General features: G+C 63.7%; 415 protein-coding genes, 1 tRNA gene, 1 other RNA gene, 2 pseudogenes and 1 riboswitch (2 of these 420 running past the window's edge). Of the genes and pseudogenes, 197 read left to right on the top strand and 222 right to left on the bottom strand.

Annotated elements, in window-relative coordinates:
- From GWQ44_RS08765 to GWQ44_RS08715, 11 genes are all read left to right on the top strand, one after another.
- Positions 1 to 2722, top strand: partial view of an LPS-assembly protein LptD gene (locus tag GWQ44_RS08765; RefSeq protein ID WP_016967930.1) — the 3' portion only. 101 nt of this gene lie to the left of the window's left edge; the window shows 2722 of its 2823 coding nt (coding positions 102-2823); its start codon lies off the left edge, out of view; it ends in the stop codon at positions 2720 to 2722.
- A complete protein-coding gene (gene surA / locus GWQ44_RS08760; protein ID WP_042942111.1) occupies positions 2703 to 4019 on the top strand; it encodes a peptidylprolyl isomerase SurA in 1317 nt (438 codons plus the stop codon). The genes GWQ44_RS08765 and surA overlap by 20 nt, the downstream gene beginning before the upstream one ends.
- The gene (gene pdxA / locus GWQ44_RS08755; RefSeq protein WP_016967933.1) at positions 4016 to 5005 is read left to right on the top strand and encodes a 4-hydroxythreonine-4-phosphate dehydrogenase PdxA; all 990 of its coding nucleotides are present in this window, start codon (positions 4016 to 4018) and stop codon (positions 5003 to 5005) included. Before surA ends, pdxA begins: the two co-directional genes overlap by 4 nt.
- The gene (rsmA, locus tag GWQ44_RS08750) at positions 5002 to 5814 is read left to right on the top strand and encodes a 16S rRNA (adenine(1518)-N(6)/adenine(1519)-N(6))-dimethyltransferase RsmA (protein ID WP_016967935.1); all 813 of its coding nucleotides are present in this window, start codon (positions 5002 to 5004) and stop codon (positions 5812 to 5814) included. The genes pdxA and rsmA overlap by 4 nt, the downstream gene beginning before the upstream one ends.
- 126 nt (positions 5815 to 5940) lie before the next feature.
- Positions 5941 to 6321: a Co2+/Mg2+ efflux protein ApaG gene (gene apaG, locus GWQ44_RS08745; RefSeq protein WP_016967937.1), complete on the top strand. Its 381-nt coding sequence runs from the start codon at positions 5941 to 5943 to the stop codon at positions 6319 to 6321.
- A complete protein-coding gene (locus GWQ44_RS08740) occupies positions 6321 to 7190 on the top strand; it encodes a symmetrical bis(5'-nucleosyl)-tetraphosphatase (protein WP_275927048.1) in 870 nt (289 codons plus the stop codon). Before apaG ends, GWQ44_RS08740 begins: the two co-directional genes overlap by 1 nt.
- A 33-nt stretch (positions 7191 to 7223) precedes the next feature.
- Positions 7224 to 7553, top strand: coding sequence for a thiosulfate sulfurtransferase GlpE (gene glpE / locus GWQ44_RS08735; protein ID WP_016967941.1), 330 nt, complete (start codon positions 7224 to 7226; stop codon positions 7551 to 7553).
- A gap of 299 nt (positions 7554 to 7852) precedes the next feature.
- Complete coding sequence (locus GWQ44_RS08730; protein WP_016967942.1) at positions 7853 to 9775, top strand: PrkA family serine protein kinase; 1923 nt, start codon at positions 7853 to 7855, stop codon at positions 9773 to 9775.
- Between the two features lie 122 nt (positions 9776 to 9897).
- Positions 9898 to 11169 carry a YeaH/YhbH family protein gene (locus tag GWQ44_RS08725; RefSeq protein WP_016967943.1) on the top strand — a complete coding sequence of 424 codons (1272 nt, stop codon included), beginning with the start codon at positions 9898 to 9900 and terminating at the stop codon, positions 11167 to 11169.
- Complete coding sequence (locus tag GWQ44_RS08720) at positions 11166 to 12728, top strand: SpoVR family protein (protein ID WP_016967945.1); 1563 nt, start codon at positions 11166 to 11168, stop codon at positions 12726 to 12728. The genes GWQ44_RS08725 and GWQ44_RS08720 overlap by 4 nt, the downstream gene beginning before the upstream one ends.
- 65 nt (positions 12729 to 12793) lie before the next feature.
- Positions 12794 to 14023, top strand: coding sequence for a multifunctional CCA addition/repair protein (locus GWQ44_RS08715; protein ID WP_275927047.1), 1230 nt, complete (start codon positions 12794 to 12796; stop codon positions 14021 to 14023).
- Between the two features lie 55 nt (positions 14024 to 14078).
- Here the strand turns inward: GWQ44_RS08715 and folK are convergent, their stop codons facing one another.
- On the bottom strand, positions 14079 to 14594 hold the full coding sequence (gene folK / locus GWQ44_RS08710; RefSeq protein WP_016967948.1) for a 2-amino-4-hydroxy-6-hydroxymethyldihydropteridine diphosphokinase: 516 nt from the start codon (positions 14592 to 14594) through the stop codon (positions 14079 to 14081).
- Entirely contained in the window at positions 14585 to 14938 is a 354-nt protein-coding gene (folB, locus tag GWQ44_RS08705; RefSeq protein WP_016967949.1) for a dihydroneopterin aldolase, read from the bottom strand. Before folB ends, folK begins: the two co-directional genes overlap by 10 nt.
- Positions 14939 to 15012: 74 nt before the next feature.
- Between folB and plsY the strand changes: the two genes are divergently transcribed.
- Positions 15013 to 15582, top strand: a complete 570-nt coding sequence (plsY, locus tag GWQ44_RS08700) for a glycerol-3-phosphate 1-O-acyltransferase PlsY (protein WP_016967951.1) — start codon at positions 15013 to 15015, stop codon at positions 15580 to 15582.
- Between the two features lie 45 nt (positions 15583 to 15627).
- On the opposite strand, the gene tsaD is transcribed toward plsY, so the two are convergent.
- Positions 15628 to 16653, bottom strand: coding sequence for a tRNA (adenosine(37)-N6)-threonylcarbamoyltransferase complex transferase subunit TsaD (tsaD, locus tag GWQ44_RS08695; RefSeq protein ID WP_016967952.1), 1026 nt, complete (start codon positions 16651 to 16653; stop codon positions 15628 to 15630).
- A gap of 200 nt (positions 16654 to 16853) precedes the next feature.
- On the opposite strand from tsaD, the gene rpsU reads away from it, so the two are divergent.
- The 5 genes from rpsU to GWQ44_RS08670 all read left to right on the top strand — a co-directional run bounded on the left by rpsU (position 16854) and on the right by GWQ44_RS08670 (position 25386).
- Positions 16854 to 17069, top strand: coding sequence for a 30S ribosomal protein S21 (rpsU, locus tag GWQ44_RS08690; RefSeq protein ID WP_002551877.1), 216 nt, complete (start codon positions 16854 to 16856; stop codon positions 17067 to 17069).
- Positions 17070 to 17550: 481 nt separating this feature from the next.
- A complete protein-coding gene (gene dnaG / locus GWQ44_RS08685; RefSeq protein ID WP_275927046.1) occupies positions 17551 to 19524 on the top strand; it encodes a DNA primase in 1974 nt (657 codons plus the stop codon).
- Positions 19525 to 19591: 67 nt separating this feature from the next.
- Positions 19592 to 21439 carry an RNA polymerase sigma factor RpoD gene (gene rpoD, locus GWQ44_RS08680; protein WP_016967955.1) on the top strand — a complete coding sequence of 616 codons (1848 nt, stop codon included), beginning with the start codon at positions 19592 to 19594 and terminating at the stop codon, positions 21437 to 21439.
- A gap of 111 nt (positions 21440 to 21550) precedes the next feature.
- A complete protein-coding gene (locus GWQ44_RS08675) occupies positions 21551 to 25294 on the top strand; it encodes an EAL domain-containing protein (RefSeq protein WP_275927045.1) in 3744 nt (1247 codons plus the stop codon).
- A 15-nt stretch (positions 25295 to 25309) separates the two neighbouring features.
- A tRNA-Ile gene (locus GWQ44_RS08670) sits at positions 25310 to 25386 on the top strand.
- Between the two features lie 175 nt (positions 25387 to 25561).
- Here GWQ44_RS08670 and GWQ44_RS08665 read toward each other — a convergent pair.
- Complete coding sequence (locus GWQ44_RS08665; RefSeq protein ID WP_275927044.1) at positions 25562 to 27937, bottom strand: glucose/quinate/shikimate family membrane-bound PQQ-dependent dehydrogenase; 2376 nt, start codon at positions 27935 to 27937, stop codon at positions 25562 to 25564.
- Positions 27938 to 28141: 204 nt separating this feature from the next.
- Here GWQ44_RS08665 and GWQ44_RS08660 point away from each other — a divergent pair, with 204 nt between their 5' ends.
- The 10 genes from GWQ44_RS08660 (at position 28142) to GWQ44_RS08615 (ending at position 39147) form a co-directional block, all read left to right on the top strand.
- Positions 28142 to 28603, top strand: a complete 462-nt coding sequence (locus tag GWQ44_RS08660) for an Lrp/AsnC family transcriptional regulator (protein ID WP_011063845.1) — start codon at positions 28142 to 28144, stop codon at positions 28601 to 28603.
- A 175-nt stretch (positions 28604 to 28778) separates the two neighbouring features.
- The gene (locus GWQ44_RS08655) at positions 28779 to 30461 is read left to right on the top strand and encodes an NAD(P)/FAD-dependent oxidoreductase (protein ID WP_016967961.1); all 1683 of its coding nucleotides are present in this window, start codon (positions 28779 to 28781) and stop codon (positions 30459 to 30461) included.
- 99 nt (positions 30462 to 30560) lie between these two features.
- The gene (locus GWQ44_RS08650) at positions 30561 to 31355 is read left to right on the top strand and encodes a carbon-nitrogen hydrolase family protein (protein WP_016967963.1); all 795 of its coding nucleotides are present in this window, start codon (positions 30561 to 30563) and stop codon (positions 31353 to 31355) included.
- Between the two features lie 48 nt (positions 31356 to 31403).
- Positions 31404 to 33866 carry a pyrroloquinoline quinone biosynthesis protein PqqF gene (gene pqqF / locus GWQ44_RS08645; RefSeq protein WP_275927043.1) on the top strand — a complete coding sequence of 821 codons (2463 nt, stop codon included), beginning with the start codon at positions 31404 to 31406 and terminating at the stop codon, positions 33864 to 33866.
- A gap of 156 nt (positions 33867 to 34022) precedes the next feature.
- Positions 34023 to 34097 carry a pyrroloquinoline quinone precursor peptide PqqA gene (gene pqqA, locus GWQ44_RS08640; protein ID WP_003194766.1) on the top strand — a complete coding sequence of 25 codons (75 nt, stop codon included), beginning with the start codon at positions 34023 to 34025 and terminating at the stop codon, positions 34095 to 34097.
- Positions 34098 to 34200: 103 nt separating this feature from the next.
- Positions 34201 to 35112 carry a pyrroloquinoline quinone biosynthesis protein PqqB gene (gene pqqB, locus GWQ44_RS08635; protein ID WP_016962699.1) on the top strand — a complete coding sequence of 304 codons (912 nt, stop codon included), beginning with the start codon at positions 34201 to 34203 and terminating at the stop codon, positions 35110 to 35112.
- Positions 35113 to 35186: 74 nt separating this feature from the next.
- Positions 35187 to 35939, top strand: coding sequence for a pyrroloquinoline-quinone synthase PqqC (gene pqqC, locus GWQ44_RS08630; protein ID WP_047306370.1), 753 nt, complete (start codon positions 35187 to 35189; stop codon positions 35937 to 35939).
- The gene (gene pqqD / locus GWQ44_RS08625) at positions 35936 to 36211 is read left to right on the top strand and encodes a pyrroloquinoline quinone biosynthesis peptide chaperone PqqD (RefSeq protein WP_016964625.1); all 276 of its coding nucleotides are present in this window, start codon (positions 35936 to 35938) and stop codon (positions 36209 to 36211) included. The genes pqqC and pqqD overlap by 4 nt, the downstream gene beginning before the upstream one ends.
- A complete protein-coding gene (pqqE, locus tag GWQ44_RS08620) occupies positions 36183 to 37349 on the top strand; it encodes a pyrroloquinoline quinone biosynthesis protein PqqE (protein ID WP_275927042.1) in 1167 nt (388 codons plus the stop codon). The genes pqqD and pqqE overlap by 29 nt, the downstream gene beginning before the upstream one ends.
- On the top strand, positions 37315 to 39147 hold the full coding sequence (locus tag GWQ44_RS08615; protein WP_275927041.1) for a S9 family peptidase: 1833 nt from the start codon (positions 37315 to 37317) through the stop codon (positions 39145 to 39147). The genes pqqE and GWQ44_RS08615 overlap by 35 nt, the downstream gene beginning before the upstream one ends.
- A 41-nt stretch (positions 39148 to 39188) precedes the next feature.
- On the opposite strand, the gene GWQ44_RS08610 is transcribed toward GWQ44_RS08615, so the two are convergent.
- The 3 genes from GWQ44_RS08610 to GWQ44_RS08600 form a co-directional block, all read right to left on the bottom strand.
- Positions 39189 to 39347, bottom strand: coding sequence for a YqaE/Pmp3 family membrane protein (locus tag GWQ44_RS08610; RefSeq protein WP_011063854.1), 159 nt, complete (start codon positions 39345 to 39347; stop codon positions 39189 to 39191).
- A gap of 304 nt (positions 39348 to 39651) precedes the next feature.
- Positions 39652 to 40935, bottom strand: coding sequence for an aminotransferase class III-fold pyridoxal phosphate-dependent enzyme (locus tag GWQ44_RS08605; protein WP_103741683.1), 1284 nt, complete (start codon positions 40933 to 40935; stop codon positions 39652 to 39654).
- The gene (locus GWQ44_RS08600) at positions 40932 to 41630 is read right to left on the bottom strand and encodes an MOSC domain-containing protein (RefSeq protein WP_047306374.1); all 699 of its coding nucleotides are present in this window, start codon (positions 41628 to 41630) and stop codon (positions 40932 to 40934) included. The genes GWQ44_RS08605 and GWQ44_RS08600 overlap by 4 nt, the downstream gene beginning before the upstream one ends.
- 102 nt (positions 41631 to 41732) lie before the next feature.
- On the opposite strand from GWQ44_RS08600, the gene GWQ44_RS08595 reads away from it, so the two are divergent.
- Complete coding sequence (locus GWQ44_RS08595) at positions 41733 to 42662, top strand: LysR family transcriptional regulator (protein WP_016964621.1); 930 nt, start codon at positions 41733 to 41735, stop codon at positions 42660 to 42662.
- 237 nt (positions 42663 to 42899) lie between these two features.
- On the opposite strand, the gene GWQ44_RS08590 is transcribed toward GWQ44_RS08595, so the two are convergent.
- The 10 genes from GWQ44_RS08590 to bioB all read right to left on the bottom strand — a co-directional run bounded on the left by GWQ44_RS08590 (position 42900) and on the right by bioB (position 55347).
- Positions 42900 to 44678 (bottom strand): acyl-CoA dehydrogenase C-terminal domain-containing protein, encoded by a 1779-nt coding sequence (locus GWQ44_RS08590; RefSeq protein WP_275927040.1) that lies wholly within the window; start codon positions 44676 to 44678, stop codon positions 42900 to 42902.
- Positions 44679 to 44863: 185 nt separating this feature from the next.
- Positions 44864 to 46660, bottom strand: coding sequence for an acyl-CoA dehydrogenase C-terminal domain-containing protein (locus GWQ44_RS08585; protein WP_199009628.1), 1797 nt, complete (start codon positions 46658 to 46660; stop codon positions 44864 to 44866).
- A gap of 91 nt (positions 46661 to 46751) precedes the next feature.
- Positions 46752 to 48044 (bottom strand): GGDEF domain-containing protein, encoded by a 1293-nt coding sequence (locus GWQ44_RS08580; RefSeq protein WP_016964618.1) that lies wholly within the window; start codon positions 48042 to 48044, stop codon positions 46752 to 46754.
- A gap of 220 nt (positions 48045 to 48264) precedes the next feature.
- A complete protein-coding gene (locus GWQ44_RS08575; protein WP_199009629.1) occupies positions 48265 to 50070 on the bottom strand; it encodes a phenylacyl-CoA dehydrogenase in 1806 nt (601 codons plus the stop codon).
- Between the two features lie 300 nt (positions 50071 to 50370).
- Entirely contained in the window at positions 50371 to 50667 is a 297-nt protein-coding gene (locus tag GWQ44_RS08570) for a hypothetical protein (protein ID WP_016964616.1), read from the bottom strand.
- 107 nt (positions 50668 to 50774) lie between these two features.
- Positions 50775 to 51455, bottom strand: a complete 681-nt coding sequence (bioD, locus tag GWQ44_RS08565) for a dethiobiotin synthase (RefSeq protein ID WP_016964615.1) — start codon at positions 51453 to 51455, stop codon at positions 50775 to 50777.
- On the bottom strand, positions 51452 to 52264 hold the full coding sequence (gene bioC / locus GWQ44_RS08560) for a malonyl-ACP O-methyltransferase BioC (protein WP_275927039.1): 813 nt from the start codon (positions 52262 to 52264) through the stop codon (positions 51452 to 51454). The genes bioD and bioC overlap by 4 nt, the downstream gene beginning before the upstream one ends.
- On the bottom strand, positions 52257 to 52988 hold the full coding sequence (locus GWQ44_RS08555; RefSeq protein ID WP_275927038.1) for an alpha/beta fold hydrolase: 732 nt from the start codon (positions 52986 to 52988) through the stop codon (positions 52257 to 52259). Before GWQ44_RS08555 ends, bioC begins: the two co-directional genes overlap by 8 nt.
- Positions 52981 to 54159 (bottom strand): 8-amino-7-oxononanoate synthase, encoded by a 1179-nt coding sequence (bioF, locus tag GWQ44_RS08550; RefSeq protein ID WP_275927037.1) that lies wholly within the window; start codon positions 54157 to 54159, stop codon positions 52981 to 52983. The genes GWQ44_RS08555 and bioF overlap by 8 nt, the downstream gene beginning before the upstream one ends.
- A 132-nt stretch (positions 54160 to 54291) precedes the next feature.
- Positions 54292 to 55347, bottom strand: coding sequence for a biotin synthase BioB (gene bioB / locus GWQ44_RS08545; RefSeq protein ID WP_016964745.1), 1056 nt, complete (start codon positions 55345 to 55347; stop codon positions 54292 to 54294).
- A gap of 91 nt (positions 55348 to 55438) precedes the next feature.
- On the opposite strand from bioB, the gene GWQ44_RS08540 reads away from it, so the two are divergent.
- The 5 genes from GWQ44_RS08540 (at position 55439) to rarD (ending at position 61261) form a co-directional block, all read left to right on the top strand.
- Complete coding sequence (locus tag GWQ44_RS08540) at positions 55439 to 56191, top strand: ComF family protein (RefSeq protein ID WP_275927036.1); 753 nt, start codon at positions 55439 to 55441, stop codon at positions 56189 to 56191.
- A 64-nt stretch (positions 56192 to 56255) separates the two neighbouring features.
- The gene (locus GWQ44_RS08535) at positions 56256 to 57020 is read left to right on the top strand and encodes a TOBE domain-containing protein (RefSeq protein WP_275927035.1); all 765 of its coding nucleotides are present in this window, start codon (positions 56256 to 56258) and stop codon (positions 57018 to 57020) included.
- An 83-nt stretch (positions 57021 to 57103) separates the two neighbouring features.
- Complete coding sequence (locus GWQ44_RS08530; protein ID WP_275927034.1) at positions 57104 to 59008, top strand: PhoX family phosphatase; 1905 nt, start codon at positions 57104 to 57106, stop codon at positions 59006 to 59008.
- Positions 59009 to 59165: 157 nt separating this feature from the next.
- A complete protein-coding gene (locus tag GWQ44_RS08525; RefSeq protein WP_103741693.1) occupies positions 59166 to 60140 on the top strand; it encodes a serine/threonine protein kinase in 975 nt (324 codons plus the stop codon).
- A 233-nt stretch (positions 60141 to 60373) separates the two neighbouring features.
- The gene (rarD, locus tag GWQ44_RS08520; protein WP_016964742.1) at positions 60374 to 61261 is read left to right on the top strand and encodes an EamA family transporter RarD; all 888 of its coding nucleotides are present in this window, start codon (positions 60374 to 60376) and stop codon (positions 61259 to 61261) included.
- 225 nt (positions 61262 to 61486) lie between these two features.
- Here the strand turns inward: rarD and GWQ44_RS08515 are convergent, their stop codons facing one another.
- Complete coding sequence (locus GWQ44_RS08515) at positions 61487 to 62005, bottom strand: glycine cleavage system protein R (RefSeq protein ID WP_016964741.1); 519 nt, start codon at positions 62003 to 62005, stop codon at positions 61487 to 61489.
- A gap of 554 nt (positions 62006 to 62559) precedes the next feature.
- On the opposite strand from GWQ44_RS08515, the gene GWQ44_RS08510 reads away from it, so the two are divergent.
- Positions 62560 to 64737 carry a malate synthase G gene (locus GWQ44_RS08510; protein ID WP_275927033.1) on the top strand — a complete coding sequence of 726 codons (2178 nt, stop codon included), beginning with the start codon at positions 62560 to 62562 and terminating at the stop codon, positions 64735 to 64737.
- A gap of 76 nt (positions 64738 to 64813) precedes the next feature.
- On the opposite strand, the gene GWQ44_RS08505 is transcribed toward GWQ44_RS08510, so the two are convergent.
- Entirely contained in the window at positions 64814 to 65260 is a 447-nt protein-coding gene (locus GWQ44_RS08505; protein WP_016964739.1) for a response regulator, read from the bottom strand.
- 259 nt (positions 65261 to 65519) lie between these two features.
- Here GWQ44_RS08505 and GWQ44_RS08500 point away from each other — a divergent pair, with 259 nt between their 5' ends.
- The 7 genes from GWQ44_RS08500 (at position 65520) to GWQ44_RS08470 (ending at position 73923) form a co-directional block, all read left to right on the top strand.
- A complete protein-coding gene (locus GWQ44_RS08500; protein ID WP_103741695.1) occupies positions 65520 to 67454 on the top strand; it encodes a putative nucleotidyltransferase substrate binding domain-containing protein in 1935 nt (644 codons plus the stop codon).
- Positions 67451 to 68158, top strand: a complete 708-nt coding sequence (locus tag GWQ44_RS08495; protein ID WP_016964737.1) for a 3'-5' exonuclease — start codon at positions 67451 to 67453, stop codon at positions 68156 to 68158. Before GWQ44_RS08500 ends, GWQ44_RS08495 begins: the two co-directional genes overlap by 4 nt.
- Before the next feature lie 292 nt (positions 68159 to 68450).
- On the top strand, positions 68451 to 68969 hold the full coding sequence (locus GWQ44_RS08490) for an RNA polymerase sigma factor (protein WP_016964736.1): 519 nt from the start codon (positions 68451 to 68453) through the stop codon (positions 68967 to 68969).
- On the top strand, positions 68966 to 69943 hold the full coding sequence (locus GWQ44_RS08485; RefSeq protein WP_016964735.1) for a FecR family protein: 978 nt from the start codon (positions 68966 to 68968) through the stop codon (positions 69941 to 69943). Before GWQ44_RS08490 ends, GWQ44_RS08485 begins: the two co-directional genes overlap by 4 nt.
- A 180-nt stretch (positions 69944 to 70123) precedes the next feature.
- Positions 70124 to 72553, top strand: a complete 2430-nt coding sequence (locus GWQ44_RS08480; RefSeq protein ID WP_275927032.1) for a TonB-dependent siderophore receptor — start codon at positions 70124 to 70126, stop codon at positions 72551 to 72553.
- 63 nt (positions 72554 to 72616) lie between these two features.
- Positions 72617 to 73738, top strand: coding sequence for a PepSY domain-containing protein (locus GWQ44_RS08475; protein WP_275927031.1), 1122 nt, complete (start codon positions 72617 to 72619; stop codon positions 73736 to 73738).
- Positions 73735 to 73923 (top strand): hypothetical protein, encoded by a 189-nt coding sequence (locus GWQ44_RS08470; protein WP_085057486.1) that lies wholly within the window; start codon positions 73735 to 73737, stop codon positions 73921 to 73923. Before GWQ44_RS08475 ends, GWQ44_RS08470 begins: the two co-directional genes overlap by 4 nt.
- Here GWQ44_RS08470 and GWQ44_RS08465 read toward each other — a convergent pair.
- Positions 73870 to 74322 carry a hypothetical protein gene (locus GWQ44_RS08465; RefSeq protein ID WP_047306395.1) on the bottom strand — a complete coding sequence of 151 codons (453 nt, stop codon included), beginning with the start codon at positions 74320 to 74322 and terminating at the stop codon, positions 73870 to 73872. The genes GWQ44_RS08470 and GWQ44_RS08465 overlap by 54 nt on opposite strands.
- A gap of 100 nt (positions 74323 to 74422) precedes the next feature.
- On the opposite strand from GWQ44_RS08465, the gene GWQ44_RS08460 reads away from it, so the two are divergent.
- Entirely contained in the window at positions 74423 to 75052 is a 630-nt protein-coding gene (locus tag GWQ44_RS08460; protein WP_047306396.1) for a glutathione S-transferase N-terminal domain-containing protein, read from the top strand.
- Between the two features lie 159 nt (positions 75053 to 75211).
- Here GWQ44_RS08460 and creD read toward each other — a convergent pair whose 3' ends face one another.
- The 4 genes from creD to GWQ44_RS08440 all read right to left on the bottom strand — a co-directional run bounded on the left by creD (position 75212) and on the right by GWQ44_RS08440 (position 79338).
- Positions 75212 to 76588: a cell envelope integrity protein CreD gene (gene creD / locus GWQ44_RS08455; RefSeq protein ID WP_275927030.1), complete on the bottom strand. Its 1377-nt coding sequence runs from the start codon at positions 76586 to 76588 to the stop codon at positions 75212 to 75214.
- Positions 76589 to 76679: 91 nt separating this feature from the next.
- The gene (creC, locus tag GWQ44_RS08450) at positions 76680 to 78098 is read right to left on the bottom strand and encodes a two-component system sensor histidine kinase CreC (protein WP_275927029.1); all 1419 of its coding nucleotides are present in this window, start codon (positions 78096 to 78098) and stop codon (positions 76680 to 76682) included.
- On the bottom strand, positions 78098 to 78778 hold the full coding sequence (gene creB, locus GWQ44_RS08445) for a two-component system response regulator CreB (protein ID WP_275927028.1): 681 nt from the start codon (positions 78776 to 78778) through the stop codon (positions 78098 to 78100). The genes creC and creB overlap by 1 nt, the downstream gene beginning before the upstream one ends.
- 59 nt (positions 78779 to 78837) lie before the next feature.
- A complete protein-coding gene (locus GWQ44_RS08440; protein WP_016963060.1) occupies positions 78838 to 79338 on the bottom strand; it encodes an ATP-dependent zinc protease in 501 nt (166 codons plus the stop codon).
- Positions 79339 to 79584: 246 nt separating this feature from the next.
- Between GWQ44_RS08440 and GWQ44_RS08435 the strand changes: the two genes are divergently transcribed.
- Complete coding sequence (locus GWQ44_RS08435) at positions 79585 to 80472, top strand: acyltransferase (protein WP_275927027.1); 888 nt, start codon at positions 79585 to 79587, stop codon at positions 80470 to 80472.
- On the opposite strand, the gene GWQ44_RS08430 is transcribed toward GWQ44_RS08435, so the two are convergent.
- The 4 genes from GWQ44_RS08430 to GWQ44_RS08415 all read right to left on the bottom strand — a co-directional run bounded on the left by GWQ44_RS08430 (position 80473) and on the right by GWQ44_RS08415 (position 83517).
- Positions 80473 to 81627, bottom strand: coding sequence for a glutathionylspermidine synthase family protein (locus GWQ44_RS08430; protein ID WP_275927026.1), 1155 nt, complete (start codon positions 81625 to 81627; stop codon positions 80473 to 80475).
- Positions 81624 to 82376 carry a DUF1190 domain-containing protein gene (locus GWQ44_RS08425; RefSeq protein ID WP_275927025.1) on the bottom strand — a complete coding sequence of 251 codons (753 nt, stop codon included), beginning with the start codon at positions 82374 to 82376 and terminating at the stop codon, positions 81624 to 81626. Before GWQ44_RS08425 ends, GWQ44_RS08430 begins: the two co-directional genes overlap by 4 nt.
- A gap of 10 nt (positions 82377 to 82386) precedes the next feature.
- Positions 82387 to 82815 (bottom strand): DUF350 domain-containing protein, encoded by a 429-nt coding sequence (locus tag GWQ44_RS08420; protein ID WP_016963056.1) that lies wholly within the window; start codon positions 82813 to 82815, stop codon positions 82387 to 82389.
- 138 nt (positions 82816 to 82953) lie between these two features.
- The gene (locus tag GWQ44_RS08415; protein ID WP_016963055.1) at positions 82954 to 83517 is read right to left on the bottom strand and encodes a DUF2780 domain-containing protein; all 564 of its coding nucleotides are present in this window, start codon (positions 83515 to 83517) and stop codon (positions 82954 to 82956) included.
- A 183-nt stretch (positions 83518 to 83700) separates the two neighbouring features.
- Between GWQ44_RS08415 and GWQ44_RS08410 the strand changes: the two genes are divergently transcribed.
- The 3 genes from GWQ44_RS08410 to GWQ44_RS08400 all read left to right on the top strand — a co-directional run bounded on the left by GWQ44_RS08410 (position 83701) and on the right by GWQ44_RS08400 (position 85710).
- On the top strand, positions 83701 to 84345 hold the full coding sequence (locus tag GWQ44_RS08410) for a sigma-70 family RNA polymerase sigma factor (protein ID WP_016963054.1): 645 nt from the start codon (positions 83701 to 83703) through the stop codon (positions 84343 to 84345).
- A complete protein-coding gene (locus GWQ44_RS08405; protein ID WP_275927024.1) occupies positions 84342 to 85016 on the top strand; it encodes an anti-sigma factor in 675 nt (224 codons plus the stop codon). The genes GWQ44_RS08410 and GWQ44_RS08405 overlap by 4 nt, the downstream gene beginning before the upstream one ends.
- Positions 85017 to 85131: 115 nt before the next feature.
- Positions 85132 to 85710 (top strand): hypothetical protein, encoded by a 579-nt coding sequence (locus GWQ44_RS08400; protein ID WP_275927023.1) that lies wholly within the window; start codon positions 85132 to 85134, stop codon positions 85708 to 85710.
- 62 nt (positions 85711 to 85772) lie between these two features.
- Here GWQ44_RS08400 and GWQ44_RS08395 read toward each other — a convergent pair whose 3' ends face one another.
- Both GWQ44_RS08395 and GWQ44_RS08390 read right to left on the bottom strand, forming a co-directional pair.
- The gene (locus tag GWQ44_RS08395; protein ID WP_275927022.1) at positions 85773 to 86087 is read right to left on the bottom strand and encodes a type II toxin-antitoxin system YafQ family toxin; all 315 of its coding nucleotides are present in this window, start codon (positions 86085 to 86087) and stop codon (positions 85773 to 85775) included.
- Positions 86053 to 86343: a type II toxin-antitoxin system RelB/DinJ family antitoxin gene (locus GWQ44_RS08390; protein ID WP_092309097.1), complete on the bottom strand. Its 291-nt coding sequence runs from the start codon at positions 86341 to 86343 to the stop codon at positions 86053 to 86055. Before GWQ44_RS08390 ends, GWQ44_RS08395 begins: the two co-directional genes overlap by 35 nt.
- Positions 86344 to 86788: 445 nt before the next feature.
- Between GWQ44_RS08390 and GWQ44_RS08385 the strand changes: the two genes are divergently transcribed.
- Positions 86789 to 87061, top strand: a complete 273-nt coding sequence (locus tag GWQ44_RS08385) for a hypothetical protein (RefSeq protein WP_016963050.1) — start codon at positions 86789 to 86791, stop codon at positions 87059 to 87061.
- A 187-nt stretch (positions 87062 to 87248) separates the two neighbouring features.
- Here the strand turns inward: GWQ44_RS08385 and fdhA are convergent, their stop codons facing one another.
- The 8 genes from fdhA to GWQ44_RS08345 all read right to left on the bottom strand — a co-directional run bounded on the left by fdhA (position 87249) and on the right by GWQ44_RS08345 (position 97352).
- On the bottom strand, positions 87249 to 88448 hold the full coding sequence (gene fdhA / locus GWQ44_RS08380; protein ID WP_047306414.1) for a formaldehyde dehydrogenase, glutathione-independent: 1200 nt from the start codon (positions 88446 to 88448) through the stop codon (positions 87249 to 87251).
- Between the two features lie 183 nt (positions 88449 to 88631).
- Positions 88632 to 89489, bottom strand: a complete 858-nt coding sequence (purU, locus tag GWQ44_RS08375; RefSeq protein WP_047289633.1) for a formyltetrahydrofolate deformylase — start codon at positions 89487 to 89489, stop codon at positions 88632 to 88634.
- A gap of 118 nt (positions 89490 to 89607) precedes the next feature.
- Positions 89608 to 90240, bottom strand: a complete 633-nt coding sequence (soxG, locus tag GWQ44_RS08370) for a sarcosine oxidase subunit gamma family protein (protein WP_275927021.1) — start codon at positions 90238 to 90240, stop codon at positions 89608 to 89610.
- A 157-nt stretch (positions 90241 to 90397) separates the two neighbouring features.
- A complete protein-coding gene (locus GWQ44_RS08365) occupies positions 90398 to 93415 on the bottom strand; it encodes a sarcosine oxidase subunit alpha (protein ID WP_103741769.1) in 3018 nt (1005 codons plus the stop codon).
- On the bottom strand, positions 93412 to 93714 hold the full coding sequence (locus GWQ44_RS08360; protein ID WP_011063902.1) for a sarcosine oxidase subunit delta: 303 nt from the start codon (positions 93712 to 93714) through the stop codon (positions 93412 to 93414). The genes GWQ44_RS08365 and GWQ44_RS08360 overlap by 4 nt, the downstream gene beginning before the upstream one ends.
- Before the next feature lie 14 nt (positions 93715 to 93728).
- Complete coding sequence (locus GWQ44_RS08355; RefSeq protein WP_016964291.1) at positions 93729 to 94979, bottom strand: sarcosine oxidase subunit beta family protein; 1251 nt, start codon at positions 94977 to 94979, stop codon at positions 93729 to 93731.
- A gap of 23 nt (positions 94980 to 95002) precedes the next feature.
- The gene (locus GWQ44_RS08350) at positions 95003 to 96256 is read right to left on the bottom strand and encodes a serine hydroxymethyltransferase (protein WP_047306418.1); all 1254 of its coding nucleotides are present in this window, start codon (positions 96254 to 96256) and stop codon (positions 95003 to 95005) included.
- A 355-nt stretch (positions 96257 to 96611) separates the two neighbouring features.
- A complete protein-coding gene (locus GWQ44_RS08345; RefSeq protein WP_275927020.1) occupies positions 96612 to 97352 on the bottom strand; it encodes a TraX family protein in 741 nt (246 codons plus the stop codon).
- Between the two features lie 100 nt (positions 97353 to 97452).
- Here GWQ44_RS08345 and GWQ44_RS08340 point away from each other — a divergent pair, with 100 nt between their 5' ends.
- The 3 genes from GWQ44_RS08340 to GWQ44_RS08330 all read left to right on the top strand — a co-directional run bounded on the left by GWQ44_RS08340 (position 97453) and on the right by GWQ44_RS08330 (position 101039).
- Complete coding sequence (locus GWQ44_RS08340; protein WP_016964288.1) at positions 97453 to 98493, top strand: low specificity L-threonine aldolase; 1041 nt, start codon at positions 97453 to 97455, stop codon at positions 98491 to 98493.
- Between the two features lie 276 nt (positions 98494 to 98769).
- Positions 98770 to 100215, top strand: coding sequence for a cytosine permease (locus GWQ44_RS08335; RefSeq protein ID WP_047306420.1), 1446 nt, complete (start codon positions 98770 to 98772; stop codon positions 100213 to 100215).
- Positions 100212 to 101039: a nitrilase-related carbon-nitrogen hydrolase gene (locus tag GWQ44_RS08330; RefSeq protein WP_016964286.1), complete on the top strand. Its 828-nt coding sequence runs from the start codon at positions 100212 to 100214 to the stop codon at positions 101037 to 101039. The genes GWQ44_RS08335 and GWQ44_RS08330 overlap by 4 nt, the downstream gene beginning before the upstream one ends.
- A 78-nt stretch (positions 101040 to 101117) precedes the next feature.
- Here GWQ44_RS08330 and gbcB read toward each other — a convergent pair whose 3' ends face one another.
- On the bottom strand, positions 101118 to 102218 hold the full coding sequence (gene gbcB / locus GWQ44_RS08325; protein ID WP_016964285.1) for a glycine-betaine demethylase subunit GbcB: 1101 nt from the start codon (positions 102216 to 102218) through the stop codon (positions 101118 to 101120).
- Between the two features lie 290 nt (positions 102219 to 102508).
- On the opposite strand from gbcB, the gene gbcA reads away from it, so the two are divergent.
- The gene (gene gbcA / locus GWQ44_RS08320; protein ID WP_016964284.1) at positions 102509 to 103804 is read left to right on the top strand and encodes a glycine-betaine demethylase subunit GbcA; all 1296 of its coding nucleotides are present in this window, start codon (positions 102509 to 102511) and stop codon (positions 103802 to 103804) included.
- Positions 103805 to 103861: 57 nt separating this feature from the next.
- On the opposite strand, the gene GWQ44_RS08315 is transcribed toward gbcA, so the two are convergent.
- The 9 genes from GWQ44_RS08315 to GWQ44_RS08275 form a co-directional block, all read right to left on the bottom strand.
- Positions 103862 to 105118: a metallophosphoesterase gene (locus GWQ44_RS08315; protein WP_275927019.1), complete on the bottom strand. Its 1257-nt coding sequence runs from the start codon at positions 105116 to 105118 to the stop codon at positions 103862 to 103864.
- A 47-nt stretch (positions 105119 to 105165) separates the two neighbouring features.
- On the bottom strand, positions 105166 to 107034 hold the full coding sequence (locus tag GWQ44_RS08310; protein ID WP_275927018.1) for a hypothetical protein: 1869 nt from the start codon (positions 107032 to 107034) through the stop codon (positions 105166 to 105168).
- 129 nt (positions 107035 to 107163) lie between these two features.
- On the bottom strand, positions 107164 to 110616 hold the full coding sequence (locus GWQ44_RS08305) for a GMC oxidoreductase (protein ID WP_275927017.1): 3453 nt from the start codon (positions 110614 to 110616) through the stop codon (positions 107164 to 107166).
- A gap of 1189 nt (positions 110617 to 111805) precedes the next feature.
- Positions 111806 to 112576, bottom strand: a complete 771-nt coding sequence (locus GWQ44_RS08300; protein WP_103740387.1) for an electron transfer flavoprotein subunit beta — start codon at positions 112574 to 112576, stop codon at positions 111806 to 111808.
- A 9-nt stretch (positions 112577 to 112585) separates the two neighbouring features.
- A complete protein-coding gene (locus GWQ44_RS08295; protein ID WP_275927016.1) occupies positions 112586 to 113806 on the bottom strand; it encodes an electron transfer flavoprotein subunit alpha/FixB family protein in 1221 nt (406 codons plus the stop codon).
- Positions 113806 to 115755 (bottom strand): dimethylglycine demethylation protein DgcB, encoded by a 1950-nt coding sequence (dgcB, locus tag GWQ44_RS08290; protein WP_275927015.1) that lies wholly within the window; start codon positions 115753 to 115755, stop codon positions 113806 to 113808. The genes GWQ44_RS08295 and dgcB overlap by 1 nt, the downstream gene beginning before the upstream one ends.
- 203 nt (positions 115756 to 115958) lie before the next feature.
- Positions 115959 to 118019 (bottom strand): dimethylglycine demethylation protein DgcA, encoded by a 2061-nt coding sequence (gene dgcA, locus GWQ44_RS08285; protein ID WP_016962811.1) that lies wholly within the window; start codon positions 118017 to 118019, stop codon positions 115959 to 115961.
- A gap of 15 nt (positions 118020 to 118034) precedes the next feature.
- Entirely contained in the window at positions 118035 to 118565 is a 531-nt protein-coding gene (locus GWQ44_RS08280; protein ID WP_016962810.1) for a 4-vinyl reductase, read from the bottom strand.
- Positions 118566 to 118776: 211 nt separating this feature from the next.
- Positions 118777 to 119754 carry a dipeptidase gene (locus GWQ44_RS08275; protein WP_102861999.1) on the bottom strand — a complete coding sequence of 326 codons (978 nt, stop codon included), beginning with the start codon at positions 119752 to 119754 and terminating at the stop codon, positions 118777 to 118779.
- A gap of 235 nt (positions 119755 to 119989) precedes the next feature.
- On the opposite strand from GWQ44_RS08275, the gene GWQ44_RS08270 reads away from it, so the two are divergent.
- Positions 119990 to 120391, top strand: a complete 402-nt coding sequence (locus tag GWQ44_RS08270; protein ID WP_016967158.1) for a lysozyme inhibitor LprI family protein — start codon at positions 119990 to 119992, stop codon at positions 120389 to 120391.
- A 110-nt stretch (positions 120392 to 120501) separates the two neighbouring features.
- Here GWQ44_RS08270 and GWQ44_RS08265 read toward each other — a convergent pair whose 3' ends face one another.
- From GWQ44_RS08265 to GWQ44_RS08255, 3 genes are read right to left on the bottom strand one after another with little or no spacing between them, the layout of a single operon-like run.
- The gene (locus GWQ44_RS08265; protein ID WP_275927014.1) at positions 120502 to 120840 is read right to left on the bottom strand and encodes a hydroxyisourate hydrolase; all 339 of its coding nucleotides are present in this window, start codon (positions 120838 to 120840) and stop codon (positions 120502 to 120504) included.
- A gap of 8 nt (positions 120841 to 120848) precedes the next feature.
- Positions 120849 to 121358 carry a nucleoside deaminase gene (locus tag GWQ44_RS08260; protein WP_016967160.1) on the bottom strand — a complete coding sequence of 170 codons (510 nt, stop codon included), beginning with the start codon at positions 121356 to 121358 and terminating at the stop codon, positions 120849 to 120851.
- Positions 121359 to 121415: 57 nt separating this feature from the next.
- Positions 121416 to 122753: a nucleobase:cation symporter-2 family protein gene (locus GWQ44_RS08255; protein ID WP_275927013.1), complete on the bottom strand. Its 1338-nt coding sequence runs from the start codon at positions 122751 to 122753 to the stop codon at positions 121416 to 121418.
- Between the two features lie 178 nt (positions 122754 to 122931).
- Here GWQ44_RS08255 and GWQ44_RS08250 point away from each other — a divergent pair, with 178 nt between their 5' ends.
- From GWQ44_RS08250 to GWQ44_RS08235, 4 genes are all read left to right on the top strand, one after another.
- The gene (locus tag GWQ44_RS08250; RefSeq protein WP_179599410.1) at positions 122932 to 123846 is read left to right on the top strand and encodes a LysR family transcriptional regulator; all 915 of its coding nucleotides are present in this window, start codon (positions 122932 to 122934) and stop codon (positions 123844 to 123846) included.
- A gap of 99 nt (positions 123847 to 123945) precedes the next feature.
- Positions 123946 to 124200, top strand: coding sequence for a type II toxin-antitoxin system RelE/ParE family toxin (locus tag GWQ44_RS08245; RefSeq protein WP_275927012.1), 255 nt, complete (start codon positions 123946 to 123948; stop codon positions 124198 to 124200).
- Complete coding sequence (locus tag GWQ44_RS08240) at positions 124184 to 124507, top strand: helix-turn-helix transcriptional regulator (protein ID WP_016967163.1); 324 nt, start codon at positions 124184 to 124186, stop codon at positions 124505 to 124507. The genes GWQ44_RS08245 and GWQ44_RS08240 overlap by 17 nt, the downstream gene beginning before the upstream one ends.
- A gap of 34 nt (positions 124508 to 124541) precedes the next feature.
- Positions 124542 to 124958, top strand: coding sequence for a DUF3010 family protein (locus tag GWQ44_RS08235; RefSeq protein ID WP_199010139.1), 417 nt, complete (start codon positions 124542 to 124544; stop codon positions 124956 to 124958).
- A gap of 77 nt (positions 124959 to 125035) precedes the next feature.
- On the opposite strand, the gene GWQ44_RS08230 is transcribed toward GWQ44_RS08235, so the two are convergent.
- Positions 125036 to 125971: a GlxA family transcriptional regulator gene (locus GWQ44_RS08230; RefSeq protein ID WP_275927011.1), complete on the bottom strand. Its 936-nt coding sequence runs from the start codon at positions 125969 to 125971 to the stop codon at positions 125036 to 125038.
- A gap of 194 nt (positions 125972 to 126165) precedes the next feature.
- On the opposite strand from GWQ44_RS08230, the gene GWQ44_RS08225 reads away from it, so the two are divergent.
- The 5 genes from GWQ44_RS08225 to GWQ44_RS08205 all read left to right on the top strand — a co-directional run bounded on the left by GWQ44_RS08225 (position 126166) and on the right by GWQ44_RS08205 (position 130937).
- Positions 126166 to 127110 carry a choline ABC transporter substrate-binding protein gene (locus tag GWQ44_RS08225; protein ID WP_016967166.1) on the top strand — a complete coding sequence of 315 codons (945 nt, stop codon included), beginning with the start codon at positions 126166 to 126168 and terminating at the stop codon, positions 127108 to 127110.
- A gap of 88 nt (positions 127111 to 127198) precedes the next feature.
- Positions 127199 to 128086 (top strand): 3-keto-5-aminohexanoate cleavage protein, encoded by an 888-nt coding sequence (locus GWQ44_RS08220; protein ID WP_047306439.1) that lies wholly within the window; start codon positions 127199 to 127201, stop codon positions 128084 to 128086.
- Positions 128087 to 128198: 112 nt separating this feature from the next.
- The gene (locus tag GWQ44_RS08215; RefSeq protein WP_275927010.1) at positions 128199 to 129164 is read left to right on the top strand and encodes an L-carnitine dehydrogenase; all 966 of its coding nucleotides are present in this window, start codon (positions 128199 to 128201) and stop codon (positions 129162 to 129164) included.
- A gap of 110 nt (positions 129165 to 129274) precedes the next feature.
- A complete protein-coding gene (locus GWQ44_RS08210; RefSeq protein ID WP_275927009.1) occupies positions 129275 to 129751 on the top strand; it encodes a thioesterase family protein in 477 nt (158 codons plus the stop codon).
- Positions 129752 to 129776: 25 nt separating this feature from the next.
- On the top strand, positions 129777 to 130937 hold the full coding sequence (locus GWQ44_RS08205; RefSeq protein WP_275927008.1) for a gamma-butyrobetaine dioxygenase: 1161 nt from the start codon (positions 129777 to 129779) through the stop codon (positions 130935 to 130937).
- 315 nt (positions 130938 to 131252) lie between these two features.
- Here GWQ44_RS08205 and GWQ44_RS08200 read toward each other — a convergent pair whose 3' ends face one another.
- From GWQ44_RS08200 to GWQ44_RS08190, 3 genes are read right to left on the bottom strand one after another with little or no spacing between them, the layout of a single operon-like run.
- Positions 131253 to 131681, bottom strand: coding sequence for a DUF4952 domain-containing protein (locus GWQ44_RS08200; RefSeq protein WP_275927007.1), 429 nt, complete (start codon positions 131679 to 131681; stop codon positions 131253 to 131255).
- A 3-nt stretch (positions 131682 to 131684) separates the two neighbouring features.
- Positions 131685 to 132455 (bottom strand): hypothetical protein, encoded by a 771-nt coding sequence (locus tag GWQ44_RS08195; RefSeq protein WP_275927006.1) that lies wholly within the window; start codon positions 132453 to 132455, stop codon positions 131685 to 131687.
- A gap of 10 nt (positions 132456 to 132465) precedes the next feature.
- On the bottom strand, positions 132466 to 133005 hold the full coding sequence (locus GWQ44_RS08190) for a PAAR domain-containing protein (RefSeq protein ID WP_275927068.1): 540 nt from the start codon (positions 133003 to 133005) through the stop codon (positions 132466 to 132468).
- Between the two features lie 238 nt (positions 133006 to 133243).
- Here GWQ44_RS08190 and GWQ44_RS08185 point away from each other — a divergent pair, with 238 nt between their 5' ends.
- Positions 133244 to 133507 carry a hypothetical protein gene (locus GWQ44_RS08185; protein ID WP_016962894.1) on the top strand — a complete coding sequence of 88 codons (264 nt, stop codon included), beginning with the start codon at positions 133244 to 133246 and terminating at the stop codon, positions 133505 to 133507.
- Between the two features lie 66 nt (positions 133508 to 133573).
- Positions 133574 to 134020 (top strand): aminoglycoside 6'-N-acetyltransferase, encoded by a 447-nt coding sequence (gene aac(6'), locus GWQ44_RS08180; RefSeq protein ID WP_016962893.1) that lies wholly within the window; start codon positions 133574 to 133576, stop codon positions 134018 to 134020.
- Here aac(6') and GWQ44_RS08175 read toward each other — a convergent pair whose 3' ends face one another.
- Together GWQ44_RS08175 and GWQ44_RS08170 are read right to left on the bottom strand one after the other, a co-directional pair.
- Positions 134021 to 135124 carry a GlxA family transcriptional regulator gene (locus GWQ44_RS08175; protein WP_016962892.1) on the bottom strand — a complete coding sequence of 368 codons (1104 nt, stop codon included), beginning with the start codon at positions 135122 to 135124 and terminating at the stop codon, positions 134021 to 134023. It abuts the gene before it with no gap.
- 446 nt (positions 135125 to 135570) lie between these two features.
- Positions 135571 to 136947 carry an L-serine ammonia-lyase gene (locus GWQ44_RS08170; protein ID WP_047306446.1) on the bottom strand — a complete coding sequence of 459 codons (1377 nt, stop codon included), beginning with the start codon at positions 136945 to 136947 and terminating at the stop codon, positions 135571 to 135573.
- Positions 136948 to 137374: 427 nt separating this feature from the next.
- Between GWQ44_RS08170 and GWQ44_RS08165 the strand changes: the two genes are divergently transcribed.
- The 3 genes from GWQ44_RS08165 (at position 137375) to choV (ending at position 140408) form a co-directional block, all read left to right on the top strand.
- A complete protein-coding gene (locus GWQ44_RS08165; protein WP_179599398.1) occupies positions 137375 to 138322 on the top strand; it encodes a choline ABC transporter substrate-binding protein in 948 nt (315 codons plus the stop codon).
- 65 nt (positions 138323 to 138387) lie between these two features.
- Positions 138388 to 139233, top strand: coding sequence for a choline ABC transporter permease subunit (gene choW, locus GWQ44_RS08160; protein WP_016966356.1), 846 nt, complete (start codon positions 138388 to 138390; stop codon positions 139231 to 139233).
- Positions 139230 to 140408 (top strand): choline ABC transporter ATP-binding protein, encoded by a 1179-nt coding sequence (gene choV, locus GWQ44_RS08155; RefSeq protein WP_275927005.1) that lies wholly within the window; start codon positions 139230 to 139232, stop codon positions 140406 to 140408. Before choW ends, choV begins: the two co-directional genes overlap by 4 nt.
- 186 nt (positions 140409 to 140594) lie before the next feature.
- Here choV and GWQ44_RS08150 read toward each other — a convergent pair whose 3' ends face one another.
- Positions 140595 to 142547 carry a BCCT family transporter gene (locus GWQ44_RS08150; protein WP_256596448.1) on the bottom strand — a complete coding sequence of 651 codons (1953 nt, stop codon included), beginning with the start codon at positions 142545 to 142547 and terminating at the stop codon, positions 140595 to 140597.
- A gap of 486 nt (positions 142548 to 143033) precedes the next feature.
- Here GWQ44_RS08150 and betI point away from each other — a divergent pair, with 486 nt between their 5' ends.
- The 9 genes from betI (at position 143034) to yccS (ending at position 156572) form a co-directional block, all read left to right on the top strand.
- Positions 143034 to 143627, top strand: coding sequence for a transcriptional regulator BetI (gene betI, locus GWQ44_RS08145; protein WP_275927004.1), 594 nt, complete (start codon positions 143034 to 143036; stop codon positions 143625 to 143627).
- Positions 143628 to 143735: 108 nt separating this feature from the next.
- Complete coding sequence (gene betB, locus GWQ44_RS08140) at positions 143736 to 145208, top strand: betaine-aldehyde dehydrogenase (RefSeq protein WP_275927003.1); 1473 nt, start codon at positions 143736 to 143738, stop codon at positions 145206 to 145208.
- Positions 145209 to 145350: 142 nt separating this feature from the next.
- A complete protein-coding gene (gene betA / locus GWQ44_RS08135) occupies positions 145351 to 147054 on the top strand; it encodes a choline dehydrogenase (RefSeq protein ID WP_275927002.1) in 1704 nt (567 codons plus the stop codon).
- A gap of 216 nt (positions 147055 to 147270) precedes the next feature.
- Entirely contained in the window at positions 147271 to 148713 is a 1443-nt protein-coding gene (locus tag GWQ44_RS08130; protein WP_275927001.1) for a TldD/PmbA family protein, read from the top strand.
- Positions 148713 to 150050: a TldD/PmbA family protein gene (locus tag GWQ44_RS08125; protein ID WP_275927000.1), complete on the top strand. Its 1338-nt coding sequence runs from the start codon at positions 148713 to 148715 to the stop codon at positions 150048 to 150050. The genes GWQ44_RS08130 and GWQ44_RS08125 overlap by 1 nt, the downstream gene beginning before the upstream one ends.
- A 74-nt stretch (positions 150051 to 150124) precedes the next feature.
- A complete protein-coding gene (mdtD, locus tag GWQ44_RS08120; RefSeq protein WP_016966364.1) occupies positions 150125 to 151555 on the top strand; it encodes a multidrug transporter subunit MdtD in 1431 nt (476 codons plus the stop codon).
- Positions 151556 to 151700: 145 nt separating this feature from the next.
- Entirely contained in the window at positions 151701 to 153038 is a 1338-nt protein-coding gene (gene dbpA, locus GWQ44_RS08115; RefSeq protein WP_233172385.1) for an ATP-dependent RNA helicase DbpA, read from the top strand.
- 39 nt (positions 153039 to 153077) lie between these two features.
- Positions 153078 to 154256, top strand: a complete 1179-nt coding sequence (locus tag GWQ44_RS08110) for an NAD(P)/FAD-dependent oxidoreductase (RefSeq protein WP_275926999.1) — start codon at positions 153078 to 153080, stop codon at positions 154254 to 154256.
- Between the two features lie 123 nt (positions 154257 to 154379).
- Positions 154380 to 156572, top strand: a complete 2193-nt coding sequence (gene yccS / locus GWQ44_RS08105; RefSeq protein WP_103740368.1) for a YccS family putative transporter — start codon at positions 154380 to 154382, stop codon at positions 156570 to 156572.
- Between the two features lie 96 nt (positions 156573 to 156668).
- On the opposite strand, the gene GWQ44_RS08100 is transcribed toward yccS, so the two are convergent.
- The gene (locus GWQ44_RS08100) at positions 156669 to 157406 is read right to left on the bottom strand and encodes a transporter substrate-binding domain-containing protein (protein ID WP_047306453.1); all 738 of its coding nucleotides are present in this window, start codon (positions 157404 to 157406) and stop codon (positions 156669 to 156671) included.
- A 277-nt stretch (positions 157407 to 157683) separates the two neighbouring features.
- Between GWQ44_RS08100 and GWQ44_RS08095 the strand changes: the two genes are divergently transcribed.
- Positions 157684 to 158136: a GNAT family N-acetyltransferase gene (locus GWQ44_RS08095; RefSeq protein WP_016966369.1), complete on the top strand. Its 453-nt coding sequence runs from the start codon at positions 157684 to 157686 to the stop codon at positions 158134 to 158136.
- A gap of 3 nt (positions 158137 to 158139) precedes the next feature.
- On the opposite strand, the gene GWQ44_RS08090 is transcribed toward GWQ44_RS08095, so the two are convergent.
- Genes GWQ44_RS08090 through GWQ44_RS08080 form a run of 3 tightly spaced genes read right to left on the bottom strand, consistent with a single transcriptional unit; the run spans position 158140 to position 161139 of the window.
- Positions 158140 to 158436 carry a winged helix-turn-helix domain-containing protein gene (locus tag GWQ44_RS08090; protein ID WP_011063952.1) on the bottom strand — a complete coding sequence of 99 codons (297 nt, stop codon included), beginning with the start codon at positions 158434 to 158436 and terminating at the stop codon, positions 158140 to 158142.
- Between the two features lie 23 nt (positions 158437 to 158459).
- Entirely contained in the window at positions 158460 to 158972 is a 513-nt protein-coding gene (locus GWQ44_RS08085; RefSeq protein WP_016966370.1) for a M48 family metallopeptidase, read from the bottom strand.
- Positions 158973 to 159015: 43 nt separating this feature from the next.
- Positions 159016 to 161139 carry an EAL domain-containing protein gene (locus GWQ44_RS08080; protein WP_016966371.1) on the bottom strand — a complete coding sequence of 708 codons (2124 nt, stop codon included), beginning with the start codon at positions 161137 to 161139 and terminating at the stop codon, positions 159016 to 159018.
- A gap of 315 nt (positions 161140 to 161454) precedes the next feature.
- Between GWQ44_RS08080 and GWQ44_RS08075 the strand changes: the two genes are divergently transcribed.
- Positions 161455 to 162126 (top strand): polysaccharide lyase family 7 protein, encoded by a 672-nt coding sequence (locus GWQ44_RS08075; protein ID WP_016966372.1) that lies wholly within the window; start codon positions 161455 to 161457, stop codon positions 162124 to 162126.
- 135 nt (positions 162127 to 162261) lie between these two features.
- Here the strand turns inward: GWQ44_RS08075 and fba are convergent, their stop codons facing one another.
- The 6 genes from fba to tkt form a co-directional block, all read right to left on the bottom strand.
- On the bottom strand, positions 162262 to 163326 hold the full coding sequence (gene fba / locus GWQ44_RS08070; protein WP_003229012.1) for a class II fructose-bisphosphate aldolase: 1065 nt from the start codon (positions 163324 to 163326) through the stop codon (positions 162262 to 162264).
- A 211-nt stretch (positions 163327 to 163537) separates the two neighbouring features.
- A complete protein-coding gene (locus GWQ44_RS08065; protein WP_179599389.1) occupies positions 163538 to 163867 on the bottom strand; it encodes an MliC family protein in 330 nt (109 codons plus the stop codon).
- 60 nt (positions 163868 to 163927) lie between these two features.
- The gene (locus GWQ44_RS08060) at positions 163928 to 164149 is read right to left on the bottom strand and encodes a hypothetical protein (RefSeq protein ID WP_016966374.1); all 222 of its coding nucleotides are present in this window, start codon (positions 164147 to 164149) and stop codon (positions 163928 to 163930) included.
- Between the two features lie 32 nt (positions 164150 to 164181).
- Positions 164182 to 165345, bottom strand: coding sequence for a phosphoglycerate kinase (locus GWQ44_RS08055; RefSeq protein ID WP_016966375.1), 1164 nt, complete (start codon positions 165343 to 165345; stop codon positions 164182 to 164184).
- Positions 165346 to 165362: 17 nt separating this feature from the next.
- Positions 165363 to 166442: an erythrose-4-phosphate dehydrogenase gene (epd, locus tag GWQ44_RS08050; protein ID WP_047306456.1), complete on the bottom strand. Its 1080-nt coding sequence runs from the start codon at positions 166440 to 166442 to the stop codon at positions 165363 to 165365.
- A 153-nt stretch (positions 166443 to 166595) separates the two neighbouring features.
- Positions 166596 to 168593, bottom strand: a complete 1998-nt coding sequence (gene tkt, locus GWQ44_RS08045) for a transketolase (RefSeq protein WP_275926998.1) — start codon at positions 168591 to 168593, stop codon at positions 166596 to 166598.
- Between the two features lie 258 nt (positions 168594 to 168851).
- On the opposite strand from tkt, the gene GWQ44_RS08040 reads away from it, so the two are divergent.
- From GWQ44_RS08040 to GWQ44_RS08025, 4 genes are all read left to right on the top strand, one after another.
- Positions 168852 to 169847 carry a metalloregulator ArsR/SmtB family transcription factor gene (locus GWQ44_RS08040; protein ID WP_016966378.1) on the top strand — a complete coding sequence of 332 codons (996 nt, stop codon included), beginning with the start codon at positions 168852 to 168854 and terminating at the stop codon, positions 169845 to 169847.
- Between the two features lie 19 nt (positions 169848 to 169866).
- Complete coding sequence (gene metK, locus GWQ44_RS08035) at positions 169867 to 171057, top strand: methionine adenosyltransferase (protein ID WP_016966379.1); 1191 nt, start codon at positions 169867 to 169869, stop codon at positions 171055 to 171057.
- Positions 171058 to 171268: 211 nt separating this feature from the next.
- Positions 171269 to 172942, top strand: coding sequence for an NAD-dependent DNA ligase LigB (ligB, locus tag GWQ44_RS08030; protein ID WP_275926997.1), 1674 nt, complete (start codon positions 171269 to 171271; stop codon positions 172940 to 172942).
- Between the two features lie 123 nt (positions 172943 to 173065).
- Positions 173066 to 173461: a DUF1090 domain-containing protein gene (locus GWQ44_RS08025; protein WP_275926996.1), complete on the top strand. Its 396-nt coding sequence runs from the start codon at positions 173066 to 173068 to the stop codon at positions 173459 to 173461.
- Between the two features lie 28 nt (positions 173462 to 173489).
- On the opposite strand, the gene GWQ44_RS08020 is transcribed toward GWQ44_RS08025, so the two are convergent.
- Positions 173490 to 173939 carry a cytochrome c gene (locus tag GWQ44_RS08020; RefSeq protein ID WP_016966382.1) on the bottom strand — a complete coding sequence of 150 codons (450 nt, stop codon included), beginning with the start codon at positions 173937 to 173939 and terminating at the stop codon, positions 173490 to 173492.
- A gap of 132 nt (positions 173940 to 174071) precedes the next feature.
- On the opposite strand from GWQ44_RS08020, the gene GWQ44_RS08015 reads away from it, so the two are divergent.
- Positions 174072 to 175247 (top strand): murein transglycosylase A, encoded by a 1176-nt coding sequence (locus tag GWQ44_RS08015; protein ID WP_179599377.1) that lies wholly within the window; start codon positions 174072 to 174074, stop codon positions 175245 to 175247.
- Positions 175248 to 175327: 80 nt separating this feature from the next.
- On the opposite strand, the gene GWQ44_RS08010 is transcribed toward GWQ44_RS08015, so the two are convergent.
- On the bottom strand, positions 175328 to 175711 hold the full coding sequence (locus GWQ44_RS08010; RefSeq protein WP_016966384.1) for an MAPEG family protein: 384 nt from the start codon (positions 175709 to 175711) through the stop codon (positions 175328 to 175330).
- A gap of 35 nt (positions 175712 to 175746) precedes the next feature.
- Entirely contained in the window at positions 175747 to 176580 is an 834-nt protein-coding gene (locus GWQ44_RS08005; RefSeq protein ID WP_275926995.1) for an EamA family transporter, read from the bottom strand.
- A gap of 362 nt (positions 176581 to 176942) precedes the next feature.
- Here GWQ44_RS08005 and GWQ44_RS08000 point away from each other — a divergent pair, with 362 nt between their 5' ends.
- Complete coding sequence (locus GWQ44_RS08000) at positions 176943 to 178202, top strand: sodium:proton antiporter (protein ID WP_016966387.1); 1260 nt, start codon at positions 176943 to 176945, stop codon at positions 178200 to 178202.
- On the opposite strand, the gene GWQ44_RS07995 is transcribed toward GWQ44_RS08000, so the two are convergent.
- Complete coding sequence (locus GWQ44_RS07995; RefSeq protein ID WP_199011083.1) at positions 178203 to 179090, bottom strand: formate/nitrite transporter family protein; 888 nt, start codon at positions 179088 to 179090, stop codon at positions 178203 to 178205. It lies immediately after the preceding gene.
- A gap of 74 nt (positions 179091 to 179164) precedes the next feature.
- Positions 179165 to 179569: a hotdog domain-containing protein gene (locus GWQ44_RS07990; RefSeq protein WP_011063971.1), complete on the bottom strand. Its 405-nt coding sequence runs from the start codon at positions 179567 to 179569 to the stop codon at positions 179165 to 179167.
- Positions 179570 to 179756: 187 nt separating this feature from the next.
- A riboswitch (S-adenosyl-L-homocysteine riboswitch) is annotated at positions 179757 to 179863 on the top strand.
- A 21-nt stretch (positions 179864 to 179884) separates the two neighbouring features.
- Between GWQ44_RS07990 and ahcY the strand changes: the two genes are divergently transcribed.
- The 5 genes from ahcY to GWQ44_RS07965 all read left to right on the top strand — a co-directional run bounded on the left by ahcY (position 179885) and on the right by GWQ44_RS07965 (position 186459).
- Positions 179885 to 181294, top strand: a complete 1410-nt coding sequence (gene ahcY / locus GWQ44_RS07985) for an adenosylhomocysteinase (protein ID WP_047306464.1) — start codon at positions 179885 to 179887, stop codon at positions 181292 to 181294.
- A 187-nt stretch (positions 181295 to 181481) separates the two neighbouring features.
- The gene (gene metF, locus GWQ44_RS07980; RefSeq protein WP_199011084.1) at positions 181482 to 182327 is read left to right on the top strand and encodes a methylenetetrahydrofolate reductase [NAD(P)H]; all 846 of its coding nucleotides are present in this window, start codon (positions 181482 to 181484) and stop codon (positions 182325 to 182327) included.
- An 88-nt stretch (positions 182328 to 182415) separates the two neighbouring features.
- Entirely contained in the window at positions 182416 to 183498 is a 1083-nt protein-coding gene (locus GWQ44_RS07975) for a hypothetical protein (RefSeq protein ID WP_016966391.1), read from the top strand.
- A gap of 56 nt (positions 183499 to 183554) precedes the next feature.
- Entirely contained in the window at positions 183555 to 184352 is a 798-nt protein-coding gene (locus GWQ44_RS07970) for a transporter substrate-binding domain-containing protein (RefSeq protein ID WP_179599369.1), read from the top strand.
- 241 nt (positions 184353 to 184593) lie between these two features.
- Entirely contained in the window at positions 184594 to 186459 is a 1866-nt protein-coding gene (locus tag GWQ44_RS07965) for a DEAD/DEAH box helicase (protein WP_016966393.1), read from the top strand.
- 303 nt (positions 186460 to 186762) lie between these two features.
- Here GWQ44_RS07965 and GWQ44_RS07960 read toward each other — a convergent pair whose 3' ends face one another.
- On the bottom strand, positions 186763 to 187359 hold the full coding sequence (locus GWQ44_RS07960) for a YceI family protein (protein ID WP_011063976.1): 597 nt from the start codon (positions 187357 to 187359) through the stop codon (positions 186763 to 186765).
- A 32-nt stretch (positions 187360 to 187391) separates the two neighbouring features.
- Positions 187392 to 187943 carry a cytochrome b gene (locus GWQ44_RS07955; RefSeq protein ID WP_016968753.1) on the bottom strand — a complete coding sequence of 184 codons (552 nt, stop codon included), beginning with the start codon at positions 187941 to 187943 and terminating at the stop codon, positions 187392 to 187394.
- Between the two features lie 319 nt (positions 187944 to 188262).
- Here GWQ44_RS07955 and GWQ44_RS07950 point away from each other — a divergent pair, with 319 nt between their 5' ends.
- Positions 188263 to 189669 (top strand): adenosylmethionine--8-amino-7-oxononanoate transaminase, encoded by a 1407-nt coding sequence (locus GWQ44_RS07950; protein WP_047306469.1) that lies wholly within the window; start codon positions 188263 to 188265, stop codon positions 189667 to 189669.
- 172 nt (positions 189670 to 189841) lie between these two features.
- The gene (locus tag GWQ44_RS07945) at positions 189842 to 190561 is read left to right on the top strand and encodes a 16S rRNA (uracil(1498)-N(3))-methyltransferase (protein ID WP_016968751.1); all 720 of its coding nucleotides are present in this window, start codon (positions 189842 to 189844) and stop codon (positions 190559 to 190561) included.
- A gap of 128 nt (positions 190562 to 190689) precedes the next feature.
- On the opposite strand, the gene GWQ44_RS07940 is transcribed toward GWQ44_RS07945, so the two are convergent.
- From GWQ44_RS07940 to GWQ44_RS07930, 3 genes are read right to left on the bottom strand one after another with little or no spacing between them, the layout of a single operon-like run.
- Positions 190690 to 191592: a transporter substrate-binding domain-containing protein gene (locus tag GWQ44_RS07940; RefSeq protein WP_275926994.1), complete on the bottom strand. Its 903-nt coding sequence runs from the start codon at positions 191590 to 191592 to the stop codon at positions 190690 to 190692.
- A gap of 29 nt (positions 191593 to 191621) precedes the next feature.
- A complete protein-coding gene (locus GWQ44_RS07935; protein WP_047306471.1) occupies positions 191622 to 191972 on the bottom strand; it encodes a RidA family protein in 351 nt (116 codons plus the stop codon).
- A 21-nt stretch (positions 191973 to 191993) separates the two neighbouring features.
- Positions 191994 to 193235, bottom strand: a complete 1242-nt coding sequence (locus tag GWQ44_RS07930) for a D-amino acid dehydrogenase (protein WP_275926993.1) — start codon at positions 193233 to 193235, stop codon at positions 191994 to 191996.
- 122 nt (positions 193236 to 193357) lie between these two features.
- Between GWQ44_RS07930 and GWQ44_RS07925 the strand changes: the two genes are divergently transcribed.
- A complete protein-coding gene (locus tag GWQ44_RS07925; RefSeq protein ID WP_042942429.1) occupies positions 193358 to 194269 on the top strand; it encodes a LysR family transcriptional regulator in 912 nt (303 codons plus the stop codon).
- On the opposite strand, the gene GWQ44_RS07920 is transcribed toward GWQ44_RS07925, so the two are convergent.
- Positions 194257 to 194874 carry a hemolysin III family protein gene (locus GWQ44_RS07920; RefSeq protein ID WP_103740353.1) on the bottom strand — a complete coding sequence of 206 codons (618 nt, stop codon included), beginning with the start codon at positions 194872 to 194874 and terminating at the stop codon, positions 194257 to 194259. The genes GWQ44_RS07925 and GWQ44_RS07920 overlap by 13 nt on opposite strands.
- 154 nt (positions 194875 to 195028) lie before the next feature.
- On the opposite strand from GWQ44_RS07920, the gene GWQ44_RS07915 reads away from it, so the two are divergent.
- On the top strand, positions 195029 to 195946 hold the full coding sequence (locus GWQ44_RS07915) for a LysR substrate-binding domain-containing protein (RefSeq protein ID WP_016968746.1): 918 nt from the start codon (positions 195029 to 195031) through the stop codon (positions 195944 to 195946).
- A 10-nt stretch (positions 195947 to 195956) separates the two neighbouring features.
- Here GWQ44_RS07915 and madM read toward each other — a convergent pair whose 3' ends face one another.
- The 9 genes from madM to mdcA all read right to left on the bottom strand — a co-directional run bounded on the left by madM (position 195957) and on the right by mdcA (position 203239).
- Positions 195957 to 196724, bottom strand: coding sequence for a malonate transporter subunit MadM (gene madM, locus GWQ44_RS07910; RefSeq protein WP_016968745.1), 768 nt, complete (start codon positions 196722 to 196724; stop codon positions 195957 to 195959).
- 5 nt (positions 196725 to 196729) lie between these two features.
- A complete protein-coding gene (madL, locus tag GWQ44_RS07905; RefSeq protein WP_047306475.1) occupies positions 196730 to 197122 on the bottom strand; it encodes a malonate transporter subunit MadL in 393 nt (130 codons plus the stop codon).
- A 67-nt stretch (positions 197123 to 197189) separates the two neighbouring features.
- Positions 197190 to 198125, bottom strand: a complete 936-nt coding sequence (gene mdcH / locus GWQ44_RS07900) for a malonate decarboxylase subunit epsilon (RefSeq protein ID WP_275926992.1) — start codon at positions 198123 to 198125, stop codon at positions 197190 to 197192.
- Positions 198122 to 198748, bottom strand: coding sequence for a malonate decarboxylase holo-ACP synthase (locus tag GWQ44_RS07895; RefSeq protein ID WP_199011094.1), 627 nt, complete (start codon positions 198746 to 198748; stop codon positions 198122 to 198124). Before GWQ44_RS07895 ends, mdcH begins: the two co-directional genes overlap by 4 nt.
- Positions 198745 to 199548, bottom strand: a complete 804-nt coding sequence (mdcE, locus tag GWQ44_RS07890) for a biotin-independent malonate decarboxylase subunit gamma (RefSeq protein ID WP_275926991.1) — start codon at positions 199546 to 199548, stop codon at positions 198745 to 198747. The genes GWQ44_RS07895 and mdcE overlap by 4 nt, the downstream gene beginning before the upstream one ends.
- The gene (locus GWQ44_RS07885; RefSeq protein WP_103740349.1) at positions 199545 to 200396 is read right to left on the bottom strand and encodes a biotin-independent malonate decarboxylase subunit beta; all 852 of its coding nucleotides are present in this window, start codon (positions 200394 to 200396) and stop codon (positions 199545 to 199547) included. The genes mdcE and GWQ44_RS07885 overlap by 4 nt, the downstream gene beginning before the upstream one ends.
- Positions 200389 to 200688 (bottom strand): malonate decarboxylase subunit delta, encoded by a 300-nt coding sequence (locus GWQ44_RS07880; protein WP_275926990.1) that lies wholly within the window; start codon positions 200686 to 200688, stop codon positions 200389 to 200391. Before GWQ44_RS07880 ends, GWQ44_RS07885 begins: the two co-directional genes overlap by 8 nt.
- Positions 200688 to 201563: a triphosphoribosyl-dephospho-CoA synthase gene (locus GWQ44_RS07875; protein ID WP_275926989.1), complete on the bottom strand. Its 876-nt coding sequence runs from the start codon at positions 201561 to 201563 to the stop codon at positions 200688 to 200690. The genes GWQ44_RS07880 and GWQ44_RS07875 overlap by 1 nt, the downstream gene beginning before the upstream one ends.
- A complete protein-coding gene (gene mdcA, locus GWQ44_RS07870; RefSeq protein WP_275926988.1) occupies positions 201563 to 203239 on the bottom strand; it encodes a malonate decarboxylase subunit alpha in 1677 nt (558 codons plus the stop codon). The genes GWQ44_RS07875 and mdcA overlap by 1 nt, the downstream gene beginning before the upstream one ends.
- A gap of 258 nt (positions 203240 to 203497) precedes the next feature.
- Between mdcA and GWQ44_RS07865 the strand changes: the two genes are divergently transcribed.
- Positions 203498 to 203758: a hypothetical protein gene (locus GWQ44_RS07865; protein WP_016968736.1), complete on the top strand. Its 261-nt coding sequence runs from the start codon at positions 203498 to 203500 to the stop codon at positions 203756 to 203758.
- 39 nt (positions 203759 to 203797) lie between these two features.
- On the opposite strand, the gene GWQ44_RS07860 is transcribed toward GWQ44_RS07865, so the two are convergent.
- The 8 genes and pseudogenes from GWQ44_RS07860 to GWQ44_RS07820 form a co-directional block, all read right to left on the bottom strand.
- Positions 203798 to 204043 carry a hypothetical protein gene (locus tag GWQ44_RS07860; RefSeq protein ID WP_275926987.1) on the bottom strand — a complete coding sequence of 82 codons (246 nt, stop codon included), beginning with the start codon at positions 204041 to 204043 and terminating at the stop codon, positions 203798 to 203800.
- Between the two features lie 98 nt (positions 204044 to 204141).
- Positions 204142 to 205049 (bottom strand): annotated as a pseudogene (locus GWQ44_RS07855) (hypothetical protein).
- A 151-nt stretch (positions 205050 to 205200) separates the two neighbouring features.
- Complete coding sequence (locus tag GWQ44_RS07845) at positions 205201 to 205836, bottom strand: hypothetical protein (RefSeq protein ID WP_275926984.1); 636 nt, start codon at positions 205834 to 205836, stop codon at positions 205201 to 205203.
- A gap of 13 nt (positions 205837 to 205849) precedes the next feature.
- The gene (locus GWQ44_RS07840) at positions 205850 to 206758 is read right to left on the bottom strand and encodes a hypothetical protein (protein WP_275927067.1); all 909 of its coding nucleotides are present in this window, start codon (positions 206756 to 206758) and stop codon (positions 205850 to 205852) included.
- 154 nt (positions 206759 to 206912) lie between these two features.
- On the bottom strand, positions 206913 to 210731 hold the full coding sequence (locus GWQ44_RS07835; protein ID WP_275926983.1) for a toxin VasX: 3819 nt from the start codon (positions 210729 to 210731) through the stop codon (positions 206913 to 206915).
- A 230-nt stretch (positions 210732 to 210961) separates the two neighbouring features.
- Positions 210962 to 211510: pseudogene (locus GWQ44_RS07830) on the bottom strand (DUF4123 domain-containing protein); the annotation flags it as partial.
- Positions 211507 to 213597: a type VI secretion system tip protein TssI/VgrG gene (gene tssI, locus GWQ44_RS07825; protein ID WP_275926981.1), complete on the bottom strand. Its 2091-nt coding sequence runs from the start codon at positions 213595 to 213597 to the stop codon at positions 211507 to 211509. The gene tssI and the pseudogene GWQ44_RS07830, both read right to left, overlap by 4 nt.
- Before the next feature lie 96 nt (positions 213598 to 213693).
- Positions 213694 to 214212 carry an Hcp family type VI secretion system effector gene (locus GWQ44_RS07820; RefSeq protein WP_047305413.1) on the bottom strand — a complete coding sequence of 173 codons (519 nt, stop codon included), beginning with the start codon at positions 214210 to 214212 and terminating at the stop codon, positions 213694 to 213696.
- 392 nt (positions 214213 to 214604) lie between these two features.
- Here GWQ44_RS07820 and GWQ44_RS07815 point away from each other — a divergent pair, with 392 nt between their 5' ends.
- On the top strand, positions 214605 to 215165 hold the full coding sequence (locus tag GWQ44_RS07815) for an NADAR family protein (RefSeq protein ID WP_047306484.1): 561 nt from the start codon (positions 214605 to 214607) through the stop codon (positions 215163 to 215165).
- Between the two features lie 12 nt (positions 215166 to 215177).
- Here the strand turns inward: GWQ44_RS07815 and GWQ44_RS07810 are convergent, their stop codons facing one another.
- The 6 genes from GWQ44_RS07810 to pilG form a co-directional block, all read right to left on the bottom strand.
- Entirely contained in the window at positions 215178 to 215636 is a 459-nt protein-coding gene (locus tag GWQ44_RS07810) for a chemotaxis protein CheW (protein ID WP_016968542.1), read from the bottom strand.
- Positions 215629 to 221538, bottom strand: coding sequence for an Hpt domain-containing protein (locus tag GWQ44_RS07805; RefSeq protein WP_275926980.1), 5910 nt, complete (start codon positions 221536 to 221538; stop codon positions 215629 to 215631). The genes GWQ44_RS07810 and GWQ44_RS07805 overlap by 8 nt, the downstream gene beginning before the upstream one ends.
- Before the next feature lie 24 nt (positions 221539 to 221562).
- Positions 221563 to 223626 carry a methyl-accepting chemotaxis protein gene (locus GWQ44_RS07800; RefSeq protein ID WP_253163859.1) on the bottom strand — a complete coding sequence of 688 codons (2064 nt, stop codon included), beginning with the start codon at positions 223624 to 223626 and terminating at the stop codon, positions 221563 to 221565.
- A 140-nt stretch (positions 223627 to 223766) separates the two neighbouring features.
- Positions 223767 to 224306: a chemotaxis protein CheW gene (locus GWQ44_RS07795; RefSeq protein WP_016964936.1), complete on the bottom strand. Its 540-nt coding sequence runs from the start codon at positions 224304 to 224306 to the stop codon at positions 223767 to 223769.
- A gap of 10 nt (positions 224307 to 224316) precedes the next feature.
- A complete protein-coding gene (pilH, locus tag GWQ44_RS07790; protein WP_042941009.1) occupies positions 224317 to 224682 on the bottom strand; it encodes a twitching motility response regulator PilH in 366 nt (121 codons plus the stop codon).
- Between the two features lie 57 nt (positions 224683 to 224739).
- The gene (pilG, locus tag GWQ44_RS07785; RefSeq protein ID WP_016964938.1) at positions 224740 to 225144 is read right to left on the bottom strand and encodes a twitching motility response regulator PilG; all 405 of its coding nucleotides are present in this window, start codon (positions 225142 to 225144) and stop codon (positions 224740 to 224742) included.
- 235 nt (positions 225145 to 225379) lie between these two features.
- On the opposite strand from pilG, the gene gshB reads away from it, so the two are divergent.
- The 7 genes from gshB to GWQ44_RS07750 all read left to right on the top strand — a co-directional run bounded on the left by gshB (position 225380) and on the right by GWQ44_RS07750 (position 231462).
- On the top strand, positions 225380 to 226351 hold the full coding sequence (gshB, locus tag GWQ44_RS07780) for a glutathione synthase (protein WP_016964939.1): 972 nt from the start codon (positions 225380 to 225382) through the stop codon (positions 226349 to 226351).
- Positions 226352 to 226480: 129 nt separating this feature from the next.
- The gene (locus GWQ44_RS07775) at positions 226481 to 227380 is read left to right on the top strand and encodes an energy transducer TonB (protein WP_047306488.1); all 900 of its coding nucleotides are present in this window, start codon (positions 226481 to 226483) and stop codon (positions 227378 to 227380) included.
- Positions 227381 to 227534: 154 nt separating this feature from the next.
- Positions 227535 to 228104: a YqgE/AlgH family protein gene (locus GWQ44_RS07770; protein ID WP_275926979.1), complete on the top strand. Its 570-nt coding sequence runs from the start codon at positions 227535 to 227537 to the stop codon at positions 228102 to 228104.
- On the top strand, positions 228104 to 228541 hold the full coding sequence (gene ruvX / locus GWQ44_RS07765; protein WP_016964942.1) for a Holliday junction resolvase RuvX: 438 nt from the start codon (positions 228104 to 228106) through the stop codon (positions 228539 to 228541). The genes GWQ44_RS07770 and ruvX overlap by 1 nt, the downstream gene beginning before the upstream one ends.
- 116 nt (positions 228542 to 228657) lie before the next feature.
- A complete protein-coding gene (gene pyrR, locus GWQ44_RS07760) occupies positions 228658 to 229164 on the top strand; it encodes a bifunctional pyr operon transcriptional regulator/uracil phosphoribosyltransferase PyrR (RefSeq protein ID WP_016964943.1) in 507 nt (168 codons plus the stop codon).
- Between the two features lie 25 nt (positions 229165 to 229189).
- Positions 229190 to 230194 carry an aspartate carbamoyltransferase catalytic subunit gene (locus tag GWQ44_RS07755; RefSeq protein WP_275926978.1) on the top strand — a complete coding sequence of 335 codons (1005 nt, stop codon included), beginning with the start codon at positions 229190 to 229192 and terminating at the stop codon, positions 230192 to 230194.
- Positions 230191 to 231462, top strand: a complete 1272-nt coding sequence (locus GWQ44_RS07750; protein WP_275926977.1) for a dihydroorotase — start codon at positions 230191 to 230193, stop codon at positions 231460 to 231462. Before GWQ44_RS07755 ends, GWQ44_RS07750 begins: the two co-directional genes overlap by 4 nt.
- A gap of 127 nt (positions 231463 to 231589) precedes the next feature.
- Here GWQ44_RS07750 and GWQ44_RS07745 read toward each other — a convergent pair whose 3' ends face one another.
- Positions 231590 to 232009 (bottom strand): TM2 domain-containing protein, encoded by a 420-nt coding sequence (locus tag GWQ44_RS07745; protein ID WP_016964945.1) that lies wholly within the window; start codon positions 232007 to 232009, stop codon positions 231590 to 231592.
- Positions 232010 to 232260: 251 nt separating this feature from the next.
- Here GWQ44_RS07745 and GWQ44_RS07740 point away from each other — a divergent pair, with 251 nt between their 5' ends.
- Positions 232261 to 232884 (top strand): C40 family peptidase, encoded by a 624-nt coding sequence (locus tag GWQ44_RS07740; protein WP_016964946.1) that lies wholly within the window; start codon positions 232261 to 232263, stop codon positions 232882 to 232884.
- A gap of 86 nt (positions 232885 to 232970) precedes the next feature.
- Here the strand turns inward: GWQ44_RS07740 and GWQ44_RS07735 are convergent, their stop codons facing one another.
- Positions 232971 to 234005 (bottom strand): type IV pilus twitching motility protein PilT, encoded by a 1035-nt coding sequence (locus tag GWQ44_RS07735; protein ID WP_199010904.1) that lies wholly within the window; start codon positions 234003 to 234005, stop codon positions 232971 to 232973.
- A gap of 193 nt (positions 234006 to 234198) precedes the next feature.
- Between GWQ44_RS07735 and GWQ44_RS07730 the strand changes: the two genes are divergently transcribed.
- The 11 genes from GWQ44_RS07730 (at position 234199) to GWQ44_RS07680 (ending at position 241808) form a co-directional block, all read left to right on the top strand.
- Positions 234199 to 234897 (top strand): YggS family pyridoxal phosphate-dependent enzyme, encoded by a 699-nt coding sequence (locus tag GWQ44_RS07730; RefSeq protein ID WP_016967631.1) that lies wholly within the window; start codon positions 234199 to 234201, stop codon positions 234895 to 234897.
- Positions 234898 to 234931: 34 nt separating this feature from the next.
- Complete coding sequence (gene proC / locus GWQ44_RS07725; RefSeq protein ID WP_016967630.1) at positions 234932 to 235750, top strand: pyrroline-5-carboxylate reductase; 819 nt, start codon at positions 234932 to 234934, stop codon at positions 235748 to 235750.
- A gap of 24 nt (positions 235751 to 235774) precedes the next feature.
- The gene (locus tag GWQ44_RS07720) at positions 235775 to 236362 is read left to right on the top strand and encodes a YggT family protein (protein WP_016967629.1); all 588 of its coding nucleotides are present in this window, start codon (positions 235775 to 235777) and stop codon (positions 236360 to 236362) included.
- Positions 236362 to 236655 carry a DUF167 domain-containing protein gene (locus GWQ44_RS07715; RefSeq protein ID WP_253128488.1) on the top strand — a complete coding sequence of 98 codons (294 nt, stop codon included), beginning with the start codon at positions 236362 to 236364 and terminating at the stop codon, positions 236653 to 236655. Before GWQ44_RS07720 ends, GWQ44_RS07715 begins: the two co-directional genes overlap by 1 nt.
- A 163-nt stretch (positions 236656 to 236818) precedes the next feature.
- Positions 236819 to 237958 (top strand): homoserine O-acetyltransferase, encoded by a 1140-nt coding sequence (locus tag GWQ44_RS07710; RefSeq protein ID WP_275926976.1) that lies wholly within the window; start codon positions 236819 to 236821, stop codon positions 237956 to 237958.
- 7 nt (positions 237959 to 237965) lie between these two features.
- Positions 237966 to 238586 (top strand): methionine biosynthesis protein MetW, encoded by a 621-nt coding sequence (metW, locus tag GWQ44_RS07705; protein ID WP_016967626.1) that lies wholly within the window; start codon positions 237966 to 237968, stop codon positions 238584 to 238586.
- Positions 238587 to 238612: 26 nt separating this feature from the next.
- Positions 238613 to 239047, top strand: a complete 435-nt coding sequence (locus GWQ44_RS07700) for a DUF4426 domain-containing protein (protein WP_275926975.1) — start codon at positions 238613 to 238615, stop codon at positions 239045 to 239047.
- Positions 239044 to 239640, top strand: coding sequence for an RdgB/HAM1 family non-canonical purine NTP pyrophosphatase (rdgB, locus tag GWQ44_RS07695; protein ID WP_275927066.1), 597 nt, complete (start codon positions 239044 to 239046; stop codon positions 239638 to 239640). Before GWQ44_RS07700 ends, rdgB begins: the two co-directional genes overlap by 4 nt.
- Complete coding sequence (gene hemW, locus GWQ44_RS07690; RefSeq protein ID WP_103741290.1) at positions 239637 to 240839, top strand: radical SAM family heme chaperone HemW; 1203 nt, start codon at positions 239637 to 239639, stop codon at positions 240837 to 240839. Before rdgB ends, hemW begins: the two co-directional genes overlap by 4 nt.
- 9 nt (positions 240840 to 240848) lie before the next feature.
- Positions 240849 to 241172, top strand: coding sequence for a DUF3392 domain-containing protein (locus GWQ44_RS07685; RefSeq protein ID WP_016967622.1), 324 nt, complete (start codon positions 240849 to 240851; stop codon positions 241170 to 241172).
- 87 nt (positions 241173 to 241259) lie between these two features.
- Positions 241260 to 241808, top strand: coding sequence for an RNA 2'-phosphotransferase (locus GWQ44_RS07680; protein WP_275926974.1), 549 nt, complete (start codon positions 241260 to 241262; stop codon positions 241806 to 241808).
- An 85-nt stretch (positions 241809 to 241893) separates the two neighbouring features.
- Here GWQ44_RS07680 and trmB read toward each other — a convergent pair whose 3' ends face one another.
- The 4 genes from trmB to GWQ44_RS07660 form a co-directional block, all read right to left on the bottom strand.
- Positions 241894 to 242619, bottom strand: coding sequence for a tRNA (guanosine(46)-N7)-methyltransferase TrmB (trmB, locus tag GWQ44_RS07675; RefSeq protein ID WP_016967620.1), 726 nt, complete (start codon positions 242617 to 242619; stop codon positions 241894 to 241896).
- 9 nt (positions 242620 to 242628) lie between these two features.
- Positions 242629 to 243423, bottom strand: coding sequence for a thiazole synthase (locus GWQ44_RS07670; protein ID WP_011064024.1), 795 nt, complete (start codon positions 243421 to 243423; stop codon positions 242629 to 242631).
- Positions 243424 to 243587: 164 nt separating this feature from the next.
- Complete coding sequence (gene thiS / locus GWQ44_RS07665) at positions 243588 to 243788, bottom strand: sulfur carrier protein ThiS (protein WP_047306540.1); 201 nt, start codon at positions 243786 to 243788, stop codon at positions 243588 to 243590.
- Between the two features lie 71 nt (positions 243789 to 243859).
- The gene (locus GWQ44_RS07660) at positions 243860 to 244240 is read right to left on the bottom strand and encodes a DUF423 domain-containing protein (RefSeq protein ID WP_179599337.1); all 381 of its coding nucleotides are present in this window, start codon (positions 244238 to 244240) and stop codon (positions 243860 to 243862) included.
- Between the two features lie 74 nt (positions 244241 to 244314).
- On the opposite strand from GWQ44_RS07660, the gene mtgA reads away from it, so the two are divergent.
- On the top strand, positions 244315 to 245037 hold the full coding sequence (mtgA, locus tag GWQ44_RS07655) for a monofunctional biosynthetic peptidoglycan transglycosylase (protein WP_275926973.1): 723 nt from the start codon (positions 244315 to 244317) through the stop codon (positions 245035 to 245037).
- A 145-nt stretch (positions 245038 to 245182) separates the two neighbouring features.
- Here the strand turns inward: mtgA and rpoH are convergent, their stop codons facing one another.
- From rpoH to ftsY, 4 genes are all read right to left on the bottom strand, one after another.
- Positions 245183 to 246037 carry an RNA polymerase sigma factor RpoH gene (gene rpoH, locus GWQ44_RS07650; protein WP_016967616.1) on the bottom strand — a complete coding sequence of 285 codons (855 nt, stop codon included), beginning with the start codon at positions 246035 to 246037 and terminating at the stop codon, positions 245183 to 245185.
- Positions 246038 to 246150: 113 nt separating this feature from the next.
- Entirely contained in the window at positions 246151 to 247173 is a 1023-nt protein-coding gene (gene ftsX / locus GWQ44_RS07645; RefSeq protein WP_016967615.1) for a permease-like cell division protein FtsX, read from the bottom strand.
- On the bottom strand, positions 247170 to 247841 hold the full coding sequence (gene ftsE, locus GWQ44_RS07640) for a cell division ATP-binding protein FtsE (RefSeq protein WP_016967614.1): 672 nt from the start codon (positions 247839 to 247841) through the stop codon (positions 247170 to 247172). Before ftsE ends, ftsX begins: the two co-directional genes overlap by 4 nt.
- Complete coding sequence (gene ftsY, locus GWQ44_RS07635) at positions 247838 to 249349, bottom strand: signal recognition particle-docking protein FtsY (protein WP_275926972.1); 1512 nt, start codon at positions 249347 to 249349, stop codon at positions 247838 to 247840. Before ftsY ends, ftsE begins: the two co-directional genes overlap by 4 nt.
- A gap of 355 nt (positions 249350 to 249704) precedes the next feature.
- On the opposite strand from ftsY, the gene GWQ44_RS07630 reads away from it, so the two are divergent.
- From GWQ44_RS07630 to GWQ44_RS07610, 5 genes are all read left to right on the top strand, one after another.
- Positions 249705 to 251060 carry a pitrilysin family protein gene (locus GWQ44_RS07630; protein WP_103741292.1) on the top strand — a complete coding sequence of 452 codons (1356 nt, stop codon included), beginning with the start codon at positions 249705 to 249707 and terminating at the stop codon, positions 251058 to 251060.
- Positions 251053 to 252543: a pitrilysin family protein gene (locus GWQ44_RS07625; protein WP_275926971.1), complete on the top strand. Its 1491-nt coding sequence runs from the start codon at positions 251053 to 251055 to the stop codon at positions 252541 to 252543. Before GWQ44_RS07630 ends, GWQ44_RS07625 begins: the two co-directional genes overlap by 8 nt.
- Positions 252543 to 253163 (top strand): 16S rRNA (guanine(966)-N(2))-methyltransferase RsmD, encoded by a 621-nt coding sequence (gene rsmD, locus GWQ44_RS07620; protein WP_060841554.1) that lies wholly within the window; start codon positions 252543 to 252545, stop codon positions 253161 to 253163. The genes GWQ44_RS07625 and rsmD overlap by 1 nt, the downstream gene beginning before the upstream one ends.
- 74 nt (positions 253164 to 253237) lie before the next feature.
- Positions 253238 to 254239 (top strand): hydrolase, encoded by a 1002-nt coding sequence (locus tag GWQ44_RS07615; RefSeq protein WP_042940699.1) that lies wholly within the window; start codon positions 253238 to 253240, stop codon positions 254237 to 254239.
- A complete protein-coding gene (locus GWQ44_RS07610; protein ID WP_016963558.1) occupies positions 254232 to 255062 on the top strand; it encodes an AraC family transcriptional regulator in 831 nt (276 codons plus the stop codon). The genes GWQ44_RS07615 and GWQ44_RS07610 overlap by 8 nt, the downstream gene beginning before the upstream one ends.
- Before the next feature lie 101 nt (positions 255063 to 255163).
- On the opposite strand, the gene GWQ44_RS07605 is transcribed toward GWQ44_RS07610, so the two are convergent.
- Positions 255164 to 256018, bottom strand: a complete 855-nt coding sequence (locus GWQ44_RS07605) for a sulfurtransferase (RefSeq protein WP_275926970.1) — start codon at positions 256016 to 256018, stop codon at positions 255164 to 255166.
- Between the two features lie 33 nt (positions 256019 to 256051).
- A complete protein-coding gene (locus GWQ44_RS07600; protein WP_103741294.1) occupies positions 256052 to 256723 on the bottom strand; it encodes a TetR/AcrR family transcriptional regulator in 672 nt (223 codons plus the stop codon).
- Positions 256724 to 256822: 99 nt separating this feature from the next.
- On the opposite strand from GWQ44_RS07600, the gene GWQ44_RS07595 reads away from it, so the two are divergent.
- The 5 genes from GWQ44_RS07595 (at position 256823) to GWQ44_RS07575 (ending at position 261622) form a co-directional block, all read left to right on the top strand.
- The gene (locus GWQ44_RS07595) at positions 256823 to 258298 is read left to right on the top strand and encodes a coniferyl aldehyde dehydrogenase (protein ID WP_275927065.1); all 1476 of its coding nucleotides are present in this window, start codon (positions 256823 to 256825) and stop codon (positions 258296 to 258298) included.
- 27 nt (positions 258299 to 258325) lie between these two features.
- Positions 258326 to 258871, top strand: a complete 546-nt coding sequence (locus tag GWQ44_RS07590; protein WP_275926969.1) for a twin-arginine translocation pathway signal protein — start codon at positions 258326 to 258328, stop codon at positions 258869 to 258871.
- 174 nt (positions 258872 to 259045) lie between these two features.
- The gene (locus GWQ44_RS07585) at positions 259046 to 260641 is read left to right on the top strand and encodes a GMC family oxidoreductase (RefSeq protein ID WP_016963553.1); all 1596 of its coding nucleotides are present in this window, start codon (positions 259046 to 259048) and stop codon (positions 260639 to 260641) included.
- Positions 260642 to 260756: 115 nt separating this feature from the next.
- Positions 260757 to 261236, top strand: a complete 480-nt coding sequence (gene coaD, locus GWQ44_RS07580) for a pantetheine-phosphate adenylyltransferase (RefSeq protein ID WP_003176711.1) — start codon at positions 260757 to 260759, stop codon at positions 261234 to 261236.
- A 134-nt stretch (positions 261237 to 261370) separates the two neighbouring features.
- Positions 261371 to 261622 carry a YfhL family 4Fe-4S dicluster ferredoxin gene (locus tag GWQ44_RS07575; protein WP_016963552.1) on the top strand — a complete coding sequence of 84 codons (252 nt, stop codon included), beginning with the start codon at positions 261371 to 261373 and terminating at the stop codon, positions 261620 to 261622.
- Between the two features lie 83 nt (positions 261623 to 261705).
- Here the strand turns inward: GWQ44_RS07575 and mutM are convergent, their stop codons facing one another.
- Entirely contained in the window at positions 261706 to 262518 is an 813-nt protein-coding gene (mutM, locus tag GWQ44_RS07570) for a bifunctional DNA-formamidopyrimidine glycosylase/DNA-(apurinic or apyrimidinic site) lyase (RefSeq protein ID WP_016963551.1), read from the bottom strand.
- 33 nt (positions 262519 to 262551) lie between these two features.
- Positions 262552 to 263364: an HDOD domain-containing protein gene (locus GWQ44_RS07565; RefSeq protein WP_177435120.1), complete on the bottom strand. Its 813-nt coding sequence runs from the start codon at positions 263362 to 263364 to the stop codon at positions 262552 to 262554.
- A gap of 214 nt (positions 263365 to 263578) precedes the next feature.
- Here GWQ44_RS07565 and GWQ44_RS07560 point away from each other — a divergent pair, with 214 nt between their 5' ends.
- Positions 263579 to 264775: a class I SAM-dependent rRNA methyltransferase gene (locus GWQ44_RS07560; RefSeq protein ID WP_016963549.1), complete on the top strand. Its 1197-nt coding sequence runs from the start codon at positions 263579 to 263581 to the stop codon at positions 264773 to 264775.
- A 114-nt stretch (positions 264776 to 264889) separates the two neighbouring features.
- Positions 264890 to 266080: an MFS transporter gene (locus tag GWQ44_RS07555; RefSeq protein WP_047306510.1), complete on the top strand. Its 1191-nt coding sequence runs from the start codon at positions 264890 to 264892 to the stop codon at positions 266078 to 266080.
- Here GWQ44_RS07555 and GWQ44_RS07550 read toward each other — a convergent pair.
- Positions 266062 to 266628, bottom strand: coding sequence for a hypothetical protein (locus tag GWQ44_RS07550; RefSeq protein ID WP_047306511.1), 567 nt, complete (start codon positions 266626 to 266628; stop codon positions 266062 to 266064). The genes GWQ44_RS07555 and GWQ44_RS07550 overlap by 19 nt on opposite strands.
- A gap of 312 nt (positions 266629 to 266940) precedes the next feature.
- Between GWQ44_RS07550 and ilvD the strand changes: the two genes are divergently transcribed.
- On the top strand, positions 266941 to 268782 hold the full coding sequence (ilvD, locus tag GWQ44_RS07545) for a dihydroxy-acid dehydratase (RefSeq protein WP_047289772.1): 1842 nt from the start codon (positions 266941 to 266943) through the stop codon (positions 268780 to 268782).
- Positions 268783 to 269020: 238 nt separating this feature from the next.
- Here ilvD and GWQ44_RS07540 read toward each other — a convergent pair whose 3' ends face one another.
- From GWQ44_RS07540 to GWQ44_RS07525, 4 genes are all read right to left on the bottom strand, one after another.
- On the bottom strand, positions 269021 to 270244 hold the full coding sequence (locus GWQ44_RS07540; RefSeq protein ID WP_253128508.1) for an SGNH/GDSL hydrolase family protein: 1224 nt from the start codon (positions 270242 to 270244) through the stop codon (positions 269021 to 269023).
- Between the two features lies 1 nt (position 270245).
- Complete coding sequence (locus GWQ44_RS07535; RefSeq protein WP_275926968.1) at positions 270246 to 271388, bottom strand: SGNH family hydrolase; 1143 nt, start codon at positions 271386 to 271388, stop codon at positions 270246 to 270248.
- Entirely contained in the window at positions 271375 to 272775 is a 1401-nt protein-coding gene (locus tag GWQ44_RS07530) for an MBOAT family O-acyltransferase (RefSeq protein WP_047306541.1), read from the bottom strand. Before GWQ44_RS07530 ends, GWQ44_RS07535 begins: the two co-directional genes overlap by 14 nt.
- Positions 272776 to 272991: 216 nt before the next feature.
- Entirely contained in the window at positions 272992 to 274047 is a 1056-nt protein-coding gene (locus tag GWQ44_RS07525; protein WP_047306514.1) for a hypothetical protein, read from the bottom strand.
- A 242-nt stretch (positions 274048 to 274289) separates the two neighbouring features.
- On the opposite strand from GWQ44_RS07525, the gene GWQ44_RS07520 reads away from it, so the two are divergent.
- Positions 274290 to 275681, top strand: coding sequence for an L-cystine transporter (locus tag GWQ44_RS07520; protein WP_047306515.1), 1392 nt, complete (start codon positions 274290 to 274292; stop codon positions 275679 to 275681).
- A gap of 92 nt (positions 275682 to 275773) precedes the next feature.
- On the opposite strand, the gene GWQ44_RS07515 is transcribed toward GWQ44_RS07520, so the two are convergent.
- Positions 275774 to 276286 (bottom strand): dihydrofolate reductase, encoded by a 513-nt coding sequence (locus GWQ44_RS07515; protein WP_275926967.1) that lies wholly within the window; start codon positions 276284 to 276286, stop codon positions 275774 to 275776.
- A 96-nt stretch (positions 276287 to 276382) separates the two neighbouring features.
- On the opposite strand from GWQ44_RS07515, the gene GWQ44_RS07510 reads away from it, so the two are divergent.
- Both GWQ44_RS07510 and GWQ44_RS07505 read left to right on the top strand, forming a co-directional pair.
- On the top strand, positions 276383 to 277762 hold the full coding sequence (locus GWQ44_RS07510) for a DUF2868 domain-containing protein (RefSeq protein WP_275926966.1): 1380 nt from the start codon (positions 276383 to 276385) through the stop codon (positions 277760 to 277762).
- Positions 277755 to 279140, top strand: a complete 1386-nt coding sequence (locus GWQ44_RS07505; protein WP_275926965.1) for a GTPase/DUF3482 domain-containing protein — start codon at positions 277755 to 277757, stop codon at positions 279138 to 279140. Before GWQ44_RS07510 ends, GWQ44_RS07505 begins: the two co-directional genes overlap by 8 nt.
- 67 nt (positions 279141 to 279207) lie before the next feature.
- Here GWQ44_RS07505 and GWQ44_RS07500 read toward each other — a convergent pair whose 3' ends face one another.
- The 7 genes from GWQ44_RS07500 to GWQ44_RS07470 form a co-directional block, all read right to left on the bottom strand.
- The gene (locus tag GWQ44_RS07500; RefSeq protein WP_275926964.1) at positions 279208 to 279762 is read right to left on the bottom strand and encodes a phosphonate degradation HD-domain oxygenase; all 555 of its coding nucleotides are present in this window, start codon (positions 279760 to 279762) and stop codon (positions 279208 to 279210) included.
- On the bottom strand, positions 279762 to 280895 hold the full coding sequence (locus tag GWQ44_RS07495; RefSeq protein WP_275926963.1) for a TIGR03364 family FAD-dependent oxidoreductase: 1134 nt from the start codon (positions 280893 to 280895) through the stop codon (positions 279762 to 279764). The genes GWQ44_RS07500 and GWQ44_RS07495 overlap by 1 nt, the downstream gene beginning before the upstream one ends.
- A 144-nt stretch (positions 280896 to 281039) precedes the next feature.
- Entirely contained in the window at positions 281040 to 282065 is a 1026-nt protein-coding gene (locus tag GWQ44_RS07490; RefSeq protein WP_016964359.1) for a putative 2-aminoethylphosphonate ABC transporter substrate-binding protein, read from the bottom strand.
- Between the two features lie 48 nt (positions 282066 to 282113).
- Entirely contained in the window at positions 282114 to 283838 is a 1725-nt protein-coding gene (locus GWQ44_RS07485; RefSeq protein ID WP_179599301.1) for a putative 2-aminoethylphosphonate ABC transporter permease subunit, read from the bottom strand.
- Between the two features lies 1 nt (position 283839).
- Positions 283840 to 284916 (bottom strand): putative 2-aminoethylphosphonate ABC transporter ATP-binding protein, encoded by a 1077-nt coding sequence (locus GWQ44_RS07480; protein ID WP_016967292.1) that lies wholly within the window; start codon positions 284914 to 284916, stop codon positions 283840 to 283842.
- A gap of 233 nt (positions 284917 to 285149) precedes the next feature.
- Positions 285150 to 286013, bottom strand: coding sequence for a LysR family transcriptional regulator (locus GWQ44_RS07475; RefSeq protein ID WP_047306542.1), 864 nt, complete (start codon positions 286011 to 286013; stop codon positions 285150 to 285152).
- Between the two features lie 129 nt (positions 286014 to 286142).
- On the bottom strand, positions 286143 to 288506 hold the full coding sequence (locus GWQ44_RS07470) for a heavy metal translocating P-type ATPase (RefSeq protein ID WP_275926962.1): 2364 nt from the start codon (positions 288504 to 288506) through the stop codon (positions 286143 to 286145).
- An 88-nt stretch (positions 288507 to 288594) separates the two neighbouring features.
- Between GWQ44_RS07470 and cadR the strand changes: the two genes are divergently transcribed.
- A complete protein-coding gene (gene cadR, locus GWQ44_RS07465; RefSeq protein ID WP_016967545.1) occupies positions 288595 to 289044 on the top strand; it encodes a Cd(II)/Pb(II)-responsive transcriptional regulator in 450 nt (149 codons plus the stop codon).
- Positions 289045 to 289059: 15 nt separating this feature from the next.
- On the opposite strand, the gene GWQ44_RS07460 is transcribed toward cadR, so the two are convergent.
- The 4 genes from GWQ44_RS07460 to GWQ44_RS07445 all read right to left on the bottom strand — a co-directional run bounded on the left by GWQ44_RS07460 (position 289060) and on the right by GWQ44_RS07445 (position 292529).
- Entirely contained in the window at positions 289060 to 289647 is a 588-nt protein-coding gene (locus GWQ44_RS07460) for an undecaprenyl-diphosphatase (RefSeq protein ID WP_016967544.1), read from the bottom strand.
- Between the two features lie 190 nt (positions 289648 to 289837).
- On the bottom strand, positions 289838 to 290809 hold the full coding sequence (locus tag GWQ44_RS07455; protein WP_275926961.1) for a thymidylate synthase: 972 nt from the start codon (positions 290807 to 290809) through the stop codon (positions 289838 to 289840).
- A 46-nt stretch (positions 290810 to 290855) separates the two neighbouring features.
- The gene (lgt, locus tag GWQ44_RS07450) at positions 290856 to 291665 is read right to left on the bottom strand and encodes a prolipoprotein diacylglyceryl transferase (protein ID WP_016967543.1); all 810 of its coding nucleotides are present in this window, start codon (positions 291663 to 291665) and stop codon (positions 290856 to 290858) included.
- 81 nt (positions 291666 to 291746) lie between these two features.
- Positions 291747 to 292529 carry a sulfite exporter TauE/SafE family protein gene (locus tag GWQ44_RS07445; RefSeq protein WP_047306525.1) on the bottom strand — a complete coding sequence of 261 codons (783 nt, stop codon included), beginning with the start codon at positions 292527 to 292529 and terminating at the stop codon, positions 291747 to 291749.
- Between the two features lie 123 nt (positions 292530 to 292652).
- Between GWQ44_RS07445 and GWQ44_RS07440 the strand changes: the two genes are divergently transcribed.
- Positions 292653 to 293399, top strand: a complete 747-nt coding sequence (locus GWQ44_RS07440) for an NRDE family protein (RefSeq protein WP_016967541.1) — start codon at positions 292653 to 292655, stop codon at positions 293397 to 293399.
- 63 nt (positions 293400 to 293462) lie between these two features.
- Here GWQ44_RS07440 and ptsP read toward each other — a convergent pair whose 3' ends face one another.
- Together ptsP and GWQ44_RS07430 are read right to left on the bottom strand one after the other, a co-directional pair.
- Complete coding sequence (ptsP, locus tag GWQ44_RS07435; RefSeq protein WP_047306526.1) at positions 293463 to 295742, bottom strand: phosphoenolpyruvate--protein phosphotransferase; 2280 nt, start codon at positions 295740 to 295742, stop codon at positions 293463 to 293465.
- Between the two features lie 22 nt (positions 295743 to 295764).
- Positions 295765 to 296244: an RNA pyrophosphohydrolase gene (locus GWQ44_RS07430; protein WP_011064073.1), complete on the bottom strand. Its 480-nt coding sequence runs from the start codon at positions 296242 to 296244 to the stop codon at positions 295765 to 295767.
- A gap of 144 nt (positions 296245 to 296388) precedes the next feature.
- On the opposite strand from GWQ44_RS07430, the gene GWQ44_RS07425 reads away from it, so the two are divergent.
- A complete protein-coding gene (locus GWQ44_RS07425) occupies positions 296389 to 297045 on the top strand; it encodes an HAD family hydrolase (protein ID WP_016967275.1) in 657 nt (218 codons plus the stop codon).
- Positions 297046 to 297095: 50 nt separating this feature from the next.
- Here GWQ44_RS07425 and GWQ44_RS07420 read toward each other — a convergent pair whose 3' ends face one another.
- From GWQ44_RS07420 to ilvA, 4 genes are read right to left on the bottom strand one after another with little or no spacing between them, the layout of a single operon-like run.
- Positions 297096 to 297563 carry a DUF2269 domain-containing protein gene (locus tag GWQ44_RS07420; RefSeq protein WP_016967274.1) on the bottom strand — a complete coding sequence of 156 codons (468 nt, stop codon included), beginning with the start codon at positions 297561 to 297563 and terminating at the stop codon, positions 297096 to 297098.
- Positions 297560 to 298816, bottom strand: coding sequence for a DoxX-like family protein (locus tag GWQ44_RS07415; protein WP_275926960.1), 1257 nt, complete (start codon positions 298814 to 298816; stop codon positions 297560 to 297562). Before GWQ44_RS07415 ends, GWQ44_RS07420 begins: the two co-directional genes overlap by 4 nt.
- A gap of 26 nt (positions 298817 to 298842) precedes the next feature.
- On the bottom strand, positions 298843 to 299271 hold the full coding sequence (locus tag GWQ44_RS07410) for a DUF2269 family protein (RefSeq protein ID WP_047306529.1): 429 nt from the start codon (positions 299269 to 299271) through the stop codon (positions 298843 to 298845).
- A 40-nt stretch (positions 299272 to 299311) separates the two neighbouring features.
- Entirely contained in the window at positions 299312 to 300826 is a 1515-nt protein-coding gene (gene ilvA / locus GWQ44_RS07405; protein ID WP_103742122.1) for a threonine ammonia-lyase, biosynthetic, read from the bottom strand.
- A gap of 227 nt (positions 300827 to 301053) precedes the next feature.
- Here ilvA and rpiA point away from each other — a divergent pair, with 227 nt between their 5' ends.
- Complete coding sequence (rpiA, locus tag GWQ44_RS07400; protein WP_016963479.1) at positions 301054 to 301725, top strand: ribose-5-phosphate isomerase RpiA; 672 nt, start codon at positions 301054 to 301056, stop codon at positions 301723 to 301725.
- Positions 301726 to 301780: 55 nt separating this feature from the next.
- Here the strand turns inward: rpiA and GWQ44_RS07395 are convergent, their stop codons facing one another.
- The 4 genes from GWQ44_RS07395 to GWQ44_RS07380 form a co-directional block, all read right to left on the bottom strand.
- Positions 301781 to 302686: an SdiA-regulated domain-containing protein gene (locus tag GWQ44_RS07395; RefSeq protein ID WP_275926959.1), complete on the bottom strand. Its 906-nt coding sequence runs from the start codon at positions 302684 to 302686 to the stop codon at positions 301781 to 301783.
- Between the two features lie 103 nt (positions 302687 to 302789).
- The gene (locus tag GWQ44_RS07390) at positions 302790 to 303716 is read right to left on the bottom strand and encodes an SdiA-regulated domain-containing protein (RefSeq protein WP_042940672.1); all 927 of its coding nucleotides are present in this window, start codon (positions 303714 to 303716) and stop codon (positions 302790 to 302792) included.
- 164 nt (positions 303717 to 303880) lie between these two features.
- Complete coding sequence (locus GWQ44_RS07385; RefSeq protein ID WP_275926958.1) at positions 303881 to 304546, bottom strand: fumarylacetoacetate hydrolase family protein; 666 nt, start codon at positions 304544 to 304546, stop codon at positions 303881 to 303883.
- Positions 304547 to 304589: 43 nt separating this feature from the next.
- Positions 304590 to 305984, bottom strand: a complete 1395-nt coding sequence (locus GWQ44_RS07380; protein WP_042940671.1) for an FAD-binding oxidoreductase — start codon at positions 305982 to 305984, stop codon at positions 304590 to 304592.
- A gap of 204 nt (positions 305985 to 306188) precedes the next feature.
- Here GWQ44_RS07380 and serA point away from each other — a divergent pair, with 204 nt between their 5' ends.
- Positions 306189 to 307418, top strand: coding sequence for a phosphoglycerate dehydrogenase (serA, locus tag GWQ44_RS07375; protein WP_016963474.1), 1230 nt, complete (start codon positions 306189 to 306191; stop codon positions 307416 to 307418).
- A gap of 138 nt (positions 307419 to 307556) precedes the next feature.
- Here serA and GWQ44_RS07370 read toward each other — a convergent pair whose 3' ends face one another.
- Positions 307557 to 307994: a DUF4399 domain-containing protein gene (locus GWQ44_RS07370; protein ID WP_016963473.1), complete on the bottom strand. Its 438-nt coding sequence runs from the start codon at positions 307992 to 307994 to the stop codon at positions 307557 to 307559.
- A 132-nt stretch (positions 307995 to 308126) separates the two neighbouring features.
- On the opposite strand from GWQ44_RS07370, the gene GWQ44_RS07365 reads away from it, so the two are divergent.
- Positions 308127 to 308912, top strand: a complete 786-nt coding sequence (locus GWQ44_RS07365) for a transporter substrate-binding domain-containing protein (protein ID WP_016963470.1) — start codon at positions 308127 to 308129, stop codon at positions 308910 to 308912.
- Between the two features lie 151 nt (positions 308913 to 309063).
- On the opposite strand, the gene GWQ44_RS07360 is transcribed toward GWQ44_RS07365, so the two are convergent.
- Both GWQ44_RS07360 and GWQ44_RS07355 read right to left on the bottom strand, forming a co-directional pair.
- Positions 309064 to 309552: a DUF523 domain-containing protein gene (locus tag GWQ44_RS07360; RefSeq protein ID WP_047306534.1), complete on the bottom strand. Its 489-nt coding sequence runs from the start codon at positions 309550 to 309552 to the stop codon at positions 309064 to 309066.
- A 2-nt stretch (positions 309553 to 309554) separates the two neighbouring features.
- Entirely contained in the window at positions 309555 to 310187 is a 633-nt protein-coding gene (locus GWQ44_RS07355) for a 2OG-Fe(II) oxygenase (protein ID WP_016963466.1), read from the bottom strand.
- A gap of 161 nt (positions 310188 to 310348) precedes the next feature.
- Here GWQ44_RS07355 and GWQ44_RS07350 point away from each other — a divergent pair, with 161 nt between their 5' ends.
- Entirely contained in the window at positions 310349 to 311101 is a 753-nt protein-coding gene (locus tag GWQ44_RS07350; protein ID WP_016963463.1) for a DUF2059 domain-containing protein, read from the top strand.
- 147 nt (positions 311102 to 311248) lie between these two features.
- Here the strand turns inward: GWQ44_RS07350 and GWQ44_RS07345 are convergent, their stop codons facing one another.
- On the bottom strand, positions 311249 to 312187 hold the full coding sequence (locus tag GWQ44_RS07345) for an alpha/beta hydrolase (RefSeq protein WP_179599186.1): 939 nt from the start codon (positions 312185 to 312187) through the stop codon (positions 311249 to 311251).
- Between the two features lie 110 nt (positions 312188 to 312297).
- On the opposite strand from GWQ44_RS07345, the gene GWQ44_RS07340 reads away from it, so the two are divergent.
- Positions 312298 to 312876 carry a DUF6436 domain-containing protein gene (locus tag GWQ44_RS07340; RefSeq protein ID WP_016963459.1) on the top strand — a complete coding sequence of 193 codons (579 nt, stop codon included), beginning with the start codon at positions 312298 to 312300 and terminating at the stop codon, positions 312874 to 312876.
- Positions 312877 to 312981: 105 nt separating this feature from the next.
- Positions 312982 to 315390: a penicillin acylase family protein gene (locus GWQ44_RS07335; RefSeq protein WP_275926957.1), complete on the top strand. Its 2409-nt coding sequence runs from the start codon at positions 312982 to 312984 to the stop codon at positions 315388 to 315390.
- A gap of 187 nt (positions 315391 to 315577) precedes the next feature.
- On the opposite strand, the gene GWQ44_RS07330 is transcribed toward GWQ44_RS07335, so the two are convergent.
- The 8 genes from GWQ44_RS07330 to GWQ44_RS07295 form a co-directional block, all read right to left on the bottom strand.
- Positions 315578 to 316468, bottom strand: a complete 891-nt coding sequence (locus GWQ44_RS07330; RefSeq protein WP_047306539.1) for an ABC transporter permease subunit — start codon at positions 316466 to 316468, stop codon at positions 315578 to 315580.
- Positions 316465 to 317346: an ABC transporter permease subunit gene (locus tag GWQ44_RS07325; protein WP_173655965.1), complete on the bottom strand. Its 882-nt coding sequence runs from the start codon at positions 317344 to 317346 to the stop codon at positions 316465 to 316467. Before GWQ44_RS07325 ends, GWQ44_RS07330 begins: the two co-directional genes overlap by 4 nt.
- A gap of 35 nt (positions 317347 to 317381) precedes the next feature.
- The gene (potA, locus tag GWQ44_RS07320; RefSeq protein WP_092308589.1) at positions 317382 to 318524 is read right to left on the bottom strand and encodes a polyamine ABC transporter ATP-binding protein; all 1143 of its coding nucleotides are present in this window, start codon (positions 318522 to 318524) and stop codon (positions 317382 to 317384) included.
- A gap of 71 nt (positions 318525 to 318595) precedes the next feature.
- Positions 318596 to 319690, bottom strand: coding sequence for a polyamine ABC transporter substrate-binding protein (locus GWQ44_RS07315; protein WP_275926956.1), 1095 nt, complete (start codon positions 319688 to 319690; stop codon positions 318596 to 318598).
- 189 nt (positions 319691 to 319879) lie between these two features.
- Positions 319880 to 320977 (bottom strand): polyamine ABC transporter substrate-binding protein, encoded by a 1098-nt coding sequence (locus GWQ44_RS07310; RefSeq protein ID WP_042940668.1) that lies wholly within the window; start codon positions 320975 to 320977, stop codon positions 319880 to 319882.
- Between the two features lie 183 nt (positions 320978 to 321160).
- Positions 321161 to 322528, bottom strand: a complete 1368-nt coding sequence (locus GWQ44_RS07305) for an aspartate aminotransferase family protein (RefSeq protein ID WP_275926955.1) — start codon at positions 322526 to 322528, stop codon at positions 321161 to 321163.
- A 53-nt stretch (positions 322529 to 322581) separates the two neighbouring features.
- Positions 322582 to 323940, bottom strand: a complete 1359-nt coding sequence (locus GWQ44_RS07300; protein WP_011064101.1) for a glutamine synthetase family protein — start codon at positions 323938 to 323940, stop codon at positions 322582 to 322584.
- Between the two features lie 38 nt (positions 323941 to 323978).
- A complete protein-coding gene (locus GWQ44_RS07295) occupies positions 323979 to 324761 on the bottom strand; it encodes a gamma-glutamyl-gamma-aminobutyrate hydrolase family protein (protein WP_275926954.1) in 783 nt (260 codons plus the stop codon).
- A 278-nt stretch (positions 324762 to 325039) separates the two neighbouring features.
- On the opposite strand from GWQ44_RS07295, the gene GWQ44_RS07290 reads away from it, so the two are divergent.
- Both GWQ44_RS07290 and GWQ44_RS07285 read left to right on the top strand, forming a co-directional pair.
- The gene (locus GWQ44_RS07290; RefSeq protein WP_047306546.1) at positions 325040 to 326416 is read left to right on the top strand and encodes a glutamine synthetase family protein; all 1377 of its coding nucleotides are present in this window, start codon (positions 325040 to 325042) and stop codon (positions 326414 to 326416) included.
- A gap of 147 nt (positions 326417 to 326563) precedes the next feature.
- Positions 326564 to 327202, top strand: coding sequence for a TetR/AcrR family transcriptional regulator (locus GWQ44_RS07285; RefSeq protein ID WP_016967634.1), 639 nt, complete (start codon positions 326564 to 326566; stop codon positions 327200 to 327202).
- 6 nt (positions 327203 to 327208) lie between these two features.
- Here GWQ44_RS07285 and coaA read toward each other — a convergent pair whose 3' ends face one another.
- From coaA to argE, 11 genes are all read right to left on the bottom strand, one after another.
- Complete coding sequence (gene coaA / locus GWQ44_RS07280; protein ID WP_016967635.1) at positions 327209 to 328126, bottom strand: type I pantothenate kinase; 918 nt, start codon at positions 328124 to 328126, stop codon at positions 327209 to 327211.
- A gap of 117 nt (positions 328127 to 328243) precedes the next feature.
- Complete coding sequence (locus tag GWQ44_RS07275; protein WP_011064106.1) at positions 328244 to 328459, bottom strand: TOBE domain-containing protein; 216 nt, start codon at positions 328457 to 328459, stop codon at positions 328244 to 328246.
- Between the two features lie 109 nt (positions 328460 to 328568).
- Positions 328569 to 329375 (bottom strand): aliphatic sulfonates ABC transporter ATP-binding protein, encoded by an 807-nt coding sequence (gene ssuB, locus GWQ44_RS07270; RefSeq protein WP_275926953.1) that lies wholly within the window; start codon positions 329373 to 329375, stop codon positions 328569 to 328571.
- Entirely contained in the window at positions 329372 to 330160 is a 789-nt protein-coding gene (ssuC, locus tag GWQ44_RS07265) for an aliphatic sulfonate ABC transporter permease SsuC (RefSeq protein WP_016967637.1), read from the bottom strand. Before ssuC ends, ssuB begins: the two co-directional genes overlap by 4 nt.
- Before the next feature lie 9 nt (positions 330161 to 330169).
- Positions 330170 to 331318, bottom strand: a complete 1149-nt coding sequence (gene ssuD, locus GWQ44_RS07260) for an FMNH2-dependent alkanesulfonate monooxygenase (protein WP_103740766.1) — start codon at positions 331316 to 331318, stop codon at positions 330170 to 330172.
- A gap of 24 nt (positions 331319 to 331342) precedes the next feature.
- Entirely contained in the window at positions 331343 to 332308 is a 966-nt protein-coding gene (locus GWQ44_RS07255; RefSeq protein WP_016967639.1) for an aliphatic sulfonate ABC transporter substrate-binding protein, read from the bottom strand.
- A gap of 91 nt (positions 332309 to 332399) precedes the next feature.
- Positions 332400 to 332993, bottom strand: coding sequence for an NADPH-dependent FMN reductase (gene ssuE, locus GWQ44_RS07250; protein WP_016967640.1), 594 nt, complete (start codon positions 332991 to 332993; stop codon positions 332400 to 332402).
- Positions 332994 to 333304: 311 nt separating this feature from the next.
- Positions 333305 to 333943 (bottom strand): peroxiredoxin, encoded by a 639-nt coding sequence (locus GWQ44_RS07245; protein ID WP_016967641.1) that lies wholly within the window; start codon positions 333941 to 333943, stop codon positions 333305 to 333307.
- Positions 333944 to 334217: 274 nt separating this feature from the next.
- Positions 334218 to 335615 carry an OprD family porin gene (locus GWQ44_RS07240; RefSeq protein ID WP_092308556.1) on the bottom strand — a complete coding sequence of 466 codons (1398 nt, stop codon included), beginning with the start codon at positions 335613 to 335615 and terminating at the stop codon, positions 334218 to 334220.
- Positions 335616 to 336113: 498 nt separating this feature from the next.
- Complete coding sequence (gene argA / locus GWQ44_RS07235) at positions 336114 to 337412, bottom strand: amino-acid N-acetyltransferase (protein WP_275926952.1); 1299 nt, start codon at positions 337410 to 337412, stop codon at positions 336114 to 336116.
- Positions 337413 to 337553: 141 nt separating this feature from the next.
- Positions 337554 to 338708 carry an acetylornithine deacetylase gene (argE, locus tag GWQ44_RS07230; protein ID WP_047306551.1) on the bottom strand — a complete coding sequence of 385 codons (1155 nt, stop codon included), beginning with the start codon at positions 338706 to 338708 and terminating at the stop codon, positions 337554 to 337556.
- A gap of 159 nt (positions 338709 to 338867) precedes the next feature.
- Here argE and GWQ44_RS07225 point away from each other — a divergent pair, with 159 nt between their 5' ends.
- Positions 338868 to 340235, top strand: a complete 1368-nt coding sequence (locus GWQ44_RS07225) for a CYTH domain-containing protein (protein ID WP_016967644.1) — start codon at positions 338868 to 338870, stop codon at positions 340233 to 340235.
- A gap of 10 nt (positions 340236 to 340245) precedes the next feature.
- Here GWQ44_RS07225 and GWQ44_RS07220 read toward each other — a convergent pair whose 3' ends face one another.
- Positions 340246 to 340716 carry an Lrp/AsnC family transcriptional regulator gene (locus tag GWQ44_RS07220; protein WP_016967645.1) on the bottom strand — a complete coding sequence of 157 codons (471 nt, stop codon included), beginning with the start codon at positions 340714 to 340716 and terminating at the stop codon, positions 340246 to 340248.
- A 124-nt stretch (positions 340717 to 340840) separates the two neighbouring features.
- Between GWQ44_RS07220 and GWQ44_RS07215 the strand changes: the two genes are divergently transcribed.
- From GWQ44_RS07215 to GWQ44_RS07190, 6 genes are all read left to right on the top strand, one after another.
- On the top strand, positions 340841 to 341170 hold the full coding sequence (locus GWQ44_RS07215; protein ID WP_275926951.1) for a hypothetical protein: 330 nt from the start codon (positions 340841 to 340843) through the stop codon (positions 341168 to 341170).
- A 111-nt stretch (positions 341171 to 341281) separates the two neighbouring features.
- Positions 341282 to 343060, top strand: a complete 1779-nt coding sequence (locus tag GWQ44_RS07210; RefSeq protein WP_275926950.1) for a type II/IV secretion system protein — start codon at positions 341282 to 341284, stop codon at positions 343058 to 343060.
- 77 nt (positions 343061 to 343137) lie between these two features.
- The gene (locus GWQ44_RS07205) at positions 343138 to 344745 is read left to right on the top strand and encodes a methyl-accepting chemotaxis protein (RefSeq protein WP_016962900.1); all 1608 of its coding nucleotides are present in this window, start codon (positions 343138 to 343140) and stop codon (positions 344743 to 344745) included.
- 124 nt (positions 344746 to 344869) lie between these two features.
- Entirely contained in the window at positions 344870 to 345790 is a 921-nt protein-coding gene (locus tag GWQ44_RS07200) for an SPFH domain-containing protein (RefSeq protein ID WP_047306628.1), read from the top strand.
- A 10-nt stretch (positions 345791 to 345800) separates the two neighbouring features.
- Complete coding sequence (locus GWQ44_RS07195; RefSeq protein ID WP_016966056.1) at positions 345801 to 346250, top strand: NfeD family protein; 450 nt, start codon at positions 345801 to 345803, stop codon at positions 346248 to 346250.
- Between the two features lie 71 nt (positions 346251 to 346321).
- Positions 346322 to 346639, top strand: coding sequence for a DUF2388 domain-containing protein (locus tag GWQ44_RS07190; RefSeq protein ID WP_016966055.1), 318 nt, complete (start codon positions 346322 to 346324; stop codon positions 346637 to 346639).
- Between the two features lie 71 nt (positions 346640 to 346710).
- Here the strand turns inward: GWQ44_RS07190 and GWQ44_RS07185 are convergent, their stop codons facing one another.
- Entirely contained in the window at positions 346711 to 347385 is a 675-nt protein-coding gene (locus GWQ44_RS07185) for a TetR/AcrR family transcriptional regulator (protein WP_016966054.1), read from the bottom strand.
- 142 nt (positions 347386 to 347527) lie between these two features.
- On the opposite strand from GWQ44_RS07185, the gene GWQ44_RS07180 reads away from it, so the two are divergent.
- Positions 347528 to 348412, top strand: coding sequence for a 2,4-diacetylphloroglucinol hydrolase (locus GWQ44_RS07180; protein WP_103740757.1), 885 nt, complete (start codon positions 347528 to 347530; stop codon positions 348410 to 348412).
- A gap of 51 nt (positions 348413 to 348463) precedes the next feature.
- On the opposite strand, the gene GWQ44_RS07175 is transcribed toward GWQ44_RS07180, so the two are convergent.
- Positions 348464 to 349066 carry a TetR/AcrR family transcriptional regulator gene (locus tag GWQ44_RS07175; protein WP_016966053.1) on the bottom strand — a complete coding sequence of 201 codons (603 nt, stop codon included), beginning with the start codon at positions 349064 to 349066 and terminating at the stop codon, positions 348464 to 348466.
- Between the two features lie 462 nt (positions 349067 to 349528).
- Here GWQ44_RS07175 and GWQ44_RS07170 point away from each other — a divergent pair, with 462 nt between their 5' ends.
- The 6 genes from GWQ44_RS07170 to GWQ44_RS07145 all read left to right on the top strand — a co-directional run bounded on the left by GWQ44_RS07170 (position 349529) and on the right by GWQ44_RS07145 (position 355883).
- On the top strand, positions 349529 to 350617 hold the full coding sequence (locus GWQ44_RS07170) for a hydroxymethylglutaryl-CoA synthase (RefSeq protein WP_016966052.1): 1089 nt from the start codon (positions 349529 to 349531) through the stop codon (positions 350615 to 350617).
- A gap of 29 nt (positions 350618 to 350646) precedes the next feature.
- Positions 350647 to 351843: a thiolase family protein gene (locus tag GWQ44_RS07165; RefSeq protein ID WP_016966051.1), complete on the top strand. Its 1197-nt coding sequence runs from the start codon at positions 350647 to 350649 to the stop codon at positions 351841 to 351843.
- Positions 351844 to 351855: 12 nt separating this feature from the next.
- Complete coding sequence (locus GWQ44_RS07160; RefSeq protein ID WP_016966050.1) at positions 351856 to 352296, top strand: OB-fold domain-containing protein; 441 nt, start codon at positions 351856 to 351858, stop codon at positions 352294 to 352296.
- A 209-nt stretch (positions 352297 to 352505) separates the two neighbouring features.
- Positions 352506 to 353555, top strand: a complete 1050-nt coding sequence (locus GWQ44_RS07155) for a type III polyketide synthase (protein ID WP_016966049.1) — start codon at positions 352506 to 352508, stop codon at positions 353553 to 353555.
- A gap of 111 nt (positions 353556 to 353666) precedes the next feature.
- The gene (locus GWQ44_RS07150; protein WP_275926949.1) at positions 353667 to 354944 is read left to right on the top strand and encodes an MFS transporter; all 1278 of its coding nucleotides are present in this window, start codon (positions 353667 to 353669) and stop codon (positions 354942 to 354944) included.
- 6 nt (positions 354945 to 354950) lie between these two features.
- Positions 354951 to 355883, top strand: a complete 933-nt coding sequence (locus GWQ44_RS07145; protein WP_275926948.1) for a fumarylacetoacetate hydrolase — start codon at positions 354951 to 354953, stop codon at positions 355881 to 355883.
- 7 nt (positions 355884 to 355890) lie between these two features.
- On the opposite strand, the gene gcvP is transcribed toward GWQ44_RS07145, so the two are convergent.
- Entirely contained in the window at positions 355891 to 358764 is a 2874-nt protein-coding gene (gene gcvP / locus GWQ44_RS07140; RefSeq protein ID WP_275926947.1) for an aminomethyl-transferring glycine dehydrogenase, read from the bottom strand.
- Between the two features lie 189 nt (positions 358765 to 358953).
- Between gcvP and GWQ44_RS07135 the strand changes: the two genes are divergently transcribed.
- Entirely contained in the window at positions 358954 to 360093 is a 1140-nt protein-coding gene (locus GWQ44_RS07135; RefSeq protein WP_016962910.1) for a DegT/DnrJ/EryC1/StrS aminotransferase family protein, read from the top strand.
- Positions 360094 to 360154: 61 nt separating this feature from the next.
- Here GWQ44_RS07135 and gcvH read toward each other — a convergent pair whose 3' ends face one another.
- From gcvH to GWQ44_RS07090, 9 genes are all read right to left on the bottom strand, one after another.
- Entirely contained in the window at positions 360155 to 360538 is a 384-nt protein-coding gene (gene gcvH, locus GWQ44_RS07130) for a glycine cleavage system protein GcvH (protein ID WP_011064135.1), read from the bottom strand.
- A 52-nt stretch (positions 360539 to 360590) separates the two neighbouring features.
- Entirely contained in the window at positions 360591 to 361673 is a 1083-nt protein-coding gene (gcvT, locus tag GWQ44_RS07125; RefSeq protein WP_275926946.1) for a glycine cleavage system aminomethyltransferase GcvT, read from the bottom strand.
- A gap of 154 nt (positions 361674 to 361827) precedes the next feature.
- Complete coding sequence (locus tag GWQ44_RS07120) at positions 361828 to 363444, bottom strand: iron ABC transporter permease (protein ID WP_179599165.1); 1617 nt, start codon at positions 363442 to 363444, stop codon at positions 361828 to 361830.
- 241 nt (positions 363445 to 363685) lie between these two features.
- Complete coding sequence (locus GWQ44_RS07115) at positions 363686 to 364687, bottom strand: extracellular solute-binding protein (protein ID WP_016962908.1); 1002 nt, start codon at positions 364685 to 364687, stop codon at positions 363686 to 363688.
- Between the two features lie 137 nt (positions 364688 to 364824).
- On the bottom strand, positions 364825 to 366042 hold the full coding sequence (locus tag GWQ44_RS07110) for a 2-octaprenyl-3-methyl-6-methoxy-1,4-benzoquinol hydroxylase (protein WP_016962907.1): 1218 nt from the start codon (positions 366040 to 366042) through the stop codon (positions 364825 to 364827).
- 9 nt (positions 366043 to 366051) lie between these two features.
- Positions 366052 to 366537: a DUF4442 domain-containing protein gene (locus GWQ44_RS07105; protein WP_103740749.1), complete on the bottom strand. Its 486-nt coding sequence runs from the start codon at positions 366535 to 366537 to the stop codon at positions 366052 to 366054.
- Positions 366530 to 367717, bottom strand: a complete 1188-nt coding sequence (gene ubiH / locus GWQ44_RS07100; RefSeq protein WP_047306565.1) for a 2-octaprenyl-6-methoxyphenyl hydroxylase — start codon at positions 367715 to 367717, stop codon at positions 366530 to 366532. The genes GWQ44_RS07105 and ubiH overlap by 8 nt, the downstream gene beginning before the upstream one ends.
- The gene (pepP, locus tag GWQ44_RS07095; RefSeq protein WP_275926945.1) at positions 367714 to 369048 is read right to left on the bottom strand and encodes a Xaa-Pro aminopeptidase; all 1335 of its coding nucleotides are present in this window, start codon (positions 369046 to 369048) and stop codon (positions 367714 to 367716) included. Before pepP ends, ubiH begins: the two co-directional genes overlap by 4 nt.
- 23 nt (positions 369049 to 369071) lie before the next feature.
- Positions 369072 to 369629, bottom strand: coding sequence for a YecA family protein (locus tag GWQ44_RS07090; protein ID WP_016962903.1), 558 nt, complete (start codon positions 369627 to 369629; stop codon positions 369072 to 369074).
- Positions 369630 to 369864: 235 nt separating this feature from the next.
- On the opposite strand from GWQ44_RS07090, the gene GWQ44_RS07085 reads away from it, so the two are divergent.
- The 4 genes from GWQ44_RS07085 (at position 369865) to GWQ44_RS07070 (ending at position 371291) form a co-directional block, all read left to right on the top strand.
- On the top strand, positions 369865 to 370074 hold the full coding sequence (locus GWQ44_RS07085) for a TIGR02449 family protein (protein ID WP_011064144.1): 210 nt from the start codon (positions 369865 to 369867) through the stop codon (positions 370072 to 370074).
- On the top strand, positions 370071 to 370394 hold the full coding sequence (locus tag GWQ44_RS07080; RefSeq protein WP_016962902.1) for a cell division protein ZapA: 324 nt from the start codon (positions 370071 to 370073) through the stop codon (positions 370392 to 370394). Before GWQ44_RS07085 ends, GWQ44_RS07080 begins: the two co-directional genes overlap by 4 nt.
- A gap of 23 nt (positions 370395 to 370417) precedes the next feature.
- Positions 370418 to 370596, top strand: a non-coding RNA gene (ssrS, locus tag GWQ44_RS07075) — 6S RNA.
- An 89-nt stretch (positions 370597 to 370685) separates the two neighbouring features.
- On the top strand, positions 370686 to 371291 hold the full coding sequence (locus tag GWQ44_RS07070; RefSeq protein ID WP_047306568.1) for a 5-formyltetrahydrofolate cyclo-ligase: 606 nt from the start codon (positions 370686 to 370688) through the stop codon (positions 371289 to 371291).
- A 33-nt stretch (positions 371292 to 371324) separates the two neighbouring features.
- Here the strand turns inward: GWQ44_RS07070 and GWQ44_RS07065 are convergent, their stop codons facing one another.
- On the bottom strand, positions 371325 to 371471 hold the full coding sequence (locus GWQ44_RS07065; RefSeq protein ID WP_085984450.1) for a hypothetical protein: 147 nt from the start codon (positions 371469 to 371471) through the stop codon (positions 371325 to 371327).
- Positions 371472 to 371668: 197 nt separating this feature from the next.
- Between GWQ44_RS07065 and GWQ44_RS07060 the strand changes: the two genes are divergently transcribed.
- From GWQ44_RS07060 to GWQ44_RS07045, 4 genes are all read left to right on the top strand, one after another.
- Positions 371669 to 372118, top strand: a complete 450-nt coding sequence (locus GWQ44_RS07060; RefSeq protein ID WP_103740747.1) for an EVE domain-containing protein — start codon at positions 371669 to 371671, stop codon at positions 372116 to 372118.
- 181 nt (positions 372119 to 372299) lie between these two features.
- A complete protein-coding gene (locus GWQ44_RS07055) occupies positions 372300 to 373265 on the top strand; it encodes an HlyD family efflux transporter periplasmic adaptor subunit (RefSeq protein WP_060841643.1) in 966 nt (321 codons plus the stop codon).
- The gene (gene rbbA, locus GWQ44_RS07050) at positions 373262 to 375982 is read left to right on the top strand and encodes a ribosome-associated ATPase/putative transporter RbbA (RefSeq protein ID WP_275926944.1); all 2721 of its coding nucleotides are present in this window, start codon (positions 373262 to 373264) and stop codon (positions 375980 to 375982) included. The genes GWQ44_RS07055 and rbbA overlap by 4 nt, the downstream gene beginning before the upstream one ends.
- A complete protein-coding gene (locus GWQ44_RS07045) occupies positions 375982 to 377100 on the top strand; it encodes an ABC transporter permease (protein ID WP_199010730.1) in 1119 nt (372 codons plus the stop codon). The genes rbbA and GWQ44_RS07045 overlap by 1 nt, the downstream gene beginning before the upstream one ends.
- 101 nt (positions 377101 to 377201) lie before the next feature.
- Here the strand turns inward: GWQ44_RS07045 and GWQ44_RS07040 are convergent, their stop codons facing one another.
- Entirely contained in the window at positions 377202 to 377609 is a 408-nt protein-coding gene (locus tag GWQ44_RS07040) for a flagellar basal body-associated protein FliL (RefSeq protein WP_016967181.1), read from the bottom strand.
- A 158-nt stretch (positions 377610 to 377767) separates the two neighbouring features.
- On the opposite strand from GWQ44_RS07040, the gene GWQ44_RS07035 reads away from it, so the two are divergent.
- Positions 377768 to 378745, top strand: a complete 978-nt coding sequence (locus tag GWQ44_RS07035; protein WP_275926943.1) for an NADPH:quinone oxidoreductase family protein — start codon at positions 377768 to 377770, stop codon at positions 378743 to 378745.
- A 12-nt stretch (positions 378746 to 378757) separates the two neighbouring features.
- Here the strand turns inward: GWQ44_RS07035 and GWQ44_RS07030 are convergent, their stop codons facing one another.
- The 6 genes from GWQ44_RS07030 to GWQ44_RS07005 form a co-directional block, all read right to left on the bottom strand.
- Positions 378758 to 379408 (bottom strand): gamma-glutamylcyclotransferase, encoded by a 651-nt coding sequence (locus GWQ44_RS07030; RefSeq protein WP_016967179.1) that lies wholly within the window; start codon positions 379406 to 379408, stop codon positions 378758 to 378760.
- Between the two features lie 214 nt (positions 379409 to 379622).
- Complete coding sequence (locus tag GWQ44_RS07025) at positions 379623 to 380591, bottom strand: CDP-6-deoxy-delta-3,4-glucoseen reductase (protein WP_016967178.1); 969 nt, start codon at positions 380589 to 380591, stop codon at positions 379623 to 379625.
- Positions 380591 to 382057 carry a 4-hydroxy-3-polyprenylbenzoate decarboxylase gene (gene ubiD, locus GWQ44_RS07020; protein WP_016967177.1) on the bottom strand — a complete coding sequence of 489 codons (1467 nt, stop codon included), beginning with the start codon at positions 382055 to 382057 and terminating at the stop codon, positions 380591 to 380593. The genes GWQ44_RS07025 and ubiD overlap by 1 nt, the downstream gene beginning before the upstream one ends.
- Positions 382058 to 382182: 125 nt before the next feature.
- Positions 382183 to 383442, bottom strand: a complete 1260-nt coding sequence (gene rho, locus GWQ44_RS07015) for a transcription termination factor Rho (protein ID WP_016967176.1) — start codon at positions 383440 to 383442, stop codon at positions 382183 to 382185.
- 246 nt (positions 383443 to 383688) lie between these two features.
- Complete coding sequence (trxA, locus tag GWQ44_RS07010) at positions 383689 to 384018, bottom strand: thioredoxin TrxA (protein WP_016967174.1); 330 nt, start codon at positions 384016 to 384018, stop codon at positions 383689 to 383691.
- A gap of 120 nt (positions 384019 to 384138) precedes the next feature.
- Positions 384139 to 384843: a FadR/GntR family transcriptional regulator gene (locus tag GWQ44_RS07005; protein ID WP_016967173.1), complete on the bottom strand. Its 705-nt coding sequence runs from the start codon at positions 384841 to 384843 to the stop codon at positions 384139 to 384141.
- 253 nt (positions 384844 to 385096) lie between these two features.
- On the opposite strand from GWQ44_RS07005, the gene GWQ44_RS07000 reads away from it, so the two are divergent.
- The 5 genes from GWQ44_RS07000 (at position 385097) to ppx (ending at position 389597) form a co-directional block, all read left to right on the top strand.
- Positions 385097 to 385882: a transporter substrate-binding domain-containing protein gene (locus GWQ44_RS07000; RefSeq protein ID WP_047306575.1), complete on the top strand. Its 786-nt coding sequence runs from the start codon at positions 385097 to 385099 to the stop codon at positions 385880 to 385882.
- Positions 385883 to 385903: 21 nt separating this feature from the next.
- Positions 385904 to 386572, top strand: a complete 669-nt coding sequence (locus GWQ44_RS06995) for an amino acid ABC transporter permease (RefSeq protein WP_103740741.1) — start codon at positions 385904 to 385906, stop codon at positions 386570 to 386572.
- Entirely contained in the window at positions 386569 to 387219 is a 651-nt protein-coding gene (locus GWQ44_RS06990; protein ID WP_275926942.1) for an amino acid ABC transporter permease, read from the top strand. The genes GWQ44_RS06995 and GWQ44_RS06990 overlap by 4 nt, the downstream gene beginning before the upstream one ends.
- On the top strand, positions 387206 to 387940 hold the full coding sequence (locus GWQ44_RS06985; protein ID WP_016967170.1) for an amino acid ABC transporter ATP-binding protein: 735 nt from the start codon (positions 387206 to 387208) through the stop codon (positions 387938 to 387940). The genes GWQ44_RS06990 and GWQ44_RS06985 overlap by 14 nt, the downstream gene beginning before the upstream one ends.
- Before the next feature lie 154 nt (positions 387941 to 388094).
- Entirely contained in the window at positions 388095 to 389597 is a 1503-nt protein-coding gene (gene ppx / locus GWQ44_RS06980) for an exopolyphosphatase (RefSeq protein WP_047306578.1), read from the top strand.
- A gap of 174 nt (positions 389598 to 389771) precedes the next feature.
- Here the strand turns inward: ppx and ppk1 are convergent, their stop codons facing one another.
- A complete protein-coding gene (ppk1, locus tag GWQ44_RS06975) occupies positions 389772 to 391985 on the bottom strand; it encodes a polyphosphate kinase 1 (protein WP_016965639.1) in 2214 nt (737 codons plus the stop codon).
- An 18-nt stretch (positions 391986 to 392003) separates the two neighbouring features.
- Positions 392004 to 393017: a porphobilinogen synthase gene (gene hemB, locus GWQ44_RS06970; RefSeq protein WP_275926941.1), complete on the bottom strand. Its 1014-nt coding sequence runs from the start codon at positions 393015 to 393017 to the stop codon at positions 392004 to 392006.
- A gap of 207 nt (positions 393018 to 393224) precedes the next feature.
- On the opposite strand from hemB, the gene GWQ44_RS06965 reads away from it, so the two are divergent.
- Together GWQ44_RS06965 and elbB are read left to right on the top strand one after the other, a co-directional pair.
- Positions 393225 to 393851, top strand: coding sequence for a DedA family protein (locus GWQ44_RS06965; RefSeq protein WP_016965640.1), 627 nt, complete (start codon positions 393225 to 393227; stop codon positions 393849 to 393851).
- A gap of 51 nt (positions 393852 to 393902) precedes the next feature.
- Complete coding sequence (elbB, locus tag GWQ44_RS06960) at positions 393903 to 394568, top strand: isoprenoid biosynthesis glyoxalase ElbB (protein WP_275926940.1); 666 nt, start codon at positions 393903 to 393905, stop codon at positions 394566 to 394568.
- 144 nt (positions 394569 to 394712) lie between these two features.
- Here elbB and GWQ44_RS06955 read toward each other — a convergent pair whose 3' ends face one another.
- The gene (locus tag GWQ44_RS06955) at positions 394713 to 395168 is read right to left on the bottom strand and encodes a YaiI/YqxD family protein (protein ID WP_016965642.1); all 456 of its coding nucleotides are present in this window, start codon (positions 395166 to 395168) and stop codon (positions 394713 to 394715) included.
- 79 nt (positions 395169 to 395247) lie between these two features.
- Positions 395248 to 397146 carry a cytochrome c/FTR1 family iron permease gene (locus tag GWQ44_RS06950; protein WP_275926939.1) on the bottom strand — a complete coding sequence of 633 codons (1899 nt, stop codon included), beginning with the start codon at positions 397144 to 397146 and terminating at the stop codon, positions 395248 to 395250.
- A gap of 242 nt (positions 397147 to 397388) precedes the next feature.
- Between GWQ44_RS06950 and GWQ44_RS06945 the strand changes: the two genes are divergently transcribed.
- The 5 genes from GWQ44_RS06945 to GWQ44_RS06925 all read left to right on the top strand — a co-directional run bounded on the left by GWQ44_RS06945 (position 397389) and on the right by GWQ44_RS06925 (position 402226).
- Positions 397389 to 398756, top strand: a complete 1368-nt coding sequence (locus tag GWQ44_RS06945) for a hypothetical protein (RefSeq protein ID WP_275926938.1) — start codon at positions 397389 to 397391, stop codon at positions 398754 to 398756.
- Positions 398757 to 398979: 223 nt separating this feature from the next.
- Positions 398980 to 400473 carry a hypothetical protein gene (locus tag GWQ44_RS06940; RefSeq protein ID WP_275926937.1) on the top strand — a complete coding sequence of 498 codons (1494 nt, stop codon included), beginning with the start codon at positions 398980 to 398982 and terminating at the stop codon, positions 400471 to 400473.
- Between the two features lie 13 nt (positions 400474 to 400486).
- A complete protein-coding gene (locus GWQ44_RS06935) occupies positions 400487 to 400858 on the top strand; it encodes a YcfL family protein (protein ID WP_016966925.1) in 372 nt (123 codons plus the stop codon).
- Positions 400859 to 400891: 33 nt separating this feature from the next.
- On the top strand, positions 400892 to 401479 hold the full coding sequence (gene lpoB, locus GWQ44_RS06930; RefSeq protein ID WP_047306585.1) for a penicillin-binding protein activator LpoB: 588 nt from the start codon (positions 400892 to 400894) through the stop codon (positions 401477 to 401479).
- Between the two features lie 3 nt (positions 401480 to 401482).
- Complete coding sequence (locus GWQ44_RS06925; protein ID WP_275926936.1) at positions 401483 to 402226, top strand: penicillin-binding protein activator LpoB; 744 nt, start codon at positions 401483 to 401485, stop codon at positions 402224 to 402226.
- Between the two features lie 57 nt (positions 402227 to 402283).
- Here the strand turns inward: GWQ44_RS06925 and GWQ44_RS06920 are convergent, their stop codons facing one another.
- The 3 genes from GWQ44_RS06920 to GWQ44_RS06910 form a co-directional block, all read right to left on the bottom strand.
- Positions 402284 to 402916, bottom strand: a complete 633-nt coding sequence (locus GWQ44_RS06920; protein WP_011064164.1) for a LysE family transporter — start codon at positions 402914 to 402916, stop codon at positions 402284 to 402286.
- Positions 402917 to 403119: 203 nt separating this feature from the next.
- Positions 403120 to 403701 carry a mechanosensitive ion channel family protein gene (locus tag GWQ44_RS06915; protein WP_275926935.1) on the bottom strand — a complete coding sequence of 194 codons (582 nt, stop codon included), beginning with the start codon at positions 403699 to 403701 and terminating at the stop codon, positions 403120 to 403122.
- Positions 403701 to 405611 carry an ATP-binding cassette domain-containing protein gene (locus GWQ44_RS06910; protein WP_103740732.1) on the bottom strand — a complete coding sequence of 637 codons (1911 nt, stop codon included), beginning with the start codon at positions 405609 to 405611 and terminating at the stop codon, positions 403701 to 403703. The genes GWQ44_RS06915 and GWQ44_RS06910 overlap by 1 nt, the downstream gene beginning before the upstream one ends.
- Before the next feature lie 50 nt (positions 405612 to 405661).
- Between GWQ44_RS06910 and GWQ44_RS06905 the strand changes: the two genes are divergently transcribed.
- Positions 405662 to 406126, top strand: a complete 465-nt coding sequence (locus GWQ44_RS06905) for a TIGR02444 family protein (RefSeq protein WP_275926934.1) — start codon at positions 405662 to 405664, stop codon at positions 406124 to 406126.
- Here the strand turns inward: GWQ44_RS06905 and GWQ44_RS06900 are convergent.
- On the bottom strand, positions 406123 to 407178 hold the full coding sequence (locus GWQ44_RS06900) for an AlgP family protein (RefSeq protein WP_275926933.1): 1056 nt from the start codon (positions 407176 to 407178) through the stop codon (positions 406123 to 406125). The two genes, GWQ44_RS06905 and GWQ44_RS06900, sit on opposite strands and share 4 nt — an antisense overlap.
- 193 nt (positions 407179 to 407371) lie before the next feature.
- On the opposite strand from GWQ44_RS06900, the gene GWQ44_RS06895 reads away from it, so the two are divergent.
- A complete protein-coding gene (locus GWQ44_RS06895) occupies positions 407372 to 408037 on the top strand; it encodes an FKBP-type peptidyl-prolyl cis-trans isomerase (protein ID WP_016966933.1) in 666 nt (221 codons plus the stop codon).
- 59 nt (positions 408038 to 408096) lie between these two features.
- Here the strand turns inward: GWQ44_RS06895 and GWQ44_RS06890 are convergent, their stop codons facing one another.
- The 7 genes from GWQ44_RS06890 to GWQ44_RS06860 form a co-directional block, all read right to left on the bottom strand.
- Positions 408097 to 408555, bottom strand: coding sequence for an Rsd/AlgQ family anti-sigma factor (locus GWQ44_RS06890; protein WP_016966934.1), 459 nt, complete (start codon positions 408553 to 408555; stop codon positions 408097 to 408099).
- A gap of 209 nt (positions 408556 to 408764) precedes the next feature.
- Complete coding sequence (locus GWQ44_RS06885; protein WP_275926932.1) at positions 408765 to 409286, bottom strand: disulfide bond formation protein B; 522 nt, start codon at positions 409284 to 409286, stop codon at positions 408765 to 408767.
- Positions 409287 to 409452: 166 nt separating this feature from the next.
- Positions 409453 to 410691: a heme biosynthesis protein HemY gene (locus GWQ44_RS06880; protein WP_275926931.1), complete on the bottom strand. Its 1239-nt coding sequence runs from the start codon at positions 410689 to 410691 to the stop codon at positions 409453 to 409455.
- The gene (locus GWQ44_RS06875; protein ID WP_016966937.1) at positions 410688 to 411827 is read right to left on the bottom strand and encodes a uroporphyrinogen-III C-methyltransferase; all 1140 of its coding nucleotides are present in this window, start codon (positions 411825 to 411827) and stop codon (positions 410688 to 410690) included. The genes GWQ44_RS06880 and GWQ44_RS06875 overlap by 4 nt, the downstream gene beginning before the upstream one ends.
- Positions 411828 to 411843: 16 nt before the next feature.
- The gene (locus GWQ44_RS06870; RefSeq protein ID WP_275926930.1) at positions 411844 to 412611 is read right to left on the bottom strand and encodes a uroporphyrinogen-III synthase; all 768 of its coding nucleotides are present in this window, start codon (positions 412609 to 412611) and stop codon (positions 411844 to 411846) included.
- The gene (hemC, locus tag GWQ44_RS06865; RefSeq protein ID WP_253128577.1) at positions 412608 to 413549 is read right to left on the bottom strand and encodes a hydroxymethylbilane synthase; all 942 of its coding nucleotides are present in this window, start codon (positions 413547 to 413549) and stop codon (positions 412608 to 412610) included. Before hemC ends, GWQ44_RS06870 begins: the two co-directional genes overlap by 4 nt.
- 126 nt (positions 413550 to 413675) lie before the next feature.
- Complete coding sequence (locus GWQ44_RS06860; RefSeq protein ID WP_016966940.1) at positions 413676 to 414422, bottom strand: LytTR family DNA-binding domain-containing protein; 747 nt, start codon at positions 414420 to 414422, stop codon at positions 413676 to 413678.
- A gap of 624 nt (positions 414423 to 415046) precedes the next feature.
- Between GWQ44_RS06860 and argH the strand changes: the two genes are divergently transcribed.
- Positions 415047 to 416441 carry an argininosuccinate lyase gene (gene argH / locus GWQ44_RS06855; RefSeq protein WP_275926929.1) on the top strand — a complete coding sequence of 465 codons (1395 nt, stop codon included), beginning with the start codon at positions 415047 to 415049 and terminating at the stop codon, positions 416439 to 416441.
- A gap of 63 nt (positions 416442 to 416504) precedes the next feature.
- Here the strand turns inward: argH and GWQ44_RS06850 are convergent, their stop codons facing one another.
- Positions 416505 to 417164 (bottom strand): glutathione S-transferase, encoded by a 660-nt coding sequence (locus GWQ44_RS06850; protein ID WP_275926928.1) that lies wholly within the window; start codon positions 417162 to 417164, stop codon positions 416505 to 416507.
- A 124-nt stretch (positions 417165 to 417288) separates the two neighbouring features.
- On the opposite strand from GWQ44_RS06850, the gene GWQ44_RS06845 reads away from it, so the two are divergent.
- The 3 genes from GWQ44_RS06845 to GWQ44_RS06835 all read left to right on the top strand — a co-directional run bounded on the left by GWQ44_RS06845 (position 417289) and on the right by GWQ44_RS06835 (position 421027).
- Positions 417289 to 417573 (top strand): hypothetical protein, encoded by a 285-nt coding sequence (locus tag GWQ44_RS06845; RefSeq protein ID WP_016966943.1) that lies wholly within the window; start codon positions 417289 to 417291, stop codon positions 417571 to 417573.
- Positions 417574 to 417766: 193 nt separating this feature from the next.
- Positions 417767 to 418012 (top strand): TIGR02647 family protein, encoded by a 246-nt coding sequence (locus GWQ44_RS06840; protein WP_016966944.1) that lies wholly within the window; start codon positions 417767 to 417769, stop codon positions 418010 to 418012.
- 168 nt (positions 418013 to 418180) lie between these two features.
- Entirely contained in the window at positions 418181 to 421027 is a 2847-nt protein-coding gene (locus tag GWQ44_RS06835; protein ID WP_047306593.1) for a class I adenylate cyclase, read from the top strand.
- Positions 421028 to 421033: 6 nt separating this feature from the next.
- Here GWQ44_RS06835 and rnk read toward each other — a convergent pair whose 3' ends face one another.
- From rnk to cyaY, 3 genes are all read right to left on the bottom strand, one after another.
- Positions 421034 to 421447, bottom strand: a complete 414-nt coding sequence (gene rnk / locus GWQ44_RS06830; protein WP_011064182.1) for a nucleoside diphosphate kinase regulator — start codon at positions 421445 to 421447, stop codon at positions 421034 to 421036.
- A 142-nt stretch (positions 421448 to 421589) separates the two neighbouring features.
- Positions 421590 to 421823 (bottom strand): DUF1289 domain-containing protein, encoded by a 234-nt coding sequence (locus GWQ44_RS06825; RefSeq protein ID WP_016966946.1) that lies wholly within the window; start codon positions 421821 to 421823, stop codon positions 421590 to 421592.
- 4 nt (positions 421824 to 421827) lie between these two features.
- Positions 421828 to 422160, bottom strand: a complete 333-nt coding sequence (cyaY, locus tag GWQ44_RS06820) for an iron donor protein CyaY (RefSeq protein ID WP_016966947.1) — start codon at positions 422158 to 422160, stop codon at positions 421828 to 421830.
- 239 nt (positions 422161 to 422399) lie between these two features.
- On the opposite strand from cyaY, the gene GWQ44_RS06815 reads away from it, so the two are divergent.
- Genes GWQ44_RS06815 through GWQ44_RS06790 form a run of 6 tightly spaced genes read left to right on the top strand, consistent with a single transcriptional unit; the run spans position 422400 to position 426986 of the window.
- On the top strand, positions 422400 to 422552 hold the full coding sequence (locus tag GWQ44_RS06815; RefSeq protein WP_016966948.1) for a lipoprotein: 153 nt from the start codon (positions 422400 to 422402) through the stop codon (positions 422550 to 422552).
- 9 nt (positions 422553 to 422561) lie between these two features.
- Positions 422562 to 423809, top strand: coding sequence for a diaminopimelate decarboxylase (gene lysA / locus GWQ44_RS06810; RefSeq protein ID WP_047306594.1), 1248 nt, complete (start codon positions 422562 to 422564; stop codon positions 423807 to 423809).
- 4 nt (positions 423810 to 423813) lie between these two features.
- The gene (gene dapF, locus GWQ44_RS06805) at positions 423814 to 424644 is read left to right on the top strand and encodes a diaminopimelate epimerase (RefSeq protein ID WP_103740723.1); all 831 of its coding nucleotides are present in this window, start codon (positions 423814 to 423816) and stop codon (positions 424642 to 424644) included.
- Between the two features lie 13 nt (positions 424645 to 424657).
- Positions 424658 to 425383, top strand: coding sequence for a DUF484 family protein (locus GWQ44_RS06800; protein WP_275926927.1), 726 nt, complete (start codon positions 424658 to 424660; stop codon positions 425381 to 425383).
- A 2-nt stretch (positions 425384 to 425385) separates the two neighbouring features.
- On the top strand, positions 425386 to 426282 hold the full coding sequence (xerC, locus tag GWQ44_RS06795) for a tyrosine recombinase XerC (RefSeq protein ID WP_275926926.1): 897 nt from the start codon (positions 425386 to 425388) through the stop codon (positions 426280 to 426282).
- A complete protein-coding gene (locus tag GWQ44_RS06790) occupies positions 426282 to 426986 on the top strand; it encodes an HAD family hydrolase (RefSeq protein WP_047306597.1) in 705 nt (234 codons plus the stop codon). The genes xerC and GWQ44_RS06790 overlap by 1 nt, the downstream gene beginning before the upstream one ends.
- A gap of 127 nt (positions 426987 to 427113) precedes the next feature.
- Here GWQ44_RS06790 and sutA read toward each other — a convergent pair whose 3' ends face one another.
- The 4 genes from sutA to glnK form a co-directional block, all read right to left on the bottom strand.
- Entirely contained in the window at positions 427114 to 427437 is a 324-nt protein-coding gene (gene sutA / locus GWQ44_RS06785; protein ID WP_016965454.1) for a transcriptional regulator SutA, read from the bottom strand.
- Positions 427438 to 427539: 102 nt separating this feature from the next.
- Positions 427540 to 427965 (bottom strand): secondary thiamine-phosphate synthase enzyme YjbQ, encoded by a 426-nt coding sequence (locus tag GWQ44_RS06780; protein ID WP_047306598.1) that lies wholly within the window; start codon positions 427963 to 427965, stop codon positions 427540 to 427542.
- A gap of 209 nt (positions 427966 to 428174) precedes the next feature.
- A complete protein-coding gene (locus GWQ44_RS06775; RefSeq protein WP_047306599.1) occupies positions 428175 to 429512 on the bottom strand; it encodes an ammonium transporter in 1338 nt (445 codons plus the stop codon).
- Positions 429513 to 429545: 33 nt separating this feature from the next.
- Positions 429546 to 429884: a P-II family nitrogen regulator gene (gene glnK / locus GWQ44_RS06770; protein WP_002555808.1), complete on the bottom strand. Its 339-nt coding sequence runs from the start codon at positions 429882 to 429884 to the stop codon at positions 429546 to 429548.
- A gap of 416 nt (positions 429885 to 430300) precedes the next feature.
- On the opposite strand from glnK, the gene GWQ44_RS06765 reads away from it, so the two are divergent.
- Positions 430301 to 430561, top strand: a complete 261-nt coding sequence (locus GWQ44_RS06765; protein ID WP_016965457.1) for an accessory factor UbiK family protein — start codon at positions 430301 to 430303, stop codon at positions 430559 to 430561.
- Positions 430562 to 430750: 189 nt separating this feature from the next.
- Entirely contained in the window at positions 430751 to 432244 is a 1494-nt protein-coding gene (locus tag GWQ44_RS06760) for a YifB family Mg chelatase-like AAA ATPase (protein WP_275926925.1), read from the top strand.
- 4 nt (positions 432245 to 432248) lie between these two features.
- On the opposite strand, the gene GWQ44_RS06755 is transcribed toward GWQ44_RS06760, so the two are convergent.
- Both GWQ44_RS06755 and GWQ44_RS06750 read right to left on the bottom strand, forming a co-directional pair.
- Positions 432249 to 433463, bottom strand: coding sequence for an aldose 1-epimerase family protein (locus GWQ44_RS06755; RefSeq protein WP_275926924.1), 1215 nt, complete (start codon positions 433461 to 433463; stop codon positions 432249 to 432251).
- Positions 433464 to 433574: 111 nt separating this feature from the next.
- Positions 433575 to 434153: a TetR family transcriptional regulator C-terminal domain-containing protein gene (locus GWQ44_RS06750; protein WP_275926923.1), complete on the bottom strand. Its 579-nt coding sequence runs from the start codon at positions 434151 to 434153 to the stop codon at positions 433575 to 433577.
- Between the two features lie 113 nt (positions 434154 to 434266).
- Between GWQ44_RS06750 and GWQ44_RS06745 the strand changes: the two genes are divergently transcribed.
- Positions 434267 to 435193 (top strand): ABC transporter six-transmembrane domain-containing protein, encoded by a 927-nt coding sequence (locus tag GWQ44_RS06745; protein WP_177435110.1) that lies wholly within the window; start codon positions 434267 to 434269, stop codon positions 435191 to 435193.
- A 26-nt stretch (positions 435194 to 435219) separates the two neighbouring features.
- Here GWQ44_RS06745 and GWQ44_RS06740 read toward each other — a convergent pair whose 3' ends face one another.
- On the bottom strand, positions 435220 to 437196 hold the full coding sequence (locus tag GWQ44_RS06740; RefSeq protein WP_275926922.1) for a methyl-accepting chemotaxis protein: 1977 nt from the start codon (positions 437194 to 437196) through the stop codon (positions 435220 to 435222).
- 193 nt (positions 437197 to 437389) lie between these two features.
- A complete protein-coding gene (locus tag GWQ44_RS06735; RefSeq protein ID WP_016967112.1) occupies positions 437390 to 438310 on the bottom strand; it encodes a LysR substrate-binding domain-containing protein in 921 nt (306 codons plus the stop codon).
- Positions 438311 to 438469: 159 nt separating this feature from the next.
- Between GWQ44_RS06735 and GWQ44_RS06730 the strand changes: the two genes are divergently transcribed.
- The gene (locus GWQ44_RS06730; protein ID WP_179599122.1) at positions 438470 to 439870 is read left to right on the top strand and encodes a NorM family multidrug efflux MATE transporter; all 1401 of its coding nucleotides are present in this window, start codon (positions 438470 to 438472) and stop codon (positions 439868 to 439870) included.
- Positions 439871 to 439923: 53 nt separating this feature from the next.
- On the opposite strand, the gene GWQ44_RS06725 is transcribed toward GWQ44_RS06730, so the two are convergent.
- Positions 439924 to 441597: a bifunctional diguanylate cyclase/phosphodiesterase gene (locus tag GWQ44_RS06725; RefSeq protein ID WP_047306606.1), complete on the bottom strand. Its 1674-nt coding sequence runs from the start codon at positions 441595 to 441597 to the stop codon at positions 439924 to 439926.
- A 267-nt stretch (positions 441598 to 441864) separates the two neighbouring features.
- Here GWQ44_RS06725 and rep point away from each other — a divergent pair, with 267 nt between their 5' ends.
- Together rep and GWQ44_RS06715 are read left to right on the top strand one after the other, a co-directional pair.
- Positions 441865 to 443874, top strand: a complete 2010-nt coding sequence (rep, locus tag GWQ44_RS06720; RefSeq protein WP_179599118.1) for a DNA helicase Rep — start codon at positions 441865 to 441867, stop codon at positions 443872 to 443874.
- A gap of 55 nt (positions 443875 to 443929) precedes the next feature.
- Positions 443930 to 444502 (top strand): xanthine phosphoribosyltransferase, encoded by a 573-nt coding sequence (locus tag GWQ44_RS06715; RefSeq protein ID WP_016968070.1) that lies wholly within the window; start codon positions 443930 to 443932, stop codon positions 444500 to 444502.
- A gap of 113 nt (positions 444503 to 444615) precedes the next feature.
- On the opposite strand, the gene GWQ44_RS06710 is transcribed toward GWQ44_RS06715, so the two are convergent.
- From GWQ44_RS06710 to dadA, 6 genes are all read right to left on the bottom strand, one after another.
- Positions 444616 to 446547, bottom strand: coding sequence for an acetyl-CoA hydrolase/transferase C-terminal domain-containing protein (locus GWQ44_RS06710; RefSeq protein WP_275926921.1), 1932 nt, complete (start codon positions 446545 to 446547; stop codon positions 444616 to 444618).
- 136 nt (positions 446548 to 446683) lie between these two features.
- On the bottom strand, positions 446684 to 447100 hold the full coding sequence (locus tag GWQ44_RS06705; RefSeq protein WP_085057543.1) for a c-type cytochrome: 417 nt from the start codon (positions 447098 to 447100) through the stop codon (positions 446684 to 446686).
- Positions 447101 to 447281: 181 nt separating this feature from the next.
- Positions 447282 to 447830 (bottom strand): cupin domain-containing protein, encoded by a 549-nt coding sequence (locus GWQ44_RS06700; RefSeq protein WP_015637462.1) that lies wholly within the window; start codon positions 447828 to 447830, stop codon positions 447282 to 447284.
- Between the two features lie 132 nt (positions 447831 to 447962).
- Positions 447963 to 449036: an alanine racemase gene (gene alr, locus GWQ44_RS06695; protein ID WP_275926920.1), complete on the bottom strand. Its 1074-nt coding sequence runs from the start codon at positions 449034 to 449036 to the stop codon at positions 447963 to 447965.
- Between the two features lie 92 nt (positions 449037 to 449128).
- Positions 449129 to 449482 carry a RidA family protein gene (locus GWQ44_RS06690; protein ID WP_016968067.1) on the bottom strand — a complete coding sequence of 118 codons (354 nt, stop codon included), beginning with the start codon at positions 449480 to 449482 and terminating at the stop codon, positions 449129 to 449131.
- On the bottom strand, positions 449454 to 450755 hold the full coding sequence (dadA, locus tag GWQ44_RS06685) for a D-amino acid dehydrogenase (RefSeq protein ID WP_016968066.1): 1302 nt from the start codon (positions 450753 to 450755) through the stop codon (positions 449454 to 449456). The genes GWQ44_RS06690 and dadA overlap by 29 nt, the downstream gene beginning before the upstream one ends.
- Positions 450756 to 450912: 157 nt before the next feature.
- On the opposite strand from dadA, the gene GWQ44_RS06680 reads away from it, so the two are divergent.
- The gene (locus tag GWQ44_RS06680; RefSeq protein ID WP_011064210.1) at positions 450913 to 451401 is read left to right on the top strand and encodes an Lrp/AsnC ligand binding domain-containing protein; all 489 of its coding nucleotides are present in this window, start codon (positions 450913 to 450915) and stop codon (positions 451399 to 451401) included.
- Between the two features lie 62 nt (positions 451402 to 451463).
- On the opposite strand, the gene GWQ44_RS06675 is transcribed toward GWQ44_RS06680, so the two are convergent.
- Positions 451464 to 451817, bottom strand: coding sequence for a YkgJ family cysteine cluster protein (locus GWQ44_RS06675; RefSeq protein WP_016968065.1), 354 nt, complete (start codon positions 451815 to 451817; stop codon positions 451464 to 451466).
- Between the two features lie 148 nt (positions 451818 to 451965).
- Here GWQ44_RS06675 and GWQ44_RS06670 point away from each other — a divergent pair, with 148 nt between their 5' ends.
- Positions 451966 to 452544: the 5' portion of an FAD-binding oxidoreductase gene (locus tag GWQ44_RS06670; protein ID WP_275926919.1), read on the top strand. Its footprint extends 714 nt past the window's final position; only the first 579 of its 1293 coding nucleotides appear in the window; its start codon is at positions 451966 to 451968; its stop codon lies beyond the right edge, outside the window.

Here is a 452544-nt window from a genome sequence, read left to right as displayed (position 1 = left end):
GGAACAGTATGACTGCTCAGTCTCTGCTTCGGGTGGCTGGGCCTGTGCGCCGAAAGCCAGCGCAGCCCAACTGCCTCCACGGCCGATTCATGACGCCAACTCGGTCAGTTCCAGCAATGCCACCGACAGCGGCGCAGCGGATCAGGCTGCCGGCGACAAGCCCGTGCTGGTCACTGAAGCCAAGGGCCGTGGATTGAAGTCCCGCAGTGCGGACTATAGCCACCTCGACTGGGTGCCGCGTGAGAAGCTCACCGCCGCTCAATTGGCCGAGACCGGTCCTTACTGCTCTGGTTCCTATATCGAACCGATTCGTCCTGGCATGAATGACAAGACGAATAAAAGTGACGCCCCGACCTTTATCGGCGCCAAGGCCTCGCGTTATCAGCAGGAAGAACAAGTGGCCACCCTGGCCGGTGACGTGGTCATGCGCCAGGGCAGCATGCAGGTCGAGGCCGACGAGGCCAACCTGTACCAGGCCGAGAACCGCGGCGAGCTGAGCGGCAACGTGCGCATTCGCGACAACGGCACGCTGATGGTCGGCGACCACGCCGACGTGCAGCTCGACACCGGTGAAGCCAAGGTCGACAACGCCGAATACGTGATGCACAAGTCGCGGGTGCGGGGCAGCGCGCTGTACGCCAAGCGTGCGGAAAACGCCATCATCCGCCTCAAGGATGGTACGTACACCACCTGCGAACCGAACAGCAACGCCTGGCAGCTCAAGGGCAACAACATCACCTTGAACCCGGCCACCGGCTTCGGCACCGCGACCAACGTGACCTTGCGGGTCAAAGATATTCCGGTGCTCTACACCCCGTATATCTACTTCCCGATCGACGACCGTCGTCAGTCCGGCTTCCTGCCGCCGAGCATCAGCAGTGGCAGCGACACCGGCTTGATGCTGGTCACGCCGTACTACTTCAACCTGGCGCCGAACTACGACGCCACGTTGTACCCTCGCTACATGGCCAAGCGCGGCCTGTTGATGGAAGGCGAATTCCGTTACCTGACCAAGAGCAGCGAAGGTCAGTTCGGCGCGGCCTACCTCAACGACGACGATACCGATCGCAGCAAGCAGACCGACTACGAAAAAACCCGCTACATGCTCAACTGGCAGCACAAGGGCGGGCTTGATTCGCGTCTGATGACCGAAGTCGACTACACCAAGATCAGCGATCCTTATTACTTCCAGGATCTGCAGACTGATCAGCTTGGCGTGAAGTCGGCCAGCGACTACGTCAACCAGCAAGGCGCCGTCACCTATCGTGGCGATGACTACACTGCGCGCCTCAACGTACAGGCGTACGAGCTGGCCAGCGTGTCCAACATCACCCCGTACAACAGACTGCCGCAGATCACCTTCAATGGTGCGCTGCCGTACCATCCGCAAGGTCTGGATTTCACCTACGAGACCGAGCTGGTCCGCTTCGAGCGCGACCTGATGAAAGGCAACTACTTCGACAAGGATGGAGGCCCATTCGATGCTAACGGCATTGCGATCGGGACTCGTCGCCTGGATGAAAACGTTGCCGGCCTTGCGCGCTCCAACGGCGATCGCCTGAACCTCAAGCCTGGAGTCAGCCTGCCGCTGAACTGGAGCTACGGCTACCTGACACCATCCCTCAAGTACATGTACACCCAGTACAACCTTGATCTGGATGCGCAAGGCAAAGGCGACTTGGTCAGCAATAGAAATAACGCCTCGGCATTGGGCGAGTCCTACAAGAGCTCGCAAAACCGCGGCGTCCCAATCGCCAGCCTCGACGGCGGCCTGTACTTCGATCGCAATACCCAATGGTTCGGCAAGAACTACCGCCAGACCCTGGAGCCGCGCGCGTTCTACCTCTATGTCCCCGAGGAAGATCAGAAGGACATCCCGGTGTTCGATACCGGCGAATACACCTTCAACTATGCCTCGCTGTTCCGCGACAACCGCTTCTCCGGTTCGGACCGCGTCGGTGACGAGAACAAGTTGTCCCTGGGTGTAACCAGCCGCTGGATCGAGGACAACGGCTTCCAGCGTCAACGCATCAGCGTCGGCCAGGCTCTGTACTTCAAGGACCGCACTGTCCAGCTCCCGGGTATCGACTACCGCACCCGCGCCGACGCCACGTCCAACGTCTCGCCTTACGCGCTTGAATACGAATACCGCTACAACCGCGACTGGCGTACCACTGCCGACTACAACTGGGACCCGGACAGCCACAGCCCGCGCTCCGGCAGTGCGATGCTCCACTACCAGCCTGAAGACAACCCGAACAAGGTTATCAACGCCGGCTATCGCTATCGCAACGACCAGATCCGCTATGACCAGAACAGCGGCACCTGGAAAATGGGGGGCGACTACGGCACTCCGGGCCAGCCTGGCTACGTGAAGGACTACTACAAGATCCAGCAGCATGACTTCTCGGTGATCTGGCCGATCGTGCCGCAATGGAACGCCATCAGCCGTTGGCAGTACGACTACAACCGTAACCGCACGCTCGAGGCCTTCGGTGGTTTCGAATACGACAACTGCTGCTGGAAACTGCGCCTGATCAGCCGTTACTGGGTCAAGTATGACGAGTTCAGTCAGAACGCTCCGGAGAACGAGAAAGGCGACCGCGGCATCTTCCTCCAAATTGTTCTGAAGGGTCTCGGTGGCGTCATGGGCACCAAAGTAGAGAGCTTCCTCGACAAAGGCATCCAAGGTTATCGTGAACGTGAAGACCAAGCTTTCTGATTGTCTGCGCCCGCTGATGCTGGGCGCGCTGTTCCTGAGTACCGCGGCCAGCGCCGCGGTGCAGTCCATCGACAAAGTGGTGGCCATCGTCGATAACGACGTGGTCATGCAGAGCCAGTTGGACCAGCGGGTTCACGAAGTCCAGCAAACCATCGCCAAGCGTGGCGGTGGCGTACCGCCTACCAGCGTCCTGGAACAACAGGTTCTGGAGCGTCTGATCGTTGAAAACCTGCAACTGCAGATTGGCGAACGTTCCGGCATCCGCATCACCGATGAAGAACTGAACCAGGCCATCGGCACCATTGCCCAGCGCAACAGCATGAGCATCGAGCAGTTCCGTGCCGCCCTGGCCCACGACGGCCTGTCTTATGAAGACGCTCGTGATCAGGTGCGCCGCGAGATGATCATCAGCCGCGTGCGTCAACGCCGTGTGGCCGAACGCATTCAGGTATCGGAGCAGGAAGTGAAGAACTTCCTGGCCTCGGACCTGGGCAAGATGCAGCTCTCCGAAGAACTGCACCTGGCCAATATCCTGATCCCGACCCCGGAAAGCGCCAACTCCGAAGCGATTCAGAGCGCCGCTCGCCAGGCCATGGACGTGTACCAGCAACTCAAGCAAGGTGCGGACTTCGCCCAGCTGGCGATTGCCCGCTCCGGCAGCGACAACGCCCTGGAAGGCGGCGACATGGGCTGGCGTAAAGCCGCTCAACTGCCCCCTCCTTTCGATCGTGAACTGAGCGCAATGGCCGTGGGCGATATCACCCAGCCCGCGCGCACCCCGGGCGGTTTCATCATCCTCAAGCTGCTGGACAAGCGCGGCGGCGGCAATCAGGTGCGTGACGAAGTGCATGTACGCCACATCCTGATCAAGCCGAGCGAAATTCGCAGCGAAGAAGAGACCAAGCGCCTGGCGCAGAAGCTCTACGAGCGCATCGAAGCCGGCGAAGACTTCGCCGAACTGGCGAAAAGCTACTCGGAAGACCCAGGCTCGGCGCTCAACGGCGGCGATCTCAACTGGATCGACCCGAACGCCCTGGTGCCGGAATTCCGCGAAGTGATGGCCAAGACCCCACAAGGTCAGCTGTCCAAGCCATTCAAGAGCCCTTATGGCTGGCATGTACTGGAAGTCCTTGGCCGCCGCGCCACCGACAGCACCAGCCAGGCCCGTGAGCAACAAGCCATGACCGTCCTGCGCAACCGCAAGTACGACGAAGAGCTGCAGACCTGGTTGCGGCAGATCCGTGACGAGGCCTACGTCGAAATCAAGCTGCCTGGCGCTGAACAGGCGGCACAGTGAAACCCAGACGTTTCGCTCTGACACCCGGCGAACCGGCGGGTATAGGTCCTGACCTATGCCTGCTGCTCGCCTCGCAACCCCAGCCCCATCCCCTGATTGCCATCACCAGCCGCGACCTGCTCCTTGAGCGGGCCGCGCAGCTTGGCGTGGCAGTCAATCTGCTGCCGGTGACCCTGGAGCAACTGCCGACCGACCCCGCCCCCGCGGACAGCCTGTATGTCTGGGACACCCCCCTGGGCAAACCGGTGATCAGCGGCCAGCTGGACCAGGCCAATGCCGCCTTCGTCCTGGAAACCCTGACCCGCGCTGGCCAGGGCTGCCTGGACGGGCACTTCGCCGGCATGATCACAGCCCCCGTGCACAAGGGTGTGATCAACGATTCCGGGATCGCCTTTTCCGGACATACCGAATTTCTCGCGGACCTGACTCACACCGAGCAGGTGGTGATGATGCTGGCCACCCGTGGCCTGCGCGTGGCCCTGGTGACCACCCACCTGCCCTTGCGGGAGATTGCCGACGCCATCACCGTCGAACGCCTGGAACGGGTCACACGGATCCTGCATGCCGACCTGCAGCACAAGTTCGGCATCCCCCGGCCACGCATCCTGGTGTGCGGGCTCAACCCCCATGCCGGGGAAGGCGGACACCTGGGCCGCGAAGAAATCGACATCATCGAACCCACCCTAGAGCGCCTGCGCAAAGAAGGCATGGACCTGCGCGGTCCATTGCCAGCCGACACTCTGTTTACCCCCAAATATCTGGAGCACTGCGATGCAGTGCTGGCGATGTACCACGACCAAGGCTTGCCCGTGCTGAAATACAAAGGCTTCGGCGCGGCCGTCAATGTGACGCTCGGCCTGCCGATCATCCGCACCTCCGTCGACCATGGCACCGCCCTGGATCTGGCCGGCAGCGGCAAGATCGACACCGGCAGCCTGCAGGTCGCCCTGGAAACCGCCTACCAGATGGCCGAGAACCGTTTATGAGCGAGCAATACCAACACCGGGCGCGCAAGCGCTTCGGCCAGAACTTCCTGCACGACGCCGGCGTCATCGACCGCATCCTGCGGGCCATCCACGCCAAACCCGAAGACCGCATGCTGGAAATCGGCCCGGGCCAGGGCGCCCTGACCGAAGGCCTGCTGGGCAGCGGCGCGCAGCTGGACGTGGTGGAGCTGGACAAGGACCTGATCCCGATCCTCAACCAGCAGTTCGCCGGCAAGAGCAACTTCAACCTGCACCAGGGCGATGCCCTGAAGTTCGACTTCAACACCCTGGGCGCGGCGCCAAGCAGCCTGCGGGTGGTCGGCAACCTGCCCTACAACATCTCCACTCCGCTGATCTTCCACCTGCTGCAGAACGCCGGGCTGATCCGCGACATGCACTTCATGCTGCAAAAGGAAGTGGTCGAGCGCCTGGCCGCCGGTCCCGGCGGCGGTGACTGGGGCCGCCTGTCGATCATGGTCCAGTATCACTGCCGCGTTGAGCATCTGTTCAACGTTGGCCCCGGCGCCTTCAATCCGCCACCGAAAGTCGATTCGGCCATCGTGCGCCTGGTGCCCCACGCGGTACTGCCACACCCGGCCAAGGATCACCGACTGCTGGAACGCATCGTGCGCGAAGCCTTCAACCAGCGCCGCAAGACCCTGCGCAATACCCTCAAGGCCCTTCTCAGCAGCGCCGAAATCGAAGCCGCCGGCGTCGATGGCAGCCTGCGCCCCGAGCAATTGGACCTGGCGGCTTTCGTGCGCCTGGCCGACCAGCTGGCCGACCAGCCCAAACCTGCCGCCGACTGAGCCTGACCTCTGCCCGAGATCGGGTAGGACGCCGGACGGGATGTCTGGTTTACTACCCGGTACTTGACCTAGACTGAGCCCCATCAGCTTTGTCCCGCGCCCCGCTTTGCTTTAAAGGCCTCTTGCATGTCCGATCCTCGTTATCAGGTCGATGTCAGCGTCGTCACCCGCTTTCTGGCAGACCAATCGCAACCCGAGCAGAACCGCTTCGCCTTCGCCTACACCATCACCGTTCATAACAATGGCTCACTCCCGGCCAAGCTGCTGTCTCGGCACTGGGTGATCACCGACGGCGACGGTCATGTGGAAGAAGTGCGCGGCGCCGGTGTGGTTGGCCAGCAACCGCTGATCGCCGCCGGTCAAAGCCACACCTACAGCAGCGGCACCGTGATGACCACCCGGGTCGGCAACATGCAGGGCAGTTATCAGATGCTCGCCGAGGACGGCAAACAGTTCGACGCCATCATCGCGCCCTTCCGCCTGGCGGTCCCCGGAGCCCTGCACTGATGGCAACCTACGCTGTCGGCGACCTGCAAGGCTGCCTGGGGCCGCTGCAGTGCCTGCTTGAACAAGTCGCCTTCGACCCGGCCCGGGATCGCCTGTGGCTGGTGGGCGACCTGGTCAACCGTGGTCCGCAGTCACTGGAAACCCTGCGCTACCTGTACTCGATCCGCGACTCGCTGGTCTGCGTGCTGGGCAATCATGACCTGCACCTGCTGGCGGCCTGGCGCAACATCGAGCGCTTGAAAAAGTCCGATACCTTGCGCGAGATCCTTGAGGCCCCCGACTGCGAAGAGCTGCTGCAGTGGTTGCGCCAGCAAAAACTGATGCACTACGACGAAGCCCGCCATGTGGCCCTGGTGCATGCTGGCATTGCTCCCCAGTGGTCGCTGAAAAAAGCCCTCAAGTGCGCCGCCGAGGTGGAAGAAGCGCTTCGCGACGACAACCGCTTCGAACCCTTTCTGGACGGCATGTACGGCAACGATCCGGCGAAATGGGACAGCGACCTCAAGGGCGTGACCCGCCTGCGGGTCATCACCAACTATTTCACCCGCATGCGCTTCTGCACCAGCGAGGGCAAGCTCGACCTCAAGAGCAAGGAAGGACTGGATACCGCCCCAGCCGGCTATGCCCCCTGGTTCAGTCACAAAGAGCGCAAGACCCGGGACCTGAAGATCATCTTCGGCCACTGGGCGGCCCTGGAAGGCCAGAGCAACGAGCCCGGCATTTTCGCCCTCGACAGCGGCTGTGTCTGGGGCGGGGCCATGACCCTGCTGAATGTCGACAGCGGCGTGCGCACTACCTGTGATTGCGATGCCCAGGGACACCCCGCACACCCCTCCTCCACCCCCTTGCCTGTCTCGGCACAGCGCTAATCGGCGCTGACTATCAAGCTCCAGGAGCCCGCCATGAGCGAATTCAAACGCATCCCTCCAGAACAGGCCCAGGCCCTGCGCGAACAAGGTGCTGTGGTAGTGGATATCCGCGACCCGCAAACCTATGCCCTGAGCCATATCAGCGGTTCGCAGCATCTGGATAATCACTCCATTTCCGAGTTCATTCGCGGCGCCGACCTGGACGCCCCGCTGGTGGTGGTCTGCTATCACGGAAACTCCAGCCAGAGCGCCGCCGCGTATCTGGTGAGCCAGGGCTTCTCCGACGTTTACAGCCTCGACGGTGGCTTCGAACTGTGGCGCAGCACCTACCCGACGGAAATCGCCCAGGGCACCGCCGAATAATTTTTTTCCCGAGCTCCAGCCCGCGTACTACGTGGGCTGACGCGCCACCGGACGAACGGTAGTGCGCAACTAATTCCCCATCTCGCCTTGACCTCCCGGATTCCGAACTATCCTTAGCCTCAGGCCATCCAAATCAGGGGAGAGCCGGTACACCGGCGAGCGGGTCATCGGTACTAGCTTTCAAGGTCGATAGCTTTGGAAGTGTTCTGGGGGGTAAACAGCAGCTGGAAACTCAGCTGCATGCCAGCACTTGACTGACTGATCCGACGCCGGCTCCACGTATCGAGCGAGGTGACGTCATGAGTATTTTTAGCCACTTCCAACAGCGCTTCGAATCCACACGCCAGGAAGAATTCTCACTGCAGGAATACCTGGAGCTGTGCAAGAAAGATCGAAGCGCCTATGCATCCGCCGCCGAACGCCTGCTATTGGCCATCGGCGAGCCAGAACTACTGGACACTTCGACCAACTCGAGGCTGTCACGAATCTTTTCCAACAAGGTGATCCGGCGTTATCCGGCCTTTGAAGACTTCCATGGCATGGAAGAGTGCATCGACCAGATCGTCTCCTACTTCCGACACGCCGCTCAGGGCCTGGAAGAGAAGAAGCAGATCCTCTACCTCCTGGGCCCGGTGGGCGGTGGTAAGTCGTCCCTGGCCGAGAAACTCAAGCAACTGATCGAGAAAGTGCCCTTCTACGCCATCAAGGGCTCCCCGGTCTTCGAATCGCCACTGGGGCTGTTCAACGCCACGGAAGATGGCGCGATTCTCGAAGAAGATTTCGGCATTCCTCGGCGCTATCTCAACACCATCATGTCGCCCTGGGCCACCAAGCGCCTGGCGGAGTTTGGCGGTGACATCAGCCAGTTCCGGGTGGTGAAACTGTACCCGTCGATTCTCAACCAGATCGCCGTGGCCAAGACCGAGCCCGGGGACGAGAACAACCAGGACATCTCGGCGTTGGTCGGCAAGGTGGATATCCGCAAGCTGGAAGAATTCCCGCAGAACGATGCCGACGCCTACAGCTACTCCGGGGCGCTGTGCCGGGCCAACCAGGGCCTGATGGAATTCGTCGAGATGTTCAAAGCGCCTATCAAGGTGCTGCACCCACTGCTGACCGCCACTCAGGAAGGCAACTACAACAGCACCGAGGGGCTGGGGGCGATCCCCTTCACCGGTATCCTGCTGGCCCACTCCAACGAATCGGAATGGCACACCTTCCGCAACAACAAGAACAACGAAGCCTTCATCGACCGTATCTACATCGTCAAGGTGCCTTACTGCCTGCGTGTCAGCGATGAGGTGAAGATCTACGACAAACTGCTGTTCAACAGCTCCCTGGCCAAGGCCCATTGCGCCCCCGACACCCTGAAGATGCTGGCGCAGTTCACCGTGCTGTCGCGCCTCAAGGAGCCGGAGAACTCCAACATCTACTCGAAGATGCGGGTCTATGACGGTGAAAACCTCAAGGACACCGATCCCAAGGCCAAGTCGATCCAGGAATACCGCGACAGCGCTGGCGTCGATGAGGGGATGAACGGCCTGTCGACCCGGTTCGCCTTCAAGATCCTGTCGAAAGTCTTCAACTTCGACCCCCACGAGGTGGCGGCCAACCCGGTGCACCTGCTGTATGTGCTGGAACAGCAGATCGAGCAGGAACAGTTCCAGGCGGAGACCCGTGAGCGTTACCTGCGTTTCCTCAAGGAATACCTGGCGCCGCGCTATATCGAGTTCATCGGCAAGGAGATTCAGACCGCTTACCTGGAGTCCTACAGCGAGTACGGCCAGAACATCTTCGACCGCTATGTGCTCTATGCCGACTTCTGGATTCAGGATCAGGAATACCGCGATCCGGAAACCGGCGAGATTCTCAATCGCGTGGCCCTCAACGAGGAGCTGGAGAAGATCGAAAAACCGGCCGGCATCAGCAACCCGAAAGATTTCCGCAACGAGATCGTCAACTTCGTCCTGCGCGCCAGGGCCAACAACAACGGCAAGAACCCCACCTGGCTCAGCTACGAAAAACTGCGGGTGGTCATCGAGAAAAAAATGTTCTCCAACACCGAGGACCTGCTACCGGTCATCAGCTTCAACGCCAAGGCCAGCAAGGAGGATCAACAGAAACACAACGACTTCGTCACACGAATGGTCGAGCGCGGCTACACCGACAAACAGGTTCGGCTGCTGTCCGAATGGTATCTGCGGGTTAGAAAGTCGCAGTAAAGCAGCTGCAAGCTTCTAGCTGAAAGCTGCAAGAGAAACGTGGTTGAACCCCGATCCCGGGATCTGACGGCGCGTTCACTTGTGGCTTTAGGCTTACGACTTGAAGCTCCCCGGAGGGGCCTATGAGCTATGTGATCGACCGACGTCTCAATGGCAAGAACAAGAGCACGGTGAACCGCCAGCGCTTCCTGCGGCGTTACCGTGACCATATTAAAAAGGCTGTCGAAGAGGCCGTCAGCCGCCGCTCCATCACCGACATGGAGCACGGCGAACAAATCAGCATTCCCGGGCGGGATATCGACGAACCGGTGCTGCACCACGGCCGTGGCGGCAAGCAGACCGTGGTCCATCCCGGTAACAAGGAATTTACCGCCGGCGAACATATCGCCAGGCCTCAGGGCGGCGGCGGTGGCGCAGGCCGCGGCAAGGCCGGCAACTCCGGCGAGGGCATGGACGAATTCGTCTTCCAGATCACCCAGGAAGAATTCCTCGAGTTCATGTTCGAGGATCTGGAACTGCCCAATCTGGTCAAACGCAACCTGACCGGCACCGACACCTTCAAGACCGTAAGAGCGGGGATCAGCAACGAAGGCAATCCGTCGCGGATCAACATCATCCGCACCCTGCGCTCGGCGCACGCCCGACGCATCGCCCTGTCCGGCAGCAGTCGGGCCAAGCTGCGAGAGGTGAAGGAAGAACTGGAACGCCTGAAACGAGAAGAACCAGACAACTTCGGAGATATTCAGGAACTTGAAGCAGAAATCGAGCGCCTCAGCGCGCGCATTCATCGCGTGCCATTTCTCGACACCTTCGACCTCAAGTACAACCTGCTGGTGAAACAGCCCAACCCCAGCTCCAAGGCGGTGATGTTCTGCCTGATGGACGTCTCCGGCTCCATGACCCAGGCCACCAAGGATATTGCCAAACGCTTCTTCATCCTTTTGTACCTGTTCCTCAAGCGCAACTACGACAAGATCGACGTGGTCTTCATCCGCCACCACACCAGCGCTCGCGAAGTGGACGAGGAAGAGTTCTTCTATTCCCGGGAAACCGGCGGGACCATTGTCTCCAGCGCGCTGAAGCTGATGCAGGAGATCATGGCCGAGCGCTATCCAAGCAACGAATGGAACATCTACGCCGCACAAGCCTCCGACGGCGACAACTGGAACGATGACTCGCCCATCTGCCGCGATATCCTGATCAACCAGATCATGCCTTTCGTGCAGTACTACACCTACGTGGAGATCACGCCGCGAGAGCATCAGGCCCTGTGGTTCGAATACGAACGTATCGCCGAAGCCTTCTCCGACACGTTCGCCCAGCAACAATTGGTTTCGGCCGGCGATATCTATCCGGTCTTCCGTGAACTCTTCCAGCGCAGGTTAGTGACATGACCGCCAGAGAGCAGAAACGCCAACCCATCTCCACCGGCTCGGAATGGACGTTCGAGCTGATCCAGGCCTACGACCGCGAAATCAGCCGTATCGCAGCCCGCTATGCCCTGGATACCTATCCCAACCAGATCGAAGTGATCACCGCCGAGCAGATGATGGATGCCTATGCCTCGGTGGGCATGCCTTTGGGTTATCACCATTGGTCCTACGGCAAGCACTTTCTCAGCACCGAAAAGTCCTACAGCCGCGGGCAGATGGGACTGGCCTACGAGATCGTGATCAATTCAGACCCATGCATCGCCTACCTGATGGAGGAGAACACCATCTGCATGCAGGCCCTGGTGGTCGCTCATGCCTGCTATGGCCACAACAGCTTCTTCAAGGGCAACTACCTGTTCCGCACCTGGACCGACGCCAGCTCGATCATCGACTATCTGGTGTTCGCCAAGCAGTACATCATGCAATGCGAGGAGCGCCATGGCATCGATGCCGTGGAGGACCTGCTGGATTCCTGCCATGCCCTGATGAACTACGGCGTCGACCGCTACAAGCGGCCTTACCCAATCTCCGCCGAGGAAGAACGGCGCCGGCAGAAGGACCGGGAAGAGCACCTGCAGAAGCAGATCAACGACCTGTGGCGCACCATCCCCAAAGGCGCGGACAAATACAGCGACAAGGACAATGCTCGCTTCCCCGCCGAGCCTCAGGAAAACATCCTGTACTTCATTGAAAAGCACGCGCCCTTACTGGAGCCCTGGCAGCGGGAAATCGTGCGCATCGTGCGCAAGATCGCCCAGTACTTCTACCCGCAGCGCCAGACCCAGGTCATGAACGAGGGCTGGGCGACCTTCTGGCACTACACCCTGATGAATGATCTGTATGACGAAGGCCTGGTGACCGACGGCTTCATGATGGAATTCCTCGCCTCCCATACCAGCGTGGTCTACCAGCCGGGCTTCGACAGTCCTTACTACAGCGGCATCAACCCCTACGCCCTGGGCTTTGCCATGTACCGGGACATCCGCCGCATTTGCGAGGAGCCCACGGAAGAGGACCGCCGCTGGTTCCCGGAACTGGCCGGCACCGACTGGCTGTCGAGCATCAAGTTCGCCATGAGCAGCTTCAAGGACGAAAGCTTCATCCTGCAGTACCTGTCGCCCAAGGTGATCCGCGACCTCAAGCTGTTCAGCATCATGGATGACGACCAGAAGGACGACCTGCTGGTGCCGGCGATCCACGACGAAAGCGGCTATCGGATCATCCGCGAAACCCTGGCCGCGCAATACAACCTGGGCAACCGCGAACCCAACGTGCAGATCTGGAGCATCGACCGCCGCGGCGACCGCTCACTGACCCTGCGTCACCAGCAACACGATCGCAAACCCCTTGGCGACTCCACCGACGAGGTACTCAAGCACCTGCACCGCCTCTGGGGCTTCGACATTCACCTGGAAACCCTGCAGGGCGATCAAGTGGTGAAAACCCATCACGTCCCGCCAAGAGGCGATCACAACGAAAACGACTACGGTCGGCTCGACCTGGCAGTCATCCACCTCTAAGCCCAACAACAGTCCTCCGTCAGCGCGGCACAAGCGTTATTCTGTCGCGCTAACGGAGGTTTTTTATGCGGATTTACAAAGTCGGCGGCGCAGTGCGCGATCGCTTGCTGGGCAGGCCGGTCACCGATATCGACTGGGTGGTCGTAGGCGCCAGCGCAGAAGACATGATCGCCCAGGGCTTTCGCCCGGTTGGCGCCGATTTCCCGGTGTTCCTGCACCCCAAGAATGGCGAGGAATACGCCCTGGCCCGAACCGAGCGCAAGAGCGGACGCGGTTACGGCGGGTTTACCTTTCACGCCAGCCCGGAAGTCACCCTGGAAGAAGACCTGATTCGCCGCGACCTGACGATCAACGCCATGGCCGAGGATGACCAGGGTGTGGTGACCGACCCCTATAACGGCCAGAAGGATCTTCAAGAGCGGCTGTTACGTCATGTTTCCCCGGCATTCGCCGAAGATCCTCTTCGAGTGCTGCGAGTGGCGCGATTTGCCGCGCGCTATGCCAGCCTGGGTTTCAGGGTGGCCACAGAGACGCTCGAACTGATGCGTGAGCTCAGTGAGTCAGGCGAGCTTCAGGCCCTCACGGCGGAGCGCAGCTGGAAAGAGATTTCCCGGGCCCTGATGGAGGAGCAGCCCCAGGTCTTCATCCAGGTACTGCGGGACTGCGGCGCCCTGGCGGTGCTGATGCCCGAGGTCGACGCCCTGTTCGGCGTTCCCCAGCCGGCAGCGCACCATCCGGAGATAGACACCGGCCTGCATACCCTCAGCGTTCTGCAGCAGGCGGCGCTGCACCAACAGCCCCTCTCGGTACGCTGGGCGTGCCTGCTGCACGACCTGGGCAAAGGCGTGACTCCCGAGCAAGAGTGGCCACGGCACATCGGCCACGAACACAAGGGACTGGAGCTGATCAAGGCCGTCAACGAGCGGTTCAAGGCGCCTCGGGAATGCCAGGAACTGGCATTGCTGGTCGGCCAGTACCACACCCATGCCCACAAGGCGCAGGAACTGAAGGCCTCGACACTGCTGGAGCTGCTGCAAAGTTTCGACGTGTTCCGTCGCCCGCAACGCTTTGAAGAGTTCATTGGCGCTTGCGAAATGGATGCCCGCGGGCGGTTGGGATTGGAGTCGCGACCTTACCCCCAAGCCGACTATCTGCGCAGCGCGGCCAATGTAGCCCGGGCCGTGGCGGTCCAGCCGCTGCTTGAGCAAGGCTTCAAAGGCCCGGCGCTGGGCGAGGCGTTGAGACTGGAAAGACTGAAAGCGCTCAAGGCCTACAAGGAACTGCCCAAACCTTGAGCCCCTCGCGGGCAAGGCCCAGGCCTTGCCCACCTCAGGAGCCATCGGCTGGGGACTAGAGCCCCGGAGGCGTCAGTTGCCGGCCCTGCCACTCGAATGCAACCGGCGCCAGCACCTGATCGATCTGCGCCTCACGCCAAAGCGCCGCCAGGCTCTTGCCGGCCAGCGGATGCACCCGCTCAGGGGCCATCAGCGACAACGGCCAAAGCACAAAGGCATTCTTCAGGATCTCGGCGCGAGGCAGGATCAGGCCATCGAAATTGCCGGTCAGATCGCCGTACAGCAGCACATCGATGTCCAGCGGCAAGCCTTTGCGATCCGGAGCATAGCGGCCATTGTCCGCCTCGATGAACTTCAAGCGCCGATCCAGTTCGGTCAACGGCAGATCGGTGTAACCCGACACCACCAGATTGAAGAACGGGCCGCTCTTGATCCCCACCGGCTGGCTTTCGAACACCGCCGAGCAACGCATATCCACCAGGAAGCCGGCCAGGGCATCAAGCCCGGCGCACAGGTGGACTTCACGCTCGATATTGCTACCAAGCCCCAGAAACACCTGAGTCAGCGACATCCGCGCTCGATCTCCACGCCCACGCCCGTGGCAGCCGGAACGGCACCCGGCTTGGTCAGTTTCAAATGCAGCCAAGGGATGTGGAATTCGCTCATCAGCACTTCAGCAAGACGCTCGGCAAAGGTTTCCACCAACTGGTACTGGGCCTGCTCGGCAAACGCCTGGATCCGCGTGGAAACGCTGGCGTAATCCAGTGCCAGCGTCAGATCATCCCCGGCGGCGGCCGGGCGATTATCCCAGGCAAAGCTCAGATCAAGACGCAGACACTGTCGGATGCCACGCTCCCAGTCGTAGGCTCCAATTACGGTGTCCACTTCCAGTCCTTCGATAAACACTCTGTCCAAGCACTCTTCTCCGCAGCACGACAAGGGCGCAATGCGCCGTTAGAATCAGGGCTTCCTCGCCCGGAATAGTTAGCATGTTTTGGTTACTGGCGATTCTCGCCTACCTGCTTGGCTCTCTGTCCTTCGCCATTTTGCTCAGCCGCCTGACGGGCAATCCCGATCCGCGAATGAGTGGCTCGGGTAATGCCGGCGCCACCAACATGCTGCGCCTGGCCGGCAAGAAACTCGCCGTCCTGACCCTGCTGGGGGATCTCTGCAAGGGCCTGGTGCCCGTACTGATCGCGCACCTTGCGGGGCTCTCGCTGCAACAACAGGCCTGGATCGGACTCTACGCCGTCCTTGGCCACCTGTTCCCTCTGTATTTCCGCTTTCGCGGCGGCAAAGGTGTCGCCACCGCCGCCGGCATGCTGCTGGGGCTCTATCCTCCAGCCGCCTTGCTGGCCGTCGCCGCCTGGGCGCTGACCTTCTACCTCACCCGCACCAGCTCGCTGGCCGCCTTGATCGCCACGCCCCTGACCCTGCCGCTGCTGGCCTGGCAGGAGCCCGAGGCGCTGCTGCCGATGAGCGTGCTGACGCTGCTGATCGTCTGGCGCCATCGCGGCAATCTACGCGACCTGTTTGCCGGCCGCGAACGGCATTTCTGAGCCCTCGACGATCAAAAGACTCAAGCTGACGCCGCCGCGCGCGCTCTAAAGGGCCGACAACTGCTCCATCGGCCAACGCGCCTGCACAGTGATCGCCAGGCCCTCCTGCTGCCCAGCCTGCAAACGCTGACAGCCGGCAAAGGCGATCATCGCGCCGTTATCGGTGCAGAACTGCGGGCGAGCATAGAACACATTGCCGTTCATCTCCGCGAGCATCTTTTCCAGAGCCTCGCGCAAGGACTTGTTGGCGCTCACGCCCCCGGCGATCACCAAGCGCTTGAGGCCGGTCTGCTTCAGGGCGCGCTTGCACTTGATGGTCAAAGTCTCCACCACTGCCTGCTGGAACGCGAGGGAGATGTCGCAACGGGTTTGCTCACCGTCGTCTCCAGCGCTGACGCATTGCTGCCAGGTGTTCAGGGCGAAGGTCTTCAAGCCGCTGAAACTGAAATCGAGACCAGGGCGATCGGTCATCGGCCGCGGGAAGACAAACCGTCCCGGTACGCCTTGAGTGGCCAGACGAGCAATTTCCGGCCCACCGGGATAATTCAGGCCGATCATCTTCGCGGTCTTGTCGAACGCTTCGCCTGCCGCATCATCCAGCGTCTCGCCCAGCAGCTCGTATTGGCCGATGCCGTCGACCCGAACCAGCTGGGTATGACCGCCGGACACCAACAAGGCGACGAACGGAAATTCCGGTGGTTGCTCTTCCAGCATGGGCGCCAGCAGATGACCTTCCATGTGATGCACACCCAGGGCCGGAATACCCCAGGCAAATGCCAGCGCCTGGGCACAGGAAGCCCCTACCAGCAGGGCGCCGACCAAGCCGGGACCGGCGGTATAGGCGATGGCATCGATCTCGGTGGGCACACAGTCGGCCTCAGCCAGAACCTGACGGATCAGCGGCAGCATGCGCTTGACGTGATCACGGGAAGCCAGCTCCGGCACCACGCCGCCGTAGACGCGGTGCAGGTCGATCTGGCTGAACAGCGCATCGGCCAAAAGGCCGCGCTCGCTGTCGTAAAGCGCGACGCCGGTTTCGTCGCAGGAGGTTTCTAATCCCAGTACTAGCATGGGTTTGCGCCTTGTAGAGGCTGAATTCGAAGGCGCGCATAATAGTCGCCACTTCCGCGCCCGACCAGCGGTTTTCGATCAGAGGCTTTGCATTCCGAGCGTTGAGGGGTTAACATCCGCAACCCTTAAAAACCGACGACCTCAGCCGCGATTTTTGCGACGAGAACGTTGACCCCGGTAATGAATGAAGGTAGCTCTGGATGCCAGCCGTCAAAGTTAAAGAGAACGAACCCTTCGACGTAGCTCTGCGTCGTTTCAAGCGCTCCTGCGAAAAAGCCGGTGTTCTGGCTGAAGTTCGTAGCCGCGAATTTTACGAGAAGCCGACTTCCGAGCGTAAGCGCAAAGCAGCTGCTGCTGTTAAGCGTCACGCCAAGAAAGTTCAGCGCGAACAGCGCCGCGCCGTACGTCTGTACTAATACACAGACGTTCGCTGCAAGCTTCTGCCAAGCCCGGCCCTCAGCCGGGCTAATGGCATTTGCGGAATACGCTTGATGCTTCACCGTCAAAGCCGCCCATGCGACCCAGACGAATCTGCTTCACCACGTCAGACCTGGCTCTTGCCAGCGGTGCACGTCTTTTCTGACGAGCCTTCCAAGGCTACTGACGAGCACACCCTTACTGATTCCTACAGACGATCAGCCCAAGGCGCACTTCTCCAGCGCCCGCTTAATGAGCTATCCGAGGCCACTCAAAGGCCACTGTCGGACTCAGCGCAACACCTTCAAATAGTCGAATACTGATTGAAACTAACGTCAGTGGACGTTCGGCAGATACACTTCCCGACTGCGATCACGCCGAAAACCCGAACCGAGCCGCGCCACTTTCACGCCTCGCCGCCTCCGGTCTTTCGACAGCGTCGCCAGGGCTATTTTTCCGCGCAGTGATGACGAGAACGCCATGGCCGGGCTTATTCCCCAGAGCTTTATTGACGACCTTCTGAACCGCACCGACATCGTCGATGTCGTCAGCTCGCGCCTGCAAATCAAGAAAGCCGGCAAGAACTACACCGCCTGCTGCCCGTTCCACAAGGAAAAGACCCCTTCCTTCAGCGTCAGCCCCGACAAGCAGTTCTACTACTGCTTCGGCTGTGGCGCGGGCGGCAACGCCCTCGGCTTCATCATGGACCACGACAACCTGGACTTCCCCCAGGCCGTCGAGGAACTGGCGAAAGCCGCCGGAATGGAGATCCCCCGCGAGGAAAGCAGTCGCGGCCAGCGCAAACCCCGACAGCCCACGGACTCTCCGCTCTACACGCTACTGACCGCCGCTGCCGACTACTATCGCCAGGCTCTGAAAAGCCACCCGGCACGCAAGGCAGCAGTGGACTACCTCAAGGGACGCGGCCTCACCGGCGAGATCGCCCGCGACTTCGGCTTGGGCTTCGCCCCGCCCGGCTGGGACAACCTGTTCAAGCACCTGAGCAGCGACACCCTGCAGCAAAAAGCCATGATCGACGCCGGCCTGCTGATCGAGAACGCCGAGACCGGCAAGCGCTATGACCGCTTTCGCGACCGGGTGATGTTCCCGATCCGCGACACCCGCGGCCGGATCATCGCCTTTGGCGGCCGGGTGCTGGGGGATGACAAACCCAAGTACCTGAACTCCCCGGAAACCCCGGTGTTTCACAAGGGGCAGGAACTCTACGGCCTGTACGAGGCCCGCAAGAACAACCGCAACCTCGACGAAATCATCGTCGTCGAGGGCTACATGGACGTGATTGCCCTGGCCCAGCAAGGCCTGCGCAATGCCGTCGCGACCCTGGGCACCGCCACCAGCGAGGAACACCTCAAGCGCCTGTTCCGCATCGTGCCCAACGTGCTGTTCTGCTTCGACGGCGACCAGGCCGGACGCAAGGCCGCCTGGCGCGCCCTGGAAGCCACCCTCAGCTGCCTGCAGGACGGACGCCGCGCACGCTTCTTGTTCCTTCCGGAAGGCGAAGACCCGGATACCCTGGTGCGCTCCGAAGGCACCGACGCTTTCCGCGCCCGGATCAACCAGCACGCGCAGCCGCTGGCGGATTACTTTTTCCAGCAACTGATCGACGAAGCAGACCCGCGCTCCCTGGAAGGCAAGGCGCATCTGGCCACGCTGGCTGCGCCGCTGATCGAAAAAATCCCTGGGGCCAACCTGCGCACCCTAATGCGCCAGCGCCTCAGCGAGATCACCGGCCTGACCAGCGAAACCGTCACGCAACTGGTCCACAACGCCGCGCCAGAAGCGCCGCCAGCCTACGACGCCGGCATTGATTACGACGCAATGCCGGATTACGCCGACTACCATGAGCCCCACCAGGAGGCCTACGCCCCTCAACAGGAGTGGACGCCGAAGAAAAATGGCGGCGGCAAGAAATGGGACAACAAACCCTGGGACAAGAACGGCAAGGGCAAGCGCCAGGGCGATCGCGACCAACCCAGGGGCCAGCGGGTTCCTGCGCCGGTGGAGCCTCCGACACTGGCGGCCCTGCGCACTTTGCTGCATCACCCGCAGTTGGCAGAAAAAGTTGAAGATGCCGGGCACTTTGCCGATGACGACAACATCAATACACAGTTGCTGGTCGCTCTGATCGAAGCCGTGCAGAAAAATCCTAAGCTACGCTCTATTCATCAGTTGATGGCGCGCTGGCACGGCACTCAGCAGGGCCACCTGCTGACTGCACTGGCAGAAAAAGAGTGGTTGATCGACGGAGATAACCTTGAACAACAGTTTTTCGACACCATTAATAGCTTGTCCGCTCGCCAACGCGAGCGTGTTTTAGACCAACTTCTCAGGAAATCGCGTCAAAGCGAGCTCAGCAGCGAAGAGAAAATTCAGCTGGTTGAGCTTTTAAAACGCAATGTTCCCGCATCAAACCCGACCTCAACTGGCGCGTGAGGTCATAGCTCGGGTATAATCCTCGGCTTGTTTTTTGCCCGCCAAGACCTTCAGTGGATAGGGTGTTATGTCCGGAAAAGCGCAACAGCAGTCTCGCCTCAAAGAGTTGATCAGCCGTGGACGTGAGCAGGGTTACCTGACTTACGCGGAGGTCAACGACCACCTGCCGGAGGATATTTCAGATCCGGAACAGGTGGAAGACATCATCCGCATGATCAACGACATGGGGATCAACGTATTCGAGAGTGCTCCGGATGCGGATGCCCTTTTGTTGGCCGAAGCCGACACCGACGAAGCAGCAGCTGAAGAAGCTGCCGCAGCGTTGGCGGCTGTGGAAACCGACATTGGTCGCACTACCGACCCAGTGCGCATGTACATGCGCGAAATGGGCACGGTAGAGCTGCTCACACGTGAAGGCGAAATCGAAATCGCCAAGCGTATCGAAGAGGGCATCCGTGAAGTGATGGGCGCAATCGCGCACTTCCCTGGCACGGTGGATCACATCCTCGCCGAATACACTCGCGTCACCACCGAAGGTGGCCGCCTGTCTGACGTTCTCAGCGGGTACATCGATCCGGACGACGGCATTACGCCGCCTGCCGCCGAAGTGCCGCCGCCTGTCGACACCAAGACCGCGAAAGCGGACGACGACAGCGACGACGAAGAAGCTGAAGCGACCGAAGACGAAGAAGAAGCCGAAAGCGGTCCCGATCCTGTTATTGCCGCACAGCGCTTTGGCGCCGTCGCCGATCAGATGGAGATCACCCGCAAGGCACTGAAGAAGCACGGCCGCGAGAACAAGCAAGCCATCGCCGAAATGCTGGCCCTGGCCGAATTGTTCATGCCGATCAAACTGGTTCCGAAGCAATTCGAAGGCCTGGTTGAACGTGTACGCAGTGCCCTGGATCGCCTGCGTCAGCAGGAACGCGCCATCATGCAGCTCTGCGTGCGTGATGCCCGCATGCCGCGTGCCGACTTCCTGCGCCAGTTCCCGGGCAACGAAGTGGATGAAAGCTGGACCGACGCCCTGGCCAAAGGCAAGACCAAATACGCCGAAGCCATTGCCCGCCTGCAGCCGGACATCATCCGTTGCCAGCAGAAGCTGACTGCTCTTGAAGTCGAAACCGGCTTGAAGATCGCCGAGATCAAGGACATCAACCGTCGCATGTCGATCGGTGAGGCCAAGGCCCGCCGCGCGAAGAAAGAGATGGTTGAGGCCAACCTGCGTCTGGTGATCTCCATCGCCAAGAAGTACACCAACCGTGGCCTGCAGTTCCTCGATCTGATCCAGGAAGGCAACATCGGCTTGATGAAAGCGGTGGACAAGTTCGAATACCGTCGCGGCTACAAGTTCTCGACCTATGCCACCTGGTGGATCCGTCAGGCGATCACTCGCTCGATCGCCGACCAGGCCCGCACCATCCGTATTCCGGTGCACATGATCGAGACGATCAACAAGCTCAACCGCATTTCCCGGCAGATGCTGCAGGAAATGGGTCGTGAACCGACCCCGGAAGAGCTGGGCGAACGCATGGAAATGCCTGAGGACAAGATCCGCAAGGTATTGAAGATCGCCAAAGAGCCGATCTCCATGGAAACCCCGATCGGTGATGACGAAGACTCCCATCTGGGCGACTTCATCGAAGACTCGACCATGCAGTCGCCCATCGATGTGGCCACCGTTGAGAGCCTGAAAGAAGCGACCCGCGAAGTACTCTCCGGCCTCACTGCCCGTGAAGCCAAGGTCCTACGCATGCGCTTCGGCATCGACATGAATACCGACCACACCCTCGAGGAGGTTGGTAAGCAGTTCGACGTGACCCGTGAACGGATTCGTCAGATCGAAGCCAAGGCGCTGCGCAAGCTGCGCCACCCGACGCGAAGCGAGCATCTGCGCTCCTTCCTCGACGAGTAAGCCCAAGACCCCCAGCCCAGCTGGGGGTTTTGCTTTTTGCAGGTCCTCACTCTCCCTCGCTGCCCAGCCCGTCTACACTCGAAACATTCCCCGTGCCATAACGAGACGGTTATGCCCAGACTGTCGGCCATGCTACTGCTGGCGCTGCTTACCTGGACGGCGACGGCTGGCGCACTGACGCTCACCGATGAAGAACGTGGCTGGCTCAAGGCTCACCCGCAACTGCGCCTGGGGGTGGATGCTTCATGGCCGCCGTTCGAATATCGAGACGAAGAGGGTCGCTACCAGGGCCTTGCAGCGGACTACATCCACCTGATCCAGGAACGCCTGTCAGTGAGCCTGACGCCCATCGAGCCCGCCAGCTGGACCGAGGTGCTCGAAGATGCCAAGCAAGGCAAGCTGGACCTGCTGCCCGGGATCATGTCGACCCCGGAACGCCAAAGCTACATGGCGTTCACCCGCCCCTACCTTGATTTCCCCATCGTCATCCTGGCCCACAGCGGCGGCGCACAACCGCGCAACCTTCAGGACCTTTACGGCCTGAAAGTGGCCGTGGTGGAAAACTACGCCCCCCACGAACTGCTGCGCACCCATCACCCAGACCTGAACCTGGTCGCCCTGCCCAATATCAGTTCCGCACTGCAGGCCCTGGCCACCGATGAAGTGGATGCCGTGGTCGGTGATCTGGCCTCCAGTGTCTGGAGCCTGCGCCAGCTCAAGCTCGAGGGCCTGTATGTCAGCGGCGAAACACCTTATCGCTACCAGCTGGCGATGGGCGTCCCGCGGGACAGCAAGATCCTGGTGGGCATTCTCGACAAGGTCCTGGCCGACCTCAGCCCCGATGAAATCAGCGCGATTCAACAGCACTGGGTCGGCAGCGTCCTCGACCACCGGACCTTCTGGTCCGACGTGTTGCTCTACGGGCTGCCCGGGCTTCTCTTGCTGGTCACCGTGCTGGCGGTGGTGATCCGTATCAACCGCCGCCTGAGTTCGGAAATCTCCCGCAGGGTGGCCCTGGAACAGGAACTGCGCAGCAGCGAATACCACTACCGCAGCCTGGTGGAGAGCCTGTCGGCCATCGCCTGGGAAGCACGCGTCAGCGACTTCACCTACAGCTACGTCTCGCCCCACGCCGAAGCGCTACTGGGCTATCCCCTGGCGCACTGGCTGGTTCCCGGGTTCTGGCGCAACATCATCCACCCCGCCGACCTGACCCGGGCCCAGGCGTTCTGCGACCACGAAGTCCAGGCCGGGCGCGACCACAGCCTCGACTACCGGGTGATCACCGCCGACGGCCGCTGTCTCTGGGTACGCGACATCGTCAGCCTGATCGAGCACGGCCAGGAACCGGTGATGCGCGGGCTGATGATCGACATCAGCGAAGCCAAGCACACCGAAGAAGCGCTACGCCTGTCCGAGCAGAAGTTCGCTTCGGTGTTCCAGCAGTGTCCGGACATCCTGGTCATCGCACGCCTGTCCGACGGCTGCCTGCTGGAGGTCAACAAGGCCTTCGAGGAACAGATCGGCCTGAGTGCCGAAACAGTCATCGGCCAGACCGCCACCGAGCTGAACATCTGGGGCATTCCAGGGGTCGGTCCCAGCCTCTTGCAGCGTTTGCAGGCCGGCAGCATCCGCAACCTGGAGATGCCCTTTCGCCGCCACAGTGGCCAGTTGTTCACCGGGCTGATCTCCGCCGAACCCTTTGACCTCGACACCACCCCGGCGCTGGTGGTGGTGGTGCGCGACATCAGCCAACTCAAGGAAACCCAGCAGCAACTGCAAACCTCCGAAGAGAAATTCGCCAAAGCGTTCCACGCCTCCCCGGACGGACTGCTGCTGAGCCGCCAGCGCGATGGCCTGCTGATCGAGGTCAACGAGGGTTTCAGCCGCATCACCGGTTTCAATAGCGCCGTGTCACTGGACCGCTCGACCCTGGAGCTGGGGATCTGGGTCAACCTCAACGAACGCAAACAGATGCTCGACCTGCTGCAACGCGACGGGTTTGTCCGTGATTTCCGTTGCCACATCCGCCGCAACGATGGCCAGATCCGCCTTTGCGAGTTGTCCAGCCGGCCGCTGCCCATCGGCGATGAAGACTGCATGCTGACCATCGCCCGGGACATTACCGATCGCCAGCAAATGCAGGAAAAACTGCAACAGGCCGCCACGGTGTTTGAAAGCACCGCCGAGGGCGTGATGATCACCGATACCCAGCAGCGCATCAGTGCGGTCAATCGGGCCTTCAGCGAAATCACCGGCTACAGCGAAAGTGAAACCCTGGGCCAGACCCCGCGCCTGCTGGCATCGGGACTGCACGACAGCGCCTTCTACGCCGCGATGTGGCATCAACTGACCCTGGAAGGCCACTGGCAAGGCGAGATTTCCAACCGTCGCAAGAACGGCGAGCTCTACCCCAACTGGCTGACCATCAACGCCGTGCGCAACAAGGAACGGCAGATCACCCATTTCGTCGCGGTGTTCGCCGATATCTCCAGCCTCAAGCACGCCCAGGCACGGCTCGACTACCAGGCCCACCATGACCCCCTGACCGGCCTGCCCAATCGCACACTGTTCGAAAGCCGCCTGCTGGCCGCGCTCAACGGCCAGCAGGACAGCGGCGGCCAGGGCGCGGTGCTGTTCCTCGACCTGGATCGCTTCAAGCACATCAACGACAGCCTCGGTCACCCGGTGGGCGACCTGCTGCTCAAGGGCATCGCCGTGCGCCTCAAGGAACAGCTACGCGACATCGACACCGTGGCTCGCCTGGGCGGGGACGAATTCATCATCCTGCTGCCCGGGCTGCACCAGGCCAGCGATGCCGACCACATCGCCACCAAGTTGCTGAACTGCTTCACCGCGCCGTTCCAGGCCGGTGAACACGAGTTCTTCATCAGCGCCAGCATCGGCACCAGCCTCTACCCCAAGGACGGCTGCGACGTCGCCACCCTGATCAAGAACGCCGACGCCGCCATGTACCGTTCCAAGGCCAAGGGCCGCAACCGCGTCGAACGCTACACCCGCGACCTGACCGCCCAGGCCAGCGAGCGGGTAGCCCTGGAACACGAACTGCGCCGGGCCATCGAGCGCGATGAGCTGTCGTTGTTCTTCCAGCCCAAGATCAGCCTCAGCAACCAGGAACTGGTGGGCGCCGAAGCGCTGATCCGCTGGCACCACCCCACCTTCGGTGATGTCCCGCCCGAGCACTTCATTCCCCTGGCCGAAGAAAACGGCATGATCCTGCTGATCGGCGACTGGGTCCTGGAACAGGCCTGCCAGCACCTGCATGCCTGGAACCAGCACTATGAGCACTTCGGACCGCTGTCGGTGAACCTGGCCGGCGCCCAGCTGCGCCAACCCAATCTCTTGGGCCGCATCGAACAGCTGCTGCGCGACTACGACCTGCAACCCGGATTGCTGCAGTTGGAGATCACCGAGAACTTCATCATGAGCCAGGCCGAGGAAGCCCTGGAAGTGCTGCACCAGCTCAAGCGCCTGGGGGTGCAACTGGCCATCGACGACTTCGGCACCGGCTATTCGTCCCTGAGCTACCTCAAGCGCCTGCCCCTGGACTTCCTCAAGATCGACCAATCCTTCGTTCGCGGCCTGCCGGACGACCCCCACGACGTGGCGATTGTCCGCGCCATCATCGCCCTGGGCCGCAGCATGCAATTCACCGTGATCGCCGAAGGGGTGGAAAACCATGACCAGCAGAGCTTCCTCGCCCAGGAAGGCTGCGAGCAGATTCAGGGCTACATCGTCAGCCTGCCGCTGGAAGCCGAGGAGTTCTGCGAGACCTTCCTGCAGATCCGGGTTTCCGATTTTTCGGATAGCACAGCCGAGAAACCATCGCTATAATCCGCGGCCTACTGAGGGCCTATAGCTCAGTTGGTTAGAGCAGAGGACTCATAATCCTTTGGTCCACGGTTCAAGTCCGTGTGGGCCCACCATCTTCAAAGCCGCGCCATGTCGCGGCTTTTTTGTGCCCGCAAGTTTTGCCAGGGAGCCGGGTAGGCCCCGCTTCACACGGTCTGTTTCAGGCCCGCTCAAAGTCGCAACGCCTGGCGCGCGACCATGAAAAAGCCGCGCATTGCGCGGCTCTTTCAGGCTGTCGAAACGCTGCTTCTACTTGGGCAGCGCGTAGGCGATCACATAGTCGCCGCGATCCGGCGACTGCCGCGCACCGCCTGCGGTGAGCAGGATGTACTGGCGGCCCGTCTTGGGCGAGACATAGGTCATCGGGCCCGACTGGCTACCCACGGGCAGGCGCGCTTTCCAGATTTCATTACCGTTGCCGGTATCGAACGCCCGCAGGTAGAAGTCCTGGGTGCCAGCGAAGAACAGCAGGCCGGATTGGGTCGCCAGGGACGCGCCCAGAGTCGGCATGCCAATCGGGATTGGCAGGTGCATGCGAATCCCCAGCGGGCCGGTGTCCTGCACGGTGCCCACCGGCACCTGCCACATCAGTTTGCGGGTCTTCAGGTCGATGGCCGACATCGTGCCGAACGGCGGTTTCTGACAAGGAATACCGGCCGCCGAGAGGAAGCGCTGACGCATGGCACCGAACGGCGTGCCGTCCTGGGGCACCACGCCCATTTCGATGCCGCTGGCACCGGCGCCAATCTGATCCCGGGGGATCATGTAGTTGGCCAGGCCCAGGCGCATGTCGTTGACGAACATGTAGTGGCTGGTCGGATCCACCGACACGCTGCCCCAGTTCATGCCACCCAGGGAGCCGGGGAACTGCAGTGCGTGATCCAGGCCAGGCGGGGTGTACACGCCCTCATGGCGCATGCCCTTGAACTGGATGCGGCACATCAGCTGATCGAACGGGGTCGCGCCCCACATGTCGGACTCGGTCAACGTCTGGTTGCCGATCGACGGCATTTCCACCGAGAACGGCTGGGTTGGCGAATAACGCTCACCCGGGACATTGCCCTGAGGCACCGGACGCTCTTCGACCCGGGCAATCGGCTGGCCGGTCTCGCGGTTGAGCAGGAAGATCTCGCCCTGTTTGGTGACCTGGGCCAACGCCGGTTGCACGCCGCCCTTGTCGTCCGGAATGTCATACAGCAGCGGCTGTGCCGGCAGGTCGAAATCCCAGAGGTCGTGGTGGGTGGTCTGGAAGTGCCAGCGCACCTGACCGGTCTTCACGTCGAGGGCGACAACCGAGGAGCTCCACTGGTCATCGAACTCGCTGCGCTGACCGCCGAAGAAATCCGGCGTGGCGTTGCCGGTGGGCAGGTACACCAGGCCCAGCTTGGCGTCATAGGACATCGCCGACCAGACGTTCGGGGTGCCACGGGTATAGGTTTGCCCCGCGGGTGGACGCTTGGTGGTGGCCGGATTGCCCGGGTCCCAGGCCCACATCAGTTCGCCACTGCGCACATCGAAGGCGCGCACCACGCCCGGCGGTTCGCCCGTGGAGAAGTTATCCGCCACCCGGCCGCCGACGATGACCACGCTGCCCGCTACCAGGGGCGTCGAAGTCTGCTGGTAATAGCCCGGCTTGATCTCGCCCATGTCGGTTTTCAGATCAACCGTGCCCTGGTGGCCGAAGTCTTCACAGGGCTTGCCGGTTTCAGCATCGAGCGCAATCAGGCGGGCATCGCCGGTCGGCAGGAACAGGCGCCTGGTGCAAGCCGCAGGGGCGGCGGCAGGCGTCGAGGACTGGCTGACCGGGGCCGCCGAGGCGTCGAAATAGCCCAAGCCACGGCAGCGCTGCCAGTTAGGCGCGTAGCCTTGCGGGTCGAACTTCCAGCGTTCGGCGCCGGTGTCGGCGTCCAGGGCGAACACCTTGCCGTAGGCGGTGCAGGTGTAGACGGTATCGCCGATCTGCAGCGGGGTGTTCTGGTCTTCGGCGCCAGCGCCGTTGCTTTCGGGCAGGTCGCCGGTGCGGAAGGTCCAGGCCACTTGCAGTTGGCCGATATTGCCCTTGTTGATCTGGTCCAGGGCGGCAAAGCGGTTGCCCGCCGTGGTGTTGCCCCAGTGGGCCCAGTCTTTCTGTTCAGTGCCCGGTGCCACGGGCTGGATCGCCGGCACCTTGTCCGCCTTGACCAGGTGGGTCGGCACGAACATGTAGGCCAGGGTCGCCACGACGCCAACCCCCAGCAGCCCCGCCAGCCCATAGGCCCCACGCCCGGGGCGGGCACCGGAGGCACGCACCAGGGTCGGGTAGATCAGCGCCACCACCAGGCCGATCACGGCAAAGGTCAGCACCCGCGAAACCAGCGGCCAGTATTCCAGGCCCGCGTCCCAGACCGCCCAGATCGCGGTCAGCACCAGGGCCACGCCGTACAGCCTTGCGCCACGGGGATCCACCCGGGCGATCAGCACGCCGGACACCAGCATCGCCAGGCCCATCAACAGGAAATAGGCGCTGCCTCCCAGGCTCAGGAGATAGCCACCGCCCCCCGCCAGACCGAGCCCGATCAAGGCAATCAGAATGCCCAGTCCCCCGAGCAGCCATTTGCTGCCTGCGGCAGCCCCAGTGTTTTTCATCGTCAAACCTCAGCCATCTTTAAAACCAGGCCGCGAGAATGTACTAACCAGTTACTTATGACAACTTGTCGCAGGTCATTTGTTTCAAAAAACTTCTGACTGGTTGAGCGTAGCCCCGATCCAGGCAACCGCCGGGGCCAGCAGCCAGGGCTGGCGCGAGGCTGTAACATGTGCGCTCCCTCGATAGCCGTGCTGGAGCCCCCCTTGTCCGATAGCCGCCCTCCCGTTCTTGATGAAGTCGACCGTCAGCTGATCGCCGCCCTGCAGATCAATGCCCGCGAAAGCGTGGCCATGCTCGCCCGGCAGTTGGGGATCGCCCGCACCACCGTGACTTCGCGCCTGGCGCGCCTGGAAAAGACCCGGGTCATCACCGGCTATGGCGTGCGCCTGGGCCAGAGGGTGGTCGACGGCGGCTTGCAGGCGTATGTGGGGATCAAGGTCCAGCCGCGCTCCGGCAAGGAAGTATTGCGCCGCCTGAGTGGCATGGCTCAGGTCCAGCAACTGTGCGCGGTGAGCGGGGAGTTCGATTACGTGGCCTGGCTGCGCACCGACTCGCCGGAACAGCTCGACCAACTGCTGGACCAGATCGGCAGCGTCGACGGCGTGGAAAAGACCACCACCTCGATCATCCTCAGCAGCAAGATCGATCGCGGGCATGCGCTCTGAAGCAGCGCAGCCGAAGTGTTCCATCATCAATCTGAATCATATATTCGTCAGATTGATAAATAACAATGCATAACGACGACAGTTTGCGTCTTATTTACGTGTTTCTCCCTCTCTAGAATGGCTGCCATCTTTTCCTATACTCAGCGCTCTGCTGAGCCGCCCGCCAAGGTCAGCCATGAACAAGAACAATCGCCATCCTGCAGACGGTAAAAAGCCGATCACTATCTTCGGCCCGGATTTTCCTTTCGCCTTCGACGACTGGATCGAGCATCCCGCCGGCCTGGGCAGCATCCCCCAAGCCCAGCACGGCACCGAAGTGGCCATCGTCGGCGCCGGTATCGCCGGGCTGGTGGCTGCCTATGAGTTGATGAAGCTGGGCCTCAAGCCGGTGGTCTATGAAGCGTCGAAAATGGGTGGCCGCCTGCGCTCCCAGGCCTTCGAAGGCGCCGAAGGAATCATCGCCGAGCTGGGCGGCATGCGCTTTCCGGTGTCGTCCACGGCCTTCTATCACTACGTCGACAAGCTCGGCCTTGAGACCAAGCCCTTCCCCAACCCGCTGACCCCGGCGTCGGGCAGCACGGTCATCGATCTCGAAGGCCAGACCCACTACGCCCAGAAACTCGCCGACCTGCCGGCCTTGTTCCAGGAAGTCGCCGACGCCTGGGCCGACGCCCTGGAGGACGGCTCGCGCTTCAGCGAGATCCAGCAAGCCATTCGCGATCGCGACGTGCCGCGCCTCAAGGAGCTGTGGAACACCCTGGTGCCACTCTGGGACGACCGCACCTTCTACGACTTCGTCGCCACCTCGAAAGCCTTCGCCAAGCTGTCCTTCCACCATCGCGAAGTGTTCGGCCAGGTCGGCTTCGGCACCGGCGGCTGGGACTCTGACTTCCCCAACTCGATGCTGGAAATCTTCCGCGTAGTGATGACCAACTGCGACGATCACCAGCACCTGGTGGTCGGCGGCGTCGAGCAGGTGCCCCTGGGCATCTGGCGCCACGTGCCGGAGCGTTGCGCCCACTGGCCGGCCGGCACCAGCCTCAGCTCGCTGCACCATGGCGCGCCACGCACCGGGGTCAAGCGCATTGCCCGGGCTGCCGACGGCCGCTTCAGCGTCACCGACAACTGGGGCGATACCCGGGAATACGCGGCGGTACTGACCACCTGCCAGAGCTGGCTGCTGACCACCCAGATCGAATGCGAAGAGTCACTGTTCTCGCAGAAGATGTGGATGGCCCTGGACCGTACCCGCTACATGCAGTCGTCGAAGACCTTCGTCATGGTCGACCGGCCATTCTGGAAGGACAAGGACCCGGAAACCGGCCGCGACCTGATGAGCATGACCCTCACCGACCGCCTGACCCGTGGCACCTACCTGTTCGACAACGGCGACGACAAGCCGGGGGTGATCTGCCTGTCCTACTCGTGGATGAGCGACGCCCTGAAGATGCTCCCGCAACCGGTGGAAAAACGCGTGAAGCTGGCCCTGGACGCATTGAAGAAGATCTACCCCAAGGTGGATATCGCCAGCCGCATCATCGGCGATCCGATCACCGTGTCCTGGGAAGCCGATCCGCACTTCCTCGGTGCCTTCAAGGGCGCGCTGCCGGGCCACTACCGCTACAACCAGCGCATGTATGCGCACTTCATGCAGGACGACATGCCGGCCGAGCAGCGCGGCATCTTCATCGCCGGCGATGATGTGTCCTGGACCCCGGCCTGGGTCGAGGGCGCGGTGCAGACCTCGCTCAACGCCGTGTGGGGAATCATGAAGCACTTCGGCGGCGCCACCCATCCCGAGAACCCGGGACCGGGCGACGTGTTCCATGAGATCGGGCCGATTGCCCTGGCCGATTGAGCAACGGGCCACGCCAGGCGGCAAGCTCCGGGCGGGGGCTTATCGCCGCCCGCGCCAGCCGCTACAGTGGCCGGCCAGCCAGTCAGAGGAGTGAAGACCATGCATGTCGCCTTGTACCAGTGCCCGCCCGCGCCACTGGATGTGGCCGGTAATCTGCAACGCCTGCACCGGGTGGCCATGGAGGCCACGGATGCCGATCTGCTGGTGCTGCCGGAGATGTTTCTCAGCGGCTACAACATCGGCCTCGAGGCGGTCAGCGCCCTGGCCGAGGCCCAGGACGGCCCCTCGGCCCAGCGTATCGCCGCCATCGCCCAGGCAGCGGGCACGGCAATCCTCTACGGCTACCCGGAACGCGGCAGCGACGGCCAGATCTACAACGCCGTGCAGTTGATCGACGCCCAGGGCCAGCGCTTGTGCAACTACCGCAAGACCCACCTGTTCGGCGACCTCGATCACTCGATGTTCAGCGCCGGTGCGGATGACTTCCCGCTGGTGGAGCTCAACGGCTGGAAGCTCGGCTTCCTGATCTGCTACGACATCGAATTCCCGGAGAATGCCCGACGCCTGGCCCTGGCGGGCGCCGAGCTGATCCTGGTGCCGACGGCGAACATGATTCCCTACGACTTCGTCGCCGATGTGACGATTCGCGCCCGGGCCTTCGAGAACCAGTGCTACGTGGCCTACGCCAACTACTGTGGCCGGGAAGAGCAGATCCGCTATTGCGGGCAAAGCTCGATCGCCGCCCCCGACGGCAGCCGGATCGCCCTGGCCGGGCTGGACGAGGCCCTGATCATCGGCACCCTGGACCGCCAATTGATGAACGAATCCCAGGCACTGAACCGCTACCTGGCCGATCGTCGCCCCGAGCTGTACGACGACCTGAGCAAGCGCTGATCCGCCCATATCCGCTAGCATGGGCGCTTCTCTGTTCTGGAAGTGCTCATGCCCGCGCTGAACCACCCCCTGCCCCCCTTGCAAACCCTGACCAACGGCCTGCGGGTGTCCCTGCGTCATGCCCCGCACCTGAAACGTTGCGCCGCCGCACTGCGGGTCTGCGCCGGCAGCCACGATGCGCCAGCGGCCTGGCCGGGGCTGGCGCATTTTCTGGAGCACCTGCTGTTTCTCGGCACCGAGCGCTTTCCCGCCGGACAGGGGCTGATGGCCTATGTGCGGGGCCAGGGCGGACAGCTCAATGCCAAGACCTGTGAACGCGCGACTGAGTTCTTCTTCGAGCTGCCGCCCAGCGCCTTGGCCGGTGGCCTGGAGCGACTGTGCGACATGCTCGCCCACCCGCGGCTGGACCTTGAGGACCAGCGCCGGGAGCGGGAGGTGCTGCACGCGGAATTTATCGCCTGGTCCCGGGATGGGGCGGCGCAGCGTCAGTTCGCGCTGTTCGACGGGCTGTGCGCCGCTCATCCGCTGCGGGCCTTCCATGCTGGCAACCGTTACAGCCTGAACCTGGCCAGCCGCGGTTTCCAGCAAGCGCTGCAGCAGTTTCATCGCGCGTTCTACCAGGCCGGACAAATGACCCTGAGCCTGGTCGGCCCCCAGCCTCTGGAAGAGCTCCGCGCCCTGGCCGAACGCTACGGCGCGACTCTGGCCCAGGGCCAGCATCTTGAGCAGCACCGACCTACCGCGCTGTTGCCGAGTGGCAGCCACCGTTATCAACAGTTCGAGGCGCAACGCCTGGACCTGCTGTTCGCCTTCGAACAACTGCCCGAGGGCGCAGCGCCTGCGCTGGATTTTCTCTGTACCTGGCTGCAGTCGGCCAAGCCGGGAGGCCTGCTTGCCGAGCTTCAGCAGCGCCAACTGGCCCAGAGCCTGCAAGCGCAGACGCTCTATGAGTTTGCCGGACAAGCCTTGCTGCACCTGCAGGTGAACCTCAACACAACGGCCGCGACGGCCACGGCCCAAGTCGACGAGCTGCTCGGGGACTGGCTGGGCTTCTTCAGGGCCCAGGACGATTGGCCCGAGCTGCGGGAGGAATATGCCTTGCTGCAACAACGTCCATTGCAGGTCGCCCGTGCTCTGGCACTGGCCCAGCGGGACAGCCGGCAGACCGTCGGAGAGCTGGATGCCCAAGGACTCGTGGCGCTCAAGGCGGTGCTCGCGCAGTTGCAGCCCCAGGTTGTGGATAACTTCAGCAGCGAATGGCGCCTGCCAGCGGCCAACCCGTTCCTGCGCAGCCCCGCCGAGGCGCCGCGGGCGGGACTGATTCGGGGACAGACCAGCGCACACCGCGGGCTGCGCAGCTTCGCCCAGGATCGCTCGCGAAGCCGCCGAGAAACCTCGGCACTGCAGCTGAGCCAGGCCCTGCCCGCAGGGGGTCATGAAGGAGCGCTGATGCTGCGTTGGCGCCTGGCCTCGCCCGCTCCGACCGGCTTGCACGAACGGCTGCTGCACAGCCTCGCGCCCCTGCGCAGCGACGCCGCCCAGGCCGGCGTGCAAGTGAGCTTCACCCGCGCGGGCGAAGACTGGTTGCTGTCCCTCAGCGGCCTGCTGCAACCCCTGCCCGCGGTGCTGCAACAAGCCCTGAAACAACTGAGCCAGCCCGCCGACGCGTTCTGGCAGGACAACCCAGCCGCCCGGGACGAGGCACAGTCAATACCCATCCGCCGGTTGCTCAAGGCCTTCAGCGAGCAGCCACGAGCCAGCGACGCCGGCACCGCACCCGCAGCGGATCTGCAAGCACTGTGGACCGACGCCCGCTGGGATGGCCTGGCCCTGGGGTTGTCCACAAGCCTGCAAGAGGCCCTCGGTCGAGTGCTGCAGCGGATGCCGGGCACCGCGGATGCCGGGCTCTGCCAGCCGCCGGCCCCCGAGACCGGGCGCCGCTGGTGGAGTCTGCCCGGGGACGCCGGCGAACAGGCGCTGTTGCTGTTCTGCCCGACGCCCGGGGCCGAACTGGCCGATGAAGCGGCCTGGCGCCTGCTGGGCCAACTCTGCCAGACGCCCTTCTATCAGCGCCTGCGGGTGGAGTTGCAGTTGGGCTATGCGGTGTTCAGCGCCGTGCGCCAGCGCAACGGCCAGACCGGCCTGCTGTTCGGCGTGCAATCGCCCAGCGCGACGCTCAGCGACATACTTCAGCACCTGGAACAGTTCCTCCAGCAGCTGCCGGAGCATCTGCAAACCCTCGGCGAACCGCTCTGGCACGAGCAGCGACAGGCGCTGGCTCAACAGTTCCAAGCCTCGCTCCTGCCCCTGGAGCAAGCCGCTGAACTGCTCTGGCAGGCGAAACTAGCCGGCCATCCGTCGGATTACCTGACGCAACTGCACGCCAGCATCCTGGCCCTCACCCCCGACGCCGTCATTCAGGCCGCCAGGGCCCTGCAGGCAGCGAGCGGCGGCTGGACAGTGCTGGCCAACGGGCCCTGCCCGGGAGCCCCTTGGCAAGCGGCACAATGATCATTACCGGCGCTGCAATGAGCTTTCTTCAGAATTGCAGGCAACCTTTTGCGGGAATTTAGTAAGATAGCCCCCTAAGCATCTGAACATCTCCCACCGGAGGTGGACTATATGTATAGGCAGTACCCGTCCCACCCACCTCAAAGGAGCATTTTTATGACTTGGTCCAAACCTGCTTACACCGACCTGCGTATCGGCTTCGAAGTCACCATGTACTTCGCCAGCCGCTGATTTCTGCCTCTGGCCGAAACACGCAGCGCAACGCCTCGGCCCGTCCGGGGCGTTTTTATTTTCAGTTGCCCACCTTGTTCACGTCGTCACCCCGGGAGTGTCCATGTTTGTCCAGATTCTAGGTTCCGCCGCCGGCGGTGGTTTTCCGCAGTGGAACTGCAACTGCGTGAACTGCGCGGGGTTTCGCGACGGCAGCCTGCGAGCCCAGGCCCGCACCCAATCGTCCATCGCGATTTCCGATGACGGGGTGAACTGGGTACTGTGCAACGCCTCGCCGGACATCCGCGCCCAACTGCAGAGCTTCGCCCCCATGCAACCGGGCCGTGCCCTGCGCGATACCGGGATTGGCGCCATCGTCCTCATGGACAGCCAGATCGATCACACCACCGGCCTGCTCAGCCTGCGCGAAGGCTGCCCGCATCAGGTCTGGTGCACCGACATGGTCCACGAAGACCTGAGCACCGGTTTCCCGCTGTTCAAGATGCTCAGCCACTGGAACGGCGGCCTGAACTGGAACCGCATCGAGCTGGACCAGAGCTTCAGCATCCCCGCCTGCCCCAACCTGCGTTTCACCCCCCTGCCCCTGCGCAGCGCCGCGCCGCCCTATTCACCGCACCGTTTCGATCCGCACCCGGGAGACAACATCGGCCTGATCGTCGAAGACCTGCGCAGCGGCGGCAAACTCTTCTATGCCCCGGGCCTGGGCAAAGTCGATGCGCCACTGCTGGAGATCATGGCCGCCAGCGACGTGCTGCTGGTGGACGGCACCCTGTGGGAAGACGATGAAATGCAACGCCGTGGCGTCGGCACCCGCACCGGCCGGGAAATGGGCCACCTGGCGCAGAACGGCCCTGGCGGCATGCTCGAAGTGCTGGAACAACTGCCCCGCCAGCGCAAGGTGCTGATCCACATCAACAACACCAACCCGATCCTCGACGAAGACTCCGCCGAACGTGCCGAACTGGTACGTCGAAAGGTGGAAGTGGCTTACGACGGAATGAGTATTGAGCTGTAGGCCCGATCGCCGACAAGCTCGCTTTGCGTAGGAGCGGGCTTGCCCGCCAAAGGACAGCCCCCCGGAGAACACACATGACCGACACCCCCCTGTCCCCTGCCGAGTTCGAGCAGGCACTGCGCGCCAAGGGCGCCTATTACCACATCCATCACCCCTATCACGTGGCGATGTATGAAGGCCGGGCAAGCCGCGAACAGATCCAGGGCTGGGTCGCCAACCGCTTCTACTACCAGGTGAACATCCCCATGAAGGATGCGGCGATCCTCGCCAACTGCCCGGACCGGGAAGTTCGCCGCGAGTGGATCCAGCGCCTGCTGGACCACGACGGCGCCCCCGGCGAAGACGGCGGCATCGAAGCCTGGCTGCGCCTGGGTCAGGCCGTGGGCCTGGACCCGGACCAGTTGCGTTCACAAGAACTGGTACTGCCCGGCGTGCGCTTCGCCGTGGACGCCTACGTCAACTTCGCCCGCCGCGCCAGTTGGCAGGAAGCCGCCAGCAGCTCGCTGACCGAATTGTTCGCCCCGCAGATCCACCAGTCGCGCCTGGACAGCTGGCCCCAGCATTACCCGTGGATCGACCCGACCGGCTACGAGTATTTCCGCACCCGCCTGGGTCAGGCCCGGCGCGATGTGGAACACGGCCTGGCCATCACCCTGCAGCACTACACCACCCGTGCCGGCCAGGAACGCATGCTGGAAATTCTCCAGTTCAAACTGGACATCCTTTGGAGCATGCTCGACGCCATGAGCATGGCCTATGAACTGAACCGCCCGCCTTATCACAGCGTTACCGATCAGCGGGTCTGGCATAAAGGGATCCCTCTATGAGTTTCGACCGCAGCAAAACCCCACGCTGGCGCCCCGGCTACCGCTTCCAGTACGAACCGGCGCAAAAGGGCCACGTGCTGCTGTACCCGGAAGGCATGATCAAGCTCAACGACAGTGCCGCGTTGATCGGCGGCCTGATCGACGGCGAGCGTGACGTGGCGGCGATCATCCAGGAGCTTCAGGTGCAGTTCCCCGGAGTGGCCGAGCTCGGTGACGATATCGAGCAGTTCATGGAGGTCGCCCGTGCCCAGCACTGGATCGAACTCGGCTGAAGCCGCCGTGCCCGACAAACCGCCAGTCGGCCTGCCGCTGTGGTTGCTGGCCGAGCTGACTTACCGCTGCCCGCTGCAATGCCCCTACTGCTCCAATCCCCTGGATTTCGCCGAGCAGGGCCAGGAGCTGAGCACCGAGCAATGGATCAAGGTGTTTCGCGAAGCGCGGGAGATGGGCGCCGCGCAATTGGGCTTTTCCGGCGGTGAACCGCTGGTGCGCCAGGACCTCGCCGAACTGATCGGCGAGGCCCGCAAGCTGGGCTTCTACACCAACCTGATCACCTCCGGCATCGGCCTCACCGAGCAGAAGATCAGCGACTTCAAGAAAGCCGGCCTGGACCATATCCAGATCAGCTTCCAGGCCAGCGACGAGCAGGTGAACAACCTGCTGGCCGGCTCGAAGAAAGCCTTCGCGCAGAAGCTGGAGATGGCTCGCGCGGTCAAGGCCCACGGTTACCCGATGGTGCTGAACTTCGTCACCCACCGGCACAACATCGACAAAATCGACCGCATCATCGAGCTGTGCATCGCCCTGGAAGCCGACTTCGTCGAGCTCGCCACCTGCCAGTTCTACGGCTGGGCCCAGCTCAACCGCGTCGGCCTGCTGCCGACCAAGGAGCAACTGGTGCGCGCGGAACGCATCACCAACGAATACCGCGCCAAGCTGGAAGCCCAAGGGCATCCCTGCAAGCTGATTTTCGTCACTCCGGACTACTACGAAGAACGCCCCAAGGCCTGCATGAACGGCTGGGGCAGTATCTTCCTCACCGTCACTCCGGATGGCACCGCCCTGCCCTGCCACGGCGCGCGGCAGATGCCGGTGCAGTTCCCCAATGTGCGCGACCACAGCATGCAGCACATCTGGTACGACTCCTTCGGTTTCAACCGCTACCGCGGCTACGACTGGATGCCCGAGCCGTGCCGCTCCTGCGACGAGAAGGAAAAGGACTTCGGCGGCTGCCGCTGCCAGGCCTTCATGCTCACGGGGGATGCCAGCAATGCCGACCCGGTGTGCAGCAAATCGGAACACCACGGGATGATTCTCAAGGCCCGCGAAGAATCCGAAACCGCCACCCAAACCATTGAGCAACTGGCCTTTCGCAATGAACGAAACTCACGCCTCATCGCCAAGGGTTGAGCCCTTCAGCGCCAACCAGGCCACCGCCGCCGGAACCGATTTCGCCGAGCTGCAACTCACGCCCCACGGCCTGTTCTGGAATGAATACCGTCCCATAGACGCCAGTTGCCGGATCTGGCATTGGCAGCAAGGCCAGGCCCGTTGCCTGACCCCGGCGGGTTTCAGCGCCCGCAGCCGGGTCTACGAATATGGCGGCGGCGCCTTCTGCCTCAGCGGCGAACACCTGGTGTTCGTCAATGACGCGGACCAGCAACTGTATCGCCAGCCCCTGGCGGGCGGCGCGCCAGAAGCCCTGACCCAGGGCGACTGCCGCTACGGAGATCTGCAGGCTCACGCCGATCAGGTCCTGGCGGTGGAAGAATGCGCCGACGAGCACCGGCTGGTGGCCATCGACCTGCACGACGGGCGTCGGCAACTGCTCGCCGCCGGGGCCGACTTCTATGCCGCTCCGACCTTGAGCGCCAACGGCCAACGCCTGGCCTGGATCGAGTGGGATCGCCCCCATCAGCCCTGGACCTGCACTCGCCTGATGCTCGCCGAACGTCGCGGCAACGGCACCTGGGGTGAGCCGCGCTGCGTGGCCGGAGACGGCGAGCCGGAGTCCCTGCAGCAACCGCGCTTCGATCAACACAACCAGCTCTATTGCCTCACCGATCGCCAGGGTTTCTGGCAACCCTGGGCCGAGTCCGGCCACGGCTTGCGCCCGCTGCCCTGTGCCGCGGCCGATCACGCTCCAGCGCCCTGGCAGCTGGGCTGCAGCACCTGGATGCCCCTGGGCGGTGACGCCTGGTTCGGCAGCTGGACCGAGAACGGCTTCGGCCGGCTCGGCCTGCGCCACGCCGACGGTGCGCAACAGGACTTCAGTGGCGACTACAGTCGCTTTCGCGGCCTGACGCTGGATCAGCGCTACCTGTATTGCATCGCCGCCTCCCCCGTCAGCCCCTCGGCCGTGATTGCCATCGAGCGTGAAACCCGACAGGTACAGGTCTTGGCCGGAGGCATGGCGCCGTTGCCGGCGGAACGCATCAGCCGCCCGCAAACCCTGTGCTACCCCAGCGGCGACGGCCAGGCCCACGGTTTCTTCTACCCGGCCATGAACGGGGTCAACCGACCGCCGCTGGTGGTGTTCATCCACGGAGGCCCGACCTCCGCCTGCTATCCGATACTCGATCCGCGCATCCAGTTCTGGACCCAGCGCGGCTTCGCCGTGGCCGATCTGAACTACCGGGGCAGCAGCGGCTATGGCCGGGCCTATCGCCAGGCCCTGCACCTGCGCTGGGGCGAAGTGGATGTGGAAGATGCCTGCGCGGTGGTGTCCTACCTGGAACAGCAAGGGCTGATCGATCCACGGCAGGCGTTCATCCGGGGTGGCAGTGCGGGGGGCTACACCACCCTCTGCGCCCTGGCGTTCGCCAAGGTGTTCTGTGCCGGCGCCAGCCTGTACGGCGTCAGCGATCCGATTGCCCTGACCCGTGCCACTCACAAGTTCGAAGGTGACTATCTGGACTGGCTGATCGGCGATCCGCAGCAGGACCAGCAGCGTTATCTGGCTCGCACGCCGCTGCTGCACGCCAGCGATATCCGTGTCCCGGTGGTGTTTTTCCAGGGCGAACTGGACGCCGTGGTGGTGCCGCAACAAACCCGCGAAATGCTCAAGGCCCTCAAGGACCAGGGCATTGCCGCCGAGGCGCACTACTACCCGGATGAGCGCCACGGCTTTCGCAAGGCGGACAATCAGGCCCACGCCCTGGAACAGGAATGGCGCTTCTATCAGAAGGTGCTGCAAGCGCAGACTTGAACAAGGCCCGCCCGTGCCAACGGAACGGGCGGGCTGGAGCATCAGCGTTTGGCGATGATGTAGACCGCGTGGACGATACCGGGGATGTATCCACACAGGGTCAGCAGAATGTTCAGCCAGAAAGCGCCGCCAAAGCCCACTTGCAGAAACACCCCCAGGGGCGGCAAGAGAATGGCGAAGATGATGCGGATCAAGTCCATAGGGCAGCTCCTGTTGGAAATCGGCTCGGTTGAGCCTTGCCTGCAATCGACCCCGGCCACCGGCCAGGGTTCAGAACAATCGCCGCCCGGCCCAGAGGGCGCATTCGTTCCGAGCCGGCAATCGACCGGAGGTTCAAGGGCGACAACGGGTGGTGAAAAGTACCCAGGCAAAAAAACGCCCCGTGCGAAAAATCGGACACGGGGCGATGCGTTATACCGCGAGACGGTTCAGGAATTCAGTCAACGTAAGGTCGCCAGCGCGCGGCAGCCAACCTCGGTGAATCGCGCAGGATAGGTCTGAATATCAGACCACCACCCCCTTGCGGCATTGCAGTTGCGCGGTGCGCACCCGGGAGAACGCCCGGGCCAGGCGCAGCAGCATTTCATCGATATTGCCCTTGCTGACACTCAGGGCCGGAGTGAAGCGCAGACAGTCCGCTTGCGTGGCACTGAGCAACAGACCTTCGTGCAACGCCGCCTTGACCACCGCCTCAGCCGACGCGTCGGCCAGGCTCATGCCCCAGAGCAGTCCATGCCCGCGCACCTCGCCTTGTGCATAACGGTTCGCCAGACGAGTCAGCCCCTGCCCCAGGTACTGTCCATGGGTGCGCACCTGCTGCAGAAAACCGTGTTCCTGCAGGCTGTCCAGCACCGCCAGGCCGGCCGAGGTCATCAGCGCATTGCCGTGATGCGTGCCGTCCAGTTCCCCCGGTTCGAAACAGCAGGCCTTGCCCCGCGCCAGCAGCGCCGCCAGCGGCACGCCGCCGCCCAGGCCCTTGCCCAAGGCAATGATGTCGGCGCGCACGCCATACAACTGTTCGGCCAGCAGCGTGCCGCAGCGGCCGATACCGGTCTGCACCTCATCGAGAATCAACAGGATGCCCAGCTCACGACACAGCCGCTCGACCCCCTTGAGGTAGTGTTCAGTGGCTGGAATGACCCCGGCCTCGCCCTGGATCGGCTCTAGCAGGATGGCCACGGTTTGCGCATCCACTGCCGCATGCAAAGCCGGCAGGTCATTGAACGGCACCTGGCTGAAGCCCGGCAGTTGCGGCTCGAAGCGATTGCCCGAGGCGCCATGCCCGGCCGCCGACAGCGCGGCAAAACCACGACCATGGCAACTGCGACTGGCGGTGATGATGCCGGCCGCGCCGCCGCGGTGCAGTTGCCCCCATTTGCGTGCCAGCTTGATCGCGGCCTCGCAGGCCTCGCTGCCGCTGCTCAACAGATAGGCCTGGTCGCTGCCGGTGCTGCGGCACAGGCGATCGGCCAGCTTGAGCATGCCGCGGTTGTAGAAACCCGAACCGGGGTTGATCAGCGACTGGGCCTGAGCGGCCAGGGCATTGACCACGGCCGAGGGGCTATGACCCAGGCTGTTGGCGGCGGCGGCCTGGGTGAAGTCAAGGTAGGTGCGGTCCTGGCTGTCCCATAGCCAGGAACCCTGGCCACGGACGAACACCGGCTGGGGGCGTTGCACGCTGGGCATCAGGCACTCACTGGCACAGCCATCGTCCGCGGCAGCCAGGCACGGCTCGACGGCCAGATCCTCCAGACTGGGCGGGGTACGGCGCAGATTGAACAGATTCATGCCCGCAAGCCCTCCAGGGGCAGCCCCAACAGGCGCGCGGACCAGTCCTCGACCCGGCCGGTGCGCAGGCGCTTGATGGCGATATCGCGCCAGCGCGAGGACAGCGCGGGGCAATCAATCAGGGTTTTCAGACCGGCAGGCTCCAGGGGCTCCAGGAAAAAGCTGCGCAGGGCCCAGGCCACGGTCAGGCCGGGATAGCTGCGCTGGATCAGTTCGAAGGGTTCGTCCGCCTGGACGAAGCCGGGTTTGAGCACCCGGTAGAACCAGCCACAACGGCCATTGTCCTGGGCTTGCCGAGGCAGATTGACCAGTCCCCAGCGCTGGCTCAGGCGGTAGCAGGGTGAACGGGGCTGACTGACCTGCAACAACGCACCGCCCCAGCGGAACAGGTCCCCCAGGCACACCTGCTCTTCGGTCAGGCCGCGGCTCGAGAGATTTTCGCCAAAGGCCGGGGCCGACCAATCGAACTGTGGATAACGTTTGCGCCAATGGGCGTAATGCTCGGCGGGATAGTGATGCAGGGCCCGTTCAGGACCGGTATGAAAGCGCGGATCACCCTGTTCATCGCTGCCCAGGCCTTGTGGCCATAACCAGAGACGGTTTGCAACCGGGTGCTTGTCGGTATCGATGACCAGACCCTGGCCGAGATTTTTTGCCTTGCCTATGTAAACACCATCGACGTAAACGGTATTCATCGTGCTTCTTGGCCCTGTAAGCCTTGTGAATAGGCGCTAGACTAGGCGCCTCGCGGGCTTCGGGCCATTTCGATTTTTAAGCTTTTTCGATAAGAAATACTTATGGATTTTAAGCAACTGCGTTATTTCGTCGCGGTGTATGAAGAAGGCCACGTGGGCCGTGCTGCCGAGCGCCTGTCGATCTCGCAACCGGCACTGTCCCAGCAGATTCGCCAACTGGAGCAGAACCTCGACGTCAGCCTGTTTGAACGCAGCAGCAAGCGCCTCTTGCCGACCCTGGCCGCCCACACCCTCTACAATCATGCCCTGCCCCTGCTCGACGGCCTGCAACAGGCCCGCGAAGCCTTGCGCAACTTCAAGGGCCAGGCCCTGCGCACCCTGGCTATCGGCGTACTGCAAACGGTGCACACCAGCCTGGTGCCGCAGATGCTCGAACGGGTGCGCAAGGCCCAACCCCATCTGGTGGTGCAGATCTACGAGCTGACGGGCCTGGAGATCGAACGGCGCTTGCTCAATGGCTCGCTGGATATCGGCATCAGCTACCTGCCACCACGCCAGCCCGGCCTGCATGGCGTTCCACTCTATGAAGACGAGCTGACACTGGTCATCCCCGCGCAACACCCGCTGCGCGAATTCAAGAAGGTATCCATGAGCCAGGCAGCGGAACTGCCGATGTTGCTGCTGGGAGAGGAGTTTCAGGTGCGTCAGATCTGGCAGGCACAACTGGCCAATCTGGGACGGCGCCCGCAGGTGCAGGCGGAGCTGAACAATATGGCCGGCATCCTCGACAGCCTGCCCCACACCCAATTGGCCACCGTGCTGCCGGGGCGTTCGCAACAGCAGCACAGCAATAGCGAGCTGCTGTGGAAGCCCTTGAGCGAACCCAGGGTGCCGTTGAGAGTCGGATTGGTCTGTCGCGATCTGCAGCGTCAACAAGGCACGCTGGAATTGCTGCGCACCTTGCTGGAAGACTCGATGAGTGCCCACGACGGACGCCTGGGCGCTGCTGTGGTGCCGGATATCCTGGGCTGAATTCGCCGGAACAAAAAAGCCGGGCAAAAGAAAACCCCGCCGAAGCGGGGTTTTGCAGACTGTTTCCCTGACATCCTTTTCACTCCACCATCCTGGCGGAATCCTACGTGTCCGTGTTGTTGCTTTGCGCTTCCTGCGCGACGTCCATGTGAAGTAGATTAGCCTCCGCCGTCATCTACCGATATGGACGATCAGCAGCACGTTATGTAAGAGATTACTTACAAAGCCCCTTGCCAGTTAAAACTGCTCAGCCGGCAACAGGAACAGCGATTCGCTGCCCGCTTTCACCGAGGCGGTCAGGGAGTCAATACGCGGCAGCAGGCGTGCGAAGTAGAAGCGCGCGGTCCCCAGTTTGCTGGCATAGAACTCCTCTTCCTGCTCTTTGCCCAGCGCCGCCTTGGCCATCAACGCCCACATGTAGGCGTAAGCCGTGTAGCCAAACACCTGCAGGTATTCCACTGACGCCGCGCCGATTTCGTTCGGGTTGCTGATCGCTCGATCCAGCAGCCAGGCGGTCAGCTCATCCAGGTTGTCCAGAGCGGCATTCAACGGCCGGGTGAACTCTGCCAGTTGCCCATCGGCCGTCGCGGTGAAATGGCGAATCTCATCGGCGAACAGGCGGTAGAACGCCCCGCCGCTGCCCACGATCTTGCGCCCCACCAGGTCCAGGGCCTGGATGCCATTGGTGCCTTCGTAGATCTGGGTGATCCGCACATCGCGCACCAGTTGTTCCTGGCCCCATTCGCGAATGTAGCCGTGCCCGCCAAAGATTTGCTGGCCATGCACCGTGGTTTCCAGACCCAGGTCGGTCAGGAACGCCTTGGCCACGGGGGTCAGCAAGGCCACCAGGCTTTCCGCGCGCTTGCGGGTTTCGGCGTCTTCGCTGAACTTGGCGGTATCCAGTTGCATCGCCACGTAGGTGGAGAAGGCTCGACCGCCTTCGTTGGCGGCCTTCATGGTCAGCAGCATGCGCCGCACGTCCGGATGCACGATGATCGGATCGGCGACCTTGTCCTTGGCTTGCGGGCCGGTAGGCGCACGGCTCTGCAGGCGGTCACGGGCGTACTCAACAGCGTTCTGATAGGAGCGCTCACCGGTGGCCAGCCCCTGGATACCCACCCCCAGGCGCTCGTAGTTCATCATGGTGAACATCGCCGCCAGGCCCTTGTTCGGCTCGCCCACCAGGTAACCGATGGCCTGGTCGAAGTTCATCACGCAGGTGGCCGAAGCCTGGATGCCCATCTTGTGCTCGATGGAGCCGCAGCTCACCGGGTTGCGCTCGCCCAGGCTGCCATCGGCGTTGACCAGGAACTTGGGCACCAGGAACAGGGAGATCCCCTTGGGACCGGCCGGCGCATCCGGCAGCTTGGCCAGCACCAGGTGGATGATGTTTTCCGTCAGGTCGTGTTCACCGCCGGTGATGAAGATCTTGGTCCCGCTGATGGCGTAGGAACCGTCGGCCCGAGGTTCGGCCTTGGTGCGGATGATGCCCAGGTCGGTGCCGGCATGGGGCTCGGTCAGGCACATGGAACCGGCCCAGACACCGGCGTACATGTTCGGCAGGTAAGTGGCTTTCAGCTCTTCGCTGGCGTGGGCATGGATCGACAGGCAGGCGCCCGCCGTGAGCATCGGGTACAGGCCAAAGGCCAGGCTCGCGGAGTTGACCATTTCCTCGACCTGGGCAGACACCGCCTTGGGCATGCCCATGCCGCCGAACTCAGGATCCCCTCCCACGCCGACCCAACCGCCCTCGGCATAGGTCTGATAAGCCTGGGTGAATCCTTGGGGAGTGGTGACCACGGTGTCGTTCCAGTGACAGCCTTCCTCGTCGCCAGCGCGACTCAGCGGAGCGATGCTGCGGGCGGTAACCTTGCCCGCTTCCTCCAGAATCGCCTCGACAGTCTCGGCATCCACTGTCTCAGCCAATGCCGGTAACTGGGCCCAGAGTTTGGCGACCTCGAAAACTTCATTGAGGACGAAGCGCATATCGCGCAGGGGCGCTTTGTAGTCAGCCATGGCAAACCTCGCAGGATCTAAACAAGCGGACCGCATCGGGCCCATTGACGAAAAGCCGAGTGTAACCGAACAACTTTTGCGACACATAGGGTCAACTCGTGACTTTATTGTTATTTTTAGTCACAGCCATACCCAGGCAAGACAAAGCCCGCACGCAGCGGGCTTCATCCGGGCATCGCGGCTATTTACAGAGCGAACCAGCGCGCCGGGAGTTGCATCAGGCAATCACTGCCGGCTTCGATCGCCGCCAGATGCGCCGCGGTACGCGGCAACAAGCGCTTGAAGTAGAACTCACAGGTCGCCAGCTTGGCGCCGGCAAAATCGCTGTCCCCCTGCCCGGCATCGAGCTGTTGCTGAGCCGCCAGGGCCATGCGCAGCCAGAGATAGGCCAGGACGATGTAACCGCTGTACATCAGGTAATCCAGGGCCGCGGCCCCCACTTCGTCCGGGTTCTTCAGCGCGGCCATGCCGACCCTGGTGGTCAACTCGCCCCACTGACGGTTCAAGCCATCCAGTTGCGCGATGTAGGCCTTGAGCTGGGGATGCTCGGCATGTGCCCCACAGAACTTGTGCACGATCCTGGTAAACCCCAGCAACAGCTTGCCCTGGCTGCCCAGCACCTTGCGGCCCAGCAAGTCCAGAGCCTGGATGCCGTTGGTGCCCTCGTAGATCAGGGCGATACGACAATCGCGCACCAGTTGCTCCATGCCCCACTCACGAATGTAGCCGTGACCGCCAAACACCTGCATGCCGTGGTTGGTCACCTCAAGGCCGGTCTCGGTCATGAAGGCCTTGCAGATCGGGGTCAGGAACGCCAGGAGGTTCTCGGCGTCCTGGCGCTGGGCCGGATCGGCGCCCAGGTGGGCCACGTCCAGCAACTGGGCGGTGAAATAGGCCAGGGCACGGTTGCCCTCGTTGAGGGCTTTCATGGTCAACAGCATGCGCCGTACATCCGGGTGGACGATGATCGGATCCGCCGCCTTGTCCGGGGACTTGGGCCCGCTCAAGGAGCGCATCTGCAAACGATCGTTGGCATAGCGGACCGCGCCCTGGAAGCTGGCTTCCCCCAGGCACAAGCCCTGCATCCCGGTGCCCAGGCGCGCATGGTTCATCATGGTGAACATGCAATTGAGGCCCTTGTTGGCCTCGCCGATCAGAAAGCCCCTGGCGCCGTCAAAGTTCAATACGCACGTGGCCGAGGCCTTGATCCCCATCTTGTGCTCGATGGAGCCGCAACTCACTGCATTGCGCTCGCCGGCCTCACCTGCCGCATCCGGCAGGAACTTGGGCACGATGAACAGGGAAATGCCCTTGGTCCCGGCCGGTGCGTCCGGCAGTTTGGCCAGCACCAGATGGATGATGTTGTCACTCATGTCGTGCTCGCCGGCGGAGATGAAAATCTTGCTCCCCGACACCGCATAGCTGCCGTCGGCCTGGGGCACCGCACGGGTTTTGATGAGGCCCAGGTCCGTACCGCAATGGGCTTCGGTCAGGCACATGGTGCCGGTCCATTGCCCGGCGGTGAGCTTGCGCAGATACAGCTGCTTCTGTTCAGGGCTGCCATGGGCATGAATCGCCGACATGGCGCCATGGGTCAGCCCCGGGTACATGCCCCAGGAGGTGTTGCTGGACCCCACCATTTCGCTGATGACCAGTCCCAGGGACTGGGGCAGTCCCTGGCCGCCATAGGCCGGATCGGCGGCCAGGCCATGCCAGCCGCCTTCGACGTATTGCGCGAAGGCCTGCTTGAAGCCCTTGGGAGTGGTCACTACGCCATTGGCAAAATGACAGCCTTCCTCGTCACCGGAGCGATTCAGCGGGGCCAGGACGTTCTCGCAGAACTTCGCCCCTTCCTCAAGAATCGCGCTGACCATGTCCGGACTGGCATCGCTGGCCCCCAGCGCGGCGTAACCGGCATGAAAGTCAAAGACGTGATCGATCAGAAAGCGCATGTCACGCAGGGGAGCTTGATACTCGGGCATGGTGGTTTCTCCGGCAGCAGATCGCTCCAACCTACTGCCGTCGCCCTCAGCCTGCCAATGACTGTGCAGACGCTGAATGCGCCATCATCACTCAACCCGCAGCAGCGTCCATGCGCACCGCACCGCGACGGTTCTGCCCGAACGCCATGACGCAGTTGCGCCCCGCGCCCTTGGCGCTGTAGAGCGCCTGGTCGGCGGCCTTGAGCACTTCCTCGGGGGTCCGGTGCTCCATCAGCCGCTCGGCGACGCCGATACTGATGGTCACCGAAACACTGGATGCTCCCGCAGCGCCACGGCGCTGGCGCCCCTGTTGGTCATCCTGGGGACGGTTGTCCTGGTTGCGCAACTGAATGTTGTAGGTGGCGATGATCTCGCGAATCATCTCCAGGTGCGGCATGCACTCATCCAGGGTCTTGCCGGCGAACACCACGGCGAACTCTTCCCCGCCATAGCGATAGGCCCGCCCGCCGCCGGTGACTTTCGACAGTTTGCTGGCCACCAGACGCAGCACCTGGTCGCCCACATCGTGACCGTGGGTGTCGTTGAATTTCTTGAAGTGATCGACGTCGGTCATGGCCAGCACATAGTTGCGGCCCAGGCGCTGCATCCGCTCATTGAGGGCCCGGCGCCCAGGCAGCCCCGTAAGTTCATCGCGAAAGGCCATCTGGTAGGCCTCATGGGCCACCGCCGCGGCGATCATCAGCATCACCTGGCTGCACATGATGTTCAGGGTGAACGGAAGGATGAAGGTCTTGGGCAGCATCCAGAACAGCCCCAGCAACCCCACCAGCTGCGCGGCGTGCAGCGGTCGCGGACTGCGCCAATACTGGATCGCCAACAACAGGAAGGCGGCGAAGAACACCGGATACGACAACTGGATCAGGCTCATCCAGCTGCCGTGCAACGCCGGCCAGCGAATCTCCGCCAGCCAGTTCAGCAAGGCCTGCGGATAACTCTGCTCCAGGCCCAGGGCCACGCTGCCAAACGCCAGCAGCACGGCAAAGCGCGCCACCATGTCCTGAAACAGGTGGGTGCGCTCCTGCCAGGCGGCGAACAGGCCAAACAGCAAGGGCAACAGCAGACAGCACAGATGAAACACCACCGCCGCATCTTCGCGGACCCGGCCGTTATCCCGATAGAAGTCGGTCTGGGTATCCAGCAGGAAATAGGCGATGTACACCGTGACCATCAGGAACAGTTCGCGCTGACGACGATACACCGCGCAATAGGCCCCGCCGAGCAACAGCACCAGGGTCGGCAGCACGTTGAACAGCGAAGTGAAGAAGACGTTGAGGTCCTTGACGTAGGCGGCCGCCAGCCCCGCAAGCAAAAGCAGTAAAGACGGTAGAAAGTGACTGAAACGTACAGCGGAAGAACGCGGCAAGGGTAAAACTCCGACCCGGCTGATCAATAGATGGCATTGTGCCTTCGTTTACTGAAGTTGAGCACACTTGCTGTGACAGGCATCACATTGCCATCTCTTTAACGGCAGGAAATCGCTTCTGCTTAGCGATTTAGTCGGGAATTTTCATGAAGATGCTACGGGCACAAAAAAGCCGCTCGACCCGAAGGGCGAGCGGCTTGGCAAGAGCGTTCAGTCAGGCTCAGTAAGCCAGGCCGAAGTCCTCTTCCTTCATGTCCATCAGGTTGTTGGCACCCGACAGCATGCTGGCAACGTGAGTGCGGGTACGCGGCAGGATGCGCTGGAAGTAGAAGCGCGCAGTCTGCAGCTTGGCGGTGTAGAACGCCTCTTCGGTGGTGCCGGCTGCCAGTTTTTCAGCCGCCAGGCGCGCCATGTCGGCCCAGAAGTAGGCCAGGCAGGCGTAACCGGAGTACATCAGGTAGTCCACCGAAGCAGCACCGACTTCTTCACGGTCCTTCATCGCGGCCATGCCCACTTTCATGGTCAGCTCGCCCCACTCCTTGTTCAGTGCCGCCAGCGGTGCAACGAATTCCTGCACCGCCTCGTTGCCTTCGTTGTTCTGGCAGAACTTGTGGACGATCTTGGTGAAGCCCTTGAGCGCCTCGCCCTGAGTCATCAGCACTTTACGGCCCAGCAGGTCCAGCGCCTGGATACCGGTGGTGCCTTCGTACAGCATCGAGATCCGGCTGTCGCGAACGTTCTGCTCCATGCCCCACTCGGCGATGAAACCGTGGCCACCGTAGATCTGCACACCGTGGTTGGCGGATTCGAAGCCGACTTCGGTCATGAATGCCTTAGCGATCGGAGTCATGAAAGCCAGCAGTGCATCGGCTTTCTTCTTCTCTTCTTCATCCACGCCGTACTTGACGATGTCCACCTGCTTGGCGGTGAAGTAGACCATCGCCCGGTTGCCCTCGGCGAAGGCTTTCATGGTCAGCAGCATGCGACGCACATCAGGGTGCACGATGATCGGGTCGGCGGCCTTGTCCGGCGCTTTCGGGCCAGTCAGGGAGCGCATTTGCAGACGGTCGCGAGCGTATTTCAGGCCACCCTGGAAGCCGATCTCGGCGTGGGCCAGGCCCTGCAGAGCGGTGCCCAGACGCGCGGTATTCATAAAGGTGAACATGCAGTTCAGGCCTTTGTTCGCCGGGCCGATCAGGAAGCCGGTGGCCGCGTCGAAGTTCATCACGCAGGTGGCGTTACCGTGGATGCCCATCTTGTGTTCCAGGGAACCACAGTTGACCGCGTTGCGCTGGCCGACACTGCCGTCGGCGTTAGGCAGGAACTTGGGCACGATGAACAGCGAAATGCCTTTGGTGCCGGCAGGTGCGTCCGGCAGGCGAGCCAGGACGATATGGACGATGTTGTCGGCCATGTCGTGTTCACCGGCGGAGATGAAGATCTTGGTGCCGGTGACCTTGTAGGAACCATCAGCCTGAGGTTCGGCCTTGGTCCGCAGCATGCCCAGATCGGTGCCGCAGTGCGGCTCGGTCAGGCACATGGTGCCGGTCCATTCGCCCGACACCAGCTTGGTCAGGTAAGCCTCTTGCTGCTCAGGGGTGCCGTGCTCGGAAATGGTGTTCATCGCGCCATGGGACAGGCCTGGGTACATGCCCCACGACCAGTTGGCTTCGCCGACCATTTCGCTGATCGCCAGGCCCAGGGATTCAGGCAGACCCTGACCACCGTGCGCGACGTCATGAGCCAGGCTTGGCCAGCCGCCTTCAACGAACTGCTTGTAGGCTTCCTTGAAGCCGGTCGGGGTCTTAACGCCGGATTCACTCCAGGTGCAACCTTCCAGGTCGCCCACACGGTTCAGCGGAGCCAGCACCTGCTCACAAAACTTCGCACCTTCCTCAAGAATGGCGTCAACCATGTCCGGAGTGGCGTCCTGGCAAGCCGGGAGGCTCTGATAGTGCGCCTCATAGCCGAGCAGTTCGTCACGAACGAAGCGAATATCACGCAAGGGGGCCTTGTAGTCAGGCATAGCGATAAACCTCTGCTGATGTAACCGGGAATGAACAACCGCGTTGATTTTTTATAGCGGTCAAACAGGTGTTTGAAACATACGTTTAGGCCCAAATCTTGTCAAGCGTCGCTCCGATGCCTTTCGTCATCGAAACAAAATGCACGCGCAGGCCAATACCCACAGCCATGCCGTGAAGTGTAGGAGCCGGTTCACCGGCGATCAGTTACACAAGGAAATGAAGAAGAGGAACGACAGACAGGAAAGGCATGAGCAACAGCCCGCCTCCCCTTCAGGAAAGCGGGCTGTTGCGCAAAGTGATCAAGCGTAGGTGTCGATCAGGGTACCGAGCGCCTCATCAGAGGCCTTGGCAACCTTGACTCCCAGCTCCACCTGGATCTTGCCCATGGACATATCGACCATGCTGCTGGCCAGGTCCGACGCCTGGCTGCGATCCACGCCGTTCAGGCGATTGACCTGATCCGCAGGCGCCCGGCTGTCGGAAGAGCGCTCAACGGCGCTGCTGGCGATCTGGCTGGAACCTTGATCGACACGATTCTGTCCGGCCTGAATGGCATTCAGTCCGGCGTAGAAAGCGCTGTTCCCGGAAATTTCCATGGAAGGACTCGACCTTGAAAATGAGTGACGGGTGTCATTGAAGCAGACGCGTCAAGAAAACACCCGTCAAAAACACTAATGGCGATGTGCCTCTTCATAGGCAAAATCTAGTCCAGCAGATCCAGTTGCAGGTGCTCGGCCACCGCTTCGGCACTGGCTGGCTTGAGTCGCGGCACTCGGCCAAGGCACGGCGCGGGCAGGCGTTCGGCCAACGTCGCCAGGTTCTCTTCCAGACGAGAGGTCTTCGGCTCGATGATATTGGCCACCCAGCCCGCCAGTTGCAGACCGTCCTGGGCAATCGCCTCGGCGCTCAGCAAGGCGTGATTGATGCAACCCAGGCGCACGCCCACCACCAGAATCACCGGCAATCCCAGGGCCATGGCCAGGTCCGACAGATTGTCCTGATCGGCCAGGGGCACCCGCCAGCCCCCGGCCCCTTCAATCAGCGTGAAGTCCGCGCCCTTGGCCAGAAGCTCACGCATCGGCATCAGCAGCGATTGCACGGTCAATGCCACACCCGCCTCCCGCGCCGCCAGATGGGGCGCGATGGCCGGCTCGAAGGCGAACGGATTGACCTCTGCATAGCTCAATGGCAACGACGACTGGGCCAGCAACGCCAGGGCATCGGCATTGCGCAGGCCCTTGGGGCCCAACTCGCACCCGGAAGCCACCGGCTTGCCCGCCGCCGTGCTCAACCCGGCCAGACGCGCCGCATGCAGCAACCCGGCAGCGATGGTGGTCTTGCCCACATCGGTGTCGGTTCCGGTAATGAAATAGGCAGGACTCATAGCGGTTTCTCCAACACGGCATAGACCACCTGATAAGTCGCCGGCAGCCCCCTGGGCTGACGAAAACCTTCATAAGCCTCAATCAGCCCGGCAATGCGCGCCCGTCCGGTGAGACCGCCCGGGCGACCGGGATTCAGATTGTGCGCGCCCAAGGCCTTCAACTCATGGGTCAGGCTGCGCACATCCGGGTAATACAACACATGGGGGCTCTTCTCCAGGCTGCGCACCTGCAGGCCGCTGGCCTCACACAACTGACCATAGCGTTCGAACTCACGGAAACGATTGACGTGCACCTGCCCATCGACCCGCCCCCAGCTCTCGCGCAACTCGTGCAAGGTGCCGACACACAAACTGGCAAAGGCCAGCACGCCACCCGGTTGCAGCACCCGCCGGGCCTCGCTGAGCACCGCCGAAAAATCCGCGCACCATTGCACCGCCAGGCTGGAAAAGATCAGCCCGCAACTGCCGCTCTGCAAAGGCAGGCGCTCGGCGTCGCCGGCGATGAAATGCTCGGCTCCGCCCAGTGGCCGCGCGTGCTTGAGCATGCCCTCGGCGATGTCCAGGGCCAGCCCCTGACTGCCCGCAAAACGTTGCCCCAGCACACGACTGAAATGCCCGGTGCCACAGCCCAAATCCAACCAGCGCGTCGGTGCATGCCGTTCAGGCAAGCAACTCAACAACTGCTGGCCGACCGCTCGCTGCAACTCGGCAACACTGTCGTAACTGGCCGCCGCGCGGGAAAAGGACGCCGCCACCTGACGCTTGTCAGGCAGGCCGGCGGGCAAGACAGCAACAGACAGATCAGTCATCACCGGACTCATGCAAGAAAGCCTGGATCGCCCCCGCCACTCCGTGGGGATCTTCCAGAAGAAAACCGTGGCTGGCCTGCTCGATCAGGCCAACTTCTATATCCGGCAACAAGGCCAGCAACTCGGCGGCCGCCTCGGCGGGCACCAGGGCATCCAGCCCGGCGAACAGGTGCAACTGTGGGCCGCGAAAAGCCAGCAAGGCTTCGCGCGTATCCAATTGCGCCAACAGCTCCAGGCCCGCCATCAGCACCGGCCCCGGCGTGGTCGGCGCCCCGCCCAGCAGCATCCGCGACAGGCCGCGGGGATCGACCGCGCCCTGGGCACACAGCAGGGAAAAGCGCTTGAGGGTGGTACGCGGATCCGCGGCGCAGCCGGCCAGGAAACCGTCAAACGTCTCACCGGCCATGGCACTGGACCATTGCACGTGAGCGACAAAACTGGGGTTGCTGGCCAGGGTCAACAAGCCGCAGCAGCGCTCGCCGCGTCGGGCCGCCAGCTCCGTGGCGAGCATGCCGCCCAGGGACCAGCCCCCTAGCCAGGCGTCATCCGGCAGCGCATCGTCGAGTTCGTCCAGCCATGCCTGCGGATCGCTGGAGGTCAGTTCCGGCAGGGGTTCGATCTCCACCCGCAAGTGTTCATCCAGCCCCTGCAACGCGGCAGCCAAGGGTTCCAGGGGGGACACGCCCAACCCCCAGCCCGGCAACAGAATCAGTCGATCACGCATGGCCCGGCCTCGTTTGCAGTTCACTGAAACAATCCGCCAACGCGCTTAACAATAGCTGGACCTGCGCCTCGCTGTGGGCCGCGGACAAGGTCACCCGCAGCCGCGCACTGCCGGCCGGCACAGTCGGCGGACGGATGGCGCTGACCATGATTCCCCGCAAACGGAGCATCCGTGACAACGCCACGGCCCGGGCACTGTCGCCCACCATGATCGGCTGGATCGGGGTAAAGCTGTCCATCAGCTCCAGGCCAATCTGCTCGGCCCCGAGCCGGAACTGGCGGATCAGATTCGCCAGGTGCTCGCGCCGCCAGTGCTCGCTGCGCAGCAACTCCAGGCTCTTGCGCGTGGCGCAGGCCAGCGCCGGCGGCTGACTGGTGGTGTAGATATAAGGCCGGGCGAACTGGATCAGGGTTTCGATCAGCTCCTCGCTACCGGCGACAAAGGCCCCGGCGGTGCCGAACGCCTTGCCCAGGGTGCCCACCAGCACGGGCACCTCATCCAGACCCAGGCCGAAGTGTTCCACCAGCCCGCCACCGTTGGCCCCCAGCGGCCCGAAGCCATGGGCGTCGTCAACCATCAGCCAGGCACCGCGGGCCTTGGTTTCCCGGGCCAGGGCCGGCAGGTCGGCGACATCGCCGTCCATGCTGAACACTCCGTCGGTGACCACCAGGGTATTGCCGGTGGCCTTTTCCAGGCGCTTGGCCAGGCTGGCGGCGTCGTTATGCAGATAGCGGTTGAAGCGGGCTCCCGAAAGCAGCCCGGCATCAAGCAGCGAGGCATGGTTGAGCCGATCCTCCAGCACCGTATCGCCCTGCCCGACCAGGGCCGTGACCGCCCCCAGGTTGGCCATGTAGCCGGTGCTGAACAGCAACGCCCGCGGGCGCCCCGTAAGGTCCGCCAGGGCTTCTTCCAACTCATGGTGAGGCGTGCTGTGGCCGATCACCAGATGGGACGCACCGCCGCCCACGCCCCAGCGGCTGGCGCCGGCGCGCCAGGCTTCGATCACTTGTGGGTGATTGGCCAGCCCCAGGTAGTCGTTGTTGCAAAAGGCCAGCAACGGCTGGCCGTCCACCACCACTTGCGGCCCCTGGGGGCTGTCCAGCAGCGGACGCTGGCGATAGAGATGTTCGGCACGGCGGGCAGCGAGGCGCGCGGCGAGATCAAAAGACATGCAGGCCTCGATGTTGGCTCACAGACACATTAGCCGCAGGAGCGGGCTTGCCCGCGAAACAGGCGACGCGAAACCCGGCGGGCTTGCGCAGTTCGCGGGATTCGCCGGCAAGCCGGCTCCTACCGCACAGGCTCAGACGGCAGCGTTGTAGAACTGCTCGCTGTTTTTCTGCTCCACCAGGGCCTGCTCGATCGCGGCCTGATGCACTTCGTCGGCATGCTCTTCCCGGGCTTCGGGCTGGATGCCCAGACGGGCGAACAGTTGCATGTCCTTGTCGGCCTGGGGGTTGGCGGTGGTCAGCAGCTTGTCGCCATAGAAAATCGAGTTGGCGCCGGCGAAGAAGGCCAGGGCCTGCATCTGCTCGTTCATCGCTTCGCGACCGGCGGACAGGCGCACGTGGGATTGCGGCATGAGGATCCGCGCCACCGCGAGCATGCGGATAAAGTCGAACGGATCCACGTCCTCGGCGTTTTCCAGCGGGGTGCCGGCCACCTTGACCAGCATGTTGATCGGCACCGACTCCGGATGCTCCGGCAGGTTGGCCAACTGGATCAGCAGACCGGCGCGGTCGTCCAGGGATTCGCCCATGCCGAGAATGCCGCCGGAGCAGATCTTCATCCCGGCGTCACGCACATAGGCCAGAGTCTGCAGGCGCTCGCTGTAGGTGCGGGTGGTGATGATGCTGCCGTAGAACTCCGGCGAGGTATCCAGGTTGTGGTTGTAGTAGTCCAGGCCGGCCTTGGCCAGGGCTTCGGTCTGCTCCTGATCCAGGCGCCCCAGGGTCATGCAGGTTTCCAGGCCCATGGCTTTCACGCCTTTGACCATCTCCAGCACATAGGGCATGTCCTTGGCCGACGGGTGCTTCCAGGCGGCGCCCATGCAGAAGCGCGTAGAGCCGATGGCCTTGGCCCGAGCGGCCTCCTCCAGCACCTTCTGCACTTCCAGGAGTTTTTCCTTTTCCAGGCCGGTGTTGTAGTGACCGGACTGCGGACAATATTTGCAATCTTCCGGGCAGGCGCCGGTCTTGATCGACAGCAGCGTGGACACCTGGACCCGATTGGCGTCGAAATGCGCGCGGTGCACCGTCTGCGCCTGGAACAGCAAGTCATTGAACGGCTGGACGAACAGGGCTTTGACTTCAGCCAAAGTCCAGTCATGACGCAGGGTAGCGGTGCTGCTGGCGCTCATGGGCGATTCCTTGATTATGCTTGGCAAGCGGCGCTGGACAGGGACGGTCCGCGGCCGCGACACGGATGTCCGGCATATTTAAGGAAGCGCCATGCACTGTCAACCCGAATACAAAGGACCGGTTTACATCTGGTCAAAAAACAAACAAACCTGTTTGTTGTGCGATGAGCCCAGCGATTCGCTCCTGGCCCTGTGCAGCGCCTGCCAGGATGAGCTGCCCTGGCTTGGCGCCCAATGTTCGGTCTGCGCCCTGCCCCTGCCCCTGCCCCTGCCCGCCGACGGCCTGACCTGTGGCCAGTGCCTGCAACGCCCTCCGGCCTTTCAACGGGTCATCGTGCCCTGGCGCTACGACTTTCCGCTGGACAGCCTGATCAGCCGTTTCAAGCATCAGCAGCAATGGCCTTTGGGTCGCCTGATGGCCGAACTTTTCGCCCAATTCCTGCATTTTCGCTTCGATGAGGGCCTGCCCCGGCCCGACTGCCTGCTACCGGTGCCGCTGTCGCGCCGCCGCCTGCGCCAGCGCGGATTCAATCAGGCCGACATGCTCGCCCGATGGCTGGGACACCCCCTGCACCTGAGCGTGGAGCCTGATCTGCTGCGGCGCACCCAGGACACCCCGGCACAGCAGGGCCTGAATGCCCGGGCCCGGCGACGCAACCTGCGCCAGGCATTCGCCCTCACCGCCAACGCTTCAGTGGCGGGCCGGCACCTGGCCCTGGTGGACGACGTCCTCACCACCGGGGCCACCGCCCAGGCCCTGGCACAGGTGCTGATGGACGCTGGCGCCCGCCAGGTGGATGTCTATTGCCTGGCCCGCACGCCCGCGGCCGAACACCGCGACTGACTTGACTCTCATCGCTCAAGTCGCAAACTCCCTGTCCACCGTCAGTGCCCGAAGCCGCCCCGCCATGTCCCTGCCCACTCTGTTGACTCAGCACATCGTCCGCCGCCCGCAGCGCATCGCCCTGCTCCAGCACATTGCCGAACAGGGCTCCATCACCCGCGCGGCAAAAAGCGCCGGCCTGAGCTACAAGGCCGCCTGGGACGCCATCGACGAGCTGAACAACCTGGCCGCCAGCCCGCTGGTCGAACGCAGCGTCGGCGGCAAGGGCGGCGGCGGTGCCAGGCTGACGCTCGAAGGCCTGCGCGTGCTACGCCTTTATCAACGCCTGCAGGCCCTGCAAGCCCAGGTCCTGGAAGCCGCGGAAGAGGCCAGCGACCTCGACCTGCTGGGACGCCTGATGCTGCGCACCAGCGCCCGCAACCAGTTGCACGGCAAGGTCCAGGCCATTGCCCCCCAAGGCTGCAACGACCTGATCAGCCTGGCTCTGGCCGAGGGCCTGATCCTCAAGGCGCAAATCACCCACGACAGCACCCAGCGCCTGGAGCTGGCCCCCGGCACCGAGGTGGTGGCGCTGATCAAGGCCGGCTGGCTGGAGCTGCACCCCATCGGCGCTCCGGCAACAACTGGACACAATTGCCTGAACGGCACCATCGAGCAGATTCTCGACGCCGAAGATGGCCCCTGCGAAGTCAGAGTCGTGCTGCCCAATGGCCAGACCCTCTGCGCCCTGGCCGAGCCCCGCCGGCTCAAAGACCTCGGGCTTGGCGAAACCCAGGCCGTCCAGGTGCACTTCTCCCCCGCCCAGGTCCTGCTCGGCACCCCGCTCTGAGGCGGATCCGGCGACTTGCGACTGCAACCTGTTCGTCATAGAGGCTCACTAAGGTGGCTGCAAAAACCTTCAGGGAGCCTGATATGAGCCTGCTATTGGAAGAAGACCAACCCACCGACCTGGAACAGATGGTCGGCCTCAGCCGCCGCGGTTTCATCGGTGCCGGGGCCCTGTGCGGCGCTGCGCTGTTTCTCGGTGGCGGACTGCTCGGCCGCAGCGCCCTGGCCGCCGGTGTCAGCGCCGGCACCAGCCAACTGTTGGGCTTTACCGGCATCGCCGCCGCCACCAGCGATAGCATCACCCTGCCACCGGGCTACAAATCCTCGGTGCTGATCAGCTGGGGCCAGCCGCTGGCCAAGAACGGACCGGCCTTCGACCCCAGCGGCAATGGCACCGCCCAGGCCCAGGAAGTGCAGTTCGGCGACAACAACGATGGCATGAGCCTGTTCGCCTTCCCGGACGACAAGCACCGGGCGCTGATGGCGATCAACAACGAATACACCAACTACCGCTACCTCTATCCCCACGGCGGCCAGCCGCAATCCGCCGAAGACGTGCGCAAGGCCCAGGCCAGCGAAGGCGTGTCGGTGATCGAGGTGCAGCACAAGCACGGCCAATGGCAGTTCGTCCAGGGCTCGCGCTACAACCGGCGCATCCACGGCAACACGCCGATCCGCCTCAGCGGTCCCGCCGCCGGCCACGACCTGCTCAAGACCGCGGCCGACCCCAAGGGCAAGCACGTCCTCGGCACCTTCCAGAACTGCGCCAACGGCAAGACGCCCTGGGGCACCTACCTGACCTGCGAAGAGAACTTCACCGACTGTTTCGGCAGCAGCAACCCCGAGCAGAAGTTCGACGCCGCGCAGAAACGCTACGGCGCCGTGGTGGCCAGCAAGGACATCAACTGGCACCTGCACGAACCGCGTTTCGACCTGGCGAAGAACCCCAACGAGCTCAACCGCCACGGCTGGGTGGTGGAAATCGACCCCTTCGACCCGCAATCGACCCCGGTCAAGCGCACCGCCCTGGGCCGCTTCAAGCATGAAAATGCCGCCCTGGCGCAAACCCGCGACGGCCGCGCCGTGGTCTACATGGGCGACGACGAGCGCGGCGAGTTCATCTACAAGTTCATCAGCCGCGACAAGATCAACCAGCGCAACCCCAAGGCCAACCGCGACCTGCTGGACCACGGCACCCTGTACGTGGCGCGCTTCGATGCCGGTGATGGCAATCCGGACCGGCCCAAGGGCCAGGGCCAGTGGATCGAGCTGACCCACGGCAAGAACGGCATCGACGCCAGCAGCGGTTTTGCCGACCAGGCCCAGGTGCTGATCCAGGCGCGCCTGGCCGCCAGCGTGGTCCAGGCCACGCGCATGGACCGCCCGGAATGGATTGTGGTCAGCCCCAAGGACGGCCAGGTCTATTGCACCCTGACCAACAACGTCAAACGCGGCGAAGACGGCCAGCCAGTGGGCGGGCCCAACCCGCGGGAGAAGAACGTCTACGGGCAGATCCTGCGCTGGCGCACCGGCAATGACGATCATGGCGCCATGAACTTCTCCTGGGACCTGTTCGTGGTCGCCGGCAACCCGAGCGTACACGCCGGCCAGCCCAAGGGCGGCTCGTCCAACATCACCCCAGAGAACATGTTCAACAGCCCCGACGGCCTGGGTTTCGACCAGGCCGGACGCCTGTGGATCCTCACCGACGGCGACTACAGCAACAGCGGCGATTTCGCCGGCATGGGCAACAACCAGATGCTCTGCGCCGACCCGGACAGCGGCGAGATCCGTCGCTTCATGGTCGGGCCGGTAGGTTGCGAGGTCACCGGGATCGCCTTCGCCCCGGACCAGAAGACCCTGTTCGTCGGCATCCAGCATCCTGGGGAAAACGGCGGCTCGACCTTCCCCGAGCACCTGCCCAACGGCAAGCCGCGCTCCTCGGTAATGGCCATCACCCGGGAAGACGGCGGCGTCATCGGCGCCTGATCCTGCTTGCCGCCCAGCCGGTGCCTACTCCTGTAGGCCCGGCTCGCCGACAAGCCCGGCGCCCGGGCGAACGGCCCGAAAACCCTCCCCCGCTGGCCCGTCGTCTGCGTTACCATGCCTGGCCGGACGCGGCAGCCTGCTGCGCGCAGGAGTAAGCATGTCGCACCCGTTTGAAACACTGACCCCCGACCTGGTTCTGGACGCCGTTGAAAGCATCGGTTTTCTCAGCGACGCCCGCGTGTTGGCGCTCAACAGTTACGAAAACCGCGTCTATCAGGTGGGTATCGACGAAAGCGAGCCACTGATCGCCAAGTTCTACCGGCCCCAGCGCTGGACCAACGAAGCCATTCTCGAAGAGCACCGCTTCACCTTCGAACTGGCCGAGTGCGAGGTGCCGGTGGTGGCGCCGATCATCCACGACGGCGCCAGCCTGTTCGAACACGCCGGTTTCCGCTTCGCCCTGTTTCCCCGCCGCGGCGGAAGGGCGCCGGAACCGGGCAACCTGGACCAGCTCTATCGCCTCGGCCAATTGCTCGGGCGCCTGCACGCCGTGGGCGCGACCCGCCCCTTCGAGCACCGCGAAGCCCTGGGGGTGCAGAACTTCGGCCACGAGTCCCTGGCCACCCTGCTGCAAGGCAACTTCATTCCCAAGAGCCTGCTGCCAGCCTACGAGTCCGTGGCCCGGGACCTGCTCAAGCGGGTGGAAGACGTCTACCAGAACACCCCGCACCAGAACATCCGCATGCACGGCGATTGCCACCCGGGCAACATGATGTGCCGCGACGAGATGTTCCACATCGTCGACCTGGATGACTGCCGCATGGGGCCTGCCGTGCAGGACCTGTGGATGATGCTCGCCGGCGATCGCCAGGACTGCCTCGGCCAGCTCTCGGAACTGATGGACGGCTACAGCGAGTTCCACGATTTCGACCCGCGGGAGCTGGCCCTGATCGAACCGCTGCGGGCCCTGCGCCTGATGCACTACAGCGCCTGGCTGGCGCGGCGCTGGGACGACCCGGCGTTCCCCCACAGCTTTCCCTGGTTCGGCAGCGAGCGTTACTGGGGCGAACAGGTCCTGGCCCTGCGCGAGCAACTGGCGGCGCTCAACGAAGAACCCCTCAGGCTGTTCTGACCCTGCCAGCGAAGGGGCCCATGAGATCGCCTTCGCCGGCAAGCCGGCTCCTACAAGAATCCGCCTTGATACAACGCCAACTGTAGGAGCTGGCTCGCCAGCGAAGAGGCCCGTAAGTTCGCGATTGCCCACAAGCCCTCCTCCAAAGAAACGGGCGGTGCAAAAGTCAGGACAGGTCTAGACAAATCTCCTTACAATCGCGGCTTTGTTAGCTGCCTAAGCAAGGACTTTGCATGCAAGCCGCCAACCCGCGTCGCGGGTACATCCTGGGCCTGACCGCCTACATCATCTGGGGTCTGTTTCCGCTCTATTTCAAAGCCATCGCCAGCGTTCCCGCGGTGGAAATCATCATCCACCGGGTACTCTGGTCGGCGCTGTTCGGCGCCCTGTTGCTGATGGTGTGGAAACATCCGGGCTGGTGGCGCGAGCTGCGGGACAACCCCAAGCGCCTGGCGATCCTGGCCCTGAGCGGCACCCTGATCGCCGGCAACTGGCTGACCTATGTCTGGGCGGTGAACAACGGACGCATGCTCGAAGCCAGCCTGGGCTACTACATCAACCCCCTGGTCAATGTGCTGCTGGGCATGCTGATTCTCGGCGAACGCCTGCGGCGCCTGCAGTGGCTGGCGGTGATCCTCGCGGCGCTGGGGGTGGCCCAGCAAGTGTGGCAAGTGGGCAGCCTGCCCTGGGTGTCGCTGATCCTGGCGCTGAGCTTCGGCTTCTATGGGCTGATCCGTAAACAGGCGCCGGTCAAGGCCCTGCCCGGGCTGGTGGTGGAAACCTGGATGCTGGTGCCCATCGCCCTGGGCTGGCTCCTGCTGCACCCCGATGCCAGCAGCGCCCATGCCGAATTCTGGAGCAGCTCCCAAGCCTGGTGGCTGGTGGCCGCAGGTCCAGTCACGCTGATTCCCCTGGTGTGCTTCAACGCCGCCGCCCGCGACCTGCCCTACACCACCCTGGGCTTCCTGCAGTATCTGGCGCCGACCCTGGTGCTGCTGCAAGCGGTGCTGCTGTTTGACGAACACCTGTCCTCCAGCACCCTGCTGGCCTTCATGTTCATCTGGGCGGGACTGGCGGTTTACAGCGTCGATGCCTGGCTGAGTCTGCGCGGCCGCCGCTGATCAAAAAACGCACAAAGCTCTGCAGACCATGCCAGTCGTGGCCTGCAGCGGTTCTTCCCAAGGTTATCCACAACCTGATCCCCGCCCTTTGTGCACAAGCCCTTGAAACTGCTGGTTTTTTGATCAGAGCGCGCTAAGCCGCGGCGCTGTTGGGCTGGCGCCGGGTCTCTACAGGTTATCCACAGGCGCATGCACGGATTACTGGGATAACCTGCGGGACGGGGTTCAGACCTCGCTGCGCAGCACCAACTCCACCATCAGGTCGTCGGCCAGGGTTTCCAGGCGCGACTGCAATACCTCCAGGGACAAGGTCAGGGGCACCGCCAGAATCGCCTCGGCATGAAACAGCGGCTCGCTGCTCATGGGCGCCGGACGCACCTCGGTCACCAGCCGTTCGAGATTGACCCCCTGCTCCGCCAGCAAGCGCGTGATGTCGCGAACGATCCCCGGGCGATCGTTGCCCACCAGCTCCATGGCGATGGGTTTCCAGGTGCAGGACTGCTCGATGCCACTTTCGGCGATCAACACCCGAATGCCCTGGGCCGACAGCCCCTGCAAGGCATCCACCAGCTCATCGTAGGCCTCGGCCGGGACCCCGACCCGCAGGATGCCGGCAAACTGACCTGCCATGCGCGACAGACGGCTTTCCAGCCAGTTGCCCCCATGTTCGGCGATACACTGGGCGATCCGCTCGACCTGTCCGGCCTTGTCCGGGGCGAATACCGTGAGAACGAGATGGTCCATGGCGCAGCCCTCTTTTCATGATGAAAGAGCAATTATAGGCAGCCTCATTCCCCGCGCCTTCCAGCCCCTATCGCAGCAGCTTGTGTAGGAGCTGGCTTGCCAGCGAAAGTGCCCGCAAGGCCGACGCAAACCCCGAAGGCCCATTCGCCGGCAAGCCGGCACCGACGCGGGCGCGCAGGGCAAAACACAAATCGTGTACAACTTTTTGTATTTATATGGAACAATCCACCGGCTTTTTGAGAACACCGCGTTTCCCAGCGTGACCGCACTGCATTCTTAAGTCGCGGAACGACGATTTTAGTCTAATTTTCACAACCGCAATTCATCATGTAGTATGCCGCAGCGCGCACTACATAACGTTGGAACGATGTCCGCCAAGGCCTGACTGCAACCCCTGCAACCCCCCATCAGCAAGGCTCTGCCGTTGATTGGAAGCACCCAGCCGCCCGCAATGGCATGTACTGGTGAACAGGGTTGTGCTTTAAATGGCCGCCGGCTTCATTGTTAATTTGAAGAGCTGAAAAGCGAAATAGCTGAGCAGAGTGAGGCAAGCAATGACTGAACACGTTCAAGTCGGTGGCCTGCAGGTCGCCAGAGTCCTGTTCGACTTCGTGAACAACGAAGCCATTCCCGGTACCGGCCTCACCGCCGACGCGTTCTGGGCCGGTGCCGACAAGGTCATTCACGACCTGGCACCGAAGAACAAAGCCCTACTCGCCAAACGCGACGATTTCCAGGCGCGCATCGATGCCTGGCACCAGTCCCGCGCCGGCCAGGCACACGATGCCGTGGCTTATAAAGCCTTCCTGCAAGACATTGGTTACCTGCTGCCAGAAGCGGCGGATTTCCAGGCCACGACGCAAAACGTCGATGAAGAAATCGCCCACATGGCCGGCCCGCAGCTGGTGGTGCCGGTGATGAATGCACGCTTCGCCCTCAACGCCTCCAACGCCCGCTGGGGCTCGCTGTACGACGCGCTGTACGGCACCGACGCCATCAGCGAAGCCGATGGCGCGCAAAAGGGCAAAGGCTACAACAAGGTCCGCGGCGACAAGGTCATCGCCTTCGCCCGCGCCTTCCTCGATGAGTCGGCGCCGCTGACTGCTGGCTCCCACGTCGACTCGGTGAGCTACAAGATTGTCGGTGGCAAGCTGGTGGTCGGCCTCAAGGGCGGCAGCAACAGCGGCCTGCGCGACGACGCGCAACTGATCGGCTACCAGGGCGATGCCGCGGCTCCGACCGCGATCCTGCTCAAGCACCACGGCCTGTACTTCGAGATCCAGATCGACGCCGCAAGCCCGGTCGGCCAGACCGACGCCGCCGGGGTCAAGGACCTGCTGATGGAAGCGGCCCTGACCACCATCATGGACTGCGAAGACTCGGTTGCCGCCGTCGATGCCGATGACAAGGTGGTGATCTACCGCAACTGGCTCGGCCTGATGAAGGGCGACCTGGCGGAAGAGGTTTCCAAGGGCGGCAAGTCCTTCACCCGCACCATGAACGCCGACCGCGAGTACACCGGCGTCAACGGCGAGCCGGTGAAGCTGCACGGCCGCTCGCTGCTGTTCGTGCGTAACGTCGGTCACCTGATGACCATCGACGCGATCCTCGACAAGCACGGCAACGAAGTGCCGGAAGGCATCCTCGACGGCCTGGTCACCAGCCTCGCGGCGATCCACAACCTCAACGGCAACACCTCGCGCAAGAACAGCCGCACCGGCTCGGTGTACATCGTCAAGCCGAAGATGCACGGCCCTGAAGAAGCCGCGTTCACCAACGAACTGTTCGGCCGCATCGAAGAGGTGCTGAGCCTGCCGCGCAACACCCTGAAAGTCGGGATCATGGACGAGGAGCGCCGCACCACGGTCAACCTCAAGGCCTGCATCAAGGCCGCCAGCGAGCGCGTGGTGTTCATCAACACCGGTTTCCTCGACCGCACCGGCGACGAGATCCACACCTCCATGGAAGCCGGCGCCATGGTGCGCAAGGCCGACATGAAGGCCGAAAAATGGATCGGCGCCTACGAGAACTGGAACGTCGATATCGGCCTGTCCACCGGCCTGCAAGGCCGCGCGCAGATCGGCAAGGGCATGTGGGCCATGCCGGACCTGATGGCCGCCATGCTCGAACAGAAGATCGCCCACCCGCTGGCCGGTGCCAACACCGCCTGGGTGCCGTCGCCAACCGCCGCCGCGCTGCACGTGCTGCACTACCACAAGGTCGACGTGTTCGCCCGCCAGGCCGAACTGGCCAAGCGTGCCCGCGCTTCGGTGGACGACATCCTGACCATCCCGCTGGCGGTCAACCCGAACTGGACGCCGGAGCAGATCAAGAACGAACTGGACAACAACGCCCAGGGCATTCTCGGTTACGTGGTGCGCTGGATCGACCAGGGCGTGGGTTGCTCCAAGGTGCCGGACATCAACGATGTCGGCCTGATGGAAGACCGCGCCACCCTGCGCATCTCCAGCCAGCACATCGCCAACTGGCTGCGCCACGGCGTGGTGACCCAGGAGCAGGTGCTGGAAAGCCTCAAGCGCATGGCTCCGGTGGTTGACCGGCAGAACGCCGGCGACCCGCTGTACCGCCCGCTGGCGCCGGACTTCGACAGCAACATCGCCTTCCAGGCCGCCCTGGAGCTGGTGATCGAAGGCACCAAGCAGCCTAACGGCTACACCGAGCCGGTCCTGCACCGTCGGCGTCGCGAGTTCAAGGCCAAGAACGGCCTGTAACAACGCCTGGCCCCACCCATGAAAAAGCCCCGGTCCAGTGGACCGGGGCTTTTTTGTTCCCTGCGGCAAGAGCCTTCTAGCGCACCACTCCCAGCTCATGCTTGACCAGGGCCAGCAGCTGGCGGGTGTCGATCGGCTTGAGCAGAAAATCCACCACGCTCAGGTGCATGGCGGCAATCGCATCGCGCACATCGGCGTCGCCGGAAATGATGATGATCGGCAACGCCGCCCGCTCCGATTCACGCACCTGGCGAATCAGCTCCAGGCCGTTGCAGGGCGCCATGCGCAGATCGGTGATCAGCAGGCCGATGGACTTGTTCGATTCGAGCAGTTCGAGGGCGGCCTTGCCGCTGGCCGCGGTCATGCAGCGAATGCCATCCAGGCCGAGAATTTCCGCAAGCAGTTCCCGGGCATCCTTGTCGTCATCGGCGATGAGCACACGCTGAGCGGGCAGGTCCGGCTCGAGCATCACCTCGCTCAGAGCCTCGCGCTCGGCGTCACTCAAAATATCGTGGTCGGGCATACATTTCTCTACATGAACCAATCAATCCCCTAGCACAGTGGTCAGACATCGCTAAGCAGGCTTCCAATGTGCACTTCGTCGGAAAAATTGCCAAGTGCTCCGATCAGAGCTTTTTTGCATGGATGACCGCAGGCTCAAAGCCAAATGCCCAGGAACGCGAGCGCTACCTAGACTTACGTCCAATGGGCACTCCCGCCCCAGGCGCCGACCATTGCCGTGATCCGACCACAACAACTCCAAGAAGACTGCGGTAATCGTTATGAGTAAAGCGGACGCCTTCACCCAGGCCGGCAAGACCGCGGTGTTGCAGAACATCCAGGGCACCGTGCAGTTCCTGCAGCGCTTCCCGCCCTTCAACCAGATGGAAAACCTCCACCTGGCCTACCTGGTGGAACAGTGCCAGCTGCGCTTCTATGGCCCGGGCGAGAGCATCATCAAGCCGGCCGACGGTCCGGTTGAGCACTTCTACATCGTCAAGCAGGGCCGGGTGGTGGGCGAACGCACCCACGCCGCCAAGGGCAGCACCGAAACCACCTTCGAAATCACCACCGGCGAGTGCTTTCCCCTCGCCGCCTTGCTCGGAGAACGGGCGACCCGCACCGAGCATCGGGCCGCCGAAGACACCTTCTGCCTGCAACTGAACAAAAGCGCCTTCATCAAGCTGTTCGCCCTGTCTGCGGAGTTCCGCGATTTCGCCCTGCGCGGGGTCAGCAGCCTGCTGGATCAGGTCAATCAGCAGGTCAAGCAGAAGGCCGTGGAAACCCTCGGCACCCAATACTCGCTGAACACCCGCCTTGGCGAACTGGCCATGCGTCATCCGGTAGCCTGCAGCCCGCAGACACCATTGCGCGAAGCCGTGGCACTGATGCACGAGCAGCAAGTGGGCAGCATCGTGGTGGTGGACGAACACAAGGCGCCCCTGGGGATCTTCACCCTGCGCGACCTGCGCCAGGTGGTGGCCGACGGCAGCCAGGACCTCAACCAGCCCATCGAACGGCACATGACCCAGGCACCGTTCTTTCTCAGCCCGGACCACAGCGCCTTCGACGCCGCCATCGCCATGACCGAGCGCCATATCGCCCACGTCTGCCTGGTAAAGGACCAGCGCCTGTGCGGCGTGGTGTCCGAGCGCGACCTGTTTTCCCTGCAACGGGTCGATCTGGTGCACCTGGCCCGGACCATCCGCAACGCGCCCCGGGTCGAACACCTGGTGGCGCTGCGCGGCGAGATCGGCCAGCTGGTGGAACGCATGCTGGCCCACGGCGCCTCCTCGACCCAGATCACCCACATCATCACCCTGCTCAACGATCACACCGTGTGCCGGGTGATCGAACTGACCCTGGCCGACAAGGGCGACCCCGGCGTGCCTTTCAGCTGGCTGTGTTTCGGCAGCGAAGGCCGGCGCGAACAGACCCTGCACACCGACCAGGACAACGGCATCCTGTTCGAAGCCAGGGACGCCGCCCACGCCGCGGAAATTCGCGGCCAGCTGCTGCCCATTGCCCAGCAGATCAACCAGAGCCTGGCCCAGTGCGGCTTCACCCTGTGCAAGGGCAACATCATGGCCGGCAACCCCGAGCTGTGCCTGTCCCGCGCCGAATGGGCCCGGCGCTTTGCCGCCTTCATCCGCGAGGCGACCCCGGAAAACCTCCTGGGTTCGAGCATCTATTTCGACCTGCGGGTGGTCTGGGGCGATGAACAAGGCGCCGAGCAACTGCGCCGGGGCATCCTCGACCAGGTCGCGGACAACCGCCTGTTCCAACGCATGATGGCGGAAAACGCCCTGCGCCAGCGCCCGCCCGTGGGGCGCTTTCGCGAGTTCGTCCTGGCCCGCAAGAACGGTGAAAAAGCCACCCTGGACCTCAAGGTCCAGGGCCTGACGCCCTTCGTCGACGGCGCCCGGCTGCTGGCCCTGGCCAACGGCATCGGCGCCATCAACACCCTGGAGCGGCTGCGCCAGCTGGTGTCCAAACAAGTCATCGAGCCTCTGGACGGCGCGGCCTATGAAGAGGCCTACCACTTCATCCAGCAGACCCGCATGCAGCAGCACCAGCGCCAGACCCGGGAAAACCAGCCCTATTCCAACCGCGTCGACCCCGACAGCCTGAACCACCTGGACCGGCGCATCCTGCGCGAGTCCCTGCGCCAGGCCCAGCGCCTGCAAAGCAGTCTGGCCCTGCGGTACCAGCTATGAGCCTGTTTGCCTGGTTCCGTCCCGCGGTCAGCGTCCTGACCGCCGAGCAGCAACACCGTCGCGACCGCCTGCCCGCCTTCACCGAACTGGGTGACGGCAGCCTGCGGGAACAGCGCTGGGTGGTGGTGGACCTGGAAACCACCGGCCTCAACCTCAACCGCGATCAGGTACTGTCCATCGGCGCGGTGGTGATCGAAGACGGCGCCATCGACTTCAGCCAGCAATTCGAGCGCACCCTGCAACGCGCGGGACACAAACTCAGCCCCAGCGTGCTGATCCATGGCCTGGGCCCCAGCGCCATCGCCGCCGGCTGCGACCCGGTGGAGGCACTGCTGGACTTCATGGAGTTCGTCGGCGACAGCCCGCTGCTGGCCTTTCATGCGCCCTTCGACCAGCACATGCTCGGCCGGGCCCTGAAGGACAGCCTGGGCTATCGCTTGCAGCACCGCTTCCTCGACGTCGCGGACATGGCGCCCATGCTCTGCCCCCAGGCCCCGATCCGCGAAGCCGGGCTGGATGACTGGGTCGACTGGTTCAAGCTGCAAGTCGCGGAGCGTCACCACGCAGCGGCCGACGCCCTGGCCACCGCGGAACTGGCGTTGATCCTGTTCAACCGCGCCCGCCAGCAGCAGATCCACAGCCCGCTGAACCTGCAGCAGCGCCTCAGCCAGTGGAGACGCCGGCAGCAGGCCCCTTCGTTCTGATCCATCGCAGCAGCGCAGATACCTGTGGCAAGGGAGCTTGCTCCCGCTCGGCCGCGCAGCGGCCGTAAAACCTGAACCCCGGTTCCACCTGACACAGAGTCTTGGGCGTGCGGCGCACTCCAGCGGGAGCAAGCTCCCTCGCCACAACGGCTCTCTCTGCCGACAAACCTCTTCAGCACCCGCCACCTTCAGCAACAAGGCAGCCGACCGACGTCGATTGCGCCACTGTTTGGCCTCTGCGACAATCGCGAATAATTCTCGTTAATTTAAACTTTTCGATGGGTGACCCCGGTTGTCGTCAGTCCAAAGCCCTCGCAATGAGCTGGTTGGTGCGTTGTATCGCGACCATCGCGGCTGGCTCCTGGCCTGGTTGCGGCGCAACGTGGCCTGCAGCCAGCGGGCCGAGGACCTGAGCCAGGACACCTTCGTCCGCCTGCTGGGTCGCGACGAGCTCAAGGCCCCCCGCGAGCCCAGGGCCTTTCTGCTGGCCATCGCCAAGGGCCTGCTGTTCGATCATTTCCGCCGCGCCGCCCTGGAACAGGCCTACCTCAACGAACTGATGCTGATCCCCGAAAGCGAGCAACCCTCGCCGGAGCAACAGCAACTGATCCTCGAAGACCTCAAGGCCATCGACCGCCTGCTGGGCAAACTCTCCAGCAAGGCGCGCATGGCCTTCCTCTATAACCGCCTCGACGGCCTGAGCCACGCCGAGATCGCCGCACGCCTCGGCGTCTCGGTGCCGCGGGTGCGCCAGTACCTGGCCCAAGGCATCCGCCAGTGCTACATCGCCCTGTACGGGGAGCCACTATGACACCCATCAGTTCCAAACCGGTGTCGGCCCGGGTGCTGGACGCCGCCATCGCCTGGCAACTGTCGCTGGATGGCGACGCCAGCGCGGTGGAGCGCGAAGAGTTCGCCAAATGGCATGCCGCCCACGAAGAACACGCCCGCGCCTGGCGCCAGCTGGGCATGCTCGACCAGCGCTTCAGCGTCGCCTCGGGGCCGGCGCGCAACGCCTTGCTGCAATCGCGCGAAGGCCTGCGCCGGCGGGTGCGCAAGCTGGGGCGTGGGGTCGCCAGTGTGGTGCTGGTGGCCGGGCTGGGGCTGTTGGCCGGGGAGCGTTACCTGCCGGTGGATTACTGGCTGGCCGACCAGCGCACCGCCACTGGCGAGCAGCGCACCCTGCACCTGAGCGACGGCACGCGGATCGACCTCAACACCCACAGTGCGCTGGATGTGCGCTTCGATGACCAGCAGCGGCGGATCGTGCTGCAGGAAGGCGAGATCCTCATCGAGACCGGGCACAACGACAGTCGCCCGTTCATCGTCGAAACCCGCGACGGGCGGATGCGCGCCCTGGGCACGCGGTTCCTGGTCCAGCGCGAGGACCAGGGCACCCGCCTCGGGGTGCTGCAATCGGCGGTGGCGGCGCGACCGCAAGCCGCTCAGGACGAACAGGTGTTCCAGCAAGGCCAGCAGGTGCTGATGCGCCGCGCCGGCCTGGACCCTTTGCCGAGCCTGACCCCGGGGGCCGATGCCTGGACCCGGGGCATGCTGGTGGTGGACAACATCCGCCTCGGCGACCTGATCGCCGAACTGGGTCGTTATCGCCGTGGTCACCTGGGCGTCGCCCCGGAAGTGGCCGACCTGCGCATTACCGGCAGCTTTCCGTTGCAGGACACCGACCTCGCGCTCAATGCCCTGCTGCCGACCCTGCCGGTGCAGATCGAGCGGCACACCGACTGGTGGGTAACCGTGACGGCCAAGGCCGACGCCAGGCGCTGAGGTCGGTGTCGCGACCTTCGCCGGCAAGCTGGCTCCTACACCGATCCCGTAGGCGCTGGCTTGCCAGCGAAGCGCCCGCCATCCATCTGAATCCAGATTTTTTTCAATCTGCCCTATCACTTTTCCAATCTCGTCCGGCACCTAGGCAATTGCGAAACATTTCCATTCAGGAGCCGCCCTATGTCCCGCTCGCTAGACACCCTGTTACGCCCCAGCCTGCTGGCTGTCGCCATCGCCTTCTGCGCCCCGCTGGCCAGCCAGGGCCTGATGGCCGCCGAGCAAGCGTCCAGCGTGCGCGCCTACGACCTGCCGGCCGCGCCCCTGGCCAGCACCCTGAACCAGATCGCCAGCCAGGCCGGCCTGGCCCTGAGCCTCGATCCGTCCCTGGCGGCGGGCAAGACCTCCGCTCCGGTCAAGGGCCAGTTCGATGCCCCAGGTGCCTTGCGTGAGGCCCTGCGCGGCACCGGTTTGCAGTTGCAACACAGCAGCGCCGGCAGCTACAGCCTGGTGGCAAGCACCGACGGCGTGGTCGCCCTGCCGGAAACCAACATCAGCGGCCAGCAGGCCGGCGAAAGTGCCTGGGGCCCGGCCGACGGTTACCTCGCCACGCGTACCGCCGCCGGCACCAAGACCGACACTGCGCTGGTCGAAGCGCCGCGCTCGATCTCCGTCGCCACCCGCCAGCAGATGGAAGACCGCAACGTGCAGAATCTCGACGACGCCGTGCGCTACATGCCCGGTATCGTCTCTGCCAGCTACGGCAGCGACACCCGCTATGACTGGATGCGGGTCCGTGGCTTCGAGCCCACCCAGTTCCTCGATGGCCTGCCCCTGCCCCGCGGCGTGTACGCCAACCCGAAAGCCGAAACCTGGAACCTCGACCGCCTGGCCCTGCTGCGCGGCCCGGCGTCCTCGGTGTATGGCCAGACCCCGCCGGGGGGCCTGCTGGACATGGTCAGCCGCCGTCCCAGCGCAGACACCAGCCATGCCGTGCAGATCCAGTACGGCAGCGACAACTACCGCCAGATCAACTTCGCCAGCACCGGCAAGATCGACGATCAAGGCCAGTTCCTCTACGGGCTAAGCGGCGTGGTGCGCGATGCCGGCACCCAGGTCGATCACATCGACAACAAGCGCTACAACATTGCCCCCAGCCTGACCTGGAACATCGATACCGACACCAGCCTGACCCTGCTGACCCAGTTCACCCGCGACGATACCGGGGCCACCAGCCAGTTCATGCCGATCCAGGGCACCAAGATCAAATCGCCCTTGGGCAAAGTCTCCCATCACAAGAACCTGGGCGACCCGGACTACGAGTTCTACGACCGCACCTACTACGCCCTGGGCTACGCCTTCGAGCACCGTTTCAACGATGTCTGGCAGTTTCGCCAGAACCTGCGCTACACCAAGTCGGAGCTGTCGTTCCAGCAGTTGACCATGGGCTCCTACGCCTACGCCCCGGCCGATGCGGCGGGCAACATCAGCCGTACCTCGACCAACGTCAACGAGGACATCGGCCAGTTCGCGGTCGACAACAACTTCCAGGCCAACTTCGCCACCGGCAACATCGACCACACGCTGCTGATCGGCCTGGATCACCAGCGCACCAGCACTTCGTACCTGTCGATTTATGGCGACGGGGGCAAAACCAATATCTTCAACCCGGTCTATGGCCAGCCGATCGTGCGCCCGGCGCGCGCCGGCGCTTATTACGACTACGACCAGAAAACCATCCAGACCGGCCTCTACGTCCAGGACCAGATGGCCCTGAACCAATGGCGCCTGACCCTGGGTGGCCGTGAGGACTGGGTGCACCAAGGCACCACCTACCTCAACAAGAAGGACGTGACCAACACTGATCGCAGCAAGAACTTCAGTGGCAATGCGGCGCTGAGCTATGTGTTCGACTCGGGGGTTGTGCCGTACATTTCCTACGCCGAATCCTTCCAGCCCGCGAGCAACGCCAGCGTTTCACCGACCGAATCGTATAAACCCACGGAAGGTAAACAGTGGGAGCTGGGCATCAAGTATCAACCGTCGGGTTCGAACACGCTGCTGAGTGCGGCGGTCTACGACCTGACCCAGAAGAATGTCCTGGTAACCAGCATCGGGGCAGGAGGCGAATCGATCACCAACCAGAGCGGCGAAGTGAAGGTCAAAGGCCTGGAGCTGGAAGCCGTGTCTGACGTGACCGAAAACCTCAAGGTCATTGCTGCGTACACCCTGGCCAAGTCCGAGGTACAAAAAGGCATCCACAAAGGCAACCGCCTGCAGCTGATGCCCAACCAGCAAGCCTCCCTGTGGACGGACTACACCTGGCACTCCGGCGTACTCGACGGTTTCGGCATCGGTGCCGGCGCCCGTTACACCGGCAATACCTATGGCGACCAGGCCAACACCTGGCTGGGCAAGGCTGACGCCTACACAGTCTTCGACGCCGCCGTGCATTACGACCTCGGTCGCCTGGACAACAGCCTCAAAGGGGCGTCGCTGAAACTCAACGCCAGCAACCTGTTCGACAAGGATTACCTGTCCACCTGCGATGGCTCCTACTGCTATTTCGGCGATCAGCGCAGCGTGGTCGCCAGCGCCACCTATCAATGGTAATCGGTTGAGTTAACCACCCGGCCGTCCGCCAAGGACGGCCGGGCCGTGTCTGAAGGCTAAGCAATGAAAAGCACGACCATCCGCCGCTGGTCCTTGATCCACACCTGGTCCAGCCTGATCTGCACGGTGTTTCTGCTGCTGCTCGCGCTCACCGGCCTGCCGCTGATCTTCCACCACGAGATCGACCACCTGCTGGGGGATGCCCCCGAGCTGCGGGAGCTGCCCGCAGGCACCCCGCACCTGGACCTGCAACAGCTGGTCCAGGCCGCCGAGGCCCATCGCCCCGGCGAGGTCATGCAGTACTTCGGCTGGGACGAAGACGAGCCCAACGGTGTGATGGCGATCATGGCCAAGACCGCCGGCACCGAACCCAATTCCTCCCACACCTTCATGCTCGACGCCCGCACCGGCGAAGCCGTGGCCATGCCCTCGGCCAATGGCGGGCTGATGATGGTCATGCTGCGCCTGCATGTGGATATGTTCGCCGGGCTGCCGGGCAAACTGCTGCTGGCCTTCATGGGCCTGCTGTTTGTGCTGGCGATCATCTCCGGCACGGTGCTGTACCTGCCGTTCATGCGCCGCCTGAAGTTCGCCACGGTGCGCCAGGACAAGTCCAGCCGCCTGCGCTGGCTCGACCTGCACAATCTGATCGGTGTGGTGACCCTGACCTGGGCCCTGGTGGTGGGCGTGACCGGGGTCATCAGCGCCTGCGCCGACCTGATCATCGCCGCCTGGCGCAACGACAGCCTCAGCTCCATGGTCGCGCCCTACCGCGACGCCCCGCCGCTGACCTCGCTGGCTCCGGCCAGCCGCCTGCTGGAGATCGCCCGGGAAGCCGCCCCGGGCATGCAACCGGACTTCATCGCCTTCCCCGGCACGCGCTTTTCCAGCGAGCACCACTACGCGGTGTTCCTCAAGGGCGGCAGCCACCTGACCTCGCACCTGCTGACCCCGGTGCTGATCGACGCCAGCAGCCTGCAGGTCACCGCCGTCGGCGAACGGCCCTGGTACATGGACGCCATGGGCATGTCCCAGCCCCTGCATTTCGGTGACTACGGCGGTATGCCGATGAAGCTGCTGTGGGCGGCGCTGGATGTGCTGACCATGATTGTCCTGGGCAGTGGCCTGTACCTGTGGACCGTCCGCCGCCGGGCCGGCAAGCCGACCCGGGAGGGGCGCCGATGAGGCCGCGGCAAGCCAGTTTCTGGAAGGTCTTCGGCGCGCCCCTGGCGCTTGGCCTGCTCTGCGCCGCCGGGTTGTTCGCCGCGCTGCTGGGGGACGGCGTCTGGGACAGCCTGAGCTGGCTGGGCCTGGGCCTACCGACGCTGATCGCCCTGCGCGGCCTGTTGCGGCGCCAGCCGCCGGCCTGAGCCCGGCGCCGGAAAGCCGCGCCACAGGTACATCGAAAGCCCGAGGCCGATCAGCATCACCGGAATGAACACGCGGTTTTCCTGAAACGCCTCGATGGCCACCAGCACGCTGAACAAGGCCAGCCCCAGTAACGGCACATAGCTGGCCGCCAGGCTCCAGCGCCACAGCTGGGTCACCGGGTCGGGGCCGCGCAGGCGCAGCAGCACGCAGACCAGGCCCGGCAGGGCCAGCGCCGGCAACGCCCAGTACCAGGCGATGTAGGCGAACGCCATGATCAGCTCCGGCTCACCCTCGCCCTTGCGGCGGAACTCGTACTGCAGGGCCAGGTACACCGCCAGTGCGCCCAGCAAGGTCAGGGCCAGGCTGTACAACCCGTGCAGAAGATAGGACCTGCGCATTCATCACTCCTTGTCGCTACTGTCGCTCGCCCCTGTGGCCCATGCCACCGGCTGCGCTAAGATCCCCGGGCTGCGAGACTTCCACCCGCGAGGAATATTCATGTCCACCCCAAGCATGACGCTGTTCCACAACCCGGCATCACCTTACGTGCGCAAAGTCATGGTGCTGCTGCATGAAACCGGGCAATTGAACCGGGTCGCCCTGCACGGCTGCCAACTGACCCCGGTCAGCCCGGACGCCGCCCTGAACCAGGACAACCCCCTGGGCAAGATTCCCGCCCTGCGCCTGGCCGACGGCCAGGTGCTGTACGACAGCCGGGTGATCCTCGATTACCTGGACCAGCAACACGTCGGCAACCCGCTGATCCCCCGCGACGGCTCGGCCCGCTGGCGGCGCCTGACCCTCGCGGCCCTGGCCGACGGGATCATGGACGCCTCGGTGCTGGTGCGCTACGAACTGGCCCTGCGCGCCCCGGAAAAACACTGGGAGCAGTGGCTCGACGGCCAGCGCGACAAGATCCGCCGCGCCCTGGCGGTGCTGGAAGCCGAGGCGATTGCCGAACTGGCCAGCCACTTCGATGTGGCCGCCATCAGCGTCGCCTGCGCCCTGGGTTACCTGGACTTCCGCCACCCCGATCTGGAGTGGCGCCAGGACCAGCCGCAACTGGCCGCCTGGTACTTGGAAGTCAGCCAGCGGCCATCGATGCTGGCGACCCGGCCGCCGGTCTAATCGGTCAGACGCTCCGGCCTGTTCGCCGGCAAGCCGGCTCCTGCCGCACGGGGAGCAGCTTGCTGGCGCACCCGCCACCACGCCTCCGGTGGAAACAACTGGCCAATCCGCTGCGTCAGGCACTCGCGCTGACGCTGATCTTCGCGCAACCCCAGCGACCTACTCATGGACGGCCTCCAGGTCGAACTGCAGGGGCGCCGGCTGCTTGCGCTGGCCTAGGCCATACCAGTCCAGCTTGCGGGTCAGCACCATGAACACGCCCAAAAGGCCGAACAGCAACAGCGAGCCCATCAGCAGCGCGTAGTCCTCGGCGCTGAGCAGGCCATACAGCAAGCCGTACAAGGCCGCCAGCGAGAGCGCGAACACTGCGCCATTACGCCAGCTGTGCAGCACATGGCTGACATAGAAGCCGATCAGGCCGACACAGGCCGTCGCCGACACGCCATAGGCCAGCTCGAACCCCAGGTGTTCCGACAGCGACAGCAGCAACAGGTAGAAGAACGCCAGCGCCACGCCCACCAGGCCGTACTGGATCGGGTGCACCGACAGGCTCTTGAGCACCTCGAAGAGAAAGAACCCGGCAAAGGTCAGGCCGATGAACAGCAGGGCGTATTTGATCGCCCGGTCGCTCTTCAGGTACTGGTCCACCGGGTCGATGAAGCTCACGCCAAAGCTGCGGCTGTTGAAGTCCTGGCATTGGCTGCTGTAGGCGCAGCGCTCCATGGCCTGCTCCAGGTTGGTGGAGAAGAACGAGGTCTGCCAGATCGCCGAAAAGCCCTGCTCGGTGACTTCACGCTGCACCGGCAGGTAGTTGCCGACAAAGCTCGGATGGGGCCAGTTGGCCGTCAGCAGCACCTTGCTGGTCTTGCCCACCGGCAGCACCTGCAACTGGCCGGTGCCCTGCAGGCGCAGGTCGAAGGCGAAGTCCAGGCGGGTGCTCTTCTTCAGATCCAGGGGCGGCAGCATCACGTGCACGCCTTCGTCCAGCCAACTGACAAAGGTGCCCGGGGCAAAGTCCAGGGTCTGGCCATTGAGCTGCAGTTGCAGGGCGTTTTCGATGCCGCGGATATCGCTGATGCCCACCGCCAGGAACGGCTGGTCGAACTGGTAATCAGCGAAGTCCTCCTTGATGCCGTACTGCTCGGGCACGGCGAAATGGCCGCTGAGGTGGTTGTCGGCGTGGAACAGCCGCGCCTCGTAGATCCCCCGGGCACGCAGCTCGGTCTGGGCCTTGCTGTCCAGCTCGAAATGCTCCGGCAGGAAGAACAGCCGCCCCTGTTGCTCGCTGGTTTCCTGGTAGCGCTTCTTGGTCTTGTCGTCGGTTTTCCAGGTGCGCACGGTCTTGCGGTAGTCCACCACAAGCACCGGGCCGCTGATCTGCTGCTGGGTACTGGAGCTGCGGGCGATGTCTTCGAGCACGCCGTCGCGCAGGCTCTGGCGCTCGCTGATCAGGCCGCTGATCATCAGCAGCGGTATCAGCAACAGCAGGATCAACAGGCCAATGGCCCCGAGTTTGAAGGTCAGGTTACGGTTCATGAGGCTCTCCCAATTGCAATGAGAGAGAGTCTGGAACGCGGCCATGGGGGTTTTATGGGGGCAATGTGGAGACTCTGTGGAGAATCCCCGTTCAGGGCAGGCGCAAAGTCACCTGCACCCCGCCCGGGACGTTTTCGATGTGCATCTGGCCGCCATGCAGCTGCACCACCTCTTCGACGAAATTCAGCCCCAGGCCGGTGCTCTTGCGCCCGCTGTCCGGGCGCGGCAGGGAATAGAAACGCTCGCACAGGCGCGGCAGGGCGTAGTCCGGAATCGGCTCGCCCTGGTTGAACAGCACCAGCTCAACGCCCTCCTCCACAGCGTGCGCGCTGCAACGCAGCAGACCGCCTGCGGGGCTGAAGTCCAGGGCGTTGGTCAGCAGGTTGCCCAGGGCCTGGCGCAGCAGGAACGGCTCGCCGGACCAGGCCAGGTCCGCCGGCACCCGCAGTTCCACCTGCAACTGCTTGCCTTCGATACGCCCGTGCTGGCTGTTCAGCAGTTCCTTGCACAATGGCGCCAGGGGTACATGCACCCGTTCTTCCAGGCCCTGGCGCTGCTCCACTTGTGCAAGATTCAACAGGCGCTCGATCAACTGCTGCATGCGCGAGCTTTCGCTGTCGATATTGCCGACGAAGCGCTGGCGCTGCTCCAGGGGCATCTCGCTCTGCAACAGCTCCGCCGCCCCACGAATCGCCGCCAGCGGGCTCTTGAGTTCGTGGGTCAGGGTGTGCACGTAGCGCTCGACATAGGCCTTGCCTTCGAGCTGGGTGCGCATGTGTTCCACCGCCGTCGCCAGTTGCTCCAGCTCGCCACCGCGATAGTGCGGCAGCTCGGCGCGGCGCCCTTCACTGACCGCCAGGGCATAGGCGGTTATGCGCCGCAACGCCGCGCTCAGCCACCAGGACAGCAAGGCGCCAAACAGCAGGCCCATGGCGATCAGCCCGGCGCCGTACCACAGCAGGCGGCGTTCGGTGCGGTCGACATAGGGCTGCAGGGAACTGTTGGGCTTGGCCACGGTGACCACGCCGATGATCTGGCCGTTGTCGCGGATCGGCGCGCCCACGTGCATCACCGAGGAGTTGGGATCGTCGGCCAGCGAGCGCGACGAACGCGCGCCATATTGGCCGCGCAGGGTCAGGTACACGTCATTCCAGCGCGAATAATCCTGGCCCACCGCCAGGCCGCTGGAGTCCAGGACCACGATGCCCTTGGCGTCGGTGACATAAATGCGGTGGTTGACCTGATTCTTCGGCAGGCCCCAGATGGTCGCCGCCGGTTGCCGCTCGCCGTAGGCCCGCAGCAGCTGCGGCCAGCGGTTCTCGCTGAGGGTGCCGGCCTTGAAATCGTCCCGCAGGATCTCCGCCAGCAGGTTGGCGGTGTCCACCAGGGTTTCCTCGGTGGACTGGCGCACGCCGGGGCGGATCTCCTTCATCACCGTGCTCAGCACGAAATAGCCGGTCAGGCTGATGAACAGCAAATAGACCAGGAAGATGCGGATGCCCAAGGTCATCAGGCGTGGCTCGGGCTGTAGCTGTAGCCCAGGCCGCGATGGGTCTGAATCGGCTCGGCCTCGGCCGCCACCAGGCGCAGCTTGGCCCGCAGGCTTTTGATGTGGCTGTCGATATTGCGCTCGTAGCCCACATCCGCCACCACCCCCAGGGCGTCCAGCAACTGCTCGCGGCTGAACACCCGCTCGGGCTGTTCCAGCAGGCATTGCAGCAGGCGGAATTCGTGGCGGGTCAGGCTCAGGGGCTGGGCCCGGTAGCTGATCTGCACCCGCTCCGGGTCGATGACAAACAGCGCCGGGGCCGCCTCGGGCGCGGTGCGTGGAGTCATGCGCTTGAGGATCGCCTTGACCCGCGCCGCCACTTCCCGGGGGCTGAAGGGCTTGACCACATAATCGTCGGCGCCGATCTCCAGGCCCACCACCCGGTCGATCTCACCGTCCCGGGCGCTGAGGAACATCACCGGCACTTCGCTGAAGCGCCGCAGCTGCTTGCAGGTTTCAAAGCCGCTGATATCCGGCAGGCCGATATCGAGGATGATCAGGTCCGCCGGAGTCGCCTGCTGATAGTCCAGGGCCGCACGCCCCAGGCTCAGCCAGGTGGTGGTGAAACCTTCGCCTTGCAGGGCAAAGATCAGGGTGTCGGCAATCGCCGCTTCGTCTTCGACAATCAGGATATGGGGCATGGCATCCAAGCGCGCAAATTCAGTGGGCGAACGGTGCCGGATGCCCGGTATCCCGTCAATCAGCAGTCGGGCTTGTCGGCGGTATAGCGCCGCGCCGGGTTCACCGCCGCGCCGAACTCCCGCAGCGCCTTGGCGCCGATCAGCAGCGGGTAGTTGAAGCTGCTGCGGTCGGTGAGGTTGACCTCCACCGTGCGCTTGACGTTGCCTAGGCACATCTCCAGCTCCACCACCGGGCGCTTGGCCGACTGCGGTTCTTCGGCCTCGTCGCCCTCGTCGGCGCGGCTCTTGATCTTGCTGATGCGCGCCACCTTGTGTTCATAGACCTTGTTCCCGGCATCCTTGGTGGCCAGGCGGAAACGCACCCAATCCTCGCCATCGCGGGTAAAGGTCTGGATATCCCTGGCCGACAGCGACGCGGTCAGGGCCCCGGTGTCCATCTTGGCCTGCAGGGTTTCGCCGATTTCCGGCAGGCGAATGTATTCGTAACGGCCATACAGGGTCGGCTCGGCGGCCATCACCGGCAGCGCCAACAGCGAAACAAGAGCAAGGACAGATTTCACGACAGTGGATTCCTTGAAAGAAGGGCAGCGGGATTTTAGACCGCTGCCAACGAATTGGTTCGGATAAAGGCAGCTGCAAGCCTCAAGCCTCAAGCCTCAAGCCTCAAGCCTCAAGCCTCAAGCTTGGAGCTTGGAGCTTGGAGCTTGGAGCTTGGAGCTTGCCGCTTGCAGCTTGCAGCTTGCCAATTGGCGTACCCGCCGAAGCTGCTTATCATGGCGCGCTCAAAAGATTGTAAAGAGTGCCTTATGCGCCGCCTGCTCACCGGCTGTTTCGTCACCCTGCTCCTGCTGCTCAACACCCTGGTGCTGTTCGGCCCGCTGATGGTGTTTGCCCTGCTCAAGCTGGTCCTGCCCGGACGTCTGCGCGATTACGCTTCGGGGGCGGTGATGTGGATCGCCGAGACCTGGGCCGAAATCGACAAGCTGATCTTCGCCTGCTGCATCCCGACCCGCTGGGACATTCGCGGCGGCGACGGCCTGCGGGTCGACACCTCCTACCTGGTGGTGAGCAACCACCAGTCCTGGGTCGACATCCCGGCGCTGATCCAGACCCTCAACCGGCGCACGCCGTTCTTCAAGTTCTTCCTCAAGAAGGAACTGATCTGGGTGCCGTTCCTGGGCCTGGCCTGGTGGGCTCTGGACTACCCCTTCATGAAGCGCTACAGCAAGGCGTTCCTGGCCAAGCACCCGGAACTGCAAGGCAAGGACCTGGAAATCACCAAGGCCGCCTGCGAGCTGTTCAAGCGCCAGCCGGTGACCGTGGTCAACTACCTGGAAGGCACCCGCTTCACCCCGGCCAAGCGCCAGCAACAGAACTCACCCTTCCAGCACCTGCTCAAGCCCAAGGCCGGTGGCGTGGCCTTCGTCCTCGCGGCCCTGGGCGAACAGCTGGACGCGGTGCTGGACGTGACCGTGGTCTATCCCCAAGAACGCATTCCCGGCTTCTGGGACCTGATCAGCGGCAGCGTGCCCAAGGTGATCATCGACATTCGCACCCGCGAACTGGACCCGGCGCTGTGGCACGGCGATTACGAAAACGACCCGGCGTTCCGCCAGCAGGTACAGGACTGGGTCAACCGGCTGTGGACCGACAAGGACCAGCGCATCAGCGAATTGCTGGGCGAACGCCGCTGATCAATCGATGATCACATGGGGCAGGAAGCGACTGCTGTCCTTGGTGATCGGCGAGTTGTCCTCGCGAATGCCAATCCCCGCCGGCTGATCGCCGATCACCCAACTGCCAATCACCGTGTGGTTGCCGGCAAACACCGGCAGCGGGTGAAACTGCTGGCGGATGCAGGGCCCGCCATAGGGCCCAGCTTCGATCAGGCGCTCACCGCCCTCGGTGCAGATCTCCACATTGGCGCCCTCTCGGGAAAAGAACGGCTTGCGCACCCAACCCGGGCCCAGGCGGGCAGTGGGGTCATCGTCGATAAACGCCGGCAGCAGGTTCGGGTGCCCTGCATGCCGCTCCCATAACAGCGCCATGGCGCCCTTGTTGGAGAGGATCGCCTTCCACGGCGGCTCGACAAATTGCGTGCCGCTGCCGGCAATCGCCGGACCAAAGGCTTCGTTGAACAGATGCTCCCAGGGATAGAGCTTGAACAGGCTGTCGATGGGCATCTCCAGCAGGTCGACGAAACGCCCGCCGGCATTCAGGCCGATGTCCTCGATGGCAATCAGGCGCGTGCCCAGGCCAGCCTGACGGGCGATATCGCGCAGGTATTCGACGGTGCCACGGTCCTCCAGCGAATCGCGCACCGAGGCAAAGTGCATCGGCGACTTGAAACCGCCCTGGACGAAGGCCTGCAGCAGTTTGTCCTCGATGCTGTTGAACTGATCGCAGCCCGCCGGCAGTTGTCCGCGCTGCATCTGCTGTTCGAGCCAGACGTACTGGAAGAAGCTCGCCTCGTACAGCGAGGTCGGCGTGTCGTAGTTGGTTTCCAGCAACTTGGCCGGGCCCATGCCGTCGTAGCACAGGTCCATGCGCCCGTAGAGATGGGGATCGCCCTGCTTCCACGATTGGCGGATCAATTCGTGAAAGGCCGCAGGGATCGCCAGGCGCTGCAGCAGCTCTTCGCTGTCCACCACTTCGGCCACCAGGGCCATGCACAGCTCGTGCAGTTCCTGGGTCGGGTCTTCCAGGTCGTCTTCGATCTGCCGCAGGCTGAAGCGGTAATAGGCCGACTCGTCCCAGTACGGCTCGCCGTCGAAGGTGTGGAAAGCAAAGCCCAACTGCTCCGCCGTGGCCTGCCAATCCGCGCGCGGGGTGCTGGCGATGCGCTTCAAGAACCGAAGCTCCAGCTGCTGCGACTGGAGGAGCCGAAACCGCCACGGCTGACCACCTCATGAGCCCCGGCCAGGGGATTACCGCTGCTGGTGAAATGTTCCGGCAGGGACATGCCGAAACGCCCACCGTTGGCGTGAAAAAAGGTCCTGCCGTTCTCCACCTGCTGGCTGAGGGTGCTCAGTTGAGAGCCGCCGCGACCGTCACGCTCCTTGTACAGCGCCTCGCTGAAATAGCGCGACTCGGGCGTGGAGTCCAGGCCGATCCAGCGCCAGAAGCTGGAACCCGAACGGGCACCACCACCACCACCACCACCACCACCACCACCACCACCACCACCACCACCACCACCACCACCAGAGCTGCTGGAACTGCTGGAGCTGGCCTGCTCGGGTTGCTCGTCCTCGGGCTGGACCGGCACCGTGCGCTGGGTGGTCAGGGCGACGCCCTTGGCAATCGGCACGTAGGCGCGGTTGTCACTGGAAACCATGCAGTTGCCCGCGAAGAAGTCGTCTTCACAGCGTTGCAGGTCGAGATAACGCGGCGCTATCAGCTCTCCACGCTCGCGGGCATCATCGAAAGCGCCCTGGCAGATCGCGGACGGAACCTGCGCCAGCACGCAATCGCGAACGCTGCTGAAATGCTGGGTCTGGCGCACTTCCCGGGTTGCCTGGGGCTGACCGTCACAGGCGGCCAGGGCGAACGGCACGCTGCCCAACAGCACCAGGCGCACGCTTTTACTGCGTTTCATGCCGGCGCCCTCAGACCGATGGGGTCATGCAGGCCGCATTCAGCAGGCCGACACCGACAGACACCGAAGCCACCAGGATCGCCGCGGAATTTTCCTGGTTGGCGATGCGCTGGGACAGCCCCTTGAGGGTCAGGCTGACCACCAGGAACGTGAGCAATTGCACCACCGCGGCGATACCGGCCCAGAGCAGGAAATCGATGATCGAAATGGAATGGGAAATCGCACTGGCCACCGGAATGGCAAAGCCCAGCAAGGCGCCGGACAGGGCGATGGAAGCGGCACTGTTGCCCTGGCGGATCAGGGCGAATTCGTTATAGGGGGTCAGGCGCGTGTAGATGAACGCGTAGAGGGCAAACACCAGGGCGGCGCCCAGCATGTAGAGCATGAAACCGAGCACCGCATCGGCGGGCAAAGACATCTTCAGTGCATCCATGAACATCGCGTTCGAGCTTCCTTGGAAAACGGGGCGCGAGATATAGCACAGGCCGGATTGGGCGAAAACTCCGGGAAAGGTAAAGGCGAGTGTTTCAACCTTCAGGAAAAGCCCCGACGCGCCCGGCGCCGGGGCTGCAGGGCGTTACTTGGCCACGCCCCAGATGCCGCTCAGGCTTTGCAGCAATGAACCGCCGACGCCCTGCTGGCCCAGGTACTGCAGGATCAGCGGGGCAAACTGGCCGATCATGCCGCTGTCCATGCCCAGGGCGCCAAAGGCGTTGTTCAGGTCATTGGTGTCCTTGACGTTGCCCAGGGCGCTGTCCAGGCCGGCGGTTTTGCCGGAAGACTGACCGAGCAGGCCACCCAAGGCGCCCAGGCTGCCCAGGGCGTTGCTGCCCGAGAGCTGGTCAATGCCCGGCACGCTTTTGCTCAGTTGCGAATAGTCCGAACCGCTGAGTTGATTCTTCGCCAGGCCGAGCATGGCGCCAGTGCCGCCGATGGCTTGCTCGGGGGTGACATTGAGTTGCGCCAGGGTGCCCAGCAGACCGGCAGTCTGGGAGGTCGGCGCGGCAGCGGCAGCCTTGTCGCCGCCCTGCATGCCGGCAATGGCGTTGGCCGCATCGTTCAGGCTGAAACCGCCGGCCAGAGCCGAACCGGCTGCCAGGGTCATCAGGGTAGCCAGGGCGAAACCGCGTGGAATATTCATCGAAACAACCTCATGGGGCGGGAAACCGTCCGGACTCGGGCGGCGGGAAAACAGTCTTTTGACTCAAACCGCCGGCGAATGTTCCAGCGCCTGCCCTGCCGTCCGGCGCCTGCATCCAGGCCCGCCGCTGCTGCGTATATCGTCCACGAGCGCCACCCGGGCTCCGGCATGAGGCAGCAGGACGTGAATGGAACAACCGCACACCCTGGACTAATCTCTGGCTGCGTCAGTCGGCGCCTGTCGCTGGCCCTTGTCCCCGTTCCTGCCAGGAGAATCGCCATTTCGAGCCTCGACCCCGATCAGCTGCGGCACCTGCTGGCCCAGTGTTCACTGGGCGACCGCCGGGCCTTCGAAACCCTCTATCGCATGGTTGCCCCACGTCTGCACGGCGTCGCCCTGCGCTTCATGGGCCGCCGCGATCTGGCCGAGGAAGTGCTGCAGGAAAGCTTCGTGCGCATCTGGAACAACGCCGTGCGCTACCAGCCGCACCTGTCCGCGCCCCTGACCTGGATGGTCAACATCACCCGCAACCAGGCCATCGACCAGTTGCGCAAACACCGCGAACGGCCCCTGGGCGAACTCGAAGAACAACAGCTGGAGGATCAAAGCCCTTCGGCCCACGACCAGCTGGACAGCGCCCGCTCCGCCCGGGCCCTGAACCGCTGCCTGGACAGCCTCGACGGCATGCAGCGCCAATCCATCACCGTGGCCTACTTCCAGGGTCTGTCCTGCTCGGAGCTGGCCGAACACCTGGCCGCGCCCCTGGGCTCGGTCAAATCCTGGATTCGTCGGGGCATGGAACGCCTGCGCCGGTGCCTTGAATCATGAACTATCAAACCCCAGAACGCCGGCGCGCCCTGGCCGCCGACTACGCCATCGGCCTGATGCAGGGCGCCGCGCGCCGGCGCTTCGAAATGCTCCTGCTGGACGACGCGGCCCTGCGCGAAGAACTGGCGCGGTGGCAGGAAAGCCTTGCCAGCCTGACCGAAGCCATCCCCGAGCAAGCAGTACCGGAACAGGTGTGGCAAGACATCCAGGCGCGCATCCAGCCCCAGGTCCTGCACTTGCCGAAGAAGAACCCGCTGTGGATGCGCCTGCGCCTGGCGCTTGCCGCCTGCGCCGTGCTGGCGACCCTGTACATCGGTTTTATCCAGCAGAGCGATCAGGTGCGCTACAGCGCCACCCTGCTCAGCGCCGACCAGCAACCGGCGCTGCGGATCAAGGCCCACGCCCAGTACCTGCAAGTCGAGCCCCTGACCCTGGCCGCCATCGGCCTGGACCGCAGCCTGGAACTCTGGGCGATTCCTGCCGACGGCAAACCTATTTCCCTCGGCGTAGTGCCGGTGGGCGGCCAAGGCAAGATCAACCTGAGCCCGGCCCAACGCGAACTGCTGGGCACCCCGATCGCCCTGGCCGTGAGCCTGGAACCCCACGGCGGCTCACCTACCGGCCAGCCCACCGGGCCGGTGTTGTACCAGGGGCAATTGGCAGCGCTCTGACGGCCGCCTTCGCCGGCAAGCCGGCTCCTACAAGGCCCGACTTGTGTAGGAGCGGGCTTGCCAGCGAAGCCGCCAGCGCTAAACTCCCCGGCCCCCACACCTTTCGGCGCCTGCTGTGAAACCATTCCCCATCAGAGCGGCCCTCTGCGGCTGCATCGCCCTGGCCCTGAGCATCCCCCTCATCATCTGGACCCTGGGCCGCCCCATCGACAGCAGCCACTGCTCGGACACGGTCCCAGGCCCCCTGAGCGAGTTCATCAGCCAGTACTTCCGTGAGACAAACGGCGCCCACTGGCAAGAGGAAATCAACTCACTGATCATTCTCGGAATCCCGGAGGCCCAGGCCCTGGCTCGCCAGTCCCCGGCCCACTATTGCGACGCCCTGAACCTGCTGGAAAACCCGCAACGCGCGCCCACGGAAAAATTCCATACCGCGGTGCTGATGCTCTCGCTGCCCATCGACTACTACCTGGACCTCATGGACCGCAGCCACCAGCTGTATCAGCGCGGGCTCATCGACCGATCAGTCCTCAGCATGGTGCTGATGCCAAGAGGCACGGCGCTGAACTACTGGTGGCTGCCCCAGTGGCGCTCGCGTTTCCAGCGGGATGCGCCGGGGCTTTTTAGCGATGACCAGATGAGGGAGATCCTGCGGGGAGAACACTGGTTCGACTACCCGGGCCGGGGTTATTGATCGAGCCGGACTCACAAGCAACGAGAAGCCCGCCAATAGGCGGGCTTTTCAGTCGGCATGAACTATCTGAACAATTCGGCATGGCTGCCCAGGTCGACAAAGGTCACAAGACCGGCTCGGGCCACGTCATAAATCAGCAGAAAATCGCCACCGATATGACACTCCCTGAAACCGTCCCACTCCCCCTTCAGCGCATGATCGAGATACTGCGCCGGTAGCGGCTCCCCCAGGAACAGCAGCACCATGACCTTGCGCACTTCGTGCATGTCGCGACGCCCCGCGCGCTGATAGCGCTCCCAGGACTTTTTAAACTCCGGCGTTTGTGCGCATTGCCTGGGCCGCTCAGCGCGCTTTGGGTTCCTCTCCGGCTTCGCCATCAGCATCCCTCAACATGTCGTCAATCGAGTCGTACTGACGACGAATCTCCCGCGCCTGCGCCATGGCACGAGCGGTTTTCTCCGATGGGACACGCACTTCGAAAGGCAATCCCTGCACGGCCACAACCTGACGCAGGAACAGGCGCATGGCCTCACTGAGGCTCAGCCCACAGGCTTCCAGCACAGCAGTAGCACTCACCTTCAAGTCCTCGTCTATGCGGCAACGCACGTCAGTGGTTTTCAGTAATGCAGCCAAGGTATCACCTCTATTGGTTATTTGTAGCTACATTGTCGCTACGTTTTTCCATTCTGCGAGGTCGACTCTTTGCGGTCAACCGATTTCAGTGGACCGGCCTCGTGGACAGCGCCTCGTGCACGTTCAGCGACGCCACAGCGGACGAAACCTTCTGCAAGACATCCACCCCCCAGCGCCTTGCTGCCTCACGCACCAGCGGCTTATAGTCCGCCGGTCGCTCAAATAGCGACCGGGTTTGGCGACCCGACGAACTACGGTCAGAAGCGTCCTGCTTTGTTGGCAGGACGTTCTGCACCCGCAACGTTGCCGTTATGGCAGCTGTGCGTGGGAGACCTTCGGGTCTGCCGGTTCCGTGTGTTCCCGGTTCGCCAACCTGCGTACAGCTGCCACCCATCGTTTGGCGACGAATCCGTGGCGGTTCTCACTGAACTGCGGAGAACTTTCCATGAACCGTTACATGCCGATCACCGGCCACGACTGCAATATCCCCTCCCTACTGATCGATACTCAGGCGCCACTGGATGTGCTCCATGAAGCCGCCGCCTTCCGTATCCGCGCCGTGACCCAGGTGCTGGAGCAACTGGCCTTGAGCGATGCCCTGGGCAGGGACCCGGTACTGGCCCAGGAGCTGGCACAGCTCTGCGCCATTCCCCTGCGCGATGGCTGCGACCTGATGGATGTGCTGGGACGGCGCTTGCGCGCCACGCTGATCGCCTGATTGAAAGCGGCCGCTGTGGCGAGGGAGCTTGCTCCCGCTCGGCCGCGCAGCGGTCGTAAAACCTGAATCCGCGACTCGACTGGCACAACCGTGTCGCACCCCATCGGGAGCAAGCTCCCTCGCTACAAAAGAAAAAAACGCCGCCTTCTCGGCTAGAGAAGGCGGCGTTTTTTGTTGCTGACGGTCCTCAGGCAGCGCTGAACAGCTTGTGCGGGTCGATGACGAATTTCTTCGGCACGCCGGCATCGAACTCGCCATAGCCGCGCGGGGCGTCGTCGAGGCTGATGACTTGCACGCCCACCACTTCGGCGATGTTGATGCGGTCCCACATGATGGCCTGCATCAGTTGGCGGTTGTACTTCATCACCGGGGTCTGGCCGGTGTGGAAGCTGTGGGACTTGGCCCAGCCCAGGCCGAAGCGGATGCTCAGGCTGCCCATCTTCGCCGCGGCGTCCACCGCGCCCGGGTCTTCGGTGACGTAGAGGCCGGGAATACCGATCTTGCCCGCCACCCGTACCACGCCCATCAGCGAGTTGAGCACGGTGGCCGGGGCTTCGTGCTGGGCACCGGCATGGCCGTGGCCACGGGCTTCGAAGCCCACGGCGTCCACCGCACAGTCGACTTCCGGTTCGCCCAGCAGGGCGGCGATCTGTTCGTGCAGCGGGGTGTCCTTGGACAGGTCGGCAATTTCAAACCCCTGGGCCTTGGCGTGGGCCAGGCGCACCGGGTTGACGTCACCGACGATCACCACCGCCGCCCCCAGCAGGCGCGCAGACGCGGCGGCCGCCAGGCCGACCGGGCCGGCCCCGGCCACATAAACGCTGCTGCCCGGGCCAACGCCGGCCGTCACCGCGCCGTGATAACCGGTGGGCAGGATGTCGGAGAGGCAGGTCAGGTCGCGGATCTTCTCCATGGCCTTGTCGCGATCCGGCAGTTTCAGCAGGTTGAAGTCGGCGTAAGGCACCAGCACGTACTCGGCCTGGCCGCCGGTCCAGTCGCCCATGTCGACGTAGCCGTAGGCGCCACCGGCACGGGCCGGGTTGACGGTCAGGCAGACCCCGGTGTGTTGCTCCTTGCAGGAACGGCAGCGCCCGCACGCCACGTTGAACGGCACCGACACCAGATCACCGATCTTCAGGTTCTCGACGTCGCTGCCCTTCTCGATCACTTCGCCAGTGATTTCATGACCCAGGACCAGGCCTACCTGGGCGGTGGTACGGCCGCGGACCATGTGTTGGTCCGAACCGCAGATGTTGGTGGAGACTACGCGCAGGATGACGCCGTGCTCGATCTTCCTGCCGCGCGGGTCCTGCATTTTTGGATAGTCGATTTTCTGTACCTCGACCTTGCCGCTGCCCAGATACACGACACCACGATTACCAGACATGCTTTCACCTCGCTGTTGTTGTTATGGAACCGCGTTACCCAAAGGGGGAAACACGTGGATTGCTCGGGTACGGATGCTGTTTCGTTTTCAAAATCGCTTCGCGAGCAAGCTCGCTCCCACACGGCGTGCCCCCTGTAGGAGCGAGCTTGCTCGCGAAGGGCTGCGCAGCAGCCCCAATAATCATCAGAGCACCACCGTGCGATTGCCGTTCAAGAACACCCGCCGTTCGATGTGATACCCCACCGCCCGAGCCAGGGTCAGGCCTTCAATGTCACGCCCCTTGGCGATCAGGTCTTCGGGGTAGTAACTGTGGTCCACCACCTCCACGCCCTGGGCGATGATCGGGCCTTCGTCCAGGTCGTTGTTGATGTAGTGCGCGGTGGCGCCCACCAGTTTCACCCCCTTGTTGTAGGCCTGGTGATAAGGCTTGGCGCCCTTGAAGCCCGGCAGCAGCGAGTGGTGGATATTGATCGCCTTGCCATCGAGCTTGCGGCACAGCTCCGGCGACAGCACTTGCATGTAGCGGGCAAGGATCACCAGTTCAGCGCCGGAGTCCTCGATCACCTGCCACACCTGACGCTCCTGGGACGGCTTGTCGTTGGGATCGAGGGGGAAGTGGTGGTAGGGAATCTGGTGCCAGTCGGCCAGGGGCTTGAGGTCCGGGTGGTTGGACACCACCGCCACCACGTCCATGGGCAACTGGCCGATGCGCTGGCGGTAGAGCAGGTCGTTGAGGCAGTGATCGGCCTTGGAGACCATGATCACCACCTTCGGCCGGTAGTTGGGCGCGGTCAGTTCGAAGTTCATGGCGAAGGCTTTGGCGCGCTCGGCCAGCCCCTGGCGAAAGCCCTGCTCGTCGAGGCCGTCGGGCTGGCGGAACTCCACACGGATGAAGAAGCGCCCCGAGAGCCGGTCATCGAAGGAGTGGTGCTCGGTGACGTAGCAGCCCTGCTCGAACAGAAAGCGGGTCACCGCGTCCACCGTGCCGAGCACGCTGGGGCAGTCGGCGGTGAGAATCCAGGTATCGGGGGCGCGGCTCATTCAATAGGCTCCTGTTGATGACGGCACTGTAGCCGCTGCCGAAGGCTGCGATCGGCCCCGCAGGGGACGGCTCTTCGAGCCTTGTCGCAGCCCGCGGCAGCGGCCACAGGGTTAGGGTTCAGGCCTGGACGCTCAGGCCGTATTCGGCGGCCGCATCCTGCAGCCACATCCACCAGTAATCGGAAAAACTGCGGCGCACCAACAGCTCCCAGGTGTCTTCGCCGGTGCGGCGGATCACCAGCTGCGACTTGGCGAACACCGTGCCCACCGCCTTGCCCACCGGGAAGTTGTTGGGGTGCACGTCGTAGCTGGTGGACTTCATCAGCACCTGGCGCACGTTGGGGCCGGACAGTTCAAGAATCTGCTGGCCGCCGCTGACGTTGACGATCTGGATATGCAGGTCGCCCAGGGCCGCCCGCAGGTTCTGCTCGGCGGCGAATTCTTCGCCGCTGGGCACGATCAGCAGCCACTCATCCGGGCCCAGCCATTGCAGGCTGGTTTCACCCTTGACCACCACGCTCAGGGCACCCGGCAATTCGATGCCCAGGGCCTTGTGCACGCCGGCGGCGAAGGCCGGGTCGTGGCCGTCGCCACGGATCATCAGGTGACCGAGAAGTTTTTTCTCGCGCAGGATCACCCCGGCGTTCTTGCGGCCCTTGCCCACCAGGCTCGGCAGGTCGGCGTGGTGCAAGGGCGACTCGGCCTTGGCCCCGGTGGTGGGGCGCTGTTGGTAAACGTTGACTGCGGTCATGGAGCACCTGTCCTTTATTCTGTGGTCCGGTTCCGGTTGCCGCTGCCGGAGGCTGCGGTCGTATGAGAACCGGGCGCAAGCTTTTGCATCCCGGGCAGGTCCTGCGGACCTTGGCGCAGCCTGCGGCAGCGGCTACAGGGTGCGCCCCGGGTTCATGTCATATGTTCTGGCGGTCGCCCTTGGGGTCGAAGAACACCGAGGAAACGATTTCCGCCTCGATCACCCGGCCATCGGCCAGCGGCGCGAAGACCCGCTCGCCCAGGCGCTGGAGGCCGCCCTTGACCACGCCCAGGGCAAAGGAATAACCCAGGGAGTTGTGGGCGTAGCTGGAGGTCACGTGACCGACCATGCTCATCGGGATCGCCTGCTTGGGGTTGAACACCAGTTGCGCGCCTTCCGGCAGCCACTGGGTCGGGTCGATCGGCTTGAGGCCCACCAGTTGCTTGCGCTGCTCGCGCACGCAGTCTTCACGGTTCATCCCGCGCCAGCCGATCCACGAGAACGGCTTGGTCCGGCCCACGCACCAGCCCATGTTCAGGTCGTCCGGGGTCATCGAGCCGTCGGTGTCCTGGCCGACGATGATGAAGCCCTTCTCGGCCCGCAGCACGTGCATGGTTTCGGTGCCGTAGGGGGTCAGGTTGTACTTCTTGCCGGCCTCGACGATCTGCTCCAGCACGCCCATGGCGTAGTCGGCCTGGACGTTGACCTCGTAGGACAGCTCGCCGGTGAACGAGATGCGGAACACCCGCGCCGGCACGCCGCCCACCAGGCCTTCCTTCCAGGTCATGAACGGGAAGCCGTCCTTGTCCAGGTCGATGTCGGTGACTTCGCTCAGCAGCTTGCGGCTGTTGGGGCCCGACAGGGTCATGGTGGCCCAGTGGTCGGTGACCGAGGTGAAGTACACCTTGAGGTCCGGCCATTCGGTCTGCTGGTAGATCTCCAGCCACTGCAGCACGCGGGCCGCGCCGCCGGTGGTGGTGGTCATCAGGAAGTGGTTGTCGGCCAGACAGGCGGTGACGCCGTCGTCGAAGACCATGCCGTCTTCCTTGCACATCAGGCCGTAGCGGGCCTTGCCCACGTCGAGCTTGGTCCAGGCGTTGGTGTAGATGCGGTTGAGGAACTCCCGGGCGTCCGGGCCCTGGATGTCGATCTTGCCCAGGGTCGAGGCGTCCAGCAGGCCAACGCTGTCGCGCACCGCCAGGCATTCACGCTTGACTGCGGCATGCAGGTCTTCGCCGTTTTTCGGGAAGTACCAGGGGCGCTTCCACTGGCCGACGTCTTCGAACTCGGCGCCGTTCTTCACATGCCAGGCATGCAGCGCGGTGAAACGCACCGGCTCGAAGATGTGCCCACAGTGCCGGCCGGCCACGGCGCCGAAGGTGATCGGCGTGTAGTTCGGGCGGAACATGGTGGTGCCCATCTGCGGGATGCTGACGTTCAGCGAACGGGCGGCGATGGCCAGGCCGTTGACGTTGCCCAGCTTGCCCTGGTCGGTGCCGAAGCCCAGGGCGGTGTAGCGCTTGACGTGCTCCACCGACTCGAAGCCCTCGCGGGTCGCCAGTTCGATGGCGGCGGCGGTGACGTCGTTCTGCAGGTCGACAAATTGCTTGGGCGCACGCGCCGTACCTTTTTCATGGGGCACCTGGAACAGCGCCAGGGTCGGTTCTTCAAGACGAGTCAGGGCCTTGGGCAACACGCCCTCGACGCTCTGGAACCCGGCTTCGCTGGCGGCGCGCACACCGCCCTCGAAACCGTCGGCCAAGGTGTCGCCGAGGCTGTAGACGCCGTTGATGCCACCGACGCACACGCGCTTCTGCGGTGCTTCACCGGGCACGAAACCGAGGATGTCTTCACGCCACACTGGCTTGCCGCCCAGGTGCGAGGCCAGGTGCACCACCGGGCTGTAGCCGCCGGAGCTGGCGATCAGGTCGCAATCGAGCCACTCGCCGGGGCTGGTGACCTTGTGCGCCTTGACGTCGATGGCCGCTACGCGGGCGCCGGTCACGTGCTTGCTGCCACGGGCCTCGATCACCGCGCTGGAGGTGAGGATGCGGATGCCCTTGGCCCGAGCTTCTTCCACCAGGGCACCGCGGGGGTTGTGCCGCGCATCGGCGATGGCCACCACTTGCAGGCTGGCGTCGAGCCAGTCCAGGGCCACGCGGTAGGCGTGGTCGTTGTTGGTGGACAGCACCAGCTTCTTGCCCGGGGCCACGCCGTAGCGGCGCACGTAGGTGGAGACGGCACCGGCCAGCATGTTGCCCGGCACGTCGTTGTTGCCGTAGACCAGCGGCCGCTCGTGGGCGCCGGTGGCCAGCACCACGCGCTTGGCGCGGACCCGATGGATGCGCTGGCGCACCTGGCCGATGGGCGCGCGGTCGCCGAGGTGATCGGTGAGGCGCTCGTGAATGGTCAGGAAGTTATGGTCGTGGTAGCCGTTGACCGTGGCCCGAGGCAGCAGCAACACGTCCGGCAGCGACTTGAGCTCGGCGATCACGCTGGCCACCCACTCCACCGCCGGCTTGCCGTCCAGGCTTTCGCGGCTGTCCAGCAGGCTGCCGCCGAATTCTTCCTGCTCATCGGCCAGGATCACCCGAGCGCCACTGCGGGCAGCGGCCAGCGCGGCCGCAAGACCGGCGGGGCCGGCGCCGACAATCAGCACGTCGCAGTGCTGGTTCATGTTGTCGTAGGTGTCCGGATCGTTCTCGGTAGGCGAGCGACCGAGGCCCGCGGCCTTGCGGATGTACTTCTCGTAGGTCATCCAGAACGATTGCGGGTACATGAAGGTTTTGTAGTAGAAGCCCGGCGGCATCAGCTTGCCGCCGACCTTGCCGAGAATCCCCATCATGTCGTTGTTGACGCTGGGCCAGCCGTTGGTGCTGGTGGCCACCAGGCCCTGGTACAGCGCCTGTTGAGTGGCGCGCACGTTGGGGATCTGGGTGGCTTCGGTGGCGCCGATCTGCAGCACCGCGTTGGGCTCCTCGCAGCCGGCGGCGAAGATGCCCCGGGGCCGGGAGTACTTGAAGCTGCGACCGATGATGTCCACGCCGTTGGCCAGCAGGGCCGAGGCCAGGGTGTCGCCCTCAAAGCCCTTGTAGCTCTGGCCGTTGAAGGTGAAGGTCAGGACTTTGTTGCGGTCGATGCGTCCGCCGTTGGACAGGCGATTGGTCTGGCTCATACCTTCTCTCCAGCAGCCTTGGCGGTGAACTGCGGTTTGGTGCCTATCTTGTAGGTTTCAAGAATTTCGTAGGTCACGGTGTCGCGGGTGGCGTTGAAGTACTGGCGGCAACCGGCGGCGTGGATCCACAACTCGTGGTGCAGGCCGCGAGGGTTGTCGCGGAAGAACATGTAGTCGCCCCACTCCTCGTCGGTGCAGGCGTTGGGGTCCAGCGGCCGGGGAATATGCGCCTGGCCGGACGAGTGGAATTCCTCTTCGGAGCGCAGCTCGCCGCAGTGAGGACAGAAGATATGCAACATAGGGAGTTGTCCTTTTAGTGGGCGACCGCAGCAGCGCCGTGTTCGTCGATCAGCGCGCCGTTGTGGAAACGGTCGATGGAGAAAGGGGCGGCCAATGGATGCATCTCGCCCTTGGCGAGGCTCGCGGCAAACACGTTGCCCGAGCCCGGGGTGGCCTTGAAGCCGCCGGTGCCCCAGCCGCAGTTGAAGAACATGTTCGGCACCGGGGTCTTGGAAATGATCGGGCAGGCGTCCGGGCTGGTGTCGACGATGCCGCCCCACTGGCGGTTCATCCGCACTCGGGACAGCACCGGGAACATCTCGACGATGGCCTGGATGGTGTGTTCGATCACCGGGTAGGAACCGCGCTGGCCGTAGCCAACCCAGCCGTCGATACCGGCACCGATCACCAGGTCGCCCTTGTCCGACTGGCTGATGTAGCCGTGCACCGCGTTGGACATGATCACGCTGTCGATGATCGGTTTGATCGGTTCCGACACCAGCGCTTGCAGCGGGTGGGATTCGATCGGCAGGCGGAAGCCCGCGAGCTTGGCCATGTGCCCGGAGTTACCGGCGGTGACCACGCCGACGCGCTTGGCGCCGATAAAGCCCTTGTTGGTCTCGACGCCGATGCACACGCCGTTTTCCTTGCGAAAGCCAATGACTTCGGTCTGCTGGATCAGGTCCACGCCCAGGGCGTCGGCGGCCCGGGCAAAGCCCCAGGCCACGGCGTCGTGACGGGCCACGCCGCCACGGCGCTGGACCGTGGCGCCGAGGATCGGATAACGGGTGTTTTTCGAGCAATCCAGGTAGGGAATCTCGTCCGCCACCTGCTGGGTGTTGAGCAGTTCGCCGTCGATGCCGTTGAGGCGGTTGGCGCTGACCCGACGCTCGGAATCACGGATGTCCTGCAGGGTGTGGCACAGGTTGTAGACCCCGCGCTGGGAGAACATCACGTTGTAGTTGAGGTCCTGGGACAGGCCTTCCCACAGCTTCATCGCATGCTCGTAGAGCTGCGCCGACTCGTCCCACAGGTAGTTGGAACGCACGATGGTGGTGTTGCGCGCGGTATTGCCGCCGCCCAGCCAGCCCTTTTCCACCACCGCGACATTGGTGATGCCGTGTTCCTTGGCCAGGTAGTAGGCGGTGGCCAGGCCATGCCCGCCACCGCCGACGATGACCACGTCGTAGACCTTCTTCGGGGTCGGCGTGCGCCACATGCGCTGCCAGTTTTCATGGTGGCTGAGAGAGTGCTTGAAGAGGCCGAAGCCCGAATAGCGTTGCATAGTCATTGCTCCAGTTGCGGCTCTCAGCGGTAAACCGGGAAATCAGCGCACAGGGCTGCCACCTGGCGCGCGACATTGGCCTCGACGTCGGCATCGCCGAGGTGATCGAGGATGTCGCAGATCCAACCGGCCAGTTCAGTGCACTGGGTGACCTTGAATCCGCGGGTGGTGACCGCCGGGGTGCCGATGCGCAGGCCGGAGGTGACAAACGGCGACTGCGGGTCGTTGGGCACGGCGTTCTTGTTCACGGTGATGTGGGCGCGGCCCAGGGCGGCATCGGCATCCTTGCCGGTCAGGCCCTGGCGAATCAGGCTGACCAGGAACAGATGGTTGTCGGTGCCGCCGGACACTACATCGTAGCCGCGTTTGATAAATACGCCGGCCATGGCCTGGGCGTTGTCGATCACCTGTTGCTGATAGGCCTTGAACCCGGGCTCCAGCGCTTCCTTGAAGCACACCGCCTTGGCGGCGATCACGTGCATCAGCGGACCGCCCTGGGCACCCGGGAACACCGCAGCGTTGAGTTTCTTCTCGATCTCTTCATTGGCCTTGGCCAGGATCAGGCCACCACGGGGACCGCGCAGGGTCTTGTGGGTGGTGGTGGTGACCACGTCGGCATAGGGCAGCGGGTTGGGATACAGACCGGCGGCCACCAGCCCGGCGACGTGGGCCATGTCGACGAACAGCAGCGCCCCGACCTTGTCGGCAATCTGCCGGAAACGCGGGAAGTCCAGGGTCTTGGAGTAGGCCGAGAAGCCGGCGACGATCATCTTCGGCTTGTGTTCCACGGCCAGGCGCTCGACTTCGTCGTAGTCGATCAGCCCGGTGGTGGTGTCGATGCCGTACTGCACGGCGTTGTACAGCTTGCCCGAGGACGACACCTTGGCGCCGTGGGTCAAGTGACCGCCATGGGCCAGGCTCATGCCGAGAATGGTGTCGCCGGCCTGCAGCAGGGCCAGGTACACCGCGCTGTTGGCGGAAGAACCGGAATGCGGCTGGACGTTGGCGTAGTCGGCACCGAACAGCTGCTTGGCGCGCTCGATGGCCAGGGCCTCGACCTTGTCCACGTGCTCGCAGCCACCGTAGTAGCGCTTGCCCGGATAGCCTTCGGCGTATTTGTTGGTCAGCCCGCTGCCTTGCGCCTGCATCACCCGCTTGCTGGTGTAGTTCTCCGACGCGATCAGCTCGATGTGATCTTCCTGGCGTTGTTCCTCGGCATTGATCGCCGCCAGCAGTGCATCGTCGTAACCCTGGATCTGGTCTTGCTTGCTGAACATCACGTCTCTCCCAGCGGCGGCGCTGCGCCTTTCGTCTCGGTGAGGCGAGCCTTACAGCTACGCCCTTTGGATGCGATGGTATGACCGGCAAGGGGAACTCAAATGCCTATGGACGCCACGCAAAGGTGCGTTTACGACATGCTTTGGCGCACGCAGATAAATGCCTCGGGCCACAGCCGGGGGAAGGCTCTGGATCGGCGCCCTGCGGCCCTGTAGCCGCTGCTGAGCCCGCGAAGCTGCGCAAAGGTCCGCAGGACCTTGCCTGGCGATCTCCCGCCAAACCTCTAAACCTTCAAGATCGCCCCGTCTGCCACGTCGAAATGCCGCCCAAGCCGTTCGCAGCCTGCGGCAGCGGCTACAGGAGTTGGCGCAGGGCCAGCAGCAGGAGAAAGTGCGCCGGGTACAGCAGGTAGGCCCAGCGGCGCATGGCCGGCACCGCCCCGCCACGCAGCCCCCGCAGCAACATCAGCCCGAGCAACGGCGCCAACAGACAGGCGGCAATACCGCAGGTCGCCACCCAATTGCCCAGGCGCGCCGCCGGGAACAAGGTTTCCCATTGGTTGGCCGCCAGGCACAAGGCCCCGGGCAGCAGGCTGAAATACCAGGGGCGGCGCTGCACCAGCAGCAGGGCCAATGGCAGCAACACCCCGAACGCGCCAAACATCAGCCAACGGGAAAACCCCAGCGCCAGCAGCAGAGCCGCCAAGCCAAGCGCCAACGCCAGCCCCCTGGGCCGCTGCCAGCCCCGGGCCACCAGCAACCCCAGGGCCAGGGTCGGCAATACATTCAAGGTGTCGGGATCGGGCACGAACAGGCGATAGGGAATCTCACTGAGCCCGCTGAACAGCAGCAGCCTGCCCAGGTAGCGCCATTGCCCGAGCTGGTGGCCAGACCGATCAGCAACCCGCGCCAGATTCACCGCCATCGCCAGGCAGAACCAGGGAAACGCCAGACGCCCCGGGACATACAGCCAGTCCAGGCTCAGGCCCACATAACGCAGGTGATCGAGGACCATGCTCAACAGCGCCAGCCACTTCAGCGCATCCAGCGCCCCATCGCGCCGAGGGTGGTCGGTTTTCAGCATCGCATCACGCATAAATCCTTATGGGCCCTGCATTATTCCGGCATAAACAGAGCGTGTGCTGAGCCATTGTTCTTGGGTAAAGTGCGCACCATCATCGACCACGGAGCCGGCCATGACCGACAAGAGCCAACAATTCGCCAGCGACAACTACTCCGGCATCTGCCCCGAAGCCTGGGCCGCCATGGAGCAGGCCAACCACGGCCACGAGCGCGCTTACGGCGACGATCAGTGGACCGCTCGCGCCGCCGATCATTTCCGCAGATTGTTCGAAACCGACTGCGAAGTGTTCTTCGCCTTCAACGGCACCGCCGCCAACTCCCTGGCCCTGTCGTCGCTGTGCCAGAGTTACCACAGCGTGATCTGCTCGGAAACCGCCCACGTCGAAACCGACGAATGCGGCGCCCCGGAGTTCTTCTCCAACGGTTCCAAGCTGCTGATCGCCGGCACCCAGAACGGCAAGCTGACCCCGGAATCGATCCGCGAGATCGCCCTCAAGCGCCAGGACATCCACTACCCCAAGCCGCGGGTGGTGACCCTGACCCAGGCCACCGAAGTGGGCAGCGTCTACACCCCTGAAGAAGTCCGCGCCATCAGCGCCACCTGCAAGGAACTGGGGCTGAACCTGCACATGGACGGCGCGCGCTTCTCCAACGCCTGCGCCTTCCTCGGCTGCACCCCGGCGGAGCTGACCTGGAAGGCCGGCGTCGACGTGCTGTGCTTTGGCGGCACGAAAAACGGCATGGCGGTGGGTGAAGCGATCCTGTTCTTCAACCACCAGTTGGCGGAAGACTTCGACTACCGCTGCAAGCAGGCCGGCCAGCTGGCCTCGAAAATGCGCTTTCTCTCGGCGCCCTGGGTCGGCCTGCTGGAAAACGACGCCTGGCTCAAGCACGCCCGCCACGCCAACCACTGCGCGCAGTTGCTGGCCCAGCTGGTGGCCGACATTCCTGGCGTGGAACTGATGTTCCCGGTGCAGGCCAACGGCGTGTTCCTGCAACTTTCGGAACCGGCGATTGCCGCCCTGACCGCCAGGGGCTGGCGTTTCTACACCTTCATCGGCAAGGGCGGCGCGCGCTTCATGTGCTCCTGGGACACCGAAGAAGAGCGCGTGCGCGAACTGGCAGCCGACATCCGCACCGTGATGAGCGCCTGACCCACCTTTCTGACCGGAGGGTTTCCTGTGGCGAGGGAGCTTGCTCCCGCTGCGCCGGCCGGGGCGCAGCGGGAGCAGAGCCTTACCGAGTCAAGAGCTTGCGAGCATGGGGTTGGCTGCGCCACCCAACGGGAGCAAGCTCCCTCGCCACAACAGCAACAGCAACCGGCCATCAGTTCACAAATTCCTGAACTGATTATTTGCCCCTGCTGATTCAACATCCGCCGCCTTTATCCGAGACTCCGGGGTCGACCTATAAAAACAAAGGCTCCACCCATGACGACTCAGTCTTGCGTCACCGAAAAGGCCCAGTCTCCTGGCCTGAAGATCGAAACCCGCTCCATCGACTACGTGCCGCGCAACGAGCGCCACGGCAAGGTCTGGCACCAGGGCCCGTTCTGGTTCACCGGCAACTTCGTGCTCACCACCATGGTCACCGGCTTCACCGGCGCGGCCCTGGGTCTGGCCCTGCAATACGCCATCCTGGCGATCGTCATCGGCGTGTGCCTGGGCACCTTCTGCATGGCGTTTCACGCCAACCAGGGCCCGCGCATGGGCCTGCCGCAGATGATCCAGTCCCGCGCCCAGTTCGGCCTGCGCGGGGCCATCGTGCCGTTCACCGCGGTGGTGTTCGTCTACATCGGCTTCAACGTGTTCAACGTGATCCTCGCCACCGACGCCATCAACACGGTGATCCCCGGGGCCCGGGCGCCCTGGTACACCTTGATGATCGCCATCGCGGTGCTGATCGCGGTGGTCGGCCATGACCTGCTGCACACCGTGCAGCGCTGGCTGACCTACGTGATGATCAGCGTGTTCGCGGTGCTCACCGTCAGCGCCCTGCTGACCCTGCAGGCCGATGCTGCCGTGGCCGACGCGCATTTTTCCTGGTCGGCGTTCCTGATCCAGCTGTCGGCCGCCGCCGGTTACCAGATCAGCTATTCGGTGTACGTCTCCGACTATTCGCGCTACCTGCCGCACCAGACGCCATCGCGCCAGGTGATCTTCTGGACCTACCTGGGCGCCGCCGGATCGGCCCTGTGGCTGATGTCCCTGGGGGCCTTCCTGGCCTCGGCACTGCCCTCGCCGGACGCCATCGCCAGCGTGCGCGAAGTGGGCAACCAGCTGATTCCGGGCTTCGGCACCTTCACCGTGCTGATCGCGGTGCCGGCGCTGGTGGGCATCATGGCGGTCAACTGCTACGGCGCCATGCTCACCGGCATCAGCGCCATCGACGGCTTCAAGTCGATCCAGCCCACGCTCAAGAGCCGGGTGACCGGCATCCTCCTGGTGGCGGTGGTGATCTTCCTGATCGCCATGAACATCCCCGAGAGCTACCTGGGCAGCTTCAACACCTTTGTCCTGCTGATGCTGTACTTCCTGGTGCCCTGGACCGCGGTCAACCTGGCGGACTTCTACCTGGTGCGCAAAGGCCGCTATGCCATCAGCCACATCTTCAATCCCGCCGGCATCTATGGCCGCTGGTCCAGCGCCGGGTTGCTGGCCTACTTCCTCGGCCTGCTGGCGATGGTGCCGTTCATGTCCCTGAGTTTCTACCAGGGCCCACTGTCCCAGGCCCTGGGCGGCGCCGACATTGCCTTCGTGATTGGCCTGGCGGTGGCCGGGCTGGTCTACTGGGCCCTGACCCGTAACCTGGACCTGGAAGCCGAACGCCTGGCCATCCAGGCCAGCGAACAGCAACTGGAAGGAGGCGCGCAATGATCCCCCAGACATCCCTGAAAGTGGCCTGCCAGCAACTGGCACCGCGAATCGGCGACCTGGACTACAACCGCAACCTCAGCGCCGAGGCCATCCGCCAGGCCGCCGCCCGCGGCGCCCAGGTGGTGGTGCTGCCGGAACTGGTGCAGAGCGGCTACGTGTTCCGCGACCGCCAGGAAGCCCTGGTGCTCTCGGAAAGCCTCGACGGGCCGACCCTGAGCCTGTGGAAAACCCTGGCTGAAGAACTGCAGGTGGTGATCGTCGGCGGCTTCTGCGAGCGCCTGGACGATCAACGCGTGGCCAACAGCGCGGCGCTGATCGAGCCGGAAGGAACGCTGACGGTGTATCGCAAGGCGCACCTGTGGGATCAGGAAAACCTGATCTTCACCCCCGGCGACGAACCGCCACCGGTGGTGCCCACCCGCTTCGGGCCGATCGCCATGATGATCTGCTATGACCTGGAGTTCCCCGAATGGGTGCGCCTGCCGGCCCTGGCCGGGGCGGCGCTTTTGTGCGCGCCGGTGAACTGGCCGGACGGCCCGCGCCCGGCCAGCGAACGCCCGGCGGAGATGATCCGGGTACAGGCCAACGCGGCAGTCAATCGGATGTTCATCGCCGCCTGCGACCGCTGTGGCGAGGAGCGTGAGGTGAACTGGGTGGGCGGCTCGACCATTGTCGACGCCGACGGTTATCCGCTGGCGGGCAAGGATCGGGAACGCACCGAGCAGTTGCTGCTGGCGGAGCTGGATCTGGCCCAGGCCTGGCACAAGTCCATCAGTGAGCATAACCATGTGCACCTGGATCGGCGCCCGGCGTTGTATCAGTAACCGGGGGATCAGGTTGCACCTGTTCGCTGGCAAGCCAGCTCCTACAGCAGATGGGTGTAGGAGCTGGCTTGCCGGCGATCAGAACTCCACCCGCACGTCGCCCTTGGGCACGCTGCAGCAGGACAGGATGTAGCCTTCGGCTTCGTCTTCCTCGGTGATCCCGCCGTTGTGTTCCATCGCCACTTCGCCCCCCAGCTTGAGCACCTTGCAGGTGCCGCAGATGCCCATGCCGCAGGCCTTGGGGATCATCAGGCCGAGCTTGGCCGCGGCCGCGTGCACGGTTTCCCCCGGGGCCACGCGGATGCTCTTGCCGGAGGCGGTGAACTCCACCTGATGCAGATCGGCCAGGTCCGGCTCCGGCGCTTCGGCGGCTTGTTCGGCATGTTCCACGGCGTCGGCCCGGGCTTCGGGCGGGGTCGCGCCGAAGGATTCCTCGTGGTAGCGCGCCATGTCGAAACCGGCGGCTTCCAGCAGACGCTTGACCGCGTTCATGTAGGGCGTGGGGCCGCAGCAGAACACTTCCCGTTCAAGAAAGTCCGGGGCCATCAGCTCCAGCATCTTGTGGTTCAGGTAGCCGCGATAACCGGCCCAGGGCTCGCCCAGGCCGTGTTTCTCGCAGATCAGGTGCAGGCTGAAGTTGTCGATCCGCGAGGCCATGTGCTCCAGCTCGCGGTGGTAAATGATGTCCTTGGGTGAGCGGGCGCTGTGGATAAACACCATGTCGACGTTGGCGTTGGTGTCGTAGAACCAGCGCGCCATGGACATCACCGGGGTGATGCCGACGCCGCCGCTGAGGTAGAGCACTTTCGGGCTGGGGAAGTCGATGGCGTTGAACAGCCCCACCGGCCCGTGCACCGCCAGCTCCTGGCCCTCATGCAGGGTGTCGTGCAGCCAGTTGGAGACCTTGCCGCCCGGCACGCGCTTGATGGTCACCGAGAAGCTGTAGGGCACCGAGGGCGAGCTGGAAATGGTGTAGGAGCGCATCACCGGCTGGCCTTCGATCTCCAGCTCCAGGGTGACGAACTGCCCGGGCTTGAAGAAGAACATGATCGGCTGGTCGGCCATGAAGCAGAAGGTCCGCACGTCCCAGGTTTCCTGGATGACTTTGACGCAACGGACGATGTGACGGCCATTGGCCCAGGTCTGGGTGGTTACCGGGTTGAGGAAGGTGTTGGACATGCTGTTCTCCGCGGCCGACTGTCGGCGTCTTGTCAGCGATTCTGCGTAAGGCTTCTCGCGCCCATTTACCTATCTGCGACATTCACATGCTTATCGCGACCAGCCCCCAGCTGCCGGGGCTGGCGCGTCGGGAACAGATTGGGCCATGTCGCCCACGGATAAGGTTCAAGGCGCCCGCGGACCCACACTCGCCTCAAACACGACAACCGATTTTTCGTGACTTGCGTAGCACCCACCGTAGCCACTATTTAATTCGCCGGCCGCACCGAACGGCCATGAGGACTTGAACGATGGACGTCACCGCAACCCTGAGCTTGGGCGATCCACTGGAACCTGCACGCAAGGCCACTGCACAGATGCTGCAGGAGCGCGAGCGGACCTTCTCCCTGCCGCAGCCCTTCTACTGCGATGAAAGGCTGTTCGATATCGACATGCAGGAGATCTTCCAGAAGGAATGGCTGATCGCCGGCATGACCTGCGAGATCCCCACCAAGGGCAACTACATTACCCTGCAGATCGGCAAGAACCCGATCATCGTCATCCGCGGCGCCGACGGTGTGGTCCACGCCTTCCACAACGTCTGCCGCCACCGCGGCTCGCGGCTGTGCACCAGCGACAAGGGCAAGGTGGCCAAGCTGGTCTGCCACTACCACCAGTGGACCTACGAACTGGACGGCCGCTTGCTGTTCGCCGGCACCGAGATGGGCGCCGACTTCGACATGAAGCAATACGGCCTGAAACCGGTGAACGTGAAAACCGCCGGCGGCTACATCTTCATTTCCCTGGCGGAGAATCCGCCGGCGATCGACGATTTCCTCTCCACGCTGGCCCATTACATGGAGCCCTACGACATGGAGAACACCAAGGTGGCGGTGCAGACCACCTTGCATGAAAAGGCCAACTGGAAACTGGTGCTGGAGAACAACCGCGAGTGCTATCACTGCGGCGGCTCGCACCCTGAACTGCTGAAAACCCTGCTGGAATGGGACGACGTCACCGACCCGCGGGCCGACCAGGCGTTCAAGGACCACGTGGCCGCCTCCGCCGCCGCCTGGGAAGCCGAGAAGATCCCTTACGCCCACGCCAGCTTCGGCCTGCGCAATCGCATCGTGCGCATGCCGCTGCTCAAGGGCACCGTGTCCATGACCATGGACGGCAAGCAGGGCTGCGCCAAGCTGATGGGGCGGATCAAGAATCCGGACCTGGGCTCGATGCGCATCCTGCACCTGCCGCACTCGTGGAACCACTGCATGGGCGATCACATCATCGTGTTCACCGTGTGGCCGATCAGCGCCCAGGAAACCGTGGTCACCACCAAATGGCTGGTGCACAAGGATGCCGTGGAAGGCGTGGACTATGACGTCGCGCGCATGCGCCAGGTGTGGGACGCCACCAACGACCAGGACCGGCGCCTGGCGGAAGAGAACCAGCGCGGCATCAACTCCACCGCCTACCAGCCGGGCCCGTACTCCAAGACCTACGAGTTCGGCGTGGTCAACTTCGTCGACTGGTACAGCGAGCGCATGCTGAACAACCTCGGCGCGGAACCGGCGCCCTACCTCAAGGGCGTGCCGGTCACTGGCTGATACCGCCAGCACGGCAGCGGCTACAGGGTTTGTGTAGCCGCTGCCGCGGCAGGGCCTTCAGGGCCGTGACCAACTGATCGCGCCGGTCTCTCCAATGAAGTCTTCGCTGATCTGCGAGCCGCTCAATCTCACCCTCACATAACCATTGCGCACCCGCAGCGGGTAGTTCGGATCACCCGCCGACAGGGTTTCCGACCACAGCACCTGAGGGTTGCCTTTCAGCTCGCGGGTGACGCCATAGGGAATCGCCCCGTGGCCGATGCAGCGCCCGTACATGCCGTCCTTGGGCGCATAGCAGATGCCATTGTGCAGGTGCCCCCAGTACCAGTAATCCGGAACCCGCCCCAGGGCCGCGACCACCTGCTTGTACAGCACCGTCTGCTGCTGGCCGCTGATATCCAGCCCCTGGTGATGACTGAGCACCATGATCTTGCGCCCCTGCCCCTTGCTGACCATCAGGTCCTCGAGCCATTGCTGCTGTGGGACATTGAGGTTGCCGTCCATGTACAGGTTCATTTCGTCGGCGGTATAGGCACTGTCCAGGCCGACGATCAGCCAGTGGCTGTTGAACAGGGCGAAGTAGCTGGTGCCCTGCTGCTTGGGAAACAGCGCGGCGATCTCGGCAAAGTAGCCATGGGCACCGCTGTACATCTCGTGGTTGGAGTTGAGGCTGAATGACGCCAGGCTGCCCTGGGGCCAGTCGACCAGGTCGGCGCCCTCCTCGGTGCCGGTGCCGGCGTAGTACACATCCCCCAGGTGGACGGTGACATCCGGCTGGTCCTGCTTGATCAGGTCCGCCACGCGCTGCGCCGCCGAATTGGGCTGAAAATAGCCGGTGCCCCAGTCTCCGGCCATGTCCAGCAGCACGTTGTCGGCCATCTTGATCAGCGCCGGGGTGCTGCCGAAGGGCGCGTGCTTGTGCTGGTTCTCGATCCAGTTGAGCAGGGCCTCGCTCCAGCGCAGGTCCAGCAGTTCCCATTGGCGACAGCCCAGCAGGGTGCCGTCCTTCATCACCTGGGTCTTCAACTCGTCCACCGTTTGCGGCAAGGGCTTGGCGTTGCCCAGGTGCAAGACCGACAGGCCGTGGGCCAGTTCCCAGGGCACCGGTGCCTGACCGGGGGGCAAGTCGCCGTGGATCAGGGCGTACTGCGCCTGGTCATGGGCGCGCTGCAGCAGTTGCACGATCGCCTGCAGCTCCGCCGGCTCAAGCTGGCTGGCGAGTTTTTTCCAGGCCAGGTCGAGCCTGGCCAACAGCCCGTCGACACGGGCTTTCACCTGTTCGTATTCGTGTTCCAGATTGCTCACAAATGACATGCTGGCATCCCTCTTGATGGTCCCTCTGCTCAAACGCCGAACGGGCGTCACAGGGTCTTCATGTATTCGATCAACTGCCACTTCTGCTCTGCGGAAAGCTGCGTGCCGTACAGATGGCCGCTGTTGCTGTTGCCCTCCAGATGCGTGTCGTACTTGAAGTAGCCAGGGCCCTGCACCGTCGCGCCACTGGTGATGAAGCCGACTTTTTGCGGGTCATACACATCCGAGCCGGTGTAGAACACCTGGGGCCGCAATTCCGGCGCCTGCAACAGGTCCCACAGGCTCGGCACCGAGCCGTTGTGCAGGTACGGCGCGCGCAACCAGATGCCGTCGGTGGGGGTGTTGCTGTAGCTCTGGGTCTTGCGATAGGCGCCAAAGTCGAACGGCGGCTTCTTGAAGCCGTGGAAGGCCTGCACCAGGCCGGTGGTGAAGGAGTCCAGGCGATGGGGGTCGGTGCCCAGCGCCTGAATGTTGGTGGTGACCTGGCCGGTGTCGGCCTTGCCGAAATCATGGCAACCGGCGCAGTTGGCCTCCCACAGCGGCTTGCCCTGGGCCACCTTGGCCTGATCGAGGGCGAACGGCCAGGCCGGCGGCTTGTGCCCCAGCAGCCAGTTGGTGACCCGGTTGAAGCTCTCAGGCAGCACCGATTGCGGGGTCGCGCCCACCGCCATCGCCGCCGCGTAGTTGCGCTCGCGGATCTGGTTGTTGTTGCCGTCCCAGTGCAGGTACATCGATTCCCGGGGCTTCTGGTTCCAGATCTGCGGCAGGTCCACGGTGCCGATGGTCGAGTCGTCGGGGAAGCCGAACACCACCATCTTGGTCGGGTTGAAGGTGTCGGTACGCCCCGGCCCTTGCGGCGGCCGCAGCTTCTGCCAGGCATAGGCCTGCTTCTGCTTGAGCAGCGCGCTCTTGGCCATGGGGATGATCAGGTAGCGGTTGTACAGGCGCTCGATGAAGCCCAGCTGGAACTTGGCGTTGATCGCGTTCATCACCGCATCCACGGTGAATGTCGGATCGCTGGCGCAATCGTAGGCGAACCACTGGAAGGCCTGGAGCTGCATCAGGTTGGCCGGTGCGGTAGGCACCACCTGCGACACATCGCCCGCGCTGGCGCGGTAGGCACCGGTGTGGCACAGGGCGCAGTTGGGCTCCACCGTGGGGTAGCCGAGCTGCCGCTTGGCCATGCCCACCGGCAGGTCCCGGCCGTTCTCGTAGAGGAAGCCGAAGACCTCGTAGCCACCGGGTCGCGGCAGTTTTTCCGGGCACAGCTGCGGCAGCACGGCAAACAGGTAGTAAGGAATCCGCGCTTCGATGCCCAGGCCGATGGCGGCGTACTTGAAGTGATCCTCGTCGGAGGCTTCCACCGGCTGCGGCACCTCGCGCAGCATGTTGACCCAGGTCTGGTAGCCGACAAACCCCAGGACCAGCAGCGACACCAGGGCGCCGACGCGAAAGCTGTGGCGTGCCCAGCAGGCGGCCCAGTGTTCACGCAGGCCCTGCAGCCCGGCACAGAGCAAGGCCCAGGGCCGGTTGGCCGGGGCACTGCCCAGGTACAGCAGGATGCCGAGGATCAGGAACATGCCGAGGTCACCCATCAGCATGGGCACGAACACCTGGGACTGATTGCTGGTGTCGATCAGGTAGATCCAGAACACCACGGCAATCAGCCGCGACAACACGCACAGCCAGGAATGCACCACGAAGCGCGGCGCGTTACAGCCCGAAGGCAGGTAGAACAGGCTGATGCCCACCAGCAGCATGCCGGTGTTTTCCAGCCAGGGATCAGACAGCACCGGCGGCAAACCGACCACCGCGGTCAGCAGCGCCGGGGCAAACAGCGCCGGCAGGGCGAACACCATGTTCATGGCGATGCCCAGCCAGATAAAGCGTTGGAACCAGCGGATATAAGCGTTCATCTCAACCTTCCCTGCATCCATGTGGAGCGGCCGCCGCAGCCTGCACTCGGCCTCCAAGTGCGCTTGCTGCGGTGCCTGTTGCCTGATCTGGCGCGGGCCCGCGGTGATCTTGCCGCGGGCTGGCCAGGGTCAGCCCTGGGCGGTCTTGTCCAGGTGCGCGAGGATCAGCGGGTACACATCCACCACCGCGTTCTTGCCGAAAATGCAGTCGATGTGCCCGTAACCCTGCACCACGTGGCGGCTGAACAGCTCGGGACCATGCAGTTGGCACAGGCGCTCGTAGGTCTTCTGCGTGCTTTGCGGCAGGTAGCACTGGTTGTCGGCACCGCTGATGAAGCAGATCGGCAGCTTCAGCCGGTCGAAATGCGGCATGTAGACGTCGCGCCCCTTGAAGTCCACCAGATGCCCTTTGCGGCAGATCAACGCCAGGTGCTCGAAGGTTTCGATATTGGACGCGCCGAACAGCTCGTGCAGGTTGTCGTGCAGGGTCTGGTTGAGGGTGTCGTGGCGGTACAGCGAGGCGTACATAAAGGTGATGCGATGGCACACCGGGTTGGTGCAGTAGCCCTGGGCTTCAAGCCGGGCATAGCCATTGAGAGCCGTGTCGTAGAGCTTGTTGAACCAGCTTTCCTTGCTGTCGGCATAGGCCGTCAGGGACCTGATGCCGATGGCGTCGAGCATGCCCGGCAGGTGCAACCCGGCCTTGATCCCGGTGGCGGTGGCCACCACGGCGTCGGCGGCGATCTGCGAGCAGACCACCGAGCGCACGTCCTTCAAGCCCGCCAGCAACGACATGAAAAAGGTCGTGGCGCCGTAGCAGTGCACCACGCACTGCACGTCCCGGGCCCCGGTCGCCTGCTTGATCTGGCCGATGGCGGCCTTGAAATCGTAGGCGGCGATCTGGTCGCCATTGCACTCCTGCTTGCTCGCCGGCAGCAGGATGCTGACCCGGAAATCCAGGAGCCAGACGTCATAGTCGTGCTTGCACAGGTACTCCAGCAGGTTGGTCTGGATGGTGTCGGTGGAGAAGATATTCGAGCCCACGCCCAGCCCGTGCACCAGCATCACCGGGCCTTTGCTGCCGGCCTGATAACGGGTCAGGCGCAAGTGCACCTGGTCCTCGGTCTGGAAGAAATGCACGGTCGGCGCCGGCGCGTCCAGGGGCCGTTTCAGCCGGGGCGGCGCGTCGGGGTTGAAGTAGATATCCCCGGCGAACACCCCGCCGTAGCTCTCCCAGAGAATCCCGGCGAAAAACTTGCCAAAGCGCGCCAGGCCCTCGATGCGCTCGCGTTCGTTGCGTGCGTTGAGCACCTTCATGGTGGTCATCTGCTTGGCGAAGTCCGCCGGCAGGATGTGCATCACCCCGCTGCCCAGCACCGGGCCGCTCTTGTCCTGGCCGCGGTACAGGGTCACGTAGAGGGTGCTGGTGTCGGGCCAGATGTTCAGCACGCCGTGGTCCTCGGGCACGGTCTTGAAGGCGCTGAAAAAATACTCGTGGCCGTCCTCGGCGCTCAGGCGCATGTCGTAGTTCATGTGGCGCACGCCCACTTGCTGCTGATACTCCTCGAACAGGTTGAACACGCCGTGGCTGGCCACCAGCGGCTGGGCCGACAGCGCCGGGGCATTCAGGGTGCCGACCAGGGTCGCGGCGTGCGCGGGCTCCTTGATCATCCGGTCGAGGTCGTCGGCGGTGATGGTCAGGGTGAACTCGATGGGGGAGTTCTGCGCCTCGCCGCGCTTGGCCGCCGCCTGATAGAGCGCCAGATCGGTGCCCTGGGGCTGGGTGAAGGCGGTGGAAAAATACCCCTTCATGGTCTCGGTGAACTGCACGCCCAGGGTCGGCGCCGGCACCGCCTTGCTGGGGGCCGAGGGCAGGCTGTAGTCGATCTTCCAGCCGCGATCCTCAGCCAGCAGGCGCATGTTGCGCTCGCTGACCGCGGAGATGGTCAGCAGCGGATTGACCGCCAGTGAAGTCGGAATCACCGCGCCGTCCGCCACATACAACCCGGGATAGACCTCGGTGCCGCTGGCGCCGCAAAACACCTGGCCCTTGTGGTTGACCACGCCCTGCCCGGCATCCTCGCCCATCACGCAGCCCCCCAGCGGGTGTACCGAGACGATGCTGTGCTTGAGCAGCTGGGTCCAGATCGGGTTCTCCACCCAGATCCCGCCCAGGGCCTTGGTGCACTGGTACAGGCGCTCGTTGCCGAGGACCACGTTGGGTTGCTCGCCAACGCCCGGCCAGTCGATGCGCAGCTGGTCCTGGTCATCGAGCAGCATGCGCCCGCGGCCGTTGTCGTGACTCATGATCAGGTAGGTCTGCATATTGTGCAGGGCGCCGTAGTAGGGCCCGCGCACAAAGCTTTCGGCCTCGCGCGCCTTGTAGCCCAACCGACCGCCGAGGCTGTCGTCGGTGGCCTTGCCCAGGGTCCCGGCGAACAGCGCCATGCTCGGCACCATGGCCCGCCCCAGAGCGCCGGGAATCGAGCCCTCCTCGATCACCATGCGGCTGCGCCAGTCGCCTTCGCCGCGCATGTCGATCACCGAAGTGATGCACGGCCCCACGGGTTTGAGTTCATCGGCCGAGTGCGTGCCGAAGCCGATGCCATTGATGGTCTGCTCGCAGTTGTGCCCAAAGCCGAGGATGTCGCCGTTGCCGCTCATGTGCTCGCCGAGCTGGGCCGAGGTGGGCAGGCCCTTGGCCTTGGAGCGCAGGAGGATTTCCGTGGAACCCAGGGTCCCGGCGGACAGCACGACGATGTCGGCCTTGACGAACAGGGTCGGCGCCGAGAACGTCTCGCGGCCACTGTCCAGGTACTGGAAGTGCACGATCCAGCCGTCGCCGTCACGCTCCAGGTAGCGCACCTGGGCCTGGCAGAAAATCTGCGCGCCATGATTGCAGGCGTCCGGCAGGTAGTTCATCAGGGTGGTGTTCTTGGCCTTGTTGTTACAGCCCGAGACGCAGTCGCCGCAGTGATTGCAGGGCAGTTGCTCGACCCCGACGTGGTTGAGGTTGTTGGGCAGCTTGTTGAAGGTCACGTTGATCGGCGGCTTGTAGAAGTGCGAGCCCTGCTTGAGAAACTCCGCGGATTTGCGATGAGCCACCAGCTTGGGCAAGGTCGGTGCCGAATCCGGATAGGGATTGGGCTTGAGCATCTCCCGGGCCCGGGCGAAGCCCTCCTTGAGCAGGGTGTCACGGTGCTCGCGCACCGCCTGGGGCCAGCGTGGGTCATCGAAGACCCCGGGTTCGGGTTCCAGGGCGACGTTGGCGTTGATCAGCGAAGTGCCCCCCAGGCCACAGCCCACCACCACGTTCTGCTGGGCGTTGACGTGCAGATCGAAGAGTCCGGTACGCGAACCGATATGACCTTCGGGGTCATGCACCTGCAACTCCTCGGTGGCGCTGGCCAGGGTGTTGGGGTACTCGCCGGGCTGGATTTCCCGCCCTCGCTCCAACAGGCAGACCCGGCGGCCGGCCCGGGACAATCGGGAAGCGGCGATGCCGCCCCCGTAGCCGGAGCCGATGACAATCACGTCGTAGTGTTCCTGGATCTCGCTGATGGGGGTCGCGATCCGAGTCATGGCGGGGTTCCTCTCAGGCAGATGGGGCAACTCGTGGGTCGCCTCTAATGGGTGCATCCGTTGGCGCGCAGGCAGCCGAACAGGCAGGCCTTGGCGCCTGAAACACCTGCAGTGCAGTCAGTGAAGGGACAGAACGAAGGGCAGGTCTATAGGCGTGCGCGCTGGTTGGCGGCACGGCGACGGGTACGTCGAGGGAGGGGGGCCCCGGTCGGATAAACCTGCGATGAACGACAATCCATTGCCTGCGCTCCCTGAGCCGGATGTGGATAAGTTGCCGCTAAGTCCTTGATGCCTCAGTGAAGACAGGCCCATTGCCAGTGTCAAGAAAGCCCTTAGAACTGTATGAAATTTGACCTATTGCCGCACACGCTATGAATCACAAGGGGTCCAGCCGTTGGCGAACACCTTATCCACACCTTGACCCACAGCAACTGTGGGCAAGTGCCTCGGGGTTGGGGATATTTCGCCGGGCAACGCCAATAAAAACCGTGACTTATGCAGAAGCAGCGGTTTTTGGGAGCATTGGTCAGTTTTTGAACAATCACCTGAAAGCCACGGAATCAGAAGCCTGTAGCGGAAGGCGAACACCTTATCCACAGAAAGGCCAACAGACTTTGGGGGCAACTGTGGGCAATGCCCCGGGGCATTGTGGAAAACCCCTGAAAGCCGCGAATAATCGGGTTCCTGACGGGGTAACGGGCGGAAAAACCGACATTTGGCTATTTTTTGAGCAAAACCCTGCAAGTCACGATCTGCAAGGCCTGTAGCGCTAAGCGAACATCTTATCCACAGAAGCGCCAACAGACTTTGGGGGCAAGTGCTGTGCAAAAGTCGCTTCGGCGATTTCCCCGCCCAGGAAAAAAAGCCTTAAAAAACGCCTGCTTAGCCTGATCAAATTTCGTACAGACGGCTACAGGGCTTGTTGCACATGGGCTGGAGCAAGGCGCGAACACCTTATCCACAGCTCCGCGCACAGGGATTGTGAGTAACCCATCGCTACTCTTGTAGGCGCTGGCTTGCCAGCGAACAGCGGTGCCCAGAGATGTGCAAAACCCCAGCGGCCCCTTCGCCGGCAAGCCGGCTCCTACGGCGGGTGCAGGCGCGATTTCCCTGGTAGGAGCTGGCTTGCCAGCGAACCGCGGAGCCCAAAGGTGGGCGCGCAGCCCGAGGGTTGTGCATAACCCTGAACTCAGCGAACCACGCCTTCTTCGATCAGCAGTTTGAGGATGGCCTCGGCGCCGGCCTCGGGGCTCACGCCCTTGAGCACTTGCCCGGTGCCACCGCTGGCCTTGGCGGTGGCGGCCTTCATCCGATCCGCGCCGCTCTTGGCCTTGATCACTTTCAGGCGCTTGGGCCGGGGTTTGGCCGGTTGCAGGCTGGAGGCTGTGAATAACTCGTCTTCCACCACCACGACCTGATCGGCCTGCAACAGACCACGGCGCGCCGGGCCGTAGGCGCTCTGGCGCGGTTTCGGCGCGGCGTTATCCACAGTGGCGAGAAACGGCAGGCGCACTTTGAGCCGCCGCCGCTGGCCACGGGGCAAGGCTTGCAGCACATGAGCCACGCCATCGGCCAGGGATTCGACTTGCGCCAGCCCCACCACCAGCGGCCAGCCGAGGTTTTCTGCCAGCAAAAACGGCAGCATGCCGGAGCCCTCGCCGGTTTCCGCCTGGCTGCCGGTGAGCACCACTTGGGCGCCCGCGTCGCGCAGGTACTGGGTCAGGATCGGCAGGGCATCGGCGCCTGCCGGTTGCTCCAGCACGTGCAACTGCTCCAGGCCCATGCCCAGGTAAGCGCGCAGGGCCGGTTCGGCGACGTCGCCGGCATGCAGCACCTGCAGTTTGTCCCCCGCCAGTTGCAGGCCCAGTTCCACCGCGCGGGCGTCCTGTTCGGCGCGCCGTGGACGGCCGGAGGTCGGGTGCGCGCCTATCGATACCAGGCTGATCACATTGCTGTTCATAACGTCCCCTTAAGCCGCATCGCGCTTGGCGTCGTTGCGGTAGGCCGCTACCGCCGCGATCAAGGCCTTGAGAATGTCCGCGCTGTCGCCAATCACCGACAGATCGGCGCGTTTGATCATGTCGCAGCCCGGGTCTAGGTTGATGGCCACCACCTTGTCGCAGGCGCCGATGCCCTGCAGGTGCTGGATCGCCCCGGAAATCCCCACCGCCACATAGACCCGCGCGGTGACCCAGATGCCGCTGGCCCCCACTTGCCGATCCCGGGCCATGAAGCCGTCGTCCACCGCCACCCGCGAGGCGCCTTCGGTGGCGCCCAGGGCCGCGGCGGTCTGGTGAAACAGTGGCCAGTCCTTGACCCCGTTGCCCCCGGAAAAGATGAATTCGGCCTCGGCCATGGGAATCACCGCCGGGTCCACCGCCACCGCGCCCAGATCCTCGATCCGCGCCAGGCTGCGGGCCACCGTTGTGGATAACTCCACCGGCAAGGCTTCGTGGCGGGTATCGCTGACCGGCTCGGCGCATTCGGCGGCGGCCAGGATCAGGCGTGGCGCTGGCCGCGCCAGGTCCTGCAGACCGGCGCCGGCACGGCCGATGCACTGCCCGTCCTTGACCTGCCAGACCCGGGTCGCCGGGCGTTCGCCCAGGGCCGCGGCCAAGCGCCGGCCCAGTTCGCCACCCCCGGTGCGGCTGTCAGGCAGCAGCCAATGGCGCGGGCTGAACTGGTTATCCACAGCCCGCAGGCCCTGCACCCGTTGTTCCGGTGCATAACCGTCGAACTCGCTGCCTTGCAGCACCAGCAGGCGGTCGACACCCGCCGTGGCAAAGGCCGATTCCTTGTGCTCGCCAAACACCACCGCCAGCACCGCGCCGTCCTGACCCGCCAACTGGTGGGCCAGGCCCAGCAGGTCGCGGTCGTGACTGCTCAGGCGGCCGCCGACCATGTCCGGCACCACGCTGATGTAGAACGCCGGCTGCGCCACTTGATGCAGCGGCAACTGCACCTCGGCCGCCGCCGTGCGCTTGGCGCTGCCGCCCTGCTGGGCGCCACTGCGGTCGATGCGCTTGAGGCCATTGGGCCCGATGAAACCGATGCCGTGGGGGTTCTTGCGGATCAGGCCGTTGGGCCCCATCCAGCTGTGTTGCGCCGGCTGCATGGCCGCGTGCAGCGGGTGCAGGCGGTTGCGGGCGATCCATTCGGCGCGGGGATCGCGGCGGATAATCTCGCTCATCAGTGCACCTCCGCAGGTTCAGGTTTCACCGACGCCGGCGCTTTGCTCGGAGCGGCCTCTTCGAGCAGCGCGTCGGCCACCAATTCAGCGATGTCCTTGATCATCGGCCGCGGCTCCACCACCCCTTCGAGCATGGCCGTGCACTGTGGACAACCCACGGCCACCAGCTCGGCGCCGGTTTCGCGGATGTCTTCCATGCGCATGTCGGGAATCCGCTGCTTGCCCGGAATGTCGGTGATCGGCGCCCCGCCGCCACCGCCGCAGCAACGAGAACGGAAGCCCGAGCGCTGCATTTCCTTGATCTCGATGCCCAGGGCCCGCAGTACGTCCCGAGGGGCTTCGTACTCACCGTTGTAGCGGCCCAGGTAGCATGGATCGTGATAGGTCACGCTGCTGCTTTTGTGCTGGCCCAGGTTTAGCGCACCGGCACCAATCAACTCGGCCAGGTAGGTGCTGTGGTGCTGCACCAGGTAGTGGCCGTTGAAGGCGCCGTACTCGTTTTTCAGCACATGAAAACTGTGGGGATCGCAGGTGACGATGCGCTTGAAGCGGTACTTGGCCAGGGTCTGGATATTGCGCTTGGCCAACAGCTGGAAAGTTGCTTCGTCCCCCAGGCGTCGGGCCACGTCGCCGCTGTCGCGTTCTTCCAGGCCGAGCACGGCGAAGTCCACCTTGGCTGCTTTCAGCACTTTGACAAAGGCCCGCAGGGTGCGCTGGTTGCGCATGTCGAAGGCGCCGTCGCCGACCCAGAACAGCACGTCGGTGCTTTGCTTTTCGCTGAGCAGGGACAGGTTCAGGTCCGCCGCCCAGTTCATCCGTCCGCCGGGGTTGAAGCCGCCGGGGTTGTCAGTGGCGATCAGGTTTTCCAGGACCTCGGCGCCCTTGTTCGGGGTCGCGCCCTTTTCCAGGGTCAGGTGACGACGCATGTCGACGATGGCATCGACGTGCTCGATCATCATCGGGCATTCCTCGACGCAGGCCCGGCAGGTGGTGCAGGACCACAGGGTCTCGGCGTCCACCAGGCCGTTGACGATGGGCTGGTGCGGATGGCCGCCGTGTTCGCCGATGGCTTTGCCAGGGTAAGGGCTGCCAGCGAACTGCGCGTCGGTGCCTCCGGCCAGGCCGACCACCATGTCCTGGATCAGTTTCTTCGGGTTCAGCGGCTGGCCGGCGGCGAAGGCCGGGCACGCCGCCTCGCACTTGCCGCACTGCACGCAGGCGTCGAAGCCCAGCAGTTGGTTCCAGGTGAAATCCTTGGGCTTTTCCACCCCCAAAGGCGCACTTGGGTCTTCCAGGTCCAACGGCTTGAGGCCCGTGGAACGGCCACCACCAAAGCGTTCCGCGCGACGGTGCCAGGCCAGGTGCAAGGCGCCAGCGAAGGCGTGCTTCATCGGCCCGCCCCAGGTCATGCCGAAGAACAATTCGGACACGCCCCACAGCACGCCGACCGCCAGAATCGCCGCCAGCACCCAGCCACCAAAGTGTTCCGGGAGAATCCCGGCCACCGGCAGGGTCACCACAAGGAAACTCACGGAAAACGCCAGCAGGCTTTTCGGCAAGCGCATCCACGGGCCCTTGGACAGGCGTGCCGGCGGGTTGCGCCGACGCTTGGCGACGAACAGCGCGCCGACGAACATCAGCGTGGTGGCCAGCAGCAAGGCATAGCCGAGGATGCGGTTATGCAGGCCAAAACCATGCACCAGGATCGCCAGCACCGCCGCCAGGACGAAACCGCCGGCCGTGGCCACGTGGGTGTTGGCCATGTATTTGTCCCGGGCCACCACATGGTGCAGATCCACCATGTAGCGCTTGGGCATGGCCAGCAGGCCGCCGATCAGATCGACCTTGGAGGCTCGCCCCCGGCGCCACAGGGCCACGCGTCGCAGCGCGCCGAGGAGCGCCAGGCCGACGGCGGCGAACAGCAGAATGGGAAGCAGGGTGTTCAACATCACAATCACCTTAGGGTCAGCTGCAAGCGGCTAGCTTCAAGCGGCAAGAAAAAGCAGGGCTGAGCATGCGCTCTCACTGGCCGCGCAAAACGTGCAACGGCGGCTAAAAGTCCTTACAGAGCGTCAGAGGCAAGCGACAAGCAAAAGCACTGCCGAATGCCTGCTTTAGCTTGCCGCTTGCCGCTTGAAACTTGCCGCTGCCGTCAGAAATCCTTGCACAGGCGCAGTGCGTCGTAGATCGCGGCATGGGTGTTGCGCTGGGATACGCAGTCGCCGATGCGGAACAACAGGTAGCCCTCCCCCGTCTCGCTCAGGCACGGCTGCGGCTTGATCGCGAACAGCGCCTCGACGTCGATCTGGCCCTTGTTGCGCGAACCTTCCTTGAGCCCGTAGTAGAGCTCTTCGTCAGGACGCACGCCGTTTTCAACCACCACCTGGTCCACCACCCGCTCTTCGCGGGCGCCGGTGTATTCGTTCTCCAGCACCGCCACCAGCTTGTCGCCCTCGCGGTAGACCTTCTCCAGGGTCAGGTCCCCGGTCATGATCACTTCCTTGGGGTACAGGCTGCGGTAGTAGGTGGGGAACGAGGTGCCGCCGACGGCGATGCCCGGCTTGATGTCGTCGGTGACGATCTCCACTTGCGAGCCCTTGTCGGCGATGAAGTCGGTGACCGACATGCCGGTGAACTCGCAGATGGTGTCGTAGACCAGCACGTTCTTGCCCGGTGCCACCTTGCCGTCGAGGATGTCCCAGCTGCTGACCACCAACCCTTCGGCGGCGCCCCAGTGTTCGTTCTGCTCGATGAACGGATGGCCGCCCACGGCCAGCACCACCACGTCGGGGCGCAGGTCGAGGATGGTCGCGGTATCCGCCGCGGTGCCCAGACGCAGATCGACCTTCAAGCGCGCCAGTTCCAGCTGATACCAGCGGGTGATGCCGGCGATCTGGTCCCGTTGCGGGGCCTTGGAGGCGGTGGTGATCTGCCCGCCAATGGCGTCTTTTTTCTCGAACAGGGTCACGTCGTGGCCGCGTTCGGCGGCGACGCGAGCGGCTTCCATGCCGGCAGGGCCGGCGCCGACCACCACCACCTTGCGCTTGATGCCGGTGGTCTTCTCGATGATGTGCGGCACGCCCATGTATTCACGGGAGGTGGCGGCGTTCTGGATGCACAGCACGTCCAGGCCCTGGTACTGGCGGTCGATGCAGTAGTTGGCGCCGACGCACTGCTTGATCTGGTCGATCTGGCCCATCTTGATCTTGGCGATCAGGTGCGGGTCGGCCATGTGCGCGCGGGTCATGCCGACCATGTCGACGTAGCCGCCTTCGAGAATCCGCGTGGCCTGGTTCGGGTCCTTGATGTTCTGTGCGTGCAGCACCGGGACCTTGACCACTTCCTTGATGCCCGCCGCCAGGTGCAGGAACGGCTCCGGCGGGAAGCTCATGTTGGGGATCACGTTGGCCAGGGTGTTGTGGGTGTCGCAGCCCGAGCCGACCACGCCGATGAAGTCCAGCATGCCGGTGTCGTCGTAGTACTTGGCGATCTGCTTCATGTCCTCGTGGGACAGGCCGTCCGGGTGGAATTCGTCGCCGCACAGGCGCATGCCGACGCAGAAATCGTCACCGACTTCAGCGCGCACCGCCTTGAGCACTTCCAGGCCGAAACGCATGCGCTTCTCGAAGGTGCCGCCCCATTCGTCGGTGCGCTTGTTGACCCGCGGGCTCCAGAACTGGTCGATCATGTGCTGGTGCACCGCCGACAGTTCGACGCCGTCCAGGCCGCCGGCCTTGGCCCGGCGCGCGGCCTGGGCGTAGTTGCCGATCACCCGCCAGATCTCTTCCGGCTCGATGGTCTTGCAGGTGGCGCGGTGCACCGGTTCGCGCACCCCGGACGGCGACATCAGGGTTGGCCAGTTGAAGCCGTCCCAGCGCGAGCGGCGGCCCATGTGGGTAATCTGGATCATGATCTTGGCGCCATGCTTGTGCATGGCGTCGGCCAGGTTCTGGAAGTGCGGGATGATGCGGTCGGTGGACAGGTTCACCGAGCTCCACCATTCCTGGGGGCTGTCGATGGCCACCACCGAGGAACCGCCGCAGATCGCCAGGCCGATGCCGCCCTTGGCCTTTTCTTCGTAGTACTTCACATACCGATCAGTCGTCATGCCGCCGTCGGTGGCGTAGACCTCAGCGTGGGCGGTGCTCAGCACACGGTTGCGGATGGTCAGTTTGCCGATCTGGATCGGCTGGAACATCGCTTCGAAAGCCATTTTTCTTAACTCCGCTTACAACGGTTTGACGACGAACAGGCCATCGTCGTGGCCTTCTTCGGAACCACCGTAAACCTGCTCTGCCACGGTGCGGATCTTGCTGCCACGGGCGGCCAGGATCTGGTCCATGGCGCCGGCGAACCAGCCGGTGAACATGTAGTCGACCTTGCGCCCGACCTTGCCGTACACGTAGACGAACGCCGAGTGTTCGAGCTTGACGCTGGCGGTGCCTTTATCCAGGTCGATGTCCTGGATCTTGAACAGGCCCCAGCCACGCTGGGACAGGCGCTTCATGTAGTGCTCGAACACCGCGACGCCTTCCAGGCCGTGGCATTCGGCTTCTTTTTCGCACCAGTGCCAGGCGGACTTGTAGCCGGCCTTGTAGAGGATCTCGGCATAGGCTTCGGCGCCCAGGACTTCCTCGATGCCCATGTGGTTGTTGACGAAGAAATGCCGTGGCACGTAGAGCATCGGCAGGGCGTCGGAGGTCCAGACACCGGTTTCGCTGTCGACTTCGATAGGCAGTTGCGGGGCGATCTTGGCCATGGAAACGTGACTCCAGATAATTCGTTTTTGGCTTAGCAAAGCCTTGGCTTTGCATTCATAAAAAAGCTGTGTGAATGCCTGTGGAGCCGTAGCGAGCACGTCGAGAGCAAGGAAGGACCGGAACGACAAGCGAGACAGTACGGAACGTACGGCGAGCTTGGCGTGAGGACCTGACGCAGCTATCGGCGAGCGCAGTAGGCTCCAGAGGCATTCACTCGCCCCAGACGTCCTTCAGGACACTGACCCAGTTCTCGCCCATGATCTTGCGCACCACGCGCTCGCTGTGACCGCGCTTGAGCAGGGTTTCGGTGAGATTGGGGAACTCGCCCACGGTGCGGATGCCCAGGGGGTTGATGATCTTGCCGAAGTTGGTCAGGCGCCGGGCGTAGCCCTTGTCGTGGGTCAGGTACTCGAAGAAGTCCTGGCCATGGCCCTGGGTGAAGTCGGTGCCGATGCCGATGGAATCCTCACCGACGATGTTCATGGTGTATTCGATGGCTTCGGCGTAATCGTCGATGGTCGAATCGATGCCCTTGGCCAGGAACGGCGCGAACATGGTCACGCCGACGAAGCCGCCGTGATCGGCGATGAATTTCAGTTCGGCATCGGACTTGTTGCGCGGGTGCTCCTTGAGCCCCGACGGCAGGCAGTGGGAGTAGCAGACCGGTTTCTTGGATTCGAGGATCACTTCCTCGCTGGTCTTGGAACCGACGTGGGACAGGTCGCACATGACCCCGACGCGGTTCATCTCGGCGACGATCTCGCGGCCGAAGCCGGAGAGCCCGCCATCACGCTCGTAGCAGCCGGTGCCCACCAGGTTCTGGGTGTTGTAGCACATCTGCACGATGCCCACGCCCAGCTGCTTGAACACCTCGACGTAGCCGATCTGGTCTTCGAAAGCGTGGGCATTCTGGAAGCCGAAGAGGATGCCGGTCTTGCCCACTTCCTTGGCCTTGCGGATGTCCGCAGTGGTGCGCACCGGCATCACCAGGTCGCTGTTTTCGCGGATCAGTTTCTGGCTGGCGGCAATGTTGTTGACCGTGGCCTGGAAGCCTTCCCAAACCGACACCGTGCAGTTGGCCGCGGTCAGGCCGCCCTTGCGCATGTCCTCGAACAGCTCGCGGTTCCACTTGGCAATGATCAGCCCGTCGATAACGATGCTGTCGGCGTGTAATTCGGCTGGGCTCATCAGGCTGTCCCCTTGTTGGCGATTCATGCGCCGAATCGTCTGCCGGCGCTTTGGGGTCAGCATATGCTTGAGGGCCGGGGCGCCTGGGTGCAAAAACGACAGGGGAATTGCCGAAAGCGTCAAGCACCGACAAAGGGCCGGACGCAGGGCACAGGCCGCCTCTGTTCTTTACCGGGGGCTTGCGCCAGAATTCGCCGCTTCAACGAAAGCGTCACTGGATGAGGGCAGCGCTGCAATGAAACCGATCTTCCTGGCCTTGTTACTGATAACGACCGGCGTACAGGCGGCCGAAGAGGCCGACAACACGCCCTGCGACGGCGTGGAAAACGACGTGCAGACCCTGGAATGCGCGACCTACAACCGCACCACCGCCGAGCAGTTGCTGAGCGACAACGTACAAAGCCTGCTGGAACGCCTGGGCACTCTGTACGGCAACGACAAGGCGCAACTGGCCGACATCAGCGCCAAGGTCAAGAACGCCCAGCAGCTGTGGCAGAAGCAGCGCGAAGCCGACTGCGCGGTGGAATCCTTCCCGGCCAAGCCCGGGACCAAGGCCTACACCATCGCCACCAATGATTGCCTGGCGCGGATGAGCGACGAGCGTTCGGAGTTCATCGAGTCCATCGCCCAGGAATGACCCGCCACCGCGGGTAGGAGCGGGCTTGCCCGCGAAGCATGTACGGCCCGAATCCATGTCGCGACTGGAAGAGCTTCGCGAGCAAGCTCGCTCCTACGCAGGTCATGGAGTCAGGCGCCGCCACGAAAGCATGAGACGCCCCAGGCGGTGAGCTTGAACGGCAGGTGGTAGTGCTGGCGCGGGTCGTCCAGGCCGAAGCGGTACACCAGCACATCGAGAAACGGCACGTGCGGTGACGCCTGGCCCTGGGCTCGATAGAACGCCGCCACGTCCAACTCCACCTCGTAGACGCCCCGTTCGAAGCGGTCCGCCAGCTCGCTCAGCGGGGCCAGCAGGCCGTTGTCGGCAATCTGCCCTTCGCAGAGCCACTCTTCGCCCAGGCGGCGTACCCGAACCTGCATGCCTGCGGCCACCTTGCCGCTGGCGACATCCACCACATGGATGGACACTCCGCCGTTCATTTCCAGAACCCCACATGGGCCTGGGCCGCTTCGTTCTCCAGCATCGGCCCGAACACCGGGATCTGCCGTTGCCCGCGGGCAAAGACTTCACGGCATGGCAGGGAGAAGGTCGGGTTTTCCGGGTGATCGCCGGTCAGTTCCAGCAAGGCGTGTTCGGACAGGGCGTAGACCACCCGGCCAATCCCGGTCCAGTAGATGGCCCCGGCGCACATGCAGCAGGGCTCGGCGCTGGTGTACAGGGTGCACTGGGCCAGCTCCTCGGGGCCCAGGAGCCTTGCGGCCTTGGCGGCAGCGGCCAGTTCGGCGTGCTGGGTCGGGTCGCCTTCGGGGGGCATCGAGTTGTTGCCGGCACTGGCAACGATCTTGCCGTTGCGGTCCGCCACCAGGGCGGCGAACGGGTGGCGACCGCGGGCCTTGGCTTCTTCGGCCAGTTCGATGCTCTGACGCAGCAGGTGCAGGTCCAGTTCGCTGACGCCGGCAGGGATGGGAGAAAGCATCTGGGTCATGGTGACCTCCTTTTCATGGGCAGAGTCCCGCCGAAAAAGACGGGTTGAAAGCAACTGTCAGTCATTGAGTCCGGCATGGATCGGCAGCGCGTCGGCCGCCGGCTCGCGGGGGTTGAGCAGCAGATTGAGGACGATGGCGGTGATGGCGCCGAGAAAGATGCCGCTTTCCAGCAGCAGCTTGAGGGGCCCGTGGGCGTGGGCGAACAGCGCCGGAAAGGACATCGGCAGCACGCCGACACTGACCGACACCGCGACGACGATCGCGTTGCGGGTGCCCTCGAACCTCACCCGCGACAGCTCCTGGATACCGGCCACGGTGGTCATGCCGAACATGACGATGGCGCAGCCGCCGAGCACCGGGGTCGGCACCGCGGCCACCAGGGCGCCGAGCTTGGGAAACAGGCCCATGAGCACCATGATGGCGCCGGCGGCGGCCACCACGAAGCGGCTCTTGACCCTGGACAGCGCGATCAGCCCGGTGTTCTGGGTAAAGGCGTTGTAGGGAAAGCTGTTGAACAGGCCGCCGACCAGGGTCGACAGACCATCGGCGCGAAAGGCATCGCCCAGGGTGCGCTGGGTGGTTGGCTTGCCGGCGAGCTTGCCGATGGCCAGGCAGTTGCCGGTGGTCTCGGCCATGATCACCAGCATCGCCAGGGTCATGATCAGGATCGGCATCAGGGAGAACTGCGGGGTGCCGAAAGCCATGGGCGGGCTCAGTTCGAACCAGGCCGCGTCGCCGACCTGGGCGAAGTGGGTCATGCCGAACGCCGCGGCGATCAGGCTGCCGACCAGCAGGCCGATCAGCACGCTGAGGTTGCCGACAAACCCGGAGAACCTGCCGTAGATCACCAGGGTCACCGCCACCGTGGCCAGGCCCAGCAGCAGATTGGCCGGCGCGCCGAAATCGTCCGCCGCCGGGTTGCCGCCCCCCAGCCAGATGGCTGCCGCCGGCATCAGGGAAATGCCGATGATGGTGATCAGGCTGCCGATCACCACCGGCGGAAAGAACCGCAGCAGACGACTGAACAGCGGCGCCAGGGCAATGGTGATAAGACCGGCGGCGATCACCGCACCGAACACTTCGGTCAAACCAAACTGCTTGCCGATCATGATCATTGGCGCCAGGGCAATGAACGAACAGCCCTGGATCAATGGCAGCCGCGCGCCGAACCGCCAGAAGCCCAGGGTCTGGATCAGGGTGGCAATACCGGAGGTGAGCAGGTTGGCGTTGATCAACAAAACCACCTGGGCCGGGGTCAGGCCCAGGGCATTGCCTAGAATCAACGGCACCGCCACGGCGCCGGCGTACATCACCAGCACGTGTTGCAGGCCAAAGCTGAACAACTGGCGAACGGGCAGGACCTCGTCCACGGGATGTACACGGGAAATAGTCATGTCGCAGGTCTCCTGAAGGTGCGGCTTTTGTTGTTCTGGCAGGCATCCGGGAGCAGCGCCCCGGCAGGAAGTTCGGACGGCGGCACCCATGATCTGTGCTTGAATGCGATGCAACAAATGAGCACCCATCGTTTTTAACGATGGATGACACAAGCCTGTCCTGGGCTCGGGAGACGCGATGCGCTTTTCACTGGAACAACTGCAGATGTTCGTCCAAGCGGCACAAACCGGTTCGTTTTCGGCGGCGGCACGCAAGCTGGGCAAGACCCAGTCCACGGTCAGCGTGGCCATCGCCAATCTGGAGGACGACCTGGGAGTGGAGCTGTTCGACCGCAGCAGCCGCAGCCCGGTGCTGACTGCCAGCGGACGCAAAATGCTGCTGCAGGCCGAGGCGGTGCTGGAGCGCTGCCTGACCCTGCAGGCCAGTGCCGACTGCCTGTCCCAGGCGCTGGAGCCGCAACTGACGCTCGTCATCGAAACGCCCTACGGCCCGCTGATGCCGGCGTTGCAAGAGTTCGAGCAAGCCTTCCCCTATGTCGACCTGCTGATCCGCCATCCGCTGTCCGGCGATGCCAGCGAACTGGTAACCCGGGGCGAGGCGGTGCTGGGCATCGCCTTTTCGCAACCCGGCTACCCCCAGGAACTGGAGTTCCAGCAGTTGGGCAAGCTGATCATGTTGCACGTCTGCCACCCGGACCACCCGCTGGCGCGACTCGACAGCGTGACCTTCGACGACCTGCATGGGCATCGGCGCCTGGCCTTCAGCGCCCATGCCGACAAGCTGCCCAGCAGCGAGTACCTGCGCTGCAGCCAGCTGTGGCAGGCGGAAAACTACCTGGCGCTGCTGGAGATGGTCCGCGCCGGCCTGGGCTGGGCCACCCTGCCCCGGCAACTGATCCAGCGCGAACTGGCCAAGGGCGAGCTGGTGGAACTGCAACTGGGCGCCTACCCCCATACCGACTGGCTGGTGGGCGTGGACCTGCTGTGGGCCCGGCAGCGAGTGATGGGCAAGGCCGAACGCTGGCTCAAGGAACGGCTGCTGCGCCAGAAGGTGTACGAAGTGGATCGGCGCGGGCAGTCCACGACCTGGTAACGCTGGCGCGGGCAACAAAGCGACAAGGTTCCAGGCTTGGCCGGACAGAAAATATAAGCAAGGATTCGTAATCCTTATAAAAGGCTTATATAGTCCGCCATGAACGAGATCCTCTGGAGTCGAAAAGCGGTCAAGCAGTTGATGCGACTGCACCACGAGCATCAGGTCCAGGTTCGTGATGCGATTGCCCTGCTGGCCGACATGCCCGCCAGTGGCAGCGTCAAAGCCCTGTCCGGCCACACCTATGCCTATCGCCTGCGGGTCGGGCAGTACCGGGTCCTGTTCGACTGGGATCGAGTTATCCACATCGTCAGTGTTCAAGAGGTCAAGAAACGTGATGAACGCACCTACTGACATCCAGATCATCCACGGCCCGGACGGCAGCCCGGCATTCGTGGTGATTCCCTACGCGCAGTACATGGCACAACACCAGGAAGCCGATCTGATTCCCCATGACGTCGTCAGCCGCATGGTCGACGGCGCCACGCCGATCCGCGCCTGGCGCGAGCACCTGCACCTGACCCAGGACGAAGTCGCCAGGCGCCTGGGGATTTCCCAGCCGGCCTTTGCCCAGCAGGAAAGCGTCGCCCGCCCGCGTCGGGCCACCCGGGAAAAGATCGCCGCCGCCTTCGGCATACGCGCCGACCAGCTGGAGCTGTAAGCTGCGCCTCACTCACCGATTGAAAGGGTTCCCCATGAGCATTTGCGGTATCGAGATCAAAGGCAGCGAAGCCATCTTCGCCCTCGCCACCCTGCAAGACGGCGCGCCGCAGCACCAGCCGCTGAGCATCAAGAAGATCGCCCTGGAAGACGATGATGAAGCGGGCAACGTCCGGGCCTTCGCCGCCCGGATCGATGCCTTTGTCCGCGAACACCGGATCACCCGCATCGCCATCAAGAAGCGCAGCAAGAAAGGCGAGTTCGCTGGCGGCCCCACCACCTTCAAGATCGAAGGCGTGCTGCAACTGCTGGAACACTGCGAAGTGACCCTGCTGTCGCCGCAGACCATCAATGCCCAGCACAAGAAGCACGACTTCGCCCTGCCGGCGAGCCTCAACAAGTACCAGCACGAAGCCTACAAGACCGCCTGCGCCGCCCTGTTCAAACAATAACCGTAGGAGCCGGCTTGCCGGCTAACAGGCTCGCCAGCGCTACCGAGCCCGAGTCAAACCAGTTCCCGGCCACCACCTTACTGCCGCCGGTCCTCCCGGGGACAATTCACGAAACGCGCGCGGTAACTGCGGGTGAAGTAGGACGGTGACTCAAACCCGCAGGCGATGCTCACCTCCAGCACGCTCATGTCGGTCTGGCGCAGCAGTTGCCGGGCTTTCTCCAGGCGCAGGCCCAGATAGAAGTTGCTCGGGGTGTCGTTCAAGTGCAGGCGGAACAGGCGCTCCAGCTGGCGCCGGGTGACCTTGATCGACTCCGCCAGAGCCAGGGTGCTCAGGGGCGGCTCGCTGTGCTGCTCCATCTCGCCGATCACCTGCACCAGCTTCTTGTTGCTGATGCCGTAGCGGCTGGCGACTTCCATGCGCTGGTGATCCTTGCGCGGGCGGATGCGCCCCAGCACGAACTGCTCGCTGACCTGGATCGCCAGTTGCGGGCCGTGGGCCTGGGCGATCAGGTCGAGCATCATGTCGATCGACGCGGTGCCGCCGGCGCAGGTGATCCGCCGCCGATCGATCTCGAACAGTTCCTGGGTCACGCTCAGTTGCGGGTAGGACTCCTTGAACGCCTCGATGGCCTCCCAGTGCAAGGTCACCCGGTGCCCCTCCAGCAGCCCGGCCTCGGCGAGGATCACGCTGCCGGTGTCAATGCCGCCCAGGGTCACGCCCTCCAGGTCCAGGCGGCGCAACCAGTGTTCCAGGGCCGGGGTCAGGCACTTCAGCGGTTCGAAGCCGGCCACCACCCACAAGGTGGCGCCCTTCTTCAGCAGCTCCAGGGCCGCGTCGACATTGACCGACATGCCGTTGCTGGCCAGCACCGCGCCGCCGTCGGCGCTGAGCACATGCCAGCGATACAGCTCGCCACGAAAGCGATTGGCCACCCGCAGCGGCTCGATGGCGGAAATGAAACCGATGGCGGAGAACCCCGGCATCAGCAGGAAGTAGAAGTCCTGGGACATGCAACGCACTCCGGTGACGGCCAGCGTGGGCCCTGTGATACGCCAAATGCCCCCCTGTCACAAGGGCCCAGGTCGCTGCAGTGCAAGAGTCGGTCGCCGCTGTGCGTTTGCCGTCCCTGGCGCCTGCGTACCTTGGGCTCACCGACGCACCAAGACGCCGGGATCGACAATAACGACCTGCCGAGGGAACCCACATGAAACGACTGATCAGCCGCTGTGTGCTTGCGCTTAGTGGTAGCGTTTTTCTGATGTCAGGGGCCATGGCCGCCGACGCCCCCAGTTGCCAGAACGTGCGCCTGGGCGTGGTCAACTGGACCGACGTGATCGCCACCAGCGCCATGACCCAGGTCCTGCTCGATGGCCTGGGCTACAAGACCAAGCAGACCAGCGCCTCGCAGCAGATCATCTTCGCCGGCATCCGCGACCAGCGCCTGGACCTGTTCCTCGGCTACTGGAACCCGCTGATGACCCAGACCATCACCCCCTTCGTCGAGGCCAATCAGGTCAAGGTCCTGGCCGAGCCCAGCCTCAAGGACGCCCGCGCCACCCTGGCCGTGCCCTCCTACCTGGCGGACAAGGGCCTGAAGACCTTTGCCGACATCGCCAAGTTCAAGAAGGAGCTGGGGGGCAAGATCTACGGCATCGAGCCCGGCTCGGGCGCCAACACCCAGATCAAGGACATGATCGCCAAGAACCAGTTCGGCCTGGGCCAGTTCCAGCTGGTGGAGTCCAGTGAGGCCGGCATGTTGTCGGCGGTGGCCCGGGCGGTGAAGCGCAACGAGGCCATCGTGTTCTTCGGCTGGGCGCCGCATCCGATGAACGTCAACTTCAAGATGACCTACCTCAGTGGCAGCCAGGACGCCCTGGGCCCGAACGAGGGCCAGGCCACGGTGTGGACCGTCACCGCGCCGAGCTATGCCGAGCAGTGCCCGAACGTGCACCGGCTGCTGACCAACCTGACCTTCAGCGCCGAGGACGAGAGCCGCATGATGCAGCCGCTGCTGGATCACAAGGACGCCCTGGAATCGGCCCGCCAGTGGCTCAAGGACCACCCGCAGGACCAGCAGCGCTGGCTTGAAGGGGTCACCACCTTCGATGGCAAGCCGGCCGCCGAACACCTGCAACTGACCAGCAAGTAAACAACCGCCACTGCCGCCGCGCAGCCCGCCCAGGGCTGCGCACGGCCACCTCACGCCCCCAGCAAACCCGCCTGTAAGGAATCGCACCATGAACCACGACGTCATCATCACCTGCGCACTCACCGGTGCTGGCGACACGACCGCCAAGAGCCCCCACGTGCCGGTCACCCCGAAACAGATTGCCGCCGCCGCGGTGGAGGCCGCCAAGGCCGGGGCCACGGTGGTCCACTGTCACGTGCGCGACCCGGCGACCGGCAAGTTCAGCCGGGACGTGGCGCTGTACCGCGAAGTCATGGAGCGGATTCGCGAGGCCGACATCGACATCATCGTCAACCTCACCGCCGGCATGGGCGGCGACCTGGAGATCGGCGCCGGTGAACGTCCCATGGAGTTCGGGCCCAACACCGACCTGGTGGGGCCGCTGACCCGCCTGGCCCATGTCGAGGAGCTGCTGCCGGAGATCTGCACCCTGGACTGCGGCACCCTCAACTTCGGCGATGGCGACACCATCTACGTCTCCACCCCGGCCCAACTGCGGGCTGGCGCCAGGCGCATCCAGGAACTGGGGGTGAAGGCCGAGCTGGAGATCTTCGACACCGGCCACCTGTGGTTCGCCAAGCAGATGATCAAGGAAGGCCTGCTGGACGACCCGCTGTTCCAGCTGTGCCTGGGCATTCCCTGGGGCGCTCCGGCGGACACCACCACCATGAAGGCCATGGTCGACAACCTGCCGGCGGATGCGGTCTGGGCCGGCTTCGGCATCGGCCGCATGCAGATGCCCATGGCCGCGCAGGCGGTGTTGCTGGGAGGCAACGTGCGGGTCGGCCTGGAAGACAACCTGTGGCTGGATCGCGGCGTGCTCGCCACCAACGGCCAACTGGTGGAGCGGGCCACGGAAATCCTCAGCCGCCTTGGCGCCCGGGTCCTGACCCCGGCCGAGGGCCGGCAGAAGATGGGCCTGAAGCAACGCGGCTAACCCACACACCCTCCCCCTGTAGGAGCGAGCTTGCTCGCGAAGAGGCCCGCAAGGCCGCCGACAGCTTCGCTGGCAAGCCAGTTCCTACGAACTCCTTTTTCAGGAAGATGCGATGACCTTTATCACCGAAATCAAAACCTTCGCCGCCCTGGGCAGCGGCGTGATCGGCAGCGGCTGGGTGGCCCGCGCCCTGGCCCACGGCCTGGACGTGGTGGCCTGGGACCCGGCCCCCGGCGCCGAAGCCGCCCTGCGCAAGCGAGTCGCCAATGCCTGGAGCGCCCTGGAACAACAGGGCCTGGCGCCCGGTGCCTCGCCACAGCGCCTGCGCTTTGTCAGCACCATCGAAGAATGCGTGAAAGACGCCGACTTCATCCAGGAAAGCGCTCCCGAGCGCCTGGAACTCAAGCTGGAACTGCACAGCAAGATCAGCGCCGCCGCCAAGCCCGATGCCCTGATCGGCTCCAGCACCTCGGGCCTGCTGCCCAGTGAATTCTACGAGGGCTCGACCCACCCGGAACGCTGCGTGGTGGGCCACCCGTTCAACCCGGTGTACCTGCTGCCACTGGTGGAAGTGGTGGGCGGCCAGCGCACCGCACCCGAGGCGATACAGGCGGCGATCCGGGTCTATGAATCCTTAGGCATGCGCCCCTTGCACGTGCGCAAGGAAGTGCCGGGCTTCATTGCCGACCGCCTGCTCGAAGCGCTGTGGCGCGAAGCCCTGCACCTGGTCAACGACGGGGTGGCGACCACCGGGGAGATCGACGATGCGATCCGCTTTGGCGCCGGCCTGCGCTGGTCGTTCATGGGCACCTTCCTCACCTACACCCTGGCCGGGGGCGACGCCGGCATGCGCCACTTCATGGCCCAGTTCGGCCCGGCGCTGCAACTGCCCTGGACCTACCTGCCGGCTCCGGAGCTGACCGACCAGCTGATCGACGACGTGGTCGAAGGCACCGCCGAACAACTGGGCAGCCACAGCATTTCGGCCCTGGAGCGCTATCGTGATGACTGCCTGCTGGCGGTGCTGGAGGCAGTGAAAACCACCAAGGCCAAGCACGGCATGCACTTTCACGATTAACCCCAACCTCCGTAGGAGCTGGCTTGCCAGCGAACAGGCCGTCAAGCCAGGCGCAACCCCAACGGACGCCTTCGCCGGCAAGCCGGCTCCTACCGTTATCCGGTGACCTTATGCCTGCCCTGACCACCTACAGCACCCGCATCATCAACGACTGGGTCGACTACAACGGCCATCTGCGCGACGCCTTCTACCTGCTGATCTTCAGCTACGCCACCGATGCCCTGATGGATCACCTGGGGCTCGACAGCGACCACCGCGAAGCCAGCGGCCACTCGCTGTTCACCCTGGAACTGCACCTGAACTACCTGCACGAAGTGAAGCAGGGCACCGAGGTCCAGGTGCGCACCCAGATCATCGGCCACGACCGCAAGCGCCTGCACCTGTATCACAGCCTGCACAAGGTCGGTGATCCCCAGGAGCTGGCCGGCAACGAACAGATGCTGCTCCACGTCGACCTGGCCGGACCGCGTTCGGCGCCGTTCAGCGAGCCGGTCCTGCAGCGCCTGCAAGCTCTGACCGCCGAACAGGCCGATCTGCCGCGCCCGGCCTACATCGGCCGGGTCATCGGCCTGCCCGCAGCGCAATAGCCACCCGCCCGAAAAGGAGATCACCGTGAACACCGCCGCCCTTGCCGACTATCGCCGTTACCCGTTGATCAGCCCGTTGAGCGCCGTGCAGCTATTGCCGGACCGGGTTCAGGTGCGCTGGGGCGATGAGCGCCTCAGCCCCTTTCACCATCAGTGGCTGCGGGACAACTGCCCCTGCCCGCAATGCGTCTACAGCGTGACCCGCGAACAGGTACTGGAAATCGTCGACGTTCCCGAAGACCTCGGCTGCCTCGGGGCGCGCATCGATAGTCAGGGCTGCCTGTGCCTCGACTGGTCGGACGGCCACCAGAGCCGCTTCGACCCCGGCTGGTTGCGGGCCCACGCCTATGACCGGCAATCCCGCGAGGAGCGCCGCGCCAACCAGGCGCAGCGCCAGCTATGGGACAGCCAGCTGCAACTGCCGGTGTTCGACTATCAGGCCCTGATGGAAGACTCCAAGGCGCTGCTGCAATGGCTGCTGGCCCTGCGCGACATCGGCCTGACCCAGGTACGCGGCGCACCCACCGAACCCGGTTCCCTGGCCCTGATCGCCCGGCGTATCGCATTTATTCGCGAGAGCAACTTCGGCGTGCTGTTCAACGTGCAGTCCAAGGCCGACGCCGACAGCAATGCCTACACCGCCTTCAACCTGCCTTTGCACAGCGACCTGCCGACCCGCGAACTGCAACCGGGGCTGCAGTTTCTGCATTGCCTGGTGAATGATGCGACGGGCGGCGAAAGCATCTTCGTCGACGGTTTTGCCATAGCCGACGCCTTGCGCCGCGAAGACCCCGACGCCTTCCGCGCGCTGTGTGAAATACCCGTGGAGTTTCGCAACAAGGACCGCCACAGCGACTACCGCTGCCTGGCGCCGATCATCGCCCTGGATGCCCTGGGCGAAGTGGCGGAAATTCGCATGGCCAACTTCCTGCGTGGTCCTTTCGACACCACCGAACAACAGATGCCGCGGCTGTACCGCGCCTACCGGCGCTTTATCGGCCTGACCCGCGAAGCCAGGTTCCGGGTGATCCGCCGCCTCGACCCGGGCCAGCTCTGGTGTTTTGACAACCGCCGCACCCTCCACGCGCGCAACGCCTTCGACCCGGCCAGCGGCGCCCGACACTTCCAGGGCTGCTACATCGACCGCGACGAACTGCTCTCCAGAATCCTCGTGCTGCAACGCTGACCCTCATCCCTCTGCACCGGCCCCCAGCAGGAGCCGGCTGGCCGGCGACGCATGCCGGCCAGCCTTCCACAGGCAAAAAAAAGCCCCGATCAAGCCGTGACAGGATCGAGGCAGGGACTACTACTGAGGAGCTGCGGTGAGAAGGTGACCAAACCATCATGACGCGAGCTAAGTGCAGTCTGCCGACTCTACTCGCGGGCCGGTTAGCCGAAAGCGACGTGTTCGTAGGTAATAGAGCCAGCGGCGCCCTTCAGACCGCCTCGGTAAACAGCACCACCCTCACATAGAAACAGCCGGCCTTAGACATGAACAGCGTCAAAGGGGCTCTCTCAAGTGAACAACTGAAATATAAAAGTATCCAATTTTGTCCCACTCCTCCCTTTTGTTGTGAATCGTTTCCTCAGAAGCCATTCTGATGTGATATCCAAGACCGGTATTTTTATCTTCGTAGTAAGTCTCACCTCTCACCTCCCACATACAGCAGACAAATTTCAGCTTCCCCTGTACGCCCAACTCACGATGCAAATACTGCTCTACATCATGCGCACTTCTCCCTTCTACTCGATAGATGGCTTTTAGTGGCGCACCTTGGCTCTTTGGCTTAGATTCACAACTGACAAACTCAATAGAGCTAGGTGGATTGGCAATAGCCCTCAGAAAATCTCCACACTCAGGAGACGCCGAGACGCCATGTGAATTCACAAGCAGAAAAAAAGCAGAACATACAGCAAGAATAGTTTTCACTCGCTACACCTCAACGATCAACTCACCAATAAATTTCCCTTTACTACCTGGAACACGCTTATTAATAAGGTACTCATATAGCGGATTCCACTTGATCAACTCATAACAAGTAACACAACCTTCCGAAACGTGCCCAATGTGTATATATCGGGTGCTATTAATAGCCGTCCCTTCCAATGCAATGGGAAACCAGACATCTGTACAATTAACCTGCCCAGGATGAGCATTTCTATAACCCGCAGTATCGATGTGCGCATGAGAATAGTCTGGCGCCATGATTCGATGCCTGCCAGGAGGTATTGGCGTGTACTTCCCATCCCAGATGCTGTTAAGCGTAGCCCTTGCATTTAGGCCGTCAAAGCTCGCTATGGCCCATTGCTGCCGGAGTGAAATATGTTGAATATCTGACTCAACATTCTCTTGCAAATCGGCGTACTTTACTCTAACTGTTGCCCCAACTTGTTCAGGCCCCACATCAGACATATATAATGGGACGTTGCCGTTACTCAACGCTACTTCTTTACCGACAAACTCTCCGTTGCCATCAAGTACTTTAAAAATCGTATACCTACCATCAACTCTCAAAATGACTGCTTTTGTATACTCACATAAAAACACCATATCAAACTCATAAGGAAACATAGGCTTTACACCTAGCCACCCCCCTTCATCATCCGCCCGCCTCACATACTTGGTAGTCACACCAACACGCTGTCGAGAGTTCGGCTCTCTGGTAGTAGCATGCACATTGTTAGCCAGCACAATCTGATTCATGAGCGACTCCTTAAACGACATCATCCGGTTCTATACGAAGCAGTTCGCTCGCGTTGGTAAAGACACGTTGCGTCAATCCATTGGAGTCCGTTACACCCCGATAGACTTTCCCTCCCGGGGTCACAATCTTGTAGCTAAAACCGGGAACCGGTTCGCCTTCAGCATCCAGCAGCTCAAACTGTTCGTTGTATGACTGTTGAATAGTCAGAGGAACAATAGGAGTGAACTCAGCAACGGTGACTGTAGTTCCGATAATGACCGTTCCCGATCCACCAACAACCACATTACCGTGGCTGCCCAGCGAATCCGTGGTGGCAACAGGTCGGCCATTGACCAATACATTACTGATCAAGTTACCCGTCAACGTCGCTCCACAAGCCGTCTGATCCCCCTCACGAGCAACTGGTAATCCATCGAAAATGACATCGGGCGAGCCACTGACGATGGGACTCACTCCATGCCCGGGAATCGGGCAGGCGGTGGGGTCGGTGGCTCGTGCGGCGGGCTTCCCTGACATGATGATTGCTCCTTGAGAGTGGCGTTCAGCGATAACGCCTGAATCATTGCGCTACCTCTTATGCCGCCAGGAGACAGGTCAAACAAGGCGGAAGAATCTGAAATGCAAGTCAGATCCATAGCTGCGCGACGACCGGCTCCAGACCACCGAGTTAGCCGAAAACGACCTGTTCATAGGTAAACGGGCCATCGCGACAATCTGCCCTTGCCGCCACCCGGACGGCCTACCAGAATCGGTTGACGACCACGCTCCCTGAACAAGGATAAAAGTCATGATGCATGCGGATCTGATTGACCAGGACGACCTGCTGGGACAACTCCGGGCCCTGGGTTTCGAAATGCCCGCAGGCGCCAGCGCCGAGCAGGCCTGCGAATGTGCGGTAAGGGGTTTGAGCGATGCGCGGGCCAAGGCGCTCAAGGGCATGGTGGAGCAGATGCTCACCGGCAATGCGACCATTCTGCCGGCGGTGCGCCAGGCCATCGACCGTCAGTTGCTGCCGGCGCTGGCCGAATACCTGCAGCACAAGCGCGCGTGAACGTCCCCAAGGCCTGAGTCGGTTGCTAGAGTCCGCTCTCCCCAAACCGACACAGGCAATTTCCTCATGATCCGCATTCAACCCGGCGCCCTCAGCGAACCGTCCGGCTGGCTGCAATTGCGCCAGGAGCTATGGCCCGACTGCCCGCCGCAAGAGCACCTCGCTGAAATCCGCCAGATGCTGGCGCAGCCCGAGCGCTATGGCAGCTGGCTGGCCTATGGACAGGACGGTACGGCGGTGGGACTGGCCGAGGCGGCATTGCGCCACGACTACGTCAACGGCACCGATAGCTCGCCGGTGGTGTTTCTCGAAGGGCTCTATGTGGCTCCCGAGCAGCGGCGCCAGGGCATTGCCCAGCGGCTTATCGAGCAGGTGGCGGCATGGGGACGGCAACAAGGCTGCGTGGAACTGGCCTCGGATACCAGCCTGGACAATCTGCCCAGCCAGAACTTGCACCACGCGCTGGGCTTCGAGGAAACCGAGCGCGTGGTGTATTTCAAGAAGCGTCTGTGACTACAGGCGCACGCTGGCGAAAGTCGATTCGTTGCGCGCCTGGCTCAAGGCCGACAGCGGGCCGGACAGCGGCGCCAGGACCATGGCTTGCGGCAGCGGCATCATCGCCACCTGCTGGGTGGTGTTGGAGCCGATGCGCTCGTCGCGGGGCGGAATGCCGAAGTATTCGCGGTAGCACTTGGAGAAGTGCGGCGTGGAAACAAAACCACAGACCGAAGCCACTTCGATGATCGACATCGGCGTCTGCTTGAGCAGTTGCCGGGCACGGATCAGTCGCAGCTTGAGGTAGTAGCGCGACGGCGAACAGTGCAGGTACTTCTGGAACAGCCGCTCCAGCTGACGCCGGGACACAGCGACGTACACCGCCAACTCGTCCAGATCGATCGGCTCTTCGAGGTTGGCCTCCATCAACGCGACGATTTCCTGAAGCTTGGGCTGGTTGGTGCCGAGCATGTGCTTGAGGGGCACGCGCTGGTGATCCTGTTCGTTGCGGATGCGCTCATAGACGAACATTTCCGAGATTGCCGCCGACAGTTCGCGGCCATGATCACGGCTGATCAGGTGCAGCATCATGTCCAGCGGCGCGGTGCCGCCGGAGCTGGTGAAGCGGTTGCGATCGAGGGTGAACAGGCGGGTGCTCATGGACACCCGAGGGAAGGCTTCCTGCATCGCCGCCAGGCATTCCCAGTGCACGCTGCAATCGAAGCCGTCCAGCAGGCCGGCGCAGGCCAAAGCCCAGCTGCCGGTGCACACCGCACCCAGACGACGGGACTGGCGCGCCTGGCTTTGCAACCAGGACACATGTTCACGGGTCACGGTGCGCTGGATGCCGATGCCGCCGCAGACGATCACGGTGTCGAGGCTGGGGGCTTTGTGCATGGAGGCGTCGGGGGTGATTTGCAGACCGTCACTGGCCCAGACCTGACCGCCATCGACGCTGAGGGTGGTCCAGCGATACAGCTCGCGGCCGGACAGTTGGTTGGCCATGCGCAGGGGTTCGACTGCGGAGGCCAGGGAAATCAGCGTGAAATTGTCCAGCAGCAGAAAGCCGATGGATTGAGGCGCACGGTTCTGGGGTTGGGCCCCGGAGTTGAACGACGTCATCGCGATATCTCCTCACACAAAGCGGGTGATGGCCTCAGGCGGAGGCTCTTTTTATGTGCCCTGCGACTCATCGGAGGCGGGCTTGATATTCACAGAGCAATTGCCATGCCTAAAGTTGAATGGGCATTCAATAACTCCTGAAAACGACGTCGCGACGCGTCTATATAGCCCTTGTCAATGTGCGGATAAGAAGCGCCGAAAGGCGCGGCGCAGCGGCGCCGACAAAAGCGGTGAGCAGTTAGGTAGCACTTGGGCCGCCAAGGCGTTGCGCCAAGGCCGGCGAGTGTCACTCAAAGCACAGCGCGCCGACCCACGGACAGGTCCGCCGGCGCGCCGGGCAACTTGTCTATTCGCGACGCGCTAAAAGGTGGCGCGCCACGGCTTGAGTGAGCCATTTGCGCGCGCCGGCGCCCCTGGCTCGCACCCGGCAGAGCGTCGAGGGAGGCTCAGCATTCCACCGCGCTCACGGCCAGGCCGCCACGGGAAGTCTCTTTATATTTGTCATGCATGTCCGCCCCGGTATCACGCATGGTGCGGATCACCCGATCCAGGGAGATGAAGTGTTGGCCATCGCCGCGCAAGGCCATCTGCGCGGCATTGATCGCCTTCACCGCGGCAATCGCGTTGCGCTCGATGCAGGGCACCTGCACCAGCCCGCCCACCGGGTCGCAGGTCAGGCCCAGGTTGTGCTCCAGGCCGATTTCCGCGGCGTTGCACAACTGCTCGGGGCTGGCCCCGAGAATCTCCGCCAACCCCGCCGCGGCCATGGCACAGGCCGACCCCACTTCGCCCTGGCAACCGACTTCGGCCCCGGAGATCGAGGCGTTCTTCTTGCACAGGATGCCGATGGCCGCCGCGCCGAGGAAGAAATCCACCACGTTGGCGTCGGTCACGTCCTCGCTGAATTTCATGAAGTAGTGCAGCACCGCCGGAATGATCCCCGCCGCGCCATTGGTGGGGGCGGTAACCATGCGCCCACCGGCGGCGTTCTCTTCGTTCACCGCCAGGGCGAACAGGTTGACCCACTCCATGGCGCTCAAGGTGGAGCCGATCACATTGGGCTTGTTCAATTCCTGCAAGCTACGGTGCAACTTGGCCGCGCGCCTGCGCACATTGAGCCCGCCGGGCAGGATGCCTTCGTGCTTGAGGCCCTGCTCCACGCAATCCTGCATGGCGCGCCACAGCGCCATCAGGCCGCTGCGGATTTCCTCCTCCGAGCGCCAGACCTTCTCGTTGGCCAGCATCAGCTCGGCGACCCGCAGCTTGTGCTGCTGGCACAGATCGAGCAGCTCCACCGCGCTGGAGAAGTCATAAGGCAGCTCGCTGCGATCCAGGTCCGCCACGCCACTGCTGGCCTGGGCCTGGTCGACGACAAAACCGCCGCCCACCGAATAGTAGGTATCGCGATACAGCTCCGTGCCTTCAGCCTCCGCCACCAGGGTCATGGCGTTGGGGTGAAACGGCAGGTTCTCATCCAGCAGGCGCATGTCCCGGGCCCAGACGAAAGGCACCGGCAGGCGCCCGTCCAGCAGCAAGGTGTCGGTTTCCCGCAGTTGCTGGATGCGCGGGCCGATCAGCGCAGGGTCGATCGCGTCCGGCCACTCCCCCATCAGCCCCATGATCACCGCGTTGTCGCTGCCATGGCCGATGCCGGTGGCCGACAGCGAGCCGAACAGCTGCACCTCGACCCGCCGCACCCGCTCCAGCAGTTGCCTTTCCTTCAATGCCTGAACGAACAGCGCCGCGGCACGCATGGGTCCGACGGTGTGGGAACTGGAGGGGCCGATGCCGATCTTGAACAAGTCGAAAACACTGATAGCCATTACTGCGTAACTCCTCGATGAGCACAGTCCAGGCGTCGAAAACGCCCTCTGACGGAGCTGCTACGCTCAAGCTGCAATCCGCCGAGAAGGGCGCATCATCAGGCTTTTACCGCGCCTCGCGACGTCTGACACCGACCCACTCATGCCCACCAACGCCGCCTGGCGCGAGGCTCGGGTTGCGGGCGTTTTTTGCGGTGCAGATGCTGGAAAAAATGCCCGGAAACACTGTAAGCGACCTCACCGACACTGGATGCGACCCTCCCTGTACTGGATACGACGCACCCCGTAGGCGACAGTTTTTCACTGGTACATGATCAGTCTCGACTCGATTGCAAGGCTCGGTGGTAGAGCTGTCCCCGGCACACCAACCGCCACACTTATAAGCGCGGTCCACACGCCGCCAGAAAAACATCCAGGAGTCCCCCCTATGAAAGGTTCCCCGTCGTTGTTGTTGGCCGCCATGCTGAGTCTGCCGCTTCTGGCACACGCCGCAGAACCGGAGCAATGCAGTACCGTAAACTTCTCCGATGTCGGCTGGACCGACATCACCGTGACCACCGCCACCACCAGCGTTGTGCTCAACGCCCTGGGCTACAAGACCAAGACCACGATGATTTCCGTGCCGGTGACCTACAAGTCCCTGGCCGACGGCAAGAACATGGACGTGTTCCTCGGCAACTGGATGCCGACCATGGAAAACGACATCAAGCCTTACCGCGACGCCGGCACCGTGGAAACCGTGCGCGCCAACCTGGAGAACGCCAAGTACACCCTGGCAGTCCCCGAGTCCTTGTATGACAAGGGCCTGAAAGACTTCGCCGACATCGTCAAGTTCAAGAAGGAACTGGACGGCAAGATCTACGGCATCGAGCCGGGCAACGACGGCAACCGCACCATCCAGACCATGATCGACAAGAACGCCTTCGGCCTGAAGGACGCCGGCTTCAAGGTGGTGGAGTCCAGCGAGGCGGGCATGCTGTCCCAGGTCGAGCGCGCTCAGCGACGCGACACCGCGGTAGTGTTCCTGGGCTGGGAACCGCACCCGATGAACACGCGCTTCAAGATGAAGTACCTGACCGGGGGTGACGAGTACTTCGGCCCCAACTTCGGCCAGGCCACCATCTACACCAACACCCGCAAGGGCTACACCACCGAATGCAGCAACGTCGGCCAGTTGCTGAAGAACCTGTCGTTCACCCTGAACATGGAAAGCAGCCTGATGGGCAACGTGCTGGACGACAAGATGAAGCCTGAAGCGGCCGCCAAGGCCTGGCTGAAAAAGAATCCACAGGTGCTCGATACCTGGCTCGCCGGCGTGACCACCATTGACGGTAAACCCGGCCTGGAAGCCGTGAAAGCCAAGCTTGCCCAGTAATCGCTTACGCCGGGCGGGCTTGCCCGCCCGGGCTGTTTTTTCCTTGCATGCGGACGTTCAATACCATGCTCACTGATCAGAAAATCCCCCTGGGCCAGTACATCGCGGCTTTCGTAGAGTGGTTGACGAAGCACGGCGCCGGCACCTTCGACGCGATCGCTACCACCCTGGAAACCATGATCCACGGCGTGACGTTCGCGCTGACCTGGTTCAACCCCCTGGCCCTGATCGGCCTGATCGCCCTGCTGGCGCACATGATCCAGCGCAAATGGGGCCTGACCGTATTTGTCGTGCTGTCTTTCCTGCTGATCCTCAACCTGGGGTACTGGCAGGAAACCATGGAAACCCTGGCCCAGGTGCTGTTCGCCACCCTGGTCTGCGTGGTGATCGGCGTACCGCTGGGGATCGTCGCCGCGCACAAGCCGCTGTTCTTCACCATGATGCGTCCGGTCCTGGACCTGATGCAGACCGTTCCCACCTTCGTCTACCTGATCCCGACCCTGACCCTGTTCGGCCTGGGTGTGGTGCCCGGCCTGATTTCCACCGTGGTGTTCGCCATCGCCGCGCCGATCCGCCTGACCTACCTGGGCATTCGCGATGTTCCACAAGAGTTGATGGACGCCGGCAAGGCCTTTGGCTGCTCGCGCCGTCAGTTGTTGTCGCGCATTGAGCTGCCCCACGCCATGCCGAGCATCGCCGCCGGTATTACCCAATGCATCATGCTGTCGCTGTCGATGGTGGTGATCGCCGCCCTGGTCGGCGCCGACGGCCTGGGCAAACCCGTGGTCAACGCACTCAATACCGCCGACATTGCCCTGGGCTTTGAAGCCGGTCTGGCCATCGTGCTGCTGGCGATCATGCTCGACCGTATCTGCAAACAACCTGAAGCCAAAGTAGGGGGTGACGCATGAGCATAATCCGCTTCGATAACGTAGACGTTATCTTCTCCAAGGACCCTCGGGAGGCGCTCAAGCTGCTGGACCAGGGCATGACCCGCAACGAAATCCTGAAGAAGACCGGGCAGATCGTCGGCGTGGAAAAAGCCAGCCTGGACATCCAGAAAGGCGAGATCTGCGTACTCATGGGACTTTCCGGCTCCGGCAAGTCCAGCCTGTTGCGCTGCATCAACGGCCTCAACACCGTGAGTCGCGGCAAGCTGTTCGTCGAACACGAAGGCAAGCAGATCGACATTGCCTCCTGCACCCCCGCCGAGCTGAAGATGATGCGCACCCAGCGCATTGCCATGGTGTTCCAGAAGTTCGCCCTGATGCCCTGGCTGACGGTGCGCGAGAACATCAGCTTCGGCCTGGAGATGCAGGGCCGACCGGAGAAGGAGCGGCGCAAGCTGGTGGACGAGAAACTCGAACTGGTGGGCCTGACCCAGTGGCGCAACAAGAAGCCCGACGAGCTGTCCGGCGGCATGCAGCAGCGCGTGGGCCTGGCCCGCGCCCTGGCCATGGACGCCGATATCCTGCTGATGGACGAACCCTTCTCGGCCCTCGACCCGCTGATCCGCCAGGGGCTGCAGGACGAGTTGCTGGAACTGCAACGCAAGCTGAGCAAGACCATCGTCTTCGTCAGCCATGACCTGGACGAAGCCCTGAAACTGGGCAGCCGCATCGCCATCATGAAAGACGGGCGGATCATCCAGTACAGCAAGCCGGAAGAGATCGTGCTCAACCCCGCGGACGACTATGTGCGCACCTTCGTCGCCCACACCAACCCGCTGAACGTGCTTTGCGGTCGCAGCCTGATGCGCAGCCTGGACAACTGCAAGCGGGTCAACGGCTCGGTGTGCCTGGACCCGGGTGGCGACTCCTGGCTCGACCTGGCGGAAGGCAACACCATCAAGGGCGCCCGCCGCAACGGCTCGCACATGGACCTGCAGAACTGGACTCCGGGACAGGCGGTGGAAGAACTGGGCCGGCGTCCGACCCTGGTGGACTCCAATATCGGCATGCGCGACGCGCTGCAGATCCGCTACCAGACCGGCAACAAACTGGTGCTCCACGACAACCAGAAAGTCGTCGGCATCCTGGGCGACAGCGAGCTCTACCACGCGCTGCTCGGCAAGAACCTGGGTTAAGCCGCAGACACAAAAACGCCGCGAGCAATCGCGGCGTTTTGCTTTAAAGGCACACTCCTTCTGTAGGAGCTGGCTTGCCAGCGAACAGGCCCTGAAGCCTTGCAGTGCCCTGAAGGGCGCCTTCGCCGGCAAGCCGGCTCCTACAGCGGGTGGAGCCGCCCCCTCGGGAGCGGTCCGTTACTTCACTCAGCTATAGACACGGCCGAGGAGCTGCCGATGGCTTTCGAACTGATCGAGCACATCACGGGTGATCTGCTCCTGGGTGAAGCCCATCAAGTCGTATTCCTGGCTGCCGTTGTGCAGGTACACCTCGGCGCGGTAGAAACGGCTGCGCACTTCGCTGTCCGCCCCTTCCGGCTGGGCCGATTCGCTCGGCGCCGCCAGGTAGCCGTCCAGGCTCACTTCATAAACGAAGGGATTGCCCTCTTCCATTTCCACCCGCAGGCCCAGCAGATTCTTGGACTTGCCCAGGTTGGCCTGCACCTCATGGCCCAGGTTGCGCAGTTGCGCGGCGGCTTCCTGCAGGGCCGGGCTGATGTGCTTGTCCATGTAACGCTGCACCACCGACTGGGTCGGTTGCAGGTCCAGCTGGCTCAGGCGTTCGCTGAAACCGCGACGACCACGCTCGGCCAGTTGCGCTTGTTCCTGCTCGATCTGCACGTCCTGGCGCATGGCCTTGTGCAAGCCGAACATGAAGAAGATCAGCACCACCGAGAACGGCAGGCCGGCCAGCACCACCATGGTCTGCATGGCTTCGAAGTTGCCGGCGAACAACAGACCGATGGTCACCAGGGTGATCACCACCGACCAGAAGATCCGCAGCCAGTGCGGGGCGTCTTCATCGACGTTGCCGCCCTTGCAGGACAGGTTGGCCATCATCACCGCGCCGGAGTCGGCGGGGGTCAGGAACAGCACGAAGCCGACGAAGATCGAGACACCGATGACAATCTTCGACGCCGGGTAATGCTCAAGCAGTTGGTAGATCGCCATGGACGGCTGTTCCAGCGCCGTCTTGCCCAGCTCCACCGCGCCCTGGTTGACCACCAGGTCCAGGGCCGAGTTACCGAAGATCGACAGCCAGGCCAGGGTGAAGCCCAGGGGAATCAGCAGCACGCCGGCTACCAGCTCACGCACGGTGCGACCGCGGGAAATACGCGCAATGAACATGCCCACGAATGGTGCCCAGGAAATCCACCAGGCCCAGTAGAACAGGGTCCACAGGCCCAGCCAGCGGTCGGACTTGGCGTTGTCGCCTTCGTACACATAGAGGTCGAAGGTCTTGAGCACCACACCGTTGAGGTAGTCGCCGATGTTCTGCACGAAACCGTTGAGCAGGTGCAGGGTCGGGCCGAACAGCAGGACGAAGATCAACAGGCCGCTGAACAGCACGATGTTCAGGTTGGACAGGCGGCGAATGCCGTTCTCCACGCCGGACACCGCAGCGATGGTGGCCACCGTACTCATGACGATGATCACGATCAGCAGGTTGGTGTTGCTGTGCTCCATGCCGAACAGGTTTTCCAGGCCGGAAGACACCTGCATCGAACCAATCCCGAGGTTGGTCACCAGGCCCAGCAGGGTCACGAACATGCCGAAACCGTCCACCGCGTGGCCGGCCGCGCCCTTGACCCAACGCTCGCCCACCAGCGGGTACAACGCCGAACGCAGCGCCAGCGGCTGGTTATGCCGATAGGCGAAGTACGCCACCGCCAAACCCACCAGGGCATAGATCGCCCAGCCATGCAGGCCCCAGTGCAGGAAGGTCAGCTGCAACGCCTGGCGTGCCGCCAGGTTGCTGCCGGGTACGCCTTCCGGCGGATTGAAGTAGTGGTCCAGGGGCTCGGAAGCACCGAAGTACAGCAGCGAGATACCGATGCCGGAGGAGAACAGCATCCCGGCCCAGGCGCCGTAGCTGAAGTCCGGGGTGTCTTGCTTGGTCCCCAGCTTGAGCTTGCCGTAGGAGGAGAACGCCAGGCCCACCACGAACACCAGGTAGGCGGCGATCACCACCATGTAGTACCAGCCGAAGCTGCGGGACAACCAGGCCTGGGCAATGCCCAGCAATCTGCCGGCCTCTTGCGGGGCGATGATCAGAATGGCGGTCAACAACAGGATCAGCGCGGTGGAGGTGTAGAACACCCAACCGTTGACCCGCACCTTCTCCGGTGGGGTCTTTATAAGAGAGGCAGAACTCATTGCACAGATGCTCCAGGCAGTGCGAGAGAAGGACACAAGGCAACACCGCACCCGACCAATCGGTTAGTTGGCAGCCGATCATCGGGTGATATAAAGACACCCCGAAAAAGCCCGAAACCGCAAAAGCCGCGTTGCGCACCCGCATCCAAGGTCAGTGACGAGCCTGCAGCTCGTCGCCTGTTCCCCGGAGCGTCCTGCCCCTTCAACACGTTCTTACTCTTGCCGGTCCACGCCATGCCACGTGTAAGTTTTGGGCTATTTCGGAGGTCGTTTTCCCGCCGTCCGCGAGTAGGAAAACCTCCCCAGGCAGCGACGATTTGTCGCAGATCTTATTCTTTGTTGATTGAACGTTCAATCAAAACAAAATAGACTGGCCCACAAGTCGACCGGCGTCATACGCCCGCCGACAGGCCTAAGGAGAGGTATCAGATGCCCAAGGTCGGTATGCAACCCATACGCCGCCAGCAATTGATCGAAGCCACGCTGCAAGCGGTCGATCAGGTCGGAATGGGGGACGCCAGCATTGCGCTGATCGCCCGTTTGGCCGGTGTTTCAAACGGCATCATCAGTCACTACTTTCGGGACAAGAACGGCCTGATCGCAGCGACGATGGGTTACATCATGAGCATGCTCAACGAAGGCGTCAGAGCACGCCGCCAGGCCCTGACGGACGACAGCCCGCGCGCTCACCTGAAAGTGATCATCGAGGGCAACTTCGATGCCAGCCAGGTGAACGGCCCGGCAATGAAAACCTGGTTGGCCTTCTGGGCTTCCAGCATGCACCAGCCCGATTTGCACAGGTTGCAGCGGATCAACGACCACCGCTTGTATTCCAACCTGTGTTGCCAGTTCCGCCGTGCCCTGCCGCTCTACCATGCGCGCAAGGCAGCCCGCGGCCTGGCGGCTTTGATCGACGGTTTGTGGCTGCGTGGTGCCTTGTCGGGTGATGAATTCGACACCGACCAGGCGATACGGATCGCTTACGAATACATGGATCTACAACTGGTTAAGCAGGAGCGCTAGAGCACAAAAGAGACGCTCGGCCCCTGACCCGCCACTGATCAACGTGTCCTGAACTTCGGGATACGCCCGGTGGTCAAGCCCACTACTTAATGCACTTGCGAGGACACTATGGCCCGTTTCGAACTGCAAAAACTCTACATCGACGGCGGCTACACCGATGCCGGCAGCGACGCCACTTTCGATGCCATCAACCCGGCCAACGGTGAAGTTCTCGCACAAGTGCAGCGTGCGACCAAGGAAGACGTGGAACGCGCCGTGGTCAGCGCCGAAAAAGGCCAGAAGATCTGGGCCGCCATGACCGCCATGGAGCGCTCGCGCATCCTGCGTCGCGCTGTGGAAATCCTCCGCGAGCGCAATGACGAACTGGCCGCTCTGGAAACCCTGGACACCGGTAAAGCCTTCTCCGAAACCAAGTACGTGGACATCGTCACCGGCGCCGACGTGCTGGAATACTACGCAGGCCTGGTACCGGCCATCGAAGGCGAGCAGATCCCGCTGCGCACCACGTCCTTCGTCTACACCCGTCGCGAGCCTCTGGGCGTAGTGGCCGGCATCGGCGCCTGGAACTACCCGATCCAGATCGCCCTGTGGAAATCCGCGCCAGCCCTGGCCGCCGGTAACGCGATGATCTTCAAGCCCAGCGAAGTCACCTCGCTGACCACCCTGAAACTGGCCGAGATCTACACCGAAGCCGGCGTACCGGCTGGCGTGTTCAACGTGCTGACTGGCAGCGGCCGCGAAGTCGGCACCTGGCTGACCGAGCATCCGCGCATCGAGAAAGTCTCCTTCACCGGCGGCACCGACACCGGCAAGAAAGTCATGGCCAGCGCTTCCAGCTCCTCGCTCAAAGACGTGACCATGGAACTGGGCGGCAAGTCGCCGCTGATCATCTTCGACGACGCCGACCTGGATCGCGCCGCCGACACCGCCATGATGGCCAACTTCTACAGCTCCGGTCAGGTCTGCACCAACGGTACTCGCGTGTTCGTACCGCGCCACCTGAAAGCCGCTTTCGAAGCCAAGATCGCCGAGCGCGTGGCGCGCATCCGCATCGGCAACCCGGAAGACGAAAACACCAACTTCGGTCCGCTGGTCAGCTTCCAGCACATGGAAAGCGTGCTGGGCTACATCGCCAAGGGCAAAGCAGAAGGTGCCCGCGTACTGTGCGGCGGCGAGCGCCTGACCGACGGCGAATTCGCCAAAGGTGCCTTCGTTGCACCGACCGTGTTCACCGACTGCACCGACGACATGACCATCGTCCGTGAAGAAATCTTCGGCCCAGTGATGGCGATCCTGACTTACGAAACCGAAGAAGAAGTGATCCGCCGCGCCAACGACACCGACTTCGGCCTGGCTGCCGGTATCGTCACCAAGGACCTGAACCGCGCCCACCGCGTGATTCATCAGCTCGAAGCCGGTATCTGCTGGATCAACGCCTGGGGCGAATCCGACGCCAAGATGCCGGTTGGCGGCTACAAGCAATCGGGTGTTGGCCGTGAGAACGGCATCAGCTCGCTGAACAACTTCACCCGCATCAAGTCGGTGCAGGTCGAGCTGGGCGACTACGCCTCGGTGTTCTAAGCAGCTGCCAGCAGCCAGCTACAAGCGGCAGGCCCAGGCAACAGCCTGGCTTGCCGCCTGCTCCTCATTCAATGCCAAGCCCGCTTCGCTGCCTTCCCTGCAGCTTGAAGCTTGAGGCTTGCAGCTCTCCACGGAGGCTCCAATGGCCCAAGAATACGATTACATCATTGTGGGTGCCGGCTCGGCCGGTAACACCCTGGCGACCCGTCTGACCGAAGACGAAGGCGTCACCGTCCTGCTGCTGGAAGCCGGCGGCCCGGACTATCGTTTCGACTTCCGTACCCAGATGCCGGCGGCTCTGGCCTTTCCACTGCAAGGCCGGCGCTACAACTGGGCCTACGAGACCGATCCAGAGCCACACATGAACGGTCGTCGCATGGAGTGCGGTCGCGGCAAGGGCCTGGGTGGCTCGTCGCTGATCAACGGCATGTGCTACATCCGCGGCAACGCCATGGACTACGACGGCTGGGCCAAGCTGCCAGGCCTGGAAGACTGGACCTACCTGGACTGCCTGCCGTATTTCCGCAAGGCGGAAACCCGTGACATCGGCCCCAACGACTACCACGGCGGCGAAGGCCCGGTCAGCGTGACCACGCCCAAAGCCGGCAACAACCCGCTGTTCCACGCCATGGTCGAAGCCGGCGTGCAAGCCGGTTACCCGCGCACCGAAGACCTGAACGGCTACCAGCAGGAAGGCTTCGGTCCGATGGACCGTACCGTGACCCCCAAAGGCCGTCGCTCCAGCACCGCCCGCGGCTACCTGGACATCGCCAAGAAGCGTTCGACCCTGACCATCATCACCCACGCCCTGACCGACAAGATCCTCTTTGAGGGCAAGCGCGCGGTGGGCGTGAGCTACCTGCAAGGCAGCACCGAAGAGCGCGTGGAAGCCCGCGCCCGCAAGGAAGTCATCGTCAGCTCCGGCGCCATCGCCTCGCCGCAACTGCTGCAACGCTCCGGCGTCGGCCCCCGCGCCCTGCTGGAAAGCCTGGACATCCCGGTGGTCCACGACCTGCCGGGCGTCGGCGAGAACCTGCAGGACCACCTGGAGCTGTACCTGCAGTACGCCTGCACCCAGCCCGTGTCCCTGTACCCATCGCTGCTGTGGTGGAACCAGCCGGCCATCGGCGCCGAATGGCTGTTCAACGGCACCGGCATCGGCGCCAGCAACCAGTTCGAAGCCGGCGGTTTCATCCGCACCCGTCCGGAATTCGAATGGCCGAACATCCAGTACCACTTCCTGCCGGTGGCGATTAACTACAACGGCAGCAACGGTGTGAAAGAGCACGGCTTCCAGGCGCACATGGGCTCCATGCGCTCGCCGAGCCGTGGCCGCGTGCAGCTCAAGTCCAAGGACCCGCGCCAGCACCCGAGCATCCTCTTCAACTACATGGCCACCGAGCAGGACTGGCAGGAATTCCGCGACGGCATCCGCCTGACCCGGGAAATCATGCAGCAGCCGGCCCTGGACGCCTTCCGCGGTCGCGAGATCAGCCCGGGCATCGAGGTGCAAACCGATGAGCAGCTGGACAAGTTCATCCGCGAGCACGCCGAGACTGCGTTCCACCCATCCTGCTCGTGCAAGATGGGCACCGACGACATGGCGGTAGTGGACGGCCAGGGCCGCGTGCACGGCATGCAGGGCCTGCGCGTGGTGGATGCCTCGATCATGCCGATCATCACCACCGGCAACCTCAACGCGCCGACGATCATGATGGCCGAGAAAATCGCCGACAAGATCCGTGGCCGTCAGCCGCTGCCCCGCAGCAAGGCCGACTACTACGTAGCCGGCGACGCTCCGGTACGTGGCAAGCCACTGCGCGACGTCAGCCCGACCGCGCAGTAAGCAGTATGGGCGCCGACCGCAAGGGTCGGCGCCCTTTCTCACTTCCCCGCCCCACCCCGCAAAACGACCGCCTTGATCGCAGCCTTGGGCAGCGGCTACAGTTCTGCAACTTGCACATCCCCTTCGCCCCAGAGCCCATCAGCACCTACACCTGTAGGAGCCCGCTGGCTGGCGAAACGCGCCAGCCCGCTCGCGCGCCTCACAAGGAGGTCCTCCATGTTCGACTTTCACCCCCAGCTCAAGCAGCGCTTCGCTGCCTTGCGCACGGGCGCCGAATTCTTTTCCCTGCGCTATGTGCGCGAGTCGAACCAGTACCTGTCGGTACGCAAGAACATTGCCGAACCACCGAGCCTGGGCCGTGACGAAGGGGCGATGCTGACCGTGCGGGTACGTGGCGTGGAAGCCTACGCCGCCACCAACGACCTGTCGCCACACGGCCTGCAAGCGGCCCTCGACCGCGCCGAACAACAGGCCCGGGTGATTGCCGCCCATGCCCTGCTGGACCTGAGCGAGCAGCCGGTGTCAAGCCAGCGTGGGGACTACTTCTCGCCCAACCTCGACCAGCCCTTCCCGTCCCTCAGCGACTGCTACCAGTTGCTGGGCGACGAGTCGGCCTCGGTGCCCAAGGATGAACGCCTGGTGAACTGGCAAGTGGGCATCGGCGTGACCCAGGTCGAGCAGATCTACCTCAACAGCGCCGGCGCCGAGCTGCGCCAGGCCCAGCGCTTCGTCTACCCGGGACTGGACGTGACCGCCTACGACGGCAGCGACAGCCAGACCCGCAGCCTGGGCCGGGAAAACTTCGGCCAGCAGGGCGCCGGCGATGTGATCAGCCGCTGCGGCCTGCTGGGCGCCGCGCCCCGGGTGGCCGACCAGGCCCTGCAACTGCTGCTGGCGCCGAACACCCCGCCAGGCCAGCGGGACCTGTTGCTGATGCCGGACCAGATGATGCTGCAGATCCACGAATCCATCGGCCACCCCCTGGAGCTGGACCGCATTCTCGGCGACGAGCGCAACTACGCCGGCACCAGCTTCGTCAAACAGGAGGATTTCGGCCGCCTGCAATACGGCTCGGCGCTGCTCAACGTGACCTTCGACCCACAGATTCCCGAGGAGCTGGCCAGCTATGGCCATGACGACGACGGCACGGCGGCGAGCAAACAGTTCCTGATCCGCGAAGGCCTGCTGGTGCGGCCGCTGGGCAGCGCCCTGTCGCAATACCGCAGCGGCCTCGACGGCGTGGCCAACAGCCGCGCCAGCAGCTGGAACCGCGCGCCCATCGATCGCATGGCCAACCTCAATATCGAACCCGGCGACCAGCCTCTGGAACGCCTGATCGGCCAGATCGAGCACGGCATCCTGATGTCCACCAACCGCTCCTGGTCCATCGACGATGCGCGCAACAAGTTCCAGTTCGGCTGCGAATGGGGCCAACTGATCGAGAACGGCGAACTCAAGGGCGTGGTCAAGAACCCCAACTACCGGGGCATTTCCGCGCAGTTCTGGCGCAACCTCAGCGCGGTGGGCGATCGCAGCACCTTCCAGGTCCTGGGCACGCCCAACTGCGGCAAGGGCGAACCCAACCAGGTGATTCGCGTGGGCCATGCTTCGCCGGCCTGTGTGTTCAGCAAGATTGACGTATTTGGAGGAGACGCCTGATGACCAGGACGATGAATCAGGCCGAGCAGTTCAAGGACCTGGTGCAATGGCTGCAGGAGGCAATCAGGGCGCCGGAGCAGTTCACCCTCAGCTACTCGGCCGAAGCCTCGGAGTTCATCCGTTTCAACCACGCCAAGGTGCGCCAGGCCGGGCAGGTGCAACAGGCCAGCCTGCGTTTCAAGCTGATCGACGAGGGGCGTCACGCCGACCTGGACATCACCCTGAGCAATGACCCCGAGGTCGATCGCCAGCGCCTGGCCGAGGGCTTGCACCAGCTGCGGGACACCCTGGCGCTGCTGCCGGTGGACCCCTACCTGATGCTCAACCACAGCCAGTGGCAATCCCATCACGTACAGGAACACCCACTGCCCGGCAGCGAGCTGGTGGTGGCGCAGATCGGCCGCGCGGCGGCGGGCCTGGATCTGGTGGGCATCTACGCCGCCGGGCCCATCAGTCGCGGCTTCGCCAGCTCCGCCGGGGCTTTCGGCTGGCACCAGGCCAACAGCTTCAATTTCGACTTCAGCCTGTTCCACGCCAACGGCGAAGCGGTGAAGGCCAGCTATGCCGGACACGCCTGGGACAGCGACGCCTTTGCCCAGCGCTTCGATCAGGCCCGCCAGCAACTGGAGTTCCTCGGTCGCCCGCTGCGCACCCTGGCGCCCGGGCAGTACCGGGCCTACCTGGCACCGGCGGCCCTGGAGGAGATCATGGGCATGCTGGCCTGGGGCGGTTTCTCGGCCCAATCGATTGCCAGCAAGCACAGCCCCTTGCAGAAACTCTATGCCGGTGACGCCGCCCTGAGCCCGCAGGTATCACTCGACGAACAGGTCAGCGGCTCTCTGAGCCCGGCGTTTTCCGACGAAGGCTATCCGCGCAGCGACCTGTCGCTGATTGCCCGGGGCGCGGCCAATGACCGCTTGATCAACTCCCGCAGCGCCGCAGAATACGGCCTGAGCAGCAACGGCGCCGGCAGCGGCGAGTACCCCAGCGCGCTGAGCATGGCGGCGGGCCAGTTGCCCCGGCAGGAGATCCTCAAGCAACTGGGCACCGGCCTGTACATCAGCAACCTGTGGTACCTGAACTACTCGGACCTGCCGGCGGCACGCCTGACCGGCATGACCCGCTTCGCCACCTTCTGGGTGGAAAACGGCGAGATCCAGGCCCCGGTCAGCACCATGCGTTTCGACGACAGCGTCTACAGCCTGCTGGGTTCGCAACTGGAGGCCCTGACCGAACAGCGCGAACTGCTGCTCTCGGCCAGTACCTACGGCCAGCGCCAGACGGCTTCGATGCACTTGCCCGGAGCACTGATCAGCCGCCTGACCCTGACCTTGTGAAATCAGCCTCAAGCTGCAAGCCACAAGCTTGCAGCTTGAAGCTGGCCACTTAACGCTGCCCTGACTGAGGTCCCATGCCCGAACGCTCGCCGCTCGACGCCACCACTGCCCGCTGGCTGCCCTGGGTGGTGGCCATCGCCTTCTTCATGCAGTCCCTGGACGGCACCATCCTCAACACCGCACTGCCGGCCATGGCCCAGGACCTGGCGGAAGACCCGCTGCGCATGCAGGGGGTGATCATCGCCTACATGCTCACCGTGGCCCTGCTGATCCCGGCCTCTGGCTGGATCGCCGACCGCTTCGGCACCAAGAAGATCTTCTTCGGCGCCATCTTGCTGTTCAGCATCGGTTCGCTGCTGTGCGCCCTGTCCAACACCCTGAGCCAACTGATCGGCGCCCGGGTGATCCAGGGCCTGGGCGGGGCACTGATGCTGCCGGTGGGGCGGCTGGTGGTGCTGCGGGCCTACCCGCGCTCGGAGCTGGTGCGGATCATGGGCTTCATTACCATTCCGGGGCTTTTGGGGCCGTTGATCGGCCCAACCATGGGCGGCTGGATGGTGCAGTACCTGACCTGGCACTGGATCTTCCTGATCAACCTGCCGGTGGGGGCCGTGGGCTGCTACGCGGTATGGCGCTTCATTCCCGACCTGCGGGGCAGCGAGCGCACGCGCTTCGACGGCCTGGGCTTTGTGCTGTTCGGCGCGGCGATGGTGCTGATCACCATCGCCATGGAAGGCCTGGGTGAACTGCACCTGCCGCACCTGCGGGTGATGTTGCTGCTGTTTGGCGGCCTGGCCTGCCTGGCGGCCTACTGGCTGCGGGCCGGACATGTGGACAACCCGCTGTTCGCCCCGTCGCTGTTCAAGGTACGGACCTTTGCCGTGGGCATCCTCGGCAACCTGTTCGCCCGCCTCGGCAGCGGCGCCCTGCCGTTCCTGGTGCCGCTGCTGCTGCAGGTGGCCCTGGGCTACTCGCCTTCCCAGGCCGGGATGAGCATGCTGCCCCTGGCCGCCGCGGCCATGGTGGCCAAGTCCATTGCCCGCCCCCTGATCGAGCGCCTGGGCTACCGCATCGTGCTGACCGGCAACACCCTGGCCCTGGGCCTGATGCTGGCGAGCATGGGCCTGGTCAGCGAACAGACGCCCTACCCGCTGCTGCTGGCCATGCTGGCGGTACTGGGGGCGATCAACTCGCTGCAGTTCACGGCGATGAACACCGTGACCCTGATCGACCTCGACGACGCCGCCGCCAGCAGCGGCAACAGCCTGCTGTCGGTGGTGGCGCAACTGTCCCTGAGCCTCGGGGTGGCCTGTGCCGGTGCGCTGCTGGGGGGCTTTACCGCGCAAGTGGGCAATGACGGCGTGGACACCGTGCTCGGAGCCTTCCAGCTGACCTTCCTCACCGTGGGCATCATGGCGATGCTGGCGGCGGCGATCTTCCTCCAGCTGTCGCCCACCGATGGCCGAAGGGCGCGCAAGGTCGAGGAACAGCACATCGAGCATTGAGCCGCACACCTCCCTGCGCGGTTGCTCGTCCAGAATTTGCAGGTTGTGGGAGCGGGACTGATACACTGCGCGACATTTTGTTTTGCAGGCCAGTCCCGTGACCACCATCGCCACCGCTTTTAATACTTTGCCCCTGTCTCCCGCCATGCTGGCTAACCTCGACTCCCTCGGGTATGCCCAGATGACGCCGATCCAGGCGCAGAGCTTGCCGGTGATCCTCAAGGGCATGGACCTGATCGCCCAGGCCAAGACCGGCAGCGGCAAGACCGCGGCCTTCGGCATCGGCCTGCTGAACCCGATCAACCCGCGCTACTTCGGCTGCCAGGCCCTGGTGATCTGCCCGACCCGCGAGCTGGCCGACCAGGTGGCCAAGGAAATCCGGCGCCTGGCCCGTGCCGAAGACAACATCAAGGTCCTGACCCTGTGCGGCGGCGTGTCCTTCGGCCCGCAGATCGCCTCTCTGGAACACGGCGCCCACATCATCGTCGGCACCCCGGGGCGTATCCAGCAACACCTGCGCAAGGGTTCGCTGGTGCTTGATGGCCTGAACACGCTGATCCTCGACGAAGCCGACCGCATGCTCGACATGGGCTTCTACGACGCCATCGAAGACATCATCGAAAAGACCCCATCGCGCCGGCAGACCCTGCTGTTCTCCGCCACCTACCCGGTGGGCATCAAGCAGCTGGCGTCGAAGTTCATGCGTGATCCGCAGACGGTGAAAGCCGAAGCGTTCCACGACGACACGCAGATCGAACAGCGTTTCTACGAGATTTCCCCAGAAGAACGCATGAGCGCAGTGACCAAAGTCCTGCACCACTTCCGCCCGGCTTCCTGCGTCGCTTTCTGCTTCACCAAGCAGCAAGTGCAGGAAACCGTCGATCACCTGACCTCCAAAGGCATTTCCGCCGTCGGCCTGCACGGCGATCTGGAACAGCGTGACCGCGATCAGGTACTGGCGATGTTCGCCAACCGCAGTACTTCGGTACTGGTCGCCACCGACGTGGCCGCCCGTGGCCTGGACATCGATGCGCTGGACATGGTGATCAACGTCGAGCTGGCCCGCGATTCGGAAATCCACATTCACCGCGTTGGCCGTACCGGTCGCGCTGGCGAAAAAGGTATCGCGGTCAGCCTCGTCGCACCGTCCGAAGCTCATCGCGCGCAAGCCATCGAACAGCTGCAGAAAGCCCCGCTGAACTGGGATCAGATCGACAACCTCAAGTCCCAGGGCGGCGCCCCGCTGCAGCCACCGATGAGCACGCTGTGCATCGCGGGCGGGCGCAAGGACAAAGTGCGTCCGGGCGATATTCTCGGTGCACTGACTGGCGACGCCGGCATCCCGGGCGCCCAGGTCGGCAAGATTGCGATCTTCGACTTCCAGTCGTATGTGGCGGTTGAACGCACTGTGGTCATGCAGGCGCTGCAGCGTTTGAACAACGGCAAGATCAAGGGCCGTTCGCTGCGCGTGCGCGTCCTCTAACCCCACCGCCCCTACACAAATTTGTGCGAGGACACCGTTTTGCGTTCTACCCAAGTCGTGATCATCGGCGCCGGCGCGGCCGGCCTGATGTGCGCCCTGACCGCGGCCGGCCGCGGTCGCCAGGTCTTGCTGCTGGACCACGCCAACAAGGCCGGCAAGAAGATCCTGATGTCCGGCGGTGGCCGCTGCAATTTCACCAATATGTACACCGAGCCGGCCAACTTCCTCTCGCAGAACCCGCACTTCTGCAAATCGGCCCTGGCCCGCTACACCCAGTGGGACTTCATCGGCCTGGTGGCCAAGCACGGCGTGCCCTACCACGAGAAGAAACTCGGCCAGCTGTTCTGCGATAACAAGTCCAGCGACATCCTCGGCATGCTCCTCGACGAGTGCGACCAGGTCGGCGTGGACCTGCGCCTGGACACCTCGATCCAGCAGATCGAGAAGCTTGAATCCGGCTATCTGTTGCAGACCACCCTGGGCGTCGTGCAGTGCCAGTCCCTGGTGATCGCCACCGGCGGCCTGTCGATCCCGACCCTGGGCGCTACCGGTTTTGGCTATCAGGTGGCCAAGCAGTTCGGCCACGAGCTGCTGCCGACCCGCGCCGGCCTGGTGCCGTTCACCATCACCGACCAGCTCAAGGAACTGTGCGCAGAGCTGTCGGGCACCTCGGTGGACTGCCTGGTGAGCTGCAACGGGCAGAGTTTCCGCGAAAACATCCTGTTCACCCACCGCGGCCTCAGCGGCCCGGCGATCCTGCAGATTTCCTCCTACTGGCAGCCCGGCGACGCCGTCGAGATCAACCTGCTGCCGGACCACGACGCCCTGGGCTGGCTGCAACAGCAGCAGGCCGAGCGCCCCAACAGCGAGCTGAAAACCCTGCTGGGGGAAGTCTTCACCAAGAAGATGGCCGGGCTGCTGGCCGAGCACTGGTTCGTCTCCAAGCCGATGAAGCAATACACCCCGGCGGAACTGGCGGACGTGGCGCAGAAACTCGGCAGCTGGCAGCTGGTGCCGGCGGGCACCGAGGGCTACCGCACCGCCGAAGTGACCCTGGGTGGGGTCGACACTCGCGAAGTGTCGTCCAAGACCATGGAATCGCTGAAGAGCCCGGGGCTGTATTTCATCGGTGAAGTGCTGGACGTCACTGGCCACCTGGGCGGCTTCAACTTCCAGTGGGCCTGGGCCTCGGGTTACGCGGCAGCGCAGTACGTCTGAGCCGCTGCGTGTCCCCGACCGGCAACGGCAACAGAATTTGCTGGCAGATGTGACGGCGGCATTGCGCCGTCGTCAATACTGGCTCAATTTAGCTGCATCGCCCCGGAAGGCCTGTCCCACTCCATGTCATCGACTTCTTTTCGTCAGTCTCTGCGCCGTCTCTGGGCGCTGGATAAATTCAGCTACAGCGTGCGGGTATTCATCGCCCTGACCGGCAGCATGGCGCTGTGCTGGTATCAGGATGAGATGGGCCTGTTGATCCCGCTGTTCCTCGGCATCATCGCCAGTGCCCTGGCGGAAACCGACGACAGCTGGCAAGGCCGGCTCAATGCCCTGGCCGTGACCCTGGTGTGCTTCAGCATCGCCGCGCTGTCGGTGGAACTGCTGTTCCCCTACCCCTGGATCTTCGCCATCGCCCTGGCCCTAGCCAGCTTCGGCCTGACCATGCTCGGGGCGCTGGGCGAACGCTACGGCGCCATTGCCTCGGCGACCCTGATTCTCTCGGTCTACACCATGATCGGCGTCGATCAGCGCGGCGGCGCAGTGATCGATTTCTGGCACGAGCCGGTGCTGCTGGTGGCCGGCGCCGCCTGGTACGGCCTGCTCTCGGTGCTGTGGCAGGCGCTGTTTTCCAACCAGCCGGTGCAGCAGAGCCTGGCCCGGCTGTTCCGCGAGCTGGGTTTCTACCTCAAGCTCAAGTCGTCGCTGTTCGAACCGATCCGCCAGCTGGATGTGGAGGCCCGGCGCCTGGAGCTGGCCCAGCAGAACGGCAAGGTGGTGGCGGCCCTCAACGCGGCCAAGGAGATCATCCTGCACCGGGTCGGCAATGGTCGGCCGGGGTCGAAGGTCAGCCGCTATTTGAAGCTGTACTTCCTGGCTCAGGACATCCACGAACGCGCCAGCTCGTCCCATTACCCGTACAACGCCCTGGCCGACGCCTTCTTCCACAGCGACGTGCTGTTCCGCTGCCAGCGCCTGCTGCGCCAGCAAGGCAAGGCCTGCCGCGCCCTGGCCGAATCCATCCAGTTGCGCCAGCCCTTCGTCTATGACGCCAGCTTCGCCGAAGCCCTGGGCGATCTGCATGCCTCCCTGGAACACTTGCGCATCCAGAGCAACCCGGCCTGGCGCGGACTGTTGCGTTCGCTGCGGGCCCTGGCGGCCAACCTTGGCACCCTCGACCGCCTGCTCAGCGACGCCAGCAACCCCGACGCCCTGGCCGACGCCACCGACAGCAGCCTGCTGGATCGCTCGCCGCGCAACCTCAAGGATGTCTGGACCCGCCTGCGCACCCAGCTGACGCCGACGTCGCTGCTGTTCCGCCATGCCCTGCGCCTGCCCCTGGCGCTGAGCATCGGCTACGGCATGGTGCACTTGATCCACCCGTCCCAGGGCTACTGGATCATCCTCACCACGCTGTTCGTCTGCCAGCCCAACTACGGCGCCACCCGGCGCAAGCTGGGCCAGCGGATCGTCGGCACCGCCATCGGCCTGACCATCGCCTGGGCGCTGTTCGACCTGTTCCCCAGCCCCTTGGTGCAATCGTGTTTCGCCATTGCCGCCGGGGTGGTGTTCTTTACCAACCGCACCACCCGCTACACCCTGGCCACCGCCGCCATCACCCTGATGGTGCTGTTCTGCTTCAACCAGGTGGGGGACGGTTATGGGCTGTTCCTGCCGCGGCTGTTCGATACCCTGCTGGGCAGCCTGATCGCCGGATTGGCGGTGTTCCTGTTCCTGCCGGATTGGCAGGGCCGACGCCTGAACAAGGTGCTGGCCAACACCCTGACCTGCAACAGCATCTACCTGCGCCAGATCATGCAGCAGTACGCCGCCGGCAAGAGCGACGACCTGGCCTACCGCCTGGCCCGGCGCAATGCCCACAACGCCGACGCGGCGCTGTCCACCACCCTGGCCAACATGCTCATGGAGCCAGGGCATTTCCGTAAGGAGGCCGACGTCGGCTTCCGCTTCCTGGTGCTGTCCCACACCCTGCTCAGCTACCTGTCGGGCTTGGGCGCACACCGGGAAACCCGGCTGCCGGACGAGGTTCGCGAACAGCTGATCAATGGCGCGGGCGTCAGCCTGGCGGCGAGCATCGACGAAATCGCCCAGGGGCTGGCCAACAAGACCCCGATCGCCATCCAGAGCGATGCCGAGGAAGCGCTGGCCAATGAGCTGGAGCAGATGCCGGATGAGATCGACGAAGGCCAGCGCCTGGTGCAGACCCAACTGGCGCTGATCTGCCGTCAACTGGGCCCATTGCGGACCCTGGCGGCACACCTGATCAAAGACACCAGCGACACCGCAAAACCCTAGGAGCCGGCTTGCCGGCGAAAGGGGCCTGAGGACTTACCCAGCATTCAGGGCCGCGTTCGCTGGCAAGCCAGCTCCTACAGCCAGCCTCCTGCTCGTTTACATGCCGTGCTGGCGCAGCAGGCGGTCGTAGCTGCCGTCGGCCTTCATGGCGGCGATCTCCCGGTCGAACCGCGCCACGATCTGCGCATGCTCGGGATTCTTCAGGCTCACCAGGATATGCAGGCTGTTCTCGCTCAACGGCTTGGGCAGGAACTCCACGGCGTTGCGCACCCGCGGTGACTCGCGGGCCAGGTAATAACGGGCGACGTATTCATCTTCCAGGGTCAGCTTGACCCGGTCCGCCGCCAGCATGCGCACCGCCATGGCGAAGTTGTGCACCGGGACCTTCTGCAGGTCCGGGTCATTGTCGAACTCCGGGGAATAGGCGTAGCCGCGCACCACGGCCACCGGGTACTCGTGCAGTTGCTTGAGGTTGTTGTATTCCAGCGCGGCGTCCTTGCGCTTGATGAAGCGCACTCGGTTGACCATGTATTCCGAGGAGAACTGGCCCAGGTGGGTGCGTTCCTCGTTGTACCAGGCATTGACCAGCACGTCGTAGCGACCCTCGCCGATGCCCAGCAAGGCCCGGGCCCAGGGCACTTGTTCGAATTCGCTGGCATAGCCGGCGCGGGACAGTGCGGTACTGACGATGTCGGTGGCCACGCCACCATTGACCAGGGTCGCGTCGGTGAAGGGAGGCCAGGCGTCAGCGACCAGTCGCAACTTCTCCGCAAAAGCGCTGTGGCCCAGCAACAGCAATCCGATCAAGGCTAACGCTCGATGCAATCGCAGCATGCTAATAGATCCTTAGCGGGCACTGAGCCCGGCGCGTTCCAGCCCACACTCAAGGGGGGCGACCCGCGCTCGACGGCTCGCCCCAGGTCCTAACATTAGCTCATCAAAACCAATGCACAGGACTCGAAAGCAGATTACACAAAGAAGACAAACGTCGGTTAGCCGAGTAATGGCATTTTGATTCATCTCACAGAAACAACTTCTCCGTGATATCCGACAAGACATCCTCCGGCGATGTACCTAGTATTTCGCGCAGCACTTTCTAGAGGAGTTGGAAATGACCATCGAATGGGTCTGCAAGCATCACACCGATCTGGGCAAGGAGCAGCTGTACGCCATCCTGCAACTGCGTACCGAAGTCTTTGTCGTGGAACAGAAATGCCCCTATCAAGAGGTCGACGGCCGTGACCTGGAAGGCGACACCTGCCACCTGATGGCCTGGGACGGTGACCGGCTGGTGGCTTACCTGCGCCTGCTGGACCCCATCTCCCAGGGCGGTGACGTGGTCATCGGCCGCGTGCTCATCGCTGAACAGGCGCGCGGCCAGGGCCTGGGCCACACCCTGATGGAACAGGCGCTGAAGCAGGCCGAACGGCATTGGCCCGACACCCCGATCTACCTCTCGGCCCAGGCGCACTTACAGGCCTACTACAGCCGCTACGGTTTCGTGGTGGCGGGCGAGCCATACCTGGAAGACGGTATTGCCCACATCGGCATGCGCCGGCCCTGAGCCTCAGGGATAGCCCAGCACGGCCTTGATCTGCCGCAGGTTGGGCTCGATCCAGCCCTTGTCGATGGCACCCCAGTTGTGGATCCGGTAGCGCCCGGCGTGATTGCGGGCGCCGTCTTGCTGTTCGAATTCGCAGAGGATGTCCAGGTCCGCCAGAGCGGCGATGGTGTCCTGGGCGGTGCGCCGGGGCATGCCCGTGACTTCGGTGAGCGCCGGTACGCTGCTGGCCAGCCCGCTGTCGATCAGATACGCCACATACAGACGGCGGTAGAAACTGCTCTTGGTCTTGCTTACATCCATCGCCCACTCCCTATTGCCATGAATTAATCCGCCGTCCCCGCCCTGGCTTGCAAGTCGCGCCAGGTCAGGTAGACCCGCAGGTCGAACTCCAGCTGGTGATAGCCCGGCAGCATGTGCTCGCAGAGCTTGTAGAACGCCTTGTTGTGCTCCGATTCCTTGAAGTGCGCCAACTCGTGCACCACGATCATCCGCAGGAACTCCGGCGCCGCTTCCTTGAACAGCGAGGCAATGCGGATCTCCTTCTTGGCCTTGAGCTTGCCGCCCTGCACCCGGGACACCGTGGTGTGCAGGCCAAGGGCGCGATGGGTCAGGTCCAGGCGGTTGTCGAACAGCACCTTGTCGATGGCCGGCGCGTTGCGCAGGTACTCCTGCTTCAGCTCCAGGGCGTAGCTGTACAGCGCCTTGTCGCTCTGCACCGCATGCTTGTGTGGATAACGCCCTGTGAGGTAGTCCCCCAGGCGATCTTCGACGATCAGTTGACGCACTTGCTGTTGCAGGGCGACGGGATAGGCCTGGAGGTATTTGAGTGCGGTCATTGGGGGGGCAGCGCAAGGTACGAAGGGCGCCAGTGTAGCGAATTCAGGCCGGCAACGCGCTCCAGTCAAAGGGCTGGGCAAACTGGCTGGCGCTGGCGGCGGTCAGCGGCCGGGCCACCAGGAACCCCTGCACGTATTCGCAACCGTTGGCCTTGAGCCATTGGTACTGCTCGTGGGTTTCCACGCCTTCGGCGATCACCAGCAAGCCGAACTGCTTGCACAGGTCGATCACGCTGCGGGCGATGGCGGCGTCCCGCGGCGACGTCAGCAGGCGGGCGATCAGGTGCCGGTCGAGCTTGAGGGTGTCCAGTTGCAGGTCGCGCAGATAGGCCAGACAGCAACTGCCCGAGCCGAAATCGTCCAGGGCCACTCGCACCCCCAGTTGATGCAACTGCTGCAACTGCTTGCGGGTCTCGGCCAGGTTCTGGGTCAACGCCGCCTCGGTGACCTCGACCTCCAGCTGGCGCGGCTGCAAGCCATGGCGCACCAGCACCTGGCGCAGTTCATTGGCCAGATTGGGCATGCCGAACTGGGTGGCGCTGAGACTGACGCCCAGCACCAGGTCGGGGCTGAATACCTGCTCCCAGTCCTTGCGCTGGGCGGCGCCCTGTTGATAGATCCAACTGCCCAAGCGACTGATCAGCCGCGCCTCCTCCAGCAGCGGCAGGAACAGCCCCGGCGGCACATCGCCGACACTCGGGTGACGCCAGCGCAGCAGGGCTTCGAAGCCGCGCAAACGGCCATCGGCGATGGCCACCTGGGGCTGATACACCAGGGTGAATTCCTTGCGTTCCACGGCGCTGCGCACGCTCTCTTCGAGCATCAGCCGGGAACGTGCACGGCCATTCATCTCGTGATCGTAGTAGCGGTATTGCTGGCGACCCGCGCGCTTGGCTTCGTACATGGCGATGTCCGCGGCACGCAGCAGGCCGTCCAGGTTGGAGCCGCAGTCGGGATAGATGGCGATGCCGATACTGGCGCCCAGCACCACCTCCAGCCCGTCGATCTGCTGGCTGATGGACAGGCGCTCGATCAGCCTCTCGGCGATTTTTGCCGCCTGCTCGGGAAAACTCAGCTCCAGCAGAGCGGTGAACTCATCACCGCCCATGCGCCCGAGAATGTCGAAGGAATGCAGGCACTCCTTCAACTGCTCGGACACCCAGCGCAGCACCCGATCGCCGGCGTCGTGCCCCAGGGAGTCATTGACCCGCTTGAAGCCGTCAAGATCCAGGTAGAGCAGCACCAGGGTCTTGCCCGGACGATCACCGCGCAACAGGATGTTTTCCACCGTCTGATAGAAACCGCGGCGGTTGAGCAACCCGGTGAGCGGGTCGGTGACCGCCTGATACTCCAGTTGCTGGTGCAGGTGGCGCACTTCGGACATGTCCAGCAGGGTCACCACCATGGCCTTCTGCTCGCTGGGCAAGGGTGCACAGGACAGCGCCACGCTGAGCTGCTGGCCGGGCACGGTACGCAGCAGAGCGTCATGCAGGCGATAGGTCTGCCCACGCCGATAGCAGGCCAGGAGCTCGGATTCGTTCCAGTCGGGAACATGGGGTTTTTGCAGGTAGTCGAGGAACAGCGATCCTTCCAGCTCTTTCACCTGGGCATTGAGCAAGCGCGAAACCGCCGGATTGGCGTAGCGCACCAGTCCGCCCTCATCCACCACCAGGATGCCTTCGGCAGCGTTGTCCAGCACCGAGGCGTTGAACGCCCGCGCCACTTCCAGATCGTGACTGAGCTGCTGCAGGGCCCGACGATTGCGCTGGTGCTCCAGCAGTGCCTGGACCTTGGGCTTGAGGATCTGCGGGTCGAACGGCTTGAACAGGTAATCCACCGCGCCGCTGGCATAGCCCTTGATCACCGCGTCCTGGGACTGTTCGTTGGCGGTGAGGAAGATGATCGGGGTCAAACGCGTGCGCTGGCTGCCGCGCATCAGGCGGGCCACTTCGAAACCATCCATGCCGGGCATCTGCACATCCAGCAGGACCAGATCCACTTCATGCTCGAGCAGCAGGCCCAGGGCTTCGAGTCCGGAGGCGGCGGTCATCACCCGCCAGTCCTGGCGCTGCAACAGCGCCCGCATGCTCAGGAGGTTTTCAGGATAGTCATCAACGATCAGAAGAGTGGAGTCGCCTGCGACGGCCTCCGGTTGCACGCATTCCATGCTGCTTCTCTTGTCTGTAATAAGACTGAACGGGCGAGAAAACCTGACAAATCTGTGGACCACTCTAGACCCGGATCCTGAAAAGCAGAAGCTGCCACCCTGCCATCACTTCACCAATGGCCCCGGCACCCGACTAACGGTCACAGTTATGCCGTATAAAACCCGGGGAAGATGGCATTTCGACATTTTGCTGACGTCATTTATCCGCCATACGGACATTCCAGGCGGGCGGTTCTGCGCTATAAAGACGGCCTAAGAAGCGCAGGCTAAAGCCTTCGGCGTCCTGCACTAGACACCCCTTGCGGAATCTCCAGCATGATCGACCTGGCAACCTGGAACCTCAGCGTTCCCGTCGGCAATCCGCCGGCGACCATCGACACCCCGACACTGGTCAAAGGCTTCAAGGACCGGTACTTCCACGCCGACAGCGGCACTCTGTTCTTCTGGTCACCGGTCACCGGCTCGAAAACCGAGAACGCCATCTACCCGCGCACCGAGCTGCGCGAAACCTACGCCGACGGCACTTTGCGCAACTGGACCTACCCCGAAGCCGACAACCTGCTGTACGCCACCCTGGCGGTGAACCAGGTGCCGTCGTCGGGCAAGATCGTCGTGGGTCAGATTCACGCCTACAACAGCACCAAGCCCCTGGTCAAAGTGGAGTACCAGTACAAGACCAGCAAAGGCAGCGGCAATATCGTGGCCAAGGTGCGCCTGCGCCCGGACGACGAAGAGGGCCGGGTCATCACCCTGGCCGAAAACGTGCCCATGAATCGTGACTTTTCCTACCTGATCCACCTGAGTCCAGGCGGCGCCCTGGGCATCAGTGCCGCCGGCCAGCAATGGGATGGGCAGTTGAGCGCCAGCTGGCGCGACAAGCCGCTGTATTTCAAGGCCGGGGTCTATGTACAGGACAACAGCGGCTACACCAGCGAGGGCGGCAAGGTGACCTTCTCCAAGCTGGATATCGACCACAACAAAACCTAAACACCCTCTTCTTGACGGCGGCCCAGCGCATGGCCAAAGGCCCTGTTCGCTGGCAAGCCAGCTCCTGCGGAGGCGGGAATTGCGGGCACAAAAAAGCCCGCATCGCTGCGGGCTTTTTCGAAGCAGCGCTAAGGCTTAGTTGACCTTGGCGTTCAGCTCACCCTTGAGGTAGCGCTGGAACATCGCTTCCAGGGAGATCGGCTTGATCTTCGAAGCGTTGCCGGCGGTGCCGAAGGCTTCGTAACGGGCAATGCACACGTCGCGCATGGCGGTCACGGTGGCGCCGAAGAACTTGCGCGGGTCGAACTCGCTCGGGTTGGTGGCCATCAGGCGGCGCATGGCACCGGTGGACGCCAGGCGCAGGTCGGTGTCGATGTTGACCTTGCGCACGCCGTACTTGATGCCTTCGACGATTTCTTCAACCGGCACGCCGTAGGTTTCTTTGATGTCGCCGCCGTACTGGTTGATGATCGCCAGCCACTCTTGTGGAACCGAGGACGAACCGTGCATCACCAGGTGGGTGTTGGGGATGCGCTTGTGGATTTCCTTGATGCGGTCGATGGCCAGCACGTCGCCGGTAGGCGGCTTGGTGAACTTGTAGGCGCCGTGGCTGGTGCCGATGGCGATGGCCAGGGCGTCGACCTGGGTCTTCTTGACGAAGTCCGCGGCTTCTTCCGGGTCGGTCAGCATCTGGCTGTGATCCAGCACGCCTTCGGCGCCGATGCCATCTTCTTCACCGGCCATGCCGGTTTCCAGGGAACCCAGGCAGCCCAGCTCGCCTTCTACCGACACGCCGCAGGCGTGGGCCATGGCCACGGTCTGCTGGGTGACGCGCACGTTGTACTCGTAGTCGGTCGGGGTCTTGCCGTCTTCGCCCAGGGAGCCGTCCATCATCACCGAGGAAAAGCCCAGCTGGATCGAGCGCTGGCAGACATCAGGGCTGGTGCCGTGGTCCTGGTGCATGCACACCGGGATATGCGGGAATTCTTCGATCGCCGCCAGGATCAGGTGACGCAGGAACGGCGCGCCGGCGTATTTGCGGGCGCCGGCCGAAGCCTGGACGATCACCGGGGAGTCAGTCTTGTCAGCGGCTTCCATGATGGCGCGCATCTGCTCAAGGTTGTTGACGTTGAAGGCTGGAACGCCGTAGCCGAATTCGGCTGCGTGGTCCAGCATCTGGCGCATGCTGATGAGTGCCATTGTGTGTGTCTCTCCCGGTCGAGGGTCGTTAATCGTGCAAGCCTGCCGTAGCGGCGACTGCTGTTCAAGTGATTGCAGATCGGGGGTCAGCCCGCTCCGTTGTATCCGTTAAAACCAAATCTCTACAGCCCTGCAGGAGCTGGCTCGTCGGCGAAAGGGGCCTTGAACCTTGCACAGGTCTGGAAGGCCGCCTTCGCTGGCAAGCCAGCTCCTACTGGGCCTTGCAGCCGCGGCCGATCAGGTCGTTGGTGGCGATCCAGTAGACCAGGCCCTCTTCGCCCTTGACGTGAAACGCCAGCATGTCGTCGCTGTACAGCGAGCCCGAACCACTGGGCTCAAGCTTCAGGCGGCGCACCTGGTCATCGCCCCCCAAGCGCACGTCGACCGCCTTGCGGCTGTCGTCGGTGTAGCGCCACAGCACCTGGGCCTGGCTGTCGCAGGTCCAGGTGGTCCAGTTGTCGGTGGCCGGCGACTTGAGCAGGTTCAGGTTGGCGCAACCGGCCAAGGCACCCAGCATCGCCACGGCGATCAAAGCTTTCATCAATGTTCCTCGGCCGGCAGCCCAGAGGCCCCAGCGCATTGCGTTATCCGATCTGACCGGTCAAGGGCAACCCTGTTCCCTGGTCTTTGACGGTGTCTCGTACTTCTCCAGGCCTTCGGGGCCCAGGCGCTTGTTGATCACCGGCGCGGTCTCGGCCTGCCAATCGGCCTGATAACAGCCCTTGTTCGGCTCGCCCGCCTCGTCCGCCGGTTTTGCCTGCGGGGCACTGGAGCACCCCGCCAGCAACGCCACGGCGATCAACAGTGGCAACGTCTTGACCATCAGAACACTCCTTTGCCCGGCCAACGGGACTCTCAGGCCTTGGCCCGGGCTTCCAGGACTTCAACCGCTGGCAGCACCTTGCCCTCGACGAACTCGAGGAACGCGCCACCACCGGTAGAAATGTAGGAGATCTGCTGGGCCACGCCATATTTGTCGATGGCCGCCAGGGTGTCGCCACCGCCAGCGATGGAGAACGCGGCGCTGTCGGCGATGGCCTGGGCCAGCACCTGGGTGCCGTTGCCGAACTGGTCGAATTCGAACACACCCACCGGACCGTTCCAGAGGATGGTCTTGGAGGATTTCAGCAGTTCGGCGAACTGCGCGGCGGTTTGCGGACCGATGTCGAGGATCATGTCATCGGCGGCCACGTCGGCGATCAGCTTGACGGTCGCTTCAGCGCTTTCGGCGAATTCCTTGGCCACCACCACGTCCACCGGCAGCGGCACGCTGACCTTGGCGGCGATGGCGCGAGCGGTGTCCAGCAGGTCCGGCTCGTACAGCGACTTGCCCACCGGATGCCCGGCAGCAGCGAGGAAGGTGTTGGCGATGCCGCCGCCGACAATCAGCTGATCGCAGATCTGGCTCAGGCTGTTGAGTACGTCCAGCTTGGTCGACACCTTGGAGCCGGCAACGATGGCCGCCATCGGCTTGGCCGGGTTGCCCAGGGCCTTGCCCAGTGCATCCAGTTCAGCGGCCAGCAGCGGGCCAGCGGCGGCGACTTTGGCGAACTTGGCCACGCCGTGGGTCGAACCCTCGGCGCGGTGCGCGGTGCCGAAGGCGTCCATCACGAACACGTCGCACAGGGCGGCGTATTGCTGGGCCAGTTCGTCGGCGTTCTTTTTCTCGCCCTTGTTGAAGCGCACGTTCTCGAACAGCACGACGTCGCCGGCCTTGACCTCGACGCCTCCCAGGTAGTCGGCCACCAGCGGCACGTCGCGGCCCAGGGCGCGGCTCAGGTAGTCGGCCACCGGCTTGAGGCTGTTCTCGGCGGAGAACTCGCCTTCGGTCGGGCGGCCCAGGTGCGAGCAGACCATCACTGCCGCGCCCTTTTCCAGGGCCAGCTTGATGGTCGGCAGCGAAGCCAGGATCCGCGCATCGCTGGTGACAACACCGTCCTTGACTGGGACGTTGAGGTCTTCGCGGATCAGCACGCGCTTACCTTGCAGATCGAGGTCGGTCATCTTCAACACGGTCATGGGTCGCAATTCCTGGGTTACTGTTGTTCAGAAACAGAGAGTTTAGTGGCAGAGCGTGGAGTGGCTGTTTGCAGGTAGTGCCCAGCAACATCCAGCATCCGGTTGGCAAAGCCCCATTCGTTGTCGAACCAGGCCAGGATGTTCACCAGCCGGGGGCCGGAAACACGGGTCTGACTGGCATCGACGATCGCCGAATGAGGGTCATGATTGAAATCACAGCTGGCGTGCGGCAACTCGGTATAGGCCAAAAGGCCCTTGAGCGGACCGCTGGTGGCGGCCTCACGCAGAATCCGGTTGACCTCGGCGGCGTCGGTATCGCTCACAGTCTGCATCGTGATATCGAGGCAGGACACGTTGACCGTCGGCACCCGCACTGCTTTGGCCTGGATTCTTCCGGCAAGTTCCGGCAACAAGCGCTCGATACCGCGCGCCAGACCGGTGGACACCGGAATCACCGACTGGAACGCCGAACGGGTCCGGCGCAGGTCCTCGTGGTGATAGGCATCGATCACCGGCTGGTCGTTCATCGCCGAGTGAATGGTGGTGATCGACACGTATTCCAGGCCAATGGCCTGATCCAGCAGACGCAACAGCGGCACGCCGCAGTTGGTGGTGCAGGAGGCGTTGGACACCAGCAGCTCGGCACCGGTCAGGCAGTGCTGATTGACCCCGTAGACGATGGTGGCGTCGACATCCGCCTCGCTGGCCATCGGCTGGGAGAACAGCACCCGCGGCGCACCGGCGTCGAGGAACCGCTGGCCGTCTTCGCGGGTGTGGTAGGCACCGGAGCATTCCAGCACCAGATCGACGCCCAGGGACGCCCAATCGATGCCTTCGGGGGTGGCACTGCGCAGCACTTTCACGCAGTTGCCATTGATATGCAGACAATCGCCGTCGACCTTCACCTCGCCGGGAAACCGGCCGTGGGTGGAGTCGAAGCGTGTCAGGTATTCGACGCTGGCCATGTCGGCCAGATCGTTGATGGCGACGATCTCGAACCCGGCCGCAGCCCCTCGCTCGAACAGAGCACGCAAGACGCAACGACCAATCCGGCCGTAGCCGTTGAGTGCAACTTTGTAGGGACGCGGTTGAGGCATGGGGTTCTCAATGACCGGTAATGAAACCATCCGCTTGGTGCTGCCTGCGCCATCGTCATCGCGAGCAAGCTCGCTCCCACAAGGACGGTAAACATCCCTGCAGGAGCGAGCTTGCTCGCGATTGCATCAGTGCAGACAACCCGGCTTCCGGGTTTAGTCTTCCAGCAGCTCTTCGGCCTGGCCCAGGATGTTGTCCAGGGTGAAACCGAACTCTTCGAACAAGGCCGGCGCAGGGGCCGACTCGCCGTAGGTGGTCATGCCGATCACGCGGCCTTCCAGACCGACGTACTTGTACCAGAAGTCGGCGTGAGCGGCTTCGATGGCGATCCGCGCGCTGACCTGCAGCGGCAGCACCGACTGCTTGTAGCCGGCATCCTGAGCGTCGAACACGCTGGTGCATGGCATGGACACCACACGCACCTTGCGGCCCTGCTCGGTCAGTTTGTCGAACGCCTGGACCGCCAGGCCCACTTCCGAACCGGTGGCGATCAGGATCAGCTCAGGCTCGCCGGCGCAATCCTTCAGCACGTAGCCACCGCGGCTGATGTCGGCGATCTGCCCGGCATCACGGGTTTGGTGCTGCAGGTTCTGCCGGGAAAAGATCAGCGCCGATGGGCCATCCTTGCGCTCCAGGGCGCACTTCCAGGACACCGCCGATTCCACGGCATCGGCCGGGCGCCAGGTGTCGAGGTTCGGGGTGCTGCGCAGGCTGGTCAGTTGCTCGATCGGCTGGTGAGTCGGGCCGTCTTCGCCCAGGCCGATGGAGTCGTGGGTGTAGACGTGGATCACCCGCTGCTTCATCAGTGCCGACATGCGCACCGCGTTGCGCGCGTATTCCATGAACATCAGGAAGGTCGCGCCGTAAGGCACCAGGCCGCCGTGCAGGGCAACGCCGTTCATGATGGCGGTCATGCCGAACTCGCGCACGCCGTAGTACATGTAGTTGCCGCTGGCGTCTTCCGCGCTGACGCCCTTGCAGCCTTTCCACAGGGTCAGGTTGGAACCGGCCAGGTCGGCCGAACCGCCGAGGAATTCAGGCAGCAGCGGGCCGAAGGCGTTCAGGGTGTTCTGGCTGGCTTTACGGCTGGCGATGGTTTCGCCCTTGGCCGCCACTTCAGCGATGTAGGCGTTGGCCTTCTCGGCGAAGTCCGCCGGCAGATCACCGGCAAGGCGACGCACCAGTTCGTTGGCTTCTGCGGGGAATGCGGCGGAGTAGGCGGCGAAACGCTGATCCCACTCGGCTTCGACGGCGCGACCGGCTTCCTTGGCGTCCCACTCGGCATAGATGTCAGCCGGGATTTCGAACGGGCCATGGTTCCACTTCAGCGCAGCGCGGGTCAGGGCGATTTCCTCGGCGCCCAGTGGCGCGCCGTGGCAGTCTTCCTTGCCCTGCTTGTTCGGCGAACCGAAACCGATGGTGGTCTTGCAGCAGATCAGGGTCGGCAGCGGGCTCTTGCGCGCGGTGTCGATGGCGGTCTTGATCTCTTCAGGATCGTGGCCGTCGACATTGCGGATCACCTGCCAGTTGTAGGCTTCGAAACGCTTGGGCGTGTCGTCGGTGAACCAGCCTTCGACTTCGCCGTCGATGGAAATGCCGTTGTCATCGTAGAAGGCGATCAGCTTGCCCAGGTCCAAGGTACCGGCCAGGGACGCCACTTCGTGGGAAATGCCTTCCATCATGCAGCCATCACCCAGGAACACGTAGGTGTGGTGATCGACGATGTTGTGGCCTGGACGGTTGAACTGCGCCGCCAGGACTTTTTCCGCCAGGGCGAAGCCCACGGCATTGGCCAGGCCCTGGCCCAGCGGACCAGTGGTGGTTTCCACGCCTGGGGTGTAGCCGAACTCCGGGTGGCCCGGGGTGCGGCTGTGCAGTTGGCGGAAGTTCTTCAGGTCATCGATCGACAGGTCGTAGCCGGTCAGGTGCAGCAGCGAGTAGATCAGCATCGAGCCATGACCGTTGGACAGCACGAAGCGGTCACGGTCGGCGAAGGATGGATTGCTCGGGTTGTGCTTGAGGTAGTCACGCCAAAGTACTTCGGCGATATCCGCCATACCCATGGGGGCACCTGGATGGCCGCTGTTGGCTTTTTGCACGGCATCCATGCTGAGGGCACGAATGGCGTTGGCACGCTCACGACGGCTGGGCATCGCTGATCTCCTGGGGATTGAATAAAACGAAACGGAAAAAAGGCCTGCATTTTCCCTCAGGCGTCTGGCGGGGGCAATGACAGATAGTCACTCAGGCATGTTTTTCCCCTGGATAAGCCGGCAATCCACCGAGGAAACCCGCTTGCCGCCGGCTGACAGGGCAATCAAGGCTCTGGCAAAGGCCCCTCGCGAGGCAATATCAAAACTTTTTGATATTGATCTTGCAGGCCTTTGCAGGCACCTCTAGACTGCGCCCCTATGAACCTGAGCGCACCCACCATTGAGCATGACGATTGCGACGAACTGGCCGCCCTGTGCAAGGCCGGCGGCGATCCCTTACGACTCAATGTATTGCGCGCCCTGAGCAACGACTCGTTCGGCGTGCTGGAACTGGCGCAGATCTTTGCCATCGGCCAGTCGGGCATGAGCCACCATTTGAAGGTTCTGGCCCAAGCCAGCCTGGTGGCGACCCGCCGTGAAGGCAACGCGATTTTCTACCGCCGCGCCCTGCCCCATACCGAACTCCTGGGCGGCAAGCTGCACGCCGCACTGCTGGACGAAGTCGACCAGGTGCGGCTGCCGCAGGATGTCCAGAAGCGGATTGGCCTGGTGCACCGGCAACGGGCCGCGGCCAGCCAGGACTTTTTCTCCCGGGTGGCGGATAAGTTCCGCGCCCAGCAGGACCTGATCGCAGGACTGCCCCAGTACCGCGACAGCGTGCTCGCGCTACTGGACAAGCTGAGCTTCAACCCCATGGCCACGGCTATTGAAGTGGGTCCCGGCGACGGTGGTTTTCTCCCCGACCTGGCCCGACGCTTTGCCCGGGTCACCGCGCTGGACAACAGTCCGGCGATGCTTGAACTGGCGCGTCAGCTGTGTGAACGCGAAACACTGGCTAACGTCAGCCTGCAACTGGCCGATGCACTGGATGGCGTACAACTGACGGCCGACTGCGTGGTGCTGAACATGGTCCTGCACCACTTCGCCGCACCGGCCGAGGCCCTCAAGCAGATGGCCCAATTGCTGCAACCAGGCGGCAGCCTGTTGGTAACAGACTTGTGCAGCCACAACCAGAGCTGGGCCAAAGAGGCTTGCGGCGATCTCTGGCTAGGGTTCGAACAAGATGATTTGGCCCGCTGGGCCACCGCTGCGGGACTGACTCCCGGGGAAAGCCTCTATGTGGGCTTACGTAATGGTTTCCAGATCCAGGTCCGCCATTTTCAGCGACCGGCTGGCGACACTCACCATCGGTAAATTTTAGGAAACCGTCGAGATGAGCGAATACTCCCTTTTCACCTCCGAGTCCGTGTCTGAAGGGCATCCGGATAAAATCGCTGACCAGATTTCCGATGCGGTGCTGGACGCCATCATTGCCCAGGACAAGCACGCTCGCGTAGCAGTGGAAACCCTGGTCAAGACCGGTGTCGCCATCGTCGCCGGGGAAGTCACCACCAGCGCCTGGGTCGACCTGGAGCAGATCGTTCGCGACGTGATCTGCGACATCGGCTACACCAGCTCCGACGTCGGCTTCGACGGCGCCACCTGTGGCGTGATGAACATCATTGGCAAGCAGTCCCCCGACATCAACCAGGGCGTCGACCGTGCCAAGCCCGAAGATCAGGGCGCCGGCGACCAGGGCCTGATGTTCGGCTACGCCAGCAACGAAACCGCCGCGCTGATGCCGGCACCGATCGCCTTCTCCCACCAACTGGTCCAGCGCCAGGCTGAAGCCCGCAAATCGGGCCTGCTGCCATGGCTGCGCCCGGACGCCAAGTCCCAGGTCACCTGCCGCTATGAAAACGGCATCGTGGTCGGCATCGACGCGGTGGTGCTGTCGACCCAGCACAACCCCGAAGTGTCGTACAACGACCTGCGCGAAGGCGTGATGGAACTGATCGTCAAGCACGTGCTGCCGGCCGAACTGCTGCACAAGGACACCCAGTTCCACATCAACCCGACCGGCCAGTTCATCATCGGTGGCCCGGTGGGCGACTGCGGCCTGACCGGGCGCAAGATCATCGTCGACAGCTACGGCGGCATGGCCCGTCACGGCGGCGGCGCGTTCTCCGGCAAGGACCCATCCAAGGTTGACCGCTCCGCTGCTTATGCCGGTCGCTACGTGGCCAAGAACATCGTTGCCGCCGGCCTGGCCGAACGCTGCGAGATCCAGGTGTCCTACGCCATCGGCGTGGCCCAACCGACCTCGATCTCCCTGAACACCTTCGGCACCGGCAAGATCAGCGACGACAAGATCATCAAGCTGGTTCGCGAGCACTTCGACCTGCGTCCATACGCGATCACCACCATGCTCGACCTGCTGCACCCGATGTACCAGGAAACCGCGTCCTACGGTCACTTCGGCCGGACTCCGCAAACCAAGACCGTGGGTGACGACACCTTCACCACCTTCACTTGGGAGCGGACCGACCGCGCCGACGCCCTGCGCGCTGCTGCCGGCCTCTAAGGGTCAGCCGCAATAGACGAAGCCCCGCCGGCATCACCGGCGGGGCTTTTTTGTCGCCAGAGTTTTCTCTCTCCAGGGCAATAGCGCGGGTATCCGCTGGCCGAGCCAGCGCCCCAGGCCATCGCGAAACACCCCGCAACCACCTCGCCAAACAACCGCCCCACACCCACCTACCCTTCAAGGCATGCCCATTCAGAGCAAGGACGCTCCCATGCTGCCAAGACTCTTCCTGCTGTTTCTGGCCCTCACCGGCCTGCCCGCCCTGGCCCAATGTCCCGACTGGCCCAGTGCCCGGGCCGAACGCGAACTCAGCGCCCTGCGCCAACAGCTCGAGGCCTGGGACAACCGCTATCACCGACACGGCCAATCGCCCGTCGCCGATGAGCTCTATGATCAGTCCCGTCAGCGCCTGGCCCACCTGCAGCAATGCTTCCCCCAACTGCCCGGCGCCGCGGATCATCCCCTGCTCGGCGCCCGGGGCACGGTGCCCCATCCCATCGCCCACACCGGAGTGGAAAAGCTCCCCGACGACAACGCGGTACAGCTCTGGCTGAAAGGCCGTGAAGGCATCTGGGCTCAACCCAAGATCGATGGCGTGGCGGTAACCCTGATCTACCGCCAGGGCCGCTTCCACCAGGCACTGAGCCGGGGGGATGGCGTGCACGGCCAGGACTGGAGCGCCCGCGCCCGGCAGATCCCGGCCATCCCCAAACAACTGCCCCAGCCCGTGGACCTGCTCTTGCAGGGAGAGCTCTATCAACGCCTGGAACAACATATCCAGGCCCAGTCCGGCAGCCTCAATGCCCGCAGCCGGGTCGCCGGATGGCTGGCGCGCAAACACCTGTCGGCGGCAGAGGCGGCGCAAATCGGCCTGTTCGTCTGGGACTGGCCCCAAGGCCCCGCCACGCTGAGTGAACGCCTGGAGCAACTGGCGCAGCTGGGCTTCGACGAAGGCGTCCGATACAGCCGCCCGGTCGCGGGCTTCAGCGAGGCCCGGCACTGGCGGGAGCACTGGTACCGTTCGCCCCTGCCCTTTGCCAGCGACGGCATTATTCTGCGCCAGAGCCTGCGCCCCGCCGCCGAACGCTGGCAGGCCAGGGCCCCACATTGGATCGCGGCCTGGAAATACCCCTATGCCCAGGCCCTGGCCAATGTGCGTGCGGTGCGCTTTCGGATCGGCCGCACCGGGCGCATCAGCCCCTTGCTGGACATCGACCCGGTGATCCTCGATGACCGGCAGATCCGCCGCGTCAGCGTCGGCTCGCTGCAACGCTGGCAAGCCCTGGATATCGTCCCCGGCGACCAGGTGGCCATCAGCCTGGCCGGACTGACTCTCCCCCGCCTGGATGGCGTGGTCCTCAGGAGCCAGCAGCGCCAGGCCATCCAGGCGCCAGCGCCGGAAGACTTTCATGCCCTGAGCTGCTGGCGGCCAACACCCGGATGCGAAGACCAGTTTGTCGCCCGCCTGACCTGGCTCAGCGGCAAGCAAGGGCTGCACCTGGACAATATCGGCGAACAAACCTGGGCCAGGCTGGTTGCAACAGGCCGTATCAAAGGCCTTTTGGATTGGCTGACCCTGGATCAGGCAGAGCTTGCTAACATTGCCGGCTTCGGCGCACGCAGCAGCCTGCGATTGATCGAGAGTCTGCAACAGGCAAGGCAACGCCCCTTCGCACGCTGGCTCAAAGCCCTGGGCCTGCCGCCCAGCGGCTCGGCCGAACTGAACGGTCCGTGGCAGGTTCTGGCTTCACGCAGCAGCCTGGACTGGCAGCACGAAGCCGGTATCGGCCCGGAACGGGCTGCGCAGCTGGAAGCGTTTTTTCGCGAGCCCCAGGTGCTGGCCTTACAGGCAACCCTGAATCAGGCCGGCATCAACGGCTTTTAGGCCGCGATCCGGGGCGCACATTGAACCACCCCGGCGGGAATGCGCTCCAACAGCCCATTCCCGGTATGACAGTCAGTCGCTTTCATTGGTTATTTTTTGATCTTTTTTCACCTGGAGCCTTCCATGAAACTGTTTCAGTCCCTCGCTGCCCTGACCCTGTGCAGCCTGATGAGCGCGCCCCTGCTGGCCGCCGAACCCGCCCAGCCACTGACCGGCTGCGCCGCCAAGCGCCAGGCCATCATGACCCAGATCGAACAGGCCAAGGCCCATGGCAACAGCGATCAGCAGGCCGGCCTGGAGCGCGCCCTGAGCGAAGTCACCGCCCATTGCACCGATGCCTCGCTGAAGAAGGACCGGGAAAACAAGGTGCTGGAAGCCAAGCATGAGGTCAGCCGACGTCAGGCCGACCTGGAAAAGGCCATGAAGAAAGGCGACTCGGAGAAGATCAACAAGCGCAAGGACAAGCTCGCCGAGTCCCGCAAGGAACTGCAGCAAGCCCTGGACGAACTGGACAAATAACAGTCGCCCTCCCTGGCAACGACGTCACTCAGTGATTGCGAAACTCTTTGTGGCAGGCACTGCAGACGTCCTCGACTTTCTGCACCGCCGGCCCCAGATTGCTGGCCTTGTAGGGCTGGACCTGGCTGATGGTCACCAACTCGGCGGTGGCCGCTTCAAGGTTGCGCGCCAGTTCCTGGAAACGCGCCTGCTTGCGCCAGACATCATCGGTGGCGCTGCTGTGGTCCTCTTCCCTGACCTCGGGAAAATGCTTCCAGGGTTCATGGGACAAGGCATCCAGCTTCACCGCACCTTCGGCAAAACGTGCGCCGTCGAAAGGAATCCGCCCACGCAGCATGCCTCCCAGGTCCTCGCCGGTCTTGAGCATCTGTTTGAAGATCGCCTTGCGCTGACCCAGGGGCGAGTTGGGGTCGACACCGCCACAGGCGGAAAGCGTCAGGCAGGCCAGCAATACAACGGAAAGTCTTTTTAGCGTCATGGTGGCTTCAGGTCAGGTCACGGAAACGGCGGCCAGTATCCTCGCCTCCCCGGCAAACACCAATAGCCCTATTAACAATAGGGGTTGTCCATCGTCATGCCGCTGATGGACGCCCCCCCAAGGAAACACAGCATGAACCCGAGCTTCCTCCGCTGGCGTCGCCACCTGCTCTGGGCCCTGCCGGCCCTGGTGCTGCTCGCCGGCTGCAACGGCGGCGACACCAGCAAGGTCCCGCAGACCCACGCCCTGGCCACTTACAACAGTGCGACCTGGGAGTCCCTGCCCAGCGTCGCCGACAACGACCTGCTGGCCGGCTTCGGCGCCTGGCGCAGTGCCTGCACCCGCTTGAAGGCCGATCCGATCTGGGGCGCCACCTGCAGTGCAGCGGCCAATGTGCCGCAGACCCCGACAGCCATCCGCAGCTTTCTCAAGGAGCACCTGCAGGTCTATGGCCTGCGCTCGGGCAGCGGCAGCAGCACCGGCCTGATCACCGGCTACTACGAGCCGGTGTATCCCGGCAGCCTGACCCAGACGCCGAGCGCCAATGTGCCGGTGTACGGGGTGCCAGACGACATGATCATCGTCGCCCTGGACAGCCTCTACCCGGAACTCAAGGGCAAGCGCCTGCGAGGTCGCCTCGAAGGCCGGGTGCTCAAGCCCTATGACGATGCGGCGACCATCGAAACCAAGGGGGTCAAGGCTCCGGTGCTGGCCTGGCTGACCGACCCGATGGACCTGCAATTCCTGCAGATCCAGGGTTCGGGAAGGATCCAGCTGGAGGACGGGCGCCAACTGCGGATCGGCTACGCCGACCAGAACGGCCACCCGTACCGGCCCATCGGGCGCTGGCTGGTGGAGCAGGGGGAATTGAAGAAAGAAGAGGTGACCATGGGCACCATCGCCGCCTGGGCCAAGGCCCACCCGACGCGGATTCCCGAACTGCTGGGCAGCAACCCGAGCTACGTGTTCTTCAACCGCAACCCGGACAGCAACGAAGGCCCCCGCGGCTCGCTGAACGTGCCGCTGACTTCCGGCTACAGCGTCGCGGTGGACCGCAAGGTAATTCCCCTGGGCAGCCTGTTGTGGCTATCCACCACGCGCCCGGATGGCAGCAGCCTGGTACGCCCCGTGGCCGCTCAGGACACCGGCGGCGCGATTACCGGCGAAGTCCGTGCCGATCTGTTCTGGGGCACCGGCGAGGCGGCCGGGCAACTGGCCGGCGACATGAAGCAGCAAGGGCAGATCTGGATGCTCTGGCCCAAGGGCGCGGCGCTGCCCAAAGTGCCGGAAGTGCCCGATACCCCATGACCCGTTGTAGGAGCCGGCTTGCCGGCGAAAGCGTCTTCACGGTCGCCATCGCCGGCAGCCGGCTCCTGCAAGAGGGTGTTTCAGACTGAAACGAAGAAGAAGCTGGCGATCAGGCCCATGCCCACGAACCACACCAGGGAGCGCAGGATGGCCCAGTCCGCCAGGTAGCAGATCATGTACAGCAGGCGACTGGTGATAAACAGCACCGCCAGCACGTTGATCGTCACCAGTTCGGCGTTGCCCGCCACATGGGCGATGATCACCGCCGCCGCGAATGCCGGGGTCACCTCGAAACCGTTGAGCTGCGCGTTGTGGGCCCGCTTGGGCAGCCCCTCCAGGGTGCTCAGGAACGCCCGCGGATCATGATTGGAACGGAGCCCGTATCGGCCGGCGCCCTTGGCAATGGCGGTACACAGGTACGGCAGGACAATGGCGATCAATACACACCAGAAAGCGACAGTCATGGAGCACATCCTTTTTTAGAGTTTTCAGGGGGTCTTCAGAACTTCATCACCAACATGCCGATCAGCACCAACCCACAGGCTAAGAGCCGTGGCCGGCCGAAAGGTTCTTTCAGGTAGCGCATGCCGAACAGCACCACCAAAATCACACTGATCTCGCGCAACGCCGCCGCTTCGGCAATCGAGCCCAACTGCATGGCCCACAGCACCAGGGCGTAGCTCAACAGCACACAGAATCCGACGCTCAGCCCCAGGCGCCATTGCTCGCGCCAGAACAGGACGAAGGCCGGACGCTTGCTGACCACGGCCAGCAGCGGAAAGGGCCAGGCACTGAGCAGGGTGACCCAGGCCAGGTAGTCCAGCGGATGGGGCCAGCGACGCAAGGCCTGGCCGTCGATGAAGGTGTAGCAACCGATGCACAGGCCGATCAACGCCACCACCGGCAACATGTTCCAGGGCAGGCGCGCCCCGCCACCGCCCTGCCAGAGCAGGCAGAGCATGCCGAAGGGAATCAGCAGGATGCCGAGGATCTGCTGCGTATTGAGCGCCTCGCCGGCAAAGATCAGGGTCAAGGCCAGCACCACCAGGGGCGACAGACCGCGCATCAGTGGATAGACCAGCCCCAAATCGCCCACGCGATACGCCTGGATCAACAGATAGCGGTACAAGAGTTCAAGGGCAGCCGAGGCGACGATCCAGGGCCAGAGTGCAAACGGCGGCCATTGCAGGAAAAACAGCATGCTCGCCACGAACAACAGCGCCACGCTGTCCATGCAGGCCACCACCAACAGGCGCTCGCCGCTGAACTTGATCAGGGTGTTCCATGCCGCATGCAGCAGCGCCGCCACCAGAACCAGACATGTCGCCAGCACCTCACACTCCCTGTTGGCCCGAAAGAGAATCGATTCGTCCTGCGTCCCCGGCCGCCTATACTGGCGCCGGCCGCGAGGGCGAATCCTCGCATGATGCTTGCCTGTCTGCACTGGCTGCCGGCCATTTTGGCAGCGATAGCAGGCACTTCGTCAGCATGGGCCTGCCGCCCGACGTTACCCGCACCGTGTCCCGATACCCGCCCTTTTAGTCAGGCGCCTGCAACATCGCGCCACTACTGCGGTCAATGGGGCGGGCAAAACCCAGCGCTACCCACCTCAGGCCCTTGGCCAGACGCTGCACACCTGCCGCTTGAAGCTCGTCACTTGACGCTTTTTCCCTGCGATCATCCAAAGGAGTCCGGATGCTTGAACTTGTCGCTGCCTTTATCTGCCTGACCACCCTGCTCACCTATGTGAATTTCCGTTTTATCGGCCTGCCGCCGACCATCGGCGTGATGGTCACTGCCCTGCTGTTCTCCCTGTTACTGCAGGGCTTGAGCTACCTGGGCTTCCCCGGCCTTGAAGAACACGTCGAGGAACTGATCGGCAAGATCGACTTCGGCGATCTGCTGATGAACTGGATGCTGTCGTTCCTGCTGTTCGCCGGCGCCCTGCACGTCAACCTCAACGACCTGCGCAGCTATCGCTGGCCCATCGGCCTGTTGGCCACCGTCGGCGTGCTGATCGCCACCTTCGTCATCGGCAGCCTGGCCTACTGGATCTTTGGCCTGTTCGGCTGGCATGTGAGTTTCCTCTACTGCCTGCTGTTCGGTGCGCTGATTTCTCCCACCGACCCCATCGCGGTATTGGGCGTGCTGCGGACCGCCAACGCGTCCAAGCCGCTGAAGACCACCATCGTCGGCGAGTCGCTGTTCAACGACGGCACCGCGGTGGTGGTGTTCACCGTTCTGCTGGGCATCGCCCAACTGGGTGAAACCCCGACGGTGGGCGCCACCGCCTGGCTGTTCGTGCATGAAGCCATTGGCGGCGTGCTGTTCGGCGGGCTGATCGGCTACCTGGTGTACCTGATGATCAAGAGCATCGAGCAGCACCAGATCGAGGTGATGCTGACCCTGGCCCTGGTGATCGGCGGCTCGGCGATGGCCAGCGAGATCCATGTCTCGGCACCGATCGCCATGGTGGTGGCGGGCCTGATCATCGGCAACCTGGGGCGCAACCTGGCGATGAACGACATGACCCGGCGCTACCTGGACGGCTTCTGGGAGCTGCTGGACGACATGCTCAACGCCCTGCTGTTCGCCCTGATCGGCCTGGAACTGTTGCTGCTGCCGTTCAACTGGCTGCACCTGGCGGCCGCGAGCCTGCTGGCGGTGGCCATCGTGCTCTCGCGCCTGCTCACCGTGGCCCCGGCGATCCTGCTGCTGCGGCGCTGGCGCAGCGTGCCCCGGGGCACCATCCGCGTGCTGACCTGGGGCGGCCTGCGCGGCGGCGTCTCGGTGGCCCTGGCACTGGCCCTGCCCCTGGGGCCGGAGCGTGACCTGGTACTGAGCATCACCTACATCGTGGTGCTGTCGTCGATCCTGTTGCAGGGTCTGAGCATCGGCAGGCTGGTGCGCCATGTCACCCAGGATGCCCCGGCGGCCAAGGCCGAGGCCCACTGATCATTTTTTGATCTTTCGCGGATCGGGCGCCGGTGCCCGGTCCGCGTTCCTGTTCGGCTGGCCGCTTTCACTGCGCACCTGTGCATGGCTGATCAGGGCAAAGATGAAACTGCCACCGATGATGTTCCCGGCCAGGGTCGGCCCGGCGAACACCCTCCAGAAATCCCGCCACGGCAATTCACCGGCAAACACCAGGTAGGACACTTCCGCCGAGCCCACCACGATGTGCGTGAAATCTCCCAGCGCCATCAGATAGGTAATGAGGATGATGATCCACAGCTTGGCGCTCTCCATGGACGGGATCATCCACACCATGGTGGCGATCATCCAGCCGGAGATGATGCCCTTGGCGAACATCTGCGAGCTGTCGTTCTCCATCACTTTGCGGCCGATTTCCAGAAAGGCCTGATCGGTGCGGCTGTCGAAGATCGGCAGGTGCAGCATCACGTAGGCCACCAGCAGGGTGCCGCACAGGTTGCCCACCAGCACCACGCTCCACAGGCGCAACAAACGCCCGAAGTTGCTCAGGCTCGGCTTGCTCATCACCGGCAGCACGGCAGTCAGGGTGTTTTCCGTGAACAGTTGCTGGCGCGCGAGGATCACCGCCAGAAAGCCCGCGCAATAGCCAAAGCTGGCGATGACCTTGAAGGCCTCGCCCTCCGGCAGCCGGGAGTTGAGCAAGCCCATGCCCATCAGCGACAGGCCCATGGTCAGGCCAGCCGCCAGGGCCGACCACCACAGGGCGGCGACGCTGCGCTCCAGCTCCTGGTCGCCCTGAGTGCGGATGATTTCGTGCAGGACCGCCGCGCGGGGCGGCTGGTTGTGTTCGACCTCATGCTGCTCTTGAGCGGAGAGGCCGGGGGTCTTGCCGTCTTTTTGCGCGTCCATAAGGCTCCTGAACCAGGCGGGTCATTTAGCTACGACACGCGGGGCTCAGGGCTGTTCCTTTTCTGCGCCTGGCGTCAGGCGTCGGAAGCGTCGTCCTTGAACTGGTCCTTGACGTATTTGATTTCGGTGCGGCCATGGGGCGCCGGCAGGCCGTCTTCACCGAGGTTGACGAAGACCATCTTCTCGACGGTGAGAATGGATTTGCGGGTGATCTTGTTGCGCACTTCGCACGTCAGGGTGATGGAGGTGCGACCGAACTCGGTGGCGGTGATGCCCAGCTCGATGATGTCGCCCTGGCGTGAGGCACTGACGAAGTTGATTTCCGAGATGTACTTGGTGACCACTCGCTGGTTGCCCAGCTGGACAATGGCGTAGATCGCCGCTTCTTCGTCGATCCAGCGCAACAGGCTGCCACCGAACAGCGTGCCGTTGGGGTTGAGGTCTTCGGGCTTTACCCACTTGCGGGTGTGGAAATTCATGGAGACTCCAGGGTGCTTGAACGAGTGCAATTGACGCTCCCAGCTTCAAGTTTCAAGCCACAAGCTGCAAGTAAAAACCGACCTGCTCTTACTTGCTGCTTGTTGCTTGCACCTTGCCGCTTAAAGAAAGCTATAATCGCCACCGTTTCAGAACGGTCATCTGCACCTGATACCGTTTTCCCGCCACCTGTCCGAGGGGCGCTGCAGCAGGCATGGCCTGTCAGGCTCGGATGGGGCGTTGTCGGTACAGCTTTCCCTGTACGGGCACTAAACGCACAACGGCGCCCATTCGCACACTACGAATGGAGGCTCTTGATGAGCGCTGTAAACACGCCTGCAGATTTTACCGACTACAAAGTCGCCGATATTTCCCTGGCCGCCTGGGGCCGTCGCGAAACCATCATCGCCGAGTCGGAAATGCCCGCTCTGATGGGTCTGCGCCGCAAGTACCTGGCTGAACAGCCGCTCAAGGGCGCGAAAATCCTCGGCTGCATCCACATGACCATCCAGACCGCCGTGCTGATCGAAACCCTGGTTGCCCTGGGTGCCGAAGTTCGCTGGTCGTCCTGCAACATCTTCTCGACCCAGGACCAGGCCGCCGCCTCCATCGCCGCCGCCGGCATTCCTGTGTTCGCCTGGAAAGGTGAAACCGAACAAGAGTACGAGTGGTGCCTGGAGCAGACCATCCTCAAGGATGGCCAGCCTTGGGACGCCAACATGATCCTCGACGACGGCGGCGACCTGACCCAGCTGCTGCACGACAAATACCCACAGGTGCTGGAACGCGTTCACGGCGTGACCGAAGAAACCACCACCGGCGTGCACCGCCTGCTGGACATGCTGGCCAAGGGCGAGCTGAAGATTCCTGCGATCAACGTCAACGACTCGGTGACCAAGAGCAAGAACGACAACAAGTACGGCTGCCGTCACAGCCTGAACGACGCCATCAAGCGCGGCACCGACCACCTGCTGTCCGGCAAGCAAGCGCTGGTCATCGGCTACGGTGACGTGGGCAAGGGCTCGGCCCAGTCGCTGCGTCAGGAAGGCATGATCGTCAAGGTGTCCGAAGTCGACCCGATCTGCGCCATGCAAGCCTGCATGGACGGTTTCGAACTGGTTTCGCCGTTCATCGACGGCATCAACAACGGCACCGAAGCCTGCATCGACAAGGCCCTGCTGGGCAAGATCGACCTGATCGTGACCACCACCGGCAACGTCAATGTCTGCGATGCCAACATGCTCAAGGCCCTGAAGAAGCGCGCCGTGGTCTGCAACATCGGCCACTTCGACAACGAAATCGACACCGCCTTCATGCGCAAGAACTGGGCATGGGAAGAAGTGAAGCCACAGGTGCACAAGATCCACCGCACCGGCCATGGCGATTTCGACCCACAGAACGACGACTACCTGATCCTGCTGGCCGAAGGCCGCCTGGTGAACCTGGGCAACGCCACCGGTCACCCAAGCCGCATCATGGACGGCTCGTTCGCCAACCAGGTACTGGCGCAGATCTTCCTGTTCGGCCAGAAGTACGCCGACCTGCCGCCGGCCCAGAAAGCCGAGCGCCTGACCGTTGAAGTACTGCCGAAGAAACTCGACGAAGAAGTGGCCCTGGAAATGGTCCGCGGCTTCGGCGGCGTGGTCACTCAACTGACCAAGCAACAGGCTGACTACATCGGCGTGACCGTCGAAGGCCCATTCAAGCCAGACGCCTACCGTTACTAAGATCAGCTGCAAGCCTTGAGCCGCAAGCGGCAAGCAGGGGCCAAAAGCCCAGCTTGCCGCAACCGACCCTATGCTTGTCCTAACAGCTACAACAGCTGAAGGCAGCCAGCATCAGGCACAAGAGCCGAGCGCATCCCCGCTGTTCTTGCCGCTTGCCGCTTGCAACTTGCAGCTGGAGACCCCTTCCATGTCCCAAGAACGTCGTTACAGCTTCGAGTTCTTCCCCACCAAGACCGATGCTGGGCATGAAAAACTGCTCGCCACTGCCCGTCAGCTGGCCGGCTACAACCCCGACTTCTTCTCCTGCACCTATGGCGCCGGTGGCTCGACCCGTGATCGCACGGTCAACACCGTGCTGCAACTGGAGAACGAAGTAAAAATTCCCGCGGCGCCGCACCTGTCCTGCGTCGGCGACAGCAAGGACGACCTGCGCGGCTTGCTCAAGCAATACCAGGCAGCCGGCATCAAGCGCATCGTTGCCCTGCGTGGCGACCTGCCTTCGGGCATGGGCATGGCCAGCGGCGAGCTGCGCCACGCCAACGACCTGGTGAGCTTCATTCGCGAAGAGACTGGCAGCCACTTCCATATCGAAGTCGCCGCTTACCCGGAAATGCACCCGCAAGCGCGCAATTTCGAAGACGATCTGCGCAACTTTGTCCGCAAGGCCAATGCCGGCGCCGACAGCGCGATCACCCAGTACTTCTTCAACGCCGACAGCTACTTCTACTTCGTCGAACGCGTGCAGAAGATGGGCGTGAACATCCCGATCGTGCCGGGCATCATGCCCATCACCAACTACAGCAAGCTGGCGCGCTTCTCCGACGCCTGCGGCGCCGAGATCCCGCGCTGGATCCGCAAGCAGCTGGAAGCCTACGGCGACGACAGCGCCAGCATTCAGGCTTTTGGCGAGCAGGTGATCAGCGAAATGTGTGAACGCCTGTTACAAGGCGGTGCACCAGGCCTGCATTTCTATACCCTTAACCAGGCCGACCCAAGCCTGGCGATCTGGAACAACCTGAAGCTGCCGCGCTGAAATGGCGTAGCACCTGGTAAGGAGGCCCTGGCGAAATCCAGGGCCTTTTTTTCACCCCATTCACTTTCTCCATGGATGATCGCTGTAGATGTCGACAACTCGCCCTGCCACAAACCCTCAGCTGATTTACCTGGTTTACGGTGCCAACACCTACCATCAGGAGGCAGTGTTCAGCATTGCCAGCGCCTTGGCTGGCCTGCGCGAAACACCGGGAGAAGGGTTGGACATTCAGGTCTTTACCGACAACCCCGCGCCTTACCAGCGTTTGCCGGTGCGGGTGCGCGAGCTGGACGAGAATACCCGCAAGTCATGGATCGCCCCTCATGGCTACCACTTCCGCGCCAAGCACGTCGTGATGCAACAGGTGCTACGGGAGTCTGAACGGGCCCTGCTGATCGACACCGATACCTTTTTCCATTGCTCGCCGCTGGAGCTGTTCCGACGTATCGAGCCCGGGACCTTGTTATGCAATGCCTTTGGCCTGCAGTACGGCGCCAACAAAGAAGCCGGGTTGTATCAAACCCTGGCGGGCGTGCTGCGCCAGAGAAACCTGGCGGATGATCAGATGCCACTGCTCAACTCGGGCGTCATCGGACTCGACCGCGCCGATGCAGGCGTTCTGGAGCAATCGATTGCCTTGATGGATGAGTTCTACCCTCTGGCACAGGGTGCCTACACGCTGGAAGAGTTCTGCCTGTCGGTAGCCGCCTATCGCACTACCCAGGTTCGCGAATGTCCCGACCTGATCCATCACTACTGGAGCCGTAAACAGCTGTTTCGCGCCAAGACGAAGGCATGGGTGGACAAGCATGAAGCCAATCCGACCAGCACCTTTGCCCTGGATGAAACTCGCTTGGTGACCGCAACCCTGCCACGACCACCGGCAGCCCAGCGCATGGCCTATAAGCTCGTGACACTGTCCCTTCCCAAGCAACAGCGCCAGTTCATGCGAGAGATCCTTTACGGGTGCTACCAACACTCCAACCCGTTCGATCAGGCTTGCATGCCCGTCTGGTGGGAAAAGGCCCGCGAGAACGTTGAACGTCGTCTCGATAGTCCCCTTGAAAACCATCAGCTCGAAAACTGGTTCAACCACCCGATCGTTCGCCTGGTGCTGGGTGAGCGGCGCAAGGCAATCTACTTGCATCTGGCGCAGACGAAACCCGACTAGCCGTTGATCTAGAGCACCTCTAGCTATTTAACCGGCGCCCGTCGTAATCTCCAGCCATGTCTGTCATTGCCCGGCTGCTGATCACCCTTCTCTGCACTTGCCTGAGCCTCGCGGCCCATGGCGAGAAGCTGCGTATTGTCACCGAGCCCTGGGCGCCCTACGTCTACGAAGAAAACGGCAAGGTCATGGGGCTGGACTACGAAACCACGGCCATTGTCTTTCAGCGCCTGGGGATAGACGTGGAGTGGCAATTCCTGCCCTGGAAGCGCTGCCTGGCGATGCTGGAAACCGGCCAGGCCGACGGCGCCCTGGACATCTTTCACAGCGACCAGCGCGACAGCACCCTGCTCTACCCCAGCGAGCCCCTGTCGGACGTCGAGTTCGTGATGTTCTACGCCAAGCAGCGCCCCCATCCGTTCCAGCATCTGGATGAACTCAAGGGGCTGACCATCGGCACCTCCCCCGGCTACCTGTACAGCGATGACTTCAGTCAATCGACCCTGTTCAAGCGCGAACCGGCGCCGACCCATGAAGCCAACTTCGGCAAGCTGCTGCTGGGGCGGATCGACTTGCTGATCACTGACAAACGGGTCGGCCAGCACCTGCTGGACAGCCTGGGCATCCGCGATCAGGTCAGCCAGAATTCCGCCGTCATCAGCCGCCAGAGCCAGTACCTGGCGGTGCGCCGCAATGCCGGGATGGACCTGTTGGTGCAACGCTTCGGCGCCGAGCTCAAGCGCTTCAAGCGCGAACCGGCCTACGCGGCGTTGAGCGCCAAGTACGGCGCGGAACCCATTCTGCCCCCTGTCAGGTCGTCATCCACCCGAGAGTCAGAAAAAACCGTTGAGCAGTAGGAAAGCAGCGCACATCGAATGCTCTGTTATACTCCGGCCTCCCGCCAGGCTCACGCCCGGACGCTGGACCCTGTTCAAGGCCTCTCCACCCCGCTACGGCGCAGCCATCCGGCCCGCGCGAGCCCCCGGTGAATGAGCCTTCAGGCCAGCAGGACCGGACGGGATTGCGTCCTCTTAAACGCCATTCACGCTCGGCAAGATTATCCCTTTGGGCCAAGCCCTCACTAAAACAGGATTACTCATGTCCTTTGCTTCCCTCGGTCTCTCCGAGGCTTTAGTCGGCGCCATCGAAGCCGCCGGCTACACCCAGCCTACTCCGGTGCAACAGCGGGCCATCCCCGCCGTGTTGCAAGGTCGCGATCTGATGGTCGCGGCACAGACAGGTACTGGTAAAACCGGCGGTTTCGCCCTTCCGATCCTGGAGCGGTTGTTTCCCAACGGTCACCCGGACAAATCCCAGCGTCACGGCCCGCGCCAACCCCGCGTACTGGTCCTGACCCCGACTCGCGAACTGGCCGCGCAAGTGCATGACAGCTTCAAGCTGTACGCCCGCGACCTGAAGTTCGTCAGCGCCTGCATCTTCGGCGGCGTCGGCATGAACCCCCAAGTCCAGGCCATGGCCCGTGGCGTGGACGTGCTGGTGGCGTGCCCCGGCCGCCTGCTGGACCTGGCCGGCCAAGGCAGCGTCGACCTGTCCCACGTGGAAATCCTGGTGCTCGACGAAGCCGACCGCATGCTCGACATGGGCTTCGTCCATGACGTGAAAAAGGTCCTCGCGCGCCTCCCGGCCAAGCGTCAGAACCTGCTGTTCTCCGCGACCTTCTCCAAGGACATCACGGACCTGGCCGGCAAGCTGCTGCACAACCCCGAGCGCATCGAAGTCACGCCGCCCAACACCACGGTTGAGCGCATCGAACAGCGGGTATTCCGCCTGCCGGCCAGCCACAAGCGCTCGCTGCTGGCGCACCTGATCACCGCCGGCGCCTGGGAACAGGTGCTGGTGTTCACCCGCACCAAGCACGGCGCCAACCGCCTGGCCGAGTACCTGGACAAGCACGGCCTGAGCGCCGTGGCGATCCACGGCAACAAGAGCCAGAACGCCCGCACCAAGGCCCTGGCCGACTTCAAGGCCGGCGACGTGCGGATCCTGGTGGCCACCGATATCGCCGCCCGCGGCCTGGATATCGACCAACTGCCCCACGTGGTCAACTTCGAGCTGCCTAACGTCGACGAAGACTACGTGCACCGTATCGGTCGTACCGGCCGTGCCGGTCGTTCGGGCGAAGCCATCTCCCTGGTGGCTCCGGACGAAGAGAAACTGCTGAAAAGCATCGAGCGCATGACCAAGCAGAAGATCGCCGACGGCGACCTGATGGGCTTCGATGCCAGCGCCGTGGAAGCCGAGAAGCCGGAAGTGCGCGAGCGTCCGGACGTGCGCAACCCGCGCAATCCTCGCGGCCCACGGGGCGATGGCCCGAACGGCGGTGGCGGCGGTGGTGGTCGCAAGGACAAGGGCAAGGACAAGGGCGGCAAAGACAAGCCAGCCCGTGGCGAGCGCCCGGCCCGCGAGCACAAGCCTCGTGAAGGCACTCCAGCCCGCGAACAGCGTCAGCCGACGCCCCGTGCCGATCGGGCACCGGACGAGTTCCTCGACGACGACGTGGACAACTTTGGTAACCGCGCTGACTACGTCAGCCCGTACCAGAACAAGAACAACCAGGGTCGTGGCCGCCGCCCAGGGGCTCCGGCCCAGGGTGCAGGCGCCGGTGCCGGCAATCCGCCTCGCGGCGGCGGCCAGGGTCGCTCCGGCAACCCGCGCAACAGCAACGGCAGCACCACCGGCACCGCGCCCGCCAAGCGCAACAGCGGTCCGCGCAACGGCGCCCCGCGTGACAGCCAGGGCCGTCGCGACGAGTCGCGCAATCGCCGCCCGAACCGTGACGACCAGTCCCGCCAGGAACCGGCCGTGCAGAACCCTCGGAGCAACCAGCCGAAGATCATGCACAAAGAGTCCAAGATCGATCGTTTCCCGACGCCTGAGCAACTGGACCAGTTGCCAAGCCGTCCGCGGGGCGAGAAACCAGCGCTGCTGACCCGCAATCGCTGAGTCGCTGCGCTGAAATGAACAACGCCCCTGGTCGCAAGACCCGGGGCGTTTTTTATGGCGACTGGTCGAGGCCGCTTTCTGTAGCCGCTGCCGCAGGCTGCGAACGACGGGGAACCCGGCGCCAGGGCCTGCCAAGCTCACCGGGGCGCATGACGGGCAATAAAAAACGCCCCCGATTTGTGGTCGGGGGCGCTTTTTTGCCTTGGCGCAGGTTGCGATCAGTCCAATAAAGGCTGTGCGAATTGAATCGCGAAGGCCCTGCGGGCCTTATCGCAGCCTGCGGCAGCGGCTACAGGCGAAGCATTACTTCGCTTTGACACCTTCGAAGCTGATGTACAGGTCGACGTTGTTCGACGCCGGGCCCAGGTCCATCATCTTGCCGAAATCCTGGCGATTGATGCTGGTGGTGCCTTCGAAGCCGGCACGGTAGCCGCCCCATGGATCCTTGCCTTCACCCAGGAAAGTGGCCTTGACCACCACCGGCTTGGTCACGCCGTGCAGGGTCAGGTCGCCCGCCACGTCGGCGGTCAGCTTGCCATCGGCATTCTTGCCGGTGGGCTTGACGCTGGTGGAGACGAACTTGGCGTCGGCGAACTTGCCAGCGTCCAGGAAGTCCTTGCTGGTGATGTGCTTGTCACGTTCGGCGTGGTTGGTGAACACGCTGGCGGTGCGCACGTTGACTTCGATCTTGGCGTCTTCAGGCTTGGCCGCGTCGAAGCTGAACTTGCCGTCCAGGTCCTTGAAGGTACCGGTGATGAAGCTGTAGCCCAGGTGGCTGATCTTGAAGTCGACGAAGGCGTGCTGGCCTTCCTTGTCGATCACGTAGTCCGCTGCCATCACTTGACCGGCCGCCAATACAGCAGATCCGATGGCCAGTGCGGCGAGAGTCTTTTTCAACATGCTTTCTATTCCTTTTGAGTCAAGGTTGAACATCAGGCTTTGCGGCCCAGCATACGGGTGAGGGTCGCATCACGATCGATAAAGTGGTGCTTCAAGGCGGCCAGGCCATGGATGCCGGCGAAGATCACCAGCGCCCAGGCCAGGTACAGATGCACCACACCTGCTACATCCGCCTGGTCCGGCAGTCCGGAAACCAGGGCAGGAACTTCAAACAAGCCAAACACCGGGATACCCACGCCGTCTGCGGTGGAAATCAGGTAGCCGGCAATCATCACCGCGAACAGACCCAAGTACAGGAACCCATGCCCCAACTTGGCCCCCAGGCGGGTCAGACGTCCATGATTGGCCGGCGCTGGCGGCGGTGGGCTGACAAACCGCCACAACACTCGCAGCAGCATGATCGCAAACAGCGTCAGGCCAATGCTCTTGTGCAGGTCCGGCGCGTCTTTGCGCCAGGTGCTGTAGTAGTCGAGACCGACCATCCACAGGCCCAGGGCGAACAGACCGAAGACCGCCAGGGCCACGCCCCAGTGCAGAACAATGCTTACCCAGCCGTAGCGAGAAGAAGAATTACGTAACTGCATCAGTTGCATCCTGTAAGAAACGCTGACCAAGACTAGCGATTTACCTATCGAATTAAAGCGAAAAAATTTGCTTTGAAATATCGAGAAATACGATCGGTACTCTGGGCTCGGGGTATTAAGAAAAGATTAAGGGCATTTTCTGAGGCTTTCGAGGCCATCGCCGCCAGTGCCCTGGCAGCGCGCACCTGCGTCTTTACCCCTGGGCCGCGCCGTCCCCGGTTGCCGCCTCACACAATAGGTTGTCCCGCAGCCATGCATTGCATAGGCTTGCCCGATTGTTCGCCCGCCCCCTCAGCGAGCTGCCTCCAGGAGACTGTACATGGGCCTGAATAACCAGTGGATGCAACGCGATCTTGCGGTGTTGTGGCATCCCTGCACCCAGATGAAAGACCACGAACAACTGCCGTTGATCCCCATCAAGCGCGGCGAAGGCGTCTGGCTGGAAGATTTCGAAGGCAAACGTTACCTGGACGCGGTCAGTTCCTGGTGGGTCAACGTCTTCGGCCACGCCAACCCGCGCATCAACCAGCGCATCAAGGACCAGGTGGACCAGCTGGAGCACGTGATCCTCGCCGGTTTCAGCCACCAGCCGGTGATCGAGCTGTCCGAGCGCCTGGTCAAGATCACCCCCGAAGGCCTGACCCGCTGCTTCTACGCCGACAACGGTTCGTCGTGCATCGAAGTGGCGATGAAGATGAGCTTTCACTACTGGATCAACCGCGGCCAACCGAACAAGAAGCGCTTCGTCACCCTGAGCAACAGCTACCACGGTGAAACCATCGCCGCGATGTCGGTGGGCGACGTGCCGCTATTCACCGAAACCTACAAGGCCCTGCTGCTGGACACCCTCAAGGTGCCGAGCCCGGACTGCTACCTGCGCCCCGAGGGCATGAGCTGGGAGGAGCATTCGCGAAACATGTTCGCCGCCATGGAACAGACCCTGGCCGAACACCACGAAACAGTGGCTGCAGTGATCGTCGAACCGCTGATCCAAGGCGCCGGCGGCATGCGCATGTACCACCCGGTGTACCTCAAGCTGTTGCGCGAGGCCTGCGACCGCTATGGCGTGCACCTGATCCATGACGAGATCGCCGTCGGCTTCGGCCGCACCGGCACGATGTTCGCCTGCGAGCAGGCCGGCATCCGCCCGGACTTCCTGTGCCTGTCCAAGGCCCTGACCGGCGGCTACCTGCCCCTGGCCGCATGCATGACCACCGACGAGGTCTACAGCGCCTTCTACGACGACTACCCGACCCTGCGCGCCTTCCTCCACTCCCACAGCTACACCGGCAACCCGCTGGCCTGTGCGGCGGCCCTGGCGACCCTGGACATCTTCGAGCAGGACAAGGTCATCGAGAACAACCGCGCCCTGTCCCAGCGGATGGCCAGTGCCACCGCGCACCTGGTGGATCACCCCCACGTCGCCGAAGTGCGCCAGACCGGCATGGTCCTGGCCATCGAGATGGTCCAGGACAAGGCCAGCAAGACCGCCTACCCCTGGCAGGAGCGCCGCGGCCTGAAGGTGTTCCAGCATGCCCTGGAGCGCGGCGCGCTGTTGCGCCCCCTGGGCAGCGTGGTGTACTTCCTGCCGCCCTACGTGATCACCCCGGAGCAGATCGACTTCCTCGCCGAAGTCGCCAGCGAAGGCATCGACATCGCCACCCGCGACAGCGTCAGCGTGGCCGTGCCCAAGGACTTCCACCCCGGCTTTCGCGATCCGGGCTAGAGCGGGTCATTGATCGTGGCGAGGGAGCTTGCTCCCGCTGGACCGCGCAGCGGTCGCCAAACCCGGTTGTGCGGGTGCCCGGCGGATTCAACGACGGCTTCGCCGCCGACCGGGAGCAAGCGCCCTCGCCACAGAATGCCGTCCACCGATTCACCTTCAACAGAGAACCCAGATGAGATTGTCCCGCTTCTTTATCGACGCCCCCCTGAGCCTCGGCGAGCACGAACTGCCGGAAGCCCAGGCCCACTACATCGGGCGCGTGCTGCGCATGGCCGAAGGCGCTGCGCTGCAAGTGTTCGACGGCTCGGGAACGGAGTTTCGCGGGACCCTGGTGGAAGTGGGCAAGAAGCGCGTGCGCGTACAACTGGATGAAAGCTTCGCCGGTCAGGACGAATCGCCACTGCAGATTCACCTTGGCCAGGGCCTGTCCCGCGGTGAACGCATGGACTGGGCGATCCAGAAAGCCACGGAGCTTGGGGTCAGCGAAATCACCCCGATCTTCAGCGAGCGCTGCGAAGTGCGGCTCAAGGACGAACGCGCCGACAAGCGCCTGCTGCACTGGCGCCAGGTGGCCATCAGCGCCTGCGAGCAATGCGGTCGTTCCCGCGTTCCGCTGATTCATCCGCCCGTGCTGCTGGCGGACTGGATCAAGCAGACCCAGGCCGACCTGAAGCTGGTGCTGCACCCGGTGGCCCAGCCCCTGGAAAGCCATGCCAAACCGCAGACCCTGGCCTTCCTGATCGGCCCGGAAGGCGGCCTGTCCGATGCCGAAGTGGAGCAGGCCCACAGCGCCGGCTTCCTGCCCGCCCGCCTCGGTCCTCGCGTGCTGCGCACCGAAACCGCCCCGGTGGTGGCCCTGGCCGTGGCCCAGCAACTGTGGGGCGATTTCTAAAACAGTCCCCGTTCAAACACCCACCGTAGGAGCTGGCTTGCCAGCGAAAGCGCCCATCAGTCCCGTACACGTCGCAAGGGCCCCTTCGCCGGCAAGCCGGCTCCTACAGGTGGCGGCGCCACAGCCGGTTATTGCACCGGGTCGCTGGTGGGCCGGGCGATGATGGCTTTCAGCTCGGCCGTCATGGGGAACTCCAGGTTCAGGCCCTTGGGCGGAATCGGCTGCTGGAACCAGCGCTGGTAGATGCCGTTGATCTCCCCGGAACGGTACAGGTCCGCCAGCGTACCGTTGACCAGGGCCAGGAACTGCGGATCGTCCTTGCGCACCATGCAGCTGTAGATCTCCCGCGACTGCTCTTCCCCCACCACCACCCAATTGTGCGGATCGCGGGCCTTGGCCCGTTCGCCGTAGAGCAGCGCGTCATCCATGTAGAACGCCGCCGCGCGCCCGGTCTGCAACATCTGGAAGGCTTCGCCGTGGTCCTTGGCGCTGATCACGAACATGTCGATCTTGTGCTCGACGTTGTAGCTCTTGAGAAAACGCTCGTTGGTGGTGCCCGCCGTGGTCACCACGTTCTTGCCCCGCAAGTCGGCGAAGCTCTTGATCCCGCTGTCCTTGGCCGTCAGCAGCTGGCCCTTGACGTAGATGAAGCCGTAGGAGAACGCCACCTGCTTCTGCCGCTCGGCGGTGACCCCGGTGGAGCCGCATTCCAGGTCCACGGTGCCGTTCTGCACCAGGGGAATGCGGGTCTGCGAGGTCACCAGGTTGTACTTCACCTTCAGCTTGGGCAGGTGCAACTGCTGCTGGATGCGCTCCACCACCTTGCTCGCCAGCTCCACCGAATAGCCCATGGGCTGGCCGCTGTTGTCGCCCACATAGGAAAAGGGCACCGAGGCATCGCGATAACCCAAGGTAATACTGCTGCTGTTGGCGATCTTGGCCAGGGTGCCGTCCAGGGGCGCCTCGTTGGCCTGGGAAACGGCGCTGAACAACAGCCCCAGGGTGCAGCCGAGCAACGTGATCTTATGCATTGTTATTCTCCGTTGTGGGTAAGGGCGGCTCAGCGGCGAACCGCGATGACGCTGATTTCGACAAGGATCTGCGGGCGCGCCAGGGCCGCCTGCAAGGTGGTGCGCGCCGGCGCCTGGCCGGGAGACAGCCAGGCCGACCAGACTTCGTTCATCACCGCGAAATCGGCCTGGATGTCCTTGAGGTAGATGGTCGCGCTCAAGAGATGGTCCTTGTCGCTGCCGGCCTCGGCCAGCAAGCTGTCGATCTTCGCCAGCACCTCGCGGGTCTGGCCGCCGATGTCGCTGCTGGCCCCCGGCACCTGCCCGGAAAGGAACACCAACCCGGCAAAGGTCACCGCGCCACTCAGGCGCTCGTTGCTGTGGATACGCTGGATACTCATCTGAAGACTCCTGTTGAACGTTCAGGCGACGCGGGGCGTCAGGCCCTGCATGTCGATGCTGGTGGAGCGCTGGCCGATCAGTTCGCCCAGCAACTGGCCGCTGCCACAGGCCAGGGTGAAACCCAGTGCGCCATGGCCGAGGTTGAGCCACAGGTTGCGGTAGGCGGTGGCGCCGATCAGCGGCACGCCGCTGGGAGTGGCCGGGCGCATGCCGGCCCATTCGCTGGCGGCCTGATAATCGCCGGCGGCGGCGAAGGTCTGCTCGGCCTGCCGGCGCATCAGGGCCAGGCGTGCCGGGTCCGGGGACGGATCGAAACCGACGATGTCGACCATCGCCGCCACCCGCAACTGCTGGCCGATGCGCGCGTAGACGATCTTGCGGTTGTAGTCGGTGATGCTGATTTCCGGCGCCCGGTGCTGCGGGCCGATGGGCACGCTGAGGCTGTAGCCCTTGAGCGGATACAGCGGCAGCTTGAGCCCTGGCAGGCGCAACTCGGGGCTGCGGTGCCCGGCGGCCAGTACCAGATGCTCCACCGGCATTTGGCGCTCGCCCAGGTCGATGGACTGGACCCGATCCCCCACGTGGCGGATGGCCCGGACCCGCTGGCCGAGAAGAATTTCGCAACGCCCGGAAGCCCGCAGCCGCGCCGCCAGTTGCTGGCAGAACGCGTGGCAGTCGGCCACTTCTTCATACGGGGTATAGATGCCACCGACGAAGGGCGTGTCCCCCAGGGTCGGCTCCAGGGCGGTGCATTCGGCGGCGGACAACACCTGCTGCTGGCGGCTGTCCGCCAGGTTGTGCCGGGCATGCTCGAAGCTTTGGCGCTGGCGAAAGGTCACCAGCTTGCCGTTGCGCCGCCAGTCGAAGCCTTGCAGGCCATCCTCTTCGCGCCAGCCTTGCAGGGTGCTCTGGCTGAGCAGGGCCAGGCGCAGCAGGTGCGCGCCATTGCGCTGGTTCACCGAGTGCCGGCATGCCCCGAGAAACCCCGCCAGCCAGCGCCACTGCGCCGGGTCCAGGCGCGGGCGCAGCTTGAGCGGCGAGTCACCCTTGAGCATCCAGCCCAGGGCCTGCCAGGGCACGCCGGCATCGGCCAGAGGCGCCACATAGCGATAGGACAACTGCCCGCCGTTGGCGAAGCTGGTCTGGCTGCCCAGGGACTCCTGGGCCTCCACCAGGATCACCTCGAAGCCCTGGCGGACCAGGGCGTAGGCACTGGCCAAGCCGATGACGCCGCCACCGATGATGCAAACCTGCTGACTCATGACTGCCCCTAGCCCGTTGTTCGATGACCGATTGTTCGATGGCCCAAGGTTAGGGGCAGGTGACAGGCGCCGGACAATGAATAAAGATGCACCTCCCATAAACAAAGGTTATGGACTGCCCCATGCGCCTGCGCCATATCGAAATCTTCCAGGCCATCCGCCAGGCCGGCTCCATCAGCGGCGCCGCGCAGTTGCTGCACGTCTCGCAACCGGCGGTGACCAAGGTCCTGCAGCACGCCGAACTGCAGCTGGGTTTCCCGCTGTTCCTGCGGGTGCGGGGCAAATTGCAGCCCACTCCGGAAGCCCTGGAGCTGGAGCGCGAAGTGGACAAGGTCAGCGAAAGCCTGCAAGGCGTGCGGCGCCTGGCCCAGAACCTGCGTCGGGCGCCGGGCCACAGCCTGCGCATCGGCGCCACCCCGGCCCTGGCCCTGGCGTTGCTGCCGCCGGCCATCAGCGAGTGGACCCAGCGCTACCCGGACAGCCTGTGCGAACTGTCCAGCGCCCACAGCCGCGAACTGGTGCAGAACCTGCTGATGCGGGAAATCGACGTGGCCCTGACCCTGCAACGCCCGGATCACCCCGGGCTCTGCGCACAGCCCCTGGCCGAGGGCGTGCTGGTGGCCCTGGCCCCGCGGGACTACTGGCCGCCCGCCATGCGCGGCCAGCCGCTGGCGTTGATGGAATTGGCGGATGCACCACTGATTGGCCTGAGCAGCAGCGACCCGCTGTCGGCGCGCCTCGACAGCTACCTCAAGGCCGTGGAACCGCCGCCGCGGATCAGCATTGCCGTACAGACCTATTCCCTGGCCCGGGCCATGGTCGAATCCGGCGCCGGGTTGGCGCTGATCGACCCGTTCACCGCCCTGGGCGCCTCACCGGCCAGCACCGCCAGCCGTCCGCTCAGCCCGCCGCTGCCGATCACCCTGTACGCTGTGACCCGCGCCGCCGAACCGCCGCCCCACACCCTGGCCAGCCTGCTGGAGATCTTCGCCCGCCAGGCCCAGGCCCAGTTGGACAGTGCCTACAGAACGTAGAACAGGATGGCGATGAAATGCAGCAGGCTGCCGGCGATCACGAACAGGTGCCAGATGCCGTGGGCATGGCGCAGGCGGCTATCCAGGGCGAAGAAGATGATGCCCACGGTGTACAACACCCCACCCGCCGCCAGCCAGGTGAACCCGGCGGTGCCAAGGGCCGCCAGCAGCGGCTTGACCGCCACCAGGACAATCCAGCCCATCACCGCGTAGATCACGATGGAGAGGATCCGCGCCTCGGAACGCGGCTTGATCTCCTGAAGAATGCCGATCAGCGCCAACCCCCAGACGATGCCGAACAGGGTCCAGCCCCAGGGCCCGCGCAGGGTCACCAGGCAGAACGGCGTGTAGCTGCCGGCAATCAGCAGGTAGATGGAAAAGTGATCCACCTTCTGCATGATGTTCTTCGCCCGTCCGCGCACGCTGTGGTAGACCGTGGACACGCTGTAGAGCACCAGCAAGGTGAAGGCATAGATCGCCACACTGACGATCTTCCACGGGCTGCCGTCGAGGCTGGCCAGCACCACCAGCCAGATGCCGCCGATAAACGCCGCGACGGCCCCCAGCAAGTGGGTCCAGGCGTTGAATCTTTCTCCGTGATACATCGGTCGCTCACCCTTGAAACATGAAAAAACACGCAAGGCTCAGGCCTGCCGTTCGAAAGCGCAATAGGTCTATGGGGGCACGGCGGATAAAAAACCAGCGGCCACTTTCTGACTCATCGGGCATCATCAGCCCCTCATCAGCCGAGGCCCGTCCATGCTCATCGACGAAGAGTTGACCCTGAAAAAGCTCGAAGTGTTTCTGGCCTTCATGCGCACCGGCAACCTGGCCCGCGCCGCCGCCGAGTTGCAGACCAGCAATGTCAGCGTGCACCGGGCCATCCACTCCCTGGAAAACGCCCTGCGCTGCCCGCTGTTCAAGCACGAAGGACGCAACCTGACGCCGCTGGAAAGCGCCTTCGTCCTCGAAGAACGCGCGCAGAAGCTGGTGCAGGACGTGGTCGAAAGCGTGCGCCTGACCCGTGAAGCCGCGGGCTTCTCTGCAGAACGCTTCAAGCTCGGCGCGCTTTACTCGCTGACGGTGAAAACCGTGCCGCAGTTGATCATGGGCCTGAAGCTGCGTCGCAGCGAACTGAACATCGACCTGATCCTGGGCTCCAATATCGACCTGCTGTACAAGCTCAAGAACATGGAAGTGGACGCCATCCTGATTTCCCTGGACGACAGCGTCAACGACCCGGATTGCGAGCAGTTGCCGCTGTTTTCCGACGATATCTTCCTCGCCACCCCGGCCGATTCGCCCTTCGCCCAGCAGCGCGAGGTGGACCTGGCCGACGTGCGCGACGCCACCTTCATCACCCTGACCCAGGGCTTTGCCACCCATCAGGACGGGGTGCGGGTGTTCAAGCAGGCGGGGTTCGAGCCGAAGGTGGCGATGCAGGTCAACGACATCTTCACCCTGCTGAGCATGGTCAGCTCCGGGGTTGGTTATGCGTTGCTACCGGGAAGGATCGCTGCGGTGTATGAAAACCGCGTGAAGCTGATACCACTGCAGGCGCGCTACCGCCTGCAGCAACATATCGGCGTGGTGTTTCTCAAGGCCAAGGAGCGCGACCCGAACCTCTTGGCGCTGCTGGCCGAATGCCGGATGTACGCCAACCGGCAAAGCACCTAGAAGCCCGCCCCTACGCGCCCAGCAGGCCGCGCATCAGCAGGAACAGCAACGACGGCCCCAGCAAGCAGCCCAGGGCGGTGTAGAACGCCGCCGTCAGGCAACCGTAGGGCACCAGCTTCGGATCGGTGGCCGCCAGCCCCCCGGCAACACCGCTGGAGGTGCCCATCAGGCCGCCGAAGATCACCGCGCTGCGCGGGTTGTTGAGGCCGATCAACGGCGCCACGAAGGGCGTCATCACCATCACCAGGATCGCCTTGATCAACCCCGCGGCAATCGACAGCGCCATGACTTCGGAGCTGGCGCCAATCGCCGCCCCGGTCACCGGGCCAACGATGTAGGTCACCGCCCCGGCGCCAATGGTGGTCAGGCTCACCGCATCGGTATAACCAAAGGCCATGGCCACGCCGACCCCGGCGACAAAGGACGAGCCAACCCCGACAAACAGCGCCAGCACACCCACGAACCCGGCGCGCTTGAGCTCCTCGACACTGACCCCGAAGGCCGTGGCGACAATCGCGAAGTCGCGCAGCATGGCCCCGCCCAGCAGGCCGATGCCCGATAAGAGCGGAATGTCCACCACGCCCTTCTGCCCACCGGTGAAGGCGCCGCCCACATAGGACAGCACCAGCCCCAGCAGAATGGCGATGGCCGAGCCGTGCAGGCGGCCCTTGGTAAAGGTGTTGGAGATCCAGTAGGACACCCACATGGTGATCCCGATCACCGCGAAACCGCTGATCAGCCCGTAGCCGGTAATGACCTTCATCATCGATTCGTACATGGCCTTTACCCCGCTGTTTTCTGAGCAACGGCCGCATCCGGCGCCTTGTTGCCGATGCGCACCAGCACCGGCACCAGGGCGAAGGCGATCACCACCGCCAGGGTGCCGGCGAGAATCGCCATCGGCCCGCCCTTGAGCGCGCCGTAGACGTTCTGCTGCGCGGCCATGGCCACCACGATGGGGATGTACACCGCGCCCCAGAATTCCACGCCCTGTTCGGACTTGCCGGCGAACAGCCCGCGCTTGTGCAGGTAACTGCCCAGGCCGATCAACAGCAGCATGGCGATACCGACCCCGCCGACATTGGCCGGCACGCCGATCAATTTGCCCAGCAGCTCACCGATGAAAATACCCACCAGGGTACAAAAGGCCAGGAAGGCCACACCGTAGATAATCATTGTTGTTGTCCTCAAAGTGCATCGTCGAAGTTGTTGTTCTTGTGCTTCGTCAGCCTGAGTCGGTGCTCTATCGGTCGCGGCTTCCCTCCTCACTCAACAGGGCTTGCAGGGTGTCCAGGCGCGCGCCGTCGCAGGCGATCACCGTCCCTTGGGCAAACACCCGGCGGGCCAGCCCGGTCAGTACCGCGCCGGGAGGCAATTCGATCTGCAGGCGCACCCCGCGCTCATAGGCGCTTTGCACGGTGCCGCGCCAGTCCACCACCCGGCACATGTTGAACGCCAGGTCATCGCGCAATTGCTCCAGCGTGCGCAGCGGTCGGGCCCGGCTGCCACTGAGGTAACCCAGCGTCGGCAGTTGCAGGGGCACCTCGGCAAAGGCCGCGGCCAGGGCCTGGGCCGGTTGTTCCAGCAACGGACAGTGAGACGGCACGCTGACCGCCAAGCGTTTGGCCACGCCGACCCCGCAACCCCGGGCCAGCTCGGCCACCGCCTGCATCGCCGCATCGCTGCCGGCGATCACCACTTGGTTGTCGGCGTTGATATTGGCCAGGTACACCGGCGTCTGCGGGCTGTGAACCTGGGCCAGCAAATCCTCCACCGCCGCCAGCTCCAGGCCGATCAGGGCGGTCATGCCATAGCCCTGTGGATACGCCTGCTGCATCAACTCACCTCGCAGGCTCACCAGGCGCAAGGCATCGGCAAACTCCAGGGCTCCGGCCACCACCGCCGCCGGATAGGCACCGATGGACAGGCCCGCCACATAGTCCGCCTTGAGCGGCGCTTGCAGCAGGGTCCGGGCACTGGCCACCCCGGCGATCAGCAGGCACAACTGCACCGCCCGGGTGCTGGCCAGGGCCTGGGGCGAATCCAGGGTCAGTACGTCTTCCCCCAGGACCTCGCTGGCTTCCTGCAGGCAGGCGCGGGTTTCCGCGCTTGGCGGCAGACGCTGGAGCATCCCCGGCTGCTGCGCGCCCTGGCCCGGAAACACCAGCAGGCTGCTCATGCTGCCTGCTCCCGAGAGTTCCAGGGATCGCCGACCAGCCGCGCGCCACTGGCGCTTTTGAGCAGCACCCGAGGCGCAGCTCCCGCCCATTCACGCAGGGCCACGGCCCCGGCGGGAACCTGCAGTTGCAGGTCCACCGGGCACTCGGCGCGCTCCAGCAGGGCCAGCAGCTCGCGGGCCTGAGCCCGGGAAAAAGGCTCCGGCGTGCGCAGGATCAGGTCCAGGTCGCTGTGCTGATGCAGCGCAGCCACCCCAGAGGCCAGCTCGAAACCGGCACTGCCGCTGACGCCCCAGACCAGGCCCAGGGCATCCAGCTCGCCGCGCAGTTGCTGCAACGCCTGCAGCGCCGGCAATGAGCGCGTGCCACTCAATTGGCACAGTGCTTCGGGATACACCCCGCGCTGCACCGACTCCAGCGCCAGCACAGCCGGGTAGCGCTGCTCGCGGGTGCGACCGCGCAGGCCGACTGCGATCTGCCCGGGGGCCGTCAGCGCCCGCCGCACCACCACCGGCTGCCCCGCCTCCAGCACGGCAAAGGCCCAGTCCGGCGCATCGGCGGCCAACTGCGCCGGGCTCATGCCCCACAGCAGGTCGTGGGGCAGCCAGGGGCCGAGGCCGTTCACCATTGTTCCCGCAGCAATTGACGGACCCGGCTCGACGCCGCTCGGTTCGACGCTCCCAGACGACCGCTCAGGTCGACGCCCTTGGCCCGTACATCGGCGATGGCCGCCAGCAGGCACTCCTCGACCGCGACCAGATCCTCGCTGGTGGGCTGTTCAATCTGCCGCACCGACAAGCTTTCCCAGAGCAGCCCCAGGCCGGCGTAGCTGTCGATGTCATAGGCCATGGGCGGCACGCTGGCGGCCAGGGCTTCCAACTCCTCGACGCTGCGCAGGGTGACCCGCGCCGCCGAAGCCTTGCCCATGGCGTGCACCATCACCCCGGGATCGCGCAGGGCGATCAAGCGGTTGGCCTGATAACCGTGGGCCAGAAAGGCCCCGGACATGGCCTTGCCCACCAGCAGGGCAATCACCGGGTGCCCGGCCAAACGGGCCCGGGCGTAGCTGTCGGCCGCCGCCGCCAGGGCCTGATGAATGCCCAGGGCCTCTTCACGCCGGCCATAGGCCTGGCTCGGCACATCGACAATGGCGATCAGCGCCCGCTTGTGGGGCTGCTCGCGGTCGGCATCGATCACCTCATCCACCGCCTTGGCCAGGCCCCAGCCTTCCAGCAGGCCGACCTCGCCCTGGCGGGCACGGGGAAAACGGTTTTCCGGGTCAGCCACCACGGCGATAAAACGCACCGGCTGCCCCATCAGTTCGCCGTCGGCCACCCGCAGCGACGGCGGCAGGCCAGTTACCGGCGCGGCGCCGCCACTCAAGGCGTCGAACCAGTTCTGGCCCCGCAAAGAATAAGCACTCATGAGCGGTCTCCTTGATACAGATCGCGAACCGTCGCCGCATCGATTTGCGGCGTGGTGTCCAAACGGGCCAGGCGTTGCAGATAGTGTTCGGCCTCACGGCTGCGTTGCCGCTGGGGCAAGCCAAGGGCCAGCAACTCGCGGACCTGGGCCTGGATCTGCGCCACATCATCCGCCACATAACGGTCCACCAAACCGCTGGCGAAACGCTGCTCGCCACCGGTCAGGCTCCAGATGAACGGCCGGTCCCGGGAGTCGTATTCCTCAAGCCCGGCCTCCTGCTCGATCACCTGCGGGCCGTTGAGCCCCAGGCGCGCTTCCTGGGTGACCACGAGATAACTGCACAGCCCGGCGGCAATCGACATGCCGCCAAAACAGCCGACGCTGCCGGCCACCACGCCGACCACCGGCTGGTACTGGCGCAGGTCGACGATTGCCGCGTGGATGTCGGCAATCGCCGCCAGCCCCAGGTTGGCTTCCTGCAAGCGCACGCCACCGGTTTCCAGCAGCAGCACGGCACAGGTCGGGATGCCGTTGCGGTTGTCCTCGGCGGCCAGCTCCAGAGCCCCGGCGATCTTCGCCCCGCCCACCTCGCCCAGGCTACCGCCCTGGAATGCGCCTTCGATGGCGGCAATCACCACCGGCAGGCCATCGATGCTGCCCTTGGCGATCACCACCCCGTCATCGGCCTGGGGCACCACGCCCTGGCGCGCCAGCCACGGCGACATGACCCGTTGGAACGGGTCCAGCAGCTCGCGAAAACTGCCGGCATCCAGCAAGGCCCGGGCCCGCTGCCGGGCGCCCAGCTCGACGAAGCTGTGCTTGTTCAACAACGCTGCGCTGTCAGTCATGGCCGATCTCCTCGAAGCCCTGTTCCAGGCGCAGGCGCACCATCCCCGGGGTGGCGCCGAAATCATGGATGTCGATCAGCAGCGCCGGCGGCGTCTGGCCGTCGAACATGCGCTCGAACAGGTGCTGCCAGCGCGCGGCGCTGCCGTTTACCGAGGTCTGCACCTGGATGGTCAATTTGCCGGGTTGGCCCGGCTCCAGCAGCACTTCCAGGTCGCCGGAGCCGACACAGCCCACCAGGGCGCGGCCACGACCGGGCTGGCCGGCGGGGAATTCAAAGGACAAGGTTTCCATCAGTTCGCTCCCGGGTGAAAGGCGTCGGCGGATTCGATCCGGTCCAACAGCAGGCTGGCCGCCAGCAAGTCGGCGGCACCGCCGGGCGAGGCATTCAAGGTCAACAATTGCAGGTCCAGCTCATGCAGGCGGCGGCGCCCGGCGAGGCTGGCGCTGCCACCGGCATCGAGCACCGCCTGGGCACCCTGCTGCATGGCCTGCAAGCCTTGTTCACCGGCGCGGTAGAGCACGCAGGTGTCGGCCAGTTGGCTCATGATCGCCAGCAAGGCATCGAGCCGGGCGTTCTGTTCGCCATGGCCCTGGGCGCGGCTGCGCTTGAGCTGGGGCAGCCCCCGTTGCAGCACCGCGGGGAAGCCTTGCTGGGCTTCTTCGCGAGCGCCGCGCACGCCATAGCGGATCGCCACCTGGGCGCCATGACTCAAGGGCCGTGGCGCGTAACGATCCTCCAGCAGGGCCAGGCGCGCGGCCCGCAGCGCGACACTGCCGGCACCTGTGGATTGAGGGTCCAGCGCGGCGGCGGCCACCAGCAAGCCCAGGGCCCAGATCGCCCCGCGATGGGTGTTCACCCCGCCGGTGGTGGCGAGCATGGCCCGCTCGCCTTCGCGACCAATGCGCCCCAGGGCTTCGCGCAGGGGCAGGCCCACTTCGCCGAACGCCAGCGCCGCCTCGGCCATCTCCTTGAACGCCGGCCACAAGGACAGGGCCGAGGCGTGCATCAGGCCCAGGTGCAGGTCGCTGTGGGCACCATTACCACGACGGTCCACCAGCGCCGGCTTGGGCGACAGGTCGGCTTCGTCGATCAGCGCGTCCACCGCCAGGTCCGCCAGGCGCTCGGCCAGGCTCAGGGAGGGTGATTGCAGGTTGAGTGCGTGCATTACCAGCTCCTGAACTTGGCGGGCGGGTTGTACAGGCCACCGGACCACTGCACTAGGTCGGCGACGCTCTTGGCCGCCAGCAGCTCACGGCTGGCGTCGGTGCGGCGGATGCCCAGGTCTTCGGGTAAGGCGATCAGCCCTTCACGGCGCATGCGCGCAGTGTCCTTGGGGTTGTGCCGCAGGCCGATGGCGGTGACCCCGGCCACGGCAGCGATCATCGCCTGACGCTCTTCCAGGGAACGGGCCTTGTACAGGTAGGCGATGCCCTCCTCGGTCAGCAGGTGGGTGACGTCGTCGCCGTAGATCATGATCGGCGCCAGCGGCATGCCGCTCTTGCGCGCCACCTCCACTGCATCGAGGGTTTCGACGAAGGTCGGTTTGCCGCCTTCCTGGAAGGTTTCCACCATCTGCACCACCAGCTTCTTACCGCGTTCGAGCATGGCCTGGGGTGCATCGCTTTGATCCTGGCGCATATCCAGCCAGGCCGGAGTGCCGTGGCGCCGCCCGCGCGGGTCGTGGCCCATGTTCGGCGCACCGCCGAAACCGGCCAGGCGGCCGCGGGTCACGGTGGAAGAATGACCGTCGCCGTCCACCTGCAAAGTGGCGCCGATAAACAGGTCCACCGCGTATTGCCCGGCCAGCTGGCAGAACATCCGGTTGGACCGCAGCGAGCCGTCGCGGCCGGTGAAGAACACGTCCGGGCGCGCGGCGATGTAGTTTTCCATGCCCAGTTCGGTGCCGAAGCAATGCACGCTTTCTACCCAACCGCTTTCAATGGCCGGGATCAGGGTCGGGTGGGGATTGAGGGTCCAGTTACGGCAGATCTTGCCTTTCAGACCCAGGGATTCGCCGTAGGTGGGCAGGATCAGCTCGATGGCCGCGGTGTTGAAACCGATGCCGTGGTTCAGCGACTGCACATTGTGTTTTTCATAGATCCCGCGGATCGCCATCATCGCCATCAGCACGTGCACCGGCTTGATATGCCGTGGATCGCGGGTGAACAGCGGCTCGATATAGAACGGCTTGTCGGCCACCACCACGAAATCCACCCAGGACGCGGGAATGTCGACCCGGGGCAGCTCGCTGACATCGTCCACCAACTGGTTGACCTGGACGATGACAATGCCGTCGCTGAAGGCCGCCGGCTCGATCAGCGCCGGGGTGTCCTCGGTACTGGGGCCGGTGTAGATATTGCCGGCGCGGTCGGCCATGAAGCCGGCGGACAGCACCACATTGGGGATCAGGTCCACCACCAGCCGCGCATAGAGTTCGATGTAGGTATGAATGGCGCCGATTTCCAGCAGCCCGTCTTCCAGCAACTGGCTGATGCGCAGGCTCTGGGTGCCGGCGAAGGAAAAGTTCAGCTTGCGGGCGATGCCGCGCTCGAACAGGTCCAGGTGCTCGGAGCGGCCGACGCTGGGCATGATCATGTGCAGGTCATGCAGCCTGGCCGGGTCGGCCTTGGCCAGGGAGCGGGAGAGAAAGTCCGCCTGCTTCTGGTTGTTGCCTTCCAGCACCACCCGGTCGCCAGGCAGGATCAGCGCCTCCAGCGCCGCGACGATCTGGTCGGTCGGCAACACCACGCCATCGGCGATGGCCCGCACCTGCTCGAGGCGCCGCTGCTTTTCGCTGCGCCGCCGCGACCAGCGCGCGTCGGGGGAAATTATTGTTGTCATGCTCACTCCACGGGTTCGCTGTCGTGGCAGTCACCTTAGGAGTGAAAACGGGGAGCATCAATCAAGCGCGGCGTTGGATCGTTACGCTAAGGGTAATGATTGGATGGTGTGTGAGCTGTAGGTAATGGCAACACATTGGCGGTTGTTGCAACGCTGGCGGGACCGCATAGTTGCCCGGTCGCCGAGGTATTGGCGGCCGATCTTAGCCGGTCGAGAAGCAGCCTATGAATGCAGACACTTCATCCATGGAGCTTTCCAATGACCGACTTCATCCCGCTACAGAGCAATCTCACCCCTACCCCAGTGTTCCACCTCGACCGCAACGCCCCGGCTGCTGACTTGCACGGCGGTGCGGTGCAGCGCATCAAGGCCTCGCGCGACCTGCTGCACAGCCTCAACTGCCTTGGACTCAAAGGCGTCGATGAGCGTGATCTGAACCACTTCGTCAACGCCGCCCACTTGCTGCTGCAAGACGGCTGCGATGCCCTGGATGCCTTGCAGTGGCGGCTGGAGGCGTAAAGGCCTCGGTCAAACCTGCCCGGTTGGCCTCTTTCGAGGTCAACCGGCGGTCTGGTCTTTCCCCTCAGCAGGCGTCGACGAAGGGCCCATCCAGGTGCCATACAGCTTCTTGGTATTGATAAAAGTGAACAGCCCCACACCAAGGGCAAGCACCACAAAGCCCCAATAAGCCTGGTCACTCCATTGAAAAGCCACCCACGCCTTGTACAGAAAAAAACCGACAGCGCCTGCTCCCGCAAGACCGAGCACCGAGATGAAAAACCAATAAATCAAACGTTCTGCCATGTTGAAACTTCCTTGCCTCATTAATTAAAAGTACGCAGTTATTGCTACCTATCAGGGTGAATCAACTAATCGCTTTGGCGCCCTCCAGAGCACAAGTTTCAATCACGGTATGTCACATGCCGGGCCATCAGATTCGGCCGGCTGAAAGTGTCGATGGCATCAATCTTCCCGAGCATTTCCTTGACCTTGGCCTTGAAGGTTTCATCGTCCATATCGATCCAGTAACGCGCTGGGCGTTGCTGTTGCCGGTCGTATTCGGCGGTGACCGGGTCCAAGTGGCGATAGGGTTCGTACAGGGGAATATCAGGCAGGGGGCGGCTGATATCCATGAAGTTCTGGAAGAAATCCCATAAGGCGCAGGGCTTTTGCAGGGTGTTGTCGGGAGTTATAAGGCTGTTGAAGTTGATTCGAATATCGCGATAACGATGGATCAGGAACAACCCGTTCATGGGCGAGCCCTGACGATCTGGACTGGTGACGATGTAGGCATCGAATTCGTAGAACGGAGCAGTGACCTCATCGATAACGCCTTCTTTTTTAAAGCGCTTGTAGTCGAAGAAAGTGACCAGGCCTGTTCGGCGATTAAGCTCCCAGAGAGGGCCTTTGGGGGGGCGAAACCAGATGTGTGGGAAGTGATTGATAACGATGTGCCCTACTATCCAACTCAATAAGGCGGGGAACATGAAAGGCCAAAATCCACTCATAAATGCTTCAAAAAACCCTATTTTAATATCGGAGTTTTTGGTTGCAATTGAAATTATTAGACTGATCACCACATATACAATTGCAAGCAATATAAAGCCGACTTTCCCGAAGGATAACAGGATCATCCAGAAACGAGAGCGAAACGAAAGTTTGGTAAATCGAAACTGTTCCTGATCATATTTTTGATGAAGTTCAGTGCCCTCTAAAGGCGCGGGAGTATAAGTACCATTGGCTTTTTTTCTTCTTTGTCTTTCCTGAGCTTTTCCGCGAAGCGCATATCATCTGGAGTGGGATCTTCCATGATGCTATCTGGAGCCACATCCTGAGTATTCCCCCATGGCAAACGTACTCCTGAGAACTTAAGCAGCCAGCTTCGCTCCCCGGATACGGGTTGATCTGGGATTTTTCTCGGATTGTATGCCACTTCCCCGTAGTAAGACGGCTCGATTAACTTATTCATTGCTGGTTTCCTTGTGAGTCTGTTCGTCAGCCCAAAAGGAACGATTTATTTTATTGAAGTCCGGCTTGGCATAGGTCGGTTCATAAAGTGTTGAGTCTTTAACTTTAGGAGCGGGAAAGTAATGGGTTTCACCACTGCCGTTCAGAACAATCTGTGCACGAACCGCCCATTGCCATTTTCTAGTTTCATAGTGAGAGGTAACAGTGTTTGGTGGAGTTGAGAAGTACAGTTCGAGGGCATCGTTGTATAGACGTTGTGCCTTGGGAGATGAACCCATGACAGGTTCTTTGTCATAACTATGTGGAGAACCCTGGATCGTCATTTTGGTGACCCTTTGATAAGGACGGCATTCGGCCTGAATATCGAGGGTCCCCATACTGCCTAGCAAACCTGGGAGGCGGCTTTCAATACGGATCAGGGTATCGGCACTGCGCACTGAATGAGGCACTTCAGCACGGGAGTCCAGTTTGGCGTTAGGCTCGAAGAGCGGGTTGCGGCCAACGACGATGCTGATACCGGCGAACACGCCAAGCAGACGATAGAAAGCCTCTTGCGGATCTCGTAGGTATTGGACATCAGCGCCTGCAGGGCCAAAAGTCTCAGCGCTTAACCAATCTTCCATCAGCATTTCACTGCCCGTGTCAGTCAATGTACTGCACATGGTTTGCCATCAGATTAGGCCGGTTGAAGGTATCGATTGCATCAATCTTCCCGAGCATCTCCTTGACCTTGGCCTTGAAGGTTTCATCGTCCATATCGATCCAGTAACGCGCTGGGCGTTGCTGTTGACGGTCGTATTCGGCGGTGACCGGGTCCAAGTGGCGATAGGGTTCGTACAGGGGAATATCAGGCAGGGGGCGGCTGATATCCATGAAGTTCTGGAAGAAATCCCATAAGGCGCAGGGCTTTTGCAGGGTGTTGTCTGGGGTAATAAGGCTGTTGAAGTTGATACGGATATTGCGATAACGATGGATCAGGAACAACCCGTTCATAGGCGAGCCCTGACGATCTGGGCTGGTGACGATGTAGGCATCAAATTCGTAAAACGGCGCTACTTCCTCATCGATAACACCTTCTTTCTTGAAGCGTTTGTAGTCGAAGAAAGTGACAAGGCCGGTGCGGCGATTGAGTTCCCAAAGAGGGCCTTTTGGGGGACGAAACCAGATGCGAGGGAAATAGTTGATAATAATGTAGCTTACCCCCCAACATAGCAGCGCCGGGAACAAGGCAATCCAGAACGCACTCATAAATGCTTCAAGAAAACTAATCTTCACATGAGAGTCTCTTGACGCTATTGATAGTAGCAGGCTGACAATTATTGATAAAAAAGAAAAAAAGTAGAATCCAAATTTTCCAAAAGACCCTAATATCAACCAGAACTGCGAACGGAATGGCAATTGAGCAAAGCGATATCTTTCTTGATCATACTTCTGATGAAGTTCAACACCCTCAAAAATAGCAGGTATGTAAGCCCCATTGGCTTTCCTTTCGTTTTTTTCTTTTTCAGCAGCCTCCCAAAAACGCATACTTGAAGGTTTTGGATCTTGCATGATTCTGCTGGGGACTACGTGTTGTGTATTCCCCCATGGCAAACGCACCCCTGAGAACCTAAGCAACCAACTCTGTTCTATCGGAGTTGGTTGATCTGGAATGTCGCTAGGGCTGTAAGCTGTTGGCTCATAGTAAGGCAACGTTTCAATTGCTTTATTCATTACCCGATGCCTTATGCGTTTGTTCGTCGGCCCAAAATGGGTGTTGGGTCTTATTGAAGTCGGCCTTGGCATAAGCCGGCCCGTATGCTGTTGGGTCTTTAACTTCCGGTGCGGGGAAGTAACGGACTCCACCGCGGCTTTGCAGAACAAACTGTGCCCGAACCGCCCAGTACCAGCCGCTGGTTTTAAAGGAGGATGGGCCTCTATTGGCAGGAGGGGTAGAAAAATAGAGCTCAAGACTGTCGCTAAATAGCCGCTGTGCTTTGGGTATGGAACACATGGTGGGCGCTTGAATATCGGTACGGTAGGGCGAACCTTTGATGCTGTAGCGGGTGATGGTTTCACAGAGTCGACAATCCGCCTCGATATCAACGCTACCCATACTGCCGAGCAAGCCTGGAAGTCGACTTTCTATACGAATCAGGGTATTGGCACTGCGCACTGAGTAGGGCACTTCCTCCCGACCGTCCAGTTTGGCGTTTGGCTCGAAAAGCGGATTGCGGACAATGCTGATGTTGATACCGGCGAACACGCCAAGAATACGATAGAAGGCCTCTTGCGGGTCTCGTAGGTGTTGAGTTGAAGGGCCGTCGTCAGTGCCAAAGGGCCCTGCATTTAACCAGTCTTCCAGCGGGGTGCTGCTCAGCCAGAGCACCAGGCCGGTGCCGATACCGATCAATAACAGGGCAACCCAATTCAATGGATGCATGCCTAGTACTGGGGCCACGCCGCTGAACAGGCCAGCAGCGACACCTGAGAGTCCCCCCGCCGCCATCAGCAGGTAGCCATACATGGCCTGGTCATTCCATTGCCAGGCATGCCAGGCGTCATAGAGACTTACTCCGGCGAAGAGCAGGCCACCGACCGATTGGGTAAGCAGGCGAATTGATAGGTCTCTTGTTACAACTTCCCCTAACGCACTGCTTAGATATTTATTGATTGTTGTGTCCGATATTCTATGAAGCGCTCTTCTTGTAAAAATCTCTGCTGGTTGACTACCAACGAACTTAACGGTCAGCGCCTCCATGGCAATAATAAGATCGGTACTGGCCCCTAGTGCGCCCCCAATCACTCGGTATACTCCTTTCTCGCTGGCATTCTTCTCCCACGCCTGCACCTCCGCCCTTACATTCCACATCTCCAACATCAACACCGCCGCCGCAAAAGGCCGGCCGTTCAACACTCGCCAGGTATGAGTTTTCCTCCGCTGCTGGCTTAAATGCTCACTAGCATCGTTCAAGGCGCTTCTGGCGCGGGTGCTGTTTGCCGCGTCGGCCGCAGCGATGCTGTCTGCCTGTTGGGCGGCGTTGATATGGCGGTTCAGGCTGCCCACGAGTTGGGCGGTGCTGTGATTGCGCGGGATCACCAGTACCCAATGCTCGGCACTGGCTATATCCGCTCCCGACATGCGTGTGCGGCTGGTGCTGCCCAGTAGGTTTCCACGGGCGTCGAGAAACTCTCCATGGATTCTTTTCGCCCGGACCTGACGCGTGGGCAGGTCCTCCAGGCCGAACAGGTAGTAGTTCCGCGTGACCGCCCCACGGCGCATGAAATAGGCCGGGCCAAAGGTCGCGGGCATCAAGCTGCGCAGTTGCTGCACGCCACGGCCATGCAGGGTGATGTTGACTGGCTGGGCCTGTGCGCCGAGGCGCTCGCGCATTTGGTTCAAACGTTCATTGGCCTGGTGGCTGGCGGTTCGGCTGGCGGTGGCGGTTTGTGCGGCCTGGTTGGCGGCATTGCGCGGGGCTACGGTGGCTGCAAGGGCCCTGTCCACGGCGCCTTGCAGGTTTTCGAAAAAACCTATCAAAGCGGCGCTGGTGTTCTTGCCGTTGAGTGTCAGAAAACTGTCCAGGCGACCTTCAGCCAGCAGTGTGGCCAGCAGGGCGCTGTCCAGCAGTTCCTGTTGCGCGAGAGACGGAGGCGCCTGGTTTTCATGCTTGGCCAACTCGGTCGGACGAAAGCAACCATCGCCAAGGTTTAGGTCGTCCTGGGTCGGAACCTTGTAGGGCACACAGACCATTTCCAGATCACAGGACGGCCAGAGCATGCGGTGCCAGGCGCAGGTCGTGTCTTCGGCAATGCCGCTGAGCAGTTTCTGTGCACGGCTGGCCTTGGGGCTGTACAGGCTGACGCCGGTCACGGCGTCCACCACATCGCCGGTGGGTGACAGTGGATCGAGCCGCCCCGGCGGCAGGGCCATGCTCGCCATGGCCTGGCTCAGGGTGAACAGCGCGGCCAGGTAGTCGAAGCCCTCCAGGCTCAGGTGGTCGGCGAAGGTCTGTTGGGTAACGCCCTGCTCCAGGCATTCGCTCAGCAGGTCCTGGGCGCTGTTCATGTGCTGCCAGACCATGGCCCGCTCCACGGTGGCGGTGCAGTGGTTGATGGCCTGCTTGCCTGTGTCGTTGAGTTTCTTCATGCCGGCATGCAGTGCATTGGTCTGCCCCGCGAGCTGGCGCGGAACCACCAGCTGCTGCACCAGCAGCGCACTGCCGTGGTTGGGCTCTTGGGCGGCGCGGCGGGCGCAGAGCATGAGCAACTGGTGATGAGTGTTGAGGCGCATGTGCAGGTGGCGCACGCGGTAGCGTGGGTCGTCCAGCAATACGCCACAGAGCTGGCGTTGCCGGGCCGATTCGAGGACGTCGGCCACGCTGTCCTGGGCCAGCCATAAATCCTTTTTTTCGCCTTCTGCCTCCGGCTTGCTGCCAGGCTCGGGTTCGGGCGCCGGCAAGGAGGCTTCCAGGGCATCGGCGATGGCGGTCAGTTCCAGCGCTACGCTATGGGGCTGTTCTGCGCTGCCGGCGGTGCAGGCTTGAAGGAAGGCCTTGGCCTGGGTGCTGGCCTGAACGGGGAATTGTCCGGACAGGTCGCACAGGTAACTGCCTGGATGTTCGAGCATCCACTCGTAGCCCGGCGCCCGGGGGCGTTGCGGTGCGGCCACGCTGACCGGGAAAGCATTCGACTGGAGATTGAGCCAGGTGGTTCTGGCCTGAGACGCAGCGCTCTGGTTGGTGGCGTTGTGCACATCGAAAGCGGCAAAGGCCTGCACCATCGCTGTGCCATCCGGCTGGTTCTTGTACAGCCGCTTGAAACGCTGGTCAGCGCTGCGCAGGTCGGGGCTCCGGCAGCGTTGGCCACGCAGCTTGGCGTCCTGTTCCAGGCGCTGTAGCCGGGGGGCGCTGAGCTGGACTTCCGAGAAGCACAGCTGCACATCATCCACTCGCCGGTCATTCCAGCTGGCCGGTAGCCAGATATCGTCCAGGGCCTGACCGCTGGCCTTGCGTTCACCGGGCTTGAAGCTCTGGCCCTGGCGAAACTGCGCCACATCGATGTCGTGGTAGGTGGTCTTGTCGCCCTCGATACGCACTTCCAGCTCGCGCCACAGCCGCTGCTCGTGGAACACGTAGACGTAGCCAGTGCGCGCCAGTACCGGCGTGCCAAGGTCGTAGGCGCTTTTGCTGCCGGGCAAGGCGACAAAGGGCAACACCGGCACCAGCTGGTTCCACTGGGCATCGCTCTGGCGGGGCGTGGGGCGCGGGTTGTCGAGCAATGGCAGGCAAATGGGCGCGCCCTGAGTGGTGGCGATTTCCAGGCACAGTTGTCCCTTGGCCAGGCCGGCGCTGTTCCAGACGTGCAACACACTGCTGCACAGTTCCCGTTCCAGGGGCTCCTGCTCGCCCTTGAGCGGGCTGCGGGCCTGATCCAGCAGCACCAGCTTCTGGCTCTCGGGATGATCCTTGCCGATCACCTGGACGATCAGTTTGCCGGCTTCGCAGGCCGGGCCCGGGCTCAGGCTACCGATGGGGGCGCTCATGTCAGTGACTCCTTGTCTTGCCAATGCCGACGTAACAGTTCCAGGCGGTCCTCATTGCTGGTGTGTGAAGCCAGACGCGGCAGGTCGTGGTGGGCATAGCGCAGCCGCAGGTCGAGAAAACGCTGCAGTTCCTCGGCCTGGACGAAGCCCAGATCCATGCCCTGCTCCAGGTACTCACTCGCTTGGGTGAATGACAGGTCACGCTGCCGCTTCCACCATTGATACAGGAAGTACTCTCTGCGCTGACGCTGCAACGCTTGCTCCTGTTGCTGGCTGAGGCGAGCCGGAGCGGCTACGGGCATCGTCCTCCATTGCGCAGCGTGTGGGTTGTCGACGCTCAGCCAGCGCTCTTTATCCTCGGCCTGATCGGCCCAGGTGCCGCCATACCAGCTCAAGCGCGAGACAGGCCCCAGCCACGGCGCAAGGCTTTGAGCGGCATCGGCGGCAAAGAAGTAACTGGCAGTGGTCGGATTGCAATAACACAGCACCCCCTTGCGCTGTTCGCCAAAGCGCACCAGCAGAATATGCCGCAGGTGCTCCAGCAGGGTGTCCGTGGGCACCGAACTTTCAAGGATCAGCCCCGGCCACTGCTCCGGCTCCTGCCTCATGAACTCCAGCACCCGGGGATTGCGCGCGCAGTCCAGCCAGACCGGACTCTGCTCACGGCATTCAGCCAGCTCAGTGGCGTCGAACAGCAGGCTGGGCGAGGGATCATCCGTCGCCTGGTAGATTTTTTCCAACAGGTACTCACTGCGCTCCAGCAGCACTGAGGTGTTCATCCTGATGCTCCTGCCAGCAGGGCCTTTCTGCACGGGCAATCGGTCAGCGGACACTGCATGGGCGTGCCGCCCTTGGGCTTCTGGCACAGCTCCACCAAAGGCAGTTTTTCCTTGAGCCGTTGTTGCAACAAGGCCCCGGGCTTATCTTCATCCGCCGCCTGCAACGGCCCCGGCAACAACGGCGCCGCACCAGTGCCACTGCCCGGGCTGCCGCCGGAGTTGTTATTGACCAGGGCGCCGCTGAGGGCCACGCCGCCGGCGTCGATCTTGATCCAGCTGCCGCCGCCCTTGAGGGTCAGTTCGCTGCCGGCTTCGAGCACTACTTTCAGGCCGCTGGACAGGTGGATTTCCTGGCCGGCTTCGATGAACAGGCCGTTGCCCAGTTGCAGGTGCTGGCTGCCGGCGATGCTCAGGTGATCACTGGCGCGGGCTTCGACTTTGCGGTCGCCATGCACGGTGTGGTGTTCTTCAGCCTTGAATTCGCTGTAGCTGTTGGCCTCTACCGTGTCGTGGCGCTGGTGGCCGACGCGGATTTTCTGGTCGTGCTCGATGTGCTGGTCCCAGTCGCGCTGGGCGTGGATGAAGATTTGCTCGGCGCCTTTTTTGTCTTCGATGCGCAGTTCGTTGAAGCCGCCGCCACCGGGGGAGCTCAGGGTCTTGAAGGTGCTGCGGGTCTTGTGTTGCGGCAGCGGGTAGGGAACGACGTTTTCCTTGTGGTACAGGCAGCCGGTGATCAGCGGCTGGTCGGGATCGCCTTCGAGGAAGGTCACCAGCACTTCCATGCCGACCCGGGGGACGGCGATGGCGCCGTACCAGGCGCCGGCCCAGGCCGAGGACACCCGTAGCCAGCAGCTGCTCTTGTCATTGCCCTGGCCCTCGCGGTCCCAGTGAAACTGCACCTTGACCCGGCCGTGGGCGTCGGTGTGGATTTCCTCGTCTTGGGGGCCGGTGACCTTGGCGGTCTGGCTGCCGAGAATCCGCGGCTTGGGGTGTTCCAGGGGCGGGCGATGGGGCACCTCCCAGGGGGTGGCGGTGAAGCGGTTGCGGTAGCCCTGGTGAAAGCCTGTTCCGGCCCGGGTGTCGCTGGTGATGGACTCTTCCAGCACCTGCGGCTGTTTGCCTTCGTGGAGGACTTCGGTCAGTAGCCACAGGTCGTTCCAGGCCGGGTGGGGGTGCCCGCTCAGGGGCAGGAAATGCCCGCTGCGCAGGCTCGGCTGGTCGCTGTGGCCGCTGGCCTGGCGGTAGTCGCTGCGGTGCCGTTCCAGGGCGCGTCTGGCCAGATGCTTGCCGCGCTCGCGGTCGGTGAAGCGTCCGGGGTAGGCGTAGTCTTCAAGGTCCGGCTCGGCTTTTGGCTCTTGCGGTTTGGCCGCTCCCTGCATCTGCAGGCGCGGTTTTTCGAAGTCGTAGTCGCGGCGCGTGGTGCGGCTGGGGCGCGCCTCGAAGCGCAGCTCGAAACGCTTGATCACCGGCTCGCTGGCCACCAGGCCGGAGTCTTGCCGGTAGGCCACCGGGGCCAGTTTGCGGAACACCGTCTGGTCTTCGCCGAACACCAGTCGATGCCCTTCGCGGCTGTGCTGAAAGTGGTAGTGCAGGCCCTCTTCCTCGCACAGGCGCTGGATGAAGCGCAGGTCCGATTCGTCGTACTGCACGCAGTACTCACGCTCCGGGTAGGGGCCGGCGAGGTGGAAGTGGTAGTCGTTGCCGAGGATGCCGTGCTCTTCCAGCACCTGGGCGATGATCTGCGGCACGCTCAGGTGCTGGAAGATCCGTTGGTTGATGCGCTGGCCCAGATAGGCCAGGCGCGGGCCGAGGGTGATCCGGTAGTGGGTCAGGCGACGACCGCGGTCGCCTTGGACGATGCGCTGGATCTGCCCGTGAATGCCGCTGCCATCGGCCGCCAGTTGCAGGAAGGCCGGGGTGTGCAGCAGCGCGTCCAGGTCCAGGTTGGAGCGTTCGCTGACCAGCTCCAGGTCGAAGGCGAAGGGCCGGCTGATGCGCTCCCGGCCCTGCAGGCCGAGCACTTGAAAGTCGTGGGGGCGACCCTCCAGGGTCAGGCTGAAATGCGTCTGGTCGGCGGCGGCGAACATTCCCTGTGCCTCGATGCGGGCAGTGCAACTGCTGAGTCAATAAGGGCCCGGGCCAGCGGGGCTGGCCGGGGCGCGGTAAGGGTCGAGCGGCCTTCCTTAGCCGGTGACCGGGGTCCGCCAGTCATCGGAACCGGAAGTGCCGGAGACTTCGTGGGTCCAGGTGATCTTGCGGTAGGTGAAGTGCACGTCTTCCAGGTGGGTGAAGTGGGCGTTGCCCGGGTCCTGGCAGTTGTGCATGTAGTCCTTGATGTCGACGATGATCGCGTCCTCAAGGGTGGTGGTGTAGTAGTGCTCCTGGGTGCCGGCGGCGGAGGTGCGGTACCACTGGATGACGATCTCGGTCAGGCGCTCGCCCGAGGTCAGCGCCGCCAGCAGCAGCGGCGAAGCCTTGTCGAAGACCTTGGTGATGATCACCGGCTTGTGCACGCGCTGGCCGGTGGGCTGGCCGGACTGCGGATCGCGGGGAATGATCACTTCGTGCTGAAAGCCCTGGACCATGACCTGGTCTTCATGACCTTCCTGGTAGGTGTTGCCCACGGAATCGGCGGTAAAGGCCCCGGCGGTGATCAGCCCCTGTTTGGTGCCGGTGACGGACATATACGCTGGCGTTGCCATGCATGCTCTCCTTGCAAATCACTAAAGAAACCCCGGCCAGACGGCCGTGGGGTGCAGAGGTGAGTACAAGGTCTGTGCCAGCAATTGATTAGTTGCTTTGAATCAATAAGTTACCGAATTTTCAGCGATGGCCGGCGGCGTTTTTCGAGGAAATACCGGGAAAAGTGCGCAACATGTTGCGCAGTGCTGTGCAAGATCTTGCGCACCTTGAATCAGGCCATGCCACAAGGCCATTACCGCGATCTGTGCACAGGCTTATCCACAGATAGCTGCGCAACATGTTGCGCAGTGGCGGGGTTATCCACAGGATTGGCATCCGGCCGCCCTCTGGGTCCACAATGCGCGCCGGACCGGCCAGCCAATGGCCTGAACAGACAATGATGAGAGTCAGCATGGACACACCGATTCGCTCGAACCAGGCACTGCTGGAACAGATCAAGCACGGCCTTGCGCCCGACTACCTGATGTTCTGGGGCCACCAGCCGACCCGCGACGGGCGCCTCTCTCCGAGCTGCTTCAGCCAGTGGTTCGCCGCCGGTTTCGAGCTCGAGGGCATTCACTACCCCAGCGCCGAGCATTTCATGATGGCCGGCAAGGCCCTGCTGTTCGACGACCGGGAAACCCACGGGCGGATCCTCAAGGCGACCACCCCGGCGGACGTCAAACAGTTGGGCCGCGAAGTACGCGGCTTCGATGACGCCCGTTGGTGCGAGGCGCGTTTCGAGATCGTGGTGCAAGGCAACCTGGCCAAGTTCAGCCAGCACCCGGCCCTGGGCGACTACCTGCTGTCCACCCGCGATCAGGTGCTGGTGGAAGCCAGCCCGGTGGACCGGATCTGGGGCATTGGCCTGGCGGCGGACGATGCCAGGGCCAGCCGGCCGGAGCAGTGGCGCGGCCTGAACCTGCTGGGGTATGCCTTGATGGAAGTGCGCGACAGGTTGCGGGGTGCCTGAGGCTCAGCGGCCCTAGAGCTGCAGCCCCGCCCCCACCAGCAACTCCTCCAGCGCCAACAGATCCGGCACCTTGGCCACTTGCTCGGCCACTTGCACCGCGGCCTTTTCCAGGGGCGCCAACGGCACATCGACGTAGCTCAACTGGCTGTCGAGCTTGCAGGAGCGGGGAATGCCCTGCACCAGCAGGGCCATGAACTTCAGTTCCGGACGCCCGCCCAGGGCGTTGAGCACGACGATCCGCGCCCGCTCGCCCAACACCGTCCTGCCACCACAGGCCGACTCGAAACTGATCAGCGCAATCCGCCGCTCGCGCCACAGCACCCGGCCCAGGTACCAGGGCGGCGAATCCAGGTCGAAGGCGCCCTGCTGATAGTCGATCAGCTCGGCCACCGCCACGTTGGGCAGGATCAGGGTGCGGTCCGCCAGGGGCAGCAACAGACCGGTCAGGGTGCTGGCGCGGTGATCAAGCATGGGGCTTGCTCCACAGGGCGATGCTTTCCAGCAGCACCGATTCTTGATAGGGCTTGCCGAGGTAGTCGTTGACCCCGATGGCCATGGCCCGGTCGCGGTGTTTCTGGCCGGTGCGGGAGGTGATCATGATGATCGGCAAGTGCTGCAGGCGCGGGTCGTTGCGCACCTGGATCGCCACTTCGAAACCGTCCATGCGCGGCATCTCGATGTCCAGCAGCATCAGGTCCGGAGTGTGCTCGGCCAGCAGCGTCATGGCGTCGACCCCGTCCTTGGCGGTGAGCACGTTCATGCCATGACGCTCCAGCAGACGGCTGGTGACCTTGCGCACGGTGACCGAGTCGTCCACCACCAGCACCAGCATCGGCCGTGGCGGCTGGGCTTCGGCGGCCACGGCCTCGCCGCTCGGCCCCGGCCGCGGTGCCTGGAGCTGCTGCGCACGGATGTGCGCCAGCAGGTCGAGAATCAGTACCACCCGGCCATCGCCGAGGATGGTCGCCCCGGACAGGCCCTGCACCGCCGCGAACTGCGGCCCCAGGCTCTTGACCACGATCTCCCGGGTGCCGGCCGTGACATCCACCTGCACCGCGATGCGCTGTTCGTTGCAGTGCACCAGCAGCACCGGCAGCGGCAGCACCTGGCCCAGCAGTTTCGGGCGCGGCACGGTGTGCAGCAGCTCCCCGAGGTAGCACAGGTCATAGCCCTGCCCGGCGTATTCGTAACGGGGCGGATCGAGCTGGTAATAGGCGTCCAGCTCACCCGGCAAGACCCGCACGATGCCTTCGACGGTGTTCAGCGGGATCGCGTACTGCTCATCGGCGCACTGCACCATCAATGCCCGGTTGACCGAGACGGTGAACGGCAGACGAATGCGGAAATGCACCCCCTGCCCGGCCACCGAATCAATGCTCATGCTGCCGCCCAGTTGCCGCACCTCCTCGTGCACCACGTCCATGCCCACCCCGCGCCCGGAGATCTGGGTGATCTTCTCGGCGGTGGAAAACCCCGGTTGCATGATGAACTGCAGCACCTCGCGGTCGCTGACCGCGGCTTGCGGATCCAGCAGGCCGCGCTTGATGGCCTTGGCGCGCACGGCTTCCAGGGGCACCCCGGCGCCGTCGTCGCGCATGTCGAAGATGATGTCGCCGCCTTCCCGGGACAGGTCGAGGCTGATCCGCCCCCGGGGCGGCTTGCCCGCAGCGCGGCGCACATCGGCGGCCTCCAGGCCGTGATCCACGGCGTTGCGCAACATGTGCTCCAGGGGCGCGACCATGCGTTCGAGCACGTTGCGGTCCATTTCCCCTTCGGCGTTGCCCACCACGAACTCCACGTCCTTGCCCAGCTCTTCGGCCACCTGACGCACGATGCGCTTGAGCCGGGGCACCATGCGCTCGAAGGGCACCATGCGCGTGCGCATCAGGCCTTCCTGCAATTGGGTGTTGATCCGTCCCTGCTGCTGCAACAGGTTCTCGGCGTCGTGATTGCGCCGGTCGAGGGTTTCCTTGAGGTCCAGCAGGTCCGAGGCGGATTCGAACAGGGCCCGGGACAACTGCTGCAACTGCGAATGCCGATCCATTTCCAGCGGGTCGAATTCCTCGTAGCCCAGGCGCTCGGCCTCCACTTGCTGACGGCTGAGGATGCGCCCCTGGGTTTCCGTATCCAGGCGCCGCAGCTGGTCACGCATGCGCTCGATGGTGGTTTCCATCTCGCCGAGGGCCACCCGGGCATCGTTGACCTGCTGTTCGATGCGGCCCCGAAAGATCGAGGTTTCCCCGGCCAGGTTCACCAGATCGTCCAGCAGTTCCGCCGACACCTTGACCATGTCGCCCGCCACCGCGATCTCCGCGGCGGGGGCCGCCGGCTCGGGCTTGTTCGTCGGCAACGGCGCTGGCGCCCCGGGCAGCGACGGCACGCGCGGATGGCTCAGGTCGTGGATTGCCTCGATCAGCTTCTGCGCCGGCTCGATGGGTTGCCCGGCGCGAGCCGCATCAAGCATCTGCGCCAGGCGGTCGTGGCTTTTCTGCAGCAGGGTGAACAACGCCGGGCTGGGTTGCAGCAGGCCGGCGGACAAGCCTTCAAAGAGAAACTCCAGCTCGTGGGCCAGATCGCCAATCGGGGCGATTTCCACCATTCGCGCCCCGCCCTTGAGGGTGTGCAGGTCCCGCAGCAGGGTTTCCACCTCCTGGCGCGCCTGGGGATCGGCCTGCCAGCGCGCCAGGGCCGCGGCGGAACTGTCGATGATGTCGAAGCCTTCTTCAAGGAAGATCTCCAGCAGCTCCGGATCCTGGGCCGCGCTGTCCTGGGAGGACGCGTTCTCGACAGTCTCGGCGGGGCTGGCCGCCTGCTGCCGGTAGGCGCGCACGGCTTCGACCTGGGCCCGGGAATCGTCCAGGGGCCGCGCCGCCTGCAGTTGCTCCAGCAGCAACGCCAGTTGCTCATGACTGCCGCGCAACAGCAGGCCCAGGTGCTGGCTGTGGCTGTAGCGCCGGTCCACCAGGCCCTCGTACAGCGCCTCCAGCTCCTGGGCCAGCTCCGCCACCGGCGTCACTTCGGCCATGCGCGCGCCACCCTTGAGGGTGTGCAGGTCCCGTTGCAGGGAGAACAGCGGCGCGCCGTTTTCCGGGTCCGCCAACCAGCGTTGCAGGGCCTGATCGGCGCTGTCGAGGAGGTCCACCGCTTCTTCGAGGAAGATCTCGACGATCTCCGCGTCTGCGTCACCCTGCCCCGGCGCCTGCTCCAGGCGCGCGGTGGCCGCCCCCAGTTCACTGATGCTCAAGGCTCGACTGCCATCGCTCTTGATCAGGCCGGTGGCGCCCGGATCAAGACCTTCGTGCAGCAAATCGCGCAGGGCCCGGACCCGCTCCGCACAGGGGCTGACTTCCTGGCCCGCGGCCAGCTCGTCGAGCATGTTGAGCAAGGCCTCATGGGCGCTTTCGGCCTCGTGGAAGAAGCGCTCGCTGACCGCCAGACTGCTCTCCTCCACCGCGCCGTAGAGATCGAGCAGGGCTTCGCAGAGTTCATCCACCGGGTGCAGGTCGGCCAGGTGCGCGCCCTCACCGAGGGTGGTCAGTTCGTCCAGCAGGGCGCTGAGTTCCTGGCGCTCGCCGGGGTGCTGCTGCCAGCGCCGCAGCAGGCTTTCGGCGTCCAGCAGGATGTCCATGCCCTGGGCCAGGAAATTGGTGATCAAGTGCGGATCGCGCTTGGCCCGAGGCGCAGCGTCCGGGGCGTCGAGCAGGCTGTCCAGGCGTTCGCCGAGCAGGGCCAGGGCGCGCCCCGCCAGTGAACGGGCACCGTCGATGGGCGCCAGCGGATCGCTGTCCAGTTGCCGCAACCCGCGGCGCAACAGGCCCTCGGCTTCCAGCAGCAGCTCGACTTCGTCCAGGTCCAGGGGAATCAGGTGGGCCCGGTATTCCCGGGCCAGTTGGTCGAAGGGCCCGGCCAGCTCGGCCATCGGCAGTACCCCGGCCATGGAGGCGCTGCCCTTGAGGGTGTGCAGGGCCCGCTGCAGTTCATCGCTGGCCTGCAGCGGCAGGTGCTCGGCGGCCCGTTCGAGAAAACGCTGAATGCTGTCCAGGTGGGTCTGGGCTTCGGCGCGGAAGATCTCCAGCAACTGCGGGTCCAGGGCCTGGCTTTGAGGGGCGGCGCCGCTGTCGGCACCCTTGGCCAGGGCATGGGCACGGGCGGCCAGGCGGTCGACATCATCGCGCTGGCGCTGGGCCCGGGCGGCGAATTCGCCGATCAGCTCCGGCAGCAGTTGCAGGGTGTCGGCCACCAGTTGCCGGACTTCGGCGCTGGGGGCAACGCTGTGCTCCAGCACCCGGTTGAGCAGGTTTTCCACGGCCCAGGCCAGTTCCCCCAGGACCAGGGCACGCACCATGCGCCCACTGCCCTTGAGGGTGTGAAAGGCTCGACGCAGTTCGCTCAGGGCGGCCTGGCCCTGGGGCTCGGCCGTCCAGCGCGGCAGGTACTCGCGGAGCATGTCGAGCACTTCCTCGGTTTCTTCGAGGAAGACTTCCCGCAGTTCGTCGTCGACCGGCTCTTCGTCCACCGGCGGCGGCAGCAGGCTGCCGGGAGTGATCAGGGCCGGCGGGTTGAGGGCCGACACCGGGGTCGCCAGCGCATCGGCCAGCGACTGCGCGCCCTGCGGATCACTGCCCTCCCGGGAGCTCTGCGCCAGCTGCGCCTCGCTGGGGTTCAAGGGCTGATCCGCCAGAGGCGATCGCGCCAGCGGTGCATGGCCGAGAGCCGCCAGCCCCTGTTCGGCCACATCGAGAAGCTTCTCGCCCGACGCTTGGTGGTCCTCGCTCAAGCGCTCCAGGTAGTACTCAAGGCTGGTGATCACGTCCGCCAGGTGGTCCAGTTGCCGCCAGTCCGGCCGGGACGAGTCCTGCAGCAGCTGTTCAGTGATAAAGCGATTGCAGGCTTCCATCAGGCTGGCGGCCCGGGGCAGCGGGATCATCGCCAGCGCGCCGCGCACCTGGGTCAGCAGCTCGGGCACCGACACCAGTTGCTCGCGCTCCCAGTCGGCCTCGATGCACTCGCCGATCAGGTCCTTGGCCTGACGCAGGCAGACCAGGGCTTCCTGGATCACCAACTGATGGATCTGGGTCAGGTCGGTGGTGGGCAGGCGGCTGTCCTCGGGACTTTCCGGCTCCACGGTGCCGACCATCCCGGCCAGGGTCGCCTCGACATACAACAAGGCCCCGGCCACATCCATCAGCACCGCGTCGTCCGGCGCGCGCTGGCCCTGGACCAGGCTCTGGACCACCGCCAACTGGTCGATGATCACCTTGCGTGGCTGGCCAAAACCCAGCACCGCCAGGGTGTCGGCAATCTGCCGCAGGGGAGACAACAGGCTGTCCAGGTCGCCGGTGTGCTGGCGGTCGCTGCGCACGAACAGGTCGAGGCGCTCCTTGACCCGCACCAGGCCATCGCACACCGCGGTCAGCACCGAGCGCATGGCATCGCGGTCGGGCCCGGCCAACCGCGCCCGCTCTTCGTCCACCACCGCGCTGTCGGGCAGCGCGTCGTCCAGTCCGTAACGTTCTTTCATGGTCAGCATCAATGGGGTGGGATGGCGCGCCTTGGCGATGTAGAACAACAGGCTCTTGAGCAGCTCGTCGGGGGCGGCCTGATTGATCCCGGGCATGCCCTGGTCCAGCAGGCGCTTGAGTTCCTTGTCGGCGTCCTTGAGCAGGCTGCGCACCGCCGGGCTGTTGGCGATCACGCCCTGGCGCATGCCTTCGACCAGGGCCGAGGCGATGTGCCACAAGGGCGCCAGCGGCGCGTCCTGGCACAGCGCCTCCAGGCGCTCGAAGACCTTGGCCATGTGGCCCAGGCATTGATCGGCGTCCTGCTCGCGCAGCAGGTCCACCAGCGCGGTTTGCAGCAGGTGCCGCAGCTTGCGCATCTGGGTGGGAAACTCCAGGGGCTCCAGGGCCGCCAGGGCCTTGTCGGACAGCGCCGGCAGGCTCGGCAGCTGCGGGCTGAACAGGCTGGTTTCCGAGAGCAGGCTTTCGCCCCGGGCACTGCGCAGGTCGTTGAGCAGCGGCAGCACCACCAGGGGCAGGTCGCGACGGGCGCTCTGCACCCGGTCCAGGTACTGGGGCAGCTGGCCGATGGCCTGGCGCAGCAGGCGCAGGGCTTCGTCGCGCTGGGCCACGCGGTTCTGCTGCAGGGCCAGGGCGAGCTTTTCCATTTCCTCGGCCAGCAGCGCGGCGCCGTAGAACTCCACCATCTGCAGGCTGCCATGGACCTGATGGATCCCCGCCAGGCACTGGCCGAGGGCGTCCGGGTCCTGGGGATCATCCGCCAGGTGCTCCAACGCCTGATGCGCCTGCTTCAAGGTTTCGGCAATTTCGCCCTTGACCCATTCCAGGGCCACATAGTCATGCCGGTCCACCATCACCACTCCCGTCAAGGCCTTGCGTCAGCGATTGTCATTCGGGGCCGGGGCCCGGGTGGCCGGCAAAGTGAAGCCGGACACCGAGCGGCGCAGTTGGCTGGCCATTTTCGCCAGGTTGCCGATGCTCTCGGCGGTCGCGGTGGAACCGGACGAGGTTTGCGAGGTGATCTGCTGGATCACGTTCATGGTCAGGGAGATCTGCCCGGCCGAGGAGGTCTGCTGCTGGGCCGCGTTGGAAATGCTCTGGATCAGCGCCGCCAGGGTCTTGGACACGCCTTCGATCTCCTCCAGGGCCACCCCCGCGTCCTGGGCCAGACGCGCGCCGCGCACCACTTCGGTGGTGGTCTGCTCCATGGAGATCACCGCTTCGTTGGTGTCGGTCTGGATCGCCCGCACCAGGGTCTCGATCTGCCGGGTGGCGGCCGAGGAGCGCTCCGCCAGCCGCTGCACCTCGTCGGCCACCACGGCAAAACCGCGCCCGGCATCACCGGCCATGGAAGCCTGGATCGCCGCGTTGAGGGCCAGGATGTTGGTCTGGTCGGCGATGTCGTCGATCAGGCTGACAATGTCGCCGATTTCCTGGGACGACTCGCCCAGGCGCTTGATGCGCTTGGCGGTGTCCTGAATCTGTTCGCGGATGTTGTCCATGCCGTGGATGGTGTTGTGCACCACCTCGTTGCCCTTGTTGGCGATCTCCACCGAACGCTCGGCCACCGCCGACGACTCGGCGGCGTTGGCCGACACCTGGTCGATGGACTGGGCCATCTCGTTGATCGCCATGGAGGCTTCGGAAATCTGCTGGGCCTGGTGCTCCGACGCTTCGGCCAACTGCATCGCGGTGGCCTGGGTTTCCTGCACCGCGCCGGCCACCTGACCCGCCGTGAGGTTGATGGTGGCCACCAGGTCGCGCAGCTGGTCCACGGAGTAGTTGATGGAGTCGGCGATGGTCCCGGTGAAGTCTTCGGTGACCGAGGCGGTGACCGTCAGGTCGCCATCGGCCAGGTCCTCGATCTCGTCCAGCAGGCGCATGATCGCGTTCTGGTTGCGCTCGTTCTTCTCGGCGGTTTCCCGCAGCTGGCGGTTGGTTTCGCGGACCATCACCAGGCCGATGAGGATGATCGAGGCCAGGGCCAGCAGGCCCAGGACATAACCGCCGATGGTGTCCAGCTTGCGGCTGCCGGCCAGGTTCTCGAAGCCGGTGGCCAGCAGCGAGGCTTCGTCCAGCAGGGTCTGGGACAGGCTGAAGATGTTGCTCGCCGATTCCCGGACCTGGAACAGCTCGGGAGAGGTTTCGAGGATCTCGTCCACGGAACCGGAGACGAACTCGAACAATTCGGAAATTTCCGCCAGCCGGGCCCTGGCGTCCGGGTCTTCGACCTGGCTGATCTTCAAGCCGGGGTTGCCCTGCAGCATGCCGTTGAGGACCAGGCCAAAGCGCGCGGCATCACGGCCAAAGGCGTCGGCGGCCTGGACCGCATTTTCGTCGCCGGCCAGCACCGTGTTCACCGCCCCGAGAATCCGCTCGGCCAGCAGCGACTGGCGCTGGGCCATGGCCACCTGGGCGGCCGGAGCGCCGCGCTGCAGCAGGATCTCCACCACCTTCTCGTATTCCACCTGCAGCTGGGGCACGGTTTCCGCCAGGGTCGCCGCCACTTGATGCAGGGACAGCACCGTCTGCTCGCTGCCGAGGATGACGTCGGCGTTCTTCAGCAGTTTTTCCCAGTCCAGTTGCACCGCGCGCATTTCCTGGCGCAGCACCACCGGTGCCCCGGGCAGGCCGGTGGCCGGGTCGCCCTTCTTCAGGTAGCTCCAGCGCTGGGCAAAGTCGTTGCGCGCATCCCCCAGCAGCTTGAACGCCGCGGCCTTGCCGGCCGCCGCTTCGGTGGCGTTCTTGGCGATGCGCTGGGACAGCACCCGCAGCTCGCCGGCGTGGCCGATGTACTGCTTGTCGTAGGTGGCCTGGGTGTTCAGGTACGCGAAGTTGGCGAACAGCAGCATGATGAACACGATCAGTGCGATGAACAGCACGATGATCTGCGAGCGACTGCGGGAGCCTTCCAGGGGCTTGCCGGTTTTGGCTTTGGTCATCGATCAGGCCTGTGGCGAGCGGGCGATCCCGCTTTCAGGAGCCCGGGGCGCATGCAACGCTCGGGCAGCATGGATGGAACCAGGGCAGCACGGGCTGGCCGTGGTACAGCGAACGCAGGGCAAGCAGGACCGGGCGAGGCTCACGCCGCCACCTCCAGGAACGCCGGCGAGCGGGCCAGGGCGAAGGGGCTGAAGACCTGCCAGAGCTGCTCGCTGCGAAACTGCCCCTGCAGGTAGGGGTTGATCGCCGCAATGGCAAAGTCGCCGGGGCCCGGCTCCAGACTGTCCTGGGCAAAATGCTTGAGGCCCGCCACTTCATCCACCAGCAGGCCGGCGAACAGCTCCTTGTACTCCACCACCAGCACCCGCCGCTGCTTGCGCAGGGGCGAGAGCTCATGACCGAAGAAGGCGCACAGGTCCATGATCGGCAGCAGCCGCCCGCGCAGGTTGGCCACACCCTTGACCCAGGGCTTGACCCCGGGCAGCAGGGTGTAGCGCGGCTCGTGCAGCACTTCGCTGATTTCGCCCATGGCCGCCACGTACCAATGCTCCCCGAGGCGGAAGCCGATGCCGCTCCAGCCGTGCTGGCGGGTTTCCTGGGACGGCAGGTCGGCGGCCAGCAGGCGGCAGCGCTGGTCGATTTCCAGCAGCAGCTCGAAGGCGGTCTGGGTTTCGCTCATGGCCGGGCGATCAGCCGGCCAGGACGCTGTTCAGGGTCTTGATCAGGGTCTCTTCGTCCACCGGCTTGGTCAGGTAGTCCTTGGCGCCCTGGCGGGTGCCCCAGACCTTGTCGGTTTCCTGATCCTTGGTGGTGATGATGATCACCGGGATATGGCTGGTCTCGGCGTCCTTGGTCAACTGGCGGGTGGCCTGGAAGCCGTTGAGGCCGGGCATGACGATGTCCATCAGCACCGCATCGGGCTTTTCTTCCCGGGCCAGGGCCACGCCGTCGGCGCCGTTTTCGGCCTTGAGCACTTCATGGCCGTGCTTTTCCAGCATGCCGGTGAGTTTGTACATTTCAGTCGGCGAGTCATCGACGATCAGAATACGAGCCATGGTCTTCCCCATACGGTATGGGCGCGCGGCCCACGGGCCGGGCGCCATTGTGCGTGTCTACTGTGGCGCAAGCGCGACAAAGTCCGGAACGTGGGCCTTGATTGCGCTCAGCAGTTCTTCCTTGCTGAAGGGTTTGGTCAAAAACTGGTCGGAGCCGACGATGCGCCCCTTGGCCTTGTCGAACAGGCCATCCTTGGAGGACAGCATGATCACGGGGATGGACTTGAACGCGCTGTGGTTCTTCACCAGCGCACAGGTCTGATAGCCGTCGAGCCGCGGCATCATGATGTCGACGAAGATGATGCCGGGATGATGATCGACGATCTTGGCCAGGGCCTCGAAACCGTCCACGGCGGTAATGACCTCGCAGCCGACGTTCTTCAACAGCATTTCGGCCGTGCGGCGAATCGTCTTCGAATCGTCGATCACCATCACCTTCAAGGCGTTGGAATGCTGTTCCATATCTGCTCTGCCATCGCCCCAGCGAATGATTTGATCCGGTACCGCCGGCCAACGCCCCAAACCCTTGAACTTCAAGGCCTCGGCCCGGCCTGCGAGCCTTTTTAGCACACTCTCCCCCCTGCAATCTATGGACCATGCCAGGCAGTGGTTTTTCCTTGACCCAGGCCCCTGTCAGCGCCACTCTGACGCCACTTTTTTTGCCTTGCTCCCACTCATTTTTTTAAGGAATCCACCCATGAGCGTTCGCGTCGGGATTGTCATGGACCCTATCGCCAGCATCTCCTACAAGAAGGACAGCTCGCTGGCCATGCTGCTGGCCGCCCAGGAGCGCGGCTGGACCCTCTTCTATATGGAGCAGCGCGACCTGTACCAGGGCGCCGGCGTGGCGCGGGCGCGCATGCGGCCGCTGCAGGTGTTCGCCAACCCGGAGAAATGGTTCGAGCTGGACGCCGAGATCGACTGCCCGCTGAGCGATCTGGACGTGATCCTGATGCGCAAGGACCCGCCGTTCGACATGGAGTTCGTCTACTCCACCTACCTGCTGGAACAGGCCGAAAGCGCCGGCGTGCTGGTGGTCAACAAGCCCCAGAGCCTGCGCGACTGCAATGAAAAGCTGTTCGCCACCCTGTTCCCGCAATGCACCCCGCCGACCGTGGTCAGCCGCCGCGCCGATGTATTGCGCGAGTTCGCCGCCGAGCATGGCGATGTGATCCTCAAGCCCCTGGACGGCATGGGCGGCACCTCGATCTTCCGTCACCGCGCCGGCGACCCGAACCTGTCGGTGATCCTCGAAACCCTGACCGTGCTCGGCAGCCAGCAGATCATGGCCCAGGCCTACCTGCCGGCGATCAAGGACGGCGACAAGCGCATCCTGATGATCGATGGCGAACCGGTGGACTACTGCCTGGCGCGCATCCCCGCCGCCGGTGAAACCCGAGGCAACCTGGCCGCCGGCGGTCGTGGCGAAGCCCGTCCACTGAGCGACAAGGACCGCTGGATCGCCGCCCAGGTCGGCCCGACCCTGCGGGCCAAGGGCCTGCTGTTCGTCGGCCTCGATGTGATTGGCGAGCACCTGACGGAAATCAACGTCACCAGCCCCACCTGCATCCGTGAGATCGACAACGCCTTCGGCACCCAGATCGGCGCGCGGCTGATGGATGCCATCGAACGCAAGCTGCAAGCCGCCCGCAACAAGCCGCAAGCTTGATCTGCGTCATCTGCAGCTTGTCGCTTGAAGCTTGGCACTCAAGGCTTGAAACCAACATTGCGTTATCATGCGCCGCCTGTGAAAACGTGATGTTGGTTGTGTGATGCCTGCCGTGATGTCGAACCGCCCATGAGCCTGCCGTCCGATCTGCCCCCCGAGCTAGCCCATGGCGGCGTGCGCGCGGCCGATCGCCTGGGATTTACCCTGTTCCTGGCGGCGCTGCTGCACCTGGCGCTGATCCTCGGCCTGGGTTTTTCCTTCGCCGAACCCCAGACCATCAGCAAGACCCTGGAAATCACCCTGGCCACCTTCAAGAGCGAGACCAAGCCGAAGAAGGCTGACTTTCTCGCCCAGGAGCACCAGGAAGGCAGCGGCACCCTGGACAAGAAGGCCATTCCGAAAACCACCGAAGTGGCGCCGTTCCAGGACAATTCGGTGAAAAAGGTCGTGCCTCCGCCGTCGGTCAAGCCCGAGGTCAAGGAAGCCGCGCCCAAGGCGGCCGTGGCCACCACCGCGCCGAAACCGAAAAAAACCGTGACCCAGCGCGAAGAGGTCAAGAAAGACCCGACGCCCAAGGCCGACACCCCGACATTCGACAGCTCCCAGCTGTCCAGCGAGATTTCCAGCCTGGAAGCCGAACTGGCCAACGAACAACAGCTGTACGCCAAGCGCCCGCGCATCCACCGCCTGAGCGCCGCCTCCACCATGCGCGACAAGGGCGCCTGGTATAAGGACGAGTGGCGCAAGAAGGTCGAGCGCATCGGCAACCTCAACTACCCCGAGGAGGCCCGGCGCAAGCAGATCTACGGCAACTTGCGGCTGATGGTTTCGATCAACCGCGACGGCTCGCTGTATGAAGTGCTGGTGCTGGAATCCTCCGGCCAGCCGCTGCTGGACCAGGCAGCCCAGCGCATCGTGCGCCTGGCCGCGCCGTTCGCGCCCTTCACCGGCGACCTGGCGGACATCGACCGCCTGGAAATCATCCGCACCTGGCGCTTCGCCCGGGGCGACAAGCTGTCGAGCAACTGACCCGCCTCCGCGGGCAAGAGCCCATCTCCCATAGGAGCCGGCTTGCCGGCGAAAAGGCCCGCCCAGCGCAAACCCCAACGACACCTTCGCCGATAAGCCGGCACCCACCGGGTGACGCTTGTCAGCCGGGCCCGCCACCGCCACACTAGCGCTCATGAAAAATGTCAGCCCAAGCTATCTCAAGCATCACTTCCTGATCGCCATGCCCCATATGGCCGACCCGAACTTTGCGCAGACCTTGACCTACATCGTCGAGCACAACGCCGGTGGCGCCATGGGCCTGGTGATCAACCGGCCCCAGGACCTGAACCTGGCGGATATCCTCGAACAACTGCGCCCCGACGAAGAACCGCCGCTGCTGTGCCAGCACGTGCCGATCTTCAGCGGCGGCCCGGTGCAGACCGATCGCGGCTTCGTCCTGCACCCCAGCGGCCCGGTCTACCAGGCCACGGTGGAGCTCGAAGGGCTGTCCCTGTCCACCTCCCAGGATGTGCTGTTCGCCATCGCCGACGGCGTCGGCCCGGCCAAGAGCCTGATCGCCCTGGGCTACGCCGGCTGGGAAGCCGGGCAACTGGAAGCCGAGCTGGCGGACAACGCCTGGCTGACCTGCCCCTTCGACGCCGACATCCTGTTCAACACCAGCAGCGAATTGCGCCTGGAAGCCGCCGCCCGGCACCTGGGGGTCAACCTCAGCCTGCTCACCAGCCAGGCGGGCCACGCCTGATGGCCTTGCGACTGATCCTCGGCTTCGACTACGGCACCAAGCAGATCGGCGTCGCCGTGGGCCAGGCCATCACCGGCCAGGCCCGCGAGCTGTGCACCCTCAAGGCGCAGAACGGCGTGCCGGACTGGAATCAGGTGGAGGCGCTGATCAAGGAGTGGAAACCCGACGCCGTGGTGGTGGGCCTGCCCCTGAACATGGACGGCAGCCCCAGCGACATGTGCGTGCGCGCCGAGAAGTTCGCCCGGCGCCTGAACGGCCGCTTCAATGTGCCCTTCTATACCCACGATGAACGCCTGACCACCTTCGAGGCCAAGGGCGAGCGCCTGGCCCGGGGCGGGCAGAAAGGCAGTTACCGCGACAACCCGGTGGACGCCATCGCCGCGGCCCTGCTGCTGCAGGGCTGGCTCGATGAAAACGCCACGCTGTTGAATACCTGATATCCCGAATCCTGAAGATGCGCGGCCCCGGGCTGCGCGCCTCCTGGCCCAACACCAGCCGTAAGTTCCCGTGCCCTGCTGCCCGGCAGCAGGCGCGAGCCCACGAAGGAGCCACCATGAGCCTGCCCAATCCCGCCGCCCTGATCAGCCAGATGGCCACTGATCTCAACGCCTACCTGACCCAGCGCGCCATCAGCGAGCCACGCTTCATCGGTATCCGCACCGGTGGCGTCTGGGTGGCCCAGGCCCTGCTGGAAGCCCTGGGCAGCGACGCGCCCCTGGGCACCCTGGACGTGTCCTTCTATCGCGACGACTTCAGCCAGAACGGCCTGCATCCGCAGGTGCGGCCTTCGGAGCTGCCGTTCGAGATCGAAGGCCAACACCTGGTGCTGATCGACGACGTGCTGATGAGCGGCCGCACCGTGCGCGCGGCCCTCAATGAGCTGTTCGACTACGGCCGCCCGGCCAGCGTGACCCTGGTCTGCCTGCTGGACCTGAACGCCGCCGAGCTGCCGATTCGTCCGAATGTGGTGGGCGCGACCCTGTCGCTGGCCGCCCACGAGCGGGTAAAATTGTCCGGTCCTGCGCCGCTTCAACTCGAGCTCCAAGACCTCGCCCTCTAACTCGCCCTTTTAAGAGTCCATTGCGATGACGCCTCTAGACGCCAAGCGCCCGCTGCAGCTCAACGATCAGGGCCAGCTGCGCCATTTCCTGTCCCTCGACGGCCTGAACCGCGAGCTGCTGACGGAAATCCTCGACACCGCCGACTCGTTCCTCGAAGTCGGCGCCCGGGCGGTGAAGAAAGTCCCGCTGCTGCGCGGCAAGACCGTGTGCAACGTGTTCTTCGAGAACTCCACCCGCACCCGCACCACCTTCGAGCTGGCGGCCCAGCGGCTGTCGGCGGACGTGATCACCCTGAATGTCTCGACCTCCTCGGCGAGCAAGGGTGAAACCCTGTTGGACACCCTGCGCAACCTGGAAGCCATGGCCGCCGACATGTTCGTGGTGCGCCACGGCGACTCCGGCGCCGCGCACTTCATCGCCGAACACGTGTGCCCCCAGGTGGCGATCATCAACGGCGGCGACGGCCGTCACGCCCACCCGACCCAGGGCATGCTCGACATGCTGACCATCCGCCGGCACAAGGGCGGTTTCGAGAACCTCTCGGTGGCCATCGTCGGCGACATCCTGCACTCGCGGGTCGCGCGCTCGAACATGCTGGCGCTGAAAACCCTCGGCTGCCCGGACATCCGCGTGATCGCGCCGAAAACCCTGCTGCCCATCGGCGTCGAGCAATACGGGGTCAAGGTCTACACCGACATGACCGAAGGCCTGAAGGATGTGGACGTGGTGATCATGCTGCGCCTGCAGCGTGAGCGCATGCAGGGCGGCCTGCTGCCCAGCGAAGGCGAGTTCTACCGCCTGTTCGGCCTGACCACCGCACGCCTGGCCGGGGCCAAGCCCGACGCCATCGTCATGCACCCGGGCCCGATCAACCGCGGCGTGGAGATCGAATCGGCGGTGGCCGACGGCCCGCATTCGGTGATCCTCAATCAGGTGACCTACGGCATTGCAGTGCGCATGGCCGTGCTGTCCATGGCCATGAGCGGGCAGACCGCCCAGCGACAATTCGAGCAGGAGAACGCCCAGTGAAGCTCAGCATTCTCGGCGCCCGCGTCATCGATCCAAGCAGCGGCCTGGATCAAACCACTGATCTGCACCTGGAAGCCGGCAAGATCGTCGCCATCGGCGCCGCTCCCGGCGGTTTCAATGCCGTCACTATCATCGATGCCAAGGGCCTTGTGGCCGCGCCCGGCCTGGTGGACCTGAGCGTCGCCCTGCGCGAGCCGGGCTACAGCCGCAAGGGCAGCATCGCCGGCGAAACCCGCGCCGCCGCGGCCGGTGGCGTCACCAGCCTGTGCTGCCCACCGCGCACCAAGCCGGTTCTGGACACCTCGGCGGTGGCCGAGCTGATCCTCGATCGCGCCCGCGAAGCCGGCAACAGCAAGGTGTTCCCCATCGGCGCCTTGAGCAAGGGCCTGGAAGGCGAGCAACTGGCCGAGCTGATCGCGTTGCGTGACGCCGGTTGCGTGGCTTTCGGCAACGGCCTGGACGGCTTCCGCAGCACCCGCACCCTGTGCCGCGCCTTGGAATACGCCGCCACCTTCGACCTGACGGTGATCTTTCACTCCCAGGATCGCGACCTGGCCGAAGGCGGCCTGGCCCATGAAGGTGCTACCGCCAGCTTCCTCGGCTTGCCGGGGATTCCCGAAAGCGCAGAAACCGTGGCCCTGGCCCGGGACCTGCTGCTGGTGGAACAAAGCGGCGTGCGCGCTCACTTCAGCCAGCTGACCAGCGCCCGCGGCGTTGAGCTGATCGCCCAGGCCCAGGCCCGCGGCCTGCCAGTGACCGCCGATGTTGCCTTGTATCAGCTGATCCTCACCGACGAGGCGCTGATCGACTTCTCCAGCCTGTATCACGTGCAGCCGCCACTGCGTTCACGGGCCGACCGTGACGCCTTGCGCGAGGCGGTGAAGTCCGGGGTGGTGCAAGCCATCTCCAGCCATCACCAGCCCCACGAGCGCGACGCCAAGCTGGCGCCGTTCGGTGCCACCGAGCCAGGCATCAGCAGCGTCGAATTGCTGCTGCCGCTGGCCCTGACCCTGGTTCAGGACGGTTTGCTGGACCTGCCGACCCTGCTGGCGCGCCTCAGCGCTGGTCCGGCCGCCGCCTTGCGCCTGCCGGCGGGCAAGCTGGTGGAAGGTGGCGCGGCGGACCTGGTCCTGTTCGACCCGGCCAGTTCCACCGTGGCCGGCGAGCGCTGGCTGTCCAAGGGCGAGAACTGCCCGTTCCTCGGCCATAGCCTGCCGGGCGCGGTGCGCTACACCCTGGTGGACGGACACATCAGCTACCAGGGCTGATTGCCTGGCAAACACCCTGTAGCCGCTGCCGCAGGCTGCGAACGGCTCCGAAGGAGCCGCCGCGCCTGATGGCGCACTGCGACAGTAGCTACATGCAACGCCATCACCGCCTGCGCCGATGACGGAATCAACGGCGCTTGGCGTTTTCCAGGGACACCTGATCGTTCAGGGTCCAGAAGTCGTACAGCACCCCGAGGAAGAACAGGCCGCCGGTGAACAAGTAGATCACCCCGCTCAGCCATTTGCCCTGGTACATGCGGTGCACGCCGAAGACTCCGAGGAAGGTCAGCAAAATCCAGGCGACGCTGTACTCCAGCGGGCCCGAGGTGAAACGCAAGTCCGCTTCCCGGTCCATGGACGGGATCAGAAACAGGTCGATCAGCCAGCCAATGCCCAACAGACCGAAGGTGAAGAACCAAATGGTCCCGGTCACAGGCTTGCCGTAATAGAAGCGGTGGGCACCGGTAAAGCCGAAAATCCACAACAGGTAACCGATCACCTTGCTGTGAGTGTCATGGGCGGATGCATCCTGACGATAGGTGTTCATTAAGAGCCTCTTTGCAGGTGATAGATAAATATTCTTAAAACCTTTGTGACTTTTTTACAGGCATTCGACATGTGGGCAATGTTACCTTCTCTCCCGTCAAAGCCTTGTACCGCCTGACTTCTGACAGTTTTCTGCGTCAAGTTGCCACCTCTTTGCCGAAGTTGACCCCAAGGTTGAATCGACAAACGGCCACGGAAGTGACCTGAAAGCTGTTATAAAGTTGCGCGCAAACCAAATAAGAGCCTTGCCTAATGCGACCATTTTTCAAGACATGGCTAACCATTTGCCTATTAATGCCACTGGCCGCCCACGCCACCAACCGTGAGCAACGACTTCCCAACGTCAATGGCTACACCCCGAAACCTCATGTTTCGACGGTCACCGCCAAGAACAAGAGCAACATCAAGCACCCCACCCGCCTGAGCAAGACCGATAGCAAGCTGGTGGCCAACAACGCCGGCCGGCCGAGCACTACTGTCCTCAGCCGCGCGGTCAACGTCCTCGGTACGCCTTATCGTTGGGGCGGCAGCAGCCCAAGTAAAGGCTTCGATTGCAGCGGCCTGGTGCGTTACGCCTTCAACGACGTTGCCGCCGTGGATCTGCCGCGCACCTCCAACGCCATGGCCAGCGGCCACGGGCAGAAGGTCGAACGCAAGGACCTGAAGCCGGGCGACCTGCTGTTCTTCAACATCAAGAGCCGCAAGGTCAACCACGTCGCTATCTACCTGGGCGAAGACCGCTTCATCCACGCCCCGCGGCGCGGCAAGGCGGTGACCATCGACACCCTGAAGAAGCCCTACTGGCAGAGCCACTATGTGGTTGCCAAGCGGGTCCTGCCCAAGGAACACGCGCCTCTGCGGGTCGTGCAGCGCTAATCTGCTGATTCGCCCATTCGCCGGCAAGCCGGCTCCTACGCCCACCTGTAGGAGCCGGCTTGCCGGCGAATGCATTTCCAGCCCGGTCAAAAGCTCTCCGGCATCCTTGCCTGCTCCCGCGCCTGCTCACGGCTGATCAGCCCTTGCCCGAGCAAGGCCTTGAGGCTCATGTCCAGGGTGCGCATGCCCTGGGCGCCGCCGGTCTGGATCGCCGAATACATCTGCGCCACCTTGTCCTCGCGAATCAGGTTACGAATCGCCGGGCTGCCCCGCATGATTTCGTGTGCCGCCACTCGGCCACCACCGACCTTCTTCAGCAACACCTGGGCAATCACCGCCTGTAGCGACTCGGCCAGCATCGAGCGCACCAGGGCCTTTTCTTCCCCCGGGAACACGTCCACCAGCCGGTCGATGGTCTTGGCCGCGGATGCAGTGTGCAGGGTGGCGAACACCAGGTGCCCGGTTTCGGCTGCGGTCAGGGCCAGGCGGATGCTCTCCAGGTCGCGCAACTCGCCCAGCAGGATGATGTCCGGGTCTTCCCGCAGCGCCGCGCGCAAGGCGCTGGCGAAGCTCTGGGTGTCGCGCTGCACTTCACGCTGGTGCACCAGGCAGCTGTGCTGCGGATGCACGAATTCGATGGGGTCTTCGATGGTGAGGATGTGCTGGCGCCGATGCCGGTTCAGGTGATCGATCATCGCTGCCAGGGTGGTGGACTTGCCGCTGCCGGTGGGCCCGGTCACCAGCACCAGCCCCCGGGGCGTCTCGGCAATCTGCCGAAACACATCCCCCAGCCCCAACGCTTCCAGGCTCTGTACCCGCGCAGGAATCAGGCGCAGCACCGCGCCGGCGCCCCGGGCATGCTGGAAGGCATTGACCCGAAAGCGCGCCACGCCCGGCAGCTCGTAGGCGAAGTCCAGGTCCCGGGTGGCGGCGAAAGCTTGGCGCTGGGGTTCGCTCATCAGGCCGTGGATCAAGGCCAGCGTCTGCTGTTGGTCCAGGGCAGGCCCTTCCAGCGCGCCGATATCGCCGTCGATCCGCAACAGCGGCGCCAGTCCGGCGGACAGATGCAGGTCGCAAGCCCCTCGGGCGACGCTCAAGAGCAAGAGTTCGGTGATGTCCATAGTGGCCCCCAATTCCAGTAGAATGCCGCGAGCTTCAGACCCGCCCGCCCCTGGGCGCCGGCCATTGCCCGATGCAAGGGCAAGGTCCGCCACGGCCATCGAGCAATGCTCTGGCCAGTGGAGGGTGAGGGTCTGGTGGATTCACGCGGCAGCCGGCAGGCCGAGGCCGCCGGTACTTTTGAGAAGAAATCGAATGTCCACGATAGCAGACAACATCGCCCAGCTCGCCGAGCGCATCCGCAGCGCCTGCCAGGCCGTACAGCGTGACCCGGCCAGCGTCCAGTTGCTGGCCGTGAGCAAGACCAAGCCCGCCGCCGCCCTGCGCGAAGCCTACGCCGCCGGCCTGCGGGACTTCGGCGAGAACTACCTGCAAGAAGCCCTGGGCAAGCAACAGGAACTGGCCGACCTGCCCTTGAGTTGGCACTTCATCGGCCCCATTCAGTCGAACAAGACCCGTGCCATCGCCGAGCACTTTGCCTGGGTGCATTCCGTGGATCGCCTGAAAATCGCCCAACGCCTGTCCGAGCAACGCCCGGCCGAGCTGCCGCCGCTGAACATCTGCATCCAGGTGAACGTCAGCGGCGAAGCCAGCAAATCCGGCTGCACCCCGGCCGACCTGCCGGCCCTGGCCAGCGCCATCAGCTCATTGCCGCGCCTGCAACTGCGCGGGCTGATGGCGATACCCGAGCCCACCGAGGATCGGGCCGCCCAGGAGGCTGCCTTCGCCGCGGTGCAGGCCTTGAACAATCAACTGCGGGACAGCCTCAAGCTGCCCCTGGACACCCTTTCCATGGGCATGAGCCACGACCTCGAAGCGGCCATTGCCCAAGGCGCCACCTGGGTGCGGATCGGCACCGCGCTGTTTGGCGCCCGCGACTACAGTCAGTCCTGATGCGACTGACCCTGACCTCTCATAAGGACCTGTCATGAACACGACTCGTATCGCTTTTATCGGTGCCGGCAACATGGCGGCCAGCCTCATCGGCGGCCTGCGCGCCAAAGGCCTGGAGGCGGCGCAGATCCGCGCCAGCGACCCCGGAGCCGAAACCCGGGCCAAGGTGGCGGCCGAGCACGGCATCCAGGTGTTTGCCGACAACGCCGAGGCCATCGCCGGCGTTGACGTGATCGTCCTGGCGGTCAAGCCCCAGGCCATGAAAGCCGTGTGCGAGGCCCTGCGTCCAAACCTGCAGCCGCAGCAACTGGTGGTGTCCATCGCCGCCGGCATCACCTGCGCCAGCATGAGCCACTGGCTCGGCGAACAACCCATAGTGCGCTGCATGCCCAACACCCCGGCGCTGCTGCGCCAGGGCGTCAGCGGCCTGTATGCCAACGCCCGGGTCAGCCCTGAACAGCGCCATCAGGCCGAGGAGCTGCTGTCCGCCGTGGGCATCGCCCTGTGGCTGGATCAAGAGCAGCAACTGGACGCCGTAACGGCTGTCTCCGGCAGCGGCCCGGCGTATTTCTTCCTGCTGATCGAAGCCATGACCGCCGCCGGCGAGAAACTCGGCCTGCCACGGGAAACCGCCGCCCAACTGACCCTGCAAACCGCCCTGGGCGCGGCCCACATGGCCGTTTCCAGCGACGTCGACGCCGCCGAACTGCGCCGCCGCGTGACCTCGCCGGCGGGGACCACGGAAGCGGCCATCAAATCCTTCCAGGCCAACGGCTTTGAAGCCCTGGTGGAGCAAGCCCTGGCTGCCGCCGCGCACCGTTCGGCCGAGATGGCCGAACAACTCGGTCGTTAATTCGCCCCCACAAAGGAACCCATAATGTTCGGACTCAACGACGCTGCCATTTTCGTGATTCAGACCCTGGGCAGTCTGTACCTGCTGGTGGTCCTGCTGCGCTTCATCCTGCAAGTGGTACGGGCGAACTTCTACAACCCGATCTGCCAGTTCATCGTGCGCGCCACCCAACCGCTGCTCAAACCCATGCGCCGGGTCATTCCCAGCGTGTTCGGCCTGGACCTGTCGTCGCTGGTCCTGGCGCTGATCGTGCAGATGCTGCTGTTCGCCATCATCCTCACCCTCAGCTACATCCCCTTCAACGTCCTCGGGCTGCTGCTCTGGGCGCCGATCGGTATCTTCGCCCTGCTGCTCAAGGTGTGGTTCTTCGCCATGATCATCAGCGTGATCCTGTCCTGGGTCGCGCCCGGCAGCCAGAGTCCGGGCGCCGAGCTGGCCTACCAGATCAGCGAGCCGTTCCTGGCGCCGTTCCGTCGCATCGTGCCGAACCTGGGCGGCCTGGATATTTCGCCGATCCTGGCCTTTATCGTGATTCAGCTGCTGCAGCAGTGGCTGATTCCCCGCCTGGCGTTCTACACCTTCATGCCCCGCGAGCTGTTCGGGCTGATCTGATGAGTTTTTTCCGCTGGGACGGTGACGATCTGATTCTCGATTGTCACCTGCAACCCAAGGCCAGCAGCGATGAGTTCGCTGGCCTGCATGGGGAGCGCTTGAAAATCCGCCTCACCGCGCCGCCCGTGGAGGGCAAGGCCAATGCGCACCTGATGGCGTTCCTGGCCAAGGCCTTCGGCATCCCCAAGAGCCACGTCAGCCTGGTCAGCGGCGAGTTGAACCGGCAGAAGCGCGTGCGCCTGCAAGCGCCGAAGAAGCTGCCGGATCTGCCGGGGCTGGCGCGCCCAGCCTGATTCGCCGACAAGCCGGCGCCTGCGCCCCATGTCCGCCGCAGGAGCGGGCTTGCCAGCGAAGCTCCCCCGCCATTTTCCCCGACGAAACACAGCCCCGGGCTTTGCTTGCCGCTGGGGGCAGTGGTCTTTAGACTTACGCCTCATTTGAACGAGAGCAGGATCGATGCCAACTGCCTTCCCCCCCGATTCTGTTGGTCTGGTCACACCGCAACTGGCCCACTTCAGCGAACCCCTGGCCCTGGCCTGCGGACGCTCGCTGCCCGCCTACGACCTGATCTATGAAACCTATGGTCAGCTCAATGCCAGCGCCAGCAACGCGGTGCTGATCTGCCACGCCCTGTCCGGCCATCATCACGCCGCCGGCTACCACAGCCTTGATGACCGCAAGCCCGGTTGGTGGGACAGCTGCATCGGTCCCGGCAAGCCCATCGATACCAACAAGTTCTTCGTGGTCAGCCTCAACAACCTCGGCGGCTGCAACGGCTCCACCGGCCCCAGCAGTATCAATCCGGACACCGGCAAGCCGTTTGGCGCCGACTTCCCGGTCTTGACCGTGGAAGACTGGGTGCACAGCCAGGCGCGCCTGGCGGACCGCCTGGGCATCGGCCAGTGGGCGGCGGTGATCGGCGGCAGCCTGGGTGGCATGCAGGCCCTGCAATGGACCATCACCTACCCGGACCGGGTCCGGCACTGCCTGGCCATCGCCTCGGCGCCCAAGCTCTCGGCGCAGAACATCGCCTTCAACGAAGTGGCGCGCCAGGCGATCCTCACCGACCCGGAATTCCACGGCGGCTCGTTCCAGGAACAGGGCGTGATCCCCAAGCGCGGGCTGATGCTGGCGCGCATGGTGGGGCACATTACCTACCTGTCCGATGACTCCATGGGCGAGAAGTTCGGCCGTGGCCTCAAGAGCGAGAAGCTCAACTACGACTTCCACAGCGTCGAGTTCCAGGTGGAAAGCTACCTGCGCTACCAGGGCGAGGAGTTCTCCGGGCGGTTCGACGCCAACACCTACCTGCTGATGACCAAGGCCCTGGACTATTTCGACCCGGCGGCGAACTTCGACGACGACCTGGCCAAGACCTTCGCCAACGCCAGCGCCAAGTTCTGCGTGATGTCCTTCACCACCGACTGGCGCTTCTCCCCGGCCCGTTCCCGGGAGCTGGTGGACGCGCTGATGGCCGCGCGCAAGGACGTCTGCTACCTGGAGATCGACGCACCCCAGGGGCACGACGCCTTCCTGATCCCGATCCCGCGCTACCTGCAGGCCTTTAGTCACTACATGAACCGCATAACGCTGTGAGGACACGATGAGAGCCGATCTGGAAATCATCCAGGAATGGATCCCCGCCGGCAGCCGCGTCCTCGACCTGGGCTGCGGCAACGGCGAGCTGCTGAGCTGGCTGCAGGAACACAAGCAAGTCACCGGCTACGGCCTGGAAAACGACCCGGACAACATCGCCGAGTGCGTGGCCAAGGGCATCAACGTGATCGAGCAGGACCTGGACAAGGGCCTGGGCAACTTCGCCAGCAACAGCTTCGACATCGTGGTCATGACCCAGGCCCTGCAGGCCGTGCACTACCCGGACAAGATTCTCGACGAGATGCTTCGGGTCGGTCGCCAATGCATCATCACCTTCCCCAACTTCGGTCACTGGCGCTGCCGCTGGTACCTGGCCAGCAAGGGCCGGATGCCGGTCTCGGAGTTCCTGCCGTACACCTGGTACAACACGCCGAACATCCACTTCTGCACCTTCGAGGACTTCGAAGAGCTGTGCCGCGAGCGCCAAGCCCGGGTGATCAACCGCCTTGCCGTCGATCAACAACACCGCCACGGGTGGGCCAGTAAGCTATGGCCTAATCTGTTGGGAGAGATCGGCATCTACCGCGTCAGCAGTCCCGGTCTGCAAGAGCACAAAGTCGCGGTTTAAACCACGTTGCATCGAGGAGAACCATCATGGGACGTCTGGTGACATTTATATTGGCTGCCTGCCTGAGCTTCAGCGCCCTGGCGGCGGACCCGATCAAGAGCGAACGCAAGGAAGTGTTCGGTGACATCACCGTGCACTACAACACCTTCAACTCCACCTACCTGCAACCTGACGTCGCCAGGGCCGCGGAGCTGGTTCGCAGCAAGAACCAGGGCGTGATCAACGTGTCCCTGATCAAGGATGGCAAGCCGCTGGTCGGCCAGGTCAGCGGCACGGTCAAGGACCTGACCAGCAAGAGCATCCCGCTGAAGTTCCGCCAGATCAGCGAACAGGGCGCGATCTACTACATCGCCCAGTTCCCGGTGGAACAGCAGGAAACCCGTACCTTCACCATCACCGTGCAAACCGGCGGTGACACCAACAGCTTCAGCTTCAACCAAGAGCTATTCCCGGGCGAATAATGAACCTTACGCAACTCGTACTGGCCAGCCACAACGCCGGCAAACTCAAAGAACTCCAGGCCATGCTCGGCGCCTCGGTGCAATTGCGCTCGATCGGCGAGTTCAGCAGCGTCGAGCCGGAAGAAACCGGCCTGTCGTTCGTCGAAAACGCCATCCTCAAGGCGCGCAATGCCGCGCGCATTTCCGGTTTGCCGGCGCTGGCCGACGATTCCGGCCTGGCGGTGGACTTCCTCGGTGGCGCGCCGGGCATCTACTCGGCGCGCTATGCCGACGGCCAGGGCGACGCGGCGAACAACGCCAAGCTGCTCGACGCTCTGAAGGACGTGCCCGAAGCACAGCGCGGCGCGCAGTTCGTCTGCGTCCTGGCCCTGGTGCGGCACGCCGACGATCCGCTGCCGATCCTCTGCGAAGGCCTGTGGCACGGGCGCATCCTTACCGCCGCCAGCGGCGAGCACGGCTTTGGCTACGACCCGCTGTTCTGGGTGCCGGAACGTGACTGCTCCAGCGCCGAGCTGGGCCCCGAGGAGAAAAACCAGCTCAGCCACCGCGCCCGCGCCATGGTCATGCTGCGGCAACGCCTGGGCCTGAAATGAGCCAAGACCGATCCGCGTCGCCGCTGATTCTCGGCGGCGCGCCAACGCCTCGGGCGGCGCTGCCCCAGTTGCCGCCCCTGGCGCTGTACATCCACATCCCGTGGTGTGTACGCAAATGCCCCTATTGCGATTTCAACTCCCACGCCGCCAGCCCGACGCTGCCGGAAGAAGAGTACGTCGACGCCCTGCTCGCCGATCTCGATCTGGAGCTGCACGCGGTCCATGGCCGCGAGCTGAGTTCGATCTTCTTCGGCGGCGGCACCCCGAGTCTGTTCAGCGCCCAAGCCCTGGGCCGGCTGCTCAAGGGCGTGGAACAGCGCATCCCCTTCGCCGGCGATATCGAAATCACCCTGGAAGCCAACCCCGGGACCTTCGAGCAGGAGAAGTTCACCGCCTACCGCGCCCTGGGCATCAACCGCCTGTCCATCGGCATCCAGAGCTTCCAGGAACAGAAGCTCAAGGCCCTGGGACGCATCCACAACGGCGATGAAGCGATTCGCGCCGCTGGCATGGCACGCCAGGCCGGGTTCGACAACTTCAACCTGGACCTGATGCACGGCTTGCCGGACCAGTCCCTGGACGATGCCCTGGACGACCTGCGCCAGGCCATCGCCATGAAGCCGACCCACCTGTCCTGGTACCAGCTGACCCTGGAACCCAACACGGTGTTCTGGAACCAGCCGCCAGTGCTGCCGGAAGACGACACCCTGTGGGATATCCAGGAAGCCGGCCAGGCGCTGCTGGCCGAGCATGGCTACGTCCAGTACGAAGTCTCGGCCTACGCCCAGCCCGGACGCGCGGCGCGGCACAACCTGAACTACTGGAGCTTTGGCGATTTCATCGGCATCGGCGCTGGCGCCCACGGCAAGCTCAGCCACCCGGACGGGCGCATCCAGCGCACCTGGAAGACCCGCCTGCCCAAGGACTACCTGAACCCGGCCAAACCGTTCAAGGCCGGCGAGAAAGACCTGGGCAACGAAGAACTGCCGTTCGAGTTCCTGATGAACGCCCTGCGCCTCACCGACGGTGTGGACGCCGCACTGTTCGCCCAGCGCACCGGCCTGGACCTGAGCAGCCTTGCCGAAGGCCGGCGCCAGGCCGAACAAAGCGGCTTGTTGCAGGTCGAACCGTCACGCCTGGCGGCCACGGCCCGTGGGCAACTCTTCCTCAATGACCTGCTGCAATACTTTCTGATCTAAGGAAATCACATGGATCTGGTACTCGACCTGCTTGCCACCGTGTCCCGCTGGAGTCGCAGCAACCTCTCGGAAATCGCCCTGGCATTGGTGGGCTGCCTGCTGGTGCTGTTCGGCGCGGACATCAAGGGCTGGGTCGAGCAACGCCTGGGCGGCATCGCCGGCGCCCTGCGCGTGCCGCTGATGGCCCTGCTGTGCATGGTCGGCAGCGGCCTGGCGCTGATCTATGCCACGCCGTGGATCGTCCGCGGCCTGAGCCAGTTCAATAACTACAGCCTGGCGCCGGTGCTGCTGGTGGTGCTGGTGCTGATCGGCGTGATCGCTGATCGTCGCTGATTCGCAAGGCCCCTTCGCCGGCAAGCCGGCTCCTACACCAAGCCGGCGAACGCAATCCAACGGCCGCTCCCGCTATCAAGGAAGAACATGAGCAAGAAAGTCATCGAGGACATCAGCAAGTTCCTCAGCTACGTGCTGCGCCACGAGCCCCAGGCCATCGGCCTGGAACTGGACAGCCAAGGCTGGGGCGACATCGACGCGCTGATCAGCGGCGCCGCCAAGGGCGGCCGACAACTGAGCCGGGAACTGATCGAGCGGGTGGTCGAAGGCAACGACAAGAAGCGCTTCGCCCTCTCCGCTGACGGCCGGCGCATCCGCGCCGTTCAGGGGCACTCCAACAAGACCGTGCAATTGCAGCTTGAGGCAAAGCAACCGCCCGCGGTGCTCTACCACGGCACCGCCACGCGCTTCATGGAGTCGATCAATGAGAAGGGGCTGATCCCGGGTTCACGGCACCACGTGCACCTGTCCCAGGAGATCGACACCGCCCGGGCCGTGGGCCAGCGTTACGGCCAGGTGGTGATCCTGCAGATCGACGCCCAGGCCATGCAGGCCCAGGGCTTCAGGTTCTATCAGGCGGAGAATGGGGTGTGGCTGACCGACCAGGTGCCGGTCGATTTCATCCAGGCCCTGTAGGAGCCAGCTGGCTGGCGAAGGCACCCTTGCCGGCCTCTTCGCGGGCAAGCGAACGCCACCCAGCCAGCTCCTACAACAGCGGGGCTCAGTCGATCTTTTCGAACTTCAGGTCCCACACGCCGTGACCCAGACGCTCGCCACGACGCTCGAACTTGGTGATCGGGCGCTCGGCCGGGCGCGGCACGCACTTACCGTCTTCGGCCAGGTTGCGATAACCCGGGGCAACGTTCATCACTTCCAGCATGTATTCGGCATAAGGCTCCCAGTCGGTGGCCATGTGCAGAATGCCGCCCACCTTGAGCTTGCTGCGCACCAGCTCGGCGAAGGAGGCCTGGACGATCCGGCGCTTGTGGTGCCGGCTCTTGTGCCACGGGTCGGGGAAAAACAGCATCAGGCGGTCCAGGCTGTTGTCGGCAATGCAGCGGTTGAGCACTTCAATCGCGTCGCAATCGTAGACCCGCAGGTTGGTCAGGCCCTGGGTCAGCACGCCATTGAGCAGCGCACCGACACCCGGACGGTGAACTTCCACGCCGATGAAGTCCTGCTCCGGGGCCGCCGCGGCCATTTCCAGCAGCGAGTGGCCCATGCCGAAGCCGATTTCCAACGAGCGCGGCGCCGAACGGCCAAACACCTGGTCGTAGTCCACCGGGGCGTCGGCCAGGGGCAGCACGTACAGCGGCGCGCCCTGATCCAGGCCGCGCTGCTGGCCTTCGGTCATGCGCCCGGCGCGCATCACGAAACTCTTGATGCGGCGGTGTTGGCGCTCGTCGCCGGCTTCCGGCTGGATTGGCGTGTCGTTTGATTCAGTCATCAATGGCTCTTACTTGATCAGACCATCCAGCGGCGAGGAGGCGCTGGCATAGAGTTTCTTCGGCATGCGACCGGCGAGGTACGCCAGGCGGCCCGCGACAATCGCGTGTTTCATGGCTTCGGCCATCATTACCGGTTGCTGCGCGTGGGCGATGGCCGAGTTCATCAGCACCGCTTCACAGCCCAGCTCCATGGCGATGGTGGCGTCGGAAGCGGTGCCAACACCGGCATCCACCAGCACCGGGACCTTGGCTTCTTCGAGGATGATCTGCAGGTTGTACGGGTTGCAGATCCCCAGCCCGGTGCCGATCAGGCCGGCCAGCGGCATGACCGCGATGCAGCCCATTTCCGCCAGCTGGCGGGCGATGATCGGGTCGTCGCTGGTGTAGACCATCACGTCGAACCCTTCCTTGACCAGCACTTCGGCGGCCTTGAGGGTTTCCAGCACGTTGGGGAACAGGGTCTTCTGGTCGGCCAGCACTTCCAGCTTTACCAGGTTGTGGCCATCGAGCAGCTCACGGGCCAGGCGGCAGGTGCGCACGGCTTCGACCGCGTCATAGCAGCCGGCGGTGTTGGGCAGGATGGTGTAGCGATCCGGCGGCAGGATATCCAGCAGGTTCGGTTCGCCCGGGTTCTGGCCGATATTGGTCCGGCGCACGGCGACGGTGACGATCTCGGCACCCGAGGCCTCGATGGCCAGGCGGGTTTCTTCCATGTCGCGGTACTTGCCGGTGCCTACCAGCAAACGCGACTGGTACGTCCGACCGGCCAGGACGAAAGGCTTGTCACTACGAACGTTGCTCATCGGAAATCCTCTGTTGGGGTGAGGTTCTTGCAGAATTCTTTATCAGGCCCGGGGCGCTGGTGAGCCTCGATCCGGGGGCCGGTGAAAGCATGTCGTCCATGAAAGGGCCCGGAGTCGGGCCAGGGCGCTGCGCAGATCAGCGCCAGCGCTGTTGAGGCCAGTGACTAGCCGCCGCCGATGGCGTGGACCACTTCCACCTGGTCGCCCTCGTTGAGGGCCGTCTCGGCGTGCTGGCTGCGCGGAACGATATCCAGGTTGAGCTCCACCGCGATCCGCCGTCCGCTCAGCTCCAGCTGGCTCAACAGGGCCGCAACGGTCGAGCCGTCGGGCAGTTCAAAGGATTCACCGTTCAACTGAATGCGCATGCTCAAGGCCGCCATCATTTTTAGGGGCCAGCATTCTAGCCCGATCGTGACCTAAAGGTCAGCTATAAGCGTCAGGCGGCCCCTTGCAGGCGCCAGGCGGCGAGCCCCAGCAGGAACCAGCCAACGAGGAAGGCCAGACCGCCGAACGGGGTGATGATGCCCAGCTTGCCGATGCCGCTCAGGGTCAGCAGGTACAGGCTGCCGGAGAACAGCAGGATGCCCAGGGTGAAGGCCGCGCCAGCCCAGGTCACCAGCCGCCCGGGAACATGTGCCGCCAGCAAGGCGACGCCGAACAGGGCCAGGGTGTGCACCAACTGGTAGGTCACGCCGGTATGAAAAATAGCCAGGTATTCCGTGCTCAGGCGGTTTTTCAGGCCGTGGGCGGCGAAGGCGCCGAGGGCAACCCCGGTGAAACCGAAGAAGGCGGCCAGCATCAGGAAGCCACGCAGCATGAGGAACTCCAATCAGATTCAGCGCAAAGGGTCTGTATAATGGCGCGCTCAACGGGTTCGGCCAAGCCATCTCTATGCTGCGTTATCTGTTTCGTCGCCTTGTAAAAGCCTTGATGTGGTTCGTGGTCGGTAGCGTGCTGCTGGTGCTGCTGTTTCGTTTCGTGCCGCCACCGGGCACCGCCCTGATGGTGGAGCGCAAGATCGAATCCTGGATCGACGACGATCCCATCGACCTGCAGCGCACCTGGACACCCTGGGACGAAATCTCCGACAACCTCAAGCTGGCGGTCATCGCCAGCGAGGATCAGAAATTCCCCGACCACTGGGGCTTCGATATCGATGCGATCCAGGCGGCCCTGGCCCACAACGAACGCGGTGGTTCGATCCGCGGCGCCAGCACCCTGAGCCAGCAAGTGTCGAAGAACCTGTTCCTGTGGTCTGGCCGCAGCTACCTGCGCAAGGGCCTGGAAGCCTGGTTCACCGCCCTGATCGAGGTGTTCTGGCCCAAGCAGCGGATTCTCGAGGTCTACCTCAACAGCGCCGAGTGGGATGAAGGGGTATTCGGCGCCGAGGCGGCTGCGCGCCATCATTTCGGCGTCAGCGCGGCCAGCCTGTCGCGCCAGCAGGCCAGCCTGCTGGCGGCGGTGCTGCCCAATCCACGGGTGTGGAGCGCAGCGCGGCCCAGCACCTATGTACTGCAACGGGCCGGCTGGGTTCGGCGGCAGATGAGCCTGCTGGGCGGCGCCGACTATCTGAATCGATTGAACGAGTCGCGCAAGGCGCCTTGGGCGGAGTAACCCGAGACTGGTTTTGCACCTGCTCTTCTTGAGCAGGTTCGAGAGGGGCGCCGGGCTGGGGGTTCGCCGGCAGCCGGCTCCTGCGACAACCGCACAAACAAAAACGCCCCGATCATCTCGGGGCGTTTTGCATGACGCTTCAGACTTAAGCGGCGATGGACAGTTTCAGCTTGTTCATCGCGCTCTTTTCCAGCTGGCGGATACGCTCGGCGGAAACGTTGTACTTCTGCGCCAGGTCGTGCAGCGTGGCTTTCTCTTCGGCCAACCAGCGCTGGTAGAGAATGTCGCGGCTACGCTCGTCCAGCACTTCCAGCGCTTCGTGCAGGTTGTGGGTGGAGTTGTCGCTCCAATCGGCATCTTCCAGTTGCAGCGCCGGATCGTAACGATGGTCTTCCAGGTAGTTGGCCGGCGATTGGAAGGCGCTGTCGTCGTCCGCTTCAGCGGCCGGATCGAAGGCCATGTCCTGGCCGGTCAGACGGCTTTCCATCTCGCGCACTTCACGGGGCTCGACGCCCAGGCTTTCCGCCACGCGATGCACTTCTTCATTGTTCAGCCAGGCCAGACGCTTCTTCTGGCTGCGCAGGTTGAAGAACAGCTTGCGCTGGGCCTTGGTGGTCGCGACTTTGACAATCCGCCAGTTACGCAGGATGAACTCGTGAATCTCTGCCTTGATCCAGTGCACGGCAAAGGACACCAGGCGCACGCCCATTTCCGGGTTGAAGCGCTTCACGGCTTTCATCAGGCCAACGTTGCCTTCCTGGATCAGGTCGGCCTGGGCCAGCCCGTAGCCGGAATAGCTGCGGGCGATATGTACGACAAAACGCAGGTGGGCGAGCACCATCTGCCGAGCCGCCTCAAGATCCTGCTCATAGTAGAGACTCTCGGCCAGTTCACGCTCCTGCTCGGGCGTCAGCAATGGAATGCTGTTCACCGTGTGCACATAGGCCTCCAGGTTGGCGCCTGGAACCAATGCGTAAGCAGGTTGCAAAGAAGTGGTCATACGAAAAAACCTCCGACTCACATAACTCGTGCAGTTCAGCACTGCGAAAATTGACCGGGAACCGCGAAACAAGTTCCCAAATATTCTGAAAGGTCAATACAAGCAAAAAGACATTACTTCGGTGCCAGCTCCCTCAGGTGGCGGGCCACCGCAATCCACGCACCGATATAACCCAACAGCACCGCCCCAAGCAAGAGCGACAGACCATCGGCGACCGGCACTCCCGCCAGGGCAAAATCACTGCCATACAGGCCAGCCAGACCGACCACCGCGTCGTTCAGCCAATCCAGGCCGAACGCCAGTACGCCCCAGGACAGAATCCCCGCACCGAAGCCATACAGCGCGCCCATATAAAGGAAGGGACGTCGCACATAGCTGTCCGTGCCGCCGACGAGTTTAATCACTTCTATCTCGGTGCGGCGGTTTTCAATATGAAGACGAATGGTATTGCCTATCACCAAAAGTAATGCAGAAACCAACAGCACCGTCAGACCGAAGACAAAACGGTCCCCCAGCTTGAGGATCGCCGCCAGTCGCTCGACCCAGACCAGGTCCAGCTGCGCCAATTGCACCTTGGGCATGTCCGCCAGACGCTGGCGCAAGGCCTCAAGCGTAGCCTTGTCCACCTCGTTCGGCGTCACCAGCACCACGCCCGGCAACGGGTTGTGCGGCAACTCGCGCAAGGCCTCGCCCAGCCCGGACTGCTGCTGGAACTCTTCCAGGGCCTTTTCCTTGCTGATGAACTCGGCATCCGCCACCCCGGGCAGGCCCTTGATCTCTGTACTGAGTTTCTCGCCCTCGGCCGCCGAGGCACCCAGCTCCAGGTACAGCGAAATCTGCGCCGCCCGCTGCCAGGAACCGCCCAGGCGTTCGACGTTGTTGAGCAGCAGCGACAGGCCCATGGGCAGGCTCAGGGCCACGGCCATCACCAGGCAGGTAAAGAAGCTGCCGATGGGCTGCTTGCCCAGGCGCCGCAGGCTGTCCAGCAGGCTGGCACGATGGCTTTCGATCCAGGCGTGCAACAGCGTGGCGAAATCCGGGCCGTCGTCTTCGTCGCGCTTTTTCTTCGGCGGCGGTGCTTCGGAAGCCTTGGGCGCTACGCGCTCCGCCACTTTAGGGGTACGTGTTGCACTCATACGCCGGCCTCCCCGTCACCGATCAGTCGGCCGCGCTGCAGGGTCAGCATGCGGTGACGCATGCGCGCGATCAGCGCCAGGTCGTGACTGGCGATCAGCACGCTGGTGCCCAGGCGGTTGATATCTTCGAACACGCCCATGATTTCCGCCGCAAGACGCGGGTCGAGGTTACCGGTGGGCTCGTCCGCCAGCAGCAGGGCAGGGCGGTGGACGATGGCCCGGGCGATGCCCACTCGCTGTTGCTGACCGGTGGACAGGTCGCCGGGGTACAGATCGGTCTTGTCCGACAGGGCCACGCGCTCCAGGGCCGAATCCACCCGCTTGGCGATTTCCGCCTTGGACAGACCGAGGATCTGCAGCGGCAGCGCGACGTTGTTGAACACGGTGCGATCGAACAGCAATTGGTGGTTCTGGAACACCACGCCGATCTGCCGCCGCAGGAACGGGATCTGCGCATTGCTGATCTGCCCCAGGTCCTGGCCGGCCAGCAGCAGCTTGCCCGAGGTCGGGCGCTCCATGGCCAGCAGCAGGCGCAGCAAGGTGCTCTTGCCGGCACCGGAGTGGCCGGTGACAAACAGGAATTCGCCGCGACGGACGCGAAAGCTCAGCTCATGCAGGCCAACGTGGCCATTGGGATAGCGCTTACCGACCTGTTCGAAACGAATCATGAACGCTCCCGCTCGGCAAACAGTGCCTGGACAAAGGGTTCGGCTTCAAAGGTACGCAGGTCGTCGATGCCTTCACCGACCCCGATATAGCGGATCGGCAGGCCGAACTGCTTGGCCAGGGCGAAGATCACCCCGCCCTTGGCGGTGCCATCGAGTTTGGTCAGGGCCAGGCCGGTCAGTTCCACGGTCTGGTTGAATTGCTTGGCCTGGTTGATGGCGTTCTGGCCAGTACCGGCATCCAGCACCAGCAGCACTTCGTGGGGCGCATCGGCGTCGAGCTTGCCGATCACCCGGCGGACTTTCTTCAGCTCTTCCATCAGGTTGTCTTTGGTGTGCAGACGCCCCGCCGTGTCGGCGATCAGCACGTCAATGCCACGGGCCTTGGCCGCCTGCACCGCATCGAAGATCACCGAGGCGGAATCGGCGCCGGTGTGCTGGGCGATCACCGGGATCTTGTTGCGCTCGCCCCAGACCTGCAGTTGCTCCACCGCCGCGGCGCGGAAGGTGTCGCCGGCCGCCAGCATGACTTTCTTGCCTTCCAGCTGCAGCTTCTTCGCCAGCTTGCCGATGGTGGTGGTCTTGCCGGCGCCGTTGACGCCCACCACCAGGATCACGAAAGGCTTGTTCTGGGCGACGATTTTCAGCGGCTGCTCCACCGGCTTGAGCATGCTGGTGAGCTCGGCCTGCAACGAGGCATACAGCGCGTCGGAATCGGTGAGCTGCTTGCGCGCCACCTTCTGGGTCAGGTTCTGGATGATCACCGAAGTCGCCTCGACCCCGACGTCGGCGGTCAGCAGGCGGGTTTCCAGGTCTTCCAGCAAGTCGTCATCGATGGCCTTCTTGCCCAGGAACAGGCTGGCCATGCCTTCGCCGATACTGGCGCTGGTCTTGGACAGGCCCTGCTTCAAACGGGCGAAGAAACCGACCTTGTTCTCTTCAGCAGGACGGACTGGCTCGACCACGGGCTCGGGCTCCGCCGCCTGGGCAACCGGCTCGGCAACAGGAGCAGGAGCAGGAGCAGGAGCAGGAGCAGCAGGCTCGGGGGCGACGAAGACCGGCGCTACCGGCGTTTGCACTTCGAGCACTGGCGCCGGAGCGACAACCGGGGCTTCGACCACCGGTTCAGGCGCAGCGGCCAGGACCGGAATCGGCGGCGCGACATGCTCCGCCTGGGTGTCCTCCACCAGCGCCACCGGCTCTTCCGCAACCGGCAGCGTCAGCCAGGGCTTGTGCTCCGGGCTCGGAGTCAGGGGCAGCTCGGGCGCGGCGGCCGCGACCGGCTCGGCCTGGACCCGGGGTTGCAGCACCGGCTCGCCGGTCGACAGCACCACCGGCTCGCTCGGGGCGACGCTGGGTGCGGTTTCAATGACCGGAGCCGGTACGGGCTCGACAGGCACTTGCGGCTGTTCGACGACGGGTTCCTGCGGCTTTTTGCGCAGCCATCCGAACAGGCCTTTCTTCTCGCCAGCCGCGGCTGGGGTCTTTTTGTCGTCGTTGGAACCAAACATGGAGACGGCTATCTCAAGGTAGCGATGCGCCACTGGGCGCCTCGGTAAATAAATATTCGATGCAGAACAGACTGTGTTTATTCCAGCTTGTTCACGCGCAACATGTTGTCGAAATGCCCAAAGGCACTTCAAGGAGCGATTTTACTAAAGGACTGGAACGGCAAAATCGGCGAAAAGTCGCAGTTTAGCTGACAAATCAAGGCTTATTGCCGGTAACTCATACAACCTGCTCAAGTACCTGCTGATCCGCGAAGACCTGATAGGCGTGGCCGCCAGTAAAACGGATCAGTATCCTAGCACCTCCTCGCCCGCTGACGCTAAGAACACACGGGCAGCCCAACAGGTTTAAAAACGAATGAATGCTCTAGCCCGCCGCGCCGCAGGCCTGCTGCTCAGCACAGTTTGTCTGCCCCTTGCAGCCCTGGCTGCCGACCCGCAACCCACCCACGAATTCACCCTCGACAACGGCCTCAAGGTCGTGGTCCGCGAAGATCATCGCGCGCCGGTGGTGGTGTCCCAGGTCTGGTACAAGGTCGGCTCCAGCTACGAAACCCCGGGCCAGACCGGTTTGTCCCACGCCCTGGAACACATGATGTTCAAGGGCAGCGAGAAGGTCGGCCCCGGCGAAGCCTCGTTGATCCTGCGCGACCTGGGCGCCGAAGAGAACGCCTTCACCAGCGACGACTTCACCGCTTATTACCAGGTCCTGGCCCGCGACCGCCTGGGCGTGGCCCTGGAACTGGAAGCCGACCGCATGGCCAGCCTGCGCCTGCCGGCCGACGAGTTCGCCCGCGAGATCGAAGTGATCAAGGAAGAACGCCGCCTGCGCACCGACGACAAGCCGCTGTCCAAGGCCTACGAGCGCTTCAAGGCCATGGCCTACCCGGCCAGCGGCTACCACACGCCGACCATCGGCTGGATGGCCGACCTGAACCGGATGAAGGTCGAGGAACTGCGCCACTGGTACCAGGCCTGGTACGTGCCAAACAATGCCACCCTGGTGGTGGTCGGCGACGTCACCCCGGACGAAGTGAAAACCCTGGCCCAGCGTTACTTCGGCGCCATTCCCAAGCGTGACGTGCCACCGGCGAAGATCCCCATGGAACTGGCCGAACCCGGCGAGCGCCTGATCACCCTGCACGTGAAGACCCAACTGCCGAGCCTGATGCTGGCCTTCAACGTGCCGAGCATCGCCACCGCCGAGGACCAGCGCTCGGTGCACGCCCTGCGTCTGGCCGCGGCCCTGCTGGACGGCGGCTACAGCGCACGCATCCCGACCCTGCTGGAGCGTGGCGAAGAGCTGCTGTCCAACGGCTCCACCAGCTACGACGCCTACACCCGGGGCGACAGCCTGTTCATGCTCTCGGCCACCCCCAACAGCCAGAAGAAGAAAACCATCGCCCAGGCCGAGGCCGGGCTGTGGCGCCTGCTGGAGCAACTGAAGACCACCCCGCCGTCCGCCGAGGAACTGGAGCGGGTGCGGGCCCAGGTGATCGCCGGGCTGGTCTACGAGCGTGACTCCATCACCAGCCAGGCCAGCGCCATCGGCCAGCTGGAAACCGTCGGCCTGTCGTGGAAGCTGATGGACACCGAGCTGGCGGAACTGCAAAGCGTGACCCCGGAAGACATCCAGAAGGCCGCCCGCACCTATTTCACCCGGGAGCGTATGAGCGTGGCCCACGTACTGCCTGAGGAGTCCGCTCATGAGTAAGCGCAAGAATGCTTCACCGGTCCTGCTGGGCCTGGCCCTGGTCGCCCTGCTCACCGCCGGTGGCCTATACCTGTCGCGCTCCGGCGAGAGCAATGCCAGCCAGGCCCTGGACAACGCCAAGAGCAGCCAGAAGCTGCAGTCCCTGGCCGAGCTGGATGGCAAGGCCCCCAGCCATCGCAACCTCAATGTGCAGACCTGGAACACCGCCGAAGGCGCCAAGGTGCTGTTCGTCGAAGCCCGCGAGCTGCCGATGTTCGACATGCGCCTGATCTTCGCCGCCGGCAGCAGCCAGGACGGCAACACCTCCGGCCTGGCCCTGCTGACCAACGCCATGCTCAACGAAGGCGTGCCCGGCAAGGATGTGGGCGCCATCGCCCGGGGCTTCGAGAGCCTGGGCGCGGATATCGGCAACGGTGCCTACAAGGACATGGCCGTGGTTTCGCTGCGCAGCCTCAGCGCGGTGGATAAACGCCAGCCGGCGCTGAAGCTGTTCGCCGAAGTGGTGGGCAAGCCGACCTTCCCGGCCGACTCCCTGGCGCGGATCAAGAACCAGCTGCTCGCCGGCTTCGAGTACCAGAAGCAGAACCCCGGCAAGCTGGCCAGCCTGGAGCTGATGCAGCGCCTGTACGGCAGCCATCCCTATGCGCATGCCAGCGAAGGCAACGCCAAGAGCGTTCCGACTATCACCCAGGCGCAACTGCAGGCCTTCCACGCCAAGGCCTATACCGCCGGCAACGTGGTGATCGCCCTGGTTGGCGACCTCTCGCGCAGCGACGCCGAAGCGATTGCCGCGCAGGTTTCCGCTGCCCTGCCCAAAGGCCCGGCCCTGGCCAAGGTCGAGCAACCCAGCGAACCCAAGGCCAGCATCGGCCATATCGAATTCCCGTCGAGCCAGACCAGCCTGATGCTGGCGCAACTGGGCATCGACCGCGACGATCCGGACTACGCCGCCGTATCCCTGGGCAATCAGATCCTCGGCGGTGGCGGTTTCGGCACCCGGCTGATGAGTGAAGTGCGCGAGAAACGCGGCCTGACCTACGGCGTCTACTCGGGCTTCACCCCGATGCAGGCCCGTGGCCCGTTCATGATCAACCTGCAGACCCGCGCGGAAATGAGCGAAGGCACCCTGAAACTGGTGCAGGACGTGTTCGCCGACTACCTGAAGAACGGCCCGACCCAGAAGGAACTGGACGACGCCAAGCGTGAACTGGCCGGCAGCTTCCCGCTGTCCACCGCCAGCAACGCCGATATCGTCGGCCAGCTGGGGGCCATGGGCTTCTACAACCTGCCGTTGAGCTACCTGGAAGATTTCATGCGTCAATCCCAGGCACTGACGGTGGAACAGGTCAAGGCCGCCATGAACAAGCACCTCGGCGTCGACAAGATGGTCATCGTCAGCGCCGGCCCCACCGTCGCGCAAAAGCCGTTGCCGCCCCCCACTGACAAACCCGCCGAGCAGCCGCTCGGGGTTCCGGAGCACTGATGGCCCGTCCAGCCCGTCCCAGCAAGAAACCCGTCCACAACCAGCACAATGGCGTGGGCCAGTTGCGCATCATCGGCGGTGAGTGGCGCAGCCGTAAGCTGAGCTTCCCTGATCTGCCGGGGCTGCGCCCGACCCCGGACCGGGTGCGCGAAACCCTGTTCAACTGGCTCGCTCCCTATGTCGCCGGGGCCAAGGTCATCGACCTGTTCGCCGGCAGCGGCGCGGTGTTCCTCGAAGCCCTGTCCCGTGGCGCCGCCACGGGCCTGGCCCTGGACAGCAGCAGCGTGGCCATTTCCAGCCTGCGCGAGCACCTGGGAACGCTGCGCTGCACCGTGGGCCAGGCGCAGACCGCCGACGCCCTGCGCTACCTGGAAACCCAGCCGGCAACCCCGTTCGACCTGGCCTTCCTCGACCCGCCGTTCAACCAGAACCTGCTGCCTGCCGCCTGCGCCCTGCTGGAAGAGCGCGGCTGGCTGGCGGACGACGCCTGGATCTACACCGAAAGCGAAACCGCGCCATCGACCCTGGGCCTGCCCGGGCGCTGGCGCCTGCACCGTGAACAAAAATCCGGGCAGGTCTACTACTCGCTGTGGCAACGTATGGCAGACAACGCCGCGTAGCCCCTGCCTACGTTTGGCCGGAACAAGGCGCGCACCCCGCCCGGGCTGCGCGCCGCTGCATCGAGATCCTCCCCGTGCCCGACTCGCCTGATCGTTTCATCCCCGCCTTCGGCCTTGGCAACCCGCACCTGCAGACCCTATGGGGCCCGCTGTGGCGCCCGACCACTCACCTGGAGCGCCAGCGCGAGCGCTTGTGGCTGGACGACGGCGACTTTCTCGATCTGGACTGGCACGGCCCGCATAGCGCCGAAGCTCCTCTGGTGCTGGTGCTGCACGGCCTGACCGGCTCCTCCAACTCTCCCTACGTGGCCGGCCTGCAGCAGGCCCTCGCCGCTCGGGGCTGGGCCAGCGCGGCGCTGAACTGGCGCGGCTGCTCCGGCGAACCCAACTTGCTGCCCCGCAGCTACCACTCCGGCGCCAGCGAAGACCTGGCCGCGGCCATCGCCCACCTGCGGGCCAAGCGTCCGCTGGCGCCGCTGTATGCGGTGGGCTATTCGCTGGGGGGCAATGTGCTGCTCAAGTACCTGGGGGAAAGCGGCAGCGCCAGCCCGTTGCAGGGCGCCACGGCGGTGTCGGTGCCGTTTCGCCTGGACCAGTGCGCCGACCGCATCGGCCGGGGATTTTCCAAGGTCTACCAGGCGCACTTCATGCGCGAGATGCTGGCCTACATCAAGGACAAGCAGCGCCAGTTCCAGCACGACGGCCGCCATGAAGGCCTGGCCACCCTGGCGCAACTGGGCCCGCTGACCAAGATGCGCACCTTCTGGGACTTCGATGGCCGGGTCACCGCGCCGCTGCATGGCTTTGCCGATGCTCACGACTATTACCGCCGCGCCTCCAGCCGCTATTTTCTCGGCGAAATCCGTACCCCGACCCTGATCATCCAGGCCGCGGACGATCCCTTCGTATTCCCCCACAGCCTGCCCGAGGCCAGCGAATTGTCCGCCAGCACCCGGTTCGAACTGCAGGCCAAGGGCGGTCACGTGGGTTTTGTCGGCGGCAGCCTGAAACATCCGCGCTACTACCTGGAACAGCGCATTCCGCAATGGCTGATGGACCTGGGCCGCCATGGCTAAGTCCACCCGGGAGTCGATCCGCTTCTGGCAGACCGAGCCCCTGGCCGGGGTCGAGCTGCTGGCGGCGCGCTATATCGAGCAGCGCTTCGTGCCTCATGTGCACGAGGGTTATGTGATCGGCATGATCATGGCCGGGGCCCAGCGCTACCGCTATCGCGGCGCCGAGCATCTGGCGGGCAGCGGCACCCTGGTGCTGATCAACCCGGACGAGCTGCACACCGGCGCCAAGGGCGTCGAGGACGGCTGGCTGTACCGGGCCTTCTACCCGGACAACCGGCAGATTCTCGGCCTGCTGGATGAACTGGAGCTGCCCAGCGGCAGCCTGCCGGCCTTCGGCGCCACCCTGTACCGCGACCCGGATCTGGTGCAGGGTTTTGCCCGCCTGCACCACCTGCTGGAAAGCCCGGCCACGGCCCTGCAGCAACAGACCCAATGGCGGGAAATGCTGCTGTTGCTGCTGCAGCGACACGCCGGAGTCCGGGCGCCGGGCGAACCCGGGCAGGAGCACCGGGCGATTGTCCAGGCCAAGGAACTGCTGCGCTCGCAGTTGGCCGCGCCGCCGTCACTGGAGGAGTTGGCGGCGGCGGTGAACCTGTCGCCGTTCCATTTCGCCCGGGTGTTTCGCCGGGCCACCGGGATTCCGCCCCACACCTGGCTGATGCAGCAGCGCATCGCCAAGGCCCGGGCCCTGTTGCGCGATGGCTGCCTGCCGCTGGAAGTGGCCACGCAATTGGGATTTGCCGACCAGAGTCACCTCAGTCGGCAGTTCAAGCAGGTGTATGGGGTGGCGCCGGCGGCTTATCGCAGTGCCGTTCTGCAGTAGGGCGGTGCGGCTTTCGCGAGCAAGCTCGCTCCTACAGGTTCGCGGGGCTTGCGGGCCGTAGGAGCTGGCTTGCCAGCGAAGAGGCCGACGGGGGCAACTCGTCAATCGCCGGTGGCGACAGGTCGCTGGGCATCGGTGATCCATTCGCTCCACGACCCGGCATACAGCCGCGCCAGGGGATAGCCGGCCAGGCACAGGGCGAACAGGTTGTGGCAGGCGGTGACGCCAGAGCCGCAGTAAGCCACCAAGTGCTCGGGAGAACGCCCGGCGAGTTTTTCGGCAAAACGCTGCTTGAGCTGCTGCGCCGGCAAAAAGCGTCCGTCGCTGTCCAGGTTGTCGGTGAACGCCGCGCATTGCGCCCCGGGAATATGCCCGGCCACCGGATCGATGGGTTCCACCTCGCCACGAAATCGCGGCAGGCCACGGGCATCCAGCAGGGTCAGGTCCGCCTGGCCCAGGCGCTGGCGCAGGTGTTCGGCATCCAGCAGCAGGCTGTGGTCGGGTTGGCCCGTGAACTGTCCGGCCACGGCCTCCGGCGCATCCAGGCTCAGGGGCAGACCCGCGGCGTGCCAGGCTTTCAGGCCACCATCGAGAATGAACACGCCATCACGCTTGCCCAGCCAGGCCAGCAACCACCAGGCGCGAGCGGCAAAGGCACCGGGGCCGTCGTCATATAGCACGATCTCGCTGTCGTTATCGATGCCCCATGCCTGCAGGCGCGCCACCAACTGCGCGGGCTCCGGCAACGGATGCCGGCCGGTCACTCCCTTGATCACCGGCCCGCTCAGATCGCGGTTCAGGTCGGCGAAATGCGCCCCGGCGATATGCCCGTCGGCGTAGCTGCGCTGGCCGTAATCCGGGTCTTCCAGGGCAAAGCGACAATCCAGAATCACCAGGCCGGGCTGCTGTTTCTTCTGGTCCAGGGCAAGCGGGCTGATCAACTGCGCGAGGGGCATGGCGGGCTCCTGTGAATAAGTCGGAGGTTGATCCTACTGCACTTCTTCCAGGGCTTGGGCCAGGGGCACGTAAAACTCTTCGAACAGGTCGTTGACCGCTTCCCGGGCCTGCTCGGTGACAAAGCCGGCTTCCAGTACCAGCACCTGATACACCCCGCGCTTGATGGCTTCTTCGCTCAGGTGGGTGGAGTTTTCCCGGGTGGTGCACAGAAAACGCACCCAGGAGGTGAGGATGATCCAGGCATTGAGGGTCAGGGATTCGATCTGCACCTTGTCCATGGCGACGATCCCGGCCTCGACGAAACGCCCGTAGATGGCCATGCCCTGGATCAGGCAGCGCTGGGAGAAACGCCGGTAGCGCGCGGCCAGTTCGGGGTCGCTGTCCAGCAGGTGCTCCAGGTCGCGGTGCAGAAAACGGTAGCGCCACATGGCCGCCAGCAGCGCCTGCAGGTAATAGCGCTTGTCTTGCACGGTGACCGCGCGCCCGGGCGGCGGGCGCAGGAAGCTGTCCACCAGGCTTTCGTACTCGGCAAACAGCACGGCGATGATCGCCTGCTTGTTGGGGAAGTGGTAGTACAGGTTGCCCGGGGAAATCTCCATGTGCGCCGCAATGTGGTTGGTGCTGACGTTGCGTTCGCCTTGCTGGTTGAAGAGTTCGAGACTGAACTGGACGATGCGTTCGCGGGTTTTTATGCGTGGGGCCATGGGTGTGGGCTTTAATCAGAAGGCTGGGGTGCATCTTACGTTCTATCCCCCCGGGGATAAATCGCGACCGGCACCGGATGGTATTTGACAACTTAGAGCATAAGCTCTAAAAAACTAGCCACCCCCAGAAACCGGAGCCCGTCCATGTCTGCCGAAATCGCCTACCTGCAGGATTCCCTTCAGCAACAGGACGCGCTGCAAACACTGTTCGAAGCCCAGCGCCGGGCCTTTGCCGCCAACCCCATGCCACCCGCCGCGCAGCGCCAGCAATGGCTCAAGTCGCTGCACGATCTGCTCAACAGCGAGCGCCAGGCGCTGATCGACGCCATCAGCCAGGACTTCAGCAACCGCAGCGCCGATGAAACCCTGCTGGCCGAGCTGATGCCCAGCCTGCACGGCATCCACTACGCCCGCAAACACCTGAACAAATGGATGAAGCCGTCCCGCCGCGCCGTGGGCCTGGCCTTCCAGCCGGCCTCGGCCAAGGTGGTCTACCAGCCCCTGGGGGTGGTAGGGGTGATCGTGCCGTGGAACTACCCGCTGTACCTGTGCATGGGCCCGCTGGTCGGGGCCCTGGCCGCCGGCAACCGGGTGATGCTCAAGCTCAGTGAGTCCACCCCAGCCACTGGCCAGTTGCTCAAGCAACTGCTGGCGCGGGTGTTCCCCGAGGACCTGGTGTGCGTGGTGCTGGGCGAGGCCGAAGTGGGCATGGCGTTTTCCAAGCTGCGTTTCGATCACCTGCTGTTCACCGGCGCCACCAGCATCGGCAAGCACGTAATGCGCGCCGCCGCGGAAAACCTGACTCCGGTGACGCTGGAACTGGGCGGCAAGTCCCCGGCCATCGTGTCCCACAGCGTGCCGCTCAAGGACGCCGCCGAACGCATCGCCTTCGGCAAGACCCTGAATGCCGGGCAGACCTGCGTCGCCCCGGACTACGTGCTGGTGCCGGAAGAACGGGTCGGCGCCTTTGTCGAAGCCTATCGCCAGGTAGTGCGCGGCTTCTTCCCGACCCTGGCGGACAACCCCGACTACACCGCGATCATCAACCAGCGCCAGTTGAACCGGCTCAACGGCTACCTGAGCGACGCCACCAGCAAGGGCGCGCTGCTGGTGCCGCTGTTCGAGCAGAGCCAGGAGCGCCGCCTGGGCCACAGCCTGCTGCTCAATGTCACGGACGACATGAGCGTGATGCAGGACGAGATCTTCGGCCCGATCCTGCCGATCGTGCCCTACAAGACCCTGGACCAGGCCTTGGCCTACATCACCCAGCGTCCGCGCCCGCTGGCGCTGTACTACTTCGGCTACGACAAGGCCGAACAGCAGCGGGTGCTCAACGAAACCCACTCCGGCGGCGTGTGCCTGAACGACACCCTGCTGCATGTGGCCCAGGACGACCTGCCGTTTGGCGGCATCGGCCCGTCCGGCATGGGCCACTACCACGGGCATGAAGGCTTCCTGACCTTCAGCAAGGCCAAGGGCGTGTTCATCAAGCAGCGCTTCAATGCCGCGCGCCTGATCTACCCGCCCTATGGCAAATCGATCCAGAAACTCATCCAGAAGCTGTTCATTCGTTAACCAGTACAACGCCGGGTAATAACAATAATGACCCCTAGCCTGTCTGAAACACCCACGCTGTCACGGCGCGGCCTGCTGAAAATCGGCCTCTGCGCCAGCGCCTTCCTGGCTACAGCCGGGCTCGGCGCCAGCCTCAGCGGTTGCTCCGCCAGTACCCCTGCCAGTGGCTTCAGCATGCTGCGCAGCAATGACCTGCCGTTTTTGCGGGCACTGATTCCAGTAATGCTCGAAGGCGCGGTGGCGGCTGACAAGATGCCCGCCGCCGTCGAGGGCACCCTGGCCAGCCTGGACAACGCCCTCAATCACCTGTCGACCGAGATGTTCAAGCTCACCCAGCAGTTGTTCGATGTGCTGGGCATGGCGGTGACCCGCGGCCCGCTGACGGGGATCTGGGGCAGCTGGGAAAACGCCAGCGCGGAAGACATCCGCAACTTTCTCAGCCGTTGGGAAAACAGCTTCCTGGCCCTGCTGCGCATGGGTCATGCCTCGTTGCTGCAACTGGTGATGATGGCCTGGTACACCCGGCCTGAGTCTTGGGGCCATTGCGGTTATCCCGGGCCACCGAAGGTCTGATTAAGCTGTGTAGCCGCTGCCACAGGCTCTGAACGGGCGGGACGCTCGCGGGGCACTGAGGGTTCGGCTCGAGATCGTCAAGCAAGGCCCTGCGGGCCTTTTCGCAGCTTCGCAGGCTCAGCAGCGGCTACAGTGGATCCGCGCCGAGCCTTCAATAATAAGAGAGCACCCGATATGCCCGTACCTGATCTGTTCCGCGAAGGCTTGAACCGTGGCTGGAAAACCTACAACGGCTCGCAGCTGGAGCAGGACCTGACCCTGGAAGCCGATGTCGCCATCATCGGCAGCGGCGCCGGTGGCGGCACCACCGCCGAAATCCTCAGCGCCGCCGGCTACAAGGTGCTGCTGATCGAGGAAGGCCCGCTCAAGACCAGCGACGACTTCAAGATGCTTGAGGACCAGGCCTATACCAGCCTGTATCAGGAAGGCATCGGGCGCATGAGCAAGGACGGCGCCATCACCATCCTCCAGGGCCGCGCCGTGGGCGGCACCACCTTGATCAACTGGACCTCGAGCTTTCGCACCCCCGACCCGACCCTGGAGCACTGGGCCCGGGAACACGGGGTGGTGGGCCACAGCTCGGCCGAGATGGCGCCCTGGTTCGAAAAGATGGAACAGCGCCTGGGCGTGGCGCCCTGGGCCATGCCGCCCAACGCCAACAACGATGTGATCCGCAAGGGCTGTGAAGCCCTGGGCTACAGCTGGCACGTGATTCCGCGCAACGTGCGCGGCTGCTGGAACCTGGGCTATTGCGGCCTGGGCTGCCCGACCAACGCCAAGCAGTCGATGCTGGTGACCACCATTCCGGCGACCCTGGAAAAAGGCGGCGAGCTGCTGTACCTGGCCCGGGCCGAGCGCCTGCAGATCAAGGATGACAAGGTCACCGGCTTGCAATGCCAGGCCATGGACGCCCGCTGCGTAACGCCCACCGGGCGCACCATCACGGTCAAGGCCCGACATTACGTGCTGGCCGGCGGCGGCATCAACAGCCCGGCCCTGCTGCTGCGTTCCGATGCCCCGGACCCGCATTCGCGGCTGGGCAAGCGCACCTTCCTGCACCTGGTGAACTTCTCCGCCGGGCAGTTCGACGAGGTGATCAACCCGTTCTACGGCGCGCCGCAATCGATTTACTCCGACCACTTCCAGTGGCAGGACGGCACCACCGGCAAGATGTCCTACAAGCTCGAAGTGCCGCCCCTGCAACCGGCGCTGGCCAGCACCCTGCTGGGCGGTTTCGGGCCCGAGAGCGGGCTGTCCATGGAGCAACTGCCCCATACCCACGCGATGCTGGCCCTGCTGCGGGACGGCTTCCACCCCGACAGCACCGGCGGCAACGTTGAGCTGCGCGGCGATGGCACCCCGGTGCTCGACTATCAAGTCTCGCCCTACGCCTGGGACGGCCTGCGCCGGGCCTTCCACAGCATGGCGGAGATCCAGTTCGCCGGTGGCGCCAAGGCGGTCAAGCCGCTGCACAGCGATGCGCGCTTCGCCAAGACCCTCAACGAAGTGCGGGCGCAAATCGACGGCCTGGACCTGGCCCTGTACCGCACCCGCCTGGGCAGCGCCCACGTGATGGGCGGCTGCGCCATGGGCGAAGACCCGAAAATCGCCGTGACCGACAGCCTCGGACGCCACCATCAACTGCACAACCTGTCGATCCATGATGGCTCGCTGTTCCCCACCAGCATCGGCGCCAACCCGCAGTTGTCGGTGTACGGCCTGACGGCGCAACTGGCCACGGCCCTGGCGGAGCGTTTGAAAACGGCGTGAAACAGCCGGGAAATTTCGGCGTCCATAGGACTTTCTTCTCTAAAAGGCGACTTGGCCGACCGGGAAGGCTGCGATACCATCCGACTCCCCAACGGATTCCCGCCAGGACGACGCGATGAACCGAGTGTTGTACCCAGGTACCTTCGACCCTATTACCAAGGGCCACGGCGATCTGGTCGAGCGCGCCTCGCGGCTGTTCGACCACGTGATCATCGCCGTTGCCGCCAGCCCCAAGAAAAACCCGCTGTTCCCCCTGGAGCAGCGCGTGGAACTGGCGCGCGAGGTGACCAAGCACCTGCCCAACGTTGAAGTCGTCGGCTTCTCCACGTTGCTGGCGCATTTCGCCAAGGAGCAGAACGCCAATGTGTTCTTGCGCGGCCTGCGGGCGGTTTCGGACTTCGAATACGAATTCCAGCTGGCCAACATGAACCGCCAACTGGCGCCGGACGTGGAAAGCCTGTTCCTCACCCCGTCGGAGCGCTACTCGTTCATTTCCTCGACGCTGGTTCGTGAAATCGCTGCCCTGGGCGGTGATATCACCAAGTTCGTACACCCGGCGGTCGCCGACGCGCTGACCCTGCGCTTCAAGAAATAAGCCGCGCGGCCCCGCAGTGGGGCCCTTGCCTGGCGTCAGCCATCGCGCCCGCGTGCACTGCGGGCGGCAATACGGCACAATTGCGCGCATTCGTTTTTACATGCCCGGGCCTGCCGCCCAGGCCGGAGTCCCCCATGTCCCTGATCATCACCGACGATTGCATCAACTGCGACGTCTGCGAACCCGAGTGCCCTAACGCGGCGATTTCCCAAGGCGAAGAGATCTACGTCATCGATCCGAACCTGTGCACCCAGTGCGTCGGCCACTACGACGAGCCGCAGTGCCAGCAGGTGTGCCCGGTGGATTGCATTCCGCTGGACGAGAACCGTCCGGAAACCGAAGAAGAGTTGATGGCCAAGTACCGGAAGATCACCGGCAAGGCTTGAGCAATTCAGCGCCCTTCAGGGCACTTTCGCCGGCAAGCCGGCTCCTACGGCGTTCGTAGGAGCCGGCTTGCCGGCGAAGCTTCTCAGCGCTGGCAACGCGGGCAATAGACGCTGGCCCGCTGGCCCAGCTTGATCTCCCGCAGCCCCGTGCCGCAGACCTTGCAGTGCTCCCCGCCACGGCCGTAGACGAACAGCTCCTGCTGGAAGTAGCCCGGCTGGCCGTCGCCGCCGATAAAGTCGCGCAAGGTGGTGCCGCCCCGCTCGATGGCCGCCGCCAGGATGCGCTTGATCTCGATCGCCAGCTGCACATAGCGGGCCCGGGAAATGCCCTTGGCCTCACGACGCGGATCGATGCCCGCGGCAAACAGTGCCTCGGTCGCGTAGATGTTGCCCACCCCCACCACCACCGCGTTGTCCATGATGAACGGCTTGACCGCCATGGAGCGGCCGCGGGACAGCTGGAACAGGCGCTCGCCGTCGAACAGATCGGTCAGCGGCTCCGGTCCCAGGCGCGCCAGCAGCTCGTGGTTCAGCGGGTCCAGGCTCCAGAGCATGGCGCCAAACCGACGCGGGTCGGTGTAGCGCAGGGCCAGGCCCGACTCCAGTTCGATATCCACATGTTCATGCTTGGCCGCCGGCTGGCCGATCTCCACCAGACGCAGATTGCCCGACATGCCCAGATGACTGATGAGGGTGCCGACTTCGGCGTTGATCAGCAGGTACTTGGCCCGGCGGTCCACCTGGACAATGCGCTGCCCGGACAGGCGCACGTCCAGATCCTCGGGAATCGGCCAGCGCAAGCGCCGGTCACGGACAATCACCCGGCTGACCTTCTGGCCTTCCAGGTGCGGCGCGATCCCGCGCCGGGTGGTTTCGACTTCCGGTAATTCAGGCATCTTCGCCTCAGGCACTCATCGCGATATGAACAGTCAGTGTGCGCCCAGCTCGCGCACGGTTTCCTTGAGGTTCTCGAAGTCGTAGTCCGACAGACCGACGTAATCGAGAATCAGGTGGCCGATGCTGTTCCACTCCAAGTCCTGGGTCTGGTTGCCCAGCACTCGATACGAGGCACAGATGTGCTCGGCCATCTTCAGGATCGCCAGCAGGTTCTTCAGCTGGCTGTTGCGCGACGACTCGTCGCTGAAGATCGCCAGGGCATTGTGGTGATTGGCGATGGCGTTGGTCACGTGTTCCGGCAGGCGCCAGGACTTGGCGGTGTAGTAGCCGACCACTGCGTGATTGGTGTTGAAGGCACGGTTTTCCGTGTCCACCACCCGCCGCTCCGGTCCGGCGCTGCCGTAGGCTTCTTCCAGCACCGCCATGTAGTCGGGGAAGCGCTTGAGCATCAGCGGCACGCCGCAATCATGGAACAGCCCCAGGGCGTAGGCTTCGTCCACCGCTTGCGAGCCGGTGCGCTTGGCCAGGGTCAGGCAGGTCATGGCAACATCCTGGGCGGTGTCCCAGAAGCGGTTGAGGGTGACGATGGTTTCATCGCTCATCTCGCCCTTGATCGACTGCGCATTGATCAGGTTGATGATCGAGCGGCTGCCCAAGAGGTTCACCGCGCGCTGGATCGAAGCGATCTTGTTGCTCAGCCCGTAATACGGTGAATTGACGATCTTCAGCAACGCCCCAGACAGGCCAGGATCCTGGGAGATCAGCTTGGCGATCACCTCCAGATCGGGATCGGGCATGTACTGCTCCATCTGCAAATCCACCATGATTTGCGGTTGAGGCGGCACGCTGATGCCTTGCAGGGCCTGCTGAATCTGTTCGGCTGATAGCTCTTGGGACATAAGTACACACTCTGGCTGAGGCGGCGATTCTAACCCCTAACGGGCCAATGTTGGGCGAACGGACAGGAACTTTAACCTGCGCCTTTAGCCGCAGGTCCATTGGCCGTCGCTGAAGTTGCGCAGCAAGGTATAATCGCGCCCTTTTTTCCGGAGCGACGTCATGTCCCTGCCAAGCCTGCGCCTCAAAGCCAACGCCGATCGCCGCCTGCGCGCCGGCCACCTGTGGGTCTACAGCAACGAAATCGATGTAGCCGCCACCCCTCTGCATGGCTTCAAGGCAGGCGACCAGGCGGTGCTGGAAGCCGCCGGCGGCAAGCCCCTGGGCGTGGTGGCCATGAGCCCGAACAACCTGATCTGCGCCCGCCTGCTGTCGCGCGATGCCAAGCTGGCCCTGGACAAGTCGCTGCTGGTGCATCGCCTGAACGTGGCCCTGTCCCTGCGCGAGCGCCTGTTCGACAAGCCGTTCTACCGCCTGGTGTACGGCGATTCCGACCTGCTGCCGGGCCTGGTGGTCGATCGGTTCGGCGACATCCTGGTGGTCCAGCTGGCCTCGGCCACCATGGAACAGCACAAGGACGACGTGATCGCTGCCCTGGTCCAGGTGCTCAAGCCCAGCGGCATCCTGTTCAAGAACGACTCCGCCGCCCGCGACGCCGAAGGCCTGGGCCGCTACGTCGAAACCGTGTTCGGCCTGGTGCCGGAGTGGGTCGCCCTGGAAGAGAACGGCGTGAAGTTCGAAGCCCCGGTGATGGAAGGCCAGAAGACCGGCTGGTTCTACGACCACCGCATGAACCGCGCACGCCTGGCGCCTTACGCCAAGGGCAAGCGGGTACTGGACCTGTTCAGCTACATCGGTGGCTGGGGCGTGCAGGCCGGGGTGTTCGGCGCCAGTGAAGTGTTCTGCGTCGACGCCTCGGGCTTTGCCCTCGACGGCGTGGAGCGCAACGCCGCGCTCAATGGCATTGCCGAGAAAGTCACCTGCGTCGAAGGCGATGTGTTCGAAGCCCTGAAAGAGCTGAAGGCCGCCGAAGAGCGCTTTGACGTGATCGTTGCCGACCCGCCCGCCTTCATCAAACGCAAGAAAGACCTGAAGAACGGCGAAGGCGCCTACCGCCGCCTCAACGAACAGGCCATGCGCCTCTTGAGCAAGGACGGCATCCTGGTCAGCGCTTCGTGCTCGATGCACCTGCCCGAGGACGATCTGCAGAACATCCTGCTGACCAGCGCCCGTCACCTGGACCGCAACATCCAGCTGCTGGAACGCGGCGGCCAGGGCCCGGATCACCCGGTGCACCCGGCCATCCCGGAAACCCGCTACATCAAGAGCATCACCTGCCGCCTGCTGCCCAACAGCTGAGCCCGGGCCGACGGCCCTTCCCGCCCAGCGCGGGAAGGGCCGTCGCCCTCGATTGACTTTGCACGGCCACGACTCGATTCTCGGCAGCTTCTCAAGGACCGAGAGCACCGCACCATGGGCCACTCCCCCGCCACCCCGAACAAGACCTCGGCGGTCATTCTGCTGCTGACCATGACCCTGCTCGGGGTCTTCCCGCTGGACGTGATCCTCCCCTCCTTTCCCGCCCTGGCCGAACGCTTCAATACCTCCAGCGCCGATATCGCGCTGTCCGTCAGCCTGTTCGCCATTGGCTTGTCGTTTTCCCTGATGGTGGTCGGGCCGCTGTCAGACTCCCTGGGGCGCAAGAAGCTGCTACTGGCAGGCATGGCCGTGGCCATCGCCGGAGCGCTGGGCTGCATGGCCGCCACCGAGTACCGGTGGTTCCTGCTGTTTCGCGTGGTTCAGGCCGTGGGTTGCGGCTGCTTCGTGCTGTCCCAGGCGCTGGTGCAGGACCTGTTCGTCGGCCGCCAGCAGGAGCGCCTGCGCATCGCCCTGGTCACCGCCAGCGGCATCTTCATTTCCCTGTCACCGCTGCTGGGCACCTGGCTGCAGTCCCTCCTGGGCTGGCAGGGCAGCTTCGGGGTGTTCGTCGGCCTCGGCCTGCTGGTCATCCTCAAGGCCTGGGTCCTGCTGGAGAACACCCCAGGCACGGCGACGCGCCAGAGGAACATCCTCGCGGCCTACCGGCTGGTGTTTGCCGACCTGTCGTTCGTCGGCTACTGGCTGATCTCGGCGCTGGCCTTCGCCTGCCATTTTTCGTTCATCGTCATTTCACCGCTGATTTTCATGGAGCAGTTGCAGCTCACGCCCTACCAGTACGCCCTGGCGCTGCTGCTGTATGGCGCGGCCTATGTGGTGGGTGGTGCCGGCGCCGGGGTGATGAACCGCTACCTGCAGGCCAGCACCCAGATCGTCACCGGGCTGGGGCTGATCGCCCTGTCCGGCCTGCTGATGCTGCTGTTGCAGCGGTTCGAGCTGTCCGTTGCCACGGTCCTGGTGCCGATGATCGTCTGCACCGCCGGCACCACCATCACCCGCCCGGTGGCGACCTCGCGGGCCATGGGGATCTTCCCGCACAACGCCGGAACCTCGGCTTCGGCGGGCAACATGCTGATCTTTGTCTCTGGCGGCCTGATCAGCGCGTTCATCAACCTGAGCGCCAGCAACCTGGTGATGGCGCTGGGGCTGTGCTTCCTGGGGCTGAGTGCCATTGCCCTGGGCCTGAACAGCCTGGTCAATCGTCGCTATCAGGACGCTTGCGTCTGAAGATCGCGCAGACGGCACAAATCCCTGAGGTACAGCAGGAAGGAAAACGCCAGGGGCGGGCCAGTGAAGTAGCGCAAGGACAAAAACCCGCTCTTGAACGGATCCAGATGCTGCTCGCGGGTCCAGAAATCGAACAACGCCTGCACCAGCCACGCAGCGCCAAGAGCCACCAGCATCCAGGCTCCGTCCCCCAGCAGCCGTCGTTTAAAACCGTCACCTCCCGGCAGCCAGCTGGCGCTGAGCAGCGTCATCAGCAGCAGGAACGCCACCACGCTGTAGATCACCCCGCGGGTGAAGGGCAACTCACTGCAGGCCTGCACCACCACCGCCGCCGCAAAGGTCAGCAGCAGCGCGGCCTTCCAGGTGCGCCACTGGCGCCGCTGCCCGGCCAGCAATTGCACGAAGCCGCCGCCCGCCAACAGGGCCGCGCCCACCACGGCCATGGCGCTGCCGGGCCAGTCGCTATGGAGCACCAGCCACATCAGCAGCAGCCCTTGCAGCAGGCCAATGCCCAGGTAAAACCTCAGGGATCGCATGTTCGCGGACATTCCAGCTCCATTGGATGGTGATCGAGGGGCCGCGAGTCTAAACCAGGAGCCGGCGTGCGGGCAGCGCTCGGCGATATCCAGGCAATCGCACGCCGCAGAGCGGCCACGGCATTCCTTCCTGACGCCAGCGGTGTAGAATCGGCGAATTCATCGCCAGTCATCCCCCGGCGGGTTTATGAGCTCAGGCTGAGGCGCGTGGCGATCCCGCGACGTCATCGGCAGCTTTCGGACACACGGCCATTTCTGAGTGTTCCCAAGGTCAATAGAAGCTCACTCCCCACTTGTTCCCTGATTAGCCGCCCGGAGTGCTCCATGCCTGATTACCGCTCGAAAACATCCACCCACGGCCGCAACATGGCCGGTGCTCGCGCCCTGTGGCGCGCCACGGGGATGAAAGATGCCGACTTCAAGAAGCCGATCATCGCCATTGCCAACTCCTTCACCCAGTTCGTCCCGGGGCACGTGCACCTGAAGGACCTGGGTCAGCTGGTGGCCCGCGAGATCGAACGCGCCGGTGGCGTGGCCAAGGAATTCAACACCATTGCCGTGGACGACGGCATCGCCATGGGCCACGACGGCATGCTGTATTCCCTGCCGAGCCGCGAGATCATCGCCGACTCCGTGGAGTACATGGTCAACGCCCACTGCGCCGACGCCATCGTCTGCATCTCCAACTGCGACAAGATCACCCCCGGCATGCTGATGGCCGCCCTGCGCCTGAACATCCCGGTGATCTTCGTTTCCGGCGGCCCGATGGAAGCCGGCAAGACCAAGCTCGCCAGCCACGGCCTGGACCTGGTGGACGCCATGGTCATCGCCGCCGACTCCAGCGCTTCTGACGAGAAGGTTGCCGAGTACGAGCGCAGCGCCTGCCCGACCTGCGGTTCGTGCTCCGGCATGTTCACCGCCAACTCCATGAACTGCCTGACCGAAGCTCTGGGCCTGGCCCTGCCGGGCAACGGTTCGACCCTGGCCACCCACAGCGACCGCGAAGAGCTGTTCCTGCGGGCCGGGCGCACCATCGTCGAGCTGTGCCAGCGCTACTACGGCGACAACGACGAGTCGGTGCTGCCGCGCAATATCGCCAACTTCAAGGCGTTCGAGAACGCCATGACCCTGGACATCGCCATGGGCGGTTCCACCAACACCATCCTGCACCTGCTGGCCGCCGCCCAGGAAGCCGAGATCGACTTCGACCTGCGGGACATCGATCGCCTGTCGCGCCACGTGCCGCAGCTGTGCAAGGTGGCGCCGAACATCCAGAAGTACCACATGGAAGACGTGCACCGCGCCGGGGGCATCTTCAGCATCCTCGGCGAGCTGGCCCGTGGCGGCCTGCTGCACACCGACCTGCCCACCGTGCACAGCAAGACCCTGGCCGAAGGCATCGCCCAGTGGGACATCACCCAGACCACGGATGAGGCCGTGCATCACTTCTTCAAGGCCGGCCCGGCGGGCATCCCGACCCAGACCGCCTTCAGCCAGTCGACCCGTTGGGACAGCCTCGACGACGACCGTGAAAACGGCTGCATCCGCAGCGTCGAACACGCCTATTCCAAGGAGGGCGGCCTGGCCGTGCTCTACGGCAACATCGCCCTGGACGGCTGCGTGGTGAAGACCGCCGGTGTCGACGAGTCGATCCACGTGTTCGAAGGCAACGCCAAGATCTTCGAAAGCCAGGACAGCGCCGTGCGCGGCATCCTCGCCGACGAAGTGAAAGAAGGCGACATCGTGATCATCCGTTACGAAGGCCCGAAAGGCGGCCCGGGCATGCAGGAAATGCTCTATCCGACCTCCTACCTGAAGTCCAAGGGCCTGGGCAAAGCCTGCGCCCTGCTCACCGACGGCCGCTTCTCCGGCGGCACCTCGGGCCTGTCCATCGGCCACGCCTCGCCTGAAGCGGCGGCCGGCGGCGCCATCGGCCTGGTACAGGACGGCGACAAGGTACTGATCGACATTCCCAACCGCTCGATCAACCTGTTGGTCAGCGATGAGGAGCTGGCGGCGCGCCGGGTCGAGCAGGACAAAAAAGGCTGGAAGCCAGTGGAAGCGCGCCCACGCAAAGTGACCACCGCGCTGAAGGCCTACGCCCTGCTGGCCACCAGTGCCGACAAGGGCGCGGTGCGCAACAAGGCCATGCTCGACGGCCTGTGATCGTCACCCGTAAATGAAAATGCCCCGCCAAGTGCGGGGCATTTTTTTGACCTTGCATCGCCCTGGCGGACGCCTTCGCTAGCAAGCCAGCTCCTACAGCAGCATTCAGAGTGCTGGCGCCGCCACCGTAGGAGCCGGCTTGCCGGCGAATGGGCCATTAAACCGTGCATCGCCCTTGCGGACGCCTTCGCTGGCAAGCCAGCTCCTACGGCAGCATTCGGGAAGCCGGGGCCGGGGCTCAGGGCATGCGTTCGCCCAACTGCCCGCGCAGGAAGCGGTACAGGCCATCGGCGCTCTTGCGGTAGCCGTCGGCGGTCAGGTGCACCAGGTCGTTACGCGCCAGGTCGCTGCCCTGCCATTTGCTGATGGAGCAATCGCCGCCCATGAACGCCTGCCAGTCCCAGAACAGGGTGCGGCTGGTCTTCGCCACGTCCTTCTGGATCTGCACGATCTGCCGCAGCGGTTGCGGCTGGGAAGCCGCGCAGCTGCCGGCATTGCGGCGCTTGATGGAATCCGGCGGACCCACCAGCAGGATCACGGTCTTGGGCAGGTTCTTGCGCAACAGCCTGACCTTTTCCTGCAACTGGCTGCGGTACAGCTGCAGGTCCAGGTCGTCATCAAAGGCTTCGTTGGTGCCGTAGGCCAGCACCACCATGTCCGGGCGCAGGGCCTTGAGGGTTTCCAGCCAGCCGGGCTGCCACTTGTCCAGCACGTCCAGACGCGCGCCATTGATGCCCAGGGCGGAATAGATCACCCCGGCGCTCTTCTGCCCGAGGATGTTCCAGCCGCCCAGGGCCAGGCCCTGGTTGTTGGCCACGTTCAGGTCCAGGGGCAGGGTCAGGTTGTTGAACGGTGGACTGAAGCGCCACTGGCCACCAGTAGCGGCCAGCATGCGGCTGCTCTTGTTGAGGTTGTCCCTGGCGGTCAGGGTGCTGTTGCTGGACGCCTGGTACAGCGCGGAAATCCGGTACTGCTGGTTGCTCGGCTGGCGCTCGGCGATATGCACCCGGGCTCCCGGGGTCATGGGCAGCGACAGGTAACCGCCCAGGGGGAACTGGTTGCTCTGCTGGTTGCGCGCCGACACCAGGGACCACTGGCGCTTGGCCGCCCCCAGGATCACCCGCTCATAGCGGGTGCCGGGCACCGGTGTGGCCGCCACGAAACCAATGCCGCCATCGCCGTACTGCGCTTGCAGCAGGCGGCGCATCTCGCCGCTGAACAGGTCGGCGGCGGTATGGGAGTCACCCAGTTGCACGATGTTGATCGGCGTGCGGTCGGAGGTACTGAACTTGCGCGCCAGCAGTGCCAGGTTCGGGTCGGTGCCAGTGGTCACGACTTTCTTGGTTCCGCTCCCGGACCGGGCCAGGGCCGAGGCCGGAGTGGCCTGGACCTCGGTGGTCGGGCTGCAACTGCTCAGCAAGGTGATGCCCAGCAACAGCGCAATGCCTTGCAGTCGCCCCATATCAGTGCTCCGTCAATTGTTGGCTGGGGAAGTTGATCAGCGAGATCACGCGCTCAGCGATCAGCTTCTGCCCAGTGGTGGTGAAATGAATACCGTCATCGACCCGGGTCTTGACCTTCTTGCCGTCGCCGGTGGTGCGGTAATAGGAAAACTCGTCGTTCTGGTAGCCGAGAATCTCGTTGGCCGAGACGAAATGCTGCTGATAACGCTCGATCTGGCTCTTGTACAGGTCGCTCAGGTAAGCCATGGCCGTGGACAGCTTGGGCTTCTCCATGTTCGGCGGGCCGACCCAGATCACTTGCACATTGTGGGCCTGGGCGGTGTCGAGGATCGAATCGATGCGCTGGCGATAGGCCTCTTCCCAGTCCGGGGTCTTGAAGCGCAGGAACGGCTTGCCCTTGGCCACCGGCATGTCCCACGGGTCGTTGGGACCGAGGAAGATCACCATCAGGCGGATATTCGGGTTGCTGGCCAGGGTGCTTTCAACGGTCTTGGGCCAGTTGAAAAAGCTCGGATAGGCAAGGCCGGTGCTCTGTTTGCTGAGGTTCAGGCTCTTGACGTTGTAGCGCTTGCGCAGGGTGTTGGCCATGTGCGGCGCCACGCCCTGCATCAGCGAGTCACCGACAAAGAACACCTCGTCGCCGGTGGCCAGACTGGCCATCAGCGGCGCCATGCCTGGCTGCTGGACCTTGGGCCCATGGCTGAGCGCCGGAGCCACGGTCACCGGCTGCGGGGCAACCGGGGCCGGGGCCTGCGCAGCGGCATGGGCGGGGGCGGCATGGGCGGCGCTCAGCGGCGGATGCTCCGGCACCGGCGCGGCGGCCAGCTTCGGCAGGGGTTCCGGCTCATCGTCCACCGCCGCTTCGGCCTGGGCCACCGTCAGGTCGGCGGTGGCGGCAAAGCTGCCGACAAACGCCACCCGGGCATTCTCCAGGGCCTGGTTGAGCTGGGCGCCATAGCGCCACTGCGGGTTCTGCGACAGCCCAGGGATCTCGCAGTCATCGTGGTACTTCTGCTGGCAGTAGAGACGGATCGACTGCTGGTTGAACCACACCAGCAACAGGCTGGTCACCACCAGGGCGTAGAAGACCTTGGCCGCGCTGCCGAGGCTGACCGACAAGGGCGAACGGTTAGAAGCTGGCATAAATGAACCCCGGCACGCCCGACGGTGAGGCGAAGATGACCACGCAGATGAACAGCCCCAACGGCACCGGATAGAACAGCCACGGCAAGCTGGTGGCGGCGGCGAACAGGCGCTGCAGCAGCGCCACGATCCGTGGGTAGAAGGCGACGAACAGCAGGCAGCCCAGCAGGCTCAGGGCGCTGCCAGCCAACCCGGCGAAAGACAGGCCGCCCAGGCCGCTGAGCATGTCCATGGCATCGGACAAGGTCGCGCAGCGGAAGAAGATCCAGGCAAAAGCCACGTAGTGAAAGGTCAGCAGACGGGCCGCCAGGTCCGAACCGATCCAGCTCGGCCCCCGGGCCAGCAGCGGGCTGCAGAACTTGTACAGCGCCAGGCCCACGCCATGCAGCGCGCCCCAGATGATGAAGTTGGCGCTGGCGCCGTGCCACAAGCCGGAAATCAGCATCGCCAGCAGCATGTTCAGGTTGCCGCGCCACACCGGCCCGCGGTTGCCCCCCAGGGGGATGTACACGTAGTCACGGATGAAGGTCGACAGGCTGATGTGCCAGCGTCCCCAGAACTCCTTGAGATTGCGCGCGGCATAGGGGTAGTTGAAGTTCAGCGGCAGGCGGAAGCCCAGCAACAGGGCGATGCCGGTCACCAGGTCGGTGTAGCCGCTGAAGTTGAAGTAGATCAGGAACGAATAACCGTAGACCGCCCGCAGGATCTGCTCGGCCGAGAAGGCCACCGGGCTGTCGAACACCGGGTCGACCCACTCGTTGGCCAGCCAGGAGCTGAGGAAGAACAGCTTGACCACCGCCACCGCGATCAGGCCCAGGGCCCGTTGCGGCTCCAGCACCTGGCGCAACTGCGGCGGGTTGATCTGCTCCAGCATCGGGATCGCCCGGTTCACCGGGCCGGCGATCAGGCTGGGGAAGAAGGCCAGGTACAGCGCCAGGTCGAAGGGCGAGCCCGGGGTCAGCTCACGGCGGTTGATCGACACCAGGTAGCTGACCGAGTGGAAGGCATAGAACGACAGCCCCACTGGCAGCAGCACCTCCAGCAGCGGTAGCGACACTTCGACGCCAAACTGGGCGAAGGCGTTCTGCACCGTGCTGGTGAAGAAGTCCTGGTACTTGAACAGGTAGAAGGCCCCCAGCACCAGCAACAGCATCAGGCCATTGACCCAGCCCCTGCCGGGATATCGCTGGCTCAACAGGCCGAGCAGGTACACCAGGGCCGTGTAGCCCAGCAGGATATAGAGGAAGTTCAGGCTGAAGCTGGCGAGGATCGCGTAGCTGGCGGCCAGCAACAGCGCATTCTGCAAACGCAGGCTGAAGCCCAGGCCCCAATACAGAACGAAGAACAGGATGAAACAGAGGCCGAATTCGATCGAGAGATAGCTCACAACGTAGTCCATTACGTGCAATCGGGGACAAACCCGGCACAAGGGAGAGCAGGCGGGGGACAGGAAACGGGCGCGATTATGGCAGAGGGGGTTTGGCAGTCACAAGTTGAAACATTATCGGCATATTGCCGCAACCGGCACCGTCAGCGTGCGACAGGTGCCCGGTTGGCCGGCGAAGGCGCTAGCCCTGTTCGCCGGCGGCGGTCCGCTGGCGGGTTACTGGATGTCTTCAGGCTTGACGATCACCCAGTTCTTGTCGGCGGTCACCGGCAGGCCTTCCTTGGCCTGGGCCGCGGCATGCTTGGCCATCATGCCGTTGAGCTGGGTCATGTACTTGTCCTTGCGGTTGATCCACAGGTGGATGCCACCCTTGGCCACGTCCACCCCATGAAACAGCATGTAGCCGTCGCTGGTCGGGGTGTCGCCGCCCACCAGCACCGGTTTCTTCCACTCGTCGATGTAGGTCAGGATCGCCGCGTGCTTGCCCGCCATCCAGGTGGCCGGGGTCCACAGGTACGGCGTCAGTTCCAGGCCGAGGTTGGCCTGCTCGTCGTACTTGCCGTCGGTGATCTGTTTGCGCGCGGTGGTCAGGGCCCCGGTCTTGCGGTCCTTGAGCAGGGTGGTCACGCCAATCACGTTCTGCGGCTTGACGTTGTAGCCGTACTTGGGATCGGCGGCGACCATGCGCACCAGCTCTTCGGAGGCGGCGGTCATCACGTAGACCTCGATGCCGTTCTCCATCAGCTTGTTGTACAGCTCGGCCTGGCCGGTGAAGACCTTGGGCGGGTTGACCTCGATGGTCTTGACCACGTCACCGTCGTAATAGGTGCTCGGCACCGGCTTGCCGGAGGCCATCAGCTCGTCGACGTAGCCCTTGAGCTCCTTGAGGGTGAAGCCGGAGAACACCTGGGCGACCCAGGGGTAGCAGACCATGTCGTCGATTTCACACAGGCGGTAGTAGTAGCTGAACAGGCTTTCCTTGTGCTCGGCGGTGTCCTTGAACGGGATCAGCTTGAGCGACGGGTCGAGGGTGTCGCGGGTGATCAGGCCCTTGTTTTCCATGAAGGGCAGCAGGGACTCTTCCAGGTCATAGCGGTAGCTGGTGTTGTCCATGTCGAACACCGCGAAGTTGCCCTTGTGGGCGTTGGCCGCGATCATCGCGTCCAGCTGCTTGGCCTGTTCGGCGGGCCAATGCTTCAACTCGGTGGCCAGGGCCTGGCCGGCGAGGCCCAGGCAGAGTGCGACTGCGAGCAATTTCGGTGCGAGTTTCATCGACGGTTTTCTCCCTGAGTGAAAGCCTTCGACGCTAACAAATCCCTGTGACAGTTCTCGTCTCCACGCGACCGCTTGCATCCCGAGAGCGCCAGCCACATGCGCCTGAGCGTCAGCGGCTTATTCCAAAAACGACAGTTGCCATGCGATATCGTTATTAATTCATTAGATTTCAAGCTGTTAGGCTTGCCGGTTCGCAATCGCCCCGAGCCGCGATTGGCACACGTCTTATCGGAGCCTCAATGAATCTGCCGCTGATCCTCAACCTGCTGGTGTTCCTGGCCCTGCTGCTGGGCCTGGCACAAACCCGCCACACCACCTGGAGCCTGGCCAAGAAGGTCCTGCTGGCCCTGGTCCTGGGCGTGGTGTTCGGCACCGCCCTGCACAGCCTTTACGGCGCCGGCCATCCGGTGCTCAAGGCCTCCATCGGCTGGTTTGATCTGGTGGGCAATGGCTACGTGCAATTGCTGCAAATGATCGTGATCCCCCTGGTGTTCGCCTCGATCCTCAGCGCCGTGGCCCGCCTGCACAACGCCTCGTCCCTGGGCAAGATCAGCTTCCTGACCATCGGCACCCTGCTGTTCACCACCGCCATCGCGGCGCTGGTGGGCATCGGCCTGACCAACCTGTTCGGCCTGACGGCCGAAGGGCTGGTGGCCGGCACCCAGGAAATGGCCCGCCTGCAAGTGATCCAGAGCGATTACGCGGGCAAGGTCGCCGACCTCAACGTGCCGCAGCTGCTGCTGTCGTTCATCCCGCAGAACCCTTTCGCCGACCTGGCCCGGGCCAAGCCGACCTCGATCATCAGCGTGGTGATCTTCGCCGCCTTCCTCGGTGTCGCGGCCCTGCAACTGCTCAAGGATGACGCCGACAAGGGCCAGAAAGTGCTCAACGCCATCGACACCCTGCAAGCCTGGGTGATGCGCCTGGTGCGCCTGGTGATGAAGCTCACCCCCTACGGCGTACTGGCGCTGATGACCAAGGTGGTGGCCGGCTCCAACCTGCAGGACATCATCAAGCTCGGCAGTTTCGTGGTGGTGTCCTACCTCGGCCTGGGCCTGATGTTCGTGGTCCACGGCCTGCTGGTGGCCCTGGCCGGGATCAACCCGCTGCGCTTCTTCCGCAAGGTCTGGCCGGTGCTGACCTTCGCCTTCACCAGCCGCTCCAGCGCCGCGAGCATTCCCCTGAGCATCGAGGCCCAGACCCGGCGCCTGGGCATTCCCCAGTCCATCGCCAGCTTTGCCGCCTCGTTCGGCGCCACCATCGGCCAGAACGGCTGCGCCGGCCTGTACCCGGCGATGCTGGCGGTGATGGTCGCCCCCACCGTGGGCATCAACCCGCTGGACCCGCTGTGGATCGCCACCCTGGTGGCCATCGTGACCTTGAGTTCTGCCGGTGTGGCGGGCGTGGGTGGCGGCGCGACCTTCGCCGCGCTGATCGTGCTACCGGCCATGGGCTTGCCGGTGTCGCTGGTGGCGCTGCTGATTTCCGTGGAGCCGCTGATCGACATGGGCCGCACCGCGCTGAACGTCAGCGGCTCGATGACCGCCGGGGCCATCACCAGCCAGGTGATGCAGCAGACCGACAAGGCCTTGCTGGACGCCGATGAACATTCGGAGCTGGAGCACGCGTAAAAGCAGCTACAAGCCGCCAGCTACAAGCTGCAAGCAGAAGCCGACGGGCTCTTGCTTGCAGCTTGAAACTTGAAGCTTGCGGCTGCCTGCCGTCAGCTTCTTTCCCACACCTCAAAGCTGTACGCCGGCTTGTCCCCTTCCGCCGGGTTCGGCACCTCCGACACCCGCTTCCACTGCTGTTCATCGAACTGCGGAAACCAGGCATCGCCTTCCGGGCTCAAGGCCACCCGCGTCAGATACAGGCGATCGGCCTGCTCCAGCCCTTGGGCATAAAGCTGCGCGCCGCCGATCAGCATCAGCTCGCTGGCGCCCTGCTCCAGGGCCCATTCCTCGGCCCGTTCCACCGCGGCCTGCAAAGACGGGTAGACCTCGGCACCTTCGAGCACCAGGCCGGTCTGACGACTGACCACGATGTTCAAGCGCCCCGGCAACGGCCGGCCCAGGGAATCCCAGGTCTTGCGCCCCATGATGATCGGCTTGCCCAGGGTGGTGGCCTTGAAGAATTTGAAATCCCCCGGCAAATGCCAGGGCATGCTGTTGTCGACGCCGATCACGCGGTTTTGTGCGAGGGCCGCGATCAGGCTGAGAGGGAGAGATTTTTTCATGCCGGCGAGGATACCAGAGGCCCCAGGCCTGGCAACTTCACCCGACCGCCGCTGCAGCAGTTATGCTCAGCGCACTTTTAAGCGATGGAATGACGCGTGACTGCACTGACTCCCCTGCAACGCCTGTGGCTGACCGAAACCGTGCGCCTGCGCGAGGAGCACGCCGGCCCGCTGGAGGATCAGGAAGCCAATCGCCTGGCCCGCAACCAGGGCGGCGACCTGGCGACCCGCATCCAGAACCGCGCCCTGTGGCTGGCCCAGCGCGACGGCTTGCACGATGCCCTGCTGCACTGGCACCAGGGCGCGCGCCTGGCGTTATTGCTGCTCTCGCTCATGGCGGTCCTCAGCGGCGCCGGCCTGGCCTTCAGCGCCCTGGGCAACACCCAGCAACCGGTCAATGTGTTCTGGGCCCTGGGCAGCCTGCTGGGTCTGAACCTGATCCTGCTGCTGAGCTGGCTGGCCGGCCTGCTGTTTGCCAGCGAACACGGGGCGGGCCTGGGCCGCCTGTGGCTGTGGCTCAGCGAAAAATTCTCCCGCGATGCCAAGGCCGCGCAGTTGCCGCCGGCGCTGCTGCTGTTGCTGCAACGGCGCAAGCTCAACCGTTGGGCCCTGGGCAGCCTGATCAACGGCCTGTGGTGCCTGATCCTGTCCAGCGCCGTAGTCATGCTACTGGTGCTGCTGACCACCCACCGCTACAGCTTTGTCTGGGAAAGCACCCTGCTGGGCAGCGATGCCTTCGTGGCCATTACCAATGCCCTCAGCGCCCTGCCCCGCAGCCTGGGCTTCGGCGCGCCGAGCGTGGCGACCATCCAGGCCAGCACCCGGGACGTCTACAACACCGAACTGATCCGCCAGTCCTGGGCCATCTGGCTGGTGGTGCTGGTGGTGATCTACGGCGTGCTGCCGCGCCTGCTGCTGATGCTGTTCTGCCGTTGGCGCTGGCGGCACGGCAAGGCGCGCCTGCAACTGGACCTCAACCTGCCGGGCTACGCCCAGCTGCGTGAACGCCTGATGCCCAGCAGCGAGCGCCTGGGAGTCAATGACGCGGCCCCCGAGCAGTTGCACCGGGTCGAAGGCGGCGTCAGCGCCGAGGACAGCAGCGGCGCCTTGCTGGTGGCCATCGAACTGGACGAGCAGCGCCCCTGGCCGCCGCAACTGCCGGACAGCATCAAGAATGCCGGCATCCTCGACAGCCGCGAGTCGCGCAACCGTCTGCTGGAGCAGATGAGCCGCTTCCCCCCGGCGCGCCTGCTGATCGCCTGCGACCCGCGGCGCTCGCCTGACCGCGGCAGCCTGGGGCTGATCGCCGAACTGGCGCGCAACGCCAGCGCCACCCGGGTCTGGCTGCTGCAAGCCCCGCCCGGCCAGGCCCTGGATGCCGACCGCCTGGGCGACTGGCACAGCGCCCTGCAACAACTGGAACTGCCCTTCGCCGATTGCGCGCCCCTCGACTGGCTGGAGAACGGTCATGACTGATGCTCGGCACAAGCCGCTGAAACTGGCGGTGGTCGGCCACACCAACGTCGGCAAGACCTCGCTGCTGCGCACCCTGACCCGGGACGTGGGCTTTGGCGAAGTCTCCCATCGCCCCAGCACCACCCGGCACGTGGAAGGCGCCCGCCTCTCGGTGGATGGCCAACCCCTGCTGGAGCTCTACGACACCCCCGGCCTGGAAGACGCCATCGCCCTGCTGGACTACCTGGAGCGCCTGGAGCGCCCCGGCGAACGCCTGGACGGCCCGGCGCGTCTGGCACGTTTTCTCGATGGCAGCGAGGCTCGACAACGCTTCGAGCAGGAAGCCAAGGTCCTGCGCCAGCTGCTGGCCTCGGATGCCGGCCTGTATGTGATCGACGCCCGCGAGCCGGTGCTGGCCAAGTACCGCGATGAGCTTGAAGTGCTCACGGGGTGCGGCAAACCGCTGCTGCCGGTGCTGAACTTCGTCAGCAGCGCCGACCAGCGCGAAGGCGACTGGCGCGAAGCCCTGGCGCGCCTGGGGTTGCACGCCCTGGTGCGCTTCGACAGCGTGGCGCCACCGGAGGACGGCGAACGGCGCCTGTATGAAAGCCTGGCTCTGCTGCTGGAGCACGCGCGCCCGGCCCTGCAACGGCTGATCGACGACCAGGAGGCCCAGCGCCGGGCGCGCCAGCACAGCGCGGCACGGCTGATTGCCGAGTTGCTGGTGGATTGCGCCGCCTGCCGTCGCAGCGTGGCCAGCAATACCGAGCTGGAGCAGCAGGCGATTGGAGAACTGCGCCAGGCCATCCGCCAGCGTGAGCAGCGCTGCGTCGAGGCCCTGCTCAAGCTCTACGCCTTCCGCCCCGAGGACGCAGCCGCCAGCGACCTGCCGCTGCTGGATGGGCGCTGGGGCGACGACCTGTTCAACCCGGAAACCCTCAAGCAACTGGGAGTGCGCGTCGGCGGCGGCATCGCCGCGGGCGCGGCGGCCGGCGCCGGGGTGGACCTGCTGGTGGGCGGCCTGACCCTGGGCGCCGCGGCCCTGGCCGGGGCGATTGCCGGTGGCGCCCTGCAAACCGCCCGCAGCTACGGCAGCCGCTTGCTGGGCAAGCTCAAGGGGCAGCGCGAGCTGACCGTGGACGACAGCGTGCTGCGCCTGTTGGCGCTGCGTCAGCGGCAGCTGGTGCAGGCGCTGAACCGGCGCGGGCATGCGGCGCTGGACAGCATCCGCCTGGCGATGCCGGAAGACAAAAGCTGGCGCGAGGGCAAGTTGCCGGAAGCCTTGAGCAAGGCCCGGGCGCATCCGCAGTGGTCGTCGCTCAACCCGCAGAAACGCCTGAGCCAGGCCGAGCGCCAGGAGCAGATCGAGGCGCTGGCCGAGACGTTACTGGTGTCTTAGATCGCCTTCGCCGGCAAGCCGGCTCCTACAACGCTCTGTAGGAGCGGGCTTGCCCGCGAAAGGGCCCTCAATCCCCCAACAACGCCAAAGCCTTGTCCTTGAGCACCTGCAAATCCATCACCGGCACCCACATCTCCTTGGCCTGTTCGTCCCAGTGGCGCAAGCGCAAACTCACCGCACACAACGGGTCGAGTTCGAAGGCTGCCGCCTCTGCCGCGCTCATCGCCCCGCCCTGGTATTCCAGGGTGCGCCGGCTGGCTTCGCTCAGCCGCTGGTAGTAACCGGGCTCCTTGAAGGTCAGGTAGCGCTTGGCCTGGACGTGATACTCCACCAGCCGCGCCAGACGCTCGCTGAACCCCGCCCGGCGCAGATAATCCGCCCCCAGGCGCTCATGGCTGACCACGCCAAAACCGCCCATGTTCTCGGCATCCTGCTGGCAGATATGCCCGATATCGTGGAAGAACGCCGCCAGCACCACTTCATCGTCATGACCTTCGGCCAGGGCCAGTTGCGCGGCCTGGGACATGTGCTCGATCTGCGACACCGGCTCGCCAATGTAGTCACAATCGCCGAAGCGCTCGTACAGGCCGAAAACCTCGTCAATCACCTGCTGCCGACGCATCACGCCTCCCCCAGCAGCCGGGCGATATTGCCCTCGGCCATGGCCGGACCGACGCTCATGCCCACGCCGGTATGCATCAACGCCGCATAAACCCCGGGCGCCGCCTCCAGGAAGGAGAACGGCCCGGGCCCACGCGCGCCGTACACGCCCTGCCAGCGCTCCACCACCTGGACCTTGCAGCCCAGGGTCTGTTCGGCCAGCTCGATCAGCCAGTTGTCCACCTGTTCGGCGTTGAACGGCGACGGATCGCTGCCGTAGTCGTGGGAATCGCCGATGATCAGCTCGCCGTAGGGGGTCGGGCTGATCAGCAGGTGAATGCCGTGCTCGTGCAGATGGGGTGCCTCGCGCAGGATCTGCGCCTGCACCGCCGCCGCTTGCGGCAGGTCGGCGAAGGCGCCGTAGTGCACGCAGCTGAGCCCGGTGAGCAAGGCATGTTGCAGGTTGAGGTTGACCTGGGGCCGGGCGCGGAGCATCTGCAGGCGGCAGATCTGCGGCTGCAGGACGGCGATCTGCTCGGCCAGCAGGGTCTGATAGTCGTGGCCCGAACACAGCACGATCCGCGGCGCATGAAAGCTGCCGGCGGTGCTGTGCAGTTGCCCCGGCTGGATATCGCGCACCAGGGTCGAGAAGTGGAACTGCACCCCCAGGTCGCGACGCAGGTAGTCGATCAGCAGCGGCAGCGCCTCGCGGGAATACAGTTGCTGGTCATCCAGGCCGTGCAAGGCCGCGCGGTGATGGCGGAACTGGCCGCCGTACAGGTCATTCAGGGCCGCGCCCCGCAGCAGTTCGACACGATAGCCGTGCTCCCGCGCGCGACCGGCGCAGAAGGCTTCCAGCAGTTGTTCTTCGGCTTCGTTGCGGGCGAACAGGTAGGAGCCGTTGCGCTTGAGTGGCAAGCCGGCCAGCTGTTGCCAGTCGCCCCAGATATCGCGGCTGGCGCGGGCCAGTTCCAGCATGATGCCCGGCGGCTGGCCGGTGACCAGGGCCTGGCCGAAGTTGCGCACCGAGGCGCCCAGGGGCGTGGCGCTGCGCTCGAATACCTGTACCCGCAAACCGCGCTTGGCGGCCGCGTAGGCGTGGGACAGGCCGAGGATGCCGGCGCCGACGATCAGCAGATCGCTGTGATGGGTCATGTTCATGTCTCGTTGTTTTTGACGAGGGGGCTTGCTCCCGCAGGAGTGCGCAGTACTCCCAGGCAGTTGCACCGCCCGGTCGGGATTCAGGGCCGCTGCGCCGCCCAGCGGGAGCAAGCTCCCTCGCCACAGCAGCCCCTGGCGTTACTGCGCGGCAACCTTTTCCGACTTGCCGTCATAGCGCTTGCGCCACTCGGCGAGGATCTGGTCGCGGTTCTTCGAGGCCCAGGCAAAGTCGTTCTTGATCAGGCGCTGCTCGTAGTCGGCCGGCAGTTCGGTCTGCGGCTTGGCGATGCCCGGCTGGGCCAGCACGGCGAAGTTTTCCTTGTACAGCTCCATGGCCGCCGGACTGGCGGAGAAGTCGGCGAGCTTCTTCGCGGCCTCTTCATGCGGCGTGCCCTTGATCACAGCCGTGGCTTCGATTTCCCAGCCCAGGCCTTCCTTGGGCAGGATGATGTCCAGCGGCGCGCCCTGGCGCTTGAGCTGCACGGCCGGGTATTCGAAGGAGATGCCGATCGGGAATTCACCGGCGGCGGCCAGCTTGCACGGCTTGGAACCGGAGTGGACGTACTGGCCGATGTTCTGGTGCAGGTCATCCATGTACTGCCAGCCCTGCTTCTCGCCGAAGGTCTGCAGCCAGGCGCTGACATCCAGGAAGCCGGTGCCCGAGGACGCCGGGTTGGGCATGACGATCTTGCCCTTGTACTCGGGCTTGGTCAGGTCCTGCCAGCTCACCGGTTTGCTCAGGCCCTGCTTCTCGGCCTCCACGGTGTTGAAGCAGATGGTCGCGGCCCAGACGTCCATGCCGACCCAGGCCGGTGGGTTGGCGGCGTCGCGGTAGTTCGGGCCGATCTGGCCCAGGTCCTTGGGCGCATAACTTTGCAACATGCCTTGCTGGTCGAGAATCGCCAGGCTGGACGCCGCCAGGCCCCAGACCGCATCGGCCTGCGGGCGGGCTTTTTCCGCCAGCAGCTTGGCGGTGATGATCCCGGTTGAATCACGCACCCACTTGATCTCCACGTCCGGGTTGGCCTTTTCGAAGGCTTGCTTGTAGGACTTCAGCTGCTCGGCTTCGAGGGCGGTGTAGACCGTCAGCTCGGTTTTCGCAGCAAAGGCGTTCAGGCTGACAGCAGAGAGGACGGCAGCGACAAGAGCCAGGGGCTTGAACATGGTGCGGTTCCTTAGTGAGTGCAGATCAGGGGGTGGGTGAGCAAGAAATCAATGACCCGGCGCGGTTTGCCGCCAGGCCTGGGAGCGGCGCAACAGCCCGCGCGACGCCCAGGCCAGCAGCAGCGAGACGCCGGCCGAGGTGAACAGGATCAGGGTCGACATCGCCGCGGCGCCGCCGACGTTGCCGGCGTCGTCCATGTTCAGCACGGCCACGGCGGCGAGGATGGTGTCGGGGCTGTAGAGGAAGATCGCCGCCGACACCGTGGTCATGGCCGAGACGAACAGGTAGCGCACGATGTCCAGCAGCGCCGGCAGGCAGATCGGCACGGTGACCCGCAGGTAGTGCCGGTACAGCGGCGCCTTGAGCGACAGCGCGGCGGCCTCGAACTCGGCATCCAGCTGGCGCAGGGCGGTGGTGGCGGTCATCTGCGCGGTGGTCAGGTAGTGGGCGATGGTGCACACCACCAGCAGGGTCATGCTGCCGTAGAACACGTGCAGCGGGTTGCCGTTGAGGTTGAAGAAGAACACGTAGCCCAGGCCCAGCACCAAGCCGGGCACCGCCATCGGCACGAAGCTGAGCAGGCGCAGCGCCAGGTTCAGGCCGCGCTGGCCGCGGGTTTTTTCCATCAGATAGGCGCCGGTGAAAATCAGCAGGCTGCCGATCAGCGCCGTGCATAGGGCCATGCTCAGGCTGTTGCGATAGGCCAGCCAGCCACCGCCGGCGGTGTCGTCGAACTGGTAGTGGTTCAGCGACAGCGACAGGTTGTAGGGCCAGAACTTCACCAGGGAGGAATACACCGCCATGCCGAACACCAGCAGCAGCGCGGCGCAGATCAGCAGCACGATGCTCAGGTAGCAGGCGTCCCGCAGCCGCGATGGCGCCGGCTTGAACACCTGGGCGCGACCGCTCATGGCATCGCCATGACGGCGGCGCAGCCAGGCATCGACGCCGAAGCTGAACAATGCCGGCAACAGCAACACCATGCCGATCAAGGCGCCACGGCCGAACTGCTGCTGGCCCACCACCGCCTTGTAGGCTTCCAGGGCCAGCACCTGATAGTCGCCACCCACCACCACCGGCACGCCGAAGTCGGTGATGGTCAGGGTAAACACCAGGCAGAACGCGGCGAACACCGCCTGCCGGGTGGCCGGCCAGGTGATGCTGCGAAAGGCCCTGGCCGGGCTGGCGCCCATGCTCGATGCGGCGTCGAACAGCCGCGCATCGGCCAGGGACAGGGCCGAGAGCAGGATCATCAGGGCATGGGGAAAGGTGTAGATGACTTCGCCGAGGACGATGCCCCAGAAGCCGTAGATGTTCTCGGCGAACAGGCCACGCAGCATCCCCTGATTGCCGAACAGATAGACCAGGGCAATCCCCGGGAGCATCGATGGCGCCATCAGCGGCAACAGCGACAGGCCACGCCACAGGCCCTTGCCGGGAATCAGCGTGCGTTGCAGGGCGTAGGCGAACAGGTAAGCCAGGGGCACCACGATGGCGGCGACGCTGAGGGAGACTTTCAGGCTGTTGCCCAGCAGCCAGTGGAAGTTGGCGCTGCTCACCAGCTCGCGGGCCGCCAGCCAGCCACCGCCCTGCCCGGCCTCGGCGCTGAAACCGCGCCAGAAGATCGCCAGCAGGGGCAACAGCACCGCGACACCCAGCAGGAGCAGAAGCAGAAGCTTGCCGCCGACGACAAAAATACGGTCGCCGATCTCGGCACGCGAAGCCTGGCGCGCCCGCTTGGCAGGTAGCGGCAGGGACATTGGCACGCTCATCTTAGGCAAACACCTGGAGGCTGCGCGGCGGCAAGGCGACCCAGATGTCCTGGGCGCCCAGGCGCGGCATGGCGTCCGGGGCCAGTTCCGCCAGCAGCGCATGCCCCGGCAGCTCGTTGAGCTCGAAGCTCATGCGGCAGCGGTTGCCGAGGAAGGTGATCTCGCGGACCTTGGCCGGGAACAGGTTTTCCTCATGCACCGGCGGGTTCACGCTGATCGCTTCCGGGCGGCAGAACAGCCGGCCCGAGGCGGTCTTGGCCGAGCCGTCGGCCAGGCGCACCTTCATCCCGCCGACCTGGGCATGACTGTCGCTGTTGCGGCTGAAGGGCAGCCAGTTGCCCTGGCCGACGAACTCGGCGACGAAGGGCGTGGCGGGGCGATCGTAGATTTCCTGGGGCGTGGCGTATTGCTCGACCTTGCCGTTGTTCATCACGGCGATGCGGTCGGCCATCAACATGGCTTCGTCCTGGTTGTGGGTGACCATCAGGGTGGTGATCCCCAGGCGCCGCTGCAGTTGGCGCAGCTCGGTGCACAGGTGCTCGCGGACCCGGGCATCCAGGGCCGACATCGGCTCGTCCAACAGCAGCAGCGACGGCGCCGGCGCCAGGGCGCGGGCCAGGGCCACGCGCTGCTGCTGGCCGCCGGACAGCTGGCCGGGGTATTTCTTCTCGCTGCCGCTCAGGCCCACCAGCTCCAGCATCTGCGCCACGCGCTGGCGCGCTTCCTCGCGCCCGCTGCCGGCCAGGCCGTAGGCGATGTTGGCTTCCACCGTGAGGTTGGGAAACAACGCGTAGGACTGGAACAGGATCCCGTAGTCCCGGGCTTGCGGCGCCAGCAGCGACACATCCCGATCCCCCAGGTACAACTCGCCCTGGTCCTGGCGCTCAAGGCCGGCGATGCAGCGCAGCAAAGTGGTCTTGCCACAACCGGACGGCCCCAGCAGGCACACCAGCTCGCCGGCGGCGACGTCCAGGGAGACGTTATCCAGCGCCGTGAAAGCGCCGAAGCGCTTGCGCACGCCGCGCACTTTCATCGGTGCGCCAGGGTTGCTCAGGGCAGTTGCGATTGCAGGGTTCATGGACAGGCCTCATCAAGCAGATGAGGCCAATCCTAGAGTTGTAATGAGTCGGTCATATGGCAGTAAGGCAAAAACGACCGATAGTGGTATTCGGGGATTTTGGTTCAACCTGCCAGTGATGTGCTGGCTGATCTGACGCCTTCGCGAGCAAGCTCGCTCCCACAGAGGGGAATGCATTTCAATGTAGGAGCGAGCTTGCACGCGAAGCCCTCGGCATGGCCGATGCAGATCCTTCAGGCGGGAGCCATTTCCTGCGCCAATCCAAGAAACGCCGCTGGCAAGCGCGCGTTCTTGCGCTCCTTGAGGCAGTACAGGTACTCGACGATCTGCGGCGCGTTTTCAATACTCAGCACTCGCAACTGCGGGTCGTGGGGCACTTCCTGGCGGGCAATGATGCTGATGCCGATGTTGCGCAGCACCGCCTCGCGGATCGATTCGCGACTGCCGATCTCCAGCAGCGGGCCGAAGCTGACGTTGGCGTCCTTGAGCAGGGTTTCGGTAAGGCTGCGGGTGGTGGAGCCCGGCTCGCGCATCAGCAGGGTATGCCCGGCCAGGGCGTTGAGGGGCACGTGCTCCAGCGCCGCCAGGGGGTGGTTGCGGTGCACCGCCAGCACCAGCGGGTCGCTGCCCAGCACCCGACGGACCAAGCGCGAATCGTCCAGCAATTGCGAGGAGGCGGCGACATCCACCCGATAGTCCTCCAGCGCCTCCAGGACTTGCTGGGAGTTGCCGATCTCCACCGACACCTCCACCTGGGGCAGGCGCTCGCGGAAGGTCTTCACCAGATCGAGGATGTAGTACGGCGCCGTGGCGGCGATGCGCAAGGTGCCCTGCACCTGCCCGCTGTTGCGCAGGAAGAACTCGATGTCGGCTTCTTTCTGCAACAGGTCCTTGACCATCGGCAGCAGCCGCGCGCCCTCGTCGCTGAGGCTCAGGCGGCGGCCGCCGCGGTAGAACAGCTCCACCGAATACTGGCTTTCCAGGTTGCGGATCTGCGTGGTCACCGTCGGTTGACTGAGGCCGAGCTTCTTCGCCGCCAGGGTGATGCTGCCCAGGCGGGCGACCATGTAAAAGGCCTTCAGCTCCGCGCTCAGCATGGCGGCTTGCCAGAGCTGCAAGCTTGCAGCGGCAAGCCGCAAGCTGGAGCGGGTGGGTATGGGTTCATCACTCTGGTTCTCACCTCAATTGCTTGTCGCTTGCCACTTGCCGCTTGCCGCTACAGTGTCCTATTTGCGCAGCAGGCGCAGACCGTTGAACACCACCAGCAGGCTCACGCCCATGTCGGCGAACACCGCCATCCACATGGTGGCGAGCCCGGCAAAGGTTACCCCAAGAAAGATCGCCTTGATGACCAGGGCCAGGGCGATATTTTGCTTGAGCACCACCGAGGTCTGGCGCGACAGGCGGATAAACGCCGGGATCTTGCGCAGATCATCGTCCATCAGGGCGACATCCGCGGTTTCGATGGCGGTGTCGGTGCCGGCCGCGGCCATGGCGAAACCGATCTCGGCCCGGGCCAGGGCCGGGGCGTCGTTGATGCCGTCGCCGACCATGCCGACCCGATGGCCCTGGGCGTACAGGTCTTCGATGGCTTGCAGCTTGTCGCTGGGCAGCAAGTCGCCCCGGGCCTGGTCGATGCCCACCTGAGCGGCGATGGCCTGGGCAGTGTGCGGGTTGTCGCCGGTGAGCATCAGGGTCTTGATCCCCAGCTCATGCAACTGCTGGATGGCTTCGCGGCTGGATTCCTTGACCGTGTCGGCCACGGCAAACAGCGCCAGCGGGCCGTTGCTGTCCAGCAACAGGACCACGGTCTTGCCCTGCTGCTCCAGGGCAAAGAGTTTTTCTTCCAGGGCCGGGGAGCACAGGCCCAGCTCTTCCACCAGGCGGTGGTTGCCCAGGTGGTACAGCTCGCCGTTGATTTCCCCGCGCACTCCGCGCCCGGCCAGGGCTGCGAAGTTATCCACAGGGTGCATGGCCAGCTGTTTATCCACAGCCGCGCGGGCAATGGCCAGGGACACCGGGTGGTCGGAACGCCCCGCCAGGCTCGCGGCCAGGGCCGGAGCCGTGTCCTGTGCCAGTGGGTCCAGGGCCAGGAAGTCGGTCTGCACCGGCTTGCCGTGGGTGATGGTCCCGGTCTTGTCCAGGGCCAGGTAATCGAGCTTGTAGCCGCCCTCCAGGTAGACCCCGCCCTTGACCAGGATGCCCTTGCGCGCCGCCGCCGCCAGGCCACTGACAATGCTCACCGGGGTGGAGATCACCAGGGCGCACGGGCAGGCCACCACCAGCAGCACCAGGGCGCGGTAGATCCAGTCGAACCAGGCGCCGGCCATGAACAGCGGCGGGATCAGCGCCACCGCCAGGGCGAAGGCGAATACCGCCGGGGTGTAGATTTTCGAGAAGGTATCGACGAAGCGCTGGGTCGGCGCCCGTGCGCCCTGGGCCTGCTCCACGGCGTGGATGATCCGCGCCAGGGTCGAGTTGTTGGCGGCGGCGCTCACCCGATATTCCAGGGAACCGGCCTGGTTGATGGTGCCGGCGAACACCTTGTCGCCCACGGTCTTTTCCACCGGCAGGCTTTCACCGGTGATCGGCGCCTGATCGATGGTGGAGCTGCCGGACACCACCTCGCCGTCCAGACCGACGCGCTCGCCGGGACGCACCCGCACCAACGCGCCCAGTTCGACGCTTTTCGCTTCCACTTCGCGCCAAGTGCCATCGGTCTGCTGCACCGTGACCTTTTCCGGGGTCATCTGCATCAGGCCGCTGATGGCGTTGCGCGCCCGGTCCAGGGAGCGGGCCTCGATCAACTCGGCGACGGTGAACAGGAACATCACCATCGCCGCTTCCGGCCACTGGCCGATCAGCACCGCGCCGGTCACGGCGATGCTCATCAGGGCATTGATGTTGAGGTTGCGGTTCTTCAGGGCGATCCAGCCCTTCTTGTAGGTGCCCAGGCCGCCGCTGAGGATCGACACCAGGACCACCAGCGCGATCACCCAATCGGGCGCGGCACTGGTGAAGTGAATGACTTCGGCGGCCAGCGCGCCGATACCCGACAGCGCCAGGGGCCACCAGGCTTTCTTCACCGGCGCGGCGGCAGGCGCGACTTCGGCGCCCTCCTGCTGCAGCGGCTCGGCGTGCATGCCCAGGGATTTGACCGCGTCGATGATCGGCGCGGTGCTCGGCAGGTCGTGGGTCACCCCCAGCACGCGGTTCATCAGGTTGAATTCCAGGGCCTGGACCCCCGCCAGCTTGCCCAGCTTGTTCTGGATCAGGGTCTGTTCGGTGGGGCAGTCCATGGCCTCGATGCGAAAGCTGCTCAGGTGCGCGCCGACGCTCGGGGTTTCGCTCAAGGTGATCCTGGACGGCGCCGGACCGGCGGCACCGCAGCAGGAAGCGCCATGGGCGGCGTGGTCGTGAGCCTTGACCGGCTGCAGCTTGCCCGCCGGTGGGTGGGCATGGCCGTGATCGTGATCGTGATCGTGATCGTGATCGTGATCGTGATCGTGATCGTGATCGTGATCGTGATCGTGATCAGCATGGGCGTGCTGGGCGTCGGGCTTGCGCGGGTTGTGAATGGAGTCGCTCATCGGGGTCGCGTCCGTATAAAGGTGCTTGTTGCCAAGTGAACACCCTGTAGCCACTATAGGGTCAAGCACCCATTCGGAGACGACGGCAATGAAGATTGGCGAACTGGCGAAACTCACCGACTGTCAGGTCGAGACCATCCGCTACTACGAGCGCGAAGGACTGCTGCCGGAACCGGCCCGCAGCGAAGGCAACTACCGCCTCTACACCCAGGCCCACACCGAGCGCCTGACCTTTATCCGCAATTGCCGCAGCCTGGACATGACCCTTGAGGAAATCCGCAGCCTGCTCAACCTGCGGGACAGCCCGGAAGGCCAGTGCGCCAGCGTCAACGCCCTGATTGACGAGCATATCCATCACGTCAAGGCGCGCATCGACGGGCTCCTGGTGCTCCAAGAGCAACTTCTGGACCTGCGTCAGCGCTGCAGCGAAGGACCGGACCAGGATCACTGCGGCATCCTCCAGCGCCTGGAAGTCAGCGGCTCGGTGGCCCCCAACGAAGCCGAACCCTCGCACGTCGGCCGCAGCCACGGGCACTGAGCCCCGGGCGCGGCCTCAGGCGCCGCGCCGCGCGCTGCCGATCAGCCGCAGATAAGTCCCCTCGAGCAGCGCCAGCAGCCGCTGGTCGAACTGCCGCCAGGCCAGGCCCTGGCGCACCAGCCAGGCGCTGAGCAGCCCCACCAGGCAGCCACCGAGAATATCGAAGGGGAAATGCACCCCGAGGTAGACCCGGGCCCAGCCCACCAGCAGCGCCAGCCCCAGCATCACCAGCCCGGCCTTGCGCAGGCGCGCGAGGATCAGCGCGAACGCCATGGCGAACATGCCGCTGGCGTGATCGCTGGGGAAGGACGCGCCGGGCGCATGGACGAGGAAGTTCTGCCCCAGGCCGATCATGAAGGGCCGCGGATGGAACCACAGCTCACGGATCAGCCAATTGCTGGCCAGGGCCAGCACGATGCCGAGGGTCGCCAGCAGCACGATCATGCGCTGGCGGCGCTCACCGAAAACCCAGAGCACCGCTAGCAGCAACGGCACGCTGAGCACCAGCCATTGCGCGAAGAAAACCGCCAGTGTACGCATCGGCATTGACGCACCGGCACTGGCGTTGATGGCCAGGAACAGGCTGTGATTGAGTTCTTCCATTCGCGGCTCACGTTGAAGTTCACAAGGGCGACGCCCGGTGTCTGGCAGGGCCACTCCTCAGAGCGTAGCTGGCCGCCAGGCACAGTCATGCCCGGAACAGCTCCGGGCACGGGTCGATAAAGGCAACAGGGTCAATCGACAAGGGCCGCGCGGCATCAGCCACGCGGCCCCTGGCACAGCAGGTGGGGGCTTAAACGGCCATCGGCGCAGTCATTGGCGCGTGGTGCTCGTAGCCTTCCAGGGAAAAGTCGCTCGGTTCGATCAGCTCCAGCCACTCCGGCTGGTAGACGCCGGTCTTGGCGAACTCCGGCACACGCTCGGAAATCACCAGTTTGGGCATCGGGAACGGCTCGCGCTTGAGCTGTTCGTTGAGCATGTCCAGGTGGTTTTCGTAGACGTGGGCATCACCGATGAAATAGGTGAACCAGCGCGGTGTGTAGCCGGTCAGGCGGCCGATCAGGCTCAGCAGCGCCGCGCCCTCGGTGAGGTTGAATGGCGTGCCCAGGCCCAGGTCGTTGGAGCGGATGTAGAGGGTCAGGGAGATTTCCCGGGTCTCGACATTGGGGTGGAACTGATACAGCAGATGGCACGGCGGCAGGGCCATTTCATCCAGCTGGGCGCAGTTCCAGCCGTGGAACAGGATCCGCCGGCTGCCCGGGTCGTTGATGATGATGTCGACGCACTGGCGCACCTGGTCGATGGCCTTGTACAGCACCACGTAGCCCTGGCCATCCTCCTCGCCAGCGGCGATCTGCCGGTAGCCCTGGCTCAGCGCCAGGTCGATGGCGGCCTGGTTGCTGGTCTTGATCTGCTTGTAGGCCGGCCATTTGCGCCATTGCACACCGTAGATCTCGCCCAGGTCGTCGTCGCCCTGGCGAAACGGGTTGGCCAGCCACTGGGCGTTTTCGTTGGCGTTCTGGTCCCAGACCTTGCAACCCAGGGCGCGGAACTCGGCGGCGTTGTTCACCCCACGCAGGAAGCCGACCATCTCGCCAATGGCCGACTTGAAGGCCATCTTGCGGGTGGTGATGGCCGGGAAACCTTCCTTGAGGTCGTAGCGCAACATGGCCCCGGGGAAGCTGATGGTGTTCACACCGGTGCGGTTGGCCTGCTTGGTGCCGTTGTTGATGACGTGGGCCACCAGATCGAGATATTGCTTCATGAATTACCTGCATCCTTGAACCCGGGGCACGCCCCGGGATTCGAATTTATTGCGCCGCGCTCTGGGCCGGAGCGCGATGATAAGCCAGCCAGATCAGCCCCAGGCCGCCGAGGATCATCGGCACGCACAGCACCTGACCCATGGTCAGCCAGTTCCACGCCAGGTAGCCCAGCTGTGCATCCGGCACCCGGACGAACTCGACGATGAAGCGGAAGATCCCGTAGAACAGGGCGAACATACCGGAAACCGCCATGGTCGGCCGCGGTTTGCGCGAGAACAGCCAGAGGATCAGGAACAGCGCCACACCTTCCAGGGCGAACTGATACAGCTGCGACGGATGACGCGGCAACTGCGCCGGATCGCTGAACGGCGGGAAGATCATCGCCCACGGCACATCGGTGGGTTTGCCCCACAACTCGGCGTTGATGAAGTTGCCGATCCGCCCGGCGCCCAGGCCGATCGGCACCATCGGCGCGACGAAGTCCATCAGCTCGAAGAAGCTCTTGTTGTTGCGCTTGCCGAACCACCAGGCCGCCAGCATCACCCCGATGAAGCCACCGTGGAACGACATGCCGCCCTTCCACACTTCGAAGATCAGGGTCGGGTTGGCCAGGTAGGCGCTCAGGTCGTAGAACAGCACGTAACCCAGGCGGCCGCCGACGATCACCCCCATGGACATCCAGAACACCATGTCCGAGAGCTTCTCCTTGCTCCAGGTCGGATCGAAACGGTTCAGCCGGCGCGAGGCCAGCAGCCAGGCACCGCCGATGCCGATCAGGTACATCAGGCCGTACCAGTGGATTTTCAGCGGGCCGATGGCCAGGGCCACCGGATCAATCTGCGGGTAAGGCAGCATTGCGACTCCTCGTCAGGGTTAGAACTCAAATATTCCCGGGCAAACTGCCAGCCCGGGATTAAGCCAGGATTGCGTCATCGCTCAGAACAGGAAGCTGATCCCCACGCCAAACAGTAGCGCGGCGAACATCCGCTTCAACAGGCGCGGCGACAGTTTATGGGCCAGGCGCGCGCCGATCCGGGCGAACACCATGCTGGTCAGGGCAATGCCCAACAGCGCCGGCAAATACACGAAGCCGAGACTATGAGCCGGAAGCTGCGGATCATGCCAGCCCAGAATCATGAAACTTAAGGCGCTGGCCAGGGCGATGGGCAAACCGCAGGCCGAGGAGGTGGCCACGGCCTGCTGCATCGGCACGCTGCGCCAGGTGAGAAACGGCACGGTCAGTGAGCCACCGCCGATGCCAAAGATCGCCGAGGCCCAGCCGATCACCCCGCCGGCCGCGGCCAGGCCCCATTTGCCGGGCACCTGGCGGCTGGCCTTGGGCTTGAGTTCCAGGGTCATCTGCAGGGCCACCAGCAGGGCAAAGACGCCGATGATCTTCTGCAGGTGCGGGCCGGAAATGGCTTCCGCCGTCAGCGCGCCGAAACCGGCCCCCAGGAGAATGCCTGCGGCCATCCAGGCAAAGATCGGCCAGCGCACCGCGCCGCGCCGATGGTGTTCACGGACCGCATTGACCGAGGTGAAGATGATGCTGGCCAGGGAGGTGCCCACCGCCAGATGGGTCAGTACCGAGGCATCGAAGCCTTGCAGGGTAAAACTGAACACCAGTACCGGGACGATGATGATCCCACCGCCCACGCCGAACAGCCCGGCCAGTACGCCCGCGCAGGCGCCCAGCAGCAGATAGAGCAGAAATTCCATGGGAGCATCCGAAAATGAGAGCGGCATGGTAACGGAAGCGCTACCCCGGACTCCACTGGATGGCGATGGATACCCCGGGGTTGTGTGCGTAGAGTGAGCAAAAACACCCAGGGGGTCACCTCAATGTGCTTGATCGTTTTCGCCTGGCGGCCGGGCCATGCCCAGCCCCTGATCGTCGCGGCCAACCGCGATGAGTTCTACGCTCGCCCCAGCCTGCCCCTGGGGCAATGGCCGGAGTCGCCGCAGATCCACGCCGGACGCGACCTGGAGGCCGGCGGCACCTGGCTTGGGGTCGGTGCCCATGGCCGCTTTGCCGCCCTGACCAATATCCGCAACCCGCACCAACCGCCCGCGCGGCGTTCCCGGGGCGAACTGGTGGCGCGCTTTCTCGCCGGCGATATTGCCCTGGAAGACTACTTGCGCGATGTCGTCGGCCGTTCGGTGGAGTACGCCGGCTTCAACCTGCTGCTGGGCACCGGCGATCAACTGTGGCACTACAACGCGCAGGACCTGGAGCCCCAATTGCTCAAGCCCGGGGTCTACGGCCTGTCCAATGCCGGGCTCGACACGCCCTGGCCAAAGCTGCTCAAGGCCAGGGCGGCGCTGCAGGAAGTGCTGCATGACCCCAAGCCCCAGGCGCTGCTGGCGCTCTTGAGCGATCCGCAGACCGCGCCCTTCGCCGAGTTGCCGGACACCGGTGTCGGGCTGGCCACGGAAAGCCTGCTGTCCAGCGTGTTCATCGCCAGCCCCAGCTACGGCACACGGGCCAGCACCGCGCTGATCGTCAACGCCGACGGCTCGCGGCATCTGGTCGAACGCAGCTTTGGCCCTTATGGCGGGCATCTGGGGGAGGTCGAGCTGAAGGTGTGAAGCGCGTTCGCCGACAAGCCAGCTCCCGTGGGAGCCGGCTTGTCGGCGAGGAAAACACTTCGATTACAGGGTCTTGTTCGAAGCCGGATTGATCATCCGCGCCAACCCGAGTTTCTTCAGGGCCAGTTGCAGCGAGCTGTGGATAACTTGCGGGTTGTCGATGGTCATCATCTCGTCCAGCAGTTCCTTGGCCTTGCTCAGGCTGATCTGGCGCAGCATCCACTTCACTTTCGGCAGGTTGGTGGCGTTCATCGACAGGCTATCGAAACCCATGGCCATCAGCAGCACCGCGGCCGCCGGATCGCCAGCCATCTCACCGCAGATGCTCACCGGCTTGCCTTCGGCATGGGCGTCACGCACCACGTTCTGCAGGGCTTGCAGCACCGCCGGATGCAGGTAGTCGTAAAGATCGGCGACCCGCGGGTTGTTGCGGTCCACCGCCAGCAGGTACTGGGTCAAGTCGTTGGAGCCCACCGAGAGGAAGTCCACCTGGCGCGCCAGTTCCCGGGTCTGATACACCGCCGCCGGAATCTCGATCATCACCCCCACCGGCGGCATGGGCACGTCGGTGCCTTCGTCACGCACTTCGCCCCAGGCACGGTGAATCAGGTGCAGGGCTTCTTCCAGTTCGTGGATGCCGGAAATCATCGGCAGCAGGATACGCAGGTTGTTCAGCCCCTCGCTGGCCTTGAGCATGGCCCGGGCCTGCACCAGGAAGATTTCCGGGTGGTCGAGGGTCACACGGATGCCGCGCCAGCCGAGGAAGGGGTTGTCTTCCTTGATCGGGAAGTACGACAGCGACTTGTCGCCGCCGATGTCCAGGCTGCGCATGGTCACCGGCTGAGGATGGAACGCCGCCAGTTGCTCGCGATAGATCGCCAGCTGCTCTTTTTCACTGGGGAAGCGCTGGTTGATCATGAACGGCACTTCGGTGCGGTACAGGCCTACGCCCTCGGCACCGCGCTTCTGCGCCCGAGCCACATCGGCCAGCAGGCCGGTGTTGACCCACAACGGCATGCGGTGGCCATCGGGGGTGATGCAAGGCAGGTCGCGCAAGGCGTCCAGGCCCTGGGCCAGTTGCCGCTCTTCTTCCACCACATCGGCGAACTGCTTGCGCAGTACCTCGCTGGGGTTGGTGTAGACCTCGCCGTGGTAGCCGTCGACGATCATCTGGATGCCGTCGACCTTGGAATACGGCAGGTCCACCAGGCCCATCACCGTGGGAATGCCCATGGCCCGGGCCAGGATTGCCACGTGGGAGTTGCCCGAACCCAGCACCGACACCAGCCCCACCAGCTTGCCTTCCGGTACTTCGCCGAGCATGGCCGGGGTCAGTTCTTCACTGACCAGGATGGTGTTGTCGGGGTAGACCAGGGTCTGCTGGCGTTCTTCCTGCAGGTAGGCCAGGAGCCGGCGCCCCAGGTCCTTGACGTCCGAGGCGCGCTCGCGCAGGTAGGCGTCGTCCATCAGTTCGAAACGGTTGACGTGATCGGTGACCACCTGGCGCAACGCGCCCTGGGCCCATTGCCCGGTCTTGATCACGGTCTTGACTTCACTGCCCAGGGAAGCGTCGTCGAGCATCATCAGGTAGACGTCGAACAGCGCGCGCTCTTCCGGGCGCAGCTGGGTGGCAAGTTTTTCCGACAGCGCGCGCATGTCGGCACGCACCCCTTCCAGGGCGCTCTTGAACAGCGCCAGCTCGGCATCGATGTCGGTGATGTGTTTGTCCGGCACCACGTCCAGGTCGGCCGGCGGCAGCATCACCACCGCGCTACCTACCGCGGCGCCGGGGGAGCCGGGTACGCCGACGAACTTGGCTTCCTGAATGCCCTTGCCCTGGCGTCCCAGGCCGCGGATCGAACCAGTGGCCTCGGCATGGGCGATCACCCCGGCCAGCTGGGCGCTCATGGTCACCAGGAAGGCTTCTTCGCCCTCGTCGAACTGACGGCGTTCTTTCTGCTGAATGACCAGCACGCCCACCACCCGACGGTGGTGAATGATCGGGGCACCGAGGAACGAGGCATAACGCTCCTCACCGGTTTCGGCGAAGTAGCGATAACGCGGGTGATCGGCGGCGTTTTCCAGGTTGAGGGGCTCTTCCCGGGTGCCCACCAGACCGACCAGGCCTTCGTTGGGGGCCATGCTGACCTTGCCGATCGAGCGCTTGTTCAAGCCCTCGGTGGCCATCAGCACGAAACGGTTGGTTTCCGGGTCCAGCAGGTAGACCGAGCAGACCTGGCTGCCCATGGCCTCTTTGACGCGCAATACAATAATCCCCAACGCCGCCTTGAGATCCTTGGCGGAGTTAACTTCCTGGACGATCTTGCGCAGCGTATTGAGCATGGCTCGGGGTCGAACTCCGTCGTCAGTCGCGCACTAAAAGGCGCGGGGCAAGCTCTTTGAGAGCGCGGCGATACACTTCGCGCTTGAATGTCACCACCTGGCCCAACGGATACCAATAACTGACCCAGCGCCAGCCATCGAATTCCGGTTTACCGGTCAAATCCATCCGCACCCGCTGCTCGTTGGAAATCAGGCGCAGGAGAAACCATTTCTGTTTCTGGCCGATGCACAGCGGCTGGCTGTGGGTTCGGACCAGACGCTGCGGCAAACGATAGCGCAACCAGCCCCGGGTGCAGGCGAGAATTTGCACATCTTCGCGCTCCAGCCCTACTTCTTCGTTCAACTCGCGGTACAAGGCGTCTTCCGGCGTCTCGTCGGGGTTGATCCCGCCTTGAGGAAACTGCCAGGCATCTTGATTGATACGGCGAGCCCATAGCACCTGTCCGGCATCATTGGTCAGAATGATCCCGACATTGGGGCGGAAACCATCGGGGTCGATCACGGCTACAACCTCGCAAACGCATGTCGCCGCATTGTTCCACAAAGCTTGGGAATGCAGCAACGAGGCTGCTTAGCTTATGTGCACTCTTGTGAAAAGACCGTATTCTGGGCACCTTTTTCCGCGACTTTTCAGTGAGTAACTGCAATGCGCCTGGCTTTATTCGACTTGGACAACACGCTGCTTGGCGGCGACAGCGACCACGCCTGGGGCGACTACCTGTGCGAGCGGGGCTTCCTCGACGCCGTCGCCTACAAGACCCGCAACGACGAGTTCTACCAGGACTACCTGGCCGGCCAACTCGACAACGCCGCCTACCTGAACTTCTGCCTGGAAATCCTCGGCCGCACTGAGATGGCCGTGCTCCAACAGTGGCATCGCGACTACATGCGCGACTGCATCGAACCCATCCTCTTGCCCAAGGCCCAGGCGCTGCTGGATCAGCACCGCGAGGCCGGCGACAAGCTGGTGATCATCACCGCCACCAATCGCTTCATCACCGCGCCGATCGCCGAGCGCCTGGGGGTTGAACACCTGATCGCCACCGAATGCGAGATGCATGAGGGTCGCTACACCGGACGCAGCACCGACGTGCCCTGCTTCCGCGAAGGCAAGGTCATCCGTCTCAAGCGCTGGCTGGAAGAAACCGGCCACGATCTGGAAGACAGCTACTTCTACAGCGACTCGATGAATGACCTGCCGCTGCTGGAACAAGTGAGCAACCCGGTGGCCGTCGATCCCGACCCGAACCTGCGGGCCGAAGCCGAGAAACGCGGATGGCAGGTCATCAGCCTGCGCGATTGACCCGCGTGCTGGCGAGCCGGCTGTAGGCACCGGCTTGCCAGCGACAGGCCCTACACCGGCTTGGCCACCATCAGGTAGAAAATCGCCATGAAGGCCAGGAACGCCGGCCAGCCGAGGGCAAACCACCAGCGCATATAAAGGTGGGCCCGCATCGGCATCGCCACCCCATCACGCAAGGCCTGCTCGGCCATCTTGTGCACCCGGATCTGCAACCAGACCACCGGCAGCCAGCACAGCCCCGCCACGACATAGAGCCCCAGGCTCCACAGCAGCCAGGCCTGCTGGATCGGCCAGCCCGCCAGATGCACCAGCCCCAGGCCGCTCAATGGCTGGAACACCGCCGTGGTGGCGGTAAAGGCCCAATCGGCGAACACCAGGTGCTTGAAGGTCACGGCAATCACTTCCACCCGACCACTGCGCCAGGCCCGCAAGGCGTAATAGGCCGAGCCGGCACCGAGCCCGAACAGCACGGTCGAGGACAGGATATGCAGGGTTTTCAACAGCAGATAAGCACTCATCGACGGGGTTCGGTCCACAACAGCCAGAGGGTCGCCACCATCAGCACTAGGTTCTTGGCCACGGCGGCATAAGGGTCAAACCAGAAATGCGGCAGGATCAGGCTGATGATCAGGGTGTAGCCGAGCATCAACCCCAACTGCAACTGCAAGGCCCGACGACGCCAGCGCCGCAGCAGCAGACCGACACCCAGCAGCGCATCGCAGAGTGCTCCGCCGATTACCGCCAGGGCCGCCCAGGCGCCCTGCACGCCAGCCTCGGCCATGATTCGCAGGCCCCAGTCGTAGCCCGGGCCGACGCACACCAGCGCCGTACCCAGCCAGATCAACACCATCACCGCAAGCAGCAGCGGGCGCAGGGCCAGCTGGGTGCTTTGCGCGGCCTGCGGCCAGTCGTGCAGGCGAGCCACCAGGGGCGCCGCGTGATAACCGCAGACCGACGCCAGCACTTCAGGGTCCGCCAGGTTATCGCTGCGAGCCATGACCAGGCTCTGCCGGTTCAGTGCTCGCCAGCCCAGGCGATCACCTGCGCCAGCCAACAGCTTGAGCAACACCGAAGGCAGCTGGAAGTAACGGGCCGGGGCCCAGCCCTGGGCCGCGCGCAGACGGTCCAGCAGCTGCGCCATGGTCATTCGCTCCGGGCCAACCAGGGGCAGGATCATGGATTCCTGCGGCCATTGCCTGAGCAACGCCAGCACCGCCGCGCTCAAATCCTCGACATGTAGGGGCTGCATCTGCGCCTTGCTGGACAACAGTGGCAGCAACGGCCAGGGCGACATCTTCGCCAGCCAGCCGCTACTGGCACCACCGGCCCCCAGCACCAGCGACGGCCGCAGCACCACCGCCGGAATCCCCGAGCGCAGCAGGTAATCATCTGCCGCGGCCTTGCTGGCAAGAAATGGCACGTGGGGCTGGGTGCCGGCACCCAATGCGGAAATCTGCAGCACCCGCACGCCTCGGCTCGCCGCCAGATCGAACAGGGCACGGGTGCCCAGGTCCTGGGTCAGGGTCAGCGCCCGCGCATCGGTGCTCAGCAACCCGGCGGCGTTGATCAGTACATCGGTATCGGCGGGCAGGACAAAGGGCTGGGGCTCATGCCCCAGGCGATCGAGGTCCAGTTGTCGCCATTCCACCCCCGGCAGGCTGCGCGGCTGTGGATAACGACTGGTAGCGATCAGCTGATGACCGGCGGCATGCAGGGCCGCCAACAGATGGCGGCCGACAAACCCTGTGGCCCCCACCAGAACAACCTTCATGGCAATCCTTAAGGTTCACGCCGGGATCAGACCGGCTTGGCGCCCATCAGGCCGGCAATGGCGACAAAACACACCAGGCTGAATACCGCCAGCACCAGGGTGAAGGTCAGGCCGCTGGCGGTCTTGGCGCGCCGCAGGCGATTGAGCCGCACCATCAGCCACAGCCAGGCCAGGGCGCCCAAGGTATAGAGCACGCTGGAGCCCAGGAGCCAGGCCTGGCCCAGCGGCCAGCCCACCAGATGCACCATCCCCCAGCCACTGAACGGCAGGCTCAGCAGACCGATGGCCAGCAGCAACCAGCCGAACAGCCCCGGACGCTGCAACACCCGGCTGTAAACCGTGGCATCACCCTGGCGGCGCAGGCGCCAGGTCCAGATCGCCAGCCCCAGGGCGCTGCCCAACAGCAGCACCGTGGCCAGTACATGAAGCGTCTTCAGCGTGCTCAGTGTTTCCATGTTCTCGCTTCCTTAAGGCTCCGTTCCTCAGCGTAGTCGTTCAGCCCAGGAACAGCTGGTACGCCGGGTTGTCGCTTTCATCCCAGTACGGATAGCCGATCTGCTCCAGGGCCGCCGGCACCAGGTGACGCTCCTCGGCCGGCACTTGCAGGCCGGCCACGACCCGGCCGTCCGCCGCGCCATGGTTGCGGTAGTGGAACATCGAAATGTTCCAGCGGCCGCCCAGCTTGTTGAGGAAGTTGAACAGCGCGCCCGGACGCTCCGGGAACTCGAAGCGCAGCACCACTTCGTCGCTGACCTTCTCGGCATGGCCACCGACCATGTAGCGGATGTGCAGCTTGGCCAGTTCGTTGTCGGTCAGGTCGATCACCGGAAAGCCCTGCCCGGTCAGACTGGCGATCAGGGCGCTGCGCGGATCGTTTTCCGGGTGGGTCTGCACGCCGACGAAAATGTGCGCTTCGCTGCCGGTGTTGTAGCGGTAGTTGAATTCGGTGATCTGGCGTTTGCCCACCGCCTCGCAGAACGCCTTGAAGCTGCCCGGCTTCTCGGGAATGGTCACGGCGATGATGGCTTCACGGCCCTCGCCCAGCTCGGCGCGCTCGGCCACGTGGCGCAGGCGGTCGAAGTTGACGTTGGCCCCGGAATCGATGGCCACCAGGGTCTGCCCGCTGATGCCGCGCTGCTCGACGTATTTCTTGATCCCGGCCACGCCCAGGGCACCGGCAGGTTCGGTGATCGAGCGGGTATCGTCGTAGATATCCTTGATCGCCGCGCAGATCTCGTCGGTGCTGACGGTGATCACTTCGTCCACATAGTGCTTGCAGATGTCGAAGGTGTGCTGGCCGATCTGCGCCACCGCCACGCCGTCGGCAAAGATCCCCACGGTCGGCAGCACCACCCGCTCACCCGCGGCCATGGCGGCTTGCAGGCAGTTGGAATCGTCCGGCTCGACGCCGATGATCTTGGTTTCCGGACGCAGGTACTTCACATAGGCGGCAATGCCGGCGATCAGGCCGCCGCCACCGACCGGAACGAAAATCGCATCCAGCGGGCCAGGGTGCTGGCGCAGAATCTCCATGGCCACCGTGCCCTGCCCGGCAATGGTGTGCGGATCATCGTAGGGATGGATATAGACGTAGCCTTTTTCATCCACCAGCTTCAGCGAATAGGCCAGCGCCTCGGGGAAGGTATCGCCGTGCAGCACCACTTTGCCGCCACGGGAACGCACGCCTTCGACCTTGATCTCCGGGGTGGTCTTGGGCATCACGATGGTGGCCTTGACCCCCAGCACCTTGGCCGCCAGGGCCAGGCCCTGGGCGTGATTGCCGGCCGACGCGGTCACCACGCCGCGAGCGCGCTCGGCGTCGCTGAGCTGGGTCAGCTTGTTGTAGGCGCCACGAATCTTGAACGAGAACACCGGCTGCAAGTCTTCGCGCTTGAGCCAGATCTGATTGCCCAGCCGCTCGGAGAGCTGGCGGGCAGTCTGCAATGGGGTTTCTACGGCAACGTCATAAACGCGCGAGGTGAGGATCTTCTTGACGTACTGTTCGAGCATCGGAAAGCATCACTGAGCGGGTTGGGCAGGGCCAAGGAGTCTAACCCAGCGTTTGCCCGGGCGACCACACGAATACCGAGGTTTTAGCCCGCACCCTCAAAGCCTCTCCCCCGCCATGCGAACTCCCCGTCCACCCCGGCCGATTAGCCAAACGGGCAATGACCGGATCTGCCGCGGCGCCTATAATGCCGGCCTTTGTGCCCCCCCTTGCCCGCTTCGGAGCCCGCATGACCCAGGATCAACTCAAACAGGCCGTCGCCCAGGCCGCCGTCGACCTTATCCTCCCGAAACTCGATGACAAGAGCATCGTCGGGGTCGGCACCGGCTCCACCGCCAACTGCTTCATCGACGCCCTGGCCCTGCACAAGGGCGCCTTCGACGGCGCCGTGGCCAGCTCCGAAGCCACCGCCGCGCGCCTCAAGGGCCACGGGATTCCGGTGTACGAGCTCAATACCGTCAGCGACCTGGAGTTCTACATCGACGGCGCCGACGAAAGCGACGAGCACCTGAACCTGATCAAGGGTGGCGGCGCCGCCCTGACCCGGGAAAAGATCGTCGCCGCCGTGGCCAAGACCTTCATCTGCATCGCCGACGCCAGCAAGCTGGTGCCGGTGCTGGGCAACTTCCCGCTGCCGGTGGAAGTGATCCCGATGGCTCGCAGCCACGTGGCCCGCGAGCTGGTGAAGCTGGGCGGCGACCCGGTGTACCGCGAAGGCGTGATCACCGACAACGGCAACATCATCCTCGACGTGCACAACATGCAGATCACCAACCCGGTGGAGCTGGAAAGCCAGATCAACGCCATCGTCGGCGTGGTCACCAATGGCCTGTTCGCCGCGCGCCCCGCCGATGTGCTGCTGCTGGGCACTGCTGAAGGGGTGAAAACCCTCAAGGCCTGAGCCGCCGGTTTGCCAGCGTGGACGGCGCAAGGCCGCTTCGCTGGCAAGCCAGCGCCTACATGGGTTTCTTGAAGACGTAGAACAGGTTCGGCTCGCTCACCAGATACAGGGTGCCGGCGTCATCCATGGCCATCCCTTCGGCCTGGGGCACCGACTTGCTCAAGCCCTGGCGGCCCTTGCCCAATGCCAGGGTGCTGAGCGGGCGCCCGTCCACGTCCAGTTCCACCACCAAGCGAGATTCGTCCGACAGGGCCAGCAGATGGCCGCTGCGCTCGTCGTATTGCAGGCTGGAAAGATCGCGCACAAAGAGCCCGGCATCCCGCTTGGGGTTATTCAGCACATGCACCCCGTAGGACTTTTCCGGATCGTGATGGGGGAAGCCCTGCACTTCATAGATCAGCATCGGGTCGCGCTCCTTGGCGACGAACAGGCGCTGGCCCTGTGAATCGTAAGCCAGGCCTTCGAAGCCCTTGTTCCCCGGGAGGTGCACGCCGAGGGTGATCTGCTCGGCCTGTGCCGCGTCCACCACGGTGGTTTCGTCGTCCAGCTGGATCTTGATCAGCCGCTGCTGCCGCTCATCGCTGATTACATAGGTATTGGCGCTGATGAACTCCACCGCCTCCGGATCCCCGAAGCCCACCAGGGCAATGCGCCGCAGGACCTGACCGTCCAGGGACAGCTCGACCAGCTCGGCATTCTTGTTGGTCACGGTAAACAGGCTGTTGCGCAGCGGGTCGTAGGTCAGCGCCGAAACTTCGTCCAGGCCCTTGATCGGCTGCGCCTCCAGCACCATCCGATAGTCGCCCAGCCCCAGCGACTCGGGGGCCGCTACCTGCCAGTAGGTTTGCCAGTCAAACCAGGCGCGCTGCCACAACCGGTGATTGTGGACAAACGCCGCCAGCAGCGCGGCCATCAGGCCGAGAATCAGGTAGAGGGGTTGCAAACGGGTCAGGCGATACATGGCGAGGAAGCTCGAATTCAGGACAGGCGAATGAAATATCACAGCCCACTGAATTCAAGCTTAATGCCGCGGGACGGCCCGGCTCAGGCGCCGAGCCGGGGATTCACTGCTTCTCGAAGCGATAGAACAGGTTGGGTTCGCTGACCATGTACAGGTTGCCGGCTTCATCCATGGCCACGCCTTCGGCCCGGGGAATGGTTTTCTTCAAGCCGTTGAAGCCACCGAGCAAGGCCATGAAGCTGACTTGCTCGCCCTGCTCGTCCAGCTCCAGCAGCAGGTGGGAGTCGGCGGACAGCACCAAAACATGACCGGTACGCGGGTCGACGCCCAGGGCCGAAAGGTTGCGCAGGTCGAGTTCATCGCTGGCCAGCTTCTGCTTGTCGCCCTTGAGCACCTGACTGCCATCGCTGTTCCAGGTGAACAGCGCCGGAGGACGCTCCTCGCCCAGCAGCAGTTGCTGCTTGCGCGGGTTCCAGGCGATGGCTTCGAAGGCCTTGTTCTGGTCTTGCGAAGGGCCCAGGTCGTACTGGGGGAAATCGGCGATATTCAGCGCTTGGGTGTTGGCATCGACCTTGACGATCACCAGCGAATGCTGGCGCTCATCGACGATCGCCAGCAGGCCGTTTTCCAGGACCGCCACCCCTTCCGGATTGCTCCAACCCACCAGCGGCATTTTGCGCAGGACGTCGCCCTGCAGAGTCAGCTCCACCAGGAACGGATTCTTGCCCATCACGGAAAACAGGGTTTTGCTGTGCGGATTGTAGGAAAGATCGGAGGCTTCATCGCGCTCCATTCCCGGCAGGGCCTTGGCATCGATGACCGCCCGGTAACTGGGCAGCCAGATGCTGGCGTTACGCTCGGCGCTGCTGACAAAGCCTTCCTGAAGCCAAAGCGCGCCACGATCGTCCCAGTGCATGACACTGGCAACGCCATAGCAGATCACGCCCGCCAGCAGCAGCCAGGAGTACCAGCGCATGCGCAAGCGCAGGCGGCGGATGGGGTGAGGTTTGGGTAGGGAGTGGGCGTCCATCACACAGATTCCAGAAGCTCGGCCAATGGTAATAGCACACGAATTTCGGATCCGCGAACCATAAACCTCGGAATTATCCGGAGAAAATGTGAAAAACCGGTTAAAGCTCGCCGAGCCCTCTGCGCTGCGCCCTGGATTGCCGGGTCAGCGCAAAGAGATTCGGATCAACGAATGCTGCTGGTGAAACGACTGACGCCCGGCAGCTCCAGCACCAGCTCATCACCGACATTCAGTGGACCAACCCCCACCGGCGTACCGGTAAGAATCACGTCGCCGGCCTGCAGGGAGAAGCAACCGGCCATGTACTGAATCATCGGCACGATGGGGTTGAGCATGACGCTGCTGTTGCCGTCCTGGCGCACTTCGCCGTTGATGGTCAGGCGAATGCCGATATCGGTCAGGTCGGCAAAACTGCTGCTCACCACAAAGGGCGCAAGGACCGCCGCCCCGTCGAAGCACTTGGAAATCTCCCACGGCAGGCCCTTGGCCTTCAGCTCGGCCTGCTTGTCCCGCAGGGTCAGGTCCAGCGCCGGGGCAAAGCCGGAGATGGCATCCAGCACTTCCTCGCGGCTGGGCTGGGTGGACAGCGGCTTGCCGATCAACACCGCGATCTCCGCCTCGTAGTGCACCGAGCCACGGTCGGTGGGAATGCTGAAGCCCCCTTCCAGCGGCACCACACAACTGCCCGGCTTGATAAACAGCAGGGGTTCGGTAGGAACCGGGTTGTCCAACTCCTTGGCGTGCTCGGCATAGTTGCGGCCGATGCATACCAACTTGCCTACCGGAAAATGAATCCGGGTACCGTCGACATACTGGTGCTGATAGCTCATTACCGACTCCTGCTTGTGTGCTTCATCAGGCTGCTGCTTGCGCTCAAACGGCGAAGATCTTGCCCGGGTTCATGATGCCGTTGGGATCGAACACCGCCTTGACCGCCTTCATGTACTCGATCTCCACCGGCGAGCGGCTGTAGGTCAGGTAATCGCGCTTGGTCATGCCCACGCCGTGTTCGGCGGAAATCGAACCGTTGTACTTCTCGACGGTTTCGAACACCCACTTGTTGACCGTGGCGCACTTGGCGAAGAACTCGTCCTTGCTCAGGTTGTCCGGCTTGAGGATGTTCAGGTGCAGGTTGCCGTCGCCGATGTGACCGAACCAGACGATTTCGAAATCCGGGTAGTGCTTGCCAACAATGGCGTCGATTTCCTGAAGGAAGGCCGGGACTTTCGACACGGTGACCGAGATGTCGTTCTTGTAGGGCGTCCAGTGGGAGATGGTTTCGGAGATGTACTCGCGCAGTTTCCACAGGTTCTGCAACTGGGTTTCGCTCTGGCTCATCACCCCGTCCAGCACCCAGCCCTGCTCGACACAGTGCTCGAAGGTTTCCAGGGCCTGGTTGGCCACTTCCTCGGTGGTGGCTTCGAATTCCAGCAACGCGTAGAACGGGCAGTCGGATTCGAACGGTGCCGGTACGTCGCCACGGGCCAGGACCTTGGCCAGGGCCTTGTCGGAAAAGAATTCGAAGGCGGTCAGATCAAGCTTGCTCTGGAAGGCGTGCAGCACCGGCATGATCGAATCGAAGTCGGCGGTGCCAAGCACCATGGCAGTGAGGTTCTTCGGCGCCCGATCCAGGCGCATGGTGGCCTCGACCACGAACCCCAGGGTGCCTTCGGCGCCGATGAACAGCTGGCGCAGGTCGTAGCCGGTGGCGTTCTTGATCAGGTCCTTGTTCAGCTCCAGCACATCACCCTTGCCGGTGACCACTTTCATGCCGGCCACCCAGTTGCGGGTCATGCCGTAGCGAATCACCTTGATCCCGCCGGCATTGGTGCCGATATTGCCGCCAATCTGACTGGAACCTGCCGAAGCGAAATCCACCGGGTAATAGAGGCCGTTTTCTTGCGCCAGGTTCTGCAACTGCTCGGTGACCACGCCCGGCTGGCACACCGCGGTGCGATCCGTCAGGTTCAGGTCGAGGATCTGGTTCATGTAGTCGAAAGACACCACCACTTCGCCATTGGCTGCCACGGCGGCGGCCGACAGGCCGGTACGCCCGCCGGAAGGCACCAGGGCCACCCGGTGCTGGTTGGCCCAGCGCACGATGGCCTGAACCTGCTCGATGGTCTTGGGAAACACGATGGCCGTCGGGGCCGGGGCGAAATGCTTGGTCCAATCCTTGCCGTAAGCTTCCAGGGAGCCAGCGTCGGTCAGCACCTTGCCAGGCTCAACCAGGGTCTTCAGTTCATCAATCAGGGCAGGATTGGTCATCGACAGAACTCTCGAACAATTCATGGTCATCCTGAGAACGCTTCACGTCGCAGGAATGAGTGTTTAGCGGGGCGCGTATGCTAGCATACCGCCCCCGCAGGAGAGTGCCCAAGGGCCTTTCCGCGGTGGCGGTTGCATGCCGTCCAGGTCAGCTCAAGCTGTCCATTTCCCTGCCATTTTTCTCCGGGACACAGGTTTACGCAGATGAGCAAGACTTCTCTCGATAAGAGCAAGATCAAGTTCCTTCTCCTCGAAGGCGTCCACCAATCCGCTGTCGACGTCCTCAAGGCCGCCGGCTACACCAGCATCGAGTACCTCACCGGTTCTCTGCCGGAAGCCCAGCTCAAGGAAAAGATCGCCGATGCGCACTTCATCGGCATTCGCTCCCGCACTCAACTGACCGAAGAAATCTTCGACCACGCGAAGAAACTGGTCGCTGTGGGCTGCTTCTGCATCGGCACCAACCAGGTTGACCTGTCTGCCGCTCGCGAGCGCGGCATTGCGGTGTTCAACGCGCCTTACTCCAACACCCGTTCGGTCGCCGAGCTGGTGCTGGCCGAGGCCATCCTGCTGCTGCGCGGCATCCCTGAGAAAAACGCTTCCTGCCACCGTGGCGGCTGGATCAAGAGCGCGGCCAATTCCTTCGAAATCCGCGGCAAGAAGCTGGGTATCGTCGGTTACGGCTCCATTGGTACTCAGCTGTCGGTACTGGCTGAAGGCCTGGGGATGCAGGTGTTCTTCTACGACACCGTGACCAAGCTGCCGCTGGGCAACGCCACCCAAGTGGGCAACCTGCACGAACTGCTGGGCATGTCCGACATCGTGACCCTGCACGTGCCGGAAACCCCGGCCACCCAGTGGATGATCGGCGAGAAGGAAATTCGCGCCATCAAGAAGGGCGGCATCCTGATCAACGCCGCTCGCGGCACCGTGGTCGAGCTGGACGCCCTGGCGGACGCGATCAAGGACAAGCACCTGATCGGTGCGGCCATCGACGTATTCCCGGTCGAACCGCGTTCCAACGACGAAGAGTTCGAAAGTCCGCTGCGCGGCCTGGACAACGTGATCCTGACTCCGCACATCGGCGGTTCCACCGCTGAAGCCCAAGCCAACATCGGCCTGGAAGTGGCAGAGAAGCTGGTCAAGTACAGCGACAACGGTACTTCGGTATCCTCGGTCAACTTCCCGGAAGTGGCGCTGCCGGCCCACCCTGGCAAGCACCGCCTGCTGCACATCCACGAGAACATCCCGGGCGTGATGAGCGAGATCAACAAGGTCTTCGCCGAAAACGGCATCAACATCTCCGGCCAGTTCCTGCAGACCAACGAAAAGGTCGGCTACGTGGTGATCGACGTCGACGCCGAGTACTCGGACCTGGCGCAAGAGAAGCTGCAGCACATCAACGGCACCATCCGTTGCCGCGTGCTGTTCTAAGAGCCGCTTCAAGCGGCAAGTTTCAAGCCGCAAGCCAGAGCCCGCTCTTACTTGCCGCTTGTAGCTAAAACCTTGCCGCTAGCCGCGCAAAAAAAGGGAGCCTTGATCGGCTCCCTTTTTTTTGCGCGGCATTTACGATTATTTCACTGTCACTGTGATTTTCTTGGAGACGATGACCGGGTCGAACGGCACGTGGTTCTTGTCCCCCAGCTCCAGTTGCAGGGTGTGCTTGCCGGGGGTCAGGGTCACTTCGGTTTCGGTCTGGGCCTTGCCGAAGTGCAGGTGGTTGGCGTCCATCGGGATCGGCAGGTTTTCCGCCGGCAACTGGTCGACGTCGATCAGCAGGTGATGGTGGCCGGTGTTCGCGGTCTGATCACCGGCCGGGGCCAGGGCGATGCCCTCAACGCCGAACTTGACGGTGAAGGTCTTGTCCACGACGGCCCCATCAGCGGGGGAAACAATGAACACCTTGGCGCCGGCGGGGGCGGCAGTGCGCGGAATCTCCGCTGCGCCGGCCAGCATCGAGGCACCCAGCAACAGCCCGGCCAGGGCCGCACGAGACATAAAATTTTTCATTATCTTCTCCAGTTTTTCCGCAATTCTTTTACGGTTATGACAACTTCGTGGCGATTCGTTGTCGAAGGCACTCAACACCTTAGCAAAGCGAGCCTGAACGGCGCATCGCTCATATAAATTCAAGGAGTGACCATGCGTTTCCTGCCTGGCCTGATACTTTTGCTGCCCCTTGTGAGCACTTGCGCTCAAGCCGAACTGATGGACGACATCAATGACCGCGGGGAACTGCGCATCGCCCTGGAAGCCAATGCGCCACCCTTCAACTTCAAGGATGACGGCAAACTCACCGGCTTCGAGGTGGAGCTGGGACAGTTGCTGGCCAGTGAACTGGATGTACGCCCGGACTTCGTGGTGACGGCTGCCGCCGAACTGCTGCCCGGTGTGGAAAGCGGCCGCTTCGACGTGGCCATCAACCACATAGCAGTGACCCCGGAACTCAAGGATCGTTTCGATTTCAGCGAGCCCTACAGCTACTCCAGCGCCCAATTGATCGTGCGCAAGGAAGAACAGCGCCCGCTGTTTTCCCTGCAGGCCCTGCGCGGCCAGGCCCTGGGCGTGGCTCAGGGCAGCCAGTTCGTCGATCAGGCGCGCACCGTTGAAGGGATCAACCTGCGCAGCTACGCCGACGCCCAGCAGCCGATCAAGGACGTGGCGGACAAGCAGATCGACGCCGCCATCAGCGATCGCCTGTTGATTCCCTACGCCATTCGCGACAGCCGCCTGCCGGTGAAGGAAGGAGCCAAGGTGGGGCCGACCCTGAGCCTGGCGATTCCGTTCCAGAAAGGTAACCCGGCGTTCCAGGCCAGCCTGGATAGCGCTTTGCAGCGGATCAAGGCCGATGGGCGACTGATGGCTCTCTCGGAGAAATGGTTCGGCATGGATGCCAGCAAACCGCCCAAGAGCGACGCCGGGCAGTAAACGACACAACCTGCCGGATTGACCTGTAGCCGCTGCCGCAGGCTGCGAACGGCCCGAAGGGACGCAGGAATTTGGCCGCTAGAGGTCGGCGAGAGACCGCCAGGCAAGGCTCTGCGAGCCTTTTCGCAGCCTCGCTGGAGCTCGGCAGCGGCTACAAGGACAGTGCGGCCAGGGCGGCAGCGGCTTCGGCCAGTTGCAGTTCGCTGAAGACCTGGACCCCGTGCTGCCTCAGCAATGCCGCGGTTACCCCTTCGCCCTGGACTTTGACCCCGCTGAAGGTGCCGTCATAGGTCAGCAGGTTGCCGCAGGATGGGCTGTTGGCCTTGAGCACGGCAACGCCAATCCCGTGCTGTTCCACAAGCTCCAGCGCCTGGCGCGCCCCAAAGAGGAATTGGGCGCTGACATCTTCGCCTTCCGTGGTCATCACCGGCGCCCGTCCTGCAAGCACATCGACCCCTTGCCCGCCGGGAATCTCCGCCGCCGCCCGTGGCGTCGGCAGGCCACCGGCCACTTCCGGACAGAGCGCAACCACCCGCCCCTCTTGCAGCCAGGCGGCCAGTTGATCGAACGGCCCGCTGGCACCGCCGTCGTAGCGTACGCGGTGGCCCAACAGACAACGGCTGACCAGGATCTTGTGCATGTTCAGAATGGCTCGTTACCACGACGCCGGAACCAACCGGTCAGGGACAGGCGTTCCCGGGTCGCGGGCAGGACTTCATGGGGCACCTCGCCGGAGAGAAACACCACCAGCCGGCCCCCGACGGGGAGCACATCGTATTGCCCCTGGTCATTGAGGTACATGCGCAACTGCCCACCGTGCTCGGGCAGCCACTGCTCATTGAGGTAGATCACCGCCGACACCATGCGCCGGTCATCGTCGCGAAAGCGGTCCACATGGCGCTTGTAGAAAGCCCCGGGCGGATACATCGCGAAGTGGCACTCGAAGTCCTCCAACCCCAGAAACAGGCCGCGATTGAGGGCCTCGCGCAGGCTGTCCATCAATCCCAGGTAGGTGTCGCTGGCCCCGGCCTGGCCGGGCTCCAGCCACTGGATATGGTCGCCGCGGATCCCCTCGCGAATCTCCTGGGCCGGCCCGCGACCCACCGCGGCCGGCGCCAGTTCACCTTCAGCCGCACGTTTACGGCACTCAGCCGCCAGTTCGAGGGTCAGAGCCTCGGACAGAAAGACATTTTGCTGCGACCAGCCACGGGCGGCCAGGTCGTCGACAATGTTCAACAACAGCGGGTGATCAGAGGTTATTTGCATGGCGCGCATAGTATCCAGCATCAGATAAATCCGACAGAGCCACAGAGCGGAGGATCAGGCATTTTTTCCAATGCACTTACCACTCATGACTTTAGCTGACGATCCTGATACGAATTCTCGACAACCACCGCCTTGCCCCGGAGAATAGTCGCCTGCTGACAGGAGTCCTTATGCGCCGTTTGCTTTTCTCACTGTTGATGTTCTGCGCCTTGCCTGCCTGGGCAGACAGCCACGACCAGTTGTACAAGGTCGCCGGTTGGCCGGAACAGCGCGCGCATTTCAACGATGCCCTCAGCGCCGCCCAGCAGCGCTACCAGAACAGCTTGCCGCCGGCGGTCTACCAGGCCCTGGTGGACAACAGCAACCAGCGCTTCGCGCCCCAGGCCGTGGACCGCCGCGCCGAGGCCCAGCTGCGCCAGCACCTGGCCGATCCGGCTCCGGCCCTGGCCTTCTTCCAGTCGCCGCTGGGACGCAAGATCGTTGCCGCCGAACTGCTGGCCACCCGTCGCGACCAGTTGGCCAAGAACGCCCAGGGCCTGCCGAAGATGCAGGCCAGCGACACCCGCCAGTTGATCATCGGTCACCTGGCCCAGGCCCTGCCGGCCAAGGAAGCCGGGGCGGAAGTCAGCCTGGCGATTGCCGGGGTCGCCGCCGACAGCCTGAGCCAGATGATCCCCGGCCTGCTGGGCGGCGGTCAGGCCCAGGGCATGCTCAACGGCCAGCGCCAGCGATTGATGCAGCAGATCGGCAACGACCTGAACAACACCTTGCTCTACGTCTATCGGGATCTGTCCGACACCGAACTCGAAGAGTTCGCCACCTTCGCCGAATCCAGCGAAGGCAAGGCCTACTACCAGGCGGCCCTGGCGGCGATTCGCGCTGGCCTGGCAGTCGGCCAGAGCACCTCCAGCCTCGCCCCCTGAGCCCGCCAACTCACCGGTAGCCGCTGCCGAGCCCGCGAGGCTGCGCAAAGGTTGGCAGGACCTTGCCTGGCGATCTGGCGCCGAACCTCCAGCGGCTCTTCGGGCCGTTCCCAGCCTGCGACAGCGGCCACACCCCTCTCCCGCAGCTCAGACGTGCTCGGTCAGGAAGGCGAAGTACTGATCGCGGTACAGCGGGATTTCATTGGCCAAGTGGTGCCGTGCATCGGGCAGCATCAGCACTTCAGGCGTTGCGAACTTGTCGCGAATCACCTGCAGGTTGTGCTGCCAGTCCACGGTCATGTCCGCATCGCCCTGGACGATCAGCGGCTGCCTGGAACTGCGCGGCGCGGCTTCCAGGCGCTTGATCCAGCGCGACAGCGCCCCCACCCAGGCCGTTGGCAAGCGCTGCGGTTGCAAGGGATCGGCCTGGAGGAAAGCGAGGAAGTCCGGGTCGTTGGAGTTTTCGCTGAAACGCCGGGCAATCCCGCTGACAAAGGGCCGCAGCAGGTAATAGCTGAGCATCGACCAGCCCCAGGCCCGCGGCCGCACCAGCGGCGAGAGCAGCACCACCCGTCCCTGGGCCGGGCTCTCGGCGCCCTGGTTGAGCAGGTGATCCATGATGATGGCCCCTCCGGTGCTTTGCCCGAACAGGTGCCAGGGCTGAGGCAGCTCCAGGGCCCGGGCCTCGCCGAACAGCCCCTGCAGCACCCGCTGATACACCGCGAAATCATCGATGCTGGCGCGCTCGCCGCTGGACAGCCCGTGCCCTGGCAGATCGCAGGAAATCACCACGAAGCGGCGTTGCAGCGCCCACTCGATCACATGCCGGTACAAGCCCATGTGATCGTAGAAACCGTGGAACAGAAACAGCGTTGCCCGCGGCTGCTCCGGCCACCAGACCTGACAGACCACCTCGTAGTCGTCCACCTGGATACGCCCCAGGCGACTGCGAGGCACCAGCGCCCGCCCGGCAAAGTCCAGCCCGTAGAAGCGCTGATAGGCTTGAGCCTCGGCCGACAAGGGCTGCCCGGCCGCCAGGGGTTGCAGGCTGGCACGCAGATGGTCGGGGTCGAAGTTCACGGGCATGGGGTTTTCCAAAACGGAGGGCGTTGGGACAAAACGGGCTTTCTGGGCCTGCGATATTCATCTGTCGCGACAAGCATGGCAAGCTACGCGACCTTCGAGGACCGATCTTAATGCGCCAGTCTTACCGCACGCCCCTGCTTGCCAGCCTGCTCGTCCTGTTTTGCGCCGTTGTGCTGTGGAGCGCCTACGACTGGTTCCAGGGCCGCTATCTGCGGGCGTTCAGTGAACACACCGCGGTCTTCTCCGGCGACCCGCTGCAACTGCCCGCCGAACTGGCCGGCCCTGGCGCCATTCGCCTGGTGCACTTCTGGGACCCGGCCTGCCCCTGCAACGTCGGCAACCAGCAGCACCTGGCCGAGCTGATCGCCACCTATGGTCCGCAAGGCGTGGAGTTCTACTCGGTGCAGAAACCCGGCAGTCACGGCCAGTTGCCCGCAACCCTGAGCGCCCTGAAAACCCTCGATCACCTGCCCGGCGCCGAACAGATCCCCGCCAGTCCGGCGGTGGCGATCTGGGATCGCAACGGCAAGCTGGCCTACTTCGGGCCCTACAGCGAAGGCCTGACCTGCAACTCCAGCAACAGCTTCATCGAGCCCATCCTCCAGGCCCTGGCCAGCGATCGCCAGATCAATGCCACCCATACCCTGGCGGTAGGCTGCTATTGTCCCTGGCCGGCCAGCACCCACTAGGGCATTCGCGACTATTCAAGGACTGCCTCCTGCGCGATACCCGAGACTTGTGCTAAATCTCTGCAGCTCTCAAGGCGGCACTGACAACAACAGCAAGGAGCCCGCATGAAACGCAGCCTGACCCTGGTCGCCGTCCTGATCCTCGCCCTGCTGGCGGGTGCCGCCGGCTATCTGTACAGCAAGCAGCCGACGCGCCAGGGCCAGGTGGAAATCCGTGGCCTGCAAGGCTCGGTCACCGTGCGCTACGACGAACGCGGGGTACCGCACATCCGCGCGGAAAACGAAGCCGACCTGTATCGCGCCCTGGGTTACGTGCACGCCCAGGACCGGCTGTTCCAGATGGAAATGCTGCGCCGCCTGTCCCGAGGCGAGCTGGCAGAAGTCCTCGGCCCCAAGCTGCTGGACACCGACAAGCTGTTCCGCAGCCTGCGCATCCGCGAGCGCGCCGACAGCTACGTGGCCGGCCTTGATCGCCAGTCCCCGGCATGGAAGGCCCTGGAAGCCTATCTGGACGGCATCAACCAGTATCAGGACAGCCACGTCAGCCCCATGGAGTTCGATGTCCTGGGCATCCACAAGCGGCCGTTCACCGCAGAGGACACCGTCAGCGTCGCCGGCTTCATGGCCTACAGCTTCGCCATGGCCTTTCGCACCGAACCGCTCTTGACCTACATCCGCGATCAGCTGGGCAACGATTACCTGAAAGTCTTCGACCTCGACTGGCAGCCCAAGGGCGTGCTGGCCAAGGGCAAGCCGCAACCGGCGCTGCCCCTGGCCGCCGTCGACTGGCAGGAACTGGGACGGATCTCCCGCCTGAGCCAGGATGCCCTGAGCGACGCCGGACTGCCGCAATTCGAAGGCAGCAACGCCTGGGCCGTGGCCGGCACGCGGACCAGGAGCGGCCGCCCGCTGCTGGCCGGCGACCCGCACATCCGCTATTCCCTGCCGTCGGTGTGGTACGAGGCACAGCTGTCGGCGCCGGGTTTCGAACTCTACGGCCACCATCAGGCCCTGGTGCCCTTCGCCTTCCTGGGCCACAACCTGGATTTCGGCTGGAGCCTGACCATGTTCCAGAACGACGATCTCGACCTGATCGCCGAGAAGGTCAACCCGGAGAACCCCAACCAGGTCTGGTTCCGTGACAAGTGGGTCGACCTGATCAGCAGCGAGCAGCAGATCGCGGTCAAGGGCCAGGCCCCGGTCACCCTGACCCTGCGCCGCTCGCCCCACGGGCCGATCATCAACGACATGCTCGGCAGCACCGTGGGCAAGGCTCCGGTGGCCATGTGGTGGGGTTTTCTGGAAACCCCGAACCCGATCCTCGACGGCTTCTACCAGCTCAACCGCGCCGACACCCTGGCCAAGGCCCGCGCGGCGGCGGCCAAGGTTCATGCTCCGGGCCTCAACATCATCTGGGCCAACGCCAAGGGCGATATCGGCTGGTGGGCGGCGGCGCTGCTGCCCAAACGCCCGGCCGGGGCCAAGCCGGCGTTCATGCTCGATGGCAGCACGGCGATGGCCGACAAGGAGGGCTTCTATCCCTTCAGTGCCAACCCACAGGAAGAGAATCCGCCCCGGGGCTATATCGTCTCGGCCAATTTCCAACCGGTTTCCCCTACCGGCATGGAGATTCCCGGCTACTACAACCTCGCCGACCGCGGCCAGCAACTGGATCGCCAGCTCAGCGACAAGAGCGTGAAATGGGACCTGGAAAACACCCAGAAACTGCAGTTGGGCACGACCACCGCCTACGGCCCGCGCCTGCTGGCACCGCTGTTGCCCGTGCTGCGGGAAGTGGTCGGCGACCCCGAGGAGCTCAAGCTGGTGGAGCAACTGGCCAAGTGGCAGGGCGACTACCCGCTGGACTCCACCAGCGCCACCCTGTTCAACCAGTTCCTGTTCGAACTGGCCAACGCCACCTTCCATGAAAAACTCGGTGACGCCTACTTCGACGCGCTGATCCAGGCCCGAGTGGTGGATGCCGCCCTGCCGCGGCTGGCGGCCGATCCCGACTCGCCCTGGTGGGACAACCGCACCACGCCCCAGCGCGAAAGCCGGGCCGACACGGTCAAGCTGGCCTGGCGCGCCGGCATCGACCACCTGCGGCTGACCCTCGGCGCCAACCCGGCGCAGTGGCGCTGGGGCAGTGCCCACACCCTGACCCACGGCCATCCCCTGGGGATGCAGAAGCCGCTGGACCGGGTCTTCAACGTCGGCCCGCTGGACGCCCCGGGCAGCCATGAGGTGCCGAACAACCTCACCGCCAAGATCGGCCCGGCGCCCTGGTCGGTGGTCTATGGCCCCTCGACCCGACGCATCGTCGACTTCGCCGACCCGGCCCACAGCCTGACCATCAACCCGGTGGGCCAGAGCGGCGTCCTGTTCGACAAGCACTACGACGACCAGGCCGAGGCCTACATCGAAGGGGTTTACCAACAGGCGCACTTCAGCGAAGAGGAAGTCACCGCCAACACCCGCAGCACCCTGAAGCTGCTGCCGGCGCGCCGCCCCTGAGCGCCCCGCCCCGTAGGAGCTGGCTTGCCAGCGAAGAGGCCTGCAAGCCTGGCGTACATCTCGCGAACGCTTTCGCCGGCACGCCGGCTCCTACGGCGAAACAGGCGGCATGGGGCAATAAAAAACCTCGCTCCCGGTGACGGGGCGAGGTTTTTTATTGCGAACCTGAGGTGTTGCGAACCTGAGGTCAGACGGCTTCCGGTGCCTGAGCCCGACGCACGTCTGGCTGCTTCCACGAGTCGGCAGCGCTTTCCTCGATGGCTTGCTGGATCGCGCGCTTGCGGGATTCTTCGGCGCGACGGCTGAAGAACCAGACCAGGAAGGTCACCAGGGACACCGCCAGCAGAATCAGGCTGGCCACGGCGTTGATCTCCGGTTTTACCCCCAGGCGCACCGCCGAGAACACTTCCATCGGCAAGGTGGTGGAACCCGGGCCGGAGACGAAGCTGGCCAGCACTAGGTCATCCAGGGACAGGGCAAAGGACATCATGCCGCCGGCCGCCAGCGAAGGCGCGATCATCGGGATGGTGATCAGGAAGAACACCTTCCATGGGCGCGCGCCCAGGTCCATGGCCGCCTCTTCGATGGACAAGTCCAGCTCGCGCAGGCGGGCCGACACCACCACCGCCACATAGGCGGCGCAGAACGTGGTGTGGGCGATCCAGATGGTGACGATCCCGCGTTCCTGAGGCCAGCCAATCGCCTGGGCCATGGCCACGAACAGCAGCAACAGCGACAGACCGGTGATCACTTCAGGCATCACCAGCGGCGCGGTCACCAGGCCACCGAACAGGGTGCGGCCCTTGAAGTGGGTGATCCGGGTCAGCACGAACGCCGCCAGGGTGCCCAGGGCCACCGCCGCCACGGCGGTGTAGCAGGCGATCTCCAGGGAACGCACCACCGAGCCCATCAACTGCGTGTTATCCAGCAGGCCGATGTACCAGTTGATCGACCAGCCGCCCCAAACGGTCACCAGTTTCGAGGCGTTGAACGAGTAGATCACCAGGATCAGCATCGGCAGGTAGATGAACAGCAGGCCCAACACCAGCATCAGGCTGGAGAAACTGAAGCGTTTCATTCCTTGCCCTCCATTTCCTTGGCCTGACTGCGGTTGAACAGGATGATCGGCACAATCAGGATCGCCAGCATCACCACCGCCAGGGCGGACGCCACCGGCCAGTCACGGTTGTTGAAGAACTCTTGCCACAGCACCTTGCCGATCATCAGGGTTTCCGGGCCGCCCAGCAGTTCAGGAATCACGAACTCGCCCACCACCGGGATGAACACCAGCATGCAGCCGGCGATGATGCCGTTCTTGGACAGCGGCACGGTGATCTTCCAGAAGCTGTTGAAGGTGCTTGAACCCAGGTCGGCGGCGGCCTCCAGCAGGCTGGTATCGTGCTTCACCAGGTTGGCGTACAGCGGCAGGATCATGAACGGCAGGTAGGAATAGACCACACCGATGTACACCGCGATGTTGGTGTTGAGGATCTGCAGCGGCTCGTTGATCCAGCCCATGGACAGCAGGAAGCCGTTGAGCAGGCCGTTGTTGCTGAGGATGCCCATCCAGGCGTAGACGCGGATCAGGATCGCGGTCCAGGTCGGCATCATGATCAGCAGCACCAGCACCGTCTGCAGCTCTTTGCGGGCACTGGCGATGGCATAGGCCATCGGGTAGCCGATCAGCAGGCAGAGGATGGTGCTGAAGAACGCCATCTTCAGCGAGCCGAGGTAGGCGGCGATGTACAGCTCGTCGTCGCCGAGCATGGCGTAGTTGCCCAGGTTGAGCAGCACCTGCAGCTTCTGGTCGACGTAGCTGTAGATCTCGGTGTACGGCGGAATGGCCACGTCCGCTTCGGCGAAGCTGATCTTCAGGACGATGAAGAACGGCAGCATGAAGAACAGGAACAGCCAGATGAACGGAACCCCGATGACCATCTGACGGCCACCGGGAATTATTCGATTGAGTCGGCGCTTGAGCTTTCGCATGTTCATGAGCGCAGTACCACGCCGCTGTCGTCTTCCCACCAGACGTAGACCTGGTCGCCCCAGGTTGGCCGCGCGCCACGACGCTCGGCGTTGGCGACGAAGGATTGCACCAGCTTGCCGCTCGGCAGCTCGACGTAGAACACCGAATGCCCGCCCAGGTAGGCGATGTCATGCACCTTGCCGCTGGACCAGTTGTTTTCGCAGGTCGGCATTTCGGCGGTGACCAGCAGCTTCTCCGGACGAATCGCGTAGGTCACCGACTTGTCCTGCACCGAGGTGCTGATGCCGTGGCCGACGTAGATGTTGCGGTCCAGGTCCTTGCAGGTGATCAGGGCGTGGCCTTCGGCGTCGTCCACCACTTCGCCTTCGAAGATGTTGACGTTGCCGATGAATTCGCAGACCAGACGGCTGACCGGGGTTTCATAGATGTCGATCGGGCTGCCGATCTGGGCGATCCAGCCCAGGTGCATGATGGCGATGCGCTCGGCCATGGTCATGGCCTCTTCCTGGTCGTGGGTCACCATCACGCAGGTCACGCCGACGCGCTCGATGATTTCCACCAGTTCCAGTTGCATCTGCGAACGCAGCTTCTTGTCCAGGGCGCCCATGGGTTCGTCCAGCAGCAACAGCTTGGGACGCTTGGCCAGGGAACGGGCCAGGGCCACGCGCTGACGCTGGCCACCGGACAGCTGGTGCGGCTTGCGCTTGGCGTACTGGCTCATCTGCACCAGCTTGAGCATCTCCGCCACCCGGGCGTCGATTTCCGCCGGCGGGATCTTGTCCTGCTTGAGGCCGAAGGCGATGTTCTGGGCCACGGTCATGTGCGGGAACAGCGCGTAGGACTGGAACATCATGTTGATCGGCCGCTCGTAGGGCGGCATGTCGGTGATGTCCACGCCATCGAGGAAGATTCGCCCCTCCGTTGGCCGTTCGAAACCGGCCAGCATCCGCAGCAAGGTGGACTTGCCTGAGCCCGAACCGCCGAGCAGGGCAAAAATCTCGCCCTTCTTGATTTCCAGGGACACATCGTCCACGGCAACCGTCTCGTCGAACTTCTTCGTGACCCGGTCGATTTTGACCAGCACCTGCTTAGGTGTCTGGTCGCCCTCGAGGGCTTTCTTATAGGCGCCGGAGGCAACTGCCATTTGCGAAACTCCCAACAAAATTTGCAGCCCGCCCCACGCGGGCGGACCTTGGATAGTTTGAGCCTGTGGAACTATTTACCCGTCTTGACCTTGGTCCAGCTGCGGGTCATCAAGCGTTGGATATTGGGTGGCAGCTCGATGGACACGTAGGTCTTGTCGAGCACGGCCTGCGGTGGATAAACCGCTTCGTCGGTGCGAATGGATTGCTCCATCAGCTTGTCCGACCCGGGGTTGGGGTTGGCATAACCGACGTAGTCACTGACCTGGGCGATCACCTCAGGCTGCAGCAAGTAGTTGATGAAGGCGTGGGCTTGCTTGACGTTGATCGAATCCTTGGGGATCGCCAGCATGTCGAACCACAGGGCACCACCTTCCTTGGGAATGGCGTAGGCGATGTTCACGCCCTTGCCGGCGTCGGCGGCCCGGGCCTTGGCCTGGAACACGTCGCCGGAAAAGCCGATGGCCACGCAGATATTGCCGTTGGCCAGGTCCGAGATGTACTTGGACGAATGGAAGTAGGTCACGTAGGGACGCACCGCCAGCAACGTGGCCTCGGCCTTCTTGTAGTCCTGGGGGTTGGTGCTGTTGGCATCCAGGCCCAGGTAATTGAGGACCGTGGGCAGCATTTCATCGGCGGAGTCGAGGAAGGCCACGCCGCAGCTGTTGAGCTTCTTGATGTTCTCCGGTTCGAACAGCACGCTCCAGGAGTCGATCTTGTCCACGCCCAGCACGGCCTTGACCTTGTCGACGTTATAGCCGATGCCGTTGGTGCCCCACAGGTAAGGCACCGCGTACTGGTTGCCCGGGTCGTTCATCTCCAGGCGCTTGAGCAGCGCCGGGTCGAGATTGGAGTAGTTCGGCAGCAGGCTCTTGTCGAGTTTCTGGAAGGCCCCGGCCTTGATCTGCTTGCCGAGGAAGTGGTTGGACGGCACCACCACGTCATAGCCGGTGCGACCGGCCAGCAACTTGCCTTCCAGGGTTTCGTTGGAATCGAACACGTCATACACCGGCTTGATGCCCGTGGCCTTTTCAAACTCGGCCAGGGTGTTTTTCCCGATGTAGTCGGACCAGTTATAAATATGCACGGTCGGTGCAGCCTGGACGCCGGCCACCAGCGTCAGGCTGGCGGCGACCAGCATGGCTTTGCGAAACAAAGAAATAGGCAAGTGGAGGTCCTCTTCAATAGTTGGGCCCAAGTTGCCCCGCGCTACCTGACAGCCTCCGAGCTGCCCAGCAACAAAACCGGCGCGCAACTTACCCTCGATAAACCAATCCAGCAAAACTTTCTGTCATTTAATTGTTTCCTGTTGCCGCCCTCGCCATGACGACGGCAACAGGTGGTGCTGCAAATCGGCTTATTTGCCAGATTTGATCTTGGTCCAGCTGCGGGTCAGGATGCGCTGGGTCGCGGCCGGCAGGTCGGCAATCGCGTACAGCTTGGCCTGCACATCAGCTGGCGGGTAAACGCCCGGGTCGCTGGTGATGTCTTTATCGACCAGCGGGGTTGCAGCCGCGTTACCGTTGGGGAAACGCACGGCGTTGGTGATTTCGGCCATGACTTCAGGCTTTTGCAGGAAGGTCATGAACTTGTAGGCGCCTTCGACGTTTTCCGCGTCTTTAGGGATGGCGACCATGTCGTAGAAGCTGCCAGCACCCTCTTTCGGAATGTTGTAGCTGACCTTGACCTTGTCACCCGCTTCGGCAGCACGGGCCTTGGCCTGGTAGATGTCGCCCGAGTAGCCCACGGCGACGCAGATGTTGCCGTTAGCCAGGTCGGAGATGTACTTGGAGGAGTGGAAGTAGGCGATCGAAGGACGGATCTTGAGGAACAGCGCTTCGGCTTCAGCCAGCTGCTTCTTGTCCTGGCTGTCGGTCGGGTAGCCCAGGTAGTGCAGTGCCACCGGAATCATCTCGGTTGGCGAATCGAGGAAGCTGACGCCACAGGCCTTCAACTTCTCGGCATTTTCCGGCTTGAACAGCAGGTCCCAGGAGTTGGTCGGCGCGTCGGCGCCCAATACGGCCTTGACCTTCTCGGCGTTGAAACCGATGCCGATCGAGCCCCACATGTAAGGGAAGGCGTGCTTATTGCCCGGGTCGCTCACCGATACCGCCTTGAGCAGCGATTCGTTGAGGTTCTTCCAGTTCGGCAGCTTGGACTTGTCCAGCTCCTGATAGACGCCGGCCTTGATCTGCTTGGCCAGGAAGTTGTTGGAAGGCACTACCACGTCGTAACCGGATTTGCCGGCGAGCAACTTGGCTTCCAGGGTTTCGTTGCTGTCGAACACGTCGTAGACCACTTTGATGCCCGACTCGGCTTCAAACTTCTTGATGGTGTCCGGAGCGATGTAATCGGACCAGTTGTAAACGTGCAGCACTTTATCGTCCGCCTGTGCTGCCGCCGCCATCACGCCCATCAGGGACATGGCGAGGAGGGTCTTGCCAGCTAACTTCATACCTAATGCCTTCATGCGTAATGCTCCAATTATTCTTTTTAACCACTCGTTCAGCGGCCAATATCCGGGCAACCAAAACGGCGGGTAGTCTGGCAAGATCCAAGGCCGGCTTTCAAGGAAAGACCGGCCTTTATGCCTGCTTCGAACAGGGTGCCCGCAAGCACCGCGCTCAAAGCCTAGCACTCAGCCCTGCAGGGCACTCAAGGTCAGGTCCAGGCACTTGCGCGCCTTGGCTACCAGCTCGTCGATCTCCGCTTCGCTGATCACCAGCGGCGGGGAAATGATCATGGTGTCGCCCACGGCCCGCATGATCAGGCCGTTGTCGAAACAGAACTGCCGACAGATCATGCCCACGCCCCGGCCCTGATAGCGCGCCCGGGTCGCCTTGTCCTTGACCAGCTCGATCGCCCCCAGCAGACCGACCCCGCGAACCTCGCCCACCAACGGATGGTCGTTCAGCTCGCGCAGACGTTTCTGCAAATACGGTGCCGTTTTTTCATGGACGCGCTGGATAATTTTTTCATCGCGCAGGATGCGGATGTTTTCCAGGGCCACGGCAGCGGCCACCGGATGCCCGGAATAGGTGAAGCCGTGGTTGAAGTCGCCGCCCTCGTTGAGCACCGCCACCACTTCGTCACGCACGATCAGGCCACCCATGGGGATGTAGCCGGAAGTCAGGCCCTTGGCGATGGTCATCATGTCGGGCTTGAGGTCGTAGAAATCGCTACCGAACCACTCACCGGTGCGACCAAAACCACAAATCACCTCATCGGCGACGAACAGGATGTCGTACTTGGCGAGGATCTCCTTGATCCGCGGCCAGTAGCTGTCTGGCGGCACGATCACGCCGCCGGCACCCTGGATCGGCTCGGCGATAAAGGCGCCGACGTTGTCCACGCCCAGTTCCAGGATCTTTTCTTCGAGCTGGTTGGCCGCCCAGATGCCGAACTCGTCGGGGCTCATGTCGCCGCCCTCGCCGAACCAGTAGGGTTGCGGGATATGGACGATGCCCGGGATCGGCAAGTCGCCTTGTTCGTGCATGTAGGTCATGCCGCCGAGGCTGGCGCCGGCCACGGTGGAGCCGTGGTAGCCATTGACCCGGCTGATGATGGTTTTCTTGTTCGGCTGGCCCTTGATCGCCCAGTAATGGCGGACCATGCGCAGCATGGTGTCGTTGCCTTCGGAGCCGGAACCGGTAAAGAACACATGGTTCATGCCTTGCGGCGCGATCTCGGCAATCACCTTGGACAACTCCAGCACCGGCGGGTGGGCGGTCTGGAAGAACAGGTTGTAGTACGGCAGTTCGCGCATTTGCTGGCTGGCGGCCTCGGCCAGCTCATCACGGCCATAGCCGATGGCGACGCACCACAGGCCGGCCATGCCGTCGAGAATCTGATTGCCTTCACTGTCCCAGAGATACACACCTTTGGCGTGGGTGATGATCCGCGGCCCCTTTTCCTTCAACTGCTTGAAATCACTGAAGGGCGCCAGGTGGTGATCACTGCTGAGGGTTTGCCACTCGCGGGTTTGCGGGTTTTTTTGAGTCATCAATCTCTCCTAAGTGTCAGTGAAGGCGCCACTGGCGGGCAGTGGCGCCCGGCGAATCAGACGGCGAACAACAGGAATTCCCGCTCCCACGAACTGATCACGCGCTTGAAGTTTTCATGTTCGGCCCGCTTCACCGCGACGTAGCCGGTGATGAACTTCTGGCCCAGGTACTTCTCGATGGTCTTGCTGTTTTCCATGCGTTCCAGAGCGTCCTCGATGGTCAACGGCAGACGCAGGTTGCGGCGTTCATAGCCGCGCCCGACCACTGGCGCACTCGGGTTGTGGCCTTCGACCATGCCGATGTAGCCACACAACAGGCTGGCGGCAATCGCCAGGTAAGGGTTGGCGTCGGCGCCCGGCAGGCGGTTTTCCACCCGACGGTTCTGCGGACCGGCATCCGGCACCCGAAGGCCCACGGTGCGGTTCTCCTCGCCCCACTCGACGTTCACCGGTGCCGAAGTGTCCGGCAGGAAACGGCGGAAAGAGTTGACGTTGGGGGCGAACAGCGGCAGCAGCTCGGGAATGAACTTCTGCAAGCCGCCGATGTGGTTGAGGAACAGCTGGCTCATGGTCCCGTCTTCGTTGGAGAAGACGTTCTTGCCGGTGTTGATGTCGATGATGCTCTGGTGCAGGTGCATGGCACTGCCCGGCTCGCCGGTCATGGGCTTGGCCATGAAGGTGGCGGCCACGTCGTGCTTGAGCGCGGCTTCGCGCATGGTGCGCTTGAACACCAGGATCTGGTCGGCCAGGGACAGGGCGTCGCCGTGACGGAAGTTGATCTCCATCTGCGCCGTGCCGTCTTCGTGGATCAGGGTGTCCAGGTCCAGTTCCTGCAATTCGCACCAGTCATAGACGTCTTCGAACAGCGGGTCGAACTCGTTCGCCGCTTCGATGGAAAACGACTGACGACCGGTTTCCGGGCGACCGGAGCGGCCGATCGGCGGCTGCAGCGGGTAGTCCGGGTCGTCGCTGCGCTTGGTCAGGTAGAACTCCATCTCCGGCGCCACGATGGGCTGCCAGCCGTGGTCGGCGTAGAGCTTGAGCACCTTCTTCAAGACGTTGCGCGGCGACAGCTCGATGGGGTTGCCCTGCTTGTCGTAGGTGTCGTGGATCACCTGGGCGGTGGGCTCGATGGCCCAGGGCACCAGGTACACCGCGTTCTGGTCAGGGCGGCAGACCATGTCGATATCCGCCGGGTCCAGTAGCTCGTAGTAGATGTCGTCTTCGACATAGTCGCCGGTCACTGTCTGCAACAGCACGCTCTCGGGCAGGCGCATGCCTTTTTCGGCAATGAACTTGTTGGTCGGCGAGATCTTGCCCCGGGTGATGCCGGTCAGGTCGCCGATCATGCATTCGACTTCTGTGATCTTGTGGTCTTTCAACCAATCGGTGAGCTGGTCGAGGTTGTTACTCATAAATGCCTCTAGGCTGAGTTTCCTGACTCTCTATTAAGTCAGGCGTTGTGTGACGCTTCGGCGTCGCGTTGTTTTGCCCGCTGGCGGCAGGCATCACCAAAAGCCTGGAAAATGGCCAGGTAGTGAGGGTTGCAGCTTACCTGCCATTCGGGGTGCCATTGCACCCCCAAAGCAAAAGCCTTGCTGGCCTCGACCGAAACAGCCTCGACCAGACCGTCGGGAGCCAGTGCCTCGACCCGCAGCCCCGGCGCCAGACGCTCAACGCCCTGAGCATGAATCGAGTTGACCTGGATCGTCTGCGGCAAGCCCAGGCCCGCCAGGACACCGCCGGGCTGGACGTGCACGTCATGGGCCGGTGCATACCAGGCATCCAGGGGCTGGCCGGCCTCTTCATCATGGCGGTGGTCCATGAATGGCTGCACTTCATGCACGTTCTGATGGAGGCTGCCGCCCAGGGCGACGTTCATTTCCTGAAACCCGCGGCAGATGCCCAGCACGGGAACGCCCGCAACGACGGCGGCATCCAGCAGCGGCAGGGTCGCGGCATCCCGTGCAGAATCATGAGCAGTGCCCGGCGCGCTGGCAGGTCCCTGATAATGGAAAGGTTCGATATTGGAGGGGGAGCCGGTAAAGAGGATGCCGTCCAGACCGTCCAGAATATCGGACGGGGAAAGCAGCTGCGCCAGGGACGGAAGAATCACCGGCACGCCTTGGGCTGCGCTGGCTATTGCCTGGACATACTCGTCGCCACTGATGTGATAGGCATGCAGACCGATCTGCCTGGAGCAGGCGGTGATGCCGATTAACGGCAGGCGAGACATGAAACACCCCGGTATTATTGCTGTTATGGGTTTGATTCGAGCTTAGCCTTGTTCATTTTTTTACACAACACCCCCGTAAAAAATACAACACGGCCCGCTCAAGCCTGCACCACCCGAGGCAGTCGAGTCCCAAAAAACGCCCTGTTTTGCCCCAAAAGAGCCTTGGTAGCCCTTTATTAGGGCGTAAAGAGCCTTACTTGACTTCGGCATGCCGTTCGGGTTGACTGAAACCAGAAAAGATCAATGATTGATATTTTTAACAACAAAGGTGTTGCATCATGTCGGTACCCCCGCGTGCCGTTCAGCTTAACGAAGCGAACGCGTTCCTTAAGGAACATCCTGAGGTTCTGTACGTTGACCTTCTGATTGCGGATATGAATGGTGTGGTGCGCGGCAAGCGCATCGAACGCACCAGCCTCCACAAGGTTTACGAGAAAGGCATCAACCTGCCGGCCTCCCTCTTTGCCCTGGATATCAATGGCTCTACGGTGGAAAGCACCGGCCTGGGCCTGGACATCGGCGATGCTGACCGAATCTGCTATCCGATCCCCGATACCCTGTGCAATGAACCCTGGCAGAAGCGCCCGACCGCGCAGTTGCTGATGACCATGCACGAGCTGGAAGGCGATCCGTTCTTCGCCGATCCACGGGAAGTGCTGCGTCAGGTCGTGACCAAGTTCGACGAACTGGGACTGACCATCTGCGCGGCCTTCGAACTGGAGTTCTACCTGATCGACCAGGAGAATGTGAACGGCCGTCCACAACCGCCACGCTCGCCGATCTCCGGCAAACGTCCGCATTCCACCCAGGTCTACCTGATCGATGATCTCGACGAATACGTCGACTGCCTCCAGGACATTCTGGAAGGTGCCAAAGAGCAAGGCATCCCGGCCGACGCCATCGTCAAGGAAAGTGCCCCGGCACAATTCGAAGTCAACCTGCACCACGTGGCCGATCCGATCAAGGCTTGCGACTACGCGGTACTGCTCAAGCGCCTGATCAAGAACATCGCCTACGACCATGAGATGGACACCACCTTCATGGCCAAGCCTTACCCGGGCCAGGCGGGCAACGGTCTGCACGTCCACATTTCGGTTCTGGACAAAGATGGAAAGAACATCTTTGCCAGCGAGGATCCCGAGCAGAACGCCGCACTGCGTCACGCGATCGGCGGTGTGCTCGAGACCCTACCGGCGCAGATGGCCTTCCTCTGCCCGAACGTCAACTCCTACCGTCGTTTCGGCGCCCAGTTCTATGTGCCGAACTCGCCGAGCTGGGGCCTGGACAACCGTACAGTGGCCATTCGCGTACCGACGGGCTCGGCTGATGCGGTGCGCATCGAGCATCGGGTCGCCGGTGCCGACGCCAACCCATACCTGCTGATGGCTTCGGTCCTGGCGGGCGTGCATCACGGCCTGACCAACAAGATCGAGCCGCCGGCGCCGACCGAAGGCAACAGCTACGAGCAGAACGAGCAAAGCCTGCCGAACAACTTGCGCGATGCCCTGCGCGAGCTGGACGACAGTGAAGTGATGGCCAAGTACATCGATCCGAAATACATCGATATCTTCGTGGCCTGCAAAGAGAGCGAGCTGGAGGAGTTCGAACACTCCATCTCCGACCTCGAGTACAACTGGTACCTGCACACCGTGTAAGCGCCAGTTGCCTGAAGAACGCCGCCGGGCTCACCCCCCGCGGCGTTTTTTTGTGCCCGTGATTCCCATGCGCAATAGCTCCGGGCGACCGCTACAGGGATAACTGCCCACTCGCGTACAATGCCCGCTGCCCAGTAGGAGACACCGATGACGCGCACCGCCCCACTTCGCAAACCCCGTGCACGCAGCCAGGCCCGGATCGACTCGATACTCGAGGCCGCCCGGACCCTGCTGGCCAGCGAGGGCGTGGCCAGCCTGTCGATCTACAGCGTGGCCGAACGCGCGCAGATTCCACCGTCGTCGGTCTATCACTTCTTCGCCAGCGTCCCGGCCCTGCTGGAGGCCCTGACCGCCGATGTCCACGCGGCGTTCCGCGCCTGCCTGCAAGCCCCCATCGACCACCACCGACTCCAGGGCTGGCGCGACCTGTCACGCCTGGTGGAACAGCGCATGCTCGACATCTACGGCGCGGACGCGGCGGCCCGCCAGCTGATCCTCGCCCAGCACGGGCTGACCGAAGTCACCCAGGCCGATCGCCAGCACGACCTGGAGCTGGGGGACCTGATGCATACGCTGTTCAATCAGCACTTCGAGCTGCCGACCCTACCCCGGGATGTGGATGTTTTCGCCCTGGCCATGGAGTTGGGCGACCGGGTCTACGCCCGTTCGGTGCAGCAACACGGACAGATCACCCCACGCATGGCCGAGGAAGGCATGCGCGTGTTCGATGCTTACCTGAGCCTTTATCTGCCGCCCTACCTGCCCAAGCGCCCAGCACCGCTCTAAAAGCGCTCAAGCTTGCCGCAGCAGCAGCCTGTCGATGCTGTGATCCGCTGATTTGTGAATGATCAGGTTGGCCCGTTCCCGGGTCGGCAGGATGTTTTCGACAAGGTTCTTCAGGTTGACCCGATCCCAGGTATCGGACGCCACCGACAGCGCCTCGGGATCCGAAAGCCCCTTGTACTTGTTGAAATAGGAATCTGCCGCTTGGAAAGCGGTGTTCTTCAAGTAGACAAAGCGCTCCAGATACCAGGCCTTGATCGCCTCCTCGGACGCGTCGACGTAGATCGAGAAGTCGATGAAGTCCAAGGGATTCAAGCCTTGCCCCTGCTCCCCTTGCAGCACATTCAGGCCTTCGAGGATGATGATGTCCGGCGCCTCCACCGACTGCGCCTCATCGGCCAGGATGTCGTAGCGCACATGGGAATAGATGGGAATCCGCGCCGCCTCGCCCCGGCGGCACACGGCCTGGAGAAAATCCACGAACAGCGGTTCATCGTAGGACTCGGGAAACCCCTTGCGGTGCAGGATATTTTTTTCCTGCAGGGTGGCCAGGGGGAACAGAAACGAATCCGTGGTCACCAGGTGCACATTGGGCTTGCCCGGCCAATAGGCCAGGAGCGCCGCCAGGACCCGGGCAAAACTGCTTTTGCCCACCGCCACGCTGCCGGACACACCGATCACATAAGGGGCCTTGAAGCCGGCCTGGGGCACCTTGAGCGACTGCACCTGGGCCGCATGCAAATGCAGCAGGCGCGACAGCGGCAGCAGGATCTGCCGCACCTCTTCGGACGCCATGGGCTGGGTCGGACTGGTCAGCGAGTCCATCTCGGACGGCGACAGGTTCATGGGTTCTCCGGCCCGCAACGCCGACCAGTGGTCGCGATCGAACTCCAGATACCCTGCGTTTGGACCCTGCTCTGTTGTCATGTTTACTGTTCAGGTCTTGCCGAAAGCAGGGAAAGTATCAAATCTGACCGGTATTTACAGCGCCCATGAAAAAGCCCCGAAGGGCTCGCACCCTTCGGGGCTGATCTCTGGCATCGCTCACAGCTTGGCGATCGACACCTCGGTGGACTTCACAAAGGCAATCACTTCGCTGCCGATGGACAGTTCCAGTTCCTTGACCGAACGGGTGGTGATCACCGAAGTGACAATCCCGGACGCGGTCTGCACGTCGATTTCCGAGAGCACGTCGCCTTCGACGATTTCCTTGATGGTGCCCTTGAACTGGTTGCGCACGTTGATGGCTTTGATGGTCATGGTATTTCTCCTAGGGTCGAAAAACAGAGCTGCAAGCTTCAAGCGCTCAGCGGCAAGCACAAGCGCGACGCTCTTGCTTGCCGCTTGCAGCTGAAAACTTGCCGCTGCTCTAAAGCGCCCAACGCAACTGCGTGGGCAAGGGTGAAACGGGTTCCGGTTCCGGCGGCGAGCCGGGCAGTGACAGCACACGGTTGAGAACTTGGGTTTCCAGGGCCGCCAGGCGATGGGAACCCCGCACCCGCGGACGCGGCAGCTCGACGTGCAGGTCCAGCCCCACCTCGCCGTCCTCGATCAGGATCACCCGATCGGCAATCGCCACCGCCTCGCTGACATCGTGGGTCACCAGCAACACGGTAAAGCCGTGCTGCTGCCACAGGCGTTCGATCAACTGCTGCATCTCGATCCGGGTCAGGGCATCCAGCGCCCCCAGCGGTTCGTCCAGCAGCAACAGCCGCGGTTGATGGATCAGGGCCCGGGCCAGCGCCACACGCTGCTTCTGGCCACCGGACAGCGCCGCCGGCCACTCATTGGCGCGATCGGCCAGGCCCACCGCCTCAAGGGCCTCCAGGGCCTGGGGCCGCCAGTTGCCCGCCAGACCGAGCCCGACGTTGTCGATGACTTTCTTCCAGGGCAGCAAACGCGCTTCCTGGAACATCAGCCGGGTGTCTTCGATGGCCGCACTCAAGGGCGCGGAACCCGCCAGCAACTCCCCGGCCGAAGGCCGGTCGAGTCCGGCCAGCAGGCGCAGCAAGGTGCTCTTGCCGCAACCGCTGCGCCCCACCACCGCGACGAACTGGCCGGCGGGAATGTGCAGGTCGATTTCCCGCAGCACCTGGCGCGAACCGAAAGTCTTTTGCAGTTTGCGCACGGCCAGGGGAATGCCCCGCAGCAGCCGTGGAGGTTGTTGAGCCGTCATTGGGCACCGCCCTTGGTCACTTGGTAGGCCGGATGCCAGCGCAGCCAGACCCGCTCCAGGCCACGCGCGGCCAGATCCGCCAGCTTGCCGAGCACTGCGTACATGACGATGGCCAGCACCACCACGTCGGTCTGCAGGAACTCCCGGGCGTTCATCGCCAGGTAGCCGATGCCGGAGCTGGCAGAGATGGTTTCGGCGACGATCAGGGTCAGCCACATGAAGCCCAGGGCAAAGCGCACGCCCACCAGGATCGAGGGCAAGGCCCCCGGCAGGATCACCTGGCGAAACAGGGCAAAGCCGGACAGGCCATAACTGCGCGCCATCTCCACCAGCGCCGGATCGACGTTGCGGATGCCGTGGTAGGTGTTGAGGTAGATGGGAAACAGAGTGCCCAGGGCCACCAGGAAAATCTTCGCCGACTCATCGATGCCGAACCACAGGATCACCAGGGGGATCAGCGCCAGGTGCGGCACGTTGCGGATCATCTGCACCGAACTGTCCAGCAGCCGCTCGCCCCACTTCGACAGGCCGGTGATGAAGCCCAGCGCCAGGCCGATACCACCGCCGATGACAAACCCAAGCCCCGCGCGCCAGCCACTGATGGCCAGGTGGGTCCAGATATCGCCGCTGCGGACCAGACTGATCCCGGCTTCGATCACCGCGCTGGGGGCCGGCAGGATGCGGGTCGACAGCCAGCCCGCCGACACCGACAGCTGCCACACCGCGAGCAGCAGCAAGGGCAGGCCCCAGGGCGCCAGACGCTGCACTATGCGTTGTCCATTCATGGCCGCACCTCAGCTCTGGGACGCGGCTTTGGGAATGATGTCGTTGGCCACCATCTCCCCGAACGGACTGACGTAACCGGCGGCTTCAGGCAGCTTGGGCCGTTCGATATCCAGGTGCGGGAACAGCAGCTCGGCCACGCGATAGGACTCTTCCAGGTGTGGATAACCGGAGAAGATGAAGGTGTCGATGCCCAGGTCCGCGTACTCTTTCATCCGCGCCGCCACGGTCGGGCCGTCGCCCACCAGGGCGGTGCCGGCCCCGCCACGCACCAGACCGACGCCGGCCCACAGGTTGGGGCTGACTTCCAGCCGGTCGCGACGCCCGCCATGCAAGGCCGCCATGCGCTGCTGGCCCACCGAGTCGAAGCGTGCCAGGGATGCCTGGGCCCGGGCGATGGTGTCGTCGTCCAGATGGGAAATCAGGCGTTCGGCGGCCTGCCAGGCTTCGGCGTTGGTTTCCCGCACAATCACGTGCAGGCGGATGCCGAAGCGCACGCTGCGTCCGAGCTTGGCAGCCTTGTCGCGCACCTGCCGGATCTTCTCGGCCACGGCGGCCGGCGGCTCGCCCCAGGTCAGAACCATGTCCACCTGCTCGGCGGCCAGGTCCTGGGCAGCTTCCGAAGAGCCGCCGAAATACAGCGGCGGGCGCGGTTGCTGCAACGGCGGATAGAGCAGCTTGGCACCCTTCACGCTGATGTGCTGGCCGTCATAGTCCACGGTTTCGCCTTCCAGCACCCGGCGCCAGATACGGGTGAACTCCACCGAAGCCTGGTAACGCTGTTCGTGATCGAGAAACAGGCCATCACCGGCCAGTTCATCCGGGTCGCCCCCGGTCACCAGGTTGAACAGCGCCCGGCCACCGGACAGCCGATCCAGGGTTGCCGCCTGGCGCGCCGCCACCGTAGGGGAAATGATCCCGGGGCGCAGGGCGACCAGAAACTTCAGGCGCTGGGTCACCGGAATCAGCGAGGCCGCCACCAGCCAGGAATCCTCGCAGGAGCGTCCGGTGGGGATCAGCACGCCGCCAAACCCCAGGCGGTCGGCGGCCTGGGCAATCTGCTGCAGGTAAGCATGATCCACGGCGCGAGCGCCTTCGGCGGTGCCAAGGTAATGGCCGTCGCCGTGAGTGGGCAGGAACCAGAAGATGTTGAGGCTCATGGAGTTGTCTCCTAAGGGGTCGAATTACGGCGCTTTGGCCACGGCGGCAGTGGGCGTCCAGATCACGTCTTTGATGCTCAGCGGCTTGGGAATCAGCTTGAGCTGATAGAAGCTGTCGGCGATTTTCTGCTGCGCCCCGATCACCTCCGGAGTCAGGAAGCCCGCGCCGTAGCCCTGGCGCTTCACCGAGGTCAGGGTGATATCCGTGGACAGGCCGAGCAGCGGCGCCACCTGTTCGGTGACCTCCTGCGGATTGGCCTTGGACCACTCGCCCACCGCCCGCACTTCTTCCACCAGGGCCTTGATCACCTCGGGGTGCTGCTGTGCGTAGGGTTTGGTCGCCAGGTAGAACTGGTGGTTGTCGACGATGCCGCTGCCGTCACGCAGCGTGCGCGCCTGCAGTTGCTGCTCGGCCGCCGCCTGGTAAGGGTCCCAGATGACCCAGGCGTCGACGCTGCCACGCTCGAACGCGGCGCGGGCATCGGCCGGGGGCAGGAACACGGTCTGGATGTCGCTGTACTTGAGGCCGGCGTCTTCCAGGGCGCGGACCAGCAGGTAATGAACGTTGGAGCCCTTGTTCAGCACCACTTTCTTGCCCTTGAGGTCCTGCACCGACTTGATCGGCGAGTCCTTGGGCACCAGGATCGCCTCGCTATGGGGCGCCGGTGGTTCGTAGGCCACGTAGAGCAGATCGGCACCGGCGGCCTGGGCGAACACCGGCGGGGTTTCGCCGGTCACGCCGAAGTCGATGGAACCGACGTTCAGCCCTTCCAGCAACTGCGGACCACCCGGGAACTCGGTCCACTTCACGTCCACGCCTTGCTGCGCCAGGCGCTTTTCCAGGGTGCCCTTGGCCTTGAGCAGCACCAGGGTGCCGTACTTCTGATAACCGATACGCAGGGTGTCGGCTTGAGCTTGAACGATGGCGCCGAAGGACACAGCCGCAGCAAACAGAGCGACCAGACCGCGACGCAAAATGACAGGGCGCATGGCGCTCTCCTTTTTGCTGTGGGGGTTGTGGCTGCACCTGCTTGCCCGTTGGCGGGCGAGTAAGGTCAGTAGTTCAAATCAGGGGTGTGGCTCAAATGCTCCAGCGAGCACTCAACAGGCGTTCATTCAACAGATGCGGGTCCAGCGGCTTGGGGCGACGGGCCATGGCGCTGTGAAACTGCTCCAGAGCCTCTTTCAAACGCAGCTCCAGAGCCTCGGCCAGCTGCGGCTGGACACTGCCTTCGCCGTAGGCGATCTGGCTGTCCTCGGCAAAGATGCCCTGGAGCATCTCCTGGGCCTTGAGTGCCGAAAGCACCGGCTTCAGCGCGTAATCCACCGCCAGCATGTGGGCGATGCTGCCGCCGGTGGCCATGGGCAATACCACCTTGTGGCTCAGGGCACGCTCCGGCAGCAGGTCGAGCAGGGTTTTCAGGGCCCCGGAAAAAGACGCCTTGTACACCGGCGTGGCGATCAGCAAGCCGTCGGCCTGTTCGATCTGTTGCAGCAGGTCAATGACCTTGGGACTGTCGAAGCGGGCGTGGAGCAGATCCTCGGCCGGGAAGTCCCGCACCTGGTAGCTGACCACTTCCACGCCGTGCTGCTGTAACCAGCGCTTGGCCAACTCCAGCAGCACCCCGGAACGGGATCGCTGACTGGGACTGCCACCGAGAGAGACCACCAGCATTCGGGGGATTCCTTGAACAAGATAAGCGATTCGCGGGATGCGATCTCGCCGGACTGCACAGACCTTAACAGCCTATTTATATATCCATAAATCTTATTTTTTCATTTGTTTATTCTTTTAATGAATATAAGAAAGGATGATTTCCAGGCAAAAAAATAGGCCGTCGAAACGGCCTTAAAACCCCTGCTTTGTGGTTCTGTGACTCCTGCATTCTGCGTAGGAGCGGGCTTGCCAGCGAAAGGGTCTGCGACACTTGCACCGGCCTCACCGCCGCCTTCGCCGGCAAGCCGGCTCCTACAGCGGTTCGTGGGTCAGCGATTGGGTTGTGGAGTCAGGCGCAGGTAGGGCTTCACTGCGCGATAGCCTTTGGGAAAACGTCGCTTGATCTCGTCCTCGTCCTTGAGCGACGGCACGATCACCACCTCATCACCGTCCTGCCAGTTGGCCGGCGTGGCCACCTTATAGTTGTCGGTCAGTTGCAGCGAATCGATCACCCGCAGAATTTCATGGAAGTTGCGCCCGGTGCTGGCCGGATAGGTGATGGTCAGGCGAATCTTCTTGTTCGGGTCGATGATGAACAGCGAACGCACGGTCAGGGTATCGCTGGCGTTGGGATGGATCAGGTCATAGAGGTCCGACACCTTGCGATCGGCGTCCGCCAGGATCGGGAAGTTGACCCGGGTGTTCTGGGTTTCGTTGATGTCCTCGATCCACTTGTGATGGGAGTCCACCGGGTCCACCGACAGGGCAATGGCTTTCACCCCGCGCTGGGCGAATTCGTCCTTGAGCTTGGCGGTAAAGCCCAGCTCGGTGGTGCACACCGGGGTGAAGTCCGCCGGATGAGAAAACAGCACGCCCCAGCTGTCGCCCAGCCACTCGTGGAAACGAATCTTGCCGGCACTGGAATCCTGTTCGAAGTCGGGGGCGATATCGCCCAGTCTGAGGCTCATGGCTGTTGCTCCTGTGAGTGCGTGATGGAGCTACTCTGCCTGCGCTGAAAATTATTTAAAAAGAATAAATATCGATTTATTAAGAACTGAAAGGAATATTAAAAATCTCTTCACTGGACGCGCGCGCAGGCGAAGACCACCCTTCTCAACAAGGTTCGAGAAGGCCTTGAGTCGCTGTAAAAAGAGGGGAATTCAGGAAGGGCTCACGGGGGTGGGCCTGACTTGAAGCAATACCTCGCCCGGCGTTGCGCCGGGCGAGGCTTTCAACCGCGAATTACTTCAACGGGATCGAGTAGCTGACGATCAGACGGTTTTCGTCCTGGTCGCGCTGGCCCGGAATGTCGTTACGCCACATGGCGTTTTTCCAGGTCAGACCCAGGTTCTTCAGCGGACCTTGCGGCACCACGTAGGACAGGGTCAGGTCGCGTTCCCACTCGGTGCCACCGGTGCCCAGGGTGAGCTTCTGAGCAGCGCCGACTTTACCGGCGGTGTCGATGTTGTTGCCACGCAGGTAGATGATGCCGGCGGTCAGGCCAGGCACGCCAACCTTAGCGAAGTCATAGGCGTAGCGAGCCTGCCAGGTACGCTCGCCGGCACGGGCGAACTTCTGGATCTGCATGTCGGTGATGGTGCTGTTGGACGAGCCGTCACCCTGGTTCAGCCAAGGGAAGTCGCTGTCACCGTTGCTGTACTGGTAGCCGCCACCGAAGGTGTGACCTTCAACCGAGTACAGGGCCAGGTAGCTGTACAGGTTGTTGTCGACCTTGCCCTTGGTGATTGCCGACAGGCCTTTGTCCGGGTAGTAGCCGGTGGTGTAGTAGGCAGCAGTGTCGCCGTTGGAGCCGTTGTCGCGGCTGCGGTAGTAGCGCAGGTCACTTTTCAGTACGCCAGGACCGATGGACCAGTTGTGTACCAGGCCCAGGAAGTTCTGCGAGTAGAAGTCTTTCAGCTCACCGTAGTAGTACGAAGCGGTCAGATCCTTGGTGATCTTGTAGTCAGCACCAGCGTAGTAGAACTTGTTGCTGAACTTGCCGGCATCGTAGTTGGAGCTGGCGTTGGCACCGGCGATGGACAGGCCTTCGTTGTTGCTCGAGTTACGCCCTTTGGCGTGCTCGATCTGACCTGCGGTCAGGGTCAGGTCCTTGATCTCGTTCGAAGTGATCTGGCCACCCTGGAAGGTTTGTGGCAACAGACGACCGTCGTTGTACTTGATCACCGGGTTGTTTGGCTGCAGGGTGCCGATCTTCAGCTCGGTCTGGGAAACCTTGACCTTGCCGGTCAGGCCCAGGCTGGAGTAGTCGTTCACCGCTTGAGCGTTTTTGCCGCTGGAGGAGTGAGTCGGGAAAATGGTGCCGCCAGCAGATGTGGTGGTTGCGCCGTTGGTGCCGCCACCGGAATCCAGGCGCACGCCCAGCAGGCCGATAGCGTCCAGACCGAAACCTACGGTGCCTTCGGTGTAGCCAGAGGTGAAGTTGAAGATGAAGCCTTGGCCCCATTCTTCCTGCTTGTTCTGGGCTTTGGCGGCTTTGGTATCACCGTCACGGTTATCGGTATTGATATAGAAGTTACGCAGCCCCAAGGTGGCCTTGCTGTCTTCGATGAAACCGGCGGCGCCTGCCTGCTGCGCCAAAACCCCTACGGCCACAGCCAGGGCCAAGGTGGACTTGTTCATGTTTCGCTCCTCTCGTTTCTAATTCTTGTGGTTCCTGGCCCCGGATCGAACGCCCGGGTGCCACAGATGCGCGATTAGCGCCAGACCGTGACTGATAAGTCAATCGTAACGATCTGTGTCTACGACCATGGTCTAATCGCCGTAATTTGGTCCCTGCAGGGTAATGAATTACTCATAAACCCAAAAAGAATTGTTTAATTCTTTTTCATGCCTTTCAGGAATAAAGCTCGCCACTAATACGCTGAACGTCCCAGCGTAGACGCTCACGAGCTTATTGCTGAAAAGATTTTTCCCACTCTTGCGGCCATGATCCGATGCGTTTTGGGCGCAAAACGTCAAACAGGATCAAAAAAGCGACGCAATCATGGCTAAGAGCCTATCCTCCCGTCAATTTGTTACAGTTTTTGTATCGAAATGAAATTTTTCTGACATGTCCATAAAGCACAACGCCTCGATCCGGGGACCGAGGCGTTGCCGATTACGGAACGAGCGGAAGACTCAGAGAGCCTTCTCGAAGATCTTCGAATTGCGCTGATAGTTGTACAGCGAAGCCCTGGCCGAAGGCAGGCGCTCGACGCTGCTGGGCACAAAGCCCCGCTCACGGAACCAGTGCGCGGTGCGGGTAGTGAGAACGAACAAGGTTTTCAGGCCCTGGGCCCGGGCCCGGGCTTCGATCCTTTCCAACAGTTCATCGCCACGTTTGCCATGGCGATATTCCGGGTTCACCGCCAGACAGGCCAGTTCACCGGCATCGGAATCGGCAATCTGGTACAAGGCCGCGCAGGCAATGATCATGCCCTCGCGCTCGACCACGCTGAACTGTTCGATCTCGCGCTCCAGCACCTCGCGGGAGCGCCGCACCAGGATGCCTTGCTCTTCCAGCGGACTGATCAGATCCAGCAACCCGCCGACGTCTTCAATCGCCGCCTCGCGCACCCGCTCGAACTGCTCCTGGGCCACCAGGGTGCCACCGCCATCGCGGGTGAACAGCTCGGTCAACAGCGCGCCATCTTCGGCATAGCTGACGATATGGCTGCGCCCCACCCCGCCACGGCAAGCCTCGGCGGCGGCATCCAAAAGCTCGGCCTGATAATTGCCGCCCAGGCGCTGCAGGTGGGCTGGCACCTGTTGTGGACGCAGCTCGCGCACCAGCTTGCCGTTTTCATCCAGCAGCCCAGGGTCGGCACCGAACAGCAGCAGCTTGTCGGCCCCCAGGTCGATGGCGGCACGGGTCGCCACGTCCTCGCAGGCCAGGTTGAAGGTTTCGCCGGTGGGCGAATAACCCAGGGGCGACAGCAGCACGATGGAGCGTTCATCCAGCAGGCGGTTGATGCCCTTGCGGTCGACCCGGCGCACTTCGCCGGTATGGTGGAAATCGACGCCTTCCAGCACGCCGATCGGACGCGCCGTCACCAGGTTGCCGCTGGCCACCCGCAAGCGCGAGCCCTGCATCGGCGAGGAAGCCATGTCCATGGACAGGCGCGCCTCGATGGCGATGCGCAACTGGCCGACGGCGTCGATCACGCATTCCAGGGTCGCCGCATCGGTGATGCGCAGGCCGTGATGGTAATGCGGGGTCAGGCCACGAGCCGCCAGGCGCGCTTCGATCTGCGGGCGCGAACCGTGCACCAGCACCAGACGCACCCCCAGGCTGTGCAGCAGCACCAGGTCGTGAACGATATTGCCGAAGTTGGGGTGTTCAACACCGTCGCCCGGGAGCATGACCACAAAGGTGCAATCCCGGTGAGCGTTGATGTAGGGAGACGCGTGGCGAAGCCAATTGACGTATTCGGGCATGAACCTGAGCCTGTAAATAAATAGCAGCCTATAAAAGGACGAAACGGAAAACGCACAGCGGGCTGATGGTTATCGTCGGAACAGGCTTGGCAACACGCTTACTCTCCTCAATGGGTACGGACAGGAATGCCGGCAATTTACTTAAATCGGGGCCGGTGTCAGGCAGTAATGTTCGATCAATTCTCGTAATAGATGCACGGTAGGCTGCAAGCGTGACATTTCGAGGTATTCCCCAGGCTGGTGGGCACAGGCGATATCCCCGGGACCAAGCACCAGCGTCTCGCAGCCAAGGCGCTGAAGATAAGGCGCTTCGGTGCCAAACGCCACTGCTTCGGCGCGATGCCCGGTCAGCCGCTCCGCCACCCGCACCAGCTCGGCATCCTCGGGCTGCTCGAACGGCGGCACGGCGGGAAACAGCGGTGCATAGTCGATCTGCACTTCATGGCGCTGGGCGATCGGCACCAGCTTCTGACGAATGGCTTCGCGCAACATCTGCGGGTCCATGCCCGGCAACGGGCGCAGGTCGAACTCCAGGGAACACTGGCCACAGATGCGATTGGGGTTGTCGCCACCATGGATGCAGCCGAAGTTCAGGGTCGGCTGCGGCACGCTGAACTGCGGATTGCGGTATTCGCGTTGCCACAGCAGCCGAAGCCCGCGCAGCTCGCCGATGGCGTCGTGCATCGCTTCCAGGGCACTGCGGCCCAGGCTCGGGTCGGAGGAGTGACCGCTGCGCCCGAGAATATCGATGCGCTCCATCATGACCCCCTTGTGCAGGCGGATCGGCTTGAGACCCGTGGGTTCGCCGATCACCGCGGCGCGCCCCAGGGGCCGCCCGGCTTGCGCCAGGGCCCGCGCCCCGGCCATGGAGCTCTCTTCATCGCAAGTGGCCAGGATCAGCAGCGGCTGCTTGAACGGCTGCTCCAGCAACGGCCGCACCGCCTCGATGATCAGGGCGAAAAAGCCCTTCATGTCGCAACTGCCCAGACCGACCCAGCGACCGTCGACCTCGGTCAGCTTCAGCGGATCGGTCTGCCACAGCGCGGCGTCAAATGGCACGGTGTCGCTGTGCCCGGCCAGCACCAGCCCACCAGGACCACTGCCGTAGCTGGCCAGCAGGTTGAACTTGCCGGGGCTGACCGACTGGATATCGCAGCTAAACCCGAGGTCGCCGAGCCAGCCGGCCAGCAAGTCGATCACCGCTCGGTTGGACTGGTCCAGCGCAGGCTGGGTGCAGCTCACCGACGGCGCGGCGATCAGTGCAGCGAACTGCTCCTTCAAGGACGGCAATGGCATGAGCTGGCTCCGGAAATTCCAAGATGAGCAGCATCATAGAGGCATCCGGCGAGAGGAAGGAACCGTCGTGGCGCCTCCACGCGCCCGCTCCTGTACACTGCACGGCCTTGGCAGCCAACTCTTCCTCCGGCTGCACTCCCGATCCTGGATTTTCCGGCCATGCAGAAAGAAACCGAAATCAAACTCCGCGTCAGCCGCGAAACCCTCGCCGCCCTGCGCGAGCACCCGCTCCTGAAAAAACGCAACAAAAGTGGCTGGGAACGCCGTGAGCTGATGAACCAGTACTTCGACACCCCAGAGCGCGACCTGGCCCGGGCCAAAGTCGCCCTGCGCCTGCGCCGCGACGGCGACGCGGTGATCCAGACCCTCAAGACCAGCGGCCAGAGCGTCGCCGGCCTGTCCGAACGCAACGAGTACGACTGGCATCTGCCCAAGGCCAAGCTCGACCTGAAGAAACTCGACGGCGAATGCTGGCCCGAAGCCCTCGCCGAGCTGGACAAAAAGACCCTCAAGCCGCTGTTCACCACCGACTTTGTCCGCGAGCGCGCGGAAATCGCCTGGGGCCGGGGCAAGGCCAAGGTGGTGATCGAGGCCGCCCTGGACCTGGGTCAGGTGATCGCCGGCAAGCACAAGGAAGAAATCTGCGAGCTGGAGCTGGAACTGCGCGAAGGCGAGCCGGCCGCGCTGCTGGAACTGGCCGCGGAACTGGCCCTCACCCTGCCGTTGATGCCCTGCGACATCAGCAAGGCCGAGCGCGGCTATCGCCTGTTCGATGCCGGCAGCTACTCCCTGAGCCTGCCGGCGCCACAGCTGAGCGCCGAAACCCCGCTGGACGACGCTTTCGCCGCCCTGGCCTGGCATCTGCTGGGCAGCAGCCAGCGCCTGGCCGAACAGTATCGTTTCAACGGCCACTGGCGCCTGCTGCAGGACTGGGTCGACAACCTCGCCGAATTGCGAGCCCTGGCCAGCAGCCTGGGCCAGGCCGCGCCGCGTCAGTCCACCGCGGAACTGCGCAGCGCCCTGGATGCCCTGCTGGAAGACTGGCGCCCGCTGGTGCAGGCCGGCCTGGATGACGAAGACGTGCGCAAGGCCGCGCCGGAGCAATTCATGGAAGAGCTGCAGGACGTGCGCTGGGGCCTGTTCTCCCTGAACACTTCGCGCTGGCTGCTGGCCCGGGCCTGGACCGCCGAGCGCAACACCCGTGGCAACCGCCAGGGCGCGGCGCAACTGGGCAGCTGGCTGCCACGCCTGCTGGCCGAAGAGGCCAGCTCCCTGCAACTGCCGCGCTACCAGCAGCAGCCCGAGGACCTGGCCGAGCAACTGCCGCGGATCGAACGCATCCAGGCCTGGCTGCACCACGCCCGCGCCGCGCTGGAGATTGCGGAGCTGGATCGCCTCTACGGTGAATTGAACAAGCTGGCCCAACTGGCCAACGAACCGATCACCGACGAAGCCCTCGACGCGCGCAAGCAGCAAGCCATCGCGGTGTTCCAGAACCGCGCCTGGAAGACCCTGCTGCGCCTGTAATCGATCACCCTCAACGCAATACCGGCAGGCTGGTGGTGGACTTGATCTCCGACAGGGCGACGATCGAGTTCACCTCCTGAATGCCCGGCACCATGGACAGCTTCTCGAAGAAGAACCGCTCGTAGGCTTCGATATCCGCCGTCACGATGCGCAACAGGAAGTCCACCGCGCCCATCAGCACATAACACTCCAGCACCTCGGGAAAACCGCGAATGGCTTCGGTGAACTCGGTGAAGTTGGAGCGTCCATGGGCGTTGAGCTTGACCTCGGCAAAGATCTGCGTGTTCAGGCCAATCTTCTTGCGGTCGAGCAGGGTCACCTGGCCGCGAATCACCCCTTCATCCTTCATGCGCTGAATCCGCCGCCAGCAAGGCGACTGGGACAACCCCACCTGTTCGGCAATCTGGGCACTGGAAAGCGATGCGTCGTCTTGCAGCAACGCAAGGATCCGGCGATCGTAGGCATCCAGCTCGCTTTGCATAACCAACCCCCAAAAACGTTAAAAATCGAATCATCCAATTCGCCATCAGGCGAATTGAGTGCATCTTAGATAAGAAAAACCCGAAACCGAATGTAAAAATTTCTCCACTGACCTGGAGATCGCCATGCCCCTGCACAGCCCCGCCCCGAGCCCATCGACCCGCGCCGATGTCTGGAACCACGACAATGCCCAGTGCCACGTGCACTACCAGCTGTTCACCGATGTCGAGGCCGACGTGCTGTGCCGGGTGCTCAACCATTTCGCCCTGCAACTCTTGGTGCCGCAGCGGGTCGCGGTCATCCAGCGGGACGACACGCTGCATATAGAAGTGGAGCTCGCGGGCTTGAGCTGGCACCGGGCCCGAGTGATCGGCGACAAGTTGCGCAACCTGATCAGTGTCAGCTCGGTGGAGCTGCAATTGGTCGAGACCTCGCGCCTGCAGGCTACCGGCTGAGCCCGGTAAAACCCTGCAACCCTTGGCCCGCTGGGGCGCCGTCCGATGTGACTATTCTTGGCAGTCGACGACCAGAGAACCGACTCTGGACCACGCTCCCAAGGAGTTCCCATGACCGCAGCCCAGGTGTCCCCGGACCGCTGGCTGGATCTCAGCGAGCTGCTGAGTGACCTGCTGGCCCAGGAGCGCATCAGCCAGGACGCCGCCGAACAGGCCATGAGCGCCCGGCGCCAAGGGGCCGACCCGCACCTGCATCCTCTTGAACTCATCGCCAGCCAGCAGTTACCCGACCGACAGCAGCCAGGGCGCCACCTGGACCTGGACAGCCTCAGCGCCTGGCTGGCGCGGCAGGCGGGCCAGCCCTACCTGCGCATCGATCCGCTACGGATCGACGTGGCCGGCATCACCCCCTTGATGTCCTTCGCCTTCGCCCAACGGCACAAGATCCTCGCCGTGGCGGTGGATGCCCACAGCGTTACCGTGGCCAGCGCCCAGCCCTATGTCAGGGGCTGGGAGGCCGATCTGGCCCAGGTGCTCAAGCGCCCGATCCGACGGGTCGTGGCCAGCCCGGCGGAGATCCAGCGCCTGACCCTGGAGTTCTATCGCCTGGCCAAGTCGGTCAGCGGCGCCAGCAATGAACAGAAGACCAGCGGCCCGGGCAACTTTGAACAGTTGCTCAAGCTGGGCGCCAACGATCAGGCACCGGATGCCGACGATGCCCACATCGTCAACATTGTCGACTGGCTGTTTCAGTACGCGTTCCAGCAACGGGCCAGCGACATTCATATCGAACCGCGTCGCGAACACGGCACCCTGCGCTTTCGCATCGACGGTGTGCTGCACAACGTCTATCAGTTTCCGCCCCTGGTCACCCTGGCCATGGTCAGCCGCCTCAAGAGCCTGGGACGCATGAACGTCGCAGAAAAGCGCAGGCCCCAGGACGGCCGGATCAAGACCCGCCCTCCCGCAGGCAGCGAAATCGAGCTGCGCCTGTCGACCCTGCCCACGGCCTTCGGCGAGAAACTGGTGATGCGCATCTTCGATCCCCAGGTGCTGCTCAAGGACTTCGACCAACTGGGCTTTGGCGCCGACGACCTGAGCCGCTGGCAGGCCATGACCTCCCAGGCCCACGGCATCATCCTGGTCACCGGGCCCACCGGTTCGGGCAAGACCAGCACCCTCTACACCACCCTGAAGCAGCTGGCGACGCCTGAAATCAACCTGTGCACCATCGAGGACCCGATCGAGATGATCGAGCCGGCCTTCAACCAGATGCAGGTCCAGCCCAACATCGACCTGAGTTTTTCCAGCGGTGTACGGGCGCTGATGCGCCAGGACCCGGACATCATCATGATCGGCGAGATTCGCGACCTGGAAACCGCGGAAATGGCCATCCAGGCCGCGCTCACCGGGCACCTGGTGCTGTCCACCCTGCACACCAACGACGCCCCGGCCGCCATCAGCCGCCTGCTGGAACTGGGCGTGCCGCCCTATTTGCTCAGGGCCACTCTGGTCGGGGTCATGGCCCAGCGCCTGGTGCGCACCCTGTGCCGACACTGCAAGGCCCCCGCCGAACTCGCCAGCGACGACTGGCACAACCTGATCCATCCCCGGCAATCGCCGCCACCGCGCCATGGCAAGCGAGCCGTGGGCTGCGCCGAGTGCCGGGGCACCGGCTATCACGGACGCACGGCGGTCTACGAAGTCATGCCCTTGAGCGCCGCGCTCCGGGCCCTGATCCAAAGCGACCTCGACCTCGCCGATCTGCGTCGCCAGGCCGCCGAGGACGGCATGCACAGCCTGCGCCAGGCCGCCGCACGCAAACTCGCCGAAGGTTTGACCAGTTTCGAGGAGGTACTGCGGGTCACGCCGCAGAACCCTGGCGGGTAGCCGAGAACTCGCCCGGCGGCGAACCCCGGGCACTGGACTACGCTTGAATTACCGCCAAAACGAGCAGGAAGCCAGGCATGAATATTCGGCAAAACATGATCGCCTCCGGGGTCCTCAGCCTACTGGCCATTGCCCTGGTGGCGGGCCTCGGTCTGTGGGGACAATCGCGCCTGGCCGGCGCACTGCAGGACAATGAACTCAATGCCAGCGCCCTGCGCAACCACCTGGAGGCCGACATGATGCATGACGCCCTGCGCGCCGATGTGCTGGAGGCGCTGAGCAGCGAGCCCGGCGACAGTGCGGCCGGCGAGGAGGTGCGTAGCAGCCTGCGCGAACACGGCGACTGGTTCCGCAAGGCGCTGGCGGAAAACGCCAAACTGCCCCTGGCGCCGGATATCCGCGATGCCATCAGCGAGCTGCAACCGGTCCTGGAGAACTACATTCATGCCGCCGAGAGCATCGCCGAACAGGCGCTCAAGGATCCGCAGGCGGCACGCCAGCACATGCAGGAGTTTTCCCAACGCTTCAGCGAAGTGGAAACCCGCAACACGGCGCTGAGCAGCAAGATCGAAGCGATTTCGGCACAAACTCGCCAAGACAGTGAACATGCCGTGCGCCAGGCGGCCGCTTGGCTGATCGGCGGCAGCCTGATTGCCGCCCTGATCCTGTGCCTGCTGACCCGTCAGTTGCTCATTCGGGTACTCAAGCCTCTGGAAAAGTCCGTCGCCACCGCCCGGGCCATCGCCCAGGGCAACCTGACCACCGTCATCAGTATCGACAGCCGGGACGAAGCCGGGCAGTTGCAGCAGGCCCTGGGTGAAATGCAGGACAACCTGCGGCAGATGATCACCACCATCCGCCACGAGAGCGAAGAGCTGCGAGGACGCTCCCACAGCCTCAGCGACACCTCGCTGGGCATTGCCGACGGCGCCACCGAGCAGGCCGACGGCGCCACCAACATGGCCGCCGCCATGGAACAGATGATCAGCAACATTGCCCAGGTCGCCGAGCACGCGCGCAATGCCCAGAGCATTGCCGCCCAGTCCGAATCCCTGGCCGGCAGCGGTGGCCAGGTGATCCTCGGGGTGGTGGACGGCATGAGCCACATCGCCGAAGCGGTGAACAATTCGTCCCAGAGCATCACCGCCCTGGGACAGTCCTCGGAAGAGATCCATTCGATCATCCAGGTGATCAACGGCATTGCCGAGCAGACCAACCTGCTGGCCCTGAATGCCGCCATCGAGGCGGCCCGGGCCGGCGAGGCCGGACGCGGATTTGCCGTGGTCGCCGACGAAGTGCGCAACCTCGCGGCGCGCACCGCGCAATCCACCCGGGAGATCACCGGCATGATCCAGCGCATCCGCGAAACCACCGAACAAGCGGTGAGCAGCATGCAAACCGGGGTCAGCCGGGTCAACGACGGGGTGCACATGGCCCAGCAGGCGGGGACGTCGATCAATGAGATTCGCCAGGGCGCGCAACGCTCGGCGCTGATGGTGGAAGAGATTTCCCACACCATCGGCGAGCAGTCCAAGGCCGGCAGCGAAGTGGCCCAGCGGGTGGAAATGATCAGCCAGGTGGCGCGGCGCAACAGCCAGGCCATGCGGGACCTGACCCTCACGGTGGAGCAGATGGAAAACTCCGTGGCCACTTTGCAGACGTCGGTCACCCGCTTCCGGCTTTGAGCGGATCGGCGCGGTGTTGTGTGTCCTGATGATGCAAGGGCCAAGGTATCCCAACGCCAGAACCGGCAGCCCTCTACACTCGTGCTCGCCGTCCCCATGAGCAATGACTGAGCAGGTGAATGTGATGCAGATAGGAAGCGTACTGTTACTTTTCGTCGCCCTGGCGGTGGCCCTGGTCTTCATGGGCTTCAAGGTCGTGCCGCAAGGCTATCAATGGACCGTGGAGCGTTTCGGCCGCTACACCAACACCCTCAAGCCGGGGCTGAACATCATCATTCCGGTGATGGACCGCATCGGTCGCAAGATCAACGTCATGGAAAGCGTGCTGGACATTCCCCCCCAGGAAGTCATTACCGCCGACAACGCCACGGTGCAGATCGACGCCGTGTGCTTCTTTCAAGTGGTCAACACGGCCCAGGCCGCCTACGAGGTCAACAACCTGGAGCACGCCATCCGCAACCTGCTGCAGACCAATATCCGTACCGTGCTCGGCTCCATGGAGCTGGACGCGATGCTCAGCCAGCGTGACGGCATCAACGAGAAACTCCTGCGCACCGTCGACGAAGCCACCGCGCCCTGGGGCATCAAGATCACCCGGATCGAAATCAAGGACATCAGCCCACCGGCCGACCTGATGGCGGCCATGTCCGGGCAGATGAAGGCTGAACGGGTCAAGCGCGCACAGATCCTCGAAGCCGAAGGCCTGCGAGCGGCGGCCATCCTCACGGCCGAAGGCAAGAAACAGGCGCAGATCCTGGAAGCCGAGGGCGAGCGTCAGGCGGCGTTTCTCGAATCCGAAGCCCGGGAGCGTCAAGCCGAGGCCGAGGCCCGGGCGACCCAGGTGGTGTCCGAGGCGATCGCCAGCGGCAACGTTCAGGCGATCAACTACTTCGTGGCGCAAAAGTACATCGATGCCCTGGGCAAACTGGCGGCGGCCAACAACAGCAAGGTGATCCTGATGCCGCTGGAGGCCAGCCAGGTGATCGGCGCCGTGGGCGGCATTGGCGAAATCGTCAAAGCCACGTTCGACGGCAAGAAAGGCTGAGGCACGCACCATGCTGGCATACCTGCAAACCCTGTCGTTCTGGGACTGGCTCGCCCTGGGCACCCTGCTGCTGATCTTCGAGGTGTTCGGTGCTGGCGGCTACCTGCTGTGGATAGGGCTGGCCGCCGCTTTCGTCGGGGCCCTGACCTTCCTGGTTCCCGGCCTGTCCTGGGAAGTGCAGTTTTTCCTGTTCGGCCTGCTGTCGGTGCTGACGGCGCTGTACTGGTGGCGACGTCAGCGCAACGTGGTCCGCCCCAGCGACCAGCCGAACCTGAACCTGCGGGGCCAGGAACTGATCGGCAAGACCTTCGTCGTGCATCAGGCGATCCTCAATGGCCGCGGTCGAATCAAGGTCGCCGACGGGGTGTGGATCGCCAAGGGCGCCGACGCGCCGGTGGGGGCCCGGGTGCGGGTGATAGGTCAGGAAGGCGCCATTCTGCTGGTCGAAAACCTTGACTGACGGGTCACGGAACTCCGCTGGGGTATCTAGAATCAAACTGTGCAGATAACCCCCAGTTGGAGTCACCCATCATGCGTCTGAAAATAGCTGTCGCCACCCTTGCCTTGCTGTCCCTTCCCGTTGGTTCGGCAATGGCCGACACCTTCTGGCGTAACGTCATTTCCTCCGGCGCCACCACCGGCTCCACTTACCTGACCTTCAAGGACCACAAACTGATCGTCGCCGCCCAGGACGACGCCGGTAGCTTCGTCGCCAGCGAAGGCAGCATCCGCGGCCCGTACCTGGAAGCCGCCATGCAGAAAGTCCGCGCCGACAACCCTGGCCTCAAAGCCACCGACATGGAGCTGGCCAACGCCATCCTGGCCAAGAACGCCGTCGCCCAGGAGTAAGCACCAGCCCGGCAATCGCCGAACAGGAACGCCGACCTCAGGGTCGGCGTTTTTTTTGCCCGGACAACGGCCTAGACGGGAGTCGAAGCCCGAGACACGGCAGCCAGGCCGGCCAGGGCGTAACTCATCATGTGCTCGATCAACTCAGGCGGATCGAGCGCCAACCCCGGCAACACATGGCGCGTCAGCGGCTCATGGGCAATCAGCAGGAACAGGCATGGCGCAAACACGCTGACCGCGCTGCGCAGCGTGGCCGGGTCGTCCGGCGGCAGTTGCATGATCTGGCCGAGAATGTTTCGCACGATCTGGGCCTTGGGAAAGGCTTGCTCCTCCAGCACCTCCGGCAACACCGACGAGGGTGACAGCAGCTCGCGGGTCAGCACCTTCAGCGCCCAGCCCTCGCGCTGGTTGGCCAGCCCCTCGATCAGCACGGTGATGATCGCGCGCAGCTTGTCCTCGGCGCGCTCCTGGCTCTCGCTCAGGGTGATCATGGTCTCGATCCGCAGCAGACGGTCATGGGCCTCGCGCAACACCGCCCGATACAGGCCGTCCTTGTTCTCGAAGTGATAATTGACCGAGGCATTGTTGGCCCTGGAGTTCTCGCAGATCTGCTTGCTGGTGGTATTGGCGTACCCCAGCTCGGCAAAGAGCTGGCCGGCGGTTTCCAGAATCTGCTGGCGAGTCGCCTGGCCATCCTGGCGCGGTGCACGGGCCGCAGGCGTCTGCGGGGAAGCGGAAAGAGCCATGGCTTTCTCACTAAGTTAAATTCAAATTTGACTTTTGTTTATGCACTGCTTAGCTACAAAGCGCCAGTTTCTCGTGCAACCACGATTGAGGGAGTACAGGAAGATGCCGGCCTCTCGTCTATTCAAGCCAAAGGATATCAGCATGGAAGCGCGCGTCATGACCCCCTTCACCTACTTCTCCTTGCCCATGCAGAAGCTGTTCCTGCGCAACCAGGCGGCGGTCAGGAACAAGCCGTATGCCAAATATTTCCGCTCGGAAATGCGCGTGCCGCTGTCCGCCGTGCGCAAGATCCAGCAAGGCCCGATGGACCTCAAGGACACCCTGACCCCGAGTGTGGAGGACATCAATCGCCTGCTCGACCCGGACTTCGTCAGCGAAGAGTCCGGCTACGCCCTGCTGCCGGGCCCGATGGCCTATGTGCAGAGCCGCAAGTTCTTCCCCGGTTGCACCGCGCAGATGTTCAAGTGGTGGTTCATGTGGCACCCGGCGGAAGCGCAGCGCTATACCCTGTGGTTCCCCTACGCCCATGTCAGCAATCCATGCGTGAACCACCAGCGCCTGGGTGACGCGTCCTTGAGTTTCGAGGAGCGCTTGTACGGCAACACCTTCTGCGCCTCGGAATATGTCGGCGACCGCCTGATGCACCTGCACATCGATTTCAAGGAGCCGGCCAGCCTGGGCCTGGACCCGGACCTGTATCGAGAAGCGAAAATCGATGGCAGCGTCAGCGCCCTGATGAGCCTGGCCGAGCATCCGCAGGTGCCGGTGTCACTGATGGTGCATCTGTTCAAGGAGGTGCCAGGCGGCATGTACCTGACCAGCCGCTACTGGGTTGGCTCGCACCCCTCGATGGACCGTTTTCCCGGGGCAGAAAAAGCATCGGCGCTGCTCAAGGAAAGTGGTTTCGGCGAAACCGAGCTGGAAACCCTGGCCTATGAGTTCGCCGTTCACGACATGTGCGAGTTCAATCATCTGGCCAGCTTTCTGCCGGACCTGTATCGGGAGTTCGCTGCCGCTTCAGCCTGAAACATCCGTCATTGAGCCCGCATCCTGTGCAGGCTCAATGCTCTCAAGGGATCAACGTTGCGCGCCAGAACAGACACCGTTGATCAGTAAATCTGTGAATTCCTCAATATCCTGTTCCGCAGTCAACTGCTCGGTCAGCAGCCGATACCAGCAAAATCCGAAAATCATATCGAGCAGCAATTCACGGTTGGTGTCCTTGGGCAATTCACCATTGCTGATGGCATTTTCCACCAGTTTTTTCGGCATCTCCCTTCTGCGCTCCATGAACTGATCCTTGAGTTGGGTCAATGTCGCTGGATCCAACTGAGCTTCGGCAATCACACAGCGAAACGCCTCGCCACAAATGGTTTCTCGCCATACTTTCCAGAGATTACGCAGTAAAAAGTCGAGATCTGCCTTGAATGAGCCGAGATCAGGAAACTTTCTTACCTGCTCGCTCTCGTTTTCATAGACTTCCGCGATCAACGCCGCTTTGTTCGACCACCACCGATAAATCGTCGGCTTGCTGGCACCCGCCCGGCGCGCGACCGACTCAATGCTGAGTCCGGAATAACCGCATTCCTTGAGGATCTCGATGGTGGAACTGAGGATGGCTTTGTGGGTATGCGGACTTCGCAAAGAGCCGATGGAGCTGCGAGATGGGGTACGAGCCACAATAAAAAATCTCCAGGCAGGGCGCTTGACAAACGCAACGCAGGGTATAGGATTCCCTCGAATCGAAATGAAACGGTCCGTTTCGTTTCATTCTTGAAAGAATCATGAAATTCTTGCACCGATCCATCTAGTTCTTGAAATTTCTCGTAAGGGTTGAGCGGATCAGGCCTTGTAACTCAGAGTATCTCAAATTCGAGGCTTGAAGCCTTTTCTCTGAAGAGACTGGATCGTCTGAAATTATTATTAAACGAAACGTTCCGTATCATAGCACGATGAGGTGAAGAAAAACAGCTTTCGAGTGGCTTTTCCCCTCTTTGGAGCCTGCGGTAAAACCCCTCTGGACTGAGGGTTTACGCGGTGCCGACCAGAGTCAGGCAGCAAAAACTGTTTTCCGTATGTTTCAAGGGTGCTTCTGAGCAAGCACGACCCAGTTTTCTCAAAAAGAATGGAATCAAGAGGAAAATGAACGTGAAAAAAGTAGGCATTGTCAGCTACGGCGCGGCTGTTCCGGTATGCCGTCTCAAAGTTCAGGACGTCATCAACGTCTGGAAAAACACCGACCTCAAGCTGGTGGAGGAAAACCTCGGCGTCAGCGAACGAGCGGTGCTGCAGCCGGATGAAGATGTCATCACCCTTGGCGTGCTGGCGGCGCAACGGGCCCTCGACAAAATCCCCGGGCATGAACTCCAGGCCCTCTATCTGGGCACTTGCACCAACCCCTACGATTCTCGGGCTTCGGCCTCGATCATCCTGGAAATGCTCGGCAGCGGTTACGACGCTTACTGCGCCGACGTGCAGTTCGCCGGCAAGTCCGGCACCTCAGCCCTGCAGATCTGCCAGGCCCTGGTGGCCTCCGGCATGACCGGCAGCGCCCTGGCCATCGGCGCCGACACCATCAACCGCAACACCGCGCCGGGCGACCTGACCGAGTCCTATGCCGGGGCCGGCGCCGCGGCATTGCTGATCGGCAATCAGAATGTCATCGCCGAATTCGACGCCAGCTTCTCCTGCGCCGCCGATATCGCCGACAACATCCGCCCCCAAGGCGATCGCTACATCCGTTCCGGGATGGGCCTGGGCTCGGACAAGAACAGCATCGGCCTGGAAGACCAGACCCGCCGTGCCGCCGAGGGCCTGATGGCCAAGCTGCATACCAGCCCGGCCGATTATGACTATGTGGTGTTCCAGCAAAACCTGGTGTCCACGCCCTATTCCCTGGGCAAGCACCTGGGCTTCAACCCCAAGCAAGTGGAACCGGGGATCTATGCCGGCAGCGTTGGCGACACCGGTTCGGCCAGCCCGCTGCTCGGCCTGATCAACGTGCTGGACCAGGCCCGTCCGGGGCAGAAGATCCTCATGGTGTCCTATGGTTTCGGCGCCGGCAGTGACGCCATCGCCCTGACCGTCACCGACGCCATCGAGCAGTACCAGAAGCACAACAAGCCCCTGCGCGAACTGCTCGAAACCAAGACCTATGTCGATTACGGCACCTCCATCAAGTACGAGTTCAAGTACCTGCGGGCTGACTACGCCCTGACCGCCTACCTCTGATTACGCCTGTCTACGCAAGGAGCATGCACATGTGCGCACGTCGTGTTGCAATCGTTTCGGCCGCCTATACGCCGAAGCCCGGAAGTTCACGAGTTCGGCAGACGTTCAAGGAAATGATCGTCGAGTCCGCTTACAAGGCCCTCAAGGACGCCAAGATGCACCCCCGGGAAATCCAGGGCGTCGCCTACGGTTACCACGGTGAAGGCATCTCCGAATATGGCGGCCTTGGCCCGACCATCTCCGACGCCCTGGGCATCAGCCCGGCGCCGACCTTCATGAGCACCGCCAACTGCACCAGCAGCTCGGTGTCGTTCCAGATGGGCCACCAGATGGTCGCGTCCGGTGAGTACGACATCGTCCTGTGCGGCGGCTTCGAGAAAATGACCGATCACTTCAACTACGCCGAATACATCGGCTCCAGCACTGAATGTGAATACGACTACTTCCTCGGCATCTCCCACACCGATGCCTTCGCCCTGGCCACCGCCGAGTACTTCCAGAAGTTCGGCTATGCCGGTCGCGAGGCCGATGTCCTGGCCACGTTCGGCCGGCAGATGCGCGTCTATGCCCACAACACGCCGACCGCCACCCGCTACGGCCAGCCGATCCCCACCCTGGAAGCGCTGAAGAACAGCGAAGCCTGCGGCTCGATGCTGGCCTGGGGCGAAGCCAGTGGCTGCGCGATCCTGGTGGCCGAGCACCTGGCCCACAAGTACACCGACAAACCGGTGTTCGTCCGCGGCTGCGCCTACACCGGGGTTTCGCACTACTTCGGCACGCGCTTCCACAATCCGACCCTGCACCACCCGGGTCTGCCCAAGGACGTGGGCATGGCCGTCTCGGCCAACTCCATCGCCTGCGCGGAAATCGCCTACAAGAAAGCCGGGATCACCGCCAAGGACATCGACGTGGCCCAGGTCTACGACCTGCTCGGCGCCGGGCTGATCCAGATGGAATCCATGGGCATCTGCGGCAAGGGCCAGGCCGGCGACTTCGTGCTTGAAGGCGGCATCGCCCTGGACGGCCAACTGCCACTGAACACCGACGGCGGCAACATCGGCCGCGGCCATGCCTCGGGCTGCGACGGCATCCTGCACATCACCGAGCTGTTCCGGCAGCTGAGGGGTGAATCCGACAACCAGGTCAAGGGCGCACGCATCGGCGTGTCGCAGAACCTTGGCGGTTACGCGGCGCACAACTCAGTGATTGTCCTCTCGAACGACTAAGGAGCCCGGACCATGTCCATGTACCCAGAACAGATCCACAGAATGACCACCGCCAGCATGCTCCGCGAATGGCGCGAGCATGGCGGCAAGTACCGCCTCGAAGGCAGCCAGTGCGAAGAGTGCAACGAGATCTTCTTCCCAAGGCGCACCGTCTGTGGCGCCTGCAATTCCCTGAGCGTGAAGCCTTACCGCTGCAAGCGCACGGGCAAGATCGAAGTCATGGCCCACGCCGAGAACCCGGTCCTGGCCGCCATGGGTTATGGCGAAACCGTGCCGCGCGTCATGGCCATGGTGCGCCTGGACGACGGCCTGGTGATCGCCTCGGAGATCGTCGACGTCTGCGATCCGCACCAACTGAAAGTCGGCGCGCCGGTGCGCATGGTGATTCGCAAGCATGTGCGCGAAAGCAACCTGGCCTGGCAATACGCTTATAAGTTCGTACTGGATATATAAGTTGTTGTTCAAGGTGCCTTTATATAAGGCACCTTGAAGTTAGCCATTAAAATAAAATCCAACTTAAAAGTTACATCAACGGCCGCTTCACGCCTCGAAGTTGCCTTAAGGTCCTGATTTCCTTTAGGGCCTACAGATTCCTGTGCCTATTAACGGGGAACGATCCCCACCCCTTAACTTATTGGCTTACTTAGAGCCAAGGACCCATCATGTCTACTCTTTGCCTCCCACACGTCATGTTTCCGCAACACAAGATCACCCAGCAGCAGATGGTTGATCACCTGGAAAACCTGCACGCCGACCATCCGCGCATGGCCCTGGCCAAACGCATGATCGCCAACACCGAAGTCAACGAGCGCCACCTGGTGCTGCCGATCGACGAGCTGGCGGTGCACACCGGCTTTACCCACCGCAGCATCGTCTACGAGCGTGAAGCCCGGCAGATGTCGTCGGCCGCGGCGCGCCAGGCCATCGAGAATGCCGGGTTGCAGATCAGCGACATCCGCATGGTGATCGTCACCTCCTGCACCGGCTTCATGATGCCGTCGCTGACCGCGCACCTGATCAACGACCTCGGCCTGCCCAATTCCACCGTGCAACTGCCCATCGCCCAGCTGGGCTGCGTGGCCGGCGCCGCGGCCATCAACCGGGCCAACGATTTCGCCCGGCTCGATGCGCGCAACCACGTGCTGATCGTGTCCCTGGAGTTCTCTTCGCTGTGCTACCAGCCGGATGACACCAAGCTGCACGCCTTCATCTCCGCGGCGCTGTTCGGCGATGCGGTGTCGGCCTGCGTGCTGCGCGCCGATGACCAGGCCAGCGGCTTCAAGATCAAGAAGACCGAGTCGTTCTTCCTGCCCAAGAGCGAGCACTACATCAAGTACGACGTGAAGGACACCGGCTTCCACTTCACCCTCGACAAGGCGGTGATGAACTCGATCAAGGATGTGGCGCCGGTGATGGAGAAGCTCAACTACGACAGCTTCGAACAGAACTGCGCGCACAACGACTTCTTCATCTTCCACACCGGTGGCCGCAAGATCCTCGACGAACTGGTGATGCACCTGGACCTGGCCTCGAACCGGGTGGCGCAATCGCGCAGCAGCCTGTCGGAAGCCGGCAACATTGCCAGCGTGGTGGTGTTCGACGTGCTCAAGCGCCAGTTCGATTCCAATCTGAAGCAGGGCGACATCGGCCTGCTGGCGGCCTTCGGCCCGGGCTTCACCGCAGAAATGGCGGTAGGCCAGTGGACCGCCTGAAGTAGCGCCCTGCGTCTGTCCGACCCGAGGTTGCCGGGCTGCACGGCACCCTCGGGTCGCACCCTAACGGCGCCCCGCGCCGGGTTCATGGTTTCACAAGGAAGCTGAGCGATGAACACTGGAATACCAACCACGGCTGCCGACAGCCGTTACGAAAGAACCATGGTGCTGCTGCTGTCACTGAGCTTCGGGCTGGTGGGGCTGGACCGCTTCATCATCCTGCCGCTGTTCCCGGTGATCATGCACGACCTGCAACTGGACTATCAGGACCTGGGCTACCTGTCCGCCGCGCTGGCCTTGACCTGGGGGCTGTCCGCCCTGGGCATGGGCGGCGTGATCGAGCGCCTGGGCACCCGCCGCGTGCTGGTGATCTCCATCACCGTGCTGTCGCTGCTGTCCGGCTTCTCCGCGCTGGCCAGCGGGGTACTCGGCCTGGTGATCCTGCGCGGGCTGATGGGCATCTGCGAAGGCGCCTTCACCCCGACCAGCATCATTGTCACCAACGAAGTCTCGCGCCCCGACCGGCGCGGCCTGAACCTGGGTATCCAGCAGGCACTGTTTCCGATCCTCGGCCTGTGCCTGGGGCCGCTGATCGCCGCCGGCCTGCTGCACCTGACCGGTTCCTGGCGCGCGGTCTTCGCGATCATCGCCCTGCCCGGCCTGCTCCTGGCCGGCTACCTGTGGAAGGCCTACCGGCCGCTGCCGGCAACACCCCGTAGCGCCTCCGACGCCAGCGCCGGGAGCCAATGGCTGGCGGCCTTCAAGAGCGGCAACGTCAGCCTGAACATCCTCATCATGTTCTGCATCCTCACTTGCCAGTTCGTGCTTTGCGCCATGCTGCCCAGCTACCTGACCGACCATCTGCACCTGCAGAACCTGTCCATGGCCCTGGTCATCTCGGCCATCGGCCTGGGCGGTTTCATCGGCCAGCTGATCATTCCCGGCCTGTCCGACCGCCTCGGGCGCAAGCCGGTGGTGTCGGTGTGCTTCATGACCAGCAGCACCCTGGTGGGCCTGCTGATCGTCAGCCCGGCGATTCCCTGGCTGCTGTTCCTGCTGCTGTTTCTGCTGTCGTTTTTCAATTTCAGCCTGATCTGCATGACGGTGGGCCCGCTGACCAGTGAGTCCGTAGCCCCGGCCCTGCTGCCGACGGCGACCGGGATTGTCGTGGGTTTCGGCGAGATCCTCGGCGGTGGCCTGTCACCGGCCGTGGCCGGGTTTGCCGCCAGCCATTTCGGCCTGCCGTCGATCCTGTACGTGGCCCTGAGCGGCAGCCTGGCCGGCTTGTTGCTGTCGTTGCTGCTCAAGGACAGTGCGCGCCAGCCCCAGCGCGCCAAGGCCCCAGGGCCGCTGCCTATCCTCCCCGCCCGCTTGCCCCTCAAGGACTAGAGAATCATGGACGATTACCTGCTGTTGCTGGATGTCTGCCACAAGGATCAGCGCGCCATCGGGCTGTTCGACTTTCACAATGGCCAGAGCCTGCGTGCCCTTTCCGAACATGGCGGGCTGTACGAGACGTTGCAGTTCTGCGCTCGCCGCCATCTGAGCTGGAGCGAACACCTGCGCAGTCTTCCGGCCCATCCCCAGCTGCCTGCCGAAGGCCTTGTGCAAGGACCGCTGCGCCCGCCGCTCAAGCCCAGCGACAGCCTGCTGGCCCAGGTCTGCGAGGTCACCCTGAACACCGCGCACACGCACCAGGGCTGGTTCTACAAGGGCAACGGCAACCTGCTCAAGACCGATGGCGAGGCGCTGACGATCCCCTACCACGCCCTGAGCATCAGCAGCCAGCCGGGGGTGGTCTGCGTGTACCTGGTGGATCACTTCAAGCAACTGCGGTTTGTCGGTTTCAGCCTGGGCCAGGACATCCACGACCCGCTGCTGAGCCGCCAGGACGCCAGTGCCTGCGCGCAATCGCGGCTGCGCCAATGCGCCATCGCCCCGGCGCTGATCCTTGGCGAACTGCAGCACAGCCTGTCGCTCAATGTCCGGGTGGAACGCCAGGGCGCGCAGTTGTCCTACCTCAGCTACCACATCGATCTGCAGAGCTGGTGGGCGCTGCGCAAGTATTCCCAGACGTTCCTCGAACAAAACGAGCAGTTCCTGCAACCGGGCATGGTCCACTACGTGTTCCACAGCGCCAGCCGGCGCGAGAACGAACTGCAACTGCAGCACGGCGACTGGCTGGACCTGGACTGCCCGGAGCTGGAGCTGGGCCTGAGCAACCAGGTCAGCGAAGAAGAGTTGCTGCACCTCTATCCCCTGGAAAGCCAGCCACACCGGGGCCGCGCCCAGGGCACCCGCCCGACGCGGCTACGCCAGCACTACTGAGGCGGACTCAGCGGTAGGCCGCCACCGGGACACAGGCGCAGAACAGGTTGCGATCACCGTAGACGTTGTCCACCCGGTTGACCGTCGGCCAGTACTTGTGGGCCCGCGAGTGGGCGCTGGGCAGCACCGCCTGCTCGATGCTGTAAGGCCGCTCCCAGGTCCCGGCGATATCCGCCAGGGTATGGGGCGCGCCCTTGAGCGGATTGTCCTCGGCCGGCCAGTTGCCCTCCTGGACCTGGGCGATCTCGGCGCGGATGCTCAGCATGGCCTCGACAAAGCGATCCAGCTCGGCCTTGGACTCGCTTTCGGTGGGCTCCACCATCAAGGTGCCCGGCACCGGGAACGACATGGTCGGGGCATGGAAGCCGTAATCCATCAGGCGCTTGGCCACATCCTCCTCGCTGATGCCGGTCAGCGCCTTGAGCGGTCGCAGGTCGAGAATGCACTCATGGGCCACCCGGCCATTGCGCCCGCTGAACAGCACCGGGAAGGCGCCGTTGAGCTGAGCGGCCAGGTAGTTGGCGGCCAGGATCGCCACTTCGCTGGCATCCGCCAGTTGCGGTCCCATCAGGGCGATGTACATCCAGCTGATGGGCAGGATGCTGGCGCTGCCCCAGGGCGCCGCGCTGACCGCGCCGTTATCCGCCAGCGGCCCGTCGAGCGGCACCACCGGGTGATTGGCGACAAAGGGCGCCAGATGGGCGCGCACGCCGATCGGCCCCATGCCCGGGCCACCACCGCCGTGGGGAATGCAGAAGGTCTTGTGCAGGTTCATGTGGGAGACGTCGGCGCCGATGTCCGCCGGCCTGGCCAGCCCGACCTGGGCATTGAGGTTGGCGCCATCCATGTACACCTGGCCGCCGTGGCTGTGGATAACTTCGCAGACCTGGCTGATGCCCTCCTCATAGACACCGTGGGTCGACGGATAAGTGGCCATCAGGCAGGACAGGCGATCGCCGGCTTCGGCGGCCTTGGCCTTGAGATCTTCCAGATCGACGTTGCCGGACTCGTCGCACTCGACGATCACCACCTGCATCCCGGCCATCTGCGCCGACGCCGGGTTGGTGCCATGGGCCGAGGCCGGTATCAGGCAGATGTGCCGCCCGCCTTGCTGGCGGCTCTCGTGGTAGCGACGAATCGCCAGCAACCCGGCGTACTCGCCCTGGGCCCCGGAGTTGGGTTGCATGCAGACCGCGTCGAACCCGGTGATGGCGCACAGCCAACGCTCCAGCTCCTCGATCATCAAGGTGTAACCGACGGCCTGCTCCCGCGGGACGAAAGGATGCAGGTTGGCGAACTCCGGCCAGGTGATGGGGATCATCTCGCTGCTGGCATTGAGCTTCATGGTGCAGGAGCCCAGGGGGATCATCGACTGGTTGAGCGCCAAGTCCTTGTTCTCCAGTTGCTTGAGGTAGCGCAGCATCTCGGTTTCGCTGTGATGGGCGCTGAACACCGGATGGGTCAGGCAGGGGCTGCGCCGCAGCAGTGCATCAGGCAGCCCCGACTCCAGCGCCTCGGCGTCCAGTTCGCCAACGTCCAGCCCGTGGTCGGCGCCAAGAAACACATCCAGCAGCCGGGCCACGGTGGTTTCGTCACAGGTTTCATCCAGGCTCAGGCCCAGCCGGCCGCGCCCGAGAATCCGCAGGTTGATCTGCTGCGCCCTGGCGCTGTCGATGATCGCCGTCTGGCTGCCCCCGACCTCCAGGGTCAGGGTGTCGAAGAAGTGCCGGTTGACCCGGGTGATCCCCTTGCGTTCAAGGCCGGTGGCGAGAATGCAGGTCAGCCGATGCACCCGCTGGGCAATGCGCTTGAGCCCCGCCGGGCCGTGATAGACCGCATAGAAGCCGGCGATGTTGGCCAGCAGCACCTGGGCGGTGCAGATGTTGGAGTTGGCCTTTTCGCGGCGGATATGTTGCTCGCGGGTTTGCAGGGCCATGCGCAGGGCCACATGGCCCCGGGCATCCTTGGACACGCCGATGATGCGCCCGGGCATGGCGCGCTTGTACTCGTCACGGCAGGCGAAAAACGCCGCATGCGGACCGCCGTAGCCCATGGGCACGCCGAAGCGCTGGGAGGATCCCAGCACCACGTCGGCCCCCAGCTCGCCGGGCGGGGTCAGCACCAGCAGGCTGAGCAGATCGGCGGCGACACAGGCCAGGGCCTGCTGGGCGTGCAGATGGTCGATCAACGGCCGCAGGTCGCGAATCTCGCCGTGGGTATCCGGGTATTGCAGCAGGGCGCCGAACACCTGATGCGCGGGCAAGTTATCCACAGCGTCGACGATCAATTCGAAGCCAAACCCTTCGGCCCGGGTACGCACCACGGAAAGGGTCTGCGGATGGCAGTGTTCATCGACAAAGAACAGATTGCTCCTGGACTTGGTCACGCGCTTGGCCAGGGCCATGGCTTCGGCGGCCGCCGTCGCCTCGTCGAGCAACGAGGCGTTGGCCAGGTCGAGGCCGGTAAGGTCGATGGTCATCTGCTGGAAGTTGAGCAGCGCTTCGAGCCGGCCCTGGGCGATTTCCGGCTGATAGGGCGTGTAGGCGGTGTACCAGCCGGGGTTTTCCAGCACGTTGCGCAGGATCACGGTGGGCGTCAGGGTGCCGTGATAGCCCATGCCGATCAGGCTGGTCCAGACCTGGTTCTGCGCGGCATAGCCCTTGAGCTTGGCCAGGGCGGCCTGTTCATCCAGCGCCGGCGGCAGGTCCAGGGCGCGATTGAAGCGGATTCCCGGCGGCACCGTCTGCTCGATCAGCTCGGTCCGGCTGCCCAGCCCGAGGCTGGCGAGCATCGCCTGCTGCTCCTGGGCATCGGGACCCAGGTGCCGGTAGAGAAAAGCGTTGGGCTCGCGTAACTGGCTCAGGGATGGCGACTGGGACATGGCAGGCTCTCCGATAAGCGGCGCTCAGCGTCGATGCAACAGGGTGCAAAGCAGCATAGCAGCCGATTCCGCCGCTCGACGCACTGGCGTCCCGAGGCAATCGGTACCATCATGCAGGGCGTTCGCGCGCCAGCCCCGGCGCGCCTCAACCCCTGCTTCCATCGTCCGCTTATCGGGTGTCCCACTGTCATGAGCCAACTGCCATTCCTGCCGTTCTCCAAACCCACCATTGATGAAGCCACCATCGCCGCCGTCGGCGAAGTGCTGCGTTCGGGCTGGATCACCAGCGGTCCCAAGGTCCAGGCTTTCGAAGCCCAGCTGTCGGAGTTCTTCGGCGGGCGCACGGTACGTACCTTCAACTCCGGCACCTGCACCATGGAGATCGCCCTGCGCATCGCCGGCATCGGCCCCGGGGATGAAGTCATCACCACGCCGATCTCCTGGGTCGCCACCGCCAACGTGATTCTCGAAGTGGGCGCCACGCCGGTGTTCGCCGACATCGATCCGATCACCCGCAACATCGACCTGGCCCAGGTCGAAGCGGCGATCACCCCGCGCACCAAAGCCATCATTCCGGTGTTCCTGGCCGGCTTGCCGGTGGACATGACTCGCCTGTATGCCCTGGCCAAGAAACACGGCCTGCGGGTGGTGGAAGACGCGGCCCAGGCCCTGGGCTCCAGCTGGAATGGCCAGCGCATCGGCGCCGGTGGCGACTTCGTGTCCTTCAGCTTCCAGGCCAACAAGAACGTCACTTCGTCCGAGGGCGGCTGCCTGGTCCTCAACACGCCGGAGGAAGTGCGCCTGGCCGAGAAGTACCGCCTGCAAGGCGTGACCCGCAGCGGCTTCGACGGCCTGGACGTGGACGTGCTCGGCGGCAAGTTCAACATGACCGACGTCGCGGCCGCTATCGGCCTGGGCCAGTTTGCCCATATCGAGGCAATCACCGCCCATCGCCGCGAGCTGGCCCGGCACTACTTCGAATGCTTCGGCAGCGACTTCGAGGCCCAATACGGCGCCCAGCTACCGCCAGCGGATTTCAGCAACAGCAACTGGCACCTGTTCCAGCTGGTGCTGCCGGAGCGCAAGGACGGCAAGCCGGCGCGCGCCACCTTCATGGAGCAGATGCAGGAACGCGGGATCGGCATCGGCTATCACTACCCGCCGATTCATTTGCTGAGCCTGTACCGCGAGCGCGGTTTCAAGGAGGGGATGTTCCCGGTGGCGGAACGGGTCGGTCGACTGATCGTCTCGTTGCCAATGTTCACCGCCATGAGCAAGGCCGACGTGGAACGTGCGGTGGCGGCGGTGAAAGAGGTGTTGCAGGCCTAAGAGCCTTCGCCGGCCAGCCCGCCCCTGCATAAACAGGCGCGGGCTGGCCGGCGGGAACGGCTTATTCGCCGATGGCGGCCTTGTAGCCGGCGGCGTCCAGCAGCTTGTCCAGGTCACCCGGATTGCTTGGCTTGAGCTTGAAGATCCAGGCGCCGTAAGGGTCGCTGTTGAGCAGCTCGGGGCTGGCGCTCAGCTCTTCGTTGACCGCGATCACCTCACCGGCCACCGGGGCGTAGATATCGGAAGCGGCTTTCACCGACTCCACCACTCCGGCCTGGTCCCCTGCGCCAAACACATTGCCGACTTCGGTCAGCTCGACGAACACCACATCGCCCAGGGCTTCCTGAGCGTGGTCGCTAATACCCACGGTCACGCTGCCGTCGGCTTCCAGACGGGCCCATTCGTGACTATCGGCAAAACGCAGGTGGGCAGGGATATCGCTCATGTTCTGTGTCCTCAAGAAGAAGTGTCAGCGGCGCAATGCCGGCTGGAAATAGTTAGATCAAGGTCTTGCCGTGGCGCACGAAGGTCGGTTTGACCACCCGGACCGGGTACCACTTGCCGCGGATTTCCACTTCGGCACGGTCGGCGGTGGCCATCGGCACCCGCGCCAGTGCGATCGATTTACTCAGCGTAGGGGAGAAACTACCACTGGTGATCTCACCTTCGCCAACATCGGCGATGCGAACCACCTGATGCGCGCGCAAAACCCCGCGCTCCTCCAGCACCAGGCCCACCAGTTTCTGCTTCACCCCGGATGCGCGCTCGGCCTCCAGGGCCGTGCGCCCAATGAATTTGCGCGAGGACGGCTCCCAGGCAATGCTCCAGGCCATGTTCGCCGCCAGGGGCGAAACATCCTGGTGAATATCCTGGCCGTAGAGGTTCATGCCGGCTTCCAGGCGCAGGGTGTCCCGGGCGCCCAGGCCGATGGGCGAGATCCCCGCCCCCACCAGATCGTTGAAGAAACCCGGCGCCTGCTCGGCGGGCAGGACGATCTCCAGACCGTCCTCGCCGGTATAGCCGGTACGGGCGATGAACCAGTCGCCGTCGCTGCCGGCTTCGAAGGGTTTGAGCTGCTGGATCAGGGTGCCGCGGGACTGGGTCACCAGTTCGGCGATCTTGTGCCGGGCCTGGGGGCCCTGGATCGCCAGCATGGCCAGCTCCGGTCGCTCGCGCAGTTGCACCTGGTATTCGCCCAGTTGCGCCTGCATCCAGGCCAGGTCCTGGTCCCGGGTGGCGGCGTTGAGCGCGAGGCGATAAGCGTCCTCGAGGCGATAGACGATCATGTCATCGACGATGCCGCCGTGCTCGTTGAGCATGGTGCTGTACAAGGCCTGGCCAGGGTGCTGCAAACGTTCGACATCATTGGCCAGCAAGTGCTGGAGCCAGACCTTGGCCTGGGCGCCGCTGACATCGATCACGGTCATGTGGGATACATCGAACACACCGCAATCACGTCGCACCTGGTGGTGCTCCTCGACCTGCGAACCGTAATGCAAAGGCATATCCCAACCGCCAAAATCGACCATTTTCGCGCCGAGGGCGAGATGCAGGTCATACAGAGGCGTGCGCTGTCCCATGGGTTTCTCCTTCCGGGCGTGGCGAGGGTGCGGACTGGCGCTGCTAGGGTGAAAGCCTTGAAACAGGTGGCTTGCAGCCGATTTCAGCGTCCCGGCCAAACAGCAGGCCGCACCGAATGCCGCGCATTGTAGCTGCAAGGTGCAAGGCTGGCACCTAACCGATTCGCTGGGCCGAGCGACGGATCAGGCCAATCACCGGCAGCAGGCCAACCAGTACCAGGGTCAGCGCCGGCAACGAGGCCCGGGCCCACTCCCCTTCGCTGGTCATCTCGAAGATCCGCACCGCCAGCGTGTCCCAGCCGAACGGGCGCATCAGCAGGGTGGCGGGCATTTCCTTGAGCACGTCGACGAACACCAGCAAGGCCGCGCTCAGGGTCCCGGGCAGCAACAGCGGCAGATACACTTTGAAAAACAGTCGCGGCCCACCCACCCCCAGGCTGCGCGCGGCTTCGGGCAGCGACGGGCGAATCCGTTCCAGGCTGTTCTCCAGCGGCCCGTAGGCCACCGCGATAAAGCGCACCAGATAGGCCAGCAGCAAGGCCGACAGGCTGCCCAGCAACAGCGGCTTGCCAGCCCCGCCCAGCCAGCCGGACAGCGGGATCACCAGCTCGCGATCCAGGTAACTGAAGGCCAGCATGATCGACACCGCCAACACCGAGCCGGGCAAGGCGTAGCCCAGGTTCGCCAGGCTGACCCCGGCGCGGATGCCCCGGGTCGGCGCCTGGCGACGGGCGAAGGCCAGCAGCAGGGCCACGCTGACGGTGATCAGCGCCGCCATGCCCCCCAGGTACAAGGTATGCACGATCAATCCGGCATAGCGCTCGTCCAGATCGAAGCGCCCGCGCTGCCAGAACCACGCCAGCAGTTGCAGCAGCGGAATCACGAAGGCGCAGGCAAACACCAGCAGGCACCAGCCCGTGGCCGCCGCGGCCTTGATCCCCCGCAGGTGATACAGGGCCTTGCCCCTCGGGCGTTCATTGCCGGTACGGCTGGCCCCCCGGGCCCGGCGCTCGCCATACAGCACCAGCATCACCGCCAGCAACAACAGGCTGGCCAACTGCGCAGCGCTGGAAAGGCTGAAGAAGCCGTACCAGGTCTTGTAGATGGCGGTGGTGAAGGTATCGAAGTTGAACACCGACACCGCGCCGAAATCCGCCAGAGTCTCCATCAGCGCCAGGGCCACCCCGGCGCCGATGGCCGGCCGCGCCATGGGCAGCGCCACGCGCCAGAAGGCCTGCCAGGGCGATTGGCCGAGGACCCGTGCGGCTTCCATCAGACCCTTGCCCTGGGCCAGAAAGGCATTGCGCGCCAGCAGGTAGACATAGGGATAGAACACCAGCACCAGGACCAGGATCACCCCGCCGGTGGAGCGCACCCTGGGCAGCCGCAAGCCCGTGCCAAACCACTCCCGCAGCAGGCTTTGCACCGGTCCGGAAAAGTCCAGCAGGCCGACGAAGACGAAAGCCAGCACATAGGCCGGAATGGCGAAGGGCAGCATCAGCGCCCAATCCAGCCAACGCCGTCCGGGGAATTCGCAGAGGCTGGTGAGCCAGGCCAGGCTCACCCCCAGCAGCGTGACGCCAACCCCCACCCCGAGCACCAGGGTCAGGGTGTTGTTCAGCAACCGTGGCATCTGCGTGTCCCACAAGTGGGACCAGATCTGCGCATCGACGGCCTGCCAGGACAGCAGCAGCACACTCAGCGGTAGCAGGACCAGGGCCGCTACGGCAAAGACCAGGGGATACCAGCGACGTTGGGCGGGATGGGCCACAAAGAACTCTCGGGCAGGTGGAACAGACAAAAATACTTGCGCAAAACCCGTGGGGTGAGGGAGCTTGCTCTCGCTGGGCGCCATGGCCGCGCCAACGGCTGCAACCACGTTACGCCAGTTGAATCACGGATTCAGGGCTTGCCACCGCCACGCGGTGGAACGGGAGCAAGCTCGCTCGCCACAAAAGCCCAACGGTTAAACAAAACGCCCCGCAAAAGCGGGGCGCAGTATAACGGCAGGCTCAGTTCCAGCCAGCGCGGTCCATCAAGCGAATGGCTTCGGCCTGGCGCTTGCCGGCGATTTCAACCGGCAGGGTATCGGCCACGAACTTGCCCCAGCTGGCCACTTCTTCCGAAGGCGCCACCGCCGGGTTGGCCGGGAACTCCTGGTTGACGTCGGCGAAGATCTTCTGCGCCTCAGGCGTGGTCATCCACTCCACCAGGGCCTTGGCCGCTTCCGGGTGTGGCGCGTGCTTGGTCAGGCCGATGCCCGACAGGTTGACGTGCACCCCGCGATCGCCCTGGTTCGGCCAGAACAGCTTCACCGCCAGGTTCGGCTTCTGCTTGTGCAGGCGACCGTAGTAGTAGGTGTTGACGATGCCGACGTCGCATTGCCCGGCGTTGATCGCGTCCAGTACCGCGATGTCATCGGAGAACACATCGGTGGACAGGTTGTTGACCCAGCCCTTGACGATCTCTTCGGTCTTCGCCGCGCCGTGGGTTTCGATCAGGGTGGCGGTCAGGGACTGGTTGTAGACCTTCTTCGCGGTGCGCAGGCACAAGCGACCTTCCCACTGCTTGTCGGCCAGGGCTTCGTAGGTGGTCAGCTCGGAAGGTTTGACCCGCTCGGTGGAGTAGGCCAGGGTCCGCGCCCGCAGGCTGAGGCCGGTCCAAGCGTGGTTGGAAGAGCGATATTGCAGAGGAATGTTGCTGTCGATGACCTTGGAAGTGAACGGCTGCAGGATGCCCATCTGCTCGGCCTGCCACAGGTTGCCGGCATCCACGGTGAGCAGCAGGTCGGCGGTGGCGTTTTCGCCTTCGGCCTTGATCCGCTGCATCAGCGGTGCTTCCTTGTCGGTGATGAACTTGATCTTCACCCCGGTCTTCTGGGTGTAGGCATCGAACACCGGCTTGATCAGCTCATCGATACGCGAGGAGTAGACCACGACTTCATCGGCGGCCTGGGCGGCGCTGCCGATGAGGGTGAGGGCCAGGGCAGTCAGTAGACGCTTCGGTGCCAACATGGGAGCAGTCTCTCGATTTCAAAATGAGGCGAAATGATAAGGACTCCCATTTGCCATCTCAACCGAACCCGGCGCCGAGGCGTTACCAGATGTTGCGTAGGACCGCCCTCAAGCACGCGCCACCTACGCGTCGGGTCCTAGGCTCTGGCCAGCTCTGGCAGATCGCCGCTCAGGCCCAGGGCCTGGCGCACGAAGACCGCCTTGGCCTCGGGCATTTGCTCGATCACCTTGAGGCCCGTGTTGCGCAGCCAGCGCAGTGGCAGCGGATCGGCCTGGAACAAGCGTTCGAAGCCCTCCATGGCCGCCATCAGCGCCAGGTTGTGCGGCATGCGCCGGCGCTCGAAACGACTGAGGACCTTGACCTCGGCCAGGCGCTCGCCACGACCGGCCGCTTGCAGCAGCACTTCGGCCAGTACCGCTGCATCGAGAAAGCCCAGGTTGACCCCCTGCCCCGCCAACGGATGGATGGTGTGGGCCGCGTCGCCGATCAGCGCCAGGCCTTCGGCCACATAGCGCTTGGCATGCCGCTGGCGCAGCGGTACGCAGAGCCGCGGGTCGGCGCCGAGCACCTTGCCCAGACGGCCTTCGAAGGCGCGCTCCAGCTCAACGCAGAAGCGCTCGTCGTCCAGGGCCATCAGGCGCTCGGCTTCAGTGGGCGTGGTGGACCAGACAATCGAGCACCAATCCTGCTGCCCATCCCGTACCAGCGGCAGGAAGGCCAGCGGGCCGGTATCGGTGAAGCGCTGCCAGGCGGTCATTTGGTGAGGCTGGCTGCTGCGCACGCTGGTGACAATGGCGTGGTGCAGGTAGTCCCATTCGCGGGTGGCGCAACCGGTCAGGCGGCGCACCGCCGAGTTGGCGCCGTCGGCGGCGATCACCAACGGTGCGCGCAACACCCGGCCATCGGCCAGGGTCAGCAGCCAGTCATCGCCGGAGCGGCGCATCTGCTCCAGGCGGGCATTGGCCAGCAGGCCGATGTCGCATTCGTGCAGACGTTCGAGCAGGGCGTCCTGCACCACCCGGTTCTCGACGATATGCCCGAGCACCTCGGCATGCACGCTGGACGCGGAGAAATGGATCTGCCCGGTGCCGCTGCCATCCCAGACCTGCATGTCGCAGTAGGGGCTGCTGCGACGCCGGACGATGCCGTCCCAGGCGCCAAGGCGTTCGAGGATGCGCTGGCTGGCCGCCGACAAGGCGCTGACCCGGGGCTCGAACGGCGACTCGGCGGCGAAGGGTTTGACACTCAAGGAGCCGCCATCGAGCAGCAGCACTTCCAGGCCGCTGCCCTGCAACGCCAGCGCCAAGGCACTGCCGACCATTCCGGCTCCGACAATCAGCACATCTGCGCGCATTTCCATGCTTTAGGCCTGTCTCGCTTGCGGCTTGCGCCGCACATAAAGGGTTTTATCGACCCGCGCCACCAGGGTGCCGGAGCCGTCATGAATCTCGACCTGCAACTGCGGCAGGTACTTTTCGCCATTGGCGGTCTGCCGGCGCACTTCGTCGAGCAGCGCCTGGTCGATGCTGAACCGGGCAAACACCGGCCCCCTGCCCGGGGCAATGAAATCGATAGCCGCGGCCTTGTCCCAGACGATGTAGTCGCGGCCCAGGTTCTCCATCAGCATCAGCATGAAAAACGGGTCCACCATCGAATACAGGCTGCCGCCGAACTGGGTGCCGACATAGTTGCGGTTGTACCAGCCCAGGCCCATCGAGACCTGGACTTCGCGGAAATCCGCGCTGATCTGGCGAATCCGCACACCGGCCCCCAGATAGGGCGGATACAGGTTCATCACCCAGCGCAGCAAGCGTGCCTTGCCGACGCGTCGGGCCAGCCACTCACGCATCCGGGCGAGTACCCAGGCCCATGGCCTGGCGCGCGAACCAGCGCTTGGCCGGGGGCAGCAGGTCCAGTCCGAGCAGGCCGAGGTTGCGGCCCACCGACAGCAGCGGCAGCTTGCTGCCAAACAGTCGGGTGACCTGATCGGAGAAGCCCACGGTCAGGTTCTGGTCCAGGCGCTGACGCTCGCGATAGGCCTGCAACACGGCAAAATCCCCCGGCAACTGCTCGCTGGCCAGCAAGGCGTCGGCCAGGGCCTGGGCATCACGCAGCGACAGGTTGAAGCCCTGGCCGGCAATCGGATGCAGGCTGTGGGCGGCGTTGCCCAGCACCACCAGATGCGGGCGCACCTGCTCTTCGGCTTCCACCAGGGACAGCGGGTACAGATGCCGCGCCCCCACTTGTTTCAGGGTGCCCAGGCGGTAACCGAACACGCCCTGCAGTTCGCTGAGGAAACTGCGCTCATCCAGTTCGGCCAGACGCTGGGCGTCCATGCCCTGGCGCGTCCAGATCAGCGCGCAGCGGTTGTCCGGCAAGGGCAGCAGCGCCATCGGGCCGTCGTCGGTGAAGCGCTCGAAGGCCATGCCGTTGTGGGCTTCGCTGGGGGTGATGTTGGCGATCAGCGCACTCTGGTTGTAAGGGCGATTCCTGACCCCGATCCCCAGCTGTTCGCGCAGGCCGGAACGACCGCCATCGGCGAGCACCGCCAGGTCGCATTCCAGGGTGGTTTCGTCATTCAGGGTCAGGCGATAGCCGCCTTCCAGAGGCTCCAGGCGGGTGACTTCCGCCGGGCAGCGCCAACTGATCACGTCCTTGTCCAGGCCCTGCCACAGGCATTGGCCGAGCCAGGCGTTTTCCACCACATACCCCAGGGCCGGAACGCCCTCTTCCATGGCCGACAAGCGCGCGGTGGAAAACCGCCCGCGGTCGGACACGTGAATCTGCTTGATCGGCTCGGCGCGCCGGGAAATCGCCTGCCACAGGCCCAGGCGCTGGTAGATCTGCCGGGCACCGAAGGACAGCGCCGAAGAGCGCGCATCGTAGCTGGGCTGGAAGCTGTCGCCGGGGGCGAACGGCTCGATCAGCACGATCTTCCAGCCCCGGGCCTTGGCGCCGGCCTGCAGGGCCAGGGCCAGGCTGGCACCGACCAGGCCGCCACCGATGATGGCCAGATTGACCCGGCTCATGAGGCCTGGACCCGGGCGGCGGCCATCAACGCCTCGATCTCGGCGATGCTTTTCGGTACGCCGCCCGTCAGAATTTCACAGCCCTGCCTGGTCACTACCACGTCGTCCTCGATGCGCACGCCAATGCCGCGCCACTTCTTAGCCACCTGCTGGTTGTCCGGGGAGATATAGATGCCCGGCTCCACGGTCAGCGCCATGCCGACCTCCAACACCCGCCACTCGCCGCCGACCTTGTATTCGCCGACATCGTGTACATCCATGCCCAGCCAGTGTCCGGCGCGGTGCATGTAGAAGGCTTTGTAGGCCTCGCTGGCGATCAGCTCGTCGACGTCGCCTTCCAGCAGGCCCAGTTGCACCAGACCGGCGGTGATGACCCGAACCGTCGCCTCGTGGGCCTGGTTCCAGTGCTTGTTCGGGGCGATTTCGGCAAACGCCGCTTCCTGGGCCGCCAGCACCAGTTCGTAGATCGCCTTCTGCTCGGGCGAGAACTTGCCGTTGACCGGCCAGGTCCGGGTGATATCGCTGGCGTAGCAGTCGATTTCACAACCGGCGTCGATCAGCACCAGATCGCCATCCTTGAGCAGGGCGTCATTCTGTTGGTAGTGCAGGATGCAGCTGTTGCGCCCCGCCGCGACGATGGAACCATAAGCCGGCATCTTCGCCCCGCCCTTGCGGAACTCGTAATCCAGCTCGGCCTCCAGACTGAACTCGTGCAATCCGGGGCGACTGGCCTGCATGGCCCGGATATGGGCCTGGGCGGAAATCCGTGCGGCTTCGCGCATCACCTTCACTTCCGCCGCCGATTTATACAGGCGCATGTCGTGCAGCAGATGATCCAGGGCAACGAATTCGTTCGGCGGCTGGGCGCCAAGGTGCGCTTTAGAGCGGATCACGTTGATCCATTCCATCAGGTGACGATCGAACTCGGGGTTGCTGCCCATGGCCGAATAGACCCGGTCACGACCTTCGATCAGGCCCGGGAGAATGTCGTCGATGTCGGTGATGGGAAACGCATCGTCCGCGCCATAGTCGCGGATCGCGCCTTCCTGGCCTGCCCGCAGGCCGTCCCAGAGCTCGCGCTCGGCATTGCGCTCACGGCAGAACAGCAGGTACTCGCCATGCTCGCGACCGGGCATGAGCACGATCACGGCCTGGGGCTCGGGGAAACCGCTGAGGTACTGGAAATCGCTGTCCTGGCGGTAGACATGCTCCACATCGCGGTTGCGAATGGCCACGGCGGCGGCCGGCAGGATCGCAATGCTGTTGGGCTCCATCTGCGCCATGAGCGCCTTGCGGCGACGGCTGTATTCCGTTTTAGGGATATGAATCATGGGCAGATGCAGTTCCCTGTCGATCAGTGCAGAGAAGGCTTGGCAGCCGGTGCAACGGTCTTGTTGGTTTCGGTGAACAGCAGCAACGGCGCGACCCGCAGGTACTCCATCACTTCCATGTAGTCGCTTTCGCCGTCGTCGGACTCTTCCAGTGCATCCTGGACCTGAGCGATGGCGGCAAGGTCCTGCAACACTTCCGTGGCCTCGGCGCTCAGGGCGCTGCTGTCACGGGAATTGAGGCCGAAACCGGCGAGGAAACCCTGGCACCACTGGCCCAGGGCCGCGGCACGCTCGGTCAGGGGAGCGTCGTCGCTGGGCAGCAGCAGGACCACAGTCATGTCGTCGCTGGTGAGTTCGCCCTTGACCATTTCCTGCAGGCCGATCAAGGCGTTGCGCACGTTGTCTTGCGGCTCGCCTTCGAGCAGCTCGGCGGCGTCCACCAGCCAGCCGTCGACCTCGAACCCGGCGCCGGCGCAGCTGCGACCCAGCAACAGGCCGTGCAATTCGGCAGGAGAAACAGGATGACCACTGCTGCTGAGCAGGGTGGCGAAGGCGTTGTACGGGGAATTCTGAATGGGCATGGGCAGCTAGGCGCCAAGCGGCGCAATGTCTAGAATGAAGGCCTTGTATCGTAGGGCGTGTCATCATTCATTGCCAGCGCCGCGTTGCGCCTCGCGCCCCGTTACAGCGGTCCGCCGGGCCTTGGGCGACGGACAGATTGCCGACCGGACAGCACCGAATGCGCAAGGACCGTTCAGGCCGTCCAGGCGCTGTCCAGCCAGTTGCCACTCATCAGACCAACTTCAGTGGGACACAATGGAAGACACCGACCTGCACGCACTGATGGCCAGACTCGAACTGCTTATTACCCGGGTCGAGCAACTAAAGAGTCAAAACGCACTCTTATTAGCTCAGGAAAAGACCTGGCGCGAGGAACGCGCGCACCTCATTGAAAAAAACGAAATCGCCCGGCGTAAGGTCGAATCGATGATTTCGCGCCTCAAGGCCCTGGAGCAAGACTCATGAGTTCAAGCAATAGCGTTACCGTGCAGATCCTCGACAAAGAATATTCGATCATCTGCCCCCAGGAAGAGCGCAGCAATCTGGTGAGCGCCGCCCGTTACCTGGACGGCAAGATGCGCGAGATCCGCAGCAGCGGCAAAGTCATCGGTGCCGATCGCATCGCGGTCATGGCCGCGCTGAACATCACCCACGATCTGCTGCACCGCCAGGAGCGTCCGGATGTGCAGGCCAGCGCCACCACCCGCGAACAGGTCCGGGATCTGCTGGAACGTGTTGACCTGGTCCTGGCCACCGATTCGGACGCAAGCAAAGCTGATTCCTGACAGCGGTTGCGGTATACTCCCGCCACTCCCTGGGGTGCTTGCCAGTTGGCGATGTCCCTGAGCCGATTCGCACTACCCTGGAAGTTGCACGTTGGGCTGGTGTGCATGTCCGCTAGACGGAAAGCCTTAAAGCCTGCTGCATCTTCCGCCTTGAACTTTCGGGTTCAAGGGCTAAGTCGACAGCGGTTCGCCTGGGGAGCCTGAATTGTCAGCCAATGCCAGTTATCCATGCTGGCATTGGTTTTTCCGGGTAGGCTGTTCTGCCATGTCCGACTCTCCATAGCCTCCTCCATGACCGAACCTGCGCCGCTTTCCCGCCCGCAACTTCGACGCATGCTGCGTAAAGCCCGTCGTGCCCTGACACCAGCCCAGCAACGCCAGGCCGCCGGTGGCCTGTACCGCCAACTGGCGCAGAACCCGGTGTTTCGTCGAGCCCGACACCTGTCCCTGTATTTGCCCACCGATGGCGAAATCGACCCGCGCCTGCTGCTGCGTGCCGCCCAACGCCGGGGCAAGGCCACCTACTTGCCTGTGCTCAGTGCCTGGCCACGAACCAAGATGGTATTCCAGCGCATCCGGCCCGGAGAAAAACTGCGCCCCAACCGCTTTCGCATCCTCGAGCCGCGGACCAACGCCGCACGGCAACGCAAGGTCTGGGCACTGGATCTGGTGCTCCTGCCCCTAGTGGGATTCGATGAAGAGGGGGGACGCCTGGGAATGGGCGGCGGCTTCTACGACCGCAGTCTGGCTTACCTGGCGCGGCGCCAGAACTGGCGCAAGCCAAAGCTGCTGGGCCTGGCCCATGAATGCCAGAAGGTCGCGAGACTGGATCAGGCCAGCTGGGATGTGCCGCTACAAGGCACGGTGACGGATCAGGGATGGTACTGCGCCCGATAGGCGCTGCCTTCTCTCAGCGACGCCAGGGCAGGTTCAGCGCTTGAAGGGTTGCGGCTGTTGGGCGATCTCGATCGGAGCATCGGTCTTGTTGGCCCACAAGCTTTGCGCATAACCGGTGGTTACAACGCCCAAACCGAACAAAATAACCAAAATCCATAGTAAATCCGGTTGGCGTTTCATCGATTGCCCCCCCTCGGGCAAGTCACACACGATGACAGCAACGGTTTCCATAACAGGCCGTGCAGCAGCGTCAAGCTTAAAATCCCGGCATTTTGCGATAACGTGAACCGACACGCAAACGCTGGCGTCAACCGACCGTCGGTTTGTCATAAAATCCTCCGGCAACCTGCCCAATCACCCTTTGGAGGGTAAGAAACATGGCCTATTGGCTGATGAAATCCGAGCCGGACGAACTCTCGATCCTCGGCCTGCAGCAGCTTGGCCAAGCCCGTTGGGATGGAGTACGCAACTACCAGGCGCGCAATTTTCTGCGCAGCATGGCCGTCGGTGATGAGTTCTTCTTCTATCACTCCAGCTGCCCGGAGCCTGGCATCGCCGGTATCGGCCGGATCATCAAGGCGGCCTACCCGGACCCGACGGCCCTGGAACCGGACAGCCACTACTTCGACCCCAAGGCCAGCGCCGAAAAGAATGCCTGGAGCGCCATCGACGTGGCCCACGTGCAAACCTTCGACAAGGTCCTGCGCCTGGACTACCTCAAGCAGCAGAGCGCCCTCGCCGAAATGCCCCTGGTGCAGAAGGGCAGCCGCCTGTCGGTGATGCCGGTCACCGCCGAGCAATGGGCTGCCGTCCTCGCCCTGCTCTGAGCATCCCCAAAGTCGCCGGGGCCTGATCCGGGCTGCGGCGGCAGTGGCGGTTTTTTGCCCCGATCGCCATGCAGCCTGTGGACAATAGGTTTAGTCTTGCCCCTTTCATTTGACGAGCATCAAGCGGGCAAAAGCCTGGCTCTGTCAGACTTGGACGCTATAGCCGCAGGACGCAGAACACATGTCGACGAACCACCGTTCCTCCCGCATTTTCGCTGTTTCCCTCTTGATTCTGTTGCTCGCCGCTGGTGGCTTCGGCTACTGGAAATCCCTCCAGGATCGCCTGCCGGAAGGCCTGAGCATGGGCAATGGCCGTCTTGAGGCCACCGAGGTGCAGATCGCCAGCAAGATCCCCGGGCGCCTGGCGGAAGTACGGGTCAACGAAGGCGACAAAGTGCTCCAGGGCCAACTGCTGGCCCGCATGGATACCCGCACCCTGGAAGCCCAGCGCAACCAGGCCGAGGCCGAGGTGCTGCGGGCACGGGAAAACCTGTCGGCCGCCGAAGCCAACGTCCAGCTGCGCCAGAGCGAGCAACTGCTGGCCAACCAGGAGCTCAAGCGCTCCCAGGAACTGTTCCGCCGCGGCTTCGCCAGCCAGCAACTCATCGACCAGCAGCAAGCCCGCCTGACCACCGGCAACGCTGCGGTCCTGGCGGCCCAGGCCCAGGTCGCGGCGGTCAAGGCCGCCATTGGCGCCGCCCAGGCCCAGGTGGCCCAGCTCACCAGCGAGATTGACGACAGCAGCCTGCGGGCGCCCATCGACGGCATCATTCAGTTGCGCCTGGCCGAGCCCGGCGAAGTCCTGGGTGCCGGCGGCCGGGTGCTGCTGCTGATCGACCCCAACGATCAATACATGAACCTCTACCTGCCGGCCTCGGTGACCGGTCGCCTGACCGTTGGCGATGAGTCGCGAATCCTGCTCGACGCCCTGCCCAACCAGCCACTGCCGGCGAAGATCAGCTTCGTCGCCGCCAAGTCCCAGTTCACCCCCAAAGAAGTGGAAACCCGGGACGAGCGCCAGAAGCTGGTGTTTCGGGTCAAGGTGCGCCTGACTCAACCTGCCGCCGTGCCTCAGGCCAAGCCGGGAATGCCCGGTGCCGGCTATGTGCGCACGGCTCCCGTGGACTGGCCGGCTAACTTGAAATGAGCGGCCTGGCGCTGCAAGCCAGCGGCATCAGTCATCGCTACAGCTCCCAGCAAGCGCTGGTCGATATCAGCTTCAACCTGCCGGCGGGCACCCGCTGCGGCTTGATCGGGCCGGACGGCGCCGGCAAGTCGAGCCTTCTGGGCTTGATCGCCGGGGTCAAGAAGCTGCAGCAGGGCGAGCTTGAGGTGCTTGGCGGGGCGATTTCCCAGCGCCGCCACCGCCGCAGCCTGTATCCGCGTATCGCCTTCATGCCCCAGGGCCTGGGCGGCAACCTGTATCCGGATCTGTCCATCAGCGAGAACATCCGCTTCTTCGCCACCCTGTTCGGCCTGCCCCGCGACGAATGCGAGCAACGCATGCACAGCCTGCTGCTGGCCACCGACCTGCTGCGCTTTGCCGAGCGCCCGGCGGGCAAGCTGTCCGGCGGGATGAAACAGAAACTCGGCCTGTGCTGCGCGTTGATCCACGAGCCGGACCTGCTGATTCTCGACGAACCCACCACCGGGGTTGACCCCTTGTCCCGGCGGCGCTTCTGGGAGCTGGTGGAAGACGTGCGCCAGCAGCGTCCGCAACTGACCCTGCTGGTGGCCACCGCCTACATGGAAGAAGCCGAGCAGTTCGAACACTGCCTGATGCTCGACAAAGGCCGGATGATTGCCCAGGGCCTGAGCCAGGAGCTGGCGAAAGTGACCGCCAGCGGCAAGCTGGACGATGCCTTCACCCACTTCCAGGGCGACACGGGCCACGACAATCAGCCACTGGTGATTCCGCCCCGCTCTGGCGACAACCACGACATCGCCATCGAAGCCCACGAGCTGACCCTGCGCTTTGGCGACTTCACCGCGGTCAACCAGGTCAGCTTCGCCATCGGTCGCGGGGAGATCTTCGGCTTCCTCGGTTCCAACGGCTGCGGCAAGACCACCACCATGAAGGTCCTCACCGGACTGATGCCCGCCACCGAAGGCAGCGCCAAGCTGCTGGGCAACCCGGTGGACGCCAAGGACCTGGCCACCCGTAAGCGGGTCGGCTTCATGTCCCAGAGTTTTTCCCTGTACGGCGAGCTCAGCGTGCGCCAGAACCTGGAGCTGCACGCCCGCCTGTTCGACCTGCCGAAAGCCGAAAGCGGCCCGCGCATCGAGGAACTGATCCAGCGCTTCGATCTCGGGGCGATTGCCGAGCAGCAATCCGGCGCCCTGCCCCTGGGCCTGCGCCAACGCCTGTCCCTGGCGGTGGCGGTGCTGCACCGTCCGGAAGTGCTGATCCTCGACGAACCCACTTCCGGGGTCGACCCGGCCGCCCGTGACGACTTCTGGCGGCTGTTGATCGAGCTGTCCCGGGAACAGGGCGTGACCATCTTCCTGTCCACTCACTTCATGAACGAAGCCCAGCGCTGCGATCGCATTTCGTTGATGCACGCCGGCAAGGTACTGGCCTGCGACACACCCGCGGCGCTGCAACAGCAGTTTGCCGGCGACACCCTGGAAGCCGCCTTTGTCCGCTGCCTGGAAGAGGCCCAAGGAACCGCGGACGCCGCGCCAGCGCCTGCTCCGGCGGCGGCCGCCGGGCATGCCATCGCCGCTCCACGCTCGGGCCTGAGCCTGGCCCGGCTGCTGGCGGTGGCCACCCGCGAAGGCAAGGAACTGCTGCGGGACAAGGTACGCCTGGGCTTCGCCCTGCTGGGGGCGATCTTCATGATGGTGATCTTTGGCTACGGCATTTCCCTGGATGTGGAAAAGCTCGCCTTCGCCGTCTACGACCAGGACCAGACGCCGCAAAGCCGGGCCTATCTGGAGGCTTTTCGCAGCTCGCGCTACTTCGAGGAAAAACCCAGCATCCGCAGCGCCCCTGAACTGCACCGGCGCCTGCAGCGTTCGGAGATCAAGCTGGCCCTGGAAATCCCGCCCGGCTTCGGCCGCGACCTGTATGCCGGGCGCCAGCCGACAGTCGCCGCCTGGCTGGACGGCGGCATGCCGTTTCGCGCGGAAACCAGCCGCAACTACGTCGAGGCGGTACACCAGGCCAACCTCGAACTCCTGGCCGAACACAGCAGCCCGGCACTGAACGCAAGACCCGCCGCCAAGCTGGAAACGCGCTTTCGCTACAACCAGGACGTGGTCAGCGTCAACGCCATCGGGCCCGGGGTCATGGCGCTGATCCTGGCGTTCATTCCGGCCATGCTCACCGCCCTGGGCATCGTTCGCGAAAAGGAACTGGGCTCGATCACCAACTTCTATGCCACGCCCCTGACCCGCCTGGAGTTCCTCCTGGGCAAGCAGGCGCCCTACCTGGTGGTGAGCCTGATCAACCTGGGCTTGCTGGTGGCCATGAACCGCTGGCTGTTCGGCGTGCCCTTCAAGGGCAGCGGCCTGACCCTGGCCCTGGGCGGGGTGCTCTACGTGCTGGCCACCACCAGCATGGGCCTGCTGATCTCGGCCTTCACCCGCACCCAGATCGCCGCGATCCTCGGCACCATGATCATCACCAGCCTGCCGACCATCCAGTTCTCCGGCTTGATCGTGCCGCGCTCGTCGCTGGAGGGATCGGCGGCGATCATGGGACAGCTGTTCCCCGCCGGGCACTTCCTCGACATCGCCGTCGGCACCTTCACCAAGGCCCTGGACCTGCGTGAGCTCTGGCCCCAGTGCCTGGCCCTGATCGGGTTCTTCCTTGGCTTCACCGGGCTCAGCCTGGTCATGTTGAAAAAGCAGGAGGTCTGATGAACCGGCTCGCCCATATCCTGCGCCTGGGCCTCAAGGAGCTCACCAGCCTGCGCCACGACAGCGTCCTGCTGTTGTTCCTGTTCTACGCCTTCACCGTGGCCATCTACCTGCCGGCGGCCGGCTCGGTCATCGGCGTGCACAACGCCAGCGTGGCCCTGGTGGATGAGGACCACAGCGCGCTGTCGCGACAGCTGGCCGAAGCCCTGCAACCCCCCGAATTCCAGGCCCCGGTATCGCTGCCCTACAACCGACTGGACGAAGTGATGGACAGCGGCCAGTACACCTTCGTGATCAACATCCCCGCCAACTTCCAGAGTGATCTGCTGGCCGGCCGCCAGCCGGCGGTGCAGGTCAACGTCGATGCCACCGCCATGAGCCAGGCGTTCATGGGCGCCGGCTACATCGGTCGGATCTTCCAGCGCGAGCTGCTCAGCTATGCCAATCAGGCGGATGCCGCGAGCAAGGCCCCGGCCCTGCTGACCACCCGCGCCTTGTTCAACACCAATCTGCAAGGCGGCTGGTTCCTGGCGGTGATCCAGATCGTCAACAACATCACCATCCTGGCCATCATCCTCACCGGCACCGCGCTGCTGCGCGAACGCGAGCACGGCACCCTCGATCACCTGCTGGTGCTGCCGCTGACGGCGCTGGAGATCATGCTGGCGAAGGTCTGGAGCAACATGCTGGTGGTGGTGCTGTGCACCTGGATATCGCTGGAGGTGATAGTCAAGGGCGTGCTGGGGGTGCCGCTGGCCGGCTCCATGGGGCTGTTCCTGATGGTCACGGCGCTGTATCTGTTCGCCAGCACCGCCCTGGGAATCTTCCTCGCCACCCTGGCCCGTTCGACCCCGCAATTCGGCCTGCTGGCGATCCCGGTGATCATTCCGATGCTGCTGCTGTCCGGCGGCAGCACACCGCTGGACAGCATGCCGCAATGGTTGCAATGGGTGATGCAGGGCTCGCCATCCACGCACTTCGTCAGCCTCAGCGCGGCGATCCTGTTTCGTGATGCGGGCGTCAGTGTGGTCTGGCCCGACCTGCTGGCCCTGGCGACGATCGGGCTGGTGTTCTTCACCATCGCCCTGGCGCGCTTTCGCAAAAGCCTGGCCTCGTGACCCGCACCTTGTAGGAGCCGGCTGGCCGGCGAAGGGGCCTCAGCCCTGCGTCGCCCTCTCGGGCGTCTTCGCTGGCAAGCCAGCTCCTACAGCGGACAGGCCTATTGGATGATCAGGTTGTTGAACAACAGGTCTTCCACCACCGGTTTGCCGGTTTCGTCGTTCATCACTTGCTGCACCTGCTTGAGGGCTTCCTGGCGCAGCTTCTCCTTGGCCTCGACGTTGTTCATGGTCTCAGTGGTCTGCTGGGCAAACAGCGCCACCAGTTGGTTACGGATCAGCGGCTCGTTGGCCTTGACCGCCTGGGCCGAAGCGTCGCCGGTCACTCGCAGGGCCACGTCGGCCTTGTAGACCTTGAGCTTGGGGCCGCCATCCAGGCCGTAGTTGCCGACAAAGGGCGGGCTCAGGCTGATGTAGCTGACTTTCGGTGCTTCGCCTTCTTTGGCCTCTTCAGCCCCGGCTGCCATGGGCAGGGAGAGGGCCAGCAGCAACATGATCCACGCTTTCACAATTCGCTCCTTAATCCGGTTTGCGGCCTAGCATAAAGGCCCGCCCGCCTGAGCCCAAGCACAAGCTTATGGCTGCCCATCAGGGCCGGGCATGCTCGTTGACCGCCTGATTCACACTCCTACACTTATCGGCCACCAACCCCAAAGGAATAGCCCTGATGAAAGCCGTGCTGTGCAAAGCCTTCGGCCCCGCCGAAACGCTGGTGCTGGAAGAGGTCGCAAGTCCCGTGCCGAAGAAGAACGAGATCCTCCTGGACGTGCATGCCGCTGGGGTGAATTTTCCGGACACCCTGATCATCGAGGGCAAATACCAGTTCAAGCCGCCCTTTCCCTTTTCCCCGGGTGGCGAAGCGGCCGGCGTGGTCAGCGCAGTGGGCGAGAAAGTCAGCCATCTCAAGGTCGGCGACCGGGTCATGGCCCTGACCGGGTGGGGCAGCTTTGCCGAACAGGTGGCGGTGCCGGGCTACAACGTGCTGCCGATTCCCGCCGCCATGGACTTCAACACCGCCGCCGCGTTCAGCATGACCTACGGCACCTCGATGCACGCCCTCAAGCAGCGCGGCCACCTGCAACCGGGCGAAACCCTGCTGGTGCTCGGTGCCTCGGGCGGGGTCGGGCTGGCGGCGGTGGAAATCGGCAAGGCCATGGGCGCCCGGGTGATCGCCGCCGCCAGCAGCGCGGAAAAGCTCGCCGTGGCCAAGGCCGCCGGTGCCGATGAGCTGATCAACTACAGCGAAAGCAACCTGAAGGACGAGGTCAAGCGCCTGACCGACGGCAACGGCGCCGACGTGATCTACGACCCGGTGGGCGGTGACCTGTTCGATCAGGCGGTGCGCTCCATCGCCTGGAACGGCCGCTTGCTGGTGGTGGGCTTTGCCAGCGGACGCATTCCCGAATTGCCGGTGAACCTGGCGCTGCTCAAGGGCGCGGCGGTGGTGGGGGTGTTCTGGGGTTCCTTCGCTCAGCGCCAGCCTCAGGACAACGCGGCGAATTTCCAGCAGCTGTTCGACTGGTTCGCCGCGGGCAAGCTCAAGCCGCTGGTGTCCCAGGTCTATCCCCTGACGGCAGCCGCCCGGGCCATCGATGATCTGGGCCAGCGCAAGGCGGTGGGCAAGGTGGTGGTGCAGGTCCGCTGAGGGCGGCTGCCATCAATGGGCCGCAACGCCCTTGCAGCGCTTGAGCCGCGCCTCCAGATTGCGATCCGGCATGGCGTGGTTGCGCAGGGCCTGAACGGTCTGTTCAACGTAATCGCGGGTGGTGCCATAACGCCCGCAGGCACTCTCGAACACCTGGCTCAGCACATGATCCGGCAGATTGCCGGCATAGCTGGGCAGGTGCCGCTCCAGCACGAATCCCAGGGCCTGGACCTGGCTGCCGTCCTCAAGACGGCAGTTGAGCCAGTGCGGACGGTACGAGGGATAAGGCATTTCACGCTGCCACAGGGCGTACAGCGAAGCATCCAGATGCTCTTCCGGCAGCCGGTAGGCAAAGCCGCTGCAGGAGCCGCCGCGATCCAGGCCGAACACCAGGCCCGGCATCTCCGGCGTGCCGCGATGCTCGTGGGACCACAAATACAGACCGCGATGATAACCATGTACCCGGCCGCGCATGCGCTCGACCGCCGAACACTCCGGGCGCCAGATCAATGAGCCATAGGCGAACAGCCAGACCGGCCCACCCTTGTGCCGGGCCATGGTGGATTGCATGGAGCTGCGAAGTTGTTCGTGGGTCAGCTGCGGCCCCAGATCGAGCCGCGGAGGGTAAGCCAGATTCAGATAACTGGATTCAAGGGCTGTCATGGCGAATAGCGTTCTGCTCCCCGCGTAAAAGAAGTTACTGAATAGAACGCCTGGCAGTAACTACAAGACACAAAAGTTTCAAGGCAAGTTAAGTGCCACTAGCGCAGCACTTTCAAGTTGAAGGCTTATATATAACCTACCGGCATTTATTTAATTAGATAAATACCGATGGGCTATATACAGAGTTATAAAGAAGCGCCCCGACCGGATGCTGTCAGGGTCGCGGAGCGTAGGCGAACACGTCGGCCCGCATCTGATGGGCGTCCATCCCGGCATTCACCAGCGCGTCCAGGGTGGCGTAGATCATGGCCGGCGAGCCACTGGCATAGACATGCACCGCAGACAGGTCGGTGATGTCCTCGCACACCGCCTCGTGCAGCATGCCGCAGCGTCCCTCCCAGCCGCACAGGTCACTGACCACCTTGTGCAGATACAGGTTGGGCAAGCGCTGCCATTCATCCCAGTGTTCCAGCTGGTAGAAGTCCTCCGGCCGGCGCACGCCCCAATACAGATGCACCGGGTGCTTGAAGCCCTTGGCCCGGCAGTGCTCGATCAGGCTGTGCATCTGCGCCATGCCGGTCCCGGCGGCGATCAGCACCAGCGGACCGTCCGGCAGCTCGGCCAGGTGGGTATCGCCGAACGGCATCTCGATCCGCGCCATGCGCTCGCGTTGCAACTGCTGCATCAGGCTTTGCGCACTGTTTTCGCGCACCAGTACGTGCAACTCCAGATCCCGTCCGCAATGGGGCGCCGACGCCAGGGAGAACGCCGACTTCTCGCCGTTATCCCGCTCCAGCATCAGGTACTGGCCCGCGTGATAGCGCGGTGGCTTGCCGGCCGGAGCCCGCAACCTGACCCGCCAGACATCGCCGCCGACTTCCAGGCATTCAGTGAGCTGACACGACAGGCTGCGCACCGGCAACTCTCCCAGCGCAAGGACGCCATCCCACAGCACGATGCAGTCTTCCAGCGGCTCTGCAATGCAAGTGTAGAACTCGCCGTGATCACGCACATCGCCGGCTTGCTGCACGCTGCCCTCCACCAGCAGCGCCGCACACACATGACAGTTGCCATTGCGACAGCTCTGCGGGCATTCATAGCCCAGGCGCCGCGCCGCATCGAGAATCCGCTCGCCGGGCAGCGTCTCAAGCACTGCTCCGGAGGGCTGCAAGGTTACACGCATCAATCTATTCCTAACTGATTCCAGATGGCATCGATCCGGCGGGTGACCGCCTCATCCTTGACGATGACCCGGCCCCACTCTCGGGTGGTTTCTCCGGGCCACTTGTGGGTGGCATCGAGCCCCATCTTCGACCCCAGGCCGGACACCGGCGAGGCGAAGTCGAGGTAATCGATCGGGGTGTTGTCGATCATCACCGTGTCGCGCTTGGGGTCCATGCGCGTGGTGATGGCCCAGATCACATCGTTCCAGTCCCGGGCATTGATATCGTCGTCGGTGACGATAACGAACTTGGTGTACATGAACTGTCGCAAAAACGACCAGACACCCAGCATCACGCGCTTGGCGTGCCCCGGGTACTGCTTCTTCATGGTCACCACCGCCATGCGGTAGGAGCAGCCTTCGGGCGGCAGGTAGAAGTCGGTGATCTCCGGGAACTGCTTCTGCAGGATCGGCACGAACACTTCGTTCAACGCCACGCCGAGGATCGCCGGCTCATCCGGTGGCCGGCCAGTGTAGGTGCTGTGGTAGATCGGCTTGATGCGATGGGTGATGCGCTCCACGGTGAACACCGGGAAGCTGTCGACTTCGTTGTAGTAGCCGGTGTGGTCGCCATACGGACCTTCATCGGCCATTTCGCCGGGGTGAATCACCCCTTCGAGAATGATTTCGGCGGTGGCCGGAACCTGCAGGTCGTTGCCACGGCACTTCACCAGTTCGGTGCGGTTGCCCCGCAACAGGCCGGCGAAGGCGTATTCGGAGAGGCTGTCCGGCACCGGGGTCACGGCGCCGAGAATGGTTGCCGGGTCCGCCCCCAGGGCCACGGACACCGGGAACGGCTGGCCCGGGTGCTTATCGCACCATTCGCGGTAATCCAGCGCGCCGCCACGGTGGCTCAACCAGCGCATGATCACCTTGTTGCGACCGATCACCTGCTGGCGATAGATGCCCAGGTTCTGCCGGTCCTTGTTCGGGCCCTTGGTCACGGTCAGGCCCCAGGTGATCAGCGGCCCGACGTCGCCGGGCCAGCAGGTCTGTACCGGCAGCATGCCCAGGTCGACGTCGTCGCCCTCGATCACCACTTCCTGGCACACCGCATCCTTGACCACCTTGGGCGCCATGGAAATGATCTTGCGGAAGATCGGCAGCTTGGACCAGGCGTCCTTCAAGCCCTTGGGCGGCTCCGGTTCCTTGAGAAAAGCCAGCAGCTTGCCGATTTCGCGCAGTTCGCTGACGGCTTCGGCGCCCATCCCCAGGGCCACGCGCTCGGGGGTGCCGAACAGGTTGCCGAGCACGGGAATGTCATAGCCGGTGGGGTTTTCAAACAGCAGGGCCGGGCCTTTGGCACGCAAGGTGCGATCGCAGACCTCGGTCATTTCCAGCACTGGGGACACCGGAACCTGGATGCGCTTGAGTTCCGAGCGCTGTTCCAGGCCACTGATAAAGTCGCGCAAGTCGCGATACTGCATGCGTGAGCCTCATTTTCGCCGTGGCATTCGGGGCGGGCAGTTTAGCGCCGAACCCACAGGTTCAGAATAGAGAATGTCAGATAGCAAAAAGCCGGGTTTCCCCGGCTCTTGCTGGCCTGATCGATTTACTTGCGCTTCATCGACAGGAAGAACTCATCGTTGGTCTTGGTCTGTTTCAACTTGTCGACCAGGAACTCGATGGCCGCGACTTCATCCATGGGATGCAGCAGCTTGCGCAGGATCCACATGCGCTGCAGCTCGTCGTCGGCGGTCAGCAGCTCTTCACGGCGGGTGCCGGACTTGTTGATGTTGATGGCCGGGAATACGCGCTTCTCGGCGATACGACGATCCAGGGGCAGTTCCATGTTGCCGGTACCCTTGAACTCTTCGTAGATCACTTCATCCATCTTCGAGCCGGTTTCAACCAGCGCGGTGGCGATGATGGTCAGCGAGCCGCCTTCTTCGATGTTGCGCGCGGCACCGAAGAAACGCTTCGGCTTCTCCAGGGCGTGGGCATCGACACCACCGGTCAGGACCTTGCCGGAGCTCGGGATCACGGTGTTGTAGGCGCGGGCCAGTCGGGTGATGGAGTCCAGCAGGATCACCACGTCCTTCTTGTGCTCGACCAGGCGCTTGGCCTTCTCGATCACCATCTCGGCCACTTGCACGTGACGGGTTGGCGGCTCGTCGAAGGTGGAGGCGACCACTTCGCCGCGCACGGTGCGCTGCATCTCGGTCACTTCTTCCGGACGCTCGTCGATCAACAGCACGATCAGATGAACTTCTGGGTTGTTACGGGTGATGTTCGCGGCGATGTTCTGCAGCATGATGGTCTTGCCCGCCTTCGGCGGAGCAACGATCAGACCACGCTGGCCTTTACCGATCGGCGCGCACAGGTCGATGACACGACCGGTCAAGTCTTCGGTGGAACCGTTGCCGGCTTCCATCTTCATGCGCACGGTCGGGAACAGCGGCGTCAGGTTTTCGAACAGAATCTTGTTCTTGGCGTTCTCGGGGCGGTCGTAGTTGATGGTATCGACCTTGAGCAGCGCGAAGTAACGCTCGCCTTCCTTGGGAGGGCGGATCTTGCCAACGATGGTGTCACCGGTGCGCAAGTTGAAGCGACGGATCTGGCTTGGCGAGACGTAGATATCGTCCGGGCCGGCCAGGTAGGAGGCGTCGGAGGAGCGGAGGAAGCCGAAGCCGTCCTGGAGGATCTCCAGCACGCCATCACCGGAGATTTCCTCACCGCTTTTCGCGTGCTTTTTCAGCAGGGAGAAAATCACGTCCTGCTTGCGCGAACGGGCCATATTTTCTATGCCCATCTGTTCGGCCAATTCGAGCAGTTCGGTAATCGGCTTTTGCTTGAGTTCAGTCAGATTCATATAGGAATGACGTAATCATTTATAGAGGGGGGAAATTAAGCTTTTGGCTTAATGAGGCCGCGCCGCAGAGAAGGCGACAGGATCGCGTACTTATTCGAAAAGGAGAGCGTCGGCGACAGCTTGCAGGGGGCACTGGAGAAACCAGTGCGGGGCCGAATGTAACACCTGAGTTTCGGAGCGTCTAGCCCTCAATTACGAAAAAGCCCCGCATTTTGCGGGGCTTTTCCAGGGCACTGAAATCGACGCTTAGATGTTGGCGTCGAGGAAAGCGGCCAATTGCGACTTGGACAGTGCGCCGACCTTGGTGGCCTCGACGTTGCCGTTCTTGAACAGCATCAGAGTCGGGATACCACGCACGCCGTGCTTGGCCGGGGTTTCCGAGTTTTCGTCGATGTTCAGCTTGGCGACGGTCAGTTTGCCTTTGTAGGTTTCAGCAATTTCGTCCAGAACCGGAGCGATCATTTTGCATGGGCCGCACCACTCAGCCCAGTAGTCGACCAGTACAGCGCCTTCGGCTTTGAGTACGTCGGCCTCGAAGCTGGCGTCGCTGACGTGTTTGATAAGATCGCTGCTCATGGAATTCTCCAGGTTGTAAGCAAAAAAACGTGGCCCATCATATCTGCCCTTCCCGCGTTCAGGAAGCCGGAGATGATTGACTCTCACTATGGTGACCCATGAGTTTGGGTATAGCTCAGCTCAGGAAGATGCGGGGGTGACAAAGGCGATTCCAGTGCGCAGGGCCGCATTGCGCACATGCTCCTGCATGGCCTTTTGCGCCGCTCCGCAAGCGTGCCGGACCAGGGCCCGGAGGATCTTGCGATGCTCTTGCCAGGTTTCCATGGCCCGCTCGGGGCGGATGAACGGTAGCTTCTGACTCTCCAGAAAGATCTCGGCACTGGCGCTGAGGATGCTCAGCATCGCCTGATTGCCGCTGGCCAGGAGGATCTTCTGGTGAAACTCGAAGTCCAGCCGCGCCGCCGCCTCGAAATCCCCGGCCCGCAGCTCACGGCGCATGGCCTGCACATTGTCTTCCAGCACATCCAGCTCATCGGCGGTCAGGGTCACCGCCGCCAGGCCCGCAGCGAACCCCTCCAGGGCATAACGCAACTGAAAGATATCCACCGGCGAGGCCTGGGCGGCGAACGGCCAGCTCAATCCGGCACCGGCAGGCAGGGTTTCCGGCGCCTGGACGAACACCCCCTTGCCCGGCTGCACACTGATCAGCCCCAGGGCACTCAAGGATGACAAGGCCTCGCGCAGCGACGCCCGACTGACCCCCAGTTGCACCGCCAGCTCCCGCTGCGAAGGCAGCGCATCCCCCGGACCGAAGCCCCGTTCGGTGATCAATTGGCGAATGGCTTGCAGGGCCACTTCGGGTACGGCACGGGTGATCGAATTCATGGATTGGCGGCTGACCGGTGCGGGAAAAGCTCCCTTGTAAAGCTATTCGCCGAACCCGGCAAGTCGTGCCCCACGGGGGTTCGGCGCGGCCCCGCGATGCTCGATCCAGGTGCGAAAAGACCTCCAACTGTTCAGACCAGTAAGACCGAAAAACCACTGCAAACCGCGGATCCACGGCCTTTTCCGGGTCTTGGCATGGCCTGTGCTCTATCGCCACACAGCATTCACTTCCCAAGACTTGCGGAGATTCGCCATGACCAAACGCTGTTGCGCCCTGCTCTCTGCCCTGTTCGCCAGCCTGCTGCTGAGCCAGGCCCCGGCCCAGGCCAGCGCCCTGGACGAGGTGATCGCCCGCGGCACCCTCAAGGTGGCCGTGCCCCAGGATTTCCCGCCGTTCGGCTCGGTGGGCCCGGACATGCAGCCCCGCGGCCTGGACATCGACACCGCACGCCTGCTGGCCGAGCAACTCAAGGTCAAGCTGGAGCTGACCCCGGTCAACAGCACCAACCGCATCCCGTTCCTCACCACCGGCAAGGTCGACCTGGTGATTTCCAGCCTCGGCAAGAACCCCGAGCGGGAAAAGGTCATCGACTTCTCGAAAGCCTACGCGCCCTTCTACCTCGCGGTGTTCGGCCCGCCCGACGCGGCCATCGCCAGCCTCGGCGACCTCAAGGGCAAGACCATCAGCGTCACCCGCGGCGCCATCGAGGACATCGAACTGACCGCCGTGGCGCCCCAGGGCGCGACCATCAAGCGCTTCGAGGACAACAACTCGACCATCGCCGCCTACCTCGCCGGCCAGGTCGACCTGATCGCCAGCGGCAACGTGGTGATGGTCGCCATCAGCCAGCGCAACCCGAAACGCATCCCGGCGATGAAGATCAAGCTCAAGGACTCGCCGGTCTACGTCGGGGTGAACAAGAACCAGCCGGAGCTGCTGGACAAGGTCAACCAGATCCTCACGGCCGCCAAGGCCGACGGCGCCCTGGAGAAGAACTCCCAGCAGTGGCTCAAGGAGCCGCTGCCGGCCGACCTTTGACCGCCCGCCCGGAGCTTGAGCATGGCTTATCAGTTCGACTTCCTGCCGGTGCTGGAAAACACCGGCCTGCTGCTGCGCGGCGCGCTGTTCACCCTGGAGCTGACCGCCATCGGCACCTTGCTCGGGGTCAGCCTGGGGATCATCGGCGCCCTGGTGCGGGCCTGGCGGATTCAGCCCCTGGCGACGATCTTCGGCGTCTACGTCGAGCTGATCCGCAACACCCCGTTCCTGGTGCAGCTGTTCTTCATCTTCTTCGGCCTGCCGTCCCTGGGCCTGCAGATTTCCGAGTGGCAGGCGGCGGTGCTGGCCATGGTGATCAACCTCGGCGCCTATTCCACGGAAATCATCCGCGCCGGCATCCAGGCGATTCCCAAGGGCCAGCTGGAAGCCGCCGCGGCCCTGGCCATGAGCCGCTTCGAGGCGTTTCGCCACGTAGTACTGCTACCGGCCCTGGGCAAGGTCTGGCCGGCCCTGTGCAGCCAGATCATCATCGTCATGCTGGGCTCGGCGGTGTGCTCGCAGATCGCCACCGAAGAGCTGAGCTTCGCCGCCAACTTCATCCAGTCGCGCAACTTCCGCGCCTTTGAAACCTACGCCCTGACCACCCTGATCTACCTGTGCATGGCCCTGCTGATCCGCCAGTGGCTGAACTGGATCGGCCAGCGCTACATCCTGAGGAACAGCCGATGAGCGACTTCAGTTTCTGGGACATCCTGCGCAACCTGCTCAGCGGCCTGCAATGGACGCTGCTGCTGTCCCTGGTGGCCTTTGTCGGCGGCGGCCTGATCGGCCTGCTGGTCATGACCCTGCGAATCTCCGACAAGGGCTGGGCCCGCTCCTGCGCCCGCCTCTATATAGAACTGTTCCAGGGCACACCGCTGCTGATGCAGCTGTTCCTGGTGTTCTTCGGCATCGCACTGCTGGGTGTGGATATCTCGCCCTGGCTGGCCGCCGCCATCGTCCTGACTCTGTTCACCAGCGCCTACCTGGCGGAGATCTGGCGCGGTTGCGTCGAGTCGATTCCCCATGGACAGTGGGAAGCCTCGTCGAGCCTGGCGCTCAATTCCTATGAGCAACTGCGCTACGTAATCCTGCCGCAAGCGCTGCGTATCGCCGTGGCGCCCACCGTGGGCTTCTCGGTGCAAGTGGTCAAAGGCACCGCGGTGACCTCGATCATCGGTTTCACCGAGCTGACCAAGACCGGCAGCATGCTGGCCAACGCCACCTTCGAGCCCTTCATGGTCTACGGCCTGGTGGCCCTCGGTTACTTCCTGCTCTGCTACCCCCTGTCCCTCAGTGCCCGCTACCTGGAAAGGAGACTGCATGCCTCTGCTTAGAATTTCCGCCCTGCATAAATACTACGGCGACCACCATGTGCTCAAAGGCATCGACCTGAGCATCGAGGAAGGCCAGGTGGTGGCGATCATCGGACGCAGCGGCTCGGGCAAGAGCACCCTGCTGCGCACCCTCAACGGCCTGGAGTCGATCAACGACGGGGTGATCGAGGTCGACGGCGAATACCTGGACGCCGCCCGCGCCGATCTGCGCAGCCTGCGACAGAAGGTCGGCATGGTGTTCCAGCAGTTCAATCTGTTCCCCCACCTGAGCGTGGGCGAGAACGTGATGCTCGCCCCGCAGGTGGTGCAAAAGGTGCCCAAGGCCCGGGCTGCCGAGCTGGCGCGGCAGATGCTGGCCCGGGTCGGCCTGGCGGAGAAGTTCGATGCGTTTCCAGATCGGCTGTCCGGCGGTCAGCAGCAACGGGTGGCGATCGCCCGGGCCTTGGCGATGTCGCCCAAGGTGCTGCTGTGCGACGAGATCACCTCGGCCCTGGATCCGGAGCTGGTCAATGAAGTGCTCAGCGTGGTGCGCCAGCTGGCCCGGGACGGCATGACCCTGATCATGGTCACCCATGAAATGCGCTTTGCCCGGGAGGTCGGCGACAAACTGGTGTTCATGCACCAGGGCAAGGTCCACGAAGTGGGCGATCCGAAACTACTGTTCGCCAACCCGCAGACCGCCGAACTGGCGAACTTCATCGGCAGCACCGAGCCGGCTTGAGGCGGCTCGTTCGCAACAGCCGGCTGGCCGGCAAACAGCGACAGCATCGCCTGCCACGGGTTTTGTGCGTTGAATCAACGCATTGGACACTGCGCGTTGGCGCAGGCCGTTGATCGTGGCAGGATGGCGAGGTTATCGACCGAGACCCCCAACCATGCCCCAATCCCAAGCCAAGAATCTGTCCCTGATCGCCGCGATCGATCTGGGCTCCAACAGCTTTCACATGGTCGTGGCCAAGGCCCGGAACGGTGAAATCCGCATTCTCGAGCGGCTCGGAGAAAAGGTTCAACTGGCCGCCGGCATCGACGAAGAACGCCAGCTCAACGAAGAATCCATGCAGCGCGGGCTCGACTGCCTCAAGCGCTTCGCCCAACTGATCAACGGCATGCCGCCGGGCACCGTGCGTATCGTCGGCACCAACGCCCTGCGCGAGGCGCGCAACCGTGGCGAGTTCATTCGCCGCGCCGAAGAGATCCTCGGCCACCCGGTGGAGGTCATCTCCGGCCGTGAAGAGGCCCGCCTGATCTACCTCGGGGTGTCCCACACCCTCGCCGATACCCCGGGCAAGCGCCTGGTGGCCGACATCGGCGGCGGCAGTACCGAATTCATCATCGGCCAGCGTTTCGAACCCCTGCTGCGCGAGAGCCTGCAGATGGGTTGCGTGAGCTTTACCCAGCGCTACTTCCGCGACGGCAAGATCACCCCGGCCCGCTACGCCCAGGCCTACACCGCCGCGCGCCTGGAGATCATGAGCATCGAACATGCCCTGCATCGCCTGACCTGGGACGAAGCCATCGGCTCGTCCGGAACCATCCGCGCCATCGGTCTGGCCCTCAAGGCCGGCGGCCAGGGCAGTGGCGAGGTCAACGCCGAGGGCCTGGCCTGGCTCAAGCGCAAGCTGTTCAAGCTGGGGGATGCCGAGAAGATCGACTTCGAAGGCATCAAGCCCGACCGCCGGGCGATCTTCCCGGCGGGCCTGGCGATTCTCGAAGCCATCTTCGATGCCCTGGAACTGCAACGCATGGACCACTGCGAAGGCGCCCTGCGTGAAGGCGTGCTCTACGACCTGCTGGGCCGTCACCACCACGAAGACGTCCGCGAACGCACCCTCAGCTCGCTGATGGAGCGCTACCACGTCGACCTGGAACAGGCCTCGCGCGTCGAGGGCAAGGCCCTGCGCGCCTTCGACCAGGTCGCCGCGGACTGGGACCTGGAAGACGGCGTCTGGCGCGAACTGCTGGGCTGGGCCGCCAAGGTCCACGAAGTGGGCCTGGATATCGCCCACTACCACTACCACAAGCACGGCGCCTACCTGATCGAGCACTCGGACCTGGCCGGCTTCTCCCGGGAAGACCAGCAGATGTTGGCGCTGCTGGTGCGTGGCCACCGCCGCAATATTCCCAAGGAAAAATTCGCCGAGTTCGGCGACGACGGCATCAAGCTGATCCGTCTGTGCGTGCTGCTGCGCTTTGCCATCCTGTTCCACCACATCCGCGGCACCCAGCAGATGCCCCAGGTGAGCCTGCGCGCCAGCGGCGATCAGTTGGACGTGGAGTTCCCGGAACACTGGCTGGATGAAAACCAGCTGACCCAGGCCGATTTCGCCCTGGAAGCCGAATGGCTGACCCGGGTCGGCATCGTGCTCAACGTCCGCTGACCTGCCACGGACCTGCAGGAGCCGGCTTGCCGGCGAACAGGCCCTCAAGCCTTGCAGCGCTCTCTGGGGCGCCTTCGCTGGCAAGCCAGCTCCTACAGCCTCTTGCAAGCCACAATAAAAAGGCCAGCCCGATGATCGGGCTGGCCTTTTTATTAGCTACGACGCTTGAGGCGCTTAGCGCACCGGCAACACCGGGCTGCCAAGACGCTCCAGCAAGGTCGCCTGGGCGCTGCGCGGGTTCTGGTTGCCGGTCGGCGTGTTGCGGATGTAACGGCCGTCGGACTGCAGGCTCCAGCTGTGGGTGTTATCGGTGAGATAGCTTTCCAGCTCTTTCTTGACCCGCAGGATCAGCTTCTTGCCTTCCACCGGGAAGCAGGTCTCGACCCGCTTGTCGAGGTTGCGCTCCATCCAGTCGGCGCTGGAAAGGAACATCTGCTCCTCGCCGCCGTTGAGGAAGTAGAACACCCGGGTATGCTCCAGGAAGCGGCCGATGATCGAACGCACATGGATGTTGTGCGAGACCCCGGCAATCCCCGGACGCAGGCAGCACATGCCACGCACCACCAGATCGATGCGCACGCCGGACTGGCTGGCCTTGTACAACGCGCGGATGATCTTCGGATCGGTCAGCGAGTTGAACTTGGCAATGATGTGCGCCGGCTTGCCGTCCAGGGCGAACTGAGTCTCCCGGGCGATCATGTCGAGCATGCCCTTCTTCAGGGTGAACGGCGCATGCAGCAGCTTCTTCATGCGCAGGGTCTTGCCCATGCCGATCAGCTGGCTGAACAGCTTGCCGACGTCTTCGCACAAGGCGTCGTCGGAGGTCAGCAGGCTGTAGTCGGTGTACAGACGGGCGTTGGCCGCGTGGTAGTTGCCGGTACCCAGGTGCGCATAACGCACGATCTCGCCGGCCTCGCGACGCAAGATCAGCATCATCTTGGCGTGGGTCTTGAAGCCCACCACGCCGTAGATCACCACCGCGCCGGCCGCTTGCAGGCGACTGGCCATCTGCAGGTTGGACTCTTCGTCAAACCGCGCACGCAGTTCGATCACCGCGGTGACTTCCTTGCCGTTGCGCGCCGCGTCCACCAGGGCGTCGACGATCTCCGAGTTGGCGCCACTGCGGTACAGGGTCTGGCGTACCGCCAGCACGTGCGGGTCCTTGGCGGCCTGGCGCAGCAGGTCGACCACCGGGGTGAAGGATTCGAACGGGTGCAGCAGCAGGATGTCCTGCTTGCTGATGACGCTGAAGATGTTCTCGCTGTTCTGCAGCAGCTTGGGGATCTGCGGGGTGAACGGGGTGTATTGCAGTTCCGGGTGGCTGTCCAGGCCGGTAATGCTGAACAGCCGCGTCAGGTTCACCGGGCCATTGACCTGATACAGCTCGGTCTCGTGCAGGTTGAACTGCTTGAGCAGGTAGTCCGACAGGTGTTTGGGGCAGGTGTCGGCTACTTCCAGACGCACCGCGTCACCGTAGCGACGGGAGAACAGCTCGCCGCGCAGGGCGCGGGCCAGGTCTTCGACGTCCTCGGTATCCACCGCCAGGTCGGCGTTACGGGTCAGGCGGAATTGATAGCAGCCTTTCACCTTCATGCCCTGGAACAGGTCATCGGCGTGGGCGTGGATCATCGACGACAGGAACACATAGTTGTCGCCAGGGCCGCCGACTTCTTCCGGCACCTTGATGATCCGCGGCAGCAGGCGCGGCGCCGGGATGATCGCAAGACCCGAATCGCGACCGAAGGCATCGATGCCTTCCAGCTCGACGATGAAGTTCAGGCTCTTGTTCACCAGCAAGGGGAACGGGTGCGTCGGGTCCAGGCCGATGGGGGTGATGATCGGCGCGATCTCGTCGCGGAAGTAGCGGCGTACCCAGGTCTTGAGCTTGGTGGTCCAGTAGCGGCGACGGATGAAGCGGATCTGGTGCTTCTCCAGTTCCGGCAACAGGATGTCATTGAGGATCGCGTACTGGCGGTCGACGTGACCGTGCACCAGCTCGCTGATCCGCGCCAGCGCCTGATGCGGCTGCAAGCCGTCGGCGCCCGCCTGCTCACGGGCGAAGGTGATCTGCTTCTTCAGACCGGCGACGCGGATCTCGAAGAACTCGTCCAGGTTGCTGGAAAAGATCAGCAGGAACTTCAGGCGTTCCAGCAGCGGGTAGGACTCGTCCAGCGCCTGTTCCAGCACGCGGATGTTGAACTGCAACTGCGACAGCTCGCGGTGAATGTACAGGCTGCTGTCATCCAGGTTGGGGATGACAATGGCCGGCGCCGGCGGCGCCTCGGCCACCGCGGGCGCGGGTTCCAGCTCCGGCGGGGTTTCAACCACTGGCTCGACCACCGGCTGAGCGTCTTTTACGGCAACTTCTGAGAGTCCTTCAGTATTCATCGCGTGTTCCTGGGAGGGCTATTTTTGCTCTCGTAACAATTGAGCAGCACGAACGGCAAAGTAAGTCAGGATGCCATCGGCACCTGCACGTTTAAAAGCGGTCAGGGATTCAAGAATAACCCCTTCACCCAACCAGCCATTCTGGATCGCCGCCATGTGCATGGCGTATTCGCCGCTGACCTGATAGACAAAGGTCGGCACCTTGAATTCATCCTTGACCCGAAAAAGGATATCCAGGTACGGCATGCCTGGCTTGACCATGACCATGTCCGCCCCTTCCGCCAGGTCCGCCGCCACTTCATGCAGGGCTTCGTTACCGTTGGCCGGGTCCATCTGGTAGGAGGCCTTGTCGGCCTTGCCCAGGTTCAGCGCCGAACCCACCGCATCACGGAAGGGACCATAGTAGGCGCTGGCGTACTTGGCCGAGTAGGCCATGATCCGCACGTTGACGTGCCCCGCCAGCTCCAGGGCTTCGCGGATCGCCTGGACCCGCCCGTCCATCATGTCCGAAGGCGCCACCACCTGGGCGCCGGCCTCGGCGTGGGACAGGGCCTGACGCACCAGGGCATCGACGGTGATGTCGTTCTGCACGTAGCCGTGTTCGTCGAGAATGCCGTCCTGGCCATGGGTGGTGAACGGGTCGAGGGCCACATCGGTGATCACCCCCAGTGCCGGAAAGCGCTCGCGCAAGGCGCGGGTGGCGCGCTGGGCGATGCCCTCGGGATTCCAGGCTTCGGCCGCATCCAGGGACTTGAGCCCGGCCGGGGTCACCGGAAACAGCGCCAGGGCCGGAATCCCCAACTCGACCCAGTGCGCCGCCTCTTCCAGCAGCAGGTCGATGGTCAGGCGCTCGACGCCGGGCATCGACGCCACCGCCTCGCGACAGTTCTCACCGTCAAGCACGAATACCGGCAGGATCAGGTCATCGACGCTCAGGCGGTTTTCACGCACCAGGCGGCGAGAGAATTCATCGCGACGGTTACGCCGCAGACGAGTGGCTGGGAACAGGCGGCTGGCAGGGGTAAAGCTCACGGCGGACTCCAGGGCCCGCGCGGGCGGGCGAGCGGAACAGTTATAAGCGGGCATTATGACGAACAGATGACAGTTGTGCTCAAGCCGTTGACCGGCAGCAACACTCATTGTTATTGGCGCAATTGTTCACGTCGAGACACATTTCGATACTTTCCCGAACGTCGTCGAAGGGGTAGGCTGCGCGTTCATTTCGCCAGCATCCAGACAATGCTCCAACAATTTCTTCAGGATTTCGGCTACTTCGCCCTCTTTCTCGGCACGTTTTTCGAAGGTGAAACCATTCTGGTTCTTGCCGGGTTTCTTGCGTTCCGCGAGTACATGGATATCAAGCTGGTGATGATCGTCGCCTTCCTCGGCAGCTACGCCGGTGACCAGCTGTGGTACTTCCTGGGGCGCAAGCATGGCCGCAAGCTGCTGGCGCGCAAGCCGCGCTGGCAAATGATGGGCGATCGGGCGCTGGAGCATATCCGCAAGCATCCGGATATCTGGGTGCTGAGCTTCCGCTTCGTCTATGGCCTGCGCACCGTGATGCCGGTGGCCATTGGCCTGTCCGGCTATCCGCCGGGCCGCTATCTGCTGCTCAACGGCATTGGCGCGGCCGTCTGGGCCGTGGCCCTGGCCCAGGCCGCCTACCATTTCGGCGCGGTCATGGAAGGCATGCTCGGCAGTATCAAGAAGTACGAACTGTGGGTCCTGGGCGCCCTGCTGGTGCTGGGCTTCGGCCTGTGGTTGCGCCGGCGTTTCAAGAACGCCCGCCTGGCCAAGCAGGTCTACGAGGCCGAACAAGCCGCCGCGCAGGACAAGACCAAGGCTTCGACCACACCGGTGGAGTGACACGCCCGTCCTTTGGCATGCTGTCGGCACCCTTAACCTGGAGAAACAACCATGAGCAAAAAAGTTGCAGTGATCCTTTCCGGTTGCGGCGTGTTCGACGGTGCCGAGATCCACGAGAGCGTGATCACCCTGCTGCGCCTCGACCAGCGTGGTGCCCAGGTGCAGTGCTTTGCCCCGAACATCCCGCAGATGCATGTGCTCAACCACCTGACCGGTGAAACCATGGCCGAAACCCGCAACGTGCTGGTGGAATCGGCGCGCATTGCCCGTGGCCAGGTCAAGGACCTGCGTGAAGCCAGCGTCGACGATTTCGACGCGCTGATCATTCCCGGCGGCTTTGGCGCTGCCAAGAATCTGTCCAGCTTCGCCACCGAAGGTGCGGCCTGCACGGTCCAGGCCGACGTCCTGGCCCTGGCCGAAGCCTTTGCCGAAGCCGGCAAGCCGGTAGGCCTGATGTGCATCGCCCCGGCCCTGGCGGCGAAGATCTACGGTCCGGGCGTGACCTGCACCATCGGCAACGATGCCGACACCGCCGCGGCCCTGGGCAAGATGGGCGCCAGCCACGCCGAATGCGCGGTGGGCGACATCGTCGAAGACACCGCGCGCAAGCTGGTGAGCACACCGGCCTACATGCTGGCGCAATCGATCAGCGAAGCCGCCTCGGGCATCAACAAACTGGTGGACCGGGTGCTGGAACTGACCCACGAAGGCGAATAACCGCCCCGCCACAAGGACAACCTCCTGTGGCGAGGACAGGGGGTCAAACCGGGCCGCGAAGCGGCCGCACACCGGGATACACCACTGCAGCCGGCTCCCCGCCGGCTGCACACAGCCAAAGGATTGCCCGGCACATCAGGCCCTTCAGGCCTGACGCGACAGCCGGGTCAGAATCCGATCCAGCGCATTGGCAAATGCCTGCTTCTCCCGATCGCCATAGGGCGCCTGCCCGCCGCTGACCTGCCCCTGCTCCCGCAGATCGGTAAACAGATTACGCACCGCCAGGCGCTCGCCCATGTTCTGCGCGTCGAACTCCTTGCCCCGCGGGTCCAGGGCGGCCACGCCCTTCTTCACCAGGCGGTCGGCCAGCGGCACATCGCTGCAGATCACCAATTCGCCCGGCACCGCGTGCTCCACCAGGTAATCGTCGGCGGCATCCGGGCCGCTGGGCACCACGATCAACCGGACGCAGGCAAACGCCGGCTTGATCTGCGCCTGCCCGGCCACCAGCACCACCTCGAACTGGCGCTTCAAGGCAAAGCGCACCACCTGCTCCTTGGCCGCCTTGGGGCAAGCGTCGGCATCGATCCACACACGCATCGAGTGTTCTCCTTCCAGAATGCAAAACGGGCAAGCCACCCCGTGCAGGAGCGGCTTGCCCGCGATCAACCGCGCAGCGTCAAGAAGCCTGCAAGCGCCGCTTCTCACTCAGGCGACTGCGACTATAAAGCACCACGATCGCCAGGATGGCCACCGCCTGGGCCCCCAGCGAGTAAGCGTCGGCGTGAATCCCCAGCCAGTCGAAGTCGAAGAACGGCACTGGCCGGGTGCCGAAGATACCGGCTTCCTGCAAGGCCTTGACCCCGTGCCCGGCAAACACCACCGACAAGGCGCAGAGCAACGCCGCGTTGATGCCGAAGAACAGGGCCAGGGGCAGCTTGGCCGAACCCCGCAGGATCACCCAGGCCAGGCCCACCAGCAGCACCAGGGCGGTGGCGCCACCGGCCAGCACCGCGTTGTGTCCGGCGGGGCCGGCCTGCAGCCACAGGGTTTCGTAGAACAGGATCACCTCGAACAGCTCGCGATACACCGAGAAGAACGCCAGCACGGCAAAGCCGAAACGCCCGCCGCCGCCCACCAGGCTGCTCTTGATGTAGTCCTGCCAGGCCGCCGCATGCCGGCGATCATGCATCCACACCCCGAGCCACAGCACCATGACGCTGGCGAACAGCGCGGTAGCGCCTTCCAGCAGCTCGCGCTGGGAACCGCTGACGTCGATCACGTAAGCCGCCAGAGCCCAGGTGCCCAGGCCCGCCAGCAACGCCAGGCCCCAGCCGACGTTGACGCTGCGCACCGCCGATTGCTGGCCGGTGTTACGCAGGAAGGCGAGGATGGCCGCCAGCACCAGGATCGCTTCCAGGCCTTCGCGCAGCAGGATCAGCAAGCCGGAGATAAAGCTCAGCGACCAGCTCAGGCTGTCGCCGCCCAGAAGCCCGGCAGACTCCTTGAGCTTGGCCTTGGCCGCGTCCAGGCGCTGCTCGGCCTGAGCCACCGGCAAGCCGTCCTGCAACGACTGACGGTAGGCCATCAGGGCCTTTTCCGTGTCCTTGCGCACCGTGGCATCGACGTTGTCCAGGGAGCTTTCCACCAGCTCGAAACCTTCCAGGTACGCCGCTACCGACAGGTCATAGGCCTGTTCATGATCGCCGTTGCGATAGGCCGCAAGACTCTTGTCCAGGGTCGAGGCGGTGTAGTCCAGCAACTGCCCCGGACCCCGCTTGACCTGAGGCGGCTGCGCCCGCTGGGCGCGGAAGGTGGCGGCGGCCTGCGGGCCTTGGGCGGCCAGGACTTCGGCGGGCGTCTGCCGGGCCAGGTCGGCCAGGTTGAAGCCTTGCTCGCCCTTGGCCGCCGCCGGATCGGCGCTGAACCCGGCGATGTAAGTGGCCAGGTCCCAACGTTGGCGGTCATCCAGCTGATCGGCAAAGGCCGGCATGTCCGTGCCTTCAACACCCAGCCCCAGGGTGTTGTAGACCGCGTACAGGCTCAGGCGATCAAGACGCTCGGCATCCCGCAGATTGGCCGGTGGCGGAGTCATGCCAACGCCGGCCGGACCATCGCCGGCGCCTTTTTCGCCGTGGCACACCGAGCAGTGCTGGGCATACAGCGGCGCACCGCGGCTCGGGTCCGGGGTAATGACCGGCGCCTGGCTGACCTCATAGGCCACCGCCAGCTTGGCTCCCATCTGCCGCGCCAGACGGGCCACCTGAGCCCCCTCGAGCCGATCCTCCACCGCCTTGCGCAAAGCGGCGATGCCCTGCTCCAGCTCGGCCTTCTCCGGTTTGGCCGGCAGCTCGGCGATCAGCCCTTGCAAGACCCCGAGAAACTCCAGCTGTTCGCGGTATTCGGACTCGTCGATGACCTTGCCGGCTTCAACCGTGGGCGGGTAATCGGCGCCGATGTAATCCAGCAGATGCAAGGCCTTGGGCGCGCCATCGACGGTATCGGCCAGCAGGTTGAAGCTGCAGAGCGCGAGTACCGGCAGCACCAGCAATGCCAGTAAACGGGAAGGGCCAGTCATGAACGAATCTCAAATGGAAATACGAAGTAACATATTGTTCACTCCCAATGAGTTTCACTCAAGGCTTATCCGTCTGTTGAAACATTTCCGCTGACCAGCGCCTGCCCAACGGCGCCCAACTGCCGGCCACGCGACAGGCGCTCCGCATCCGCCACCAGGCCCGATAGCCCTTCCCTGCCCACTGTCTGCCCCTGATAATGCGCCACCTCTTGCAGGTCACGTTCAGGGAAGAACCACCATCTATGACCCGCTGCCTTATCTCCTTGCTGCTGTCGATCCTGCTGCTGAGCGGCTGTTCGATCTTTCGCAACTACGATCTGGAACTGCAACAGACCAACCAGCAACTGCAAGCTGGCAACGTCGACGGCGCCCTGGAGCTGCTGGAACAGCACAATCCCTGGCAAGACAAGGACCTGCTCTATTACTTCGAGAAAGGCGAACTGCTGCGGGCCAAGGGCGACCTGATCGGCAGCCAGCTGGCCTGGCGCCGGGCCGACCGGGTGCTGTTCACCTGGGAAGAGTCGGTGAAGTTCGACAGCGCCAAGTACCTGGCCCAGTTCGGCAGCTACCTGATCAACGACAAGGTCCGACGCTACGAGGGCTACGACTACGAAAAGGTCATGCTGACCACCCAGATGGCGATCAACCACCTGGCCCTGCAGGACTTCGACGGCGCGCGCATCGAGATCAAGAAGACCCACGAGCGCGAGGCGCTGATCGCCGAGTTGCGGGACAAGCAGTACCTGCAGCTCGAAGAACAGGCCCACAACCAGGGCATCAACGTGCGCTACCAGGATTTGCACGGTTATCCGGTGGCGACCCTGGACGCCCCCGAAGTGCTGGAGCTGAAGAACAGCTACCAGAGCGCCTTCAGCCATTACCTGGCCGGCTACCTCTACGAAGCGCTGGGCGAACGGGGCCTGGCCGCTGCCGGTTATCGCCAGGCAATCGAGCTGCGCCCCCATACGCCGTTGCTGGAACAAGCCCTGCGCAGCCTTGATCGCCCCACCGCCAAGGCCGATGAAAGCGACGTGCTGATCATCGTGCAGAACGGCCTGGCGCCGGCCCGAGGCTCGGTGCAGTTGCCGGTCACCGTGGAGATCGAGGGCCAGCCGATCCCGACCCTGGTGTCGTTCCCGATCATGCTCGCCGACACTTCGACCCGCCCGGTGGAACAGCTCAGCGTGAATGGTCGCAAACAGCCGCTGACCGCCCTCAACAGCGTCAGCGCCATGTCGCGCCGGGCCCTGCGCGACGACATGCCCGGGATCATCCTGCGCACCACCTACCGCGCCCAGTCCTACGCCGCCTTCCAGGCCCAGCAATTGAAGAAGGACCCGCAGCGGGCCAAGGAGAAACAGCGGCTCAACGTGCTGATCGAGGACGCCGACACCCGCACCTGGCGCACCCTGCCGGACACCACCCTGGTAGCCCGTCTGCGCCTGAAGAAAGGCCAGCACCGGCTGGCCCTGGGCAAGAGCGCGCAATTGCCCTTCAGGCTGGACCAGCGCTTCCAGGTCATCAGCCTGCGCAGAGTGGGCGACCAGTTGTTCGTCATCGCCCCCGCGCCGGAGGAACGATCGCCGCTGGCCGCCCTGTTCGGTGGTTAATGCGCAGCGGCTCACATAGTGGCTAACAACTATCAATCTGACCCTAAAAAGCCATTACACCACCCAAAACCACGTCTATAATGCCGCGCCCTCGTTATCGCGAAATGGCATTTAAGCTCCTCTTTTTATGAGGAATTGGCAGGATCGCCAGCGCTCCTGCCAGTGGGTTCGTCCAGCCCGACCCGCACGCCCGGCTGTCTCATTCAGGGAAGAAGAAGTACCCATGGCATCCCGCGCCCTCACCACGATTGCCCTCGGCGCAGTCACTTTGCTTGCAGGCTGTTCGGCCTTGCGCAGCTACGACAGCGAACTGCAGGAAACCAACCAGCAACTGCGCGCCGGCAACCTCGATGCCGCCCTGACCCTGCTGGAAAAGAACAACCAGGGTGAAGACAAGGACCTGCTCTACTACTTCGAAAAGGGCGAGTTGCTGCGGGCCAAGGGTGACCTCAATGGCAGCCAGGCCGCCTGGGGCCATGCCGATCAGGTGGTGGCCAGCTGGGAAGATTCGGTCAAGCTCGACACCGACAAGTACCTGGCCCAGTTCGGCAGCTTCCTGGTCAACGACAAGGTCCGCCGCTACGAAGGCTATGACTACGAAAAGGTCATGCTGACCACCCAGATGGCCATGAACCTGCTGGCTGGCAATGACTTCGACGGCGCCCGCATGGCGATCAAGAAGACCCACGAGCGCGAAGCGGTGATCGCCGAACTGCGCGACAAGGAATACCTCAAGCGCGAGGACGAAGCCGAGAAGCAAGGGATCAAGACCGAATACAAGGACCTCAAGGGCTACCCGGTGGAAGCCCTTGACGCCCCGGACGTGGTCAACCTGAAAAACAGCTACCAGAGCGCCTTCAGCCACTACCTGGCCGGCTTCGTCTACGAAGCCCTGGGCGAGAAGGACCTGGCCGCCCCCGGTTACCGCAAGGCTGCCGAACTGCGCCCCAACACCCCGCTGCTGGAACAGGCCCTGCTGAACCTGGACGCCCCCGTGGAACCGGTGAAAATCGAAGCCCCGGGCAAGTCTTCGGCCAAGTCCAAGCGCAAGGCTGCGGCCAAGGCCCCCGCCAAGGCGCCGGTGGTACCAGCCCTGGCGGCGGATGAAAGCGACGTGCTGATCGTGGTACAGAGCGGCCTGGCCCCGGCCCGCGACTCGGTGCGCATTCCTCTGCCGCTGCCGATCAAAGACCATCTGGTGATCACCCCGCTGTCGTTCCCGGTGATCAAGGCCGACACCTCGACCCAGACCTTTGCCCAGATCGGCATCGACGGCCAGCAACACAACCTGACCCTGCTCAACAGCACCACCGCCATGTCGCGCCGCGCCCTGCGCGACGACATGCCGGGGATCATCCTGCGCACCACGGTGCGTGCCGTGACCCGTGGCGTGGCGCAAAAGAACCTCAACGAAGTCAACCCGCTGGCCGGTCTGGCCGTGGGCCTGGCTTCGGCGGTGACCGAAGGCGCCGATACCCGTACCTGGCGCACCCTGCCGGACAACACCCAGGTGACGCGCCTGCGCCTCAAGCAGGGCGAACACAGCCTGAGCCTGCCCAACGCCCTGGGCGGCACCCAGGTGCAGGTCAAGATTGACCAGCGCTACCAGGTGATCGCCCTGCGGGTGGTCGGCAACCAGGTGTTCAGCAGCGGCCTGGCCGCCCATGTCATCCCGAACAACGCCGGCCAGAACATGGCCAGCAACCAACGTCCTTGAGCGGAGCCCCCTCATGCGCTTGAAACTTCTCGCTGTTGCCGCACTGGCCCTATTGGCCGGTTGCGCCACCCCGCCACCTCCTGCTCCCGGCAGCGCCGCGAGCAAGGTGGTGGTGATGAACAAGTTCAACAACATTGCCATCGGCGCGATGCGGGTCGCCCGTGAAAACGGCTTCCTGACGGTCAAGGTGGCGCTGAACAACACCAGCCACACCAACATGACCCTGTACTACCGCTTCGTCTGGCTGGGCGACGACGGCTTCCCGGTGGCCGATGAAGAAAGCTGGAAAGTCTTCAACCTGTACGCGGCCCAGGCCACCTTCCTGCCGGCCATCGCGCCGGTGCCCAAGGCCACCGACTTCCGCCTGGAAGTCAAAACCCAATAAGCCGTCCCTGAACCCGATCAAGAGAGCACTTCCATGTTTGCACGCTTTTCCTTCCTCGCCGTGGTCGCCCTGCTGGCCAGCGGTTGCGCCAACAACTCCCCGGTACTGGGCGGCAAGAACATCAGCTACGGCGACAGCAAGGCCGTGGAACTGGTGACCAACGAGTTCGGCTCCACCGACCTGCAGATGATCGCCGAGTCCATGACCCGCTCCCTGGCCCAGTCCGGCATCCTCCAGGGTCGCCCGGTGGTGCAGGTCTACGACGTGAAGAACAAGACCAGCGAGTACATCGACACCCGCGAGATCACCACCTCGATCAAGACCCAGCTGATGAAGTCCGGCACTGCTCGCTTCGCCAGCGACAACACCGCCATGCAGAGCCAGGTCGACCAGCTCAAGCTGCAGAACCAGAGCGGCCTGTACAAGAAATCCACGGTGGCCAAGACTGGCAACATGATTGCCGCCAAATACCGTCTTGAAGGCTCCATCAGCTCCATCGTCAAGCGCAGCAGCGACTACAAGGACGTCTTCTACAAATTCAGCCTGCAACTGATCGACGTCGAGAGCGGTCTGGCCGAGTGGATGGACGAGAAAGAGATCCGCAAGACCACGGAGCGCTAAGCAATGCGTGCATGGATTGGCATCCTGGCCCTGGCCTGCGCATTCAGTGCGCAGGCGGCCCCGAAAGTCGCAGTCATGGACCTGGCCTACCAGGAACGTGTGCAGGAATACATCCACGTGGTTTCGGCCCAGCAGAACTACCGCGAGGGCTACTACAGCTCCAGCGGCTCGGCCAGCTACAACGAACTGGAAGCCAGCACCAGCTACATCGAGGAAGGCGAACTGCGCAAGTTCACCGGTGATATCAAGGGCGGGATCCTCAAGTCCGGGATGTTCCAGCTGGTGCAGGGTTCGCCCCACACCGACGCGTCCAGGACCAACGTCTACGACATCATCAAGCGCATCAAGGCCGGCAACTTCAAGGGTGCCGACTACGTGCTGTTCGGCACCGTGTCGGACATCGACTTCACCCAGGACATCAACGAGCTGGCCAATACCAACAGCTACTCGGCGGTGCTGGGCCTGACCCTGGTGGCGGACTTCAGCCTGATCAACACCCGTACCTTCGAGATCACCTCGGCGTTCACCGCCATGGGCGAAGGCCAGGACACCAAGCTGGTGAACAGCCGCGACATCCGTGTCTCGCTGAACCGCCCACGGGTGGTGCGTGAAGTGTCCAAGGCCCTGGGCGAAGACGTCACCCGGCAGATGGCCGAGCAGCTGGGCCGCAGTGGCTACGAGCAGTCGGGGCAAGCGCCGATGCGCAACAACCTGCCGCCGGACACCGCGCCGGTGATCCTGCGCTAAGCCGTGCACCAATGAAAAAGGCGACCCGTGGGTCGCCTTTTTTTGTCTCTGGAAAACCTAGGCCGCCGCTTTGCGGATAGTCGCCAGAAAGCCCGCCGCACCGAGGAACAGGCCGGCAAAGGTGCGGTTCATGCGCCGCTGCTGGACCGGGGTGCGCAGCAGGCGCAGGACCTTGGACGCCAGCCCAGTGTAGCCGGCCATGACGATCAGATCGACCACGATCATGGTGGCGCCGAGGATCAGGTACTGCTTGACCAGGGGCGCGTGGGGGTCGATGAACTGCGGCAGCACCGCGAGCATGAACACCAGGGCCTTGGGGTTGCTGATGTTCACCAGGAAGCCGCGAAACACCAGGGCCAGGGGCTTGCCGATGGGGCGAATGGCGGCGTCATCGCTGAGGTCGCTGGGCAGCGCGCGCCATTGCTTGACCGCCAGGTACACCAGGTAGGCCACGCCGAACCACTTGATGGCATAGAAGGCAGTGGCCGAGGCGGCGAGGATGGCGCCGACACCGGCGGCGACAATGGCAATCTGCATGGCCAGGCCCAGTTGCAGGCCCAGGGCGTTCCAGTAACCGCGCCAGAAACCGTATTGCAGGCCGCAGGACATCGACGCAATGGCGCCGGCGCCCGGGGAAAGACTGATTACCCAACTGGCGGCAAAGAACGCCAGCCATGTCTCAAGCACCATTGCACACCTCGGATCGAATTGGTCGTGACTGCCTAAGCTAATCCTCTGCTTGGCGGCTGACCATATTTTTTTCGCCCAAAGGTCACGCACGCCCCTGTAGCCGCTGCCGCAGGCTGCGAACGACCGCACAGCAGGCGCCGCGGCGGCACCAAAAGTCCTGCGGACCTCATCGCAGCCTGCGGCAGCAACCACAGAGCAAGGCGTTACTTCTCGCCGCCGACCACAGGCAGCACATCGGTACCACGCCAACGGCGCACCGAGCGCTGGAAGAACAGGCTGTTGGGCACCTGGACCATGGCGCTGCCGGTGCCGGCCTCTTCGGCTTCGATGAGGGTGGTGTACAGCAGGTTGATCGCCACCACCCGGCCCTTGACCCCAGGCTTGTCGACGGTGTCCACCAGCTCCACCACATCACCCAGGCGGAACGGGCCAACGGTGAAGATCAGGATCGCGCACAGCAGGTTGGAGAGCACGCTCCACATGGCGAAGAACGCCACCGCCGCCACGGCGACAAAGCCGGACAGGGCGGTCCACAGCACCGTGGCGGAAACCCCCAGGCGCTCCAGGACGAAGATCACCGCGCTGCCCATGATCAGCCAGCGCAGGCCGCCGCGCAGGGGCATCAGCAATTGCGGCGGGAACGGGTAACGCTCACCCAGGCGGGTCAGGCCACGGGCGACGAAACGCTGGGCCAGATAGCCCGCCAGGAGGATCAGCAGGATCTGCACACCGATCCACAACGGACCGATCCACTGCGCCGGCAACGGCAGCTGCAGCGCTTCCATCAGGACAGCGCCTCCAGCTCGGCCTGCATGCTTTCCAGCAGCTCCAGGGCCTCCATCCAGGCCTCTTCCAGCTCGGATTCACGGGTCTTGAGCTTGGCCTGCTCGGCCAGCAAGTCGCGCAGCTCATCCTTGCGCGCCGCCTCGTACAGACCGCTGTCGCCGAGGCTGGCCTCGATCTTGGCCAGGCGCTCATGCACCTTGCCCAACTCGGCTTCCAGCTTGTCGGCCTCGCGCTTGTGCGGCGCCAATTGCTGACGCAGGGCGGCAGCGGCCTGACGCTGGGCCTTCTTGTCGGTCTTGTCCGGATTGACCGGCGTGTTGCTGACCGGCGCATTGCGCTGGCGGTAATCCACCAGCCAACGGGTGTAGTCGTCCAGGTCGCCGTCGAACTCCTCGACCTTGCCGTCGGCCACCAGGAAGAAGTTGTCCGTGGTGCTCTTGAGCAGATGGCGATCGTGGGAAACCACCAGCACCGCGCCACTGAACTCTTGCAGGGCCATGGTCAGGGCCAGGCGCATCTCCAGGTCCAGGTGGTTGGTGGGTTCGTCGAGCAGCAACAGGTTCGGCCGCTCCCAGGCGATCAGCGCCAGGGCCAGGCGGGCTTTTTCGCCGCCGGAGAAATTCAGCACCGGCTCGTCGATGCGCGCGCCACGGAAGTCGAAGCCGCCGAGGAAGTCGCGCAGGGTCTGCTCGCGCTCGGTGGGCGCCAGGCGCTGCAGGTGCAGCAAAGGGCTGGCCTTGGAGTCCAGGGAGTCGAGCTGGTGCTGGGCGAAGTAGCCGACAACAGTGTTCTCGCCCCGGGTCAGGCGCCCGGAGAGCGGCTGCAGCTCACCGGAGAGGTTCTTGATCAGGGTCGACTTGCCGGCGCCGTTAGGGCCCAGCAGGCCGATCCGTGCACCCGGCGTCAGCTGCAGCTTGACCTTCTCCAGGATCGTGCGCTCGCCATACCCCAGGCGCGCATCGGAGAGGTCGATCAGCGGGCTGGAAATCTTCGTCGACTCACGGAAGGTGAAGTCGAAGGGCGAATCGACGTGGGCCGCCGACAGCTCCTCCATGCGCTCCAGGGCCTTGATCCGGCTCTGGGCCTGACGGGCCTTGGTGGCCTGGGCCTTGAAGCGGGCGATGTAGCTTTCCATGTGCGCGCGCTGCGCCTGCTGCTTCTCGTAGGCCTGCTGTTGCTGGGCCAGACGCTCGGCACGGGCGCGCTCGAAGGCGCTGTAGCCACCGCGATAGAGGGTGATCTTGCGCTGATCGACATGGGCCACGTGATCGACCACGGCGTCGAGGAAATCCCGATCGTGGGAGATCAGCAGCAAAGTGCCGGGATAACCCTTGAGCCAGTCTTCGAGCCAGATGATGGCGTCGAGGTCCAAGTGGTTGGTCGGTTCGTCAAGCAGCAACAGGTCCGACGGGCACATCAGTGCCTGGGCCAGGTTCAGGCGCATCCGCCAGCCCCCGGAGAAGTCGCCGACCTGACGGTCCATCTGTTCGTTGGTGAAGCCCAGTCCGGCCAGCAGCTTGCGCGCCCGGGCATCGGCGGTATAACCGTCGGCGCTGTCCAGTTCGGCATGCAAGCGCGCCTGAGCAGCGCCATCCTGGGCCGCTTCGGCAGCCGCCAGGTCACGCTGCACCTGGCGCAGGCGCAGGTCGCCATCGAGCACATAGTCCACCGCCAGACGCTCGAGGGTATCGACCTCTTGGCGCATGTGGGCAATGCGCCAATCGGCGGGCAGGAAGCAGTCACCCGAATCCGGGTGCAGCTCCCCGCGCAGCAGGGCGAACAGGCTGGATTTGCCGGCGCCGTTGGCACCGATCAGGCCGGCTTTCTGGCCGGCGTGCAGGGTCAGCTCGGCGTCTTCTAGCAGACGTTGCGGGCCACGCTGTAAAGTCAGGTTCTGAAGTCGAATCATAATGGCGGCGGAGTCTACCAGCTTCGTTCGCAACTGGCGCGAGTAGCACTATGTCCTCTGACCTGTGGAGTTTTTCCCTTGGCACCTATGCCCTTCCGGGCGTGCAGGAGGCCTGCCTGCAACTGCAGGACAGCGGGGCCAATGTCTGCCTGCTGCTCTGTGGCGCGTGGCTTGGCCAGCGAGGTGTCAGTTGCGACGCTCAGCGTTTGCAGCAGTTGCAGGCGCTGGCGGCGCCCTGGGATCGGGACGTGGTCCAGCCCTTGCGCGACTTGCGCACCCGCTGGCGCCAGGCGGCCCGCGAGGATAGTGAGTTGAGCGCCTTGCGCGAACAGGTCAAGACCCTGGAGCTGGAAGCCGAACGGCAATTGCTGTTGCGCTTGCAGGAACAGGCCAGGCCATGGCCCGACGCTCAGGCAGCGAACCTGAAAGACTGGCTTGAGGGATTGGCGGCCGGAGCCGCCGAACGCAACCGCGACGCGCTGCAGGTGCTGCGCGTCGCGGTGACCGGCGCTTAGGAAGCGCTGGAGGGAGTGCCGGCGGCAGCCGGTGCAGGCGTCGCGGCAGGCGTGCTCGTCGCAGCAGCTGGGGAAGCTGTTGGCGCTGGAGCAGCAGGTTTGGCCGCAGCAGGTGCAGCCGGCTTGGCCGCTGGAGTCGCGGTTTTGGCAGCGGCAGGCTTGGCGGCGGCCGGTTTTTTCACAGCAGGTTTTGCCGCAGGCTTCGCTGCAGCCTTGGCCGCTGCTGGCTTGGCCGCAGGTTTCGCTGCCGCGGCAGCAGGCTTGGCCGCCACTGCCGGTTTGCTGGCAGGCTTGGCCGCAGCTTTTGCCGGGGCTTTGGCTACTGCAGGTTTGGCGGCGGGTTTGGTGGCAGCGGTTTTCACGGCTGCGGGTTTGGCCGCAGGCTTGGCGGCAGCTTTAGCGGCTACCGGTTTGGCAGCAGGCTTGGCGGTGGTTTTGGCTGCTGGCTTAGCGGCAGCGGTCTTGGCGGCAACAGGTTTGGCAGCGGCAGGCTTAGCCGTTGCGGACTTGCTCGCCGCAGGTTTGGCGGCGCTGGCGGCGGCCGGTTTTTTCGCAGCAGGTTTGGCCGCTGGCTTGGCAGCGGATTTGGCTGGCGCTTTGGCAGCAGGCTTGGCTGCCGGCTTCTTCGCCGCCACTGCTTCCGACTGGGCATCACGAGTGCTCAATGCCTTGGCCACCGCTTCCTTCACACGGCCAACGCCTTGAGCCAACTTCAGGCTTTCCTGGGCATCGCGCTTGAGTTGCAGAATGTAGCTGCGGGTTTGGGCCTGACGTTCTTTCAATGCGTCCAGCAGGTCTTCGAGTTCACTCACCGCGGTCTTGGCCTTGGCTTGTGCCTTGGCTTTGCCGGCCGCCGCGGCGTCCTGCAATTTGGTGCGCGATTTGTGCAGTTTTTCCTGCGCCTTGCCTCGTTGTTTTTCCAGCTTGGCGAGCAGTTTTTCAGCATCAGCCAAGGCTTGGGAACAAGCGTTTTCCAAATGTTCGAGCAGGCTGCCCGACAACTGTTGGAGCAAATGCAACGGAGTATTTACAGGCTTCTTACTGGCCGACATGGTTGACCTCCTGGCTGACGTGAGTTGCGGCTCATACTAGACCTCTGCTGTTACCGCCGCTAGGGCATGTTGACAGTATCGAAAGCCCGGCGTTGCAAGCGACGGAAAATGTTCTTCGCCGCCATCGAAGTTGCTCACCAACCCGCCCTTTGTCGCTGGCATAATCCACCGCTACTCAGGCCGGAGAGTGCCCATGTCGCGTTACCTGTTTTTATCCTTGAGCCTGTTCTTGCCCCTGGCGCAGGCTGCTGCGCAAGCACCGCCCAACGATGCTCATGATCTTGCCTACAGCCTGGGCGCGAGCCTCGGCGAACGGCTACGCGACGAAGTTCCCGACCTGCAGATCCAGGCGTTGGTGGAGGGATTGAAAGCCGCCTACCAAGGCAAGCCGCTGGCCCTCAAGAGCGAGCGCATCGAACAGCTCCTGGCCCAGCACGAAGCGCAGATCAGCGAACAGTCGGCCCGCTCGCAGATCGAGACGGCGCTGGAAAACGAACGACGGTTTCTCGATCAGGAAAAAGCCAAGCCCGGCGTGCGCCAGCTGGCTGACGGCATCCTGCTGACCGAGCTCGCGCCGGGCAGCGGCAACAAGGCCAGCCCTAACGGTTCGGTCCAGGTGCGCTACACCGGGCGCCTGCCTGATGGCACCGTGTTCGATCAGACCCAACAGCCTCAATGGTTTCGCCTGGACAGCGTGATTGCCGGCTGGCGCATCGCCCTGGCGCAGATGCCCACCGGTGCCAGATGGCGGTTGGTGATTCCTTCGGACCAGGCCTATGGCACCGAAGGCGCGGGCGATCTGATCGCTCCCTACACGCCGCTGGTGTTCGATATTGAATTGCTGGGCGTTGCCGGCTGAGTCGCGGAAACAAAAACGGCACGCCTGGGCGTGCCGGTTGCTGATGCTCGAGCCTGTATTCAGGCCTGAGCCACCGCGTCCTGCTTATGGGCGTTGTGCAGCACTTCGATCAGGCAATCTTCCAGCTCGAAGCGTTCGTGCAACAGGCCGCCCAGCTCCTTGAACTTCTGCGCCACACACTGACCCGCATCGCACAGATCGTTGAACGCCAGGAGTTTTTCGGTGATCACGTCGATACGCGGATAGAGGGTATCGGCCAGTTCAAGACCGCGCTTGTCGCCAAAGGCCTTGGCTTCGCTGGTCAGCTGTTCGTAGATTTCAAAATGTCCGGCGGACACATAATCCACCAGAATCCCGCAGAATTCCTGAAGCGGCTTTTTGCTCTTGCTCAACGCCTCGGGCTCGGCGCCCAGCGCATCATAAGCTCGAACCAGTTCGTGACGCTCCTGCAACCAGCGATCGATCAGCAGATGCACTCCACCCCAGCGTTCCTGAGCATTCTGACAACTTTCGAGCATGGTGATCTCTCTTCCCTTATGGGTCATGCCGTCTGCCCGCCGCCCCCCTTGTTGGAGACTCTGGATCCGGTCGGACGCAACAGCATCGAGCAACATAATTCCGGTGACAGGTGCGGGCCAGATTATGCCCGCTCGACAACAGCATCAAGGTACGCAGGAGATAAAGTTCATACAAGCGTTTAATCCGCGCCTTGCCACCAAACGCTGACTCAGGGCAACGCCTCGACCCTGCGTGTAGCCCGCGTCATGCGCAGCAGACGGTAACCGCTGAAGATCAGCATGATCACGAAAAACAGCAGGCTCCACTCGGGCAGGCTCATGTCCAGCAGCGTCCAGGTGACCTCGGCGCAGTCCGAGGTGCCCATGAAGGTCAGTTGCAGCGCCTGCCACCAGGACAGCTGGCGCAGCATGAAAGACATGTCCGGCAGGCAAGCCAGGAGTTGCTCGGAAGGAATGTTCTGCAGCAATACATGACGCCCGGCGGTGATCACCCCGAGCAGGCCCAGCACCAGGTTGATCCCCCAGTAGAGCGCTCGCCCCACACGCCTCGGTCCCTGCACCACCGCCAGCAGGTTGACGCCGCCGAACATTAGCAGCAACAAGCGCTGCACGCCCCACAACGGGCAAGACTCAAGGCCGCCACCGGATTGCAGGTTGAATGCCGCCCACGAGGCCAAGGCCCCCACCAGGAACACCAGGGAGAACAGCACGCGGGAGCCGGCCAGCGACATGAGATATCCGTAACACAAAGAAACAGGCAGCCACGGTAGAGAAAGCGCTCGCTGCTTTCAAGAAGCGCTATGCCGCAGTCGGGCGACGATAGACAGCGAGCCAGTGGTGCAACCCGGGCAAGGAAAGGCCGGTTGCCCGCAACAGGCAACCGGCCCTGACAGCGCTTCAGGCCCGCGCCGGAACCGGCAACGGTGACGCCAGCAGACGCTCGTCGAGCATGCCCAGGCCCTCCTGGAACAGTTGGTTGCTGCGATCGGTATCGCCCAACTGCGCCAACAACCGGGCCAACTCGGCACAGGTTTCAGGATTGCGCTGCAGACGCAGGCTGCTTTCCAGGTAGTCCCGGGCCTTGCCCCACAGGCTGTTCTGCAGGCACAGGCGCCCCAGGGTCAGCAACAGACCGGGATCGTCGGCGTGCTCCTTCAACCAGTGCTCGGCGGTCTGCAACTGTCGGGAGGGATCACTGCCACGCACCAGGCCGTAAAGCCGCGCCAGATGACTCTCGTACTTGCGCTTGATGGCGGTGCGCAGCGTCTCTTCAGCTTCGGCACCGGCCCCCAGCTGACGCAACTGCTCGGCGTAGGCCAGCACCAGTTGCGGCTCCTGGCGTTGCGCCGAGGTCAGTTGCTGCCAGGCGCGATTGAGGGACTGCAAGCCCGCCACCTGGTCCTCTTCACGACGCGCCGCCAGGCTCAGGTTCTCGCCCCAGGCCCGACGCTCCAGTTCCTGCAACTCGCTGGCCGGCAGCACCTTGTCCTTGCGCAACTCGGGCAGCAGGCGGATCAGCGCCGACCAGTCGCCACGCTGCTGATGCAAACGCTGCAACTGACGCAGCACCTGAACGCTATGCGGATGACGCTCGTGCATGGCTTGCAGGGTGCTCAGGGCGCCTTCGGTATCGCCGCGATCGGTCTGCAACTGGGCATGACTCAAGGCCACCGCCAACTCCGCCTGGGGCTGCCGGGTCAGCGCCCGCTCCAGCAGCCGGTCGCATTCTTCGTAATGGCCTTGCTCGTTGGCGGCACGGGCCGCACCGAGGTAGTACAGCAGCGGCTGGCGCTCGGCCTCGGCGGCACGGTACAGGTGCTTTTGCGCGCTGGCCCAGCGACCTTCGGCCAGGTCCATCTGGCCCTGCTCGATAGCGATCTGCACCCGGCGACTGCGATTGCGGCGCGACCAGGGATTGACCACGCCACCGGAAACCATCACCAGCTCGACCAGCAGCTTGATGCCCCAGATCACCAGCCAGATCAGCGCCACCAGGGCCAGGGTCGCCCACAGGCTCGATTCATAACGGAAATTGCTGTAGGCGATCAGCACGTAGCCCGCATGCTCGGCGATGGCCAGCCCCAGCAAGCCGATAGCGGCGATGACCAACAGCACAATCACGTAGACGCGTTTCATGGGCTGGTCTCCTGGGCGGCGTTCGCGGCAGGTTTGGCCAGAGGCTTGATGGAGTCCTCAGCGTTGAGGTTGCGCCGCTCAAGATAGGCCTGCACCGCGCTCAGGGTCTTGGCCAGGTCTGGAGTGACTACGGTCACCGGCTGTTTACTCAGTTCGGACAGGCGCTCGAGCATGATCTTGCTCTGCGGATTGTCCTGATTGAAGTTGCTGACCAGCACATCCCGGGCTTCGGTCAGCGCCTGGGTGTACACCGGCGCCTGGCCATTCAGGGCCGCCCACTGCGCCTGCTCCAGCGCCAGGCTCAGGGCCAGGCGCACCTGGGTCAGGCCCTGCCCCGCCAGCAGCGGACGGATGTTCTTGTCGGCATTGAAGTCGATACGGAAGTAGCGGGAGATCTGCTCCCACCACTGGGCCCAGCGGCTTGCGCCATCGCCGTCGGCGGTCAGCCCCAGCAACGATTCGCCGCGGTCCTTGTATTCCGGCGCCACCGCACTCAGCTCCAGGACCTGATCACGCAGGGCTCCCAATTGCAGGAACAGACCGGTGCGATCCGGTTGTTCGGTGCTGCGCAAGGCCGCCAGGCTCTTGGCCAACTGTTCGCGGGCAGCGAAGGAGCCCGGGTCGTTCTGCTCACGCAGGATATCGTCGGCGCCCTGGACCAGGGCCTGGGCGCTGCTGATGTCCTGCAGAGCGGACAGACGCAGACTGGCCAGGCGCAACAGGTGCTCGGCTTCCGCCAGGCGCCAGTCCTTGCGGCTGGCACCCAGAACGGTTTCCAGGCGCTGACTCAGACGCTGCTGATCACCTTGCAACTGGGCCACGAGACGCCGCCGGTCTTCCAGCTCGTCGGCGGGCGGCAACTGCTCCAGGCGCGCACTCAGGCGCTGCTCACTGAGCTTGAAGCTCTGGGCCTGATCCCCCAGGGCCTGCAACTGACTCAGTTGCTGCTGGTGATTGGCTTGCAGGCTGCGCACCTGCCAGATCCCCCAGCCACCGGCCGCGACACCCGCCGCCCCCAGCAGCAGGGCCAGTATCGCCAACCCGTTGCCACGACGCTCAACGGTTGGGGTCGTGGGCTCAGCAGGTGTTTCGGACACCGGCTGGACTTCATCTTTAGGCAAGGCTGTTTCGCTCACGTATCCATCCTTTGCGTTAGAGAACGGGCACGGGTTGCTCCCGTAACGCCGTTAGCAAAGCCGCGGCACTGGCGCCGCGACAATCCACAACTTTTTCCGCCCCGGCGGCACGCGCCATGTCGGCGACCCGGGGGCTTGGAACAAACAACGGCATCTGCGCCAACTGCGGCCAGTCCGCTCCGGCCAGCTGCAGCAAATGGCTGAACCCCTGTCCACTGCTGACCACCAGCCCGTTCAAGCGTTCCCCCGCAATCTTGCGCAGCAGCGCATCCTCGGCGTAATGCGGGAGGCAACGGCGGTAGAGTTCCAGATAATCGACACTAGCACCAAGGTCGCGCAAACGCTCAGAGAGCAGCTCGCGACCGCCCTCGCCACGCACGATCAACACCCGGGGATCGGGCCGGCAGATAGCCTCGCGCAATTGGGGAAGCGCAAGCAAGGCTTCGCTGTCGTCCCCCGCTTGTGGGTAGAACACCTGCAAACCGGCATCCGCGAGGATCTGCCCGGTTCCGGCGCCCACGCTAAACCAGCTCTGGCACGGGGGCTCTGGCCAATAGGCGCGCAGCAGTTTCAGACCCAGATGGGCCGCCGGCTTGCTGACCACGATCAGCGCGCGGTATCGATCCAGTTCAAGCAGGGTCGCGCGTTGCGCGTCAGTGACGGGCAAGGCCTGAATCTCCAGCAACGGCAGGCTGCTACTGAACACCTTGGCGTCGGCCAGGATCGCTGCCAATGCAGCGCAATCCTCGCTCGGCCGGGTCAGCAACAGGCGCCAGCCGGTCACTCTTGCTCCGCCTCGCCGTAGACCGCGCGCAGGATGTCATCGGCACCTTGTGCCAGCAGGGCATCCGCCACTTGCACCCCCAGCTCGCTGGCAGACGTTCTAGGGCCACGGGCTTCGGCGCTGAGCAGCAGGCCGCCGCTAGGCTCGCCCACCAGGCCGCGCAGCCAGATCTGTTCGCCTTCGAGCACCGCATAACAGGCGATCGGCACCTGACAGCCGCCGTTGAGGTGCTTGTTCAGCGCCCGCTCGGCCGTGACCCGGCTGGCGGTGTCGGCGTGATGCAAAGGGGCCAGCAAGGCGTGGATTTCAGTATCGGCACTGCGACATTCGATGCCGACCGCGCCCTGGCCACCGGCAGGCAGGCTGTCGTCGACGCTGATGAAGGAGCTGATGCGATCTTCGAATCCCAGACGGATCAGGCCGGCCGCGGCCAGGATGATGGCGTCGTACTCGCCGGCATCCAGCTTGGCCAGCCGGGTATTGACGTTGCCCCGCAGAAAACGGATCTGCAGGTCGGGGCGACGAGTCAGCAACTGGGCCTGGCGGCGCAGGCTGGAAGTGCCCACGACGCTGCCTTGCGGCAACTGTTCAAGGCTTGGATAGGTATTGGAGACAAAGGCGTCGCGCGGGTCTTCGCGCTCGCAGATGCAGAACAGGCCCAGGCCTTCGGGGAAGTCCATGGGCACGTCTTTCATCGAATGCACGGCGATGTCGGCCTGGTTTTCCAGCAGCGCGGTTTCCAGCTCCTTGACGAACAGCCCCTTGCCGCCGATTTTCGACAGGGGCGAGTCCAGCAGTTTGTCGCCACGGCTGACCATGGGCACCAGGGTCACCACAAGGCCCGGATGGGCCTCTTGCAGACGGGCTTTGACGTATTCGGCCTGCCACAAGGCCAGAGCACTTTTGCGGGTAGCGATGCGGATTTCGCGAGAGGACATGGATCAATCCGTACTGAATAGATACGGCAGATAATAACAGCTCAGCCAAAGCAGCTTTGACTTGTATCAGAAACGCAGCGTCCCGCCGACGCCGGGCCTGCCTTGGTATGCGAGCAAACGAGCGCGCTAGAGCTGTTGCATCATCTTGCGCACACCCGCAACGTGGCGCCGACTGACAATCAGGGCATCACCATTGAGACCCTTGAGGTACAGCTGGAAATGCCCCAGCGGCGTGCGCTGCAAGCGCTCGATTCGCTCGCGGGCCACCAGTGCATTGCGATGAATACGCACAAAGCGATCGCCGAATTCGTCTTCCAGGGCCTTCAGGGGTTCGTCCAGAAGCACTTCGCCGCTTTCGTGACGCAAGGTCACGTACTTGTGGTCGGCAATGAAATACACCACCTGAGCCAGGGGAATCAGTTCGATGCCTTTACGGGTTCGCGCGCTGATGTGGCTACGCGGCCCATTGCCGCTTTCCGCCGCCGGCCGCGTCAGGGCCGCCAGTTGCACACGGTTGGGTTTCTCGGCGGCTTTCAAGGCTTCGAGCAACAGCTCGGGGCGCACGGGCTTGACCAGGTGGCAGACGCCACTGGCATTGAAGGCCTCAAGGGCGAATTCATCCGGAGCCGCACAAAACACCAGCGCCGGAGGCGTCTCGCGCTCGCACAATTTGCCGGCAACCTGCAGACCATCCAGACCCGGCATGCGCACATCGAGCAAGACGATATCCGGCTTCAGGCTGTCGATCAGGCTCAATGCCTCTTCGCCGTTGGTGGCGCTGGGCTCCAGGACACTGTATCCCTCGAGCTCACTGACCATCCGGCTCAGGCGCTCGCGGGCTAGGGGTTCGTCATCAACGATCAGGACATTCATATTGCGCTGGATTCCTGCGTGAGTCTCGCACATGGATAGCGTAGACAGGTGGAGTGACGTCCGTCACCGCGATCCACGCTAAGACTAGTGCGAAGGCCAAAAAGTGCCGCAAGTCGGGCACCAATATTTACCCGTACCTGCCCGATACCGCCCAAGGTCGGTGGCTGCGCGACGGTGCTGCAGGGAACGCTGGTATTCAACACAAAGCCCCCTCGTTACTGTGGTCGGCGTCCACCCTGTCCGCACCCGCCTCGTTTCATGGGCGGATTGCCAGGACCTGCGCGGTGTGAACTCGATGGACAGACCCACTGCGAACACGCGAGGGGGTGTTACGCAATTGTGCCGGTCCTCTTGTCCAACTGTAGACGGTTGCCAAGACGATATTGCTCAATCGACAAATATCGTTTGATCGATATCACCTTCCGCACTCAAGGCCCCCTCCCCCTGATGCACCGCGGATTGTTCCGACGCCAGTCTCTGCGCCCTCATGGCCGGCGACAAGCCATGCACAGGCGGCCCGAAGAAAAAAGCTGCCGACCAGTGCCAGCGACAGCCGAGGCAACCCTGTTATCATCGGCGCCTGTTTTTTACGCCATCTTCCTTCAGCAGATCACGAGCGAATTCATGAGCACTGACAAGACCAATCAGTCCTGGGGCGGCCGCTTCAGTGAACCCGTCGACGCCTTCGTCGCCCGCTTCACCGCCTCTGTCACTTTCGACCAGCGCCTGTATCGCCACGACATCATGGGCTCCATTGCCCACGCCACGATGCTGGCCAAGGTCGGCGTGCTCACCGACGCCGAACGCGACAGCATCATCGACGGCCTGAAGACCATCCAGAGCGAGATCGAGGCCGGCAGCTTCGACTGGCGCGTGGATCTTGAAGACGTGCACATGAACATCGAGGCGCGCCTGACCGACCGCATCGGCATCACCGGCAAGAAGCTGCACACCGGCCGCAGCCGCAACGATCAGGTGGCCACCGACATCCGCCTGTGGCTGCGGGACGAGATCGACCTGATCCTGGCCGAGATCACCCGCCTGCAAAAAGGCCTGCTGGAGCTGGCCGAGCGCGAAGCCGAAAGCATCATGCCGGGCTTCACCCACCTGCAGACCGCCCAGCCCGTGACCTTCGGCCATCACATGCTGGCCTGGTTCGAAATGCTCAGCCGTGACTACGAGCGCCTGGTGGACTGCCGCAAGCGCACCAACCGCATGCCCCTGGGCAGCGCCGCGCTGGCCGGCACCACCTACCCGATCGATCGCGAGCTGACCTGCCAGCTGCTGGGCTTCGAAGCGGTGGGCGGCAACTCCCTGGACAGCGTTTCGGACCGTGACTTCGCCATCGAATTCTGCGCCGCCGCCAGCGTGGCGATGATGCACCTGTCGCGCTTCTCCGAAGAACTGGTGCTGTGGACCAGCGCGCAATTCCAGTTCATCGATCTGCCGGACCGCTTCTGCACCGGCAGCTCGATCATGCCGCAAAAGAAAAACCCCGACGTGCCGGAGCTGGTGCGGGGCAAGAGCGGCCGGGTATTCGGCGCGCTGATGGGCCTGCTGACCCTGATGAAAGGCCAGCCCCTGGCGTACAACAAGGACAACCAGGAAGACAAGGAACCGCTGTTCGACGCCGCCGACACCCTGCGCGACTCGCTGCGGGCCTTCGCCGACATGATCCCGGCGATCAAGCCCAAGCACGCCATCATGCGTGAAGCGGCGCTGCGCGGCTTCTCCACCGCCACCGACCTGGCGGACTACCTGGTGCGCCGTGGCCTGCCGTTTCGCGACTGCCACGAAATCGTCGGCCACGCGGTGAAGTACGGCGTGGAAACCGGCAAGGACCTGGCAGAAATGAGCCTGGAAGAACTGCGCCAGTTCAGCGACCAGATCGAGCAGGACGTGTTCGCCGTGCTGACCCTGGAAGGTTCGGTGAATGCCCGTAACCACATCGGCGGCACCGCACCGGCCCAGGTCTGGGCTGCCGTGGTTCGCGGCCAGGCCTTGCTGGCCAGCCGCTAGGCCGTCGCAGGTCAGCCTGCTGCACCAGCAGGCTGACCCGTCACCCGTGTAACAGTGACCGCGCTACTTCCTCGCCGCCACCATCGCCAGGAACTGCGGCATCGCCGCTTCTCTATCCGCTGCTACTCGCTGGGCATTGGGCAGCTGCTCCAGGCGCTCCAGCAAGGCTTTTGCCGCGGGCATGCCCTCCAGAAAGTCCACCCCGAACAGCTTGTGCCCGACCGTCCGGGCCAGGGTCACGCTGTAGAGAAAATACAGATCCGCCACACTCAGGCTGTCGCCGGCCACATAGGGTGCAAATTTGCCATGCCGCGCCAGGGAGGCAAACCCTAGCAGCAACTCAGCCTTGGACTTTTCCTGGATCGCCGGGGCCACCGACAGACCGAAAAAAGCCTCGGGATAGCAGGCCCGCGCCGGCAGCTCGATGTAAAGTTCGATCTCCCTGGCCAGCGCCAGTACCTGGGCACGCTGGAATGGATCGCTGGGCAACAACGCCCGACCTGGCTGGGTGTGCTCCAGGTACTCGAGAATCACGCTGGTTTCGTTCAGGCACCCCTGCTCGACCTCAAGCACCGGCACCTTGCCCCGTGGACTGATGGCCAATGCCTCCGGACTTTGACCACCAGAAAAAACCACCTCTTCGAAAGGCAGGCCTTTCTCCAGCAACGCCAGCTTGACCATGTTGTAGTAGTTACTGACAGAGAAACCGTAAAGCTTGAGCATCACATAGCCTCCAGGCCGTGCAGGGGTTGGCAGCATTTTTTATAGAAGCCCAATGCAATTCCGGCCAGCAGCATCACCGCCCTGAATACGAGTAAACTGGCGACCTTTCCTTGAGGAGCCTGCCATGAGCGAGCCAACCGATATCGACACCGACGAAGAAGAGTTCGCCGAAAATACCCTGATCGAAGCCATCGAAAACCAGATCGAAAGTGACAACCCGCCGGCGGCCAAAGCCACGTTCAACAAACTGACCCTGGTGGGTTACGAACGGGAAGAAATCCTCAATCTGATGGCTCACGTCCTGGCTATCGAGATCGATGCGATTCTCGAGGAAGACCGCGCTTTCGATACCCAATGGTACGAAGCCGCCTTGCGCGCCCTGCCGCAACTGCCTCCCGAGAAGTCCTAAGCCCGCAGCACCGGAGCGCTGCCCAGGGCAGCGCTCCTGCAGCACGCTCCCGCCCTGACTACACTGCAAACTCCCTGCGGCCAAACGCCGCCATCCCCAGGTACAAAAGTCCTCAGCGAACGCTGGACACGCCGCCGTTCTGCGGTCACCTTAAGAACGCTGACCTCTCATTCCTAGAAAGTCTGGAGTCCTTATGTCGTATACCCCTGAGTTGGTTGCCGAACTGGAAATCCTTGCACTCTTCAATCTGGACAACTCCCAGGAAGGCCTGAAAATCCATCAGACCGCTGCCCCTTCCGCCATTGCCGCTGCCCAACGCCTGTTTGACAAAGAACTGATTACCCAAGCCGATGGAGGCTACCTGACCAGTCTTGGCCGCGACGCCGCCGAACACGCCCAAGGTCTGCTGACCATCCTGAGCGTCAAAGAAACCGCCTGAACATCGCTCCTCGGCCTGCGGGGTTCCCGTCTGTCGGATTCCGTAGGCACCCTCCCGCCAATACGCTAGAAATCTGGCGTCAAAAAATAAATTGAGCTAAAGACTCGGCCCTGTCTGACGCTAAACTGCTGCCGTTCCGAACCCCGTCACCTTCGAGCTCCGCTTGAAATGCCCCATACCCATGAAATCCGCCCTGTTCTGGATGAAGGAATCGATCGCAAGGTTCTCAGCCAATTGCGCACGCGCTTTCTTAAGGTCAATCAAGGGCGCCTGGCTCGGGCAATGGAGGGTTTGTCGGCACGCCAGCAACTGGTCCTCAACCTGCTGCCGCTGTTCTTTCACGTCAATCACCCGCTGCTGCCCGGCTATGTCTCCGGCGCTACCCCGGCGGGGCTGTCCAACTATGAACCCGATCCCCAGGCCCTGGCCGAAGCCCAGCGCCTGACCCGATCCTTTTCCTACAAGCCGCGCCATGGCAACCCGCCGCGGCCGATTCACGGGCTGTTTCTCATGGGCAGCCTGGGCACCCTGGCCCAGGCCGACCAGAGCGACATGGATGTCTGGGTTTGCCACGCTGCAGATTTGAGCGAAACCGAGCTGGCCGAACTGCAGAAGAAATGCCAGCTACTGGAAGCCTGGGCTGCCAGCCAGGGCGCCGAAGCTCATTTCTTCCTGATCGATGCCAGCCGCTTTGTCCGCGGCGAACGCGACACCCAGCTCAGTTCGGATGATTGCGGCACCACCCAGCATTACCTGCTACTGGACGAGTTCTACCGCACCGCCATCTGGCTGGCCGGACGCACGCCGCTGTGGTGGCTGGTGCCGGTGTACGAGGAGCCCCGCTACGAGCGCTATATCCATACCCTGCTCTCCAAGCGCTTCGTACCCGCCGAGGAGAATCTGGACCTGGGCCACATGGCGCGCATTCCGCCCGGCGAGTTCATCGGGGCCGGACTCTGGCAGCTGTTCAAGGGCATCGAGTCCCCCTACAAATCGGTACTCAAGCTGCTGCTGATCGAGGTCTATGCCAGCGAGCATCCCAAGGTCCAGTGCCTGAGCCTGCGCTTCAAGCAGGCGGTGTTCGCCAACCGCCTGGATCTGGACGAGCTCGACCCCTATGTCGTGGTCTACCGGCGCATCGAGGAGTACCTCAAGGCCCGCGGAGAACCGGAACGACTGGAGCTGGTACGACGCAGCCTGTACCTCAAGGTCAATCGCAAACTCACCCAAGGCAATGGCGCCCGCAGCCCGAGCTGGCAGCGCTCGCTGCTGGAGCGCCTGGCCAGCGAGTGGGGCTGGGATCAGCGCCAGCTGGCCCTGCTGGACAGCCGCAGCCAATGGAAAGTGCGCCAGGTCAGCAGCGAGCGCCGGGCCCTGGTCAACGAACTCAACTACAGCTATCGCTTCCTGACCCAGTTCGCCCGTACCGAGCAAGCTGCCAGCCTGATCAACAAGCGCGACTTGAACGTGCTGGGCCGGCGCCTGTACGCCGCCTTCGAACGCAAGGCCGGGAAGATCGAGTTCATCAACCCCGGCATCGCTCCGGACCTGGCGGAAGACACCCTGACCCTGGTGCAGTCGCCGAACAAGAAAGAACCGGGACAGACCTACTGGGGCCTGTACAACGGCAACCTGACCGCCCTGGAATCGGAGCATTTCGCCCCGATCAAGCGCAGCCGGCAACTGCTGGAACTGCTCACCTGGTGCCATCGCAACGGGGTGATCGACAGCAGTACGCGCCTGGCCCTGCACCCTGGCAGCAGCGACCTGAGCGAGTTCGAGCTGTTCAACCTGCTGGGCAGCCTGCAGCAGACCGTGGCCCTGCCACTGGCCACGGTGGACGAAGACCAGCTACTGCACGCCAGCGTCCCCAGCGAGGTCTTGATCCTGGTGAACGTCGGCGTCGATCCCCTCAAGCATCACCGCGACCTGAACATCCTCATGACCACCGAACGCACCGACTCCCTGAGCTACGCCGGGGTCCGGGAAAATCTGGTGCTGACCCTGGATCAGGTCACCCTCAATAGCTGGAACGAGGTCATGGTCGAGCGCTACGACGCCGAGCATGCGCTGCTCGATTGCCTGCGCGATTACCTGAACAGCCTGCCTGCCGGGCCCCAGCCACGCCTGAGGGTCCGCTGCTTCTGCCACAACCGCGCGCAATTCATCGCCCGGCGAGTGGAGGAGCTGTTCGAAACGGCGCAGCACTTGTTGCTCAGCCAGCTCAACTACCGCTACCTGATCCAGGTGCAGCAGCACTATCACGTCCTGGAGCTGGTGGCCGGCCAGGTCCGGCACAAGGCCATGGCCCATCCCGCCGCACTGCTGGAGTACCTGGGCCAGGAGCAGGCCAGCTACAGCCCCCTGCACCTGGACCCCATGGCCCTGGAGGATCACGACCTGGCGCTGATCCTGCCCATGGGCCGGCCGGACTGCATCCAGGTGTTCTATCGGATCGTCGACGAGCAGGCCGAGCTGTACCTGCTCGATGAGCACAATGCCCTGTGGCAGCAGACCTTGCCCTATCACGACGAGCAAAGCCTACTGGTGCCATTGCAGCGTTTCCTGCAGTCGATTCTCTACCGTCGCGATGCGCTGTTGCCGATAAGCAGCAACCCGGGCGAGAAACCTTTGGACACACTCTACTTTCAGGTATTGCCTTCGGGCAGCGGCCGGGCACGCCGGGTAGAGCCGCGGCCGGCCCCGCCGACGCCGGTCGACAAGGCCTTTTATGACGTGCAGGCGATCATCGGCAAGGCCACACCGGGTCAGGTGCAAGTCTCGCTGTACTGCAATCAACGGGAGTTTTCCGAGCTGGAATATGGCGATCAGCTGTTTGCCGCAGTGGCCCAGGACATCGTCGCCCAACGCCGCGAACCGCAGCGCTATCGCTGCTACATCACCGACCTGGACCTGTCCGGCCTGCTCGGTGATGGACAAAGTCCGAGCATTCTCTACCTGCGTTACAAGGCCAGCCTGGAGCGCGCGCTGAATGACGCGCTCGAGCAGGTCTAGCCGCTATCAGAGGTGGTAGTCGCCTGCGGCTTCCGGCTGGTATTCCACTTCCAGCAGCGTTAGCTTCAGGGTCTTGCCGCCCGGGGCCGGCCAGTCGATGTATTGACCGACCTGCAGGCCCAGCAAGGCACTGCCCACTGGCGCGAGGATCGAAATCTTGCCCTCGTCGGCGTTGGCGTCCTGTGGATAGACCAGAGTCAGGTGATAGTCCTTGCCGCTGCTTTCTTCACGGCAATGCACACGCGAATTCATGGTGACGACACCGGCCGGAACTTCATCGTGACCCACCAGCGTTTCGGCACGATCCAACTCGGTCTGCAGTGCAATGACGCCTGGCAGCGAGTCGTCCAGGCTGTCGATCAGGCGCTCAAGACGTTGCACGTCAAGGCGGGTAAGGATGATGGATGGTGCAGTACTCATGATCCTGGCTGACTCCTATTTTTTCTGCACAAAAAAGCAAAACCCCGCCAAATAAGACGGGGTTCTCACCGGCCTCGATGTAGCGAGGCGAAGCCGGACACTATCACAGCACACTGAATAAACAAACCGTACGAGTACGAACCTAAAGTCCCTCCGCGGCCACGCTCTGCTTGCGCAGCAATGCCTGGGCGCAGATCACTCGCCGGCGCTGATCATCGGCCGAACGCCACTCGCGAATGTCCTCAACATGACGAAAGCAGCCGCGACAGACCTTCTGCTCATCGAGACGGCACAGGCTGATGCACGGCGAACTCACCGCCGGACTGACGTTGCTGTAGAGGGGCTTGGGCGGGCGCACCGCAGCGGGCTCGGTCACGACCTCAGAGCCCTTCGAACTCAAGCTTGATGTCTGCCTGTTCGAAGACGATGCGTTCCAGCATCTCGCCCAACTGCTCCTCGCTCTTGTCGCACATCCAGCGCTCGCTTTCCTCGTCGTAGTCGAAGTGGAAACCACCGGATCGGGCCGCCAGCCACAGTTGGCGCAGAGGCTCCTGGCGACTGAAGATCACCTGGCTGCCGTTGTCGAACTTGACGGTGAGCACACCGGCCGAGTTTTCCAGGTCGATGTCCAGGTCGCTCTCTTCGAAAATATCCTCCAGCGTCTGCTGGGTAGCGTCCACCAGGTCATGAAAACGGGCTTCGGTCAAACTCATTGCGGGAACCTCGGATAGTGTCTACTCACGCTCAAGCGCCGCAAGATACGGGCGCTCCCCGGCGAATGCAAAGGATACCGAACAGGCGGACAAATGCGATGCCCATTGCGCCGCAAGCCATCCAAAGCCCCTGAACCGGGCCTGGCAAAGGCCCGCTGGACGGGAGTTACGCTGCATAGGCAAGCTGCCGGGTGGCCGGTATACTCGGGCGCAATTTACGCATTCTCAAGGATTTCGCCATGAAGCGCCTGATCTCTTCCCTTGCTGCGCTCGTCGCGGTTGCCTGCCTTGTTACTGCCTGTGGCCAGAAAGGCCCGCTGTATCTGCCTGATGACAGCAAATCCCCTGAAGAGCAGGCCAAGTCGCAGTCGCACAAGCACGACACCTACTAAGGGCTCACCATGGACGCTTTCAACTACCGCGACGGTGAGCTGTTCGCGGAAGGCGTAGCCCTGTCCGCCATTGCCGAGCGTTTCGGCACGCCGACCTACGTCTATTCCCGAGCACATATCGAGGCCCAGTACCTGGCCTATGCCGAGGCGCTTGCCGGCATGCCGCACCTGGTCTGCTTCGCGGTAAAGGCCAACTCCAACCTGGGTGTGCTGAATGTCCTGGCCCGCTTGGGCGCCGGTTTCGACATCGTCTCCCGGGGCGAGCTGGAGCGGGTCCTGGCCGCCGGCGGCCAGGCCGACAAGATCGTCTTTTCCGGTGTCGGCAAGACCCGTGACGACATGCGTCGCGCCCTGGAAGTGGGCGTCCACTGCTTCAACGTCGAGTCCGCCGAAGAGCTGGAGCGCCTGCAACAGGTGGCCGCCGAGCTGGGAGTTCGCGCGCCGATCTCGCTGCGGGTCAACCCCGACGTCGACGCCGGCACCCACCCCTACATCTCCACCGGACTCAAGGAAAACAAGTTCGGCATCGACATTGCCACGGCCGAGGATGTGTACATCCGCGCCGCGCAGCTGCCGAACCTGGAAATCGTCGGGGTCGACTGCCATATCGGCTCGCAACTGACCACCCTGGAGCCCTTCATCGACGCCCTCGACCGGTTGCTGGAACTGGTGGACCGCCTCGGTGAATGCGGCATCTACCTGCGCCACATCGATCTGGGTGGTGGCCTGGGCGTGCGCTATCGCGACGAAGAGCCGCCGCTGGCCGCCGACTACGTCAAGGCCGTGCGTGAACGCCTGGATGGCCGCGACCTGGCCCTGGTGTTCGAACCGGGCCGCTTCATCGTGGCCAACGCTGGTGTACTGCTGACCCGGGTCGAGTACCTCAAGCACACCGAACACAAGGATTTCGCCATCGTCGACGGCGCCATGAACGACCTGATCCGCCCGGCGCTGTACCAGGCCTGGATGGACGTCAGCGCCGTACAGCCGCGAGAGGCCGAACCCCGTACCTACGACATCGTCGGCCCGATCTGTGAAACCGGCGACTTCCTCGCCAAGGAACGCGCCCTGGCCCTGGCCGAGGGCGACCTGCTGGCGGTGCATTCCGCTGGCGCCTATGGTTTCGTCATGAGCTCGAACTACAACACCCGCGGCCGTGCCGCCGAAGTGCTGGTCGATGGCGACCAGGCTGTTGAAGTGCGTCGCCGCGAGACGGTAGCCGAGTTATTCGCTGGCGAAAGCCTGCTGCCGGAGTAAGACCATGCTGCTGCGTTTTACCAAGATGCACGGCCTGGGCAATGACTTCATGGTTCTCGACCTGGTCAGCCAGCACGCGCATATTCTGCCCAAGCACGCCAAACAATGGGGTGATCGCAACACCGGGATCGGCTTCGATCAGTTGCTGATCGTCGAGGCTCCGAGCAACCCGGACGTGGATTTCCGCTATCGGATCTTCAACTCCGATGGCTCCGAAGTGGAACAGTGCGGCAACGGTGCCCGCTGCTTCGCGCGCTTCGTGCTGGACAAGCGCCTGACCACCAAGCGCCAGATCCGCGTCGAAACCAAGAGCGGCGTGATCGAACTGGACGTGCGCAACGACGGTCAGATCAGCGTCAACATGGGGGCGCCACGCCTGGTGCCGGCCGATATCCCGTTCCAGGCCCCGGCCCAGGCCAACAGCTATAGGCTGGACGTCGATGGCGTCCAGGTCGAGCTGGCCGCCGTGTCCATGGGCAACCCCCACGCCGTACTGCGGGTGGATGACATCAACAGCGCGCCGGTGCACGAGCTGGGGCCGAAGATCGAACATCACCCGCGCTTCCCGGCGCGGGTCAATGTCGGCTTTCTCCAGGTGCTGGACCGCCAGCGCGCGCAATTGCGGGTCTGGGAACGCGGCGCCGGGGAAACCCAGGCCTGCGGCACCGGGGCCTGCGCAGCTGCAGTGGCCGCGATCAGCCAGGGGTGGATGGATTCGCCACTATTGATCGACCTGCCAGGCGGGCGCCTGTCCATCGAATGGGCAGGTCCAGGCCAACCGGTGATGATGACCGGCCCGGCAGTACGCGTATACGAAGGACAGGTGCGTCTTTAAGTGAGCGAAACCCATGACTGATCAGCCCCAGGCTCCCGCCGCAAAGCCCGACTCAGCACCTTCTGCCGACCTGGACGCAGCCGCCGTCGCTGCGTACCTGGAGGCCCATCCGGACTTCTTCGTCGACCACGACGAGCTGCTTCCAGCCTTGCGCATTCCCCACCAGCGCGGCGATACCGTGTCGCTGGTGGAGCGACAGATGAAGATCCTGCGCGAGCGCAACATCGAGATGCGCCATCGCCTGTCGCAGTTGATGGACGTGGCTCGGGACAACGACCGCCTGTTTGACAAGACCCGCCGCCTGATTCTGGCGCTGATGGACGCCAGCAGCCTGGAAGAAGTGGTGATGAGTGTCGAGGACAGCCTGCGCCAGGACTACCAGGTGCCCTTCGTCAGCCTGATCCTGTTCAGCGACAACGCAATGCCGGTGGGTCGCTGGGTCTCGGCGGCCGAAGCCCAGGGCGCCATTGGCGGCCTGCTGTCGGAAGGCAAGAGTGTCAGCGGCAGCCTGCGCGAACATGAGCTGGACTTCCTCTTCGGCGAAGAACAGCGCAAGCAGATCGGCTCCACCGCGGTGGTCGCTCTGGCGCACCAGGGCATGCACGGGGTCCTGGCCATCGCCAGCCGTGACCCGCAGCACTACAAGAGCTCGGTCGGCACCCTGTTCCTCAACTACATCGCCGAAGTCACCGGCCGGGTCCTGCCGCGCTTCACCCACTCGCTGCGCTCGGTACGCTGAGCATGCAGCAGCAACTGGATGCCTACTGCGCGCACCTGCGCAGTGAGCGCCAGGTGTCGCCCCATACCCTGCAGGCCTATCGACGCGATCTCGACAAAGTGCTGGGGTTCTGCGAGAAACAGCAGGTCCGCAGCTGGACCGACCTGGATGTCCAGGGACTGCGCAGCATGATTGCCCGCCTGCACCAGCAGGGTCAGTCGTCCCGCAGCCTGGCACGCCTGCTGTCCGCGGTGCGCGGGCTCTATCACTATCTGAACCGCGAAGGGCTGTGCGATCACGACCCGGCCAACGGCCTGGCGCCGCCCAAGGGCGAACGCCGCCTGCCCAAGACCCTGGACACCGATCGCGCCCTGCAATTGCTCGATGGCGCAGTGGAAGATGACTTCCTGGCCCATCGCGACCAGGCCATCCTGGAGCTGTTCTACTCCTGCGGGCTGCGCCTCTCCGAACTGACCAGCCTGAACCTCGAGCATCTGGATCTGGCGGACGGGCTGGTGCAGGTCCTGGGCAAGGGCAGCAAGACCCGCGTGCTGCCCGTGGGCAAAAAGGCCCGGGAAGCCCTGGCCCTGTGGCTGCCGCTGCGCGCCTTGAGCAACCCGCCGGACGGCGCCCTGTTCGTCAGCCAAAAGGGCCGGCGCCTGGGGCCGCGCGCCATCCAGCTACGGGTCAAGGCCGCCGGCGAGCGCGAGCTGGGGCAAAACCTGCACCCGCACATGCTGCGTCATTCCTTTGCCAGCCACCTGCTGGAATCGTCCCAGGACCTGCGCGCCGTGCAGGAGCTGCTGGGGCACTCGGACATCAAGACCACACAGATCTACACCCACCTGGACTTCCAGCACCTGGCAGCGGTCTACGACAGCGCCCACCCTCGGGCCAAACGCAACAAAGGCGGTGAGTAATGACCATCAAACTGATCACCTTCGACCTTGACGACACCCTCTGGGACACCGCCCCGGTGATCGTCAGCGCCGAGGCCACCCTGCGCCAGTGGCTGACCGAGCATGCACCGAATCTCGGCGGCGTGCCGGTGGAGCATCTGTGGAGCATTCGCGAACGCGTGCTGCTCGAACAACCGCACCTCAAGTACCGAATCAGCGCCCTGCGCCGCCAGGTGCTGTTCCATGCCCTGCAAGAAGCCGGGTACGAGCACAGCCAAGCCAGCCAGCTGGCCGATCAGAGCTTCGAAGTATTCCTGCATGCGCGGCATCAGCTGGAAATCTTTCCCGAGGTACTGCCGACCCTGGAAGCCCTGGCCAATCACTTCGCCCTGGGGGTGGTCACCAACGGCAATGCCGACGTGCGCCGCCTGGGCCTGGCGGACTATTTCAAGTTCGCCCTGTGCGCCGAGGACCTCGGGGTGGCCAAGCCGGATGCCAGGCTGTTCCATGAAGCCCTGCAACGCGGGGGCGCAACGGCCGATACCGCCGTGCATATCGGCGATCACCCCGGCGACGACATCGCCGGCGCCCAGCAGGCGGGCCTGCGGGCGATCTGGTTCAATCCCAACGGCAAGACCTGGGAAGCCGAGCGCGCGCCAGACGCCGAGATCCGCAGCCTGATTGAACTGCCCGGGCTGCTTGCCCGCTGGCATCGCGGCGCCTGAACCGGCGCTTTCGCGAGCAAGCTCGCTCCTACAGCAAGCGCCGGCGCTCGGGGGCCGTTTCCGAGACGAGCGCCCATGAAAAAGCCCGCAGCGACGGCGGGCTTTTTCAGCAAGCAAGTAGCGAGGCTCAGATAGGCCGGCTGCCGTACTTGTTATCAGGCTTCTTGGGCGGATCGGCGACCACATTGGCCTCGACTTCCTGCACTTTACCGCCACGGGCCAGGAACTCTTCCATGGCACGCGCCAGTGCATCACGCTCCTTGTTCTTGGCTTCGACGCTTGGCAGCTCGTCTACCGAGACGGCAGCCTTGGCCTTGCCTTTGGCGGTCGGGGCAGGAACATCACTGCCATCGTCTTCCACCACATCGTCGGCGGCCGCTTCAAGACCTTCTTCGGTATCGTCTTCGTCACCTACTTCGAGGTCGTCGTTTTCCAGATCATCGTCGCTCATGTTCTACCTCATGACTTGCGAAAAGCAGATTAGTTATAGCCCAGCTGCGCCGACTGTCGAAGGCCGCCGGAAAAAAATCAACGTCCACTGATACTCAGCGGCTTATGCCCCATCACCCTGCAGGGTGGCAAGGACTTTGCGAGCACCGCCATGATCACGATGCTCGCCCAGATAAACACCTTGCCAGGTGCCTAGCGCCAAGCGCCCCGCCGCTACCGGCAAAGTCAGCTGACAGCCTAGCAAACTGGCCTTGAAGTGCGCCGGAAGGTCGTCTTCGCCTTCGTCGTTATGTTCGTACCCGGCCATGCCTTGAGGCACCAGGGTGTTGAAGAAACGCTCGAAGTCACGCCGGACCGCCGGATCGGCGTTCTCGTTGATGGTCAACGAGGCCGAGGTATGTTGCAGCCACAAATGCAGCAGACCAACCCGACACGCCCTCAACTCGGGCAGGCCGGCGAGCAACTCGTCCGTCACCAGGTGAAAGCCCCGGGGCCTGGCCCGCAGGGTAATCAGGGTCTGCTGCCACATACCGATCTCCACGCTTCGGCGCGCATTCTAGCGCGCTCAGTGAAAAAACAAAGCGCCGAATAATCCTGCTTTAGTGTAAGCATTTGTCCTGCTGGAAATCGCCACGGCAAACACGCCAATGCTTGTCAGAAAATCCTTTCAGCCTTTTTCAATGACAAACGTCAGGCAAAAAAATGCCCGGCCGGAGCCGGGCTTTTTTCCCCACGCGATTACAGGTTGTAACCACGCTCGTTGTGTTGTGCCAGGTCGAGGCCGACCGCCTCTTCTTCCTCGGTGACACGCAGCCCCATGACCGCATCCAGGACCTTGAGGATGATGAAGGTCACGATCGCGGTGTAGATCACCGTGAAGCCGACGCCCTTGGCCTGGATCCAGACCTGTGCCGCGATATCGGTGACGGTGCCGAAGCCGCCCAGGGACGGTGCGGCGAACACGCCAGTGAGGATCGCTCCGAGAATACCGCCGATGCCGTGAACGCCGAAGGCATCCAGGGAGTCGTCATAACCCAGCTTGCGCTTGAGGCTGGTGGCGCAGAAGAAGCACACCACACCGGCCGCCAGGCCAATGATCAGGGCACCCATCGGGCCCACGGTGCCGGCAGCCGGAGTGATGGCGACCAGGCCGGCCACCACGCCCGAAGCGATGCCCAGCGCGCTTGGCTTGCCGTGGGTCATCCACTCGGCAAACATCCAGCCCAGGGCGGCGGCAGCGGTGGCGATCTGCGTGACCAGCATGGCCATGCCGGCGGTGCCGTTGGCGGCAGCCGCGGAACCGGCGTTGAAACCGAACCAACCGACCCACAGCATGGCCGCGCCCATCAGGGTGTAGCCCAGGTTGTGCGGCGCCATCGGCGTGGTGGGGAAGCCTTTACGCTTGCCCAGCACCAGACAGGCCACCAGGCCCGCGATACCGGCGTTGATGTGGACCACGGTGCCGCCGGCGAAGTCCAGCACGCCCCAGTCGCCCAGCAGAGAACCCGGACCGCTCCAGACCATGTGCGCGATTGGTGCGTACACCAGGGTGAACCAGACGCCCATGAAGATCAGCATCGCGGAGAACTTCATCCGCTCGGCGAAGGCACCGACGATCAGCGCCGGCGTGATGATGGCGAAGGTCATCTGGAAAGTGACGAACACCGCCTCAGGGAACAACGCCGTCGGGCCGGTCAGGCTGGCCGGGGTGATACCCGCCAGGAAGGCCTTGGACAAGCCGCCCACGAAGGAATTGAGATTGACGACGCCAGCTTCCATCCCGGTGGTATCGAACGCCATGCTGTAGCCATAGATGAACCACAGGACAGTGACCAGACCGGTGATGGCGAAGCACTGCATCATCACGGAAAGAATGTTTTTCGAACGCACCATGCCGCCATAGAACAGCGCCAGCCCGGGAATGGTCATGAACAGCACCAGGGCCGTGGAGGTCAGCATCCACGCGGTGTCGCCGGAATTGAGCACTGGAGGGGGCACTGGATCTGCCGCCAAGGCCAGGCCAGGCATTACGAGGGACAACAGGGCTCCTAGCCCCGCGAATTTACGCAGAGTCATATTGTTTTCTCCTGGGGCGTTGGGTTTGGCGGCTTAGATGGCGTCGGTATCGGTTTCGCCGGTACGGATGCGTATAGCCTGTTCCAGATTGACCACGAAGATCTTGCCGTCACCGATCTTGCCGGTGTTGGCGGCCTTGGTTATCGCCTCGATAACCCGGTCAAGATCCTTGTCGTCAATGGCGACATCGATCTTCACCTTGGGCAGAAAATCCACCACGTACTCCGCACCGCGATACAGCTCGGTGTGACCCTTCTGCCGGCCGAAGCCTTTGACCTCAGTAACGGTAATGCCCTGCACGCCGATTTCGGACAGCGACTCGCGCACGTCGTCCAACTTGAACGGCTTGATGATGGCAGTGACTAGCTTCATGAAACTCTCTCCCGAATTGGTGGACTTGCCCCAGGAAAACAAACCCGACTCAAGTCTAAGCGCAGTGCCTGGCTTTGTAACGCACCGTCGGCCTTCCTCAGCCCGACCGACGCCAGCTAACCGCTGTCTGACGAAACACTCCCCGCGCAGGCTGCCGCACTGCATTCGTCACAGCGACTGCTTCAGTGCATGGGTCACCAGGGTCTAAGCAGAAAGCTTGCCAGCTCGGGAAAAATCAGTGATTTCAGTCCTTTGCCCGACGCTGACGGCGAATGGCGGAAAACCAGGCCCGGGATACGCACAAAAACAGTGCGTCGGCGCCCGGCCGGATGCGCAAAAAACGTGCAACCCGGGCTCGCCTGGAGCGTTGCGGCTGCGTGATACACTGCGGGCCGACTGCAATTCAGGACTCTCCCATGCTCGCGCCCAAAGACCTTCTCGATGCCCTGAGCGGCCACGCTTCGCGTTTGCTCAGCGGTGACACGCCCCTGCCCCGCAACGAAATCGAAAGCCAGTTCAAGGCCCTGCTGCAAAGCGGCTTCAGCAAGCTCGACCTGGTCAGCCGGGAAGAATTCGACAGCCAGATGGTGGTCCTGGCCCGCACCCGCGCACGCCTGGAAAGCCTCGAAGCCAAAGTGGCGGAGCTGGAAGCGCGGCTGAATCCGGCGCAAGACTGAGCCGAACAGCTGATTCGCCGGCAAGCCGGCTCCTGAAGCCCCATGCCGCAGGAGCCGACCGGCCAGCCAAGGCCGCAGCTTCGGCGACATATCCTGTGCCCATTGCGGCGCCTCTCCCGTCACCCCCCTCATCTATCCTTGCAGCAGCGCCGCAGGAAGCGGTTGCGCCGTCTCAAGGAAGAACTCCCCATGTCCCTGGCGATCATCCACAGCCGCGCCCAGGTCGGCGTGCAGGCACCGGCGGTCAGCGTTGAAGTGCACCTGGCCAATGGCCTGCCAAGCCTGACCCTGGTGGGCCTGCCGGAAGCTGCGGTCAAGGAAAGCAAGGACCGGGTGCGCAGCGCCATTCTCAATGCAGGGTTCAATTTCCCTGCGCGACGCATCACCCTCAACCTAGCCCCGGCGGACCTGCCCAAGGACGGCGGGCGCTTCGACCTGGCCATCGCCCTGGGCATCCTCGTCGCCAGTGTGCAGGTGCCGGCGCTGGCCCTGGACAACATCGAATGCCTGGGGGAGCTGGCGCTGTCCGGGGCTGTACGCGCGGTGCGCGGCGTGCTCCCTGCCGCACTGGCGGCACGCGACGCCGGGCGCACCCTGCTGGTGCCCCGCGCCAATGCCGAAGAAGCCTGCCTGGCCAGCGGCCTGGAGGTGATCGCCATCGAGCATCTGCTGGAAGCCGTGGCCCATTTCAACGGCCACGCGCCGATAGCGCCTTATGTCAGCGACGGCCTGACACAAAGCCCCGCCGCCTACCCCGATCTTCGCGAAGTGCAGGGCCAGCTCGCCGCCAAGCGCGCCTTGCTGATTGCCGCGGCCGGCGCCCACAACCTGCTGTTCAGCGGCCCGCCAGGCACCGGCAAGACCCTGCTGGCCAGCCGCCTGCCCGGCCTGCTGCCCCCCTTGCAGGAAGGCGAGGCCCTGGAAGTGGCGGCGATTCAATCGGTGACCAGCCACACGCCGCTGCGCCACTGGCCGCAACGACCATTTCGCCAGCCTCACCATTCGGCTTCGGGGGCGGCGCTGGTCGGCGGCGGCTCCAAACCCCAACCCGGGGAAATCACCCTGGCCCATCACGGCGTGCTGTTTCTCGATGAGCTTCCGGAATTCGATCGCAAGGTTCTGGAGGTCCTGCGCGAGCCCATGGAGTCCGGGCAGATCGTCATCTCCCGGGCCCGCGACCGGGTGCAGTTCCCGGCCCGCTTCCAGCTGGTCGCGGCGATGAACCCGTGCCCCTGTGGCTATCTTGGCGACCCCAGCGGACGCTGCCGGTGCACGCCGGAACAAATCCAGCGCTATCGCAACAAGCTGTCCGGCCCGCTGCTCGATCGCATCGACCTGCACCTGACCGTGGCCCGCGAGGCCACTGCCCTCAACCCCGAGCCACTACCAGGCGACGACAGCGCCGCAGCCACCGCCAAAGTCGCTCGGGCGCGCCAGCTGCAAGGCCAGCGCCAGGGCTGCGCCAATGCCTTTCTCGACCTGCCCGGCTTGCGCCGCCATTGCCAGTTATCCACCGCCGATGCGCACTGGCTGGAAGCGGCCTGCGAACGCTTGAACCTGTCGTTACGCGCCGCTCACCGCTTGCTCAAGGTGGCCAGGACCCTGGCCGATCTGGAGCAGGCCGCGAGCATCAGCCGCGACCACCTGGCCGAGGCGCTGCACTATCGTCCCGGCGCCGATTGAAGGCTTACTCCTTGGACAGATCCACCAGCGGCGTTGGTCGTACTTCGGTCTGACGCCCTTGCTGGATCTGACTGACACGACTCAAGGCGTTGTCCACCGCGACCTTGTCCGCCAACAGGCTGTAGCGGATCTGAAACTCCCGCTGCTCCTTGGGACCAATCGTCGGCACCAGATTCAGCGGACGTTGATAACGACGGTTGTAGGAAAAACTGGTACCCGGCTCCAACCCGGTCACATAGCCCTGACCCTGGGTGTCGGTGTTTTTCCACAGCGAGAACACCGGCAACTGCCGGGTGTTGAAGCCCAGGGACACCCCGAGGCTGCCCGCCTTGTTGTGCAGCACCGCCAGGGTCTGGCCCTGGGCATCGGAGTAAGGCACCACGTTGTACACGGTTTCGTCATAGTCGCGGGTCGGGCCGCGATAGGTCTGCCAATCCGCCAGATCGGCCTTGGCCTTGTCGTTGAACGGCGACACCTGCTTCACTGGCGCGGCAAATTTTGCCCCCTGCTCAAGGAATGGCGTGCTGAAATTGCTGTGGTACAGCGCCTGGTATTCCTTCGCATAGTCGCCGTTGTTGGTCAGGCGATCGTTGAGGGTAAAGCTGGTGCTGCCCGGCTCGGTGACCAGCTCGGTGGCCACGCTGAAGTCGACCTTCTTGAACGCCTGCTCCTTGAGCTCGCCCCGCAGATGAATCGCATAGGGCGGCTGTTCGTCGATGTGCAGGGTGACCTTGCTGGCCGGAATGTTCGCGGCGCGGCCGTGCAGGGTCAGCAACTCGCCGTTGTCCATGCCCGGGTGCCCGACCCACTCGTAACCGCAGCGCGTCACCAGCTCGTTGAAGCCCTCCAGCCAACCCAGGCCACCGCGGCCATTGAGTTCGATAAACGCTGGATTGACCACTTCCTTGACCGGCGAATCCCACCCCAGGCGCACGTCGCCCACCGAGGCCTGCAGCACATTCATGCCTCGGGTCGGCACCAGCGAAAGCTTCATCTGGCCATTGTCGATATCGACGATGCTGACCCCTTCCTGACGACCGCCATGCAAGGTGCGCAAGGTCACGGAAAAGGGCTGCGCGGTCTTCAGCCCCAGCTGCTCGCTGGTGATGTGCAGGTTTTCAGCGGCCTTGTCGGTGTCGAGCAGTACATAGTCCCAGGCCATGGCGTGGGAGGCGGCGGTCAGCGCGCCGAGGGTGACCAGCAGTTTGAGGGATGTCATGGAAGGGATGCCTTTATTGGAGTTGTGCGGTTTTTATAGCGCTGAAGAATCGTTTCAGCAAGCTGCAAATACCCGATTGCGCGCACAAATCCATCCCCCCGGTTTTCCCCTTCAGCCCTCGAACCCCAGCAGCAGGCCCGCCACTTCCATGACTTCCTGCAACGCTGCCCGGGCCGACTCGGGGGACGCTCGCAGCAGCAGGTCATCGGCGTACCCCATGGTCTGAGCAAACAACTGCCGGGCCGCGCGCTGGGGGCTGGCGCAGCGAAACACCCCGGCCTCGACGCCATCGGCAATGATGCTTGCCAGCATTGCCTGCCACTGGCCGTTGATCCTCAGGTAGGTTTCGGCCAGTTCGGCGTCGTGCATGGCTTCGTCCCAGGCATCGAGCCATAACGCCCAGCCGTCTTCGGCACAATCGGGCAGGCAGTCACGGATAAAGCCTTGCAAGGCGTCCATCGGCGCGGCACCGCGCAGGGGCCCGCCCACCGCCTCCAATTGTTCATTGGCGAAATGCACGAAGGCTTCGCGGCGCAACTCTTTCCAATCACTGAAGTAGTGATAGACGTGGCTGCGGGACAGGCCGGCATGCTCGGCCAGGTCCCGGGTGGAAACCTCGGCGAAACCCTTGCTGCGAAATAATTCCAGGGCGGCCTGGATGATCTGGTATTTACGGTCGTTACGCGACATGGGCAATCGGGCCTCTTGGCGCCGGGATGGACGGCGCTTGCATTTTGAGCGATCGCTCAAAGATAATTGAGCAGTCGCTCAATACTAACCCCAATCATTCTTGTGGTGCACTCATGCCCGCCGTCAGCCCACTCACCGTCGTGGATCCAACGCAGAAAATCGGCCAACAGTCCGCCGGCCAGACCCTCAAGGCCATAGCCAGGGCCTACCCGGGCAAGCTGTTCGGCACCTTGTCCCTGGTGGCCCTGGAGAACGCCCTGCTGCTGGCCTATCCGCTGTTCGCCGGCTTCGCCGTGGACTCGATCCTGCGCGGCGACGCTGCCCATGCGCTGATCTACGCCCTGGTGGTGCTGGGTTTCTGGGTGGTGGGCGCGGCACGGCGGGCGGTGGACACCCGCACATTCACCCGCATCTACGCCGACCTTGCGGTGCCGGTGATCCTCAACCAGCGCCTGCAACAGCAAGACACGTCCACCGCCGCGGCGCGGGTGGTGCTGGCCCGGGAATTCGTCGATTTCTTCGAAAAGCACGTGCCGACCATCGCCACGGCCCTGGTGTCGATCGTCGGGGCGGCGGTGATGCTGCTGGTGATCGAACCCTGGATCGGCCTCGCCTGCCTCACGGCGCTGTTGCTGTGCGTGACCCTGCTGCCGCGTTTTGCCCGGCGTAACCAGCAACTGCACGAACGCCTGAACGACCGGTTGGAAAAGGAAATCGGCCTGGTGGCCAAGGTCGGCGCCGTCTCGCTACAGCGCCACTATCGCCTGCTGTCGCGGCTGCGCATCGGCCTCTCGGACCGGGAAGCGGCAGCCTATCTGTTCCTTGGCGCGGTGGCGGCGCTGCTGTTCGTCATCGCCATCAGCCAGCTGGCGCTGGCGCCCGAGGTCAAGGCCGGCCACGTGTATGCGGTGATGACTTACCTGTGGACCTTCGTCAGCAGCGTCGATGAGGCGCCCACCATGGTCGACCAGCTGGCGCGCCTGCGGGATATCGGCAAGCGCGTCGATCCGGGCCTGGCTGAGTCGACCGCGCCTCACTGAGCCTCGCGGCCGTCGACTGGGCCGGATCAGCGGAAGCGGTCGACTTCCCGGCGCAAGTCCGCGGCCAGGGTTTCCAGCTCACGGGCGGTGAGTGCCAGGTTGGACACCACTTCACGCTGCTCGCTGTTGGCCTGGGCAATGCTCTGCAGATTGCTGCTGAGCACCGTGGCGGTGCTGCTCTGTTCCTGAGTCGCGGTGGTGATGGCGGCGAACTGCTCGCCGGCGCTGCGGCTCTGCTCGTCGATCAGGGCCAGGGCCGAGGCGACGTTGGCGTTGCGCGACAAGCCTTCCTGCATCAAGCGGTTGCCCTGCTCCATGGTTTCGATGGCGTTGCCGGTTTCCTGCTGGATGCTGTTGATCATCTGCGAGATTTCATCGGTGGCCTCGCGGGTGCGCGACGCCAGGTTGCGCACCTCATCGGCGACCACGGCAAACCCGCGCCCCTGCTCGCCGGCACGCGCGGCCTCGATGGCGGCGTTGAGGGCCAGCAGGTTGGTCTGATCGGCAATCGCGGTGATCACCCCGACAATCCCGCCAATCTCCTGGGAACGCTGGCCCAGGGTATTGATCACCGTGGCCGTGCTGTTGAGGGCCCCGGCAATCTGCTCCAGGGACGCCGAAGCCTGCTCCATGGACTCGCGGCCGATGTGGGTCTGCTGGGCGTTGTCCTGGGCCAGACGCTGGGTGCTGCCCATGTTGTCGGCAATGTTCAGCGAAGTGGCGCTGAACTCCTCCACCGCCCCGGCCATGCTGGTGATCTCGCCGGACTGTTGCTCCATGCCTTCATAGGCGCCGCTGGACAGGCCTGACAAGGCCTGGGCGCGGCCATTGACCTCGGCGGCGGAACGGCGAATGTGCTCGACCATGGTCGACAGGGCTTCGCCCATCTGGTTGAAACTGCGGGCCAGCTGGCCGATTTCGTCATGGCTGGAGACATTCAGCCGCGCGCTCAGGTCGCCGCCGCCCAGGGCCTGGGCCTGGCGCACCAGATCGCCCAAGGGCGCCAGCTTGCTGCGCAGCAGCCAGACCGTGGCCCCCACCGCCAGCAGCATCGCCAGCAGGCTGCCGATCACCAGGCGAATCCCCACGCTCCAGGTCACCGCGCGGATCTCGGCCTTGGGCATGCTGGCCACCACCGACCAGGGGCCGCCCTCGAACGGCACCGCCAGGCTGTAGAAGTCCTCGCCCTGGTCGCTCCAGAAACGCCCCTTGCCCGGTTCCTTGGCGGCCGCCGCCATGATCTGCGCCGCCGGCTCCAGCGCCTGCACGCCGGCCGGTGGCACCAGCCACTTGTTCTGCTCATCAAGCAAGGCCAGGGAGCCGCTCTGGCCAATGCGGAAACGCTTGAGATTGGCGAACTGGGCATTCTGCGCATCGGTGTAGTCGAAACCGACGAACAGCACGGCGATGACCTTGCCGTCGCGATCCAAGACCGGGGTGTACTGGGTCATGTAGAAGCGTTCGAAGAGCACGGCGCGGCCGACATAACCCTGCCCCGCCATGAGCTTCTGGTAGGCCGGGTGGCCATGGTCGAGCAAGGTGCCGATGGCCCGGCTGCCGTCCTGCTTGCTCAAGGAGGTGCTGACCCGGATGAAATCATCGCCGCTGCGCACGAACAGGGTCGCCACCCCGGCGGTCATCTGCTTGAACTCGTCCACTTCCTCGAAGTTGTTGTTCAGCACCACGTCCCCCAGGTGCAGGCCCGGGGTCTGCACTCCGGCCACATTCACCGGCTGCTCGGGATGCAGACTCAGGCCGCTGCTGAAACGGTTTTCGAACAGGCCGCTGAGGCGCTGGGTGCTCTCGCGCAGGCTGCCGTGGAAGGTGTTGAGCTGGTCCGCCAACAACCGCGCCTCGCTGGCCAGGTGTTCTTCCCGGGTATCGAGGTTCGCCGAGTCCAGGGAGCGCAGGGCAAACAGGGTGCTGCCACTGATGACCAGGGCAAGTATCAGGGCGAGGGCAAGCCCTAGCTGGGAGGCTATGCGGGCACGGGGTTGGGACATGATGGCTCCTTGCCGAGAAGGCGGATCATCCTGATTGGTCAGCACGCTCGGCGGTAATAATTCTAGGATTTTTAGTAATTTAGGACCTTCCTGAACGCTGGTTCCATAACCCATGGATTCGGCGGCGCCCGCAAATACTTGAGCGCCTTGCAAGGATATCCGCGCGCGCCCGCCGGCCGGGCACTGCATCGTTTCAGCCGAAGCGCTCTACCTCGGGCAGTTGCATGGCCTGGACCTCGCCCTGGAGAAAGTCGCTGAGGCGTCGCAACCGTTCCCCTCCGGGCCGGGTCTTGGGCCAGACCAGGTAGTAGTTCAGGCCACTGGCCACCGCTGTCGGCCAAGGCAGGCTCAGGCGGCCCTGGGCCACATCTTCGGCCACCATCAGCAAATCGCCCATGGATACGCCATACCCCCGCGCCGCCGCGATCATCCCCAGTTCCAGGGTGTCGAACACCTGCCCGCCCTTGAGCGACACCTGGTCGGTCAGGCCCATGTGCTCCAGCCAGCTGCGCCAGTCACGGCGGTCCGGGGTGGGGTGCAAGAGTTCGGTGGCGGCCAGCCGCGCCACGTCCCAGGGCTGGTCGTTGAGCAGGTTCGGCGCCCCCACCGGGATCAGCAGCTCGGGGAACAGGTAGCTGGCTTCCCAGTCCGGAGGAAAGTGGCCATTGCTCAGCAGCACCGCGCAGTCGAAGGGCTCCTGGTTGAAATCCACCGAATCCACGTCCATCCAGGCACTGGTGAGCTGTACCTCATTGCCCGGCTGCAGGTGGCGAAAGCGGCTGAGGCGCGCCAGCAACCAGCGCATGGTCAGGGTCGAGGGCGCCTTCATGCGCAGGATGCCGTCTTCGGCCCGCAGGGTATTGCAGGCCCGCTCCAGTGCGCCGAAACCTTCGCGGATACCCGGCAACAGCAGGCGCGCCGCCTCGGTCAGTTGCAGGTTGCGCCCGCTGCGCTGGAACAGTCGGCAGGCGAAGTGATCCTCCAGGGTGCGGATATGCCGGCTGACGGCGCTCTGGGTAATCGACAGTTCTTCGGCGGCACGGGTGAACGAGCTGTGGCGGGCCGCCGCTTCAAAGGCGCGCAGGGCATACAGGGGAGGCAGACGACGAGACATGGATGGACTCCGGACAACACCAGGGCGCCACGCGGGCAGGAAAGGGCTTCGCATGAGTTTTTATCATGCCAGCGAGTATTTTTATCCTTTTGTGCTATGCGCTGCGAGCGCCGAGAATCAGCGCTCTTACCGACTTTTGAAGAATCGAGCCTGATGACCATGCAGCATCCAGCACGCACCGAACTCTGGGCCATCCTGCGGCTGGCGGGGCCGCTGATCGCCTCCCAGCTGGCACACATGCTGATGGTCCTCACCGACACCCTGATGATGGCCCGCCTCAGCCCGCAAGCCCTGGCCGGCGGTGGCCTGGGAGCCGCCAGCTATTCCTTCGTCTCGATTTTCTGCATCGGCGTGATTGCCGCGGTAGGCACCCTGGTGGCGATTCGTCAGGGCGCTGGCGATATCGAGGGTGCTGCGCGTCTGACCCAGGCCGGGCTGTGGCTGGCCTGGATCATGGCCCTGGTCGCCGGCCTGCTGCTGTGGAACCTCAAACCGCTGTTGTTGCTGTTCGGCCAGACCCCCAGCAACGTCGAGGCGGCCGGCCAGTTCCTGCTGATCCTGCCATTCGCCCTGCCCGGCTACCTGAGCTTCATGGCCCTGCGCGGCTTTACCAGCGCCATCGGCCGGGCGACGCCGGTGATGGTCATCAGCCTGGCGGGGACGGTGGCCAACTTCCTGCTCAACTATGCATTGATCACCGGCATGTTCGGCCTGCCGAAACTCGGCCTGATGGGCATCGGCCTGGTGACCGCCATCGTCGCCAACTGCATGGCCCTGGCCCTGGCCTGGCACATCAAGCGCCATCCAGCCTACGCCGCGTACCCATTGCGCCAGGGCCTGGCCCGGCTGAACACCCACTATCTGCGGGAACTGTGGCGCCTGGGCCTGCCCATCGGCGGCACCTATGCGGTGGAAGTCGGGTTGTTCGCCTTCGCCGCGCTGTGCATGGGCACCATGGGCAGCACCCAGTTGGCGGCGCACCAGATCGCCCTGCAGATCGTCTCGGTGGCGTTCATGGTGCCGGCGGGCATCTCCTACGCCATCACCATGCGCATCGGCCAGCACTACGGTGCCGGACAACTGCTGGATGCAAGGCTGGCGGGGCGGGTTGGCATCGCCTTCGGCGCGGTGGCGATGCTGGGGTTCGCGATGATTTTCTGGCTGCTGCCCAACCAGCTGATCGGGCTGTTTCTCGATCACAACGACCCGGCCTTCGCCGAGGTGATTCAACTGGCGGTGAGCCTGTTGGCGGTGGCGGCCTGGTTCGAGCTGTTCGATGGCACCCAGACCATCGCCATGGGCGCGATCCGCGGCCTCAAGGATGCCAAGACCACCTTCCTGGTGGGCCTGGGCTGCTATTGGCTGATCGGCGCGCCTGCGGCCTGGCTGATGGCCTTTACCCTGGGCTGGGGACCGACCGGCGTGTGGTGGGGACTGGCCCTGGGCCTGGCCTGCGCGGCCATCAGCCTGACCCTGGCGTTCGAGTGGCGGATGCGTCGCATGATCAAGCGCGAGCCCGTGGCAGCGGCGATGAACGTTCAAGCCAGCGGCGCCGATTGACGGGGAGCTGATCCCGCCGCCCATGGCGGCGGATCAGCACCGCTAGCAGTCGCTTAAAGCATGCCTTCCTGCAGCGACTGCTGGCTGCTGCCGAAGGTCAGGTACTCCATCAGTTGCGCCAGGGGCAACGGCTTGCTGATCAGGTAGCCCTGAACCTGGTCGCAGCCAAAGCCCCGCAGCAGCGCCAGTTGCTCCGCGGTTTCCACGCCTTCGGCGACCACGTCCAGGTTGAGGTTATGGGCCAGGTTGATCATCGCGTGCACCAGCTTGCGGTTCTCTTCTCGCTGCTCCATGCCGCCGACAAAGCTCCGGTCGACCTTGAGCAGGGTGATCGGCAGGCTGTTGAGGTGGACGAAGGAAGAGAAGCCGGTGCCGAAGTCGTCCAGGGAAAAACGCACCCCCAGGCGCCCGAGGGCATCCATGGTCTGCTTCACCAGGTCGCTGCGGCGCATCACGGCGGTTTCCGTCAGTTCGAACTCCAGCCACTGCGCCTCGACGCCGCGTTCGGCAATCAGCCGGCTCAGGGTCGAGAGCAACTGACTGTCCTGGAACTGGCGGAACGACAGGTTGACCGCCATGTGCAGCGGCGGCAGCCCGCGCTCGCGCAGCGCCTGCATGTCCCGCAGCGCGCGGGAAATCACCCAGTAGCCCAGGGGCACGATCAGCCCGCTCTGCTCGGCCAGAGGCACGAACTCGCTGGGGGGCAGCAAGCCGCGCTCGCCGTGGCGCCAGCGCACCAGGGCCTCGAGGCCGACGATCTTGCCGTCGTGCAGGTTCAGCCGGGGCTGGTAGTGCAGCTCCAGCTCGTCACGGCGCAAGGCCCGGCGCAGTTCGCTTTCCAGGTCGGCGAGGCTGCGGGCATTGCGGTTGATCCGCTCGTTGAAGATATGAAAGGTGCAGCCCTGGGTGCTCTTGGCCTGTTGCATGGCGATGTGCGCATGCCACATCAAGGGGTCGGCGCCGGCATTGGCCCGGGCATGGGCAATCCCCAGGCTGCAGCCGATCAACAGGCTTTCGCCGTCGACCCAGTAGGGTTCGGCCATGGCTTCGGTGATGCGCTCGGCCATCCACTCGGCGCGCTGCGGTGCGCGGCGGGTGTCGATGAGCAAGGCGAATTCGTCGCTGCCCAGGCGGGCCAGTTGATCTCCGGCCTCCAATTGGCTCTTGAGCCGCGAGACCACCTGCAGGATCAGCCGGTCGCCGGCCTGATGACCGAGGGCGTCATTGGCGTGGCGGAAGTTGTCCAGGTCCAGATGCCCCAGGGCCAGGCCGCGACCGTCGTTTTCCGCCAGACGCGCAGCCAGCAGGGTCTGGAAGCCCTGGCGGTTGGCGATGCCGGTCAGGGGGTCCTGCTCGGCCAGGCGCTGCAGGGTCGTTTCCAGCACACCGCGTTCGCGCACGTGGCGCAGGCAGCGGCGCAAGGCATCGGTGCTCAGGCAGGAACCCACCAGCCAGTCGCTGACGCCCACCGGGGCCACTTCGGGCTCCTGGTCCAGCAACAGAATGGTGGGCAGGCTGCAACGCCCGGGGCCGGGCTGCAGTTGCGCAGGGGTCAACAGGACCGCATTGCGGTCGTCTTCAAACAAACGGCTGACCGACTCCCAGCTGGGAGCGCTGATCAATACCACCGAGTCTCCCAACGGAGCGACACACTCGCGCAACAACGCTGTCCATACTGGCTCTTCAGCCAGTAGCAGCAAACGCAAGGGTTCGACAGGCTTAGACAAGCTAGCTCCCTAGACTCTGCAAAATAAGTTGGCGGCGGGCATTATGGGGCACGAATAAGCAATAACAATTGATATTGATTATCATACGCAATTTCTTGTACCGCTCTAACTCGAACATTAGGCGCATATTCGGCAAGCATCCTGAGGGAAAGTATCAAAACCGGCAAATTTAGATCGCGTTGTACGTCACAAGTCGGAGACAGCAGCAGAATCCGTCCAGCCTGTTAAAATGCCCGCCCTTTTCGCAATCGACCTCCTTCTACCGTCATGTCCCGACTCAATCCCCGGCAGCAAGAAGCCGTGAACTATGTCGGCGGCCCTCTTTTGGTGCTCGCCGGTGCAGGCTCCGGCAAGACCAGCGTGATCACCCGCAAGATCGCGCACCTGATCCAGAACTGCGGTATCCGCGCCCAATACATTGTCGCCATGACCTTTACCAACAAGGCCGCGCGAGAAATGAAGGAACGGGTCGGCACCCTGCTGCGCGCCGGCGAAGGCCGCGGCCTGACCGTGTCGACCTTCCACAACCTGGGCCTGAACATCATCCGCAAGGAGCATGCGCGGCTGGGCTACAAGCCGGGGTTCTCGATCTTCGACGAAGCCGACGTCAAGGCGCTGATGACCGACATCATGCAAAAGGAGTATTCCGGGGACGACGGCGTCGACGAGATCAAGAACATGATCGGCTCGTGGAAGAACGACCTGATCCTGCCGGCCCAAGCCCTGGAAAACGCGCGCAACCCCAAGGAACAGACCGCAGCCATCGTCTACACCCACTACCAGCGCACGCTCAAGGCGTTCAACGCGGTGGACTTCGACGACCTGATCCTGCTGCCGGTGAAGCTGTTCGAAGAACACGCCGACATCCTGGAAAAATGGCAGAACAAGGTCCGCTACCTGCTGGTGGACGAATACCAGGACACCAACGCCAGCCAGTACCTGCTGGTGAAAATGCTCATCGGCAAGCGCAACCAGTTCACCGTGGTGGGCGACGACGACCAGTCGATCTACGCCTGGCGCGGCGCGCGCCCGGAAAACCTGATGCTGCTCAAGGACGACTACCCGTCCCTGAAAGTGGTGATGCTGGAGCAGAACTACCGCTCCACCAGCCGCATCCTGCGCTGCGCCAACGTGCTGATCTCCAACAACCCTCACGAGTTCGAAAAGCAGCTGTGGAGCGAGATGGGCCACGGCGACGAGATCCGCGTGATCCGCTGCCGCAACGAAGAGGCCGAGGCCGAGCGAGTGGCCATGGAAATCCTCAGCCTGCACCTGCGCACCGACCGGCCCTACAGCGATTTCGCCATTCTTTACCGGGGCAACTACCAGGCCAAGCTGATCGAACTGAAGCTGCAGCACCATCAGGTGCCCTATCGCCTGTCCGGCGGTAACAGCTTCTTCGGACGCCAGGAAGTCAAGGATCTGATGGCCTACTTCCGCCTGATCGTGAACCCCGACGACGACAACGCCTTCCTCCGGGTGATCAACGTGCCGCGCCGGGAAATCGGTTCCACGACCCTGGAAAAACTCGGCAACTACGCCACCGAACGCAAGATCTCGATGTACGCCGCCACCGATGAAATCGGCCTGGGCGAGCACCTGGACAGCCGCTTCACCGATCGCCTGGCGCGCTTCAAGCGCTTCATGGACCGGGTCCGTGAACAATGCGCCGGCGAAGACCCGATCTCCGCCCTGCGCAGCATGGTCATGGACATCGACTACGAGAACTGGCTGCGCACCAACAGTTCCAGCGACAAGGCCGCGGACTACCGGATGGGTAACGTCTGGTTCCTGATCGAGGCCTTGAAGAACACCCTGGAAAAAGACGAAGACGGCGAAATGACCGTCGAGGATGCCATCGGCAAGCTGGTCCTGCGCGACATGCTGGAACGTCAGCAGGAAGAGGAAGAAGGCGCCGAGGGCGTCCAGATGATGACCTTGCATGCGTCCAAGGGCCTGGAATTTCCCTACGTGTTCATCATGGGCATGGAAGAGGAAATCCTCCCGCACCGCTCCAGTATCGAAGCCGACACCATCGAGGAAGAGCGGCGCCTGGCCTACGTGGGCATTACCCGCGCCCGCCAGACCCTGGCCTTTACCTTTGCGGCCAAGCGCAAGCAATACGGTGAAATCATCGACTGCGCGCCCAGCCGCTTCCTCGATGAACTGCCCCCGGACGATCTGGCCTGGGAAGGCAACGACGACACGCCGACCGAAGTCAAAGCCGTTCGCGGCAATAGCGCTTTGGCGGATATACGCGCGATGTTAAAGCGCTAAAATCGACTATTTTTAACTGACCTTTGGCGCAACTGGCGCTATTTGAGGAAGCTCCGTGGAAGCACTGCACAAGAAAATTCGCGAAGAAGGCATCGTGCTTTCCGATCAAGTACTGAAAGTCGACGCCTTTCTGAACCATCAGATCGACCCGCAGTTGATGAAGCTGATCGGCGACGAATTCGCCACGCTGTTCAAGGATTCGGGCATCACCAAGATCGTCACCATCGAAGCCTCGGGGATTGCCCCGGCCATCATGACCGGCCTGAACCTGGGCGTGCCGGTGATCTTCGCCCGCAAGCACCAGTCCCTGACCCTGACCGAGAACCTGCTGTCGGCCACCGTGTACTCCTTCACCAAACAGGTGGAAAGCACCGTGGCCATCTCGCCACGGCACCTGACCAGCAGCGACCGCGTGCTGATCATCGACGACTTCCTGGCCAACGGTAAGGCGTCCCAGGCGCTGATCTCGATCATCAAGCAGGCCGGCGCCACCGTGGCCGGCCTGGGCATCGTGATCGAAAAATCGTTCCAGGGCGGCCGCGCCGAACTGGACGCCCAGGGCTACCGCGTGGAATCCCTGGCCCGGGTCAAATCCCTGGCCGGCGGCGTGGTCACCTTCATCGAGTAATCCCGCCCGCCAGCCCTGCGTAGAAGCTGGCTTGTGTAGGAGCTGGCTTGCCAGCGAAGGCGCCCTTCAGAGCAATGCAAGACTTGATGGCCCATTCGCCGGCAAGCCGGCTCCTACGACAGCGTTGGCGAAGTGGCCTGCAGCCCGGCCAGCAGGAATCGCTGGTACAGCTCCTCGCGCAGGCCATCGGGCTGCTCCAGCCCCATGCGTTCAAGGTGCGCCGCAAATGCCTCAGGCTCCGGCGCATCGAGTGCCGCCTTGCCCAGCTCAAGGATCTCGCTGAGCTTGAACTTGCTCTTGAGCCAGTTCAGCGCCCGCAGCAGATCGCGCTCCTCGGCGCTGAAGTCGCTGCCCAGCGGATACTCCGGAAACAGCTGGCTGTGACGCGCCTGAATCCTCTGCAGACGCTGTGGGCTGTTGTCGGTAAAACGCGGATCCAGACGAAAGTCCTTCGGCAGCTTTCCGGCTTTCTGCGCCTGCTCAATCAACCCCGGCTGAAAGCGTGAATCGCTGATATTGAGCAGCGCCTCGATCACTTTCGCATCCGTTTTACCCCGCAGATCAGCAATGCCGTACTCGGTGATCACGATGTCCCGCAGGTGGCGCGGGATGGTGCAATGGCCGTACTCCCAGACAATGTTGGAACTGACCTCGCCCGCGGATTCGCGCCAGCTGCGCAGGATCAGCACCGAGCGGGCATCCGCCAGGGCATGGCCCTGGGCAACGAAGTTGTACTGCCCGCCGACACCGCTGAGCACCTTCCCGCCCTGCAACTGATCGGACACGGCGGCGCCCATCAGGGTCATGGTGAAGGCGCTGTTGATAAACCGCGCATCCCGGCGTTGCAGGCGCTTGAGCTCTTCATGGCCATACAGCTCGTTGATGAAGCTGATGGCGGTCATGTTGAACTCCGCCAGTTTGGGCTTGGGCAGCTCCCGCAGACGCTGATAGAAACTGCGCGGCCCAAGGAAGAATCCACCGTGGATCGACACCCCGCCAGATACTGTCGTCGGGTCCAGGGTGCCGGCATTGGCTTGCCGTTGCAGCTCCAGCGTCGGGTAGACCTTGCGCCGCACAATCCCGGCATCCGCCAGGGCCAGCAGGCCGTTGACGAACATTTCGCTGCAACCATAGAGCCCCTGGGCAAAGGGCTCGACGCCGCCCTCGCGGTCGATCAGCGCCTGCCAGTGGTCCACCTGCAGATCCGCCAGCAGCGCACGATACCCTTGGTTGTCGGCCTGCCGCGCCAGCAAGGCTGCGGTCAGCGCGTCGCCCATGGAGCCAATGCCGATCTGCAAGGTGCCGCCGTCGCGCACCAGGGTGCTGGCATGCAGGCCGATGCAATGATCCTGAATGCCCACCGGCATGTTCGGCGTGGAGAACAGGGTGCTGCGTTCTTCGGCGTCGATCAGCAGGTCCAGATCCGCGGCGTCGATTTCGCTGTCCCCCGGCATGAACGGCAGGTCGCTGTGGACCTGGCCGAGGATCAGGATGGTCTCCCCCGCCGCACGGCGCTTGGCGATCATCGGCAGCAGGTCGAGGGTGATGTCCGGGTTGCAGCTCAGGCTCAGGCGTTCGGGGTGGTGCGGGTCGCGGGCCAGCAGTTGCGCCACCAGGTTCAGGCCGGCGGCGTTGATGTCCCGGGCGGCGTGGCTGTAGTTGCTGCTGACGTAGTCCTGCTGCGCCAGGTCGCTGTGCAACAGGCTGCCGGGCTGCATGAAGAACTGCTGGACACGGATGTTCGGCGGCAGGCTGTCGCGATGCAGATCGGCGAGAAAGTCCAGTTCCGGGTAATCGCCGAATACCCGCTCGACAAAGGGCTCGAGAAAACGCTTCTGCAAACCGTCGCCCAGGGCCGGACGGCCCAGGCTCAAGGCGGTGTAGATGGTCAGCTGGCGCTTCGGCAACTGGGCAATGCGCCGGTACAGGGCGTTGGCGAAACGGTTGGGTTTGCCCAGGCCCAGGGGCATGCCCATATGAATGTGTTGCGGCAAACGGGCAAGCACTTCATCTACCGCATGCTCGATAGAACAGGATTGCAGCATCTGACCCTCCGGGGACCGTCCATGAATTGAGGTTGGACCGAGCTTGCCGGGAGTTTGCTGCATTGAACAGTGCGCAAGGCGAATTGCGCCCACAAAAAAGCCGCTCGTAAGCGGCTTTTTCGCTGCAGATGGCGGCTTATTTCAAACCGGACATCTTCTGGATCGCGCCTTTGAGCTCGTCATCGGTGCAGTCGGCGCAGGTGCCCTTAGGCGGCATGGCGTTGATCCCGGTGATGGCCTTGGCCAGGATGCCGTCGAGGCCGCCCTGGTGATCGGCGCGCTCTTTCCAGGCCGCGGTGTCACCGATTTTCGGTGCGCCCAACAGGCCAGTGCCGTGGCAAGCGTTGCAGTGCTTGGCAATCACGTCATCCGGGGACTTCGCGCCACCACCACCGCCGGCAGCGGTGGCCACTTCCATACCCTTGCATTCCTGCCCCTGAACGCAGACCTGGCCAACAGGCTCAAGGCGCTTGGCAATGTCGTCATTAGTCGCAGCTTGAGCGCTGACTGCCCAAAGGGCCAATACGGTTGCTGGTGCGGCCAGCATTTTCATAATTAGGTTCACGCGTACACCCTCAATGGTGGCTAGTCACGCCTGCGGCCACGGTTTCGCAGGCGGGCGAAAGTATAACGGTTAGCCCGCCACACTGAAACAACCCCAAAGTCGAAGGGGTCTTATTCGCGGCAAAATGTCGCTGGAGCTGCACTGCAAGCCTTGCAGGACGCCTCTTGAGCTAGAAGTTCGCCGGAGTGGCTGCGCTGATTAGTCGCGCCGGAACATCGAACGGATTACGAAAACGATGCGGCTTCGTACTCTCAAAGTAGTAGCTGTCACCGGCTTCGAGGACAAAGGTTTCCAGCCCCACCACCAGCTCCAGGCGCCCTTCGAGAAGAATCCCGGTTTCTTCGCCGTCATGGGTGAGCATCTCTTCGCCCGTGTCGGCACCCGGCGGATAGATCTCATTGAGGAAGGCGATGGCGCGGCTCGGATGAGCCCGGCCCACCAGCTTCATGGTGACCGCGCCATCGGAGATGTCGATCAGTTCATGAGCCTTGTAGACGATCTGAGAAGGCGTTTCCTGGAGGATTTCCTCGGAAAAGAACTCGACCATGGACATGGGAATGCCACCCAGCACCTTTCGCAGCGAGCTGATCGAAGGACTGACGCTGTTCTTTTCGATCATTGAAATGGTGCTGTTGGTGACGCCCGCACGCTTGGCGAGCTCACGCTGGGAAAGACCTTTCAGTTTACGGATGGATTGCAGTCGTTCACCGACGTCCAATGCGGCAGCCTCCTAGGCGGGAATCAGGCGTTGTTGTAATTGAGCGTTATCATGGCGACAGCGTTCAGTATTTACAACACTTGCTCCCGATTCCCCCAAAGGCAGGCGACTTTCGGTACAGGCCGCGTAATCTCAGCCTTCGCGGTACACCAGGGGCACCCGGCGCAGGTTGCAGAACAGCTGATAAGGAATGGTCCCGGCGGCCAGGGCAACCTCGCTGGCGAGGATGTTCTTGCCCCACAATTCCACGCTGGAACCCAGCCCGGCCTGCGGTACATCCGTCAGGTCGACACACAGCATGTCCATGGATACGCGGCCCAGCAGGCGGCTGCGCTGGCCGTCCACCAGCACCGGCGTGCCGGTCGGCGCATGACGCGGATAGCCGTCGGCATAACCCATGGCGACCACGCCGATGCGCATCGGCTTGTCGGTAATGAACTTGGCGCCGTAGCCCACCGGCTCGCCGGCGGGCAGCTCACGCACGCAGATCACCTTGGATTCCAGGGTCATGACCGGCTGCAGCCGCTCGGCCACGGAGTTGTTTTCTTCGAACGGCGTGGCGCCATAAAGCATGATGCCGGGACGCACCCAGTCACTGGGCACGCTCGGCCAGCCCATGACCGCCGGCGAGTTGCGCAAGCTGATTTCAGCCCCCAGCCCCTGACGCGCCGCCTCGAATACCGCGACCTGCTCGCTGCTGCACGGGCAGTCCAGCTCGTCAGCGCGGGCGAAGTGGCTCATCAGCACAATCTTCTCGACCTTGCCGCTGGCCTGCAGGCGCTGGTAGGCCGCCTGATAGTCCTTGGGATGCAGGCCGACCCGGTGCATGCCTGAATCCAGCTTGAGCCAGACCGTCAGCGGCTTGGCCACGGCGGCCTGCTCGATCGCTTCCAGCTGCCACAGGGAATGCACCACGCACCAGAAATCATGCTCGACGATCAGCGCCAGCTCGGAGGCTTCAAAGAAACCTTCCAGCAGCAGGATCGGCGCACCAATACCGGCGGCGCGCAGCTCCAGGGCCTCTTCGATGCAGGCCACAGCAAAACCGTCGGCCTCGGCCTCCAGCGCCTGGGCGCAACGCACGGCGCCATGACCGTAGGCATCGGCCTTGATCACCGCAAGGGCGCGGACACCCGAGACTTCACGGGCCAGTTGGTAGTTGTGACGCAGGGCTTGGAGATCGATCAGGGCACGGGCAGGACGCATGGCGGCAGACTTCTAGGCGGTCATGGGGGAATAAAAAACCGGTGCTGGATGACGGCTGGCCGCCACCGGCACCGGGAGAGGGATCTTGTCGCTTAAGGCAGAGCAGCCACCACGGAAAGCTCGATGAGGATTTCCGGCTCGCAGAGCTTGGCTTCTACGGTGGCCCGGGCCGGTGCCACGCCTTTTGGCAGCCACTGGTCCCAGACACTGTTCATGCCTTCGAAATGAGCATCGATGTCCTTGAGGTAGATGGTCACCGACAGCAGCTTGCTCTTGTCGGTGCCAGCCAGGTCCAGCAGACGTTCGATGTTGGCCAGGGTCTCCCGGGTTTGCTGTTCAATCCCGGCCTGCATGTCATCGCCGACTTGGCCAGACAGATACACCGTGCCGCCGTGAACGACGATCTGGCTCATGCGCTCATTGGTGAGCTGGCGCTGGATTGACATGTTTAGCTGACTCCTGAGGGTTGCCATAACGGGAAATATCGAGGCCTTCGGCGCTGATCTGCGGCTTTTTCTTGGCCATCAGATCCGCCAGCAAACGACCGGAACCGCAAGCCATGGTCCAGCCAAGGGTGCCGTGACCGGTATTGAGGAACAGGTTCTTGAACGGCGTCGAGCCAACAATCGGCGTGCCGTCCGGGGTGGTTGGACGCAGGCCGGTCCAGAAACTGGCCTGGGACAGATCGCCGCCCTGAGGATAGAGATCGTTGACGATCATCTCCAGCGTTTCACGCCGGCGCGGGTTCAGCGACAGGTCAAAACCGGCGATCTCAGCCATGCCGCCAACCCGGATGCGATTGTCGAAACGGGTGATCGCGACCTTGTAGGTTTCGTCGAGGATGGTCGAAGTCGGGGCCATGGCCGGGTTGGTGATCGGCACGGTCAGCGAGTAACCCTTGAGCGGGTACACCGGGGCCTTGATGCCCAGCGGCTTGAGCAGTTGTGGCGAATAGCTGCCCAGGGCCAGCACGTAGCGGTCGGCGGTTTCCAGCTTGCCGTCGATCCACACGCCATTGATCCGGTCACCGGCGAAGTCGATGCGCTGAATGTCCTGGCCAAAACGGAATTCCACACCCAGCTTGGCGGCCATTTCCGCCAGGCGCGTGGTGAAAATCTGGCAGTCGCCAGTCTGGTCGTTGGGCAGGCGCAGGGCACCGGCGAGGATATCGGTGACGCTGGCCAGGGCCGGCTCGACCCGGGCGATGCCTTCGCGGTCCAGCAGTTCAAACGGCACGCCGGACTCCTTGAGCACGGCGATGTCCTTGGCTGCGCCATCCAGTTGCGCCTGGGTGCGGAACAGCTGGGTGGTACCCAGGCTGCGGCCTTCGTAGGCGATGCCGGTTTCCGCCCGCAGCTCGTCGAGGCAGTCACGGCTGTATTCGGACAGGCGCACCATGCGCTCTTTGTTCACTGCATAGCGGCTGGCGGTGCAGTTGCGCAGCATCTGCGCCATCCACAGGTATTGATCGATATCGGCGGTGGCCTTGATCGCCAGCGGCGCGTGGCGTTGCAGCAGCCACTTGATGGCCTTGAGCGGCACGCCCGGGGCTGCCCAGGGCGAGGCATAGCCAGGCGAAACCTGACCGGCGTTGGCGAAGCTGGTTTCCATGGCTGCAGCCGGCTGGCGGTCCACCACTGTCACTTCAAACCCGGCCCGGGCCAGGTAATAGGCACTGGTAGTTCCGATAACGCCACTGCCCAAGACCAGAACGCGCATTTTCATTTCCCTCATCGCGGCATGACCGCTGACGTTTGTTATTCAGAGCAAAGATGGGCGCAGTGTAAGAAACATTGAGCAGTGATTTTCACTATATAACCGCCTATATTTGGCGAGAATTCTCGGCAATATCGCTTTTCACGGAGGGGCATCCCCTATGCGCACCAATCATCAGACTCGTCGTGCCCTGGACAAGATAGATCGCAATATCCTGCGGATTCTCCAGGCCGATGGACGCATTTCCTTCACCGAGCTGGGGGAGCGGGTCGGACTGTCCACCACCCCCTGCACCGAGCGAGTGCGTCGCCTGGAGCGCGAGGGAATCATCATGGGCTACAACGCCCGGCTCAACCCGCAGCACCTCAAGGGCAGCCTGCTGGTGTTTGTCGAGATCAGCCTGGACTACAAGTCCGGCGATACCTTCGAGGAATTTCGCCGAGCGGTGCTGAAGCTGCCCCACGTGCTGGAGTGCCATCTGGTGTCCGGCGACTTCGACTATCTGGTCAAGGCGCGGATCTCGGAGATGGCGTCCTATCGCAAGCTGCTGGGGGACATCCTGCTCAAGCTGCCCCATGTGCGGGAATCCAAGAGCTACATCGTCATGGAAGAGGTGAAGGAGAGCCTGAGCCTGCCGATTCCGGATTGAGATGAGGGGCACAGGTCCAGGGCGCTTTCGCCGGCAAGCCGGCGCCTACCAGCTGTGGCGGGCTAGACCAGCACCTGGCGATTGCTGGCCATGTAATCGTGAATCTGTTTTTCGACCCGGGGATGGATCATCTCCACCGGGCGCCGACCATTGGGGCACGGCAGGCTCGGCGTGGTGCCGAACAGACGGCAGATCAGCGGACGCTCGTCATACACCGTGCAGCCGTTGGGTCCCAGGTGCACACAGTTGAGTTCGTCCATGGCGGCCTCCTGCTCGGCAGCGGTCTTGCGTGGCAGGCGGGACATTTCCTCCGGCGAGGTGGTCACCGGGCCGCAGCAGTCGTGGCAACCAGGAACGCACTCGAAAGACGGAATCTGCTGACGCAGGCTGCGGACGATTTGACGGTTACAGCTCATGAAAAAGGCTACCGGGACGGGAACAGCCGTGGATTCTGCCTCAAATGCCCCGCAGCAGACAGGGCCGGGCGTCCCGCGGTTGCCGCGACGGAAAGCCCCGGCTTATGCTCCGTGCATTTTTCCAGACGCCACAATCAGGACGCTTTCCATGCCCGCCAGCCCTCAGCACGCCGCCTCCTATTACGCCGCCAGCAGCCTGCCGCAGCCCGACTATCCGGCCCTGGCGGGCGAGCTGACGGCCGATGTCTGCGTGGTCGGTGGCGGGTTCTCCGGGCTCAATACCGCGCTGGAACTGGCCGAGCGCGGGTTCAACGTGGTCCTGCTGGAAGCCCGCAAGATCGGCTGGGGCGCCAGTGGGCGCAACGGCGGACAACTGATTCGCGGGGTCGGCCACGGCCTGGAGCAGTTCACCAAGGTGATCGGCAGCGACGGTGTGCGGCAGATGAAACTCATGGGCCTGGAAGCCGTGGACATCGTCCGTCAGCGCATCGAGCGCCTGCAGATCCCCTGTGACCTGACCTGGGGCTACTGCGACCTGGCCAACAAGCCGGCGGACCTTGAAGGCTTCGCCGCAGACGCCGAGGAGCTGCGCAGCCTGGGCTATCGCCATGAAACCCGCCTGTTGCAGGCCGATGAGATGCACAGCGTGGTGGGTTCCAAGCGCTACGTTGGCGGCCTGATCGACATGGGCTCCGGCCATCTGCACCCGCTCAACCTGGCCCTGGGC

Source organism: Pseudomonas sp. 3MA1 (assembly GCF_029237275.1).
In the GTDB taxonomy this organism is placed as follows: Bacteria; Pseudomonadota; Gammaproteobacteria; order Pseudomonadales; family Pseudomonadaceae; genus Aquipseudomonas; species Aquipseudomonas fluorescens_AP.
The sequence above is the reverse complement of the archived record's forward strand: the minus strand, read 5'-3'. Positions and strand labels throughout refer to the sequence as shown.

What these genes read in the sequence shown, in the direction of transcription:
- rsmA (WP_016967935.1), top strand. Translation starts at nt 5,002, where the DNA reads ATGAGCGAGCAATACCAACACCGGGCGCGCAAGCGCTTCGGCCAGAAC.
- apaG (WP_016967937.1), top strand. Translation starts at nt 5,941, where the DNA reads ATGTCCGATCCTCGTTATCAGGTCGATGTCAGCGTCGTCACCCGCTTT.
- GWQ44_RS08740 (WP_275927048.1), top strand. Translation starts at nt 6,321, where the DNA reads ATGGCAACCTACGCTGTCGGCGACCTGCAAGGCTGCCTGGGGCCGCTG.
- glpE (WP_016967941.1), top strand. Translation starts at nt 7,224, where the DNA reads ATGAGCGAATTCAAACGCATCCCTCCAGAACAGGCCCAGGCCCTGCGC.
- GWQ44_RS08730 (WP_016967942.1), top strand. Translation starts at nt 7,853, where the DNA reads ATGAGTATTTTTAGCCACTTCCAACAGCGCTTCGAATCCACACGCCAG.
- GWQ44_RS08725 (WP_016967943.1), top strand. Translation starts at nt 9,898, where the DNA reads ATGAGCTATGTGATCGACCGACGTCTCAATGGCAAGAACAAGAGCACG.
- GWQ44_RS08720 (WP_016967945.1), top strand. Translation starts at nt 11,166, where the DNA reads ATGACCGCCAGAGAGCAGAAACGCCAACCCATCTCCACCGGCTCGGAA.
- GWQ44_RS08715 (WP_275927047.1), top strand. Translation starts at nt 12,794, where the DNA reads ATGCGGATTTACAAAGTCGGCGGCGCAGTGCGCGATCGCTTGCTGGGC.
- folK (WP_016967948.1), bottom strand. Translation starts at nt 14,594, where the DNA reads ATGTCGCTGACTCAGGTGTTTCTGGGGCTTGGTAGCAATATCGAGCGT.
- plsY (WP_016967951.1), top strand. Translation starts at nt 15,013, where the DNA reads ATGTTTTGGTTACTGGCGATTCTCGCCTACCTGCTTGGCTCTCTGTCC.
- tsaD (WP_016967952.1), bottom strand. Translation starts at nt 16,653, where the DNA reads ATGCTAGTACTGGGATTAGAAACCTCCTGCGACGAAACCGGCGTCGCG.
- rpsU (WP_002551877.1), top strand. Translation starts at nt 16,854, where the DNA reads ATGCCAGCCGTCAAAGTTAAAGAGAACGAACCCTTCGACGTAGCTCTG.
- dnaG (WP_275927046.1), top strand. Translation starts at nt 17,551, where the DNA reads ATGGCCGGGCTTATTCCCCAGAGCTTTATTGACGACCTTCTGAACCGC.
- rpoD (WP_016967955.1), top strand. Translation starts at nt 19,592, where the DNA reads ATGTCCGGAAAAGCGCAACAGCAGTCTCGCCTCAAAGAGTTGATCAGC.
- GWQ44_RS08675 (WP_275927045.1), top strand. Translation starts at nt 21,551, where the DNA reads ATGCCCAGACTGTCGGCCATGCTACTGCTGGCGCTGCTTACCTGGACG.
- GWQ44_RS08665 (WP_275927044.1), bottom strand. Translation starts at nt 27,937, where the DNA reads ATGAAAAACACTGGGGCTGCCGCAGGCAGCAAATGGCTGCTCGGGGGA.
- GWQ44_RS08655 (WP_016967961.1), top strand. Translation starts at nt 28,779, where the DNA reads ATGAACAAGAACAATCGCCATCCTGCAGACGGTAAAAAGCCGATCACT.
- GWQ44_RS08650 (WP_016967963.1), top strand. Translation starts at nt 30,561, where the DNA reads ATGCATGTCGCCTTGTACCAGTGCCCGCCCGCGCCACTGGATGTGGCC.
- pqqF (WP_275927043.1), top strand. Translation starts at nt 31,404, where the DNA reads ATGCCCGCGCTGAACCACCCCCTGCCCCCCTTGCAAACCCTGACCAAC.
- pqqB (WP_016962699.1), top strand. Translation starts at nt 34,201, where the DNA reads ATGTTTGTCCAGATTCTAGGTTCCGCCGCCGGCGGTGGTTTTCCGCAG.
- pqqC (WP_047306370.1), top strand. Translation starts at nt 35,187, where the DNA reads ATGACCGACACCCCCCTGTCCCCTGCCGAGTTCGAGCAGGCACTGCGC.
- pqqD (WP_016964625.1), top strand. Translation starts at nt 35,936, where the DNA reads ATGAGTTTCGACCGCAGCAAAACCCCACGCTGGCGCCCCGGCTACCGC.
- GWQ44_RS08615 (WP_275927041.1), top strand. Translation starts at nt 37,315, where the DNA reads ATGAACGAAACTCACGCCTCATCGCCAAGGGTTGAGCCCTTCAGCGCC.
- GWQ44_RS08610 (WP_011063854.1), bottom strand. Translation starts at nt 39,347, where the DNA reads ATGGACTTGATCCGCATCATCTTCGCCATTCTCTTGCCGCCCCTGGGG.
- GWQ44_RS08605 (WP_103741683.1), bottom strand. Translation starts at nt 40,935, where the DNA reads ATGAATCTGTTCAATCTGCGCCGTACCCCGCCCAGTCTGGAGGATCTG.
- GWQ44_RS08600 (WP_047306374.1), bottom strand. Translation starts at nt 41,630, where the DNA reads ATGAATACCGTTTACGTCGATGGTGTTTACATAGGCAAGGCAAAAAAT.
- GWQ44_RS08595 (WP_016964621.1), top strand. Translation starts at nt 41,733, where the DNA reads ATGGATTTTAAGCAACTGCGTTATTTCGTCGCGGTGTATGAAGAAGGC.
- GWQ44_RS08590 (WP_275927040.1), bottom strand. Translation starts at nt 44,678, where the DNA reads ATGGCTGACTACAAAGCGCCCCTGCGCGATATGCGCTTCGTCCTCAAT.
- GWQ44_RS08585 (WP_199009628.1), bottom strand. Translation starts at nt 46,660, where the DNA reads ATGCCCGAGTATCAAGCTCCCCTGCGTGACATGCGCTTTCTGATCGAT.
- GWQ44_RS08575 (WP_199009629.1), bottom strand. Translation starts at nt 50,070, where the DNA reads ATGCCTGACTACAAGGCCCCCTTGCGTGATATTCGCTTCGTTCGTGAC.
- GWQ44_RS08570 (WP_016964616.1), bottom strand. Translation starts at nt 50,667, where the DNA reads ATGGAAATTTCCGGGAACAGCGCTTTCTACGCCGGACTGAATGCCATT.
- bioD (WP_016964615.1), bottom strand. Translation starts at nt 51,455, where the DNA reads ATGAGTCCTGCCTATTTCATTACCGGAACCGACACCGATGTGGGCAAG.
- bioC (WP_275927039.1), bottom strand. Translation starts at nt 52,264, where the DNA reads ATGACTGATCTGTCTGTTGCTGTCTTGCCCGCCGGCCTGCCTGACAAG.
- GWQ44_RS08555 (WP_275927038.1), bottom strand. Translation starts at nt 52,988, where the DNA reads ATGCGTGATCGACTGATTCTGTTGCCGGGCTGGGGGTTGGGCGTGTCC.
- bioF (WP_275927037.1), bottom strand. Translation starts at nt 54,159, where the DNA reads ATGTCTTTTGATCTCGCCGCGCGCCTCGCTGCCCGCCGTGCCGAACAT.
- bioB (WP_016964745.1), bottom strand. Translation starts at nt 55,347, where the DNA reads ATGAGCGCCAGCAGCACCGCTACCCTGCGTCATGACTGGACTTTGGCT.
- GWQ44_RS08540 (WP_275927036.1), top strand. Translation starts at nt 55,439, where the DNA reads ATGCACTGTCAACCCGAATACAAAGGACCGGTTTACATCTGGTCAAAA.
- GWQ44_RS08535 (WP_275927035.1), top strand. Translation starts at nt 56,256, where the DNA reads ATGTCCCTGCCCACTCTGTTGACTCAGCACATCGTCCGCCGCCCGCAG.
- GWQ44_RS08530 (WP_275927034.1), top strand. Translation starts at nt 57,104, where the DNA reads ATGAGCCTGCTATTGGAAGAAGACCAACCCACCGACCTGGAACAGATG.
- GWQ44_RS08525 (WP_103741693.1), top strand. Translation starts at nt 59,166, where the DNA reads ATGTCGCACCCGTTTGAAACACTGACCCCCGACCTGGTTCTGGACGCC.
- rarD (WP_016964742.1), top strand. Translation starts at nt 60,374, where the DNA reads ATGCAAGCCGCCAACCCGCGTCGCGGGTACATCCTGGGCCTGACCGCC.
- GWQ44_RS08515 (WP_016964741.1), bottom strand. Translation starts at nt 62,005, where the DNA reads ATGGACCATCTCGTTCTCACGGTATTCGCCCCGGACAAGGCCGGACAG.
- GWQ44_RS08510 (WP_275927033.1), top strand. Translation starts at nt 62,560, where the DNA reads ATGACTGAACACGTTCAAGTCGGTGGCCTGCAGGTCGCCAGAGTCCTG.
- GWQ44_RS08505 (WP_016964739.1), bottom strand. Translation starts at nt 65,260, where the DNA reads ATGCCCGACCACGATATTTTGAGTGACGCCGAGCGCGAGGCTCTGAGC.
- GWQ44_RS08500 (WP_103741695.1), top strand. Translation starts at nt 65,520, where the DNA reads ATGAGTAAAGCGGACGCCTTCACCCAGGCCGGCAAGACCGCGGTGTTG.
- GWQ44_RS08495 (WP_016964737.1), top strand. Translation starts at nt 67,451, where the DNA reads ATGAGCCTGTTTGCCTGGTTCCGTCCCGCGGTCAGCGTCCTGACCGCC.
- GWQ44_RS08485 (WP_016964735.1), top strand. Translation starts at nt 68,966, where the DNA reads ATGACACCCATCAGTTCCAAACCGGTGTCGGCCCGGGTGCTGGACGCC.
- GWQ44_RS08480 (WP_275927032.1), top strand. Translation starts at nt 70,124, where the DNA reads ATGTCCCGCTCGCTAGACACCCTGTTACGCCCCAGCCTGCTGGCTGTC.
- GWQ44_RS08475 (WP_275927031.1), top strand. Translation starts at nt 72,617, where the DNA reads ATGAAAAGCACGACCATCCGCCGCTGGTCCTTGATCCACACCTGGTCC.
- GWQ44_RS08470 (WP_085057486.1), top strand. Translation starts at nt 73,735, where the DNA reads ATGAGGCCGCGGCAAGCCAGTTTCTGGAAGGTCTTCGGCGCGCCCCTG.
- GWQ44_RS08465 (WP_047306395.1), bottom strand. Translation starts at nt 74,322, where the DNA reads ATGCGCAGGTCCTATCTTCTGCACGGGTTGTACAGCCTGGCCCTGACC.
- GWQ44_RS08460 (WP_047306396.1), top strand. Translation starts at nt 74,423, where the DNA reads ATGTCCACCCCAAGCATGACGCTGTTCCACAACCCGGCATCACCTTAC.
- creD (WP_275927030.1), bottom strand. Translation starts at nt 76,588, where the DNA reads ATGAACCGTAACCTGACCTTCAAACTCGGGGCCATTGGCCTGTTGATC.
- creC (WP_275927029.1), bottom strand. Translation starts at nt 78,098, where the DNA reads ATGACCTTGGGCATCCGCATCTTCCTGGTCTATTTGCTGTTCATCAGC.
- creB (WP_275927028.1), bottom strand. Translation starts at nt 78,778, where the DNA reads ATGCCCCATATCCTGATTGTCGAAGACGAAGCGGCGATTGCCGACACC.
- GWQ44_RS08435 (WP_275927027.1), top strand. Translation starts at nt 79,585, where the DNA reads ATGCGCCGCCTGCTCACCGGCTGTTTCGTCACCCTGCTCCTGCTGCTC.
- GWQ44_RS08425 (WP_275927025.1), bottom strand. Translation starts at nt 82,376, where the DNA reads ATGAAACGCAGTAAAAGCGTGCGCCTGGTGCTGTTGGGCAGCGTGCCG.
- GWQ44_RS08420 (WP_016963056.1), bottom strand. Translation starts at nt 82,815, where the DNA reads ATGTTCATGGATGCACTGAAGATGTCTTTGCCCGCCGATGCGGTGCTC.
- GWQ44_RS08415 (WP_016963055.1), bottom strand. Translation starts at nt 83,517, where the DNA reads ATGAATATTCCACGCGGTTTCGCCCTGGCTACCCTGATGACCCTGGCA.
- GWQ44_RS08405 (WP_275927024.1), top strand. Translation starts at nt 84,342, where the DNA reads ATGAACTATCAAACCCCAGAACGCCGGCGCGCCCTGGCCGCCGACTAC.
- GWQ44_RS08395 (WP_275927022.1), bottom strand. Translation starts at nt 86,087, where the DNA reads ATGGCGAAGCCGGAGAGGAACCCAAAGCGCGCTGAGCGGCCCAGGCAA.
- GWQ44_RS08385 (WP_016963050.1), top strand. Translation starts at nt 86,789, where the DNA reads ATGAACCGTTACATGCCGATCACCGGCCACGACTGCAATATCCCCTCC.
- fdhA (WP_047306414.1), bottom strand. Translation starts at nt 88,448, where the DNA reads ATGTCTGGTAATCGTGGTGTCGTGTATCTGGGCAGCGGCAAGGTCGAG.
- purU (WP_047289633.1), bottom strand. Translation starts at nt 89,489, where the DNA reads ATGAGCCGCGCCCCCGATACCTGGATTCTCACCGCCGACTGCCCCAGC.
- soxG (WP_275927021.1), bottom strand. Translation starts at nt 90,240, where the DNA reads ATGACCGCAGTCAACGTTTACCAACAGCGCCCCACCACCGGGGCCAAG.
- GWQ44_RS08365 (WP_103741769.1), bottom strand. Translation starts at nt 93,415, where the DNA reads ATGAGCCAGACCAATCGCCTGTCCAACGGCGGACGCATCGACCGCAAC.
- GWQ44_RS08360 (WP_011063902.1), bottom strand. Translation starts at nt 93,714, where the DNA reads ATGTTGCATATCTTCTGTCCTCACTGCGGCGAGCTGCGCTCCGAAGAG.
- GWQ44_RS08355 (WP_016964291.1), bottom strand. Translation starts at nt 94,979, where the DNA reads ATGCAACGCTATTCGGGCTTCGGCCTCTTCAAGCACTCTCTCAGCCAC.
- GWQ44_RS08350 (WP_047306418.1), bottom strand. Translation starts at nt 96,256, where the DNA reads ATGTTCAGCAAGCAAGACCAGATCCAGGGTTACGACGATGCACTGCTG.
- GWQ44_RS08345 (WP_275927020.1), bottom strand. Translation starts at nt 97,352, where the DNA reads ATGCGTGATGCGATGCTGAAAACCGACCACCCTCGGCGCGATGGGGCG.
- GWQ44_RS08340 (WP_016964288.1), top strand. Translation starts at nt 97,453, where the DNA reads ATGACCGACAAGAGCCAACAATTCGCCAGCGACAACTACTCCGGCATC.
- GWQ44_RS08335 (WP_047306420.1), top strand. Translation starts at nt 98,770, where the DNA reads ATGACGACTCAGTCTTGCGTCACCGAAAAGGCCCAGTCTCCTGGCCTG.
- GWQ44_RS08330 (WP_016964286.1), top strand. Translation starts at nt 100,212, where the DNA reads ATGATCCCCCAGACATCCCTGAAAGTGGCCTGCCAGCAACTGGCACCG.
- gbcB (WP_016964285.1), bottom strand. Translation starts at nt 102,218, where the DNA reads ATGTCCAACACCTTCCTCAACCCGGTAACCACCCAGACCTGGGCCAAT.
- gbcA (WP_016964284.1), top strand. Translation starts at nt 102,509, where the DNA reads ATGGACGTCACCGCAACCCTGAGCTTGGGCGATCCACTGGAACCTGCA.
- GWQ44_RS08315 (WP_275927019.1), bottom strand. Translation starts at nt 105,118, where the DNA reads ATGTCATTTGTGAGCAATCTGGAACACGAATACGAACAGGTGAAAGCC.
- GWQ44_RS08310 (WP_275927018.1), bottom strand. Translation starts at nt 107,034, where the DNA reads ATGAACGCTTATATCCGCTGGTTCCAACGCTTTATCTGGCTGGGCATC.
- GWQ44_RS08305 (WP_275927017.1), bottom strand. Translation starts at nt 110,616, where the DNA reads ATGACTCGGATCGCGACCCCCATCAGCGAGATCCAGGAACACTACGAC.
- GWQ44_RS08300 (WP_103740387.1), bottom strand. Translation starts at nt 112,576, where the DNA reads ATGAACAGCAATGTGATCAGCCTGGTATCGATAGGCGCGCACCCGACC.
- GWQ44_RS08295 (WP_275927016.1), bottom strand. Translation starts at nt 113,806, where the DNA reads ATGAGCGAGATTATCCGCCGCGATCCCCGCGCCGAATGGATCGCCCGC.
- dgcB (WP_275927015.1), bottom strand. Translation starts at nt 115,755, where the DNA reads ATGTTGAACACCCTGCTTCCCATTCTGCTGTTCGCCGCCGTCGGCCTG.
- dgcA (WP_016962811.1), bottom strand. Translation starts at nt 118,019, where the DNA reads ATGGCTTTCGAAGCGATGTTCCAGCCGATCCAGATCGGCAAACTGACC.
- GWQ44_RS08280 (WP_016962810.1), bottom strand. Translation starts at nt 118,565, where the DNA reads ATGGCCAAGATCGCCCCGCAACTGCCTATCGAAGTCGACAGCGAAACC.
- GWQ44_RS08275 (WP_102861999.1), bottom strand. Translation starts at nt 119,754, where the DNA reads ATGAGCCCAGCCGAATTACACGCCGACAGCATCGTTATCGACGGGCTG.
- GWQ44_RS08270 (WP_016967158.1), top strand. Translation starts at nt 119,990, where the DNA reads ATGAAACCGATCTTCCTGGCCTTGTTACTGATAACGACCGGCGTACAG.
- GWQ44_RS08260 (WP_016967160.1), bottom strand. Translation starts at nt 121,358, where the DNA reads ATGACCCAGATGCTTTCTCCCATCCCTGCCGGCGTCAGCGAACTGGAC.
- GWQ44_RS08255 (WP_275927013.1), bottom strand. Translation starts at nt 122,753, where the DNA reads ATGACTATTTCCCGTGTACATCCCGTGGACGAGGTCCTGCCCGTTCGC.
- GWQ44_RS08250 (WP_179599410.1), top strand. Translation starts at nt 122,932, where the DNA reads ATGCGCTTTTCACTGGAACAACTGCAGATGTTCGTCCAAGCGGCACAA.
- GWQ44_RS08245 (WP_275927012.1), top strand. Translation starts at nt 123,946, where the DNA reads ATGAACGAGATCCTCTGGAGTCGAAAAGCGGTCAAGCAGTTGATGCGA.
- GWQ44_RS08240 (WP_016967163.1), top strand. Translation starts at nt 124,184, where the DNA reads ATGAACGCACCTACTGACATCCAGATCATCCACGGCCCGGACGGCAGC.
- GWQ44_RS08235 (WP_199010139.1), top strand. Translation starts at nt 124,542, where the DNA reads ATGAGCATTTGCGGTATCGAGATCAAAGGCAGCGAAGCCATCTTCGCC.
- GWQ44_RS08230 (WP_275927011.1), bottom strand. Translation starts at nt 125,971, where the DNA reads ATGTCCCAGGACTTCTACTTCCTGCTGATGCCGGGGTTCTCCGCCATC.
- GWQ44_RS08225 (WP_016967166.1), top strand. Translation starts at nt 126,166, where the DNA reads ATGAAACGACTGATCAGCCGCTGTGTGCTTGCGCTTAGTGGTAGCGTT.
- GWQ44_RS08220 (WP_047306439.1), top strand. Translation starts at nt 127,199, where the DNA reads ATGAACCACGACGTCATCATCACCTGCGCACTCACCGGTGCTGGCGAC.
- GWQ44_RS08215 (WP_275927010.1), top strand. Translation starts at nt 128,199, where the DNA reads ATGACCTTTATCACCGAAATCAAAACCTTCGCCGCCCTGGGCAGCGGC.
- GWQ44_RS08210 (WP_275927009.1), top strand. Translation starts at nt 129,275, where the DNA reads ATGCCTGCCCTGACCACCTACAGCACCCGCATCATCAACGACTGGGTC.
- GWQ44_RS08195 (WP_275927006.1), bottom strand. Translation starts at nt 132,455, where the DNA reads ATGAATCAGATTGTGCTGGCTAACAATGTGCATGCTACTACCAGAGAG.
- GWQ44_RS08185 (WP_016962894.1), top strand. Translation starts at nt 133,244, where the DNA reads ATGATGCATGCGGATCTGATTGACCAGGACGACCTGCTGGGACAACTC.
- GWQ44_RS08175 (WP_016962892.1), bottom strand. Translation starts at nt 135,124, where the DNA reads ATGACGTCGTTCAACTCCGGGGCCCAACCCCAGAACCGTGCGCCTCAA.
- GWQ44_RS08170 (WP_047306446.1), bottom strand. Translation starts at nt 136,947, where the DNA reads ATGGCTATCAGTGTTTTCGACTTGTTCAAGATCGGCATCGGCCCCTCC.
- GWQ44_RS08165 (WP_179599398.1), top strand. Translation starts at nt 137,375, where the DNA reads ATGAAAGGTTCCCCGTCGTTGTTGTTGGCCGCCATGCTGAGTCTGCCG.
- choW (WP_016966356.1), top strand. Translation starts at nt 138,388, where the DNA reads ATGCTCACTGATCAGAAAATCCCCCTGGGCCAGTACATCGCGGCTTTC.
- choV (WP_275927005.1), top strand. Translation starts at nt 139,230, where the DNA reads ATGAGCATAATCCGCTTCGATAACGTAGACGTTATCTTCTCCAAGGAC.
- betI (WP_275927004.1), top strand. Translation starts at nt 143,034, where the DNA reads ATGCCCAAGGTCGGTATGCAACCCATACGCCGCCAGCAATTGATCGAA.
- betB (WP_275927003.1), top strand. Translation starts at nt 143,736, where the DNA reads ATGGCCCGTTTCGAACTGCAAAAACTCTACATCGACGGCGGCTACACC.
- betA (WP_275927002.1), top strand. Translation starts at nt 145,351, where the DNA reads ATGGCCCAAGAATACGATTACATCATTGTGGGTGCCGGCTCGGCCGGT.
- GWQ44_RS08130 (WP_275927001.1), top strand. Translation starts at nt 147,271, where the DNA reads ATGTTCGACTTTCACCCCCAGCTCAAGCAGCGCTTCGCTGCCTTGCGC.
- GWQ44_RS08125 (WP_275927000.1), top strand. Translation starts at nt 148,713, where the DNA reads ATGACCAGGACGATGAATCAGGCCGAGCAGTTCAAGGACCTGGTGCAA.
- mdtD (WP_016966364.1), top strand. Translation starts at nt 150,125, where the DNA reads ATGCCCGAACGCTCGCCGCTCGACGCCACCACTGCCCGCTGGCTGCCC.
- dbpA (WP_233172385.1), top strand. Translation starts at nt 151,701, where the DNA reads ATGCTGGCTAACCTCGACTCCCTCGGGTATGCCCAGATGACGCCGATC.
- yccS (WP_103740368.1), top strand. Translation starts at nt 154,380, where the DNA reads ATGTCATCGACTTCTTTTCGTCAGTCTCTGCGCCGTCTCTGGGCGCTG.
- GWQ44_RS08100 (WP_047306453.1), bottom strand. Translation starts at nt 157,406, where the DNA reads ATGCTGCGATTGCATCGAGCGTTAGCCTTGATCGGATTGCTGTTGCTG.
- GWQ44_RS08095 (WP_016966369.1), top strand. Translation starts at nt 157,684, where the DNA reads ATGACCATCGAATGGGTCTGCAAGCATCACACCGATCTGGGCAAGGAG.
- GWQ44_RS08090 (WP_011063952.1), bottom strand. Translation starts at nt 158,436, where the DNA reads ATGGATGTAAGCAAGACCAAGAGCAGTTTCTACCGCCGTCTGTATGTG.
- GWQ44_RS08085 (WP_016966370.1), bottom strand. Translation starts at nt 158,972, where the DNA reads ATGACCGCACTCAAATACCTCCAGGCCTATCCCGTCGCCCTGCAACAG.
- GWQ44_RS08080 (WP_016966371.1), bottom strand. Translation starts at nt 161,139, where the DNA reads ATGGAATGCGTGCAACCGGAGGCCGTCGCAGGCGACTCCACTCTTCTG.
- GWQ44_RS08075 (WP_016966372.1), top strand. Translation starts at nt 161,455, where the DNA reads ATGATCGACCTGGCAACCTGGAACCTCAGCGTTCCCGTCGGCAATCCG.
- fba (WP_003229012.1), bottom strand. Translation starts at nt 163,326, where the DNA reads ATGGCACTCATCAGCATGCGCCAGATGCTGGACCACGCAGCCGAATTC.
- GWQ44_RS08065 (WP_179599389.1), bottom strand. Translation starts at nt 163,867, where the DNA reads ATGAAAGCTTTGATCGCCGTGGCGATGCTGGGTGCCTTGGCCGGTTGC.
- GWQ44_RS08060 (WP_016966374.1), bottom strand. Translation starts at nt 164,149, where the DNA reads ATGGTCAAGACGTTGCCACTGTTGATCGCCGTGGCGTTGCTGGCGGGG.
- GWQ44_RS08055 (WP_016966375.1), bottom strand. Translation starts at nt 165,345, where the DNA reads ATGACCGTGTTGAAGATGACCGACCTCGATCTGCAAGGTAAGCGCGTG.
- epd (WP_047306456.1), bottom strand. Translation starts at nt 166,442, where the DNA reads ATGCCTCAACCGCGTCCCTACAAAGTTGCACTCAACGGCTACGGCCGG.
- tkt (WP_275926998.1), bottom strand. Translation starts at nt 168,593, where the DNA reads ATGCCCAGCCGTCGTGAGCGTGCCAACGCCATTCGTGCCCTCAGCATG.
- GWQ44_RS08040 (WP_016966378.1), top strand. Translation starts at nt 168,852, where the DNA reads ATGAACCTGAGCGCACCCACCATTGAGCATGACGATTGCGACGAACTG.
- metK (WP_016966379.1), top strand. Translation starts at nt 169,867, where the DNA reads ATGAGCGAATACTCCCTTTTCACCTCCGAGTCCGTGTCTGAAGGGCAT.
- ligB (WP_275926997.1), top strand. Translation starts at nt 171,269, where the DNA reads ATGCTGCCAAGACTCTTCCTGCTGTTTCTGGCCCTCACCGGCCTGCCC.
- GWQ44_RS08025 (WP_275926996.1), top strand. Translation starts at nt 173,066, where the DNA reads ATGAAACTGTTTCAGTCCCTCGCTGCCCTGACCCTGTGCAGCCTGATG.
- GWQ44_RS08020 (WP_016966382.1), bottom strand. Translation starts at nt 173,939, where the DNA reads ATGACGCTAAAAAGACTTTCCGTTGTATTGCTGGCCTGCCTGACGCTT.
- GWQ44_RS08015 (WP_179599377.1), top strand. Translation starts at nt 174,072, where the DNA reads ATGAACCCGAGCTTCCTCCGCTGGCGTCGCCACCTGCTCTGGGCCCTG.
- GWQ44_RS08010 (WP_016966384.1), bottom strand. Translation starts at nt 175,711, where the DNA reads ATGACTGTCGCTTTCTGGTGTGTATTGATCGCCATTGTCCTGCCGTAC.
- GWQ44_RS08000 (WP_016966387.1), top strand. Translation starts at nt 176,943, where the DNA reads ATGCTTGAACTTGTCGCTGCCTTTATCTGCCTGACCACCCTGCTCACC.
- GWQ44_RS07995 (WP_199011083.1), bottom strand. Translation starts at nt 179,090, where the DNA reads ATGGACGCGCAAAAAGACGGCAAGACCCCCGGCCTCTCCGCTCAAGAG.
- GWQ44_RS07990 (WP_011063971.1), bottom strand. Translation starts at nt 179,569, where the DNA reads ATGAATTTCCACACCCGCAAGTGGGTAAAGCCCGAAGACCTCAACCCC.
- ahcY (WP_047306464.1), top strand. Translation starts at nt 179,885, where the DNA reads ATGAGCGCTGTAAACACGCCTGCAGATTTTACCGACTACAAAGTCGCC.
- metF (WP_199011084.1), top strand. Translation starts at nt 181,482, where the DNA reads ATGTCCCAAGAACGTCGTTACAGCTTCGAGTTCTTCCCCACCAAGACC.
- GWQ44_RS07975 (WP_016966391.1), top strand. Translation starts at nt 182,416, where the DNA reads ATGTCGACAACTCGCCCTGCCACAAACCCTCAGCTGATTTACCTGGTT.
- GWQ44_RS07970 (WP_179599369.1), top strand. Translation starts at nt 183,555, where the DNA reads ATGTCTGTCATTGCCCGGCTGCTGATCACCCTTCTCTGCACTTGCCTG.
- GWQ44_RS07965 (WP_016966393.1), top strand. Translation starts at nt 184,594, where the DNA reads ATGTCCTTTGCTTCCCTCGGTCTCTCCGAGGCTTTAGTCGGCGCCATC.
- GWQ44_RS07960 (WP_011063976.1), bottom strand. Translation starts at nt 187,359, where the DNA reads ATGTTGAAAAAGACTCTCGCCGCACTGGCCATCGGATCTGCTGTATTG.
- GWQ44_RS07955 (WP_016968753.1), bottom strand. Translation starts at nt 187,943, where the DNA reads ATGCAGTTACGTAATTCTTCTTCTCGCTACGGCTGGGTAAGCATTGTT.
- GWQ44_RS07950 (WP_047306469.1), top strand. Translation starts at nt 188,263, where the DNA reads ATGGGCCTGAATAACCAGTGGATGCAACGCGATCTTGCGGTGTTGTGG.
- GWQ44_RS07945 (WP_016968751.1), top strand. Translation starts at nt 189,842, where the DNA reads ATGAGATTGTCCCGCTTCTTTATCGACGCCCCCCTGAGCCTCGGCGAG.
- GWQ44_RS07940 (WP_275926994.1), bottom strand. Translation starts at nt 191,592, where the DNA reads ATGCATAAGATCACGTTGCTCGGCTGCACCCTGGGGCTGTTGTTCAGC.
- GWQ44_RS07935 (WP_047306471.1), bottom strand. Translation starts at nt 191,972, where the DNA reads ATGAGTATCCAGCGTATCCACAGCAACGAGCGCCTGAGTGGCGCGGTG.
- GWQ44_RS07930 (WP_275926993.1), bottom strand. Translation starts at nt 193,235, where the DNA reads ATGAGTCAGCAGGTTTGCATCATCGGTGGCGGCGTCATCGGCTTGGCC.
- GWQ44_RS07925 (WP_042942429.1), top strand. Translation starts at nt 193,358, where the DNA reads ATGCGCCTGCGCCATATCGAAATCTTCCAGGCCATCCGCCAGGCCGGC.
- GWQ44_RS07920 (WP_103740353.1), bottom strand. Translation starts at nt 194,874, where the DNA reads ATGTATCACGGAGAAAGATTCAACGCCTGGACCCACTTGCTGGGGGCC.
- GWQ44_RS07915 (WP_016968746.1), top strand. Translation starts at nt 195,029, where the DNA reads ATGCTCATCGACGAAGAGTTGACCCTGAAAAAGCTCGAAGTGTTTCTG.
- madM (WP_016968745.1), bottom strand. Translation starts at nt 196,724, where the DNA reads ATGTACGAATCGATGATGAAGGTCATTACCGGCTACGGGCTGATCAGC.
- madL (WP_047306475.1), bottom strand. Translation starts at nt 197,122, where the DNA reads ATGATTATCTACGGTGTGGCCTTCCTGGCCTTTTGTACCCTGGTGGGT.
- mdcH (WP_275926992.1), bottom strand. Translation starts at nt 198,125, where the DNA reads ATGAGCAGCCTGCTGGTGTTTCCGGGCCAGGGCGCGCAGCAGCCGGGG.
- mdcE (WP_275926991.1), bottom strand. Translation starts at nt 199,548, where the DNA reads ATGAGTGCTTATTCTTTGCGGGGCCAGAACTGGTTCGACGCCTTGAGT.
- GWQ44_RS07885 (WP_103740349.1), bottom strand. Translation starts at nt 200,396, where the DNA reads ATGACTGACAGCGCAGCGTTGTTGAACAAGCACAGCTTCGTCGAGCTG.
- GWQ44_RS07880 (WP_275926990.1), bottom strand. Translation starts at nt 200,688, where the DNA reads ATGGAAACCTTGTCCTTTGAATTCCCCGCCGGCCAGCCCGGTCGTGGC.
- GWQ44_RS07875 (WP_275926989.1), bottom strand. Translation starts at nt 201,563, where the DNA reads ATGCACGCACTCAACCTGCAATCACCCTCCCTGAGCCTGGCCGAGCGC.
- mdcA (WP_275926988.1), bottom strand. Translation starts at nt 203,239, where the DNA reads ATGACAACAATAATTTCCCCCGACGCGCGCTGGTCGCGGCGGCGCAGC.
- GWQ44_RS07865 (WP_016968736.1), top strand. Translation starts at nt 203,498, where the DNA reads ATGACCGACTTCATCCCGCTACAGAGCAATCTCACCCCTACCCCAGTG.
- GWQ44_RS07860 (WP_275926987.1), bottom strand. Translation starts at nt 204,043, where the DNA reads ATGGCAGAACGTTTGATTTATTGGTTTTTCATCTCGGTGCTCGGTCTT.
- GWQ44_RS07845 (WP_275926984.1), bottom strand. Translation starts at nt 205,836, where the DNA reads ATGCTGATGGAAGATTGGTTAAGCGCTGAGACTTTTGGCCCTGCAGGC.
- GWQ44_RS07840 (WP_275927067.1), bottom strand. Translation starts at nt 206,758, where the DNA reads ATGCAAGATCCAAAACCTTCAAGTATGCGTTTTTGGGAGGCTGCTGAA.
- GWQ44_RS07835 (WP_275926983.1), bottom strand. Translation starts at nt 210,731, where the DNA reads ATGAGCGCCCCCATCGGTAGCCTGAGCCCGGGCCCGGCCTGCGAAGCC.
- tssI (WP_275926981.1), bottom strand. Translation starts at nt 213,597, where the DNA reads ATGTTCGCCGCCGCCGACCAGACGCATTTCAGCCTGACCCTGGAGGGT.
- GWQ44_RS07820 (WP_047305413.1), bottom strand. Translation starts at nt 214,212, where the DNA reads ATGGCAACGCCAGCGTATATGTCCGTCACCGGCACCAAACAGGGGCTG.
- GWQ44_RS07815 (WP_047306484.1), top strand. Translation starts at nt 214,605, where the DNA reads ATGGACACACCGATTCGCTCGAACCAGGCACTGCTGGAACAGATCAAG.
- GWQ44_RS07810 (WP_016968542.1), bottom strand. Translation starts at nt 215,636, where the DNA reads ATGCTTGATCACCGCGCCAGCACCCTGACCGGTCTGTTGCTGCCCCTG.
- GWQ44_RS07805 (WP_275926980.1), bottom strand. Translation starts at nt 221,538, where the DNA reads ATGGTGGACCGGCATGACTATGTGGCCCTGGAATGGGTCAAGGGCGAA.
- GWQ44_RS07800 (WP_253163859.1), bottom strand. Translation starts at nt 223,626, where the DNA reads ATGACCAAAGCCAAAACCGGCAAGCCCCTGGAAGGCTCCCGCAGTCGC.
- GWQ44_RS07795 (WP_016964936.1), bottom strand. Translation starts at nt 224,306, where the DNA reads ATGAGCGAAACCCAGACCGCCTTCGAGCTGCTGCTGGAAATCGACCAG.
- pilH (WP_042941009.1), bottom strand. Translation starts at nt 224,682, where the DNA reads ATGGCTCGTATTCTGATCGTCGATGACTCGCCGACTGAAATGTACAAA.
- pilG (WP_016964938.1), bottom strand. Translation starts at nt 225,144, where the DNA reads ATGGAACAGCATTCCAACGCCTTGAAGGTGATGGTGATCGACGATTCG.
- gshB (WP_016964939.1), top strand. Translation starts at nt 225,380, where the DNA reads ATGAGCGTTCGCGTCGGGATTGTCATGGACCCTATCGCCAGCATCTCC.
- GWQ44_RS07775 (WP_047306488.1), top strand. Translation starts at nt 226,481, where the DNA reads ATGAGCCTGCCGTCCGATCTGCCCCCCGAGCTAGCCCATGGCGGCGTG.
- GWQ44_RS07770 (WP_275926979.1), top strand. Translation starts at nt 227,535, where the DNA reads ATGAAAAATGTCAGCCCAAGCTATCTCAAGCATCACTTCCTGATCGCC.
- ruvX (WP_016964942.1), top strand. Translation starts at nt 228,104, where the DNA reads ATGGCCTTGCGACTGATCCTCGGCTTCGACTACGGCACCAAGCAGATC.
- pyrR (WP_016964943.1), top strand. Translation starts at nt 228,658, where the DNA reads ATGAGCCTGCCCAATCCCGCCGCCCTGATCAGCCAGATGGCCACTGAT.
- GWQ44_RS07755 (WP_275926978.1), top strand. Translation starts at nt 229,190, where the DNA reads ATGACGCCTCTAGACGCCAAGCGCCCGCTGCAGCTCAACGATCAGGGC.
- GWQ44_RS07745 (WP_016964945.1), bottom strand. Translation starts at nt 232,009, where the DNA reads ATGAACACCTATCGTCAGGATGCATCCGCCCATGACACTCACAGCAAG.
- GWQ44_RS07740 (WP_016964946.1), top strand. Translation starts at nt 232,261, where the DNA reads ATGCGACCATTTTTCAAGACATGGCTAACCATTTGCCTATTAATGCCA.
- GWQ44_RS07735 (WP_199010904.1), bottom strand. Translation starts at nt 234,005, where the DNA reads ATGGACATCACCGAACTCTTGCTCTTGAGCGTCGCCCGAGGGGCTTGC.
- GWQ44_RS07730 (WP_016967631.1), top strand. Translation starts at nt 234,199, where the DNA reads ATGTCCACGATAGCAGACAACATCGCCCAGCTCGCCGAGCGCATCCGC.
- proC (WP_016967630.1), top strand. Translation starts at nt 234,932, where the DNA reads ATGAACACGACTCGTATCGCTTTTATCGGTGCCGGCAACATGGCGGCC.
- GWQ44_RS07720 (WP_016967629.1), top strand. Translation starts at nt 235,775, where the DNA reads ATGTTCGGACTCAACGACGCTGCCATTTTCGTGATTCAGACCCTGGGC.
- GWQ44_RS07715 (WP_253128488.1), top strand. Translation starts at nt 236,362, where the DNA reads ATGAGTTTTTTCCGCTGGGACGGTGACGATCTGATTCTCGATTGTCAC.
- GWQ44_RS07710 (WP_275926976.1), top strand. Translation starts at nt 236,819, where the DNA reads ATGCCAACTGCCTTCCCCCCCGATTCTGTTGGTCTGGTCACACCGCAA.
- metW (WP_016967626.1), top strand. Translation starts at nt 237,966, where the DNA reads ATGAGAGCCGATCTGGAAATCATCCAGGAATGGATCCCCGCCGGCAGC.
- GWQ44_RS07700 (WP_275926975.1), top strand. Translation starts at nt 238,613, where the DNA reads ATGGGACGTCTGGTGACATTTATATTGGCTGCCTGCCTGAGCTTCAGC.
- hemW (WP_103741290.1), top strand. Translation starts at nt 239,637, where the DNA reads ATGAGCCAAGACCGATCCGCGTCGCCGCTGATTCTCGGCGGCGCGCCA.
- GWQ44_RS07685 (WP_016967622.1), top strand. Translation starts at nt 240,849, where the DNA reads ATGGATCTGGTACTCGACCTGCTTGCCACCGTGTCCCGCTGGAGTCGC.
- GWQ44_RS07680 (WP_275926974.1), top strand. Translation starts at nt 241,260, where the DNA reads ATGAGCAAGAAAGTCATCGAGGACATCAGCAAGTTCCTCAGCTACGTG.
- trmB (WP_016967620.1), bottom strand. Translation starts at nt 242,619, where the DNA reads ATGACTGAATCAAACGACACGCCAATCCAGCCGGAAGCCGGCGACGAG.
- GWQ44_RS07670 (WP_011064024.1), bottom strand. Translation starts at nt 243,423, where the DNA reads ATGAGCAACGTTCGTAGTGACAAGCCTTTCGTCCTGGCCGGTCGGACG.
- thiS (WP_047306540.1), bottom strand. Translation starts at nt 243,788, where the DNA reads ATGCGCATTCAGTTGAACGGTGAATCCTTTGAACTGCCCGACGGCTCG.
- GWQ44_RS07660 (WP_179599337.1), bottom strand. Translation starts at nt 244,240, where the DNA reads ATGCTGCGTGGCTTCCTGATGCTGGCCGCCTTCTTCGGTTTCACCGGG.
- mtgA (WP_275926973.1), top strand. Translation starts at nt 244,315, where the DNA reads ATGCTGCGTTATCTGTTTCGTCGCCTTGTAAAAGCCTTGATGTGGTTC.
- rpoH (WP_016967616.1), bottom strand. Translation starts at nt 246,037, where the DNA reads ATGACCACTTCTTTGCAACCTGCTTACGCATTGGTTCCAGGCGCCAAC.
- ftsX (WP_016967615.1), bottom strand. Translation starts at nt 247,173, where the DNA reads ATGAGTGCAACACGTACCCCTAAAGTGGCGGAGCGCGTAGCGCCCAAG.
- ftsE (WP_016967614.1), bottom strand. Translation starts at nt 247,841, where the DNA reads ATGATTCGTTTCGAACAGGTCGGTAAGCGCTATCCCAATGGCCACGTT.
- ftsY (WP_275926972.1), bottom strand. Translation starts at nt 249,349, where the DNA reads ATGTTTGGTTCCAACGACGACAAAAAGACCCCAGCCGCGGCTGGCGAG.
- GWQ44_RS07630 (WP_103741292.1), top strand. Translation starts at nt 249,705, where the DNA reads ATGAATGCTCTAGCCCGCCGCGCCGCAGGCCTGCTGCTCAGCACAGTT.
- GWQ44_RS07625 (WP_275926971.1), top strand. Translation starts at nt 251,053, where the DNA reads ATGAGTAAGCGCAAGAATGCTTCACCGGTCCTGCTGGGCCTGGCCCTG.
- rsmD (WP_060841554.1), top strand. Translation starts at nt 252,543, where the DNA reads ATGGCCCGTCCAGCCCGTCCCAGCAAGAAACCCGTCCACAACCAGCAC.
- GWQ44_RS07610 (WP_016963558.1), top strand. Translation starts at nt 254,232, where the DNA reads ATGGCTAAGTCCACCCGGGAGTCGATCCGCTTCTGGCAGACCGAGCCC.
- GWQ44_RS07605 (WP_275926970.1), bottom strand. Translation starts at nt 256,018, where the DNA reads ATGCCCCTCGCGCAGTTGATCAGCCCGCTTGCCCTGGACCAGAAGAAA.
- GWQ44_RS07600 (WP_103741294.1), bottom strand. Translation starts at nt 256,723, where the DNA reads ATGGCCCCACGCATAAAAACCCGCGAACGCATCGTCCAGTTCAGTCTC.
- GWQ44_RS07590 (WP_275926969.1), top strand. Translation starts at nt 258,326, where the DNA reads ATGACCCCTAGCCTGTCTGAAACACCCACGCTGTCACGGCGCGGCCTG.
- GWQ44_RS07585 (WP_016963553.1), top strand. Translation starts at nt 259,046, where the DNA reads ATGCCCGTACCTGATCTGTTCCGCGAAGGCTTGAACCGTGGCTGGAAA.
- coaD (WP_003176711.1), top strand. Translation starts at nt 260,757, where the DNA reads ATGAACCGAGTGTTGTACCCAGGTACCTTCGACCCTATTACCAAGGGC.
- GWQ44_RS07575 (WP_016963552.1), top strand. Translation starts at nt 261,371, where the DNA reads ATGTCCCTGATCATCACCGACGATTGCATCAACTGCGACGTCTGCGAA.
- mutM (WP_016963551.1), bottom strand. Translation starts at nt 262,518, where the DNA reads ATGCCTGAATTACCGGAAGTCGAAACCACCCGGCGCGGGATCGCGCCG.
- GWQ44_RS07560 (WP_016963549.1), top strand. Translation starts at nt 263,579, where the DNA reads ATGTCCCTGCCAAGCCTGCGCCTCAAAGCCAACGCCGATCGCCGCCTG.
- GWQ44_RS07555 (WP_047306510.1), top strand. Translation starts at nt 264,890, where the DNA reads ATGGGCCACTCCCCCGCCACCCCGAACAAGACCTCGGCGGTCATTCTG.
- GWQ44_RS07550 (WP_047306511.1), bottom strand. Translation starts at nt 266,628, where the DNA reads ATGTCCGCGAACATGCGATCCCTGAGGTTTTACCTGGGCATTGGCCTG.
- ilvD (WP_047289772.1), top strand. Translation starts at nt 266,941, where the DNA reads ATGCCTGATTACCGCTCGAAAACATCCACCCACGGCCGCAACATGGCC.
- GWQ44_RS07540 (WP_253128508.1), bottom strand. Translation starts at nt 270,244, where the DNA reads ATGGGGCGACTGCAAGGCATTGCGCTGTTGCTGGGCATCACCTTGCTG.
- GWQ44_RS07535 (WP_275926968.1), bottom strand. Translation starts at nt 271,388, where the DNA reads ATGCCAGCTTCTAACCGTTCGCCCTTGTCGGTCAGCCTCGGCAGCGCG.
- GWQ44_RS07525 (WP_047306514.1), bottom strand. Translation starts at nt 274,047, where the DNA reads ATGAAACTCGCACCGAAATTGCTCGCAGTCGCACTCTGCCTGGGCCTC.
- GWQ44_RS07520 (WP_047306515.1), top strand. Translation starts at nt 274,290, where the DNA reads ATGAATCTGCCGCTGATCCTCAACCTGCTGGTGTTCCTGGCCCTGCTG.
- GWQ44_RS07515 (WP_275926967.1), bottom strand. Translation starts at nt 276,286, where the DNA reads ATGAAAAAATCTCTCCCTCTCAGCCTGATCGCGGCCCTCGCACAAAAC.
- GWQ44_RS07505 (WP_275926965.1), top strand. Translation starts at nt 277,755, where the DNA reads ATGACTGATGCTCGGCACAAGCCGCTGAAACTGGCGGTGGTCGGCCAC.
- GWQ44_RS07500 (WP_275926964.1), bottom strand. Translation starts at nt 279,762, where the DNA reads ATGCGTCGGCAGCAGGTGATTGACGAGGTTTTCGGCCTGTACGAGCGC.
- GWQ44_RS07495 (WP_275926963.1), bottom strand. Translation starts at nt 280,895, where the DNA reads ATGACCCATCACAGCGATCTGCTGATCGTCGGCGCCGGCATCCTCGGC.
- GWQ44_RS07490 (WP_016964359.1), bottom strand. Translation starts at nt 282,065, where the DNA reads ATGTTCAAGCCCCTGGCTCTTGTCGCTGCCGTCCTCTCTGCTGTCAGC.
- GWQ44_RS07485 (WP_179599301.1), bottom strand. Translation starts at nt 283,838, where the DNA reads ATGAGCGTGCCAATGTCCCTGCCGCTACCTGCCAAGCGGGCGCGCCAG.
- GWQ44_RS07480 (WP_016967292.1), bottom strand. Translation starts at nt 284,916, where the DNA reads ATGAACCCTGCAATCGCAACTGCCCTGAGCAACCCTGGCGCACCGATG.
- GWQ44_RS07475 (WP_047306542.1), bottom strand. Translation starts at nt 286,013, where the DNA reads ATGCTGAGCGCGGAGCTGAAGGCCTTTTACATGGTCGCCCGCCTGGGC.
- GWQ44_RS07470 (WP_275926962.1), bottom strand. Translation starts at nt 288,506, where the DNA reads ATGAGCGACTCCATTCACAACCCGCGCAAGCCCGACGCCCAGCACGCC.
- cadR (WP_016967545.1), top strand. Translation starts at nt 288,595, where the DNA reads ATGAAGATTGGCGAACTGGCGAAACTCACCGACTGTCAGGTCGAGACC.
- GWQ44_RS07460 (WP_016967544.1), bottom strand. Translation starts at nt 289,647, where the DNA reads ATGGAAGAACTCAATCACAGCCTGTTCCTGGCCATCAACGCCAGTGCC.
- GWQ44_RS07455 (WP_275926961.1), bottom strand. Translation starts at nt 290,809, where the DNA reads ATGAAGCAATATCTCGATCTGGTGGCCCACGTCATCAACAACGGCACC.
- lgt (WP_016967543.1), bottom strand. Translation starts at nt 291,665, where the DNA reads ATGCTGCCTTACCCGCAGATTGATCCGGTGGCCCTGGCCATCGGCCCG.
- GWQ44_RS07445 (WP_047306525.1), bottom strand. Translation starts at nt 292,529, where the DNA reads ATGGAATTTCTGCTCTATCTGCTGCTGGGCGCCTGCGCGGGCGTACTG.
- GWQ44_RS07440 (WP_016967541.1), top strand. Translation starts at nt 292,653, where the DNA reads ATGTGCTTGATCGTTTTCGCCTGGCGGCCGGGCCATGCCCAGCCCCTG.
- ptsP (WP_047306526.1), bottom strand. Translation starts at nt 295,742, where the DNA reads ATGCTCAATACGCTGCGCAAGATCGTCCAGGAAGTTAACTCCGCCAAG.
- GWQ44_RS07425 (WP_016967275.1), top strand. Translation starts at nt 296,389, where the DNA reads ATGCGCCTGGCTTTATTCGACTTGGACAACACGCTGCTTGGCGGCGAC.
- GWQ44_RS07420 (WP_016967274.1), bottom strand. Translation starts at nt 297,563, where the DNA reads ATGAGTGCTTATCTGCTGTTGAAAACCCTGCATATCCTGTCCTCGACC.
- GWQ44_RS07415 (WP_275926960.1), bottom strand. Translation starts at nt 298,816, where the DNA reads ATGAAGGTTGTTCTGGTGGGGGCCACAGGGTTTGTCGGCCGCCATCTG.
- GWQ44_RS07410 (WP_047306529.1), bottom strand. Translation starts at nt 299,271, where the DNA reads ATGGAAACACTGAGCACGCTGAAGACGCTTCATGTACTGGCCACGGTG.
- ilvA (WP_103742122.1), bottom strand. Translation starts at nt 300,826, where the DNA reads ATGCTCGAACAGTACGTCAAGAAGATCCTCACCTCGCGCGTTTATGAC.
- rpiA (WP_016963479.1), top strand. Translation starts at nt 301,054, where the DNA reads ATGACCCAGGATCAACTCAAACAGGCCGTCGCCCAGGCCGCCGTCGAC.
- GWQ44_RS07395 (WP_275926959.1), bottom strand. Translation starts at nt 302,686, where the DNA reads ATGTATCGCCTGACCCGTTTGCAACCCCTCTACCTGATTCTCGGCCTG.
- GWQ44_RS07390 (WP_042940672.1), bottom strand. Translation starts at nt 303,716, where the DNA reads ATGGACGCCCACTCCCTACCCAAACCTCACCCCATCCGCCGCCTGCGC.
- GWQ44_RS07385 (WP_275926958.1), bottom strand. Translation starts at nt 304,546, where the DNA reads ATGAGCTATCAGCACCAGTATGTCGACGGTACCCGGATTCATTTTCCG.
- GWQ44_RS07380 (WP_042940671.1), bottom strand. Translation starts at nt 305,984, where the DNA reads ATGACCAATCCTGCCCTGATTGATGAACTGAAGACCCTGGTTGAGCCT.
- serA (WP_016963474.1), top strand. Translation starts at nt 306,189, where the DNA reads ATGAGCAAGACTTCTCTCGATAAGAGCAAGATCAAGTTCCTTCTCCTC.
- GWQ44_RS07370 (WP_016963473.1), bottom strand. Translation starts at nt 307,994, where the DNA reads ATGAAAAATTTTATGTCTCGTGCGGCCCTGGCCGGGCTGTTGCTGGGT.
- GWQ44_RS07365 (WP_016963470.1), top strand. Translation starts at nt 308,127, where the DNA reads ATGCGTTTCCTGCCTGGCCTGATACTTTTGCTGCCCCTTGTGAGCACT.
- GWQ44_RS07360 (WP_047306534.1), bottom strand. Translation starts at nt 309,552, where the DNA reads ATGCACAAGATCCTGGTCAGCCGTTGTCTGTTGGGCCACCGCGTACGC.
- GWQ44_RS07355 (WP_016963466.1), bottom strand. Translation starts at nt 310,187, where the DNA reads ATGCGCGCCATGCAAATAACCTCTGATCACCCGCTGTTGTTGAACATT.
- GWQ44_RS07350 (WP_016963463.1), top strand. Translation starts at nt 310,349, where the DNA reads ATGCGCCGTTTGCTTTTCTCACTGTTGATGTTCTGCGCCTTGCCTGCC.
- GWQ44_RS07345 (WP_179599186.1), bottom strand. Translation starts at nt 312,187, where the DNA reads ATGCCCGTGAACTTCGACCCCGACCATCTGCGTGCCAGCCTGCAACCC.
- GWQ44_RS07340 (WP_016963459.1), top strand. Translation starts at nt 312,298, where the DNA reads ATGCGCCAGTCTTACCGCACGCCCCTGCTTGCCAGCCTGCTCGTCCTG.
- GWQ44_RS07335 (WP_275926957.1), top strand. Translation starts at nt 312,982, where the DNA reads ATGAAACGCAGCCTGACCCTGGTCGCCGTCCTGATCCTCGCCCTGCTG.
- GWQ44_RS07330 (WP_047306539.1), bottom strand. Translation starts at nt 316,468, where the DNA reads ATGAAACGCTTCAGTTTCTCCAGCCTGATGCTGGTGTTGGGCCTGCTG.
- potA (WP_092308589.1), bottom strand. Translation starts at nt 318,524, where the DNA reads ATGGCAGTTGCCTCCGGCGCCTATAAGAAAGCCCTCGAGGGCGACCAG.
- GWQ44_RS07310 (WP_042940668.1), bottom strand. Translation starts at nt 320,977, where the DNA reads ATGAAGTTAGCTGGCAAGACCCTCCTCGCCATGTCCCTGATGGGCGTG.
- GWQ44_RS07300 (WP_011064101.1), bottom strand. Translation starts at nt 323,940, where the DNA reads ATGAGTAACAACCTCGACCAGCTCACCGATTGGTTGAAAGACCACAAG.
- GWQ44_RS07295 (WP_275926954.1), bottom strand. Translation starts at nt 324,761, where the DNA reads ATGTCTCGCCTGCCGTTAATCGGCATCACCGCCTGCTCCAGGCAGATC.
- GWQ44_RS07290 (WP_047306546.1), top strand. Translation starts at nt 325,040, where the DNA reads ATGTCGGTACCCCCGCGTGCCGTTCAGCTTAACGAAGCGAACGCGTTC.
- GWQ44_RS07285 (WP_016967634.1), top strand. Translation starts at nt 326,564, where the DNA reads ATGACGCGCACCGCCCCACTTCGCAAACCCCGTGCACGCAGCCAGGCC.
- coaA (WP_016967635.1), bottom strand. Translation starts at nt 328,126, where the DNA reads ATGACAACAGAGCAGGGTCCAAACGCAGGGTATCTGGAGTTCGATCGC.
- GWQ44_RS07275 (WP_011064106.1), bottom strand. Translation starts at nt 328,459, where the DNA reads ATGACCATCAAAGCCATCAACGTGCGCAACCAGTTCAAGGGCACCATC.
- ssuB (WP_275926953.1), bottom strand. Translation starts at nt 329,375, where the DNA reads ATGACGGCTCAACAACCTCCACGGCTGCTGCGGGGCATTCCCCTGGCC.
- ssuC (WP_016967637.1), bottom strand. Translation starts at nt 330,160, where the DNA reads ATGAATGGACAACGCATAGTGCAGCGTCTGGCGCCCTGGGGCCTGCCC.
- ssuD (WP_103740766.1), bottom strand. Translation starts at nt 331,318, where the DNA reads ATGAGCCTCAACATCTTCTGGTTCCTGCCCACTCACGGCGACGGCCAT.
- GWQ44_RS07255 (WP_016967639.1), bottom strand. Translation starts at nt 332,308, where the DNA reads ATGCGCCCTGTCATTTTGCGTCGCGGTCTGGTCGCTCTGTTTGCTGCG.
- ssuE (WP_016967640.1), bottom strand. Translation starts at nt 332,993, where the DNA reads ATGCTGGTGGTCTCTCTCGGTGGCAGTCCCAGTCAGCGATCCCGTTCC.
- GWQ44_RS07245 (WP_016967641.1), bottom strand. Translation starts at nt 333,943, where the DNA reads ATGAGCCTCAGACTGGGCGATATCGCCCCCGACTTCGAACAGGATTCC.
- GWQ44_RS07240 (WP_092308556.1), bottom strand. Translation starts at nt 335,615, where the DNA reads ATGAACAAGTCCACCTTGGCCCTGGCTGTGGCCGTAGGGGTTTTGGCG.
- argA (WP_275926952.1), bottom strand. Translation starts at nt 337,412, where the DNA reads ATGCCCGAATACGTCAATTGGCTTCGCCACGCGTCTCCCTACATCAAC.
- argE (WP_047306551.1), bottom strand. Translation starts at nt 338,708, where the DNA reads ATGCCATTGCCGTCCTTGAAGGAGCAGTTCGCTGCACTGATCGCCGCG.
- GWQ44_RS07225 (WP_016967644.1), top strand. Translation starts at nt 338,868, where the DNA reads ATGCAGAAAGAAACCGAAATCAAACTCCGCGTCAGCCGCGAAACCCTC.
- GWQ44_RS07220 (WP_016967645.1), bottom strand. Translation starts at nt 340,716, where the DNA reads ATGCAAAGCGAGCTGGATGCCTACGATCGCCGGATCCTTGCGTTGCTG.
- GWQ44_RS07215 (WP_275926951.1), top strand. Translation starts at nt 340,841, where the DNA reads ATGCCCCTGCACAGCCCCGCCCCGAGCCCATCGACCCGCGCCGATGTC.
- GWQ44_RS07210 (WP_275926950.1), top strand. Translation starts at nt 341,282, where the DNA reads ATGACCGCAGCCCAGGTGTCCCCGGACCGCTGGCTGGATCTCAGCGAG.
- GWQ44_RS07205 (WP_016962900.1), top strand. Translation starts at nt 343,138, where the DNA reads ATGAATATTCGGCAAAACATGATCGCCTCCGGGGTCCTCAGCCTACTG.
- GWQ44_RS07200 (WP_047306628.1), top strand. Translation starts at nt 344,870, where the DNA reads ATGCAGATAGGAAGCGTACTGTTACTTTTCGTCGCCCTGGCGGTGGCC.
- GWQ44_RS07195 (WP_016966056.1), top strand. Translation starts at nt 345,801, where the DNA reads ATGCTGGCATACCTGCAAACCCTGTCGTTCTGGGACTGGCTCGCCCTG.
- GWQ44_RS07190 (WP_016966055.1), top strand. Translation starts at nt 346,322, where the DNA reads ATGCGTCTGAAAATAGCTGTCGCCACCCTTGCCTTGCTGTCCCTTCCC.
- GWQ44_RS07185 (WP_016966054.1), bottom strand. Translation starts at nt 347,385, where the DNA reads ATGGCTCTTTCCGCTTCCCCGCAGACGCCTGCGGCCCGTGCACCGCGC.
- GWQ44_RS07180 (WP_103740757.1), top strand. Translation starts at nt 347,528, where the DNA reads ATGGAAGCGCGCGTCATGACCCCCTTCACCTACTTCTCCTTGCCCATG.
- GWQ44_RS07170 (WP_016966052.1), top strand. Translation starts at nt 349,529, where the DNA reads ATGAACGTGAAAAAAGTAGGCATTGTCAGCTACGGCGCGGCTGTTCCG.
- GWQ44_RS07165 (WP_016966051.1), top strand. Translation starts at nt 350,647, where the DNA reads ATGTGCGCACGTCGTGTTGCAATCGTTTCGGCCGCCTATACGCCGAAG.
- GWQ44_RS07160 (WP_016966050.1), top strand. Translation starts at nt 351,856, where the DNA reads ATGTCCATGTACCCAGAACAGATCCACAGAATGACCACCGCCAGCATG.
- GWQ44_RS07155 (WP_016966049.1), top strand. Translation starts at nt 352,506, where the DNA reads ATGTCTACTCTTTGCCTCCCACACGTCATGTTTCCGCAACACAAGATC.
- GWQ44_RS07150 (WP_275926949.1), top strand. Translation starts at nt 353,667, where the DNA reads ATGAACACTGGAATACCAACCACGGCTGCCGACAGCCGTTACGAAAGA.
- GWQ44_RS07145 (WP_275926948.1), top strand. Translation starts at nt 354,951, where the DNA reads ATGGACGATTACCTGCTGTTGCTGGATGTCTGCCACAAGGATCAGCGC.
- gcvP (WP_275926947.1), bottom strand. Translation starts at nt 358,764, where the DNA reads ATGTCCCAGTCGCCATCCCTGAGCCAGTTACGCGAGCCCAACGCTTTT.
- GWQ44_RS07135 (WP_016962910.1), top strand. Translation starts at nt 358,954, where the DNA reads ATGAGCCAACTGCCATTCCTGCCGTTCTCCAAACCCACCATTGATGAA.
- gcvH (WP_011064135.1), bottom strand. Translation starts at nt 360,538, where the DNA reads ATGAGCGATATCCCTGCCCACCTGCGTTTTGCCGATAGTCACGAATGG.
- gcvT (WP_275926946.1), bottom strand. Translation starts at nt 361,673, where the DNA reads ATGGGACAGCGCACGCCTCTGTATGACCTGCATCTCGCCCTCGGCGCG.
- GWQ44_RS07115 (WP_016962908.1), bottom strand. Translation starts at nt 364,687, where the DNA reads ATGTTGGCACCGAAGCGTCTACTGACTGCCCTGGCCCTCACCCTCATC.
- GWQ44_RS07110 (WP_016962907.1), bottom strand. Translation starts at nt 366,042, where the DNA reads ATGCGCGCAGATGTGCTGATTGTCGGAGCCGGAATGGTCGGCAGTGCC.
- GWQ44_RS07105 (WP_103740749.1), bottom strand. Translation starts at nt 366,537, where the DNA reads ATGCGTGAGTGGCTGGCCCGACGCGTCGGCAAGGCACGCTTGCTGCGC.
- ubiH (WP_047306565.1), bottom strand. Translation starts at nt 367,717, where the DNA reads ATGAGCCGGGTCAATCTGGCCATCATCGGTGGCGGCCTGGTCGGTGCC.
- pepP (WP_275926945.1), bottom strand. Translation starts at nt 369,048, where the DNA reads ATGATTCATATCCCTAAAACGGAATACAGCCGTCGCCGCAAGGCGCTC.
- GWQ44_RS07090 (WP_016962903.1), bottom strand. Translation starts at nt 369,629, where the DNA reads ATGCCCATTCAGAATTCCCCGTACAACGCCTTCGCCACCCTGCTCAGC.
- GWQ44_RS07085 (WP_011064144.1), top strand. Translation starts at nt 369,865, where the DNA reads ATGGAAGACACCGACCTGCACGCACTGATGGCCAGACTCGAACTGCTT.
- GWQ44_RS07080 (WP_016962902.1), top strand. Translation starts at nt 370,071, where the DNA reads ATGAGTTCAAGCAATAGCGTTACCGTGCAGATCCTCGACAAAGAATAT.
- GWQ44_RS07070 (WP_047306568.1), top strand. Translation starts at nt 370,686, where the DNA reads ATGACCGAACCTGCGCCGCTTTCCCGCCCGCAACTTCGACGCATGCTG.
- GWQ44_RS07065 (WP_085984450.1), bottom strand. Translation starts at nt 371,471, where the DNA reads ATGAAACGCCAACCGGATTTACTATGGATTTTGGTTATTTTGTTCGGT.
- GWQ44_RS07060 (WP_103740747.1), top strand. Translation starts at nt 371,669, where the DNA reads ATGGCCTATTGGCTGATGAAATCCGAGCCGGACGAACTCTCGATCCTC.
- GWQ44_RS07055 (WP_060841643.1), top strand. Translation starts at nt 372,300, where the DNA reads ATGTCGACGAACCACCGTTCCTCCCGCATTTTCGCTGTTTCCCTCTTG.
- rbbA (WP_275926944.1), top strand. Translation starts at nt 373,262, where the DNA reads ATGAGCGGCCTGGCGCTGCAAGCCAGCGGCATCAGTCATCGCTACAGC.
- GWQ44_RS07045 (WP_199010730.1), top strand. Translation starts at nt 375,982, where the DNA reads ATGAACCGGCTCGCCCATATCCTGCGCCTGGGCCTCAAGGAGCTCACC.
- GWQ44_RS07035 (WP_275926943.1), top strand. Translation starts at nt 377,768, where the DNA reads ATGAAAGCCGTGCTGTGCAAAGCCTTCGGCCCCGCCGAAACGCTGGTG.
- GWQ44_RS07030 (WP_016967179.1), bottom strand. Translation starts at nt 379,408, where the DNA reads ATGACAGCCCTTGAATCCAGTTATCTGAATCTGGCTTACCCTCCGCGG.
- GWQ44_RS07025 (WP_016967178.1), bottom strand. Translation starts at nt 380,591, where the DNA reads ATGCGTGTAACCTTGCAGCCCTCCGGAGCAGTGCTTGAGACGCTGCCC.
- ubiD (WP_016967177.1), bottom strand. Translation starts at nt 382,057, where the DNA reads ATGCAGTATCGCGACTTGCGCGACTTTATCAGTGGCCTGGAACAGCGC.
- rho (WP_016967176.1), bottom strand. Translation starts at nt 383,442, where the DNA reads ATGAATCTGACTGAACTCAAGCAAAAGCCGATTACCGAACTGCTCGAA.
- trxA (WP_016967174.1), bottom strand. Translation starts at nt 384,018, where the DNA reads ATGAGCAGCGATCTTATCAAACACGTCAGCGACGCCAGCTTCGAGGCC.
- GWQ44_RS07005 (WP_016967173.1), bottom strand. Translation starts at nt 384,843, where the DNA reads ATGAATTCGATCACCCGTGCCGTACCCGAAGTGGCCCTGCAAGCCATT.
- GWQ44_RS07000 (WP_047306575.1), top strand. Translation starts at nt 385,097, where the DNA reads ATGACCAAACGCTGTTGCGCCCTGCTCTCTGCCCTGTTCGCCAGCCTG.
- GWQ44_RS06995 (WP_103740741.1), top strand. Translation starts at nt 385,904, where the DNA reads ATGGCTTATCAGTTCGACTTCCTGCCGGTGCTGGAAAACACCGGCCTG.
- GWQ44_RS06990 (WP_275926942.1), top strand. Translation starts at nt 386,569, where the DNA reads ATGAGCGACTTCAGTTTCTGGGACATCCTGCGCAACCTGCTCAGCGGC.
- GWQ44_RS06985 (WP_016967170.1), top strand. Translation starts at nt 387,206, where the DNA reads ATGCCTCTGCTTAGAATTTCCGCCCTGCATAAATACTACGGCGACCAC.
- ppx (WP_047306578.1), top strand. Translation starts at nt 388,095, where the DNA reads ATGCCCCAATCCCAAGCCAAGAATCTGTCCCTGATCGCCGCGATCGAT.
- ppk1 (WP_016965639.1), bottom strand. Translation starts at nt 391,985, where the DNA reads ATGAATACTGAAGGACTCTCAGAAGTTGCCGTAAAAGACGCTCAGCCG.
- GWQ44_RS06965 (WP_016965640.1), top strand. Translation starts at nt 393,225, where the DNA reads ATGCTCCAACAATTTCTTCAGGATTTCGGCTACTTCGCCCTCTTTCTC.
- elbB (WP_275926940.1), top strand. Translation starts at nt 393,903, where the DNA reads ATGAGCAAAAAAGTTGCAGTGATCCTTTCCGGTTGCGGCGTGTTCGAC.
- GWQ44_RS06955 (WP_016965642.1), bottom strand. Translation starts at nt 395,168, where the DNA reads ATGCGTGTGTGGATCGATGCCGACGCTTGCCCCAAGGCGGCCAAGGAG.
- GWQ44_RS06950 (WP_275926939.1), bottom strand. Translation starts at nt 397,146, where the DNA reads ATGACTGGCCCTTCCCGTTTACTGGCATTGCTGGTGCTGCCGGTACTC.
- GWQ44_RS06945 (WP_275926938.1), top strand. Translation starts at nt 397,389, where the DNA reads ATGACCCGCTGCCTTATCTCCTTGCTGCTGTCGATCCTGCTGCTGAGC.
- GWQ44_RS06940 (WP_275926937.1), top strand. Translation starts at nt 398,980, where the DNA reads ATGGCATCCCGCGCCCTCACCACGATTGCCCTCGGCGCAGTCACTTTG.
- GWQ44_RS06935 (WP_016966925.1), top strand. Translation starts at nt 400,487, where the DNA reads ATGCGCTTGAAACTTCTCGCTGTTGCCGCACTGGCCCTATTGGCCGGT.
- lpoB (WP_047306585.1), top strand. Translation starts at nt 400,892, where the DNA reads ATGTTTGCACGCTTTTCCTTCCTCGCCGTGGTCGCCCTGCTGGCCAGC.
- GWQ44_RS06925 (WP_275926936.1), top strand. Translation starts at nt 401,483, where the DNA reads ATGCGTGCATGGATTGGCATCCTGGCCCTGGCCTGCGCATTCAGTGCG.
- GWQ44_RS06920 (WP_011064164.1), bottom strand. Translation starts at nt 402,916, where the DNA reads ATGGTGCTTGAGACATGGCTGGCGTTCTTTGCCGCCAGTTGGGTAATC.
- GWQ44_RS06915 (WP_275926935.1), bottom strand. Translation starts at nt 403,701, where the DNA reads ATGGAAGCGCTGCAGCTGCCGTTGCCGGCGCAGTGGATCGGTCCGTTG.
- GWQ44_RS06910 (WP_103740732.1), bottom strand. Translation starts at nt 405,611, where the DNA reads ATGATTCGACTTCAGAACCTGACTTTACAGCGTGGCCCGCAACGTCTG.
- GWQ44_RS06905 (WP_275926934.1), top strand. Translation starts at nt 405,662, where the DNA reads ATGTCCTCTGACCTGTGGAGTTTTTCCCTTGGCACCTATGCCCTTCCG.
- GWQ44_RS06900 (WP_275926933.1), bottom strand. Translation starts at nt 407,178, where the DNA reads ATGTCGGCCAGTAAGAAGCCTGTAAATACTCCGTTGCATTTGCTCCAA.
- GWQ44_RS06895 (WP_016966933.1), top strand. Translation starts at nt 407,372, where the DNA reads ATGTCGCGTTACCTGTTTTTATCCTTGAGCCTGTTCTTGCCCCTGGCG.
- GWQ44_RS06890 (WP_016966934.1), bottom strand. Translation starts at nt 408,555, where the DNA reads ATGCTCGAAAGTTGTCAGAATGCTCAGGAACGCTGGGGTGGAGTGCAT.
- GWQ44_RS06885 (WP_275926932.1), bottom strand. Translation starts at nt 409,286, where the DNA reads ATGTCGCTGGCCGGCTCCCGCGTGCTGTTCTCCCTGGTGTTCCTGGTG.
- GWQ44_RS06880 (WP_275926931.1), bottom strand. Translation starts at nt 410,691, where the DNA reads ATGAAACGCGTCTACGTGATTGTGCTGTTGGTCATCGCCGCTATCGGC.
- hemC (WP_253128577.1), bottom strand. Translation starts at nt 413,549, where the DNA reads ATGTCCTCTCGCGAAATCCGCATCGCTACCCGCAAAAGTGCTCTGGCC.
- GWQ44_RS06860 (WP_016966940.1), bottom strand. Translation starts at nt 414,422, where the DNA reads ATGAATGTCCTGATCGTTGATGACGAACCCCTAGCCCGCGAGCGCCTG.
- argH (WP_275926929.1), top strand. Translation starts at nt 415,047, where the DNA reads ATGAGCACTGACAAGACCAATCAGTCCTGGGGCGGCCGCTTCAGTGAA.
- GWQ44_RS06850 (WP_275926928.1), bottom strand. Translation starts at nt 417,164, where the DNA reads ATGCTCAAGCTTTACGGTTTCTCTGTCAGTAACTACTACAACATGGTC.
- GWQ44_RS06845 (WP_016966943.1), top strand. Translation starts at nt 417,289, where the DNA reads ATGAGCGAGCCAACCGATATCGACACCGACGAAGAAGAGTTCGCCGAA.
- GWQ44_RS06840 (WP_016966944.1), top strand. Translation starts at nt 417,767, where the DNA reads ATGTCGTATACCCCTGAGTTGGTTGCCGAACTGGAAATCCTTGCACTC.
- GWQ44_RS06835 (WP_047306593.1), top strand. Translation starts at nt 418,181, where the DNA reads ATGCCCCATACCCATGAAATCCGCCCTGTTCTGGATGAAGGAATCGAT.
- rnk (WP_011064182.1), bottom strand. Translation starts at nt 421,447, where the DNA reads ATGAGTACTGCACCATCCATCATCCTTACCCGCCTTGACGTGCAACGT.
- cyaY (WP_016966947.1), bottom strand. Translation starts at nt 422,160, where the DNA reads ATGAGTTTGACCGAAGCCCGTTTTCATGACCTGGTGGACGCTACCCAG.
- GWQ44_RS06815 (WP_016966948.1), top strand. Translation starts at nt 422,400, where the DNA reads ATGAAGCGCCTGATCTCTTCCCTTGCTGCGCTCGTCGCGGTTGCCTGC.
- lysA (WP_047306594.1), top strand. Translation starts at nt 422,562, where the DNA reads ATGGACGCTTTCAACTACCGCGACGGTGAGCTGTTCGCGGAAGGCGTA.
- dapF (WP_103740723.1), top strand. Translation starts at nt 423,814, where the DNA reads ATGCTGCTGCGTTTTACCAAGATGCACGGCCTGGGCAATGACTTCATG.
- GWQ44_RS06800 (WP_275926927.1), top strand. Translation starts at nt 424,658, where the DNA reads ATGACTGATCAGCCCCAGGCTCCCGCCGCAAAGCCCGACTCAGCACCT.
- xerC (WP_275926926.1), top strand. Translation starts at nt 425,386, where the DNA reads ATGCAGCAGCAACTGGATGCCTACTGCGCGCACCTGCGCAGTGAGCGC.
- GWQ44_RS06790 (WP_047306597.1), top strand. Translation starts at nt 426,282, where the DNA reads ATGACCATCAAACTGATCACCTTCGACCTTGACGACACCCTCTGGGAC.
- sutA (WP_016965454.1), bottom strand. Translation starts at nt 427,437, where the DNA reads ATGAGCGACGATGATCTGGAAAACGACGACCTCGAAGTAGGTGACGAA.
- GWQ44_RS06780 (WP_047306598.1), bottom strand. Translation starts at nt 427,965, where the DNA reads ATGTGGCAGCAGACCCTGATTACCCTGCGGGCCAGGCCCCGGGGCTTT.
- GWQ44_RS06775 (WP_047306599.1), bottom strand. Translation starts at nt 429,512, where the DNA reads ATGACTCTGCGTAAATTCGCGGGGCTAGGAGCCCTGTTGTCCCTCGTA.
- glnK (WP_002555808.1), bottom strand. Translation starts at nt 429,884, where the DNA reads ATGAAGCTAGTCACTGCCATCATCAAGCCGTTCAAGTTGGACGACGTG.
- GWQ44_RS06765 (WP_016965457.1), top strand. Translation starts at nt 430,301, where the DNA reads ATGCTCGCGCCCAAAGACCTTCTCGATGCCCTGAGCGGCCACGCTTCG.
- GWQ44_RS06760 (WP_275926925.1), top strand. Translation starts at nt 430,751, where the DNA reads ATGTCCCTGGCGATCATCCACAGCCGCGCCCAGGTCGGCGTGCAGGCA.
- GWQ44_RS06755 (WP_275926924.1), bottom strand. Translation starts at nt 433,463, where the DNA reads ATGACATCCCTCAAACTGCTGGTCACCCTCGGCGCGCTGACCGCCGCC.
- GWQ44_RS06750 (WP_275926923.1), bottom strand. Translation starts at nt 434,153, where the DNA reads ATGTCGCGTAACGACCGTAAATACCAGATCATCCAGGCCGCCCTGGAA.
- GWQ44_RS06745 (WP_177435110.1), top strand. Translation starts at nt 434,267, where the DNA reads ATGCCCGCCGTCAGCCCACTCACCGTCGTGGATCCAACGCAGAAAATC.
- GWQ44_RS06740 (WP_275926922.1), bottom strand. Translation starts at nt 437,196, where the DNA reads ATGTCCCAACCCCGTGCCCGCATAGCCTCCCAGCTAGGGCTTGCCCTC.
- GWQ44_RS06735 (WP_016967112.1), bottom strand. Translation starts at nt 438,310, where the DNA reads ATGTCTCGTCGTCTGCCTCCCCTGTATGCCCTGCGCGCCTTTGAAGCG.
- GWQ44_RS06730 (WP_179599122.1), top strand. Translation starts at nt 438,470, where the DNA reads ATGCAGCATCCAGCACGCACCGAACTCTGGGCCATCCTGCGGCTGGCG.
- rep (WP_179599118.1), top strand. Translation starts at nt 441,865, where the DNA reads ATGTCCCGACTCAATCCCCGGCAGCAAGAAGCCGTGAACTATGTCGGC.
- GWQ44_RS06710 (WP_275926921.1), bottom strand. Translation starts at nt 446,547, where the DNA reads ATGCTGCAATCCTGTTCTATCGAGCATGCGGTAGATGAAGTGCTTGCC.
- GWQ44_RS06705 (WP_085057543.1), bottom strand. Translation starts at nt 447,100, where the DNA reads ATGAAAATGCTGGCCGCACCAGCAACCGTATTGGCCCTTTGGGCAGTC.
- alr (WP_275926920.1), bottom strand. Translation starts at nt 449,036, where the DNA reads ATGCGTCCTGCCCGTGCCCTGATCGATCTCCAAGCCCTGCGTCACAAC.
- GWQ44_RS06690 (WP_016968067.1), bottom strand. Translation starts at nt 449,482, where the DNA reads ATGTCAATCCAGCGCCAGCTCACCAATGAGCGCATGAGCCAGATCGTC.
- dadA (WP_016968066.1), bottom strand. Translation starts at nt 450,755, where the DNA reads ATGCGCGTTCTGGTCTTGGGCAGTGGCGTTATCGGAACTACCAGTGCC.
- GWQ44_RS06680 (WP_011064210.1), top strand. Translation starts at nt 450,913, where the DNA reads ATGCGCACCAATCATCAGACTCGTCGTGCCCTGGACAAGATAGATCGC.
- GWQ44_RS06675 (WP_016968065.1), bottom strand. Translation starts at nt 451,817, where the DNA reads ATGAGCTGTAACCGTCAAATCGTCCGCAGCCTGCGTCAGCAGATTCCG.